Here is a 459319-nt window from a genome sequence, read left to right on the forward strand (position 1 = left end):
CTGTTGCGACCTGATCTCCTTCCTTCGATCCAGGAGCAATTTCAACACACGTTCTCCAGATCGGAATGGGGACTTTTTCTCGGGGCAAGCTTGCTGAGCTTTGTGATTGTTCAAACAGCAACACGGAAGAATAACGACAGGGTGCGTGCTCATCTTGTTGTGCTTGGGTTGCTTGTGCTCATGAGCGGTGGCGTTGGGTTCCAACTGCTTGTTGATTCGGGCGGGCAATCGGTAGCAAAGCTGATCTCGTTGGGAACCGTGCTCGCTTTGCTGGCAGCGTATCTGCTTCAACGGAAGATGCCGGCAATCATTGCAAGCTCGCTTGTGGTTGTCGTGATGGGACTGCTCGCGTGGGGTTTATCTTCCATCCTCGCGATTGTTCTTTTGGTATCTTTCCTGCTTGTCTTGATAGGTTGGTTCGATACGGATCGGGCTAAAGCGGCCTGGACGGCGATGCTGCTTTGTTGGATCCCGATCTTCTTCGGAATCGGAAGTAGCAACGATATCGATCTGATGGCGGGCCTTACTGCAGTCTTCTGGATTTCGACTGCGCTTTTTCTCGTTGTTGTTCTGTTTCCAACCGCTCAATTTTCTCTTACGACATGGATAAGTGTCGGATTTTCTTGCGCGACGGTTGTCGCACTTGTGGTAGCTTCATTTAAGCCTTACCGGCTGGTACACTCTCTTTGGGCACAGAATGAGTGCGTTGCCATTGGCGAATCAACTCTTCCTATCTGTCTGGATCGCGCATCTGTTGCCTATTTTCGCGGTACAAAGGGAGCGGCATACGCCGCCGGCTTTACCAAAGGGACACCGGTGATCGACCTGACGGGAACGTCTCCCTCGACGATCTTTTTTCTGGAGGGATTGCCGATCGGTTCAGCCTGGTTGCTGGGCGGGTATCCGAAAAGCGAAGAGTTCACAAGAAGAGCGCTTGAAACCGTACCGCGCGATCAGCTCGGCCGTGCTTGGGTTCTAACGGCGCCGAAGGGGCACCAGTCGATTCCAGACACAGTGATGAAATCTCTGGGTTTGAATTTTCCTCTCGATTACCAAGAAGTTGTTCGAAGCGGAACGGAATACGAAAACGAAACGCATGTTCTTTGGAAACCGAATCTCAAATAGATTGATTTCGGAAGCCAAGTCGTGAGAAAGACGGCGCGGAAAAATCTCACGCGGCGCTGCTTATCACATTGACGTTCCGGGCGGTCACGAAACCGCGATTTTGAATTGATAATGCTCGGTAGGGTTGGATGGCGTTTAAACGTAGCTTTCAGAACTGGCAATTGTTCCACGCTTTGAGTCGATCATGTCGGCCGTGGTCAGGGTAGCGCCATGCTGGCATCGTGCCATCGCTTGATGTTGCCGCAGACGCGCCTGCTCGTGCCGTTATGTTCCCGTCGTCGGAGCGCGGCGAAACCGGAAAGAGCTTCTGCTTCTGCGCCGCGGCCGGCGTGCGTATCGTCGTCTCTTGCGTCGTCTTGACGACCCCCTTCTGATTCTGGATCGGGATTCTGTTGGATCGCTCCGAGCGCCTCCCACAACGAGAGCAAGTTCAAGTTCCGTAGCCTGCTGCGGCTGGCGGCCGACGGTATCATTCGAGCCTACCTCCGCACGCCTATGGGACTGCAAATATCACATTGTGTGGGTGGCGAAGTATCGATTTTCAGTATTGCGTGGGGATGTCGGCCTTCGTGCCCGGGAGTTGTTGCGGGAAATTGCCTTGAGCCATGAGATGGTTATTCCCACCGGGGCGATAAACCGGGATCAGGTCCATCTGTTGTTGTCGATCCCACCGCATCTGTCGGTCTCCCGTGCGGTGCAATATCTCAAAGACAAGAGTTCTCACAAGCTCCTGATGGAGTATCAATCGCTCAGGAAGCGATAGTGGGGGCAGCTATGGGGCAGGGGATATTGGGTTTAGTAACCCGAAGCCACCGGCTTTAGCCGGTGGAGCGCTCACAGCCGGATCGATTCATCATCGATCCAACTCCATCAAATGCCGGGACTGAACACCCAGCACTCATTTCGGCAGTTTTTTAATTGATCGTCTCAACGGGATTTGCTTTGATTGGCGTCGGCGGCTACATCGCGCCTCCTCATGAGATCTTTAAGGATCGCTGCTGTTCAGCCTTCCTAAGCGCTTGCCAACCATGTGCTTGAGCCTGCCTATGCACCGTGCTTATCGGACGCAGCGGAGGAATTTATCGTTGAACGCCTCGTGCGACTGCTCGAGTGTATTCGGCCGGTTATTGCTCACTGAAGCGAGCGCGATCGCCTCTTCAGCCAAGCGGGTTATTCTCAGTGCGGCATTTAGGAAGAGCTCGTTCACATTTTACAGCAGGTGAACTGAAGATATGGTATCTCTACAGCCGATAGCACTGGTCACTGGCGCTGATGGCTTTGTTGGACGCTTTGTTTCTGCGGGGCTCGCAAGTGTTGGTTGGCGCGTTCGGCGTGCTATAAGATCAATCCCGTCAGGCCCCTTAGACGCAGATATTTTCGTGGGGCGTGAACTGGCATCTTCCACGAATTGGCAAGATGCATTGCGGGGCGTGCGAGCCGTGGTCCATACAGCAGCGCGCGCCCATTTACCGACCCACGTTCAAGAGCGCGAGCGTGATCTCTATATGTCTGTCAATGTTGACGGAACCTTGCACCTGGCCCGGTGCGCTGCCGACGCGGGGGTTCGCGATTTCGTCTTCTTAAGTAGCATAGCAGTTAATGGCAGCACAACCGATCACCGGAGTCCGTTTACAGAAGGCGACGTTGAGGCTCCAACTAACATCTACGGTCAATCCAAGGCTGCCGCTGAAGCTGGCTTGGCGAGACGATCAGTATCGACGACGATGCGCGTGACCGCGATTCGCCCGCCCATGATTTACGGCGCTGGGGCGCGCGGCAATTTCCGGCGGCTTGCGAGGGCCGTAGAGGCCGGACTTCCATTGCCGTTTGGCCTGGTTAGAAATCGCCGCGCGTTCTTGGGGATCGACAATTTAGTTTCGTTCGTCGTGCATCGACTAAATATGCTAGGCGGATCGAATTTCGAGACTTTTCTCCTGGCTGACGATCCCGCACTATCGACATCCGCCTTTATTCGGGAGTTGGGTCGAGCGCAGGGACGGCGAGCGCGCATCTTTCCTTTTCCCGTTGCCCTCCTGCGCGCCTCATTGTCGCCGCTCGGTTTGGGTGATGCGCTGATAAGTAGTTTGGAGCTGGATACTGCCAAGGCACGCGCCAGTGGGTGGCATGCCGAGGTAGGTTTAGCTGAAGGCCTCATCCGAGCGACCAAGGGGCTTGCTCCGATGGACGTCCTTCATGACAACATAGTGCCGCTAATATAAGCGACTTGCAGAGTGATGAAGCGAGCTTTCGATATTGCCTTGAGTGCGCTGGCCCTCATCGCTATTGGCTGGTTGATTGTGTTGCTGATTGTTGTGGTCCGGCTTTCATCTCCCGGGCCCGGTCTGTTCGTGCAGGAGCGCGTGGGACGGACACGCAAGAATTTCGTTTGTTATAAGCTTCGTACGATGTACGTGGAGACACCCTCAGCGGCCACGCACCATACCAGCTTATCTGCGGTCACGGGACCGGGCCGGTTGCTCCGCCGGTTTAAGGTTGACGAACTTCCCCAGCTTTGGAATGTTCTCAAGGGCGACATGAGTTTCGTCGGCCCGCGACCATGCCTGCCGATCCAGCGGGAGCTCATTGACGAACGGCAAAAGCGCGGCGTCTTCGATCTTCGCCCCGGCATCACTGGACTCGCTCAGGTCCAGGGCATTGACATGTCTCAGCCCGAGCGTCTCGCTGAGATGGACGCCACTTATAAGAGGGAACAGAGTTTTGTGTTTGATCTCCGCCTGATCGCACAAACCATGATGGGAAGAGGAATCGGAGATCGCATTCGCTGCTGAGCAAGCTTCTAATCCTGGGAGGATCAACACTACCAGGCCCGGCGCTGGATATTGTTTAAGCGTTTTTTCTTGAAGAAATCCGTTGATGAGGCTAAATACACCCAGATATGGCTGCTGAAAGCATGTTTTCATTTTGCTGATTTCTTTTTTGCAAACCATATGAAAGAGAAATCAGTCTGGCCGAAATGACCTTATCTGCGGCACTATTGTTTGATGGGCGTTCGCCGTTGGCATCGCGGTCGTTGCGAACTGTATACGCAGCTCTCGTCGGCCTATACCTTTTTGCAATGGCATGGGTATGGGGTGGGATCATCCATTCAACCGGAAGTAAATATATCGGGTTGGTCCCCATTCAAGCGGTAGGATTTGCCGTAACCGTTGGCGTTTTATTCGCTTTTGTTTTTCCGCGCTTTCGGCATGTCATCGAATTCCGCTTACCTATTTCGAGCAACGCAATAGCGATCTGGCTTGTTGTTCTGGTCACAGCGCTCATTGTATTGCACTGGGTAGCGCTCGGGCGCATACCGCTCCTGGCAGCCTTCGCGGTTGACGATGTGATGCAGGTTGCATTGATACGTGACAGCATCCACCGCACGGGAATCCCGCTGCTGGGCTATATTCCAACCCTCACGATCTGGAGCGGCATTCCGGTTCTTGGAATCTATTTCATTCATCGGCGCCAATACAAGCTGTCCTGGCTCATACTGTTCGTCGGCTTCTTATATGCACTGTCATTGATGCAAAAAAGCTATCCGCTCATCGTGCTGGCGCCGCCTGCGTTATACTGCCTTTTGACTCGTCGATTGGTTCGCATGGCATTGATCGTTTCGATGGCCGCGGCGGGCGTGCTTATCCTTTTTTTTATCGCGAATCCTCATCTTAGGCCAACGTCTCAAAGTTTCCCGTCTGGGCAATATTCCCTCGCGCATAAACAGGGCCAGTTAAGTAAAGTCGTTGGGACAACGACTACTTCCTTGCTTGATCGCGTTTTCCTGCTGCCCGGTGACGTCGTGGCGCAATGGTTTTCCACTTTCCCGGCGAAGATTGGCTATGAGAAGGGATGTGGCTATCGGTTTTTTGCTCCGTTACTTGGCTGCAAGTTTGTGAACAATCCCGAACGGCTCTATGCATTGTATTATCCCGAACAGTATCGCACTGGCGTGCAGGGAACTTATAACGCGGCCCACTTCGCCGAGGAATATGCCAATTTCGGTCCGATAGGGCTATTGTTGTCCGGAATTCTTGCCGCTGTTGCGCTGGCTATGGCGGCAATCGCAACCTGCCGGGCAGGATTGTCTGCCGCCATCGCTTTGAATCTGCCTGCCATTATGGCTTTGACGTCGGCCGCTCTGCACACGACGCTGCTGAGCGGAGGATGGTTGACGGTCATGATATTGGCCTATGCCTTGTACCCGCCCGGCGCGCCCGCCCTGCGAGAAAATTTGCGCAAACCGGAAAAGATCCGGAGCGACGCTGGGGACGATTTCAGCGACGCGGGACAGGCCACCGAAGCTTTCTGATTTTCAGGGTCTGCGCACCACATGAAAGCAGAGCAAGATGTAGACGCAATAGGCAAGCGTTTGCGCGCCTGCCAGACAAATGATCGACTGAAATAGGGAAAGGCTGCCGATCTGCGTCAGCAACAGCCAGCTCGTGAGGCCTAAAAACATCGTGCCGTCGAAGACGTATTTGAACTTCATTTTCTCGCGCACAATCAGGACTCGGCTGATCGGAGATGCAACGAACTGCGTACAAATGACAGGGATAAAATAAAGCGCCAATTGTCCGCTGAGCAGCCACTTACCGCCGTAGACGTGTTGCGTGAAAAGCCAGAAAGCGACTGCCGCCGCCGGCATCACGATCACTGAAAAGCCCGTCAAGAGGATGCTGAGCTGCGCCATCTGATTGAAGATCGCCTCATGATCGCGGCGGCGCGCGATCTGCCCCTGGAAGACGTCAGCGGCCACCGTGCCGATCAATGCGATTGGAATACCGAAAATCCGTTGCACCAGCCAATAGGCTCCCGCGACGTCCAGGCCGTAAAGCGGTACGATGACCACCGCGAGGCCTTCGGTCATCAGGAAGTCCACAAGGCTCGAAGGCAATGCAATCTTGGTATAGTGGCCGTAGCGCCTGAAGGGGAGCGGGCCCAGGAGGCTAAAGAAACGGCCCGGAGCGAGCAACCTGAGCCTTAGGTCAAGTTTGTTGAGGATGATCTGGACGCCGATCAGGCGAGAAACAAATTCCGCAATCAGCAAGGAAAAAGCCGATGGCCAAATCAGGCCAAGTCCGATCTGAAGCACCTGTCGCGATACCATCGCGGCGTTGCGGGACAGATAGACCTGTGGGTAGTTCCTGGCGCGAATTCCCCACGACTGCAGAAACAATCCGAAGCCAATTATCACCGCAACAGGCACGGCCAGCAGTGCCACATACCGATTGAGCTTGACGGCAGTATAAAGGTCTTGTGGTACGACGACAGCGGCTACCGCCGCGACAACCCCCCACGCGAGAATCAGGGTCAGCGAGAAGCGCAACAACAGATCTGCCACCTTTTCCGAATGCTCATTGATGACAGCCCATTCCAGTTTGAGACCGCCATAGGTTCCCACAAGGTTGGCGCAGAAGAAGGCGACCGCGAATAGACCGAAATCGGCGGGTGTATAGAAAATGATGGCCAGCGGCGTCAGCGCCAGCGACACTCCGTAACCAATAAGCTGGATGACAATGCTGCGCGAAAAAATCGCGGCATTTTTGGAGCGAACGAACTGGCGAAAGCGGTCGGCTATGGACAAAGCGTGGCCATCTGTTGCGAGGAACCCGCTCCAATACGCTATTATCGGTTCCTTTTTAACCCCCATCGACCGGCAGGCCGACTTGCGTTAAGAACCGATCGCAAAAATTCAGCGACGCCGGTAATGGTGCGGCGTCGGATGCGGTCTGCCCTCGCTACCATTGAAAGTCATAAGATCGCTTAAGATGAAGATCGCCCACCTGACCTCGGTCCATCCGCGCCACGATACCCGTATTTTTTTAAAACAGTGCCGTAGCCTTGCGGCCAACGGATATGATGTCACGCTGATCGTTGCCGACGGCAAGGGCGACGAGCTACGTGACAATGTGCGGATCATCGACGCTGGCGTATCGAGCGGTCGCCTGGACCGGGCGCTTCGAGCGTCGCGGCGGGTTCTGCAGCGCGCTATCGAGGCCGATGCGGCACTTTATCATTTACATGATCCCGAGTTGCTGCCAATAGGCATCGTTCTGAAGCGGCGCGGTAAGCGCGTGATTTTCGATTCTCACGAGGACATTCCTCGGGACATTCTGACCAAGCCGTATATTCCGACGGGATTGCGGCCCCTTGTTTCTCGCTCCGTCGCCACCGTGGAACGCATGATTTGTCGTCGCCTGGATGGCGTCATTGCCGCGACGCCCTTCATCCGCGATAATTATCGCGCGATGGGCATCCGCTGCATCGATATCAATAATTTCCCAATGCTGGGCGAACTGGAGACGGAAGCAGGCTGGAACAACAAGAAAAATGAGGTGTGCTATATCGGTGGAATGGCCCTCAACCGAGGCATTCTCGAAATTATTCGCGCTATGGAATTTTTGCAATCGCAAACGAAACTAAATCTCGCCGGCCAGTTGATCAATACTGCCGTAGGTTCTCTCTCCCTACGAGAGATTGGATGGTCCAAGGTTAATGCTCTCGGGTTTTTGAACCGAGATGGTGTGAGGCGAGTGCTCGAGCGCTCGGTGGCGGGGCTCGTTACGCTGCATCCGGTCGACACATTCTTAGATTCCCTGCCGATTAAAATGTTTGAATATATGTCGGCGGGAATTCCCGTCATCGCATCGAACTTTCCGCTCTGGCGTGAAATTGTTGAAGGTCATGAGTGTGGGATTCTCGTCAATCCGCTTGATCCATTGAGCATTGCGGCGGCGATCGATCGGTTGGTCGACAATCCAGACATGGCACGCAAGATGGGCGAGAACGGTCGCGGAGCCGTCAAGAAGAGTTACAACTGGCACATCGAAGAAGAGAAACTACTCGGATTTTACGCGACGATCACCACTTGAATCGAGTCTTCTGACCTGTGAAAGAATGACACGCGATACAGAGAGGGTGTGAAGTACGTCGGCCTCCGTGGATGTGCTCATGATCAAGTCTCGAAATTTCTGTCGCGGTAGTTGATTAGGTCTGCGACGGTCGCGTTTTTTCGATCCAATCGATATAGTTGCGAGCGATTGTATCGTAGCTGAACGTGTCCGCGACGTAGGTCTTGCCCTTGGCGCCCATTTCGACTCGTTGCTGTGGTGTCATGTCAATCATGGCGCGCAACGCATTTGCGATTGCGGCTGGCTCATCAGAGCCGGTGACGATTCCGCAGTTCGCGAGTGCGATCGGATCGTGCGGGGCATGAATGGGCAGGACAATCGGTATCCCGGCCTGCATGAAGTCGATCGTCTTGTTAAAACTGGTGCCATGTTTGTAAACATTGCGATTGTCGCGCTTACCCGAATATCCGATGTCGCTTTGGCTCGTTAACCAGCGTGACTCTGCGTTCGGCACTGAATTGAAGAATGCCACATTTGTGGCGCCTTGCGATTTTGCTTGTTCTTTCAAGGTCTCGGTCATTCCGCCATTCCCGACCAGAAGCGCGGCGAACCGATCGCGGTATCCGTCGGCATTTAGCGATGCTATCGCGTCCAGCAAGCGATCGAGGGCGTTGGGGACACCTTGTGCACCCGGATGGATGATGACGATCCGATTCTCCTCCTTCCAAATTTTGATTTTTTGTGCTGCCGCGCGTCCTGTTTCAGTGGTGGGCGAGGCGGGTAAAGACTGCTGCTCTGACGCAAGACCATTCGGTACATGGACAAATTTGTTCGGACCAAGTCCCCTGACGAGCATGTGCTCTTCCGCCCCACCCAGTAGCGATGCGACGAGGTCTGAATTACGATAGGCAAATCGCTCGATAAGTCCGGTGAACAGCACGAATGGATGCAGTCTCGACGAGCCATTGATTTCCACAAGGGACAACGGCCACAGATCGCGCACCTCGAACGTCAGTTGCGCACTGAAGCGTTTGGCCAGGCGCGAGGCTGGCAGGATACCATAGGGAGGCGCCGAGGAGAGAATTATGGCGTCGGGCCTCTGTAACGTAGAGGGTATGCGAGATGGCAAACGCAACATATTGTAGCAGAAGTCAGCCATATTCTGCACACGGCTAAAGCCGTTGTCAGTGTAGCGACGTGCGTTGAGAGCGACATATTTGACGCCATCGACCTCAACTTGATCGGGAAGTGGTTTCAGCTCGTCCAGGAGGTGATGGAATCGCGCGACGAATATCGTTGTCTGATGACCCAAGGCTGCCCATGCGCGGCTTAGATGATAAGCTCTGCCAAATTTCCCGATACCGGGTCCACCAGCGTAGTGATTGAAATACCAGATGTTCATTGTGTTCTAAATTTAGAGTTACCAGGTCGAATGTGCGTTGCTGGCCAAGATTTCCGCAATCCGGCCCGCGGCATTGCCGTCGCCATAGGGCTGGGCGGGTTGACCTCTGCGGCCGATGGCTTCGGTAATGGCGCCGGCAATGTCGCCGCTGCACGGCGGAGCCAATCGGTTCCACCCGAGTTCGATCAGTTCGACCCATTCGGTCTCTTCACGCAGGACGATACAGGGCACTTCGTAGAAAAAAGCTTCCTTCTGCACACCGCCTGAATCGGTTGCGATCACTGCGGCCTGGGACTCCAGCGCCAGCATGTCGAGATAGCCCAATGGCTCGACGGTCTTGACAGCATCGAAGGCTTTCCCGGCATGGGCCAAAGCATTGCGGGTGCGCGGATGCAATGGCAGTACCACGGGCATCTGCGACGCCACTGCTTCGAGACCGTCAACAAGCGCAGTCAGGTTTTCGTTGTTATCGGTGTTCTCGGCGCGGTGAATGGTTGCAAGTACAAATTCCCCGGTTCTGAGGCCGAGCTGGTCAAGCATCGTGCTTTGTGATTTCGCGCGCTCGGCAAAAAGCAGTGCAGCGTCCAACATGACATCGCCAACCTGGTGAATCTTATCCATGCTTACGCCCTCGCGCATCAGGTTCTGGGTACTGACATCGGTTGTGCTGAACAAGGTTATGGCGAGATGGTCGGCTATGATACGGTTGACTTCTTCCGGCATCGCACGATTGAACGAGCGCAATCCCGCCTCTACATGTGCGACAGGAACGTGTAGTTTCGCTGCGGCAAGTGCGCCGGCGAGGGTCGAGTTCGTGTCGCCATAAACAAGTACAACATCGGGCTTTAACTCTTGAAGCAGCGGCTCGAGCTTTTGCAGCATGCCACCGGTCATGGCCCCGTGACCGCCGCCGTTTACCTCAAGCAGATAGTCTGGCTTTGCGATATCAAGTTCGGCAAAGAAGACGTCCGACATGTTTGTATCGAAGTGCTGTCCAGTGTGTACCAGAATTTCCCGCACGCGTCCGGTTTTTCGCAGAGCACGGCTGACTGGCGCGACCTTGATGAACTGCGGGCGTGCGCCAACGACTGTGACAATGGTTTTCATGAATGTCTTTCGATTTATTGGCTGATTCGCCGGTCACGCCGCGACGCGGAAAGCATCCTCCCACAGCGCAAGGCTGTAAAGCCGCCACCGGCTCCGCTTATCGAGTCGGCGATATTGCGATTTGAGGCGACTTGCAACAGTCAGCTCACGTACGAGAGGGGAGGCAAGAACCGCCTTTTCCATTTCATCGTGATGGGCGCGCTGCCACAGTTCGTCGGGAGCTTCAAAGCCGAACTTGTTCTTCCGCCAGACGATGGCATCCGGCATGCGATTATCCATGACTTGGCGCAATATCCATTTGGTCCAGCCATCGTTCATTTTCATGCTTTGCCGCAGCGACAGGCTGATTTCGACCAGGCGATAATCCAAGAACGGCAAGCGCGTTTCGATTGAGTGCGCCATCGAGTTCTTGTCTTCGTAGCGAAGCAAGACGGGCAGATTGGTGGATTCCATTTCAAGGCGCTGCAACTGGAACGAATCCCATTGTGCTTTTGCGAAAAGGGCCAGATGCGGCGGCGCAGCTCCATGTCGCCGGAAATAGGAATGGCGTCTTTTGTAGAATTCGTAACGCGCGGGTGCGATGAGTCCCGCAATCAGATATTTTGCAGTATTTCGCGCGCCCATCTTGCTGTTGTTGCGGCCCATCGCGCCGAGCGCCGAGAGCGTAGCGCGCATGCCGCGCTCGCGCAGCGAGGAAACGATATAGGCGGTATAGTATTTTTCGTAACCCAGCAGCGTTTCGTCGCCGCCCTGGCCATCGAGCAATACCGTGATGCCATTGGCGCGTGCGGTTCGCATTACAAAATGCTGCATGATGATGGACGGCCCACCAAACGGCTCTTCCTGGGTCCGCACGACAGATGGCAGGCTGTCTGCAAAGTCCTCGTAGCTGGGTTTTACGGTCAGCCAGTTCAGGTTTTGTTTGTCGACGACCATTTTGGCGAACGCGGACTCGTCGCTTTTGGGGTCTTCGCTGACCGCCGTGATTGCCGCGAACGCTTCGCCGCTATCGGTATGATAAAGATCCGAGGCGATGGTAGCGACGCTCGAACTGTCGAGGCCGCCGCTCAGACAGGTGCCGACCCGCACATCCGAGCGCAGCCGCAATCGTACCGCATTTTCAAAAGTATCGTTGAACGTTGCGAGGGCATCCCGCGCCGTCAACGCCGAGACGTCCGGGCGCTGCGGGATCGTATAATAGCGGCTCGTCGTGAAGCTGTTCGTTGTCAGATCATAAATACCACGATAACTGCCCGGTAGGCGTCTGACGCCTGCAAAGAAGGTCTGGTCGTTGAGTTCGGCTGCATCAGCGATGAGGTACGTGCGCAGGACGTCCATGTTTGCGCTTCGCGACCGGAGGAATGGCAACAGTTGGCGGATTTCAGATCCGAACGCAAAGACGTCGTCGGTCTCAATATAATAGAGTGGTTTTACGCCAAAGCGATCACGCGAGAGGAAGATTAGTTTGCGCCTGCGATCAAAGATGGCAAATGCCCACATGCCGTTGAAGCGTTGGACGCACTCCATCCCCCAATGATCGTAAGCCGCGAGAATCACCTCCGAGTCGGTATTGCTGGTAAAGGTATAACCAAACTCAGCCAGTTCCCGACGCAATTCGATATAGTTGTAGATTTCGCCGTTGAAGGTGAGAGTCAGCCCGGAATTGCCGTAATCCATGGGCTGGCGACCATGCTCGCTGAGATCGAGAATAGCGAGCCGGCGATGGCCGAACGCGAGAGAATGTTCAACCAGATAGCCGTCGCCATCAGGACCGCGGTGGGAAATACTGTCGGTCATCGCCGTAATCGTCTGCATTTCGGCATGTCTGCCGTCTCGGTGTACCATTCCTGCGATACCGCACATCGTGTCTGTCGTCCTATCGTCCTATTTTTTTAGATTATAGCTCGCTGGGCTGTTTCCGCGAACTTCAAGTCAGGCATTACGGCTGGGAAATCGGTTATAGCTAGAAATAAGCAAAGAAACACGAATTTAGAGCCTGATCCCATCGTCTGGCTTAATGGAACAGCGAGGAACGCGGATGTAGGCAATGCCGGGTCCGCCGTGCAGGTACGATAGAGTTCTATTGTATGGGCGGGGTACCCTCGGTTCTGCCGCGTCGTGAAGCTAGCGCTACATTGATGGATTTTGGTGGTTGATCGAGGTCACTGGATTCCCGAATCAGATTTTCGATGATTCATGCAGGGCACCGCCGCAAACAGCTCGGCAGTGTTCGATAACTCGCACTGCAATGTCTCGACCGACAAAGCCGTGACGGCGCTCGAAAGTGTCGACGATCTCGTCGTCTCACCGGCAGGATACGATGAGCGGTCAGCTCCGTGCCAGATGTCGTCGCTCACACGTTCAGATCGATAAAACTAACCCGCCCGAGTCTACGTCACGCTGGATAAAATTTGGGCGCAACATCAAAGGATCTTCCTGGGATCGGCTCCGCTGCGCTTTCGGCCTTGTGGGGGTCTTTATCTGCGTGAGTGGCTGGTTCGCTGGCGCGTTTCTGCCAAAAGGCAAAAGGAACGTCCTGCGGCCACCGGGTCAGCTAGCGAACGAGTCCCGTTGCGCGCTGCTTGGCGCGGCGCCCTCCGACTACAATTGACCAGCCGCTTCTCCTAATATAAGCCCAAGGCGCCAGCGGCCGGAGGATAATCTAATCATCTGGTTTTTGCTAGTAAATAGGTTCTGCGAGTCCCGTAGCCTTTGCATGAAATCCGATCTCATTAACAAACTGAAGTCAACGAACGCTGTGATTGGCGTTGTAGGACTTGGTTATGTCGGCCTGCCGCTGACGCTTAGATATTGCGAGGTTGGTTACAGGGTGGTCGGCTTCGACATTGACCAGGGCAAGGTGGACACGCTGAAGCGAGGCGAGTCCTACATCGAGCATATCTCAGCCGCGGACATCAAAAGAGCGGTGGCAGGCCGCTTTGAACCAACGTCGGATTTCTCCCGTGCTCGCGAAGTCGATGCGCTGATTCTGTGCGTGCCGACGCCGCTCGACCGGTATCGCGAGCCGGACTTGAGCTTCGTTCTCGACACCACGGACGCGCTAGTTCCTCATCTGCACGAGAACATGGTGATTTCGCTTGAAAGCACCACTTACCCGGGCACGACGGATGAAGAATTGAAGCCGCGCATCGAGACACGCGGATTAAAGGTCGGCAAGAACGTCTACCTCGTGTTTTCTCCCGAGCGGGAAGATCCGGGAAACCAGAGTTTTTCCACCCGGACGATTCCAAAGGTCTGCGGCGGTCATACGCCGGATTGTCTCGAGGTCGGTCTCGCGCTTTACGGCAGCGTGATCGACCGCGTTGTTCCCGTCAGTTCGACGCGTGCCGCCGAACTTACTAAGCTGCTCGAGAATATCCATCGTTCCGTCAATATCGGTCTCGTCAACGAAATGAAGATGGTGGCGGATCGTATGGGAATCGATATCCACGAGGTGATCCGCGCGGCGGCGACCAAGCCGTTCGGCTTCGTGCCATATTATCCAGGTCCCGGGATCGGCGGACACTGCATTCCGATCGATCCGTTCTATCTGACCTGGAAGGCACGCGAATACGGCATGCACACGCGCTTCATCGAACTCGCGGGTGAGATTAATTCGTCGATGCCGGATTACGTCATCGCAAAGGTCGCCGACGGACTCAACGCCAAGAAGAAGTCGGTCAACGGCAGCAAGGTTCTCGTCCTCGGCATCGCCTACAAGAAGAACGTTGACGACATGCGGGAGTCCCCCTCGGTCTTCCTGATGGAGAAGCTGCGCGATCTTGGCGCCGAGGTTGCCTACAGCGATCCGCATATCCCGGTGTTTCCGAAAATGCGGCAGCACAGTTTTGCCTTATCGAGCGTCGCACTTTCGGCGGAATCCCTCAAGAAGTTCGATTGCGTTCTGCTGGCAACCGATCACGACAAATTTGATTACGATCTCATCAAGACGCACGCGCCGCTGCTGGTCGATTGTCGCGGCAAGTATTGCGAAGGCGCCGCTCACATCGTCAAGGCCTGATCATGCTCGAGTACCCAGCCGGCATCACTGATCGCAAGATCAAATTAGCGCTCGCAGGCTGCGGACGGATAGCGCAGAACCATTTCGCGGCTATCAAGCAGCATCATAACCGGGTGGAGCTTGTCAGCGTCTGTGACGTCAATGCCAAGATGCTCGATGCCGCCGCCAAAGTGACGGGGGCAGAGCCGTACAGCAGCCTCGGCAGCATGCTCGCTAAAACGGATGCCGACGTCGTGGTGCTGACGACTCCGAGCGGATTGCATGCCGAGCAGGCCATCAAGGTTGCAACGTCCGGCCGTCATGTCATGACTGAGAAGCCGATGGCCACCAAGTGGGCCGACGGACTGCGGATGGTGAGGGCTTGCGACGAGGCCGGGGTCCGCCTTTTCGTGGTGAAACAGAACCGCAAGAACGCGACGCTTCAGCTCCTAAAGCGGGCTGTGGAGAGCGGCCGTTTCGGTCGCATCTATATGGTCAACATCAACGTGTTCTGGACCCGCCCACAGGAATATTACGATAGCGCAGAATGGCGCGGCACGTGGGAGTTCGACGGCGGCGCCATGATGAATCAGGCGAGCCATTATGTCGATCTGCTGGAGTGGCTGATCGGGCCGATCGAGAGCATTCAGGCCTATACGGCGACGCTCGCCCGCCACATCGAGGTCGAGGATACGGCCGCTATTGGCGTACGCTGGCGTTCCGGGGCTCTTGGCTCAATGAATGTGACGATGCTGACCTATCCGAAGAATTTCGAAGGAAGCATCACGATTCTCGGCGAGAAGGGAACGGTGCGAGTGGGCGGTGTCGCAGTTAACGAAATCCAGCATTGGGAATTCGCCGAGCAGCACCCCGACGACGAGAAGATCAAGTCGGCGAGCTATGAGACCACATCGGTTTACGGTTTTGGTCACCCGTTGTATTACGACAACGTCATCGAAGTGCTGCGCGGCGACGCGGAGCCCGTGACCGACGGCCGCGATGGCTTGAAGTCGCTCGAGGTTCTGATCGCTTCCTATCTTTCGGCGCGTGACGGCAAGCGTGTCTGTCTGCCGTTGGACTACTGATATGGCGGTGACGATTCATCCCACCGCGATTATCGACGAGGGCGCTGAAATCGGCGACGGCTCCCGCATTTGGCACTGGGTTCACGTGTGCGGCAAAGCACGCATCGGACGTGGTTGCTCGCTCGGTCAGAACGTTTTTATCGGTAACGACGTGGTGATCGGCAATAACGTCAAGATCCAGAACAATGTTTCGGTCTACGACGCGGTCCGCCTTGAAGATGATGTCTTTTGCGGCCCAAGCGTGGTCTTCACCAACGTCTATAATCCACGCTCGGCGATCGCCCGCAAGGATGAATATCGTCAAACCTTTGTCCGCAAGGGTGCAACCCTCGGCGCCAACTGCACCATTGTCTGCGGTTGCACGATCGGCGAGAACGCCTTTGTTGCGGCGGGGGCGGTTATCAACCGGGATGTTGCGCCGTTTGGATTGATGGCGGGCGTGCCTGCACGTCGGCTTGGCTGGATGTGCCTGTGCGGTATCCAACTGCCTAAAAAGGTCGGCAATGTCAGCTGCGAGGCTTGTAGGCGCGCGTACGACGTTGGCAAAGAATCGTGCAGGCTCGCCCCGCCGGCGCAAAATGGCGAAATCAGTTCGCAAGCGCGGCGCGCACAGCCTCGATGATACGTTCCTGGGTCAATTTATCGAGGTAGGCGTGCATCGGCAGGCTGATGACCTCGTGCGACAGCCTTGAACAGCCTTTGCAGGCATGTGCTGCTGCATTCAGTCCTCTGGACGATCAGCCGGCGACGCGGCGCGGAGCCGGCCGCACCGGCGGCGCGACGGAAGACGGCGCTTCAAGGCACTTGATCGCGATCTCGAGGCTGGCGACGCCTTCGCCGCCGCAGCATTGCCCGAACGCACCTCGGTCGCGCAAGGGATCACCGATGCCGGCGAGGCGGTCCTCGGCTTCGGCTTTCGCATTATTGCGTACCTTCGCAAGTGAAGCCTGCACCTTCTCCTCTGCCTTCAGATCGAGTTCACGTTTGGCATCGTCAAGTTCGCGTGTTTTGCGCATCACCTCAGCCTGGGCCTTCTGGGCGTCTGCCAGCTTGAACTTACTGGCGTTCAGGTTACGCTGCAGTTCGGCCAAGCGTCGATCGTGCTCCGCAAGGTCACCCGCCAACGCGCGGCGAATCCTTTTCTCCTGGGATTTAGCAATCGAAGCCGGCCGGCGCGCAATTTCCTGGCGATCTCGATGTCGATGGCCTTGCGGGTTTTGGCAAGCGCACGGCTGCGCAAACTTGAGGTGATGGGCGTCGCATGGGGTAGTGTCCGCGAGATGCAGGCGAAGGCACTCGCAGAGTTGGTGAAAGCACCAGAGCGTGATAATGCGAAGGCCATCCGACGGCTGGGAGCATTAGACCGCTACGAAAGATATGCGCTCACCGTGCGGGTTCGCGCCCAACGAGTTTTGGAGAACTGCCAAAACGAAGCCAATTAATCTATAAGAATCAATGGTCTAATATATAACAACTGCGTCAGGGAAGGAGAGGGGCGCGAGGCCGATACGGTGATAATTCGGAGCGAGCTTCGTCCCGGTCGTCCAGTCCAGCCTGCCATTCCTCACCCATGCCCCATCATCAATATGTGCTGACGCTCTCTTGCCCCGACCGGCCCGGAATTGTATCCGCGGTCTCGACGTTCCTGGCGCATAACGGCCAGAACATCATCGACGCCCAGCAGTTCGACGACGCCGAGACCGGTCGTTTCTTCATGCGGGTGGTGTTCAATGCCGCCGACCTCGCGGTGACGCTTCCGGTATTACAGACCGGTTTTGCCGCGATCGCCGAACGTTTCGGCATGACCTGGCAGATGCGCGATCGCGCCGCGCGGCGAAAGGTGATGCTGCTGGTATCGAAGTCCGATCATTGCCTGGTCGACATTCTGTACCGTTGGCGCACAAGCGAGCTTGCGATGATCCCGACCGCCATCGTGTCCAATCATCCGCGCGAGACCTATGCGCATCTCGATTTCGGCGACGTTCCCTTTCACCACCTGCCGGTGACGAGGGAGACCAGACGCGAACAGGAGGCGGCGATCCTCGACCTGGTGACGGAGACCCGCACCGATCTGGTGGTGCTGGCGCGCTACATGCAGATCCTGTCGAACGAGACGAGCGCGAAGCTCTCGGGCCGATGCATCAACATCCACCATTCCTTCCTGCCGGGTTTCAAGGGCGCGCGGCCTTATCATCAGGCTCACGAGCATGGCGTCAAGCTGATCGGCGCGACAGCGCATTATGTCACCAGCGATCTCGACGAGGGACCGATCATCGATCAGGATGTCGAGCGCATCAGCCATCGCGATACGCCCGACGCATTGATCCGGAAGGGACGCGACATCGAGCGGCGCGTGCTTGCGCGCGCCATTCGTCACCATCTGGACGATCGAGTGATCCTCAACGGCCGCAAGACCGTGGTGTTCATGGATTGAGCGGGACGGTGAACGCCGCCGTCAGAGCATGATCCCGAAAAGCGGGAACCGGTTTTCGGATAAGGCCATGCTCCAATCAAAGAAAGATGAGGCTTAGAGTCTGATTCAATGCAATTGAATCAGACTTTAGAGCGTTTTCAGGCGAAGTGGCTCCCGGTTCGCGTCAAGAAAACGCGTCAAGTCAAAATCATAGAGCCTCGCTTCTGATTCCATCAGAAGCGGAAAGACTCTAGGTCACGAACCCATAAATGGGATTCCGTTTGGACGGGAGGCGTGATTCAATCTCCGAAGCACGGGAGGATTGAATGGCGCGTTTTGATCTGACGGATTTTGAATGGTCTGTGATCCAGCCGCTGTTGCCGAACAAATCGCGCGGCGTTGCACGGGTGGACGACCGACGGGTGCTGAACGGGATTTTCTGGCGGCTGCGCACCGGCGCGCCGTGGGCGGACATTCCGGCGCGCTACGGCCCGCATACGACCTGCGTGAACCGCTTCAACCGGTGGCGCAAGGCCGGCGTATGGGATCGAATTCTGTCGGCGGTTTCAAAGGCTTATGAGGGCGACATTCAAATGATCGATTCATCGTCGATCCGGGTGCACCAGCACGCCGCCAACGGTCAAAAAAACAGACGCGATCCCGTTGCATGGGTCGCTCGCGCGGCGGGCTGACCACCAAGATCCACGCGCTGGTGGATGCGTGCGGCTTGCCGATCGTCCTCAAGATCACCGAAGGCCAGGCGCATGACGGGCGCAGTGCGCAGGACATGATCGACACGATTGGGCGCGGCGACGTGCTGCTGGCGGACCGGGCCTACGACTCCAACGCCCTGCGCCAGACCCTGGCCGCGCGCGGCGCGACAGCCAATGTAAAGCCGATGCCAAATCGCGTCATGGCCCTGAGGTTCAACAGGCGGCTCTATCGCAAGCGCAACCTGGTCGAACGCTTCTTCAACAAAATCAAGCATTATCGCGCTGTCGCAACCCGCTACGACAAGCGCGACGACAACTTCCTCGCTGCCATCAAGCTCGCCTCAATCCGAATCTGGTTGCGATTTAATGAGTCGATGACCTAGTGGATCGCGCCCGTCGCGTTATTCGACGACTGAGCGGCGGTGTCGTTCGTCGTCTTCGGCGTCAGGCGCTCGCGTTCACGCTCTTTCATCATCTCATCATATTTCGCGGTGCCGGGCCGGGGAGGGGCGTCGGCCGGAAGGCCTCCGGCCCATTGCGGGATCGCATCGCCCATTCCGGCCGCCAGATGCGAATTGATGCTGCCGCAGCCTCCCAGGCTGCATACGATCGGCAGGGTGCAAAGCAGGATCGGAATTCGGCGCGCGGGGCAGGTCATGGCTGGATGAATAAAATCCCGGTGTGGAAATTGCGGGGCGGGCGGGCCCGTTTGGAAGCGCCCGTCCGCCATACCGGATCATGGAAGCGATTACCTTCCCAAAAGATTAGCGGAAGGGTCATTGTGGAGTAATTAAATACCGTGGTCGCTCTCTGTGCTTTGGTGGCCGGAGCGGCGGGGAGGTGCCCGCAGCCCGTTTTTCGATCTCGCGCCGCTGATCTTGCCGCCCCTGAGGGGTTGTCATCGTGCCGCACCCGCAACAGCCCAAAACGGTTGTTGCCGGCGGCAATTCGCTATATTCAGTTCACTACAGCCAACGTGAGAGGGTGGACATGCGCAAGGCGATGACGTGGGGTCTGGCGTGGGGTGCGGCGTTGGCCTCAGCCGCAGCCTGGCCTGCCGCCGATGCGCAGGAGGCCGCCGCGCCGGCCTGCGCCGTCCCCGTCGCGCCCACGGGCGAACTGGCGCCCTGGACCACGCCATCCCGGTTGCAGGCGGCCGAGAACGCGGCGGGCACGTCACGCGCGCGCCTGCCGGTCGGCCAGGCGGCGCGTCTGGCGTTGCTGCAAACGCCCGAGGTGCGCTATCCGCTGCGTCCCGAGAAGCCGGGCGGCTCGGTCAGCTATGGCGGTCTCGTGCAGATCGACGTGCACGAGGCCGGCACCTACCGCCTGGCGCTCGATTCGGCTGCCTGGATCGACGTCGTGCGCGACAAGCAGGCCGTAACCTCAAGTGCGCATGGGCATGGGCCGAACTGCACCGGGATCCGCAAGATGGTGGATTTTCCTCTCACCCCCGGCTCCTACGTTCTGCAGATCGCGGCCAACGGCCAGCCGCAGATGACGGTGCTGGTCGCGCGCCTGCCCTGATCCCGTGTCGGCTTGGCGCTTCTCGCTTCTGGTGCTGTCGGCCGGGCTCCTGCTGACAGCAGCGGTCCTGGCATGGCGCTGGACGCTGCCTGCCGGAGTTCCGCCGCCGCCGGTCCCGGCCGACAATCCCACGACCGCCGCCAAGGTCGAGCTTGGCCGGCGGCTGTTCTACGACGCCGACCTCTCGGCCGATGGCACCATGTCCTGCGCCACCTGCCATGAGCAGAAACACGCTTTTGCCGATGGCAACCGCACCCATCCCGGCGTGACCGACGAGCCGGGGCGGCGCAACGTTCCCGGGCTCGCCAATGTTGCCTGGTTCACGCCGCTGATGTTTGCGGACCCGGCGAACACGACGCTCGAGACGCAGGCGGCGTCACCGGTATTCGGCACCCGTCCCGTCGAGATGGGCATGGCGGGGCGCGAAGCCGAGATCGGGGCGCGCCTCGGACGCGATCACTGCTACCGGGCGATGTTTGCGCGCGCCTTCCCTGAAGACGGCGGGCGCATCGACTTCGCCAACGTGGCGCGCGCGCTGGCGAGCTTCGAGCGCACGCTCGTCTCCTACGGCACCGCATGGGACCGGCAGCAACTCGGCCCGGACGCAAAGGCCGGGTCAGGGCTGTTCGCCCGCGATTGCGCGGCCTGCCATTCGGGGCCGAATTTCACGGATCTGACCATGCACCGGCTCGCTCCGGCCGATGCCGCGCTGGCCGATCAGGGGCTGTTCGAGAAAACCGGAATCGACGCCGACCGGGGCAAGTTCCGGACACCCTCGCTGCGCAATGTCGCGCTGACGGGTCCCTGGTGGCATGACGGATCGGCCCGAACACTTGACGGGGCCATCGCACGGCATGGCCTGACCCACGATGCGGAGGAGATGGCGCAGTTGATCGCTTTCCTCGAGGCCCTGTCCGATCCCGAGTTCACCCGGCGCAAATCGCTCGCCATGCCCAGCGAGGCTTGCGGCAAGCGTCTCTAAGCCGCCGGAAAAGATCTACGCTCGGTCCCGGCCGACGCTGCTGTAGACAAAACCCAGGTCCGCCATCTCAGTGGGACGGTAGACGTTGCGCAGATCGACCATGACCGGCTGCTTCATGATGCGTTTCAGCCGCGGCAGGTCGAGCGCGCGGAACTGGACCCATTCGGTCACGATCACCAGCGCGTCGGCATCTTGCGCACAGGCATAGGCATCGTCGCAGTAGTCGATATCGGGCAACTCGCGCCGCGCCTCCGTCATGCTCGCGGGGTCGAAGGCGCGGACCTTCGCGCCCATGTCGCAAAGGCCGGTGATCAGCGGGATCGACGGCGCCTCGCGCATGTCGTCGGTGTCGGGCTTGAACGCCAGCCCCAGCACCGCGATGGTCGTGTTGCGCAGATTGCCGCCGAGCGCCTGCGCCACCTTGCGCGCCATCGCGCGCTTGCGGTTGTCGTTGACGGTGACGACCGCCTCCACGATGCGAAGCTGGGCGTCGTGATCTTCCGCGATCTTCACCAGCGCGCGGGTGTCCTTGGGAAAACAGGAGCCGCCGTAGCCGGGGCCCGCGTGCAGGAACTTGGTGCCGATTCGGTTGTCGAGGCCGATGCCGCGCGCGACCTCCTGGATGTCGGCGCCGACCTTTTCGGACAGGTCGGCGATTTCGTTGATGAAGGTGATCTTGGTCGCGAGAAAGGCGTTGGCCGCGTATTTGATCAGTTCGGCGGTGCGGCGCGCGGTGAACATCAGCGGCGCCTGATTGAGCGACAGCGGCCGGTAGATGTCGCCGAGCGCCTTGCGGCCGCGTTCGTCGGAGGTTCCGATCACGATGCGGTCGGGAAACTTGAAATCGCGGATCGCCGCGCCCTCGCGCAGGAATTCGGGGTTGGACGCCACCGCCACGTCGGCCGACGGATTGGCTTCGAAGATCAGCCGCTCCACCTCGTCGCCGGTGCCGACCGGCACGGTCGATTTGGTCACCACCACGGTGAATCCGCGCAACGCCGCCGCGACCTCGCGCGCGGCGGCGTAGACGTAGCTGAGATCGGCATGACCGTCGCCACGGCGCGAGGGGGTGCCGACAGCGATGAACACCGCATCCGCTTCCGCCACCGGGGCGGCAAGATCGGTGGTGAAATCGAGCCGCGACGCCGCCACGTTGGTCGCGACCAGCGCCTCGAGGCCCGGCTCGAAGATCGGGATTTTGCCGCGGCAAAGCGCGTCGATCTTCGCCGCATCCTTGTCGACGCAGGTGACGCGATGCCCGAAATCGGCAAAGCAGGCCCCGGACACGAGGCCTACGTAGCCTGTGCCAATCATGGCGATGCGCATCGAATAAACCTATCGGCCTGATGATGATCCGGAGGGATTCTTAAACAGCGTCTTAGCAGACGGCGGGCGCGGCTGACGAGGCATCCGCGGCCGTCATCATCCGCGGCCCTTATGGCGGATCGAAGGAAAACAGGGATGAGCGGCAATGCCGCCTGTACGTCGGGTTTCAATGGTGGGCAGAAGCTGATAGGAGGATAATGACGCATCTTTCTGCCCATCCACCTGGCCCCCTAACAAGCCGTCATGACGAACGACGAACTGCTGAGCCGGATTTCCGATTATTGCCGCCAGGCCGGGATGGCGGAGTCGACCTTCGGCCGGCGCGCCGTCAATGACGGCAAGCTCGTGCCGCGGCTGCGCGAGGGCAAGCGCATCACCATCGACACGCTGAACCGGATCGAGGCCTGTATCGCCTCGGGCTCGCCGGATGGCGCGGCCGCCATCCGCCGGCCGGAGCCGATCGAGCGCCGCGATCCCCGCGCCAATTTCCGTTTCTTCGAGAACCGGCAGAAGTATCTGCTGTTCGTCCATACCTGCAGCGAGAAGCGCGTCATCGCCGACCGTGTTGCGCTGGAGTTCGGCAGCATCCATCCGCGGCCGCCGGCGCTGCGGGTGTTCGACGCGGGCGTCGGCGACGGCACGGTGCTGGCGCGGGTGATGCGCTCCATGCACGTCCGCTTTCCCCACATGCCGTTCTATGTCGCGGGCAAGGAACTCAGCCTCGAGGACATCAAGCTGACGCTCGACAAGGCGCCGGACCGGCTGTTCGAGCACCCGGCGACCGTCATGGTGCTGACCAATATGAATTACGCGGAAGCGCCCTGGCTCGCGCCCCGCTCGCCACAGGCCGCAGCCGGCATGGTGTGGCGCGAGGTGCGGCTGCGAGGAGCGTCTTCCGGCGAGTTCGAGGCGCAAATTCGGGACCTGTGGCCGTATCTTGAGGAGAACTGGCGGGCGAATGTCAGTCCGGTCACGGGGATGCCGGTCTACGAGCGCCCGGTCGTGTTGGTGATCTACCGGGAAGACCATCAATTTATGCTCGACCCGGTGATCCCCCAGGCCGGGCGGGTCGAGGCCAGCTTCGATCTGGTGATCGCGTCGCAGCCCTACCGGGCCAGATCGTCCCTCAACTTCAGGGCCAGACGGATCATCGCTCCCCTGGCGAGGGCATTGCGGCGTGGCGGGCGGTTGATAGGAATACATTCTTATGGACATGACCCCGGACTGGAGATCGTCCAGGCGGCCTGGCCCGGAGAAAATCCTTTCGCCGTGAGCCGTCATGAGCTATTGCGCGCTGTGAAATACGAGCTCGGCTCGGTGGGGCGCGACCTTAATTTCAACGCTTATGCCGACCACCGTTCGATTTTTCGCTATGATATGGAAGCGCTGCCCAATGAGGTCACGGGATCGATCGGTACCTCGACGGCCTTCGCAGCGTGGAATGCGGCGGTTTACGTCGCCCAGGTCGAAGACGACCGGTTGACGGAGATGACCCAAAGCGGCCGCTATCTGGACGCCACCAGGGAGGTTTTGCGCAAGCACAACGGTCTCTGGTTCTACGACGAATCCTACGTCATCTCGCGTCGTCGGGACTGACATTTCAGGACAACACCACGAATGACTGCCAACGCTGGCGGATGAAGGGACGATTGATGCGCGGATCTTACTTGTTCACGAGTGAATCGGTTTCGGAAGGGCATCCCGACAAGGTGTGCGACCGCATCTCCGACGAGATCGTCGATCTGTTTTTCAGCGAGGGCCCGAAAGCCGGCATCGATCCTTGGGCGATCCGCGCGGCCTGCGAGACGCTCGCCACCACCAACAAGGTGGTGATCGCCGGGGAAACGCGCGGACCGGACTCAGTCACCAAGGACAAGATCGAGAGCGTGGTTCGCGACGCCATCAAGGACATCGGCTACGAGCAGGACGGCTTTCACTGGAAGACTTGCGACATCGACATCTTGCTGCATCCGCAGTCGGCCGACATCGCGCAGGGCGTCGACGCCTTGCAGCCCGGCACCAACAAGGAAGAGGGCGCCGGTGACCAGGGCATCATGTTCGGCTACGCCTGCAACGAGACGCCGGACCTGATGCCGGCGCCGATCTTCTACGCCCACAAGATCCTGCGGCTGATTTCCGAGGCCCGCCACTCCGGCAAGGAAAAGGTGCTGGGGCCGGACTCCAAGAGCCAGGTCACGGTGCAATACGAGAACGGCAAGCCGGTCGGCGTGCGCGAAATCGTGGTGTCGCACCAGCATCTCGTCGAGGACATGAGTTCCGACCAAGTGCGCGAGCGCGTCGAGCCCTATGTGCGCGAGGCGCTGCCGAAGGGATGGATCACCGACAAGACCATCTGGCATATCAATCCCACCGGCAAGTTTTTTATCGGCGGTCCCGACGGCGACGCCGGTTTGACCGGCCGCAAGATCATCGTCGACACCTACGGCGGCGCGGCGCCGCATGGCGGCGGCGCGTTCTCCGGCAAGGATCCGACCAAGGTCGACCGCTCGGCGGCCTATGCCGCGCGCTACCTCGCCAAGAACATCGTCGCCGCCGGTCTTGCCGACCGCTGCACCTTGCAGCTTGCCTACGCCATCGGCGTCGCGCGTCCGCTGTCGATCTACATCGATACGCACGGCACCGGAAAGGTGCCGGAAGACACGCTGGAGCGGATCGCCTCCGAGGCGATGGACCTGACGCCGCGCGGCATCCGCAAGCATCTCGACCTGAACCGGCCGATCTATGCGCGCACCTCGTCCTACGGCCATTTCGGCCGCACGCCGGACAACGAGGGCGGTTTCTCCTGGGAGAAGACCGACCTCGCCGAGGTGATCAAGCGCGCGGTGTGACAACAAGCAAGACGTCATGCGCGGCCTTGTGCCGGGCATCCATGTCTTTCTTTTTGTCAGCAAGACGTGGATGGCCGGGACGAGCCCGACCATGACGAAGGAAAGATGACGCCGCTTCTTCACTCGCTTGCAGACGGGGAGGGGGAGCCGCAACAAGGGATCCGACCGACATGACCACCGCTACCGCCGCCAAGACGCCCGCAGGCTTCACCGACTATATCGTCAAGGACATCGGCCTTGCCGATTTCGGCCGCAAGGAAATCTCGCTCGCCGAGACTGAGATGCCCGGACTGATGGCGACGCGCGAGGAATACGGCCCCAGGCAACCCCTGAAGGGCGCGCGCATTGCCGGCTCGCTGCACATGACGATTCAGACCGCGGTACTGATCGAAACGCTGAAGGCGCTGGGCGCGGACATCCGCTGGGTCTCCTGCAACATCTATTCGACCCAGGATCATGCCGCCGCCGCGATCGCCGCCGCCGGCATTCCGGTGTTCGCGGTGAAAGGCGAGACGCTGAAGGACTACTGGGACTACACCGCGCGCCTGTTCGACTGGCACGGCGGTGGACACCCGAACATGATCCTCGACGACGGCGGCGACGCGACGCTGCTGATCCATCTGGGCGTGCGCGCCGAGAAGGGCGACGTGGCATTTTTGGACAAGCCCGGCGCGGAAGAAGAGGAGGTGCTGTTCGCGCTCATCAAGCGTCTCTTGAAAGAGAAGCCGAAGGGCTGGTTCGGCGAGGTCGCCAAATCCATCAAGGGCGTTTCGGAGGAGACCACCACCGGCGTGCATCGTCTCTACGAGATGCAGAAGGCCGGCACGCTGTTGTGGCCCGCGATCAACGTCAACGACAGCGTCACCAAGTCGAAGTTCGACAATCTCTATGGCTGCCGCGAGTCGCTGGTCGACGGCATCCGCCGCGGCACCGACGTGATGATGAGCGGAAAGGTCGCCATGGTCGCGGGCTTCGGCGACGTCGGCAAGGGCTCGGCCGCGAGCCTACGCCAGGCCGGTTGCCGCGTCATGGTCTCGGAGATCGATCCGATCTGCGCGCTGCAGGCGGCGATGGAAGGCTACGAGGTCGTGACCATGGAGGACGCAGCACCCCGCGCCGACATCTTCGTCACCGCCACGGGCAACAAGGACATCATCACCCTTGAGCACATGCGCGCGATGAAGGATCGCGCCATCGTCTGCAACATCGGGCATTTCGATAACGAAATTCAGGTCGGCGCGCTGAAGAATTTGAAGTGGGACAACATCAAGCCGCAGGTGGACGAGATCACCTTCGCCGACGGCAAGCGTATGATCCTGCTGTCGGAAGGCCGCCTGGTGAACCTTGGCAACGCCATGGGACATCCGAGCTTCGTGATGTCGGCGTCGTTCACCAACCAGACGCTGGCGCAGATCGAGCTGTTCGCCAACAACAACGACGGCAAGTACAAGCGCGAGGTCTACGTGCTGCCCAAGACGCTGGACGAGAAGGTGGCGCGGCTGCATCTGAACAAGATCGGCGTCAGGCTCACCGAGTTGCGCAAGGACCAGGCCGACTACATCGGCGTCAAGGTCGAAGGCCCGTTCAAGAGCGATCACTACCGCTATTGAGCGGCATTATCCGTCATTCCGGACGGCTTGCAGGGCAAGCCGATCCGGAATCCAGCTTCACGCGATAACTGGATTCCGGGATAGTCGCGTTGCGATGCCCACAGATGCGCAATCGCGCATCGGGAATGACGGGAAGGAAACACGGACGCCCGAGAAACAAAGAAGCCCCGGAGCGATCCGGGGCTGTGTGTGCCTTGTCAATCATTGGCGCTCGGCGGCCGCTTAGAACCTTTCCGCTTCTGATGGAATCAGAAGCGGGACTCTATGTTTTTGTTTTGACGCGTTTTCTTGACGCGAACCGATAGCCACGTCGCTCGAAAACGCTCAAATCAGCCTCACGTGGTCCGGCCGGTGCTCTTCTGCGACGCCAGAAAATCCGACAGTTTGGCGGTTTGTTTGGGCGTTGCCTTCTTGCCGCGGGCGGGCGCTTTCACCGGCTTCGGTTGCGCCGCCTCTTCGGCTTCCTTGGCGAGCCGTAGCGCGCGCAGGCGTTCCATATTCTTGCGTATAGCGACGTCGCGGGCTTCGATGTCTGCGCGCGCCTTCGCGCCCTCGATGGCGGCAGTGCGCATGCGCTCGTTGCGGGCCAGTTGTGCGGGGCTCGGCGGAGGCTTGGTCATGGAACCGATATAGGCACGATCCGCCGGAATGCCAGAGCAGGGCCGGGGTTTGCCGGTCGGCCGTCGTCGTCCGGAACCCGGCTCGAAGGCCCGCGTTGTCTCCGTTCGATTCCGCAAGCGTCCCCACCCGCATCCCGCGAGGCCTCCATGGAACATCTGCGATATCCGAACGAGAGCGAGGGCTATCGCGTGGCGCGCAACCGGCTGCTGGAGGAGGAGACCAAGCTGCGCGCGCAGATCGAGGCGGTGGCGGCGAGACGCCGCGCGCTGCCGCTGGGTGGCGAGGTACCGTGGGACTACGTGTTCGAACGCATCGGCGACGACCTCATGCCGCGGAAGGTGAGGATGTCAAAGCTGTTCGGGCCGCACGACACGCTGATCCTCTACAGCTTCATGTACGGTCCCGAGCGCGAATCGCCGTGCCCCGGCTGCACGCATCTTCTGGACGGGATCGACGGCGCCGCGCGGCATCTCACCCAGCGCGCGGCGTTTCACGTCGTTGCCAAATCGCCGATCGCGCGGCTGATGGCGTTCGCGCGCCGGCGCGGCTGGCAGCACCTGTCGCTGCTCTCGACCGCCGGCAACTGCTACGACGGCGACTATTTCGGCGACACCACGAAATTCTCAAAAGCCATGCGCGCGCAGCACAGGGTGCCGGAAGGCCAGAACTGGGACGAGACCATCTTCAACGTGTTCAAGAAGCGCAACGGAAAAATCCATCACTTCTGGGGTTCGGAAATGGCCTTCGCTCGGTCCGCGCCGGGCCAGCACCACCGCGCCGGCGATCTCGCCGATCCCTTGTGGAATTTGCTCGACATGACGCCGGAGGGACGAGGGGAGACGTGGTTTCCGAAGGTGGAATATTAGGCAGCCGTCGTTGTGACATTGCGCAGGTGGCTGGGATAAACCCGACCATGACGGAGATACGCAGATGTCCGCGCGAGCTAAGAGCGAAGTTTGCATTCGGACAGCAGGCTCTGCGCATGAGTCGCCTGTATTCGCTCCCCGCATTCGCAGACGAGCTCTTTTCGATCAGAAATTACCACCGTACCACATGAGGGGCAAACATAGGCCCAGTTTTCGAGTAGTTGATTAATTTCGATTTTTGGAAACAGGGCGATCAAGAGTCTTAGATCGCTGACGCCGTAAAGATGAAGAGGTCGGCTACCTTGATTCTCAATTTCGTCAATCTTCTTAATTGCACCGGAGTTTTGCCATGGGCCGATTCTATTTCGGGCTGCTTGGACGGAGATACGCAGTACATCGCTGGCTAATTGGTTAACAGTGAACGTTGCCGTTGCCAGTTTCTTTAATTGAATGAAACTATTGCCGAATAGCTCCTCTGCTCGTTCTTGTGCGAATGTCTGAATACCTCGGAAAATTGTTTCTTTTGGGATGGTAGGAGAAATTGGGTCTGAGCGGGTGTGTTCATCGACAATTCGCCCGCATACTCTAATCATGTCTCGTGGCGAGCCAGCCCCTAACCATGCGACCAGACGATGTGTGTTTAAGTCTTGAGTGTCGGTAAGCGAATTAAAGCTACTGTGTACGCCGTGGCTATATTCGCGCAATCGCTCCGAGAGCATCTTTTCTAATTCGGCAGTCTTCCAGTTCAACTCAAATATTTTAATCCGATCTGGTCTAGCGCCATGGCTAACATATTCATCCTTCAATTTGTCCCAAAGGAAAAACTTGAACGCGATCCCTTTTGTCTCAAGAGTCGGAAGGTCGGAGATTAAAGAACGAACTAACGCGAATGACTGCCGAGCATCTGCACCCGTAAGGACTGTTTCATCGACGCGGTCGATTAGTATATAAATTGAACGGAGGCCGCATTTTTTCGCAATTTCAACCTGCCTTCGAATATGAAATTTAAGCTGCTCATCTCGTTTGCTGTCATCGAATTTTAGCTGTGTTGCATCTATTGCACCGAAGCCATATTTCGCTATGAAAGCGTTAATAAGAGCGGCTATTTTGCCACCATATTTATTCCAAAGATCGTTCGCTTTGTCTCCAAAGTTCTTAAGTGATTTTAGCGCGCGCTCGAATTCTTCGGCCGAGAACGTCCCGAGAAAACGTTCAATTTGGAATTTCAGGATTTGCTTATCTTGGTCGGATAGTTTTGCAATCTTTTGAGGTTGACGATCAAGTTCGAATAAAATTCCTAGGAGAATAAGTGTGGCTATGTTCTTCAAATGGTAGTCGAGCGTAGCATCGTTCAACGAGAATTTAGTGGAGATAGGAAAGTCATCATACGTCGCGCAAAGAAAGGCTTGAGATTCACTACTCTTCTCAATCATCACGCGTTGAGCCGTTTTACCTCCGCCGCGCGGTGCAAGTATCACTTGGCTTTTCGGGTTATCTGCATCGCCAAGTACGGACGAAAAATAGGGAGGTGGTACGAAGTATCGTTCGAGTTTTGGTTCTTCGCCGGCATTAGTTGACTGAAACGGATCCTCCACAAATTTCTGTGCGGCAAGAAATGCGTTGACTGCCACCGCTGCCCCCCATCTGTTCGCGTCCCTCCGGCCGTAACATCAGAACTGCTGCACCTCAATAGCTTCCGTAATGACCAACAGCCTCCGCATGCTCGGGGGCAGTATATTGACAAAGGTTGTGATTTGGATTATATTCCTATCAATCCCGCCCCATAGAGGGGCGGCTCGCGATCGTCACGAACGCGGGGCGGGATGCGGTGGACGCGGCAGCGTCAGGCCGGAATGAAGGTCGCAGGGCGCAAGCCCGGAGCGAGGATGCTTTCCTCTTACGGAGGGGCATTCGAACTTCGGACGCCGCGTGAGGGACCGGAAGTCCGGCTGACGACGACGTTGCGCGTCGCGGCCGGGGCGGAGATGCGCTCCACCGTGACGCCTTTGCGCGCCGGCCCAAGTCGTGTGGTCCTTGCCGAAATCCGGCCTGCTCTTTCGCGCGCCAGCCGGCTCGCAAAAGTACCGCGGAGACGACGGCGTCAGGTCTCGACCGTTGCCGGGGAGAGCACGAAGCAAGCCGAAAAAACCACCGCGTGCGGAACGCCGGATGTATCCGGTGCTTTCGTGGTGGCTAACTCGTGCGCTTGTTTTTATCGCGCATGAGGCTGCGGACGCACCATGCGTCCGGCGTTCCGCGCGCCCTCACTTTTGGGCGTAGCGCGAATGGGGCAAGCCCCAAGCGCGCGTGAGAGGGACGGGATAGTTGAGCGACGGCGTCCCCGCGCCGCAAACAACAGGGGTGATGTCGCACGTCTGGAGTTTACCGTGGATTGTCATGAGCGCGAATAGCGCAAGCGCCACGCGCATTTTCGCGACAGCGCGCGCTACGCAAGCGGCCCCGTCGCGGCGTCGAGCCAGACTTTTGTGGCCTCGTCGAGATGCGGGCGCACCTCGCGGCGGACGCGGGCATGGTAGTCGTTGAGCCAGCGCGTTTCGTCGGCGCTGAGGCTGCGGTCGATCAGGCGGCGGTCGATCGGCGCCAGCGTCAAGGTCTCGAAACCGTTCATGGGCTTCTCGGCACCCGGTATCTCAGCGGCCGTGACCAGTACCAGATTTTCGATCCGGATGCCGAAGGCGTCACGCTTGTAATAGCCCGGCTCGTTGGACAGGATCATGCCGCGCTTCAAGGGCGTGGTGCCGAGTTTCGAAATCCGCGCCGGACCTTCATGCACCGAGAGATAGCTGCCGACGCCGTGACCTGTGCCGTGCTCGAAGTCGACGCCGGCCTGCCAGAGGAATTGCCGCGCCAGCGTGTCGAGCTGTGCGCCGGTGGTGCCGTCGGGAAACACCGCACGCGCGATGGCGATGTGGCCGCGCAGCACGCGCGTGAAACGGTCGCGCATCTCGTCGGTCGGCTGGCCGATCGCGATGGTGCGGGTGACGTCGGTGGTGCCGTCCTCGTATTGCGCGCCGGAATCGATCAGCAGCAGGTCGCCGGCCGCGATGCGGCGGTTGCTCTTGCGGGTGACGCGATAATGCACGATGGCGCCGTTCGGCCCGGTGCCCGAGATAGTCGGAAAGGAGACGTCCTTCAGCGCGCCGGTGTCGCGACGGAAGGTTTCCAGCGCCTCGACGGCGTCGATTTCGGTCAGCGTGCCCTTCGGCGCCTCGCGGTCGATCCAGGCGAGAAACCGCGCCAGCGCCACGGCGTCGCGTTGATGCGCGCTGCGCGCGCCCGCGATTTCGGTCGGGTTCTTCACGGCCTTCAGCAGCGCAACGGGATCGTTGCCGCGCATCGGCGTGCCGCCTGCGGAGGTGATGAGGCGGCTCAACGCGTCGGCGGCGGTGGCGCTGTCGAGTCCGATGGATGCGCCGGATCTCGCCGTTGCGGCCAGCGCCTCGGTCAACGCATCCGGTTCGCGCACCTCGGCGTTGCGCTCCAGATGATCGCGGCTGACGTTGGAGAGTTTGCGGGAGTCGATGAACACGACGGGGCAGCCGTCCTTCGGCACCAGCGCATAGGACAAAGGCAGCGGGGTGTGCGAGACATCGGCGCCGCGGATGTTGAAGGTCCAGGCCACGGCGTGGGAATCCGACAGCACCAGTGCATCGACGCCGAGCTTCGTCATCTCGGCACGGATGCGCGCCAGCTTGTCGGCCTCGGTCTCGCCTGCGAACCTCGCGCCATGGATCGTGACCGGGCCGAGCGGCGGCGCGGGCCGATCGGTCCAGATGCTGTCGATGGGATTGGTCTCGACGGGAATCAGGTCGGCGCCGGCCTTCGCGCAAGCCTTTGCGAGACGCTCCGCCGCCGCGGACGTATGCAGCCATGGATCGTAGCCGAGCCGGTCGCCGGCACTGAGATGCTCCGCCAGCCAGTTTTCGGGAGGCGGATCGACCAGCGAGGCGATGGCCCAGGCGTGAGTATCCACCTGTTGCGCCGCCTGCAACGTGTAGCGGCCATCGACAAACACCGCGGCCTCTTTCGAGAGCACGACGGCGAGGCCGGCCGATCCGGTGAAGCCGGTGAGCCATGCCAGCCGCTCCTCGGAGGGCGCGACATATTCGTTCTGCTGCTGGTCGGCGCGCGGAATCACGAAGCCGGTCAACTGTCGCCGGTGCAACTCCTCGCGAAACGCGGCGAGGCGGGCGGTGAGCGCGACGCCGCCCTCGAGGTCCTCGAAGGTCTGAAAGTGGGCTTCGAACATTGCGCGGGTATTCTAGAATTCCGGGATGGCGTCCGCAACGGCGGAGCGGGATCAGCGCTACCCTCGATTCTGCATCAGCAGGCTGCACCATCCGTCGACCCGCATCTGCCGGATCAGCACCAGCCCCTGCGCCCGGTAGGCCGCGATTACGCCGCGGGTCTGATGCGGCAGCAGCCCCGACAGGATCACCACGGCCTCGGACGCAAGGTGGGTCGCCATGACCGGCGCCATCTGCCGCAGCGGGTTGGCGAGAATGTTCGCCAGCACCAGATCGAACGGCGCGCGGGCGCGAAACAGCGGCGCGGAAAAGCCGGTCGCGCAGATCGACTCCACAAGATCGCCGACGCCGTTCAGCGCGGCGTTCTCGTTCGCCACGATCGTCGAACGCGGGTCGATGTCGCTGGCCAGCACTTTCCGACGCAGCGCCTTGGCCGCGGCGATGGCGAGGACGCCGGTGCCGGCGCCGAGATCGAGAACCCGCCGCGGCATCTTGCTGCGCAGCACCTGATCGAGCAGCAGCAGGCAGCCGCGGGTCGTGCCATGGTGACCGGTGCCGAACGCCAGCGCGGCCTCGATCTCGATGCCGAGTTTGTTTGGCGGGACACGCGCGCGGTCATGCCGGCCATGGACGACGAAACGGCCGGCGGGGACCGGCGCCAGTCCTTCGAGGCTGGCCTCGACCCAATCCCTGGCGGCGATGGTGTCGAAGACGACGGTTCGCGCGACGGCATCGCCGGCGGCCAGCGTGACTTGCGCGCGAATTCGCTCTTCATCGGGCGGAGTGGCGAAGTGCATCGAAACGCCCCAGCGCCCGTCGCTGTGTTCGAATGCGGCGACGGCAAGTTCGCCGCCGTCGAGTGTCTCGGTCAGGAGGTCGACCACCCGCCGCGCGATCTGCTCCTCGCCGATGGCAAAGGTGGCGCGACTGGTCGCCGGCGTGACAGCGCTGGTCATCGGACATCCGACGTATGCGTGTTCAGGGCCAGATCGTGTTCCAGTTTCTGATGAGATAGCCGATGCCATAGGCCGGTCCGGCGACGAGAAGAATGGCAAGGACCATGACAAGCCAGCCCTTGAAGACACCGGCCCAGCCCCCCGTCTGCCAAAGCTCCCGCGGCCCCGGATGACCATAGGCCCACAGTGACCAGGAGGCGGCCAGGACCAGGTAGATGTCGAACGTGTTCAGGGACGTGCCGATGTAGCCTCCGTATAAAGGGATGATGATCGTGAGAAAGACCCGGCCAAGAATTTGCAGCACATAGACCCCCGGTAGTTGTCTGCTTTCGCACCTGCTTTAGTGCAAATTGGAAATTTAGACGATGGAAAACGCATGGGCTGAAAGACGCAGGCGGCCGGAATGACAACAAAGCGGCGGCCTGAGGTTGCCAAGAAGGCGGCCCATGTGGGTGTCGGAGCCGGTAAATCCAGCAAGAAAGCGTCGAGCATGAATGTTGAAATCTTCAATTAATAGAAATACATACCGTGGTTTATCAACAGCTTCAGATCTGAAGCGGCAAACTCTCTTTCAGAATATTATCAACAGCTTTTCCACATAGGTATCCACAGATTTATCCTCAGCTTGTCATCAAGCTTCGCAGACGCTTTCGACAGCCTTGTCCGGCGACAAAGGCGGTCCTGGTCGCGACCCGCGAGGGTTAATCTCCGGTAGCTCCTGTGTCCAAATCTCAGCGAAATCGCGGCGACGTTTCTTAGAGATTTGTCGTTATCGATGCTCTCCAAGCAGAACGCGGAGGCGTCATGGAAGGCATCGACGAGGTCGAGCCGGCCGGAAGGATATCCGGAATCGCGGTCGAGGACATCATGTGGGCAGTCGGTATCAGCATCGTTGTGCTCGGACTGACTCCGTTAGTGGCGGTCTATGTATTGCTGATCGCCTGAGCGTTAACGGCGGGCGAACAGCGCCCGGTGATCCTGCAGGATCGTGCGCGCCGCGTTATGGCCGGGTGCGCCGGTGACGCCGCCGCCAGGATGCGCGCCGGAGCCGCAATGATAGAGACCCTTCAGCGGCCCTCGATAATCCGCATGGCCGAGCATCGGCCGGGCCGAGAACAACTGGTTCAGCGTCAGCGCGCCGTGGAAGATGTCGCCGCCAAGCAACCCGAATTCACGCTCGAGGTCGAGCGGCGACAGGATCTGCCGGCCGATGATGCTGGCGGCAAAGCCCGGCGCGTAGCGGTCGACCGTCGCGGTCATGAGGTCGGCGACCTCATTGCGATGGTCGTCCCATGACGCGCCCTCGGGCAACTGCGGCGCCACATGCTGGCAGAACAGGCTGGCGACATGCCGGCCGGACGGGGCGAGCGAATCATCGATCACCGACGGGATCAGGACTTCGATCACCGGTTCGCGGCTCCAGCCGAACTGGCGCGCGTCCTGCCAGGCGCGGTCCATGTAGCCGAGACCGGGTGCGAGGATGATGCCGGCGCTGAGATGGTCGCCCGCGCCCGGCAAGGCGGAGAACGAGGGCAGGGAGGAGAGAGCCACGTTCATCCGAAACGTGCCGGAGCCGTTGCGCCAGTTGCTGATGCGGTTGAGGAAGGCGGGAGATAGGGAGCCTGCGGGCAACAGCCTCGTATAGAGCAGTTTCGGGTTGACGCTCGCAGCGACGTATTTTGCGCGGATCGTTCGCCCGTCGTCGAGGACGACACCCGTCGCGCGGCCGCGCTCGACGACGACTTCGCTTACGCCAGCCCCGGTTTCGATCTCGGCGCCATGCGCGCGGGCGGCCGCCGCCATCGCCTGGGTGATCGCGCCCATGCCGCCGATGGCGTGACCCCAGACGCCCTTCTTGCCGTTCACCTCCCCGAAAGCATGGTGCAGCATCACATAGGCCGAGCCGGCCGTGTAGGGGCTTGCGTAGTTGCCGACGATGGCGTCGAAGCCGAACAGCGCCTTGACCAGGTCGGCTTCGAAGCGGTCGTCGAGAATGTCTCCGGCCGATCGCGCAAAGAGGTCGAGCAGGCTGCGTTGCTGCTCCAGCGACAGATCGCGCAGGATTCCGGCGGAGCCGATGGCGTTTACGAATTCATGCGCGGCCTTGAGGCCAAATCTTTCGACGAGGTTCGGCGGCGCGCGCAGCACGAATTGCCGGACCACGTCGGCGATCTCGTCCAATTCGCGCATGAAGTCGCCGATCGCGCCGGCATCCCGTTCGCTCAGGCGAGCGACCGACGCTGCGGTGCGGCCTTCGCCGGTGAGAAGGTAACGGCCGTCGGGCGCAGGCAGGAAATTCTGGGCGCGGCGTTCGACAATCCGCAGGCCGTGGTCGTGCAGCCGCAAGTCGGCGATGACTTTCGGATTGAGCAGGCTGACGGTGTAGGCCGCGACCGAATTGCGGAAGCCCGGATGGAATTCCTCCGTCACCGCGGCGCCGCCCACCACTTTGCGCCGCTCTACGACCTTGACCCGCAGCCCGGCCCTCGCGAGATAGGCGGCGCAGGTAAGGCCGTTGTGGCCGGCGCCGATGATGACGACGTCAATGCCCGGCATGGTCCGCTTCGATGTGAACCAGCCGTTTCGTTCGGAGATCGTCAAGCGTCGCAGTCGCTTTTACCGGGAACGGCGAGGCTCGGATCAGTCGCCGAAATCCGTGAACAGGCCGCGCGGCTGATAAGGCCGCGGCGCATAAACCTGTGGCGGATAGGGTTGCGCATAACCGTAGTCTGCCTGATCGCCGTAATAATTCTGTCGTTGCCGGGGAACGTTCTGTGCGTCGTAAAGGCGGCGATAGTTGCGCGGCGCGGGGTAGCGCTGATCGCTGGAGCTGCCGTCCGCCGGATAGATATAGCCGTCGTCGCCGCGAACGGTGGCCTGCGGCTGCTGAACTGGCGCAATCTGCCCCGGCGTCAGGTCGACCGGATTTCCGGCGGCATCATAAGACTGGTAGTCCGGTCCAGGATCGCGACGGGCGACGTCGGTTTTGCGCTTGTTGCGAGGATTGCGCGCCAATGCGACGCGGGATGACCCGGTCAGCGTGACGGTTGTATTGAGAACGCCCTCTTTCTGGACCAGCGCATAAAGTGTCGCTGCATGGGCGCGTGAGATGCGCACGCAGCCGTGCGAAACGGGGACTCCGAGGCTGCCCTCGGAGAACGTGCCGTGGATGGCATGACCGACCTTGGTGAAGAAGATCGAGTGCGGCATCGGCGCGTCGTCGAACTCCTTGGAGAAATGGTTGGCTTCCATGCGGAACGCTTGAAAGCTGCCGTTGGGGGTTTCGTGAGATGGATTTCCACTCGAGACCGGCCAGCGATAACGCGCGACGCCGTCGACGGAGACGGTCATTTGCTGATTGTCCTTGTCGACAAGGATCGACACCTTCGCCTGGGCGGCGCTGCCAGCGGCAAGTAGAAACAGGCCGGCGACGGGAATAAGAAACTTACGCATTTTACCTCGGCCTCGAATGAAGTCTGCCGTCCCCGCTTTCCCATATATGCGCTCAAAATGATCCTGCTGCCAGTAGCGGATTTGAGCCGCGGTTAACTCGCCGAGCCGCATGGCATAACAAAGACCAACAAAGAGCCAAAAAGCGCATGGAAAAAGGAAGTTCGGTAACAAGCAACCGTAACAAGATATGGAACCTTTTGGGTGTGATCACGTTATAATTACCCTACCTACCTTCATCCAGTCACCGCGGCCCGTTTCGTGGCCGAGCCAGCCAGCAGAGGACGAGAATGCAGATGAAGTCCAGAACCAGAGGATTGCCGACTATCCCTTATTTCCGGCTGCAACTCGTGGCCGCGGCGACCGCGCTGGCCCTGTTTTCCATTCCACACCTGGCCCACGCGCAAGGCGTGATCGGAGGCATGGAGCGCGGTGCGAACCAGGGCGCCCGTGAGGGCAATCGCGCGGCCGGTCCGGTCGGCGGCGCGATCGGAGGTGCGATCGGCGCCGGCGTCGGTGGCGCGGTTGGCGGCGTCAAGGGCGTGCTCGGTATTCCGGATCGCGGCCCCCGCCGCGGACATCGATGCCGCGGCTATTGGAAGCATGGTCATTTCCACTGCTATCGCCGATAAGGGATTTCCTCCCGACTGCGGTCCGGATCGAACCGGACCGCAATTTTTTTGAGTATTTTGACCTCGGATGGTCACCGGTTCGCGTGAATAAAACGCGTCAAGCCAAATTCAAGAGGATTCGCTTCTGATTCCATCGGAAGCGAAAAGGCCCGGGCGATGATGGCAGGCCCTAGTTTTTCAGCCGGTAGCCGGTCCTGAAAATCCACCAAACGATCAACATGCAGATCGCGAGAAAACCCAGCGTCATGCCGATGCTCACGGACACGCCGACGTCGGCGATCTCGTAAAAGCTCCAGCGGAAGCCGCTGATGAGGTAGACCACCGGATTGAACAACGCGACGGTTTGCCAGCCGGGCGGCAGCATGCTGATCGAATAAAAGCTCCCCCCGAGGAACGTCAGCGGCGTGATAATCAGCAGAGGAATCATCTGCAGCTTCTCGAAGCCGTCGGCCCAGATGCCGATGATGAAGCCGAACAGGCTGAACGTCACGGAGGTCAGCACCAGAAACGTCAGCATCCATATCGGATGGTGGATGTGCAACGGCACGAACAGCCCCGCGGTGGCGAGAATGATCAGGCCGAGGATGATCGACTTGGTCGCGGCCGCTCCGACGTAGCCCAGCACGATCTCGAAATAGGAGATCGGCGCCGACAGGATCTCGTAGATGGTGCCGATAAACTTCGGGAAGTAGATGCCGAACGATGCGTTCGTGATGCTTTGCGTCAACACCGACAGCATCACCAATCCGGGCACGATGAAGGTGCCATAGCTGACGCCTTCGACCTGCGTGATGCGCGACCCTATTGCTGCGCCGAACACCACGAAGTAAAGCGACGTCGAGACCACCGGCGAGACGATGCTTTGCAGCAGCGTGCGCCAGGTTCGCGCCATTTCAAACCGGTAGATCGCCTTCACGGCTTCGATGTTCATGTCAGGCCCTCACCAGGCTGACGAAAATCTCTTCCAGCGAACTCTGGGTTGTATCCAGATCGGAGAACCTGATGCCGGCGGCTCGGAGATCGCTCAACAGGCTGGTGATGCCGGTATGCTCGCTCCGGGTATCATAGGTATAGATCAACTCGGTGCCGTCCCCGGCAAGCTCGAGATTGTAGGTCGCCAACGGCGGCGGCACGGCATCGACCTTGCCCTGCAAATGCAACTTGAGCCGCTTCTGGCCCAGCTTCTGCATCAGTGCAGCCTTTTCCTCGACAAGGATGATTTCACCTCTATTGATGACGCCGACGCGGTCGGCCATTTCTTCGGCCTCTTCGATGTAATGCGTCGTCAGAATGATCGTGACGCCGGAAGCCCGCAGCGTCCGCACCACCTCCCACATCGCTTTGCGCAGTTCGACATCGACGCCCGCGGTCGGCTCGTCGAGAAACAGGATCTGCGGCTCGTGCGACAATGCTTTCGCAATCATCACGCGCCGCTTCATGCCGCCGGACAGCGTGACGATCTTGCTGTCCTTCTTGTCCCATAGCGACAGGTCCTTCAAGACCCTCTCGATGTGAGCCGGATTCTTCGGCTTGCCGAACAGCCCGCGGCTGAAACTGACGGTGGCCCACACCGTCTCGAACGCGTCGGTGTGCAGTTCCTGCGGCACGAGGCCGATCAGCGAGCGGGTCGCGCGATAGTCGCGCCGGATGTCGTGGCCATCGACCAGCACCTGTCCGACCGAGGGGGTCGCGATGCCGCAGATGATGCTGATAAGCGTCGTCTTGCCTGCACCGTTAGGGCCAAGCAGCGCGAAAATCTCACCGCGGTTGATCTCGAGGTTGATGGTCTTCAGTGCCGTGAAACCGGAGGCGTAGGTCTTCGACAGGCCTGAGACAGAAATGATAGACGACATGCGAAGTTGACACGCTGTGATCGGGTTGAAAACGACGAAGGACGGTTATCGCTGCCGGGCGGCGAGGCCATGGAGAATGCGGGTCAACAGATAGGAATGCTTGTGATGTTCCGCAATCGGCTACACCCGCTCCACGAAGCTATCGACCACCTTTTTCTCGCCGGCTTTGTCGAAGGCGATGGTCAGCTTGTTGCCGTCGGTCCGCGTCACTTTGCCGTAGCCGAATTTCTGATGAAAAACCCGGTCGCCCGGTGAAAAGCCGGAGATCGTGCCGGTGGATTTGGCGATCAGTTCGCCTTCGATCGTGACTGGCGCGTGCTTCGACTTCGATCTGCCCGCATTATAAGGCGTGCCGGCTTCATTGAAACCGCCGCGGCCGCGATTGGCCTGCGCGCGCTGCCAGCCGGGCGTCGCATAGCTCGAGCCGAACGATTCAATATTGTCGAAGCGCGAGGGGCCGTAGCCGCCCGCTCCACCCCAGCCCGAGCCGCCCTTCGATTCGGTGATCTCGACATTTTGCGCCGGCAGTTCATCGAGAAAGCGGGACGGAATTGTGGTCGACCACGAGCCGTGAATGCGCCGGTTGGTGGCGAAGTAGAGTTTCGCGCGGCGGCGCGCCCGCGTCAGGCCGACATGGGCGAGCCGGCGTTCTTCCTCGAGGCCGGCTCGCCCCTGCTCATCCAGCGCGCGCTGATGCGGAAACAGACCTTCCTCCCAGCCGGGCAGGAAGACGTTGTCGAATTCGAGTCCCTTGGCGGAATGCAGCGTCATCACCGAGACGGCGTCTTCATCGGGACCGCCATCTCGGTCCATCACCAGCGAGATATGCTCGAGGAAACCCTGCAGGTTCTCGAACTCCTCCATCGAGCGCACCAACTCTTTCAGATTCTCGAGACGGCCCGCGGCATCGGCAGAGCGATCCTTCTGCCACATCTCGGTGTAGCCGCTCTCGTCGAGCACGATCTCGGCAAGTTCGGTGTGCGGCATGGTCTCGCGTTGAGCGCGCCAGCGGTCGAAGCTGTCGAGTAATGCGCGCAGCGATCCGCGTGCTTTCGGTTTCATCTCGTCGGTCTCGACCACGGCGCGGGCGGCCTCGCTGAGCGGGATCCGCCGCTTGCGGGCGATCTCGTGCAGCATCTGGACGGTGGCGTCGCCGAGGCCGCGTTTGGGCACGTTGACGATGCGCTCGAAGGCGAGGTCGTCGGCCGGCGAGTTGATCAGGCGCAGATAGGCGAGCGCGTCGCGGATTTCGGCGCGCTCGTAGAAGCGCGGGCCGCCGATGACACGATAGGGCAGGCCGAGGGTGACAAAGCGGTCTTCGAACTCGCGCATCTGGAACGAGGCGCGCACCAGGATCGCGATCTGGTTCAGCTTCCCGCCGGCGCGCTGGAGCTGTTCGATTTCCTCGCCGATGGCGCGGGCTTCCTCCTCAGAGTCCCAGGACCCTGTGACGGTAACCTTCTCGCCATCGACGTCCTCGGTGCGCAGCGTCTTGCCGAGCCGGCCTTCGTTATGCGCGATCAGGTGCGAGGCGGCGGCGAGGATATGGCCGGTGGAGCGGTAGTTGCGCTCCAGACGGATCACCTTGGCGCCGGGAAAATCGTGCTCGAAGCGCAGGATGTTGTCCACCTCGGCGCCGCGCCAGCCGTAAATCGACTGGTCGTCGTCGCCGACGCAGCAGATGTTTTTGGGCGGCGAGGAGAAATTCTTTGTCCGCGCGTCATCACCGGGCCGCCGCGAAGCGTCGAGACCTGGTGATCCGTCTTCTGGAGAAATGGTGGATTGCCGCGGCGATGACGATTGTGAGGAGGTCTGCGACAGCAGCCGCAGCCACAGATATTGCGCGACGTTCGTATCCTGATACTCGTCGACCAGGATGAACTTGAAGCGGTTCTGATATTGCCGCAGCACATCCGGATGTTCGCGGAACAGGCGGATGTTCTCCAGGAGCAGATCGCCGAAATCCGCGGCATTGAGGATCTTCAGCCGCGCCTGGTAGGCGGCATAGAGTTTGCCGCCGCGGCCATTGCCGAACACGGCCGCTTCTCCCGAGGGCACCTGCGTTGGCGTCAGGCCGCGATTCTTCCAGCCGTCGATCAGCCCCGCCAGCATCCGCGCCGGCCAGCGCTTGTCGTCCACGTTGTCGGCTTGCAGAAGCTGTTTGAGCAGGCGGATCTGGTCGTCCATATCGAGGATGGTGAAATTGGATTTGAGCTGCACAAGCTCCGCGTGTGTGCGCAGAATCCTGCCGCCGATGGCATGAAAGGTGCCGAGCCACGGCATGCCTTCCACGGCTTGTCCGAGCATCTGGCCAAGCCGCTGCTTCATCTCGCGCGCGGCCTTGTTGGTGAAGGTGACCGAGAGGATTTCGCCGGGGCGGGCGCGGCCCTGGCTGAGGATATGCGCGATCCGCGTCGTCAGCACACGGGTCTTGCCGGTGCCCGCGCCAGCCAGCACCAGAACCGGTCCGTCCAGCGTTTCCACCGCTTCGCGCTGCTCCGGATTGAGCCCGGACAGATATTGCGGCGTTGCCGCCGCGCGTGCGCGCGCCGCGATGCCACCGGCGGCGGGCTGGTGTTCGGACACGTCACGATGGATCAGTCTGTTTGGTTCGGTCATGCGAATCGTCTTGCCCCACGATGACATTGCAGGGCGGCAAAGGGGAGCCTTCTTAGCAGGATTGAGAGGATATATAGGGATAGCGACGCGTTTGACATCAGTTTTCCGCCGGGCCGAGCTTGCGCGGGCCATCGCCATTTTGTTCCGTAAAACCTCCTCCAAATGGAGCGGAACCATTATTTCATGGGCCGATTGTCCTCCCAGGCCGCGCGCGAGAGGGCGCGCCGGGAAATGGAGATGAGGTCATGTTGAGCTGGGTCGTGACATTTCTGGTTATCGCGCTGATTGCCGGCATATTGGGCTTTGGCGGCATCGCGGGCGCCTCGATAGAAATCGCGAAGATAATCTTTTTCATCGCGCTCGTTCTGTTTGTTGTTTCGGCGGTGGTCGGACTGATGCGAGGCCGCCGTACTGGCGTGTAATGAGGGTACCTAACGTGACGGCGAGGGCATTGCGATCTGCCGGCCGATGCCCTCGGGCCGTGTAAGGATGCTGTGGCCGTCAGCGATGGCCTGAATGCGTGCATGGATGTCGGCGGGGAATGGCGCGACTTTTCGAGCGGCCATATCGATATGAAGAGTCATGTTTTCGGAGGTGGCCGAGAGCCACCCCGCCGTAGCGTGCCGCAACTCCTCGAAAGTATGCAGGCGCTTTTCGTCCGCGGCGACCAACAGGACGGACACTCGCACCGGGTCGTCCAGATGAATTTCCCGCAAATAGCGTAGATGACACTCGGCCGTGAAGGTCGAGCCGTTGCATGTCTTCATGTAGTCGGGGCCTATTCCGAGCTGCAGCCAGAATTCGTCGAGAGCCCGATCGAACAGCACATTGTAATAGGCCATGTTGAGATGGCCGTTGTAGTCGATCCATTGTCGTTCAATACGCATGACAGAGGACCGAAACAATTGCGGCTTGCGGTCCGGGTCGGCGACGGGCGTGCCTTTCATTCTCTTTATCTCTGCATTTGTGGGTTCACTTCATCACGATACACGTTTGAGTCGGTCTTTTCATGGAGGAAAAATGATCCGTGGAGCCGGTCGACAATCGTCGTTGCCGACAACATGAGGCCGAAGTCCGCCCAGCGGCGGAAAGTGAAACCTGTCGCTGCGACTTCGCCACAGTTGGCCATATTATGTTGCATCGGCTGCCTTTGATGCGGCCTTGCAGGCTTGGGGTCGATACGGCAGTCTTGAGCCTCCGGTGCGGCGTCCTGAGCCATGCTGCGGAATTCGATCTTGCCGGAACGGTTCAAGGGGAGACACCGTGCAGACCACGCTGCTCGGCTTGGCGATCACATTCATTATCGCGCTCGTCGCCGCGCTGGTCGGGCCCTATTTCATCGACTGGAATCGCTTTCGATCCCAATTCGAAGCGGAAGCGACGCGCATGATCGGCGCGCCGGTGCGAGTCGACGGCGGACTTGACGTTCGCCTGCTGCCGTCGCCGTCCTTGCAGCTTCGTTCTGTGGTGGTCGGAGGGCCGAACGATCCCGGCAAGGTGCGCGCCGGCAGCCTCGCGGTCGAGTTCAGCCTGGGTTCGCTGATGCGAGGGGAATGGCGCGCGACCCAATTGACGATCAACGACCTGGGACTCGACCTCGGCCTCGACGCCGGCGGGCGGATCGATTGGCCTCTGTCGTCACGATCGCTCAATTCCGGCTCGTTTTCCATTGACCGGTTGAATCTCACGGGCCGTGTGGCGCTTCATGACGCGGCCGGCCGCACGCTTGAATTGAATGACATCGCTTTCAGCGGCGACGTGCGGTCGTCGGGAGCGTCGGTTCGCGGCGACGGCAATTTCGTGCTGTCGGGAACGCGCTATCCGTTTCGGATATCGTCCGGACATGCGGGCGATGGCAATGCCAGCCGTATTCATCTTGCGATCGATCCCGGAATGCGAGCGGCATCCATTGACCTCGATGGAACTTTGTCGCTCGATGATCGCGTGCCGCATTTCGATGGTTCGGTGACGCTGGCAGGCGCTGCCGAAGCGGTCGGTCAGAATTTTGCGGGCGACCTGTCTCAAAGACCATGGCGTCTGTCGGCCAGGATCGAGGCCGATCCGAAGGGGGCGCGACTGGAGCAACTCGAGGCAAGCTACGGCGCCGGCGATGCTCCGCTCACGCTTGCGGGCGTTGGCGACGTTCGTTTCGGCGCGTCGCCGCGGATTCATGCCGAATTGTTCGCACGTCAGCTCGACGCCGACCACCTGCTTGCCAAGGATCAGGACGCGCCCGCGAAGATATTTCCGGTATTGCAAAACGATCTGACGAAAATTTCGCAACCTTGGCTTGCCGCTGAAATCGGGATCAGCGTGGACCGGATCATGTTGGGCGGCCGCCCGATACAAAACTTTGGTGCTGACTTGCGCAGCGACGGCGCATCATGGGAGGTCAGCCGGCTGGAATTCCGTGCTCCCGGTGCAACGCAGGTGGTGCTTGACGGTCGGCTCGCGCAGCCCGGGCCATTGGCCCGGTTCAACGGTGCGCTCGACATTGAATCCTCCGAGCCGGATATTTTTGTCGCCTGGCTGCAAGGTCGCGGCGAAATCGTCCCTCAAGACCAAAAGCGGTTGCGGCTGCGGGGCAATTTGAACGTTGATCCGAGCCATGTGGCCCTCGACCAGCTCAAGGCCGACATCGAGGGCGGCAGCGTCGAGGGACGGCTGGCCTTTACCAATCCGACGGCAGGGAAGGGTGCGCGGATCGATGCTGAATTCAAAGCGGGGCGTCTCGATCTCGATGCGGCAACGAGTCTGGTCCGCGCGACAGCGGGAGCGCAAGGCGATTGGCCGGATGAGGGACAGCTCTCGTTGAAATTCGATAGCGCGATGTCGGCGGGACGGGAATTGCGCCCGTTTATCGCCAAATTGAGCTATGGGCCCACGGCAATCTCGCTCGAGCAATTAAAAATCGGCTCGTCCGGTGGTCTCGCGATGGAAGGCTCCGGTACGTTCGACCGCATCAATGCGAGCGGGCAGCTATCGTTGAATGCGACATCGGCGTCGGTTGCGCAGATGACGGGCCTGATTGCGCCCGTCGCTCCGACCGTCGCGGCGCGGCTCGATGCGATGCCGGCGGCCGCGGGAGCCGCGCAACTCCAACTCAAGGTCGCGGTCAATAAAAATCCTGCCGACGAGAACAAGGCGGAGGCCAGCGCCAAGCTCAACGTCGATCTGCCGCAACTGAAAGGCACGCTGTCACTGGCGGCGTCACCTTCGCTCGCGGCCGTGCGCACGGCCGATCTTGGTGCATTGGCACGGACCGAGGTGACGCTCCGGACGAAGCTGACGGCGGAGCGAGGCGGAGTCTTGCCGGTCTTGCTGGGTCTCGGCCGCGTGATCGCGGTTGGCGATGGCTCGGTGCTGAAGGCAACGGCGACGGGAGCATGGCATGCTCCGATCCGGTTGAGCGCGAAGATGTCGGGACCTGACCTGGACGCCGAAATAAAGGGTACGATGGAGCCCTGGTCATCGGACCGGAAGGCCGACCTCGATCTCGCGGCGCGTCGCGTCGATCTCGGACCGCTGCTGGATCTCAAGCCATCCGATCCGCGCGCCCGGAACGTCAGCCTGTCGTCGCACGTCACGCTGGCCGGCAGCAAGCTGGCTTTCCACGACCTCGATGGTTCGGCCGCGGGCGTCCGTATGCGCGGGCGCATAGCGGTGAATTTGGGCGAGGAAAGCGTCGTCGAGGGCGAGATCGGAATGGACACGCTCGATCTGGCATCGGCGTTTGGATTTCTTGTCGGCACCGCGAGGCATGGTGCGGCTGAGCCGCTGGATATCGGTCTGCCGCAAGGTTGGCGTGGTCAGCTCGCATTTGAGGCCCTGCGCGGCACGCTGCCGGGAGGCATCGAGTTGCGTCCCGTTAGCGGCACTGTCAAAGCAGACGATCATTCCCTGTCGTTCGACGCGATGAAAGGGAAAATCGGAGATGGCGATGCCACGGCGCGTCTCGACATACGGCAAGCCGCTGACGGTGTCGCCTTGGATGCGGACGTTCAGCTCAGGAACGTCGACGGCGCGGCATTGCGTTACGGCGCGCTGGCGATGCCTGGCGGCCGCATCTCGGCGCAGATCGCACTTGCGAGCCAGGGCCGCAGCGCGTCCGCGCTGGCCGGAGCGCTGTCCGGTAACGGTCTGGTCACGCTCGAGCACGCGCGCATTCCGGGACTCGACCCGCACGTATTCGACGCTGCGATCAATGTGGACAATGGCAGAGCATCGGACGCCAAGTTGCAGCAGATCGCGGAGCGGTCTCTGTCCGTGAATCCGCTGTCGGTCGCGTCAGTGCAAATTCCGTTCACCGTGCGCGACGGCCGCTTGCGTGTCAGCCCAACGGCTCTGGAGGGCGACGGAGCGCAAGCCATCGTCTCCGGCGGTTATGACGCCGTGGCGGATCAGGTCGATATCCGCGCCAGCCTTGCATCAACGTCGGTTGGGTCTGCAAACGATCATCCGGAAGTTCGGATATTCGCGGCTGGACCGCCCGACGCGATTAACCGGACCGTCGACGTCACGGCGCTGTCCTCATGGCTCGCGGTGAGGGCGATCGATCGCGAAACCCGCAGGCTGGACTCCATCGAGCAAAGCATGGCGCCGCCGCCCGCCACGCCTCCCGCCGCCCCGCCGGTGGCGGCATCGCTTCCGGCCGAATCGTCAGAGGTTTCCGCTGAGCCGTCGGCGCCGGATAACGTACCCGTCGCCCATGCACCGGTCCCCAAGCGTGATCCTCGGCGGTCCCGCGCCAGATCCCGGACAGCCTTCCCGCTGCGCCCGGCGGTCCCGCCGCAAGCGTCCAATATACCCCTGCCGAGAGCGTCGGCGCGTCCGCCGGCGCCGATCGGGATGCGGCCTGCGCCGATTCCAAAGCCGGTTCACCCGGGCTCGCCGCCGGGAAGCAGGCCGCCGGCATCAACCGCGCGGCCGGCTCTCTAGAGCCGTTCCGCTTCTGATGGAATCAGAAGCGGGGCTCGATGTTTTTTGATTTGACGCGTTTTCTTCACGCGAACTGGTAGCCACTTCGCTTGAAAACGCTCCAGGAACGGTTCCGATTACATGGAAATCCGCGCTTCGGCATCATGCGCGGCATAGCCGTTCGAAGAACGGCTCCGCTCGCCCATAGCCGTTCGAAGAACGGCGTCGCTTCCGCTCGCCCATAGCCGTTCGAAGAACGGCGTCGCTTTCGCTCGCCCATAGCCGTTTGAAGAACGGCGTCGCTTTCGCTCGCCTATGGTCCCGCGCATCCATCTTCTCTAGAAGCGTGATGGATTGCCGGGTCAAGCCCGGCAATGACGGATAATCGAGATGCTTCCGTCAAAGTGTCATAACTGCATTGGATCAGGCTCTGGCTCGCAAAGGCGTTTCGAGCGAAGCAACGTCACGTAGAAGGATGCGGCTGGAGGAAATCCCGGGGTTATGAATTTCTCTGCAAGGCTGCAGCTATTCCGGACCGGGCGGTACAAACCGCGTCGACGGCATCTGACGTTCGCCGATGAGCATCGTGCTCGCCGCCCGGGTGCGGAAATGCTCGAGCACGTAGAGACGGATCGCCGAGGACAGATTGCTGGTTTTGCGATTGGTATCGATCGAGGCGATTTGCGTGGAAAGAGTCATGCCCCGCCTTATGGCGATGTCTTTCAGGCTCGTCCAGAACGCGTCTTCAAGACTCACGCTGGTCTTGTGGCCGCCGACGACCACCGATCGTTTAACGACGGCGTATTCGCGTTCGTCGCCGCTTTGATCGTTTCGCATGATTGACTCCATCTGGTGTTCTGGAGAAAGCCGTTACCATCGGCACGCGATGATATCTCGCCTGACGCCTGTCCGGTACGAGACATGGTGCTGCGAACCATCGGAGACCGCGTTTGCAGGTGATCTTCGGTAGTCCAATTCGGATCGGCGCCGCGGATCGTCGGAGTGCAGGTGCATCGTAAGTGATAAGGCCGCGCAGCGGTATTCGGTAAACAACCTAAGTGAAGTCCACCATCGTGAAACTCACTATCGTGGCTCTGGCGTGAGCGGACATGTGGACGGGATTTGCGGGCCGAGATGCGCCGCCGGATCTCTCTCTCTTTATCCGGCGTTGGCGTTGGTTTCGGATCCCGGAGCTGTCGCGCGGCTTCGAAAGTAGTCAAGGACGAAAAGGCGGATGGCCGAGGAGAGATTGCCCTGTTGACGGTTGCTGTCGATTTCGCCCACCAACTCGGACAGCGTCATGTCCCGAAGGCTCGAAATTTCTTTCATTCCGTTCCAGAACGCTTCCTCGAGGCTCACGCTGGTTTTATGGCCGGCCACCACGATCGATCGTTTCACCACCGGCGACTTCATGATGCGTCCTCGGCGTCGATGCGATGCTGATCGAGCAGACGTTTTTCCTGTACCCGACGCTGTTCCATGAGATCGCGCTCGGCTTTCGAGCGGCCGAAGCGTGCCCGATTGGCTTCGGCAGTCGCAGCCATGCGTTCCCGCATGGCGCGTTTCCTGCGCTTGTTCAGATTGACCACATCCCCCATGACCCATTCCGCCATCTTAAAAACGCTGGGAGCGCGTACCTGCAAAGGTCAAAAATACATTCCGCTCAGCGCGAGCGGCTATTAGATTTTAGTGCTGTATCATGATGCATCGCAACAGGGATAGAAAATATTCTTCAAGCTTCCTGACGATGTGAAATATAATTATTCTTAATCCAATGTTTTTAGAACGTTCGTTTCGCGCGGTGGCGCCCGGCCCATGGTTCGGGTTATCCGGGCCGCGTCATTTTGAGGGGCTGCACCAGGCGGTCGAACTCCGCGGCCGTGACGAAGCCGAGCCGCTGAGCCTCCTCCTTCAGGGTCGTTCCGCGAGCGTGGGCGGCTTTGGCGACTTTTGCGGCGTTGTCGTAGCCGATCCTCGGCGCCAGAGCCGTAACCAGCATCAGCGAGCGTTGCATCAGTTCGCGAATCCGCTGCTCGTCGGCGCGAATGCCGTCGATGCAGTGCTCTGTGAACGACCTGACGACGTCGGCGAGCAACCGAATGGAATTGATCATGCAGTCCGCCAGAACCGGCCTGTAGACATTGAGTTCGAAATGCCCCTGGCTGCCGGCGACGGTCACGGTCGTGTGGTTCCCGAACACCCGGCAGCAAACCATGGTCATCGCTTCGCACTGGGTCGGGTTGACCTTCCCCGGCATGATCGACGATCCAGGCTCGTTTTCGGGAAGGATCAGTTCTCCGAGGCCGGAACGCGGCCCCGAGCCCAGCAGGCGGATGTCATTCGCGATCTTGAACAGGCCGGTTGCGACCGCGTTGATCGCCCCGTGAACGAAAACATAGGCGTCATTGGAAGCCAGCGCCTCGAATTTGTTGGGCGCGCTGGTGAATGGAAGTTTCGTCAGCGTCGCCGCGTGCTTGGCAAACAGTTTCGCAAATCTCGGCTTGGAGTTCAGTCCGGTGCCCACGGCGGTTCCGCCTTGCGCCAGTGGATAGAGGTCCGTGAGCGCGGTGCGCAGTCGCGCGAGGCCGCTCTCGACTTGCGCTGCATAGCCTGAGAACTCCTGGCCGAGCGTCAGCGGCGTCGCGTCCTGGGTGTGGGTCCGGCCGATCTTGACGATATCGGCGAATGCCTTTTCCTTTTTGCGTAAAGCCTTGAGCAGGACGGTGAGGGCGGGAACGAGATCCGATGCGATACCTTGCGCGGCCGCGATGTGCATGGCTGTCGGAAACGAGTCGTTCGACGACTGGCTCATGTTGACGTGGTCGTTGGGATGAACAGGCTTTTTGGCGCCGAGTTCGCCGCCGAGCAGTTCGTTGGCGCGGTTGGCGATCACCTCGTTGAGGTTCATGTTGGTCTGCGTGCCGGAGCCGGTTTGCCAGACCACAAGCGGAAAATGATCGTCCAGTTTGCCGTCGATCACTTCACGCGCGGCCCGAATGATTGCGCTGGCGCGCCGCCGGTCGAGCAGGCCGAGTTCGCGATTGGTCTGCGCCGCGGCGAGTTTGACGATGCCGAGCGCCCGAATGAGCGGCATCGGCATGCGATCGTGCCCGATTCGGAAGTTTCGGCGGCTGCGCTCGGTCTGAGCGCCCCAGTAGCGGTCGCCTTGAACTTCGATGGGGCCGAAGCTGTCGGTTTCCGTGCGCGTTCTTGTTCTGCGTGATGACGAAACCATGGATCAAGACCGTTATGCTCGCTACGGCGACAGCAGACGCGCAGCCGCGCCGTTCGCGGCTTGGGACACCTCGTCAAAATACGACGCGGACTACTTCTTGCGGAAGCGGTCCAGCCTGACAACCTCGGCGCCTTCGCCGGACTTGGGTCTGTCTTCGGTAGTAGCCGTGGCAGGTGGGGCGGACGGGGCGGGCAGCGTATCGGGAGGGGCTGGGAAGTCGTCCGGGAGGGAGGGCGCCGCTGCTGCCGGGGCTTCGGTTTCGTCGGCCTCGAATTGCAGGCCGAACGGCGCCGATGGATCGGCGAAGCTTTTGATGGCGCTGAACGGAACCACGAGGCGCTCGGGAATGCCGCCGAACGCCAGACCGACCTCGAAGCAATCCTCGCTCACCGCCAGGTCCCAGAACTGGTGTTGGAGAATGATGGTCATTTCTTCGGGGTATTGCGCCAGAAGGCGGGGCGACATCTTCACCCCGCCAGCTTTCGACAGGAAGGTGATGACGAAATGATGCTCGCCCGGCAGCCCATGTTCGGCGGCATCCGTCAGCACGCGGCGAAGAACGCCGCGCAGCGCCTCGCTCGCCAGCAGATCGTATCGGATATGATCGGTTGCCATCCGTTGGCCTCACCCCTCCTAGAATCGGACAATCCCCATGCGAGCGTTTGAAGCCGACTCGCGCCGTCCACCGATGGTACTCCGGCGATCGCGCTAGGTCAGCAGCGGTCAAGCCGGGCTGGTGAAATTTTGTCGCTGCTCCGTTGAGCAGGCGGCGAACGGATGAAAGTGGAGGCTTCTGTTGCCAGGTGCCTCCGAACCCCGCCTGACGGAGCTTAACCCATCAGGACTTCAAAGTGGTTTTTCAAACTGCGTTACGCAGCCTGAGCAACCGGAGCATAGTTGTCGTTTGCAACTATTGCATAGCCCGATAACGGCGGAACCATACCGGGAAAAAGCGAGCCCTTTACGCCCTCGTCGATCCTATTTCGCCCCCGCCGGAACCCGCATAGGCCACGCCGGGCTCTGGTGGAGGCGCCGGGTACCGCCCCCGGGTCCGAATGGTTTATTACGACGGCCATTTATTTCCATAGCCGGCGAACCGGCACGCACAATATAGTCTGCAAACGTTGACGAAAAAAGGTGCCTGACGGCACATTTGAGCGGAAATTTTGGCCTAATCCTGCAACGTTACGAGGCCAGTTGCAGCCCGGCGATGAGAGCTCATATTTGGGTATAATTGCGAAAGGCCGCTGTCGGAAAGACGGGCGGGGGCTAGATTCACCGGGCTCAACAGCACCAACGCCATGAACCAGTATCACGATCTGCTCGAACGCATACTTAGCGACGGTGCGGAAAAGCACGACCGTACCGGCACCGGAACGCTGTCCGTCTTCGGGCATCAGATGCGCTTCAATCTCGCATCGGGATTTCCGATGCTGACCACCAAGAAGCTTCCGCTCAAGTCCATCGTGCATGAGTTGCTCTGGTTCCTGAAGGGCGACACCAATATCAAATACCTTAGGGATCATGGGGTCTCGATATGGGATGAATGGGCGGACGAAAATGGCGATCTCGGCCCGGTCTACGGCTCGCAGTGGCGCTCCTGGCCCGCGCCCGACGGCCGAAGCATCGACCAGATCGCCAATGTCATCGACCTGATCAAGCGCAATCCGGATTCGCGTCGGCTGATCGTCAGCGCGTGGAATCCGGCGGATGTCGACAAGATGGCGCTGCCGCCTTGCCACTGCCTGTTTCAATTCTATGTGGCCAACGGAAAATTGTCGTGCCAGCTCTATCAGCGCTCGGCGGACGTGTTTCTTGGCGTACCCTTCAACATCGCGTCCTATGCGTTGCTGACGATGATGGTCGCGCAGGTCACGGGGCTCGAGCCGGGAGACTTCGTGCACAGCCTCGGCGACGCGCATCTCTATTTGAATCACCTCGAGCAGGCGCGGCTTCAACTCACGCGACCGACGCGGCCGCTACCGACGATGACGATCAATCCCGAGGTGAAGGACCTCTTCGCGTTCCGCTTCGAGGATTTCAAACTCGAGAACTACGATCCCCATCCGCACATCAAGGCCGAGGTCGCGGTGTGATCGTGACCGTCTCCCGGCATCTGGAAGTTGTCCTGGTCGTCGCGGTGGCCGAGAACGGCGTGATCGGCAACGGCAACGAGATCCCGTGGCGGCTGAAGGCCGACCAGCAGCGCTTCAAGGCCATCACCATGGGCAAGCCGGTCGTGATGGGTCGCAAGACCTTCCACTCGCTGCGCCGGCCGTTGCCGGGGCGAACTAATATCGTCGTCACCCGCAATCCGGACTTTGCTGCAACCGGCGCGGTGGCGACGCGATCGCTGTTCGACGCTCTTGCCATCGCAAGAGGAGACGCACTGCGGCGTTCGGCCACTGAGATCGCGGTGATCGGCGGTGCGGAGATTTATGCCGAGTCGATGCGGATGGCGGATCGTCTCGAAGTAACGGAGGTTCACGCCGAGGTCGATGGCGATGTCGGTTTTCCAGCGATCGATCCGTCGGTCTGGAGCGAAACCGACCGCAGCCGAAACCGGGCGACCGCCGGCGATACCTCCGACTATTCTTATGTGACATATCGCCGTCGAACGCCGCATTAACCGCATTCCGTGATGTTTGCATTGACTTTTATTTGGCCGAATATAGCTCCTTGCAGCCAACAAGCCGCGTTGTAAGGGCCGTGAGCGTCCCCTATAAGGTCGAACGGACAGAGCGAGGGTGGGTTCGCGAGGCCCGGATCCGCGCCGAGGAGAGTTTTTATGCCGTGGAAGAACCAAAGTGGAGGCCCTTGGGGCTCGGGTCCGAAAGGACCGTGGGGATCCGGCCCGCAGCCGGCAGGGGGGCCGAAGCCGCCCGATCTCGAGGATCTCCTGCGCCGCGCTCAGGAACGCATCCGCCAGCTCCTGCCGGGCGGACATCTGAGCGGCATGGGCATCGTGCTGATCCTGATCGTCGCGGTCGTGGTCTGGGGCATGTCGGGTTTCTTCCGGGTGCAGTCGGAAGAACTCGGCGTGGTGCTGCGCTTCGGCAAACACGTGCGAACCGTGCAGCCGGGCCTCAATTATCACCTGCCGTATCCGATCGAGACCGTGTTGCTGCCGAAGGCGTTGCGCGTTTCGACCCTCAACATCGGTTTGACGCTGGCGCAGGACCCGGCGCGCAACACCAGCACCATGCGCGACGTGCCGGAAGAAAGTCTGATGCTGACCGGCGACGAAAACATCGTGGACGTCGATTTCACCGTGTTGTGGCGGATCAAGCCGGGTGCAGTCGGCGACTTTTTGTTCAATATTCAGAATCCGGAAGGTACCGTCAAGGCGGTGGCCGAAAGCGCGATGCGCGAGTGGGTGGGGCGTTCGGATATTCAGCCGATCCTGACGTCCGAGCGAACCAAAATTGAAGCCTCCGTGCAGGATCTCATGCAGAAGACGCTGGATCAGTACGGCGCCGGCGTTCTGATTCAGCAGGTACAGATGCAGAAGGTCGACCCGCCAGCTCAGGTCATCGATTCATTCCGCGACGTGCAGGCGGCGCGTGCCGACCTCGAGCGACTGCAGAACGAAGCCCAGACCTACGCCAATCGCGTCATTCCCGATGCGCGCGGGCGGGCGGCGCAGATCGTGCAGACGGCAGAAGGCTACAAGGAACAGGCCATCGCCGAGGCCAAGGGTCAGAGTTCGCGGTTCCTGCAGGTTTATGATGCGTACAAGGCGGCGCCCGACGTGACGCGGGAGCGCATCTACCTGGAGACCATGGAGCATGTGCTCGGGGACGCCGACAAGCTCGTGTACGATCCAGGTTCGTCATCGCCGGGTATCGTGCCTTACCTGCCGCTGAACGAATTGACATCGCAGCGCGGCGCCGCGACCCCTACTACTAATAAGCCGGCCAAGACGAACGGGAGCGCCCGATGAAAATCGGAGTTTTAGGGATTGCCGCACTGCTGATCGTGGCGGCCTTGCTCGTGGTGGGGTACAGCTCCGTTTTCACGGTGAGCCAGACAGAGCAGGCGTTGGTGGTGCGACTCGGCGAACCGGTGCGCGTCGTCACCGACCCGGGATTGCATTTCAAGGCGCCGTTCGTCGATTCCGTGATCGACATAGACAAACGGATTCTGGATCTCGAGCAGGCGTCGCAGGAAGTCATCGCGTCGGATCAGAAGCGGCTCGTCGTCGATGCGTTCGCGCGCTATCGAATCAAGGACGCGCTGCGGTTCTACCAAAGCGTAGGCTCGGTCCAGGTCGCCAATGTTCAATTGACGACGCTGCTCAACGCATCGCTGCGGCGTGTTCTGGGTGAGGTGACGTTCATCCAGGTCGTGCGGGATGAACGCGAAATGCTGATGGCCCGGATCCGTGACCAGCTCGACAAGGAGGCCAGCGGATACGGCATTTCGGTGGTCGATGTCCGGATCCGGCGGGCCGACCTGCCGGAGCAGAACAGCCAGGCGATCTACCAGCGCATGCAGACCGAGCGGCAACGTGAAGCCGCCGAATTCCGGGCTCAGGGCGGCCAGAAAGCGCAGGAGATCAGGGCCAAGGCCGATCGAGAAGCGACCGTCATCATCGCCGAGGCCAATTCGGCGGCCGAGCAGATTCGCGGCCAGGGCGACGGCGAACGCAACCGACTGTTCGCCGAGGCCTACAGCAAGGCTCCCGAGTTCTTCGCGTTCTACCGGTCGATGACCGCCTATCAGAACGGATTGAAGGGCAGCGACACCCGCTTCCTGCTGAGGCCCGATTCCGACTTCTTCCGCTTCTTCGGAAGTCCCGGCGGAAGGCCGGCCGCATCCGCGCCCAAGCCGTGAACCCAAACGCCGGATGAGATGCCGGGGGGTGCCCGATGGATTCCATTGCCTTCGCCGATTTCCTGATCGGTCTTGGTATTGTCTTCGTGCTTGAAGGCATCCTGTTCGCGGCGGCGCCGGATTTGACGCGGCGGGCCATGAAAAGCGCATTGGCTGCTCCGGAAAACGTTTTGCGGATGGCCGGCATCGGCTCGGCGACCGTCGGGCTGATCCTGATCTGGTTGGTCAGGCACTAGAGTTATTCCGGCTTTGATGGAATCAAAGCCGGGCTCCGGCTTTTCATTTTGACGCGTTTTCTTCACGCCAACCGGTATCCGCTTCGCTTGAAAACGCTATAGAGTCCGACTCCACTTCGTTGGATCAGACTCTGGCCTTATCCTTTTTGATTGAGCATGATCGCATCCGAAACCGGTTCTCACTTTTCGGGATCATGCTCTCACAGCTTTGACGTTCGCCGCGCCCTGACCGCAAATTCTGTCGCGAATGGCAGCAGTATCGTGAATGCGACGCCAGCTTTTCGCCGTAATCGAAACCGCGGGGAACCCGCGGAGAGCGTTTTCCGCTGCTTGCGCAGGCACGGGTTTCGGGCGCACTGTACGCGCCAATAGACTTCTCCAGGAGAGATTCGAAACATGACCGGAGCCATCCCCGCGTTGGGCCTTTGCCGCCGCTCCCTGCTGGCCGCGCTTTGCCTTGGCGCTGTGAGTGCCCTGATATCCGCACCGGCGCTCGCCCGTGGCCCCGAAGGCATCGCCGACGTCGCGGAAAAGGTGATCGATGCGGTGGTCAATATATCGACGACACAGACGATCGAAGCCGAAGGCGGCGAGAGTCGTGTGATTCCGCAGCTTCCGCCGGGTTCGCCGTTCGAGGAGTTTTTCGACGACTTCTTTAAAAACCGCCGCAGCGGCAAGGACGGCGGTCTGCTGCCGCACAAGACAAACTCGCTCGGCTCCGGGTTTATCATCGATCCCGCCGGAATTGTCGTCACCAACAATCACGTCATCGCCGATTCCGACGAGATCAACGTCATTCTGAATGACGGCACCAAGGTGAAGGCGGAGATCGTCGGCGTCGACAAGAAGACCGATCTCGCGGTGCTGAAGTTCAAGCCGCCGCATCCGCTGACCGCGGTCAAGTTCGGCGATTCCGACAAGTTGCGGCTCGGCGAGTGGGTGATCGCCATCGGCAATCCGTTCAGCCTTGGGGGCACCGTTACCGCCGGCATCGTCTCGGCGCGCAACCGCGATATCAACAATGGTCCCTATGACAGCTACATCCAGACCGACGCCGCCATCAATCGCGGCAACTCCGGTGGTCCGCTGTTCAATCTCGACGGCGAGGTGGTGGGGGTGAACACGCTGATCATCTCGCCGTCAGGCGGCTCGATCGGCATCGGCTTTGCCGTGCCGTCTAAAACGGTCGCGGGCGTCGTCGATCAGTTGCGGCGGTTCGGTGAGCTGCGGCGCGGTTGGCTCGGCGTTCGCATCCAGCAGGTTACCGACGAAATTGCCGATAGCCTCAATGTCAAACCGGCGCGCGGGGCGCTGGTGGCCGGGGTCGACGACAAGGGCCCGGCCAAGCCCGCCGGCATCGAACCGGGCGACGTCGTCATCGCCTTCGACGGAAAGGACATCAAGGAGCCGAAGGATCTGTCGCGCATGGTGGCCGATACGGCCGTCGGCAAGACGGTCGACATTGTCATCATCCGCAAGGGGAAGGAGGAGACCAGGAAAGTGACGCTGGGGCGGCTCGACGACGGCGACAAGGCCACGCCCGTTTCGGTCAAGACCAGGCCCGACGACGAGAGGCCCGTAACGCAGAAGGCGCTCGGCCTCGATCTCGCCGTCCTGAGCAAGGACCTGCGGACGCGCTACAAGATCAAGGACAGCGTCAAGGGCGTCGTCATCACCGATGTGGAAGCGGATTCCGACGCGGCCGAGAAGCGGCTCAGCGCCGGCGACGTCATCGTCGAGGTGGCGCAGGAAGCCGTGAGCAGCGCCTCCGATATCCGCAAGCGCATCGATCGACTGAAGAAGGACGGCAAGAAGGCGGTGCTGCTGATGGTTTCGAACGGCGCCGGCGAACTGCGGTTCGTGGCGTTAAGCTTGAAGTAGGTGGCGACCTGCGTCGTCGGGTGTTTCGCCATCGCCGGGCATTGGGTTCGGAGAACAGCGTCGCTTCGCTCGCTTATGATCCCGTCATCGGCATCTTCGGTTGCCGCCATCACGAAAGGCGCGGATCACCGGGACAAGCGCGCGGTGATGACAATCGGTTTGCGATGTTTGGTTTTGAACTTATGCGCTCACGAACTCGTCGCGCCGGTACCCTTGCGCATACAGTAGCGCGGTGAGGTCGCCATGGTCGATTCGCGCGGCGGCGGCTGCGGCGACCGCCGGCTTGGCGTGATAGGCGACGCCGAGACCCGCCTGCTGGATCATGCCGAGGTCGTTGGCGCCGTCGCCCACCGCCAGCGTATCCAGATTGTCGAGATCGAAGGCCTCGCGCAGTTCGACCAGCGTCGCAAGTTTTGCCTCGCGGCCGACGATCGGTTCTGCGGCCTGGCCCGATAATTTACCGTCTTCGATAAGCAGCGTATTGCCGCGATTTTCCTGAAAGCCGATCATGGGCGCCACCGCCTCGGTGAACAGCGTGAAGCCGCCGGAGATCAGGCAGGTATAGGCGCCGTTGGCGCGCATGGTCATGACCAGCTCGCGTCCGCCCGGTGTTGGTGTGATGCGTTGTGCCAGCACGTCGTCGACAACGGTGACGGGAAGGCCTTTCAACAACGCCACGCGCTCGCGAAGCGCGTCTTCAAATTTCATTTCTCCGAGCATGGCGCGTTCGGTGATGGCGGCGACCTGCGCCTTGAGACCGGCGAAATCGGCGAGTTCGTCGATGCACTCCTGACCGATCATAGTGGAATCCATGTCGGCCAGGAAGAGCTTCTTGCGCCGGCCGAGTTGCGGCTGGACCACCACGTCGATCGGCAGATCGCCGCGTGCCTCAAGCAGGCGCCGCACGATCGCGGCAATGGTCTCCGCGCTTTCGAAGGGAATGTCTGCCGCGACTTCGTCCCATAGCCAGTGCGCCGGGCCCGCATTGCCAAGAATCGCGCGCGCCCCGTCCAGCACCGTGCTATCGAGCGCGGGGTTGGCAGGATTGCAGATCAGCGTGGCGACGAGCGACATGAGCGGGGGAAATCCTGGCGAGGCGGAAGGGGGTGGGGTGGATGCCGTGCTTATTGCAGGGCCGACGGCGAGCGGCAAGTCCGCGCTGGCGCTTTCGCTTGCCGAGCGGACCGGCGGCATCGTTATCAATACCGACTCCATGCAGGTGTATCGCGATCTCCGCATCATCACGGCACGCCCGACGCCGGACGAGGAAGCCCGCGTGCCGCACCGGCTTTACGGTCATGTCGATGCGAGCGTGAACTGCTCCGCCGGGATGTGGGTCGGCGATGCCGCGAAAGCCCTTGAAGAGGCGCGTGCGCAAAACCGGCTGCCCATCTTCGTCGGCGGCTCCGGTCTTTACTTCAAGGCGCTGACTCGCGGCCTGTCGGCGGTGCCGCTCATTCCGCCCCAGGTGCGCGAAGCCGTGCGGGCGCGACTCGATAGCGAAGGGCCCGAGGCGCTGCATGCCGCTCTCGCGCGGTGCGATCCGGCGGCGGCGGACCGTCTGAAGCCGCGCGACCGGGCTCGCATCGCCCGCGCTTTGGAGGTCGTCGAGGCGACCGGCCGCTCGCTGACCGACTGGCATCGCGACGGTCTTCCGCCGCTGTTGCCGCCCGAGAGGGTGAAGGCGATCTTCCTTGCTCCGGATCGCGAAGCGCTCTATGCGCGGATCGATGCCCGCTTCGGTGCGATGCTGGCGGCCGGGGCGCTGGACGAGGTCGCGGCGCTGGCCGCACGCCGCCTCGATCCGCTGTTGCCCGCGATGAAGGCGCATGGCGTGCCGGCCCTGATCCGGCATCTGCGCGGCGAGATTTCGTTGGAGCAGGCGGCCGGGATCGGCCGTGCCGATACCCGCCATTACGCCAAGCGGCAGTTCACCTGGTTCCGTCATCAGTTGCCGGAGTTCGAATGGGTGAGGCCGGAGGAAGCGGAAGCAGCGGTGGAGTTGCGTGTCTTTCCCCGTGCATAGCTATTTGGCAAAACGTCAGGCATCGGGATATGTCTCTCCCCAACGCCCTTCGGCCGGCATATTTACGTCGAAACACGGTTGACGTCGGTGAATCCGGCCTCTATAACCCGCGCAACCTTTGGGAAGTCTGGCGATAAAATGTGTAATTTTGTTACCCAAGCGGTGCCCGTTATCGTCGTACCCTGGAGCGCCGCCCGGGACGGCTGAGACCGTCCGAATCCAAGGCGGTGCACCGGGGCCCTTCAGAGGCCCTTTTTTATTTTGACGATCCGGAGCCGACCATGAGTGAAAGCAAAAGCGATCCCAGGCAGATGACCGGCGCGGAAATGATTGTCCGTGCCCTGGCAGATCATGGCGTCAAGCACATCTTCGGCTATCCGGGCGGCGCGGTGCTTCCGATTTACGATGAGCTCTTCCAGCAGGACAAGGTGGAGCACGTCCTGGTGCGGCACGAGCAGGGCGCGGGACACGCCGCCGAAGGTTACGCGCGTTCCACCGGCAAGCCGGGAGTGGTGGTGGTGACCTCGGGTCCCGGCGCGACCAACATGGTGACGCCGCTGACCGACGCGCTGATGGATTCGATCCCGCTGGTCTGCATCACCGGGCAGGTGCCGACGCATCTGATCGGCAATGACGCGTTTCAGGAATGCGACACGGTCGGCATTACGCGGCCATGCACCAAGCACAACTGGCTGGTGCGTGACGTCAAGGACCTGCCCAAGGTTTTGCACGAAGCATTCTATGTGGCGACCTCTGGACGTCCGGGACCGGTCGTCGTCGATGTGCCCAAGGACGTTCAGTTCGCGACCGGCACCTACACGCCGCCGCGCAAATCGGACGTCCACGTCTCGTACAAGCCGCAGATCAAGGGCGACGCCGGGCAGATCCGCAAGGCTGTGTCGCTGCTGGTCAACGCCAAGCGGCCGGTGATCTATACCGGCGGTGGCATCATCAATTCGGGCCGCGACGCGTCAAAGACGCTGCGCGCGCTGGTCGCGGCTACGGGTTTTCCGATCACGTCCACGCTGATGGGACTCGGTGCTTACCCGGCCTCCGGGAAGAACTGGCTCGGCATGCTCGGCATGCACGGCACCTATGAAGCCAATATGGCGATGCACGATTGCGACGTCATGCTGTGCATCGGCGCGCGCTTCGATGACCGCATTACCGGGCGCACCGACGCGTTCTCGCCGGGGTCAAAGAAGATTCACGTCGATATCGATCCCTCGTCGATCAACAAGAACATCCGCGTCGATGTGCCGATCATCGGCGATGCGGGCAGCGTCATGACCGACCTGTTGCAGGCGTTCAAGGCGGAAGGCAAGACGCCGAAGATCGACCCGTGGTGGTTCGAGATCGGACGCTGGCGCGCGCGCAACTCGCTGGCCTACAGGAAGAACAACGACGTGATCCTGCCGCAGTTCGCGATCCAGCGCCTGTTCGAGGCGACGCGCGGGCGAGACACCTACATCACCACCGAGGTCGGCCAGCATCAGATGTGGGCGGCGCAGTTCTTCGGCTTCGAGGAGCCGCATCACCTGATGACATCGGGCGGCCTCGGCACCATGGGCTATGGCCTGCCGGCTGCGCTCGGCGTGCAGGTGGCGCATCCCGACAGTCTTGTCATTGACATCGCAGGCGACGCCTCCGTGCAAATGACGATGCAGGAAATGTCGACCGCCGTTCAGCACGAGCTTCCGATCAAGATCTTCATCCTCAACAACCAGTACATGGGCATGGTGAGGCAATGGCAGCAGTTGCTGCATGGCAATCGCCTGTCGCATTCGTACTCGGAAGCGCTGCCGGATTTCGTCAAGCTTGCTGATGCCTTCGGTTGCGTCGGCATCCAGGCGACGAAACCGTCCGACCTTGACGGCGCGATCAAGGAGATGATCTCGGTGAAAAAGCCGGTGTTGTTCGACTGCCGCGTCGCGGCGCTGGAAAACTGCTTCCCGATGATTCCATCCGGCAAGGCGCATAACGAAATGCTGTTGCCGGCGGAAGCCAACGACGATGCGACCGCAGCCGCATTCGCCGGCGGCAAGGCGCTGGTGTGAGAATGTGTGGTTTGTTCGCTCGCTGGCCATCGTCGCCGCCAGCTTCTCTTCACCTCTCCCCGTCGGGGAGAGGTCGGCGCATCGCGCCGCGTGAGGGGGCTGTTCCTTCCATTGCTGGACGCCGGACCCCCTCACCCCAACCCTCTCCCCAGCGGGGAGAGGGGGCGTGCTGTCTTCGCTGATGGCTATCACCCAAACGTCAATGTGAGCACGAAGACGATGAACCAGCCCGCTTCCGCCTACTTTCTCGAAGAGCGCCACGATCCGAACGAAACGCACACGCTGTCGGTGCTGGTCGCCAACGAGCCGGGCGTGCTGGCGCGGGTGATCGGGCTGTTCTCCGGCCGCGGCTACAACATCGAGAGCCTTACGGTGTCGGAGACCGAAAGCCAGAAGCATGTCTCGCGGATTACCATCGTCACCACCGGCACGCCGATGGTGATCCAGCAGATCAAGCATCAGCTCGATCGGATGATCCCGGTCTACCAGGTCGTGGACATGACGCTGACCGGAAAATCCATCGAGCGCGAGCTGGCCATGGTCAAGGTCAAGGGTTCGGGTGACCAGCGCATCGAGGCGATGCGGCTTGCGGAGGTCTTTCGCGCCCGCGTGGTCGACGCGACCAATGCGAGCTTCGTGTTTGAGATCACGGGGAGCACGTCGAAGATCAATCAGTTTGTCGACCTGATGCGGCCGATCGGTCTTGTCGAGGTGTCACGCACCGGTGTCGCGGCGATCGGGCGCGGACCGGAGGGGATGTAAAGTCATGTTGGAGCGTAGCCGGCCAGCAAGGCCACTATGCAGCCTTGCTGTCTGGTGGAGCGTCGCGGGCTTGTCTCCCGGCAAGCATCGCCCTAAAAGCGGGCACACGTCTTTCGGCTGAGTGCTCGCGTTACCCCGCAAATGTTGATCCGGCCGATGTGGCCGCAAACGAGGAACGACCATGCGTGTTTATTACGATCGTGACGCCGACCTGAACCTGATCAAGGGCAAGAAGGTGGTCATCGTCGGTTATGGCAGCCAGGGCCATGCCCATGCGCTGAACCTGAAGGACTCCGGCGTCAAGGAAGTCGCGATCGCGCTGCGCAAGGGTTCCGCCTCCGCCAAGAAGGCCGAGGGCGCGGGCTTCAAGGTGATGGAAGTCGCCGAGGCCGCGAAGTGGGGCGATGTCGTGATGATGCTGACGCCCGACGAACTACAGGGCGACATCTACCGCGAGCATCTGCACGACAATATGAAGAAGGGCGCGGCGCTGATCTTCGCGCACGGGCTCAACGTGCATTTCAATCTGCTCGATCCGCGCGCCGATCTCGACGTGCTGATGATCGCACCGAAGGGCCCCGGCCATACCGTGCGTTCGGAGTATCAACGCGGCGGCGGCGTGCCCTGCCTGATTGCGGTCGCCAAGGATTCGTCGGGCAACGCCCATGACCTTGGCCTCAGCTACGCTTCCGCGATCGGCGGCGGCCGCGCCGGCATCATCGAGACCACCTTCAGGGAAGAGTGCGAGACCGATCTGTTTGGCGAGCAGGCGGTGCTCTGCGGTGGCCTCGTCGAGTTGATCAAGAACGGTTTCGAGACGCTGGTGGAAGCCGGCTACGCGCCCGAGATGGCCTATTTCGAATGCCTGCACGAGGTGAAGCTGATCGTCGACCTGATCTATGAAGGCGGCATCGCCAATATGAACTACTCGATCTCCAACACCGCCGAATACGGCGAGTACGTCACCGGTCCGCGTATCGTGACCGCGGAGACCAAGAAGGAGATGAAGCGCGTGCTCGACGACATTCAGTCCGGCAAGTTCGCCCGCGACTGGATGCTGGAGAACAAGGTCAACCAGACCTCGTTCAAGGCGACCCGCGCCAGGCTCGCAGCGCATCCGATCGAGCAGGTCGGCGCGAAGCTCCGCGACATGATGCCGTGGATCAAGAAGGCCGCGTTGGTGGACAAGACGAAGAACTGATCGACACGCCGTGATAATCGTCGGCATATTTGCGGGGCATGACGCCGGCGCGGCGCTGTTCGACGATTACAGAATGGTGGCCGCCGTCGCACTTGAGCGCATGACGCGTATCAAGGGCGACGGCGATCGTTTTCCGGACGAGGCTATCGACGAATGCCTTGCCGTCGCATCGCTCGATCGCTCCGATGTCGACGTTCTCGTCTTGCCGTATGGCAGCAGCCTTCCTGCCCATTGTTTCAGGGATTTTGCATGGTGGGACATTGGCCGCAAAACGCGAGCTACCGAACGCATCCCGCTGCGGCAAATGCAATTCCAGCGGCTGTCGTCGATCGATGGAGTTTTCAACGCCAGGAATTTCGCGGTTGCGAACAGCTTTCGACCCGACGTCACGATAGCGTTTTACACGCACCATTTCGCACACGCCCTCGGTTCGCTCTTCCACACGGATTGGGAAGACGCGGCGCTTTACACCGCCGATGGCGGCGGAGATAGGCTGTTCTACAGCGCGCGCGAACTGCGCGGACGCAATCTGAACGCGCTGTTCGGCGATTTCCCTGAATCGCTCAGGTTGAGACGGCCGCAGCACGCCAACGCTTCTGTGGCGCTTCTCTATGCCACTGTAACGTCGGCGCTCGGCTTCGTGTCGTTGCGGCACGAAGGCAAAGTGCTGGGCCTTGCCGCGTATGGCAAGCCGCGCTTCGCTGGCTGGTTCCAGTCATGTTTTGCTGTCGACGATCAGGGGCGGATCAGCGGCCGCCGACCAAGGAAAGTCATCCGGCGCAAGCTCGAAGAGCTTGCCGCGCGCGAGCCGCGCGAGGATGTCGCCGCTTCGGTGCAACATGCGGTCGAGGACGTAAGTCTCAAGGCCGTTCGCAACGTCCTTCGACGCACGATGTCCCGGCGTGTCGGCGTCGCCGGAGGGTTGTTCGCCAATGTGCGGCTCAATCAGCGCCTTGCTGAGGAATGCGAACTGGATGAGCTCTTTGTGTATCCCGCCATGTCGGATCAGGGCATGGCTGCCGGTGGAGTTCTGCAATATCTGCTGGAGCGCGATGGCCTTAGGACCTGGCTCGATCGCCGGTCGCGGCTGAAGGACGTCTACCTCGGTCGCGATTACAGCGCGCGCGCCAATGAGGCGTTTCGCGCGGCGGGCGCAGTTGGGCTGTCTGACGGCAATGCCGCGCGCGCTGCAGCGTACCTGATACAACGGGGCGCTGCCGTCGGTACGTATATCGGCCGGATGGAATATGGTCCGCGTGCGCTTGGCGCACGTTCGATTCTGGCGCGAGCGACCGAGCGGGCGATCAACGATAGTCTCAACAAGCGACTGTCGCGAACTGAATTTATGCCGTTCGCACCGGTGGTGCGGAAGGAACGCGTGCACGAGATCTTCGATCTTGCGCCGGCGCTCGCATACAGCGCCAACTTCATGACCACGACCTGCAACGTGAAGAAAGGGTGGCGTGATCTGATTCCGGCCGTCGTTCACGTCGACGGAACGGCCAGACCTCAATTGATCGGCCGCGATCAGAATAGCGTCTATTATGACATTCTTGTTGAATATGAGAAGCTTTCGGGCTTGCCGGTCCTGATCAATACGTCATTCAATGCTCATGAAGAGCCGATCATCAACACGCCGGATGAGTGTGCCGCGGCACTCGTTGCCGATCGGGTTGATGCCGTCGTCACCCCGACGGAAGTCTGGGCCATGCCGAAACGTGCAGAGATATACCGCCGCTGATCTGCTGCGGACCGGTTTCGGCTCGCTATTCCGGCGAATACGCGGACCTTTTTGATGATTCTGGATTGCTTCGTCGCTGGTGCTGATCGCGATGACGCCGACAGGTACCACGATTTAACGCGCCGCACGCCCTGCGCTGATCCTCTCCCACAGCCAGTTCGCAATCTCCGCCGCTGACTGGCCGTTTCCGCTGGCGCGCAGGTTGGCCTCGCGCATGAGGTCGATGTCGATGTTTCCAAGCAGAGGTCGAAGCGCATCGCGCAGCTTTGCGTCATGAGCCCGACGCGGCGCGAGCAGCACGATCGCGTCGTAGGGCGGAATGGCGTGGCGGGAATCGTCGAGCACGGTCAGGCCGTATCTGGCGATCAGGCCGTCGCTGGTGTAACCCGCGATCACGTCGACCTCGCCGGAGGCGACCGCGGCATACATGAAGTTCGACTGCATCTGCCGCTGCTCGCGGAACGACAATCCATAAACCTTCTTCAGGGTTGCCCACTCGGGACGAGCAAAGAATTCGTAGTCGCCGGCAATCGACATCGTGCCCGCGTGGGCGGCAAGATCGGCGATCGAATGGATGTTCAGTGCGTCGGCACGCGCTTTGGGCATCACCAGCGCGTAGGCGTTCTCGAAGCCGAGTTCGCCGAGCAGGGTGACGTTGTGCCGCGCCAGCATCGTCTTGATGTCGGCGAGCAATTTTTCGCGCGGTGCAAGACCCGTGTTGTGAAACTGGTTGGCCCACAGCGTGCCTGAATAATCGACATAGACATCGATGTCGCCGTTGACCAGCGCCTCGAAGATCACGTTGGAGCCGAGACCCTCGCGCGTGGTGGCCGGGAGACCGGCCGCCCGCAGACGTTGCGCGATCAGCGCCGCCAGCACGTATTGTTCGGTGAAGGTCTTGGCGCCAACGATATAGCTGGGTCTCGCGCGCGTGAACGAGGGTGCCAACGCGGCAGCCATCAGCGCCGAGATGATGACAAGCCCTACCGTGACCCGGATACGGCTTCGAACCCGCAGGCCGGATTCGATCAGCGCCAGCAACTGATCCACGACCACCGCCAGCACCGCCGCGACAATGCAGCCGAACAGCACGAACACCCAGTTCTGGGTTTGCAGCCCGGCGAAGATGTAATTGCCCAGGCTGGTCTGGCCGATCGGCGTGGACAGCGTCGCGGTGCCGATCACCCACACCGCGGCGGTGCGGATGCCGGCCATGATGACCGGCAGCGCCAGCGGCAGTTCGACCATCGTGAGCGATTGCCGCGGCGTCATGCCGACGCCACGCGCGGCTTCGGTCAATGCCGGGTCGATGCCTTGCAAGCTGGTGATGGTGTTGCGCATCACCGGCAGCATCGAGTACAGCGCGAGCGCCAGCACCGCGGGCAAAAATCCGAATGCGGAAAAACCGAAACCGAACCATCTCAGCGTCAAGGCTGCGAGCGCCAGCATCAGCGGATAGAACAGCGCCAGCAACGCCAGCCCTGGCACCGTCTGCACAATGCTGGCGAGACCCAGCAGGATGCCGCGCAGAGCGGGGCGGTTGCGTGCGATCAGCGCGAGAGGAAAGCTGGCTGCAAGTCCAAGCGCCAGCGCCGTCACGCTGACGCGGACATGATTGCCGAGATAATCGGGCAGGTGGTTGAGCGCTTCGCTCCATTGTGGATCGGAGAACAGGCTCATGAGGAGCCGTTTTGCGATAAAGCCGCATGAAGCCGCTCGGCCTGGCGGCGCGGCGTGCCGAGCAGCTCGCCGACATACGGATCGTCGCTCCGAGATAATTCCGCAGCCGTTCCGAACGCGACGAGGCGGCCTTCGCGCATGACGACAACGCGATCCGCAAGCAGCAGCGCCTCCGTCATGTCATGGGTGATCATCACGGTGGTGAGGCCGAGTCTTGCGTGAAGCGCGCGGTAGTCGTTTCCGAGCGCGTCGCGCGTCACCGGATCGAGCGCGCCGAAGGGCTCGTCCATCAGCACGATGCGCGGCTTCGCGGCGAGCGCCCGCGCCACGCCGATACGCTGGCGCTGGCCGCCGGAGAGTTCGTGCGGGAAGCGATCGCGGTGCCGCGCGTGGTCGAGCTGCACCAGATCGAGCAACTCGTCGACCCGCGCGGCGATCTCCGATTGCGGTGTGCCCAGCAGGCGCGGCGTGATGCCGATGTTGGCGGCGATGCTCATATGCGGGAACAGTCCTCCGCTCTGGAACACATAGCCGATCCGGCGCCGCAGCAGAATCGGATCGACACCGGCAATGTCCTCTCCCGCAATGGTGATGATGCCGGCGTCGGCATCGATCAGCCGGTTGGCGAGTCTCAACAGCGTGGTTTTGCCGGAGCCGGAGCCGCCGACGACTGCGAGAAACTCCCCCTCGGCGATATCGCATGAGAAGTCCTCGACCGCCTTGACGCGGCCGCCATCGAAGCTTTTGGCGACGTGGGAGAATGCGATCAGTGGCGGGGTATCGCTCATGCCTTGCCGGTTAACACATGCCCGCGTGCACACCAAGCTGTGGTCCGGCATTTCCGCGACAGTCGTGCTCTGTTCCTGACGATTACGTGCGCGGCCTTGCACCCGTTCCGACAGGGGGATTAGAACGGGAGCGTGACGATCTTTGCCGATGCATCATGTGGGAAAGCACGCGGAGCGATGACGATTGCAATCCATCGCGTCACCCGGCTTGAACTCACGGTTCGGCCCTGGCGTTGGGCGTTTGCCGAGAAACGGCGTGGCGAGATCGACGCGTATTTCGCCGCGCTGCGCGCCAGGACCCCGGCGCTGTGGAACGGGCGGGTTCTGCTCGGCCGCAATCCGGCGTTCGAACGCAACTGCTTTCGGGCCGAATATTTCGAGACCGACTTCGCGAACTTTCTCGCCTGGCGAGACTGGGGCTTTCCCGACGAGGAGGTATTCAATGGCTTCGGCATGGGTGCACTGCGTTGCAGTGACGGTCTGTTCGTGCTGGGCGAAATGGCCGCAAGCACCGCGAATGCCGGGCGCATCTATTTTCCGTCCGGCACGCCGGATCTTGCTGATGTTAGAGAGGGCGCGCTGGACATAGCGGGGAGCATCTTGCGCGAGGTCGAGGAAGAAACCGGTCTCGATCCTTCCACCTATCGTTCGGACCCGGGCTGGTATTGCGTCGTCGCCGGGCCGTCGATCGCGGTCATCCAGCTTCTAGACGTTTGCGTGCCGGGCGAGGCGCTGCGTGCGCGGATAACACACACGCTTGCGGGACAGGCCGCGCCGGAACTTAGCGCGATCCATCTGGTGCGTGGCCGCGCGGATTTCTCGCCGGCGATGCCGGCCTTTGTGACGGCGTTCATCGATCACATGGCGGCGATGGCGGTTTGACGTCGGCCGCCTGGCGGTATTGTCTCGAAGCCGCCGGAAACCGGAGTTCGTCCCGAGCAGGTCTGGCAGCCTTGCTGACCATTCTTTGGCGTTGCGATAGCACGCCATTTTCGTCTAAAACCTGTGACGGAAGGGCTCGGCAACGAACCGTCAACGGTTTTATCCGAGAATTGCCTGCTTGCGCGTATTGCGAAAAAGTGAACACCGGTCTTGCGATCGGAGAGACGCGCAAAATTATTGATTGAGGGCATTTTCTCACGGCTGATCGGCCGGAAAATGCTCAAAGGGTCCGGTAATGCTGGTTCGCGGCGAAAAGACTGGAGTTCACGGGAAGGCGGCGGCAGCTGCCGGTTCCGAAGCGATTCCGGCTGCGTTCTTGCCCACCCTGCTGATCGGCGGGCTTCTGCTTCTTATCGGCCCCTGAGCGCCGGCTGGGCAGTTGCTGCCTGGGCACTCAGGGGAGCGTAGAGCACCAGACCCTTCGAGCGCCCACAGCGCGCATTGACCAGAGGAATTTCCCATGAATACCGCGAACAAGTCCGATAAGGACCGCGTCGTTATTTTCGACACCACCTTGCGCGACGGCGAGCAATGCCCCGGCGCCACCATGACGTTCGAGGAGAAGCTCGAGGTCGCCGAGATGCTCGATGAGATGGGCGTCGATATCATCGAGGCCGGCTTTCCGATCGCTTCGGTCGGCGACTTCGAGGCGGTCGCGGAGATCGCGAAGAATGCCAGGAACGCGGTGATCGCGGGTCTGGCCCGCGCCATCCCCGGCGACATCGCCCGTGCCGGGGAGGCGGTGCGCCACGCGCGGCGCGGCCGCATCCATACCTTCGTTTCCACCTCACCGATCCATCTGGCGCACCAGATGCGCAAGAGCGAGGCCGATGTGCTGGAGATCATCACCGCAACGGTGACGCAGGCCCGCCACCTGGTCGAGGATGTCGAATGGTCGGCGATGGACGCGACCCGCACCCCGATCGACTATCTCTGCAAATGCGTCGAGACCGCGATCGCGGCCGGCGCCACCACCATCAACCTGCCGGACACCGTCGGCTATGCGGTGCCGGACGAGTACCGGCGGATGTTCAAGACCATTCGCGAGCGGGTGCCGAACGCCGACAAGGCGACTTTCTCGGTGCACTGCCATGACGATCTGGGTCTCGCCGTCGCCAACTCGCTGGCCGGCGTCGAGGGCGGGGCGCGGCAGGTGGAATCCACCATCAACGGCATCGGCGAGCGGGCGGGCAACGCCGCGCTGGAAGAAGTCGTGATGGCGATCAAGACGCGCGGCGACGTCATGCCGTACTGGTGCAACGTCGAGAGCACGATGCTGACCCGCGCCTCCAAGCTGGTGTCGGCGGCGACCTCGTTCCCGGTGCAGTACAACAAGGCGATCGTCGGCCGGAACGCGTTCGCGCACGAGAGCGGCATTCATCAGGACGGCATGCTGAAGAATGCGCAGACCTACGAGATCATGACGCCGGAGAGCGTCGGCGTGAAGCAGACCTCGCTGGTGATGGGCAAGCATTCCGGCCGCCATGCCTTCCAGCACAAGCTGGAGGAACTGGGCTACAAGCTGGCCGAGAACCAGTTGCAGGATGCGTTCGTGCGCTTCAAGGCGCTGGCCGACCGCAAGAAGGATATCTACGACGAGGACATCGTCGCGCTGGTCGACGAGGAAATGGCGGTGTCGCACGATCGCATCAAGCTTCGCTGACGGTGATCGCCGGCACCCATGGTCCGCAGCGCGCGACCATGAAACTCACGGTCGACGGCCAGACCCGGATCGAGGAAGCCGAGGGCAACGGCCCGGTGGACGCTGTATTCAACTGCATCAAGAGGCTGGTGCCGCATGAGGCCAAGCTGGAACTCTATCAGGTTCATGCGGTGACCCACGGCACCGACGCGCAGGCGGAAGTATCGGTGCGTCTCAGCCAGGACGGCCGCGCGATGACCTCGCGCGCCGCCGATCCGGATACGCTGGTGGCGTCCGCGAAAGCCTATCTCGGCGCGCTCAACAAGATCGTGATGAAGCATCGGCGCGATGTGCCCGCCGCTGCCGCGAGCTGATCTCCTCGCTGCAAACGACAGAACAAGCCGGACGGCGCCGCGAGGCGCCGTTTGTATTTACGCTGTTTCCGTGCGCGACATATGAACGCTTTCCATCAGATTACATCTTCGTAAGAGAGGCCACTGTTGCGAAGATGTAATTTGCCTGAGGTGCGATGCACATCCATCTTCATTGAGCCTTGCAAAGGAGGGTTTCAAATGAAGAAGGCCATTCTCGCCGGTGTCGCAGCGATTGCCATTGCCGGTTCAACCGCGGTGTATGCCCACCAGCATCGTTCGTGGTCGCACGGCTACTCGCGGCTTAGCTTGCAGGATAGGACGGCTCTCGCCGATTCGAGAATCGCCGCGATCCACGCCGGCCTCACGCTGACACCGGATCAGGAAAAGCTGTGGCCGCCGGTGGAAAAGGCTATTCGTGATTTCGCGAAGCTGCGGATCGATCGTGCCAACGCCCGGATGGAGGGCAAGGAGGGCAAGAGCGGGTCCGGAAGCGAAGCGAAGAACGAAGATGCGCAAAAGCAGGCGCCGGTCGATCAGGTTGCACGGCTGCGCGAGCGCGCCGATCGCATGGCCGAGACGGCGGCAGCTCTAAAGAAAATCGCCGATGCCGCGGATCCGCTGTACAAGACTCTCGACGACGGCCAAAAACGGCGCCTGATGATTCTCGCCCGCATGGACCATGGTTTCGGCATGGGCGGCGGCCGTTGGCATCACCACCGCTTCGATCGCGGCGGCGACCGGGACCATGACCGGGGCGGCTCCGAGCAACGGCCTGGACAACTCTGACAGCCGGACGCGAATGCGCTATAGCGTTTTCCAGCGAAGTGGCTACCGGTTCGCGTGAAGAAAACGCGTCAAATCAAAATCCCGGAGCCCGCTTCTGATTCCATCAGAAGCGAAAGGTTCTAGGACGCGAGGAAGCCGCCAGTTTCGGCGGCTTTTTCGTGTTTGGCGAATGTGCTGTCGTAGGGGGAAACCGCCGCCGCTCTGCTGGACATCGCGGGTCCGCTTTGCTAAACGACCCCAGCCCGCAAGGGAGTTTTGAACAGTTCCGGGCGATTAGCTCAGTTGGTAGAGCAGCTGACTCTTAATCAGCGGGTCGTAGGTTCGAGCCCTACATCGCCCACCAATGAAATCAAACACTTAGCGGCCATCAGCCAAAAATCGAAAGGCGCTTTAGCTACCATATAGCTACCGCCAGCCTATCAATCTTGCTGTCGTCCGGGTTCGTCGGATTTCTGTCGCTAACGCCATCGACGTTCCCGCTTTTCCCAAACAGCCACTCCAACTCTGCCAAGACGGCGCGATTGATTGCTAGATTTCCGTTTTCATTCTCGTAAACAAACTCCTTGCCAAACAAGCGTTCAATCTCATGCACGGCGGTTGTTTGATCGAGGGTGCGCCTTTTAAAAACTTCATCAGCCATCCCCGGGTCAAGCTCGAGGACATGCTTCGCTCGAAAACGCTACAAGGCAGCGAAGATTTTTTCGAGTGATTGCTATTTTACCGTGGGCGGCGGATTGATTCTGCGTTTCACCCATTGGCCAAGAACATAGAACGCCACAAACATGAGCGTGGCCATGAGAGCGATCATAAAATCCGAGAACTCGCCTTTGAGGGTCCTGGCGAGGAGATAGACGCCGACGAGTCCGACTCCAAAGACGCATAGCGAGGCAATTTCGGCAGTTTGTTTTTGGGTCAATTCAGTCTCCGCGTGTTGAAGCGAGATGAGATTTTGATGGAATCGTCATGACTGCTCTATGCCCGAGCGTCCACGTCTTGAAACACGAATCGGATCAAGGACGTGGGAGGCCGGGACGAACGGAAGCACTGTCGTTCTTCGAACGGCTGTGCGCGGCCATGACATGTTGAGGCGCTTCATCGTCAACTCACCCTGATCCAGGTCCGGGACTATAGCGTTTTCCGGCGAAGTGGGTACAGGTTCGCGTCAAGGAATGTCGGGACAAATAGCGCCGCCCGGCTCATTGCGGCCCCTCATGGCAGGTGGCAAACTCGCTCCAAGCAATGCCGGCTCTGTCAGATCGAGTGCATTCGATCCGATTGCGGAAGAGGTTGAAATCGAAATGGCTGGTCTGTATTTCGAGCAGTTTTCCGTAGGGCAAACGTTCGTTCATGAAGTCCGGCGAACCGTCACCGACATGGACAATATTCTGTTCTCGTCGCTGACCTGCAATCCTGCCGCCGTGCACATCGATCATGAATATGCCAGGTCGACCGAGTTCGGGAAGCCGTTGATGAACTCGATCTTCACGCTCGGTCTTATCATCGGCCTTTCGGTGCAGGATACGACCCTGGGGACCACCGTCGGCAATCTCGGTATGGAGGAAACCAGATTTCCGCGCCCCGTTTTCGCCGGCGATACCTTGCGTGCGGAATCGAAGGTGGTTGCGGTTCGCGCCAGCAAGTCGCGACCGGGGCAGGGTATCGTCACGTTTGAGCATCGCGGCTTCAACCAGCGCGACGACGAAATCCTGTTTTGTCGCCGCAACGCGCTGATGATGGGAAAGCCGGCATGAAGTTGCGCTCGCTTCTGTTCGTCCCGGCCGACAGCGATCGCAAGTTCGCCAAGGCCGACGCCTGTGGCGCGGACGCATTGATCATCGATCTCGAAGACTCCGTTGCCCCCGGCCGCAAGTCGTTCGCGCGGGATGCGGTGAAGGACCGCGTAAGCGGGGCGCATGACTGGACGTTTCTGGTGCGCATCAACCCGCTCGAAACCGGACTGGCGCTGGAGGACCTCGCCGCGGTCGTTCGCCCGGGGCTCGACGGCATCGTGATTCCGAAGGTGAACGGCTATCAGGATGTCGAGCGGATCTCGCGCCATATCGATGACCTTGAGGCCGCCACTGGCGTTGCCGCCGGGCATGTGAAATTGCTGGTTGTCGCAACCGAGACGCCGGCGGCGATGCTGGGCCTCGCCGGTTATGCCACATCACGCGCAACGCCGGCCTCAAGACTGGTGGCCATGACATGGGGCGCGGAAGACCTCAGCGCCGCGCTCGGCGCGTTGACCAATAAAGAGCCGAACGGCGAGTGGACCTTCCCCTATCAGCTTGCGCGCGCCCAGTGCCTTTTCGCCGCCGGCGCGGCGGGCGTGGTCGCGCTTGAAACGCTCTACGCTGATTACAGGGATCAGGACGGTCTTGCCGAGAACTGCCGGATCGCGCGCCGTGACGGATTTGTCGGGCGTCTCGCGATCCATCCGGATCAGGTCGCGATCATCAACGCCTGCTTCACGCCGCCCGAAGCTGACCTCGCTCATGCGCGACGGGTGGTTGCGGCTTTCGCCGGTCAGCCGGATGCCGGCACGGTTGGCATCGACGGCAAGATGTATGATCGCCCGCATCTGGTCGCGGCGAAGCGAACATTGGCCTCGGTCGGCGAATGAACGATGAATGAGCGCAGGTAGAGAAGGCGCTTGATCGATCCGCCACGTTTTTCGAAGAAGGAGCAGCGTCAGAGATTGCTGTCGGTGATGGCCGCATAGACCATGGTGCGAAGTTCGCGCCGGACGGGATAAGCGGTCGAAGGTATCACCTGTGTCATGAAGATCGTGATCAACTCTTCCGCCGGATCGATCCAGAACGACGTCGTCGCCGCGCCGCCCCAGGCGTATTCACCGGGGCTTCCGGCGATAAGCGTCTTCGCGGGGTTCATGGTGACGGAGAAGCCGAGGCCGAAGCCGACGCCGCTGTAGGTCGCTTCGGCAAACATCGATCGCGACATGTCCGTCAGGTCGCGGTTGCCGGGAAGGTGATTGGTTGTCATCAGCGCCAGCGTTTTCGGTCCGATCAGCCTCACGCCGTCGAGCGCGCCGCCGTTGAGCAGCGCGCGGCAAAAGGTGAGGTAGTCGGCGGCCGTCGAGCAGAGACCGCCGCCGCCGGAGATGAAACTGGGCGGCGAGAGATAGGGACTTGTCGCCGGATCGTCCTGCAACGTCAGGCCGCCTTTTGCGCTTGGCGAACGAACCGACATCATGCCTGTGGCGGCGGCGTTGTAGCAGGCGGCCAGCCGATGCGCCTTTTCGGTGGGAACGAAGAAGTCGGTATCGGCCATGCCCAGCGGATCGAAAATGCGTTCCTTGAGAAACCGCTCGAACGGAACGCCGCTGATCTTGCCGATGAGATATCCGATCACGTCAGTGGAGACCGAGTAATTCCAGGCGTCGCCGGGCGAGAACTCAAGCGGGATTTTTGCAAGATCCGCGATCATCGAATCGAGCGTGCCGGCGAGTTCGATCGTGCCGATCTGCCGGTCGCGGTAGGCTGCGTCGACATTGCTGCGCTGCTGGAAGCCATAGGTCAGCCCGGACGTATGACGAAGCAGGTCGACGATCTGCATGGGCCGCGCCGGCGGCCGGGTGACGAACGCGGGCGCGACGCCTGCCTGAAACACGCCGAGGCTTTTCCAATCGGGAATATACTTGTGAACCGGTTCGTCGAGCGCAACGAGACCTTGCTCCACCAGCATCATGAAAGCGACGGACGTGATCGGCTTGGTCATGGAATAGATGCGGAAGATGGTGTCGTCCTTCAGCGGCACCTCGCGTTCGAGATCGGCAAAGCCTTGCACGGAGCTGTGCACGATGTGTCCGCGCCGAGACACCACAAGCTGCGTGCCCGGAAAGCGGCCCGCGTCGATGTATCGCCGCTTCAGATGGTTATCGATCCGATCGAGCGCGGCCTTGGACATGCCGGCGGCTTCAGGCGAAGTGGGAGCGAAGGCGGGCATCTGGCGTCACTCCGGTGGTGGCGGATCGGGCGACTGCGGATTCCGCGTGGCGCTCCGGTGGCGGCTGGCGCGTTACTTAAATCGCAGATGCGATGGGGTGGCAATCGCCGTCAGGCCATGCAAGAAAATGCTGCGGGCAGGATGCTTCCGCGCTACAAAACATCATGTTTCCGGAGGTCATATGACAGGCGATCAGGCAGTCTCAAGCGGGCCGGTTTGACGAATGGCGGACCAACCGATTCTGATCGTGGGCGCGGGCCACGCCGGCTTTCAACTCGCCGCGTCGCTGCGCCAGGCGGGGTATGAGGGACCCGTCGGTCTGATCAATGACGAGGCGCATCTGCCCTATCAGCGGCCGCCGCTGTCAAAAGCCTATCTGAAAGGCGCCGGCGGCCCGGATTCGGTGATGTTCCGGCCCGAGAAATTCTATCACGACCAGCGCATCGAACTGATCGCGGATCGCGCCGCTGCCATTGACCGCAGCGCTCGTGAATTGGTCTGTGCGTCCGGTGCGTCCCGCCCCTACAAGCACCTTGTGCTGGCAACGGGTGCGCGCAATCGCCTGATCGATGTCCCGAACGCCGGTTTGGAAGATGTGCTTTATCTGCGCACGCTCGACGAAAGTGAGGCGCTGCGGCAACGCTTCGAAGCCGGGGGGAGGGTGGTCGTCGTCGGCGCCGGCTTCATCGGCCTTGAATTCGCCGCGACCGCGCGGGCGAAGGGCCTCGAGGTCGAGGTGGTGGAACTCGCGCCCCGCGTGATGGCGCGCGCGGTCACGCCGGAGATTTCGGACTATTTTCAGCGCCGCCACAGCGAAGCTGGAATCCGGCTTCATTTCGGCGTGCAGGCCACGAGCATCACCAGCGAGGAGGGCCGCGTGACCGGCGTGACCTTGAGCGACGGCAGGCCGATCGCGGCCGATCTCGTGGTGGTCGGCGTCGGGGTTCTGCCCAATGTCGAACTGGCGGCCGAGGCGGGCCTGCCGGTCGCTTCCGGCATCATCGTCGATGAGCACCTCCTCACCGCCGATCCGGATATTTCGGCGATCGGCGACTGCGCGCTGTTTGCGAGCGTGCGTTTCGGCGCGCCGCTGCGGCTTGAATCCGTGCAGAATGCGGCCGATCAGGCGCGCTGCGTGGCGGCGCGGCTGACCGGCAACGCAAACAGCTATGATGGCCTGCCATGGTTCTGGAGCGATCAGGGTCCGGACAAGCTGCAGATCGCGGGTCTCACCACCGGTTACGACCAGGTCGTGGTGCGCGGCGACGCCGGGCAGGGATCGTTCTCCGCGTTCTGTTACAAGGCCGGGCGCCTGATCGGAATCGAGTCCGTCAATCGCGCGTCGGATCACGTTTTCGGCCGCCGTCTTCTTGCGGTGAACGGTTCGATCGCGCCGGAACAGGCCGCCGATACGAGTTTCGACCTCAAGCAGGCGCTCGCCTGAATTCTCGCCGGCAAGGCGGACATGCCGTTCGGACACGCTGGCGCGATAGCCGACGCTTCCACTGAACAATCCGCGGCGCTTATGCCGTGATCGGGCGGGATGATCGGCCCTCGGCGAAACACGCCTTCGTGCGACGTGCCCTTGAATGGCGGATGTCATTGTTTGAGCCGCATAACTATATCGTACTGAGGTTGTTGAAGCGGGATCGTGAGAGGAGAATGCGATGACAGTTTACTCGGGTCCGGTCTTCGACATGGCGGTCCAGCAGTTCGGGGTTATCGCCAACCACCTGTCGATCCCGATGGACGAGCGCGAGCGCATCCTGATGCCGAAGCGAGCCGTCACAATTTCATGCCCGGTCCATCGCGACGACGGATCAATCACGGTTTTCGAGGGATACCGTGTGCAGCATCATCTCACGCTGGGCCCGACCAAGGGCGGGACGCGCTTCGCGCCGAGCGTGGACATCGGCGAGGTGGCCGCGCTCGCCATCTGGATGAGCTGGAAATGCGCGCTGGTCGGATTACCCTATGGCGGAGCCAAGGGCGGCGTCAGGGTCGATCCCGCATCGATTTCGAAGCGCGAGCTGGAAGGGCTGTCGCGCCGCTACATGCAGGAGATGATTCCGTTCGTCGGACCGCACACCGACGTCATGGCGCCGGACATGGGCACCAACGAGCAGGTGATGGCCTGGTTCATGGACACCTATTCCATGTATCAGGGCCGCACCGTCACCGAGATCGTCACCGGCAAGCCCGTGAGTTCGGGCGGCACGCTCGGCCGCCGCGAAGCCACCGGCCGCGGCGTCGCCCATCTCGCCCGCCGCGTGATGAGGGAACTCGACATCGCGCTCGACGGGGCAACCGCGGTCATTCAAGGCTTTGGAAACGTCGGCTCGCATGCGGCGCTCGAGCTTTACAATTCCGGCGTCAAGATCGTCGCGGTGAGCGATCATACCGGCGCGCTTTATGACAAAACGGGGCTGGATATTCCCGGATTGATGCGCCATGCGGCCGAGCATGGAAATATCGCCGGTTATTCCAACCAGCTTCACCACGATCCCGCGGCGATCCTGACGCTGCCGTGCGACGTGCTCGTTCCAGCCGCCATCGAGCGCGTGATCGATGCGCATGACGCCGAGAACCTGAAGTGCCGCGTGCTGGCCGAGGGCGCCAACGGGCCGACGACGCCCGAGGCCGATCTGATCCTGGAGAAGCGTCAGCGCGAGATTTTCGTGATCCCCGACATCCTCTGCAATTCCGGCGGCGTCGTGGTCAGTTACTTCGAATGGGTGCAGGATCTTCAGCAACTGTTCTGGGAGGAAGACGAAGTGAAGCGCCGCGAATACCAGATCCTGGATCGCGCCTTCGGCCAGATGGTCAGCCGTGCGAAAAGGGACAACATCCCGCATCGTACCGCGGCGATGGCGCTGGGCGTTGAGAAGGTGCGGGCGGCGAAGAATACGCGGGGACTCTTTCCGTGATCCGGTCCGCGAGCCGGTTCGCGCATCGCCGCGCTTGAACTTTAGTATGAGGTAATCGCTTATATTTAAGTCGAATGCGGATTGATGCGGTGCAGCATCATTCTTGACTTTGCCAAGGTGAGTGCCTACTCACATCATCCGATGAGCAACCTGCGGATGACCAGCGATTTGCGCCGGGAGTTGATCCTGAGCGCCGCGAAGCAATGCTTCGCGCGTTACGGCTTTGCGGGCACGACGACCAAAAGCGTCGCCGCTGCAGCTTCGATCTCCGAGGCATTATTATTCAAGCACTTTCCGACCAAGTCGGCCCTCTATGCTGAAATTCTGGCGGAGGCCTGCAAGGCCGATCCGGCGTTACACCGCTTGCTCGATCGCAAGCCTTCAACCGAGACGCTGGTCATTCTCATCCGCGGCATGGTGGAGCACTTCCTCAGTGCTTCGGCTTATCCGGATCAGGAGGAGGCGCAACGGCTGCGCCTCATGATCTCAAGCCAGCTCGGCGATGGTGAATTTGCCCGGCTGCTGTACGAAAAAATCCGGGATCTGATTGGTCGGGCCTTCACGGCCTCGCTCGAACGCGCGGTCGCCGCCGGAGATGCCGCGCCGGTCGGGCGCGAACCGCTCAATCTGTTCTGGTTTGCCCATCATACCGTTCTCATGATGGTTCTGACCAAGCTTCCATCCGTTCCGACTTTGTCCTATGGCGCCGCATCCGGTCTGGAGCGGCAGATTTGTGAATTCATCCTTCGCGGAATCGGTCTGAGCGCAGCGGCGATTGCCTTGCACCTGGACCGGGAACCTGTATTCAACCCCGCCCATACGTCGGCCGCAGAAAGTGCATGACATGACGGTAACAAGGGAAGGCAGTGCCGGCGACAAGTCTGGTGTCTCGACGCATGACATCGGCGAAAAATCTCACGCGCGTCCGGTGCACATGAAGCGCTGGTTCATTATCGTCGGCTTGCTGCTCGCGCTGCTCGTCGGCGCGCTGGTCGGGTTCAACACCTTCCGTGCGCACAAGATCAAGGAGTTCTTTGCCAACAACAAGCCGCCACCGGTGACGATCAGCGCGGTCGAGGCGAAGTCCGAAGTTCTGCCGAACCTGCAGCGGGCGGTCGGCAGTCTGGCCGCGGTGCATCAGGTCAACGTCACGTCCGACGTCAACGGCCGCATCACCGACATCCTGTTCACAGCGGGCAGTCATGTCGTCAAGGGCACGCCGCTGGTGCAACTATTCGACAAGCCGGACCAGGGCGATCTCGCCAGCTACAAGGCGCAGGCGACCGTCGCGAGACTCGCATTGGACCGGGCGAAGCAACTCGCGGCTCGTCAGGTCGGTCCGCAGGTCACCGTGGATCAGGCGCAGGCCGCGTTCGACCAGGCCAATGCCGGCATCGCCAAGACCGAGGCGATCATTTCGCAGAAGCTGGTGCGCGCCCCGTTCGACGGCGTGCTCGGCGTGCGTCAGGTCGAGGTGGGGCAATTCCTCACCGCCGGCACGCAGATCGTGTCGCTGACCGATCTTTCGACGCTGTTCGCCAATTTCACCGTCACCGAAAAGGACAGCGGCCGGCTTAAAGTCGGGCAGACGGTGCGGGTGTCGGTCGATGCCTATCCGGGCAAGGAGTTCGACGGCAGGATCACCACGATCGAGCCGCAGATCGCAACAGACACCCGCAATATCCGCGTGCAGGCGACCATCAACAACCCTGGCGATATCCTCAAACCCGGCATGTTCGCGAACGTGATCGTGGTGCTGCCGGACAAGCCGGCGGTCGTCACCGTGCCGGAAACCGCGGTCGAGTACACGCTGTATGGCGACTCCGTCTATCTCATCAAGGAGAAGAAGGAGGAGGACGGCAAGACCAGCCTGACCGCGGAGCGTACCTTCGTGCGCACCGGCGACCGGATCAACGGGCGCGCGGTGATCGAGAAAGGGCTCAAGCCCGGCGACAAGGTCGCCGCGGTCGGCCAGCTCAAGCTGCAGTCGGGGGCCGCGGTCGAGATCTCGAAGGATCCGCTGCCGCCGATCCCGGAGAAACCGCCGCTGAACTGATTCACGAGCCGGGACCGCCAGGGGGCGGCCCGCATCGATCGAACGTCTCGCGGTTACGCTCCGGTCAGCGGAGCGGCCCCGCGTCAACGGAGCGCCTGCGATGGCATTCACCGATATCTTCATCAAGCGGCCGGTATTGTCGGTCGTCGTCAGCCTCCTGATCCTGCTGATCGGCATGGCGTCGGCCTACAATCTGCCGATCCGGCAGTATCCGAAACTGTCCAACACCGTGATTACGGTCACCACGGCCTATCCTGGCGCGTCGCCGGAATTGATGCAGGGCTTTATCACGACGCCGATCGAGCAGGCGGTCGCGTCGGCCGAGGGTGTCGACTACATCACCTCGGCCTCGACCCAGAGCCAGAGCCAGATCAAGGTCTACGTCAAATTGAACTTTGATCCGAACGCGGCGCTGACCGAGGTGTCGTCGAAGGTCAATTCGGTGAAATACCTGATCCCGAAGGAAGCCAACGACCCGGTGATCCTGAAGTCCACCGGCGAGACCACGGCGGTGATGTATATCGGTTTCTCCAGCGACGAACTGTCCGGCTCGGCCATCTCCGACTACCTGACGCGCGTGGTGCAGCCGATCCTCTCGACCGTGGACGGCGTGGCCTCGGCCGACATCCTCGGCGGTCAGACTTTCGCGATGCGCGTCTGGCTCGATCCGGTGAAGATGGCCGGGCGCAATGTGACGACCACGGAGGTCGCGGCTGCGATCGCCGCCAACAACTTCCAGGCGGCGGCCGGCCAGACCAAGGGCTATTATACGATCTCCAACGTCTCGACCAATACCGACCTAGAGAACGTCGAGCAGTTCAAGCGTATGACGGTGAAAGCCAAGGACGGCGGCTTCGTGCGCATGGAGGACATCGCCCAAGTTCAGCTTACCGCGCAGAGCACCGATGCCAGCGTCGCCTTCAGCGGGCAGCGCGCGATCTTCATCGGCGTGCAGGCGACCCCGCAGGGCAACCCGCTGACTATCGTCAAGGGCGTACGGGCGCTGTTCCCCGACATCGAGCGGAATCTTCCGCCGTCGATGAAGATGAAGGTGGCTTACGACTCGACCAAGTTCATCACATCCTCGATCCATGAGGTGGAGAAGACCCTGATCGAAGCGGTCGCTATCGTCATCGTGGTGATCTTCCTGTTCCTCGCCTCGCTACGCTCGGTCATCATTCCGGTGGTGACGATCCCGCTGTCGCTGATCGGCGTCTGCGCGCTGATGATGGCGGCCGGGTTCAGCATTAATCTGCTGACGCTGTTGGCGATGGTGCTGGCCATCGGCCTCGTCGTCGATGACGCTATCGTGGTGGTGGAAAACATCCACCGCCATCTCGAGGAAGGCAAGACGCCGGTTCAGGCGTCCTTGCAGGGCGCGCGCGAAATCGTCGGCCCGGTCATTTCGATGACGATCACTCTCGCCGCGGTCTATGCGCCGATCGGCTTCCTCGGCGGCCTCACCGGCGCGTTGTTTCGCGAATTCGCCTTCACGCTGGCGGGGGCGGTCATCGTCTCCGGCGTGATCGCGTTGACCTTGTCGCCGATGATGTGTTCGATGCTGCTCAAGCACGGCGGGCAGGGCTGGTTCGTCACCAAGGTCGACAAAATCTTTACCTCCGTCACGCACTGGTACGGCCGCAGACTGGACCGCTCGCTCAATTACAGGCCGATAACGGCGCTGTTCGCCGTGACGATCCTCGGGCTCGTCGGCTTCCTTTACATGCACACGTCAAAGGAGCTGGCGCCGGAGGAGGATCAGGGCATCGTGTTCGCGGTCATCAAGGGGCCGAAATACGCCAACATCGACTACATGGATTTTTACGGCGATAAGCTCGACAAGGCGTTTGCGAGCTTTCCCGAGACCGACCTGCGCTTCATGATCAATGGCATCAACGGCATCAACAACGGCATCGCCGGCATGTTGCTGAAGCCCTGGGACGAGCGCAAGCGAACCGCGATGGATCTCAAGCCGCTGGTGCAGGCCAAGATCAGCAAGGTCGAGGGCGTGAGCGCCTTCGCCTTCAACCGTCCGCCGCTGCCGGGCGGTCCGGGCGGTCTGCCCGTGCAGATGGTGCTCTACACCACGGCGGGCTTCCAGGCCGTCTATGAGGAGATGAACAAGCTGAAGGACGCGGCGCGCAAGAGCGGCCTGTTCATCGTCACCGACAGCGATCTTGATTTCAACCAGCCGGTGGTGCGCGTCGCCATCGACCGGACCAAGGCGAACGACCTCGGCGTCACCATGCAGCAGATCGGCGCGACGCTGGCGACGCTGCTCGGCGGCAACTATGTGAACCGCTTCAACCTCCAGGGGCGCTCCTATCAGGTGATCCCACAGGTACCGCGCGGCCTGCGCCTGTCGCCGGAATCGCTCGACGGCTATTATGTGCCGAGCAATACCGGCCAGCAGATTCCGCTGTCCACGCTGGTGACGATCAAGACCGATTCCGATCCCAACGCGCTGACGCACTACAACCAGCTTAACGCGGCGACCTTCCAGGCCGTGCCGATGCCGGGCGTGACCGTGGGCCAGGCGGTGGATTTTCTCGAGCAACAGGCGAAAAATCTGCCGAAGGGCTTCAGCCACGATTATCTCGCCGACGCACGACAATACGTAACGGAAGGCAATCAGCTCGCGATCGCCTTCGGTTTCGCGCTCATTATTATCTTCCTGGTGCTGGCGGCGCAGTTCGAAAGCCTGCGCGATCCGCTCGTCATCATGATCAGCGTGCCGATGGCGATCTCGGGCGCGCTGATCCCGTTGTTCTTCGGGGTTGCGACTATCAACATCTATACCCAGGTAGGCTTGCTGACGCTGATCGGCCTCATCAGCAAGCATGGTATCCTGATGGTCGAATTCGCCAACGAGCTGCAGCTTAACGAACACCTCGACAAACGCTCGGCGATCGAGATGGCGGCGCGGGTCAGGCTGCGCCCGATCCTGATGACGACCGCAGCGATGGTCACCGGCCTGCTGCCGCTGCTGACGGCATCCGGCGCGGGAGCGGCGAGCCGGTTCTCGATCGGTCTTGTCGTCGTGTCGGGCATGATGATTGGAACGATGTTCACGTTGTTCGTGCTTCCGGCAGTCTACGTGGCGATCGCAACTGATCATCTTGCGGGCGCCGGGTCGGAACGCAACAAGCAGATTGCCGATTTTGACACGGAGTCGAAGGCGCTGCGGCCGACATAATCCGTGCGGAGGCGTTGAGCGACGGAGGTCGAGCCTGCGTCGCGGTGCCGCATCGGGATGGTTCGGCGCTCCGGTCGATCATCGCCGGCGCTGACCGGGTTTGCGCTGTCTCACCGCGATACTTAGATTGGAGTAGGCGCGTTCGGCGCGGCCGTACGAATTTGGTTCGGAGGACCGAGTGGCGCGGGTCAGATCCGATGTTCTGGTCCTGGGTGCGGGAATTGTCGGCGTTTCCGCCGCCTTGCATCTGCAGAAGCGAGGCCGGGATGTCATCCTCGTCGACAGGCACGAGGGAGCGGGCGAGGAGACGAGTTACGGAAATGCCGGCCTGATCGAATGCGCGTCGGTTTTTCCTTACGTGTTTCCCTACGATCTGCGCCAGATTCTGCGCTATGCGCTGAACCGGTCCGCGGAAGCGCATTATCGTTTCCGGGATCTGCCGGCATTTCTGCCGTGGCTGGTCCGGTATGCGCTGGCATCCTCACCGGAGCGCGCGTTCCAAAGCGCGATGGCCGCCTTGCCGCTGATCAGCCGCAGCCTCGTCGAGCATGAAGCGCTGATCGCAGAGGCCGGCGTGCCGCAGCTTCTGCGACGGACGGGTTGGATCAAGCTGTTCCGGTCGAATGCGACGCTCGCCAAGGGCATCGCCGACCTCGAACGCACCCGCCGGTACGGGGTCGAGGCGGATGTTCTCGACGGCGAAGCGATAGCCGCGCGCGAGCCCCATCTCTCGGGAGCGTTCGCGGGCGCCATTCACTGGCCTGCGCCGGGCTTCATCCCGGATCCGGGAGCGCTGGTGAAGGCCTATGCCGCGCTGTTCGTACGCCGCGGCGGCCGTTTCATCGCGGCCGACGCGCGGACCCTGACGCAGAGCGATGGCGGATGGCGCGTCGACGGTCCCAACGGCGCGCTGACCGGGCGCGAAGCCGTGATCGCCCTGGGGCCGTGGTCGGACGACATATTCCGCCGGTTCGGTTACGACATGCCGCTCGGCATCAAGCGCGGCTATCACCTGCATCTCGCGCCGCGCGGCAATGCGGTGCTCAATCATCCGGTTCTCGATTCGGATCGCGGCTATCTGTTGGCGCCGATGAATCGCGGCATTCGCCTGACAACCGGTGCGGAGTTCGCTCGCCGCGATGCGCCGCCGTCACCGGTGCAGATCGAACGAACGCTTCCGGTCGCGCGCGAGCTGTTTCCGCTGAACGGGGCGGTCGATACGGCGCCGTGGATGGGAAGGCGTCCGTGCATGCCGGATATGCTGCCGGTGATCGGAAAGGCGGTCCGTCATGCCGGGTTGTGGTTCGACTTCGGACACCAGCATCATGGCCTGACGCTGGGGCCGGTGACAGGCCGGCTGCTGGCCGAAATGATGACGGGCGAGGAACCGCTGGCCGATCCGGGACCGTTCTCCGCGGAGCGCTTCGGCTGAAGGGTGTTCGCGGCTCGCCTGGCGTCTTGCGCCATGGGCGTTCCCGCGGCGATACTGTTGTCGGGGCCGATTCAGGAGCGCGCCATGAAAGTGAATATCGAGATCGATTGCACGCCGATCGAGGCCCGCGAGTTCATGGGTCTTCCGGACGTGCAGCCCATGCAGACCGCAATGATGGAGAAACTCCAGCAGAAAATGGCGGAGAACATCGAGAAGTTCTCGCCGGAAGCGATTTTGCAGAACTGGTTCGATCCGAAAATGGCCGAACGGTTTCAGGACATGTTTGTCAATATGTCGGGTCTTGGAGCCGGAGGGACAAAAGGCAAGAAGTAGAGGCGTCCGGCGACCAAGGCCGCGTATCCCGCGAGCGCGGGCGTCGTCCGCCCGGAGCTTCGCGTTGTTGCCTGATGTCGTCGACCGACCTCATTATATCGACGTCGGACTGAGAAGGACCTTTCGTGTCGCCCGATTCCCACGTTGCCGTTTACGCCGGCTTTCTGATCGGCCTCGCTTTCGGCGTAGTCGGCCTGCTCAGCGGTTTCTGCCTGATGAGCAGCTTGCGCGGGTATTGGGGTCAGGGCGACGGGCGATTGGTCCGGACCTATGCGCTGGCGGTCGGCGTTGCGGTCGCCGCCTCGCAATTACTTGCCGGCGAGGGGTTCGTCGATCTTGCGAAATCGATTTATCTCCAGCCCTCATTCTCGGCGCCATTGATGTTGTGCGGCGGCGTGATTTTCGGTTACGGCATGGTGCTCTCAAACGGGTGCGGATCGCGTGCGCTGATTCTGCTGGGGCGCGGCAATCTTCGCTCGCTGGTGGTCGTGATCGTTCTCGGCATCGCGGCGCAGATGACCTTGAAGGGCCTGATCGCGCCGGCGCGCATCGCCGTGCTGCAAGCCAGCCGGTCATCCCCGAATCTCATCTCGCTGCCGGCGCTGGCGGGAACGCTTGGTCTTGGAGAGATCTTCGCGCGCGCGCTGGCGGCGACGGTCGTCAGCGGCGCGTTGGTCGTTTTCGCGTTTTCACATGCAGCATTTCGGCGCTCCGGGGGGCAGATCGCGGCCGGCTTCATTGTCGGTCTGCTCGTTGCCGCAGGATGGTATGCGACCGGCTATCTCGGCGCCGACGATTTCAATCCGGTGCCGGTCACCTCGATCACGTTCGTCGCGCCCGTCGCCGATACGGTGCAATACGTGATGCTGTCGACCGGGCTGACGATGAATTTCGGCGTCGCGCTGGTGCCGGGCGTCGTGCTCGGAAGTCTCGTCACCGCGCTGGTGACGCGCCGTTTCCATCTTGAGACCTACAACTCGCCGCGTCACATGCTGCGTTCGGTCGTCGGCGCGGCGTTCATGGGTTCAGGCGGGGCGATGGCCTATGGATGTTCGGTCGGGCAGGGCCTGACCGGCGTTTCGACGCTGGCGCTGGCCTCTTTTGTTGCGATCACCGGAATCATCGCAGGCGCCGCGATCGGTTTGCGCGGACCGCTCCGCGTCGATGGGCCCGCGCCTTCGCGGGATTCGGCTTCGCCGGTGCGCTAAAACTCTTCCGTTTCCGACGCGCGCGTCACGATGCGAACTTCGGATGTCAGCGTCCGGTGAACCGGACACTTGTCTGCGATCTCCATCAGCTTCTGGCGCTGCTCCGGATCGAGCGTTCCTTCCATCGCGATCTCGCGTTCGATCCGGTCGAGCATTCCGGTCTTTGTTTCGCACTCGGCGCAGTCCTCGGCATGAACCTTGCTGTGCCGCAGCGTCACGGCAACGCGATCGAGCGGCAGCGCCTTGCGGTCGGCATACAACCGCAGGGTCATCGACGTGCAGGCGCCGAGCGCTGCAAGAAGAAAATCGTAAGGCCCTGGTCCGGTATCGTCGCCGCCGACGGTGGCCGGTTCGTCGGCGATCAACCGATGGGGGCCGACGGTCACGGTCTGCTGGAATTTGCCTCGGCGGGTTTCCTGAACGACGACGCTGCGCAAGCCAGAGTCCTCCGTGGGGTTGGCCGTCGCCGGTTCGAGGTAACGTTGCGCCCAGGAGGCGATCACATCGGCGACGTAGTCGGTGTCGCGCTTCTGGCTCAACAGATGATCGGCTCCCGAAAGCGATATGAAGCTCTTCGGATGTTTCGCAGCCGTGAATATGCGGGTGGCGTTGTCGATCCCAACAATGTCGTCGGTCGGCGAATGCAGGATCAGCAGCGCCTTCCGTAGCGCCGCGACCTGTCCCATCAGGTTGTGTTCGGCGATATCGTCGAGAAATTCCCGCTTGATTTGGAATGGGCGGCCGGCGAGGGAGACCTCGACCGCGCCCTGCGCGCGGATGTCCGCGATGCGATCGGCGAACAGGCCGGTGACATGCGCTGGATCGGACGGCGCTGCGATCGTCGCCACCGCTTTCGCTTCGGGAATCCGGGCCGCGGCTGCGAGGATGGCCGCGCCGCCGAGGCTGTGGCCGACCAGAATAGCGGGCGCCTTGCCGGTCCGGCGCAGATGATCGGCCGCCAGAACGATATCCCCGACGTTGGAGGAAAACGTGCTGTCGGCGAATTCGCCTTCGCTGGCGCCGAGGCCTGTGAAGTCGAATCGCAGGACCGCCAAGCCGCGCGCCGTCAGCCCCGCGGCGATGCGTTTTGCCGCAAGAACGTCCTTGCCGCAGGTGAAACAATGCGCGAACAGCGCGTAAGCCAGCGGTTCGCTGTCGGGAAGATCCAGCGTGGCCGCAAGTTTGTGGCCGTCCGCCCCGGGAAACTGGAAACGTTCGTTCGGCACGTCTTGTTTCTCCGGCTCATACGGATTGCGATATGGCGAATCCAGCGCTTGGAGCATGATCCCGAAGAGTGGAAACCGGCTTTCCGGACAGGCTCATGCTCAATCAAGAGGACAAGGCCAGATTCTATTCCAGCGAAGTTGAATCGGACTTTAGCCTTTGCCGAGCAGCAGCGGGAGCTGGCGCGGGCCGCGCACGCTGCCCTCGGACCATTTTATCTCGCTGGTCGGGTCAAGCCGGAAATCCGGAATGCGCTTCAGCCATTCCTCGATAGCAACAAGCATCTCCATGCGTGCGAGGTGGGCGCCGACGCAGCGGTGGATGCCGACTCCGAAAGCGACGTGGCGGTTTTCCTTGCGGTCGATGATGACCTTGTCGGCGTCGGGGAAGACCGCCGGGTCGCGGTTGGCGGCCGGGAAGGAGAGCAGCACCGTGTTGCCTGGCTTCATCGGACAGCCGCAGACGGTCGTTTCCTTCATGACCTCGCGTCCCGACGTGGCCGGAGAAAAGGCGCGCAGAAATTCCTCGATCGCCGTCGGAAGAAGCTCCGGCTCCGCGATGAGACGCGCGCGGTCCGCCGGCGTCTGCGCGAGATGCCAGAGCGAGGAGCCGATCGCGCTCCATGTGGTATCGAGGCCAGCCACCAGCAGCAATCGCAGCGCCCCCTGCACATGCGTGTCCGTCAGCGGTTGTCCGTCCTCGCCCCGCGCATTCATCAAGGTCGAGATCAGGTCGTCGGTCGGATGCTTCTTTCGAGATTCGATCTGCTCGGCAAAATAGGCGACCATTTCACGAATCGCCTTCATCACCATGTTGTCGTCGTGAACCCCGAGTTCAAGCATCTCGTGAACCCACCTGATGAAGAGGTCACCGTCCTTTTCCGGGACGCCGAGCATGTGGGTAATCGCACGGATCGGAATACGTTTCGTGTAGCGGGCCGCGGCGTCGCAGCTCTTGTCGTTGATAAGGCCGTCGATCAGTTCGTTGCAGATCGCGCGCACTCGCGGTTCGAGCTTCTTCACCGCGTCGGGCAAAAACGGCGTCAGAAGGATCTGCTTGGCGTGCTTGTGGGCGGGCGGGTCCGATGTAATGGGCGGTGCAGGCGGCGGCGGCTCCGGGCGGACGTTGCGAACCACCACACGGCGCGACGAGAAATGCTCGGTGTCGTAGGAGATTTCCTTCACCGCCTCATAGGTCGTCGGCAGGTAGACGCCGAGAAAGCGGTTGGTGTGAGCGACGGGGTGTTCCGCGCGCAGTTCGTCCCAGATGACGTATGGATTTTCCGTCCAGCGCGGATCGGTATGGTCAAAATCGTTAACCCAGTCGGTGACAGGGGCAGGGCTGGACATCGCATTCCTCCGGAAAGTCGCCGCCGTCGGACGCCGTCCCGGCGAGGTCGAAAAGTGATGAAATTCAATTTCATTCTTCCGCGATCACGATCGCGATTTCCGGGCAATTGGCCTGCGCGAGCCGTGCTTTGTCCTCAAGCCCCGCCGGGACGATGCCGTCGCCGATCTCACGGCCATTGCCCATTTCGTCGAGTTCGAACAGTTCGGGCGCCAGGGATTTGCATCGTGCGTGCCCTTGGCATTTGTCCGGATCGACGTGAATCCTGAGGGTGCCAGACATGCAGGGTCGTCCTCTAAAATAACTCCGTTAAGGATAGCCGCTCCGTCGGCGCAGCGCCACTGCCGGCTGGGTTATGCATGCGTTTATACAAAGATCATCCGGTGGGGCCGTCGGAGATGTTTGGTTGTGCGATGCCGCCTCGGCTTTTGCTGAACCCGGAAAAGACCGATCGCTGCGGCTTTTCCAGATGAAATCGGCTATCGACCGAACGCGGCTGAGCCGCCGCCGCTGGTCGCGTCGAGTGGCTCCGTCGAATATCCGAATCGGTTGTCGTCGGGGTTATGCAGCAATGCGCGTCCGGACCTCTGCAGCCGATTTATTTATAAAGTCGCCATTCGGAGTTCCGGTCCTGCGGCCGACCGGGTGTGGATCCCGCGCGGCCGCGAAGAGTCGCGCCAGAGCGCCGGACAAAAGAGCCGATGTTTGACTTTGGCTTCGGATGCACACGAAGTATTTAGTATTGTTCACAACAAATACGAGAATATTACATTTGCTTGTATGAATACGTGTCTTATGGCGCCGCCGTCCGAGCAGCGTGAACGGTGGCCGGTCGCAGTTCAGATCCCGCGGAACGGTGCCGGAGATCGTTCGGCGTGGCCTGGAATGGCTGCTCATCTTTTGTGCATCGCTGGCCGCGGTTTCTTGCGTCGCAGCAGGAAAATTGCGACTGAAGAGCCGGAGTTTCAGGAGCAGCAGCGCGATGTCTCGTCCGATGATGCCGTTATCTCGTGCAGGTCAGCCGGAGGCCGATGCGGCTGCGCTCGATGCGCGACTGCGCGACGATATCCGGCTGCTCGGGCGCATCCTCGGCGACACCGTGCGCGATCAGGAAGGGCCGGAGGTATTCGATCTGGTCGAACGCATCCGGCAGACCTCGATCCGTTTTCACCGCGATGACGACAAGCCGGCGCGTCGCGAACTCGAAGCCATCCTCGACGGCATGTCGACGGACGAGACCGTGCTTGTCGTCCGCGCCTTCAGCTATTTCTCGCACCTCGCCAATATCGCCGAGGATCAGAACAACATCCGCCAGATGCGCAGCCAGACGCTCGCGGACGGGGTGCGGCATGAGGGCCGGCTGGCCCACACGCTGGCCTGCGCGCGCGAGGCGGGGTTCAGCGGCGCCGAATTGCGGGAGTTCTTCGACGGCGCGCTGGTCAGCCCGGTGCTGACGGCGCATCCGACCGAGGTTCGCCGCAAGAGCACCATCGACCGCGAGATGGAGGTCGCGGCGTTACTCGATCGGCGCGAGCGGATGCAGCTCACCCCCGAGGAATTCGAGGCCAGCGAGGAACAGTTGCGCCGCGCGGTGCTGACGCTGTGGCAGACCAATCTGTTGCGACGGACCAAGCTCACGGTGCTCGACGAAGTCGCCAACGGTCTGTCGTTCTACGATTATACCTTCCTGCGCGAGGTGCCGCGCTTGCACTGCGTGCTGGAAGACCGCTTGCAGGACGCCTCCGGCGACGACGCCTCGAACGAAATGGCGTCTTTCCTGCGGATCGGAAGCTGGATCGGCGGCGACCGCGACGGCAATCCGTTCGTGACGGCGGACGTCATGCGCGGAACGCTCCGGATGCAGGCGTCGCGGGTCTTGCGCTATTATCTTGATGAGTTGCACGAACTCGGCCGCGAACTGTCGCTGGCCGCCGATCTCACAGGTATCTCCCCGGAACTGCGTGCTCTCGCCGAACGATCGGCCGACACCTCGCCCCATCACCGGGGCGAGCCCTATCGTCTCGCGGTATCAGGTATTTATGCGCGGCTATCGGCCACGGCCGTGAAGCTGAAGGCGGACACGCTGCGCCCGCGGTACGGCAATTCCCCACCCTATGCGAGCGCCGCGGAATTCAGCGCCGATCTCGATGTTCTCCACCGCTCGCTGACCCAGAATAATTCGGAGGTGATCGCGCGCGGGCGGCTGCGCTATCTGCGCCGCGCTGCCGACTGTTTCGGTTTCCATCTCGCCTGTCTCGACTTGCGGCAGAATTCCACCGTTCACGAACGCACCGTCGCCGAACTGCTCGAGGCCGCAGCGCCGGGCACCGCGTATCTCGCTCTGGACGAGGAGGCGCGGATTGTCGTGCTGCTGCGGGAATTGCGCAGCACGCGGCCGCTGACGTCGCCCTTCATTACGTACGGCGACGAGACGCGAGACGAACTCGCGGTATTCCATGAAGCGGCGGAGGCGCACGAGATGTTCGGTCCCGCTGCGATCCCTCAATGCATCATCTCGATGAGCGAGGGTGTTTCCGACCTGCTCGAGGTCGCGTTGCTGCTGAAGGAAGCCGACCTTGTCGATCCCACGGGTCACAGCGCCATCAACATCGTGCCGTTGTTCGAGACCATCGAGGATTTGCAGGCCTGCGCCGGCATCATGGACCGGCTGCTGTCGCTTCCGGAATATCGGGCGCTGGTGGACAGTCGCGGCGGTCTGCAGGAGGTGATGCTCGGCTATTCCGACAGCAACAAGGACGGAGGCTTCGTCACGTCGGGCTGGGAGCTTTACAAGGCCGAGATCGGCCTGGTCGAGGTGTTCGAGCGCCACCAAGTGCGGCTGCGCCTGTTTCACGGCCGCGGCGGTTCGGTCGGACGCGGCGGCGGCCCGAGCTACGACGCCATCCTCGCCCAACCCGGCGGCGCCGTGAACGGCCAGATCAGGATCACCGAGCAGGGCGAAATCATCTCGAGCAAATACTCCAACGCCGAGGTCGGCCGCAACAATCTGGAAATTCTCGCCGCAGCGACCCTGGAGGCGAGCCTGCTGCAACCGCGGCAGAGCGCGCCAAGTCTTGAGTATCTCGACGCCATGGAGTCGCTGTCGTCACGCGCCTTCGCCGCCTATCGCGAACTCGTCTACGAGACGCCGGGCTTCGAGGATTATTTCTGGGCCTCCACCGTGATCAACGAGATTTCGACATTGAACATCGGGAGCCGCCCGGCGTCGCGCAAGAAAACGCACCGGATCGAGGACCTCCGGGCGATCCCGTGGGTGTTCAGTTGGGCGCAATGCCGCGTGATGTTGCCGGGGTGGTACGGGTTCGGCAGCGCCGTGGAATCCTGGATAGCGGACCATCCCGACAAGGGCATGGCGTTCCTGCAGGAACTCTATGGCGGGTGGCCGTTCTTCCGCATGCTGCTCTCCAACATGGATATGGTGCTCGCGAAGAGCTCGATCGCGATCGCGTCGCGCTATGCCGATCTGGTGCCCGACGTGACGCTTCGCGAGACCATCTTCGGACGCATCCGCCGGGAGTGGCATCTCACCATCGACACGCTGCTCGCCATCATGGGACAGGAGCGGCTGCTCGCCGGGAACCCGCTGCTTGAGCGCTCGATCCGCAACCGCTTTCCCTATCTCGATCCGCTCAACCATGTGCAGGTCGAATTGTTGAAGGACCATCGCGCACGAGGTGGCGACGAGCAGGTGCTGCGCGGCATCCAGCTCACCATCAACGGAATTTCAGCGGGCCTGCGCAACAGCGGTTAGGATACGATCGCTCCGTCTCGCGAGGGTTCGCCAATGTCCGATCACCCGACCCTGGCTTCGCTCGCCGCCGATCTCGCGGCGGGGCGCACCACGGCACGCAGGCTCGTCGACGACTGCCTTGCGAAAATCGCCGACAAAACGGGCGAGGGGGCGCGTGTGTTCATCCATGTCGATGCGGAGGGCGCGATCGCCGCCGCGGAGGCCATGGACAGACTGCGCACGGCCAATGCCGAGCCGTCGCCGTTCGCCGGCATTCCGGTTTCGATCAAGGACCTGTTCGATATCAAGGGACAGGTGTCGCGCGCCGGCTCCCGCACGCTCGACGACAGGCCACCCGCGGCGAACGATGCGCCGGTCGTGGCGCGCCTGCGCCGCGCCGGGTTCGTGGTGATCGGGCGCACCAACATGACCGAATTCGCCTATTCGGGACTCGGCATCAATCCGCATTACGGCACGCCGAAAAATCCCTGGCGGCGTGACGTCGGCCACGTGCCGGGCGGATCGTCGTCGGGCGCGGCGGTGTCGGTCACGGACGGCATGGCGCATGGTGCGCTCGGCACCGACACCGGCGGCTCGTGCCGGATTCCGGCGGCCTATTGCGGCATCGTGGGCTACAAGCCGACCGCGCGCCGCATACCGCTCGACGGCGGCATTCCGCTGTCGCTCACGCTGGACAGCTACGGGCCGATCGCGCGCTCCGTCGGCTGCTGCGCGGCGATGGACGCAGTGCTGGCGAACGAAGCGGTTGCGCCGGTTGCGCCGCGTCCGGCAAACGGCCTGCGTCTCGCGGTGCCGACCACGGTGATGCTGGACGACCTGGACAGCGCGGTCGCGCGCGCCTTCGAGCGCGCGCTGGACCGGCTGGCCGGCGCTGGCGCCGTGATCGAACGCATGGCCGTTCCCGAATTCGCCGACATCGCATCGCTGAACGTCGGCGGCGGGTTCTCGGCGGCGGAAAGCTGGGCCTGGCACCGCGCGCTGATCGCAAGAAAAGGGCAGCTCTACGATCCCCGCGTCCTCAGTCGCATCCGGCGCGGCGAAAGCCTCAGCGCCGCCGATTATGTCGATCTGCTCGCCTTCCGCCGCGCGATCGTCGCCGGCTTCGAGCGTCGCGTCGCGCCGTATGATGCGCTGATCGCGCCGACAGTGGCGATCACGCCGCCGGTGATCGCCGATCTCGCCGGCGATGCGGCCTACACAAGAGCCAACATGCTCTCGCTGCGCAATTGCGCGCTGATCAATACCGTCGATGGCTGCGCGATCTCGCTGCCCTGTCATCGCGAGGGCGAGGCGCCGGTAGGCCTGATGCTGGCCGCGGCCGGCGGCTCGGACGAGCGGATTTTCGAGATCGCGGCGGGTATCGAGCCGCTTATTCGCGCTTAGAGCATGATCCCGAAAAAGCCTGCCCCTTGATCCGGGTGAGAACGGGTTTCGATGAGATCATGCTCGATCAAAAAATGAGGCAAGAGTCTGATCAACAAGTGTGGATCCCTGAAAACGTTCTGTGCTCATGGTCTTCCTGTTCTGACAAAAGCGTGTGACGCGTTTTGGTGTCGCGCGATCCGGAACCATTGCAAGCGCCGGTGGTTGGAAGAGTTTCCGCATTGGCGCAATGGGGAGGTGCGATGAGGTGCGTGGTGGATCAGCACGGCATTCGACGCATTCTTTGCGTTTTTCCCCGCTACACGTCGTCGTTCGGCACGTTCGAGCACGCCTATCCCCTGACCGCCGGCGTGCAGGCCTTCATGCCGCCGCAGGGACTGCTGCTGATCGCGGCCTATCTGCCCGCTGGCTGGAAAGTCCGTTTCATCGACGAGAATGTTCGCCCGGCCACGGACGAGGATTTCGAATGGGCCGAAGCCGTGCTGGTCAGCGGCATGCACGTCCAGCGCCGGCAGATGAACGATATCTGCCGCCGCGCTCACGCTTTCGATCTGACGGTCGCGCTCGGCGGTCCATCGGTCAGCGCATGCCCCGACTACTATCCCTCGTTCGACTACCTTCACGTCGGTGAACTCGGCGACGCCACGGACGAATTGATCCGGCGCCTGGCGCGTGACCCCTCGCGGCCGGATGCCCAGGTCGTGCTCCAGACCGCCGACCGGCTGGCCATGGACAAGTTTCCGATCCCCGCTTACGAACTGGCCGACATTGAACATTATTTCCTGGGCAGCATCCAGTATTCCAGCGGCTGCCCGTATCAGTGCGAATTCTGCGACATTCCCGGTCTTTACGGACGCAACCCGCGGCTCAAGACGCCTCAGCAGATCACGCGCGAACTCGACAAGCTGCTGGAATGCGGCATCACCGGGTCGGTCTATTTCGTCGACGACAATTTCATCGGCAACCGCAAGGCCGCGCTGGACCTTTTGCCGCATCTGATCGAATGGCAGAAAAAGACCGGTTATGTGCTGCGTTTCTCCTGCGAGGCGACGCTGAATATCGCCAAGCGCCCGGAGATCCTGTCGCAAATGCGCGAAGCGTTCTTCGCGACCATCTTCTGCGGAATCGAGACGCCGGATCCGGTGGCGCTGAAAGCGATGCACAAGGATCACAACATGATGGTTCCCATCATGGAAGCGATCAGGACTCTCAACGATTACGGCATGGAGGTGGTGTCCGGGATCATCCTCGGGCTCGACACCGACAAACCCGAGACCGGACAGCACCTGCTCGATTTCATCGACCGGTCGCAGATTCCGCTGCTGACGATCAATCTTCTGCAGGCGCTGCCGAAGACGCCGCTGTGGGATCGTCTCGCGCGCGAGAATCGGCTGATCGAGGATGAGAGCCGCGATTCCAACGTCGATTTCCGCCTGCCCTACGACCACGTCGTGGGAACGTGGCGCGACTGCATGGGCCGCGCCTATCAACCCGAGAAAGTTCTGGAACGCTATGAGCACCAGATCCGAAAAACCTATCCGAAGCGGGTCCAACCGCGGACGCGCCAACAGAGGTCATGGCGCAATATCAAGCTCGGCCTGACCATGCTGCGCAACATCTTCTGGAAGGTCGGCGTGCGCGGCGACTACAAGCGTGTATTCTGGAAGTTCGCGCTGCGCCGGCTGGCGCGTGGCGAGATCGAGTATCTCATCGGCTCGGTTCTGGTCGCCCATCACCTCATCGTGTTTGCGCGGTCCGCCTCGCGCGGCAAAACCAACGCCTCCTATTATTCGCTGAAGTTGCAGGAAGCCTCTGTTCCCGCGGAATAGACGGGGATCACGGAGGGCCGGCCCGGATAGGCACGCCCGGCGGGAGGACCAATACGGCGGCTGCCGTTGCTTGTAGTCCACCCGGGAAACCGCTAAACCTTGCGCCGAAATTTATGCGTGCGGTCAATGGTTAAAGCGAGTAGCCCGCCGGATTTCGGGTCCGCTCCAAATGTCAAATTCACTAGACCATGATGTCACGATGGGGACAGCGCATGCTTGAGCGGAATCCGGATGCTGCCGGTCTGGTCGCCCCGACCGGCCGGTCGCGCAGCATCGCCTTCGGACTTGAGCGGATCGGCCTGATTGCGGTCCGCGCGCCGATCCTGTCCTGCATCATTCTGCTCGCCTTGGTCGTCGGCGCGGTGTTCGGAATACATCGCATCAAGATCGACGATTCGCTCAGCCAGTTGTTCCGCTCCGACACCAAGGAGTATCATCAGTACGAGGAAGTGACCAAGCGCTTCCCGTCGACCGAGTTCGACGTGCTGGTCGTGGTCGAGGGCAAGACGCTGCTCAAGCGCGACAACCTTGAAAAGCTGCGCGATATGGTCACCGACCTGCAACTGGTCGATGGCGTGCGCGGTCTGATCTCGTTGTTCTCGGCGCGTCAGGCGCCCGAACCCGGCAAGCTGCCGGCGGCGCTGTTTCCGCCCGAACTGCCCAAAGGCGCCGACTACGACAAATTCATCGAGACCGTAAAATCCAACGAGATCATTCGCGGCAAGCTGTTGTCCGACGACGGCACGCTCGCTCTGGTCGTGCTGTCGCTGCAGCCGTCGATCGTCGAAAGCAGCGGGTTGAGCACCACCGTTGGCCAGATCCGCAAGGTCATGAACGACGATCTTGCCGGCACCGGACTCACCAGGGAGCTTTCCGGCGTACCGGTGATGCAGCTCGAAATCCGCAACGCGGTGGAACGTGACGGGATCATCTACAACGTTGCCGGAATCTTGGCCGGCTGTCTGATCGCGATCGTGTTCTTCCGCAAGGTATCCTTCATGATCGTCGCGGCCTTTCCGCCGCTGCTTGCGATTCTGCTGGCGCTGGGGGTGCTGGGCTGGGCCAATTTCAGCCTCAACATGTTCCTCAACGTGATGACGCCGCTCATCATGGTCATCAGTTTCTCCGACTCGATGCAGTTGACGTTCGCGGCGCGGGACCGCCTGATCGCCGGCGAGGACAAATATTCCGCGTTCCGCAACGCGGTCCTCGTGGTCGGTCCGGCCTGCGTGCTGACCCATGCGACCGCGGGAATTTCCTTTATCGCCTTGCAGTTCTCGAACTCGGATCTGATCCGCAGTTTCGGCGAGGCCGGCTTGCTGGCGACGATCATCGCGCTGCTCGCGGTGCTGTTGCTGGTGCCGGTGTTCGGCGTTCTTCTGGTGCGCAACGAGCAGCGTTTCGCTGAAAAATTCAAGACGGCGGATGCGGGCGTGCAGGCGTTGCGGCGCTTCTGCGCCTGGGTCGCGGTGCGGATGGTGGGGCGTCCCGGCTTTTTCAGCCTGCTCGCGCTGGTCGTGGTCGGCGGTTTGTCCGTGGTCTACGCCAACCTCGAACCGCGTTACCGGCTTGCCGATCAGGTCCCCGACAAGCAGCAGGCCGTGGCGGCGAGCGGCCGCCTCGACGCGAAACTCACCGGTGCCAACCCGATCGACGTCCTGATCGAATTCCCCAAGGGAGAGACGCTGTATTCGCCGCAGACGCTTGCCACCATCGCCGAGGTTCACAAGCTGGTCGAGGAGCAGGCCGGCGTCGGCAACGTCTGGTCGCTCGAAACCCTGCGCCGCTGGCTCGCCGAAAAAGCGCACACCGACGACGTGGCGACGCTCAAGGAGTATGTCAACGTCCTTCCCAAGCATCTGGTGCGCCGCTTTATCTCCGAAGATCAGAGGGCGGTGGTGGTGTCGGGCCGCGTGCCCGACCGCGATTCGAGCCAGATTCTGCCGGTGGTGGAGAAGCTCGACCACGCCATGGACGCGGTCCGGAAGGCGCATCCCGGTTATGAAATCGCGGTCACCGGCCTGTCGGCCATCGCCGCGCGCAACAGCGCCAGCATGATCGAGAAGCTCAATCACGGTCTGACGATCGAGTTCGCGCTGGTCGCGGTGTTCATCGGGCTCGCGTTCCGATCGGTGGTCGTGATGTTCGCCTGCATCCTGCCGGGGATTTTCCCGGTCGTGCTGTCCGGCACGGTGCTGTGGGCGCTCGGGGAGGGGCTGCAGTTTGCAAGCGTGGTCGCGCTCACGGTCTCGTTCGGCCTCGGGCTCAGTGCGACCATCCACTTCCTCAACCGCCTGCGATCCGAGAGCAAGCCCGGCGTCAGTGCGGGGGAGGCGGTCGAGCGCGCGACCGTGCTGATGGGCCCGGCGCTGATTCTCACCACCGTGGTGTTGGCCTGCGGGCTGGTGGTGACGGTGTTCTCGGATCTGCCGTCGCTGCGGTTGTTCGGCTGGCTCAGCGCCTTCGCCATGGTCGCAGCCCTGGTCGCGGACTTCCTGATCCTGCGGCCGACGGCGATGTGGCTGATCACCTTTGCCGAGCGGTTACGCCGGGGCGGCGGCCACGCGAATCCGGCGAAATAAGCAGCCCCGCCGCGGTACGGCTGCCGCAGAAGCGGAATGCGGGCGGAAAACCGCTCTCGTGGCGTCAGCTACGCGCCATGGTGATGGAAACGTTCCTGATTTCGCCCTTCGAGGTGATCCAGACCGATTGCCGGTTGCCACGGGTGCGCAGCGTCAGGTTGGCGGCAAAGCCCGCAGCTTCGACGAACACTTCAATCTCGCCGCCGCCCGCGCGCCCATGCACGGAGCCGAAGAGATTGCGGCTGGCTTCGCTCCAGTTTCCGGTAATTTGGGTGCCTTCGCTGACGATATCGCTCGAGAGATCGAACTTGTAGCTGTCGCTGGCGCAACGCAGGCTCTGTTTCAGCGCCGAGCCTGTTACGTTCACCCTGTAGGATGCCCTGCAGCGAATATTTTCTTTCGATCCGTCAGATAGCGTCACCGTGCCTTTGCCCGACCAGTTTCCCGCGAATCCGGCAAACGGAGAGGTCTGGGCGAAACTCGCGGACGCAGACAGCGAGAGGCCGGCGACAACGCCGGCTGCGATTATCGAATTCCGAATCAACCCCGAGGCTAACGATTTCATATCCGGTTTCCATTTAAAGATGCTTAGGCAATGACTCTCGGGCTGCATCAAGCTCTTAGTGTTGCCGCGACGCGCCAGGTTCAAGGCCGATAGCATAGCTAATGTTCCGCCGGGTAGCTGCATTGAAGAGCTGACGCGCGATATTCGCAGATATGAATCCTGACCAGAACAGGCGAGGAGCGCACCTTGCGGGCAGGTCGCCGCGGCGAATTTGCCAGGCAAACAGGCGTCGATCTCTTGCTTGTACTTTAGTCGATATATTTCAGCATGTTAGATATATTTATCGGAAAAGCTGTGGGGCGGGGCTTCGGTAATGCGTCGCCATCGCAAATTTAGCCGCATTTCACAGTGCTTTTGACATTCGCGGATGGGCTGGAGGGCATGGCCACGTCGCGTGTGGTCAGCGCGTGCCAGCAGATGAGGATCGGTGTGCGCTCTTGCGATCTCTTCCGGTATGGGTATCGGTACGGCTTGCGATGTCATCGCTCTCCGCCGTTTTGAAAGATGCGCCCGCGCTTGTCCAAGGATCGAGTTTTCTGCCGTTGTAGTGAAGGAATATGATGTCTAAAATTTTTCTGTCGTTCGCGCTGCTTTTGACGTTCGGTTCGACCATAACGATCGCGCAGGCCCAGGGGCAATCGCACAGCGGGACTGAAGCGGAACAGCGCGCCTGCGCACGGGATGTCAGTCGTTTCTGCCGCAAGGTGATGGATCAGGGCGATTTCACGATCCTGGCCTGTCTCCAGCAGAACCGCCCGAAACTGACGAAGGCGTGCAACCAGGTTCTGCTGAACCACGGTCAGTAAAGCTCTGCCGGACAGGCAAATTCTTATCGGATCGCCGGCAGCTTGTCGCAGCGGCGGGTCGGTGTGGCTAAAATGTGAAAGATAGCATTGGTTTAGCTTGGAGTTTCCCCTATATGGGGTGCGCGAGCAATCCCGTCTGCCGGTATTTGAAAACTGGCGGGAGACCCAATTGCGATCCAGATCAGGGTAGCCGGTCCCGATGCCCACCGCGAATCAGTTGCGATCCGGAAAGACCCACCGCGACGAGAATTTTCCGGTCGCGTCGTGGATCATTCACCCGCGTCACCGGGCGTTGATTCTCGCGTTCTACAATTTCGTCCGGACCGCCGACGACATCGCCGATCACGCCGAACTCGGCGACAAGGACAAGCTCGCCTGGCTCGATCTGTTCGAGAGCGAACTCCTGGGGCAGGGGGATAGCCAGCCGGAAGCCGTCAATCTTCGGAATGCGCTGGCGCAGCGCTCGATGCCGCCGCGCCACGCCATCGACGTGCTGAAGGCGTTCCGGATGGACGTCACCAAGCTGCGCTATGAGACCTGGGACGACGTGATCGACTATTGCCGCTATTCGGCGATGCCGGTCGGACGGTTCATGCTCGACGTCCACGGCGAGAGCACATCGACCTGGGCCGCGTCCGATGCGCTGTGCGCCGGGCTGCAGATCAACAACCATCTTCAGGATTGCGCCAAGGACTACCGGAATCTCAACCGCGTCTATCTGCCGCGCGATGCGCTCGCCGCGTCCGGCGCGTCGGTCGAGATGCTCGGTGGCGACAAGGCGACGCCTGCGCTGCTGCAATGCCTGCACGCCCTGGCGGCGCGAACCGAAGCGCTGCTCAACGAGGGCCGGTCGCTCGCGGCGGAGATCAGGGACATCCGGCTCGGGCTTGAAGTCGGCGTGATCCAGATGTTCGCCGACCGAATCGTCGCGCTGTTGAAGGTGCGCGACCCCTTGCGCGACACGGTTCATCTGAAGCCGCTGCAACTGCTCGGCTACAGCGTCGCCGGCATCACCGCGGAGATGCTTCGGCGCTCGGTGCGCCGCCGGCCGATGTCGACCCCGGCGGCGGGTGCATGACGATCGAAACCACAGCCGACGCGAGTTCGGGAGCGACTGCGTCCGGCAGTTCGTTTTACGCGGCGATGCGCATCCTGCCGCGCGCGCAACGCGAGGCGATGTTCCAGATCTACACGTTCTGCCGCCATGTCGACGACATCGCCGATTCCGATAGCCCGCGGCCGGAACGGCAGGCCGCGCTCCAGCAATGGCGCGAGGATATCGACGCGCTCTACCAGGGGGGCGCGCCGGAACGGTTGCGCGATTACGCCGCCTCCGTTCGCGACTTCGGTCTGCGCCGCGAGGATTTTCTCGCCATCATCGACGGCATGGAAATGGACGTGGTGGCGGATATCCGCGCGCCCGACGAGGCCACGCTCGATCTGTATTGCGATCGTGTCGCCAGTGCTGTCGGGAGGCTGTCGGTCCGGGTGTTCGGATTGGCCGAGCAGGACGGCATCCTGCTCTCGCATCATCTCGGCCGCGCGCTGCAATTGACCAATATTCTGCGCGATGTCGACGAGGATGCGGCGCTCGGACGACTGTATCTGCCGCGCGAGGGCTTGCTCCGCGCCGGCATCGGCAGTTCCGATCCGGCCGCCGTGATTTCGGATCCGGCACTGCCGCAGGTCTGTGCGCCGCTGGCGGCGCGGGCGGAGGCGCATTTCGTCGAAGCGGACGAGATCATGAATCGCAACCCGCGCCGGGCGGTGCGCGCGCCCCGCATCATGTCGAGATATTATCACGCCATTCTGGTCCTGCTGGAGCATCGCGGTTTTCAGCGTCCGCGCTCTCCCGTTCACCTGAGCCAGGCGGCGAAGATCGCCATCGTTCTCCGGTACGCGTTGATCTGATGCAAAGGACCGTTCACATCGTTGGCGCCGGCATTTCCGGTCTTTCCGCAGCCGTGCGTCTTGCCGAGGCCGGTTGCGTGGTTCGCGTACACGAGGCGGCGCAGCAGGTCGGCGGGCGTTGCCGCTCCTATTTCGACGGCGCGACCAATCTCACGATCGACAACGGCAACCATCTGGTGCTGTCCGGCAATCAGGGCGTGCTGGCCTATGCGCGCAGGATCGGCACTGAAGCCGGCTTGCAGGGGCCGCCGAAGGCTGAATTCGAGTTTATCGATCTTGGCGTCAATAAGCGCTGGAAATTGCAGATCAACGACGGGCGCATTCCGTTCTGGGTGTTCGACGCCAACTGCCGGGTGCCCGACACCTCGCCCGCCGACTACTTCGCGCTTGCGCCACTGATCTGGGCCAATGCCCGCACGCGGGTCGGCGACGTCATCAAGTGCGACGGCGTGCTTTACAGGCGGCTGGTGTTGCCGCTCCTGCTTGCGGCGCTCAACATAGACCCTCCCGATGGCGCGGGGGGTCTCGCCGGCGCGATCATTCGCGAAACCTTGCTGGCGGGCGGGCAGGCGTGCCGTCCGCTGATCGCGCGCGACGGGCTGAGCCGGGTGCTGATCGAGCCGGCGGTGGATTACATCCGCGCCAAAGGCGGCAGCGTCGACGTCGGCCATGAAGTGCGGCGGTTCACCATGGCGAACGGTCAGGTCACCGCACTCGCGCTCGGCGATCAGACCATCTCGCTCGCCCCCAATGATGCGGTCGTGGTGGCGGTGCCGCCGCGGTCCGCGGCCGCGCTGCTGCCTGGCGTGAGCGTGCCGACGAAATTCCGCGCCATTGTCAACGCGCACTTCCGCTTCGTTCCGCCGCCGCACCTTCCGCCGATGACCGGGGTGGTGAATGGCCTGATCGAATGGCTGTTCGCGTTTCCGGACCGCCTCTCGATCACGATCAGCGGCGGCGACCGGCTGGTGGACATGCCGCGCGAGGATCTGGCGCGGGCGATCTGGAAGGACATCTGCGCGGTCGCCGGCATCGACGCCGAAATGCCGGCCTGGCAGATCGTGCGCGAGCGCCGCGCCACGTTCGAGGCCTCGCCCGAGCAGAATGCCCTGCGTCCGGGAACGCGGACGGAGTGGAAAAACCTGTTTCTTGCCGGTGATTGGACTGATACGGGGTTGCCCGCCACCATCGAGGGGTCGGTCCGTTCCGGAAACCGCGCCGCCGATCACGTTCTGAAAAACCATGGACTCTGAGACATCAGCCGCCATGAACTCCGTGAATGCCACAGCCGCACCGATCGACGATGCCGCACTCGGGAGCAGCATCGGCGCCGCCACGCGCGGTCTCCTCGATCTCAGGCAGGCGGACGGTCATTTCGTCTTCGAGCTTGAGGCCGACGCGACCATCCCGTCCGAATATGTCCTGCTGCGGCACTATCTCGGCGAGCCGGTCGATGCGGCGCTGGAGGCCAGGATCGCGGTCTACATCCGCCGCATCCAGGGCAAGCACGGCGGCTGGCCGCTGGTGCATGATGGTCCGTTCGACATGAGCGCCAGCGTGAAAGCCTACTTCGCGCTGAAGATGATCGGCGATTCCGTCGATGCGCCGCACATGGCGCGGGCGAGGGAAGCAATCCTGTCACGTGGCGGGGCGGCCAACGTGAACGTCTTCACGCGCTTCCTGTTGTCGTTGTTCGGCGTGCTGACATGGCGCAGCGTTCCCGTGCTGCCGGTCGAGATCATGCTGCTGCCGATGTGGTCGCCGTTCCACCTCAACAAGATTTCCTATTGGGCGCGCACCACCATGGTGCCGCTGATGGTGCTGGCGGCGCTGAAGCCGCGCGCGCGCAATCCGCGCGGCGTCGGTATCCGCGAACTGTTCCTTCAGGATCCGGCCACGGTCGGAACGCCGAAAAGGGCTCCGCATCAGAGCCCGGCCTGGTTTGCGTTGTTCAGCGGAATCGACCGGATCTTGCGCGCGATCGAGCCGCTGTTTCCCAAACGGTTGCGTTCGCGCGCGATGAAAAAGGCGATTGCGTTCGTCGAGGAGCGCCTCAACGGCGAGGACGGTCTCGGCGCGATCTTTCCGCCGATGGTCAATACGGTGATGATGTACGATGCGTTGGGGTTTCCGCCCGAGCATCCGCCGCGTGCGGTAACGCGGCGCGGCATCGACAAGCTTCTGGTGATCGGCGAGGAGGAAGCCTACTGCCAGCCCTGCGTATCGCCGATCTGGGATACAGCGCTTGCCGCTCACGCGCTGCTCGAATCCGGCGGGCCGGACTCGCTGGCCAGCGCCGGCAAGGGCCTCGACTGGCTGCTTCCGAAGCAGGAACTCAACCTCAAGGGCGACTGGGCCGTGAAGCGTCCGGACGTTCGGCCTGGCGGCTGGGCGTTCCAATACGCCAATGCCCATTATCCCGATCTCGACGACACGGCGGTCGTGGTCATGGCGATGGACCGGGCGCGCCGCAACGACCAGAGCGACAAATACGACGAGGCGATCGCGCGCGGCCGCGAGTGGATCGAGGGCATGCAGAGCCGGGACGGCGGCTTCGCGGCGTTCGATGCCGACAACCTCGAATACTATCTCAACAACATCCCGTTCTCCGACCATGCGGCGCTGCTCGATCCGCCCACCGAGGATGTCACCGCGCGATGCGTCTCGATGCTGGCGCAGCTTGGCGAGACCGTTCAGGGCAGCCCGGCCATGGCGGCCGGCGTCGACTATCTGCGCCGGACCCAGCTCAAGGAGGGATCCTGGTACGGCCGCTGGGGCCTGAACTACATCTACGGAACCTGGTCGGTGCTCTGTGCGCTCAATGCCGCCGGGGTCGCTCGTCAGGACCCCGCGATTCGCAAGGCGGTGGACTGGCTGGTATCGATCCAGAACGCCGATGGCGGCTGGGGCGAGGACGCCGTCAGCTATCGGCTCGACTACAAGGGATTCGAGGGCGCGCCGAGCACGGCTTCGCAAACGGCATGGGCCTTGCTTGCCCTGATGGCGGCGGGAGAGGTCGAAAATCTGGCTGTGGCGAGGGGAATCAAGTACCTGATAGACACACAGACTAAAAAAGGACTGTGGGACGAGCAGCGTTACACGGCTACGGGGTTCCCACGGGTGTTTTATCTGCGGTACCATGGATATTCCAAGTTCTTCCCGCTCTGGGCGCTGGCGCGGTATCGGAATTTAAGAAGCACCAACAGCAAGGTGGTAGGGGTCGGGATGTGAATTCGGGGGCGGCGATTGACGTGTCCGTGGGCGATGCCTTTGACCCGCGGCCGGTATTGATTGTGACCGGTCTGGTTCAGGAAGCCCGCATCGCCGCGGGCCCTGGCATGACTGTCATTTGCAGCAGCAGCAATCCCCGGCAGTTGCGCACGCTTCTGGCGGGCTTCGATTCGTCTACGGTTCGGGGCGTCATCAGTTTCGGTGTCGCCGGCGGGCTCGATCCATCCCTGGAGTCGGGAGACGTCGTGGTCGCCACCGACGTCGTGGATGGTGTATCGCGCTGGCAGGCGGGCCTCGCGCTCAGCGAGGAGCTGATCGATGGCTCCGGTCTCGGCGGTCAGAAAGTGGTCCGCGCCGGGCTTGCAGGCGTCGAGCAGGTCGTGGTGGGTCAGGCCGGCAAGGCGGCGCTCCATGCCGCGACCGGCGCCTCGGCCGTCGATATGGAAAGCCACATTGCGGCCGCCTATGCCACGAAAGCGGGTCTTCCCTTCGCCGCCTTGCGCGTGATCAGCGACCCCGCGACGCGCGCGCTGCCGGCGATTGCCCGCAGCGCCATCAAGCCGAACGGCAACATCGACCTGAAGAAGGTGCTCGGCGGCCTTGCGCGAAATCCGCTGACCCTGCGCGCGCTGGTGTCCACCGGAATCGACTTCAATCGCGCGCTGCGCTCGCTGCGCGGCTGCCGCGGCTTCCTGCTGGGCGGGGGTAGTCTCGTCCCGGCGGACATCTGAATCGTCCGGCTACAGCGTTTTCGAGCGAAGTGGGACCGGTTCGCGTGAAGAAAACGTGTCAAGTCAAAATCATAGAGCCCCGCTTCTGATTCAATCAGAAGCGGGGCTCTATGATTCCGCATTTTCGCTTCTGAAAACGACGAGGGCGCCGGAGAGATCTCCGGCGCCCCTGTTGTATCAGATACGTGTGGTGTCGGCCGCGCTCAGGCCGCGGTTGAAGCCTTCTGCTCCTTGGCGGCTTGCTTGGCGGCGGCTGCCGCGGTCTCGTCCTTGCGGATCTCCGACAGCTTCTTCTGCACCTGCTCGGCAAAGATGTACTGCGCCGGGCGCTGCTTGGAGAGGTCGATCTCGGGCGCCATCGGACCCGTGGTCCGGGCGCCGCGCAGAGCCACCCACATCGTCTTGAGCGGATTGTTCAGCGCTGCTGTGGCCGCGGTCGGCTCGTAGCCGCAATGCGCCATGCAGTTGGCGCACTTCTCATACTTGCCGGTGCCGTAGCTGTCCCAGTCGGTGGTCTCCATCAGTTCCTTGAAGGTCTTGGTGTAGCCCTCGCCGAGCAGATAGCAGGGTTTCTGCCAGCCGAAGATGTTGCGCGCGGGCATCCCCCACGGCGTGCAATGGTACTCCTGATTGCCGGCGAGAAAATCAAGGAACAGGCCGGAATGCATGAAGTTCCACCTCTTGCCCTTGCCGAGCGCGAATACGTCGCGGAACAGTTTCTTGGTCTTGGTCCGGTTCAGGAAGTGCTCCTGATCCGGCGCGCGCTCATAGGCGTAGCCTGGCGACATCGAGACGCCGACGCCAAGCTCGGCCGTGAAGTCGAGGAATTTTGCGATCTCTTCGGCTGGATAATTGTCGAAGATCGTGGCGTTGACGTTGACGGTGAAACCGCGCGCCTTCGCCGCCTTGATCGCGGAGACTGCGCGGTCGAACACGCCCTCCTGACACACCGACTTGTCGTGATGCTCGCGCAGGCCGTCGAGATGGACCGAGAAAAACAGATAGGGTGAGGGCTCGAACAGATCGAGCTTCTTCTCCAAGAGCAGCGCGTTGGTGCAGAGCGAGACGAACTTCTTGCGCGCGACAAGTCCGCGCACGATCTCGCCGATTTCCTTGTGGATCAGCGGCTCGCCGCCGGGAATGGCAACCATCGGCGCGCCGCATTCCTCAGCCGCGTCCCAGCATTCCTGGGCGGTCATGCGGCGGTTGAGGATCGCATCGGGATAGTCGATCTTGCCGCATCCGGCGCAGGCGAGATTGCAGCGGAACAATGGTTCGAGCATCAGCACAAGGGGATAGCGCTTGCGGCCCTTCAGCTTCTGCTTGACCAGATATCCGCCGATCTTGAGTTCCTTAAAAAACGGTATTGCCATCACAAGTGTTCTCTATGGGTTGCCAGCTTGAATTTGACGAGGGGTCAGGCTGAGGTCATGAGTTCGGACGGAAGCCGGAACTCGATGTTTTCTTCCCGCCCCGGCAGAACCGAGACGGCGACCGGCCCGATGCGCCTCAGGGCCTCGATGACATCGTCGACAAGAACTTCCGGAGCCGATGCGCCGGCCGTGATGCCCACGGTTCTCGCATCCTTCAGCCACTCCGCATTAAGCTCGCTGCCGTCGGAGATGAGATAACTTGCGACGCCGACTTCGGTGCCGATTTCGCGCAGCCGGTTCGAGTTCGAACTGTTGGTTGCTCCGACGACGAGAATGACATCCACCAGCTTGCTGAGATCTCTTACCGCAGATTGGCGGTTCTGTGTTGCATAGCAGATATCCCGTGTGTCGGGGCCCTGGATGTCGGTAAAACGCTGCTGGAGCGCGGCAATGATGTCCCTGGTGTCGTCGACGCTCAGTGTGGTCTGGGTGATATAGGCGACCGGCGTGTCGGCGGGCAGCGTCAGCGCCGCGACGTCGTCGACATCCTGAACCAGAATGACGGGCCCGGGAACCTGCCCCATGGTTCCCTCGACTTCGGGATGGCCGGCATGGCCGATCAGAATCAGGGTCCGTCCCTTGGACATGTAGCGTTTGCCCTGGTTGTGGACCTTGCTGACGAGCGGGCAGGTGGCGTTGAGCACGGGCAAACCGCGTGCGGCGGCCTCTTCCTCCACGCTCCGTGCAACTCCGTGAGCGCTGAATACGGTGACTGCCTTCGGGGGGACCTCCGACAGGTCTTCGACGAAAATCGCGCCCTTGTTCTTCAGGCTTTCGACGACGTATTTGTTGTGAACGATCTCGTGGCGGACGTAGACCGGCGGGCCGTACTTCTCGAGCGCGCGCTCGACGGTTTCGATCGCGCGGACCACCCCCGCGCAGAATCCGCGCGGCTGCGCCAGCAGAATTTCAATCGGACGAACGTCAGTCAATTTGCACCTTACGCATTATACTTCAACTCCATATAGGTCCGGACGTTTCTTCTTAAAATCACATGTTTTCAGGAAACGTCACAGGTACTTAATCTCAGGGTTGCGATCGCGGGGGAATTCAAGGCCATGACATACACGGCCTTTGCTTCGGACAAAACGCCCTAATCTGCAGACTCCTCGGCTATCGAAAAGTTTATATTGGAACCGACATTCCGGTATTATGATAGGGATCGGCCATATCACATGGCCTCGCCTGTTCGTCGCTTCGTCTTCTGCAACGCCAACTGTATGAAGTCGGTTCAAATGGGCTGTTGAACCAGGAAAACGACGCGTTTTATGCCACTTTTCCATGCCTCTGAAGACAACAGGATACAAAACCGCTAGCAACTCAGCATGTGTCCAGTGGAGTTTGAATTTGACATTCGCTCGCCGAATTTGCTGCTACGAGGGTAGCGAATGTCAAATTCACTCCAATAGATCAGGCGAAGGAATCGGACCGGGATTCCACGCCTTTTGCGTATTGCGGTAGCAGAAAGAAAGAATGTGCTGACAGGTATTGTTGTTTCAATCGTTAAAACTTGCACACGATTTGCCTGGGCTACTGCGTTGGTTGCGATCGTGCTGGCTGCCGGTGCGGTCTTGTATACAGCGAGAAATTTCGAAATCAACACTGATATCAATAAGTTGATCTCGCCCCATCTGGACTGGCGGCAGCGCGATATCGCGTTCGAGAAGGCATTCGACCAGGAGAGGCTGATCCTCGCCGTCGTGGACGCGCCGACCGCCGAGTTCGCCGCCGCCGCCGGCGCCGCGCTGACGGCGAAGCTGGCCACCGACCACAGACATTTCGAGGCCGTTCAGCAACTCGGCGGAGGGCCGTTTTTTGAACGGAACGGCCTGCTTTTCCTGCCGACCGACGAGGTCAGGCAGATCACCCGCCAGTTCAGCGAAGCCGCGCCGCTGGTCGAGATCATGGCCGGCGATCCGAGTTTGCGGGGGCTGACGGGCGCGCTCGAAACGGCGCTGGCGGGTTTGAAGCGGGGGCAATTCTCGCTGGACAGCACGGCGCGGCCGTTCTCGCTGATCGCCGAGAGCGTCGAGGACGTGCTGACCAAGGGGCGCGGCACCTTTTCCTGGCGTCAGCTCGCAAGCGACAAGCCGCTGACCGCTTCCGACCGCCGCTCGCTGATCCAGATCAAGCCGTACCTCGATTTCAACGCGCTCGAGCCCGGCAAGGACGCCACCGACGCGATCCGGAAGGCCGCCGTCGATCTGGATATCGCCGGCAAGTTCGACGCCCGGGTCCGGTTGACCGGGCCGGTTCCGATCGCCAACGAGGAATTCGCCACGGTGCAGGAGGGGGCTATCACCAACGGCATCGGCACGGTGCTGATCGTGCTGGTGATTCTCTGGCTCGCGCTGCGATCGCCGAAAATCATCTTCGCGGTTTTTGTAACACTGTTCATCGGACTGTCGATCACGACGGCGCTCGGCCTCGTGATGGTGACATCCTTCAATCTTCTGTCGATCGCGTTCGCCGTCCTGTTTGTCGGGCTGGGTGTCGACTTCGGCATCCAGTACAGCGTTCGCTACCGCTCCGAACGCTTCAAGACCAACAATCTGGAAGCGGCTCTCTTGATAGCGGCGAAGCGTTCGGCGGTACCCTTGTCGCTAGCGGCGATGGCGACGGCGGCGGGCTTCCTGTCGTTCCTTCCGACGGATTATCAGGGCGTTTCGGAACTCGGCAAGATCGCCGGCGTCGGCATGCTGGTTGCCTTTTTCGCCAGCATCACAGTGCTTCCGGCGTTGCTGCGTCTTCTGAACCCGCCCGGCGAGAAAGAGCCGGTCGGCTACGCGTTTCTGGCGCCGCTTGACCATTTTCTCGAAAAGCATCGGGTGGCGATCATCGTCGGGACGCTCGCGGTCGTGATTCTCGGATCGCCCGCGCTCTATTTCCTGCGGTTCGATTTCAATCCGATCCATTTGAGGAGCGCGAAAGTCGAATCGATCGCGACGTATCTGGATTTGCGGAAAGATCCGGAGACCGGCACGAACGCCATCAACGTGATGGTCAGGTCCGAGCAGGAAGCGAAGCAGGTCGAAGCCCGGCTCGCCAAGTTGCCTGAAGTCGCAAGCACCAGGGGGCTCGACAGCTTTGTTCCCGCGGACCAGCCGGAGAAACTCAAGCTGATCGCGCAAGGCGCCAAGGTTCTCGGTCCCGCGCTCAACCCGGATTCGGTCGACCCGCCGCCGTCCGACCAGGAGAATGTCGACGCGCTGAAGGAAACCGCCGACAGCCTGCGCAAGGCGTCCGGCGGCGGTCAGGGGCCGGGCGCTGCGGCTGCAAAGCGGCTGGCGGACGATCTCACCCGCTTGGCCGATGCGAACCAGGCCACCCGTGAGAAAGCCCAGGCCGTGTTCGTCGAGCCGCTCAAGATGGTGTTCGACCAGATCCGCAGCTCATTGAAGGCCGAGCCTGTCAGCATGAAATCCCTGCCGGCGGATTTCGTGAAGCTCTGGAAGAGCGACGGTGTCATGCGCGTCGAAGCGTTGCCGCGTGGCGATCCGGACGACAACGGGACGCTGCGCAAGTTTGCCAGCGCCGTGCTCGCCGCCGAGCCGACCGCAATCGGAGGGCCGGTATCGATTCTCAAATCCGGCGACACCATCGTGAAGGCTTTCATCGAGGCGGGGCTGTGGGCTCTCATCTCGATCAGCATTCTGCTCTGGCTGGCGCTGCGCCGAATCACCGACGTGCTGCTGACGCTGGTGCCGCTGCTGGTGGCCGGGGCGGTGACACTGGAAATATGTGTCGTGATCGGGCTTCCGCTCAACTTCGCCAATATTGTCGCGCTGCCGTTGTTGCTCGGCGTCGGCGTCGCGTTCAAGATATATTATGTCACCGCGTGGCGTTCCGGCAGGACGAACCTGCTGCAATCGAGCCTGACGCGGGCGATCTTCTTCAGCGCGCTGACCACCGCGACCGCGTTCGGCAGCCTGTGGCTGTCCAGCCATCCGGGCACGGCGAGCATGGGCAAGTTGCTGGCGTTGTCGCTCGTCACCACGCTTGCGGCGGTGCTGCTATTTCAGCCCGCGCTCATGGGCCGCCCCCGCGATGTCGGGAAGTAGGCAGATATCTCCGACCGGATCGTCCGGGTTGGCGGCGGCGGCGGGCGCGGCGGCCGTCTTCTGTCCGGTGGTCTTGTGCGGCGTCTTTGACGGCGAGGTTTTTGCCATGCCCGTTTTCGGCGCAACTTTGGCGCCGCCGCTTGCGGACGTATTGGCAGGATTGTTGGACGGACTGCTGGGAATCGGGCCGGATACGCGGGTCCAGGTCTCGCCGCCGCACAGGAAACCGAGCACGCAGCCCTCGATCTCCAGTTGATCGGGCGACTCAAGCTTGATCGACGAGTCGTAAAGTTTGCCGTTTTTGGCGTTATAGACCTGGCCTTCCCACTCGTCCTTCTCGTCCTTCTTTTTCATGTCAAGAAGGATCGGCATTCCCAGCGTCGGCCGGCTCCTTTTCGAGATGTCCGGATTGTTCTGGTCGACCCCGCCGGGCTTTTTCTCCCAGGCCACGACCCCCCACATCGCGCCGTTGCATTCAGCGACGCGAATGTTGGCGACGCCGTCGGCAACGCGCCAGTCGCCGGTCGGATCGCCCGCGCCGGCCGGTCCGAATCCGGCTGTCACCAAAGCGGCTGCGACAAGAGAGGGAACTGCGAGAATTCTGCAATAATTTAAAATACGCATGGTATGTCCTGGGCGCTGTAACATATATCTTCAAGCCTGTGCTTAAGTAGAACGGCTGGGGATCAGTGACAAAGTCAAATTTTCATCCATGCTTTTCTGTTGACGAAACCGCCATCAAGCGAACTATGTAGCGGATGCTATATCCAAATCTAGACGTTTCCGAGATGTTTGTGGAACGGCAGGCGCAGCGCAGCGCGATGCATGTCCGCCACCTCAATGAACAGCTCGTGCGGGTTCTGAAGACCATCGGCTATGACGTCGGCTTCCAGAGCGGTCACGGTCAATATCTGGTCGATCGCGAGGGGGCCCGTTACCTCGACTTACTCAGCGGATTTGGCGTTTTTGCGATTGGGCGGAACCATCCCGTATTGCGGGATGCCCTGAAAAGCGTCCTCGACAGCGATCTGCCCAATCTCGTGCAGATGGATGTCTCGACGCTGGCCGGCGTTCTGGCCGAGCGGCTGCTCGATCATGTTCCTTATCTTGATAAGGTCTTTTTTGCGAATTCCGGCGCCGAGAGCGTCGAGGCCGCAATCAAGTTCGCGCGCGTCGCCACGGGGCGGACCGGCATCGTTTACTGCGATCACGCCTATCACGGGCTGACTTACGGCGCGCTGTCCTTGACCGATGACAAGAATTTCCGCGGTGGATTCGAGCCTCTGCTTCCGGACTGTACAGTCGTTCCCTTCAACGATCTGGCCGCGCTTGAGCAGGCTCTGTCATCGCGGCGGGTTGCCGCCTTCATCGTCGAGCCGATCCAGGGCAAGGGCGTCAATATCCCGAGCGATGAATTCCTGCCGGGAGCGGCCGCGCTGTGTCGGAAATATGGCACGCTGTTCGTGGCGGATGAAGTTCAGACCGGCATCGGCCGGACCGGACGCTTTCTCGCTGTCGAGCACTGGAACGTCGAACCCGACATGGTGCTGCTGGCCAAGGCCCTGTCCGGCGGCCATGTGCCGGTCGGCGCGGTGCTGACCCGCAAGCACATCTTCGACAAGATCTTCAACCGCATGGATCGCGCCGTGGTGCACGGCTCGACCTTCGCCAAGAACGATCTCGCGATGGCGGCCGGCATCGCGACCCTTGAAGTGCTGAAGGCCGAGAAGCTGATCGAGAACGCGGCCAGGCGCGGCGAGGAACTGCGCCAGGCGTTGGCGCGCATGGTGCCGGGCTACGAGCTTCTCAAGGAGGTGCGCGGCAAGGGGTTGATGATCGGCATCGAGTTCGGCCCGCCGAAATCGCTGCGCCTGCGGGCGTCGTGGAACCTGCTGGAAACCGCCAACAAGGGCCTGTTCTGTCAGCTCATCACGGTGCCGCTGTTCAAGGATCACAAGATCCTCACCCAGGTCTCCGGTCATGGCAGCCATACCATCAAGCTGCTGCCGCCGCTCATCATCAACGACGAAGACTGCAAGTGGATCGAGACCTCGTTCGACAGCGTCATCGCCGCGAGCCATCAGGTCCCCGGCGCGATCTGGTCGCTCGGCAAGACGTTGATGGACAACGCCGTCCGCAAGTCGGCCTGATGCTTGGAGTCTGTTTCAACTGCGTTGAATCAGACTCGTCGCTTAAAACCGGTTTCCACTTTTCGGGATCATGCTCTAACCGTTCCCGTTCGCCTGCATCGCCTTTTCGAATTTGTCGCTGAATTCGGCAAGCTCGTCGGCATTGAGGTCGCTCACCGCCCAGAAGTTCAGACCGTGGTCGCGCCAGCGGCGGATGTTGAACCCCTGCACATCCTCGGTGCGTGCGGGGCTATGCGTGGCGTTTGGCGTCTGAGCGACGAAGAGATTGATGACGTGCGCGCGCCGCTTGTAGACGACCGCGCCGATGGCTCGCCCATCGATGTAATCGAGCCGTCCGCCGATCAGCGTAAAGCCGAGCGCCGTCAGGTCGATCACCGGCGGCGATACATCGAGCCGCCCGTTGAACCACGGTTTGACCGTATGCTGGTCGGTCGAGAGCACGTCGGTCAGATGCCCCTCCTGCAGCGATCGCAGATGCGCCGATACGATTTCGGAGACGATACGCTGTTCGTCGTCGGCGCGCAGCACGATCGCGACGATGCCGGTCGCCGCGATCGCGGAGACGGCGGAACCGAGGGCGAAACCTGCAAGCACCGAGCGGCGGCTGGTGCCGCGCGACTGCGGCATGGCCGCCTCGATCCGCTGGCGCAAGTGCGCAGGCGCGGTGAAGCGCATGTCCGCCGTCGCAATGGCCGCCTCCATATCACGGTAGGTCCTGAGTGCGGCCGCGCAGCGCGCGCAGGTGGCGATATGGCTTTCGACCTCGCGCGCGTGACCGGCATCGAGTTCGCCGTCGATCAGCGCGTGCAGAAGGATGTCTGCTTCATCGCAGGTCATGTGGGTGGCTCCTCTTCCGCGAGCCATGCCGACCGCAGCATCGCGCGCGCCCGCGCGAGCCGTGACATGACGGTGCCGACCGGCGCATCGACAATCTCGGCGATCTCGCGATAGGACAGATTCTGGATTTCGCGCAGGACGAACGTCTCGTGAAACGGTTCTGGCAGTGCTGCGATCATCCGCCGGATCGCATTCGCATCGCGTTTTTGCAATGCCTGCGCTTCCGGAGTGTCCTGTGCTTCACGCCACAGCGGTGCGGTGGCCTCGGCGCTTTCGGGCAAGTCATCGATGGTCGTTGCGGCCGACCTGGCGCGGCGGGCGAATTCCGCATGGCAGACATTGCGCAGGATCGCGAGCAGCCATGGCTTCATCGCCGGACCGCGGTAAGTGTCGAAATGCTTCAATGCGCGCAGATAGCATTCCTGCACGGCGTCCTCGGCGTCGGCGGGATCGCGCAGGAGATAGCGCGCGACAGTGTAGACGTCGTCGAGATAGGGCAGGGCCGCGTCGCGAAAGCGCTGCGCTTTTGTCTGATCGTCTCCGGGTGAGCCAAACAGCATCGTGGTGTTCGCAGCCGGGTGGGCTCGGGCAGCGGGACGCTGCCTGAGCCCCAAGGTGATGCCTTGCTTTTGGTCGTTACTCAACCTTGATCAGTCCCACCATATGCGGGTGCAGCGAGCAAAAATATTTGTAATCGCCGGTGCTGGTGAAGGTGAACGAGTATGTGTCGTCGGTATCCAACGCCCTGGAGCGGAAGTTGCCGGCGGAAACGACCGTATGCGGAATGTCGTCACGGTTGGTCCACGTCACGGTGGTGCCGGCCTTCACCGTCAGTTGCGCCGGTTCGAAGGTGAAGTTGTCGATCGTCACCGACACCTCCTCGCAATGGGCAGCGGATATTTGCATCGCAAGCGCGGCAGCTACTGCAAGCCGGACGGCGCTTGTGCGCAAGTTCAGGGACATCATGATTTGCGGTCCTTAGCCTTGCAGCGGCGTATCGATGATGGCGAGGCGCTCCTGGCCGGGTTTGAAGATGATGCTGGCGGTGCCGAGCAGGCTGCGCAGCCTGTCGTCGGCGACCTTCATCGGCCCGGGCGAAGGCGCGGTGCCCGGCGCGGGCTGCGGGAAGGCGGTCGAGCGCGCGGTATGGAAGGTGACGTTGCCTTCGACCTTCTGCATCACCTGGTGGATGTGGCCGTTCAGCACGGTCACCGAGCCAAAGCCTTTCAGGAGATCGAGCGCCCGCGCGCCGTCGTCGGTGCCCCAGCCCCAGGTCGGATAGACGCTCCACAACGGAATATGCGCGAACACCACGATCGGCTGCGAATTCGAGCGGCCTGTCAGGTCGTCCGCGAGCCACGCCAGTTGCTCAGCGCCGAGATTGCCGAGACCGCCGGCCTTGAGATCGACGACGTTGACGAGGCCGATGAAATGCACGCCATTGGCGTCGAAGGAATACCAGCCCGCGCCCTTGGTGCCGCGTCCATAGCGCTCTCGATAGAGCTTCACTTCCTCGTCGATGAAATCGTGCTCGCCGGGCACATAGTGCACGTCGAGCCGCGACTGCGAGATGATACGTTCGGCGTCGTCGAATTCGGAGGCTTTCGACAGGTGGGTGATGTCGCCGGTATGGATCATGAAGGACGGCTTCGCCGGCAGCGTCTTGATCTTGCCGATCGCCTCTTCGAGCGTCGCGAGCGCGTGCGGGTTGGCAGCCTTGTCGAAGCCGACATGGCTGTCGCTGATCTGCAGGAAGGTGAGGGCGGATGCGGATGCTTCGGCGGCTTGCGCCGATCCGACGATGCCGAGCGATCGCGGCACGCCGCCGGCAATGGTCCAGAGCACGCCCGTGCCGGCCCATGTCATGCATTCAAGCACCTTGCGGCGGCTGACACCGTCGCCGTCATGATTGTGGTTATGGCTCATGAGAGGTCTCCCACGCCCGTCATTGGGCATGCAGACCTGATCTGGGACCATGCAGATTTATTCCCGCGCCTGCATCGGGCGCGATGACGAAACGGTTACCGGCGACTGGAAAGCCCATGGCGGGCGGCGTCGATCGCTGCAAAATCAGCGTATTGGGCCGCTCATTGCATCATGGTAAGAGGGTAACAGAGAGAATTCACTCTCGACCGGAACCCCGCCATGCCCATCGTCAACCGCGTTGCCGATCTGCAGCCCGATATCGCTGTCTGGCGCCGGGACATCCACGAGCATCCGGAACTGCTGTACGACGTGCGCCGCACCGCGGCGTTCGTGGCGGATCGCTTGCGGGAATTCGGCTGCGACGAGGTTGCGACCGGACTCGGCCGGACCGGCGTCGTCGGCGTCATCAAGGGCAGGAGGCCTGCCACCGATGGCGCGGTCAGGGTGATCGGCCTGCGCGCCGACATGGATGCGCTGCCGATTCACGAGGAAACCAACCTGCCTTACGCCTCGAAGACGCCCGGCAAGATGCATGCCTGCGGCCATGACGGCCACACCGCGATGCTGCTCGGCGCCGCGCGCTATCTCGCGGAGACGCGGAATTTCGCCGGCGAGGCCGTCGTGATCTTCCAGCCGGCGGAGGAGGGCGGCGCCGGCGCGGCTGCGATGATCAAGGACGGTTTGATGGACCGTTTCAGGATCGATCAGGTCTACGGCATGCATAACCTTCCCGGCGTCCCGCTCGGTTCCTTCGCCATCCGGCCGGGTCCGATCATGGCGGCGACCGATGCCGTCGATTTCCGGATCGAGGGTCACGGCGGCCACGCCGCACGGCCGCATCTCTGCATCGATCCGGTGCTGGCGGGATCGCAGCTTGTCGTCGCCCTGCAATCGATCGTGTCGCGCAACGTCGATCCGCTGGAATCCGCCGTGATCTCGGTATGCGAGTTCCATGCCGGCAACACCCGCAACGTCATCCCGCAGACCGTCGAACTCGGCGGGACCGTCCGAACGCTTAAGGCCGACGTGCGCGACCAGATGGAGAAACGGATACGCGAGGTCGCCGCCGGCGTGGCGCTGACGAGTGGAACAAGGATCGATGTCAGGTTCGGGCGCGGCTATCCGGTCACGGTCAATCACGTCCGGCAGACCGAAACCGCGATGAAGATCGCCAGGGAAATCGCAGGCGAGGGCAATGTGCACGAGACGCCTCCGATGATGGGCGCGGAGGATTTCGCCTACATGCTGGAAGCCCGGCCCGGCGCCTTCATCTTCGTCGGCAATGGCGACAGCGCGGGCCTGCATCATCCAGCCTACAACTTCAACGACGACGCCATCGTCTACGGCACCTCGTACTGGATCAGACTGGTCGAGAATATGCTCGCCGCCTGAGCGGCCACGCTCTTGTAGCGTCCCAGGAACATAGCCCCTCACGTCGCGTTAGGAAGCGGGAATTCCCCCTCCCCAACCGCGCGAGGCTACAATGATGAAAGACAAGGACCTTCACGACCTGTTCCTTGATCAGCTCAAGGACATCTACTTCGCCGAAAAGCAGATCCTGAAAGCGCTGCCCAAGATGGCGAAGGCGGCGACATCCGACAAACTGCGGGCGGCTTTCGAAAAACACCATGACGAGACCGAAGGCCAGGTCGAGCGCCTGGAACGAATTTTCGAGCTGATGGAAAAGCCGGCCAAGGGCAAGACCTGCGATGCCATCCTCGGCCTTCTTGAGGAAGGCAAGGAAGTCATGGAGGAATACAAGGGCACCGAGGCGCTGGACGCGGGCCTGCTTGCGGCGGCGCAGGCGGTGGAACATTACGAGATGGCGCGCTACGGAACGATGAAGGCGTGGGCGGTCCGGCTTGGCATGAAGGATGCCGTCAAGCTGATCGATGAAACGCTTCAGCAGGAACGCAAGACCGACAAGGATCTGACGGCGCTGGCCGAAGCCGGTGTCAACTCCGAGGCCTTGGCTGCCTGATTTTTCGGGAAAGGCCGTCATCGGCGGCTATGGCTGCCGATGACGGATTGATCTGCTTCACGCCGCCTTGTCGCGGCGGAGTTGCGTTGCGGCGATTTTCAGGTCATCGACGAAACGTTGATATTCGCGCGCTCTCGCATCCTCCTCGGGCAGCCGCAGGAGATAGGATGGGTGGACCGTCACCAGCGCCTTGTGTCCGTCGTTCGTCTCGATCAGCCGGCCGCGGTTCTTGTTGATCGGCGTGATCCTGCCGAAAACGCTTTGCGCCGCGGTCGCGCCCATCGCCACCACGAGCGTGGGTTTGACGGTGGCGAGTTCGCGTTCGTACCACTGGCGACAGGCTCTGATCTCAGCCGTGTTGGGTTTCTGGTGCAGCCGGATCTTGCCGCGCGGCACGAACTTGAAATGCTTCACCGCGTTCGTCACGTAGACCTTTCCGCGATCGATGCCGGCTTCTTTCAGCGCGCGGTCGAGGATCTGCCCCGCCGGGCCGACGAACGGTTTCCCCGCGAGGTCTTCCTTGTCGCCGGGCTGCTCGCCTACCAGCATGACCTGTGCGTGCGCTGGTCCTTCGCCGAACACGGTCTGCGTCGCGTTCTTCCAGAGATGACAGGCGCGGCATCCGGCGGCTTCTTCGCGCAGGCGCGGGAGGGAGAGCTGCGAGGCGGTCATGGGCGGTCTCTGTTGTCGGGTTTGCCACGGAAACCCCTTGAGGCAATTCCGGACGCTGCCCGGCGTTCCTTTGATGTCCTTGGATTCGTGAGCTAAAATCGTGTGCGAAAAGCTGGTTGACTCCCGGCCGCCTGGTGAGCTTATTATAGAACATAACGTGAACAATTGACTCCGCCGCGAGTTCATTGTCACGGGCGGATTGTGATCATGACTGGAAACCGGAGCAGCGCAGCGACGCTTGCGCGTCTGCGCGACCGCATCGCGCGCATCGAGGCCGGTCACGGCGACGGAATGCCGGGCCGGGCCGCGCTCGGTCATGACGAGGCGGATGCCGAGCTGCAGGGCGGGCTTGCGCGCGGAGCCGTGCACGAGGTGTTCGCGGAAGGGCGGCACGGCGCGGCGGCGAGCGGCTTCATCGCGGGCCTTGCGCAGCGGATATGTCCAAACCGGCCGCTGCTCTGGGTGCGGCAGGATTTTGCCGCGCGCGAATCCGGTGCGCTGTCGATGCGCGGATGGCGCGAGTTCGGTCTCGATCCGTGCCTGTTGGTGACGGTCCATGCATCAGATGTGGAGAGCGCGTTGCGGACGGCGGCCGATGCGCTGGCCTGTGATGCGCTTGGTGCCGTGGTCATGGAGATCTGGGGCGAGACGCGTCTGTTCGATCTTGTCGCGAGCCGCAGGCTGACGCTGGCGGCGGGGGCTTCCGGGGTCACCGGGCTGCTGCTGCGGGTGGCGGCAACGCCGTTGCCTTCGACAGCGGAGACGCGGTGGATCGTGCGCCCGGCGCGCTCGCCGCCATGCGCGGCGTGGCAGGCGTGGGGCGCGCCTGTGTTCGAGACGCGGCTTGTCCGCAACCGTCATGGCCGGACCGGCCAATGGATCATGGAGTGGAAATGTGATGAGTGCCTCTTCCGTGACGTTTCGATCCGTGGCGCGCAGACGCATCCTCAGCCTGTGGCTGCCGCGCCTGCCGACCGACCGGATCGCGCGCGAGTTGTTGCGCTCCGGCGGGCGGGGTGAAGCCTATCGTGCTTCGCAATCAAGCCCGGCAATAAAGGAGATATCCCCCCGCATCGTCGTCGCCAAACAGAACAATGCGCTGGTCGTCGCCGCGCTGGATGACACGGCCGCACGGATTGGCCTCGCGGTCGGCCTGCCGCTCGCCAATGCCCGCGCGATCTGCCCCGACATCGACGTGTTCGATGCCGATGAGACGGCCGACGGCAAAACCCTGAACGGCATCGCCGACTGGTGCGACCGCTTCACGCCGCTGGTGGCGCTCGATCCGCCGCATGGTCTGCTTCTGGACATCACCGGCTGCGCGCATCTGTTCGGCGGCGAAGCGGCGCTGATGAATGAACTATGCGGCGCGCTGACGCGGCAGGGTTTTGTCGTCAGCGCGGCGATCGCCGGCACGCCGGCCTGCGCGCGGGCGCTGACCCGCCATGCCCATGGCCGGATCGTCGCGCCCGGCGAGGAGGCTGGAGCGGTTGCGGCGCTGCCGGTGTTCACGCTCGGCGCGGATGACGCGATCACGCGCGGGCTGCGCCGCGCCGGGCTGAAAACCATCGGCGATGTCGCCGCGCGCGGCCGCCACGAGATCGCGGCGCGGTTCGGGGCGGCGTTCACGGCGCTGCTGGAGCAGGCGCTGGGGCAGGGCGATGCGCCGATCAACCCGCGCAAGCCGCTGCCGGATTTTATCGTCGAGAGGCGCTTCGCCGAGCCGATCGCCACCGACGGCGCGATCGCGATGACGCTGGCGAGCCTTGCGCGCACGCTCATCGCCGCGATGGAAAAACAGGGCAAGGGAGCGCGGCGGCTGGAAGCAGGTTTTTTCCGCACCGACGGCGCGGTGCGCGTCATTGCCGTCGAGACCGGACGTCCGGTCACGCGCGGCGAGACCATCGATCGTCTGTTCGGCGAGCGGCTCGATGCGCTGGCCGATCCGCTCGATCCCGGCTTCGGCTTCGATCTGGTGCGGCTGTCCGCCGTGCGGACCGATCTCGTGATACAGGAGCAGCGCGACCTCGATGCGCATGTCCGGGATAACGACGAGGTGGCGGCACTGGTCGATCGTCTTGCCGCCCGCATCGGCAGCCATCGCGTCGTCGTGCATCTGCCGCAGGACACCCACATTCCAGAGCGCGCGTCGATCCCGGTGCCGGCGCAACAGAGTCTTGCGGCGGCCATGCGTGCCGAATGGTTGGAACGTATCGAGGGCGAGCCGCCGCTGCGGCCGCTGCGCATGTTTGCGCCGCCGGAGCCGATCGAGGTGGTGGCACTGTTTCCGGATGGTCCGCCGGCGCAGTTCAAATGGCGTCATCGTCAGTGTCTCATTGCCCGCGTCGAAGGACCCGAACGCATCGCCATGGAATGGTGGAATCGCTGCGAGCAGGCCTTGTCGCCCGAACCCGACGATGAATTCATGCGCCTGCATCCGCCGCAAGGCGAGGTGGCAGTCGCGCGCGCCGATGGCAGCGCGCTGACGCGTGATTATTTTCGTGCAGAAGACAAGGAGGGCGTGCGCTATTGGCTTTATCGCGAAGGAATTTACAGGCGTGAAGTCCAGACGTTCCGCTGGTTCCTGCACGGGCTGTTCGCATGAAGCATCCGCGCGATAGTCCGGCCTATGCCGAAATCGGCATCATGACCAATTTCTCGTTCCTGCACGGCGGGTCGCATCCGCAGGAGTATGTGCATCAGGCGAGCGAATTGCGCCTTCCGATGATTGGCATCGCCGATCGCAATACGCTGGCGGGCGTGGTGCGTGCTTATACCGAACTGGAAAATCCGAAAGTCCGTTACAAGCCGCGGCTGCTGATCGGCTCGCGTCTCGTTTTCATCGATGGGACGCCAGACATTCTTGTCTATCCCAGCGATCGCGATGCTTATGGCCGGCTATGCCAGTTGCTCAGCAAAGGCAAGCTGTTGGCGGAGAAGGGCGAATGTCATCTGACGTTGGATGATTTGCTGGAGTTTGCCGAAGGCCAGCTTTTCGTACTGGCCTTGCCGCATCGTTTCGAGACGACAGCCGCGCTGAAAGTGCTGGAGCGATTGCGACAGAGCAGCGCGGACGACGTCTGGCTCGCGGCAAGCCTGCTCTATCGCGGCGACGACCGTCGCCGCCTGCTGCGATTGCAGCGGATCGCAACCACCGCGCGCGTGTCGCTGCTCGCAACCAACGAGGTTCTGTACCATCATCCCGCGCGCCGTCCCTTGCAGGATGTGCTGACCTGCATCCGCGAAAAAAAAGCGATCGATGCCATCGGCCGCAAGCTGGACATCAACGCCGAGCGGCATCTGAAGCCGGCCCATGAGATGACGGTGCTGTTTCGCGATATTCCGGAGGCGATCGCCGAGACGGCAACGTTCGCATCGCGCATCGAATTTTCACTGGATCAACTCAAATATCAGTATCCCGACGAGCCGGTTCCGCCGGGCAAGACCGCGCAGCGTCATCTGGAGGACCTGACATGGGCGGGTGTCGAAACATATTTTCCGGGAGGTGCGGATGAAGATCTGAAAACGGTTCTCCGCAAGGAATTGGACCTGATCGCCGAACTCGACTACGCCCATTACTTCCTTACCGTGCATGACATCGTGCACTGGGCGCGCGCACAGAACATCCTGTGCCAGGGGCGGGGATCGGCGGCGAATTCGGCCGTGTGCTACGTGCTCGGCATCACCTCGGTCGATCCCACCAAGGTCGACCTTCTGTTCGAGCGTTTCATCTCCAGGGAGCGGCTGGAGCCGCCCGATATCGACGTCGATTTCGAGCATTCGCGCCGCGAGGAGGTGATGCAGTATGTCTATCGCCGCTATGGCCGTCACCGCGCCGCGATCATCGCCACCGTCATCCACTATCGGCCGCGCAGCGCCATCCGCGACGTGGGCAAGGCGCTGGGCCTGACCGAGGATGTCACGGCGGCGCTCGCTGATACGGTCTGGGGAAGCTGGGGCGACGATGTCAGCGACATGCAGGTCAGGCAGGCCGGCTTCGATCCGCAAAACCCGATGGTGCGCCGTGCCGTCGAACTCGCCACCGAATTGATCGGCTTTCCGCGTCACCTGTCGCAGCATGTCGGCGGTTACGTACTGACGCAGGACCGGCTCGACACTTACGTGCCGATCGGCAACGCGGCGATGGACGACCGCACCTTCATCGAGTGGGACAAGGACGACGTCGATGCATTACGGATGATGAAGGTCGACGTGCTGGCACTCGGCATGCTGACCTGCATCCGCAAGTGTTTTGACCTGATCGCGGATCACAAGGGCGAGCGATGGGAGTTGGCGACGATCCCGCAGGACGAGAAGCCGGTCTACGACATGCTGTGCCGTGGCGAATCTCTCGGCGTATTCCAGGTCGAGAGCCGGGCGCAGATGAACATGCTGCCGCGCCTGAAGCCGCGCACGTTCTATGATCTCGTCATCGAGGTCGCCATCGTGCGTCCGGGTCCGATCCAGGGCGACATGGTGCATCCCTACCTGAAGCGGCGCGCCATGGATCCCGACAAGATCGACTATCCCTATCCGAAAGGCGGGGACAAGGATGAATTGCGGAATGTTCTGAAACGCACGCTGGGCGTGCCGCTGTTTCAGGAGCAGGCGATGCGCATCGCCATCGCCGCGGCGAAATTCACCTCGGAAGAGGCGAATGGGTTACGTCGCGCCATGGCGACGTTCCGCAACGTGGGCACCATCGGCTCCTTCCAGGAGAAGATGGTCAACAGCATGATCGCGCGTGGCTACGATCCGGTGTTCGCGAAAAACTGTTTCGAGCAGATCAAGGGATTCGGCTCTTATGGCTTTCCCGAAAGCCACGCGGCGAGTTTTGCGCAACTGGTTTATGTCTCATCGTGGTTGAAGCATTTCCATCCCGACGCGTTCTGCTGCTCCTTGCTGAATTCGCAGCCGATGGGTTTTTACGCGCCGGCGCAGATCGTCGGCGATGCCCGCAAGAACGGCGTCGATGTGCGGCCGGTCGATGTTTCGTTCAGCCATTCGCAGAACACTCTGGAGGAGCGCGTGGGCGCGCATCACGCGGTGCGGCTCGGCTTCCGCCAGATCGATGGATTCAAGTGGGTCGATAAGGATGAGGAGAGAGGCGAGCAGCAGGCAGCCGATGAGGAATTGTTCCCTCCCCCCTTGTGGGGGAGGGAAAGGGAGGGGGGTGAGCTACAAGACCGGTGCTTGAGATACCCCCCTCTCCACCTCTCAAGGGGGGAGAGAGCAGGCAATGCATGGATTGGGACTTCAAATCCGTCGTCTCAAGAACAGTTATCGTCTCCTTCGCTGACATCCGACGACTGGGGCGAGCGGATCGTCGCCGCGCGGCAACGCCGGTCCTTCACCTCCATTGAGGATTTCGCCCGCGATACGAAACTGCCGAAGCGTGCGCTGATCCTGCTGGCCGATGCCGACGCCTTTCGCTCGCTCGGGTTCGACCGCCGTGCGGCGCTGTGGGCGGTGCGGCGTCTGCCGGACGATGTGCCGCTGCCATTGTTCGAAAGCGCCGCGGCGCGCGAATTGCCGGACGAACATGCCGCGCCGCTGCCCGAGATGCCGCTGCCGGAGCAAGTGGTCGCCGATTATCAGACCGTGCGGCTGTCGCTGAAGGGGCACCCGATGGAATTCTTGCGCGCGATGTTCATCCGCGAGCGCGTGGTCAGTTGTGCCGAGGTCTCGCATGCCAATGACAAGCGTCGCGTCAAGTGCGCGGGCGTGGTGCTGGTGCGGCAACGGCCGGGCAGCGCCAAGGGCGTCGTGTTCATGACGCTGGAGGACGAGACCGGTATCGCCAATATCGTGGTGTGGCCGAAGATCATGGAGCGTTATCGCAAGGAGGTGATGGGGGCGCGGCTGATCGAGGTGGAGGGCACTATCCAGAGCAGCCCGGAGAAGGTCGTGCATCTGGTCGCGGATCAACTGACCGATCGCTCTACGGAACTGATGCATCTGGCGAACGACGCGCTTGTCCCCAGGCATCCGCTGCCGGCGCCGGCTGCACCGGCCGAGCCGCTCAACGACGATCGTCGCGATACAACGCATCCGCCATCCGCGCAATGTGCGCATCCTGCCGCGCTCGCGGGATTTTCATTGAGGGCCTCTCCACGTCATTCCGGACGCCGCCTTGGCGGCGATCACAGATGCGCAATTACGCATCGGGAATCCGGTAATCCGGGAATCATTGACGACTGGATTCCGGGTTCGCGTTTTTGACCCGCCCTGGAATGACGACGAGAACGATCGACGATTTCGTAGATCGTCTTGCCTTCCTTCACTCCACCGACGCGCCGACCGGCGGTCCGCCGGGCGGGCGATGCAGGAAGGTGATGGTGGCGAACGCCCCGAGCCAGGAGCCGATCGCGGCGAAGACGACATAGACCCAGTTCTCGGTATAGCTGATCACCGCGAAGGACGAGAGCAGGTACCAGACGCTGCTCCAGGTCGCCGCCGGCACCCGCCGCCGCGCCACCACGGCCGAGGTGAACATCACATAGACGGCATCGGTCGCCGCGGTGGCCAGGACGACACCCGCAGCGGTCAAAGGATCAATGGCGGACATTCGAGCTCCTTGCGTTCGGCGCGTAAATCATGGACGACGCCGACGCCGTTTGTCACGCGCCGCGCCGGTCCCGGCGGGGCGATGGCCTCCCGGCGCCGGCTGTTGTGGCCCCAGCATCGCAAAATATTAATGCGTCGGTATGCTTTTTGCGCGAAAGCAGGGCTGCGGTCGGCGACTATGTCGCCGGCGGTTTCCACGAACCTGACCCGGAGCGCCATTTCCTCTGATCTCCGCCTCGCGCGGACAAGGCGAGGCCGCCGACGATACCTGTTTCGAATTTCCCGCAGGTAGCATAAACCCGCGTTCGACCATTCACGAGGGATGAAAATGAGCGATGCAGAGCACGGCAAATCCATCGGCGTGGCGGATCTGCGGGCGGCCGCGGACCGTCTCGCCGGCCGGGTGATCCGCACGCCCCTGGTTCATTCGCGCACGCTGTCCGATATCAGCGGCGCCGAGGTCTGGCTCAAGCTGGAAAACCAGCAGTTCGTCGCCTCCTTCAAGGAGCGTGGCGCGGCCAACAAGCTGCTCACGCTGTCGCCTGAGGAGGCGAAGCGCGGCGTTATCGCCATGTCCGCCGGCAACCACGCGCAGGGCGTCGCCTATCACGCCCACAACCTCGGCATCGCCGCCACCATCGTGATGCCGAAGTCGACGCCGTTCGTGAAGGTGTCGCGGACGAGGAAGCTCGGGGCGCGGGTTCGGCTCGAGGGCGAGATTCTGGCGGAATCCGCTGCCTTTGCCCGGCAACTGGCCGCGGATGAAAATCTCGTCTTTGTCCATCCCTATAACGATCCGGCCGTGATCGCGGGGCAGGGCACCGTGGCGATCGAGATGCTGGAGGATCAGCCGACGCTCGACTGCATCCTGACGCCGGTGGGTGGCGGAGGACTGGTCGCGGGTTGCGCGATCGCAGCGGCGAACCATGCGTCGGCCGTCGAGGTGATCGGCGTCGAGGTGGAATCCTACGCCGCCGTGGCGCAGCATCTCGCCGGACGCCCGGTCTCGGTCGGCGGCGCGACCATCGCCGAAGGCATCGCGGTGCGCGACGTCGGCGCGCTGCCGCTGGCGATCCTGCGCGAGTACGGCATCGAGGTGATGACGGTGGCGGAGCGCCTGATCGAAAAGGCCGTCATCCAGATGCTGGAGATCGAGAAGACCGTGACGGAAGGCGCCGGCGCGGCCGCGCTCGCGGCGCTGATGAGCAATCCCGCCCGGTTTGTGGGGCGGAAAGTCGGGTTGATCATTTCCGGCGGCAACATTGACACGCGCACGCTCGCCAATGTCCTGATGCGCGGACTGGTGCGCGACGGCCGGCTGATCGATCTCGTGGTGGAGATATCCGACAAGCCGGGCGCGCTCGCCGAACTCGCCTGCATCATCGCAGAACTCCGCGGCAACATCGTCGAGGTGCAGCATCAGCGCCTGTTCAGCGCGCTCTCCGCCAACATGACCGAGGTCGAACTGGTGATCGAGGCGCAGGACACCGCGCACGGCAGCGCGATCGTCGCCGGGCTGGAAGCAAAAGGCGTGAGGGCGCGCCGTCGCGACCGGCTGGTGCTGTCACGGGACTGAACGAATAACGATGATATCGTTGCGGCGAGGGCCGCAGCGTGCAAGGCGGGAAGGCGCGCCGATCGACATGCGGACCATTTGCTGATGCCCAAAATTTTCACCGACCCCGCCGCGATCGTCGATGACATCATCCGCGACATCGGCCCTCGTCTGGTGGTGGGATTGCCGCTCGGGCTCGGCAAGGCCAATCACATCATCAATGCGCTCTACCAGCGCGCCGCAGCCGATCGCAACCTCGACCTGACTTTCTTCTCGGCGCTGACGCTGGAGAAGCCGCGGCCGTCGAGCGAATTGGAAAAGCGATTCATCGCACCGGTGATCGATCGCCTGTTCGGTGGCTGGCCCGACCTCGACTACGCCGCCGCCTTGCACAAAGGCGAGCTGCCGCCGAACATCGAGGTCACCGAGTTCTTCTTCCTGGCGGGCAAGTGGCTGCGCAACGCCTATGCCCAGCAACACTACATCGCCGCCAACTACACCCATGCCGCATCCTACATCCTCGACCGCGGCCTCAACGTCATCACCCAGCTCGTGGCCAAACGCGTCGTGAACGGCGAGACGCGCTACAGTCTGAGCTGCAACACCGACACCACGCTCGACCTGCTGCGCGCCCGCGCCGCCGGCCGGGCGTCGTTCAAGCTGGTGGGACAGGTCAATTCGCAACTGCCGTTCATGCCCGGCGCTGGCGATCTGCCGGCCAGCGAATTCAGCGCCATCCTGGACAGCCCCGAGACCGATTTTCCGCTGTTCGCGCCGCCGTCCGAGCCCGTGTCGGATACCAAATACGCCATCGGCCTGCACGCGGCGGGGCTCATCAAGGACGGCGGCACGTTGCAGATCGGCATCGGTCAGGTTGGCGATGCGCTGGCGCAGAGCCTGATCCTGCGGCATCGCGACAACGCGCGGTTTCGCGACATCGCGGCGCGGCTCGCGCCGAATAGCGCGATGAAGGAAACCGCGCCGTTCGCGACCGGGTCTTTATGGCGTCAGCGAAATGGTGTTCGAGGCGTTCCTCGGGCTGATCGAGGCCGGCGTGCTCAGGCGCGAGGTCGACGGCGCCGTTCTGCACGGCGCGTTCTTCCTGGGCCCGCAATCGTTCTACCGCGCCTTGCGCGAGATGACGCCAGCGCAGCGCGCGCGCATCCAGATGACGGCCGTGTCCTTCACCAACGAACTCTACGGCGACGAGGCCGCCAGGCGCCGCGCCCGCATCGATGCGCGCTTCGTCAACAACGCCATGATGGCGACGCTGATGGGCGCCGCGATCTCCGACGGCCTCGACAACGGCCAGGTGGTGAGCGGCGTCGGCGGGCAGTACAATTTTGTCGCGCAGGCCTTCGCGCTCGACGGCGCGCGCTCGATTCTCACGCTGGAATCGACGCGGCGCGAGAAGCGCGGCCTGGTGTCGAACATCCGCTGGTCGTATGGTCATGGCACCATCCCGCGCCACCTGCGCGATATCGTGGTCACCGAATACGGCGTGGCGGACCTGCGCGGCAAGTCGGATGCCGAGGTGATCGCGGCGATGCTCAACGTCGCGGACTCGCGCTTCCAGGACCAGTTGATGCGGCAGGCGGTCGACGCCGGAAAGCTGCCGCGCGACCACCGGATTCCGGCAGCGCATTGCGACAATACGCCGGCGCGTATCGCCGCCGCGCTGAAGCCCGCGCAGGCGGCTGGCCTGCTGCCGCCGTTTCCGTTCGGCAGCGATTTCACCGAGGTCGAGCAGCGGCTGATCCCCGCGCTCGAATCCTTGCGCGATGCATCGCGCTCGCCATTGGCGCTGCTGTTGCTCGCAATCGAGGGTCTGCGTCCCGCCGCGGTTTCGGATCAGCCTGCGCTAGCGCGCATGGGACTCGATCATCCGAATACGTTTTCGGACAGGTTCTATCGCATGTTGTTGAACGCCGCGCTGAAGCGGAGCGGCGGGAAATAGCCCTTGTCAAGGCGAGGGTCCAAAGAATATCGCGAAGATAGATGGATACGCGGGTCAAGCCCGCATATGACGGCGTTTGCATGGAGGAGATACGCGGACACGCGGTTTTCGATTATCTGTTCTTGTTCGCCGGCTTGCGCTTCTCGACGAACGCCGCCATGCCTTCTGCGCGGTCTTCCAGCGCGAAGGTCGAACGGAACAGGTCGCGCTCGACGTTCATGCCTTCCGACAGCGTCGTCTCGAAAGCGCGGTTGACGGCGCTCTTGGCCATCGCCGCGGCGGGACGGGACATCGAGGCGATCTTCTCGGCTGCGGCCATGGCCTCGCCCATCAGTGTGTCGACGGGCACGATACGGCTCACAAGCCCCGATCGCTCGGCTTCCGCCGCGTCCATCATTCGCCCGGTAAGACAGAGGTCCATCGCCTTGGCCTTGCCGACGGCGCGGGCCAGGCGCTGCGTGCCGCCGATGCCGGGTATGGTGCCGAGCGTGATTTCGGGCTGGCCGAATTTCGCGGTATCGGAGGCGATGATGATGTCGCACATCATGGCGAGTTCGCAGCCGCCGCCGAGCGCATAGCCGCTCACCGCCGCGATGGTCGGCTTGCGGCAGGTGGCGACGCGGTCGCCGCCGATCGCCTGGAAGTCCTCGCTGACCATGTCGATGAAGGTTTTCGGCTGCATTTCCTTGATGTCGGCGCCGGCGGCGAAAGCCTTTTCGTTGCCGGTGATCAGGATGCAGCCGATGCGGTCGTCGGCCTCGAGATCGTCAACAGCGGCGGCGATCTCGCGAAACACCGCGAATGACAGCGCGTTCAGCATTTTCGGCCGGTTCAGCCTGATGATGCCGACCGCGCCCTTGTTCTCGACGATGATGGCTTCGAACGTGCTCATGTTTTTGTGCTGCCTGTCGCGACGGGTGTGGGCGGCGGACAATGTGCCCGCGGTCCAGCGACGCCGCAAGGCTGCGCTCGCGTTGCATCGACCCGCGGTGCCGATGGATTTGCCGATCCGGCGAAGGCGGCGTCGCGATGCAAATGTTAGAGATGCAAATGTTAGAATCGGACCACGAGGGATCAGGCCATGAACATCCGGACGGCGGAGCCGAGCGTGAGCAGACCGCCGAAGGCGATGAAGATCTTGCCGATGAGCGAGGCCTGATTCCAGGTCGAGGTGCTCGCCGAGGCTTGAACGGCGGGTGCGTCGGTGCTTGGGGGTGCCGGAGATTCAATGGACGCCAGTGCGAGGGTAGGGGCGGTCTGCTCGCTGTCGATCATGGCGCGATCGACATCATTGAGTTCATCGGATGGAACGACATCGGCGCTGGCCGCAGAGGGGGTAGAGGTGTCGCCCTGGGGCGCGGAAGTCTCCTGATTATTGGCAGGCAGCATGTCTCCTGCGCTGCTGGCGAGCGCGCCTGCTTCGGTCTGAAGCGAATCCTCGGCAGGTTCGGGAATCCTGGCGTTGGCGTTGGCGACTGTCGGTGGCAGCGGTATCCGGGACTTGTCGCTGTCCTGAGCCTCGGAGGCTGTCTTCTCGGGGGCTTTCGCGTCGGCTTTCGATTCCGGCCTGGCCGGTTTCCGGGTGCGCGCGGCGTGGTGGTGCTTGTGTGAGCGGTGTTTGGAGAACTTGCCGAGCTTGACCGGTGGGCCGGCATTTTCGGTGTGGGCGGCCAAACCGGCCGGTTCCGCGGCGCTGTCGGTCGCGCGCACGGGTCCCGCCAAACCCAACCATAATCCTGCTGCGATGATCAACGCCGAGTGCCCGCTGGCCTTGATACCCATGGCAATCTCCCCGTTTGCCGTTGTCACCCAACGGCCGACAAAAGAAACGCCGGGCGTGGCCACACCGGGGCAGAAAAAGGGAATTTCAACGACCGTGGCGAACCACGGCGTTTCATCGAATGAGGTGGCTGTCGAGCGTCAGCCAGCGCCCGGAGCGGCTGCCTGTTGCATTCGATGAAAGCGCAGGACCTGCTGCGCGGTGGACGGACGCAGACGTTCATAGGTCTGCTCCGCAACATCGATATCCGTTACCTCGATCTTCGCGAGATTCTTGCGCATGTTGATAATGGTTTTGACAGTCGACCACGACAGGCCGCCTACCTTGGCCAGAATGAGCACGCCCTCGGTTTGGGATTCGATCATCATCTTCTCGGCGGCTGCGACCGAGACATTGGCGAGGCAGGCGATGGCGGCGTTGGTTTCGTCGAACTTCCCGGCTTCGGCAAAGGAGGCTACCTCATTTTCGTCGAGCCGCCCGTCTTCGTACAACGACCTGACCAGTCCGTGGGCGATGGTCGTTTCCTGGCTGATAGCCGCCGGCGCCGACCGCGCCCGCCGCGCCACCTCGCTGACGACGGCCGACACCTCGTCCGTCCGATGCGGATTGGCCGCCGCGAGACGCTCCCGTACCGCCGCGGAAGCCTTCGCGATCAGCTTCAGATAGTGATGCCGTGGGATCGACGGCCGCATCCCGACGCAGGTTGCGATGTCGTCGTCGCCCTCGGCGCGTGCGATCAGTCGCGTGAAACCCTGCTCGGAGAATTGAGCGCCCGGATTGTTGACGGTGCTTTTGACGACCTCGTCGTTGCCTCTCTCCACCAGAATGTCGGTGACCGCTCCGCTCAGGGTCTTCCGCGTCGAGATCGCCAGCAGATGCGCCTGGCTCTTGCTGCGGGCGTTCTCGACCAGCGCGTCGTCTCCAAGCCGTTCGGACAGGGACAGCACAGGCGCGGCGACTTCGATCAGATCGTCGAAGGCCAGTGCGTGAATGATCTGCGGCGGAGCCTTGGCAACGGGAGCGAGACGTCTGGCAAGCAGCGCTTTCGCCGAAGTCTCGATGTGCCGGATCAGGCAATTGAACACGTCGTCAAAAATCGCGATTTGCTCATCGGAGTAGTCGACCGTGTTGTTCAGGAACAGGTCGGTGACCCGCCGCAGCGTTTCAACCCGCCGCGCGATGGTGCCATGGACGAGAACGGTCTGAAGTTCGTCGAGCAGACTTGCCGTGGGGGCGGCCGATATGGAAGCCATGGCTCTGTCCTAGAGTTTCCTCATCCTACGCAGCGACATTCTGCTCGCTCGGATCGAGATTGCATCTGCGGCAATGACTACAGAATCGCAATCGGAGCGGCGCCGGCATAACCGAAGCGGCCCGTCGGGGAATCTACGGGGAAAAGCCTTTAGGTTTGGTATCTTTTGGCCGCCACGCGTGGCCGGCGACATCGTTAATACGTTATTTCTTCACGGGAATTTCCGCTTGCCCAGACCGGGAGCGGGTTAGCGACCCGCGCCGGTACCATATCCAGTTACCTTTTCAGGCGTGCCCGGGATGCTTGCCCTTTCCGTCGATTCAGGCACAACCTTGCGAAGTAATTTGACGTTCGCTGACTTCGCCTGACGGCCGATGCCAGAATTTTGAGAAGATTTGCCTTGCCAGTCGAACCTTCAGTCCTGCAACCCCGACCAATTCTGCGAGACGGCCAGTGAGTGCGGCACAGGCGGCTTCGGATGAGATCCTGATCGCCCGGATCGCTCAAGGCGACCGCCTCGCCATGCAGGTGCTGTACGGGCGCCATCATGTCAGGGTCTTTCGTTTCGGATTGAGGCTCGTGCGGAACGAACAGATCGCGGAAGACCTAATCAGCGAGGTTTTTCTCGATGTATGGCGTCAGGCCGGCAAGTTCGAAGGCCGATCCGCCGTCTCCACCTGGCTGCTGGCAATCACGCGTTTCAAGGCCCTGTCGGCGCTCCGCCGCAGGAAGGATGCCGAACTGGACGATGAGACCGCCAACGCGATCGAGGATCAATCCGACGACCCGGAGGTGGCGGTCCAGAAGAAGGATACGGGTAACGCGTTGCGTGAGTGTCTGACGCAGCTTTCGGCGGAGCACCGTGAAATCGTCGATCTTGTCTACTACCACGAAAAATCGGTGGAAGAGGTCGCCGAGATTGTCGGGATTCCCGAGAACACGGTGAAGACGAGGCTGTTTTACGCGCGCAAGAAACTGGCCGGCCTGCTCAAGGCAGCCGGCATAGAACGAGGTTGGCCATGATAGCGGCGAACAAGAAGGTCGCGGGAGCCGCGGAAGCTTCGCCGGGAGATATCGAGGCGCTGCTGCCGTGGTACGCAGTCGGCACGCTGAGCGCGCGCGATACGCGTCAGGTCGAACAAGCCCTCGCACGCGATTCAGCGCTTGCCAGGCAGTATGCGGTCATTCGGGACGAATACGCCGAAACCATTTCGCTCAACGAAAGCCTCGGTGCGCCGTCCGCGCGCGCGATGCAAAAATTGTTCGCCGCGATCGACGCCGAACCGGCGCGACACGTCGCGACGTCGCGTGGCCTCTCGGCGCGGATTTCGCAATTCTTCGCCGCGCTGTCGCCGCGCACGCTGGCCGCGACTGGCGCGGTTGGCGCACTGGTCGTCGTGCTCCAGGCCGGCGTGATCGCCGCGATGCTGGCAAGGGACGACGGCAGCCATTCATTCCAGACCGCATCTCATAGCACGGAGAATCCGCCGACGACTCGCGGACTGACCACGGCATCGGGGCCGCAGGCACTGGTGCGGTTCGCGCCGGACGCGCGCATGTCCGATATCAGCACATTGCTCGACGCCTATCAGGCGACGGTTGTGTCGGTATCCCGAGGCGGTCTGTTTCAGTTGCGCTTCGATGGCCGGGCGACAAAGGATACCGGCGACCTGATCAGCAGGCTTCAGAGCGAGAAGATCGTCAATCTCGCGGTTCCGGCTCAGTAGCGACGCATGACGAGCATAACGAAATGGAGCGCCGCGCTCGCCGCCTTGACCGGTTTATGCTGGCTCGCGGGCTTTGACGCCCCATCGGCTCGCGCCCAAGGCTCTATGCAAGGATACGGGGGCTCCTCGGGTGTCGGATCACGCGGCGGCATGACCGGAATGGCCGGGCGGGGCGGGATGCATGGCGGCTACCGGCCGGGCTGGGGCCATCGCGGTATCGGGTCGGGTTATGGCGGGTTGGGTTACGGACTGCCGCTCGGGGTGATCGAAGGCCCTTCTATCGAAGCTCCTTATCGCGTCATCGAGCGCGAGGACGACCCGGTGGTCGGCCGGCGACTGCGCCCCCCGCGCCGCAAGACCGTCGACCGCGAACCCAAACCGCGGAAGCCGGTCACTGCGGTTACCGCCTCAGGCATCTCCTACATCCGCTACGCGCCCAACACCTATCCGGTCTGCACGCGCGGCGAGGGCGCAATGAGCGGCGAATGCAACGGCCGTCCGTTCGTCGCTAACCTCGGCGGCAGCGGGCCGCCGCCGCAGGATCAGAACAGCGGACCCGGCCGCAATTCGGGGCAAGCGGCCACGCGCAACTATCGCCCCGGCGAGATCGTCGCCGAAACCGCAGCGATGCCCGGCGCCGAACTTACGGCGCTGGCGCGACGGCACCGGCTCGAACGCATCGCCTCGCAGGATTTTCCGCTGACCGGCAGCACCGTCAGCCTGTTCCGCATTGTCGGCCGCCGCCCGGTCGGGCAGGTTCAGACTGAGCTGCGCGCCGATGCCGCCGTGCGTTCGGCGCAACCGAACTTCCGTTACGTTCTGCAGGACCGGAAGACAACGGCCGCGGTCGCCGAAGGTGATCCCGCGCAGTATGCGCTGGCAAAATTGCGGTTGCCGGAAGCGCATCGACTGGCGCGCGGCAAAGACATCGTCGTCGCGGTGATCGATTCCGCAATTGATGCCGATCATCCCGAACTGGCCGGCTCGATCGCCGGGCGTTTCGATGCGCTCGACAGCAAGGGTGGTCCGCATGTCCACGGCACCGGCATCGCCGGCGCGATCGTCGCGCACGCGCGGCTGATGGGCAGCGCGCCGTCCGCCAGGATTCTCGCGATCCGCGCTTTCGGCGTCACGCAGGGCGCGGCCGAGAGCACCTCGTTCACGATTCTCAAAAGTCTCGACTACGCGGCGGCGCATGGCGCGCAGGTCATCAACATGAGTTTTGCCGGCCCGAAGGATGCGCTGGTCTCGCGCGGCATCGCCGCCGTCGCCGCAAAAGGCATCGTCATGGTGGCCGCAAGCGGCAATGCCGGCCCGAAATCGCCGCCGCTCTATCCCGCCGCCGACGCCGATGTGATCGCGGTCAGCGCGACCGACGTCGACGACCGTTTGTTTGTGGCCTCCAATCGTGGCAGCTATATCGCGGTCGCGGCTCCCGGCGTCGATATCTTCCTTCCCGCGCCAAACGGAAAATATCAGATGACGTCGGGGACCTCGTTCGCGGCGGCCTATGTCAGCGGTCTCGCGGCGCTGATCCTGGAGCGCAACCCGGCTCTGAAGCCTGCCGACGTCCGCGCCATCCTGACGACAAGCGCGCGCGATCTCGGAGCGCCGGGCCGCGACGATCTGTTCGGCGCCGGCGAAGCCGACGCCTATGCCGCCGTCCAGGCTATCCCGGCGGGCGCGATGTCCGCCGGCGAAACCGTGCCCGTCACGGCCGTACCCGATCCGAACCCGGCCGCCGCCGCATCCGACGCCGCTACAGCAGCCAACGCGGCTGTGCCTGCGGGCGAACCGCAGCCCGCGCCGGCGGGCATGAATTCGCCTGCGCCTGATCCTTCCGTGAAATAATCGGTGTTTACGGATCGTTAAAAAATAGAAACCGCCTTTGAACGTTTTGGGGAGGCTCGACGACAGAATTCATGTGGGAGCCCAAAAACTCCCTGAGGCTATATCAGGCGCGAGCGCCCATCCACCCCTGCGCCCAATATGGCTTGGCCCGCCCGGTTGTCCCCCCGGGCGGGTCTTTTCATTTGGCCTAAACTATTGTTTTTACGTAAATTTTTCTGATGTCAATTTTGCGCATAGAGCGACAGTGCCGTAACGGCGTCACCGGCTCGGTAACCATCCGAAATCATTGCCCGCTGCTTCACGAGAGTGTGTGGAAGCCGTTACTTGTTTTGCGCCATTCTTTACGATGTTTTAACAATACCTCGTATCGGCGTTAAAGGAGAGGCGACGTGAAAACCACCCTCGCAACCATTCTGGCAGGCGCGCTGTTGGGCTTCGGCACGCCGGCGTTCGCTCAGGATGCGGCGGTAGCGCGATATCCCGTGTTTGCTCACCATGATACTTATTGCTTGCAGGGCGGACTTTGGGGCTACCCCGGCAGTTGTATGTTCTCGAGTTTTCAGCAATGCAGAGCGACAGCACCGGGACTTACCGGAACGTGCATCAGAAATCCGAGATTGTACTACCATCCTGAGTCCTGGTCGTAGTTGGGAGCCAAGCCTGGCTCGGTCAGGGTTTCCTATTTCGAAAAGCCGCCATGGGCGGCTTCTTTTTTAAAAAAGCCGGTTGTCCCTCCCGGGCGGTTTTTTGTTCTCCCGCCATCACTTTCCGGCTGTCGTATTGCCTCCGGACAGCCGCATCGGTGGCGCATCCTTGGAAAAAGCGTCACATTCGTGCCGCAAAGTGCTGGACTTCGCCGAAGTTTTCCACAGAATATCCAACAAGCGCTGAATGATTCGTTCGTTGCGTCTGCGTCCGTTCTCCTCCTTGCGGACTCTCCCATGACCCAACGATCCGACGCCGCGCGCACCCGAGAGCACATTCAAGATCAGGCCCAGCACATTCTCGATCGCTGGTGCGGCATCGCCGAACGGCGGCTTGATCATCTTGTCGAGCTTTATGAAAGCGGACGGTGGCGGCGCTTCCATTCCGAACAGGCCTTCATGGAAAACCTGCTCGAGGCGAAGGCTGCCGTCGAAACCTGGCGAGCGTTGGCGCGGCGCGAGGCAACGCAGGACAATCGACCGGTCGACAGGTCGCGCCTCGATGAACCTGCGGAGAACATCTCTCCCGTGACGCCGGACGAGACTGATCGATCGCCGGCCCGGTTGCTTGGAACCGCGGCGGTGCAGGTCGCGCTGTCATCGATCGTGCATTTGGCGGATACGTCGATCGGAGCGAACGACGACGCGCCGGCCGATGGGGAAACGGCATCGGGTGGCAACATGGCGGCCGGGATCGCGCCGGATCCGCTCCCGTTCCAGGAACGCTATCCGATGCTGAAGTGTAACGCGCTGTAGCGACAGAGACCTTTTCAAGTCCGCTGCGTTCGCCGTTGACCCATATAGGGTATCCCCCTATGCTATCTGCATGTCACATACGATCAAAGAGAAGTCGAAACTCATCAGCCGAGTCCGTCGCATTAAGGGACAGTTGGAGGCGGTCGAGCGGGCCCTCGAATCCGAGACCGGGTGCGCGGATGTCCTGATGCTGGTGGCCTCGGTTCGAGGTGCCGTCGGCGGCCTGACCTCGGAACTGATCGAGGACCATATCCGCCATCACGTCCTCGATCCCGCCCAGGAAAAAGATCCGGAAAAGGCAAAGGGCGCCGCAGATCTCATTGACGTTGTTCGCACGTACCTGAAGTGAACTGAATGACCGACCTGGCTCAACTGCTCCAACAAAGCAGCACGCACGCATGGCTGTTTGCACCCAGCGCAATCCTGCTCGGCGCACTCCACGGACTGGAGCCCGGACATTCCAAGACCATGATGGCGGCATTCATCATCGCTATACGGGGTACTGTCCCGCAGGCGGTGCTCCTGGGGCTGTCGGCCGCGATCTCGCACACGGCAATCGTCTGGGTCGCCGCTTTCGCGGGACTCCATTTCGGCCAGCGATGGTCTGATGGGCATAGCGAGGCTTATCTGCAAGTGGCATCTGCCGTCATCATCCTTGGCATCGCGGCATGGATGGTCTGGCGCACCTGGCGCGAGCGCAATCTGGAACATCATCACGGCCACGCGCAACAAATCGAGTTGGACGGAAATTTACTGTCGCTCGAAATCTTCGAGGACGGCGTACCGCCGCGCTGGAGAATTCGAAGCGAGAACGCGGCCATTCCTGACGTCGCCGAAGTCGCAGTGACGACGATCCGGCCGGATGGTTCAAGGCAATCCTTCCGGTTCGTCGGCGAGCGAGATTATCTGGAAAGCGTCGATGAAGTTCCCGAGCCCCATGCGTTCAAGGTTCGTGTGACAGTCGGCAGCAACACGACCGATCTGGTCTTCAAGGAACATGACCACTCGCACATGGATCTTGGAGAGGAGGACGATGCCCACGCGCGCGCTCATGCGGCCGATATCCGCAAGCGTTTCGCCGGGCGCACGATCACGACTGCGCAGATCGTTCTCTTCGGCCTGACCGGCGGATTGATCCCGTGCCCGGCGGCGATCACCGTGTTGCTGCTCTGTATTCAACTCAAGCAGTTCAGCCTCGGATTCGCGCTGGTGCTTTGCTTCGGTATCGGCCTCGCGGCCACCATGGTATCGGCCGGCGTGCTGGCCGCGCTTGGCATCCGTCACGTCGAGCGCCACTGGTCCGGTTTCACGCGGCTTGCCCATCGCGCGCCCTATGTGTCTGCGGCTCTGATCGTGTGCGTCGGTTTTTACACCGGCTGGATCGGTTGGCACGAAATCGTATCCTGATGACGGGCGGGCCGGTCTGTCGGGATGATCGGTTTCTCGACGGTCGTCACCTGAATCGCTTCAATGTCAACCCGTCATGCGCTCGTTTCAGCGCACCACGTTGGCGTTGATCGCGACCTGCGCGTATTTGGTAGCGCCATTGGCCGTAAGATCCGGCGTCATCGGCCTGGCATGATCGAGGCCGACCACCGCGCCGCGCGGCGTATCCGAAATCAGGTTGCTGTTGACCAGCGCCGTGCCGGCTCCGTCCGCCACCGAGACGCCGATGCCGATGAAGGTCTTGCGGATCACGTTGCCGGTGATCGCGACATCGCGCAGATATTTGCCCCAGCCGGCCATGATGCCGAACGACGGCGCGTTCTCGATGACGTTTCCGGTGACCGAGGTGTCCGCCTCGACATAGATGCCGATGCCGGCGTCGTCGTCGGGCGCGGTGCCGATCGGGCGCTTCGGCAGCAGGTTGCGGACGATGTTGCCCTGGACGACCGCGAGGCGGCCGCCCTCATTGAAGTTGCAGACGGAGACGCCGACCGCCGCCCCGTCCACGGCGTTGTTGGCGATCACCGCGCCCTCGAAGGCGAATTCGGAATACAGCGCCACCTCGCGCACGCCGGTCACGCTGTTGCCGGTGATCTGGATGTTCGAGGCGGAGTTGCCGCGCACGGCGGAATAATCGCAATCGCTGATGCGGTTGCCGCTGACGATGACGTTGCCGGCGCGGAAGGCGTTGATGGCGTTGCCGTGCTGGCCGGAGCCGCCGGGGCCGGCCTTGATATGTGCGATGCGGTTACCGGTGACGATCGAGCCGTCGTCGCCGATCGCGGTGCGCAGGATCTCGATGCCGTTGTCGTTTGTCTCAAGAATGGTGTTGCGCGCAACCGTCAGCCCGAGCGCATCGAACGAGACGATCGCGGTGGTCGCGGTTTTCTCGATAACGTTGCCGCTGATCTCGCCCGCGACGGTCTCCAACCAGATGCCGTTGCGGCCGCTGCCGGTGATTTCGCAATCCAGAATCCGCAGGTCGCGTCCGCCAAGGCAATGGACGAGTCCGCGCCGCTCGGGCAGGGGGATGCCGCCGCCGTCAAGCGTGAGATTGCTGAGGCCGATATGGTCGGCGCCTTCCGCCGACAGCAGCGACGCGCCGCCGGTGAACATCAGCGTGGTCGCGCCGCGCACGCCGGCGAGTTGCGAGCCGGTGGCGAGCCGCAGCGGCCCGGTGCGGTAGACGCCGGGCGGCAGCGCGAGCGGGGCGTTGGCGCGGGCCGCCTCGTCGATCGCCCGTTGCAGCGCGCGGGTCTGGTCGTCCGGTGAATTCGGCCGCACGCCGTAATGGGCGGCGTCGCGCCCGAGCGTCGATGTCAGCGGGGCCGCACGGGCGGCGTCCGGCGGCAGCGCCAGCGCGCCGGCGACGCCTGCGGCGGAGGCTCCGAGAATATGGCGGCGATCGATGTTCATGGCGAGGATGTAACGCGAAAAACCGGAACGGCGCCGGGGCGGCGGCGAGGGATGCAGGCGATTGTTGGCGACAGGGTTAATGCGGCGGCGTCTGAACCACCGGATTGTGCGGCACGAACAGCCGTCCGCGCTCCACCACGAGCACGACGGCGAGAGCGGCAAGCGTGCACAGGAAAGCGCCGGTCGCGAACGGCAGCATGGTGCCGTTGAAGTCCTGCCCGATCAGAGCGCCGACGCCGCTTCCGATCAGGGTGGTGATCGAGCCGAACAGCGATGAGGCGGTTCCGGCGATATGGCCTTGCGGCTCCATGGCGAGCGCGGCGAAGTTCGAGAACATCAGCCCGAATGCGAACATGGTGCCGATTGCCAGCACCATGTAGAGCGGAAACGACAGCCACCCCTGCCATGCCGCGAGCAGCGTCAGCATCGCGATCACCACCGATCCGATGAGCGCGCCGTGCGAAATCACCCGCATGCCGAACCGGCCGACGATGCGCGAGTTCAACAGACCCGCGGCGGCGATGCCGGCGGCGATCGCGGCGAAGGCCAGCGGAAAATAATCGCCGAGGCCGTAGATCCCGGTGAAGATCTGTTGCGAACAGAACACGTAGGCGAACAGCACGCTCTGGATTCCGCCGGCGGCGAGCGCGTAGCCGATGGTCTGGCGGTTGGTGACGGTCTGGCGGAACGCATCGAAGACGTTCGCGGCGGTCAGCGGCTTGCGTCCCGCCTGGGGAAGGGTTTCCGGCAGTCGGATCGCGCACCACAGCAAAGCGAGCAGGCCGTAGACCGTCAGTACCACGAAGATGCCGCGCCAGGCCGCGAACAGCAGGATCGCCTGGCCGATCGACGGCGCAAGGACGGGCACTGAAATGAAAATCATCATCGCCAGCGACAGCACGCTCGCCATCCGTCGTCCGGTGTAGCAGTCACGCACGATCGAGGTGGCGATGACGCGGGCGGCCGAGCTTCCGATGCCCTGCAGCACACGCGCCAGCAGCATCATTTCAAGCGAGGGCGCGATCACCGACAAAAGCCCCGCGGCGCTGTACACCAGCATCCCGCCGATCAGGATCGGGCGGCGGCCGAAGCGGTCCGACAGCGGTCCCATGATGAACTGGCCGGCGCCGAAGCCGGCGAGATACACCGAGATCACGGCCTGGACGTGATTGGGGTTGGCAATGGCGTAGGCGTCGCGCACGTCCGGCATCGCCGGCAGCATCATGTCGGTCGCGATCGGGTTCAGCGCCATGATGCCGGCGACGATGGCGACGAACTCAGGAAACCCCATCGGCCGATGGGTTTGCGACACCCGCCCGTCCACGCTCGCGTCGGTCATCGGCCTATCCCGGAAGATCGGTGCGCAGCCCGAAATAGATGCTGCTGTTGCGCTGCACAATGCCCGTTTCGGACATATCTGTCCACCGCGAGAGGCGGACCGTCACAATGAGTTTGAATCCGGCCCGGCGCGCCCTGCCTGCCTCGCCGCTTTCACCACTTCCAGCAGCATGGCCTCGCCGGCATCGATCAGATACTCCAGCGTGATGCCGCCGGGAACATGAGCCGAGCCGTCGCGCTTCAGCGGCGGAACATGGATGAAGGCTGCGAGGCGCGGCCCCGCTTGATAGCGCGTGGCCTCGATGGCACGCCAGCAGAGATAATTGCAGAGATAGCTGCCGGCGTCGCGCGAGGCGCGCGCGTCGATGCCGGTTGCCTGCGCCGCGCGCAGCAGCCTGACGACATGCGGCCCGAAGGCCCGCGCATCCGCCGTGCCCGCGATCGATCTCTTGCACATCCGCACGCCGTCGAGGTCCGGCCAGATCGCCGTCGCCGCATTGCGCGCGCGGGTCTCGATCCGCAGCCAGGGCGTGCGCGTCGCGAGGCCGAACATCAACAGCGCGTGCGGACGATGCATCGAAAGAAGTTGCGGCAGTTCGCGGTCCACGGTCTCGTAAGCGACGCGGAAAATGTGGGTTGCGATCGCGACGTCGTCCAGCGCGGGCCGGCGCAGCCGCGCGATCCGCCCGACCAGCGGCATGGTCGGATTGAACGGCGCGCCGGGGAAGGGGCCGAAGCCGGTGACGAGAATGCGAAGGTCTTGAGACAATGGAACCTCGGCCGTCATGCCCGGCCTTGTGCCGGGCATCCACGTCTTCTGCTGCCACGGATCACAGAAAACAAGACGTGGATGGCCGGGCGTAGGCGAGCGGAAGCAACGCCGTTCTTCGAACGGCTATGCCCGGCCATGACGACAGCAGGTTTAATCCAACTCACCGCAGCAACTCCGCGATCTGGTCCGCCGCCAGCGCCGGGGTGACGCGGCCTTCGGCGACCTCGGCCTCGATCGCCCTCACTTTGGCGCGGATCGCGGCATCGCCGCGAAGGCGCGCCTTCATGCGGTCCTCGAACATCGACCACATCCACTTCACCTGCTGCTGGCTGCGCCGCGCAGCGAACTCGCCCGATGCCTGCATCGCGGTGCGGTGTTCGACAATCGTTTGCCACAACTCCGGAATGCCTGTTCCCGTCAGCCCGGAATAGGTCACGACCGGCGGCTGCCAGTGCTCGGAGCGAGGGCTGAGAATATGCAGCGCGCTGCGATATTCCGCCGCCGCGCGATTGGCGCGCTTGATGTTGTCGCCATCCGCCTTGTTGACCGCGATCATGTCGGCGAGTTCGACGAGGCCCTTCTTGATGCCCTGCAATTCGTCGCCGGCGCCGGGCAGCATCAAGGCGAGAAAGAAATCCGTCATGTCGCAGACGGCGGTCTCGGACTGCCCGGTGCCGACCGTTTCAACCAGCACCACGTCGAAGCCCGCCGCCTCGCACAGCAGCATCGCCTCGCGCGTTCTGGCCGCGACGCCGCCGAGCGTGCCGGCGGCGGGCGAGGGGCGGATATAGGCGGCGTCCGAAGCCGACAGCCGCGCCATCCGCGTCTTGTCGCCAAGGATCGAGCCGCCGCTGCGCGCCGAGGACGGGTCCACCGCCAGCACCGCGACCTTGTGGCCGTGCTCGATCAGGAACATGCCGAGCGCGTCGATGGTTGTGGACTTGCCGACGCCGGGCGATCCGGTGATGCCGACGCGGATGGCGCTGCCGGTCGCCGGCAACAGCGCCTGCACCAGCTCGCGCGCGGTCGCCTCATGATCGGCGCGGCGGCTTTCGATCAGCGTGATGGCGCGCGCCAGCGCCGCGCGATTGCCGGCGCGGATCTCGCTCGCGAGGGTGTCGGTCGAAAGGGGACGGGTCATTTGTCCTGTTTGGCTGCTTTCGCGCGGTCGCCGGCGAAGATCGCAGCACCTTGCGGCGAAAGATATGGCTCGAAGGTCTGCCAAGGCACGAAGACGACGAACGATCCCTCGACATAGGGACCGACCGCATAAGGCGGATAATGGAATTCGAGGCCGGCGCTTTTGCCGGGTTCGGTCGATGCGGCAAGTGTCACCGCGCCGACCTTCAGCAGCGTCGGCTCGATGCCCTTGTACCAGTCGATCCCGCCTGCGTCGTCGATGCCGCGCGCTTTCTTGTCGGCCTTGACGGCGGCGATGGCCGCCGCGCGCAGCGCTCTCATGGTGGCGCCGTTGTCGGCGGTTTCCTTGAAGAACGGCCGGATGCTGATGCGTTTGGCGGCGCTGTCGTCCCACAGGATGGTGTCGATGTCGGTGTTGGGATGCGCGCCGCCGGTATAGGTATAGTCGGTGCGCACCACGCTGACATAGCGACCATCAACCTGCGAGACGCGGCTGTAGCTGCGTTCGAAGGTCCAGGCGCGATTCTCGCGAAACAGGTCGGGTGAGGCCTTGAACTCCTGCGCTGCGTCGGCGCGGTTGTGTTCCACCCAGCGCTTGCCTTCGGCAAGGCAATTCGCCGCCAGCGTTGCATTCGATTTGATGCCGTCGTCCAGCAAGACGCTGGCGTCGATGTATTTCGTCTTGACGGCGAAGTCGGGCTTGGGCTCGGCTGCGATGGCAGGAGCGATGCCTGCGAGCATCAGGACTGCCATGAGACATGAAAACTTCTGAAGCGGACTCGCGATAGAACTGAGGCTGGTGATCATGGCAACCTTCGTCATGGCCGGGCTCGTTCCGGCCGTCCTGGTCTCGGCGTTCGGATCATAGAGAGGTGGATGCCCGCGACAAGCGCACGCATCATTGTGTGGAGAGTTTAACAAAACCCCTGCGCTATTCCGCCGCCTCGCTATGACCGAGCCGCGCGTCGAGCTTGCGGATCAGTTCCTCGGCGGCATCAGAAATCACCGTTCCCGGCGGGAAGATCGCCTCCGCGCCGGCCTTATAGAGCGCGTCGTAGTCCTGCGGCGGCACCACGCCGCCGACGATGATCATGATGTCGTCGCGACCGTAGCGTTTCAGCGCCGCCTTCAGTTCCGGCACCGTGGTCAGATGCGCGGCGGCGAGCGACGACACGCCGAGGATATGCACGTCGTTCTCCACCGCCTGCCGCGCGGCCTCGTCGGCGGTGGCGAACAGCGGTCCGATATCGACGTCGAAGCCGACATCGGCGAACGCGGACGCGATCACCTTCTGGCCGCGGTCGTGGCCGTCCTGTCCGATCTTGGCGACGAGAATGCGCGGGCGGCGGCCCTCGGCTTCCTCGAAGGCGTCGATCAGCGCTTGCACCCTTGAGATCCTGTCGGACATGGCGGACGCCTCGCGCTTGTAGACACCGGTGATGGACCTGATTTCGGCGCGATGGCGGCCGAACACCTTCTCCATCGCGCTGGAAATCTCTCCGACGGTGGCCTTGGCGCGCGCCGCATCGATGGCGAGCGCCAGCAGGTTGCCGTTGCCGTCGCCGGCCGAGCGCGTCAACGCCGCGAGCGCGGCATCGACATCTTGCTGGTTGCGTTCGCTGCGCAACCGTTTCAGCTTGTCGATCTGCAGGCTGCGCACCGCGGAGTTATCGATTTTCAGCACGTCGATCGGCGCTTCATTCTCCGGTCGGTACTTGTTGACGCCGATCATCGCCTGCCTGCCGGCGTCGATCCGCGCCTGCGTCCTGGCGGCGGCCTCCTCGATGCGCAGCTTCGGCACGCCGGCTTCAATCGCCTTGGCCATGCCGCCGAGTTCCTCGACCTCCTGAATATGGCCCCACGCCTTCACCGCGAGATCGTGCGTCAGCCGCTCGACATAGTACGAGCCGCCCCATGGATCGATGATGCGGGTGGTGCCGCTTTCCTGCTGCAGGACAAGCTGGGTGTTGCGGGCGATGCGCGCGGAGAAGTCGGTCGGCAACGCCAAGGCCTCGTCGAGCGCGTTGGTGTGCAGCGATTGGGTGTGACCTTGCGTCGCCGCCATCGCCTCGATCATGGTGCGCGGAACGTTGTTGAAGACGTCCTGCGCGGTGAGAGACCAGCCGGATGTCTGGCAATGGGTGCGCAAGGAGAGCGAGCGGACATCCTTCGGATCGAAGGGTTTCATGAGCCTGGCCCACAACAGCCGCGCGGCGCGCAGCTTGGCGACTTCCATGAAGAAGTTCATGCCGATCGCCCAGAAGAACGACAGCCGCGGCGCGAAGCGGTCGACATCGAGCCCGGCCTTGAGGCCGGCGCGGACATATTCGACGCCGTCGGCAAGCGTATAGGCGAGTTCGAGGTCCTGCGTCGCGCCTGCTTCCTGCATGTGATAGCCGGAGACCGAGATCGAATTGTATTTCGGCATCTTGCGCGAGGTAAAGGCGAAGATGTCGGAGACAATCCGCATCGAGGGCGCGGGCGGATAGATGTAGGTGTTGCGCACCATGAACTCTTTGAGGATGTCGTTCTGGATGGTGCCTGAGAGTTTCTCCGGCGGCACGCCCTGTTCCTCAGCCGCCACGACGAACAGCGCCAGCACCGGAAGCACCGCGCCGTTCATGGTCATCGACACGCTCATCCTGTCGAGCGGAATGCCCGCGAACAGCGTGCGCATGTCGTAGATGGAATCGATCGCGACGCCGGCCATGCCGACGTCACCGGCGACGCGCGGATGATCGCTGTCGTAGCCGCGATGGGTGGCGAGATCGAAGGCGACCGACAGTCCCTTCTGGCCGGCGGCGAGGTTGCGGCGATAGAAGGCGTTGGAGTCCTCCGCCGTCGAGAATCCCGCATATTGCCTGACGGTCCAGGGCCGGTTGACGTACATGGTCGGGTAGGGGCCGCGCAGGTAGGGCGCGATGCCGGGCCATGTGTCGAGAAAGTCGATGCCGTTGAGGTCGGCTTCGCCGTAGCCCGGTTTGACCGGGATGCCCTCGGGCGTCAGCCAGAATTCCGCAGACGGTTCGGCGCTGCCGCTGGCGGCGGGAGCGACCGGCTCGAAGACGACATCGGCGAAATTCGGAATGCGGGTCATCGTCGTTCAATCATGGTCCGGGTGCTGGTGGCTGATGATGCTTGCCATCTTCTCCGTCCCGTAGTTTTCCATGGTGGTATGGCTCGGCAGGTTGACGATGGTCGCGACCCAGCCGAGTCGGGATTCAGTGCCATATTGCCGGGTCGGCACCAGCAGATCCGGCCGGTCGAACGCGCCGGTCATGATCTCGATGCACGGACCGCCGATGCGGCTGAAGCTCAACGGCGTGCCGCAGGCGGCGCAGAACCCGCGCTCCGCGATCGAGGACGAGCGGAACGTCGCCGGTGAGCCTCTGGTCCACTGGAAACTCTCGCGCGGGATATCGGCGAAAGACGCAAACGGCGCGCCGGTGGCCTTCTGGCACATGCGGCAGTGGCAGATACTGATCCGCATCGGCGCGGCCGTCAGCGCAAATCGGATCGCGCCGCACTGGCACCCGCCGGTCAGCGACGGTTTTTCCTGCTCGCTCATCGTTGCTCCAGTCGCTGCCACGCGTCGTTCAGCATCGCCAGCGCGTCGACGCCCGCGAAAATGAAATCCTGTACGCCGGCCGACCGCAGCGCGGCTTCCAGCTTGCCTGGCCGCCCTGCCAAATAGATATGGCGCGCGCCCGCGGCATGTAAGGTCCGCGCTGCGGCTGCCCCCTGATCGGCATAGACCTGATCCGAGGAGCACAGGCAGACCAGTTGCGCGCCGGATGCCTTGAAGGCGGCGGCGATGGCGGTTTGCGTCGCTGCGGCACTCTTCTCCCTCTCCCCGTTGGGGAGAGGGTCGGGGTGAGGGGGCGCGTTTGGCGGAAGCGCCGGCGCAAAATCAACCGCCTCGATGCCGCCGGTCTCAAAGAAACTCCGGGCGAAGGTCGCGCGCGCGGTGAAGTCGGCCGCCGTGCCGAGCGTGGCGAGAAAGATTGTCGGCCGCGCGCCGGTGGCTTTGAGCCAATCGTTGGAGCGATCGCGCAATTGTTCGAAAGCCGCGGCGAGCCGCATCGGCGCCAGTGCGTCGAAGGTGATCGTTGCGTCGCCGCAGGGCTCAGGCGCGTGCGGGATGGCGTCGAGCACGGCCGCCGGCTTTTCATGCAGGTTTGGAAACTCGCTGGCGCCGGTGAGCACGTCGCGGCGCTTTGCGACGTTGGCCTCGCGCGCGGCGCGCGTTGCCACAACATCGCGCTGGATCAGGTTCTGCGTCAGCGCCGCAAACGCGCCGCCGGCTTTCTCGATATCCTGAAACTGCCTCCAGGCCGCTTCGCAAAGCTGCCGCGTCAGCGCCTCGATGCCGCCCGAGCCCGCCGCCGGATCGGCGACTTTGGCGAGATTGGATTCCTCAATCAAAATGAGCTGCGTGTTGCGGGCGATGCGCCGCGCAAAGGCGTCCGGCAGGCCGAGCACCAGCGTATGCGGCAGCACGCAGACGCTGTCGGCGCCACCGAGTCCGGCCGAAAACGCGGAGATGGTGGCGCGCAGCATGTTCACGTAAGGATCATACCGGGTCAGCATCCGCCACGCGGTCTCGGCGGCGATGAACAACGGCTTCGGCGCGAGGCCGCAAGCCTGTTCGATTCGTGCCCACGACAGCCGCAACGCGCGGAACTTGGCCAGCGTCAGAAACTGGTCGGCATCGGCGGCAAGCCTTGCGTGGATCATGCCGCGCGCATCATCGAGATCGATGCCGGCGCTTTCGAGCGCGCGGAGGTATGCCACCAATGATGCGAGAACGAAGGCGAGTTCCTGCGCCTCCGATCCGCCGGCGTCGTGGATCACCCTGCCATCGGCGGCGAGAAAGGGACCGTGGAAGCCAACGGCGGCCAGTTTCTTCGCGGTCTCGGCGACCGCCGGAGCGATGTCGCTCCAGGGCGAGACGCTCGATCCCGATGCCGCGCAGGCGCCGAGCGGATCGAGGCCGAAGCGGATGTCGCAGGCCGCCGGGTCTGCTCCTTTGGTCCTGATGTCGTCGGCAATGCGCAGGGCGATCGCGCGCGATTGCGGCCCCATCTCCAGTTCGATCGAGATGCCTGCGTCGAGAAGAACGCCATCGAGAGCTTTTGCGACAGCCTCCGCCGTCGGCGGCAGTCCAAAGCCGCGAGCGCCGATCGCGTCGGCAAACACCAGCGTCAGGCCGGTGGCGCCGTTGTCGAGGTCGTGAAGCGCCTGCGCGTTGGCTTGCGCCGCGTCGGGATGATCGATCCGCTGCATCACCTGCCAAGGTGCTGCTGCTGCGCGGCTGGCGATCGCGTGCGCGCCTTTCGCGCGGGCATGGATCGGCTCGATCGCGAGGCCGTCATAGGTCTTTGCGATCAGCGTCTCGAACGGCGCGCCTTTCAGCACGCTATCGACCAGCTTGCGCCAGTCGTCCGCCGTAGCCGGGGCGAAATCGGCGGCCAGGGGCAGATCGGAAACCACGTCGTCGGGAGCAGCGGGCATTGTGCGCTCGGTTGCGAAAAAGCCGGTACGCAAAATGCCATGCGGCGGCGGACAAGCCAAACGGTCCTTTAGGGCGAGGTCAGTCGGGCAGGCGCTTGATGCCCGCTGTCGAGATAGTGGCCAGCCCCTCGGCCGGCGTTCGCCCCGCGATGATGCGATCCGGTGCGATCTCGGCAAGCGGAACCAGCACGAAGGCGCGCTCGAACAGGCGCGGATGCGGCAGCTTCAGTTCCGGCCTGTCGAGGACGGCATCGTCGTAGGCGATCAAATCGAGGTCCAGCGTGCGCGGGCCCCAGCGGGTTTCCGTGCTGCGATCGCGGCCGAACTTTGTCTCGATCTTGTGCAGCGTGTACAGCAGCGCGTGCGGGTCGAGGCGGGTCTCGATCTCGATGCAGGCGTTGACGAAGCGGTCCTGATTTTCGTCGCCCCAGGGTGGGGTGGTGTAGTCGGAGGAGCGTGCGACGAGCACGGCCTGCGCCATGCCGCAGATGTTGGCGATGGCCTTGCGGAAGGTCTGGCGGACGTCTCCGACGTTGCCCCCAAGCGCGATCAGGACGCTGGCCAAGGCTATTCCCTGCCGCGGATGAGGGTGATGCCGACGTCGTCGAAGATCGCCGCGACCGGCGCATGGGGCTTGTGCACGGTGACCTTGATCGTGTTCACGCGCGGGAAAGCCGTCAGCACCGCGTCGGCGACCGCGCCCGCCGCGCATTCGAGCAGCTTGTAATTGGCGTCCTTGAACGCGGCACTGGCGGTCGCGATCACACTGGAATAGGAGACGGTATCGGCGAGCCGGTCGGTCCGGGAGGATTCCGACAGATCGGCCGAAAGCTCTATGTCCATCACGAAGCGCTGGCCGACTTCGGTCTCGTGCTGCATGACGCCGTGCTGCGCATGGATCACGAGGCCGCGAATGAAGATCGTGCCGCTCATGGTTGATGATCCCTGATTCTGGCTTCGATGGCGTGGGCGACGCGCAACGCCTGCACCGTATCCGCCACGTCGTGCGTGCGGACGATCCGCGCGCCGCCTCGTGCTGCGATCAGATGCGCGGCGAGCGAACCGCCGAGCCGTTCCTTCGGTTCCGACGGCACCACCGCGTCGATGAAGCGCTTGCGCGACGCGCCGACCAGCACCGGCAGGCCGAACGTCCGCAGCTCGTCGAGCCGGGCCAGCGCGATCATGCTCTGTTCCTGGGTTTTGCCGAAGCCGATGCCCGGGTCGAGGACGAGGTGGCCTGCGGGAATCCCGGCTTTCGCCGCGATCTCCAGCGATCGTTCGAAGAACGCCGCGATGTCGCGCATGATGTCGAGGGTGGCGTCCGGCTTGCCGCGGTTGTGCATGACGATAACAGGTGCATCGTGCGCGGCGATCACGCTCGCCATGTCCGGATCGCGCTGCAAACCCCAGACGTCGTTGGCGATGGCGGCCCCGTTCTCCAACGCCCAGGCCACGACCTCGGACTTCATGCTGTCGATCGACACCGGCGTGCCGAGCGCGGCAACGGCGGCCAGCACCGGCTCCAGACGTCGCATCTCCTCGTCATGCGAGACCGGTTGCGAGCCGTAGGGGCGGGTGGATTCCGCGCCGATATCGATGACGTCGGCGCCTTCCGCGACCATGCGGCGCGCCTGCGTCAGCGCGCGGTCGGGCGCGATGAATTGACCGCCGTCGGAGAAGGAATCGGGAGTGACGTTCAGGACCCCCATGACCGCCGGATACGGCTGCGACAGCAGTTTGTGCAGCAGCGGATGACGTGTGTCATCCGTGACAGGTCCGGATATGGAAGGGGCCGCCGCCATGCGGTGGCTTTGCGCGGTCGCGGACATGGTGTCAAGGCGCGAAAGAGCCTGCTCGGAAACGCCCGGCCTCGCGGAAAGGTGGGCTCAATAGGTGATCTTGAGCGGGAGCTTGCGAGCCTGCGCGATCAGATCGCCGATCGATTTTTCCGACGGCAATACGCTGACGAGCTTGCGCCTGGTGTTGACGTCCTTCATGGCCTGAGCCAGGCGGGCGGGATTACGATGTGTCAGTTCGCGCACCGTGGTGACGCCGGCTGCGCGCAACAACTTGGTCTTGCCATTGCCCATTCCGGGGATGCGCATGTAGTCGGCGAGATTGGCCCACTCCAGCAGTTGCTGTTCGCTGAATCCGGTCCTGACTGCGAGCGCCTTGCGGCCTTTCGAGGTGCTGGCCGCCTCCAGGTAGGCATCCGTTGTCCGGATGCCGACGGACCTCAGCTTCTTGGCGTCGACGGCGCTCAGACCTTCGAGCTTGGAGATCGGATATGTCATGACGTCAGCAATACGAAGGCGCTTGACGCGGATCGGCGAAGGTTCGGCGTCGCGGAAATGATCGCGTCCGTTCGATGGCGTTGTCCGCGCCGGCTTTTGCGCCGATCAGTGATTGAATCTTTTCGGCAGGGCCCTTCTTGCGCTGAAGGCCCGGAATCGTACCGACGGTTGTTGGCGCGACAGCGGCATCGATGCCGGCTCTCGCGGCACGCCGCTCGACCAGTTCGTTCATGGTACCCCGCCTCCGCCGGTTGATCGCCGGCTCGTTGTTTATGGGTTCATCTTGATACTCCTGCGAGGCGAAATACAAGCGATGACCGCTGATTGACGTTCGATCGCATGACGAGTGTTGCCGAGATGCAAGACCGAACGCTTGATTCATGCCAAAACATCGCGACTCGTCGGTCATTTGCCGGTGGAACACAGCTACGACCACGATCGGCGATGGTTCAGCGCGATGATTTCGAGCGCCTCGCGGCTGTTCGCCGGTTTCAATCGATGCGGAACATGAAGTAGAGTGATGCTGCTCGACGACGGATCACGAAGAGGCGATCATGGCGGCAACCGCGACCGGGATCGGCGATACCGATCACAGCATTTTCATCGGCAAGGGGGAGCAGCCTGCTTGGCTGACGCTCGGTCTCGCCAATCGACACGGTCTCGTCACCGGCGCCACGGGAACCGGAAAAACCGTATCCCTCCAGGTGATGGCGGAAGGATTTTCTCGCGCAGGCGTGCCGGTATTCGCGGCCGATATCAAAGGCGACCTGTCCGGCATCTCCGAGCCCGGCGAGGCCAGGGATTTCATCCTCAAGCGCGCCAAGGACATGGGGCTGACTTTCCAGCCCGATCAGTTCTCGACGATTTTCTGGGACGTTTTCGGCGAGCAGGGCCATCCGGTGCGCGCCACCGTCTCGGAAATGGGGCCGCTGCTGCTGTCGCGCATGATGGATCTGAACGACGTGCAGGAGGGCGTACTCAACGTCGCCTTCCGGGTGGCGGATGAACAGGGCTTGCTGCTGCTCGACATGAAGGATCTGCGGGCCATCCTGTCCTTCATCGCCGAACATGCGGCCGAACTGACGACGCAGTACGGCAACGTTTCGAAACAGACGGTCGGAACCATCCAGCGCCAGCTTCTGGTGCTGGAAAACCAGGGCGGCGACAAGTTTTTCGGCGAGCCCGCATTGGATCTGAAGGATTTCATGCGCACCGACCGCGACGGTCGCGGTATGGTCAATATTCTCGTCGCCGACAAGTTGATGCAGAGCCCGAAACTCTATGCGACGTTCCTGCTGTGGATGTTGTCGGAGCTGTTCGAACAGTTGCCCGAGGTCGGCGACCCGCCGAAGCCGAAGCTGGTGTTCTTCTTCGACGAGGCCCATCTCCTGTTCAACGACGCGCCCAAGGCGCTGATGGACAAGATCGAGCAGGTGGTGCGCCTGATCCGCTCCAAGGGTGTCGGGGTCTATTTCGTCACCCAGAACCCGATCGATGTCCCGGACAAGGTGCTGGCCCAGCTCGGCAACCGGGTGCAGCATGCGCTGCGCGCCTTCACGCCGCGCGACCAGAAGGCGGTCGCGGCCGCCGCGCAGACGTTCCGGCCCAATCCGAAGCTGAACACGGCGCAGGTCATCACCGAGCTTGGAAAGGGGGAGGCGTTGGTGTCGTTCCTGGAAGGCAACGGCACGCCGGCCGTGGTCGAACGCGTGATGGTGCGACCGCCGTCGGCACGGATCGGCCCGATCACCGCGGAAGAACGCAAGACCATCATGAACAGCAGTCCGGTGAAGGGAAAGTACGACACCGCGATCGATTCCGAATCGGCTTACGAGGTGCTCCAGAAGCGGGTCGAGGGAAGCGCGGCGACCGCCGATGCACCGGCCGAAGGCGGAATTCTCGGCCAGATCGGATCGATCGTCGGCACCGTGTTCGGCACCAACACGCCGCGCGGCAGGTTGTCGACGGGACAGGTGGTGGCGCGCAGCGTCACCCGCACCGTCACCAACAAGGTGGTGGGAGGGATCGTCGCCGATCTCGGCAAGACCGTCGGCGGCTCGCTCGGCGGTTCGGTCGGGCGCGCGCTGGTGCGCGGCGCGCTCGGGGGATTGCTGCGGCGATAACGGGACATGCGCGTGTTGAGATGGCCGTCTTTCCGGCGCCCGCTGGATGTCCTGTTTCTTGCGGCCTGCGTGCTGCTGACCGCAGACGTTCTGGTCCCTGAGATCCTGGGACACGGCAAAACCAAGGACTATCCGCTGTGGTACTGGGCCGGTCAGCAAGTCCTGCAAGGTGGCGATCTGTATCCGAAAGGATCGAGCGAGGGCTTTCCCTTCCTGTACCCGCCGCTATCGGCGATTCTGCTCGCGATACCGAGCTACCTCGGAAAGATTCCGCTGTATCTAAGCCTCTGCCTTCTCAATGCCACCGCATGGTGGATCACGGCGCAACTCTCCAATGCCATGACCGGATCGGGGAGGAGGCCCGAACCCTGGCTCGAGGCTCTGCCGGGCATCGTGACGATCACCTTCGTGTTCGACATGTTCGATCTCGGGCAACCCAATCTGGTTCTTCTCGCCATGATGCTGTTCGGCTTCCTCTGGCTCCGGCAGGAGCGCGGATGGCTGTCGGGAAGCATGTTCGCGCTCGCGGCCGCCATCAAGGTCTTTCCCGTCGCGGTGCTGCCGTACCTGCTGTGGCGCCGCCGCTGGGCCAGCGCGACCAGCATGATCGCGTGCCTCGGCATCTTCCTGTTTCTGGTGCCGGCTCCGATCCGCGGCTTCGATCGCAATGTGTCGGAGCTGGCCACATGGTATCGCGGCATGGTCGGATCGAGCTCGGAGCGCGGGTTCGGCCAGCGCGACGCCCAGAACTGGTCCTGGGTCAATCAGTCGATCATCGCCGTCACGCATCGCCTGGTGCGTCCGGTCAACTACAATCAGATCGATCCCGCCAAACCGGCGCAATACATGAATGTCGCCGATCTCGATTACAAGACGGCGAACTGGATCGTGCTGGCGGTCTTTGCCGCGATCGGGCTGGGTTTCATCGGCATCATTCCGGCGCGAGCGAAGATGACGCCGAAATCGACCGCCGAGGAAGTCGGAATTCTGGTCTGCCTGATGACGGTCGCCTCGCCCCTGGCGCGGCAGTATTACTTCGTGTGGCTGTTCTTTCCGATGACGGTGCTGTTTCATCGTGCCGCGTTCGATCTCCGGCCGAAGGCGCGGGCGATGTCGCGCGCCGCGCTCGGGGTATCGTTTGCGCTGATGGCGCTGTCGCTGCCTGTGTTTCCGAAACTTCTTCAAGCCCTCGGAAACAACCTCGCGGCGACGTTTGTCATCATCGCCGCGCTGGCGTGGCACATCCGTCATCCGTCGGCGGCGGCTGATCCGCATTCGGTCGCGCCAAAGACAATTTGAACGGTCGTTCAATCCGCAACGCGAGGAAAGAAAAATGTCCGCCACACCGCAACTGCAAACGGTCCTCGACCACATCGACGCCGATTTCGACAACAGCCTGGAGCGATTGTTCGCGCTGCTGCGCATCAAATCGATCTCCGCCGATCCGGCGTTCGCCGGCGACTGCAAGGCGGCGGCCGATCATCTCGCCGCCGATATCGCGACGCTGAAATTCGACGCCGAGGTCCGTCCCACGGCAGGCCATCCCGCGATCGTCGCGAAGAGCAACGGCAATACGGGGTCGCGCCCGCACGTTCTGTTCTATGGCCACTACGACGTCCAGCCGGTCGATCCGCTGGATTTGTGGCATCGCCCGCCGTTCGAGCCGATGGTGACGAGCCATGCCGACGGCCGCAAGATCATCGTGGCGCGCGGCGCGGAAGACGACAAGGGCCAGTTGATGACGTTCGTGGAAGCCTGCCGCGCCTGGGTGTCGGTGGCGGGTTCGCTGCCGCTCGACGTGACGATCCTGATCGAGGGCGAGGAGGAGGTCGGTTCGAAAAACTTTGCCCCGTTCCTCGAACAGAACAAGAAAGACCTTGCCGCGGACTTCGCACTGGTGTGCGACACCGGCATGTGGGATCCGGACACCCCGGCGATCACCACGTCGCTGCGCGGACTGGTGTATGAGGAAGTGGTCATCAAGGCCGCGAACCGCGACCTGCATTCCGGCCTTTTCGGCGGCGGCGCGCAGAATCCGATCCGGGTGCTGACCCGCATTCTCGGCGGTCTCCATGACGACGACGGCCGCGTCACAATTCCGGGATTCTACGACGGCGTGAAGGACCTGCCGGCCGACATCCGCGCGCAGTGGACGAAACTCGATCTGACGCCGGACAGGTTCCTGAAGCCCATCGGACTCTCGATCCCCGCCGGCGAAAAAGACCGTCTGCTGATCGAGCAGCTCTTGTCGCGGCCGACCTGCGACATCAACGGCATCGTCGGCGGCTATACCGGCGAGGGCTCCAAGACGGTGATTCCGGCTCAGGCGTCGGCCAAGGTCTCGTTCCGCCTCGTCGAAGGTCAGGAGCCCGGAAAGATACGCGACGCCTTCCGTGCCTTCGTGAGGGCGCGCGTGCCGGCGGATTGCTCCGCCGAGTTCATCGATCACGCCGGCGCGCCTGCGATCGCGCTGGACTGGAGCATGAAGCCGCTGGCCGCCGCGAAACAGGCGTTGACCGATGAATGGAACAAGGAGGCGCTGCTGATCGGCTGCGGCGCGTCGATCCCGATCGTCGCCGATTTCAAGACCGCGCTTGGTCTCGATACCGTGCTGGTCGGCTTCGGCTTGGAGGACGACAACATCCATTCGCCGAACGAGAAATACGACCTGAAGAGTTTTCACAAAGGCATCCGGTCGTGGGCGCGGATTCTTGCGGCGCTCGCGGGGGCGCCGCGCTGAGCGATTCCTGGATCACGATGATTTTGGATCGAGTCGATCCCAAATCATGAACGTGATCGATTCCAGTATTTTCGCGCGGGATGCAGGCGGAAAACCGCGCCACACTCCTCATCCCGCTCAAAGCCGCTCACATGAAAACGCCGCCCGGGATTGGGCGGCGTTTGGATTCGGCGTGTAGAGGATGATGGCGCGAGCCTACACCCGTTCGTGGATCTTGTAACCGGGGTTGTCGTGTCGGCGCGGCGCGTCCACGGAGCCAGCGTGGCCGCGCGCAGGCGACCGATCTGTTCCGGCGGATGCCCCGGGATCGAACGATTCCCGGCGTTCGTCGTTGACCTTATTGCCGCCGTTATCCCCGTAACCATGCTGGCGGCGTGCGCGTTATGACGCTAGTTAGGTGCGGGAAGTTATGTGCTCGTGTCCCGTGGACCGGTTCGCGTAAAGAAAACGCATCGAAACAGAAAGCCAGAGCCGGGGTTTGATTCCATCAAAGCCGGTATGGCTCCAGGTCGGGCGCGCAGTTTGGGGGCGGGGAGCTTTTAGGGATGAGCGTGCTTTTGATCGTCGGGATCGGTGTATTGGTGGCCGGTCTGGTGACGACCGCTTTTGGAGTCCCGGTCAAGGAGTTCAGCTTCGGCAATACCCTGATCTTGTCCGGCGCGGTCGTGTCCTGCACCGGCCTGATCATGATCAGCCTCTCGCTCGTTGTTCGCGAATTGCGGGCCGTCGCGGACCGCATCGCGGACCGTCTGCGCTCCGAAACGATGGCCGTCGATCGTCGCGTGTCGGTCCCGCCGGACACCGGCATCGATGGCAACCGCCAGCCGCGGCGAACTGTCGATCAAGCCGCGCCATATCCGGGCATCGAGACAAATCCAGGCTTTGATCCGACGCTAACGCCCCCCGTTCCGTCGCCACCCCGCCAGGCGGAAGTGTCTGCCCGCGATCGCGCCGCCGCCGGTGCGGCTCCTGATGTCATGGCTGAACTCCCGGCATCCTCCGATACGTCATCTCAGCCGAAACCGCGTCGCAATCTCCTGTTCGCCTCATCCATGAGGAAAGACCGCGAGCGGTCGGAGGCGGAGCGGTCCGGCGCGGCCGGCTTGTCCCCGCCTGTGCCTGCGACATATGCTGCCGATCTTGGCATGCCCCGGCCGCCATCATTTGACGATGCCTGGCCGCGCCCGGAGCAGGGCCGCGCGTCCCCAGCGCCGCTGTCCGCAGGATCCCAGGCCGATCGGCTGTCCGGCCTTCACGGCCGGAATGCTTCCGCGGTGACAGTCCTGAAGTCCGGCGTTGTCGATGGGCTGGCCTATTCGCTCTTTTCCGACGGTACGATCGAGGCGCAACTGCCGGAGGGCATGATGCGGTTCGCGTCGATCGATCAACTGCGAGCGCATCTCGACCGGGGTCCTGACCGGTCGCCTTCGAAATAAATTCCAGGCGCCCGCGTGTCGTTCTTGTCATGCCGGTGGCAATCCGCCCATACTTGCCGCCTGAAGTCAGATTCTGATCATTAGCGCGTGTTTTGCAAAAGCGGGCACTGGTTTTACGATCAGAATACGCGCAAGTTATTGATTGAGAGCATTTTCTTGCGGCTAACCGGATTCCGCTTCGCCGGAAAATGATCCCGACCCGAAGGGCAGCGCCAGCGCAAAGTGGAAACCGGTTTTCGGATAGGATCGTGCTCAATCGTAAGGATAAGGCGGGTGTCCGATTCAGCGCAGTTGAATTAGACTCTCGCCCGGGCGTATCGATGCTGCTTCACGATCCGGAAGATTGAGATCATGAGCGATACAGCGGCCAAGAGTTTTCTCGACCTCACGGCGCAGATCGTGTCGGCCTATGTCAGCAATAACACCACGCCGGCGTCGGAAATTCCGGCGCTCATCAGCCAGGTGCATGCCGCCCTGACGCGGGTGTCGTCCGGCCGGGGCGAATTGCCGGCAGAACCGACCAAGCCCGCCGTGCCGGTCAAGAAATCGATGACGGCCGACTACCTGGTCTGTCTGGAGGACGGGAAGCGCTTCAAATCGCTCAAGCGCCATCTGCGGACGCAGTACAATATGAGCCCCGAGCAATACCGGGACAAATGGAAGCTTCCGGCGGACTACCCCATGGTGGCTCCGAATTATGCGGTCACGCGATCCCAACTGGCCAAAAACATGGGCCTCGGCCAGCAGCGGCGGCGGCGGAAATAAAGCAGGCTTCTGGGTACCTAATATTAGGAATAATATCCGAATCGGCTTCGAAGATTTGATCTGCTTCTCCGGGTTTCCTTTGAAAAATGTTATCCCCGGGGTTAGAAGGGTCTGTAGGATTTGAGAATATATTCCTACAACGAGGCCTCCCATGCTTCTGACCCATCTCGCCGAGCCGTCCGCATGCATCCGGCAGCCGCCCGTCTCGTCCACGCAAATCTGTCACGGCATCGCGGAATTGGTGGCGGACGGATTCGGGTTGGATGCCGCCGCGATGATGTCGCCCACCCGTGGCGCCCGGCGCGCCGCATATGCCCGGCAGGTCGCGATGTATCTGGCGCATGTCGGGTTCGCGCTGAGTTTCGAGGCGATCGGCCGCGCCTTCGACCGCGACCGCACCACGGTTTCCCACGCCTGCCGCGTCGTCGAGGACAGCCGCGACGACGAGAAACTGGACCGCCGGCTCACCTCGCTCGAAACGCTGTGCGCCGCTTTCGGCGAACGCCTCCATGGAACGCCCGATGCCGGCGTTTGATCGCGGCGCCGGCAAATCGGCGCGTCGGAAGAGGAATCGTCCGGCCGAAGCCGTCGATCGGTTTCGCGCGCAGCATCTTGCGCTTGCCGAACGCGAGATCGTGACCGACGCAAGCGTTGTGACGGTGACGGTCAACGACGGCGAGAGTCCTCTCGCCTGGCTGGCGCGTCGCAAGGGCCGCGACGGACGTGCGATGATCAGCCGCGACCAGTTTGCGGCCGGCGAACGGTTGCGCGCGGATTTTACGCGCGGACATCTGACGCCGCGGGTGACATCGAACTGGTCGGCTCCGACCGGAGGGCGGCCGCGCGGATCCGGAGCCGGCCCGTGCCAGATGACGGATCTGATCGTCGCGTCGCGGCAGCGGGTGCGGCTGGCGTTGCAGGCGTGCGGACCGGAATTTTCCGGCCTGCTGATGGATGTCTGCTGCTTTCTGCGCGGACTGGAAGATGTCGAGCGCGAGCGCGGCTGGCCCCCGCGTTCGGCGAAAGTCGTGCTGCAGCTCGCGCTGGATCGCCTTGCCAGACATTACGGTCTGACGAGCGAGGGACGAATTGAAGCGAGCGCCCATGTGCGGACATGGCTTGCGGGCGACGCAACCTTCACGAGCGGGTAGGCGTCAGAGCATGCTCAATCAAACGAGCATGATCCCGAAAAGTGGCGGCCGGTTTCCGGATCGGATCGTGCTGGATCAAACGGAGGCGACGCCGTTCGGTCAGGCGGCGTCGGCCAGCGCTTCCCGTGCGTCCCTGCGAATGCGTTCGACCATGGACCGCAGCCCGTTGGAGCGCTGCGGCGTGAGATGCTCGCGGAAACCGAGTTCGTCGAAAATCGCGATCGCGTCGGTATCGAGAATGGCCTGCGGCTTCCGGCCCGAATAAAGCGTCAGCAGGATCGCGACCAGGCCGCGCACGATGTGCGCGTCGCTGTCGCCGACATAGGTCAGGACCGGTTCGCTGTCAGCGTCGCGGGTGACCTTGAGAGAAAGCCAGACCTGGCTGGTGCAGCCCTGAACCTTGTTGGCGGCGGAATGTTCGGCTTCGCTCATCGGTTCGAGGGCGCGTCCGAGTTCGATGACGTACCGGTAGCGGTCGTCCCACTCCTCCAGAAGCGCAAAGTTGTCCCTGATCTCGTCGATCGTCATCCTGACCCGCATACCCGTACGTGTGGCGTCCCGGCTTCTATATAGGACGCCGGGCCGATAAAATCGATACGGACGTGCCGATGCTTTTTCGGAAATTGTTCCGTCTCGTGCGGCGGTTCAGAGGCCGTCCCGTTTTCCCGACGAGGGAAGATGCGAGTTGGCCGAGGCGGTCGCTGGAACCGCGAGATGCCATTCCGCCTGTAAATCTTCGGCCGTCAGCGTGTCATGCGACGCATCGTCGGAGGTCGCTCCTTCGGTCGACGCCATGGCGTCGATCGATCCCGTATGATCGGGGGCGCGCTTGTCGGTGATGATCCGGTACAACTGTCTCGCGCCATCCTGCGCGCGGTGTCCGATCGCGGCCGCAGCCTGGCCGCCGACCTCGCAGGCGGCGGGCTGGCGCGTGCAGAAGTGACTCATGTCCGACACCGCGGCGGTCGCGGCCGATACGGCTTCGGAGGCTCCGATCCGGGGACCCTTGTCCGCCGCGGGTGCATCGTCTCTCGGCAACAGCACGAGCACGAGCCCGAGCCAGAAGGCCATGCGAAGCAGGAAAAACATGTCGCGTCCCTATGCGTTTTGGTCTTGTTGCGTTGAATCCGCAATCTGTCCGTTCCGTATCAGGCGGTTCTTAAATCTCGGGTACGCCCGCCGTCCTTCAGCGCAGAAAATCGCGCAAGCGGCGCGGGAATTCGATTCGGTGTAAATTTTCGATTGACGCGGCGTTCGCGGCCGTCCCCGCGCCGGCGGTTCCGTTTTCTCGAAACCGTCGTCACGGGCGACGGAAACCTTGCGTTCACCATCCGCGTCGAATGACGCCGCCGGACGGCCGGAAACAAGCATCCGCGCGTGCTGTTTCGCTGCCGGACGCGCTGCCTTAGCGTTCGCTTAAGTTCACTCTGACACGTTGGGCCAACGAAACGGGGGCGTTCCGGTGCGTCTGGTACGACGCACGCTGAAGCGTAAGCGACGTGACCGCATTGACAATCATTCGGGACTGCCTCGACGCCTTGTTGCATCCATCGGCGCGATACGACGCGTTGATGCGGGCGCGTCATCGCGCGTTCATGGGTCCGCGTCTGCTGGGAAGCCTTGTCGCGCTGGCGGCGTTTCCGGTCTATCTCGCGATCCGCGGCGCGCCGACGGCGCTGGAGGTGGCGGCATTCGCCTGGCTCGTCGTGCCGATTCTGCTTTCCTATTTTCTGTCGCGGACCGGACGCTACGAAGGCGCGCACGTGCTGTCGTCGATCGCGCTCGCGGGTCTCGTCATGATGATCGCGATTCCGACCGGCGGGATCGAATCGTTCGCGGCTGTCTGGCTCATCGTGATTCCGCTGGAGGCGGCGCTGTCCGCGTCCCGCCGCGTCGTCGGGTTTGCATCGATGCTGGCGGTATCGTGCGTGCTCGCGCTGATCGCGATGGGCTCCTTTGATGTTCTGCCGCCGCTGGATGTCGGCGCGGCGACGCACGGCATCTTCATGGCTTCCGGCATCGCGTCCGCGACGCTTTATGCCGCCGCGGTGGCGTTCGGCTCCGAAGCGCTGGCACGCACCGGCGCCTCGCTGCTGAATGTCGAGGAAGACCGCTATCGCCTGCTCGCGCGCAACATGTGCGACGTGATTTCGCGCCACGGGCGCAACGGCGCCGTGCAGTTCATTTCGCCCGCCGCGGAAGCGCTGCTCGGTGCGCCGGCGTCGGAATTGCAGGACCATGGCCTGTTCGACCGGGTTCATGTGGCCGATCGTCCGGCCTATCTCACCGCGCTCGCGGCGGCTGCGCTCGGCAGCGACGCGCAAAGCGTCGAGTTCCGACTCAGGCGCGACGTCGCGCGTGGTCCGCGGCGGGAAGCGCGCCATCCGGCGGACTTCATCTGGGTGGAAATGCGCTGTCAGCCGCTTGTATCCGCCGCTGGGTCCGCCGAACCCGAGGTTGTCGCGGTGATGCGGGATATCACCGACCGGAAGCACCAGGAGCACGCGCTGGATCTGGCGCGCACCGCCGCCGAAAATGCCGATGCCGCCAAAACCCGGTTTCTCGCGACCGTGAGCCATGAGCTGCGAACGCCGCTCAATGCCATCATCGGCTTTTCCGAGATGATCGTTCAGGAGGATGCGTTGGCGATCGACGCAGCGCGGCGCAAGGAGTATGCCCAGCTCATCAACGATTCCGGCCAGCATCTGTTGTCGGTGGTCAACAGCATTCTCGACATGTCGAAAATGGAATCCGGAAACTTCGAGATATCGCCCGAGCCGTTCGCGCCGCGCGAGATGTTGCTCAACAGCAGCAATCTGCTCGCGCTCAAGGCGCGTGATAGCGGTATCGAACTCGTCACGCGCGTTCCGGAGGATTTGCCGCAGATCACCGGCGATCCGCGCGCGTTCAGGCAGATCGTTCTGAATCTGGTATCGAACGCCATCAAGTTCACCGAGCGCGGTGGCCGGGTTACGGTCTCGGCCCGCATCGAGGGGTCGCGCATGATGCTGAGCGTGATGGACAATGGCGTCGGCATCGCGCAGGAAGACCTCAAGCGGATCGGCGACCCGTTCTTTCAGGCCGGACAGACCTACCAGCGGCGCCACGAAGGGACGGGACTCGGGCTCTCGATCGTCAAGAGTCTCGTTGCGTTGCACCGGGGCGAGATCGATTTGCGGAGCAAGGTGGGAGAGGGGACCACGGTGACCGTCATGCTGCCGCTGACATTCGTGTCCGAAGCGGAGCCGTCATCGGACAATGTCGCGACGTTGACGCTCGCTCCGCGCTCCGGAAAGCAGGATCAAGCTTATCGGGTGAAGAAGAGTGCCTAGGAAAGCTGTTGGAGGAGATGTGATCCGGCCGCGCCGTCGCAGCGCGGCTGCCGGGAGAGGCGAGGCTGATGAGGAACGCGGTTTCGCCCTGCGCCTGCTGCTGCACAGTCCGAAAGACCTGCTCGCGGGCGCGCTCGCCTTTGCCGCCATCGCCGCGATCGTCGCCAACGCCATGTTCATGCAGGCCGGCCACCATCCGGCGCCGATGTTCGGATCGGGCACCGCGACGTTGCTGACCTCGCCACAGCTCAATCCGCTGCCGCGGCCCCGACCGGTCGAGGCGGACACGGCCTCCATTCGGCCCACCGAACCGCGCGCGAATGCCGGCGACGTTCACGCCAATCCCGTAAGGCCGGCCGCGTCGCATGGTGATCCCGTCGCCGACCTCATCAACGCGACGCGCCGTGTTGCCGCGGTCCAGCGGACATTGACGGATTACGGCTACGGACAATTGAAGCCGACAGGAACGGTCGGGACCGATACCCAGGCCGCGATCCGGAGATTCGAGCAGGCTCGCCGGATGCCGGTCACCGGGCAAATGTCGGATCGCCTCGTGCGCGAACTTACGGCGATGACCGGGCGGCCGATCGAGTAGAGCGGGATGAGTTTTGATTGAGTCGTCGTGCCGGGCTTATGCCGGGCATCCATGCCTTGAAGCGTGAAAGAGGATCGAAAACGTGGATGGCCGGGACAAGCCCGGCCATGACGCCTGAGGCGCCTCGCTCTGATCCCGCTTCAGAAATGGTGCAACTCCGGCGAAACGTCCGGTCGTCTTTAGAGAGCCTATCGCACCCCGTAACTTGCCACCCGGACGCCGCCGAAAATTCCGAGGCCAGGCGCAAGGAATCCGGTCGGGTTCTGGTAGCGGACGTCAAAGAGGTTATCGACCCGTGCGAAGACCTTGACCTGGTCGTTCACGGCGTAGTCGCCGCGCAAGTTCACGAGCGTATAGCCGGGCGCTGTAATTCCGGAAGCCGAGCCGTCGCGGGTGACGTCGATCCAGTTGCTGACATGGAGCACCGTCGCCGACAGCGTCAACTGATCGGCGGGACGCCATGTCGCCGTCGCGCTCCACTTTTCCTTCGGCCGGCGCAAGAGTTGCAGGCTGGTAGCAGCATCGACGGCGCGGGTGAAGGTGTAATCCCCGCGGATGCCGAAACGCTCCGTGATCTTCGCCGAGACGAACGTTTCGGTGCCTTCGGTTGTCGCGGCATTCACGTTCACCAATGACGTGAACGTATCATTGTAGCCGATCAGGTCGGTGATGTCGTTGTGGAAGCAGGTCGAGCCGAACCGCACGCGATCGTTGAACAGCGGCTGTTCGAAACCTGCATCGTAACCTCTGCTCTCTTCGGGTTTCAGGTTGGGGTTGGCGAAGAAGTTGAAAGCCGGGTAATCCTGGTACAACTGGCTCAACGAGGGCGCCTTGAATCCAGTGCCGTAGCTTGCCTTCAATTTTGTGTCCGTGACGGGGAGGACCACAGCGGGCGCGATCCGGTAGGTCGCGTGCTCGCCGAACCGGTCGTTGGAGTCTTCGCGGATATTCGCAACCAGGAAAAAGCGGTCGGCGAAAGCCGATTGCAGTTCGATAAACGCGGCCTTGTTGCCGTTCCGGGCCGCGAGACTGGTGGTGTCCATGCGATCGGTCTGATGTTCGGCGCCGAAGACAAGATTGTGACCGCGCGCGATCTCGGCCACGGTATGCCAGTCGAACTTGAGGCGTTCGCCCGTCGCGGTCGATGCGATCGGATCCCCGGGGCCTATGTCGTAGCTTCTGCTGTTGGTGTAATTGACGCCGAAGTAGTTTTTGATACGTCCGTCGAGCAACGACCATACGGCTTCTTCGCGGTTGAAGAGCTGCTGGACGGCGTGCGTGCTCTGCGTCGCGTTGGGGAAGCTCGGAAATCCGCTGTCGCCGGTGAACAGCAACGTCGCGTCGGTATAGCGAACCACCGAATTGACGGACAGATTGTCATTGAGATCGACGCCGAGCTTCGTGGAATAGGTCATATTGTCGTAGTTGTTTCCGGTCGCCTTCCTTCCCGGCGGGAGCAGGTCCGGCGGGGTGACGGGAATATCCCCGGCATGGAGATGGGCGACGTTGACCGCGTAGTTGAAATTCCGTTCGGAGCCGCTCAATCCCAGCGTCTGGTTGAAGGTGTTGAACGAACCGGCCTCGACCGACGCCGTGGCGCGCGGCGGACCCTCTCCCTTCTTGGTGATGATGGAGATGACGCCGCCGATCGCGTCGGAGCCGTAGAGCCCGCTTTGCGGGCCCCGCAGGATTTCCATCTGCTGAATATCTGCCGCAAGAAGATGCGCGTAGTCGAATGCGCCGTCCGGCCTGGCGGGGTCGCCGATGTCGATTCCGTCGACGATCACCTTGGTGTGGTTGGCGTTGGTGCCGCGCATGAAGACCGATGCCTGGGCGCCCGGCCCTCCGGCTTGCACGACGTTCAGGCCGGGGACCGTGTTCAGGATGTCCGGAACGGTGCGGTATTGCTGGGTCTGGATATCCTTCTCGGTAACGACGGTCACGGAGCTTGCCAACTGGCCCGCGGGCGTCACGACACCCGTTGGGCTGACCACCGCCGAAGCCGATGCGCCCGGAGCGGGAGCGTTGCCGGCGGGGGCTTGTGGTGAGGCGGAGCGGGCTGCGCGGCGCGATCTTGCACCGGGGCGGTGGGACGGTGGCGGCGAATTCGTGGTCCGCTCCGGCGGCGGCGCGATCTGGATCGGCGGCAGCAGGTCGGGAGAGGCGGATTGCTGGGCGAGGGAAGGCGCGTTCAGGCCGATCGCGCCGAAGGATGCGAGGACGGTGGAGGTAAGTAGCCTTCTTCGATAAAGGGCGGAAACGAAAGCGGTGCGCATGAGGAAACCTCGGCAGGACGTCGGTGGCACGTCACAGCGAACGAGGTTTCACAGGAGCACTGGGCCGCCTGTGAAGCGGATGTCTGCAGTCCCCGACCGACATCTTCGCGTGTGACCACGGCTGACGGCAGGTCTCCTGGCTCGCGGGTCGTGACCTTGCGTCGCCTTCCCGGGGCCGAGATTCCCAGTGGCCTGTGACGCAGATTCGCCGCTTACAGTTGCGGGGGCAGCCGTGGCGTTGGGGTGATCCCGCACCACGTTCCCTTTTGATCTCCCGAGGGAGAACCGTCGTCGGTCATTTAGAAGTGTGTCAAAGCCGTGTCAATTGATGGCGTGGTTCGGACCACGGCTTTCTCGCTGGCCATTGCGAACGGGCCGCACGAACGCTTCGGAGGTGCGAATTCCGGATCGTATACGGTCCGGGATGATGCGAAGGGTCTCGGCGCTCCCTCAGACCAGCTCGCCTCGCGCCGCGGCGGCCGCGTTGCGGATCGCGTCCATGTTCGCCTTGTAGGATTCCATCGTGCCGCCCTTGAACACCGCCGAGCCGGCCACGAAGGCGTTGGCGCCGGCGGCGCCGAGTTCGCCCGCGACGTCGGGTCCGACCCCGCCGTCCACCTCGATGTCGATCGGCCGCCCCGCGATCATCGAACGCAAATCCCGAATCTTGCCGACCGCCGAGGAGATGAACTTCTGGCCGCCGAAACCGGGATTGACCGACATCACCAGCACCAGATCGACCATATCGAGCACGTATTCGATGGTGGAGAGCGGCGTCGCGGGATTGAGCGTGACCCCGGCTTTCTTGCCGAGCGTGCGGATGGCCTGCAGCGAGCGATGCAGATGCGGTCCCGCCTCGACATGAACCGTGATGTGGTCGCAGCCGGCCTTGGCGAAGGCCTCGAGATAGGGATCGCAAGGCGAGATCATCAGATGGGCATCGAAGATCTTCTTGGTATGCGGACGCATCGCCTTGATGACATCGGGACCGTAGGAAATGTTCGGCACGAAATGGCCGTCCATCACGTCGAGGTGGATCCAGTCGGCGCCTGCCTGATCGACGGCGCGGACCTCTTCGCCAAGCTTCGAGAAGTCAGAGGCCAGGATCGACGGCGCGATGACGAGAGGACGCGGCACAAAAGTCTGAGACATGAACGTTTCCGAAAAATTCCTGCGGGGCTTGAGAGGCCTTCGCCTAACATGGGCCGCGGCCGGGGGCAATGCGCGGCATCGCTTCTCGGGCCGACGGAATAGCGCGGCAACTTCTGCCGCGGGCGGCATCTTCTGCCCGGTTTCGCCGGGATGCTGTGTTGAAACTCCATATTTTATCAGCGTTTCCGTGGTGGCACGGCATTTGCTCGAATGATTTCCGGACGGGATTGCGTCGCGCGCGGAACGTATCGGGAGTTTGGTCATGCTGTTCGCCCTGGGGGCCGTGTCATCGGCAATCGATGCATTTCAATCGCTGACGTCATCGGCCTCTTCGAAGGTCGAGACCGGGATCAGCCAGTCTGCAACGGCGTCATTCGATCCGGTCAGCGACGCCGCGAGCCCGACCGGGCCAACGGCTTCATCGGGCTCCGGGTCTGGAACCTGCCTCTCCCCGGCCACCATGAGCGCGCTGCTTGCGGCCCAGGGACAGTCGCCGTCCGCGCCGGCCGCCGATGCATCCAGTGCGTTGCAGGACCTGTTCTCGCAGATCGACGGCAACGGCGACGGCCAGATCGACAAGTCGGAATTCGAGAGTGCGCTCGGGGCCGGCGGGACCAATCTGGCGCAGGCCGACGACGTGTTCGGCAAGCTCGATGCGAATGGCGACGGTTCGGTGAGCCTCGACGAGATGGCATCGGCCCTGAAGGGCGCAGGCGGTCACGGACACGGTCATGGCCATCACCATGTCGCGAGTTCAGATGGCTCCAGCAGCGCGGGCGGATCGAGCGGTGCAAGCGGAGGGTCTAGTCCCGATTCGCTGCTCGCGGCGGTCGACTCATCGAGCTCGATCACCAACAGCGACGGATCGGTAACCACCACAACCACGCTTGCGGACGGAACCCAGGTGACGCTGACTTCACCACCGTCCTCGTCGACGTCGGGCGCGGCGTCGTCGTCCTATAGTCTCATGCAGCAGGCGATCCAGCGCGAAACCGAGGCGATCTCCGCGTCGGCTACTCAATCGCTCTCGGTCAGCGTCTAGCTGACGGCCCAGCCGTCAGTCCCGAAGTCGGATTCCCCGATATGCAGTTACGCATCTGAGGCTCGCAACTCAGGTCGGCAGTTGCCGCCCGCCGGCGCGCTCCCGAATGACATTTTCAGACAATATCCATGGCCGTTGCGATTGCCGGCGGTAGCCTTGGGTTCGCCGCATCCGTGTCAGTGCGCAGCCGCCGTCGATTTTCACGATCCGATAACCATACGCTCCAAGTATTCATCTCCTCTGCAAAGTATTGCGAGGAGCGTATGTATCTATCACAAGTATTCCTGCTCGCCGGCTGCCTCGGCCTCATCGGCTCCCACGCATCCGCTGAAGACGACTTCACCGCGTCATTCCGGTTGCGCGGCGGCTTCGATTCCAATCCGCGGTTTTCGACCGGGCAAGGCAACGGCAGTGCATTCATCGCCGCCGACACGGCATTGGCGGCGGGAACGAAAGCCGACGGCTACACGCTGGGCGTTGCGGCCGAAGCCAATACGACGCACTACGCCCAGCCGCTGTTGACGCCCTCCCGGGGCGGCAAGGTGATCCTGCGCGGCTCGATTGGCGACGACGATCTCAAACTGGATTCCACATCGACCATTGCCGATGCCAGTACCTACAACCTGCGCTCGACCGACCTGATCCAGTCGGTCAGGGCTGAAGCCCGATACGGATCGATCAAGCTGTTTGCGACCGCGGAGGGAGGCCGGTCGAGCCTGAACCAGACAAACGCGATCTTTCAGGATTTTCTTCCCGATCCGCAGCAGTATTTGCGGGGCACGCTGATTCCCGGCGTTAGCGTCGTCAGCGGCAAGTCCGAACTCGGGGCATCCGTGAACCTGTCGGTGCGGCGCTATTTGCAGGAGTTCGACGTGTTCGGCTATCGCCGCGACAACGAGAGGGTGCAGCCGTTTCTGTTCGCGAAATATCGAGGCGACGCCGTGACCGCGTTCGTCTCGGTTTCGCGGCTGTACGGGAGGTGGCACGATCCGGATTTCACCAACGTCGATCGCACCCTGTTCGATGCCAGTTTGACCTGGCGTGCAGCGCCTTTTCGACTAGATCTGACCGCATGGCGCCGCGCGGGCGAAACCACGTTTCCGATTTCGCCGATCACTATCGACACCGCATACTCCGCGAGGCTCTCCTGGAGCGCGGAGCCGAAAGTCACGCTTGCGGCTTCGGTCGGCTATGCGGCGTCCGACTATCTGGACTCGCCGTTCCGGGCGCGGACGCTGACCTGCGGTATCGGCGCAAGCCGCGACATCGGCGACGACCTGACGCTCGGCATCGACGTCGCCTATGCGAAGGGATCGCTGATCTCGAGCGATGACGTGAACGGACTTGTCGTCACGTCGTCGATCACCAAACGATTTTCCGCAAAGCCGCCGGAGCCGAAGAAACACGCCGGCGTGTGAGTTGCCGCGCGGACGGGGGTCAACCCGTCCGCTCTTCCAACTTAATGGCAGCCGCATCCGCCGCCGAGCAGTCCGCCCAGCACGTTGCTGCGGCCGAGCACCGCGCCGAGCACGCCGCTTTTGCCGGTGGTGACGGCGGTGTGGACAACGAGCGCGCCACGTCCGTCGAGTAGCCCGATCACGCCGCCGCGGCCGGTCAGCACGTTCGCTCCGATGCCGATGCCCTGGCCCTTGGCAAAAGCCGGCGCGCTCATGAGCGCGCTGGCGACCGCGGCGAGAACGAGGATCTTCTTCATGACGCTTCTCCACTGTTGACATGCGCGACAGCGCGCACCGGGAGAGCATCGGCCGGTCGGATGGCTGTCTCAAGCTATACCATGAACTAACCTTAAATAACGCGGATATTTAGGTATGTATACATACATATACTTTAATTATTACCGCGTTACATAAGCAGGAAACCGGAGAGCGGTTTCGAACGCGACGGCGGCATCCATGTTCGTTCGCGCGCGAAAATTTTTATCGTCCGAACCGATCCTTCCACGCCGGCAGTGCGTCGGGAAACGGCAGCGCGGTGGCTTCATAGACGCCGCGTGCGATCGCGCGGGCCACCGTATTTGCTGCGAGCATGCCGAGTTCGGTCAGTCCAACGAGCGGATCGATCGGCTTCGCTCCGGTGGCGGCGGCAAACACGACATCGCCGTCGAGCGGCGCGTGCACCGGGTAGATCGCGCGCGCGAAACCGGTTTGCGCGATGATCGCGAGTCGTCTGGCTTGCGGTTTGGTGAGCAGGGCATCGGTGACGACAACGGCGAGCGTGGTGTTTTCGCTTGCGGTTGCCGCCGGGCCGCCCTTCAACCGCATCGTCAGCATGTCCGGCGTGAATGACGGCGGCAGTCCGCGCCCGCCGTATTCGCCGCCGGACTCAAACGGCGCGGCCCAGAACCAGGGGCCGTCGCCGACCGTGACGCTGCCGACGGCGTTGACCACCGCAAGCGCCGCTACCCGCACGCCATCCGGCGTCGTGGTCGAAGCCGAGCCGAGACCGCCCTTCAGATTGACGGTGGTGGCGCCGAGCCCGGCACCGATGCTGCCGAGCGCGAAATCGTCTCCGGCCGCCGCCGCCGCGGCGTAGCCGAGATCGCGATAGGGTGCGAAACGGCCCCATCGCTTGTCGCCACCGTTCAAGAGATCGAAACAAACAGCGCCGGGCACGATGGGGACGACGGCGTCGCGGATCGCGAAGCCGCGCCCTTGTTCGGCGAGCCAGGCCTGAACACCGCCGCCGGCCTCAACTCCAAAGGCGGAGCCGCCTGACAGCACCAGCGCGTCGACCCGCTCCACCGTGTTGACGGGGTCGAGCAGGGCGCTATCTCGGGTACCCGGTCCGCCGCCGCGCACGTCCATTGCCGCCACGGCCGGCAAATCGAAAAGCACCGCCGTGACGCCGGAAGCGAGCGCCGTGTCGCCGGCGTTGCCGACGCGAACTCCGGAAATGTCGGTGAGCAGATTCTTCATGGTTCGGCCTCGTTCGGGCGCGCGGAGTGCTAGGGACCGGCTCGCCGCCAGATGACGGCATGAGCGCGCGAGGGTCAACCGATCACGTTTCGATCAAAAATGTCGCGGAGGGGAACAGAACCCTTGCGTCGTGACGTCATCGCGGGGCAAGTAGCCTCATGATTCACGACGTTTCCGTTCCCGCCGCGCTGGTCGCGGGCCTTGTCAGTTTCCTGTCACCCTGCGTCCTGCCGCTGGTGCCGCCCTATCTGATCTATCTCACCGGCGCGACCATCGAACACGTCTCTCACGACGAGACCGCCAGGACCTCGAAGCGCGCCGTGATGCTCGCCGCTTTGATGTTCGTGCTCGGTTTTTCCACGGTCTTTGTCGCCCTCGGCGCCAGCGCCAGCTTCATCGGCAGTCTTATCCGGGCCTGGTCGGCGCAACTGTCGATCGTCGCCGGCATCGTGATCATCGTCATGGGCCTGCACTTCCTGGGACTGACGCGGATCGGATTCTTGATGCGCGAAGGACGGCTCACCGCGCCGAAGCCGGTCGGCCTGTGGGGCGCCTATGTGATGGGGCTCGCCTTCGCGTTCGGCTGGACGCCGTGCATCGGACCGATCCTTGCGGCGATCCTGTCGGTCGCGGCGACGGAGGCTACGGTCGTGAAGGGAGCCGGGCTGCTTGCGGTGTACTCGGCCGGGCTCGGCATTCCGTTCCTGCTGGCGGCGTTCATGATCGAACGGTTCGCTTCGTTGTTCAATCGCATGAAACGCCATCTCAACACCATCGAGCGGGGGATCGGCGTGCTGATGGTGCTGACCGGCATCGCGTTTCTCACCGGCACGATATCCAACGTCAGCATCTGGCTGCTGGAGGCTTTTCCGGCGCTGCAGAATTTCGGGTGATCTTACCGCGGGTTTCGGCTGCACGGCATCAATTCTCACTCCCGCGCCGCGCGCGGGCCCGACCCGCGCATCCATCTTCTTCGAAAGACTTTGATTGCCGGGTCAAGCCCGGCAATGACGGACAATCGAGGTGTCACCGCCAAACATGAAACGTCATAGGGAGCTGAGGGGACTTTGCCTCAGGTGCCCTTGCCGGGATCGAGTTCGGCATAGTTGCCCTTGTCGTCCCATCTGTAGACGACGTAATCGATCGTCTTGATGTCGCCCTTGGCGTCGAATTCCAGCTTGCCGAGCACAGTGTCCCACGCGCCCGCCTTGAGGACCTTCATGACCTTCATCGGATCTGTCGTGCCGGCCTTGGCGGCGGCCTGCGCCCACACCTGCATCGCCGCATAGGTGTAGAGGGTGTAGCCCTCCGGATCGATGCCCTTGGCCTTGAACCGGTCGACGATCATCCTGGCCGCCGCCTTCTTGCGCGGATCGGGGCCGAAGGTGAACAACGTGCCCGCGGCGGCCGGGCCGGTGATCGAGGCAAATTCCTTGTCGGCCAGCGCGTCGCCCGCCATCAGGACGGTCTTCATGCCTTGATCGCGCATCTGGCGCACGATCAAGCCGGCTTCCTGATGATAGCCTCCGACGAAGACCAGGTCGATATCGTCGCGCTTCATGCGTGAGACGATCGCGCTGAAATCCTTGTCGCCCTTGTTATAGGATTCGAACATTTTCTCCTGGAAGCCGGCCTTGTTGAGGACCTTCTTGGTTTCGTCAGCGAGCCCTTTGCCGTAGGTCGTCTTGTCGTTGAGAATGGCGACGTTCTTGCCCTTGTAATTTTTGAGAATGTAATCGGCGGAGACCTGGCCCTGCTGATCGTCGCGACCGCAGACCCGGGCGACGTTCCACAGGTGGCGCTCGGTGAACAGGGGATTGGTCGTAGCGGGCGTAATCTCCAGCACGTTGCCGTCGGCATAAGCCTCCGAGGCAGGAATCGACGACGACGAACAGTAATGTCCCGCCACGAATGGAATGCCCTGGCTCGCGATCTTCTCCGCGACCGAGCGGGCCTGCTTCGGATCGCAGGCGTCGTCGCCGATGAACAGCGTGAGTTTCTTGCCGAGCACGCCGCCAGCCTCGTTCAGGTCGGCCACCGCCTGCTCGGCGCCGTTCTTGAGCTGGCGTCCGAATGCGGATTCTGCGCCCGTCATCGGGCCGGCCACTGCGATGGTGATGTTCTGCGCGAACGCGGCTGTCGACAGAGCGAGCGATGCCCCCAGGGCCAGGCCGATGAGCTTCAATGATATCATGCGTGGTCCTCGTGGTGATCTTTGACGGAAGGTCCGGCGCGGTGCCAAGCTGTGAAACTCATTGTCGGCTGAATCGTCGGCGAAGTCATTGGCAATTTGATGTTGCGCGACACTCGGCCGCCGCATTCGAACCGGGTTCTGCCGCAGTCTCCGGCGACGCATTCGCCCGTGCATGATTCCCATCCGACCCGACCTTAGAGCGTTTTCAAGCGAAGTGGCTACCGGTTCGCGTCAAGAAACGCATCAAAATAAAAACATAGAGCCCGCTTCTGATTCCATCAGAAGCGGAAAGTCTCTAGGTCTGCCTGCCGCCCTCCAGATAGGCCGCGCGGATTTCAGGTTGCGCCAGCAGCTCGGCGCCGGTTCCGCTGAGCGTGATCAGGCCGTTGACCATGACATAGCCGCGATGCGCCAGCCGCAGCGCATGGTTGGCGTTCTGCTCGACCACCAGGACGGTCAGGCCGTCCTCGCGATTGAGCCTGCGGATCGCATCGAAAATCTGGCGGGCGATCAGGGGCGCGAGGCCGAGGGATGGCTCATCCAGCAGCAGCAGTCGCGGACGGCTCATCAGCGCCCGGCCGATGGCCAGCATCTGCTGCTCGCCGCCGGACAGCGTGCCGCCGCGCTGGTTCATTCGCTCCTTCAGGCGCGGAAACAGCGTCAGCACGCGATCGAGGCTCGCGGCGCGATCGCCTCCCGCCGAGTCGGTTGCGTCGGCGCCCATCTGCAGATTCTCGGCGACGCTCATGCGTGGGAAAATCCGTCGGCCCTCGGGCGACTGCGCGATGCGCATGCGCGCGATCTCGTGGGTCGCCATGCCGGTGATGTCGCGACCGTCGAATGCGATGCTGCCGGCCTTGGCGCGGGGCCGGCCGAAAATCGTCATCATCAGCGTCGACTTGCCTGCGCCGTTGGCGCCGATCAGCGTCACGATCTCGCCCGGCCTGATGACGAGGTCCACGCCCTTCAGCGCTTCGATCTTGCCGTAGGCGGCGCGCAGCCCGCGAATGGCGAGGAGCGGCTGGCTCATCGCACGGTCTCCGCGCCGCGGATGGCGAAGCGTTGCTTCGCTGAGCCGGGGCCGCAGCGGCGCGCAAGGTTCGTGAAGGTCCCGGTTCCGCGGAGCAGCGCTGAAGCGCCGCGCCGCGCCCGGGACACGGTGCGGAAGGCCGTCATGCGTCGCCCTCCATGACGGCGGCGGCGGTGTCCTCGTCGGTGCCGAGATAAGCCGCGATCACCTTGGGGTCGTCGCGGATGGCCCGCGGCGCGCCGTCGGCGATCTTGACGCCATAGTCCAGCACCACGATGTGGTCCGAGATCTCCATCACCACCGACATGTCGTGCTCGATCAGCAGGATCGAGGCGCCATGGTCGTCGCGGATCGACAGCAAGAGTTCGTTCAGCGACGCGCTTTCCCTCCCGTTGAGGCCCGCGGCGGGCTCGTCCAGGCAGAGCAGTGCGGGTTCGGTGCACATCGCGCGGGCAATCTCGAGGCGGCGCTGGTCGCCATAGGGGAGGTTGCCGGCGGCGTCATCGGCGCGGTCGAGCAGCCCGATCTTTTCCAGCCACGATCGCGCACGCTCGATCGCGTCGCGCTCCGCCCGCCGCCAGGTCGGAAAACTGAGCAGCCCGAGCAACGTGAAGCCCGACGCGCGCATCAGCGCGTTGTGCTGGGCGACCATCAGGTTCTCAAGCGCCGTCATCCCCGGAAACAGGCGGATGTTCTGGAAGGTGCGGGCGACTTTCGCCGCCTTGGAAATCCGGTAGTCGTTCAGCCGCTCCAGGCGCATGATCCCACCGCCGGCGTGCATAAGCCGTATCGAACCACTGCTCGGCTTGTAGAATCCGGTGATGCAATTGAAGACCGTGGTCTTGCCGGCGCCGTTCGGTCCGATCAGCGCGGTGATCTTGTTGCGCCTGGCGGTGAATGAGAGATCGTTGACGGCGATGATGCCGCCGAAGCGCATCGACAGGTGCTCGACGGCGAGGATGTCGTCGGCGCCGATCATCCCTGGCCTTCCTTGACGATGTCGGACGAGATTGCCCGGTTGTGCTCGAGAAAAACGGTCGGCGAGCGGTGGCCGATCAGGCCGCGCGGCCGCCAAATCATCAGCAGCACCATGACGCCGCCGAACACCAGCATGCGGAACTGTTCGAGGCCGCGGAACAATTCGAACCCGCCGATCATTGCGATCGCGGCAAGCGCCACGCCGAGCTGCGAGCCCATGCCGCCGAGCACGACGATGGCGAGCACCAGCGCCGATTCCTGGAAGGTAAAGGATTCGGGGCTGATGAAGCCCTGGCGGGTCGCGAAGAACGCACCGGCGAATCCGCCGAACATCGCGCCGATGGCGAAGGCTGAAAGTTTTGTCGCGGTGATATTGATGCCGAGCGCCCGGCATGCGACCTCGTCCTCGCGCAGTGCTTCCCAGGCGCGGCCGATCGGCAGCCGCCGCAGGCGGATGGTGACCCAGTTGGTGAGCAGCGCAAGCGCGAGGATCAGGTAGAACAGGAACACGAGGCGATGCGTCGGCGAAAACGGCACGCCGATCAGCGCCGCGAAGCCGTTCTCGCCCGGCGTCAGCGGAATGCCGAAGAATGTCGGACGGGGAATACTGCCGATGCCGTTCGGGCCGCCGGTGAGATCCTGCCAGTTGATGATGACGAGACGGATGATCTCGCCGAACGCGAGCGTGACGATGGCCAGATAGTCGCCGCGCAGCCGCAGCACCGGAAAACCGAGCATCACGCCCCAGCACGCTGCTAGCAGTCCGGAGATCGGCAACAGCACCCAGAATGCCCACGCGCCAAGTTGCAGGAAATCGACTGCGACAAACGGATAGGTGCTGGTGAAATACGGCAAGGGGAGGCCGCTTTGCGCCAGTACCGCATAGGAGTACGCGCCGACCGCATAGAATGCGACGTATCCAAGGTCGAGCAGGCCGGCGAGGCCGACGACGATGTTGAGACCCCAACCGAGCATGACATAGGTCAGCACCAGAATGCTGAGATCGAGCAGGTAGCGTTGATTGTAGAAGATCACCGGCACCAACAGCGCGAAGATCAAAAGCGCGGGCCCGAGCATGCGGCGTGCAATGCCGAGCCCGGCCTGAACCGGCGGCGGAACGATCCGCGCGGCGTCCACGGGTCCCCACCAGCGCCGCAGCAATTCGAGGACAATGCTGCCGCCAAAGACGATGGCGACCGTCGAAGCCAGTTCGCCGAAGCGCGTCGTGTAGGTCAGTTGCCCGCTTTCGCTCGGCAGGGTCCGGATGCCGATCATCAGCGAGAAGAGGATCAACGCCACGAAAGCGCTGACGAGGGATTTCTTCAGGATGAAGACGATAGCCGGTTCACGCGCCACGGTCGGTTGTCTCGAAGCGGACGCTGCCACGTCGGGCCGTCAGACTTTTTCGACTTCGGGCCGGCCGAGCAGGCCGGTCGGCATGAAGATCAGCACGACGATGAGGATCGAGAAGGCGGCGACGTCCTTGTACTCGACCGAAAAATATGCCGACCAGAAAGTCTCGATCAATCCGATCGCGAGACCGCCGAGCATCGCGCCTGGCAGCGATCCGATGCCGCCGAGCACCGCCGCCGTGAAAGCCTTGATGCCCGCGACAAAACCCATGAAGAAATCGACGAGGCCATAATAGAGCAGGTACATCATGCCGGCGACGGCGGCGAGCGCCGCTCCGATCACGAAGGTCATCGAGATGGTGCGGTCGACGTCGACGCCGAGCAGCGCCGCCATGGTCTGGTCCTGCTCGCAGGCGCGCATGTCGCGGCCGAAGCGGGTGCGCGACACCACGTAGCTGAAGATCGCGAGCAGCACGATGGTGGTGACCACCACCACGATCTGGATGTTGGACAGTTGCACCGCGAAGTTGCCGGAATCGTGCAGGGTATGGCCGCCGGTGATGATCGGCGGGATCGGCTTGACCTGCGCGCCCTGCGTCACCTGTGAAAAGTTCGACAGCACGAACGACATGCCGATCGCCGACAGCAGCGGCGCAAGCCGGAACGAGTGCCGCAGCGGCCTGTAGGCGATGCGCTCGACGACCCAGCCGTAAACCGCGGTGACCGCCATCGAGACCAGCAGCACGACGAGCAGGATCAGGGGCACGGCGGAGAGACCCATCGATACCAGGATCAGGAAAGTGATGAGCGCGATGAAGCCGCCGATCATGAAGATGTCGCCGTGAGCGAAATTGATCATGCCGACGATGCCGTAGACCATCGTGTAGCCGATCGCGATCAGGCCGTAGATCGAGCCGAGCACGAGGCCGTTGATCAGTTGCTGGGCGAAATAATCCATGCGCTGCCGTAATCTGCGTCCCCGGACGCGGTCCTATCAGACGCGGTAGTGGGGTCCGGCAGCCGGACCGCCGCGTCTTGAATCAATGTCTAACAGTGGCAACGAGGGCCGGCAACCGCAGGCGGGCAGGATGGCCCCGTAAAACGGGGTCGGCCAGCCTCCTCCAAACCGGAGTTCCCGAGGTCTGGGGTTTCCGCAGCGGAGGCGAGGTTTCCCGTGCGCGGCCGTCATGTTGTCCACAGGGCCGCCGCGCTGATTAAGGTAAATAAAGGGTTTAAATTGCCCGTCGGAGTTTAGGAGCGTTACCTCGCCGTCAAGGCCGCGCCGGGCTCCCGACGATAGCGGCCATACCAACAGCGGATGGCGGCATGGCGACGAATTCCTGGCGGATCAGCACGGTCAATGGCGCATTGCTGGCGCTCTATTTCATTCCGGCATGGACCATCGTGGCGTACAAGATCATGGTTTCGCCGGTGCACGGCCTTTATGATCTTCCCAACGTTGCGGTGGCGCTTTTCGTGAGCGACCACCTTCATGTCGAGGCGTTGAACACAGTTCGCTTTGCCTGGTTGCTCGCGCTCGGCAGGGTGACGGTCGTCGCGTTCTTCGGGGTGTTCCTGGTGATGACGACGCGCGCCTCGGTCCGGAAGTCCGGTGGCTGCGACGAGGCGCTTGCGTTGGCGCTCGGCATCGGCAGCCTCATCACGTTCGCCAGCATGGTGATGGCGTCACGGGTGGGCGAGATGGCCGCGTTGCGCCTGCACGCGACTGAACTGCTGCTGCTGCTCGGCGGCGCGATTTTGATGGCGGTCGAGCCACCGTTCCAGCGCGATCCGCCGCCGGTGCGGCAATGGCCCCCGCAGCCGGACATCTATCCTTTCGGCAATCCCGGTTCCTGAGGGATCGCGTTGCGGTCCCGGTTCTGCGAAGCGGCGGGAGAACGCCGCATCGCCCGCCCGGGGACACGGTTACCGCTGCATGAGGAAGCCGGCCACGGCCTCCGTGAAGGCGTGCGATTGTTCGACATTGGAGATGTGCGCGGCGTCGAGGATGGTCATGCTGGCGCCGGGAATCTGGCTGCGGATATATTCCGCGCCAGCGACGGGCGTCGACTTGTCGTGCCGCCCGGCGATGACGAGCGTGGGGCTTTTGATGCGCGGCAGCAGCGCGCGCTGGTCCAGCGTGCTCAGTGCTTCGCAGCAGGCGATGTAGCCTTCCGGCGGCGAAGCGTTCAGCATGGCTTTCAGTTTCGCCGCGGCGTGCGGCTCGCGCTCGCGAAAATCCGCGGTCAGCCAGCCGCCGATCACGGCGTCGGCGATTGCTTTGAGGCCGCCGTCCCTGACTGCCTGGATGCGGGCGTGCCAGTTGGCCGGATCGGGATAATAGCAACCGGTATTGGCGAGTACGATGCGCTCGAAACGCTCCGGCGCGTTGGCTCCGAGCCATTGCCCGACCATGCTGCCCATCGACAATCCGCACCAGTGGGTCTTGGCGATGTTGAGACCGTCCAGAATCGCCAGCACGTCGCGGCCGAACCGCTCCATCGAATAGGGACCGGGCGGCACGCCGGACTTGCCGTGGCCGCGCCGGTCATAACGAACGACGCGGAACAGTTTCGATAACGGCGCGATCTGCGGCTCCCACATCTGCATCGTGCAGCCGAGCGCGTGCGACAGCATCAGGGTCGGGCCGCCGTCGCGTCCCTCGACGGAGACATTCAACAGGCAGCCGTCGGCATCGATCATGGGCATCGGGTATTCTCCGTCCAGACGTTCAGACGTCATACGCGGGCTCGACCCGCGTATCCATCGATCTTCACAAATACATTTCAGAAGATGACGGATTGCCGGGTCAAGCCCAAGGCAAAGCGCACCGCGCCTGCGGCCGCCGGGTCTTTCTTTTGCGCGCGCCGTCGCCTACCTGAAAGGATCACCGCCGTCGAGCGGAGGCGGACGATCGAGAGGCAACGCATGGCGATGACGATGAACGGCGAAGTCCAGCTTCCGGCGTCCCGCGAAGCGGTCTGGGCCAGGCTCAACGATCCCGAGGTTTTGAAGGCGTGCATCCCGGGTTGCGAGGAATTGACCAGGACCGATGCGAACGAATTCCAGGCCGTCGCCAGGATGAAGATCGGCCCGGTATCCGCCCGCTTCAAGGGCAAGGTGACGCTCAGCGATCTCGACCCGCCGAACGGATACAGGATCTCGGGCGAAGGGGAGGGCGGCGTCGCCGGTTTCGCTAGGGGCGATGCGACGGTGGTGTTGATCGATCAGGATGGCGGCACGCTGCTCAAGTACGATGTGGAAGCACAGACCGGCGGCAAGCTGGCGCAACTGGGCCAACGGCTGATCGGCGGTACGGCCAAGAAGCTTGCCGACGAATTTTTCGCGAACTTCGCCAAAGCTATTCAGGAGCAGCCCTGAAATTCGCGCTGTCATGGCCGTGCCGCGGCCGGTCCGCGAGGTTGCTCATTACCGGGATGGCCCATATCATGCGCGGCCTTGCGAACGACCGTTCGGATGTGCGGCACCGGATCCAAAGAGAGCGCCGATGGCCAAGATTTCGCTGATCGTGAACGGCAAACCGACGACCGCCAATATCGATCCCCGCACGTTGCTGGTACAGTTCCTGCGCGAAAACCTGCGCCTGACCGGCACCCATGTCGGATGCGACACCTCGCAATGCGGCGCCTGTATCGTGCATCTCGACGGCAAGGCCGTGAAGTCGTGCACCATGCTGGCGGTGATGGCGGACGGGCACGAGGTCACGACCATCGAGGGCCTCGCGGCCGACGGCGCGCCGCTGCATCCGATGCAGGAAGCCTTTCGCGAGCACCATGGTTTGCAATGCGGCTTCTGCACTCCGGGCATGATCATGACCGCGATCGATATGGTTCGCCGCAAGGGCCACGAACTCGACGATCAGACCATTCGCGATGAACTGGAGGGCAACCTCTGCCGCTGCACGGGCTATCAGAACATCGTCGATTCCATCGCGGCCGGAGCCAGGGCGATGGCGAAATCGGATCCTGCATGAGGCCGAGGTCACGACGTCGCGCGACGATTCCGGGAACCTGAGCCATGTACGAATTCAAATATCATCGACCGGCGACAGTGCGGCAGGCCGCCAACCTGCTGGTCAGGAACGAAGACGCCATGCTTATCGCCGGCGGCCATACGCTGCTGCCGGTCATGAAGCAGCGGCTGGCGAGCCCCGCGCATCTGATCGATCTCACGCACATCGAAGGTCTCGACGGCATCGAGATGAGCGGGCGCGCGCTGGTGATCGGCGCGACTGCGAAACATGCCGATGTCGCCAATTCGCCGGTCGTGGGCGAGGCGATCCCGGCGCTGGCCGAACTCGCCGCGCTGATCGGCGATCCGGCGGTGCGCCACAAGGGGACCATCGGCGGCTCGCTCGCCAATAACGATCCCACCGCCGATTATCCGGCGGCCTGCCTGGCGCTCGGGGCCACCATCGTCACCAACAAGCGCCGCCTGAAATCGTATGAGTTCTTCCAGGGCATGTTCGCCACCGCGCTGGAGAGCGACGAGATCATCACGCGGGTGATGTTTCCGCTGCCGAAGAAGGCGGCCTATCAGAAGTTCCGCAATCAGGCCTCGCGCTACGCGCTGGTCGGCGTGTTCGTCGCCAGGCGTCCGTCGGATGTGCGCGTCGCCGTCACCGGTGCCGGCGAGGAGGGCGTATTCCGCGTGACGGCATTCGAGGAGGCTCTGAAGAAAAGCTTCAAGTCGAAGTCGCTCGAGGGCTTGCTGGCGCCGGCCACGGGCCTCAACAGCGACCTGCACGGCAGCGCGGACTATCGCGCGCATCTGATCGGGGTGCTTGCGCGCCGTGCGGTGGATACCGCGAATGGCAGGACGTAGCATTGCGGATTTTCATTCAGGCTTCATCATGAATACGACACAGGCGCTACCCACTTCTGTCGATGCGACGCTCGACCTGCTGACGCAGCACGGCTATCTCGCCGAGCGTTCATTGGCGACGGTGGTGTTTCTATCGCTGCGCATGGGACGGCCGCTGTTTTTGGAAGGCGAAGCCGGCGTCGGCAAGACCGAGATCGCGAAAGTGCTGTCGGCCGCGTTGGGGCGCAGGCTGATCCGGCTGCAATGCTACGAGGGGCTCGATGTCGCCTCCGCCGTCTACGAGTGGAACAGCGCCGCGCAAATGATCGCGATCCGGCTCGCGGAAGCAGCCGGCGACACCGATCGCGAGCAGTTGTCCCGCGACATCTTCGCCGAGCGATATCTGATCAAACGGCCGTTGCTTCAGGCGCTGGAGTCGGATGTCGCCGGCGCGCCGGTGCTCCTGATCGACGAACTCGATCGTGCCGACGAGGCTTTCGAAGCCTATCTGCTGGAAATTCTCAGCGACTTTCAGGTAACGATCCCGGAACTCGGCACCGTCAAGGCGTCAGCACCGCCGATCGTCATCGTGACCTCCAACCGGACCCGCGAGATTCACGATGCGTTGAAGCGGCGATGCCTCTATCACTGGATCGATTATCCCTCCGCCGAGCGGGAGCTTGCGATCGTCAAATCGCGGGTGCCCGGCATTTCCGCGAAATTGTCGCAGCAGGTGGTCAGCTTTGTGCAGGCGCTGCGCGGTCGGGACTTCTACAAGAACCCGGGCGTCGCCGAGACCGTCGACTGGGCGACGGCGCTGACCGAACTCGACGCGCGTTCGCTGACGCCGCAGGTCGTCGGCGACACCATCGGCGCACTTCTGAAATACCAGGACGATATCGGCCGGATGCAGGGCGACGCCTTGCAGAAGGTGTTGAAGGAAGCGAGCAGCGAATAGGGTCATTCCGGATTCACGCTTCTCGCGCCCGGGAGTCGAAATGCGTGGCTGGATTCCGGGTTCGCGCTAAGTCGCGCGCCCCGGAATGACAACCAGGGTACAGGGTATGGCTGTCAATCATCTCGATCCGCCAACCGGACAGATCGCGGACAACGTCGTCGGCTTTGCGCGCACGTTGCGCGCCGCAGGCCTTCCGGTCGGGCCGGGCGCCGCGATCGACGCGCTGAATGCCTTACGCCTGATCGATATCGGCAACCGCGCCGACGTCTTCGCCACGCTTGAATCTATTTTCGTGACGCGCCACGATCATGCGCTGATCTTTGCGCGGGTCTTCGATCTGTTCTTTCGAGCCGCGGAGGAATGGAAAAGCATGCTGGATTCGGTCTCGCTTCCGGACCAGGCCAGGAAACCGCCGCCGGCCGCGCGGCGCGTTCACGAGGCGCTGGCGCAGCCGGCGGTCGCCGGCGAGGACGATGCGCTGCAACACGAGCAGAATATTCAGCTTTCCGTCTCTGACCGCGAGGTGCTGCAGAAAAAAGACTTTGCCCAGATGAGCGCGGCCGAGATCGCCGAAGTCGCGCAGGTCATCGCGAAGATGAGGTTGCCGCAGGCCGAGCTTCGCACCCGGCGCACCCGGCCCGATCACCGCGGGCTGCGGCTCGACCTGCGCCGGACGCTGCGCGGCAGCCTGCGCACCGGTGGCGATATCGTCGATATCTATCGCCTGGGCCTCGTCGACAAGCCGGCTCCGATCGTGGCGCTCCTGGATATATCGGGCTCCATGAGCGAATATACCCGGCTGTTCCTGCATTTTCTCCATGCCATCACCGATGCGCGCAAGCGCGTCTCGGTCTTTCTGTTCGGGACGCGGCTGACCAACGTGACCCGCGCGCTGCGGACGCGCGACCCGGACGAGGCGCTGGCCGCCTGCTCGTCCGCGGTCGAGGACTGGGCCGGCGGAACGCGGATCGCGACCTCGCTGCATAATTTCAACAAGCTGTGGGGCCGGCGCGTGCTGGCGCAGGGCGCGATCGTGCTGTTGATCACCGACGGGCTGGAGCGTGAGGCCGACTCAAGACTGGCGTTCGAGATGGACCGGCTGCACCGCTCCTGCCGCCGGCTGATCTGGCTCAACCCTCTATTGCGCTATGAGGGCTTTGAACCGAAGGCGCAAGGAATTAAATTGATGCTGCCGCACGTTGACGAATTTCGTCCGGTGCATAATTTGTCGTCTATCAAGGGGCTGATGGCCGCGCTGACCATGGCGCCGGTCTCGAATCGCCGCGATCTCCTCCGCCCCGCAGCCTGATTAGAGTCATCCGCCATGCTCGATCGCGACGAGGATATTCTGAAGGCGGCCGAGGACTGGCGGAAAGCCGGTCACGGCGTCGCGCTCGCGACGGTGGTCGAAACGTGGGGCTCGGCCCCGCGTCCCGCCGGTTCGAGCCTCGTCGTCAACGACGACGGCACGTTTCTCGGCTCGGTCTCCGGCGGCTGCGTCGAAGGCGCCGTGGTGACCGAGGCGCTGGACGTGATCTCCAGCGGCACGCCCCGGATGCTGGAGTTCGGCGTGGCTGACGACGCGGCCTGGAAGGTCGGACTGTCCTGCGGCGGCACCATTCGTGTGTTCGTCGAGAAAGTCGGCTGACCGTGACATGAAACTCGCCACGCTCGCAGAGATCAACAGGGAGCGGGCCGCGCGGCGGCCGGTGATCGTGGTGACCGATATAGCTGACGGCGAGCAGCGTATCGTCAAGGCGGCCGATCTCGCCGGCGATCCACTGCATGCGGAGCTGGACAGACACCTGCGCATGGGCAAGAGCGGCACGGTCGAAGTCGGCGGCCGAAAGCTGTTCCTGAATGTCTACGCGCCGACGGCGAAGCTCGTGATCGTCGGGGCGGTCCACATCAGCCAGGCGCTGGCGCCTCTCGCGCGGTCGCTCGGCTATGACGTCACGGTGGTCGATCCGCGCACGGCATTTGCAAGCCCGGAGCGGTTTCCGGACGTGCCGCTGGTTGCCGAGTGGCCCGACGTTGCGCTGCCGCCGCTCCATATCGACCACTATACCGCCTTCGTCGCGGTGACCCACGACCCCAAAATCGACGATCCGGCGTTGCTGCACGCGCTCGAACGCGATTGTTTCTACATCGGTGCGCTGGGGTCTTGGAAAACCCACGCCCGGCGCGCCGACCGCCTGAAGGCGCAGGGCGCTTCCGACGCCGACATCGCACGCATCCATGCGCCGATCGGGCTGGAGATCGGCGCCGTTTCGCCCTCCGAGATCGCCGTAGCCATCATGGCGGAAATCACAGCGCAGCTACGGCTGCCGAAAGCGAGTGCGGCATGAAATTTGGTCCCGCTTCCCCGGACGACGCAATCGGCGGCGTCACCGTGCATACGCTCCGGCAGGGTGCGTTCGTGCTCAAGAAGGGCACCACCATAGGACCTGTGGAGGTCGAAGCGCTGAACAGGGCGGGCGTGAAGGAGGTCGTCGTCGTTCGTCTCGAGGATGGTGATGTGTCCGAGGACGTGGCGGCGGCGGACGTCGCAAAGGCTGTCGCCGGCGCTGGCGTCACGGTCGAGCGTGCCTTCACCGGCCGCGCCAACCTGTTCGCGGCGCGGGCCGGCGTGCTGGTGGTCGATCGCGCGGCAGTCAACCGCATCAATAATATCGATGAAGCCATCACGTTCGCGACGCTCCCGGCCTACAAGCCGGTGGTCGAGGGCGAGATGATCGCCACCGTCAAGCTGATCCCGTTCGGCGTCGAAGCGGGGCTGCGCGATGCGGCGGTTGCGGCGGCGCGCCGCGAGGTTTTGCGCGTCGCGCCTTACCGGATCAAGCGCGTCGGCGTCGTTTCCACCATCCTTCCCGGCCTGGCGCCGAAGGTGATCGACAAGACCCTGCGCGTGACCGCCGATCGTCTTGCGCCCGCCGGCGCGACGATGATTGCCGAGCGGCGGGTGCCGCACGACCAGACTGTGCTGTCGGCTGCGATCAAGGAGATGCTCGATCTCGGCGCCGAACTGGTGATCGTGTTCGGCGCATCCGCGATCGCCGACCGCCGCGATGTCATCCCCGCGGCTCTTACCGCTGCCGGCGGCGTGGTCGAGCATTTCGGCATGCCGGTCGATCCCGGCAACCTGCTTTTGATCGGAAAGGCGCGCGGCGTGCCGGTGCTGGGCGCGCCGGGTTGCGCGCGCTCTCCCGTTGAGAACGGCTTCGATTGGGTGCTGATGCGCCTGCTCGCCGGATTGAAGGTCGCCCGCCGCGACCTGACGGGGATGGGAGTCGGCGGCCTGCTGATGGAAATCGTGACGCGGCCGCAACCGCGTATTTCGCCGGCGACCGACAGCAACAACGATATCGCGGCGGTGATCCTCGCGGCCGGGCGTTCGACCCGCATGGGCGGCTCCAACAAGCTTCTGGCGGAACTGAACGGCAAGCCGCTGGTTCGCGTCGTGGCTGAACAGGTGTTGGCGTCGAAAGTATCAACCGTGACCGTCGTCACCGGCTATCAGGCCGCTGAGGTCGAGCGCGCGCTGCGCGGGCTGAACGTCACGTTCGTGTACAATCCGGATTTCCCCACGGGGTTGGCCAGTTCGCTCAAGGCCGGCATCGGCGTGGTTCCGAAAGAGGCGGGGGGCGCCTTGATCTGCCTCGGCGACATGCCGCTGATCGATGCGCGTCTCCTTGATCGGCTGGTCGCGGCCTTTGCCCCGGATCGCGGCATGCTGATCGCGGTCCCCGTCAGCGATGGCAGCCGCGGCAATCCCGTGCTGTGGTCGCGGCGTTTCTTCGGAGAACTGATGTCGCTCGAAGGCGATGTCGGCGCGCGCAATCTGATCGCGCGTCATGGCGAGGTCGTCGCGGAGGTTGCGGTTGATGACCATGGAGCCTTCCTCGACATCGACACGCCTCAAGCGCTGGCCGCGATGCGGCGCGGTTGATCGCGCCTCCCCAGAAGCGGTCCGTGCCGTGCCAAGTCTACGATCTCCGCCGGACCGGACGAGATGTTCAGGCATGACGCTGCAAGGTCACGCCCGAAATTAACATGTTAATACAATAAGATAATTGTCATCACGACGGATTGACCGCCCGTATGGGATCTCGTCTTGAATATGACTGACTAGTCAGTCATATTCATTTCATGAGAGCTGTAAAATCGAAACCGCGAAAGATCGCAACTGCGAAATCCGGCAATACTCGACCGGCCGCAAACAAGGTTGGCGTGACGTCCACGCAGACCGGAAGAACCGCCCGGCCATCGAACCGCGCAGCCCGCGCGGCGCAACGCCGCGCGGCGATTATCGCGGCGGGCCTCGATGAATTCACCGCGCGTGGTTTTGCCGCCACCCGTTTGGACGACGTGGCGAGGCGGGCCGGAGTGGCCAAAGGCACGATCTACCTGCACTTCAAGGACAAGGAGGCGCTGTTCCAGGAACTGGTGAGAACGGCGCTCGTGCCGCTGATCGTAAACCTGACGGCCCTGCCGGCCGCCGGCGGATCGATACGCGAGATTCTCGAGCGTTTCGCCGAGGCTTTTGTGCGCGACGTTGCCGAAACCAGGCGCGGCGATATCGTCCGCTTGATCATGGCGGAAGGCGCGCGCTTTCCGTCGCTCGCCGATTTCTACTTTCGTGAAGTCGTTTCGCGCGGCCTCGAAGGCATGCGCAAGCTGATCGAGGGTGGTATCGCGCGCGGAGAAATCCGCGATGCGCGCCTTGCCGACTTCCCCCAGATCGTCGTCGCGCCCGCCTTGGTCGCCGTGATGTGGCAGGGCCTGTTCGGCCGGCATGCGCCTCTCGACGCCGTGGCGATGCTGAGGATCCATCTCGACCTGATTTTTGGCGAACGGAGGGTTTCATGATCCCGCTGCGCGTCATCGTGCGAGTCGGCGCCGCGTTGGCGCTGACGGTTCTCGTTGCCGGCTGCGGTCCGAAGTCGTCGCCGGGTTATCAGGGCTGGGTCGAGGCCGACATGATTTTTGTCAGTCCCGACGAGAGCGGCCGTGTCACCAAACTGAATGTGCGCGAGGGCGATGCTGTCGAGGTCGGCACGCAGCTCTATTCGGTCGACGATGACTTGCAGCAGGCCGATCTCAATCAGAACAAGGCGACGCTGGCGAATGCGCATCAGACTTATGACCGCGCGGCCTCGCTGAGGAAAACCGGGGCGGGGACGCAGGCGACATTGGATTCCGCCATTTCCGCGTTGCGTGTCGCCGAAGCGCGGGTCAACACCTCGGAAACGCGGCTGTCGCGCCGCAAGGGTTTCGCGCCGGTCGCGGGGACCATCCAGCAGATCTATTTTCGTGAAGGCGAGATGGTGCCGGCGCAACGGCCGGTGCTGTCGATCATGCCGCCGGGCAATATGAAAATCCGGTTCTTTGTGCCGGAGGCTGATTTGCCGAAACTCAGGGTCGGGCAGGAGGTGCGCATTACTTGTGACAACTGTGCGCCCGGCCTGACGGCAAAGATCTATTTCATCGCCACCCAGGCCGAGTATACGCCGCCGGTGATCTACAGCCTCGAGGAACGCAATAAATTGGTGTTCTTGATCCAGGCGAGGCCCAACAGGCCGGACAATCTCCGCGTCGGACAGCCAATCACAGTTCAACCCGACGCCGCGACGCAGTGAGGGCCGCGCCATGAGCCAGGCAGCCGTGAAAGCATCTGATGTTGCGATCGAGGTTTCCGGCCTGTCGAAGTCGTTCAACGGCCGCGAGGTCGTGCACGATCTGTCCATGCAGGTGAAGCGCGGAATGATCTACGGCTTTCTTGGTCCCAACGGCTCGGGCAAGACCACCACCATCCGCATGCTTTGCGGACTGCTGACGCCGGACAGCGGCGAGGGCACCTGCCTCGGCTATGACATCCGCCGCGACGCGGACAAGATCAAGCGCCGGGTCGGCTACATGACCCAGCGCTTCAGCCTCTATCAGGACCTCTCGGTGCGCGAGAACCTGGAGTTCGTTGCGCGGCTCTATGGCATGCGCGATGCGCGCGGCTCGGCGCTGGCCATGATCAAACGGCTCGGTCTTGATGGCCGCGAAGAGCAGCTCGCGGGCGAGTTGTCCGGCGGCTGGAAGCAGCGCCTCGCGCTCGGCGCCTGTACGCTGCCGAACCCGCAACTGCTTCTGCTCGACGAGCCGACCGCGGGCGTCGATCCCAAGGCGCGGCGCGAATTCTGGAACGAGATTCATGCGCTGGCCGCGGGTGGCCTGACGGTGCTTGTCTCGACGCACTACATGGACGAGGCCGAACGCTGTCATGAGATCGCCTATATCGCCTATGGTCATCTGCTTGTGCATGGGACCGTGGATGAGGTCATCGCGAAATCGGCGCTGACCACCTACACGGTCACGGGCGGCGATATCAACGAACTGTCGGCCGAGCTTGCCGGCAAGCCGGGCATCGACATGGTCGCGCCGTTCGGCACCAGCCTGCATGTTTCCGGCCGCGACAAGGCCGCGCTCGAAGCAACGATCGCGCCGTATCGTGGTCGTGGCGACATGCATTGGCAGCAGAGCGAGCCGTCACTTGAAGATGTGTTCATCGAACTGATGAGCCGTTCCAAGGACAACTTCCAATGAGCGCCGCGGACGACCATTCCGCCGAAAGGGAGAGGCCGTTCGGCTTCTGGCGGCGCAGCTACGCCATGCTGGTGAAAGAATTCATCCAGCTCCGGCGCGACCGGATATCGTTTGCGATGATCGTGATGATTCCGGTGATGCAGCTCCTGCTGTTCGGCTATGCCATCAACACCACGCCGCGCCATCTGCCTACCGCGGTTCTGATGCAGGAAGACAGCGACCTCGCGCGCTCGATTCTCAAGGCACTGGAGAACACGTCCTATTTCCGCTTCACGCAGGAGGTGCACGACGTCGATACCTTCGACAATCTCCTGAAGTCGGGCAAGGTATTGTTCGGCGTCGAGATTCCGCGCGGCTTCGAGCGCGGCGTGCGGCGCGGGGACCGTCCGGCGCTCCTGGTCGCCGCCGATGCCACCGATCCCGTCGCCGCCGGCTCGGCGTTGAGCGCGCTCGGTCCGATCGTGCAGACCGCGCTCGCGCACGATCTGTTCATCGGTAATCCACCCGATCCGCCATTCGAGATCCGGGCGCACGCCCGCTACAATCCCGCGGCCTCGTCGCGGCTGAACATCGTGCCCGGGCTGGTCGGCACCATCCTCACCATGACCATGCTGATCTTCACGGCCCTGTCGGTCACGCGCGAGATCGAGCGAGGTACGATGGAAAGCCTGCTGTCGATGCCGATCACGCCGGTGGAGGTCATGATCGGCAAGATACTGCCCTACGTGCTGGTGGGTTTCATCCAGGCGGCTCTGATCATTGGCATAGGGGTGCTGCTGTTCGGCGTTCCCATCGAGGGAAGCATGACGCTGCTGGCATTATTGTCGACGCTGTTCATCACAACCAATCTTGCCGTCGGATACACATTCTCCACCATCGTGCAGAACCAGCTCCAGGCCATGCAGATGTCGACCATGTTCTTCCTGCCGAGCATTCTGCTGTCCGGCTTCATGTTTCCGTTCGCCGGCATGCCGATCTGGGCGCAATATGTCGGGGAATGCCTGCCGCTGACGCACTACGTGCGGATTGTTCGCGCTATCATGCTGAAGGGAGCGACGTTGCAGAACCTGCAGTACGACACGCTCGCGTTGCTGGCGCTCATGATCGTGGCCATGATGATCGCAGTGACGCGATTTCGCCGCACGCTGGATTGAGGATGATCCTGAAAAGGAATCCGGTTTGGGATGAGATCGCGCTCATTTCCGGAATAGAATGCCGATGCGTCCGTAGATGCCGCTGCGGTTGAAACTGTCCTTGACGAAGCCGGCGCCGACCGACCATTCCGCTGGTCCGGTCTTGAAGCCGGTGAGGTGCGCGCCGATCCGGTACTGGGTGCTGTATACGTCGGCGGAGGCGGAGATCTCAGGCCCGATCCAGAATCGATTGAGGAGGCGCCAGCCGGCCGCCACGCGAGCGCTGTATCCCGATCCGATCGTCGTGGCCGATGCGGCCGCCGCCACCATCATCGCGGGCGTAGGCTCCCACCATATCTCGGTCGCGATGCGGGCGCCGAAGTGGCTGCCACGCAGCTTGTCGGTCGGGATGTCGGGCTTCAAGACATGGCTTTCGACGGCTGGTCCGGCGAACATCTTGATCTCGACATTGCCGTGCTTGACGCGCCATCCCGGCAGGATCGACGCGCGGAAAATGTTGGTGGTGAAGTGCTGCGTCGGTGTGTCGTAGCGTTCGAAATCGTCGGACATAAACAGCCGGATGCGGAGGCCGTCCTTGTTCAAATCACCCTGCGGCGCCAGCAGCATTCCGTCGTAGCCGGCTTGTCCGTTGTGCCAGAGATCGATGCCGCTGAAAATCAGGAAACGTTCCGGTTTGGAGCCGCCGCTGAGCGTGTCGGCCAGCGGCGGACCGGCAACAGCGGGCTGGGCCAACGGCCGACCTGGAGTCGCGCACGTCAGCACGGCAGCCAGAAATACTGCACGCGACGCCCCCAACGCACCGAGCTCCCAAAAGCCCAAACGCGATATATGTACAAGTACTGATAACAGGCGGATGAGGGGTCGCGTAGGAGAACAATGGGGGAATCCCCCAGGGATTGAGGACGGCAGCGCCGCTCGCAGCCGCGGCGCGGACCAGGAGTCTTTTCGCTTCTGGTTCCATCAGAAGCGAGCAGGCGTCAGGTTCTCGATCTCGACGCCGACGCGGTCTTTGATGAGTTCGGCGATCCAGCGGCGGTGGCAGTATCGATGATCTCGCTCATAGCAGAGAATGCAGACCGGCCCGGATCGCCTGACCAGCGCCGAAAGCTCGTCCAATTCCTCGCGCGCTTGCGGCGTCCTCAGATGTGCCGTGTAGATTTCGCGCAACACGTCGAACTTGCCGCTGCGTCGGGCCAGCCGGCCTTGCTTCGGCGTCCCGAGTCCGCGCAGGTGCAGGTAGGCAATGCCGCGGCCGTCGAGGCTCGCGGCGAGCTGGTTCTTTGAAAAGCCGGGACGGCGGGATGAGGTGACGGCGCGGACATCGACCAGCAGTTTGACGCCGGCGTGTTCCAGTTCATCGAGCACGGCTCTGGCTGGCGTTTGCTCATAACCGATGGTGAAGATCGGGCTTGTCGGCGTCATCCTGTTTTCCGTCACTTCACGCGCGCGATCAGTTCCATCGCGCCTGCGGGCGCGCGCACCTTGCCTTCGTGGATCAGGTAGGCGAAGACGTCACGCGGTATTCTCTCCGGCCGGGCCTTGTCGTCGACGCGCGGCAGGTCGTCCGGCTCGCCGCCCGCGGCCCAGGATTGAAATCGCTTCGCCCAGGCATCGAGCTGCTTCGCAGGATAGCAGGTCTTGATCTCGTCGCTGCCTCTTTGCAGGCGGGCATAGACGAAATCGGCGGCGATGTCGGCTATCGCCGGATACTTGCCGTGCTCGGCAAACACCACGGGAACCTCGAACTGTCTCAGGAGTGCGACGAACGCGGGCGTGCGAAAGCTGTCGTGACGGACTTCGACCACATGCCGCAGCGCCCGCCCCGCGAGCTTTCGCGGCAACAGCTCCAGGAATTTGCCGAAATCGGCGTCGTCGAATGGTTTGGTTGGCGCGAACTGCCACAGTACCGGTCCGAGACGGTCGCCCAACTCCAGCACGCCGGAATCGTAGAAGCGCTTCACCGAATCGCCGACCTCGGCCAGCACCCGGCGATTGGTGGCGAAGCGCGGCCCCTTCAGCGAGAACACGAAGCCATCTGGCACCTCGCGCGCCCATTTGCGAAAGCTTTCGGGCTTCTGCGATCCATAATAAGTGCCGTTGATCTCGATCGAGGTGAGTTTTGAGGCGGCGTATGCCAGCTCCTTCGCTTGCGCCAGCCCGTCCGGGTAGAAAACGCCGCGCCACGGCGCGAAGGTCCAGCCGCCGATCCCGATGTAGACCTTGCCCGCTTTGCCTGCATGTGATTCGCCTGCCATGTGAGCTGCCTCTTGCGAATAGTCCGTCCATACCTACTTTAATGCCAACGGCGATGTCGAAGCCCGCTCCGTCGCCGGGACGACCACGGGATAGCCTGGCTGCGCCGGATGTACGCGCCGCCGCGTTATTCGTGGTCGTTGGCCTTTTGGGCCTGATTTCCACACATTTCCGGCTTTTGGAAGAATTTGGCTCCTGCGCCCGATCTGGCTGCTTTAATGCCAGTTGCCTTGGCATCGGCGTTCGCCACGGATATATGCTGGCGCCATGAATGAAGCCATCAGACCGGAGCCGGTCGAACTGTCAACCCGAATGCCGCTCCAGCTTTCGGTCGTCGTGCCGACTTTCAACGAGCGCGACAACGTGGTTGCGCTGTATCGGAAGTTGTCCGCCGCGCTGGCCGGAATTGCGTGGGAAGTCATCTACGTCGACGACAATTCGCCCGACGGCACCACCAATGTGGTGCGGAACCTGGCCGCGAGCGATCCGCGCGTTCGCTGCATCAGGCGGGTCGGGCGGCGCGGCCTGTCGGGCGCGTGCATCGAGGGTGTTCTGGCATCGAGCGCGCCGTGCGCCGCGGTGATGGATGCCGATCTTCAGCACGACGAAACCCGGTTGCCGCAGATGCTTGCGCTTCTGGAAAGCGGCGCCGCCGACCTCGTCGTCGGCAGCCGCTACATCGAAGGCGGCAGCGCCGACAGCTTCGACAAGCAGCGCGCCGGTTTCAGCATGCTGGCAACCTCGGTCGCGAAGAAGCTGCTGCGCGTCGAGATCGCCGACCCCATGAGCGGATTTTTCATGATCCGCCGCGACCGCTTCGAACAGCTCGCGTCCGAGCTGTCGACCCAGGGCTTCAAGATCCTGCTCGACGTGATCGCAACTGCGCGCGGTAAATTGCGCATCACGGAAATTCCCTTCACGTTCGGTTCGCGGCTGCACGGCGAGAGCAAGCTGGATTCGATGGTCGCGCTGGACTTCCTGGGTCTGGTGCTGGCGAAGCTGACGCGCGACGCGGTGTCGTTGCGGTTCCTGCTGTTCGCGCTGGTCGGATCGGTCGGCGTCGTGGTGCATTTCGTGGGCCTGCTCGTCGCGCTTGACGCGCTGCAATGGCCGTTTCCGCACTCGCAAGCCTTCGGCGCGGTCCTGGCGATGACCAGCAATTTCCTGCTCAACAATTTCCTGACCTATCGCGACCAGCGTCTGAAAGGGTTCGGCATCCTGCGCGGCCTGCTCGTTTTCTACATGGTGTGCAGCGTCGGTCTGCTCGCCAATGTCGGCGTCGCGTTCTCCGTTTACGATCAGGAGCCGATCTGGTGGCTGGCAGGCGCCGCGGGCGCGCTGATGGGCGTGGTCTGGAATTACGCGGTGTCCAGCCTGTTCGTCTGGCGCAGGCGATAGCACCGCGATGCGCCTGACCGAGACGCGGTCTGTCCGCGCCGTTGTTCTCGTGGTCCTCGTGCTGGTGGCGCTGCGGCTCGTCTGCGCGGCGCTGACGCCGCTGACGTTCGACGAGGCCTATTACTGGACATGGTCGAAGCACCTGGCCGGCGGCTATTACGATCATCCGCCGATGGTGGCGATGGTGATCCGCCTCGGCACCATGATCGCCGGCGACACCGAATTCGGCGTCCGGCTGGTCTCGATCCTGCTGGCGCTGCCGATGAGTTTCGCCGTCTATCGCGCGACAATCCTGCTGTTCGACAGCGCGCGCGCGGCCGCGTCGGCAACCCTTTTTCTCAACCTCATGCTGATGGTCGCGGCCGGCACCGTGATCGTGACGCCGGACGCGCCGCTGATGGCGGCATCCAGTTTCGTGCTGCTGTGCCTTGCCGAACTGCTTGCGACCGGGCGCGGAGCCTGGTGGCTCGCGGTGGGCGTGGCTGTCGGCGCGGCGCTGGTGTCGAAATATAACGCGCTGTTCTTCGGCCCGGCGATCCTGATCTGGCTGTTGGCCGTGCCCGAGTTGCGGCGCTGGCTGCGGTCGCCGTGGCCTTATCTCGGCGGATTCGTTGCACTGGCGGCCTTCTCGCCGGTCTTGATGTGGAACGCCGATTACCATTGGGTGTCGTTCGCCAAGCAGTTCGGCCGCGCGCGCGTGGACGGATTCACCCTGCGCTACATTATCGAGTTGATTCCGACGCAGATCGCCTTCGCGACGCCGCCGGTGTTTTGTCTCGCCGCGATGGGGCTGTTTGCATTGTGGAAGCGCGAGGAGGGCACGCGGGCCGCGCGAACGCTGATCAGCGCGACGGTCTGGACGCCGACGATCTATTTCGTCTGGCATTCGCTGCACGCTCGCGTCGAGGCCAACTGGTTCGCGCCCGTCTATCCGGCGCTGGCGATCGCGGCCGCGGTGGCCTCCGATGTCACGCGCTGGACGCCGCGCGGCCAGCATTTCGCCGATGCCTGCCGCCGCTGGGCGTTGCCGGTGGGCGTTGCGATGCTGGTGGCGCTGGCGGTGCAGGTGAACACCGGCCTTCTGTCGGGATATCGGCGCGATGCCTCGGTGCGCAGCGTCGGCGTCGGCTGGCGCGCGCTCGCTGCCGACATCGAGGCCGTGCGCGTGAAAAGCGGCGCGCGCTGCGTGTTGGCGCAAAGCTATGGCGTCGCGAGCTGGCTGATGTTCTATCTGCCGAAGGGCACTTGCGTGGCGCAGCGTTTCGAGCGCATCCGCTGGGTCAATGCGCGGGAGCCAGATGCGGACCAGCTTGCGGGCAGACTGCTTTACGTCGATGACGGATCGGGCAAATGGCCGCAAGCCGCGCGCAATTTCAATCACGTCGAGAAGGTCGCAACGCTCGAACGCAAGCGCGGGCCGCTGACGGTCGACACCTTCGAGATCGACGTGTTGGCGGATCCCAAGGGCAACGTGCTGGAGCCGTTGCCGGCGGAACTCAATTAGCTGCCGCGGCAAATAAGCGGCAAATAACATGTTCCCGCATTGCGCCAGGAACCAGGCCTCGCGCGAACCGTTGTGACCGGATGACCCGCGGGACGAATGCTGTTCCGCGGCCAATGCGCTCGACACAAGGATTCATGCCATGAGAAAAATTCTGATCGCCCTTGCCGCCGCCACCGCATTGACGGGGGCCGCATATGCCCAATCCCTCGGCGAGAAGACCGGCGTCAACTCCGCGCTCGGCGTTGCGCCGTCGACGGCCGACTTCGTCAAGGAGGCTGCCACCAGCGACATGCTTGAAATCGAGGCGGCAAAGATCGCGCAGCAGAAAGGCAATGACGAGGAAAAGAAGTTCGCCCAACAGATGATCACAGATCACACCAAGACCTCGAACGACCTAAAGGACATGGTAAAGGACGGCGAGGTGAAGGCGGAGTTGCCGACGATGCTGGACAGTTCCGCGCAAAGCAAGCTCGACAAGCTGAGGGCCGCGACATCTCAGAATTTTGCCGGGATTTACGATCCGATGCAGGTTGATGCCCATGAGGAGGCGGTGTCGCTGTTCGATCGCTACGCCAAGAGCGGCGACAACGCCAAGCTGAAGAACTGGGCGGGCCAAACGCTGCCGACGCTCAAGCATCATCTCGCGATGGCGCAGCAGATGAACGAACGCCGCGGCTCTGCTACCGTGGGCAGCTCGACGAGACCTTCGAACGGCATGGCCAAGTAGCGGCATTGCTTTCCTCGGCTTTCCGCCGCCGGATCACGTCCGGCAATGAGAAAAGCCCGGCGTGAGCCGGGCTTTCGCATTTCGTATTCGCGGTAAGCGAGGATTTGTCCCGCCCGACCTCCCCGCAAAGGGGAAGGAAGAGCAAGTTAGAAATCCATGCCGCCCATGCCGCCGCCCGGCATCGCCGGAGCAGGAGCGTTCTTCTTCGGCAGCTCGGCGACCATCGCTTCGGTGGTAATGAGAAGCGAGGCGACGGAGGCGGCGTTCTGGATCGCGGTGCGCACGACCTTGGTCGGGTCGATGATGCCCTTGGAGATCAGGTTGCCGTATTCGCCGGTCTGCGAGTCGAAGCCGTAGGAATACTGCTCCTTCTCGAGGATCTTGCCGACGATGACGCTGCCGTCCTCGCCCGCGTTGATCGCGATCTGGCGGGCCGGCGCGGAGAGCGCCTTGCGCACGATCTCGACGCCGGTCTTCTGGTCGTCGTTCTGGGTCTTGATGCGCTTGAGCTGTTCGGAGGCACGGAGCAGCGCAACGCCGCCGCCCGGCACGATGCCTTCCTCGACCGCGGCGCGGGTCGCATGCATCGCGTCGTCCACGCGATCCTTGCGCTCCTTCACCTCGACCTCGGTCGCGCCGCCGACGCGGATCACCGCGACGCCGCCGGCGAGCTTGGCCAGACGCTCCTGCAGCTTCTCGCGGTCGTAGTCCGAGGTGGTCTCCTCGATCTGCGCCTTGATCTGCGCCACGCGCGCCTCGATGTCGGCCTTCTTTCCGGAGCCGTTGACGATGGTGGTGTTCTCCTTGTCGATCATCACCTTCTTGGCGCGGCCGAGCATCTGCAGCGTGACGTTCTCGAGCTTGATGCCGAGATCTTCGCTGATCGCCTGACCGCCGGTCAGGATGGCGATGTCCTGCAGCATGGCCTTGCGGCGATCGCCGAAGCCCGGCGCCTTGACGGCCGCAACCTTGAGGCCGCCGCGCAGACGGTTGACCACCAGAGTCGCGAGCGCTTCGCCTTCGACGTCTTCCGCCACGATCACCAGCGGCTTGCCGGTCTGCACCACGGCTTCCAGCAGCGGCAGCAGCTCGTTCAGCGAGGACAGCTTCTTCTCGTTGATCAGGATGTAGGCGTCGTCCATCTCGACGCGCATTTTTTCGGCGTTGGTGACGAAGTAGGGCGAGATATAACCGCGGTCGAACTGCATGCCCTCGACGACGTCGAGTTCGGTTTCGAGCGACTTGGCTTCTTCAACCGTGATGACGCCCTCGTTGCCGACCTTCTTCATGGCGTCGGCGAGGAACTTGCCGATTTCGGAATCGCCGTTGGCCGAGATGGTGCCGACCTGGGCGATTTCCTCGTTCGAGGTGACCTTCTTGGAGTTGCGGCTCAAGTCGGCGACCACGGCTTCGACGGCAAGGTCGATGCCGCGCTTCAGGTCCATCGGGTTCATGCCGGCGGCGACCGACTTGGCGCCTTCCTTCACGATCGCCTGGGCCAGAACGGTGGCGGTGGTGGTGCCGTCGCCGGCCGCATCCGCGGACTTGGAGGCGACTTCGCGCACCATCTGCGCGCCCATGTTCTCGAACTTGTCGTCAAGCTCGATCTCCTTGGCGACGGTGACGCCGTCCTTGGTGATGCGGGGCGCGCCGAACGACTTGTCGAGCACGACGTTGCGGCCCTTCGGACCGAGCGTCACCCTCACGGCGTTGGCGAGGATGTCCACGCCGCGCAGCATCTTGTCGCGGGCGTCGACGCCGAATTTGACATCTTTGGCTGACATGTTGGGATTTTCCTTTGGATGATCTTGCAGGGAATGGCGCTCAGGCGGCCTTCTTCTTGGCAGGCGCGGCGTCGGTGAGAACGCCCATGATGTCCGACTCCTTCATGATCAGGAGATCCTGCCCGTCGATCTTGACCTCGGTGCCGGACCACTTGCCGAACAGCACGCGGTCGCCGACCTTGAGATCGATCGGGATCAGCTTGCCGGCCTCGTCACGGCCGCCAGGACCGACGGCGACGACTTCGCCCTGCGAGGGCTTTTCCTTGGCCGTGTCGGGAATGATGATGCCGCCAGCGGTCTTCTCTTCGGCGTCGATGCGCTTGACCACGACGCGGTCGTGAAGCGGACGGAATTTCATGCAGTCCTCCTAAGTTTTTGAAGATAGATGATATTTCTGAATTTTGGCAGTCGCGGCTAATGAGTGCCAAGGCGACCGGTCAGGACATAAGCCGCCGTTCGAATGCGGGCAAGGGGCTGGGGCGGATTTTTTAGGGACTCCAAAAAGGCGACCGTCCTGACCGGGTGCTTAACATTCGCACCCGACCGTACGGCACTGTTAGCAGACGCGGTAACGCGCTGCCAGGACTTAATTTATTAGCATTTTCTTGAATTTTTAGGGTTGTGATCGGGGCGTCGCGTGTCACATTTGTATCGTGATCCGTTGCGGGTTGCCGGCGGTCAGGGCGCCGGTACCGAAAGCGGGTTCATCGAGGGGTTGGAGCGCTATTGCAAAAGCCGGTCGCCACTTTCTGCCGATAGCGCCGCCTCCCTCCAGGGAGATTTGGTATGGTTTCGAAAGGTGAAGTGCCATCCCGCGGAGTTTCCGACGACTTCCGCAAGCAGGTGGCGGGCTATGGATTGACCACGGCGGAAATCCTGTATCGCCGACCGGACCGGCAGTGGCTGCTGCAAAGCTACGTGTGGCAAAACTACGATCTGTTTCCGAAATTCCCGGTGCTGTGCGACTTCCTCGCCTTTTGGGAGAGACGGCTCGATGGCCCGCTGGTTTCGGTGACCGTCGCCCATTCGAGACTGATCAAGCCTGCGGAGCTGCGCGCGGTGGACGGCGTGTTCCGCCTGCATTGAAGATTGCGAGCTATCAGCGCGTGCCGGTTTTCCGAGGTGGGATGATGCACGCCGGCAGCTCCCGGCTTGCATCTTGTCGTGCAATCGGGATGCGTGTTCGCCGCCTTGACGCTGGAGCGGTCGCGCGTCATGTCATGATCGTTGCTGACGGCAAGGAGAGGTCATGGCTGACATCATCACCGCGGGCGTTCTGGTGATCGGCGACGAAATTCTGTCCGGGCGGACCAAGGACAAGAACATCGGCTTCATTGCCGAATATCTGACGAATATCGGAATCGACCTCAAGGAAGTTCGAGTCGTTGCCGACGATGAAGCCGATATCGTCGCGGCGCTGAACGCGCTTCGCAGCCGCTACACTTACGTTTTCACCACCGGCGGCATCGGCCCGACGCATGACGACATCACCGCCGACAGCGTTGCAAAAGCCTTTGGCGTCGGCATTGACTATCATCCCGAGGTGGTGGCGCGGTTCAAGGGACGCTACAAGAATCCCGGCGAATTGAACGAGGCGCGGTTGCGCATGGCGCGCATTCCCGATGGCGCGGAGCCGATTCAGAGCGCGACCATTCTGGCGCCCGGGTTCAAAATCGGCAACGTCATCGTCATGGCGGGTGTGCCCTCGATCATGCAGGCGATGATGGATATCGTCGCGCCGACGCTGCGGGCAGGCGAACGAATGCTGTCGGAATCGGTGCGCGGCAATTGTCGCGAAGGCGACATCGGCACGCCGCTGCGCGCGATCGCGCAGGCGCATCCGGACACCACCATCGGCAGCTATCCGTTCCTCGACGAGAACGGCCAGCCGAACACCAGCCTTGTGGTGCGCTCGCGCGATCAGGCCAAGCTGACGGCGGCATTGGATGCGGTGAACGCGATGCTGGCGGGGCTCAAGACGGCGCAGTAAACGAACCTTCACTTTCTCGACTGCTCGCGCGCGAGCCCGAAAGTCGGATACAGGATTGTCAGGCTCATGCGCTCCAGGGGAGAAGCGTGATCCGTGACCGAGGATGAACCAGGTGACTGCAAGCACAACTCCCGACAAAGCCTTTCCGGTGTCCTGGGATCAGTTCCACCGCGACTGCCGGGCGCTGACCTGGCGGTTGAACGAGGCCGGACCTTTCCATGCGGTGGTCGCGATCACCCGCGGCGGCCTCGTGCCCGCGGCGATCGTGGCGCGCGAACTCGGCGTCCGCGTCATCGACACCGTCTGCATCGCAAGCTATGACCACACCAACCAAAGCAAGTTGATGGTGCTGAAGGGCATCTCCGATGCGACCGCGCAGCTCGGCGGCGGCACCGGCAAGGGTCTGCTGATTGTGGACGACCTCGTCGATACCGGAGCGACCGCGCGCGTGGTACGCGCCATGATCCCGGATGCGCATTTCGCCACCGTCTACGCCAAGCCGCTCGGCAAGCCGCTGGTCGATACGTTCATCACCGAGGTCTCGCAGGATACCTGGATTTACTTTCCGTGGGATCTCGGCCTTGCCTTTGCTCCGCCGCTCCGCGACGGCGCGGCGTGATTTGTTTTTGCTCCCTCCTTCTTGTGAGGAAGGAGATGGGAGGCAGCCATCTATCGCATACTCAACGGTTGAAGACACCTCTCTCTCCAACTCTCCCCCACAAGGGGAGAGAGCAGTCCGAGGTCGACGATGCCTCTGCAAAACCGGGTCACGCCACTTGGCGAAATCGTCGCGGTGCCGCAGCGCGGCGCCTTCACCGGCAATCGTGGGATCATTCACGATCCGGCGACGCGGACGCTTTTGATGCGGCGCTGGACCACCAAAGCGTGGATCGTCTGCGTCTGTGAATTTCGTGGCCGTCGCCGCGATGTGATGGCGACGCGGAGCTGGACCGAGCTGTTTTTCCTCGATGAGGCGACGGCGTTCGGCGCCGGACACCGCCCGTGCTTCCATTGCCGGCGCGACGATGCCAATGCGTTCCGCGCGGCATGGCAGCGTGGCAACCGCAGCGGACGTCTGCGCGCGCCAGAAATCGACGCGGTGCTTCATGAGGAACGGATCGACGGCCGCGCCAAGCGGCTGCACCCACTGCCGATGCCGCTCGACGAATTGCCCGACGGCGCGATGGTGCGGGCAGGCGGTGAGAGTTATCTGATCGCCGGCGCGCGGCCGTTATTATGGGCTTTCGACGGCTATCGCGAGGTGAGCCTTCCGCTTTCCGCTGCGTGGCTGATCACGCCGCCGTCTACGGTGCGGGCATTACAGGCCGGTTATCGCACCTTGCTGCATGCCAGCGCAATGAGTCCGGTTCCATAGAACTCCACGAAATGTGAGCATTCGATGTCCTGATGCCGCGTCTTTGTTGCCATCCACGCTTATCTTGAGCGACAGTTGACAAGACACGGACGGCCGGGCCAAGCCGAGCAGACGAAAACAAAGGAAGCTCGCTCATGATCGAATTCTTTTTCGATTGCTCCAGTCCCTGGACCTATCTCGCCTTTCACAACATCCAGCCGCTGGCGAAAGAGTTCGGTGAGAAGATCTCGTGGCGGCCGGTTCTGGTTGGCGGGATATTCAATGCGGTCAATCCGAGCGTCTATGCCTCGCGGGAACATCCCGTGGAGCCGAAGGTTCGCTACATGAAGAAAGATCTCGCGGATTGGGCGCGGCTTGCGGGTCTCACGATCAAGATGCCGCCGGCGGTGTTTCCGGTAAACAGCGTCAAGGCGATGCGTGGCTGTCTATGGCTTGGCAACGATGCGATGGTTCCGTTCGCCAGGTCGGTGTTCGAAGCCTATTGGCGTGACGACAAGGACATCTCGCGCGAGCCGGTGCTGGCCGAGATCTGCAAATCGCTGGAGATCGATCCGGAAAAGCTCCTGACCGGCATTGGCGATGAAGGCATCAAGAACGAACTCAAGGCAAATACGGATGAGGCGATCGCGCGCGGCGCGTTCGGGTCGCCGACGATTTTCCTGAACAAGACCGACATGTATTTCGGCAACGACCGCCTGCCGCTGATCCGCGATGCGCTGCAACGAAAGAAGGCGGCATGATGTTCGCGCGTCCGCGCGCGGATGTTCTGCAAACGCGTATCCTTACCCCCTTCTTGGATTGAGAAACGCGCGGGCGCGCGCAACCAATCCGGCATGTTCGGAATTGTCAGTACGCATCTCCGCGACCAGCTCGATCACCTTCTCGGCTTCCTTCAACCTGGTTTCAGCGGCAATACGACGCCGGCCTTCGCGGCCGAGCTGTTCGCCGATTGACCGGTGGGATTGATCCAGCGCATCCCATTCCGCCGCGGCGTTTCTCAGCGCTTCGGCCTGCGATTCGAGGAGGTCGGCGGCGGCGGCGCAAGCCTTCGCGGCATCCTTCACGACGACGCCGTGCCAAAGCTCGGTGAGGTTGCGCTGGTAGCCATCCTTGAGCATTTCGGCGTCCTGCCGCAACCGCTCCACCAGGTTGGCCACGTCGTCGGTCGGGGTCATGGTTCGTCTCCTGCATCATCTCGATCACCGAGCGCATGCATTTGCAGAAGGCGCGAGTTGCTTTGCAATACCGCCATTGCATTTCGCCTTTAAGTGTCTGAAAAGAAAAGCACGCTGGTATGCGGAGTCGGTAGACGCAAGGGACTTGAAATCAACGCCCCCATGGCGAAACTGGTAGACGCAACAGACTTAAAATCTGTAGTCCCGTCAGGGACGTACCCGTTCGACTCGGGTTGGGGGCACCATTTCTTGGGCCGAGGTTAGCTTTTGCCCGCAGCCGTGCTGGTGACAGGGAAAATCTGGAGACAAGGACAGGTGACCGATTATCGAATCTACATCCTCAACGACAAAGGGCACATCCAGGGCGATACGCTCATAGTGAGCGATGATGATGCTCGGGCAATCGAGGCCGCAAAAAGGATCGTCGGCGTTCGTCACGTCGAAATATGGGAGGGGGAGCGTCTGGTCGGGCGCTTCAAAACAACGCCCGACAGTTAGTCGGCGGCTCTGATCCCGGCCGCATCATTGTGCCCCGCCGCCACTGCTCGTTCGAGCCCGGCTGCCCGCACCATTTGCTCAGGACAAGTTCGCATGACCCAGCACCAGCACGATATTGTGACACCGATCGATCCGGTGAGGCTGGACCGGCTCGCCGAAGTCGCGGTCAAGGTCGGCCTGCAGCTCGCGAGGGGACAGGACCTCCTGATCACCGCGCCCGCCGCCGCGCTGCCTCTGGTGCGCAGGATTGCCGAGCATGCCTACAAGGCGGGCGCGGGGCTGGTGACGCCGTTCTTCTCCGATGAAGAGATCACGCTGTCGCGCTACAGGTTCGGGCCGGACGAGAGTTTCGATCGGGCCGCCGGCTGGCTCTACGAGGGCATGGCGAAAGCGTTTAGCGCGAACACCGCGCGGCTCGCTGTCGTCGGCGACAATCCGATGCTGCTGTCGGGCGAGGATGCCGCGGAAGTTGCTCGCGCCAACAAGGCGAACTCGATGGCGTACCGGCCGGCGCTCGAGAAAATCGTCGGGTTTGATGTCAACTGGAACATCGTCGCTTATCCGGGCGCGGCGTGGGCGAAGTTGATGTTCCCGAACGACGGCGAGAACGAAGCGGTGGCCAAGCTTGCCAATGCGATCTTCTCGGCCTCGCGCGTCGACAACGATGATCCGATCGCGAACTGGACAACGCACAACGCCGCCTTGCGTCAACGCACCGACTGGCTCAACGGCCAGCGCTTTCATGCCCTGCATTATTCCGGGCCCGGCACCGACCTGACGGTCGGCCTGGCCGACGGCCACGAATGGGTCGGCGGCGCGTCCACTGCGAAAAACGGCATTGTCTGCAATCCGAACATTCCGACCGAGGAGGTGTTTACGACGCCGCATGCGTTGCGGGTGGAGGGCCACGTCCGCAGCACCAAGCCGCTGTCGTATCAGGGTACGCTGATCGACGAGATCGCCGTTCGCTTCGAGCAGGGCCGCATCGTCGAGGCCACGGCGTCGCGCGGCGCCGACGTGCTGAACAAGGTGCTGGATACGGACGAGGGCGCGCGCCGGCTCGGCGAGGTCGCATTGGTGCCGCATTCCTCGCCGATCTCGAAAAGCGGCCTGTTGTATTACAATACGCTGTTCGACGAGAATGCAGCCTGCCATATCGCTCTTGGCCAGTGCTATTCCAAATGCTTCGTCGACGGCGCAAAGCTGTCGCCGGAGCAGATCGCGGCGCAGGGCGGCAACAAAAGCTTCATTCATATCGACTGGATGATCGGCTCCGGCGAGACCGATATCGACGGCATCGGCAGCGACGGCAGCCGCGTTCCTGTCTTTCGCAAGGGGGAATGGGCTTAAGCCTCCGGTCACGGGGACGGCCTCAATACGGACACGAGCCGGTGCTTTACGCAGCCACAATCGGAGGCTGTAGTTTTCAATGAAGTCGGGCTGAACGGAGACCATGTCGGACCGTATCGTCAGCAACCAACGTCCGCGACTGCACGTCGCCGCGATTGCGCTGCTGATCGCAGGCGGTGGTCTGGGCGGTTGCGCCAACCTCGGCGACGGCGCCCTCTCGGGAGCGTTCGTCGATCCCGCGAAATACGATCTCTACGATTGCGCGCAGCTCGATACCGAGCGCAAGTCTTTGGCGGCGCGCACGGCCGAGTTGCAGAAGCTGATCGACAAGGCCCACACTGGCGTCGCTGGCCCGGTGGTGGCGGAGGTCGCGTATCGCAACGACTACATCACCGCTCGGGCATCCGCGAAGCTCGTCGAAGAGGAATGGCGGCGGAACAGGTGCGACACGGCATCCGCCGCGCATGAGGCGTCCGCGAGTGGCCTGCGCGCTGCGCCTCCGTCGAGGCGGTCCGGCAATGCCGTTTATTGATCCCATCGAACTCGAATTGACGAGTCGTTCAGCCTAATCGGACTTCAGGGCCGCCAATTGTAGATCCAGTCCTGACGCGCCAGCATGCGTTGCGGTCCGATTGCCTTGATGGCCAGATCGCGCGCCAGCGCGGCGGCACCCACGAGGTGGCTGATACGCCCGTTCCGTTCCGCAAGCGCCTGCACGCGTGCGACGCGCGCGCGGCGCAGGCTGGTGTAACGCGCAAGCGCAGCCGCGGCGCCAGCGGCATTCTCGTTCGCGGCCTCGCCGAGGCATTGAGCGAGTATCGCGGCATCCTCGATCGCCATGCCGGCGCCCTGCGCCGCAAACGGGAGCATCGCATGAGCGGCATCCCCGAGCAGAGCCATTGCATCACGGTGCCATGCGGTCATTGGCGGAATCGTAAACAACGCCCACTTGCGCCAGCCGTCTGCGGCTACGGCCTCGATTAACATGCGCGCCGGCTCAGACCAGCGCGCTTGCGCGAACCTGTGCTTGATGTCGACGGCGTCGCCGGGCGCGCTCCAGCCGGGCTGATTCCAGGTGTCCGGCACCACCGCGACGATATTGACCTGCCTTCCGCCCGGCATCGGATAGGATACGAGATGCGCGTGCGGTCCCATCCAGAGCCGCACGCGGCGCGTGGTCATGTCGTGCGGCAGTTGAGACGCCTCGACGGTGCCGCGCCATGCGATCAGGCCGGAAAACAGCGGGCTCGCATCCGGAAAGAGCTGGTTGCGCAGCGCGGACCACACGCCGTCGGCGCCGATCAGCGCCCATGCGGTTTCCCGCCGATTTGTAGCGCTGCCGCGCAAATCCACGGCGACGCCGTCATCGCGCGGGATTGCATGGTCAATTCTGGTGCCGAGGCGCAATTCAATGTCGGGATGATCGTGAACTTGCTCCAGCAGCGCCGCCTGCAGGCCGCCGCGATGCATCACCCAGTAGGGCGCGCCTGCGCGCAACGCGGCCGCCTCGCCAAGCGGCAGGCGGCAGATCTCGCCGCCTTGCCGCGCGCTCACGATGCTGATGGCCTCGGGCACGAGCGCGCGTGCGGATAGCCGGGCGTGCAGGCCGAGGCCGATCAGGATGCGTGTGGCGTTCGGGGAAAGTTGCAGGCCGGCGCCGACTTCTTCGAGCCGCTCGGCCGTCTCGACGATGAGGAGGCGAAAGCCCTTGGCGGCCAGCGCAAGCGCTGCCGTCAGACCTCCGATTCCGGCACCGGCGACAACGACCGTGCGCGGCGGGGTCACAGGCAGATCAGGCCACCTTGTCTCTCACCACGCATTCCGGAGGTCGGGCTTGTCCGGCGCCGAGGTCGGCTGAGAAGCGGTACAGCGTCGAGCAATACGGGCAGATGATTTCGCTGTCGTTGCCGAGGTCGAGAAAGACGTGTGGGTGATCGAACGGTGGATTGGCTCCGACGCACATGAATTCCCGCGAGCCGATCTGGATAACGGCGACGCCGGCATCGTTGTGAAAGTGGGGGACTACGTGATCAGACATGCTTTCCACCTTGGATCGCTGCGTGGCATTGACCCGCCGATACGCAACATCGCGCGGCACCATAATGGCCGGCGGCTTCGATTCCTAGCTCGCCGGAAACGGTTTCGGAAAAATTCGCGGGTCAATTATCCATACAAGTTCGACATAATCCTGTCGTCGAGAGAAGCCCTTCTTTCGTCGGGGAAGTTGTGATTGAAAACCGGCGCACCACCCTTTTACATATGACGAAGGCGGATTTTACGGGATTTCGATGATGCGATGGCGAATTGGCAGCGCGATGACGGGGGCGGCGATGTGCGCAACGGCGTTCGCCCTGCTATGGCCGCACGCCAGGGACGCCGGCGCGGTGCTGAGCGCGCAGGACGATCCCGTCCGTCTTTCCGATCTTCAACTCGATTCCGCGCTCCGCGGTAATCCGGCGCTGGTGATCGAAAACATCGAGGCCGCGCTTGCGGCGCACGATCCCGACCTCGCGAACAGCTTCGTTGGTCTCGCGGCAGCGAAGGGAATACCGATACCTGATGAAACGTTGCGACGCGTTGCCGGGGCTGTCGGAGAAGAAAATTCCACCGGACATATGGCCGGGAGATTCTTCGTCGGGTTGGTCACCGGCAATGCCGAGGACGGCGCGAGCCTTTCGGGCACGCTCGCCGGCGATCTGTCCGTATTCGGCGATGTTCGGGACATCATGCGCGAGGGCAAGCACCTGGCAATGGGCGAGGATACCGACCGGCTGTTGTTGGGGCTCGCCGCAACGGGTCTCGTTGTGACGGCGGCAACCTTTGTGTCGGTCGGCGGGGCGGCCCCGGTTCGCGCCGGCCTCACGCTGGTCAAGGATGCCCGGAAGGCGGGACGGCTTGGCGAAGGTCTGAGCCGGTGGGTGGGCCGTTCGGCGCGCGAGATCGTTGATATGCCCGCGCTGGAAAAAGCCGCCGCGACGGGGACGCTGTCGCGGCCACGTCAGACGGCCGGAGCGATCAAGGCGGCGATCCGCGCCGAGAAGGCGGGCGGACTGGTGCGTCTCGCCAAGGACGTCGGCCGCATCGGCGAAAAGACCGGGACACGGGGCGCGCTCGATACGCTGCGGATCGCGGAAGGTCCAAAAGATGTCGCGCGCGCTGCGCGGCTGGCCGAAGCCAAGGGTGGCCAGACCCGTGCGATCATCAGGCTTTTGGGACGGGGAGCGCTGCTGCTCACAGCCGGCGCGTTCAATCTTGCGACGTGGGTATTCAGCGCTCTGCTCGCGCTGTTCGGCTTCCTGTCGTCGATCAAGGCCACGACCGAGCGGTTGACGCTGTCGTGGCTGCAACGTTCAAAGACCAGGCGTTTGCGGCGGCAGTCGGCCGCGGCGTCACCGGCGTAAGCCTCTCAACGGTCGTTCGCCGACCTGTCGTTGTCACCTCGATTCACGGAATTGCCGATGCCGAGCTTTCATCACGGCGATGTCGAAATTGCCTATCTTGACGAAGGCGAGGGCGATCCCGTCGTTCTCGTCCATGGCTTTGCGTCGAGCAAGAACGTGAACTGGGTTTATCCGGCCTGGGTGTCGGAACTGCGCAAAAACGGATTCCGGACGATCGCGTTCGACAATCGCGGCCACGGCGATTCCAGCAAGCTCTATGATCCGGAGGACTATCACATCGGCACGATGGCGAGCGATATCACGGCGCTGATGGATCACCTTGCCATCGCGCGCGCCGACGTCATGGGCTATTCGCTCGGCGCCCGGATGATGGGGATTCTGGCGCAAACCCGGCCTGAACGGTTGCGCTCCGGAATCTTCGGCGGTCTGGGGATCGGCCTGATCGCGGGCGGCGGCCCCGGTGAAAGCGTCGCCCGGGCGCTGGAAGCGCCGTCGCTCGACGACGTGACCGATCCGTTCGGCCGCACATTCCGCGCATTCGCCGATCAGACCCGCTCCGATCGTCGCGCGCTGGCGGCATGTTTGCGCGGATCGCGGCGGCTGATGACGGAAGCGGAGGCCGCCGGCATCAAGGTGCCGACCTTGATCGCTGTCGGCACCAAAGACGAGATCGCAGGATCGGCGCAGGCGCTTGCGCACATCATTCCCGGAGCGGAAGTGCTGGACATTCCGAACCGCGACCATATGCGGGCGGTTGGCGACAAGGTCTACAAGGAAGGCGTGCTGAAATTTTTGTCACGCCGGCCGTGAGGCCGATCCATAGCGTTCGGCAAGAAATCGCGCCGCCGCGATCAATACCACGAATGTCGCGATCCAGACCATGCGCGCGCCGTAGCGGTTGTGGGGACCGGATATCACGCCACAGATGAACGCGTTGCCGAGCAACGCCACGCAAACCGTCGTGGCGAGCAGTTCGACGTCGTCGAGGCGCCGTCGCCACAGCGCCGCCAGAACGACACCGACGAGCAACAGCATCGAGGCGAGCGCGACCGGAATATGAATCCAGTTGATGGCGGCGAACTTGATGCTCCAGTGCTGCTGCTTCGCAGCGCGCATGGCCTTCACCTGTTCCGGGAGATAGCGCTCGATGATGCCATAGGTATGCGGAATCCACCCTGTGGTGCCTTCGCCGGTGCCGACTTCGATGAGTTGCTCGGCCGTCGCCTCGGCGGCCGCTTCCGTCTGCCAGAGCGGATAGGCGGCCAGTGCTCGTGTCGCGATGAATTCCATCTCGTCGTTCATGCCGTCGAAGCGGCCGAGCTTGTTGAACACGCTGTCCTTGCCCCAAAGAAAATCGTCCGCCGTCGCCGGCAGTTGGTTGCGGTAGGGGCAGAGCTTCAGCTTGATCTTGTCGCAATGGTCGTTGAGGTAGCGCGCGACGATGCCGTCCTGCATCATGCGCCCGAACGATACGCCGGCGCCGCCCGGCGTCCAGGCAAGCTGGCCCGACAGTGCGTAATTCGCCGCCAGCAGCATGGCGGCGCCGGCGGCGAGCGTCAGGCAGCCCTGAACCAGGCCGGCGACCGGAAGTCTCCGGCCGAGCCATGGCTTGACGATCCATCCCGCGCAGCACAGGCCGAACAGCACGCCGAATGTCGCCGTGTGGGTTGCAGCCGCGAACGACGTATACAGAAACAGCGAAATCTTCTCGATGGTCGAGAGCTTGCCGTTATGCACCACGAGGATAAAGAGCGCGAGCACCGCCAGCCCCGCGAAAATGTCGGTCAGCAGCATGCTGGCGAGCCACGGCAGCGCGGTAGTCAGGGTCAAGATCACGGCAATGGCGAGAAGCCGCAACGGCCGCGCCATGCCGAGCACCCTCAGCGTCAGATGCAGGATCCACAGCGTCAGCAGCGCCTGGAATGCCAGATTGAGCCAGAAGAATGAGTCCTTCCCCAGATGAAGGTAGATGCCGTACACGGTCGAGCGGCTCGGTTCGAGATAGCCCTCGTACCATCGCGCCAGATAGCCGCCGGTATCGTATTCCAGCAGCGGATAGCCGTTCCAGATCGCGGGGGCGAGCATGAGAACGGGAATGACGACAGCCGCGATCCAGCCCCAGGGAGCAGCCGCGGCGCGCCTGTATAGGACTTGGGTGGATATGGCCGGGTTCTCCGTTGGGGGGGCTGTTTTCGCATATTGAGTGTTCGGTGCAAATGCCTAACTTGTTTGACGTAAATTGGCCTGGAGGTAGCCGGAACTATGAAATTCCGGCCCTTCCGGGAGGGGCACGGAGCGTCGGCGGACCAGATAGTACGGCGGGAATTGCCTGGAACGCCGGCCGTCCCAAAGCGGCGGGATGGATGTCCGAGAGGCGGCGAGGACAACGACGGGGCGTTGTGCTATAGAGCGGATGGAATTGAGGTTTGCGAGACAGCCATGGCGATCCAGCACGTTAACCCGCAGAATTCGAAGCTTGCGGCGCTCGATCCGATCTGGGATCGCATCCGTAGCGAGGCCGAGGACATCGTTCGTCGCGAACCCGAACTGGCATCCTTCATCTATTCGGCCGTCCTGCATCACGGTCGCCTCGAGGCGGCGGTGGTGCATCGCGTCGCCGAGCGGCTCGACCATTCGGCGTTGTCGGGCGACCTGATCCGTCAGACTTTCGACGAAGCGCTGCGCGAGGATCCCGATATCGGCAATGCATTCCGCGCCGATATGGTGGCGGTATACGACCGCGACCCGGCGACGTCTCGGTTCATTGATCCGCTGCTCTACTTCAAGGGCTTCCATGCCATCCAGACACACCGCCTTGCGCATTGGCTCCATCGGAAAGGCCGCAAGGATTTCGCCTATTACCTGCAGAGCCGCTCCTCGTCCGTATTTCAAGTGGATATCAATCCAGCCGCCAAGATCGGCCGCGGCATCTTCCTCGATCACGCCACCGGCTTCGTTGTCGGCGAGACCGCCGTCATCGAAGATGACGTGTCGATCCTGCATGGCGTGACGCTCGGCGGCACCGGCAAGGAGAATGAGGATCGCCATCCGAAGATCCGCCATGGCGTGCTGATCGGCGCGGGCGCGAAGATTCTCGGCAACATCGAGGTCGGCCATTGCGCGCGCATCGCCGCCGGGTCGGTCGTGGTGAAGCCGGTGCCGCACAATGTCACCGTCGCGGGCGTTCCCGCCAAAATCGTCGGAACGGCCGGCTGCTCGGAGCCGTCGCGCACGATGAACCAGATGCTGAGTGCGACGGGGTTTTGACCGCAAAAAGTTTTTTCGGGGACCTGAAATCCGAACAAACCGGTAGCGGCGTAGGCCTCGTCGATCTAGAACTCTGCGAGCCCAGATTATTGCGGAGACTGCCGTGGACGTTCAGGAAGTCAGGAAGCTCGACGCCTACCTCAAGCGCGTGTTCGGCAACCCGAGGATTCGCGTGGTGCCGCGACCGAAGAAGGATGACTCGGCCGAGGTCTATATCGGCGAGGAATTCATTGGCGTGCTGTTCGTCGATGATGAGGACGACGACCGCTCGTTCCAGTTCCAGATGGCGATTCTCGAGGAGGATCTGGCCGACGTCGGTTAACCTGCGAGCTATAGCGTTTTCAAGCGAAGCATGTCCTCGGGCTTGACCCCAGGACGGGGACAGGTTCGAGCGAAGAAAACGCGTCAAAACAAAAAGCTGGAGCCCGGCTTTGATTCCGTCAAAGTCGGAAATGGCTCTAGTTCTGCGGTCCGTGCAGTTGCTCAACGAGCCGCTCCATCGCGCCGGCCACGTCGCGCCACTTTGTCAGCCATTGCCGCGGAAAGCGGAACGTGAGATCGGCGCCGCCGACACGGCGTTCGCTCAGGCACATGCCCGGCGTCGCCGCGTCGCGGGTGCAGCGCGCCGCCAGCGGGGGTGCCTCCGCGACGAACAGGTCCTCGCCGGCATAAGGCGTGCCGTCACGGAACGCCTGCATCAGGAGCCCCTCGTTGGCATGCGTCCGGGTCTCATCGAGATAGCGTGGATAGACGGTGTGGACGAGGATATCCGGCGCCAGCGAATCGTGATGTGCCGCGATCGACAGGAAGATGCGGTCGATCGGCTGCGGCGTCTCGTCGATGGTCTCGGCGGTGACGCGCTTGGGTGCGCCGGGCGCCGTCAACAATGGATAGACGAAATTCAGATCGATGCGTTCCTGCGGTCCCGAATGTCTCTGGACCCTCATCCGGAAGGCACGCGGGGGGACATTGAACAATGTCTCGCCGATGCTGACCGGCAGCGGCTCGTCGTTTTCAAACGCTTTAGGCGCCCAGGTCGGCCACAGCAACCAGGCGACCAGGCTTATTGCGAGCGCCGTGATCAGCGCGGACGCGAGAAGCGGGGCGAGATGACCGCGCTGCGGCCTAACTGATCCGCGCGACCGGCGCGGGACGGACGGCAGCAGGGTCATGCGACAGGCGGTATTTCCCGGGGACGAATCAGCCGCGACTATGACACGCATTGTGGAGTTTTCATGCGGCGGATCTGGCCGCACCGCGCCGCTCCGCACGGTCGGGCGCATGCGGCGTTAACCTTTCCTTAAGGATAAGGTGGTGGGCGGAGCGGTATTCTGCGAAGCAAGGGACGTCGTGGTCGTGTGACGGATGTCCTTCGATGTCGCCGGATACATTGAATTCCTTCTTCGCGCTGTGCATCGGGTTCGCCATCGCGGGCGCGCTTGCCAGCGGCTATCAGATGTTCGTCGAGCGTCCGGCCGGCTTCGGACTGCTGCAGCAGGGCGTCGTGGCAAAGGCTTTGGCCGCGGTCCCGTTCCTGGTGTTCGCCGCGCCCTTCATCATCATGCGCAACACGCTTCGTGGACGACGCATCGAGCGCCGTCGCTTTGAATTCGTCATGATGGCGACCGTGATCGCCGGGTTCTGGAGCCTGATGTCGGGCACCTGCGTGGTCATGACGCTGGAGGCGGTCGGGTTGCTCGCCTGAGTTGCGCCGTGGCATGATCGTCTTCCGCATCCGCAGGAGGCCGTCATGGCGATTTACGAACTCGACGGGCAGGCGCCCGATCTTCCGGAAAGCGGACGCTATTTCATCGCCGATACCGCTGCGGTGATCGGCAGGGTTCGCCTGCGCGAGAACGCGAGCATCTGGTTCGGAGCGGTGTTGCGCGGCGACAACGAATGGATCGACGTCGGCGAAGGATCCAACGTCCAGGACGGCTGCACCTGCCATACCGACGAGGGCTTTCCGTTGACGATCGGAGCCAATTGTACGATCGGCCATAATGTCGTTCTGCACGGCTGCGCCATTGAGGATGGCGCGCTGATCGGGATGGGCTCGGTCGTCATGAACGGCGCGCGGGTAGGCCGTGGCTGCATCGTCGGCGCCGGCGCGCTCGTTACCGAAGGCAAGCAATTTCCGGAATATTCCCTGATCGTCGGCGTCCCAGCCCGCGCGATCCGCGCCCTGGAGCCTGCCCAGATCGGGCTAACGGAAAACAACGCGAAATTCTACGCCGCGAACGGGTTGCGGTTCAAAACAGGTCTGAAGCAGATCGGCTGAGATGCCGGCGAAATCTCGTGCGGATCGCGGAGAATTGAGCCGAAATTCGACCGAATGAAGGGTGGTGGCGGAAACAATCCGGCATAGCCGGTGTATGTCATTCGTGGGACGGGTTGGACGGAGTTTGATGATGTTGCGCAAAACGATGATCGCATTGCTGGCGGCCGCCGCAGTGGGGCTGGTTTCTCCAACCGTTGCCTCGGCGCGCGGCGGCCACGGATTTGGTGGATTTCACGGCGGCTTCCACGGCGGCGGCTTCCACGGTGGTTTCCATGGCGGCGGTTTTCATCACCATGGTTTCTATGGCCGCGGCTTCGGCTGGGGCCTTGGGCTCGGTTTGGCGGCGCCCTATGCCTACGGCTGGGGGTACCCTTACGATTATTACGACGGTTATTACGGCTACGGCTATCCCTATGGCTATAGCAGCTACTACGACGAGGGCTGCTATCTGACCCGTCGTCGGGTCCATACCCGCTATGGCTGGCGCTGGCGCCGGGTCGAGATCTGCCGCTGATCGCGGACGTCTCGGCTCAGCGATTTGGAACGTCTCGGTATTTTGAGGGGCGGCGGACGCAGGTCGCGCCGTCCGGTGAAAGCTTCGCAAAAAGCCGTGGCAGTCGCGCGGCCCTTGGGCTAGATATCTGTGTAGATCACGGGCTGGCGTATGTGGCGATGCGGGCGTCCTGGCGTTTGCGATTGCGTTGGACGCCATTGTTCTGATCGACGCTCCGGCCACAGCAGCGGCCCAGACCGCGGAGAAAATCATGACAACAGCATCGGGTTTGCAGATTACGGACACCAAGGTTGGGGAGGGTCCATCCCCGAAGTCCGGGCAGGTCTGCATCATGCATTACACCGGCTGGATCTATAAGGACGGGCAGAAGGGCGACAAGTTCGACAGTTCGGTGGATCGCGACGAGCCGTTTGAATTTCCGATCGGAACGCGTCGTGTCATTGCTGGCTGGGACGAAGGCATCGCGACCATGAAGGTCGGCGGCAAGCGCACGCTCGTCATTCCGCCGGAACTGGGCTACGGTGCTCGCGGCGCCGGCGGCGTCATTCCGCCCAATGCAACGCTGATCTTTGATGTCGAACTGCTCGGCCTGAGAGGCTGAGCCGCCGCCGGCGGCAAGCCGCTCTGTAAAGAAAACACGTCATGATCAAATCACGAGCGCCGCTTCTGATTCCATCAGACGCGGAAAGGTTTTTGGAGTCCGGTTCAACCGCATTGTATCAAACGCTGCTCTTTTGATGACGGGCCTGCTGAATAGCGGAGTGGTTGGAGCATGATCCCGAAAAAACCTGCCCCCGGGGACTTGATCCGTGACGGGAACGGTTCGGATAAGGTCATGCTCAATCAAGAGGGTTAAGGCTGGAGGCTGTTTCAACGAAACTGGATCGGCCTCTGGGGGACTTGGATGATCGCAAATTTCAGTTCGAGGTTAGACTGTTTTGGATCTGCGATAGATCAGACCCGGCGCGATAAGGCATTCGTTCTGGTCTAGCTGCGACGGTTCGAGCCCGCCATCGCCCTCGAGCGCAATGCGATTAAAGTCAAACCGGACGCCGTTCGAATCGACGATGTATTCCGGAATTGACTCCCGGCGGTATTCGCCGATGGAAGGGCCTTTCTCGACGATCGTGTTGTCTTCCGTATCGTCCGTCTTGTCGTCATCGCTCATCTGATATCCATCCTGCGCGGGATCGGGCGTCCGGGTTGCTGACTACCATAATCTGTCACGTTTTATTCTAATTCTTTGCCACAGACCGCGGCCCTCACGCACGAATATTGCTGGCCTGCCTAAGGTGGGACCGGCAGTTGATCGCTATGCCCGACCATGACGGATCGGTGTGTTTCCATCAACCGCAAGTCGCTGCAGAAACAAGTCGCCGCAAAAAAGGGTGCGGCCAGCCTCTTGGGGGAAGGCTGGCCGCGCGCGAACCGGTCTGGGACGGGGAGGGGTATGACCGGTCGCGTGTCTCGTGCTTCCTTGTTTATCGGGAACTGGCCGTCGCGACCGCCGGATGGTTGTCGTCGAGCGCGACCCAGACATTGGGATCGCTTTGCGATTGCCGCTTCATGAAGTGGTAGCCGGTCTTGGTCCAGGCCAGGACGTCTTCGTTCTGGTTGTCGAGGATGAACTCGCCCTTGTTGGTTTTGACGGTCAGGACGGCATGGCCGTCGCCCTGCTTGTCGCGAACAACCGTGATCAGCAGCGCCTCGCGCGGCCAGCCCGCGTCGATCAGCATCTTGCGCTTCAACAGAACGTAGTCCTCGCAATCGCCGTAACCGTCGGTCGGCAGCGACCACTTTTCGACGACGCCCCAGTGATCCATGTCCGTCATCGGCTTGATGGTTTCGTTGACCCAGCGATTGACCTTCAAAAGATCGCGCCAGGCGTCAGGTGTCATCACGATGTCGCGCGGCTCGGTTGCGCCACCGCTGCATTCCTTCGGATTGCTGTTGCAGAAGTCGACCCAGCCGATCGGCGCCCGCGTGATGTCGCCGAGACTTGCATAAAGCGGTTGTGCTTCTCCGGCGCTCGCCGGCGTCATCAGCCCCCACAGGACGGCGGCAGCGATCGCCAGTCCCACTCCCTGTCCCCTGTTGACCATTGTGGCCCCCGTTTCTTGTTGGGACCACATTTGGCACAAAGGATTTGCATCGCCGCTAAGCAACGCAAGTGGGTTTGAGACGAATACAGGACGAATTCGCGGCTAATTGAATCTGTACTTGAATCGAATTCGATTAAAATTTGAAACGATCGGACTTGATTAAAATCTTACATATTAGCAATTGGAGCGCGGTGGAATCGGGATTGCCGCGCCGGAATGCGCTCCGCGTTAACCGGAAAAATCGACGCGTGACGGCGGGCTGCCGCGGCCAGGGATCTCCGACATCCGAGCCGGAACCGGGATTTCGGGAATGCGCCGTTTACCGGGCGGTGACGTTATCTTCGAGAGTCTCGGGATGCTGCTCGTGAACGAACTCGAGCGCGAAGCCTTCTTCGAGGTTCCGAACCACGCGTGCGAGCACTTTGCCGAGCGCGACCTGGGACTGCAGCGGCGGCCGTCTTTCGGCCGAGACGGCTGCGCCTGACATGGAAAGATCGATGATCCGGCATGTCATCCTGGTGCCGTCCTCAAGCGTGAGGATCGCGATCGGATTGCGTGGCGCGATGCGGTCGTGGCGACGATCTTCGGGAAGGTTGAGAATATGGCGATTGGCGAGCCAGGTGAGTTGCGCCGCCAGCTTGTCGCGCTTACGGGGCGTCGCGCTGACGTTCATGGCGAATCCGCTGTCGATAATCCGTGTGATCTTGCCTTCGACCCGGCCGACATGGTCGAGATAGGCGACGACCCGGTCGCCGACGTTGCCGATACCGGGCGCCAGCATGGCGAGCCCGCCGGGGGACATATTGATGATCTGGCAAGGAAATTCGCGCCGGTCCGGCAGCATGTAGCGGCCCAGCAGGTGAACCCCGACCCGCTGAAATCGCCGGCGTTCGACCGGAAGGTTTGAGATTTTCTGCGCCAAAGCCATAATCGTCCACCGGTCGACCGGCAATAATTCGGTATTGGTAAACCCTACGGTTGTCAGGGTTAACGCGGCGTTAGCGATCCGGCCGTTCTCCCGGGATCGACGCGCAGCTTGCGTCGGGGTAACACTTCAGATCGATTCCAATCGCCCCGGTGGCGTCGGCGGGACTTGTTGAAACCTCCCGGCCGTGGCCTCTGGTGGGAAATTAACCCGTCCTGAGGGCAAGAGCCGGCCATGCTTCGGAATTCAACCACTGCCTGGGGCGCTCTGTCCCGCGCCTTTCACGGAATCCTCGGCATCGCGATTATCGCCATGCTGGCCTATGGATTATGGTTCAACCACTTCCTGCCGAAAGAGGCCAAGCTTTTCCATCGCTCGATCCATGCCGACATCGGCTACGTCATCCTGCTGCTGATGGTCCTGCGACTGATCTGGCGCGGCCTTAATCCGGTGCCGGCTGCGCCGGATGGCTCGCGGTGGTGGGAGCGGGCGCTGGCGCACGTCAGTCATTGGACGCTCTATGCCATCACGATCGTCGTCGCGCTGCTCGGCTGGGCTCATTCCGGCGCCCACAAGCCGGATTATGCCGACTGGTTCGGGTTGTTTCGCGTGCCGCAGTTCACATCAGAGAACCGCGACAACGCCCGTTTCTTCGAGCACTGGCACATCTGGATGGCCTACGTGCTGATCGGACTGGTCGTGTTGCATTTCCTCGCCGCGCTGTACCATCGTTTCATCAAGCGCGACCGCGTGGTGGCGCGGATGATCGGCGGCGGTGCCGAGTGACATCACTGGAATGATGTCGTCCCTGCGTTCGCATGGACGACGCAAGGCGGTGAGACGCGAGTTAGACGAGACGCCTCGCTCAAGCGCTGCCGAACACGCGCCTGAAGATCGTGTCGACGTGCTTGAAGTGATATCCCAGGTCGAACTGCTCTGCGATCTCGGCATTCGACAGATATTTCGTCACGTCGGCGTCGTTCTTCAGAAGCGTCTGGAAATCGCCTTCGCCGCGCCACACCGGCATGGCGTTGCGCTGAACCAGCCTGTAGGCGTCCTCGCGGCTCGCGCCCTTTTGCGTCAGCGCGATAAGTACGCGCTGCGAATGCACCAGCCCGCCGAGACGGTCGAGATTCTTTTGCATATTAGCGGGATAGACCAGCAGCTTGTCGATCACGCCGGCGAGGCGGTTGAGCGCGAAGTCGAGCGTCACTGTGGCGTCGGGACCGATCATGCGCTCGGCTGAGGAGTGCGAAATGTCGCGCTCGTGCCAGAGCGCCACGTTCTCCAGTGCCGGCGTCACGTAAGCGCGCACCATGCGGGCGAGCCCGGTGATGTTCTCGGTCAGCACCGGGTTGCGCTTGTGCGGCATCGCGGATGAGCCTTTCTGGCCTTCGGAGAAAAACTCCTCGGCTTCCAGCACCTCGGTGCGCTGCAGGTGGCGGATCTCGATCGCGAGCCGCTCCATCGACGACGCGATGACGCCGAGCGTGGCGAAGAACATCGCGTGGCGGTCGCGCGGAATGACCTGCGTCGAGACCGGCTCCGGCATGAGACCCATCGCCCTGGCGACGTGTTCTTCCACGCGCGGATCGATCTGCGCGAAGGTGCCGACCGCGCCGGAGATCGCGCAGGTCGCGACCTCCTTGCGGGCGGCGAGCAGGCGTTCCTTGGCGCGGGAGAATTCAGCATAGGCGTAAGCGAGTTTGAGACCGAAGGTCACCGGCTCGGCATGGATGCCGTGCGAGCGGCCGATTGCCGGCGTCATCTTGTGCTCGAACGCGCGCGTCCTGAGCGCGGCGAGCAGCTTGTCGATGTCGGCCAGCAGGATGTCGGCGGCGCGGGTGAGCTGGACATTGAGGCAGGTGTCGAGCACGTCCGATGACGTCATGCCCTGATGCACGAAGCGCGCCTCGGGACCGACGATTTCGGCCAGGTGAGTGAGGAAGGCGATGACGTCGTGCCTGGTCTCGCGTTCGATCTCGTCGATGCGCTCCACATCGAAGGTCGCGTTCTTCGCCTTGGCCCAGATGGTTTCGGCCGCCTGCTTCGGAATCACCCCGAGTTCGGCCTGAGCGTCCGCCGCATGAGCCTCGATCTCGAACCAGATCTTGAAACGGGTTTGCGGCTCCCAGATCGAAGCCATTTCCGGACGGGTGTAGCGAGGGATCATCGACGATCCTTGATGTTTTTGAGGATTATGCCCCGCTTTAGCAGAGCCGCCGTGAGGAGACAAACGATGCGGAACTGGCGTCGCTTTCGCGAACGGCCTATCGTCAGCTCATGCGTTTGAAATCGAGCATATGGGTCTCCGCCTATCTTCGCCGCTGCCAGGCCGAAGGCATCTTCGGTGCGGTCCGCCGGCGCGGCGCGGAGGAGGCCGGCGCCGTGTTCGTCAAGATCGCGCTTCTGGACGGCAACGCGATGCTGTATGCCCCGGCGCCGCAGGCCGTATATGACGACAGCCGGCCCATCGAACGGGTTTTCGTCCCCTCGTCGAGCGAGCCTGTTGCCGAGCAGGCGGTGGACGAGCGTCTCGCGAAGGAAGTCGGGTTCGATCCGGACGCCTGGATCGTGGAAATCGAAGACAAGGCAGGGCGGCACTTTCTGGATTTGGCGCCTTTATGACAGACGCGGCAGAACTCCGCGACCGGGGACCGCAGCGCAGCCGGGCGACAAGCCTTCCTTTTTGCTCCGGGCTACCCATGTTACAATCGCTTCCCCCTGCCGGGGAATAAAGGAACAACTACATGAAATCGACCCAGCGGGCATTCGGCTTGATGAAGGCCTTCGCCATCGTCCTGTCGTTGGCGTTTCCGTTGATGCTCGCCGTTTCTTCGGCGGACGCTCGCATCGGGGGCGGCAGGAGCTACGGATCGCGTGGCGCGCGGACCTTCTCCGCGCCACCCGTCACCAATACCGCGCCGAACGCGGCGCGTCCGTTCGACCGGACCATGACGCAGCCCGGCCGTCCGGGCGCAGGCACTGCGGCAACCGGAGGCTTCAATCGGTCCGGCATGGGAATGTTCGGGGGCCTTGCCGCAGGTTTTCTTGGGGCGGGCTTGCTCGGCATGCTGTTCGGCGGCGGGCTGTTCGGCGGTCTCGGAGGCCTGTCGTCCATCATCGGGCTGCTGCTTCAGATCGGCTTGATCTATCTCCTTGTCCGCTTCGCGATGTCGTGGTGGCAGCGGCGCAATGCGCCTGCCTATGCGGGGCCGACGCCGGCCCCTGGCCCCGCGGCTCAGGCGAGTCCACGCAGCGGTTTGGGTTTCGGTTCGACGGCAAACGCCGCTCCGCTGGAGATCACTCCGTCGGATTATGAGGCCTTCGAACGTCTGCTCGGAGACATCCAGACCGCGTGGTCGAACGAAGACGTCAACAGGCTGCATACGATGGCGACCCCGGAAATGGTGTCGTACTTCATCGAGGATCTTCGGGCCAACGAAGCCCGCGGCGTCGTCAACAAGGTGTCCAACGTCAAGCTCCTGCAGGGCGATCTCGCGGAAGCCTGGCGCGAGGGCAATACCGATTACGCCACGGTGGCGCTGCGCTATTCGCTGGTCGACAAGACCATCGAGCGCGCCGGCGGCCGGGTGGTCGAAGGCAGCGACCAGCCGCAGGAGGCGACCGACGTCTGGACGTTCGCGCGCCATGGCGGCGGAAAATGGGAGCTGTCGGCGATCCAGCAGACCTGATCTGTCGCTGTGACTTTTCAACAAAAGGCGCCACGACAACATCGTGGCGCCTTTTTGCGTTGAACGGAGGGCCGGATTGCGCGTTATCGCGGGATGAAATCCGCGGCGCGCGCGCGTTGCGTGGAAACCGGACGCCATAAATCGATCGGAGACGCGATGATTGCAACAGACAGGATCCTTCCGCGAATTTGTCTTGCCCTGGCCACCGCAATGCTGACCGCGGTGGCGGCTCAGCCGGCCGGTGCGCAGACGGCCGACATGAGCTTCTTCGTGACCAGCGTCGGAATCGGCAACGGCGGAAATCTCGGCGGCCTCGCGGGTGCGGACAATCACTGTCAGACGCTGGCGCAGGCTGCGGGCGCGGGAGCGAAAACCTGGCGCGCCTATCTGTCGACCCAGGCGGCGGACGGCAAGCCGGCCATCAACGCGCGCGATCGCATCGGCAACGGACCATGACGGAACGCCAAGGGCGTCGTGATCGCGAAGGATGTTGCCGAGCTTCACGGCGCCAACAACCTCACCAAGCAGACCGCGTTGAGTGAGAAGGGCGACGTGATCAACGGCCGTGGCGACAAGCCGAATCGCCACGACATCCTGACGGGGTCGCAGCCGGACGGCACCGCGTTTGCGGGCGCGGACGATCGGACCTGCAAGAATTGGACGAGCAGCACGCAAGGCTCGGCGATGCTCGGGCATTCCGATCGCCAGGGCTTGAGCGATGATCCTGTAGCGAAATCATGGAATTCGTCGCATCTTTCGCGCGGGCCGGACGGCGGCTGCAGCCAGAACGATCTCAGAAGCACTGGCGGCGACGGGCTGCTTTATTGTTTTGCGGTCAAATGACGCTCGCTTCCTTTGAGACGCACGGCGTCTGTTTCCAACTGCGCTGAAACAGACTCGTCGCTTGTCTTTATCGTTTGAGCATGATCTTTTCCGAAAACCGGTTTCCACTTTTCGGGATCATGCTTTAGTAACTGCGTCCGTCGACCGGCGTCAGTGTGAGCTTGGACAACTCGACGCCGTCGATGCAACTCACATTGACCGCCACCACCTCCGTCCCATCCGGCTTCTTGCCGCGCGCGAACACATCGACGCCGCAGTCGACGCAGAGCTGATGCCGGATGACGCGCTTGTTGAACAGGTATTCCTTGAGATTGCCATCACCGGCCCGGAGCTGAAAACTTTCCGGGGGCAGAAACGTGAAGTGCAAGCCTTTCTTGGTGCAGATCGAGCAGTTGCACGCGGTGACCATGGCCAGATCCGTCGTGCACTCGAAGCGTACCTGACCGCAATGACAGCCGCCGGTGTATGTTTTCACGTCGGGCATTTGGCTCTCCGGTCCAGAATGAGCGAGCACACTACCAGATTCCGGGCAGCAGCCGGTAGCGAACCTCCGCGGCGTAGTTCCGATAGTCGGGCAAGCCGGCGATCAGGGTTTTTTCCTCGATCAGGGCGCGCATCGCGAACAGCCCGATGAAGACCGGGGCGATCGCGGCGCCCCACCATGATCCGAGCAGAAGCGAAACGCCGACGAAGAAAAGGATCGCCCCGCTGTACATCGGATGTCTGACCAGCGCGTAGGGACCCGTGCGGACCACCTGATGGCCGCGTTCTGTCTGTATCTTCACCACCGGTGCGGCGAATGTGTTCTCCCGCATCACCCGGAACGAAATGGCGAGCGACAGCATGAACAGTGCGAAGCCCAGAGCCTGAAACCAGAAGCTCATATGCAACCACTGATTACGCTCATCGAGGCCTATGACGATCAGCCAGATCATGGTGACCGGCCCGAACACCATGATGAAGAGCTTGTCCGCTTTCGGCTGGTCTTCCTGTATCATCGGCCGCATGCGCTCGGCCAGCAGTCCGGGGTTGACCTTCGCGAACCACAATCCGCCGAGGAAACCGAGACCGCCGAGCGTTGCCAGGAACACCCAGGCGGCCGGCCAGCGCAGGCTGCCTGCCGGTATGAACAGCAGCACGCCCAAGGCAGCGATCCAGATCGCGTTCTGGATTGTCAACCGGCGGATCAGGTCGCGCTTGTCATCCATGGAGTGCGCATTACCGTGTCTTCGCGGCGAACTTGCGACGGCGGCAGGTTTGCCGGCTGCAAGATCGAACGGGCGGCGAATTGCAGCCGGCCCGTCGTCACTCGTCGCTCCCGCGGGACACCGCGATGGCGGCGCTGGTCTTGGTGCGGGTGCAATGCATGTTCAGCCGCCGATATCGCATCCGCACGTCGTCGCCGCGCAACAGTCCCATGCGCTTGATGCAGCGGGTGATGCCTCTCAGCGTGTCGGCCCTGGGTACGGTGAAGATGATGGCGGAGGCCTGGGCCACCAGATCGTAAAATTCGGGCTTCGGCTTGCGGCTGTCCACCCCCGCGATCAGTTCGTTGGTGAACTTGCGGTTCGGACAACCGAGGAGCAGTTGCTTGGCTGCGGGATGCGACAGGAAGATCGCATTGGCGGCGGTCTTGCCGACATGAAGGCCGTCGATCTGGCCCTGGAGCTGGGCGGCGAGATCGTCGCACCGGTCGGCGCGTGCCGGAGAGGCGGCAACGGCGACAGCGGCGGCGAGACACAGGCTGGCGGCAAGGCAGGGGCGCAGGCTCGTCATTTCAACGATCTCCGGATGGAAACAATCAAGCAGATTGGCGTGCAGACAGCATCGTGTTCGGATCCCGCCAAATCATTTTCCGCCCCTTTGCGAGGCATGGTGAAGCATATCGGAATGATCGCGCGGAGACCGCGCGATTCACGGCTCCAGCGTCACCCGCGGGCCGTCGTCGCTTTTGACGTGCACATAACGCGGTGCGATCGGGCGGCCTCTTCCGCTGGCGACGGTCACGATGTCTTCCAGCGGAGCGGCGCGCACATCGGCTTCCGGCCGCGAGAGGATCAAATCGGCATGGAGCAGGCCTTCGGATTCAAGACCGGTCGGATCGACGTCGGCCGTCGCGAGGTTTGCCAGGCTGTTCTCGAATTCCTCGGCGTCGCGAAAGCGGCGCTGCACGAAGGTCACGCCGCTCAGCCGCTCCGTCACCAGGCCGCGCTGCGCGAACGTCCTTGCAAGCGCGTCGAAAGGGAACATTCGCAACACGAAGGAAATGATCCATGGCTTCGTCTCCGTCGCATCGAGAAGCTTGCCGAACGTCCTATCGGTCACGTAGCCGATGCAGCCCGTCGACATGATGACATCGACGGGACGGATAATGCGGGCGTTCTCCGCCGAAAGCGCTTCGTTTTCGAGATTGGCGACGATGCCTTTATCGATAAGCCCGACGCGCGTCGCGTAGCGCACCGCCGGCGCCGACACATCGAGGCCGACAAACCGGGCGAGGCCGAGGTCGGGCCAGCTTGCATAGAAATTACGATCGAGCCGCACCAGTTCCTCGGAACTGACCGCCTTTATCTCGCGCCGGGCGTAGCGGTGCCGCAGACTTGCGAATGTCAATGGAAATCGATGCACCGCGGCGTTGATGCCATATGAGCAGCCGACGTCGAGCACGACGGGTTCGGTGGCGGTGGCAGAAGCCTTGGCGGATAGAATCTGGCGGATGACGGGTTCGGCGACATCCGTGATCATGTAGTCGAGATCGCCGAGAATCGAGAAATACGATCTGGGATCGTCCTGGATGTAGATGTCATCGAAATCCGCTTTCGACTGATTAATCCGTGAGAATTCCACTTTTAACAATGCTTCGTCCTTGCGTGAGTTGCGCGGGAGTTGCCGTTTGCGCTTCAGCGCGCGCTTTTTATCGCAGAAACCAACGCGAAGATAAACCCGCCATCGTGCGATGGTGGATTGTGCTCCAGGACAGACGTGCAACGAGAGCTTGCCGCAGGCCACGCCAAAGAGTTCGATCCACGTGCTGCGGTGCGACAGATGGCCGGCCGATTCCTTGTAACTTGTTGGAAGGTCCTTTTGGAGGGGACGAAAGCCCTGACAATGCCTGCGGAATCATGCAAAACAGCATATCCGCAAATCCCGCCATCATCATCGAGCATCCAGTTCAGCCGACATGCCTGAGATATCTCCGAACAAGCCTTATCGTATCGGCCGCTCCCGCACCGGGCTCGGTCTCTTCGCCACCAAACCCATCAAGAAAGGCACGAAGATCATCCGGTATCGTGGGCCGCTGCTCGATTGCACCAAGGAGAAGGATGACGCGGTCGAGAACAAGTACCTTTTCCAGATCACCAGCCGCTGGACCATCGACGGTTCGGTGCGCACGAACATCGCGCGCTATATCAACCATTCCTGCAAGCCGAATGCGGAGTCCGACGTCCGCAAGATCAAGCGGCGCGTCGATATCCGCGCCATCAAGGACATCGCCCCCGGCGAAGAGATCAACTATGACTACGGCACCGACTACTTCAAGGAGTATTTGAAGCCGATCGGCTGCAAGTGCGACGCCTGCGAAAAGAAGCGCAGAAAGTTGCGGGCGGCGGCGCGGGAGGAAAAGAAGCGCGTCAAGGCGAGGGCCGAAAAGCGCGTCGGGATCGCGCGCGGCCGCAAGCTCAACGGCCATAAGGCAGCGCATGCTGTTTCAAGAAAAGCGAAGACCGGATCGGCCACCAAGGCCCTTGCCGCGAAGAAACGTTCCAGGGCATCGCGTTGATCCGGTGGTCAGAGGTCGCCCGTAAGGCGGATCGCAGCCGGTTCGTGGCGCAATGAAAATTCCGCGGTTCCCCTGATCTCCGTGTTATCGAGAGACTATATTGTGGGCGTGTAATTGGCGCCGTAACAGGCCGCATCGGAGCACGACCATGACCGCCAGCATTGTCGGATGGGCCCATACGCCGTTTGGCAAACTCGATAGCGAAACCGTCGAAAGCCTCGTGGTGCAGGTCGCAACCGACGCGCTGGCCGACGCCGGCGTATCCGCTGGCGACGTCGACGAGATCGTGCTTGGGCATTTCAATGCCGGCTTCTCGCCGCAGGATTTTACAGCTTCGCTTGTCTTGCAAGCCGATCCGGAACTTCGCTTCACGCCCGCGACACGGGTGGAGAACGCCTGCGCCACCGGATCGGCGGCTGTGCATCAAGGTATCCGCGCCATCGCCTCGGGCGCGGCCAGGATCGTGCTGGTTGTCGGCGTCGAGCAGATGACGCGCACGCCCGGTCCCGAGATCGGCCGCAATCTGTTGCGCGCCTCTTATCTGCCTGAGGACGGCGATACCCCCGGCGGCTTCGCCGGCGTGTTCGGCAAGATCGCGCAGGCCTACTTCCAGAAATACGGCGACCAGTCCGATGCGCTGGCGATGATCGCGGCGAAGAACCACAGGAATGGCGTCGCCAATCCTTTCGCGCAGATCCGCAAGGATTTCGGCTACGACTTCTGCCGTTCCGAGAGCGAGAAGAATCCGTTCGTTGCCGGGCCGCTGAAGCGCACGGATTGTTCGCCGGTATCGGACGGCGCGGCCGCGCTGGTGCTGATGGATGCGGAGACGGCGAAAACCGCGCGCAAGGCGGTCAACATCCGCGCGACCGGCCACGCGCAGGATTTCCTGCCGATGTCGAAACGCAACATCCTCGATTTCGAGGGCTGCACTGTAGCCTGGCAGCGGGCGCTCGCGACGGCCGGCGTGACGCTGTCCGATCTCTCTTTCGTCGAGACCCATGATTGCTTCACCATCGCCGAACTGATCGAATACGAAGCCATGGGCCTGGCGCCGAAGGGGCAGGGCGCGCGCGCCATCAAGGACGGCTGGACGGTTAAGGACGGCAAGCTGCCGATCAATCCGTCCGGCGGCCTCAAGGCCAAGGGCCACCCGATCGGCGCCACCGGAGTTTCGATGCACGTGATGAGCGCGATGCAGCTCGTAGGCCAAGCACCGGAGGGCATGCAGGTCAGCGACGCGAAACTCGCCGGCATTTTCAACATGGGCGGCACGGCTGTCGCCAACTATGTCTCGATTCTTGAGCCGGCCAGGTAACTGGCCAAATGATAAAGAGCCTTTCGTCGGAGGCGTAGCAGAAGAGGAGGCCGTCAGTTCCAGCGTGCGCCTTTTTGCAAAAGGGCTGCGCGGGGAAACTCTTTCAAGACCTGAAAATACAGGTCAGGATACACGGACGGACCCTTGCGGACCCGCCGGGAGGAAACATGCGCACCATCGGACACTTTATCGGCGGCAAGACTGTCAGCGGCAAGTCCGGGCGGTTCGCCGACGTTTACCAACCGATGACCGGCGACGTGCAGGCCACCGTTGCGCTGGCGTCGAAAGCGGAAGTACGCGAGGCGGTGGAGAATGCCAGGGCGGCGCAGCCGGCCTGGGCTGCAACCAATCCGCAACGCCGTGTCCGTGTGTTGATGAAGTTTCTCGAACTGGTGGCGCGCGACAACGACGCGATGGCCGAGTTGCTCGCGCGCGAACACGGCAAGACCATTCCCGATGCCAAGGGCGACATCTTCCGCGGCGTCGAGGTTGTCGAATACGCCATCGGCATTCCCGAACTGATGAAAGGCGGCTTCACCGAGAATGCCGGTCCCGGCATCGACAGCTATTCGATGCGTCAGCCGCTCGGCGTCGTCGCCGGCATCACGCCGTTCAATTTCCCGGCGATGATCCCGATGTGGAAGTTCGCGCCGGCGATCGCCTGCGGCAACGCTTTCATCCTCAAGCCTTCGGAGCGCGACCCGGGCGTGCCGATGCGGCTTGCTGAACTGATGCTGGAAGCCGGTCTGCCGCAGGGCATTCTCAATGTCGTCAACGGCGACAAGGAGGCAGTCGACGCCATTCTCGACGACCCTGATATTTCGGCGGTCGGCTTTGTCGGCTCCTCGTCGATCGCGCACTACATCTATTCACGGGCGGCGGCGGCTGGCAAACGCAGCCAGTGTTTCGGCGGCGCAAAGAACCACATGATCATCATGCCGGACGCCGACATGGATCAGTCGGTGGATGCGCTGGTTGGCGCGGGCTACGGCGCGGCCGGGGAGCGGTGCATGGCGGTGTCGGTCGCGGTGCCTGTCGGCAAGGCTACCGCCGACCGCTTGATGGAAAAGCTTATTCCGCGTGTCGAGAACCTGAAGATCGGTCCGTCCACCGATGCGTCCGCCGACTTCGGGCCGCTCGTCACCCGGGCAGCGCTCGAGCGCGTCAAGGATTACGTCGAGATCGGCATCAAGGAAGGCGCGACGCTCGCAGTCGACGGCCGTGGCTTCAGGATGCAAGGCTACGAGAACGGCTTCTACATGGGCGGCTGTCTGTTCGACAATGTCACCAGGGAGATGCGGATCTACAAGGAAGAGATTTTCGGCCCGGTGCTGTCGGTGGTGCGGGCGAAGGATTTCGACGAGGCGGTGGCATTACCCTCCGAGCATGAATACGGCAACGGCGTCGCGATCTTCACCCGCGACGGCGACGCCGCGCGCGAATTCGCCTCCCGCGTCCAGGTCGGCATGGTCGGCATCAACGTGCCGATTCCGGTGCCGGTCGCCTACTACAGTTTCGGCGGCTGGAAACGTTCAGGCTTTGGCGACCTCAATCAGTACGGCTCCGACTCGGTGCGGTTCTACACCAAGACCAAGACCGTGACCTCGCGCTGGCCCTCCGGCGTCAAGGAAGGGACGCAGTTCGCGTTCCACAGCAAGTGATCGGCAGCCACGCATGCAGTTCGCGCTCACCGAGGATCAGGTCGCCGTTCGCGACATGGCGCGTGCTTTTGCGGCCGACAAGATCGCGCCGTTCGCGCTGAAGTGGGACGAGGAGAAGCACTTTCCGATCGATGTGATGCGCGAAGCGGCGACGCTGGGCATCGGCGGCATCACCATCCGCGACGATGTCGGCGGCTCGGCGCTGAGCCGTTTCGATGCGGCGCTGATCTTCGAGGCGTTGGCGCAGGGCTGCCCAACGGTCTCGTCGTTCATTTCGATCCACAACATGGCCGCGTGGATGATCGATGCCTATGGCTCGGATGAGCAGCGGCGCAAATGGCTGCCGAAACTCTGTACCATGGACCTGGTGGCGAGCTACTGCCTCACCGAGCCCGGTGCCGGCTCGGACGCGGCGGCGTTGCGAACGCGCGCCGTGCGTAACGGCGATCACTACGTGCTCAACGGGCAGAAGCAGTTCATCTCCGGCGCGGGCGAAAGCGGCATCTATGTCACCATGGTTCGTACCGACGACGACGGGCCAGGCGGCATTTCGACGCTCGTGGTCGAGCGTGATACGCCGGGCCTTTCGTTCGGCGCCAATGAGCGCAAGATGGGATGGAACGCGCAGCCGACCCGCGCCGTGATCTTCGACAACGCGCGGGTGCCCGTTGCCAATCGGCTCGGCGACGAGGGCATCGGTTTCAGGATTGCGATGGCTGGCCTCGACGGCGGTCGGCTCAACATCGCCGCCTGTTCGCTCGGCGGCGCGCAATCGGCGCTCGACAAGGCGCTTGCCTACATGAAAGAGCGCAAGGCGTTCGGCAAGCGGCTCGACGAATTTCAGGCGTTGCGATTCAAGATCGCCGACATGGCCACCGAGCTGGAAGCGGCGCGGACGTTTCTGTGGCGCGCGGCCGCCGCGTTGGACCGCAAGGACCCGGACGCGTCTGCGCTGTGCGCGATGGCAAAGCGCTTCGCCACCGATGTCGGCTTCGATGTGGCCAACCAGGCGCTGCAACTGCACGGCGGCTACGGCTATCTCAGCGAATACGGAATCGAGAAGATCGTGCGCGATCTGCGCGTGCATCAGATACTTGAAGGAACCAATGAAATCATGCGGCTGATTATTTCGCGCAAGCTGATCGAGGGTACGCGATGACTGCTCCGGCCGGTATGGAGCCGGATCTGATTGCACGGCGTGAGGGAGGCGCGGGTATCATTCGCCTCAACCGGCCGAAGGCGATCAATGCCGTCACGCTCGATATGATCCGCGGGATCGACAGGGCGCTGGACGAATTCGTGGTGGATCCCGCCGTTGGTTTGATTCTGCTCGAAGGAGCGGGCGAACGCGGCCTGTGCGCGGGCGGCGATATCCGCGCCCTCTGGGACAGTGCAAACCAGGGAAGCAACCTCGGCAAGATTTTGTGGCGCGAGGAATATCTCCTCAACGCGCGGATCGCGAAACTCGCCAAGCCCTATGTCGCTTTCATGGACGGCATCGTGATGGGCGGCGGCGTCGGATTGTCGGCGCATGGCGCGCACCGTGTCGTCACCGAGAGAACGCGGCTTTCCATGCCGGAGGTCGGTCTCGGCTTCTTTCCGGATGTCGGCGGCACCTGGCTGTTGTCACACGCGCCGGGCGAAACCGGAACGTATTTCGGGTTGACCGGCCAGCCCATGAACGGGGCGGACGCCATCTACGCCGGTTTTGCCGATGCCGTCGTGCCGTCGCGAAAACTTGCTGCGCTGCGCGAGGCGCTGGTCGATCTCGGCGCCGGCGCGGAGTCGGCCCGCGTGAGAGCCGCGATCGCGGGCTTTGCGACGGGCGAAGCGACAAGCGCCGTTGCGGCGATCCGGCCGCGGATCGATGCGTGGCTCGCCCATGGTCGAATGGATGATATCATCGCGGCCCTGCATCGTGACGCTTCCGAACTCGCACGTTCGACGCTCAAGACGCTGAACGAGAAATCGCCGCGCGGGCTCGTGGTGACGCTCAAGCTGTTGCGGCTGGCGCGCGCGTCGGCCACGCTGGAGGAATGTCTCGCGCGTGAATATCGTGCGGCGCTTGCGGTGTTCGCGAGCGACGACTTTCGCGAAGGCATTCGAGCCGCCGTCATCGACAAGGATCGCGAGCCGAAATGGTCGCCTCCGCGCATTGAGGAAATTACGCCGGAGATGATCGCGCCGTATTTTGCCAACATCGGCGCGGATGAACTCGTATTCGACTAGGGAAGAAGCCTCGATCGGAGGGTGAGCATGGCGGCCATTGCGTTCATCGGTCTTGGCAACATGGGCGGGCCCATGGCCGCAAATCTGGCCAAGGCCGGCCACGATGTGATCGGCTTCGATTTGGTCCCGGCGCTGGCGGATGCGGCGAAGGCCAATGACGTAGGGGTCGCCGACAGCGCGACGGCGGCGGTGAAGGATGCGGACGTTGTCATCACCATGCTGCCGGCTGGCAAGCATGTGGTGTCGGTGTGGACCGATGTTATTCCGTCGGCTGCAAAGGACACGCTGATGATCGACTGTTCGACCATCGACGTCGAAAGCGCGCGGCAGGCCCACGCGTTGGCGGGGAAGGCGTCGCTGCTGTCGATCGACGCGCCGGTCTCGGGCGGCGTCGGCGGCGCCACGGGCGCGACGCTGACCTTCATGGCCGGCGGCGAGGACAAGGCATTCGCGGCGGCAAAGCCGTTTCTCGAAGCCATGGGCAAGAAGATCGTTCATTGCGGCGATGCCGGCGCAGGGCAGGCGGCCAAGATCTGCAACAACATGATCCTGGGCATCTCGATGATCGCGGTCGGCGAAGCCTTTGCGCTGGCGGAAAAGCTCGGCCTGTCACACCAGGCATTGTTCGATGTCGCTTCGACCTCGTCGGGCCAGTGCTGGTCGCTGACGAGCTATTGTCCGGTGCCGGGTCCGGTTCCGTCGTCGCCGGCCAATAGCGATTACAAGCCCGGCTTCGCGTCGGCGCTGATGCTCAAGGACCTGACGCTTGCGCAGGAAGCCGCGAAATCCACTGGCGCGGTGACGCCGCTCGGACAGCACGCGCAGGAAATCTACAAGACCTTCGAAGCAGCCGGAAACGGCGGCGTCGACTTCTCCGGCATCATCCGCCACATTCGCGCCCTTGCGGACAACAGGGGCGGCTGATGACCACGTTTGCCGAGGCGCGCGAATTCCTGCTGCGGCATCGCACCGACTACGATGCCGCCATCAACGGCTTCAAATGGCCGGACCCGGTGCCGTTCAACTGGGCGGTGGACTGGTTCGACGCTGGTCTCGCGACCGATCCGGCGAGCAAGACGCGGGCGGCGCTGTGGATCGTCGATGCCGCCGACGGGGCCGAGACCAAAGTGACGTTCGAGGCAATGTCGCGGCGCTCCAACCAGGTTGCGAATTTCCTGCGAGCGCAGGGCCTGAAGCGCGGCGATCACCTGCTGTTGCTGCTCGGCAATGTCGTTCCGCTGTGGGAGACCATGCTGGCCTGCATCAAGCTCGGCGTCGTGATTATCCCGGCGACGACATTGCTCACGCCCGATGAATTGCGCGACCGCCTCGATCGCGGCCGCGTCAAAGCTGTCGTCGCGACGCAGGATCAGGTAACGAAATTCGCAAGCCTCGGTGGCGAGGGCCTGATACGCATCGTCGTCGCCTCATCGGCGTCGCACACAGGCTGGCTACCTTATGAGACGACGAGCGATTTTTCGGAAAGCTACAAGCCGGATCGCCCGACGAACGCCGACGACCCGATGCTGCTGTATTTCACATCGGGCACCACGGCGAAGCCGAAGCTGGTGCGGCACAGTCAGCGCACCTATCCCGTCGGGCATCTGTCCACCATGTACTGGATCGGCTTGAAGCCCGGCGACGTTCATTTGAACATTTCCTCGCCGGGATGGGCTAAGCACGCATGGAGTTGCTTCTTTGCGCCGTGGAATGCAGGCGCAACCATCTTCATCTGCAACCAGCCGCGCTTCGACGCCAAAAGCCTGCTGGCGACCATCGGGCGCTGCGGCGTGACGACGTTGTGCGCGCCGCCGACGGTGTGGCGATTGTTCATTCAGGAAAAGCTTTCGGACTTCAAGGCCGCGCTGCGCGAAGTCTGCGGCGCGGGCGAACCGCTCAATCCGGAAGTGATCGATCAGGTGAAGTCAGCGTGGGGCTTGACGATACGCGACGGCTACGGCCAGACCGAGACCGCCGCGCTCGCCGGCAACTCGCCGGGACAGAAGGTCAAGGTCGGCTCAATGGGGCGGCCGCTGCCAGGCTATAAAGTGAAGGTGATCGACGCGGACGGCAATCCGGCCACCGAAGGCGAGGTGACGCTGGCGCTGGGCGGAGATCGGCCCGCCGGGCTGATGCAGGGCTATCAGGGCGAGGGGGGACACCTGAGCGGCGCCGATGGCGATCTTTACCGCACCGGTGACGTGGTGTTCGTCGATGACGATGGCTATCTCACCTTCGTCGGCCGGTCGGATGATGTGTTCAAGTCGTCCGACTATCGCATCAGTCCGTTCGAACTGGAGAGCGTCCTGCTCGAACACGATGCCGTGGCGGAAGCCGCCGTGGTGCCGAGTCCCGATCCGATCAGGCTGGCGATCCCGAAAGCATACATTCTATTGGTTGGCGGCGCGGAGCGATCGCGCGAAACCGCGCTGTCGATCTTCAGGCACATGGTCGAGCGGATGGCGCCGTTCAGGCGCATCCGCAAGCTTGAGTTCGTTACCGAATTGCCGAAGACGATTTCGGGAAAGATTCGCCGCGTCCAGCTTCGCCGCCTTGAGCATGACGACGATCGCGGCGACGCGTTGCGCGGCGTGGAATTTTGTGAAGAGGACTTTCCAGAGCTTCAGGCGCTGAAATCGAAAGCTGCGGAGATCTGAATTGTGAATGACGTCTGGAAAACCACGCCGGTTTCGCTCGATGCCTATCGGCAAATGGTCGGGCAGGAGATCGGCGTTTCCTCGTGGCACCTGATCGACCAGAAGCGGATCGATGCCTATGCCGACGTGGTCGACGACCATCAGTTCATCCATGTCGATCCCGAGCGGGCGGGACGCGAAACGGAGTTCGGCGGCACCATCGCGCATGGATTCCTGACCTTGTCGCTGCTCAGCGTCATGTCATACGAGGTGATGCCCCGGGTCGAGGGCGTCACCATGGGGGTCAATTACGGCTTCGACCGCCTCCGTTTTATTTCGCCGGTCAAGTCCGGCTCCCGTGTCCGCGGCCGCTTCACGCTGACCGAGGCGACGCTTCGCAAACCTGGCGAGCTGCTGTCGCGCACCGCGGTCAGCGTCGAGATCGAGGGCGGGAAGCGGTCGGCACTGGTCGCCGACTGGCTCGCCGTTCTGCACTTTTCTGACGGCTCACGCTCGTGACGTGATGGGTTATGGCGGTGCGCGGTTGAGTCAGGCATACCCATCGCATGCCTGAGGTTCTCCATGTCCAAGCCGCGATTATCGGTGCCGGTCCCGCCGGACTGATGGCTGCGGAGGTTCTCGCGAAAGGCGGCGTGCGCGTGACCGTGTTTGACGCGACGCCGTCCGCGGGCCGCAAATTCCTGATGGCGGGACGCGGCGGGCTCAATCTGACGCACAGCGAGCCGCTGCCGCAATTTCTCGCGCGCTATGGCGCGGCGGAGTCGCATTTGCAATCCGCCATTGATGCGTTCACGCCGGAGGCCTTGCGAAAGTGGGCTGACGATTTCGGACAGCCGACATTCGTGGGATCGAGCGGGCGGGTGTTTCCGAAAGCGCTGAAGGCATCGCCGCTCCTGCGCGCGTGGCTCAAGCGGCTCGATTTGCTCGGCGTGGCGTTGGCGCTGCGGCATCGCTGGAGCGGTTGGGATAGCGATGGCCGCCTTGAATTTCAGACGCCTGAAGGCAAGCGCGCGGTTGCGGCTGACGCGACGATCATGGCGCTCGGCGGCGCGAGCTGGCCGCGGCTCGGCTCGGACGGCGCGTGGATCGAATATCTCGCAGGCAAGAGCGTTGCTGTCTCGCCGCTGCAACCGGCCAATTGCGCGTTCAGCGTGGCTTGGAGCGAGGTGTTTCGCGATCGTTTCGAAGGTCAGCCGCTGAAGAACGTCGCGCTGTCGTTCGGCTCGCACACCATGCGCGGCGAGGTCCTCATCACCCGTCGCGGTATCGAGGGCGGCGCGATCTACGCCCTTTCGGCGATGCTGCGTGAGCACATCAACGCGTCGGGAAGCGCCGTGCTGAATATCGATCTTCGGCCTGATATTACGACGGCTGAACTCGCGGTCCGCTTGAGCGCATCGCGCGGAAAGCAATCCGCCTCGAACTGGCTACGCAAGGCCGCCGGTCTTTCGCCCGTTGCGATCGGCTTGTTGCAGGAAGCAGCGAGAGCCGCCGGCGTTAGCGCAGCATCGATGCCGCCGCCGGCGCTCGCGGCGTTGATCCGTGCCGTTCCCGTAGTGCTGACCGGAGTAGCGCCGATTGCGCGCGCGATCTCTACCGCCGGCGGCGTTGCGTTCAGCGAACTCGATGAGGATTACATGATCCGCCGGCTGCCGGGCGTGTTCGCCGCCGGCGAAATGCTGGACTGGGAAGCGCCGACCGGCGGGTATCTGTTGCAGGCCTCTTTTGCGACAGGTGCAGCGGCCGGGCGCGGCGCGCTGAAATGGCTGCGGCGCTGATCAAACGCCCTCTATTTCCTCCCGCAGCATTTCCAGCTCCAGCCAGCGATCCTCGGCCTGCTGCAACTCCTCCTGCGCTTTGGTCAGCGCGAGCGAGATCGTGTCGAAGGCCGCGCGATCTGTCGCGTAGAGGTTCGGGTCTTCCAGGCGCTGCTGTTGCTTTGCAATCTCGGCCTGAAGTTTCGCGATGGATTTCGGCAGCGTCTCCAGCGCGTGTTTTTCGTTGAAGGTGAGCCGTCGCTTGCCGGGCGTGGCCGTAGGCGCCGCCTTCGCAGGGCGCTCTGCCTCGGGCACCGGCGCGGATTTCGACGCCTCGCGTTTCAGGTCGGCGCCGCGCTGCGCCAGCATGTCGGTGTAGCCGCCGGCATATTCGATCCATCGGCCATCGCCTTCGGGAACGATCACCGAGGTCACGACGCGATCGAGGAAGTCGCGGTCGTGGCTGATCAGGATCACGGTGCCCTCGTAGTCGCCGAGCATGTCTTCCAGCACGTCGAGCGTTTCCAGGTCGAGGTCGTTGGTCGGCTCGTCCAGCACCAGCAGGTTGGATGGCTTTGCGAGCGCCCGCGCCAGCATCAGCCGGCCGCGCTCGCCGCCGGACAGCACTTCGAGCGGCGTGCGCATCTGCTCCTGCGCAAACAGAAAATCCTTCATGTAGCTGACGACGTGCTTCGGCGTGCCGCCCACCATGACGTGGTCGCCGCGTCCGCCGGTGAGCGCTTCCGCCAGCGTCGATTTCGGGTCGAGGCTTTCGCGGTGCTGGTCGAGCGTCGCCATCTCGATGTTGGCGCCGAGCCGGATCATGCCGCTGTCGGGCGCATCGGCTCCAGTGAGCATGTTGATCAGCGTGGTCTTGCCTACGCCGTTGGGGCCGACGATGCCGATGCGGTCGCCGCGCTGGATGCGGATCGAGAAGTTGTCGACGATCTTCCGGTCACCGTAGCGCTTGCCGATATTTCTTGCCTCGATGACGAGCTTGCCGGACTTGTCGGCCTCCGCCGCGGCGAGGTTGGCGCTGCCGGCGGTGCCGCGATAGTCGCGTCGCTGCCGGCGCAGTTCGTGCAGGCCCGCCAGCCGCTTGACGTTGCGCTTGCGCCGTCCGGAGACGCCGTAACGCAGCCAGTGTTCCTCGGCGACGATCTTGCGGTCGAGCTTGTGCTGGTCGCGCTCTTCCTCGGCCAGCACCTCGTCGCGCCATTCCTCGAATTTCGCGAAGCCGCGGTCGATCTGCCGGATATGGCCGCGATCCAGCCACGCTGTGCTGCGCGAGAGGTTGGACAGGAAGCGCCGGTCGTGGCTGATGAGCACCAGCGCGCAGCGGCGGGACGCCAGTTCTCCCTCCAGCCATTCGATGGTCGTGAGATCGAGATGGTTGGTCGGCTCGTCCAGCAGCAGGATGTCGGGCGAGGGCGCCAGCACCCGCGCCAGCGCCGCGCGCCGGCTTTCGCCGCCCGAGAGATAAGCGGGGTCTTCCTCGCCGGTGAGGCCAAGCTGCTCGACCAGATAACGTGCCTGATAGGGGTCGTCGCCGGGGCCGAGCCCGGCCTCGACATAGGCGAGCGTGGTTTGGAATCCGTCGAAATCCGGTTCCTGCGGCAGATAGCGCACGGTGGCGCCCGGCTGCACGAAGCGGCTGCCGCTGTCGGGCTCGGAAAGGCCGGCGGCGATCCGCAGCAGCGTCGATTTGCCGGAGCCGTTCCGGCCGATCAGGCAGAGCCGCTCGGATTCGAACACCGTGAGTTCCACGCCGCCCAGCAGCGGCGTGCCGCCGAACGTCAGGGCGATATCCTTCAACTGGATCAGCGGCGGCGCCATCGTCTCAGCCCTGCTGCGTATGCGCGCGCTGGATGCGCCGGATGGCCTGGTCCAGCGCCGACAGGAACGCCGAGCGGTCGCGCGGCTGGAACGAGCGCGGGCCGCCGGTGACCTCGCCGCTGGCGCGCAGGTCCGTCATCAGGTTGCGCACCGCCAGCGTCATGCCGATCGACTGTTCCGTGAACGGTTTGCCGTTCGGCGCGATCACGCTGGCGCCCGCCTTGACGCAGCGGCTTGCCAGCGGGATGTCCGCGGTGACGACGATATCGCTCGTGCCGGCGCGTGCCGCGATCCAGTCGTCGGCGGCATCCATGCCGGGTCCGGCCGCGATGCGCTCGATCAGGGGATCGTCGGGTACGCGGATATATCCGCCCGCGACGACGCTGACCGGCAGGCCATGACGCGCGGCGACGCGATAGATCTCGTCCTTCACGGGGCAGGCGTCGGCGTCAACGTAGATGCGAATCGAGGTCAATGGCGGAACATCGCGGGCTGCAAGGCATGGTGGCAGCGCGTGTTACCCCATGTTACGGACGATTGCGATACCGGTTTTTGCAGTGCAATAGCGTTGTGGCTGGGTTGGGGCGCGGACTTTGCATAAGAAAATCCATCAGAACGGCTTGTTGCCGACCGGTTCTCCCAAAATTATCCTCTCGTACCGGAACGCCGGGCCCGAACGACGTCGCGCGGTATGCAGGTGTGCCCGACGCGGCGGTTGCGCTGGTGGTCTGCGCTGCTAAACTTTCCGGGAAAAGACATTGCTCGCCGGCCCAGTGTCCCGAACCGAGGTCCGTCTTGTTGCGCTGCGTCCTCCGTAGCGGACTTCGGTTTCGAAAGGACTGGCGAATTTATGATTCTAGTGTGGTTCAGATTCGGAAGTTCGCTTCAACGACTTGCAGAGACAACGAAGCGAACTCCTGAACCCCCACGCTAGTGGGTCGCGGAAAGACGATTCATGACTGACGATACGCTGCGTCGCGCTGACCCCGAGCTATGCGGCAGCCCGCAGGAACTGGCGGCTGCGATGACCGTGGCCGGGGCTGCCGGCGAGTCCCCGGCTGACGGCTCCGGCGTTTATGCCGCGCTCGATCTCGGCACCAACAACTGCCGTTTATTGATCGCGTGTCCCTCGGGCGCAGGCTTCCGGGTCATCGACTCGTTTTCGCGGATCGTCCGGCTGGGCGAAGGCATATCGTCGACCGGGCGTATCAGCGAGGCAGCGATCGAACGCGCCATCGCCGCGCTCGTCGTCTGCCGAGACAAAATCCGCGCGAGGAAGGCAGGTCGGTTGCGGCTGATCGCGACGGAGGCCTGCAGGGCGGCGTCGAACGCCGAAAGCTTTCGCAGTCGCGTCGCTGCCGCGACCGGCATCGAGCTGGAGGTGATCGACCGGGAAACGGAAGCCGCGCTCGCTGTGGTCGGCTGCTCGCCCTTGATCCATCCGAAAGCGCGCGGCGCGATCCTGTTCGATATCGGCGGCGGCTCGACGGAACTGGTCCGGATCGAACGCGATCGCCAGGGCGGCGACCCGCATAGCAGGGCATGGACGTCGATTCCGATCGGCGTGGTGACGCTGGCCGAGCGCTTCGGCGGGCATGACGTCACGCCGCAGTCCTACGCGGCGATGATAGGGGAAGTTACGGCCAGTCTTGGCGCGTTCGCTGCCGAGCATGGGTTTAATCTCTACGGGATGCACCTTCTCGGAACCTCGGGCACGGTGACCACGCTCGGGGGGCTTCATCTCGGTCTTGCGCGCTACGACCGCCGCAAGGTCGACGGGATCTGGATGAACGACATCGAAGTCAGCCAGGCCATCGCGCGGCTGTGCGGCATGGACTATCAAAAGCGGGTGGCCAACGGCTGTATCGGGGCCGAGCGCGCCGATCTGGTTCTGGCAGGGTGCGCGATCCTGGATGCCATCCGGCGGGCTTTTCCGCTGCCGCGGCTGCGGGTCGCGGATCGCGGGCTGCGCGAGGGCATGCTGGTCGAGATGATGCGCGAGGATGGCGTCATTCAACTGAATTGACTTTTTTTTGTTGTGGCCGGGACATAGCTGTTCAAGGAACGGCGCTGCTTCTCTCGCCTATGCCGGCCATCCACGCCTTTCTTGTAGAGCGAATGTTGGCTAAGACGTGGACCCGCGCGACATCTGTGCGGAGACGCGCATTGCGCTTTAGGGCCATTCCGGTTTTGATAGAATCGGGGCTCTGTTCCCGTCATTGCGAGGAGCGAAGCGACGAAGCAATCCAGATGCTTTAAGTAAGGACTGGATTGCTTCGCTTCGCTCGCAACGACGACGAGTCACGCTTCCATTTGAAGATGAACTGCTCTAGCGCGGGCACGGCGGTTAGACATGGCGAAGGATACCACCGGCCGGCTGCGCGTGACCGTCAAGACCGGCGGCAAGCGGAAGCTGTCGTCCAAACTCTGGCTGGAGCGGCAGCTCAACGATCCCTATGTCGCGCAGGCCAAGCGTGATGGATGGCGCTCGCGCGCCGCCTACAAGCTGATCGAGATGGACGACAAGTATCATGTCCTGAAACCCGGTCTGGCGGTGGTCGATCTCGGCGCGGCGCCCGGCGGCTGGAGCCAGGTCGCGGCCAGGCGCGTCGGCGCAGCCGATGGCAAGGGCAAGGTGATCGCCATCGATCTTCTTGAGATGCCGGAGATCGTCGGCGTGACGTTCGCCCGGCTCGATTTTCTCGATGCCGCGGCGCCCGAAGAGCTGAACACGATGACGGAAGGCGGTGCGGATGTCGTGCTGTCCGACATGGCGGCCAACACCACGGGTCATCGCAAGACCGACCAGCTCCGGATCGTCGGTCTGGTGGAGAGCGCGGCCGCGTTCGCGGCTGACGTGCTGCGGCCCGGAGGGACGTTCATCGCGAAGGTGTTTCAAAGCGGAGCTGACGCCGATCTGTTGGCGCAGCTCAAGCGCGATTACCGGACGGTGCGCCATGTGAAGCCGGCCGCGAGCCGGCAGGACTCCTCGGAACGCTACGTGATGGCGACGGGATTTCGCGGAGGGCGGTAAGGTGTTTGCCGCATAGATGCCGTCATGCCCGCGCTAAAGCGCGAAGCGCGTCTTCGCGCAGATGTCGCGGGGCATCCACGGCTTAACGGCAGTTCAGCAGAAAGACGTGAATGGCCGGGATAAGCCCGGCCATGACGAAGAATGTATAGATTGCCAATGTGATCGAAAAATCCTTCAGCTCAACTTCTGGTCTCGCGCGGTGACGGTCTCGCGGGCGGCTTCTTCCTCGGCCTCGGATTCGCGGGTGGGATCGGAGATCACCACCATGCGTCGTCCTGACACCTGATGGCCGGCATCGGCGGGCATCCTGAAAAAATAATAGAAGGACATCGCGGCGATCACCGAGACCACGAGAAATCCGGGGCCGAAGTCCGCGGCGGTCGGTTCGGTGCTGTGATGGAACAGCATCGCGGCCTCCACCGAAAAGGCGCCGAGCGCGACGCCCGCCGAAATCGCCAGTTGCTGATTGACGCTGGCCAGCGTGGTGGCGCGGCTCATTCGTTCCGGCTCGACGTCGGCATAGGTCAGGGCGTTGATCGCGGTGAATTGCAGCGAGCGGAAGAAGCCGCCGACCACGAGAATGATCATGATCAGCAGCAGTGGCGTGGTGACGGTGAACAGCGCGCAGGCCGCGAGGAAGGCCGAGCTGACGACCGCGTTGACGGTCATGATGTTGCGGAAGCCGAAGGTGCGGATGATCCGGGCGGCGAGCGCCTTCATGCCCATGGCGCCGATGGCCGAGGAGAATGTCACGAGTCCGGAGCCGAACGGCGACAGGCCGAAGCCGATCTGCATCAAAAGCGGCAGCAGGAATGGCAACGCGCCGACGCCGAGACGGAACAGGAATCCGCCGTAGATGCTGGCGCGCAGCGTCGGCAGCCGCAGCAGCGTCAAATCGAGCACAGGCGATTCGGTGCGCCGGGCGTGCATCACATAAAGCGTCATCGAGATCGATCCGACGCCGATCAGTGCGATCACCACCGTCCATGGCAGCAGGTTGAGGCCGGCGACGGACAGGCCGAAGGCGATGCCGCCGAGCCCGACGCCGGCCAGCAACATGCCGTAGAGGTCGAAGCGTTCCGGATTCTCGCTGCGGATCGGATCGATGAAGCGCTGCGCCATGACGATGCCAATGAGGCCGACCGGAATGTTGATCAGGAAGATCCAGTGCCAGGAGAAATAGGTGGTGATGAAGCCGCCGAGCGGCGGGCCGACCACCGGCCCGACCAGTGCGGGCACCGTCACCCACGCCATCGCATTGACGAGCGCGCTCTTGTCTATCGAGCGCAAGAGTACGAGGCGGCCGACCGGCGTCATCATCGCGCCGCCCAACCCTTGCAGGGTTCGTGCGATCACGAAATGCATCACCGATGACGACAGCGCGCAGCCGATCGAGCCGATCATGAACACGGCGATCGCCAGGCTGAAGACGTTGCGCGCGCCGAAGCGGTCCGCGGTCCAGCCGCTCGCTGGAATGAATATCGCGAGCGACAACAGATAGGACGTGATCGCGAGCTTCAGCGTCAACGGGCTGGTGCCGATGTCGGCGGCGATCGCGGGGAGCGAGGTCGCAATCACCGTCGAATCCATGTTTTCCATGAACAGCGCGGTGGCGACGATCAGCAGGATCAGGCGTTCCTTGGTCATGCGGGGTACATGTGAGCAAGCGGAGGGAGGCGGCTGTAGCATCGATCGGGACCAGCGCCTATTGCGCAGCGGGCAGGTATTCCTAAATCCTTGGTGAGTTTTGGGAGGCCGAACCATGATCTACGTGCTTGCCGCCTTGCTGCCGCCGATCGGGCTGTTGTTCAACGGTCAGCCGTTCTCGGCCATCCTGAACGTGGTCCTGATCGTGTTTTGCGCGATTTTTGGGCTGGTTTTCCATATCCTGCTCCTGGTGCCGTCCGCCCACGCGCTGATTGCGGTCCACATGAAGCGGGAGGATCGCCGGCACCGCGAGGTGGTCGATGCGATCCGGGAACATGGGCCGCCGCCCGGCTTTCCGCGCTGAACGTCAAGGGAAAACCCTCTGCATGGCTGTCAAATGCTTTGATTCCAAGGGCTGCCGTGCTATCGACCACCGCCAACCCAGTTGATGGAACCCGATTCAACGGCGACGCCAAGGTGTCGCTGGCCGGTCAATTCCATCCTGATAGGTTTCGCGGCGACCATGCCGCTCAATGGAGTTGGCGATGGCGCGTGCAAACGGATTTCGGGAACTCAAGGAAGCCTATACCTTCGATGACGTGCTGCTGAAGCCCGGCGCGTCCGATATCCTGCCTTCCGAGGCCGATATCCGCTCCCGCGTGACCCGCGACATTCCGCTCAACATCCCGATCATGGCCTCGGCCATGGATACCGTCACCGAGGCGCGCATGGCGATCGCCATGGCGAAGGCCGGCGGCCTTGGCGTCATCCACCGCAACTTCGATGCGGAGGGCCAGGCCGCGCAGGTGCGGCAGGTGAAGAAGTTCGAGTCCGGCATGGTGGTCAATCCGCTGACCATCGGTCCCGATGCGATGCTGTCCGACGCGCTGGCGCTGATGAACGATCATGGTTTCTCCGGCATTCCGGTGGTGAGCGGCGGCAGCGCGACCGCGCCGGGCAAGCTCGTCGGCATCCTGACCAATCGCGACGTCCGCTTCGCCACCGACCCGCGGCAGAAAATTTCCGAACTGATGACGCATGAAAATCTCGTGACGGTGCGCGAGGGGGTCAGCCAGGAAGAAGCCAAGCGGGTGCTGCACAAACACCGCATCGAGAAACTGCTGGTCGTCGACGACCATTATCGCTGCGTCGGCCTCATCACCGTCAAGGACATGGAAAAGGCGGTGGCGCATCCGCTGGCCTGCAAGGATGCGCAGGGGCGGCTGCGCGTCGCGGCGGCGACCACGGTCGGCGAAGGCGGTTTTGAACGGACCGAGCGCCTGATCGACGCCGGCGTCGACCTGATCGTGGTGGATACCGCCCACGGCCATTCCAGCCGCGTGCTCGAAGCGGTCAACCGCATCAAGCGGCTGTCGAACGCGGTGCAGGTGATCGCCGGCAACATCGCCACCACGGAAGGCGCGCAGGCGCTGATCGATTCCGGCGCCGACGCCATCAAGGTCGGCATCGGCCCGGGCTCGATCTGCACCACGCGTATCGTGGCCGGCGTCGGGGTGCCGCAGCTCACCGCCATCATGGATGCGGTCGATGCGGCGAGGAAGGCCGACGTGCCTGTCATCGCCGACGGCGGCATCAAGTATTCCGGCGATCTCGCCAAGGCGCTCGCCGCCGGCGCGGATATCGTCATGGTCGGCTCGCTGCTTGCGGGCACCGACGAAACGCCGGGCGAGGTGTATCTGTGGCAGGGCCGCTCCTATAAGGCTTATCGCGGCATGGGGTCGGTCGGTGCGATGTCGCGCGGCTCCGCCGATCGCTATTTCCAGCAAGACATCAAGGATACGCTGAAACTCGTTCCCGAGGGGATCGAGGGGCAGGTGCCTTACAAGGGGCCGGTCGGCAACGTCATGCACCAGCTCGCCGGCGGCTTGCGCGCGGCCATGGGCTATGTCGGCGCGCGCAACATCACCGAATTTCACGACAAGGCGCGTTTCGTCCGCATCACCGGCGCGGGCTTGCGCGAAAGCCATGTCCACGACGTCACCATCACGCGGGAAAGCCCGAACTATCCCGGCGGCGCCTGACGCCGATCGCCCAAATTGAGCCGCACAGCGGCGCGAAAACACCTTACTGTGCGTACCGTGCAACCCTGTCTGGGTGGCTGCGTCGTTTTCCTGGAATGACATCACGGTTCCATTCAGCAGAGAATCTGGAAACATGATCGATTGGACGGATGACAGGATAGCAGCGCTGTCGGATTCCGACCTGAAAAACCTGCTTGCCAATGCGGAGCGGAAATCGGTCGATGACCTCGTCTCACGATGCCAGGCGGAACTCGATAAGCGAGGTACGGTGAGGCCGCGCAAGGCCGCGAAGCCCCGCACCGAATTGAAGGATTTCGAGCATGAAATGTCGGCGCAGCTTGTCGGCGTCGGCCGGCGGATGGCGGAGAAATACGATCTGTCGGAGGAGACGGCGAAGGCGAAATCGGCGGGCGTGAAGGGTTTTCGTGCGCACAAACTGGTGGGCAAGGATGGTCAGGCCAAGCTCGGCGGCCATCAACGGGACGGATCGGTTGCTGTTGACCGTTATATTTCCTATCGGCGAGGCAATGATATCGTGACGCTCGGCGTATGGTTGCCGAAAGATGCGCCGCTCGAGGATCGCGAATTCCATGTGAGTGCGCCTGTCGCTGCCATCGAAGGCGGCCTCTCGTTTGCTGAGGTGCGGCCCGGTGTCGAAAACGAGTTGCAGTCCGGCAGGGCTATCGCGACCTTCAAGGACCTCGAGAGCGCAGCGGAGGCCTTCGACAAGGCGTTGGCGAAAATTGCGGCCTGAAGATCTCGTCCAAGCGCAGCGAGCTTGATCGGTATTGACTGGAGCGCCATGTCGGAATCTGACGCGCTCGCGCGGGTTGGGCTGGCCGACGCATAGGCAGATCACCGCTCAGGTTGGCGGGAACGGGAGAAACGATGTCTGTTCAAGTGGTGCTGCTGCCGGTGTTCGTGCTTATCGGGCTGGCGTTCGCATTGTTGCTGGGGATGGCGTTCGCGCGCACGAAGTCCTTGAGGTCCGGCGAGACCCGGTTCAAGGACATCGCCCTTCGCGAACCGAACTGGCCGGTTCGCGCCACCCAGATCGCGAACTGCTTCAGCAACCAGTTCGAAGCGCCGGTGCTGTTTTATGTCCTGATCGCGCTGGCATTGCCGCTGCGTCACGCCGACCTTGTCATTGTCGTGCTGTCGTGGGTATTTGTCCTCACGCGGTTCGTCCATGCCGGCATCTTTGTGACATCGAACAACGTCCCGCGGCGGGGAATGGCGTGGTTTGCGGGAGTGGTGGTGCTGATGGCGATGTGGATTTATTTCGCGCTGCGCATCCTGCTCGTGTAAGCGCCGCGTCTCCAATCGAAAGTCAGCCATGACGCCAGCCGCGCGGCTCTCCGCCGCCATTGAAGTGATCGAGGCTATCGACAGCCAGCGGGTGCCGGCTGCGAAGGCGCTGAAGGAATGGGGCACCGCCCACCGCTTCGCCGGCTCCGGTGACCGCGCCGCGATCTCGGGGCTGGTCTATGACGTGCTGCGTCGTCAATCCTCCAGCGCCTGGATCATGGATGACGACACGCCGCGCGCGCGCCTGCTCGGAATGCTGAGGCTGGAGCGGGGGCGGGACATCGATGTGATCGCGGCGCTGTGCGATGGCAGCCGCTTCGCGCCCGAACCGCTCTCCGGCGCCGAGCGAGCCGCGCTGGCCTCGCGCAGCGTCGCGGATGCGCCCGCTCACATCGCCGGCGACTATCCCGAATGGCTGGACGGCTACCTGGCGGAGGCGTTCGGCGATGACCGTGCGGCGGAGGCCGCGGCGATGGCGAGCCGAGCGCCGCTCGACCTGCGCGTCAATACGCTGAAGGCCAAACGCGAGAAGGTGCTGGGCCGGCTGCGTCATCTCGGTGCATCGGCGACGCCATGGTCGCCGCTGGGCTTGAGAATCGCGCTCGGCGCCGATGCCCGCAATCCGGGCATCCACGCCGAGGAGGATTTCATCAAGGGCGCCGTCGAGGTCCAGGACGAGGGCTCGCAGCTCGCGGCGCTGCTGTCTGGCGCAAAACCCGGCGAGCAGGTGATCGACCTTTGCGCCGGGGCCGGCGGCAAGACCCTGGCGCTGGCGGCCATGATGCAGGGCAGGGGCCGTCTCATTGCGAGCGACCGCGACAAGCGGCAGCTCGCGCCGATCCACGAACGGTTGTCCCGTGCCGGGGTTCATAACGCGGAGGTCCGCTCTCCAAAGGGGGAGGAGGATCCGCTGTCCGATATCAACGCGTCCGCCGATCTCGTGCTGATCGATGCGCCCTGCACCGGGACCGGCACCTGGCGGCGCAACCCGGACGCGAAATGGCGGATGCGGCCGGGCGCGCTCGAGGTGCGTTTGAAAGACCAGGCGGAAGTGCTTGACCGTGCTGCCGCTTTGGTCAAACCGGGCGGCCGCCTCGCCTATATCACCTGTTCGGTGTTGCCGCAGGAAAATGGCGAGCAAATCCGGAAGTTTATCGGCCGACATCCAGATTTCACGGTAACGCCGCCGTCGCAGACCGCTGGCGTGCTGTGGGACAGGACCGACGACTTTCTCGCCGCGGTTTACCTCTCGGACGAGGGGCTTTTGATGACGCCGCGCCGGACGGGAACGGATGGGTTTTTTGTGTCGATTCTGGCAAAGCGTTGACTGAAAGCTTTCGTCATGCCCGGCCGTGTGCCGGGCATCCACGTCTTGCCTTCGGCCTCGCATCAAAAGCGTGGATGGCCGGACAAGCCTGGCCATGACGCGTTTTGGCGGTTGCGACGCCGATGCCGGTCGCGTAATTCCTCGCCATGACAGCCTCCAGCAAAGCCTCCGCGTCAGCATCCAGCCCCTCCGCCGACGCGACCTCGGCGCACGACAAAATTCTCATCGTCGATTTCGGCAGCCAGGTCACGCAACTGATCGCCCGGCGCGTGCGCGAGGAAGGAGTCTATTCGGAAATCGTCCCGTTCCAGAAGGCGGAAGCGGCTTTTCTTGAGATGAGGCCGAAGGCGGTGATCCTGTCCGGCGGACCTGCCTCGGTGCTCGACAAGGATGCGCCGGCGGCGCCGATGTCGATCCTCAAGGCGGGCGTGCCCGTGCTCGGCATCTGCTACGGCGAGCAGACCATGGCCCAGCAACTCGGCGGCACTGTCGAAGCTGGCCATCACCGCGAATTCGGCCGCGCCGCCATCGAGGTCACCGATGCTTGTGCGCTGTTCGACGGCGTCTGGGAGAAGGGCGGCAGATACGACGTCTGGATGAGCCATGGCGACCGCGTCACCAAGCTGCCGGATGGCTTCCGCGCGGTGGCGAGGGCACCCGGCTCGCCAATCGCGGTCATCGCTGACGACGCGCGCAGGTTCTATGCCATGCAATTCCACCCCGAGGTGGTGCACACGCCCGATGGCGCGAAACTGATCCGCAATTTCGTCCGCAAGGTCGCAGGGTTGACAGGCGACTGGACGATGCGCGCGTTTCGCGAGGAGGCGATCGAGAAGATCCGCGCTCAGGTTGGCAAGGGCCGGGTGATCTGCGGTCTGTCCGGCGGTGTCGATTCATCGGTGGCGGCGATCCTGATCCACGAGGCGATTGGCGACCAGCTCACTTGCGTGTTTGTCGATCACGGCATGCTGCGCAAGGACGAGGGCAGGACGGTGGTGGATCTGTTCCGCCATCACTACAACATTCCGCTGGTTCACGTTGATGCGTCGAAGCAATTTTTGAGCGAACTCGCCGGCGCCACCGACCCCGAAGCGAAGCGCAAGACCATCGGACGTCTGTTCATCGATGTGTTCGAGGCCGAGGCCAAAAAGATCGCAGCCTTGGGAAAAGGATCGGCGGAATTCCTGGCGCAGGGCACGCTCTATCCCGATGTGATCGAGAGCGTGTCGTTCACCGGCGGTCCGTCGGTGACGATCAAGTCGCACCACAATGTCGGTGGACTTCCGGCCCGCATGAACATGAAGCTGGTCGAGCCGCTGCGCGAACTCTTCAAGGACGAGGTGCGTGTATTGGGGCGCGAACTCGGGTTGCCGGAGATTTTCGTCGGCCGCCATCCGTTCCCCGGTCCGGGGCTCGCGATCCGTTGCCCCGGCGAGATCACCCGCGAAAAACTCGACATCCTGCGCGAGGCCGACGCCGTCTACATCGACCAGATTCGCAAGGCTGGGCTCTACGATGAGATTTGGCAGGCGTTCGCCGTGCTGCTGCCGGTCAAGACGGTCGGCGTGATGGGCGACGGCCGCACCTACGACTATGTGATCGGCCTGCGCGCGGTGACCTCGACCGATGGCATGACCGCCGACTTCTATCCGTTCGACATGCGCTTCCTCGGCGAAACCGCAACACGCATCATCAACGAGGTGAATGGCGTCAACCGTGTCGTCTACGACGTGACGTCGAAGCCGCCGGGTACGATCGAGTGGGAGTAGGGGGGCGTAGTTTTGAGTGCTTCATCGTAGTTTTTGCGAAAGAGCCGAAGCTTGCAGGATCATTCCATTCACTATTGACCACCTATCACTGTTAGCGATGATTGATCGGCCGACAGATCCCGCAAGGCGGAAAGGCGCCGAAATAGATCCCTCCCTGGGAAATGGCTGATGAGCCACGCAGAAATATTGCGTCGTAAGAACACGCGCGATCCTGCCGATCGCTGGCGAATTCTTTAAACTTATTGTTTTAGCAACTCTGCCTTCACGCTGCCTGCGATTACCTGCCGAACCAGCGTCCACGGCCGTACCAACCGCCGCCGCCAAGGAGCAGAAGGAGGACTACAATGATGAGAATGGTGGTGATATCCATGATATTAGACCCTCGTGGCAGTGCGTTACGCATTTGCTGCGTCAGATGATGCACTCCAACACTAACGTTCAGTATCGTTGTTTCGTTCCGTCGATATGAAGCGTAAGGCGCTCTGCACCTCGCTCAGTCGCGAGGTTCCCAGGAAATACGGCGATGCAGGCGGCCGGACAGACGCCATCTCGCGGAATGAAACAAGCTTTTGCTGGTCCTCATCCCAAAGAACCTTGCGCACACAGCGAAGGCTCTGGAATAGGGTCAGTCGTCCGACGGCAGCAAGCTGCGGATGATCCCGCAACACCTGTGGCAGCCGATAATAAGGAATCCGGCTGCACAGATGATGGACGTGGTGGACGCCTATATTAGCGGTAAACCAGCGCAAGACGATTGGCAGGTCATAGTGCGAGCTGCCGTGCAGTCCGGCTTCGTGAAAATTCCACCTTTCGTCATGAGCCCAAAACGTGTCCTCGAACTGGTGCTGGACATAGAACAGCCAGACGCCGATCGAGGCGGCGAGAAGGGTGATCGGCAACTGTACAAGGAGGAATGGACCGACGCCGACCAGCCAGATCAGGGTCGCGGCCAGAACCGCGATTGCGACATTTGTCGCCATCGCGCTTATCCAGGGTTGCCAGCCGCTGCGCATCAGTCCCATCGGCAGCCGGTGCTGCAAGATGAATAGATACGCGGGGCCTATGCCGAACATCACGATCGGATGCCGGTACAAGCGGTACAACAGCCGGCGTCCCTTGGGCAGCGCCAGGAATTCGCGCGCGGTCAGTGTATCGATGTCGCCGATTCCACGGCGATCGAGATTGCCCGAGCCTGCATGATGCAAGGTGTGGGCGCGCCGCCAGACGTCGTACGGCGTCAATGTCAGCACGCCGATGATACGCCCAACCCAATCGTTCGTGAGGCGGTGGCGGAAGAACGATCCGTGGCCGCAATCGTGCTGGATCATAAAGAGACGCACGAGGAGGCCTGCAGCCGGCACGGCAAGCAGCAGGCCAATCCAATAGCCGGCATCGAGGGCCGCCCATATCAGAACCCACAGGAGGGCAAACGGCGCTGCCGTGATCACGACCTCGAAGACGCTTCGCGCGGAATCCGGTTCGCGATAGCGGGCGAGAGCCTGTGCCAGCGCCCTGGAATCGGACGTGGTGTGAATATTGATCGCGTGTTGATCCATGCGCAGATACCTAACCAAGGTTGACCTATTGGGCCAGACCTTGTCTGTCAGTCACTCCGGGGCCCTCTCAGATCAGAGCCGTCCCGTGACAAGGAGAACGACGATGCCGATCACTATGATGCTGATGATCCCGACGCCTCCATGACCAAAGCCACAGCACCGCAGGCGCCTGATCGGCATTGCTGAACTGTCGGCATGGATGCTGAGAATGCCGATCGCCGTTTCGATCAAAGCGCAGCATTCGCCGATGTCGGTTTTAATCGTACCAAAAGGGACGGAGACGATCTGGTCAAAATTGCTCATTATGTCCGCACGCGCGAGGAGCGCTCATATTGAGGACGTCACATGGCAGGTCGGGCGTCGATCATACGCGGACCTTCGGTTCGGCGCCGTCCGTTAAGGGGGCATGTCGACAAATCGTGGTATTGATTGAAGTCTGGATGATCCCGCGCGTCGCTGATCCGACACCGTGGCCGCGGAAAGTCAATGATACCCCACGGACATCACATAGTCGCGCAGCAGAACTTCTTCGTATTCGACCTCTTCGAGGAGAACCTCAAGCGCATCGCGTGCATTGAGAACTCCGATCGGTTGTGAGGTTTCGTTCACGGCCGGGATATTCTTCAGGCCGCGCTGCTTCATGACCGACCAGGCATCGTGCAACAGGTCGCCGGGGCGGCTGAGAATGACGGCCCGCGTCATGACGTTCGCTGCCGCCATCGTGCATCCGGGGCCTCCGCACCGTCCGATCTGACGGACCACGTCCGTCTTGGTGATGACGCCGGTCAGCTTGCCGTGGGGATCGCACATGACGACGATATCGGTTTGGTTCTCACCGAGGATCTTTGCCGCGCGATGAGCGACGAACTGCCGGCGGGCCTGAAAGCCTACAAGCGTACACCCGTGTTCGATCAGGACACTCTGCCGAAAGGGCTGCGTCGCGAGCACCGTACAAAGGCTGGCGTCTGGGCGCTGATCCATGTGCTCGAAGGCCGCCTGCGTTACCGGACTCTCGATCCGCCGAGCGAAACCGTCCTCACGCCAGAGAAACCCGGCATCATACAGCCCGAACAGCCTCACGAGGTCGAACCGCTTGGGTCGATGCGGATGTTCGTTGAGTTCTACGCCGTTGAAGACCCGCCGGCCGCATAACCGGATGGAGAAGTCCGCGTTGGGGCATGTACGCCGCGTAACCTTCAGCAGTGAGGGCTATCGATAGCCAGCGGCCTGCAACTCGAAGAGCTCGGCATAGCGACCCGCCTGCGAGACAAGTTCCTCATGCGTCCCAGAGGCTTCGACCGTGCCGTCGGCAAGCACAAGGATGCGGTCCGCCATGCGCACGCTGGAAAAGCGGTGCGAGATCAGGATCGCGGTCTTGCCTTGGCTCAGCTCCTTGAAGCGCCGGAATACTTCGTATTCGGAGCGGGCGTCGAGCGCGGCTGTGGGCTCGTCGAGGATTAGCACCTCCGCCTTGCGCATATAGGCGCGTGCGATCGCGATCTTCTGCCATTCGCCGCCCGAAAGCTCGACGCCGTTGCGGAATCGCTTGCCGATCATCTGGTCGTAGTTCGCGGGGAGCTTCGCCATGACCTCGTCGGCCTGGCTGCGCTCCGCCGCCCGCGCGACGCGTGCGCGGTCGTCCCGCGCGTCTATCCGTCCCACCGCGATATTGTCGGCGGCGCTGAGATTATAGCGGACGAAATCCTGGAAGATCACACCCATGTTCCCGCGCAGTGCGTCGAGGTCGTATTCGCGCAGGTCGCGGCCGTCGAGCAGGATGCGGCCTTCGTCCGGATCGTAGAGGCGGGTGAGGAGCTTCACGAGCGTGGTCTTGCCCGCACCGTTCTCGCCGACGAGCGCGAGGACTTCGCCGGCATGGAGCGTGAAACTGAGATGCCGCACGGCCCAGCGCTCCGCACCCGGATAGCGGAAGCCCACGTCTTCGAATACGAAGCCCTCGCGGATCGGCAGCGGAAACGGCTGCGGATTGTCCGGCGACAGGATTTCCGGCTTGACCTCGAAGAAGCTGAACAGGTCGTCGAGATAGAGCGCCTGGCCCGCGGTGCTCGAGAAACTCGCGAGCAGCCCCTCGATCAGGTTGCGCAGGCGCCGGAACGAGCCGGCGAGGAAGGTGAGGTCGCCGATCGAGAACGCGCCCGCGAGCGTGCGCCAGGCGATATAGGCATAGGCGACGTAATAGCCGATCGTGCCGACCGCGGTGAACAGCCCGCCCCAGCCGGCGCGCCGCAGCGCGAGCCTGCGATTGGCCGCGTAGAAGGCCGTGGCAAGCCGCACATAGCGGTCGATCAGGAAGCCGTTGAGGCCGAAGATCTTGACCTCCTTGGCGGTCTCGACGCTCGCCGCGGTTTGCCGCACATAGTCGAGTTCGCGCCGTTCCGGCGTGCGGGCATAGTCGAGCGAATAGCTCTGTGCGTTGAAATGCGCCTCGCCGAGGAAGGCCGGCACCAGCGCCACAACCAGGAGCAAGATCAGCCAAGGCGCGTAGATGATCAGGCCAGCGGCGAAGCTCACCACGGTCACGATGTCCTGCACCTGCGCGAGCAATTGTCCGAGCAACGTCATCCGGCCGCTGGTCTGGCGGCGCGCGCGCTCGAGCTGATCCTGGAATTCTGCGTCCTCGAAATCCTCCAGGTCGAGCGTCGCGGCGTGCTCCATCAGGCGTACGCTCAGGGCATTGGACAGGCGTTCCGAGAGCAGGCTGTCGATGAACGAGACGATGCGCCCGAGAATGTCGGCGAGGATGGCGAGCGCGAACTCTGCAATAAGGAGAATGCCGAGCCAGTTCGCGAGGCCGCTGTCGAGCCATTCCTGTAGCGTCCCCGGCTTGTCCGGTACCTGCACCAGAGCCACGACTTCGTCGATGATCAGCTTGCCTATAAAGAGTGTGACGATCGGCAGCAGCGCCCGCTTCAGCCGCAACACCAGCGTCGCCGCGGTCAGGCCCGGGCTTGTGCGCCACACCATCGCAAGGAAAGGCCGAAGATTCCTGAGTGCGCCGAACCGCTCCCGGAAGGACCGGGCATTCGGCAAAGTCGGCCCTCCCGGCATGGGGGCTGCCGCTCCCGGCGCAATCCGGCCGCCGTTGCTGTAGCTCCTCGGCATCAAACCGATCCTTATACTTCGCGAAGGTCTAGTAGCGCTCCCTACTACCAGCCAAAAAAGCGTTTCACTGGGAACTGAGTGTGACGCTGGCGGTCGACATCGGCGTGCTGACCAGCGCGTTCTCGCAATAACGCATAGTCCGAGTTCCAATCTAAGAGCGTCAATCACGCGGAAGGTGGTCTGTCTTATACAGACTCATGCTGTTGATGGGCGCACGATCCCCTGGATTTAACACCCAATAGCCGGCCGGGCACTCGACCCATAACTTGCCAGAATTGTGACGATGCCGCGATGTCCAAAGGTCACACAGATGATGCGCAGGGCAATTGGTTGCTCGGCGCAATGGAAAGCACCAGCCGCAAGCGGATCGATCCCCACCTTGAGCCTATCAAGTTCAAGCTTGGTGTCGTCGTCTGCGAGGCTGGTGGGCTCCTCAAACATGCCTACTTCCCACAGGGCGCCGTCCTCTCTCTGTTGACCGTTCTGGAGAACGGCTCGGCAATAGAGACGGCAAACATAGGGCGCGAAGGCGCATTCGGCCTCTTCGCGGCCATGTATAGTCGCGTTTCTTTCAATCGGTGTCTTGTTCAACTGGAAGGGGGCACGCTTCGTTGCCCGATCGAAGTACTGCAGTCGGAATTCAAGCGCAGCGAACACATGCGCGATCTCTTCGTCAGCTACTCGGAGACGCTGCTGTCACAAGTTCAGCAGACTGTCGCGTGCAACGCATTGCATACGACGGAAGAGCGAATGTGCCGATGGCTCCTGATGATGCATGATCGGGCGGAAGGCGAAGCCCTGCCATATACGCACGAATTCCTGTCTCACATGCTGGGCGCCAATCGCAAATCGGTGACGCTTGCAGCGCAGTCGCTGCAGACGGCCGGACTCATTAGTTATCGCCGCGGGAGGATTAGCGTTCATGATCGTCCGGGCCTCGAAAAGGCGTCGTGCGAGTGCTACGCCATCGTCAAGGAGCGGTTCGACGCCTTCCTGACGCCACCCTCAACGGCGGTTCAAGGCAATACAAAGGGGCGACGTAAGACGTAAAACCGTGGGTGCTCGCCATACGTCAGCCGCGCATGTCGAAACCAAGCGTCTACAAGTTCTGTGTTTGGAAAGAAACGGAATCGCGGACCCGCAAAGCTTGAACAGCAGCGCCTTGTCCCGGAACAGCGCGGCCCGTTGCAAAGTGCACGCCGTGGTCAGGTAAGCCCGTCTATCTTAACGCTGATCTCGGTCTCAGGAGTCGGTTCACGCTCCGTCAGACCGGTCCAAACTTTCGCCATTCGACGGAACCGCAACTGCAAAGCAGGATTATCAACGTCGCTTGCCAATTGCCGACAGTCCGCCGCCAGGCGGAGACATTCCAAATCATGCTTTCGCTGGTTGTCCGATTCCGACATGGCGGCCGCCTTTGAGACTGAGCCGATCGTTGCACGCGACCGCAGGCCGTGTCGGTGGTCCACACCACAAAGAAAGGCAAATATTTGGCAGTGAAGCTGACGATGCCAGTTACTCGATGCCTGTGGAGCCGTGCATCGTCGCCGCCCCTATGGACGAAAACAGCTTCTGAAAGGAGCCTCGTATGCCGAACATGAAAGCAGTCATTTTCGTGGAGAAAGGCCGCATCGTCCTCGACGAGAAGGCCATTCCCGATATCGGCCCGCTCGATGCGCTGATCCGCGTCACCACGACCACGATCTGCGGAACAGACGTCCATATCCTCAAGGGTAAGTATCCGGTCGAGTGCGGCCTGACGATCGGTCACGAACCGGTCGGCTTGATCGAAAAGCTCGGCTCCGCCGTCGACGGTTATACCGAAGGCCAGCGCGTGATCGCGGGCGCGATCACGCCGAGCGGGCACAGCTACGCCTGTCTGTGCGGTTGCGGTTCGCAGGGCGGTCCAGGAACAAAGCACGGCTTCAAGGCAATGGGCGGCTGGAAGTTCGGCAACACCATCGACGGCTGCCAGGCTGAATATGTGCTGGTCAAGGATGCGATGGCCAATCTCAGTCCGATCCCGGACGGTCTGACGGACGAGCAGGTGCTGATGTGCCCGGACATCTTGTCCACGGGATTTTCCGGCGCCGAAAGCGGCGGTGTCCGGATCGGTGACACCGTGGTGGTGTTCGCCCTCGGACCAATCGGCCTTTGCGCGGTCGCAAGCGCCAGGCTCATGGGCGCCACCACCATCATCGGCGTCGACACGGTCCCAGAACGGCTTGCGGTCGCGTGCACGCTCGGCGCCGACCATGTCGTCGACTTCAGGGCCGGCGATCCGGTTGAGCAGATCATGGCGCTGACAGATGGACGAGGCGTTGATGTCGCGATTGAGGCGCTTGGAACCCAAGGCACCTTCGAGTCTTCGCCGCGCGTGCTGCGGCCGGGAGGAACGCTGTCCAGCCTCGGGGTCTACTCGAGCGATCTGCGGATTCCGCTCGATGCCTTTGCGGCCGGGCTCGGCGATCTGAAGATCGTCACCACGCTCTGCCCCGGCGGCAAGGAGCGCATGCGCCGGCTGATGGATGTCGTGAGTGCGGGGCGGGCCGATCTCAAGCCGCTTGTGACGCATCGCTTCAAGCTCGATGAGATCGAGACCGCCTACGATCTCTTCGCCAACCAGCGTGATGGCGTCCTGAAGGTCGCTATCACGCCATAGCAGAGCATCACTATGCGCCGCGGGCTGGTCAAGTTTCCTCACCGTCGCGTCTGATCTGCGGATGATCGTGCAGAACGACGCTCAACAATGAACTGTGAACCCTCAAAGTGCCGTTGTATTCGATGAAGCCCAGTTTCCGGAATTTGTTCATGAAATGGCTCACGCGCGATCGCGTGGTCCCGATCATGTCGGCCAACGTCTCCTGGCTGACTTTGGCGATGATCGGCTCAGGTTTACCCTCCTTGCCGAAATTGGCCAACAGAAGGAGGGCGCGCGCCAGACGCTTCTCACTCGAATTGAACAGTTGATCGACCAGGTCCTCCTCAATGCGGATCGTTCGAGCTAGCAGATGCGCGACGAACATCTCGGAAAACGTCGGTTCGTCATGGAGGATGCGGACCATCGTGCTCTTATCCACCTGCATGATCTCGCAGTCGGTCATTGCCGTCGCGGTCGCCATGCGGCGACGCTGGCCCGCGAGACAACCTTCGCCGCAAAACTCATCGGGTCCCAGGATGGCGACTACCGCTTCCTTACCTTGTGCGGAGTTCACGGTCATCTTCACCTTTCCGTGTTGGATATAAAGGACCGAATCGGCCGGATCGCCCTGCGCGAAGAGGACTTGATTCATTTGGTGCTTGGAGATGGCCCGTCCTTCGGCCGCCTTGGCGAGAAAGGCCTTGGGATCGAATCCCGGTTTCGCTTTCCGTTTCATGATGGGATCCTCGTTTTTTGGTCCTTCCGTGCACCGGAGACGCGTGGCGGATCCAAATGTTGACCGCATCTTAGAGAATTCTGAAGCATAGGGCGGGAAGTTTTCATCACGACACTCTCCGCCTGGGGCTCGTGAGCAATCTTATACAGTCCTCCGCCGGCATCGACGCTATGCTTCAAACGCTGGACGTTCTGTGGGTTCGCCGGCCCTTGCGTTGATCCAGTGACTCCCGGCGCGGTCGCGCCGCCAGGAGATTCGAAGCGCGTACCAGTACTGCGACAATTATGCACTCCACGGCTTTCAAAGAGCAGTTCACCGACGTCGTGGATGCCTGCGCGCTCGCTCAGGGCATCGTGGACACAGTCCGCGAACCGGTTCTCGTGCTGGACAAGGAACTGCGCGTGGTGGCCGCAAGCCGCTCTTTCTATTCAGTCTTCAAAGTCAGCCCCGAAAATACCCAAGGCCGGCATTTGTATGCATTGGGTGACGGGCAATGGGACATTCCGAAACTTCGAGAATTGCTCGAAAAAATCATACCTCAGCACGGGGTGATGGAGAGCTACGAGGTCGAACATGAATTCCCCGATCTCGGACACCGAAGAATCTGTCTGAACGCACGTCAGGTCTTTTACGAGCATGGCGCCGGCGCGACCATTCTGCTCGGCATGGAAGACGTCACTGCGCAACACGCTCTGGAGCGCGAAAAGGACGAGTTGCTGAAGCAAAAGGATGTGCTCCTCGATGAGCTTCAGCACCGGATCTCCAACAGCCTACAAATCATCGCCAGCATCATCTTGATGAAGGCGAAGACTGTGGAATCGGAGGAGACGCGCGTCCACCTACAAGACGCCCACAAGCGCGTCATGTCGGTTGCGGCCGTGCAACAACAACTCCACGGATCCGGAGCTAGCGGACCGATCGAAATGGTGCCTTATCTCTCAAGGCTGTGCGAGACACTCGCGACGTCGATGATCGGTGACACACGACCAATCTCGCTGAAAGTAGTTGGCGCGGGAGGCCGTGCCACTCCCCGGCAGGCTGAAAGCCTCGGCTTGATCGTCACCGAGCTTGTTATGAATGCCTTAAAGCACGCATTCCCCGACGATAAAGTCGATGGCCGAATCTCCGTCGCATACGAAGTCCATGGCACGAATTGGAAGCTGTCGGTCGCAGACAATGGCATCGGCAAGCCGGACGACGTCTTTGCCCAGCCGAAAACAGGGCTCGGCACGGGCATCGTCAAGGCGCTCACCCAGCAACTTGGCGCCACTGTCGAGACTTCGGCCAGCCTCGCGGGGACAACCGTGGCCATCACCCATGCGACGTTCACCACGGACGCTGTCCATACCGCGTAAAGCGTCAACGCAGGGCATCAAATGTGATGTGATTTGATCGGCCCTTGTATTTTCTCTAAGCCACCATACCTAAACTAGCAGTTTGCTGAAAAAGCCAAAATTGACCGCTTCGATGATCCTCGGAACGCCTCATCGCGATGATGTGTATTCGGCGGCGCGTTGCACTCGTTGTCGTCCTGGCGACGACGCGGTTATGCCGTGACCAGTTTGGGAACGCGGATCAGGTTATAGGCGATCAAGTTGAGCATGAAGTCGGCGGCAACGCGGCAAATGCCACGATGTTTGGTCCTGCGCATCGTGCCGTGCTGCTTGCCCCAGCCGAAGATGCATTCGATCATCGCCCGGCGCGTCTGCGACATGCCATAGCCCTGATGGCGCGTGGTCCGTGCGTCGATAGCGCTCCGGCGGCGCCTGCCGGTCTTGCCCATGCCATTGTTCTGCGTCACATGCGGTGTGACGTCGATGGCGCGAAGATTGGCCACATGATCGGCCGTGTCATAAGCCTTGTCCGCACCGGCGGTAATGCGGCGACCCGCTTTCCTGCCTTCGGCCTCGAGCATTATCTCCGCGGCGCGGCGCTCGGCGGTGCCGCTCGCGTGCGTGACGATGCCGGCCACGGCCAGCCCATGCCGGTTCTCCATGGTGACGTGGCCCATGTAGCAGAGCCTGGCCTCGCGTCCGGCCGCCTTGCGGTAGAGCCGGCTGTCGGGATCGCTCGTGCTGACATGGGTGTCGTTCTTGCGCGTCTGACCGTGGAAGTTCGTGCCGTCGTCGCCATCGCTGCCATCCTTGGGACGAAAGCTCTTCTGTGACGCCCAGGCCTCGATCAACGTGCCGTCCACCGAGAAGTGCTCGTCCGAGAGCAGCGGCTCGACCTGAGGGTGTTTCAAAAGCCTGGTCATGAACTTCGTGAACACATCGCCGTTCTGCAGCCGCTCGCGGTTCTTCGTGAAGCTGGTCGGGTTCCAGACCGGATCGTCCGGCGACAGCCCCACAAACCAGCGATACAATAAATTGTAGTCCAACTGCTCCATCAATTGGCGCTCCGAGCGAATGCCGTAGAGCACCTGCAGAAGTAGCGCGCTGAGCAATTGCTCGGGCGCGATCGAGGGGCGCCCTTCACTTGAATAGAGCCTGGCAAAGCTACGGTTCAACTCGCCCAGCACATCACGGACCAGCGCCCGGATCTTCCTCAGCGGATGGTTCGGCGGCACCCGCGCCTCCGGCGAGATGTACGAAAACAACCCGCCCTGATCCACAAAGGCTCCGCGCATCCCAACCTCCACCGATTCACGATGAAAATCGAATCAGCAAATTCTCGCACGCGCGAGCGGTTTTTCAGCAGACTGCTAGGTTCGAACTATCGCTCTGGCTTGTTGACCGCGCCGAAACCGGCTCTATTCCCAAGACATCGTTGAACTCGATCAAGCCCGCACGGAGGTCGTGCGAGCGAACGCGCTTTCGCGCATCTTGGAGACTATAAATGGCAACTGGAACAGTGAAGTGGTTCAACGCGACAAAGGGCTTCGGCTTTATTCAGCCCCTGACGGCGGCCGACAGGATATCTTCGTTCATATCAGCGCGGTCGAACGGGCTGGCTTGAGCTCCCTCAACGACGGTCAGAAAGTTTCGTTCGAGGCCAAGACCGACAGCATGCGCGGCAAGACCAGCGCGGAAAACTTTCGCGTCGATTAAATTGCCGATTTGAGATACCCACGGATGTACTGGGACCTCTAGATCGGGTGCGCGTCTCTCAGTGGGAGGTGTGCTCAGGTATCGGAGTGAGATGAAGATCGCCAGCCGTAAAGCCGGCGGTCTTTTGCTTATCGTGCGGCGTTCGCTCCGAAGATAGCCATGGCTATTTTGGTCCGAATGAGCGCACAATAAAGGCGCTCAGTCGCAGTGATCGTGCTGAACGTCCGCAGCACCTAGGTCTTGCTGAAGCTGGTGTTGCGACATGTCCGCCGAATGCGGGCAAGACGATCTCGCTGCCGCGATATGAGCCAGCGATGCTGGAATCGCGAATGCAGGATCGGCATCCTTTTTTCCGGACGATCGTGCCGGTAAGAGCCAAAATCACACCATCCGCGTTCCACCGGGAGTGCACACATAATGACGCGATCCCAACAAATCAGGAAGCCATGAAAACCTTTAAGCATAAGCCGAACGAAACTCAGTTGGAGGAGCTTCGGCCTCGGAACGCTCAGCGCGCGGATATCATCCCGACTGAGGGTTTTGCAATGGTCGTGGACGGAAAGCTCAAGGGTAACTTTGCCGATGAGCAAGCCGCCAAAGCGGCGGGTGAAGAACTTCTAGAAAAATTTCCGATGCTCCGCGTGGAAGTGTTTAATGCGAAAACGAGGGTCCGTACTAAAGTCGATGCCGCAAGTTAATGGTGTGTTTCATCGAGTTCATCCCGCTTCGCCGTATCGGTCTTCAGGGCAGAGAGGACCCGCTTCATGCCAGCCACATCTTCGACTTGGGCGTTGCTTGGGAATGCTTCTGATCAGCCAATTTTGAATCTTGCCGAAGAAACCGCGCGTCGCTCGCTGCGAGTGCGAAGCTCGTTCGTGAAGTTCTGGGTTTGACTCTATTTCGTTCTCAAGAACGAATCCGGTCTACGGAAAAGCAGCTACGGCCATTGTTAATAAATCGCTCTGGAAAGGGCGACAGTCTACCCTCGCATACGGCGCTATCCGCGCCGGCCGGAAAGGCGCGAATGCTTCAGACTTTCCTCCACAGCGGTCCATGGTCCCGCCCTCGACCAGCACCGTGGAACGCCACTGCGCCTGTGCGCGAGGAACTATTCGGTATCGAACGACTGGAACAGCATGCGGAAAGCTTGGCCGCAGCGCAGGAGGTCACGACGCGACCGCCGCTAGTCAGATCTCTGCAAGCCCGGTTAAGTGACAATGCCGCCGCCTTGCTGGCGGCCTATCGCATCTGCGCTTCTGATCTCGAAAGCGGCCGAGGCGTGGTCCCCGCGGCGGAATGGCTACTCGACAACTATCACCTGGTCGAAGAGCAGATCCGCGAAATCCGAGCTGATCTGCCGCCGGGCTACTACCGGCAGCTGCCTAAACTGGCGGGCGGTCCGTTCGTCGGATATCCGCGCGTATTCGGCTTGGCCTGGGCTTTTGTCGCCCACACAGACAGTCACTTCGATCTGGAGATACTGCGCCGGTTTATTGCAGGCTATCAGCAGGTTCAGCCGCTTACGATCGGCGAATTATGGGCCGTTGCGATCACCCTTCGCATCGTCCTCATCGAGAACCTGCGACGATTGGCAGACCAGATGGTTGCTGGACGCGGAGAACGCGCGGATGCGGACGGGCTCGCCGACAGGCTTCTGGAATCAGGAGGTGGGCACTCCGCGCTCGACGCTGATATCGGCGCGCGTTTGAATGCGCCCCTGTCGGAGGTGTTCGCAGCGCAACTCGCCAAGCGCCTGAGGGATCAGGATCCGAGAACAACTCCCGCGCTCGGCTTGCTCGCTGAGCGACTCTGTCTGCAGGAGTCCTCGATCGAGGGTGTCGTGCAGAATGCCCAGCACAGGCTGGGCGCGTCCAACGTTTCCGTCCGCAACGTTATCACCAGCATGCGACTGATCTCCGACATCGACTGGGCGGATCTGTTCGAGAGCCTCAGTCTCGTCGATAAGCGGCTTCGCGTTGGAAGTGCGTTTGCCGCGATGGATTTCCCGACCCGCAATCTTTACCGAAGCGCGATCGAGGAACTCGCACGCGGCTCGCTATTGACCGAGATCAAGATCGCCGAGCAGGTGTTGTCGGTATCGTCCAGAGCGGCCATGGAAGCGCATGATCCCGAGGAACGCGAGAGAGTTGGGGATCCCGGCTATCATCTGATCGCCGAGGGGCGCCGTGCGTTCGAACGGACGATCGGCTTCAGGCCGGGTGCCCGACTGCGGATCAGCCGTCTCAGCCTGCGCCCCGGCGTCGTCGGCTACGTCGGGGTCATCCTGTTCGTCACCGCGGCCCTACTGGCCCTCGGCCTATGGACACTTTCGGCTTCGGGCCTCGACGCCCGCTGGGTTGTCTTATTTGCCGTGGCGGGATTCGTGCCGATGACCGAGGTGGCAACCGCGCTGGTCAACCGTGCGATCACGTGGAGCTTCGGTGCGACCATTTTGCCCGGTCTCGAACTCGCTGAGGGTGTCCCGAAATCGTTTCGGACGCTCGTTGCCGTTCCGACGCTGTTGACCAATGAGGCCGATCTCCTGGAACAGGTCGAGCGGCTCGAAGTCCATCATCTCGCCGGCTCCGGCGGGGACCTGACCTTCGCTCTTCTTTCGGACGGCGTCGACGCGGACCGGGAGATCGTCGAGGGTGACGCACATCCGCTCGGGGTCGCGGCCGAGGCTATCGCACGTCTGAACCGCCTTTATGGCCCCGGACCGGATGGCGACCGTTTTCTCCTTCTGCATCGCCGCCGCGTATTCAATGCCAGCGAGAATGTGTGGATGGGATGGGAGCGCAAGCGCGGCAAGCTGCACGAACTCAACCGGCTTCTGCGTGGGGCTCTCGACACAACCTTCGTGGCGGTGGCGGGGCAGGCGCCTCGTGTTCCGGACAATGTCCGCTTCGTCATCACCCTCGATGCCGACACCAGACTGCCGCGCGATGCCGCGCGCCGCATGGTCGGCAAGATGGCTCACCCGGTGAACCGGCCGCAGTTCAGCCAACGCGAGCAGAGGGTCATAGCCGGCTATGCGATCATGCAGCCGCGCGTCACACCCGCGCTACCGCTCGGACGCGAGGGGTCCGCCTATCAAAGGGTGTCTTCGGGTCCCGCGGGCATAGACCCGTATGCGGCGGCGATCTCCGACGTCTACCAGGACCTGTTCGGCGAGGGCACCTACACCGGTAAGGGTATCTATGACGTCGATGCTTTCGAGGCAGCGCTCGCCGGGCGCGTGCCTGACAACACCCTCCTCAGCCACGATCTCTTCGAAGGTGTTTTTGCCCGCGCGGGCCTCGCGTCCGACATCGAGGTCGTCGAGGAGTTTCCGAATCGATACAACGTTGCTGCCAAGCGCCAGCATCGTTGGGTCCGTGGCGACTGGCAGCTCTTGCCCTGGATCGTTGGCCGCGGCGGGGCGATGCCGCTCCTCGGTCGCTGGAGGATGCTGGACAATCTGAGACGGTCGCTGCTTGCGCCGATCACGCTGATGGCCGTCGTCTTGTGCTGGTTGCTGCCGATGCCGGCCGCCATCATCGGGCTCCTGCTCGTCCTCGCCACCATTGCCATCCCGGCATTCCTCCCGAGCATCTTCTCAGTCCTGCCACGTCGTGCTGGGCTTCGCGTGCGCAACCATCTCGGCGTGCTTGCCGGAAGTCTCCGCCTCGCGGCCGCCCAGACGTCGCTCACGGTCTCCTTTCTGCCCGACCAAGCGCAACGGGCGGCAGACGCCATCGCCAGAACCCTGCTGCGACTGTTCGTGACTCGCCGTCATCTCCTCGAATGGACCACGGCAGCGAAATCGACGGCGGCGGCTCGGCTGCGCATGGTCGGCTTCTATCGTGAGATGGCGGGGAGCGTGGCGCTCGGCTTGGCCCTGGCGGCGCTCACGCTCGCGGCCGCCCCGGCATCCTGGCCGCTCGTCCTGCCTTTCGGACTGCTGTGGGCATGCGCGCCGGCACTCGCCTTCCGGATCAGCCGGGCGCCGCCGATCGCGCGCCGGCTTTCGATTTCGTCGGCAGATGCGACCGACTTGCGCCTCATAGCGCGCCGCACCTGGCGCTATTTCGAGACGTTCGTGACGCCGGACGACAACATGCTGCCGCCCGACAACTTCCAGGAGGATCCGAAGCCCGCGCTCGCGCGCCGCACCTCGCCCACCAACATCGGACTTTATCTCCTGTCCGCCGTCGCCGCCCGCGACTTCGGCTGGGCGGGAACGACCGAGACCGTCGAGCGTCTGGAGGCGGCGCTCGGCTCGATGCGGAAGCTCGCCCGGTTCAAGGGTCACTTCTTCAACTGGTACGATACGCAGGATCTGCGCGCGCTCGACCCCGCCTATGTCTCGTCGGTCGACAGCGGCAATCTTGCCGGCCATCTGATCGCGCTCGCCAACGCCTGCGAAGAATGGATGGATCCGGCGCGCATGCCGGATGTGAGGGCCGGGATGAAGGATGCCCTCCGACTGGCGCGCGAGGCTACCGACGCTCTGCCGACGAACGCGGGGGGCAGAGGGCAGCCGCTCATCGCCGCTCTCGACGAGATCGAGGCCCGGTTGAACGGCGCTGAGGCGATCGAGTCGATAGCCGCCTCCCTGAACCGGCTTGCCGAAAAGGCAGCTGAGGCCGCCCGCAGCATCATGCCCATGCCCATCCCCATGTCCGAGGGCCGCGACACACCCGACCTCCTGTTCTGGATCGGGGCGTTGAAGAGGATCGGGTTCGAACTTTTGCGCGATCGTCCCGGTATTGCCGACCCCGCCCGCCCCCTGAACGGGCGGTTGAAGGGGATCGCCGATACGGCGCGCGAAATGGCGCTGGCGATGGATTTCGCATTTCTCCTCGATCCCGACCGGAAGCTGCTTTCGATCGGCTATTCGCTCGCCGACAATGGCCTCGATCCAAGCTGCTACGACCTTCTCGCGTCTGAAGCGCGGCTCGCGAGCTTGTTTGCGATCGCCAAGGGCGACGTCCCGACACAGCACTGGTTCCGCCTCGGCCGGGCGGTAACGCCGCTCGGAGGCGGCGCGGCGCTGGTTTCCTGGTCGGGGTCGATGTTCGAATACCTGATGCCGTCGCTGGTGATGCGCGCGCCCGACGACAGTCTGCTCGGGCAGACCGGCCGTCTGGTGGTGAAACGGCAGCAGGCCTATGGCCGATCCCTGGGGGTTCCCTGGGGCGTTTCAGAATCGGCCTACAGCGCGCGCGACATCGAATTCACCTATCAATATTCCAACTTCGGCGTGCCCGGCCTCGGCCTCAAGCGCGGGCTCTCGGCGGACGCCGTGATCGCTCCCTATGCCACGGCGCTGGCGGCCATGGTCGATCCGGCGGGCGCGCAAGCGAACTACGTCCGGCTTGCGGCGATGGGTGCCCGGGGCCGCTATGGCTTTTACGAGGCTCTCGATTTCACCCGCTCGCGTCTGCCGACGGGTGAGAACGTCGCGATCGTGCGCGCGTTCATGGCGCATCACCAGGGCATGACCATCGTCGCCATCGCCAACACCCTGGAGGATGGCTTGATGCGCGCGAGGTTCCATCGCGAGCCTATGATAAAGGCCAGCGAGCTTCTGTTGCAGGAGCGCATACCCATGGAGGTTGCGATCGTGCATCCCCGTGCTGAGGAGGTGAAGTCACCCCCTCCGGGGACGGTCACCGAGGCCGTGACGGTACGCCGCCTTTCGCCATCGGCGGGCGGCCCGCCGGCCACGCATCTGCTTTCGAACGGGCGCTATGCGGTGATGCTGACCGCGACCGGCGCGGGCTATAGCCGCTGGCAAGACATCGCCGTGACGCGCTGGCGGGAAGACGCGACTCGCGACGACTGGGGATCGTTCCTTTTTCTCAAGGACAGCCGCAGCGGGAAGATCTGGTCGGCCGGTGCACAGCCCGCCGGCGGCAGTGCGGATCATGAGGAAGTCTTCTTCGGCGAGGACCATGCCCAGTTCGTCCATCGCGACGGCAGCCTGACGACCACCACGGACATCCTGGTCTCAGGCGAGGACGATGGCGAGGTCCGCCGCGTCAGCCTGACCAACAATGGACGCCGGCCCCGCGAGATCGAAATCACGTCCTATGCGGAGGTGGTGCTGGCGGCGCCGGCCGCCGACAACGCCCATCCGGCCTTTTCCAAGCTGTTCGTGCAGACCGAGCATCTTCCCGAGTTCGGCGCGCTCCTCGCGACTCGCCGTCCGAGGTCGAACAACGAGCCACGGCTCTGGGCTGCCCATTTCGCTGTCGTGGAAGGCGAGGTCGCCGCCGATCCGCAATATGAGACCGATCGGGCCCGCTTCCTTGGCCGCGGCCGCTCGGTTGCCGACGCTACCGCTATCCTGGACGGCCAGCCGCTTTCGAAAACGGTGGGAACGGTTCTCGATCCGATCTTCTCGCTCAGGCAGCGCGTGATGGTACCCGCCGGCAAGGTTGCGCGGGTCGCCTTCTGGACCGTTGTCGCATCGTCACGAGACGAACTTCTGGGGCTGGTCGACAAGCACCATGACCGCAGCGCATTCGACCGGGCGAAGACCCTGGCGTGGACGCAAGGACAGGTCCAGCTTCGGCATCTCGGCATCGCGACGACAGAGGCGGCGGATTTCCAGCGCCTCGCGGCGCCTATCCTCTACGCCGACTCGCGCTTCCGGGCGCCTTCGGAGGCGATCATGCGCGGAGCGGGCGCCCAGTCCAGCCTGTGGCCCTACGCCATCTCCGGCGACCTGCCGATCGTCGTGCTGCGCATTAACGATGTCGAGGACATGGCTCAGGTCGCCCAGTTGCTCCGCGCGCACGAATACTGGCGCATGAAGCGCCTCGCCGTCGATCTCGTCATCGTCAACGAGCACGCCGCCTCCTACATGCAAGACCTGCAGATCGCGATCGAAACCGCGGTGCGCAGCAGCCAGTCGCGACCGCGCGTCGGCCACGTTTCCGCGCAAGGCGCGGTCTATACCCTCCGTGCCGACCTCATGAACGCCGAGGCCCGATCGCTGCTGCATGCGGCCGCCCGTGTCGTCCTGCACGCACATCGCGGCACCATCGCCGATCAGCTCGCGCGCATACGACCGCCGTCGGGTGGATCGTTGCCGCTCCGACATCCGAGGGCGGCAATTCCCTTCCGGCAACCAGCGGCGGCGGCGACAGCCAACCTTGAATTTTTCAACGGTCTCGGCGGCTTCGACAAGGACGGGCGGGAATACGTGACCGTCCTCGACGGGGCCCGCATGCCGCCCGCGCCCTGGATCAACGTGATCGCCAATTCCGGTTTCGGCTTCCAGGTCTCGACGGAGGGAGCCGGCTACACCTGGGCCGTGAACAGCCGCGAGAACCAGTTGACGCAATGGTCGAACGATCCGGTGACCGACCCCGTCGCCGAGGCGATCTATGTCCGCGACGAGGTGACTGGCGACCTCTGGAGCCCGACAGCGCAACCCATCTGCGACGGCGGGCTCTATGTTGCGCGCCATGGCTTCGGCTACAGCCGCTTCGAGCACGAGGCAAACGGCATCGCGCTCGACCTGGTGCAGTTCGTACCGCTGTCCGATCCGGTCAAGGTCTCCCGTCTCACGCTGCGCAACAATTCCGGGCGTGCGCGCCGACTGTCGGTCACCGCCTATGCAGAATGGGTGCTTGGCACGTCGCGCGGCGCCTCCGCGCCGTTCATCGTAACCGAGATCGATGCGGCCACGGGTGCCATTTTCGCCCGCAATCCCTGGAGCTCCGCCTTTCCCGGTCGGATCGCCTTCGCTGATCTCGGCGGGCGGCAGACGGCCTGGACCGCCGACCGCGCCGAATTCATCGGTCATAATGGGGCGCTCGAAGCACCGGCCGCGCTGGCCCGTGGCCGGGAGCTGTCCGGTACGGTAGGTGCCGGCCTCGATCCCTGTGCTGCGCTCGCAACGAGTATCGAACTCGGGGCAGGCGAGACAGCCGAGATCGTGTGGCTGCTCGGACAATGCGGTTCGGTCGAGGACGCGCGCGCGCTGATCGTCCGCACTCGCGAAGCTGACCTGGACGCAGGGCTGGCGTCGGTGGCGGATCATTGGGAAACTCTGCTCGGCGCGGTCCGCGTAAAGACGCCAGACCGGACGATGGACCTCATGCTGAACGGGTGGTTGCTCTATCAGACGCTCGCGTGCCGCGTGCTCGCCCGCTCGGCTTTCTACCAAGCGAGTGGCGCCTACGGCTTCCGCGACCAGCTCCAGGACACTATGGCGTTGTCCTTCGCCGCGCCGGACGAGACGCGCCGCCATCTCCTGCGCGCGGCTGCCCGGCAGTTCGTCGAAGGCGACGTCCAACATTGGTGGCTGCCGCATTCGGGTCAGGGCGTGCGCACGCGTATTTCTGACGACCGGGTCTGGCTCGCCTTCGCTGCCGCGACCTATATCACCGCGTCCGGTGACGCTGCCGTTCTGGACGAGGTTCTGCCGTTTCTGGAGGGATCGGTCCTTGGCGCCGGAGAGCACGATACCTTCTTCCAGCCGATGATCGCAGACGAGCAGGCGTCGCTGTTCGAGCATTGCGCCCGTGGTCTCGACCAGTGCCTCGACCTTACCGGCGAGCACGGTCTGCCGCTCATCGGTACGGGCGATTGGAACGACGGCATGAACCGGGTCGGTGAGGGCGGAAAGGGCGAGAGCGTATGGCTCGGCTGGCTGCTGGTGCGCACCATCGCGCTCTTTGCTCCATTCGCCGATAGTCGCGATCCAGACCGCGCCGACCGCTGGCGGACGCATGCCGCCTCCGTCCAAGCCGCGATCGAGCGCGAGGCCTGGGACGGCGAATGGTATCGCCGGGCGACGTTCGACGATGGGACGTGGCTCGGCTCGAAGGAGAGCGAAGAATGCCGGATCGACTCCATCGCCCAGTCCTGGGCGGTCCTGTCGGAAACCGCCGATCCCGAGCGCGCCGCCCGGGCCATGGCGGCACTCGACCGGCATCTCATCCGCCGTGACGACGGCCTCGCTCTCCTGTTCACGCCCCCCTTCGACACGACGCCGCGCGATCCGGGCTACATCAAGGGCTACCCGCCGGGGCTGCGCGAAAATGGCGGGCAATACAGTCACGCTGCCATGTGGGCGATCATGGCGTTCGCGAAGCTAGGGGAGAGCGCATGCGCAGCCGATCTGCTTTCGCTGGTTAACCCGATCAACCACGCGAGGACTCTCGAAGAGGTCGAGCGCTACAAGGTCGAGCCTTATGCGGTCGCTGCCGACGTCTACTCCGTGCCCCCCCATACGGGGCGCGGGGGGTGGACCTGGTACACGGGCTCGGCGGCGTGGATGTACCGCGCGGGTGTCGGGAGTATTCTTGGCATTCGCCGCGAGGGTGCGTTTCTCGTCGTTGACCCCCGTATTCCGTCCGCCTGGCCGGGTTTCGAAGCCGCGGTGAAAACAGCCGCCACCCATTACGATATTCGCGTCGAGAATACGTCCGGCTCTGGCCGCAACGTAGTGCAGGCTGTCCTCGACGGCGCGCCTGTCGAGTGCACCGGGGGGGGTATTTACATTCCCTTAGACGGAAAAAAACATGTCCTCGCGATCCATCTTGGGCGGACAGCCTGATTTGAAGGACGATTATCTATGGTCGCATGAAGCGGCTGGTGTCGAGAGCGGGGCAAGGACCGCCCGACTTGCTTGGTTGCTGTCAGCGATAGCACAGGCCTCGCTACGTCGTGCTGTTGCCGATCACACGTCTCCCACCTTCGGGCATGACCCTCGGCATCGAGATCCCGGCGAGGGTGAAACAGGCGATCGGCCGCGACAACGAGCCGATTCCTATGTGTTCAGCTACGGCTTCATACTGCCGGGACTGTTTGTGGAAAATCAAGGACGCTTCCTAAGGCGATATTGTCCGCTCGCCGCCAAATTCGCCCGTGGTCACTGGCTCGAGAAGATCGAGCGGGAAGCGGCTGCCCAGAAGCGCTTCGAGTAGTTCGAGTACCTCCCCCGTAATTGCTGAGAGCCTTGTTCTGCGCGACGTCTTAATTCCTCAGCCGCTGCATCGCGAGGATTTGCTCCTCCTTCTCCGATAGCTTCAGTCGCAAACTGTCTTCGGCTTCCTTCTTGGCTTGTTCCCGGACGCTGCCGAGTGCCTCAACCTCCTCAAGGGCAGCGACACACCTGATGAGATCGGAGGATCGTACTCAAGGCGCAAATCCTGTTCTGGCTCATCAGCGCCATGGACGGACACGCCAAGAATTTCAGTATCTTTCTTGGACCGGGCGGCAGCTGCTGACGACTCTCTATGACGTCCTTTCAGCTGAGCCAGTCTCGACGCCCCTCATATCGAGCGCAAGCAGATGAAGCTTGCGATGGCCGTGGGCACCACCAATCAATACAGAATTGAGGGAATTCAACGTCGGCATTTTATCAAGACTGGCCGTGCGGCGGGGCTTTCGAATCCGACGGTTCAAACCGTGATCGAGGAAGTCGCAGCGGCAGCAGACGGTTTCATGGAACGATTGGCTGACGAGTAGCCGCCTCGATTTCCCAAATCGATCCATGCTTCTGCAAGGCCGTACTCGCGCGTCTCCCGGACTCTTCGGCGGGAGTGTGAAGCTGAGCAACACCTTACTGTCGGCCCCTTCGCAGATAATGCGGGTTAACCTATTGCGGCCGGTGAACGTCAATACGCCGACCAGTTATAAGCGCCGCTGATCAGTCTCAAATTGTCTGACGACGGACAATTCAAACGTGTGGCACCGTCTTCACAGAGAGGGAATGTGGGACTTCGCTCGACTGACCTCTGTGCAGCAACTACAACTGCTGTCGTGTCGGACACGCTGTATCTCGAATCTGATCAGTGCCCGTCAACCGCACCTGATGATTATTCGACATCGTCATTGCTCCCGTAGCGGGCCATCGTTTGCCAACGTTCTCCGCATTGTGAGCACAGCCACTTATTGACGACTAATAGGGCTGTATGAAAAGACGCTGAAGGCGCCGTGACAACGTAGCCGCAGCGGCAGTTGTCTGTCCCCTTCGGACGCGAGTAACGAAAGGCGTTCTCAGGGAGACGAGCACTCCATCGGGGTTTAAAACTTCGGCGAATGTGAATCGGAGAGATAATCGGTGCCATTTCGCTCCTCGGCGGCCAAGGGCGGGTGCGCGATGGTCTCTCGGTCACCGGTAAAAGCCAATGGACCCGCGGTGATGCCAAAGTATACGCTCGAAGATCGGAAACACCTAGCGAACAAACCAGCGCCTTGCCACAGCCGATGTGAGATCCTGATGACTTAAGGATAAGTTTCAGGTCAGCAAGACTAAGCCCATTAACTCACCATTCAGGGATATCCAATTCAAATCTCATGTTGGGCCAGCAGGTGGGGTTTATCGCGCTCGGTCTTCCGACAGACAGCCGCGCCCAGCCGCGGCCGAACGCGGCTTCGGAGCATTTGTCTACTTCTTACGAGTCTTTGTAGGCTCGGATTGCATTAGGCTCTTCATACTTGGAGCCGCCGCAATCACTTTCGGCTTTTCCTTCTTCGGTTTCTTTACTTCGCGGTTTCCGCGTTGCTCACCTTTAGCCATGGTTCAGTCCTCCAGTCCGGGAGCGGACCCAAGATCACACTATCACGGAGGGGCAATCCAATGCAGTGTTCCTAGTCGTCCATCAACGTGGGCATCCCGGAACTCTGCGCCTCGCGGTGGTCTTTCCGATACTGGATTCCACTGTCAAAAAATTTTTCGGATCCAGGCCTTATAATCACGGGCCACGAGCAGTTTCGTATCCGAACTATAATTCTTATTGTCGCGGGTTCCCATTGTAATCACCAGTTCAGGTCCCACCTCTGTAGAGCGCCTAGAAAATAAGGTTTAGGTTCGTTTCCGGAAAGGAAACACCAGTGTCCGACACACCGATCGCTTCGAACGAAGCCCCGAAGACCAAGGAAGACCCGAAGACCGCCTCTCCGAGCGACGCCAAACCTGCCGTTCAAGACAACGCGAGCGACAGCAAGCCTCCGCCGGATGGTCCAAAGCAGAAATAGCTTGTCCTTAGATGACGAGGTGGAGCCCGGCACATGCCGGGTTTTCTTTTCAGGAAGTTGTCCTGTCAATTCAAATACCATCCCGCGTTAGAGACTGGCTTGTTCCGCCAATCGTTGTTCCTCTGTTCCTTGGGCTAATAATTCTGGGCTCCGTCATGTGCGTTGGTGACTGGGATCGAATCTCGTGATCGAGAGTTGCGGAGGTAGCCTTCTTCGGAGCTTCCACTTCAACGTGATTGGAGAGCGTTATGACCGTCAGATCCCGTCGAGACTCCGTCGTTTTCAAACATAGCTTCTGCATCGACGGCATCGATCGACCGTTTCCGCCTGGTACCTATGAGGTTGTAACCGACGAGGAGGAAATCGAAGGTTTGTCGTTCCTCGCATTCCGCCGGATAGCAACATCCTTCAGAGCCACCCATTCGCTCAGAGGGCGTTTAACGATCGAATCGTTCGATATTGACCCCGATGATCTGAAAGAAGCGTTGCGAATAGACGCGGTAGCCTAGCTATGCGAGGGCTTGTCCGCTGCGGGGCCGGCTGAGAATGGATATCGGAGTTGTTTGGTCATGAATCGCGATAACGAAGTGAGCCCAGGCGGTTTGCCCCCCGTCAGGAACGCCCCAGATACCGAGAAGCTGCTAACCGTCCATGATTTAGTGGCAGAGCTCAGCCAGTGGAATGGTGATGACCAGGTGGTGTTCCGATCGACTTCAGATGGTGGCGCGCTGCGCTTTTATTGTTTTCGATCACCCGAGGCTGGAATCCTCGAGATAAATCTCAATGATTAGCATTAGATAGACGACAGCGTCGCGCTTCACGCTTGCTCGCCTGGTAACGAATGGAGGGCGCTTTGGGCGATAAGGTTCGTACATTCGTTGACTTTTGGGTTCAGTCTCACATCCGCGCTGAGGGTTACCAGCCGAAGGGGGATACCAGGCTTGCTAAGGCGCTTGTTCGCAAGTGCGTTGAGATGGCTCAAACGGAGGGCATATCAGCTAGCGATATCGAAGCTGAGTTCGGCGATATCATCGAGTACGTTCACTGGCAGATCAAACGGGTAAACGACGATTTGGCCATAGGCGTGAGAGATATGGATCGGGCCAATATCCGACGCATCGATCAACAGCTGGAAGAAGGATTGATTGATACCTTTCCGGCATCCGATCCCGTAAGCGTGACGCAGCCTAGCAAGTCCAGGTTCGAATCGCGCTAACCGCAAAACTATTGAACCAGAAAAGGCGCGGCCAGCCGACCCGTTGTATGCCAGTAGTGCCCCATGTCGGCGGGTCGCTCCGGGTTGGGAACCGAGGTCTCGCAATATCAAGTTGGTGCGCAGTGCATTTATCGACTGAAGGAGTGTCCGATGACTTCTATGCGCAAAGTTCTCTTGACCCTAGCTGCTGGAACCGGCGCTCTGGCTTTTAGTTTCTTGGCGGCCTCGGCGGCGATTGTATGTACCGGAAACGTGTGCTGGCATACGCAGGAGCAATACAGCTACCCGCCAGACGCGAGGGTCTTCATTCACGACGATAGTTGGCTCGCCGCGCCGCATGTCATCTTCCGTGAACATGCCGGGCGAGGTTATTGGAAGGGTGATACCTGGACCACGTGGTAATACGTCTTTCACCAGCGCGTCCGCGCCGAACGTGACACGTATGGCATGGGATATCCGGTGCGCTCGCTACAGGGAAGGAAACAATGTCATGACGCTGACGCGCGGAACCTTTGGTAGGTTTGAATACGATCGGATGGTCGTTCTGTTCTCGATGATGAGCGACAAGGTGGAAATCGCCTGCGCCATCAGCACCGACGCGCTCGACAGCCTCGAAAAATCCGGGCGCGTCGCGCCTGCCCAGCGCGCGGCGCAGTTCGAGCGATTACGCGACCGGATCGAGGATTGCGCGATCCGCAAGTTTCAGATGTCGGAATTCGAGGGCACGCCACCCGGTCTCATCCTGCGCACCACCGACTTTCGCTGACGCTCCGCGACGGCGGATCCGGTTTAAAGACCCTTATTTGAATTCGTTAATTTAGGCGAATAGGTGAGCCGTCGCGTGGCAGTAGACGCACTCTTACACTCTACAGCTTCACCAGGTGCAACGCCGGCGTCTGCGGCGGTGAACGGAAGCGCCAAATAATAGGTGACGTCGGCCATGCGTCACTTGAAATGGCCGGCCATGATGCAGGCTAATACGATCGCTAGCGCGGCAACCCATCCCGCCCGTTGAATGATCTTTCGATCACGCCACGGCAGGCATTGAAGTCGCGTTCGTTCGTCAGTTCGTAATTCTCTTGCGAGCGCCAGCCCATCACGCCGCCCTCAGAACGCTAGCGACAGGTTGTTTGGATTTGTCAGTGTACGATTAGTCAAGGGCACTGTCGTATTTGAGCCCCAGTATCCTAATTTGAAGGCCGATTTCTTTTTGGATTTCAGTTGCGCGGCTCTGGTTATGGTCGGCTGGAGTACCCATATACAAATGATCGTCAGACACTATAATTATAAATAATTATAACAGGCACTGGCGACAGGGAGACGCTCCTTTGCTCCCGCCCCACAAAGGGAGCCAGCCATGTATGCGATGGTCTATCCGAATCATCTTCAGAGAAAATCCGAGCGGCAGATGGGCAAGCCGCGTCCCTCGTGAATTGCCTATCCGAAGATCGCGCCCTGAGGGAACTGATACGTGCGCTTGCGGATATATTGTGACAGCACCTGTGAACTCGCAATATTCGCTCCACGTCATCACCAACAAATGGCGCTGCTCTAAGTGCAATGCTTGGTGGACAACGGAAGCCGTTCGGGGCGACTAACGAAGCCTCCCTGATTCGGCTTCCCCGCCGCAAAAGTCGCATAATGAACCGCACATGCGGCTTTCTGAGCGCTCCACGTCACCTCTGACCCAGGGGCATTCACCTGACAAAGAGTATTGCGCTTCAGCCTTCGGCTAACAAGGGAACCACGCCATGCAGACACAACCTCGCTTTCCGCAGAACCCCAGAACGCTTTATCAACGCCTGAACGAAGACGCGCAGCGCCTGCGTAAAGAGGCAATGGGGACCCAGCCAGGCGTTCGACGCGACCGGCTTATCCGCAGAGCGCGGCGGGCAGAGACCGCCTCTCGCACGACTGAGGGGCTATCATCGCCGGGCTTGGAGACTCCGAAATGACCGCGAAAATGAATCGCTACATTGCGTGCCGGGCGGAGGCTGCGGTATGTCACGAGAAAGCCGAGACTAATACTAACCGGCGTGGCTACTGGCTCGCGGAAGCACAAAAATGGGAAAAGCGCGCCGAAGACTCGGATAATATTTCGGTCTCCTATCAGATTAAAGACGTCCGCTTGGGGCTAAGGCCAGACTAAACATCGGCAAATGACAGCGCCTCAATCATTTCGCTGTTTTAAAATGCCTTCTGGCATTATGCATCACGGCTTGAGCTGCACCCGGTTCGGTTGACACCCGCTTAAGCTAAACCAGCCTTCCGCTCGAACTCCATAGGGCTCATGTATCCGATCGTCGAGTGCCGCCGTTTTGGATTGTAGAAACGCTCGATGTAATCGAACACATCGGCCTTGGCCTCGTTGCGTGATCGGTACATCTTGCGCGCTGTTCGCTCGGTCTTCAACGACGAGAAGAAGCTCTCCATCGCTGCGTTGTCCCAGACGTTGCCCGATCGGCTCATTGAACAGACAACGCCGTGATCGACCAACAATCTCTGGAACTGTTCACTGGTATATTGGCTGCCACGATCGGAATGATGCAGCAGAGCGTCCGGTTTGCCGCGCCGCCAGATCGCCATCATCAGTGCATCGGCCACGAGCTGAGTGGTCATTGCCGTGTTCATCGACCAGCCAACTACCCGGCGGGAGAACAGGTCGATCACAGCGGCCACATAGAGCCATCCCTCTGCCGTCCAGACATAAGTAAAGTCTGCAATCCATTTGCGGTTCGGGGCTGCTGCATCGAAGCTGCGATCGAGAACGTTGGCAGCGACAGTGGTCGCCTGCCGCTCACCTGGATCAGCCGGCAGGCGCCGCCGTCGCGGGCGCGCCCGGAGGGCCTGTAGCCGCATCAATCGTTCGATCCGGTGCAGCCCGCAGGCCACCCCTTCGGCGAGCAGATCGTGCCACACACGCCTGGCGCCATAGGTCCGATCGCTCGCAAGGAAGCTGGCACAAATCTTCGCGCCGAGCTCTTCGTCGTTCCGGCTTCGCCGACTACGCGGCCGTGTTAGCCACGCATAAAATCCACCCCGCGAGACACCGAGCGCCCCGCACAACCATTCCGTCGGCCAGATCCCCCGGTGCTTCGCAATAAAACCGAACTTCACGTCGATTCCTTCGCGAAGTAGGCCGCGGCTTTTTTTAGGATGTCCCGTTCGGCCTTCAGCTTGGCGACCTCGCGCTTGAGCTGCGCGATCTCCAACTGCTCCGGCTTCATCTGGCCGTGGCCGGGGAATGCATGCTGCGGATCATCCGCAAATTTCTTCACCCAATCGCGCAACTGCGTCGGATGAAGGTCTTCTGCGGCCTGCGCATACGAGACGCCGCGCTGCTTGATCAGCCGCTCAGCTCAAGCTATCGCCGGATAACCCGCGCTTCGAATAATGCGTAATTGTTTATCTATCCTGACCGGCCGATAGGCTTGTCGGGCTGACGAGCGACCCGAGGTTACTTCGTCGCATCGGATGATTGCTCTAAGAATGAGCGGATGCCCTCGGTCTCCAGCGTCCGATAAAATTCGGCGTATGCATCCCTGTCGGTAGCAAACCGATCGTCCCAAACGGTCGATCCGCCTTCATGGTCTATGACTTCAAGCGTCCAGCTTTCGTCTCCCTCAACGAGCCGATAGATCTCGATGCGCACGGTTACGCCGTCGCGCGTGACTTCACCGCACAGCGGCGACTCTTCAATTTCCGGGTCGTCGTCGATCATGGGAATTACCTGGTCTGTGTGCGAGTCAGGGTTGTCTTTCAGCCTAACACCCGGACCGCCGTCGATCGGCTGACCTTTTTTCAAAACCTTTACGGCTAGGAACCGTATAATGCGCCAAGGTTGATCGATTAGCCTGTTCCAAGCGAAGCAGCAGTGATCGACGATATCTTCGTAGGACTTGAACACGCGGTTCGACAGCCAGTTGTCCCGCATGAACTGCCAGACGTTTTCCTGCGGATTAAGCTCCGGGCATTTCGCGGGCAGCGGCAGGATCGTGATGTTGGATGGAACGATCAACCGACTCGACAGATGCCAGCCGGCCTGGTCGAGCATCAAAATGGCATGCTTGCCTGGCGCGACCTCGGTCGCGATTTCGGCCAGATGCAGGTTCATCGCCTCGGTGTTGCAAGCGGGCAAGACGAGAGCGGCGCCCTTGCAGTCGGCAAGCGGCTTATGTGTTGGCTCATATAAATTACATTTATGGCAGCCAGCACATCAGAACAAAATTATTAGTCAATTCCGATATTGATAAAATATCGGAATTCCACCATAATTGTTGTATGGCAAACTTAGCGCGCGACCCAAAGCAAGTCGGCAACCTCATCCGCCGCGCACGCAAGCAGCGGGGATGGAGCCAGACGCAACTCGGCGAGAGGGCGGGTCTCCGTCAGGAGACAGTCTCCTTAATCGAAAGCGGCAATCCCGCCACCAGACTGGACACGATCCTTGCGGTGCTTGCCGCGCTCGACCTTGAATTCCAGATCGGACCACGATCCAAGGGCAGGGCGGCCGCTATCGAGGATATCTTCTGATGGCGCGCCGCCGGCAGCATGTGCCGCTGCACGTCTATCTCAACAACCGCCTGGTCGGTCATTTTTTTAAGGAGCCGGGCGGCGCGATCAGCTATCAATATGACGAAAGCTGGCTTGGGTGGGAGAGCGCCATCCCGGTCTCGCTTTCTCTGCCGTTGCGGGAAGACGCCTGGCGCGGTGCTCCCGTCATTGCGGTCTTCGAAAACTTGCTCCCTGACTCCGAACTGCTGCGCCGACGCGTCGCGGAAAGGGTCGGCGCCGAGGGAGCCGACGCCTACAGCTTGCTCGCGGCCATCGGGCGGGATTGCGTCGGCGCCCTCCAGTTCGTTGCCGATGGTGTCGATGAGCGGGGTAGCGGGATCGAAGGAGAGCCCATCGATGACGCTGCGATCGAAAAGCTGCTGCGGAATCTTGAGCAGGCGCCCCTTGGTCTCAGCAAAGACGACGGCTTCCGGATTTCCGTTGCCGGCGCGCAGGAAAAGACGGCGCTGCTCTGGGACGGCAAGCGCTGGCGCAGACCTCTCGGGACAACCCCGACGACCCATATTCTGAAGCCTCAGATCGGCGAACTGCCGAACGGCATCGATCTGTCGAACAGTGTCGAAAATGAGTTCTATTGCCTGAAGCTGCTCGCAGCCTTTGGGCTTCCGGTTAACAACGCCACCATCGAGACATTCGGGAGAACGAGAGCGTTGGTCGTCGAGCGCTTCGACCGGCGCTGGACCCGGGATGGACGCCTGTTGCGCCTGCCGCAGGAAGATTGCTGCCAGGCGCTGTCGGTGCCCCCGAGCAGGAAGTATCAGAGTGACGGCGGGCCCGGCCTCGTGCAGGTCCTCGACCTGCTCAAGGGCAGCGACACGCCCGATGAGGATCGCAAAACTGTCCTTAAGGCTCAGATCCTCTTTTGGCTCATTGGGGCGACCGACGGACACGCCAAGAATTTCAGCATCTTCCTTGGGCCGGGCGGCACTTTCCGCCTGACGCCGCTCTACGACGTTCTGTCAGCCCAGCCGAGTCTCGACGCCCGCCAGATCGAGCGCAAGCAGATGAAGCTTGCCATGGCCGTGGGTGCCAAGAACCACTACAGAATTGATGGAATTCAAGGTCAACACTTCTTCGAGACAGGACGAGCGGCGGGATTTTCGAGGATGACCATTCAAACTGTGATTGACGAAATCACTGCCGCCGCAGGCGATACGCTGGAATGGCTGGCAGATGAATTGCCGCCCCGGTTTCCCAAAACGATCCATGCTTCTGTCAGTAAGGCCTTCGTCGCACGTCTCCGGATTCTTTCAGCTTGAATATGAGATGCGATGGAGGTGCCGGCGGTCTCTGCGTACAAACGACAGAAGAGGACGTCGAACGTCAATGGTAGAAGTGCAGCATCGTCGCCGCTCGACAATTTAAGCATCAAATCAATCAAACGCCAATGATAGATGCTGACATGTCGATTTTGACGAACGCGCGAATTAGTCCAACGATTTCAAGAGGACGGTTTCTTGACGGTCAATCTGACGGTATTGCAGAATCGTGAATGAGAAAATGAGGCTTTATCAATCTGATAAGCGCTCAATTGATGATCGAGTGGGAATGAAAATACATCATAAACGAGCTATCGCTCGCTATCGCAAGTCATATCTAATATATTGAAAATAAAATAGATTTTTCTCATTTGCTATCGCTCGCTATTGCCCCTAAGCGATACGTTCTGACGGTTATTCTGACGGTATGAAATTTCTCGTGCAGGCGATTTTGTCACGATACCGTCAGATCGACGCCTTCCATGAACTGCGCTCCCATGCGGCCCACCGCCTGGGGCGCTCTCTCAGAGGCCGGGCGCCTGGCCGTGATTTCCGCAAAATGCCGGCGCAGCTCCGGCGCTTCCATATTCTGTCGCTGCGCGCGCTCGACGCGCATCAGCGCGGGGAAAGCTACCGCACCATCGCCGAAGTTCTGCTCAGCTTTCGTGGATCGAAAGAGGACTGGGAAAAGTGACCCGCGCAAAGATCAGGTTCGCCGTCTCGTCAGTAATGGGCTGAAAATGATGCGGGGCGGTTATCGACTGCTGCTCCATTATCCGATCAAACTACGTGCACGATGATGCGACGCGCGCTATATAAATTGCGCCGCACAAACATGAACCGCTCACTGTCTTTTTCTCTTGTGTCATCGACGGCCTGCCGCGCAGCAGTAGCGTTTCATCACATCATAACGATTCAGAGTAAGCGGATCAGAATTTATCGTTCCAGACCTTTACGCAATTCCGACCGGCATCTTTGGCGGCATAAAGAGCCTTGTCCGCTGAGCGCAAAAGCGAGTCGCGAACGTCGGCTGAATAGAGTCCTCGCGGGACCGTCTTCACTCCAACGACACCGATGCTGACAGTGATCCGCTCAAATGGGCTGCCTTTGTGTTGAATGGAGAGACTGCGAACGGCGTGGAGGATCGTTTCGGCCACATGCTCGGCCCCGGCGAGATCGGTGTCGGGCAGGATAACAACTAGTTCTTCTCCGCCGTACCGTGTAGCGTAGTCGCGGGATCGGATAGAGGATCGGATCGCCGAGGCGATCGCCTTCAGGCCTTCGTCGCCCGCGACATGGCCATAGTGGTCATTATAAGACTTGAAATAATCCACATCGATAATCGCCACTGAGATTGGACGCTGCTCCTGGGTGCAACGGCGGAGTTCTCGTTCGAAAAATTGGCGTAGTCCGTGACGGTTCGCCAATCCAGTGAGCGCGTCTGTTTCGGCATGCTCCTGCATCTGCTTGTAGGCGACAGCAAGGTTCTCGTTGACGGCAGCGAATTCCAACTTCAGTTTCGAAATATCCGTGAGCGTAACAGCGATAGCGGAAACGGTTTTGTCGCGTCCGTGAGAGAGCGGGCTTACTGAAACGAGGAACGTGGTGTTCCTGTAAATGATTTCGTGAGCGGGGATGATGCCGCCTGTATCGAGCACTTGGAAATCTCGGCGGGCGTTTGCGACTAGCTCGGGTGGGCAGAAATCCTGCATGGATTTGCCGGCAAGCACGTCAAGACTGGTGTTGCAGATATCGGCGTATCTGTGGTTCGCGCCGAGATAATGTGTCTCTCGATCTAGCAAACAGACCGGCACGGGCAACGAGAGGAATATCTGTCTCAGATCCTCAATAGGTAGTCGATAGATCATTTGCAATTGTCCCCCAGACCTCCTCATCTATCCGACCCTTCTATTGAATTGAAGCCAGATTACCGCCCACATCCTGCAGTACGCATCAGCGACCATCTCGAACAGCTTGCTCCAATATCCGACGATAACCGCCCTTCGACAGCCATTCCGCGCGAACAAGATGGCTTTCCCAGCAATGACGGGTGCGCAGTTCTTCAGCGATCGGATCGCGGCGCAAGACGATACGCGAGACCTCGGCCCAATCCGCGCCATCGCGGCTGGCATCCAGCAGGCGCAGATAGGTTACGTAGTGTTGCTCGTCATAGGGCGTGATGTCGGGGCCGGTGGGGGCCTCGTCCTCCACGTCCGGGTCGAGTCGTGCCCGCGCATACATGGTGCGCTATCCTTTCCGATAGGGCGGTGACGATAATAATGACGCCAGTCCAGCAAGCAGGATGAATAGCATGACTCTATACGAATAGGAACGATCATTCCTAGAATGATCGTTCCTATGCTGATCCCTTCCTGCCATGGATCTTAAAGAGGTCATGGCGAGGAATCTGCGGCGGGTACGTCATGATAAGAAGCTGACGCAAGAGGAGCTCGCCGACCGCGCGAACCTAAGCTTGCGCTATGTCGGCGCCATCGAGCGCGGCGACGTATCCGCCAGTGTAACCGTGCTTGGCCAGATTGCCGATGCTCTTGAGATCGAGCCGGGCGAACTGCTGAAGAAGTCCAACAGACCAAGGTAGTTTCTGATCTCAGCGGCAATGCCGCCGGCCGCTGCCACGCGGATACAAACAACGATTCTAGCCAGAAGAGGAAAGGGGTGCCGCGAGCGTGTGAGCGCAAATGCGGCACGCTACACAGCGCCGATCCCTCGCCATGGTTCGCCGTAGCTCGCTGTCATCACCGACAGCCGCACGCCATTGCGAACCGGAGGTGATCCCATGCGCGACCCATTGGCGGGTCTGCCGCCACGACTCTTGCGCACGCCCGAAGCTGCCCGTTTCCTCGGCATCTCGTTGCGTACGCTGGAAAAGCACCGCACTTACGGCACCGGGCCGATCTACCGCAAAATCGGTGGTCGCGTCGTCTATGCGGTCGATGACCTGCTCGCCTGGTCGGCGGGAGGCGCCCGCAAATCCACCCACGACAAAAATGCCGGCACGGTCTTTCCCGCGCGCCCGCTGACCCCGCAAGAACGGGAGCGGTCCTGAATGTTGCGCGAGGACGATCACAGCACCTCCGCGCGTCCAGACGAATCCAGCGAGCGCCGCCGCCTCGATCCCTTCGTGGTCGCGACCGGCGATGCCCCGCCGCGCGACCAGCGCGACCTGATGGAGCGGCCGTTCTTCTCGCTGGCGAAGACGCCGCGCACGAAACCCATTCTCTACAAGACCGCCGATGTCGAGGTGCAGGTGCTCGGAATGCCAGAGCACGGCATGGCGACCATCTGGGACGCCGATGTGTTGATATGGGCGGCCTCGCAGATAGTGGCGGCCGAGAACAGCAGCCTTCGCACCTCGCGATTCTTCCGCTTCACGCCGTACCATCTGCTACGCGCCATCGGGCGGCCGACTGGCAATCATCAATACGTCTTGCTGAAGGCCGCGCTCGCGCGCCTGCAATCCACCGTCATCGCCACCACGATCCGCAACGGCCCGCATTGGCGTCGCCGGCAGTTCTCATGGATCAACGAGTGGGAGGAAATGACGACGCGTGCCGGCCGCGTCGAGGGCATGGAATTCGTCCTGCCCGAATGGTTCTACAACAGCGTCGTCGACCGCTCGCTCGTCCTCACCATCGACCCGGCCTATTTCCGGCTGAGCGGCGGCATCGAACGCTGGCTTTATCGTGTCGCCCGTAAGCACGCCGGCCATCAGCGCCATGGTTGGCTGTTCGAGGTCGCGCATCTCCATGTGAAGTCCGGCAGTCTCGCCCGCGTCTCAGACTTCGCGCTCGACCTGCGCCGCATCGTGGCCCGCCAGCCATTGCCCGGCTACGAGCTCCAGATCGAGCGGAACGATGGCCGCGAGTTGCTGCACATTTCGGCCAGCAAACTCGTCCACAGTGCCTGTTGATAAAGGTGTGAAAACTATCGGCACATTAGGCGCACGGGGTATCGGCACATCGGGCGCAGAACTACTGGCACATCAGGCGCACGAACCGCAGTTAAATCTCTGGCCTCAAAACGAAAACCGCGCGCCTAACTTCTCTAACAGTGAATCTAACTTAGATTCTGATGCGCGTAGACAAGGCGAACATGGTGCCGCGAAACGATCGGGGCGCATGCTATGATCGTCGCGCCGCTCAACCAGAAAGGAGGCGTCGGCAAGACGACGCTCGCGCTCCACCTCGCCGGTGCATGGGCGCAGCGAGGCCATCGCGTCATGCTGATCGACGCCGACCCGCAAGGCTCCGCGCTCGACTGGTCGCAACAGCGGGCACGCGAGAACATGCCGCGGCTGTTCACCGTCGTCGGTCTGGCGCGCGATACGCTGCACCGTGAAGCGCCCGAGCTGGCGCGCGATGCCGATCATGTCGTCATCGACGGTCCCCCGCGCGTCGCCGGCCTCATGCGCTCCGCGCTGCTTGCCGCCGACCTGGTGCTGATTCCGGTGCAGCCGTCGCCGTTCGACGGCTGGGCCTCCGCCGAGATACTGGCTCTCTTGAGCGAAGCGCGCATCTACCGGCCGGAGCTGGCCGCCCGTTTCGTGCTCAACCGTTGCGCCGCGCGCACCGTCATCGCCCGCGAGACGGCCGAGACGCTGGCCGATCACGATCCGCCCGTGCTCGCCACGACCATCGGTCAGCGCGTCGTCTTCGCCGACGCCGCGCAATCCGGCCAGCTCGCCAGCGAGATCGATGGCGACAGCCCGGCCGCGTGCGAGATCGCCACACTTGCGACCGAGATCGACCGGCTTCGCGTCGGGAGGGCTGCGCCATGAGCCCGCGCGGAGAACGCCGCTTCGCATCGCGGCCAGGCGATGCCGAGAGCTGGATCAAAACCACTGAGCGACAGCAGGACGGCAAGGCTGACGGCGGCGCGTTCACCGCGCGTCTCACCATCGACATCACGCCCGAGCTGCGCGGCCGCATCAAGGTCGCGGCGTTCCGGCGCGGCGTGACCGTCACCGACATGCTGCGCGATCTGTTCGCCCGCGAATTTCCCACTACCGAAGGAAACCAGACATGACCGGCAAGGCGGGACGCCGCGCGCACGGCCGTCCGCTGCCGGACGGGCCTGCGCCCTTCACCACATTGGTCGAACTGACGTTCCAGAAGCAGAAGGTCGAGCACTGGATCAGGTTCGGCCGCAAGAGCTACGAGCAGATTCTCGACCGTCGCCGCAGCGTCGTCGGCTTAGTGCCGAACAGCGTCTTCGCCTTCGTCCGCTGGGCGGCCGGCGAGCACGGCACCATCATCTCTCGCATCGACATCGTGCGCGCGATCGGTCGCGGCGAACCGTTCCAGACGCTGCCCTTCGTGCGGCCCGGTGGCGACATCCTGTTACGCCTCGACACTTGGCCGAAGGTCGAGAAGGCGTTGCGGGCGATCGACGCCGTAGAAGCGCTCGGCCTCGATCCGGCCGACGCATCGCCCGATCATTGGCGGCACGTCCACAACCGCCTGACCGCCAATCTGGAGCCGCAAACCTATACGCCGGAACGTCATGCGGCGTGGCTCTGTCGCCGGAGGATCGCGCCATGACGCGCGTCGGCCTCGTCATCACGGCGGCGCTCGCGACGTTCGGCGTCGGCTATCCTGGCCTCACGCTGATGCCGGTCAAGCTGATCTGGAACGCATCGCCCAGCGCGCCGATCGGCTTCTACGCGATCGACTTCGGCGGCCCGTTCGAGGTGACTGATCTCGTCGCCATCGACGCACCCGAACCGCTCGCGACCTTCCTTGACGAGCGCGGCTATCTGCCGAAGGGCGTGCCGCTGCTGAAGCGCGTGCTTGCCGTCTCCGGACAGACCGTTTGCAGGATCGGCCACGTCATCACCGTCGATGGCGTGATTGCCGGCGCAGCACTCGAGCGCGACCGGATCGGCCGTGACCTTCCCGACTGGCAGGGCTGCCAGCGCATCCATACCGGCAAAATCTTTCTGATGAACTGGCAGGTCCGCGACAGCCTAGACGGCCGGTATTTCGGGCTGATCTCCACCGACCAGATCATCGGCCGCGCTGTCCCGCTGTGGACCGACGAGGGCGGCGACGGCCGCTTCGTCTGGCGCGCGCCGACGCACTGACCATTCCCACCAACAGCAACAGAAGGAGATTATCTATGCCGCAGATTGGTCAATTCATTGCCGAGAATGAGAACCTTGTCGGGCGCGTTCACACGCTCACGCTCGACCGCGATCTCACCATCGTTCCCGCAAAAGACTCCGATGCCGAGAACGCGCCGCACTACCGCATTCATCACGGCGATGGTGACGGTCACGAAGTCGGCGCGGCGTGGAAACGCACCGGCGAAAAGGCCGGCGAGTATCTCTCCGTGCTGCTCGACGATCCGGCCTTGCCGCAGCCGATCCGCGCCAACCTGTTCCGCAACGACGATGCGGGATCGTCATGGTCGCTACACTGGAGCCGCCCGAAACCGCGCGACGAGCGGGACTGAGCCATGCGGTCCCGCGTCATCATCGCGCTCAAAGTCCTCATCCCTTTGTTCGCGGAAAAGCCGTCTCATCCCTTCATCCCGCTCGACCGCAGAACGGCCGGCGCGCGCAGCGAAGGTCAAGGGCGGCCAACGGCCGGCGCTTCGCGCGCACCCTTGACCACAGCGAGCACGCTGGCAGGCTGGCGTCGTGGCTGAGAAAGGCAGGCACAGCGCTATGCCGTTTTCCTCGCCAGTGCGCTCGCGCTCTGTGCGGGACCGGCCATGACGTTCGCGCAACCCGCGCCCGCTACACGCACGGTCGCCGCCGATCCCCATGGCGGTCACATCGCCGAGGCGTCGCAGCGCTTCGGCATTCCCGCGCGCTGGATTCGCGCGGTGCTGCGCGCCGAGAGTGCGGGCGACGTGCGCGCGGTCTCGTCGGCTGGTGCGATCGGGCTGATGCAGGTCATGCCCGGCACCTGGGCGGCTCTGCGGGTCCGCTACCGTCTAGGCCGCTATCCGTATCAGCCGCGCGGCAACATTCTCGCGGGCACGGCGTACTTGCGCGAGATGTGGGACCGCTACGGCAACGTCGCCGCGATGCTCGCCGCCTACAATGCCGGTCCCGCGCGCTATGACGAACACCGCGCGACAGGTCGCAGGCTTCCGGCCGAAACCCGCGCCTATGTCGCCGCCATCCTGCCGATGATCGGCGGATCGGTTGCGTCCGATACCGGCGCAATCTGCTCGCCACGTTGCGCGGGCGAGAGATCGCCCGCGTCGGGGCGAACATGGCGACGGCCAAGGCATTGCCGTTCCGTGCCGCCACGGACGGCGAGACCGTTTCCGGCAAGTTCACCGGGACCGTCCAGCTATCCAGCGGCAAGTTCGCCATCGTGGAAAAGAGCCACGAGTTCACCCTTGTTCCGTGGCGGCCAGTCATCGACCGTCAGCTTGGCCGCGAGGTCATGGGCGTCGTGCAGGGCGGATCGGTGTCGTGGCAACTCGGGCGGCAGCGGGGCTTGGGGCTGTAGCCGGCCGGTAACTGTTCTGAAATCGGCGGGGCGTAGAAGGAAAGCAACCATGCAGACTGCTTTCCCTTTTTTGTATTACCATGTTGTCGCTGACATTCGCCGGCTGCGACATGCTTGGGTTTCATAGCTGGAATTGGCACCAAAAGCTGGAGTTGCACGTCAGCACGCCACGAGGTGACGTCTCGGGCGGCTCGGTGGTCTCCGTCGCAGTAGGGACAACGCCACGCCGGTATGGCGTCGGTGATTCCAGAGAGGAGCTGGAAGCAGCAGCGTGAGCGGCGAGGCGGCCTTCGTTGAGATCGCGCCGTTCGCCCTGTTAAAAGGGAAAGCCTTTGGCCAGGAAACCGCGTTGCGCACATTCGCGGCCGACCAGATGAGCGGAATCACTGAAGAAAAGTTGCATCGTATTTACGATAGCTTTGAGACTCTGCGCGAGCGTCGCGAGCTTCCTCGTAATCTTTATCCGATGCTGGTGACGTTCACCGACATCAACGATCCCAGGACTATGAGAGAAGTTAATCCAGACGATCTCGCAGCCGTATTTGGCTCTGCATAAATCTGAAGTCCATCACAATCGGACTTGTCGATGAGCCAGTGACAGAAGGAAAATTCCTTAGCTTGCTAAACTGGGCAACAAAGAAAACGATAGATCTCGCGCGATGACGGGCGAAAAGAGGCATTGCGCTATCCAGACAATAATCCGCGCAGACATCCTTCCTGCCCTTGGCTCAAGAGAAAGGATGTTTGGCAAGTCCGTATCCTACGACGGCATAGTCTTGACGAGACTCCTGAAGGTTTGGGCGAAAGGGCAATGAGCTGTCTTGACATCTAGTCGATCAATGGTCTGATTGGCACATCCACTTTGTTCGATAGGTTTCAGACCATTTGTTCAAGCAGCCCCAACTCGAGTCGGTGAAGGCCTGGCTTGCCCATCCCGCTCATGCAGCAATGCCGCTTCACGCGCGGATTCAGCGGGCGATCCGCCGACTGATCCTCGACGGCGCGCTCGGTCCGGGGAAGCCGCTGCCAGCGTCGCGCGCGCTCGCCAAATCCCTTGGCGTGTCGCGCGACACGATCGAGGCGGGCTATGCCCAGCTTCACGCCGAAGGCTTCATCGATCGGCGCGTCGGCAGCGGCAGCTTCGTGGCGCAGATGGCGGAGTTCACGCCGGGGCGCGGGCTGTCTCAGCGGAACGCGCGCAACCAAGCTCCCAACCTCAGCAAGCGCGGCAACGCCATGTTCCGCAGCGGCGGCGTGCGCGAGCTGCTTGCACCTCGGCCATTCGCGCATGGGATGCCGGAGACACGCAGCTTTCCGCTTCCGCTCTGGGAACGCCTGCAACGACAGGTATTGAAGGAAACCGGCACGCAGGCTCTGCTTCACGGCGATCCGCAGGGGGCCGAACCGCTGCGACGCGCCATCGCCGATTATGTGAACCTTGAGCGCGGTGGGCGCGCCACAGCCGACCGGGTGCTGATCCTCACCAGTTCGCAACAAGCGCTGACTCTGTGTGCGAACCTGCTGCTCGATCCCGGCGATCGGATCTTCATCGAAGACCCGGCTTACTATGGCGCGCGCAAGGCGTTCGACGCGGCGGATCTGGAATGCGTGCCCGTTCGCGTGGATCGTCAGGGCATCGTCGTTGAGCGGGTCACGGCTGAATCACGGAAGGTCAAGGCCGTGTACCTGACGCCCTCTCACCAATTCCCGACCGGCGCGACGCTGGCGCTCGATCGGCGTTTGGCCTTGATCGAATGGGCGGCCCGGCACCAAACCTGGATCATCGAGGACGATTACGACAGCGAATTCCACTATGCAGGCAAGCCGACAGCCTGCGTGCAGGGCCTCGATCCGCACGATCGGACCATCTACATCGGCACCTTCACCAAATCCCTCTTTCCCGGTCTGAGGATCGGCTATGTCGTGCTGCCGCTCCAACTCGTGAAGCCGATGTCGGTGGCGCGCACGCTATTTGACGGGCATTCCGCTCCGATGGCGCAATTGACGCTCGCCCGGTTTATGGAAGGCGGGCATTTTGGCACGCATGTCCGCGCCATGCGCGGTATCTACGCCGAGCGGCTCGACGTGCTGGCAACCCTCGTCAGAAAACGTCTGTCGAATTTTGTCGAAGCGCGGGTGCCCGTCGGTGGCTTGCAGATGCCGTGCGTGCTGACCTGCGACATGTCGGAGCGCACCGCCATCGACGCGGCCCGACGTGTCGGGATCGAGCTTCTGGGCTTGTCGGCGCTTCATGTCGCAGGGAACGGCAAGGCTGGGTTCCTGATGGGCTTTGCCGCCTATACGCCTACTGAGATCGAGGTCGCGATCGTGAAGCTGGCGAATGCGCTTCGGTCCGTGACGAAGCCGTAGGCTGGTCAGACGCCGAGCATCCGACGATTGGTCCGGTTCAATGCTGGGAAATGGATGGGTGCAGCGAGCCATTCCTTTGGTAGTTTGGATAAAGACACATTCCGCGTTCGCGAATTACAGTTGTGTCGGGGCATTGAGTAAAACAAACGAGCAGTTGTGCCGGAAACCCAGGGGGCTGTGTTTCGTGGTTGGGGCCGACTACAGGCTTAACTGTGATTATGACTGCGCGGCACCGCGCATCGGTACGGTTTTGCCGGGCGGCGTGCTGCAAGTTTATCCACAATTTCAAATAATTTGTCGCATTCCCGATGCGAAGGTGGGGGCCTCGCCTCCGCTCTTCGTGCCACTGTCGCATGCAACCCGATCGCATGTTTTACGGGGTAGCTTTCTGCCTGAAACAGAAGCAGATAAAAAGGCAAGGTCGAGATGTTGAATGAAAAATCCGACTCTGAGCTTCATTCCTCTTCGGTCGAATCCGATGCCTCTATACCTCAGTCAGCCCCAACTGAGCCGTCCGACCGCAAATCTGTGGAAGGCGGATCTCTGGCTGGCTTGCTAGCGAAGCGTATCGGAGAGGTTGTCAGTATTCTTCTGCCTGTTCCCCGCTACCGCCATCTGGCCATTCAGGATATCGAATGGATCGTGATTGCGCCGCTGCTTCAGAATCATCTTGCGGTGGTCTCCGCGAGCCGCAAGGGGCATGAGGGCACGCAACTTGTGGGCGCGCTGATGTGGGCGAAAGTCTCGCCGGACGTCGACCGCAACATTAGAGAGCAGATCCGATCCGGCGTTTTCCCCGTTCGGCTTAAGCCTGACGAGTGGTCGAGCGGCGATATCGTTTGGTTGTTGGACGTGATCGCGCCGACGAAATCGCTTGCGACCCGCCTTGTTGCAGAGATTGGTCGCGATCGCTTCCGCGACACCCCTGTTAACGCACATCCGCTCCTCAAAAAGTTGATCGACAGTAAGGCCTTGCGTGATCTCGTCGTCAAACCGACGCTGGGCAAGAATGGCGAGCACGAAGCGCGCAGTCACTAGAATCTGGCAGAGATAGAAATGAACGTGAAGCGTAGAGCCTTGCTGATACTAATATCATCCCGTAACGGGAGTTATGCCCTGCTGCCAAGCAGAGGTTCATGCAGACATTGAAGATGAAAAATGCTGCCCGTGCTTGGATAAAGGCAAGAAAGCATGAGGGAGACATGATCTCCTCCGGGAGACGACGATCGACTCTAGCGGTCGTTTTTTTAGCTGCGTTCCTAGCCGTATTGACGACGGAGGTCGATGCGGGTGCACGAGAGGTTTCTAATCAGATTGAAGTTGCTTTTGGAGCAACAAAGGTTGCAATCGACAAATCCCTCGTCGAGACTTTGGTGGGCGATCAAAATGAAGACATAAAGAGTTCAAGGGATATCAATCTTCCGAAGGGAGCCATATTGACGCTTCGTCCGCCGATGTCAGTACGTGAGGGGTATTCGCCTCCTTGTAAGCCCATTGCTGCGATACATCTAATACGTGAGCATCGCATGCCACTGTCTGAGAATCATTTGCTGAAAAATTCCACGCTTAAGCCAACAGCATTCGAAGGAATTGAGAAGGTTATATTTGAAGCCGGGCAATCCCTCGATCTTTATCAATTTCAATCGGCGGAATTGACGGATTTTTACGGTGAGAGAATCTCATTCTATCGAGGTGCTGATCGCATAACGATCGAATTGCAGGTCTCAGCGGAATTCCACGTTACGTTAATAGCACCACTCGATGACTGCTTCTTCGAGCAAGGTGAAGGTATGGCCAAAAGGCTAAGAAAATTCGCTTTCACTAGTGTCATCAAATGAGATGGGGGGCGTGTCCGTCGTCAGATAATTTGAGACTGATTAGGTGGCTCGCGAAGAGAGGCTCTGGCTGATCTGGGGTTAGAGTTTAAGCGGCCTGCAGTTGATGCTGCAAGCGGCGGTTCGCGATAATGGCAAGCTTGATGCGTTGACGTTCTGCGAGGATCGTCTCCGCTCGGCCAAAGTAGACGTCGGCCGGCGTGAGGTTTTTGATGCTCTCATGATAGCGGGCGTGATTGTAGTGCTCGACGAAGGCGGCGATCTGGCGTTCGAGATCGCCGGGCAGATAATAGTTGTCGAGCAGAATGCGGTTCAGGGTCTGGTGCCAGCGCTCGATCTTGCACTGGGTTTGCGGGTGATACGGTGCTCCTCGCACGTGCCGCATGCCCTTGTCTCCGAGCCAGTCTGCCAGATCGCCTGCAACATAAGACGCGCCATTGTCGCTGAGCAGCCGCGGCCGCTGCTTTATATGGACGTGGTCCAGGCCTGATGCGGCCAACGCCTGGTCGAGCGTCGCAGTGACGTCGGAAGCGCACATGGTGGGGCCGAGCCTCCAGGCCACGATGTAGCGCGAGAAGTCGTCAAGCACCGTCGAGAGATAGTACCAGCCCCAGCCAGTGATCTTGAGGTAGGTGAAGTCGGTCTGCCAGAGCTGGTTGATGGCGGTGGTCTTGTCCTTGAACTCGTTCGCCGCCTTGATCACCACAGACGCCGAGCATCCGACGATTGGTCCGGTTCAATGCTGGGAAATGGATGGGTGCAGCGAGCCATTCCTTTGGTAGTTTGGATAAAGACACATTCCGCGTTCGCGAATTACAGTTGTGTCGGGGCATTGAGTAAAAACAAACGAGCAGTTGTGCCGGAAACTCAGGGGGCTGTGTTTCGTGGTTGGGGCCGACTACAGGCTTAACTATCATTATGACTGCGCGGTACCGTGCATCGGTGCGGTTTTGCCGGGCGGCGAGCTGCAAGTATATCCACAATTTCAAATAATTTGTTGCATTCCCGATGCGAAGGTGGGGGCCTTCGCACTCAACCCAACAACGGATAACCGAGCGTCGAGCCATTTCAAGCTCTCGGTGCCTCCGCTCTTCGTGCCACTGTCGCGTGCAACCGATCCTCTCTGCGATTTCATTCCGGCGTTTGATAGCTGGAATGCGTCATGAAGGTTGGGGCGCGACTTCTTCTCGTGGCCGTCGGCGTTTTGCTAACAGCACTGGTCGCTGTTGCGACCTCTCTGCCCATTCGTCAGGCGCTTGTCGGCAACTGGGATTTCACGAAGTCGGTAGAGCGAGATACCGGCACCTATTATCGTCTAAAGGTGAAGCTCACCTACAAGGGAGAGCCGCAAGATTTTGATATAATCGTCGGCTGCAATACACGGCAAACGAACTACAGGGATGGCGGCCGTACTGTTGAGGTCGGCCTCATCCCCTCGGTTTTCGGTCGGCGGATGAGTGACGGCAAAGGGTTGGTCGTCCGGCCGCCCGATGCCTGCTCGGGTCAGACCACGGAGAACGGAGGCATAGCTCCTGACCTGCTTCCTGTCGTCGTCGTTTTTGAGAGCGCAGACACTTTCGCCTTCGGCACGGCCTACCTTTCCGATGACGCTTACGAGGGGCCGCTGTCCGATCTCAAGTTCGGCGGCGCCACGGTTGAGAAAGCCGATGCCGCTGCTTTTGAACAATTCCGGCGCGAGCAGCCAAATGCGATTACGCGATCGCAGTATCATACGCCGCGCGGCGTGGCCGCTCTGAAAAAGCATGGTTTGCCTGCCGCCCGAATTCCGATGGCAGGAGGGTGCAGCGGATACGCGCGATATCGATTTGTCGCAGCGGATCGAGAGCGAGTGCATGCTCTGTGGTCGGCAGATCGCCCACGCTATTGGGTGCCACAAACGGATACAGAGCGAGATGCGGCGGACGCTCTTGTTTACAATCGACCGATGCTCTCAGACCATCCGGATGCGGTGCCCCGCCCGCGTTATGGGTACATGTGGGGGCTAAATGTTGAGATCGCCAACCACGGTCTGGCGCGACGCCACCCCGTGCCCTGGAAGGGACACGCTGAGCGGCCGCCGGTCCCCTCGTATTACCCGGATATCGGCGGCTGGGTCGCCCGTCCTTGGCCGACGGATCCCGTAGCGCGTGCCGAGGAGCTTCTCCGCAAGGGACCACGGGTCGGCGCCAGCATCGATTTTCGCGGCGGGATAACGCGCGGCTTTGCTTATTGCTATCCGTATCCAGAAAAATTCCCGACGGGGGTCACATATCCCGATCCATGGACCGCCCCGGGGGTCGCTTACTTCAAAATACCCCAAATGAACTACGTCGATCAATCATTGGTCGTCCATTCGCCACGGCTGGGGCTAGATCCAGGTCCTCGGCTTATTGTAGAGCGCGATGAGTTCGTCTTCATCAAGTTTGGAATATCGCTGCAGTCAACGAGAGGAGACGTCTAATGGCCCTCACTGAACTTCAAACGGCTGCAGCACTCGCAGAGAAACTGTATTCCAATGTGCCCGCGCCCATTACACTCAAAGTCCTGAGGCAATCTGTCTTTAGAAGCAGATTTGAAATCGAGAGATAGCCGTCGGGATGTATGCAGAAGCAAGACGTTTTCTCCGCATGATAATCCTGTTGCTAACCGGCTTGGTTACGACGGGCTGCTCACCGAGCGCGTCTGAACCCGAGTTTACTCGGTTCATCAAGATGACGGTCGACCTGTCCTATATAGGAACTCCTCTTACGATAAGTATCGTCATCAGTTGCGGTGTGCAGACGCGGCAAATTCTCGGAGAAGGTAGAAGTGCCCGTTATATCTGGGCGCCTTACATCTTCGGCGAGCGGACAGAAACCGGAGAAGGTATTCTGGTTCAGACGCCAAACATCTGTGGGCGAGATCTGGCGGAGCATCCAATGCCGGATGATTTTCTTCCGGTTGTATTCTGGGCGCCTGATGCAGGTAATCTTGAATTCATGGTCGCTTATCTTAACGAGCAGGCTTATGACCAACCGATCGCAAAGCTCAAATTTAACCGAGCAACTTTTGCGCCGGCGACTAAAGTTGATTACGACAGTTGGAAGTTGACGGAGTGGAAGAAGAACATCGTGCCGCTCGCGACGCGGCACGATGAATATTCCAAGGGACACAATTTCTTCCAAGGCGGAGAGTTTTTTCCTAGAAGTGACCGTCGCAGTCTTCACCGTTTGGTATTTTCACCATTGGCCTGTCGTGCGTATCTCCGCGTTCCCATTCCGGAGTCGGCGCGAAGCAGGATTCAGGCCGCCTGGCCTGTTGGCAAACCTCACTTCTGGCTCGGCGCTCGTTCAATTCAAGAAGAGCTTGAGAAGCAATATCCGCAAATCTTTACGGGGTATCGGAGGTTAGATCCCAATTGGGATCGCGAAATGCCGGGGGCACTTCCAAGCTTCTACGAGGGAGTCGGTGTGAACCGAGCATCAGGCCTCGGCCATATTGTCACAAATAAGCTCGCGGTGGCATCGGGGCGTGGATTGAGAATTCCATATCGAGTGAGTACGGGATATCCGTGGGCCTCCGACCGCCTGCTAACCGATCATATGATCGACGTGCATGTCGACACCAAAGACGGCGCGGATCACGGCTTTGCATACTGCTTTCGCGATATGTACGCGACCTACTTTCACCCAGACCTAAATCAGCCACCAACCTCCGTCGGCCAACGGTTCTATATCGACAATCAACTCATTGGCGTTTGGCCGAAGGGGCAGGGTTCGGCACCAACGCCCGTCATTATGGAAGACGACAAATACATTTGGCTTGCCGATCGGTCTGCGTTTCCGCTGACACACGAACTCGCGAGGATGCAATGAAAACTGAAACAAAGTACGCTTTACTCAGCGATTTCGTTTATTCGCGCAATGGTGACGGGACCGCACAAAACGTCGCGTTCAATATCCCAGATCTAATTTCTGGCGCGACCTTAGTTCGAAATAGTGGCTCGTTGAGCAGCGGCTTATATGCCGAAGCGTGGAGTATCGATGGCAAAATTGTTATTGTCTTTCGGGGAACCGACTTCAACGCGCCGGATAACAAAGATATTACGACGGATGTTGCTCTTGCGCTAGGCAGCCCACAGAACGCGCAATTGCAGGATGCGATTGCCTTTGTCGAAGCTGTAAAGGTTGATCAAGGAAATAACTCCTCCAACTTCGTTTTCGCCGGGCATTCGCTTGGTGGTGGTCTTGCGGCTCTCATGGCAGCAAAATATGGGAAGGAAGCGTATGTCTATGCTCCTGCACCATTCAAAGCTACAAGCGATTCGGGGGGCTTTATCCCCGACGGACTGGATGCCGACTCGCGAGCCATCCTGCTCGCTGGGAAACCAACGCCCCCACTGGTCGGAGGTCTTCCAGATGAATCGGATCCTGATTATCAATCGGCCTTGGCTTCATATTACGCAGCGAAGTCCGTGCGCGATGCAATTGTAAACGGCAACTATGCGGGAATCCACTCTTACGGACTTGACGACGAGTTGCTGCAAAAATATCACGCAGACTCCACATTGGTTTGGATCGCAGGTCAATTTGGCATTTCACATTTCGATTCTTCTCCGGATGTTTCTTTTTTCGATCGGAGGTGATAGCGACGCTCGATCTTTGAGCGCGAGTTGCTTCCGGTCTGGCGCAACCGTCTGCTCACGGAAATTACCCCTGGCGATCTTAGGGCACACTGCGGCAAGATTGTCGAACGAGGTGCGCCGGCTACTGCGATCCACGTTCGCGATGTCCTAAAGCAGGTCTATGGATTTGCGATTCTCCACGGTGAGAAGGTTGCCAACCTCGCCGACGATGTAGGGCCAGCCTCGATCGCGGATTTCGTACCGAGGGATCGATCACTCTCGCCATCTGAAATTCGCGTGATGTTGAAGCAGATTGAGCATGTCGCCACGCTGCCCACCATCCGCTTGGGTCTGCGCCTATTTCTGCTCACGATGGTTCGCAAAAGCGAACTTCAGGACGCGACGTGGGATGAGGTGGGTTTCGAGAACGCCGTCTGGACGATTCCGAAAGAGCGGATGAAACGCTCGAAGGCGCATAACGTCTAGACGCCGCCGCGCCCGGCTGCCCGGGCACGCTTCATGATCCTATCTGGAACTGATGCGACGACTGTTTTCATACGTCAGAAAATAATACATATTTTTCTGACGCCCAAGCGGCCCAACGCAGGTTCAATTCAGCGTTCCGTTCTTCGCGGGAGACTGGCCGCCTATTCCTGGCTGTGGCAAGGATGACGTGTGACAAAACCTCTGATAAGATCGCGTTTGATTAGAGGATTTGTAACATGCCCTCGGCGCAAGATTCGCAAAAGGCGAAGCTCAGAAGCCTGCTCGAAGCGCGCAGCATGATGCACGCGCATGAACTGCGTGAGGCCGGCATCAGCGCGCAAACGATCGCGCGCGCTGTCGAGAGCGGTGAAGTCGCGCGTATCTCGCGCGGGGTTTATCAGAAGCGTGGCGCGGAAGTCGACGAGAACCAGATCCTCGCCGAAGCTGCCATGCGCGTCCCCAAAGGCGTGGTCGCTCTGGTATCGGCTCTCGCCTTCCATGGACTGACCGACCAGATGCCACGGCGCGTTTGGATGGCAATAGGGACGAGCGATTGGGCGCCCGTCCAATCCTATCCGCCGCTGCGCATGGTCCGTTTCACCGAGTCCTATCTGCGCCAGGGCATCGAGCATCATGCGATCGCTGGCATCGACGTCCCGGTCTATTCAATTCCGAAGACCCTTGCCGATCTATTCCGAAACCCCAAACTGGTCGACCGATCGGTCGCTGTAGAAGGTCTGCGCGCCGCCCTCCAGCAACGCAAGGTAACTCCGAGCGCAATCGCCCAGGCCGCGAAGTCCGGCGGCGCCTGGAAGGTGATGCAACCCTATCTAGAGGCGCTCACCTCTAATGGCTAAAGCACCAACGAACATGGCAAAGTCGGTCAAGGACCGGCTGCTCAATATCGCCCGCAAGGAAGGTCGCGTATTCGATATCCTGCTGGTGCGGTTCGCGCTCGAACGGCTGCTCTACCGCCTGTCGATCTCAGCGCATCGGGACCGCTTCGTCTTGAAGGGCGGTATGCTGGTCACGGTCTGGGTGGCCGACGACAATCGGGTGACGCGGGATGCGGACTTTCTCGGACATGGGGACGCCGATCCTGACCGTCTGATCGCCGACTTCGGGGAGATCATGGCGATCGAGAGCGACGATGATGGCCTCGCCTTCGATATCGACGCGCTCGCTGCGACGGTTATTCGAGAAGAGATGGAATACGGCGGCGTTCGCCTCAAGACCGCAGCCTACCTCGAAAGAACGCGCATCCCCGTCACAATCGACATTGGCTTCGGAGACGCCATGACCGATGCGACACGGCGGCTCGACTATCCGGCCCTGCTGGATTTTCCTGCCCCGCAGGTTCGTTCCTATCCGCCCGCCACGGTGATCGCCGAGAAATTCCAGGCGATGGTGGCGCTTGGCGTCCTCAACGGACGCATGAAGGACTATTACGACCTGTGGGCGATCCCGCGCGCGATCGACATTTCCACTGACGATCTGGATGCGGCCATCAGCACGACGTTCGAGCGCCGGCGGACGCCGATCCCGAAAGAACGCCCACCAAGTCTCTCGGTCGAGATGTATGGCGACGAAGGGAAACAACGGCAATGGCGTGCTTACGCCGCGTCGCTCGAACTCGACGCTGTTTCGCTGGAATCGATCATCGAAGGGGTTTGGGAGTTGGTCGGCCCGTCATGCGCGCGGATCGTAGCAAGAAATGAGAATGAGGCATGACCGAGGGCGTCGCCATCATTGACGTCTGGGACGTCGAAACCTTCGACAGCGAGTTGCGCGGCGACCTCGACGCCCACACCGATGTCATCCGCGCTTATATGCTCACCTTGCGCCGCCAATGGCTGGAGCGTGAGGCCTCCGATCGCACCATGCCCTATCCCGAGAATCCTTATGCGGGCGAGTTCATGCGGGTGCGGCCAGCATCGCGGCCAAAGGCATCCTGCAAAACCTCGTGGTGGAGCCGGAGCGTGACGAGGGCGGCCAGCTGACCGGCTGCTATTTCGTCACCATCGGGGAAGGCCGCAGGTTGGCGCAGTTGCTGCGCGCGAAGCGCAAGGAGATCAAGAAGACGGAAGCCATTCGCTGCGTCATCGACACGGCGAACGACCCGTTTGAGATCAGCCTTGACGAGAACGTCACGCGCACGGCCATGCACCCCGCCGACCAGTTCGAGGCGTTCCGCGAGCTTGCGGAAACGCGCGGATGGGGAGCGGAAGAAATCGCGGCGCGCTTCGGTGTCACCGCGCATGTGGTGAAGCAGCGGCTTCGGCTTGGCGCGGTCAGCCCCAAGCTGATGCAGGTCTATCGTGACGGCGGGTTGACGCTCGACCAGTTGATGGCCTTCGCCATCACCGAGGACCATGTGCGGCAGGAACAGGTTTACGACAACCTGTCCTATAATCGCGATCCGTCCTTCATTCGTCGCGACCTCATGCGAACGCATATTCCGGCAACGGATCGCCGCGCGATCTTCATCGGCGCGGAGGATTATGTTGAGAACGGCGGCACGATCATCCGTGACCTGTTCATGGAGGATCGTGGTGGCTTCTACGAGAACGCCGCATTGCTGGACCGGCTTGTCATCGGCAAGCTGGAATGGATCGCCGCGAACATTCAGGAGGCGGAAGGCTGGAAGTGGGTTTCGGTTCATATCGATTGTCCCCACGCGCATGGCCTGCGCCGCACTATCCGCGTCCGGTGGAGCTTTCGGAAGAAGACGGAAACGCCTGCGCCGCCGCGCAGGAGGAATATGATCGCTTGTCATCGGAGTATGAGGATGCTGAGGAACTTCCCGACGATGTGGACCAGCATTTCGGGGAGCTTGAATCCGAGATCGAGCGCATCGACGCCTTGCGCCACGCTTACGATCCCGACGACATCGCGCGCAGTGGCGTGTTTATCGTTCTGTCCCCGGACGGAGAAGCCCGCATCGAGCGCGGTTTCATTCGGCCCGAGGACGAGAAGTCCGAAGCAGAGGAGGCCAGCGATGGCGAAACCGTCATCGACGGCGTGTGCGTCAACGGTGATGGCGAGATCATCGAGGATGGCGAAGGCGGGGATGGTGCATCCGCGCCCGGCAGCGAGGACGAGGATACGGAGGAAGACGGCACGCCGCTGTGGGATCTTCTCGTCCGCGACCTGACCGCGCAGCGCACCCTTGGCCTGCGCCTTGCGCTTGGCGAGCAGCCGGACATGGCGTTGATCGCCGTCACCCATGCGCTTGCCGCGCAGACCTTACTATCGCGGCGTTGATGCCCATTGCCTCGACATCCGCCCCATCGGTTCGCCCCTTGGCGGACATGCGGACGGCATCAAGGATACGGCGGCGGCAAAGGCGCTGGCGGATCGTCATGCCGGATGGGCGGGCGACATGCCGCGCGATGTTGGCGGACCTGTGGGGCTTCATCGTCGGGCTGGATCAGGTGAGCGTCATGGCGCTGTTCGCGCATTGCGCCGGGCAGACCGTCAACGCGGTGAAGCGGCCTTGGGAGCGCAAGCCTCGCGCGCTTGAAGCGGCGGACAAGCTGTCGAGCGCGGTCGCGCTCGACATGACCGCACATTGGACGCCAAGGTGCGGACCTATCTCGGCCGCGTGACGAAGGCGCTCATCCTCGACGCCGTCCGGGAAGCCGTCAGCGACGAGGCGGCGGATCGCATCGCCAGCATGAAGAAGCAGCCGATGGCAGAAGCCGCCGAGTAGCTTCTGGCCGGAACCGGATGGCTCCCGTCGCTGATGCGCACCGCACGGCGCGCAGGGCTGGAGCGTGACGTAGGTCATCGCGAACGAAGCCTTCGCCATCTTCATCCGCGCTTGGCTGACGTCGATCGCGTCCTTGCCGGAAATGGCCCAGGCCGCTGCTCGTGCCAAAGGCGGGGAGCGATATGACAAGTTTCTCGAAGCGTTGGGCCATCGACTGGCTAAGGGACCGAAGCTGCTGCAGGATATTGGGGACGATATCGACGGATCAATGCCCGGCCCACTCGCCCGCGCGATCCGCCGGAGCAGCCAGGACACGGCGTCCGATGTCGGCCGCCAGCTCATCCGCCGCCAGCTCAACATCCAGCCGACGCTCACCATCAGGCCGGGCTTCCCCGTCCGCGTGATCGTCAATCGGGACCTGGTGATGAAACCCTATGGCGCCAAGGAATCGTCATGACCAAGCTGAGACTCTCGGCGCTCCCCGATGACAAGCCGGTCAAGATCACCGTCGAGCTGCTGGCGGCCGTCCACCGCGATCTCATGGCTTATGCCGAAATCCTGGCTCGAACCGCCGGCGAGGGCGCGTCGCCCGATCCGGTCAAGCTGGTCGCGCCCATGCTCCAGCGCTTCATGGCAGCAGATAAAGTGTTCCGGAAGGCGAAGCGCGAGATGGTCTAGCAGGTTATTGGAGACAAAGGGGCACAACTCCTTGCCTCATTGAACGATTCAAGGCTGTTGCTTAGAACCGGTCAATTGCTGGTGCTAAAGAAGGCTTGCGACATGAGAGTGTGGACCGCGAATTGACGACCTGTCAGATCATCAATGATCGCGGTACAGGCAGTGATTGTGCTGAGAAATATTGCATGAGCCATTTGCGCTCCCGTCGCAAAGATCGGGTTTACTTGGCAACGCATGATATACCCGTTCTTGGACGTGAGTGAGGTTTTTGATGACCTCTTCGCAACTCACCTTTTCAAGGTGTCCGATGTTTTCTGCGGTGACTTCAAGTGAGAGAAATATGAGTTTAGGCTGTTTGTACTCGGTAACCTCTCGACAATCCTCGATCTATTCGCGCTCGGAAAGCCATTTATCACCGGAACGCTTGGAAATACGGGCTACTTCTAATGGAAGACGGTCCCTCTCGGTTTCGGAAATGCGACCTTCTTCCAAGTGGATTGCCAGCCCTTGGTAGGAAAATATCGATAGATAACGAAGAGCTGGGCCTAGAATTTCATTGAGCTTATCGACGAGCCTCGTCAGAACCGCCAAAGTGCTACGTATGACAAATATCCTTTGGTGAAGACGCAGACCAAGATCAGCGGCGCCATCATAATGCGAAACAGATAGAAAAAGCTCCTTTGCGCCCATTCCAGCGATCATGCACTGCGTCGCAGCCAGCCAGAGAGCCATGGATTGTCTCGAGATTGGCGTATGACTGACGTTCCGACAGCCACGCTCGTATTTCTTCGTTCGACCTTTTCTTAAGCTACCGAGTTAGTTCCGTGAGCTTCAGTCTCTCCCCAGCCAACTCTTCTCTGTAAAGAGAAAAGGCCCCGTAAAAGATCGAATTCATAAGAATCTTCAAATCCGACGAGAAGCGGAGGGTCGGGATATTGTCGTTTGGTTGTAGAACGTAGCCATCTCGCGATGACCATCCGCCAATGCTTGGCTGACGAATACATCGATCTTGCGGAGAAGATCGGAGGCTGAATGCGTTCTTCTTTGGTCTGGATTGGCTCGAAGAGAGGCCCGCCGCTTATGTCGTTCACGTCGAAGCGCCACCGCTACTGTGCGATTGTGTGCCCCGCCTCTCGCGGCATTCTGCGCGCCGACCGTATGCTGCCTATCATCGGCCATCCCGAACCGATCGCGCTTGTCCTTCACGGCGGTAGCTATTCAATTACGGCAGCGCGTTTGATCTTGTTCCCTTGCGCGCGAGCTTCTCGAGCTGCTTGAAATCGCGTTTCGTGCTCGCAGAGGCCGATTGCTCGATTGACCGGTAGAGGTCGACGATCTTTGCACCATGCGCCGTGAGCTTTGCGCCGCCTCGCGCGTTGCCGCCAGCACTGGTTGCAACGGCCGGCTGGGTAAGAGCATGATTGACTTCATCGACCAGAAGCCAGGCGCGGCGATAAGACATCCCGATTTTCCGGGCGCCGGCGGATATCGATCCGGTTTCGCGGATCGCTTCAAGGAGTGCGATTTTGCCGGGGCCGATCCGCTTGCCGTTCGGAAGGTCAACTCTGATGCTGAGACTGGTTTTCGACATCGCCGGTGATTGGGAAGGAGAGTTGGCGCAACACGCCGCGAAACGCGGCTTTCGTCAAGTGATATCTCGCTTTGACGGTTGCAAATCCTTTCGTTCGCGCAGCGCGCGAAGTAGTGGCGAGGCGGTGGGCTCAGGACGCTGGTTCGAATACCGACGTCAGGGTCTCGATCTTGCGCCCGTCATGCTCGAAGACGATCCGTTTCATGGCGGTGCCGTAGAGCCTGGTGAGATTCGGCTCGGTCAGCGTCGTCTCGGCGGCCCCCATTTCGTGCTCGCTATGGCTCATCATCAGCAAGGCGTCGTCTGCGACCCAGAGCGCATGGTGGGGATGATGGGTCGTGAAAATCACGGTCAAGCCTTCTGTTTCCGCGAGCCGGCACATCCAGCGCAGGACCACGGTCTGGTTCTGAAGATCGAACGCGGAGGTGGGTTCGTCGAGGATGACAATATCGGCTTCAGCCACCAGCGCGCGAGCAAAAATGACAAGCGGGCGCTGTCCGCCGGAGAGAGAATCAAAGGGATGATTTGCCAGACTGGCGATGCCGAACCGATCCATCATGGCCAATGCGAGATCCAGATCGTTTCGCGACGGCTGGGAGAACAGGCCGAGCCGCTTGGCGCGCCCCATCATGACCATCTCGACGGCGGTGTAGTTAAAGGCCGTATCGAACATCTGGGGGACGAACGCTATTTCGCCCTGGCTGGTGATGTCTCCTTCTAACGGCTTCATGACCCCGATCAACAGCTTTAGCAACGTCGTCTTGCCTCTGCCGTTCGGGCCCAGCACGGCCGCGATCCGGCGCCTTGCGAAGGACGCGGTACAACCACGAACGATCCGTTCTCCTAGCTGATAGGCACAGCCGACGTTGTTGATGGAAATCGCGTTTCCGGTCGTTGAAGCATCAAGCATTAGGTGTGTGCCGTCGTGTCTCGAGAAACATGGATTATTCTATACAGAGGGGCGCCGAAGCGCCACCGTGCCAAAATAACCGCGAGGCATTACGACCGGTGCTGCGCAGACGTCGCTCACCAAAATCGCGCGGCACCGAAGCTCAAGGCCGCAGGACAGGTCGGCCAGAATGGATTCCGGCACGCGGGGACTGAGGCGCGCAATGCCGGTACCGATCGCCTTGGCCACCGCTTCCTTGTACGTCCACATGGTATAAAAAGCGGCGGTGCGACGGACGCTTTGCAAAGATTCAAGGACCTGCCGCTCCGCATCGTTGAAGTACATGCGCGCGATTTCGCGTTCGTCAATATTGTCGTGATGAACCTCGATATCGACGCCAACGTCTCCGACTCGCGAAAGGCCAATCATCGCAAAATCACCGGCATGTGAGACATTGAACCGAAGTTCCGTGTGGTTCGGTAAGAAGGGCTTGTGATTCTGATCATACGCAATGGCCAGACTCTCGGGAGCGTCGGGAAGTGTCTGCCCCAATTTTGTACGTAGCGTACCGCGCGTAATGACAAACCTCCGGCGATCGGCGTCTTTGTGAAACCTGACTGCCCGCTCTCGCTCCTCAAGCGAGAGAAGCGACCAGTTTGACTGGAATATTTGTTCATCGTCGGTGACCGGAATGAGCCATATGTCGATGCCTTGCACGGCGCAGGCAAGACCGCGAAGTACTTGGCACGTCGTGCTGATCAAATGCGGCGCTCCAACGAGCTCTCGCGCTCCGATAGCGGGTTTTCAAGCGTGGACTTCAGACGGCTTGTTAGCATCGTGAGAAATTCCGCTTCGTGTTCACGCAGAAAGAAGTGGCCGCCCTCGAACAGATCACACGCGGTGTCCGCTGTCGTCTCGACACGCCATGCTTCCAGGGCTTGCTCTTTGATTTCGTCGCGACGTCCACCAAAAATGAAGACCGGGATGGAAAGCGGAGCCATGGGTCTATATTGAAAGCTGGCGCAGACCGCAAAGTCGGCCGCGGTCGCGTCAAGTATCAGTCGGAGCAATTCCGGGCTTGCGTAGATCTCTTCAGGCGTTCCGCATTGCCGTCTGAGCTCGTTGATGAAGTCTTGATCTGTGGAAAGCGAGGTCAGTCGGCTGTCGTCGCGGCGTGATGGGGCCGCACTTCCGGCGACCGCTAGTGCTTTCGGCGGATGCAGTCCGCGACGGCGGATTTCCTGAGCGCAGCCGAACGCGAGAAGCGCTCCAAGGCTGTGGCCGAACAGAGCATAATTTTGCGGAAGATCGCGACTGATCTCCCGTGTGAGCAGACGGATAATCTCTTCGAAGGTTCGGACATGCGGTTCCCCTAGACGGATGCCTCGTCCGGGGCGTTCTACCGGGACGATCCGAAGCCATGGAGGAGCCTGCCGGCGCCATCGCTGGAACGGCGCCGCGCTTGCACCGGCGCAAGCGAAACAGAACAATGCCAAAGAATCTGTCATCCTTTTGACTGTTGCTCCGCGGCAGCTGCCATGCTGTCGCGCAAACTCTTCGGCCGCATGTCGGTCCAGACCTTCTCGATGTATTCGAGGCACTCCTTTTTGAAGCCGGTAAAGCCGGCTTTTCGCCATCCGAGCGGCATTTCCTTGTAGTCTGGCCAAATCGAATATTGCTCCTCGTCATTCATGACGACGTTAAAGGTAAGGTCTTCACGGTCGAACGTCATGGTCGTCTCCACTACTGGTCGATGAGCGATCGGGCATTATTGCGGAAGCGCGGTTTCATGGATTCGCAATTGCGTGAGGTTCGGATCGGAGATGACGTCGGCTTCAGCAAACGGCAGGCGGACCCAGGCTTTTTGCGAGAAGAGGCGGGTCTGGTCCGAGGCGTTGGGGGATTGTTCATTCGATGACTGGGAGAATGGAAGAATGGCGTCCGCGACAACGGCTCCATCGACCCAGGTCACAATCTGTGAATAGCTCGTTCCCTGGATGTCCGATCGCGGGTAGCCGTCCTTCGTCAGCTTCCCGAATTCCATGAGATTGAGAACGCCCGCCGACCCGTCGCCGCCGTGGAGAGAAATCGATTGATCAGCAATCCGAATCCCCTGGACTGCCGAAAGCGTCACGTCGATGGGAAAGCCATTCGCCAGCATTGTTTGTATTGCATCTCCGAGAGCGGTGAGGATAAGTCGAATAGCCGCCGGATCATGGATCGCGAGCCCGCGCGGTGTTGTGAGCGGCTCCTTGCTGTTGAAGGCTATTCGCCAAATCTTTTGGTCGCTTTGCACGCGGCGCCAGAATTCCCGGAAGAGGACTGCACCGGCGGCATCGCTGTCGTCGCATCCTGACCAGGTTTGCAGTACCGCGAAGGCGTGGGCCAGTTCGACGGCATGTCCGTCAGACAGGATTACTTCGGAGTGGTCCAGGCTTAACTTGCAAAGGTCGTCCCGGACCTGGAGCGCGGCATAGTTCCGGTTGCTAAACAGCATCTCTTTGCAGTCGCGGCTGGCGATGCGGCGACCGCCGGTGGTCAATGCGGAGAGTTCATGGTGCGCCATCCGCGTTCGAAACCCCTGAGGCGCGTGCTCAAGCCCGACAAAGCGTGGATATCGGCGAAGCCGGGCTGTCCGATGAATTAACCAATGCGAGTCATTGCAGTTCAACACGTAATCGGACCGAATCGCACGGGGCATGTTTGCCGCGGGTCGTACCCCTTGGCTGGTTTCACGAGGCGTGTGGACACGCCGCGCGCCATTCAAAATAATGACATTCTGCTGACGCGCGACACGGCGTGCAGCTCTTGAGGGCGCGCAGATGATCTGTTGCCAAGCCGAGACGTTTGGCACCGCGGTGAGATCTCCGAAATAAACGTCACCTTTCCGGTCCGCCGCGAGCGTGTTCAGCCAGAGAGCCCCGCGATGACGGGAAAGGGCTCCATCGACCTCCTTCACAGAGGACGCTTTATTCAGCGCAAGCCATTGCTCGACCATGCCGATGGACTGCGCTGAATCGCAGAACGCATAGGCGCGGCGGTCGGACCACAGGCACCCGGCTTCCGGAAGAGCAATAATCGGGCCGTGGCGCGTGCTGTAAAAAATGCGGTGCATCTCTTCGGTGCGGCCGTCCTGCGACCGGACGGGCACAGATATAGCTCGTTCGATCATTGGTTCAGTCTGCGAGCCTATCCGGTAGGTCAAGGGAGACGCTCGACCCAAGCGAAGCTCATAAATCGCGTAACGACGGCTTGGTGACACGGTATGCGTCCAGGCGATATTCCGGTTGAATCCAATATTGATGACAGGAAAGGGCGGCACGCTGGCGCCCATAACGTCGAGTTCACCCGGAATCGTCAGGTGCATTTGATAGAAACGGTGCGGCCCGAACCAGGGAAAGTGAGGATTTGCAACAAGCAGACCCGTGCCGGTTTCGGAAAGGTCTCGTCCGATGGCAAAGGCGTTGCTTCCCAGACGCTCTGTTCGCTCGGAACGCGTGTCAGGGTTGATCGTTTTGACCTCGCCTTTCGAGCTTGGAGGGCGGGCAGCCAAAATCGCGCTTGCAAAGGCGCAGCCGCTGGTTTGTGCGGCCTTTTGCGCGAGCAAAAGGTACAGGTCCTGGCGGGTTATGGGCGCATCTTTCAATGCATCAAGGCAAGGGTGGACGATACCATGGGCATGTGCCTCCGCGATCGATCGGCGAACACCGGCGGCATAGGCCTCCAGCATCGCGGCTGTGCGAGGCTGCTCACTCGTATAGGCCGCGTCAAGCTTGACCGGATCGAAGTAGATTTTGTGGAAGAAGTCGCTGTCGAGATTCGACATCGATTGATGCGAGACGAGGGTCTCAACTCCAAAACAGAGCGAGCGCACCCCGCGCACCGTCAGCACGGCGTCTGCCAACAATTCTGCGTTGTCACGGGCGTAGGCGTAGCCGACGCCAAACGCGAGAGAGTCGTAGTCTCCGGCCTTGATGTGCGGAATCCCATACGACGTCCACCGGATCGCGGCGTCATAGCTGTCCCGCCGAAAGGTGTCAGAGACTCGCGGCTTGGCATCCAGCAGAGCAGTTGAAGCGACATGCCGGTCCAGCATCGAGTTTACCTTGGGTGCCGAAGGGGGCGGGCCGTTACTTGCGGATCGCGACCGGCCTGTAAAGCGGCCAAGCAGGGCATTTGGGCCGGGCGAAAAGGAGCCATCGCGATGGACTCGGGCCGCGGCGGCCGCGATCGTCGAAACGGCCCGTCTGAACCTTCAGTAGCCAACAGCAGTCGATCGAACGCCTTCATAGATTACGGCCATGCGTTGATGCCATCGCCATCTCGTTATATCCCGGTACACAGCGCATCGGTGAGGGGGACGAGTGGAGCGGTCGCCTGACCCACGAGAAAAGCCGGTCTTGGGCGTGGTCGCGGGATCGGAACATTATTCACGGCATTATAGGTGATGATCAGCATTCGGCGAGCGGACGGTGAGATGTTCGATGGCGAGCCGTGAACGATATTACAATCGAAAAAGACAACAGCGCCCGCGGATCCTTTTGGCGCGACAAGGCCGTAGCGCTGCCCAAACGATGCGAGTTGCTCCTCCGAAATCTGGTATTTGAGATCGGCGCTTACGTCGTTCTGCCACCCGGCGTCGGGTCCAGGTGGCTTGGGGGAGGCGATACAACCTTCACGGTGTGATCCAGGCATGAAATAGAGTGGCCCATTAAACTCCGTGACATCGTCTAGGAAGACCATCGCGTTCACGGCATGCGCCGCCGGCATTCCGTCCTCATTCCGCCAAAAAATATAGTCCTGATGCCATGGCCAGACGTCACCGCGGAACGCGGCTTTCGTATTTACCTTGAATTGATACGTATAAACTTCGGATTCAAGGATCTGTCGCGCAGGCTCCAAGAATGCAGGGAGACGAACGAGCCGATCGAACAATGCGTCGTGTAGATGACATCCATGCAGGGCGCGCACGGTTCGTCCATCGCGTTCGAGTACCCGGCTTTCTGATTCAATTTTAGCAAGCTCATCGATATGTGAGCGAATAACAGCCAATTCCTGAGACGACAGCACTTCGGGGAGGAGTGCATAACCTTCTTGGCGAAATGACTTAAGGCAGTTGTCCGTCAAACGCATGGGGTTCCTCCAAGCGACCAGGCATCAACCGGCGACGACCGATTACAGCATATCCTGCGAGAAAGCCCCTTATTGCGGCGCACATAATTAGCTGACCCCGCGGACGCCCGACTGGTGCTCATTTTTGATGACACAGTCATCGCACATCTGTATCCTTTAGTATATAGCGGAGAACAACTCAGGTCGATCACCGGCCTGAGTTGCGGTGGCGCATTACAGCGCTGGGCAAAAGGAACAGCCTCATGCCAGGCGGGAGCGCAATGCCTGAAAACGCGATGTCACGTTCCGAAGCGAGCGCGGGTCTTCCCGTTGTGGTGCGCGCAAACGACCTCGGTCAATCGGTGCACTCCGTTCTTGACGGCCGACGTGGGCAGATCGAGGCGGCGTTGACATCATGTGGCGGGGTGCTGTTCCGAGGATTCGCGCTTGACGCCCCCAACGCGTTCCATGATTTTGCGACGGCCTTCGGTGATGCCCTGCTCACCTACGATTTCGCATCGACCCCAAGATCGCACGTCGGCGACCGCATCTACACGTCGACTGAATATCCGGCGTCTCAACATATCCCGCTTCATAACGAGCAATCGTATACCCGCGATTGGCCGATGCGTATCTGGTTTCATTGTGTGATTCCGGCAGACGCCGGTGGCGCAACGCCTATCGCGGATAGCCGGAGAATCTACAATGATATCCCCGAGCCCATCCGGGATGCGTTCCAGAATAGACAAGTGATGTATGTCCGCAATTACGGCAATGGCCTCGATTTGCCTTGGGAGACCGTTTTCAACACATCACATAAGGATGACGTGGAACGGTATTGCCGAGAGCGGGACATCGTCTGCGAATGGAAGGAAGACGGTACCCTGCGCACGCGTCAAATCGCGCAGGCGGTTTCGCGACATCCGGTGACAGGCGAGGCTGTCTGGTTCAACCAGGCGCATCTGTTCCACGTTTCCAGCCTCGTTGCTCCAGTGCGAGAAGCGCTGCTTGATGCTGTCGCGGAGGAAGATCTTCCGCGCAATGCGTATTACGGAGATGGGTCTTGCATCGAAGAGGACGTTCTCGATCGTATCCGCGCTGTGATCGCGCGCGCGACTGTGACGTTTGATTGGCAGACGAACGACGTCCTGATGCTCGACAATATGCTGACCGCGCACGGTCGAGCGCCATTCAAAGGCCAACGCAAGGTCCTTGTCGCCATGGCGAAACCCCATGGGGAACTAGCACTGCCTCAGTAGCCCCGCAAAATTGGCAGTACGTAATGCACGCTCCGCACGAGGCACTCGCGACCTTCATTGACGTTCTGCAGGATCACGTTGGGCGTCAACCAAGCCGAATTGCGATTCGCAGCCTCGCCGATGCCTGGGACGAGCCGGTTTGCCTCACATACGCGGAGTTGGACGAATGCGCCCGGTCGGCGGCAAGCTATCTTGGTCGGTTGGCCGCGCCAGGAGACCGCGTTCTCATCCTCCTTCCGAGTGGCGTCGACTATGTCGTCACGTTTCTTGGCTGCCTTTATGCCGGGCTGATCGCGGTTCCCGCCTATCCGCCCGGAGCCAAGAGGTCCGGCTCGGCGGCTAGGCTCGCTGGGATCATAGGAGACTGTCGCCCCAGTATTGCAATTGCTGCGACGGTAAACATCGAAGCGGTACAGGAACTCCTGGCAATATTTGAGCCCAGACCCCGCGTTGTCGTTCCCGCAGGATGGCGGTCGCCAGCGCCAGATTGGGCACCGCCAGCCGCCCATCGGGACACAATCGCCTTTCTGCAATATACGTCGGGCTCTACCTCGACGCCGAAGGGAGTGATGATCACGCATGGCAATCTCGTTTCGAACGAGGCATCGATCAAAGCCGCATTCGAATTCGACAGAGATGATACGGTTGTCAGCTGGTTGCCGCTTTTCCATGACATGGGATTGGTTGGAGGGCTGCTGCAGCCGCTGTTTAGCGGTGCATCGGTCGTCCTGTTGTCGCCACAACAGTTTCTCGAGCGACCGATCCGATGGCTTGAAGCGATATCGCGATTTGGCGGGACAATTAGCGGCGGGCCAGATTTTGCATTTCGTCTGTGTACGGAACGCGTGTCGGATACAAGCCTGCAGGGGCTGGACCTGTCGAGTTGGACGTTGGCGTTTTGCGGATCCGAACCGATCCGGGCAAGTACGTTTCACGCATTCACCGATCGGTTTAGCGCGGTCGGGTTCGATGGCCGGGCCGCATATGCCTGTTATGGCTTGGCGGAAGCAACGCTTATTGTCACTGGGGCAGGTCGGGGTGAGGGCCTGCAAGCCAGCCCGTTCGCACAGGGAGACGTGGTGTGTTGTGGCCGTGTGCAAACTGGGCATGACATCCGTATCATCGGTGCGCAGGGCGACGACAATATAGGAGAAATCTGGTTTTCCGGCCCAAGCGTTTCTCCAGGCTACTGGAACAATACAGAGGCCACCGCCGCAACATTTCCGGAAGTTGATGGAGCACGCTTCCTGCGGACCGGCGACCTTGGATTTATGCACGAAGGCCATCTCTATGTAACGGGGCGGCAGAAGGACCTTATTATTGTCCGTGGCCAGAATATCTACCCTCAGGACGTTGAGGAACTGATCGAAACTGAGGTTGAGGCTGTGCGCCGCGGCCGTGTCGCAGCATTTCCGATCGTATCGGACGGTCAGGAGGCGATTGGTGTTGCGGCGGAAATCAGCCGTGCGATGCAACGGATCATTTCGCCGGATGCATTGGCGGACACAATCAGCGAGACGATCGCAAACGTCTATCAGGAGCCCGCGAAACTCGTCTTGCTGCTGCAACCCGGCGCGCTTCCCAAAACCTCAAGCGGAAAATTGCAGCGCGGCCGCTGCTATGAGCTGTGGCAATCCGGCGAACTGGGTCTGTTTGCGTCACGCGGCCCCGAGGCGCTGACAGAAAACAAGGGGCCGGCGCCTCAGAGCGATGGCGACGGCGCGCCAGGTCTGGATGAGGTGATTGAAATATGGAAATCGGTGTTGCAAACCGACATGGTTGGCCGCGGCGATAATTTTTTCCTCATCGGCGGCAATTCGATCACCGGCGTACAAGTCATCGCCCGCCTTCGCGAGCGTCTGGGGATCGCACTCGAATTGCACCACCTTTTCGAGGCCCCGACACCGGTTGGATTAGCCGGAAAGCTGCAGCAGTCCTTGGCTCAGCGACCAGCGCCCGCTCCGGCGATTCCGGCACGCGCCGGGCTCGCGGAAGCGCGGGCGTCGCACGCACAAGAGCGGCTCTGGTTCCTGTGGCAGTTGGAGCCATCGAGCCCTGCCTACAACATCTCCGGCGCGGTTCGTTTGTTGGGCCCGCTAAACGACAAGACGCTGGAAGGGGCGATCACGCGGATCGTACAGCGCCACGAGACGCTTCGGACAAGCTTTTCTGGCGGTCCGGACGGAACACTCCAGCGGGTTCATCAATCATACGCCCCGGCAATTGCGCGCGACGACCTGAGCGCTCTCGATGAGGAGGCTCGCGAAACCCAAGTCGAACGGCTGCTCGATGAAGAAGCTGCAACGCCTTTCGACCTGAAAAGCGGACCGCCGCTGAGGATACGGCTCGTGCGATGCGCGGCTCAGGATCATCGGCTCATCGTGACCGTGCATCATATTGCCTGCGATGCGTGGTCGATGCAGCTGTTGATCGATGAGTTCGTCGCGCTTTACGACTCGTTTGTTGGAGGATTCGCGTCCGCGCTTTTTGATCTTCCGATTCAGTACATCGACTTCGCGGAGTGGCAGCGCAACTGGCTGCGTGGCGGTGAGACGGAGCGGCAACTCGCCTACTGGCGACAGAAGCTCGGTTCAGACCACCCCGCTCTTGAATTGCCCGCGGATCGTCCGCATCGGCCCGACCGGAGCCATCGCGGGGACACACACCGACTGGTGATCAGTCCAGGTCTAACGACGCAATTACGGTCGCTAAGCCAGACCGGGCAGGCGACGATGTTCATGGTGCTTTTGGCATCATTTAAGACACTGCTCTATCGCTATACGGGCCAGCAGGAGATCCGGGTCGGCGTCCCTACAGCCAACAGGACACAGACGGCGCTGGAAGGGCTGATCGGTGTCTTCGTGAACACTCAGGTTTTGAGTACGGTCGTCGCCGGGCATCTGCGTTTCGACGAAGTGCTCGCGCGTGTGAAGACGACAGTCCTCGAAGCCCAGACTCATCAGGAGCTGCCATTCGATCAGTTGGTCGATGCACTGCGCCCGGAGCGTCGCCTGACCCACAATCCGCTATTCGAGGTGATGGTCAATCATTTGGAGACGGGTCGCAGTCGCCGCATCCGCCACGCGGGCGGCCTCGACATCGAAATTCTCCGAACGCGCAATCGCGACACGCAGTTCGATCTCAGCCTCGATATTGAGGAGCGTGCGGATGAGGTCGAGCTTATCTTTACGTATGCAGTCGATCTCTTCGAGGCGGAGACAATTGCCCGCCTTGGGAGACATCTTGAAGGGCTGCTCAAAGCGATAGCCGGTAATCCGGGCGTCAGACTTGCGGACATTCCGCTTCTTGATTCCGACGAGGGTTTACTCGTTCTCGACAGGTGGGGGCGCGGCGAAAGTCGACCGGCTCCAGGGTGTCTGCATGAGATCATCGCGGCACGGGCGAACGAGTGCCAGGATGCGGTCGCGGTGGTCTGCGCAGATGCCACACTGACCTACAGCGAACTCAATGCTCGCGCGGCCAGGCTCGCAGGCTATCTTCGTGAGCAAGGTGTCGGACCGGACGTTCTGGTCGGCATTGCGGTCGAACGTTCGATCGAAATGATCGTCGGGCTGCTCGGTATCCTCAAGGCCGGTGGCGCCTACGTGCCGCTCGATCCGAGTTATCCTGCTGACCGGCTTGCGTTCATGATTGCCGATTCCCGTGTATCGCTCGTGCTGACCCAAGAACGCCTGTTGGACACGCTTCCGCCGCTTGGCAGGACGCCGATGAAGGACATCGCGCCTGGGTCTAAGGATACGGGTTTCGAGCCGGCATCGGGGCGATATTTCTGCCTCGACCGGGATTGGCCGGCAATCGAGGCTTACGGCAATGCCGATATTGAGGTTGATGTCATTCCCTTGAACCTCGCCTATTGTATTTATACCTCGGGCTCGACCGGACGGCCGAAGGCTGCGGCGAACACGCATCAAGCAATCGTCAACCGATTGGACTGGATGCAGAATGCCTACAAAGTAGATTCCGCCGACCGCGTTCTGCATAAGACACCATTCAGTTTCGATGTCTCGGTTTGGGAGCTATTCCTGCCACTGATGTTTGGAGCGCAGCTGATCGTCGCCCCGCCAGATGTCCATCGATATCCCCGACGGATTAGTGCGCTGATCGACGCGCATCAGATCACGATATTGCACTTTGTTCCGTCGATGGTGGGGGCATTTATCGAGGCGGATAGCGTTACATCGCATGATAGCCTGCGCCGGGTGATTTGCAGCGGGGAAGCGCTGCGCCCGGATTTGCAAAACGCATTCCTGGCTCGCTATGGCGTCCACCTCGACAATCTGTACGGGCCCACCGAAGCGGCGATCGACGTCAGCTTCTGGCGGTGCCGGCAGGAGCAAGGCGCGTATAGCATTCCGATTGGCTGTCCGATCTGGAACACGCAGCTTTGCATTCTCGATGCTGATCTGAACGCCGTTCCGCAGGGCGCCACAGGCGAACTCTATATTGGCGGCGTTGGTCTTGCTCGCGGGTACCAGAACAGGCCTGCCTTGACAGCCGAGCGATTCATTCCAAATCCATTCCCGCAACGGGCGGGGGAGCGTCTTTATCGCACAGGGGACCTGGCGCGATGGCGACCGGACGGCGTGATCGAGTATGTCGGGCGGATCGACCACCAGGTGAAAATACGAGGCTTTCGCATCGAACTCGGGGAGATCGAGGCGCAGCTTCTGGCGCACGCGGAGGTGCACGAAGCGGTGGTCGTCGCCCGGGACGGCGGATCCGGCAAGCAGCTGGTCGGCTATGTCGTGGCACGGGGCGAGCCTGCTGATGGGCTATGCGACCGTCTGAGAGAGCATCTGGGATCGGTGCTGCCGGACTACATGGTCCCGGCCCATGTGCTGGTATTGGAGGCGCTGCCGTTAATGCCGAACGGCAAGCTCGACCGCAAGACGCTGCCTGAGCCCGACGTGGTGACGGCGGAGTATATGGCGCCGCGCAACGCGGTCGAGGAGAAGCTTGTCGCGATCTGGCGGGAGGTGCTGGGGCTCGATCGGGTCGGGGTCACCGACAACTTCTTTGGGCTGGGCGGCGACTCTATCCTCAGCCTGCAGGTCATCGCACGGGCGCGACGTGCTGGCCTCAAGATCACGCCCAGGCAGCTGTTCGAGCGGCAGACCATCGAGCAGCTGGGCGTGATGGCGCAGATCATCGAATCTGTGGTCGAGAGTGCCGTCGTCGAGGTCGACGTCAGCGCCCGGACGAAGCTTGTGCCTTCCGACATCCCGTTGGCGGGTCTGACGCAGGCGCGGATCGATGGACTGCCGGTGCCTGCACGGGAGATTGAGGATGTCTACCCGCTGTCTCCGATGCAGCAGGGAATACTGTTCCACGCGCTGCACGATCCATCGTCAGGGCACTACGTCAACCAGCTCAGCGTTGCGGTCGAGGGGCTGGATCTCGAGCGCTTCAAGGCGGCCTGGGCCTCGGTGACGGCGCGGCACGCGGTCTTGCGCACCAGCTTCGTCTGGGAAGGCGATGTCCCGCACCCGCTGCAGATCGTGCACAAGAGCGTGCCGCCTGCGATCGAGGTGATGGACTGGCTCGACCGCGCGGTCAATGACGAGGAGATTGCGGCCTATGCGGCGGCCGACCGGGCGAAGGGCTTCGACCTGACGCGGGCTCCTCTGCAGCGGATGACGGTGCTGCGGCTTGCCGATGGCCGGCACCAGCTGATCTGGACCCATCATCATTTGCTGATGGATGGGTGGAGCACGGCGCGGCAGATCGAGGAGACCTTCGCGCATTACCTGGGCGAGGCTCTGGGTCCGGTGAGCGGCCGCTACCGGGACTACATCGCCTGGCTGAGCCGGCAGGACAAGGCGGCGAGCGAGGCCTTCTGGAAGGAGAGGCTGCTCGCACTCGACGAGCCGACATCGATTGTCGATGCGCTTGCCGGGGCACGCGGCCGGAACGCTGGCAGACACGCCACGATCACATGCCGGCTCGATGCCGAGGCGACGGCGCGGCTGCAGCGCTTTGCGCAGCAGGAGCGGGTTACGCTCAACACGCTGGTGCAGGGAGCATGGGCGCTATTACTGCAGCGCTATTGCGGGCAGCGGACCGTTGCCTTCGGTGCGACTGTCGCCGGGCGCCCGGCCGACCTTCCCGGCGCCGAGGCCATGCTCGGGCTGTTCATCAACACGCTGCCGGTGATCCAGGGCCCGCGTCCCGAACAACATATTGGCGATTGGCTGCGCCAGCTCCAGGCCGACAATGTCGCGATGCGTGAGCACGAGCAGGTGCCGCTCTACGACATCCAGCGCTGGGCCGGCCAGCCTGGCCAGGCGCTGTTCGATACCATCCTCGTGTTTGAGAACTACCCCGTCGATGAGGCGCTGCGGCAACGCGCCGGCAAGGTGCTCACGTTCGGGGGGATGGAAAACGTCGAAACCACCAACTACGCGATGACCGTGGTGGTGGTGGAGCGTGCTGACGGACTGGCGATCGATGTCTCGTACATGGAAGCGCGCCTGGACCGAGCACAGGTTGAGGCCGTGGTGGCGCACTTGGCCCATCTGCTGGAAGGCGTTGCTACCGACGCTGGCGCGCTGCCGGGTGATCTACGGCTTCTTCTTCCGGCTGAGCATGCGCAGGTTGTCGAGCAGTGGTCGCGAGGCGAGGCGCGTACCCTGGACGGCCGCTGCCTGCACGAGCTGATCGAGGTGCGGGTGCGCGAGCATCCGGACGCAGTCGCTGTGGTGTACGAGGACACGCAGCTGACCTATGGCGAGCTCAACGCGCGGGCGAACCGGCTGGCGCGGCATCTGCAATCACAAGGCGTGGGTCCGGACGTTCTGGTGGGCCTTGCGGTCGAGCGTTCACTGGAGATGGTGGTGGGTCTGCTCGGCATCATCAAGGCCGGTGGCGCCTACGTCCCGCTCGACCCGAGCTATCCCGCCGAGCGGCTCGCCTTCATGATCGAAGATGCACGGGTGCCGCTGATCCTGACCCAGGAACGGGTACTCGAGCAGTTGCCGTTGAGGATCGCTTCTCACCACGCTGGCGGCGATGCCACAGAGACCGGGTCTGCTGCGGCCATCCCGACCGTGTGGTGCCTGGATCGGGACTGGCATGCGATCGAAGAGCTCGACGCCGGTAACCTACCCACCATCACAACCCCACAGAACCTCGCCTACTGCATCTACACATCAGGCTCAACAGGACGACCAAAGGGGACCCTGATCACCCATGGTAACGTGCTGCGGCTCTTCGAGGTAACGGAGGAGCAATTTGGCTTCGACTCCGACGATGTCTGGTCTCTGTTCCACTCCCATGCCTTCGACTTTTCGGTCTGGGAGCTTTTTGGCGCACTTCTCTATGGCGGCCGGCTGGTCGTCGTCCCCTATTATGTGACGCGAACGCCGGAGCTGTTCCTCGGGCTCTTGCAGAGCGAAAGAGTGACGGTCCTCAATCAAACGCCTTCAGCATTCCGATCTCTTATCCAAGCGCTTTCGTCTGGAAGAGCATCGTTGATCCGCTATGTTGTGTTCGGAGGAGAGGCTCTTGATATCAAAGCGCTCGACCTGTGGTTTGCCCGGTTTGGTGATCAAGTTCCCCAATTGGTGAACATGTACGGCATCACGGAGACAACCGTGCATGTCACTTATCGGCCGCTCTCAGTAATCGACACCGCTCTGGTCGCTTCGCCGGTTGGCTCTGCAATCTCTGATCTCTCGTCATTCATTCTGGACCGTGACCTGGACGCGGTTCCTGTAGGGATTGTTGGCGAGCTTTACATTGGCGGCGCGGGGCTTGCGCGGGGTTATCACGGTCGACCCGGGCTGACGGCGGAACGGTTCGTTCCGAACCACTATGCACAGGAGCCTGGCGAGCGGCTGTATCGGACGGGCGATCTTGCACGCTGGCGACCGGACGGAACGATCGAATACGTCGGCCGGATCGACCATCAGGTGAAGGTACGTGGCTTCCGCATCGAGCTCGGCGAGATCGAGGCCCAGCTGCTCAGTCATGGCGATGTGCGCGAGGCGGTCGTGGTGGCGCGCGACGGAGGCTCGGGCAAGCAGCTGGTGGGCTATGTAGTGCCGCGCGGTGAGACGGGGTTCGATTTGATCGACCGGCTGCGGTCGCATCTTGCCGCGGCGCTTCCCGATTACATGATGCCGGCGCATTTGGTGATGCTGGATGTGCTGCCGCTGACGCCGAACGGCAAGCTGGATCGCAAGGCGCTGCCTGAGCCTGATGTCGTGACGGCGGACTACGTCGCGCCGCGCAACGAGGCGGAGGCGACGCTCGCTGCGATCTGGCAAGCGGTTCTGGGGGTCGAGCGGGTTGGGGTGAGCGACAATTTCTTTGTGCTGGGCGGCGACTCCATTCTCAGTCTGCAGATCATCGCGCGGGCGCGACGTACCGGTCTCAAGCTCACGCCCAAGCAGCTGTTCGAGCGGCAGACGGTCGAAGGACTTGCGGCCGTGGTTGAGGTTGAGGCGACGACCAGCGCCGTGGAGAGAGACGCCGTCTCCGGGCCGATGCCCTTGCTGCCGATCCAACAGGCGTTCTTCGCAGAGGCCGTCCCGCATCGCAATCACTGGAACCAGTCGGTGCTGCTGAAGGTGCAGCAGAGGATTGATGCTGCTGCGATGGAAACCGCGCTGCGCTCCGTCGTCGCGCATCACGACGCCTTCCGGTTGCGCTTCCGGCGGTGCGTTGAAGCTGGGGGTTGGTCGGCGGAGCATGTAGAGACTGGTGCGCCGGATGATGCTCGGCTGTTGTGGCTTCACGAGGTGAGTTCGGCTTCTGACGCTACACCTTTATACGAAGAAGCGCAGCGCAGTCTGTCGATTGAACACGGGCCGCTGCTACGCGCGCTGTATGTGCGATTGACAGACGGGACCGGGCGCCTGTTGTTGGTGGTTCACCACCTAGTGGTGGACGGGGTGTCGTGGCGCGTTCTGCTCGACGACTTACAGAGCGCCTATCATCAATTGCTTGTCGGCGAGACGATCACCCTGCCGGCGAAGACGAGCTCCTTCCAGGCTTGGGCCGAACGACTGCGAAGCTATGCCACCAGCGAGGCACTTGCGGAAGAGTTGCCGTTCTGGTGCGAGCAACTGAGCCCCATTGGATTGAGCGAGCTACCGCGCGATCGCGCCGTCGATGGCGGGTTGATGTGTGACGCCGCCTCCATCGAGATACGGCTCGACCAGCCGACGACGGCGCAACTGCTGAAGCAAGCGCCTGAAGCGTATCGTACCCAGGTCAATGATTTGCTGCTGACGGCGCTGGCACGGGTGCTATGCCGTTGGTGCAGCAGCGTCTCGGTATTGGTGGCGCTCGAAGGCCACGGCCGCGAGGACCTGTTCGGTGACATCGACCTTAGCCACACGGTCGGCTGGTTCACCAGCTTGTTCCCTGTGCGCCTGACGATACCTTTGGAGCTTGTTCTCGATGGCGAAGCTGCTCCATCGCTTGGCACGTCCATCAAGGCGATCAAGGAGCAGCTGCGCGGGGTGCCGAGCAGGGGTCTCGGCTATGGTATCCTCAAGCATCTAAGCGCTGCGACACTGCGGTCGCAGCTTGATGGTCTGGCCGAGCCGCGTGTCACCTTCAACTACCTGGGCCAGTTTGACGGCAGCTTCGATGACGATGGCGCCTTTGTGCCCGCGCAGGAGAGCGGAGGGCACAACCGCGATCCAGATGCGGCGTTTGGCAGCTGGCTGAGCATCGATGGACAGGTCTACAACGGCGAACTGCGGCTATCGTTCGCCTATAGCCGGCACATGTACGATGCTGCGACGATCGAAGGCCTCGCTCAGGAGTATCAGACCGAGCTTGAAGCGGTCATCGCGCATTGCCTCAGCGAGCAAGCACAGGGGCTGACGTCGTCCGACATCCCGTTGGCGGGTCTGACGCAGGCGCGGATCGATGGGCTGCCTGTGGCGGCGCGCGAGATCGAGGATGTCTACCCGCTGTCTCCGATGCAGCAGGGAATGCTGTTCCACGCGCTGCACGATCCATCGTCAGGGCACTACGTCAACCAGCTCAGCGTTGCGGTCGAGGGGCTGGATCTCGAACGCTTCGAGGCGGCCTGGGCCTCGGTGACGGCGCGGCACGCGGTCTTGCGCACCAGCTTCGTCTGGGAAGGCGATGTCCCGCACCCGCTGCAGATCGTGCATAAGAGCGTGCCGACGGCGATCGACGTCATCGACTGGCGGGGCAGGGCGGCGGCCGAGATCAACGGCTTCGCTGTTACCGATCGGGCACGGGGCTTCGACTTCGGCGTGGCGCCGCTGCAGCGCGTGAGTGTGCTGCGGTTGGGCGGCGGCCGGCACCAGTTGATCTGGACCCATCATCATTTGCTGATGGATGGGTGGAGCACGGCGCGGCAGATCGAGGAGGTGTTCGCGCATTACCTCGGCGAGGCGTTGGGCCCAGTGAGCGGTCGCTACCGGGACTACATCGCCTGGTTGAGCCAGCAGGACAAGGCCGCGAGCGAGGCCTTCTGGAAGGAGAGGCTGGTCGCCCTCGACGAGCCGACATTGCTTGTCGACGCGCTCGCCGGGGCACGTGGTCGGCACGAAGGGGCCGACGGACACGACACGATCACATGCCGGCTCGATGCGGCGGCGACCGCGCGGCTGCAGCGCTTCGCCCAGCAAGAGCGGGTGACGCTCAACACGCTGGTGCAGGCGGCCTGGATCCTGCTGCTGCAGCGCTATTGCGGGCAGCGGACCGTGACATTCGGCGCAACCGTCGCCGGGCGCCCGGCCGACCTTCCCGGCGCGGAGGGGATTCTGGGCCTGTTCATCAACACGCTGCCGGTGATCCAGGGTCCGGGTCCCGAACAACACATTGGCGACTGGCTGCGCCAGCTTCAGGCGGAGAACGTGATGCTGCGCGAGCACGAGCAGGTGCCGCTCTACGACATCCAGCGCTGGGCCGGTCAGCCCGGCCAAGCCCTGTTCGATACCATCCTCGTGTTCGAGAACTATCCCGTCGACGAGGCGCTGCGGCAACGCTCATCTGCTGCACTCAATATATCGGATATAACGATAAACAATCCCAATCATTATGCATTAACGCTCAATATCGATGTCACGGACGATCTAAACTGCCACTTCGCTTATGCACATGATAAGCTTACTCACACCATAGTTCGCCAACTGGCCTCTAACTGGTGCCATCTGCTGACGAGCTTATCAAGCCTTCCGGAAACACCAGCCGGAACGCTTGCCGAGGTAGCTCTGCTTTCGGGTGACGACATTACTCGCTTTCGAAACTGGGGGCATGGTACGCGGTCTGCCATCAAGAGCAATTGCGTCCACCAGCTTATCGAATTTCAGGCAGCTCGTTACCCCCACAATCTCGCACTCGTATGCGAGTCATCGATGCTTACCTATGGGGAGATCGATCAAAGAGCGAACAAGCTCGCTAACCATCTACGTGAGCTCGGAGTGGGTCCCGAAGTTCTTGTTGGCGTAGTGGCTGAACGCTCGAACGAAACCATGATTGGAATGCTTGCTATCCTCAAAGCGGGTGGGGTCTATGTGCCGATCGACCCTGATGCTCCACTGGATCGCATAAGGGCGCTCGTAGCGGACAACGAGATCAATGTGCTTATTGTCCCAAGTGATCCTGATTATTATCAGTCTCTTATTACCACTGTTATCCGACCGGACGATTACGTGGACACAGATATCTCCGCGCCGCGGAATGTCAACTGCACGAGCGACAATATTGCTTATGTCATATTTACATCCGGTTCGACTGGACTGCCGAAAGGTGTCGCGGTTACGCACCGCTCGCTAGTAAATTATATCTCGACAATGATGCAGACACTCTCTGCTGGTCCCTCTACCAACATGGCCATGATCTCTACGCTCGCTGCCGACCTCGGCCATACCATACTGTTCGGTGCTTTATGTTCAGGGGCTACGCTCCATTTGCTCTCGTCTGAATATGCTCTCGATGGACGTCGCTTCGCTAGCTACACACAGCGCTATGCGATCGACGTCTTGAAACTCACGCCGACACACCTGAGAGGTTTAGGTGTCGGCGTTCCATTAAATGAGATATTGCCCGCCCAATCGCTCATTCTTGGAGGTGAGTCGTTGGCACCGTCGTTGATTAGCGACATCAGCGAAGCGGATGGTACTTGTCGTGTTATCAATCACTATGGCCCAACCGAAACGACCGTCGGGGTTCTTACGTTCGAGATAGCGAAAAGACACCTTAACGACCGCGTGCCACTTGGATCTCCCCTCTCTAACGTTAACGCATATATTCTCTCGCAAGATTTAGAAATGGTTCCATGCGGAATCGTCGGCGAACTTTTTATTGGCGGTGCCTCACTGGCTCGCGGCTATCATCGACGCCCACACTTGACGGCGGAGCGGTTTGTTCCAAATCCTTTCGCATCCGTAGGGGGCGAGCGCATGTATCGCACCGGAGACCTCGCACGTTGGCAAGAGGACGGCCAGATCGAGTACGTTGGCCGCCTCGACCAACAAGTGAAGGTTCGAGGATTTCGTGTCGAGATAGGTGAGATTGAAGCCCATTTACGCACATTTAAAGGCATCCTTGATGGTGCTGTTACCCTGCGCGACGCCGACGCTGGTCAAATGCTCTGGGCTTATGTTGTGCCGAATCACCCAGAGCATGCGGTCGAGATCGAAGACGACATTAAGCGGTATCTCCGAACATTGTTGCCGGAGTACATGGTCCCCACACGTGTGATCGTGCTACCGATCCTTCCAATGACTTCTAACGGGAAGACTGACCGTCGCGCGCTGAGCGAGTTAAATATCTCTGCTGTCTCATATGTTTCTCCGCAGACCGATACCGAGCGCACTTTGGTTGCGATCTGGCAGGACGTTCTAGGCGTAGAGCGAGTTGGGGTTACAGATAACTTCTTTGATCTTGGTGGAGATTCTATTCGGGGCCTTCTTGTTATCTCGCGAGCATGTCGCGAAGGTATTGGCCTCACACCGAAATTGTTATTCACGACACCAACAATCGCGGAGATTGCAAAGAACCATACTGCTCGGTCTGATGTATCTCTCGAAGAAATGGCGTCAACCGCAAGCGTCATTCTTGCCGATCTCTCGCCGGACGATTGATCATGACCGTTCAGTCATCTGACATCATGCGCACACTTGTCTCGCTGCCAGTAGAGAAGCGCAGGGTTGCGATCGACCGACTTAGCGAAAGGGGTGTCGACCTTCGCCGTTTTCCTATTCCCCCTCTGCGCACAGGAGAGGATTGCCGCCTTTCACATTCTCAGGAACGGTTATGGTTCTTGTGGAATCTCGATCCGCTCAGTGCGGCATACAATATTAGTGGTGGTCTCCGACTACGCGGTCCATTAGAGCTAGCGCTCTTGGAGCAGGCACTCCGACTGTTAGGTCGCAGACATGAAGCTTTACGCACCACATTCCAGACCGGCCGCGATGGCCGGGGACTCCAGCGAATTCACAGCTCGTATGACCCTTCGATATCTCACGTTGATCTCACGGCTCTTGCCACGACAGACCAAGATGTACGCGTGCAGCGGCAGATGCGCGAGGAAGCAGGCAAGGCCTTTAACTTATTGCAGGAACCAGCGCATAGAATTTGCGTTCTAAAGCGATCGTCATTCGATCACATCGTTCTGATCACAATGCATCATATCATCGCCGATGGTTGGTCGATGCAGGTCCTCATTCGTGAATTCATTTCCGTATATGGCAGTTTGGTAAAGGGCACGGATCCATCATTACCTCCGCTGACTATTCAATACGCGGATTATGCGATATGGCAGCGGGCTTGGTTGGAGGCTGGCGAAAGTGCGCGCCAATTGGGTTACTGGCGCAAAACACTTGGCGAAGAAACCCCAGTTATTGACCTGCCGGCTAATCGCTCCCGGAGTAGGGTGTGCTTAGGTCAAGCGGGCACACATTCGTTCACCCTGGGGTCAGAAATAAACCTCGCGCTTCGCCGTTTCGCGCACGCGCGAACAATGACAATGCCAATGGTGTTGCTGGCCGCATTTCAAGTGCTCCTCTATCGTTATACTGGTCAGACGGATATCAGGATCGGAGTGCCGATAGCGGACCGCGAGCGTGCAGAAACGCATGACTTGATCGGGTTCTTCGTAAATACACAAGTGATGCGTGTGCTTCTGGATGGCGAGTGTACGTTTGAGGAATGTCTGAGCCGTGTCCGACATGTCATGATCGAGGCGCAAGCACATCAGGATTTGCCGTTTGAGCAGCTTGTCGACGCTTTGCGACCTGACCGTGGGTTGGATCAGAGCCCGCTATTTCAGATTATGTTCAATCATCAACGTCGGAATGCTAGCCTCGAATTTGGAGCGCTAGATGATCTCACAATCGAGATGGTTGAAGTCGATAGTGCTGCCATAAAATTTGCTCTCAGCTTGGATGTCGTGGAGCGCGAGGACGACATTCGCTTCACTTTTACATATGACAGTCGGCTTTTCGATGATGGCATGATCGGCCGCTTAGCAGAGCATTGGCTCGTTCTTATAACCGGTGCCATTGCCAATCCGCGCCGTACCGTTGCGGCGCTGCCGCTTCTGAGCACTAATGAATATAACTCGGTGCTGAAACGTGGGAGAGGCGATTGCCGCTCATTTCCTGCGCTCTGCCTGCACGAAATGGTGGAGCAACAGACTGCGGCAACGCCAACCTCACCCGCCGTCCTCTATGAGGATACTTCCCTGACATTTGCAGAACTTAACAGAAAGGCTAATCAGTTAGCTCGCTATCTTCAATCTCGTAATGTTGGGCCTGACGTTCTAGTCGGCATCGCGGTTGACCGGTCACTAGAGATGATGGTCGCGCTGCTCGGCATTCTGAAGGCTGGAGGCGCGTACTTGCCGCTCGATCCGAGTTATCCCGCCGACCGACTTGCGTTCATGGTTCAGAACGCTGATGTCCATCTTATCGTGTCACAATGTCATTTAGCAGACCGCTTTAATGGTATTCTCGTAAAAACGCAGGCGAGCGCTGATAGGAGCTCCGCAGAAAGCATTATGTGGTGCATCGATCGCAACTGGTGCGACGCGGAGTGCTACGGAACAGACAATCTCGATAGTTCAGTGCGACCACACAATATCGCCTATTGCATTTATACGTCGGGATCGACAGGCCGTCCCAAAGGAGTGGTCAATACCCACGAAGGCGTCGTCAACCGCTTAAATTGGATGCGGTGCATTGCGAATGCATCGGACCGTTTGATTCAGAAAACCCCACTAAACTTTGACGTTTCCGTCCCGGAGCTTTTCTGGCCGTTGATATCCGGCGCGAGCCTTGTGATAGCGCCGCCCGGGGCGCACCAAGACCCGTCAGTGCTTGGACGTATCGTACGTACTCATCGGGTCACCGTGATGCATTTCGTTCCGTCGATGTTGCACGCATTTGTTGCGTCAGGAGAGCTGCGAGATTGTCCATCATTACGGCAGGTGGTCTGTAGCGGAGAGGCGCTACTCCGGGAGCACCAGATGTCTCTGGCAGCCCAACACCACGCTAGGCTTGTCAATCTCTATGGACCCACGGAGGCCGCGATTGAAGTTAGTGTATGGCCCTGCGAAGATACTGAGCAGATGAGCAGCATTCCGATCGGCCGTCCGATCTGGAATACGCAGCTTTGCATCCTCGATGCTGATCTGAATGTTGTTCCGCCCGGCGTTACGGGTGAGCTCTATATCGGCGGCGTTGCCCTTGCTCGCGGGTATCAGAACAGACCTGCTTTGACGGCCGAGCGGTTCATTCCAAATCCATTCCCGCAACAGGCGGGTGAGCGTCTTTATCGCACAGGGGACCTGACGCGATGGCGGCCGGACGGCGCGATCGAGTATGTCGGACGCATCGACCACCAGGTGAAGGTGCGGGGCTTTCGCATCGAACTCGGCGAGGTCGAGACACAGCTGCTCGGCCATGACGATGTGCGCGAGGCCGTGGTGGTGGCACGGGACAGTGCGGCGGGCAAGCAGCTCGTGGGTTATATCGTGCCACGTGGTGAGGTTCGCGCCGAACTTGTTGATCGGTTGAGGGAGCATCTGATCTCGGTGCTTCCAGACTACATGGTGCCGGCCCATCTGGTCACGCTGGACGCGATGCCGCTGACGCCCAGCGGCAAGCTGGACCGAAGGGCGCTGCCAGAGCCGAACGTGATGGCGACCGCAGATTATGTGGCGCCACGTAACCAAGTAGAGACGACCCTCGTTGCGATCTGGCGGGAGGTGCTGGGGCTCGATCGGGTCGGGGTCACCGACAACTTCTTTGGGCTGGGCGGCGACTCTATCCTCAGCCTGCAGGTCATCGCACGGGCGCGACGTGCTGGCCTCAAGATCACGCCCAGGCAGCTGTTCGAGCGGCAGACCATCGAGCAGCTGGGCGTGGTGGTGCAGGTCATCGAATCTGTGTTCGAGAGCACTGTGCCAGAGATCGACGTCAGCGCTCGAACGACGCTGACGTCGTCCGACATCCCGTTGGCGGGTCTGACGCAGGCGCGGATCGATGGGCTGCCTGTGGCGGCGCGCGAGATCGAGGACATCTACCCGCTGTCGCCGATGCAGCAGGGAATGCTGTTCCACGCGCTGCACGATCCATCGTCAGGGCACTACGTCAACCAGCTCAGCGTTGCGGTCGAGGGGCTGGATCTCGAGCGCTTCAAGGCGGCCTGGGCCTCGGTGACGGCGCGGCACGCGGTCTTGCGCACCAGCTTCGTCTGGGAAGGCGATGTCCCGCACCCGCTGCAGATCGTGCATAAGAGCGTGCCGACGGCGATCGACGTCATCGACTGGCGGGGCAGGGCGGCGGCCGAGATCAACGGCTTCGCTGTTACCGATCGGGCACGGGGCTTCGACTTCGGCGTGGCGCCGCTGCAGCGCGTGAGTGTGCTGCGGTTGGGCGGCGGCCGGCACCAGTTGATCTGGACCCATCATCATTTGCTGATGGATGGGTGGAGCACGGCGCGGCAGATCGAGGAGGTGTTCGCGCATTACCTCGGCGAGGCGTTGGGCCCAGTGAGCGGTCGCTACCGGGACTACATCGCCTGGTTGAGCCAGCAGGACAAGGCCGCGAGCGAGGCCTTCTGGAAGGAGAGGCTGGTCGCCCTCGACGAGCCGACATTGCTTGTCGACGCGCTCGCCGGGGCACGTGGTCGGCACGAAGGGGCCGACGGACACGACACGATCACATGCCGGCTCGATGCGGCGGCGACCGCGCGGCTGCAGCGCTTCGCCCAGCAGGAACGGGTGACGCTCAACACGCTGGTGCAGGCGGCCTGGATCCTGCTGCTGCAGCGCTATTGCGGGCAGCGGACCGTGACATTCGGCGCAACCGTCGCCGGGCGCCCGGCCGATCTTCCCGGCGCGGAGGCCATGCTCGGGCTGTTCATCAACACGCTGCCGGTGATCCAGGGTCCGGGTTCCGAACAACACATTGGCGACTGGCTGCGCCAGCTTCAGGCGGAGAACGTGATGCTGCGCGAGCACGAGCAGGTGCCGCTCTACGACATCCAGCGCTGGGCCGGTCAGCCCGGCCAAGCCCTGTTCGACACCATCCTCGTGTTCGAGAACTATCCCGTCGACGAGGCGCTGCGTGCTCGATCTGGCAAGGTGCTCTTCTTTGGACCAGCAAACAATGTCGAGATGACAAGCTATCCATTGACTGTGTCGTTCGTCGAACGCAGTGACATGCTGGAGATCGCACTTACGTATATACGCACTTACTTCGAACCTACGCACATCGAGGCCCTGAGGGCACATCTAATTCAGTTACTTGACGATATCGCAACAATTCCCAGTCGGCCGCTCGGCACGCTTTCCATGCTATGTCCGGTAGAGCTTTCGGCGCTTGTAGATGTCTGGGCGCGTGGCGAGGTACATGCGGTTGATAGCTGTTACCTCCACCAGATGATCGAGTCACGAGTCGCGGAACATCCCGACCTGATCGCTGTGGTATACGAGGACACCTCGCTCACTTATGGCGAGCTCAACGCGCGGGCGAACCGGCTGGCGCGGCATCTGCGCGCGCGTGGCGTCGGTCCCGATGTGCTTGTAGGCGTCGCGGCCGAGCGCTCGCTGGAGATGGTGATCGGACTGCTCGGCGTCCTCAAGGCCGGAGGCGCCTACGTTCCGCTCGACCCGAACTATCCCGCCGAGCGGCTCGCCTTCATGATCGAAGATGCTGGCGTCAGCGTAGTGGTTGTCCAAGAGCACTTGAAATTATTCTTCCAGGAATGCTTCAGGAAGATAGCTGGTACTGTCTCCGTTCAACCCGAGTATTGTGTTCTTGAGGATCATCTTAGCGGAATCGACGAAAGTGATTTTCTCAATGTTAAAACGTTCATAAGCCCTAAAGCAGCGGCGTATTGCATTTATACATCTGGCTCGACGGGAATTCCGAAAGGAGTTGTCGTTTCACACGATGCGATCGTAAATCACGAGTCTTGGGTTAGGAAAGAACTGTTCTGGCGCGCCGACGAACGGGTCATTCATCAAGCGTCTTTTGCATTCGATGCTTCGATTTTGGAAATTTTCAGCCCTCTTATAGCTGGTGGTCAGTGCGTGATCGCTGGATCAGGCGCAGCGGTCGATATTTCCAAGCTTCTGAACGAGATATCGGATCGTGCTATCACGTCACTCCAATGCGTGCCGTCGCTATTGTCTGCAATGTTGCTCGCGGAAGATCAGCAGCAGCTCGACGTACTGAGATGCGTGTGTCTGGGAGGGGAACAGTTACCCCCAGGATTGCAGCGCCAATTTCTCGCGCGTCATTCGACTGTTCTTTATAACACATACGGTCCGACTGAAGCCGCTGTCGAGGTCAGCGCTTGGATTTGCACAGATCAAACCGGCGATAATGTGCCGATTGGTCGGCCGATCTGGAACACGCAGCTTTGCATTCTTGATCGTGAGCTTGGTCCGGTTCCGGTAGGTGTCGTCGGCGAGCTTTATATTGGAGGGGCGGGGCTTGCGCGGGGGTATCACGGCCGGCCGGGCCCGAGCGCGGAGCGGTTCGTTCCGAACCCGTTTGCGCGGGAGCCGGGCGAGCGTTTGTATCGGACCGGGGATCTGGCCCGGTGGCGGCCGGACGGGGCCATTGAATATGTCGGCCGCATCGACCATCAGGTGAAGGTCCGCGGCTTCCGTATCGAGCTTGGCGAGATCGAGGCGCAGCTGCTCGCCCAGGATGAGGTGCGCGAAGCTGTTGTGGTGGCGCGCGATGGTCCTTCGGGCAAGCAGCTGGTGGCCTATGTGGTGTCGCGCGGCGAGGCGGTTGCCGATCTGACGGAGCATCTGCGCGAGCGCCTTCGTTCGGCGCTTCCTGACTACATGGTGCCAGCGCATCTGGTGGTGCTGGATGCGCTGCCGTTGACGCCGAACGGCAAGCTGGATCGCAAGGCGCTGCCTGAGCCCGACGTCGTAACGGCGGACTATGTGGCGCCGCTCAACGAGGTAGAGGAGGCGCTCGCTGCGATCTGGCAGGAGGTCCTGGATGTGGAGTGTGTCGGGGTTACCGACAACTTCTTCGCCCTGGGCGGCGACTCTATTCTCAGTCTGCAGATCATCGCGCGGGCGCGACGTGCCGGTCTCAAGCTCACGCCGAAGCAGCTGTTCGAGCGACAGACGATCGGAGAACTCGCGGCGGTCGCCGAAGTCGACCGCTCCAGAGCTGTGGCGACGGACGCCGTCGTCTCCGGCCGGATGGCGTTGCTGCCGATCCAGCAGGCGTTCTTCGCAGAGGCAATCCCGCATCGCAATCACTGGAACCAGTCGGTGCTGCTGACGGTGCGGCAACCGCTGGATCCTGCCACGATGGAAGCCGCATTGAGAGCCATCGTCACGCACCATGATGCCTTCCGCCTGCGCTTTCGGCAGGACGAGATTGGTGTGTGGACGGCGTTTCATGCTTCTGCAAGTTCGACCGTCGATGGATCGCTGCTGTGGGTCCGGGAGGCAAGGTCTGCTGATGCTCAATCCCTGTATGAGGAGGCGCAGCGCAGCCTGTCGATCGAGCATGGTCCCTTGTTGCGAGCTCTCTATGTGCGGCTCGGCGATGGCAGGGGTCGCTTGTTGCTGGTGATCCATCACTTGGTGGTGGACGGGGTGTCGTGGCGCGTGCTGCTGGAGGATCTGCAAACCGCTTATGGTCAGCAGCTTTCCGGCGAGACGATCGCGCTGCCGGCGAAGACTTCTTCCTTCCAGACCTGGGCCGAACGGCTGCAAGATTATGCGGGCAGTGAGGCGCTGGCGAACGAAGCCCCGTATTGGAGGGAGCAACTGAGCACGGTTGGGCTAGTCGAGTTGCCACGTGATCGAACCGTCGAACCAGGACTTAATCGTGATGCGGTGAGCATTGAGGTGCAGTTCGATCGAACGACGACGGCGCGGTTGCTGAAGCGAGCACCGGAGGCATACCGCACGCAAGTCAATGATCTGCTGTTGACGGCCCTAGCGCGCGTGCTGTGCCGCTGGAGCAGCAGCGTCTCGGTATTGGTGGCGCTCGAAGGCCACGGCCGCGAGGACCTGTTCGGTGACATCGACCTTAGCCACACGGTCGGCTGGTTCACCAGCTTGTTCCCTGTGCGCCTGACGATACCTTTGGAGCTTGTTCTCGATGGCGAAGCTGCTCCATCGCTTGGCACGTCCATCAAGGCGATCAAGGAGCAGCTGCGCGGGGTGCCGAGCAGGGGTCTCGGCTATGGTATCCTCAAGCATCTAAGCGCTGCGACACTGCGGTCGCAGCTTGATGGTCTGGCCGAGCCGCGTGTCACCTTCAACTACCTGGGCCAGTTTGACGGCAGCTTCGATGACGATGGCGCCTTTGTGCCCGCGCAGGAGAGCGGAGGGCACAACCGCGATCCAGATGCGGCGTTTGGCAGCTGGCTGAGCATCGATGGACAGGTCTACAACGGCGAACTGCGGCTATCGTTCGCCTATAGCCGGCACATGTACGATGCTGCGACGATCGAAGGCCTCGCTCAGGAGTATCAGACCGAGCTTGAAGCGGTCATCGCGCATTGCCTCAGCGAGCAAGCACAGGGGCTGACGTCGTCCGACATCCCGTTGGCGGGTCTGACGCAGGCGCGGATCGATGGGCTGCCTGTGGCGGCGCGCGAGATCGAGGATGTCTACCCGCTGTCTCCGATGCAGCAGGGAATGCTGTTCCACGCGCTGCACGATCCATCGTCAGGGCACTACGTCAACCAGCTCAGCGTTGCGGTCGAGGGGCTGGATCTCGAACGCTTCGAGGCGGCCTGGGCCTCGGTGACGGCGCGGCACGCGGTCTTGCGCACCAGCTTCGTCTGGGAAGGCGATGTCCCGCACCCGCTGCAGATCGTGCATAAGAGCGTGCCGACGGCGATCGACGTCATCGACTGGCGGGGCAGGGCGGCGGCCGAGATCAACGGCTTCGCTGTTACCGATCGGGCACGGGGCTTCGACTTCGGCGTGGCGCCGCTGCAGCGCGTGAGTGTGCTGCGGTTGGGCGGCGGCCGGCACCAGTTGATCTGGACCCATCATCATTTGCTGATGGATGGGTGGAGCACGGCGCGGCAGATCGAGGAGGTGTTCGCGCATTACCTCGGCGAGGCGTTGGGCCCAGTGAGCGGTCGCTACCGGGACTACATCGCCTGGTTGAGCCAGCAGGACAAGGCCGCGAGCGAGGCCTTCTGGAAGGAGAGGCTGGTCGCCCTCGACGAGCCGACATTGCTTGTCGACGCGCTCGCCGGGGCACGTGGTCGGCACGAAGGGGCCGACGGACACGACACGATCACATGCCGGCTCGATGCGGCGGCGACCGCGCGGCTGCAGCGCTTCGCCCAGCAAGAGCGGGTGACGCTCAACACGCTGGTGCAGGCGGCCTGGATCCTGCTGCTGCAGCGCTATTGCGGGCAGCGGACCGTGACATTCGGCGCAACCGTCGCCGGGCGCCCGGCCGACCTTCCCGGCGCGGAGGGGATTCTGGGCCTGTTCATCAACACGCTGCCGGTGATCCAGGGTCCGGGTCCCGAACAACACATTGGCGACTGGCTGCGCCAGCTTCAGGCGGAGAACGTGATGCTGCGCGAGCACGAGCAGGTGCCGCTCTACGACATCCAGCGCTGGGCCGGTCAGCCCGGCCAGGCGCTGTTCGACACCATCCTCGTGTTTGAGAACTACCCCGTCGATGAGGCGCTGCGGCAACGCTCGAACGAAGCGCTGAGCTTCACAGGGATGCACAACCTCGAGACCACCAACTACCCGATGACCGTGGTGGTGGTGGAGCGGGCCGACGGGCTGGTGATCGATGTCTCGTACATGGAAGCGCGCCTGGACCGAGCACAGGTTGAGGCCGTGGCGGCGCACCTAACGCAGCTGTTGGAGGTCGTGTCGACTAACGCGGAGACGCCGGTCGGGGAAGTGCCGCTTCTCCTCCCGGGAGAGTATACGCAGGTTGTTGAGCAGTGGTCGCAAGGCGAGGCGCATGCGCTGGACGGCCGCTGCCTGCACGAGCTGATCGAGGCGCGGGTGCGTGAGCACCCGGACGCAGTCGCTGTGGTGTACGAGGACACGCCGCTGACCTATGGCGAACTCAACGCGCGGGCGAACCGGCTGGCGCGGCATCTGCGGTCACGCGGCGTGGGTCCGGACGTTCTGGTGGGGCTTGCGGTCGAGCGCTCGCTGGAGATGGTGGTGGGTCTGCTCGGCATCATCAAGGCCGGTGGCGCCTACGTCCCGCTCGACCCGAACTATCCCGCCGAGCGGCTTACCTTCATGATCGAGGATGCCGGTGTCCCTCTGATCCTGAGCCAGGAACGGCTGATCGATCAGTTGCCGCTTGGCGCGACACCAGTGTGGTGCCTCGACCGAAACTGGCCGGAGGTCGAGAGCCTCGATGCTGGCGACCTGCCCAGCATCACAACCCCGCAGAACCTCGCCTACTGCATCTACACATCAGGCTCAACAGGTAGGCCAAAGGCCGTGGCAATGCCTCACAGCGCGTTGTCACATTTGCTCTTGTGGCACCTTGACGTAATGCCGGGCGCATTCCGAACTGTTCAGTTCTCATCCTTCAGCTTTGATGCAAGCTTCCAGGAGATTGTCAGCACGTGGCTTTCTGGTAGCCAGCTCATTATCCCGTCTCAACAACTAAGCAAGGATATCGAGCAGTTCGCTCTTTTTGTGAGGGATCATGAGGTCGAAAGATTGTTCATCCCTTATCGTGCTCTTGAGATGTTAGCGCTTTACGCGACATCGCAGTCGATTGATTTGCTCTATCTGAAGCAAATTCTTACCGCGGGCGAGCAGCCCCAAATAACAGACAACCTGATCGCTCTCCTCGACAAAGAGAAACAATGCGATCTTGTCAATCTTTACGGGCCGTCCGAAACGCATGTGGTGAGCGCGTTCGCCATCGCGAACCGCACCCCGAACGAATTACCACCGATCGGCTATCCGATCTGGAACACGCAGCTTTATGTCCTTGATCCGGCATTGAATCCTCTTCCACCTGGCGTCCCAGGCGAGCTTTATATCGGAGGTGTCAGCCTTGCACGGGGTTACCACAATCGGCCAAGCCTAACAGCGCAGCGCTTTGTGCCGAACCCGTTCTCGCGACAACCCGGTAAGCAGTTATACCGCACTGGCGACATGGTGCGTTGGCGCAGCGACGGGGCCATTCAATACATCGGCCGCACGGATTATCAGGTGAAGGTGAGAGGTTTTCGAGTTGAGCTCGGTGAAATCGAGACACGGCTTCTCTCTTACGAAAACATTCGAGAAGCTGTCGTTGTTGCGCGTGATAGCGCTTCCGGCAAGCAGCTGATCGCTTATGTCGTTCCTTGTACCAAACTAGATGACGCCGCGCCCGATCAACTCAAGGCGGCTCTCCGATCCACGCTGCCGGAATATATGATCCCCGCGCACATAGTCGCACTCGATGCAATCCCGCTTACAATTAGTCGTAAGCTCGATCGTCGAGCCCTACCGGAGCCGGCCTCACCGGTTTATAATTACGTTCCTCCCGCCGACGATCTCGAACGACGCGCCATTGCCATCTGGGAGGAAATACTGCGTATCTCTCCAATTGGAGTACAGGACGATTTCTTCGAGATAGGAGGCGACTCTATTCTCGCCATGCAGGTTGTGATAACGCTGCAGTCGCGGGGATTTCCATATGTGTCACTCGGAGACCTGCTGGAGCGGCGTTCTGTACGCCGATTATTGTCGACCAGCAGTAACAACGAACCATCGGTAGAAGAGCGAGCGATAATACACCTTCGTCGTGCCACGACTCCGGTCACCATATATTGTCTCCCCCCATTTTCCGGATACATAAATTGCTACATGGACCTCGCCAACCGCCTCAGTTGCGAGGTAAATCTCATTGGATTTGAGGCATTGTGCGTGAATAATTCCTCGTTGTTTGAGTTGTCCATGGATCACGCTGTCGACCATTGTGCAAGATATATTGAGGGTGAGCGTCAGGTCGGCCCGATCGCTCTCCTCGGGTGGTCTTGGGGCGGATTGCTCGCACATGCGCTCGCTAAGAGAGTTGAGGCACATCGAGACATTGCGCTCGTTGCTATGATTGATGTGTACAGTTTTGTTGAGCAATTCGACGAGACCGCCTCCCTACTTCCTACCGGAGATGAGCAACGTTTTGAAAATGAATTTCTAGCAAGGATCGAGCGATCGTCAATGAGACGCATGTGGCATGATCTCATCGTCCTTTTAACCGAAGCAGACTATAGAACGCTCGTGAGATTCTACGGTGTGACGCGGCGTGATTGGGATAGTCTTAGATCGGGCGGACAGTCCTATGAGTATTTTACATTCACCGTGTTCAATCGTGCCCGAATAAATCGGTGTTATTGCCTCACCCCGATTTCGACTTCTATTATGACGTGGACTGCGGACATAGACGAGGGTCAAACGCGCCGACCAATCGATTGGACAGGTTATTCGCGCTCGCCTCCTTCCTTGAGCAGGATTAGTGGGACTAATCACGATTCGATTCTCAAGTCGGCACAGCTTCGCGAAGAGCTCGCCACGGTGTTCGCTGAATTATCGCGAGTGTGACTTCGCCAGGCGGATGTCCTTCAAAACCACACCTGTTTTGGTAAAATTTCGATCTGCTGATCACGTTAATCGACAAGCGCATGGCTGTTTTTCAGGCACGCCTTACGCCACTCCGGACTGAATTCTGGGGGCGTCCATGTGTTGTGGTTGACATCCGTGAAGCCCGAATGACCCGCTCGCACCGTGATGTCGGCCTGGGTCATTCCCGAAAGGCATCCGTCGTGGAACAGACTGGTTGTTGGTGCCAAATAGCCGTGACCAGGTTCCAGAAGAACGGAGATAATCGGATAGTTTCGATGCTCTTCTACGAACCGATCGCCCACGAGACGCTGCCAGTGATCTGAATAGAAGACATTATCTACTACATCACTGAGGGGACGAGATGTCAGAAAGTCTGGATACATCCGGCTAAGGGTGGCCATGCGGAGATTTTGAAAGACAAAACGGCGTGGTTCAGAGCTGAAATTGATCACGCACCTCAACCCGTTGTAGGTTTGTTGGATTTGTTTAGACAGAGTTGGTCCCCACAGATCGACATGGAGACCACCCCAGCCGGTAGAGGACAAGTAACCGGATTTGCGTGCGACGACGCCCATTCCGTTGTTGTGCCATGCTTCAACGGAGATAATGTTTTCGCGAAGCCACCGATTGATATCATCAATAAGGCTTTGCGTCTTCGACTTCGGGATGGCCATAAATCCAAGTGAATCTGCCCTCGACAAGCCGTTATCCAGATAGGGACTAAAAGAACGTAGCCCGCGTTCGAGCAACGATACGGGTATCTGAAATATCTGAATTGTCGTCGCAAAGTTCTCGTCGTCTGTTGCTCCGATGAGAGCATTCACCTCACAGCCTGTAAGGCAACGCCAATCGTCCTTTGGGATATAAACGCCGGTATCAGTATGACAACTGAACTCTTTGGTTCGAATTAGTTCCCATTTTGTTGCACGCTGGATCGTCACGCCCGAATTAATGGCTAGGGCCTTCTCGGGATTCCAGTTTCGGACGCCGGAGAGCAGTTTACAATCAGGGTAAAGCGCGCTGATAACGTCGAGCATTTCTATCGTGCCTCAAACCTTGAATAGTGGGCTGACGACATGTTCTCACGGAGCCAGAGCGCCCGGTCGATCTCTTCGCTGGTCGGTTCATAGTGAAAAACCTCGCGGTATGTCTCGCTGAAGAGATCCCGCGTTCGGTTATCGCGAGCCGCAGACTGAGGTCCTAGCAACTCCTCGAGCCACGTCATGACAATCGGAATATCGATCGGCCAGTTGTAAAACGAGTGAATTGGCATGATGTACACTCGCTTTTCGTTTACCGCCCGCACACCTTTCCAAAGCATCGAAGCGTACAACTGGCTTGGGCGCCCCGTATTTCCCACCGGCCCCAGTAGTATGACATCTGGGTCTTTTTTCATCACCTCTTCGACGTTGATCTGCCTCAGCGATCGCTTCCCTAACACGTTCGTAATTCCGACCCGCTCCAGTATCGAATTCAAATAATAGCCTTTGTCCCCGCCAAACCACGTTTGGCCAAACGACCACAATACTAGAACACGTTTGGACGCGATGAGAGGCTTGGCCGCGAGTGCCTGTAACAACGCCCGATATCGCCCGACAATATCTTCCTTTCTTTCTTGCTTTGCCGTGATTATGGCCAGCATCGACCAAGCAGCGAGTATGTCAGCTTCGAGGTGCTGTGAACGGACTGTGACTTCGACGACACCGGGTATTCCAATCGCTTGCAGAATGTCGGACGCAGGGCTGGTGGGGGCAAGTACAAGATCAGGCCGCCAGAATAAAAGCTGCTCTGGCTCGGTGATTGACCCGCCTTGCGGTAGCACAGCCAACTGTGGGTAGATGCTTTCAAGCAGGCTGCCTCGGGTGTACATCCGCGATAGTTTTGAGAGACCGACGATTGAATTCGCTTGCTCGTCGAGCGTCACATAGATTGGCAAGTCCTGGGTGAGGATCACTACACGGCGAGCGGGTACCGCAGAGAGCTCGACTGTTCGCCCGGCGCCGTCCGTTACGACGGCCGCGCTGTGTTCCACGGAGGGGCGAGCGAGAACGATCGGGGGGGTGATTGCAAAAGTGATAGTGCCGGAGAGACAGCCGGCGAAGACAACCAATGTTGCGTGACGCAAAATGATAGCTGCCAGCAGCCCCCGCATTTTAGAACGTGGCCTGTGCCGACGCCGTGTATCTCCGCGCGTCCCCTAGCGTTGAAGGGCCAAGCCAATATCGTTCATCGGTCAAATTGCTCACGTTGAAGCGGAACGTTAGCGGATGCCCTTCGACGGCCGTTGCGTAACGGAACCCCGCATCAAATGTCACCCGCCCTGAAAGCTTGTCGGTGTTGAGCTGATCGGCGTAGAAATCGCTGGTGTAATATGCGCCGCCTGTGAGCGTCAGCCTGCTGATGAACGGAAGATCATACTCTGCGGTCACCTTCACGAGTTGATTGGCGACACCCTGCACCTGCTTTCCCACATATTCGGGAGTTGAGTCGTTCTTGGTGACTTTGGCGTCAAGCAGCGTAAAACCGCCCAGTACACGAACGCCAGGTACGACCTCGCCGGTGACTGTCGTCTCGATGCCACGATTTCGCTGCCGACCATCCTGTCGAAAAGTTGATGTGCCATCTACGTTGTTTACGGAATACTGGAGCGCGCTATCAATCTCAAACGCCGCCAGTGTGACAAGCGTGTTTCCCAGCGTGGCCTTGATGCCAACTTCATATTGGTTGCGGAGATAAGGTGGCAGAACAGTGCCGTTGTTAGTAAATTCCGGACCGCTGACGACCGTTCCCTCCTGTAGCGCCTGAACATACGAGGCGTACGTCGTGAGCCAACTGGTCGGCTTAAAGATCAGCGAAATTGTCGGGGTTGGTGCACCCGCATTGTAGTGAGATACGGGTGCGCCGGTGATGTCATACGTGTTGTCGTCGATCGACGAATAGGTCACGCCTGCTATAGCTGACCAATGTTGGTTAAAATCAATCTGGTCTCCAATAGTCCAGTTTTTCGAGAATGTTTGTATTGGGGTATATGTGGAGAGTGTCCCGGCAACCAGATTGGGATTCGGTACTTGTTGTGGCGCTGCAAGCGAAAAGAAATACGGAAGCGTAACGCGCTTTAGGTAGTCTCGCGCATTATTTTCTTGATATTCCGTTCCGGAGAATCCGAATGTCAACTTGTGGGCGATCGAGAATGTATCGAATGTCGCATCGAAAAATTGATACCCGGAGAGTTGGCTTCGATCATAATTCCGAACGGTATTGACACGCTGAGTGTAAGTCCCGTCCGCTTGTACAAAATTATTGATGTAGGTGCTGTCATATTTTGTATCGACAAACCGCAGTGACGAGCGTGATGTAAAGTTGTCAGATAGATTAAGAGTGACTTTTGTTCCTGCCATTGCCGTTCGCACATCAGCAAATGTCCAGGGCTGTCCCCAGTCTCTGTTTGAATCTGGAGGCGCGGGAAAGCGGACGGTGGCTGGTTGTGTCGCCCACGTTGGCGGGAGCTCGTTTTGGTAGAAATCGGAATATGACGCGTCAAACTGTACCAGTGCTCTATCCGATAGATGAAGGTCGATTGCGGAGCTTATGAGCGCTTTTCTCAGGCGTTGGTCATCGACTCCGGTATCTCCTCCTTGCCCGACAACATTGAATCGATAGGCAAGTGCTCCATCTTTGGTGGCCCCCGAGATGTCCGCGTGTGCATAGGCATTTGGTCCGTTTGGTGTTCCAACGGTTAGTTGCGTAAACGGCTGCGGAGTTGGTCGCTTTAGCACGTAATTGAACATGCCTGCGCTCGATCCTATGCCGTACATGAAGCCTGATAACCCTGACATAACCTCGATGCGGTCATAGGGCTCGAGAAACAGCACGCTTGATGTCGTTGAGACAGGCAATCCGTCAACGAGCTGCTGATTTGTTCCGAACGAAATTCCGCGAAATGAGGACACACCAGTTACTGTCCTCTGGTCGCTATAGTTGAACTGGACGGACGGCAATTTCTCAGCAAAGGCTCCCGGCGTCGCAAAGGACTGAGTGTTCTCCAGGAATTCATTTGAGAGCACGGTGATCGAGTAAGGCGTATCCTGTAGTTTCATTCCGGAGAATGGCCCCAGTGTAGTGATGTTGCCGACACGATAACCTGCTGCGACACTGCCATCTGCTGGCTGTGCTGCCGGCGCGTTGACAGAGACGTCGGGAATCGGCGTCGCGTCTTGGGCTTGAACAAGCTGACAACTCAGCATCAGGGCTACCAGCGAGACCGATGAACGAAACCAGAATTTCAGATCCCGTTGCTGTTTCGAATGCATCGTCGCCTTACCTCTCCATTTGTAACTGAATGGACGATCGGCAATGACTGCCGACGTTCCCGAACAAATGAGTCCGCGGTCACGAGGAAAACGTCTCGCCGGAGAGCGTTGGTGACGCGCGACCCTTCCCAATGGCCAGTGTGGAATGATCAATTGGGTACCTACCGCGCGTATTGCACATTCGGAACGGCCATTGCTGCCGCCACGATTGGACTACCCCCATCAACCCGTTGACCCCAACCCAGGAAAGGTCGGCCAAGCATCTGGCCAACATCCCAGCAATATGCTTAACTGTATATAACGGCGTCCCATGATGTCAATACGATATACTTAATCGTATATGACGGTATCTGAATAGTCTTCGGGTGATTTCGGCGCGACCAGAATCTGTTGCGTCATATGAATGGTGATATATAACGTTTGCCGAATCGCCAATGACACCCGACAGGATCAGTGCCAGCGTGCTCGAGCGCCCGGCAAGCTCACAGCTAGCTGTGAGCTTTCAGGAGGTTGTCCATCCGGTCTGGACCGTGGAAGCTGAAGTTGTCGAAGCTTTAGCCAATCCGCGGAGGACCGAATGGACACCCATAAGAATGCGCCTCTCACGCCGAAAGGTCGCGAGGCGATGGTGCGGAGCGTGATCGAGGGCAAGCTGACGAAGGCCGCGGCCGCGCTCCAGTTCAATGTGACAGCGAAGACGGTCGCCAAATGGGTCAATCGCTTCCGCGCAGGAGGTGTGGAAGGGTTGCGTGATCGCTCCTCAGCGCGCCGGGCTCGCCTTGGTTTTGCGTGTTGTCCGGAAGCCGATTGCGGAGTGACCGACGCTGACCGGTGAGGAGGAGGGTCGACGTAGACCGGAGGTAACGACGGCTGCGACTGCTGCTCTTGACCAAAAGCGTGTTTGGAAATCACCACGTTTATCACTGCGACGCAGGCGATCTCAATACGTCGCGCGCTAATCCTGTATGACTTTGTCACTGAATCCCCCCAAGCCCATTCTCGCGTTGACGCGGATTGGCACGTGGGAGGAGGCGCGTGTATCCATCGATGCGGCGGTCAAGGTTATAATTGTAGCTGGTGTGGAGATCCTCCGCGAACCGCGACGATGATTTCATTGTAGCATTGGCTTTTGGAGTTCAGACATGCGAGGCACCGGAGGTCATCATGAGGCGATGCTTTTGGGAGATTGATGTCAATCTGGATGTTTCTCCGCATCGAGTGGGGACCGGTAAGTGAAATAATTGGCCCGCATCGGGCCAATATGCTCGAAGCCATCGGTCGCCTTGGCTCGATATCGGCGGCAGCGCCGGCCGTCGATCTCAGTACTCGCCAGCTTTTGGCAATCGGTGCATATTCTCAATTCGCTGTTTGACGAGCCGCTGGTGGAACTCAGGCGCGGCGTTCCTGACTCCCATCGGAAAGGAAGTGCTAGCGAGATTTCGTGAGATGGAGCAGGTCGCAAATAGCGTCCTGAAGCCCTACTTCCGCGCCTTTGAGAAACGGTTCGGGATTGATTCCACAACACTGCCAGCGATACCGCGCTACGCCCAAATAATCAGTCTGCACAAAGTCGCGCCTTCGGCAAAAAAGCAGATGCTGCAACGTAAACCTCGTCAGAAGACGAAGATGTCAAGGGCGATGAGCCGGATAGGATAGCATTCGCTGACATGCGAACCATTGTCCCCCAACCGAAGAGACTGCCAGGCGATTGCCAAGTACAGGTATCTGGCAAACTTCCAACGGTGTACTTAATCCTATACAACGATATCCAATGATGGCAATGTCCGAGGGTATCGGGTGATCTCAGGGATGCGGCCCCGGTCACTCCATTCCTTGTGCAGATGCAGGCTTCTTGTGAACTCCGATCTGATGTCTCTCTCGTTTTTTGGACAATTGCCGGCCTCCTTCTTGCAAGCAGGCGCAGTTGGCAAAGGGGTGATGCTTGTTCTAGCCTCGGCGTCGGTCTGGAGCTGGGTGCTGATCGGGGAAGGGGTGTATGGCCTTCTTCGCCTCAAACGATCTGTCGGGGCGTTCGGCGATAGAGTTCCGCCGCCTTTGCTCGCAAACGTTGTCGAGGCCGGCCATGCGGCCACGCGGGTGGCGCTCCCTGGAGAGAGTTCGTCAGAACTGCGCGCGCGGCTGAGCGAGGCGATGGGACGCAAAGCTCACGAACTGTTCGCCCATGCGGAGCGGGGCTTGCCGACGCTTGCGGTGATCGCGTCGGTTGCGCCGTTCGTGGGCCTGTTCGGAACGGTGTATGGCATCATGACGAGCTTTGCCGGCATTGCCGAGGCGAAGGATACAAGTCTTGCGGTCGTCGCCCCGGGGATTGCCGAGGCGCTCGCGGCGACGGCCTGGGGCCTGGCGGCGGCGATTCCGGCGGCTGTCGGATACAACCGGATCGGTTCGGCACTGGCGCGGCTGTCGCAGAATCTGTCCCACGCCGTTGACGAACGCGCGGTTGAGCTTGCCTCAGAGAGTGCGCCCGCATCGAAAAAGGATGCCGCGTAATGGCGCTCGGCAGCTTCGGCAAACCCGGAAGCGCAATTTACCGGCCGTTGGCGGACATCAACGTCACGCCACTCGTCGACGTGATGCTGGTTCTGCTGATCATTTTCATGGTGACCGCTCCGCTGTTGTCTGCAGGACTGAAGGTCAACCTCCCGCAAGCCAAAACGATTGTTCCGCTGGATCCGAAGGAACCGATCGTCCTGATGATCCAGAAGGACGGAAAGCTCGCGCTCGGATCGGATGACGTCCGTGCGGACAATCTTATCTCAGCGATTGAGGCCAAGGCAGGTGGCGACCGCAACCGGGTGATCCACCTGCGCAGCGACAAGGATGTCCCCTTCGGCGACGTGGTCTCGATTATGGATCGCCTCGCCACGAACGGCCTGACTCATCTCGCGATCGTCGCGCGGCCAGAAAATGCGAACGAGCAGCACGGCCTGGAGGCCGCCCAGCCGGGGGAAACCGGGGCCTCCAATGGTCCGCAGGCTGTCCCCGTGCCGGCGCCGGACACGCCAGCCCCGAACTAGCCGGGTCAATGCGAGACGTGTCATTACGGACGCACAGCAGCGAACCAAATCTTCAGCTGGCGCCCCCATGGTTGAGGCTCACCGTGATCGTCGTCGTGCTTGGGATCCACGTCGTCGCATTTGCCGGTATTTCCTGGAGCACGCCGGAAAAGATCACCCCGTTGCCCGACATCGCGGTTGAAGTGATTCCGCAAGGCGAGACGGTCACCGAAACGAGTGTTGTGCCGACTCCGGAGGCCGCTCCTGAGGTCACGTCCCAGCAGGCCATGATCGCATCACCGGAGAGCGAGACACATGAAGCGCCCGAAGTCGAGACACCGAAGCAGGAAGAGGCGCCCGCTACGCCCGCTCTGACGGCGCCTCGCCCGAAAATTGAGTCCGAAGATGCGCCGCCGATCGCCGTCGAGCAGGCCGCAACACCAGACATCAAGAAGTCGACTCCGGTCACAGAGAAGCCGCACCGTCCCGACAAGGAGAAGCGTCCGGAGGCCAAGCGCCGTGCCGCGCCGCATGCGCTGACGCGCGGCAAGCGAGAGGTTCACGCTCGCCAGTTTGGTCGTCAGGCACAATTAGGTGCGCCCGCGATCCGCGCCGGGGTGAAGAACGGCTCCTCGGCTGCCAACAGGATGTCACGGTCAGCGTACGGTGCGCTGGTGTCGGCCGAGATCAATCGTCATAAGACCTACCCGGCCAGCGCGCGCAGCGCGGGGATCGCAGGCAGCGTCGGCGTCGTGTTTTCGGTGGGAGCCTCGGGCGCGATCGTTTCTCATTCCATTACGCGCTCCTCCGGCAATGGCGCGCTCGATGCCGCCGTGCACGGCATGATGGCGGCCGCGCATCCGCCGCCGCCGCCCGGCGGACATTTCCGGGGCAGCGTGACGATTCATTTCAATTTGGGGCGATGATGAAGACAGCGGACCTATCGCAGGCGGATTCTTATCTCCACTCATCGATCCGGAGTGATCTGCTTCTGACCGTGCTGTTTCTGGCTCTCGTGGCGCTGATATTGATGTCGCTGACAATCGGGCGATATCCGGTGCCGATCGGCGAGGTGGCGCGAATCGCGTTCACGACACTGCCGTTTGATGCGGTCGGAAGTTATGACGACAAGAGCTTGGTTGTCGTCGAGATCATCCGGATGCCGCGCATTCCGTTGGTCACGATCTGCGGCATGGGACTTGCGCTGTCCGGAGCTGCAATGCAGGGCGTATTCCGCAACCCGCTCGTCGGTCCGGAAATCGCTGGCGTCACGACTGGACCTGATGTGCGAGAGCTCCACGACATACGTAACGCGCTCGAACACAAATTCCTACAGGTCTACGCGGGCTGGGCACGACCGTTTATGCGAGCTGCACCAAGCAGCGAAGGCTTGGGATTCTCGATCGACAGTGATTTTCTCGAGACTAAGGCTCTGCGTGTGATGAAGATAGCTCGTTCCGCGCTCATCCAAACGGCCTTGGCAGTCGGCGTCGAAGAACGAGCGCGGAAGCGACCTGAAACTTTTGTTGCATCGATGTCTCTTTTTGGCCTCGACGATCGTCGCAAACGACGTGACCCGATGTAGCTGCGATCGGCTGCTGAGTCTAAGCATCTTCGCTTACGGACGACGGCGATGGTTGCTTCCACGGCGGAAACTGGGGGCGAATTCGCTCCGTCGATGGCCCGGGCATCGGATCGCTGTAGAAATGGTGCCGGCGGAGAGGATCGAACTCCCGACCTTCGGTTTACAAAACCGCTGCACTACCGCTGTGCTACGCCGGCCCCGGCGGACACCGATCCGGTGCCTGTTGGGTAATAAACCAGAATCCATGCGGACAACAACGGCGGACGCGGACCTGTCGGGCCGTTGTGCCGGGCGACTGCTTATTGCGGTTCCCGGGCCTTCGTCAACATCGGCCGGACCGGGAGACCGCCAATTGTCGCGACTGGAATCGGCGGTTGTTCGCAGGGCGCCGCCGTCCGTGCATTTTCGCCCCAGCTTATGTGGTCCACGTGAACCGCGGATTTAAAACCACGCCCGCCGAAATCGTAAACGACTTCTGAATCACAGCCATGCCGGAAAAATATTAACCGGAACTCGAGCTGTGGAATCGCCTGAAGTCCTGGTCATGGAACAACGCCGATACCGGTGGCCGGCATGTGCAACTTGGATCACGTTCTGCGGCCGGCCCCGTGAAACCTGGCCCTGCTCAGCGTCTGGCTGTGGCAGGAGCCTCGTCCGCGCGCGCCCCGCGTTAATATTCCGATAGCGGGATCGGTCGCAATTGATGGTCCGCGCAGGCTTGCGCATTAGGCTTACCGGCAGTTTGGACGGCGGCTTTAACCCTTGCCGGCGCCGGTTCGATTAGGCTCTGCCGCAAACCGGAACTCTGTAATGCGTATCGGCCTCGCGCTGGCTCTTTTGATCGGAACATCGTTGACGGCTCTCGCCGACAGCGGTCCGGTGATCGTGATTCCCGGCCGTCCCGGTGTTCCCATCATCATCAACGGCGTCGATGCCTCTTACGCTGTTGTCGAAGGCGACTGGGGGCTTGCCCGAAGGACGCACGTGCAGCCGACGGTGTATGGCGGGCGCTACGTCGATCCCGAGCCGCACGTCGGTCATTATTATCCGAGCCTCGGTCATGCGCCGGGTTACGGGCGCCTCGAAATCGAACCACCGGCGAACCGCAAGCTGCCGCCGCGCGCCGAAAGCTTTCATCAGTCATGGTCGGCCCATTCCGATCCGGTGCCCGCGCAATCGGATATCCCGCAGACGCCCCCTGCGGTCATCCTCGCGCCGGAGATCGGCTCCTCGGGTCTGCCGAACCACTTTCAGCGACGGGCTCCGCAGTTTCAGAGACCCAAACCGTAGAATCGAACTTTAAGAAAAACAGGCAAAGCAGGAGAGAGAGAATGCGTCAGGTGATTTCGGGATTGGTCGCGGCTGTTGCCATGGCGGCGGCGAGCGCCGCGCCAGCCATGGCGTGCGGCGGGTTGTTCACCAGCGGAGGGTGTTCGCCGTGCCAAGCATACAGTCCATGCGCGCAAGGTTATTATCATGGCTATGGTCCGGGCTACGGCGTCGCCGCCTACGAGCGCCTGCCATCGCCAACGCAGTATTATTATGTCAACCAGGGGCCGACCTTCGGCGGACCGGGTAACTTCGCGCCGGTGCCGACCTATCAGGAAAGCGCCGTCTCCGGATGGAATGCCTACAGCCGTCCTTATTACTACCCCTACGACGGCGGTCGTTACGCTCATGCCATGCATCATTACTATGACGGCGCGCGCGTAAGCGGCCCGGTCGTGTACAGCTATCGCTGGCATCACCCGCGTTCGCATTACGTCGCGTATCGCAGCGTTCGCTACGGCTATGCGGCGCGCCACCATGGCCATCGTTTCGCAGCTCCGCGCGTGGTCTACGGATCGCGGCATCATCACCACGGCCATCATCATCCAGCGGCGCACCGCCATCACTGATTGGATCGCGCTTGGCAAACGCCCGTTCGCAACGCCGATGCGAGCGGGCGTTTTCGTGTCGTCAGCGCATCAGGCCGAGGCGACTTGCGCCGATATAGAGCGCCAGCACCGCCGCGTTCGAGACGTTGAGGCTCTTGATCTCGCCGGGCATGTCGAGACGCGCGACCGCGCTGCATGTTTCTCGCGTCAATTGGCGCAGGCCCCTGCCTTCGGCGCCAAGCACCAGCGCCAGCGGTTGCCGCAACCGGATGGCGGTGAGGTCCTCGCTTCCGGCGCTGTCGAGGCCGACGGTCATGAAATCGCGGTCGTTCAGTTCAGCCAGCGCCCGCGCCAGATTCTGCACCAGCACGAGCGGCACGAGTTCCAGCGCGCCGGATGCGGACTTTGCCAGCACGCCGGTAGCCTCGGGGCTGTGGCGCGCCGTCGTCACGATCGCCTTCACCGCGAAGGCCGCGGCCGAGCGCATGATTGCGCCGACATTGTGCGGATCGGTGATCTGGTCGAGCACCAGGACGATGCCCTCCTGCGGCAGCGTGTCGATGCCCGGTGAGGGCAGGGGCTCGGCTTCGGCGAGCAACCCCTGATGCACTGCGTCTGGGCCGAGGCGCTGGTCGATCGCGTCCGGCCGCACAATCTCGGGCGCGACACGCATTTCGATGTTTTCATCCGCGAGCCGCCGTGCGGCGTTTTCGGTGAGCAGCAATTTTCGAATCGTCCGCCGGGGATTGACCAGTGCCGCCGTCACGGTGTGCCAGCCATAGAGGATGGTCAGGCCGTCGGCTCCGGTCTCCCGACCGTTCCGCGACGAACCCCGCCCTTGGGGCCGCTTCCTGTCTCCGGCCTTCCGGGCGCCCCACGGCCGGGAAACACGCCGGAATCGCGGTTCTCGATCACGATCGCTCATGCGCGCTTGTCTCACGGGCTTGAAACAATGGCAATTTCACCGGCCCATGTGCGGAAACGCGCGATCCCGGCCGCTCTCGGTTGACTTTGCCGGCGTGCTTCGCCCATAAACGCGCGCAACCGCACGCCCGGTATCCGGGCAGGTGCCTTCAACGTCATCCACGGTCGGTCCGGCCACTTTATCAGTGGGGCGACATCCGATGGCGTTGCGGGGGGAGTGTCCCGAGTGGCAAAGGGAGCTGACTGTAAATCAGCCGCCGTATGGCTTCGAAGGTTCGAGTCCTTCCTCCCCCACCATTATGAAATCTCCTGTTTGATTTTATTGTGTTTTTCTCTCTAAATCTCGCATCTCATCCGTAGGTGCGGGCGTTTCTGTTCGTGATCCGGCCCGCTTGGCGGCCTCTACCGCCGGCTTATCGCGGTTCATGGTCCGCGTATGATGCGATGCCATGCGGTCCGCGCCAACCACACTTGGCCTCCGCATCGCAGGCTTCGCGAAACCAGTTACCGAACGATTCTTTCGTCATTGGCCGGCGGTTTGCGCCGGCAATGTAGGTCATTTCCCACCATGGCCGAGCCGCGAGACTTGCGGCCAATTCTGGCTCGATCAAAGACGGGACGCGCTCGCCGGTCTTTTCGGCTGAGACGGGCAACGCCGTCTTAACGAGCGGACGGCCAAAACGGCGGCATCCCCGCGCCGCGCCGTGGACCGATGCGGACGTTCTGTCGGCCTATCGGGCGACCGGAGAGGGATGGCAGGGCCGGATCAACGCCGACCCTGCGGAAGGCGCCGAAGCTGGCGTAACGGAGTCAAAAGGCCGCCAAGAGGGGCGGCCTTTTCTGCTTGCAAATCGATCGGGCGATTAGGTGCCACCGCTGAACTGGGTTTTTTCCTGGCCCTGCAGTTTGTTGTCCGGATTATCCGGACTATCTGCCTCCACGGCCTTCCTGATCTGGGCCTTGCGGATGGCTTCATCCTGCTGCTGCACTCGCGGCCTCTCGCCCCGGTTCTGCTGTTGATCGGGGTTCTGTTGGTTCACGGACTGCTGGTCTGGATATCCGGGGTCCGGGTTTGGCGCGTCCGCAGGCGCAGGTGATCGCCCTTGGCGCATGTTATCTGGGGCCGGGGCGGGATGAGCGCCTCGGGGGTCCTGAGGCACATCTTTGCCCACGCTGGGGCGCGTTTCAGGATCGTAACTCATCGAGAGCGCTCCTTTGCATTGTTTTCTGGATGCAGAGGCAACCGGCGCGCTCCGTACCCGTTCCGAAGGAACAGCAGTTCCTTTGTTACGGTTAGTTCACATCTGGTTTCGCCGTTCCGGTTCGTCTCGGGCCGGATAATGCGCGGGGTGGCGGGAGATGCGGTTCTCGCTTTCCACAGTTTCAGCGAGTCTAGCGATACCTGTTCCGAAGTCTCTTCCAGTAGCCAGAATTCATTCAATGAAGGTCATTCGGCGAGGCTCATCGTTTAAGCTGCCGGACAAATTCGTTCGCTATGGCTTTAAACGGCGCAACATAGAGCTTGATATCATCGACGACAAAATCGGTGATGTATGCCCAATTCCCACGATTATCGTTGTTATCCGGCGTTTGTTGCTGCTGTTGCCGTTGTTGGGCTTCCTGCTTCTGAAGCATTTGGAAGCCAGTATAATGATCCGACATGGCTTGTCGTCCTTCGAGTTTCTCTTCCTTTTTCATCTCGCCGAATCTTCATTGCAGTTACGAGATCTCGGATGACCTGGGAGCCGACAGCGGCGCCGAAAATATCAGCGGGGCTATCCAGGCGGCGGCCGCAGCGAACGCCACTGCCAAAAAGCCGATGCCGAGGAGATACTGGTCTTGCGCCAGATAGGCGTTGCACAGCCGCGTCGGCGCATGCGTGTAGAGAAAGGCCATCACGGCGAGCATCGACAGCGTCTGCGCCTTGATCATAGCGTGGGTGAGCGGATGCGCGCGCCTCCAGCCGGCCGCCAGCGGGAGCCCCACCAAAAGCGGCAGGGAGACGAATTTTGCCGCCTCCCAGCGCATATCGGCCACGGCCGCGTCGATGTTTCGCGGCAGCATCCAGAAGGCGACGCCGAAACCTGCCGCCAGCAGGCAGGCCCAGCCGCCCCGATTCCACTCGCCGCGCCCGAAACGCAGATACGGGGCCATGAGCGCGCCGGCCAGCGCAAGGGCCGGAAGCTGCACAAGTACGTGGGTCACGGGGCTTGCCTCCAGTGGACCGCGCAACAACGCGGCGGTAGCGAACAGCCCAGCCGCCGCGGCGAGATGGCCTTTCATCGAAGCGCCTTCTCGATCGCATTCTCTGCCCCGTCGACATCATCCATGTCGAGGATCGCCAGCAATCGCCCATCGGGCGAGACGACGTGCAGCGCGGCATTGTGCGTGAAGCCACCTGCGCGGTCAGGTATCACGGTTATTCCGTAGGCATTCAGCAGCGCGCCAAGATCGCCTTTCGCGGGACGCGCCACCGTCCACAGCCTGCCGTCGGCGCCATGCCCATGACCGTATTCGGCCATCCGTTCGGGCGTGTCGCGCGCGGGATCGAAAGAAAGCGAAACGAGCCAGACCCGCGCGGCCAAAGGTCCCTTCGCCAATCGGTCGCGCAATCGCATCAGTTCAGCGCCAGCCGACTGGCAGATACTCGGACAATTGGTGTAGATGAACTCGACCACCGTCGCCCGTCCGTCGCCCGGTGGCAGCGAGAGGCGTTCGCCCGCCATCGTCTCGACCGTGAAGGTTGGCACGGCCGACATGTCGCGCATAACCTCCACACGTCGCGCGCGTTCGGTCGTCAGCGCCGCGAACCCGTCCGTCGCCTGCCATAGCAAGGCCCCGCCGGTGGCTATGACGGCCACGCTGGCGAGCAACGGGTGCATCTCAACTCCAGCGGATCCGCGTCAGGTAGCGCAGCACGAAGAGCGCGGCCGCCAGTACGATCAACACTGCGAAGGCGGACGCGATCTGTGCCTGGAGATGCCACTGCGGAAGGTGCACCGCCCACCGGCGCGGGATCGACATGGCTCCCGAGATCAGGAACATCAGCACGAAGCCAGATCCGCCCACCACGTAGACCCAGAACGCCGTCCCCGGCAGGCCCGAGAGCCTCTCGTCCCCGCTACGGACCAGCCAGGCCATGAAACCGAACGCCATCGCCACTTCGCCGAGGATGAGATAGGTGTGGAAATGGCCCGGCACCCATAGGGTATTGTGCATGACCTTGTTGACCACGATCATCCCGTCGAGGACGGCCGGCACCGAACCCGCCGTCCAGCCCGCCACGCCCAGCACCAGCAGGGCGGATGTGAGATCCCAGCGCATCGATGTGGCGCTGCGCAGATAGATCAGGAGCGAGAACGCGGTAACCGCGATCAACGGGATGGCTGAGAAGTAGGAGACGATCTGACCCATCGCGACCGCCCATCCCGGCATCGCCCAGTCCTGCATAAGGTGATGCGGGTAGACTGCCAGAACGAACAAGAGCACCACCGTCCAGGCAATGGCGAAGACCCGGGTCGTCTTCCACGGCTTGCCGGTGTATTCGGGCACGATTTCATAGACGGCGATCACCGCCATATAAATCGAGGCGTTGATGAATACATGGCCGAAGAAGAAGATCATGTTCTTGGCCAGAAGGGCGTCGACGGTGAATTCGGGAAAGGCGAGGTTGACGATGCTGACGACCAGCACGGCCGCGCCCACCACGATGCCGAGCGAGTTGAAGATCGTTGATGCCATGGCAGCGACCACTGTCGCCGGCGGTGCATCCTCCGGGCGACCGCTGCCGAAGGCCAACGGCCAGGCGAGCGCTCCGCCGATGCCGCCATATTTGGCGATCAGCTTGCGCCCCACTTCGAGGTGGAGCAGCAGGAAGCCTACCCCGATCGAGGTATAGCCGAGCAGGAATACGATCGCGGCACCGGGTTGCCATAGCCCGCCCGACAAAGCCGGCAACGGAAACAGGAAGGTCCAGGCCCCGGCATAGCCGCCGATGAAGATCGCTCCGAGAATGAGGACAACGCCGAGCAGGAAGAAGCCCAGAAAAGCCCAGAACACGCCGGCCGCGAGAGATACGTACCGCTCGGTGAAGAACCAGAGGATGGTTGCCCCGGTGAGCCCCGCCGTTCCCACCATTCCCGCCCCGTGTGCGGTCATGATCTTGTAGAACAGCGCAGGGTCGATGGTGATCAGCCCGCCTTGGGCGGCCCGCATGGTCAGGCCAAAAAGCATCATGAGCAGGATCACGACGCCGGCCAGCAGCATAGAGAGCTTGACCGAGCCGAGTTGCGGAGCGATGACGACGGGGCCACTTTCTTCGGCGATGACAGACATGACGGGCTCCTATTCGGCCACGACAGTGAACTCGGCCGTCATTGTGTGGTGCGCGACGCCGCAATATTCCAGGCACACCACATGGTAGGTGCCAGGAGTATCGAAGACATACTCCACCTGGTTGACGTAGCCGGGCATGGCCTGGACCTGGAACAGCAACTTCCCGGAAGCATCCATCACACCGAAGCCATGGTTGACGTCGGCGGTACGAACTTTGAACGCCACCGGCTTGCCCAGTGGCACCTTGTCGGTGTCGAGTTCCCAACGCCATTGCGCGGCGGAGACGTTGACGACAGTTGCCGTCTTGGCCACCGCGAGCGGCCAAGGCCTCAGCGAAATCACTGTCACGACAACGCCGATGACCGTAAGGCTCACGATGAGCCAGTTGCGCCGTGATTCGATGTTCGTGGGAACCTTTCCGCTCCCTGCGGCGCGTGCCGCTGCAATGAAGGCCCAAACAATAATGGCCATCAGCACCAGACTCAGTGCCAGAACCGTCAGTTGCATTGATCTTTCCCCCGTGTCTGTTCACTAGGAAGCTGGAATGCCTGACTGACTCTTTTTGTCCTTACTTCTCTTCTTGTCCTTACTTAATCGTCCGTCTTATTAGGTATCGTAAATGCCTATTAAGGCATCACAGGCTTGTATTGTCAACGCCAATAGGTGAAATCGCGATCATGCAGTTGTCCGTCTTTTCCGATTACGCGCTCCGCGTCCTGATGTATCTCGCTGTCGCCGGCGACCGGCAGGTGACCGTACGCGAGGTCGCGGAGCGTTATCGTCTGTCGCGCGATCATATCGCCAAGGTCGCTCAATTCCTGGCTCGTGAGGGCTTCGTGACGACCGCTCGGGGTCGTTCCGGCGGAATGCGGCTGGCGCGTACGCCTGTCGAAATATCCATCGGCGATGTGCTGCGTCGCTCGGAAGCGGGGTCTGGGCCGGTCGAGTGTCTGTGCGATGGGCGCGTGACCTGCACTCTCGTATCGGTCTGCGGACTGGCGCCCCTGATGGCCGAGGCACGCGATGCCTTCTTCGCCAGCCTGGATGCCCGCAGCCTCGCCGATGCGCTGCCGCGCGCAGGCGCAGTGCGCGAGTTGCTCGGCCTGGCCGCGTGACCACGCACTCCTGCTTGCATAATCCGCAAGATCAGCGCTGATGCCTACACACCGCCAGCCGATTGCCATCAGGGTTGAACGGATGCCGGCATGGGGTCGAACACGAGGCGATACGAAATCGCCGACCGGATCAAATTAGCGGCACGCCGCTATCGATCGGGCCGCCATCCAACGGCAAGCAATAAGCGAGTGCTTCTTTAGCAACTGTCTTAGCGGTCGCCGTTTCTCTGGTCGACGGCGGCCTTCTTTTTCGCGGTTGTCGGTCTGGCATCGGCTTCCTGGGTCGCCAGGGCCGCAGCCACTCACGCAACAATTTTGCATTTACCGTCGCAAAAATGCAACGCTGATGGAATTCATCACGATTCCAGCGCGCTATATACCGGGAAGGCAGCAACTCTTACGTTGGATTTATGATTCGTATCCTCATCTTAGAGGCCATCTAAAGCGCATGAGATTGCAAGGGAAAAACCTCCCTCATAAGGAATGGTCACGCGGCTGCAAGCAGGAAGGCGCTCGAGCGTATCCTTGCGGCCGAAGGGCCGACCCGTGGCATTCGATGTTCAAAACTTGTTTCGGCAGCACAGTGAGGAGCTGAAGCGTTTCTTGCGCCGGCGAGGCGCGACTGCGGACACGGCCGCCGATCTCATGCAGGAAACCTTCCTGAAGCTCCTGACCGCGATGCCGACCAAGCCAGTCGACAATGTGCAAGCCTATATTTTCCGCACCGCGAACAATCTGTCTATCGATCTGGCGCGCCGGCAGCTTCTCATGCCGCTCGTCGATAACAGCGACGGCGCCCTTAACCGTCTTGTCGATGAATCCCCGTCCCCGGAGCGGGTGCTGTTGTCGCGCCAGGAACTGGCGCTCCTCCAGGCGGCTCTCAATCAAATCCCGGAGCGGCCGCGGGAGGTGTTTTTGGCGCGACTCGACGGCAGGACTTTCGCCGAGATCGGCCTGACCATGGGGATTTCGGCGCAAACGGCGTTCAGCCAGACGCTCAGGGTCCTGATGCACCTCAAGGCGGCGCTTGATCGGACGCACAAATAATTTTTGCGCGCCGTCGGATATCCCGCTCTCTTCATCGTCTCCCATAGTAAGAGCGCCTATGGTGAAGCCGGTCCCGGGTCGTTTTCCGGACCGTCTGCAAGAGGAGCGCGTCTGATGGGACCGGATCCCAATTGGACCGATGACAACGATTTCGGCGCGGATCTCGATCCGATATCCCGGGAGGCTGTGACCTGGTTCGCGGCCATGCATGCTGACGATGTGCCGAAGGCGGATCAGATCGCTTTTCGCGCGTGGTTGAGGCGGGATGATCGCCACCGGGCAGTTTATAAGCAGGTCGAACGCCTGTGGTCGGGAGCCTCTGAACTTCCGATCGTCAAGACGCGCCGCAACACGGCACGGCTCGCGGTCACGCGCCGGGCGCTTGGCAAGGGTGTGCTTGCCGCCATGATTGGCGGTGGCGCGTGGGTCACGTATCAACAGCATCCGTTCGCGGACTACCGCACCGGCACCGGCGAACGTCGGACGGTGACGCTCGCCGATCATTCGACCGTTGAAATGGCCGGGTCGACAGTCTTGTCCGTCGATTTCGGTCCGCGATTGCGGCTGGTCACATTGCATCGCGGCGAGGCTTATTTCTCGGTCGCGCCCGAGCAATCGCGGCCTTTCGTGGTCAAGGCGGCGGCGGGACGCACGATGGCTCTCGGAACCTCATTCAATGTGGATTATATCTCCGACGACGACGTGCGCATTACTGTCGCCCGGCACGCCGTGGACGTCCGCGTCGGCGCGGCAGACGCGCGGTTGGATGCAGGTTCGCAGCTCACATATGGCCGCGAGAGCATCGGCGATCCTCAACATATCGATCCGGTCTCGGCGTTTGGCTGGCGCGACGGCCGCCTGGTCTTCCTTTCGCAACCGTTCGGCCGGGTCATTGCGTCGCTCAATCGCTGGCGGCCGGGCAGGCTGATGGTGATGGGGTCGGCGTTGGCCGCCCGTCCGGTCACTCTGATCGTCGACCTCGAGAAATCGGGCAACATTCTCGCCACGCTCGAAAACACCCTCCCGATCCGCGCCGTCAATGTAACTCCCTACCTGACGCTGGTGTTCGAAGCCTGACGGCGGTGCTCAAAAAAAGTTCGCGCCTCCTCAGATAACGCCGGCTCTGCTTCGTCTGAACCAGTGAGGGCTCGACATCATGCCGAGCCAATTCGTTGACGGGAGCAGGGGCGATGGCGGGTGTTTCGGGGGGCAGGGCGTCTGTGCTGGCGACGTTGCTCGGGTCAACATCGCTCGCCGTCTTGCTGCTGTCGCTTCCTCCTGTATCGGCGCAGACCGCGCCTTCACCCGCGCCCGTGGCCGGCACGTTCCAACGATCGATCACGTTCGCCATACCGCCGCAGTCCTTGTCGACCGGCATCGTGGCGTTCTCGCGCGCGGCCGGTGTCGACCTCGTGTTCGACGGCGCGGTGCCAAGCGGAGCGCGCACGTCAGGCGTCTCGGGAACGTTCACGGTGCGCGACGGCGTCAATCGGTTGCTCGCCGGCACCGGACTGTCGGCGCGGCTCGCGGGCGCGCGCACGGTCCAGATCGTGAGTCCCTCAGCGGCCGGTGCAATGCCGGCCGGCGCAGTTACGCTCGACACGATCGACGTGCAGGGCGAGAACGCATCAGGTCCCGTAAACGGTTATGTCGCCAACCAGAGCTTGACCGGCACCAAGACGGCGACGCCGATCGTCGAAATTCCGCAATCGCTGTCGGTGATCGGCGCGGAACAGATTCGCGACCAGAAGCTGGTTTCAAAATTCGACGATACCTTGCGTTATACGCCCGGAGTCGTGGCCGCGACGTTCGGGACGGATTTTCGCGATGACTGGTTCACGATCCGCGGATTTGACGCGCAGAACGAGTCGCTGTTTCTCGATGGCCTGCAGCTTTTCTATTTTGGCTATGCCGGCTGGAAACTGCAGCCGTTTAATCTCGAGCGCGTCGAGGTGCTGCGCGGGCCGTCGGCAATTCTGTACGGCGGATCATCGCCGGGCGGGATTGTCAACGCCGTGAGCAAACTGCCTCCCGCGGAGCCCCTTCGCTATATCGAGGCCGGCGTCAACAATTTCGGCAACGCCTACACCCAGTTCGACTTCGGAGGCCCTGTCGCGACGCAGCCGGGCGACGGCAAGATTCTCTACAGGGTCGTCGGCCAGATCCAGGGCGGCGGCACGCAGACCAACTTCGTCAACGACGACAATTATTTCATCGCGCCGTCCGTGACCTGGCTGCCGGATGCCGACACGCGACTGACCGTCTTCGCCATGTCGTCCTACAACAAGACCAGGGCGCTGAACTGGCTGCCCTATGTCGGCACCGTGACCGACGCTCCATTCGGCCGGATCCCCACGAACCTGTTCACCGGCGATCCCGCCGTCGACCGTTACGCGCGCGCGCAACACATGGTCAGTTATCAGTTCGAGAAAAGTCTCTCCGACAATGCGACGTTCCGCCAGAATGGCCGCGCGGCGCACGTCGATGTGAACTATACGGGATTGTACGGAATGGATTACGTCACTACCCCGGCCGCCGCCGACCTCGCGCGTGGCAACTATCTTGCCGCCTCGAAAGCGACACAGCTAAACCTGGACAATCAGTTTGAGTATCGCTTCGCCACGGGCCCGTTCCGGCATACGGCGCTGGTGGGCCTCGACCTGAAGCATTACGCGCTCGACGACAAGGAGGGCGCCGGGCTGGCGACCGATCTAAACCTTCTCAATCCGGTCTATGGCACCAACTCCGTCTTTGACGGCCCGCTTTTTCAGGACATCTATCTGACGCAGGGGCAGATCGGCCTCTACCTGCAGGACCAGATCAAGTGGAATCGTTTCACGCTGGTCCTGTCGGGCCGCAACGACTGGGTCAAGCTGGTCAACAACGACCGGATTTATACGCCGGTGAGTCGGCAGGACAGCAAATTTTCCGGCCGCGCCGGCCTGATCTACAATTTCGAAAACGGTCTCGCGCCCTATGCGTCCTACGCCACAAGCTACAATCCGGTCGTCGGCGTCAATGCCGCCGGCGAGGTGCTGCTGCCCGAAACCGGGGAGCAGACAGAAATCGGCGTGAAGTATCAACCTCCGGGCCTCGACGCACGGTTCGGCATCGCGCTGTTCGATCTCAAGCGCAAGAATGCGCTGACGACCGATCCCAATAACCCGTTGTTCCAGACCCAGAACGGCGAGGTGACGTCGCGCGGCATCGAGTTGGAAGCGCTTGCGAACATCACCCGCGATTTCAAGGTGGTCGCGAGCTATACAAACTACGAGCTGTTCGTCAGCAAGGATCTCGATCCCACCTTGATCGGCACGGTGCCGGCCGCCAAGCCGCGGCAGGTCGCTTCGCTGTGGATGGATTACACGTTCCGGGACGGCTGGCTGGACGGCTTCGGCTACGGCGGCGGCGTGCGTTACATCGGTTCGTCTTTTGCCGACGCGGCCAACCTCATGACCGTGCCGTCCGTGGTGCTCGGCGACCTTGCCGTTCACTACGAATGGGCGAAAAACTGGCGCGCCGCGATCAACGTCGTCAACGTCGCCGACACCACATATGTCGCAAGCTGTGGCTTTCCCACGTCGTGCTTCTACGGCGACCGACGCCGTATCACCGGAAGCATTTCCTACCGCTGGTGAATACGGCGCCGATAGCGCGGTCCGCTGCGAGGGCGGGTTCGCAAATGGCGCTCCGTTCCCGGCGTCAGGCTCGACGTGATCCGTTACGACGAGAAGTGGATACCGGTTCGCGTGAAGAAAACGCGTCAAAACAAAAGCTAGAGCCCGGCTTTGATTCCATCAAAGCTGGAATAGCTCTAGAGACGAAGTTCGGCGCGGATTTCGACCGTCGCCTTCAATCGGCCGGAGGACGAGTTCTATATCCTGTTCGATGCCGGTCCCGGGCAGTCGTTCGACGTCGGCCACAAAGATATCAGGTGAGGGGCTGGCCAACATGAACGCCTCCGTTTTGCTCGGGGCCGCGGCCATGGGAGCGCCGTTCGGCTTCATGCCGGCGTTCCGCGCCGCGGCTCAAGCGCGTCGAAGCGCTCGCGAGGGATTGGCGATGTTGACAAAAGCCATCGAGCAATCTGTAAGAGTTTTCCGTCCGCGAGACGCTCCGCAAGCCGTTCGACTCGAAATCTCCAGAGCCAGCCAGCGGTAACGCGCGCAACAGGAAGCAAAAACACATGATGCGGACTATCCGGAGCAGCACGGCAAGCCGATCTCGCGCAAGCATCGCATGCGGCCTGTTTGCCGCGATGCTTGTTGTCCTCATGACTTTTGCCGGCCGTGCACGTGCGCAGGACCAGCAGGCGCAATCGGCCATCACCGCGCCGCAGCCGGTGGCCACGTCCACATCACCCGCGCCATCCGTACCAGCCGAGGCTCTTCCATCTCAGTCCGTGCAGGGTGCGGAGCCGGGGATTCCTGCTGTCCCGAACGCCGTGCCTCAAGAAGGCGAAGGCGCGACCCCGCCGTCCCCGGCGTCATCTGCACCGACTGCCTCGGCGTCTTCGCTTCCACGGGACCTTTCGCCGTGGGGGATGTTCATGCAGGCGGACGTGGTTGTGAAGGCGGTGATGATCGGGCTTGCGTTCGCCTCGCTGGTGACGTGGACGATCTGGCTGGCGCGGGGGCTGGAGCTTGCGGCGACGCGGCGGCGGGCGCAGAGCTGCCTGCGCAAGCTGATGCGCGCGGACAGTCTTGGAGCGGCGCGCGCCGCGATCGCGGAAGGCTGGACCGGCAAGGGCCCGGTGGCGGAACTGATGGCGGCGGCGGAGCGCGAATGCAGCCGTTCGAACGATCTGTCGGCGGAAGGCATCAAGGAGCGCCTCGCCATCGCGCTGTCGCGGATCGAGGCGAAAGCGGGCCGCGACATCGCCCGCGGCACCGGGCTTCTGGCGACGATCGGCGCGACCGCGCCCTTCGTCGGCCTGTTCGGCACGGTGTGGGGGATCATGAACGCCTTCATCGGCATCTCCCATTCCCGGACCACCAATCTTGCGGTGGTGGCGCCGGGCATCGCCGAGGCGCTGCTCGCCACCGCGCTCGGTCTTGTGGCCGCGATCCCGGCGGTGATCATCTACAACGTGTTCGCGCGCGCGCTGGCGAGCTACCGGGCGCTGCTGTCGGACGCCTCCGGCGAGATCGTCCAGCACATCTCGCGCGACCTGGAGCGGCAGGCGCGGGGACTGGTCTCCTCCGTGGTGCCGCTGTCGCGCGCCCGCCCCGCCGCGGAGTGATGCGCCATGGCGGTATCGCTCAAGAACCCGCAGGACGGCGGCATCGACGAGCTGAGCGAGATCAACGTCACGCCCTTCATCGACGTGATGCTGGTGCTCTTGATCATCTTCATGGTGGCGGCGCCTTTGTCGACCGTGGACGTCGCGGTCGACCTGCCGGTGTCGAACGCGCAGCCGCAGCCGCGCCCGGACAAGCCGGTGTTCCTGACCGTGAAGCAGGACCTGACGCTGGCGCTCGGCAATGACGAGGTGCCGCGCAACGCATTGCAGGCGACGCTCGATCAGCAGACCGGCAACGACCGCGAGCAGCGGGTGTTCCTGCGCGCCGACGGGACGGTGGCCTACAGCGAGTTGATGGCCGTGATGAACCTGCTGCGCGGCGCCGGCTATCTCAAGATCGCGCTGGTGGGACTGGAGGACACCGGGCAGGCGGCAGCCACGCCGGTGGCGGCGACGCCGCCATGAGGATCGACTGGCGCGATCCGGACGGACGGGCGGACGATACGCTCACCACGGCCTCGGTGCTGCGCTGGAGCGCGGCCGGGCTCGCCGTGGTGGCGCTGCATGCGAGCGGCGTGTGGCTGGCGCTGAACTGGCCGGCCGCGGCCGAAGCGCCCGGCGATCCGCCGGCGGCGATCATGATGGAGCTGGCGCCGCTTGCGGTCGCGCCCGAGGCGCCGCAGCAGGACATCGCGCCGGGGCCGCAGATGGTGGAGGCCGAGGAACAGGTCGAGCCGGAGAAACCGGTTGAGGATCAGGTCGAGCCCGAGCCCGACATCAAGCCGGTGGAGACTGAGATCAAGCCGCCGGATCAACCGAAGCTGGAGAAGGCGGAGGTGGTGCTGCCGGCCAAGGTCGAGCCGCCCAAGCCGAAACCGAAGCCGAAGACGAAAAAGCAGAAGAAGGCGCCGCGCACCACCGCGCCGCCGAGCTCGCAGGCTCAGCGCGCCGACCGCGCCGCGGCTCCGGCTGAGGGCATGGCCTCGGCGATGTCGCCGGCCTCGTGGAAGGGCGCCTTGATGGCGCACCTCAGCCGCTACAAGCGTTTCCCTCCGGGCGCGGCCGGCACCGGCGTCGCCACGGTCGCGTTCACCATCGACCGCTCGGGCCGGGTATTGTCCGCGCGGCTGGTGCGCTCGGCCGGCGATGCCGCGCTCGATACCGAGGCGGCGTCGCTGCCGCGCCGCGCCAGTCCCGTTCCCGCCCCGCCGCCCAACATCGGCGGCGGATCCATAACCCTCGCCGTTCCCATCAGGTTCTCACGATGACCCGCTTCAAACACCCACGATCACTATTGTTCACATCCGTCACTGCGTTCGCAGCTATCGCGGCAACTGCGGTTCTCGCACAGCAGCAGCTCCCGTCTGCGCCGCGCGCGACACGCGCCGCCCAGGCGCCGTCCGTGCAACAGCCTGCGGGACCTGCTGCGACGCTGCCGAACGGAGCCTCTTCAATCAACGAGACCTACGGCGACTGGACAGTCGATTGCCGGATCGCCGACCGGCGCAAGCAGTGCCTGCTGTCGCAAGCTCAAGGCAACAAGGAGACCGGCCAGCGCGTGTTCGCCATCGAATTGCACCCGCCGAAGGACGGCAAGACCGAAGGCACCATCCTGATGCCGTTCGGGCTCAATCTCGATGCCGGCGCCGTGCTCAAGCTCGACGGCAAGGATCTCGGCAAGGGTCTGCGCTTCTCCACCTGCGTGCCGCAGGGCTGCCTGTTGCCGGTGAGCTTCCCGACCGTTGCGACCGAGGCCATGCGCAAGGGGACAAAGCTCGTCGTCGCCTCGCTCAATCTCTCCAGCAATGAGGCCGTCACCTTCAACGTCTCGCTCAACGGCTTCGGTGCCGCGCTGGCGCGCACGACAGACCTGGCGAGATAGCGAGGTATCTCAATCAACGGGATTACAGGACCACTCCGGCTCCCAAGCGAGGAGATCGCCCAACTCCGCCGCAGCCAAAGCACAAATCGAAACCGCATCCCGGCGAGGCGATTACAACCGCAGCCGCTTTCTTGCATGGCTGCTCGCGGTGCTGCGCGCTCGGGCCCGATCATCGCCGGATCGCCGCTCTCCTCGATATCGAAGAGCATGGCGTGAGGCTTTTGCGCCGTATGCTCGGCGCCTGCTTGTTGCGCCGGTCCGCTCGTTGCCTATTCGAAAATCGCAAGCCCAACGATGAAAGCGATCACCAGCAACAGCAACAACGCGCCGAAAATGTAACCGTTTCGACGGCCTGTCTTTTTCGTTCCTTCGAATTCCCGCACGGAACTGCGCCACTCCCAGAAATCGTTCATGTTCATGCCTCCGTCCAAAGGTCATAAATTTTCGCACCATCCTCTTTGAGGAGGGATACCGGTTCGCGTCAAGAAAGCCCGCCGATTCCATCTGAAGCCCTCGGCAGCGACGGGAGCAACTGTCAGGTGCACGGAAGCACAGCGGGTCCCGGATGCTCCATTTCGAGCCCAGCGACATTTTCCCGCACGGCAGCTCAGGCCGCTCGTCTCGCAGTTTTTGCGAGACCTCCCAGATGCGCGAGAGACGGTTGGTCTTGATTTGATTGGGCTTTCCGGCCTCGGCGCGCAGCGCAAGCCTGCCGTTTAACCTAAACCTTAAATGTTAACTCAAACGGCCAGTCGGGTCTAGCTGGACAGGCCGTGACAGCCGGCCCTAGGTAACCGGCGTCATGACCAGCGGTTCCGTGCCGGACATTTCAGAGCAGGGCCTTAGTTGCCGCGTTCCCTCACTCCAGCATTCCGGGAGATACGATGATCCGACTGCTTGTTGCATCAGCGATGTTTTGCATTGTTGTCACACCTTCATCCGCCAGATCTTCTCACAAGAAAACGCAGGTTGCCGCCGACTGCGATGTAATGCGTCCCTGCTTTGGTAACGGCATGCCGCTGTATGGTTCGGCCGAGCACGCCGCCGGACATTCCCGTCGTTCAGCCGTCACACACCGGGCAGACCACAAATCTTACCGGCGAATCCCCAAGGGCCTTGCACGGGTCATGGCCGAAGGCGCGGGGAGAGTTGCCGGCATAGTCCGCTCGTCGTCCGGCGCTACGGCGCATGTTGCCAACCATGCCGCCGGTGCTTTCCAGTGTCTTGTTTCGGCGCTTGACCGGCAGGGCTATCCGATCCGCTTCATGGGGGGATGGCGGGCGCATGGCAGCGTGCGAGCCTCGCTGCATCCGGCCGGGCTGGCGCTCGATATCAACCAGTACGCACGTAATGTCACGCGCCCGCGGATGCCGCCCAATGAGATCGCACTGGCGAATTCCTGCGGGTTGATTTCCGGCGCGCAATGGGCAAACGCCGACAGCGGGCATTTCCAACTCGGCGGCTGGAGCGGAGGCGGGCGGCACGTCGCGAGGCGTCGCCATCATCGTCATGACCACTACGCCAACGCCCGATGACGTTCGTTCGCGACTGATCGGTCGTCAAAGACCCGCCGGTCCGCTGTGAACACGCGCGATCAAGCCGACGAATTCGGCGCGGATTGCGGCCGCGCGGTCACGCGTTCCGCTGCATCTGCCTGCCGGCCGCCGCAACGAAAAGGCGCGGCGAGTTTTGCCCGCCGCGCCCAATCTTGTCTCGCTGGCTCCGGGCGCTGAGCCGCCCGTCGCCAGGCCTTAAAAAGCCTGGCGGGCGGTCCCAGCGAGGTGACAGCGCTCGGTATAAGACACTGGATCACCTCCTTTCGTTGTTGACGGAAACCGGACCATAAACGCGAAATCGCGAGGAGTTAAGGGCTGTTCTCCGGCCCATTCGCGAACCGGACCCCACTTCGCTCGAAAACGCTATAAAATCGCGCTTCGGCCTGCTGTCAAATTGGCCCCCGCCAGCGCATATTGGAGTAGGAGCCTGCACCGTTTCTCGATCTGGCCATGAAGGAGACGCAACATGAAAATCAAAATCGTCCTGGTGGCGATTCTGGCGATCGGAACATTGATCGGTGTCAGCGCGCTGGTTTCCGCCGTTCACAAGGCGGACCACGGAACCGCCCATACCAGCGGCAATGTATGACATGAACACCAGGGATCGGCGCTCCCCGCTGCTTAAGCCGTGGCCGTTTGTCGCTATAGTTATTGAGAAGGACTCATTGGCCGGTGGGTCGCATCCGGCGGGGCTGCGACCGGCCTGGCTCCGAAATTGTTGATCGGCGCCATTCCGCCTCGCCATCGAAGAATTCGTGCCTTGCGGAACGCGTAAGTAAATGGCAAAAAAATCCGGGCGCTAGTGCGCTGCGCGGGTGTAGCTCAATGGTAGAGCAGCAGCCTTCCAAGCTGAATACGAGGGTTCGATTCCCTTCACCCGCTCCAACGCTTGGCCGATCTTGACGCCTGAGTTTTACAACGAGTTTTTACAGCTTTCGTTCGCTCTTTTATCCCGCGTATCCCGCGCGCTGAAGGTGTCCTCGCGACGCATTCATCCCGACCGAAAGTACGCGGCATTGATGTTGGACGAAAGCTTTTTGGGTCTGCTGGATGCGCAAGGCACGACGGCGACCGTCGCCAACATTATTGCTGCTCTTGTGGCGTTCAGTCGGCGTCTAAAGTGATTGGTGCGCCGCTTGCATCTGGTCGCGAGTCTCGCGCCAGCGAGGACGACACATCAATAATCGGGAGTGCCGCGCGGATTTGCTTTAGCCCAAGCCGTAACCGTTTCATCTGGAACGATAAGCGATGACTGGCCGCCGGACGCGTAATAGCTCTTTCCAGTCTTCGCAGAATAAGCGACTCCGCCCCATACGGCCTCATCATTCAAATGTATGATTCCAGCTTCTGGATTGGTGTTGCTTACCGTCGTGATCTTGATTTCAAGACGTCCATGTTGGCTGTTTCTAATCGCTGCTAGATCGCCAATTTTGACGTTGCGATAGTAGCGCTCGATTTCTTCGGCCGTTTGACCGTGGCTTGGGTCACTGTAGGTTCGTGAAGGAGAAGGCATATTTTAAGCAGCCTTTTATTTAGTGCGACTAAAGATCAAAGAGGCGATCTTCTCAATTGCATTCGCCATGGATTTTACTGACACGTTATGCACATACACCGCACCGGCCGAACCATCAACGTGCCCGGCCGAGCAGTCGCGGGTCGCTTCATCAACACCGCCGTGTGACAGTTGCGTTTGAATGCGTGCCGTGGCGAGTGCCGCACCTTGCGATCGCCGATGCCGATCTTGGGTCGATAATCCTGGTTGAACTTCCGCGGCATGAACCGCGGAAACGACTGAGCGGCGGCCGTTTCGCTTCCACAGCCGGCAGGCTCAACGATTGTCAAAATTCAAGTCTACTAAAACCGCGTCACGATATCCGACAGGTCGGGGCGAGGGCGATCCTTGCTCGGCTTTGTCGGCGTGCCGATATGGATGAAGCCTGCGAATCTTTCATCCGGCCTCAATCCGAGGCCTTCAAGTATGTCGCGATCGTAGGCAAACCATCCGGTCAGCCAGTTCGCGCCGTAGCCTAGCGCTGTGACTGCATTGACGATGTTCATGGCGCTGGCGCCTGCCGACAGCACCTGCTCCCATGACGGCACCTTGGGGTGTGGCTTGATCGAGCTTACCACGCCGATCACCAGCGGCGCTTCCATCAACTGGTGCTTTTCGATTTCGATCTCTTCCTGCGGCGCCGAAGGATTTTTGCGCGCGTAAACCCGGGCGATGACGTCGCCTGCGCGGGCACGTCCATCGCCCTCGAACACGATGAACCGCCACGGGACCACTTTGCCGTGATCGGGCACGCGCGAACCGATGGTCAGGATGGTCTCGATCTCGGCGGGCGAGGGGCCGGGACCGCTCATGTCGCGTGGCTTGACCGAGCGGCGGGTGCGCAGAAAATCAATGGTGTCGGGCATGTTGCTCTCTAAAAAAACCGATGCCGCTTGGCGTGTGAACGAGAAGGCCCGCGACTGATGCCTCCTTCGGAATACACCGCTACTGCGGGATGTTTTTTCTCCTGAGGTCCGGCGGCGTCGCTTCCGCGACCAGCGCCGCGATCGCCTCGTTCGTCGGCATCACCTTCTGGCCGTCGCTTCCGAGGCGGCGGATCGATACCGACCGGCTTTCGGCTTCCTTTTTGCCGACCACGAGCAAAGCGGGGACTTTCGCCAGCGAATGTTCGCGCACCTTGTAATTGATCTTCTCGTTGCGCAGGTCGATCTCGACGCGAAGGCCGGCGTGGCGGACGGCCGCGACGACTTCCCTGGCATAGTCGTCGGCGTCCGACGTGATCGTCGCAACAACGGCCTGCACCGGCGCCAGCCAGAGCGGAAAATGCCCGGCGAAATGTTCGATCAGGATGCCGGCGAAACGCTCCAGCGAGCCGCAGATCGCACGGTGGATCATCACCGGAGCGACCTTGTTGGAATGTTCGTCGATGTAGAACGCGCCGAAACGTTCCGGCAGGTTGAAGTCGACCTGCGTGGTGCCGCACTGCCACTCGCGGCCGATGGCGTCACGCAGCACGTATTCGAACTTCGGCCCATAGAACGCGCCCTCGCCGGGATTGATCGAGGTGGTGATGCGATTGCCCGACTTCGCCTTGATCTGCTCCAGCACGGCCGTCATCACGCTTTCTGCATGGTCCCACGCCGCGTCCGAGCCGACGCGCTTGTCGGGACGCGTCGAGAGCTTGACCGTCAGCTCGCCTTCGAAGCCGAAGTCTTCGTAGGTCGAGAGGATCAGGTCGTTGATCTTGAGGCACTCCTCGGCGAGTTGCTGCTCGGTGCAGAAGATGTGCGCGTCGTCCTGCGTGAAGCCGCGCACGCGCATCAACCCGTGCATCGCTCCTGATGGCTCGTAGCGGTGCACCACGCCGAACTCGGCAAGGCGGATCGGCAGTTCGCGGTAGCTCTTGAGCCCGTGCTTGAAAATCAGCACGTGGCCGGGGCAATTCATCGGCTTGATCGCGAACCAGCGCTTGTCCTCGGCTTCGTCGCCCGCCGACTGCGCCGCGAACATGTTCTCGCGATACCATTCCCAGTGCCCGGAGGTTTCCCACAGCGACTTGTCGAGCATCTGCGGCGCGTTGACCTCGTCGTAATCTGCCGCAAGACGACGGCGCATATAGGCGATGATTTCCTGGAACAGCGTCCAGCCCTTGGCGTGCCAGAACACGACGCCAGGACCTTCCTCCTGGAAATGGAACAGATCCATCTCACGACCCAGGCGGCGGTGATCCCGCTTCTCCGCCTCCTCGAGCTGCTTGAGGTAGGCGTCGAGGTCCTGCTGGCTCGCGAACGCGGTGCCGTAGATGCGCGTCAGCATCGGGTTGTTGCTGTCGCCGCGCCAGTACGCGCCGGCCACCTTCATCAGCCTGAAGGCGTTGCCGATCTTGCCGGTGGAGGTCATGTGCGGGCCGCGGCAGAGATCGAACCAGTCGCCCTGATAGTAAATCTTGATCGGCTCGTTGCCGGCAATGGCGTCCACCAGTTCGACCTTGAAAGCCTCGCCCTTGTCGCGGAACACCTGCTTGGTCTTTTCGCGGTCCCAGACGTCCTTGGTGAAGGGTTTGTCGCGCGCGATGATCTCGCGCATCTTCTTCTCGATCGCCGGGAAGTCCTCCAGCGAGAACGGCTCGTTGCGGAAGAAATCGTAATAGAAGCCGTTCTCGATCACCGGGCCGATGGTCACCTGCGTTCCCGGCCATAGCGACTGCACGGCTTCGGCCAGGACGTGAGCGGCGTCGTGCCGGATCAGCTCCAGCGCGCGCGGGTCGTCGCGGCCGATGAATTCGATCTTTGCGTCGCGTTCGATCGGGTCGGCGAGATCGCTGACGACGCCGTCCAGCGCCATCGCCACCGTGCGCTTGGCCAGCGACGGTGAAATGCCTTTTGCGATATCGAGGCCGGTGGTGCTTTTCGGAAATTCGCGCTGCGCGCCGTCGGGGAAGGTGAGGGTGACGTTATCGGCGGGCGAGACGGGCTTCAGGTTGGCGAGGCCATACTGGAATCCCGATGCGGGTTCGTTCTTGTCGGACATCGATCTCTCCTGTGGCTCACTCCTGCGAACGAGCGCAGGTAAGCGGGATGCAGCGGTATAGCAGGCGTTTCGGCCGTTGCAACGGCTGAAACGGTCCGCCGCCGTCCGAATCCGGGGAGCGGGCTTTGCCCTCGATCAATGCTGGGTGTCATGGATGGGGGGATGGTTGCCCGCCTCATCCATCCGCAGCAGCCCTTCGAAGCGGGCAAACATCGCAAGGCGGTCGGCCGGAATTGACTGCTCGGCTTTCGCGAGCGCCTGCGCGAGTTCGTTTGCGACGTCGGGCGCAATACCCGCATGCCGCAATGCTTCGGCGCTTCTGATACCGTCTCCGGCGCAGAGAATTATGGTCCAGCGTCCGTGCTTGTTCCGCAGCAGCGCGCGGCCGCCCATCTCGCCCTGGGTCCAGCCGGCGATCGCATAGCCCGCCGTGGCGACCACCGGTTCGACGACCAGCTTTGCGTCCGGCTTGTCGAAGGTCGAATGGAGCAGGTCGCGCACGGCGTCCTCGTCCGGTCCGGCGATCGCCGAGCCGGTGAGGCTCCAGAGTACGATGAGCGCGACAAACAGTTTCGTCAGCACCGAAATCTCCTTATACATCCGCCTCACTACGTTGCTTCACAGGCGGCTGCGGCCGCGTCGCTGTAAAAATCCACGTCGCAGGTTTCAGGCCGCGATTTTCGGAGAGCCCCGCCTTGGCCAATACAATCTACGGCATCAAGAACTGCGATACCATGAAGAAAGCGCGCGCGTGGCTGGACGACCACGGCATCGCCTATGACTTCCATGACTACAAGGCCGCCGGCATCGATCGCACCCGGCTCAAGGGATGGGCCGCAAAGCTCGGCTGGGAGCCATTGCTCAATCGCGCCGGCACGACGTTTCGCAAATTGCCGGACGCGGACAAAGCGGGATTGACCGAGGCCCGCGCGCTGGCCCTGATGCTTGATCAGCCCTCGATGATCAAGCGTCCGGTGCTTGAGGCCGGCGACAAGCTGCTCGTCGGCTTCAAGCCGGAGGTTTACGAGAAAGAGTTTCGGACGTCGAAGAAACGCTAGCGCTGCCCCTGCGGTCACGGCGCTATCTCCGTTGATGGCCATGGATCGCGAGCCTCGTACGCCGAATGTACTTTGCTCCTTGCCTAACCCCATCCATTGACTCATATTCTTGAAGGCGTCCCGTGTCCGGGTGGTATCCAGCGCACTGAACGGGTCCGGCAGTCTTAAAGACTCAGCCGCGAGGGGAACCGAGCGATAGCTGAGGGGGAATTCTGAGTGGCGAATGAGTTCATTCTTGAGACTCATGGATTGACCAAGGAGTTTGCCGGTTTTATCGCCGTGAGCGACGTCGGTCTGCGCGTTCGCCGTGGCAGTATTCATGCATTGATCGGCCCCAACGGGGCGGGAAAAACCACCTGCTTCAACCTGCTGACCAAGTTCCTCAAGCCGTCGGCCGGTCGGATTTCCTACAACGGGCGGGACATCACCGCGCTTGCTCCGGCCGACGTGGCGCGGCTCGGGCTGGTGCGGTCGTTCCAGATTTCGGCGGTCTTTCCGCATCTCACCGCGCTTGAAAATGTCAGGGTCGCGTTGCAGCGCCAGCACGGCCATTCCTTCGATTTCTGGCGTTCCAAATCGGTGCTCGATCGCTTCAACGGTCGCGCGCTTGAACTGCTGGACCAGGTTGGCTTGAGCGAGTTCGCGAAAACCCTTGCGGTGGAGATGCCGTACGGACGCAAGCGCGCGCTGGAGATCGCGACGACGCTGGCGCTCGATCCGGAAATGATGCTGCTCGACGAACCGATGGCCGGCATGGGGCACGAGGACATCGACAGGATTGCCGCGCTCATCAAGCGCATTTCGGCGAAATACACGATCCTGATGGTCGAGCATAATCTGAGCGTGGTCGCGAACCTCTCCGATATCATTACCGTGCTGACGCGCGGCAAGGTTCTCGCCGAAGGCAATTATGCCGACCTGACCAAGGACGAGCGCGTCAGGGAAGCGTATCTGGGAGCCGGTCATGGCTGACGGAACGATGACCGCGCCGGGCGTTGCCGGTTCCGCAAAGCCGGCCGGCGAGGCCATACTGGCGGTTCAAAATCTTCAGGCGTGGTACGGCGAATCCCACATCCTTCACGGCATCAGCTTCGACGTCGCGGCGGGAGAGGTCGTCACGCTGCTCGGCCGCAACGGCGCCGGCAAGACCACGACGCTGAAGGCGATCATGGGCATCATCGCCAAGCGCACCGGCTCGATCCGTTTCGACGATCACGACATCTCGCGCGCCTCGTCGGACAAGATCGCGCGTCTGGGTGTTGCGTTCTGTCCGGAGGAGCGGGGTATCTTCGCCAGCCTCGATGTGCGCGAGAACCTGATGCTGCCGCCGCAGGTGCGCAGCGGCGGCCTGTCGCTGGACCAGATCTTCGCGCTGTTTCCCAATCTGAAGGAACGGCTGCGCAGCCAGGGCACCAAGCTGTCCGGCGGAGAGCAGCAAATGCTGGCGATCGCGCGCATCCTGCGCACGGGCGCGCGCTTCCTGATGCTTGACGAGCCGACCGAGGGCCTTGCGCCGGTCATCATCGAGCAGATCGGCCGCACTATTGCGCGGCTGAAGTCCGAAGGATTCACGATCCTTCTGGTGGAGCAGAATTTCCGCTTCGCCGCGACGCTCGCCGACCGCTTTTACGTCGTCGAACACGGCAGGATCATCGACGGCTTCGCAAGTTCCGAATTGCAGGCCAACATGGACAAACTTCATGTCTATCTCGGTGTTTAGAGCGGTTTCGAGCGAAGTGGAATCCGGTTCGCGTGAAGAAAACGCGTCAATCAAGAACATGGAGTCTTTCATCGTTTCCATGAAACGGTGAAAGACTCCATGCGGCGTCCCCGGACGAGACCAAAACGGAGTGGCAGAAAATGAGGACCAGACTAGCAGTTCTGCTCGTCGGCACGGCGCTGACCTTTGGCATCACCTCCGCCGTGATGGCCCAGGACAAGGTGACGGACAAGAACGTCAAGATCGGCGTGCTGACCGATCTTTCCGGCCTGTATGCCGACCTCGGCGGAGAAGGCTCGGTCGTCGCGGCGCAGATGGCGGCCGACGATTCCGGGTTGAAGGCCAAGGGCTGGACCATCGACGTCATCTCCGCGGATCACCAGAACAAGCCTGATGTCGGCGCCGGAATCGCGCGCCGATGGATCGACGCCGACAAGGTCGACGTTATCGCCGACGTGCCGAACTCCGGAGTCGCGCTTGCGGTCAACAATATCGTGAAGGAGAAAAATCGCATCCTGCTCGATTCCGGCGCGGGCTCCTCGGAACTGACCAACACCCAGTGTACGCCGAATACGGTCCATTTCACTTACGACACCTACATGCTGGCTCACAGCACCGGCGGCGCGATGGTGAAGGCCGGCGGCGATAGCTGGTTCTTCATCACGGCGGATTATGCCTTCGGTCATGCGCTCGAGAACGATACGGCCGCGGTCGTCAAGGCCGCCGGCGGCAAGGTGCTGGGGAGCGTCAGGGCGCCGTTGAACACGGCGGACTTCTCGTCCTATCTGCTGCAGGCCCAGGCATCGAAAGCCAAGGTGATCGGGCTCGCCAACGCCGGCGGTGACACCACCAACTCGATCAAGCAGGCCGCGGAATTCGGCATCGTCAAGGGCGGCCAGAAGCTTGCCGCACTGCTGATGTTTCTGTCGGACGTCCACTCGCTCGGCCTGAACGTGGCGCAGGGGCTCAGCCTGAGCGAGACGTTCTACTGGGACGCGAACGACCAGACCCGGGCCTTCTCCAAGCGCTTCAGCGAGCGTCTGAAGACGCATGCGATGCCGACGATGGTTCATGCCGGCGTCTATGCGGGCCTGCTGCACTATTTCAAGGCACTGGAGGCGCTCGGCGGCAATCCGCATGACGGCGCCAGGGTGGTGGCCAGGATGAAGGAGATGCCGACCGACGATCCGCTGTTCGGCAAGGGCATGATCCGGATCGACGGCCGCGCGATTCATCCGGCCTTCCTGTTCGAGGTCAAGAAGCCCTCGGAGTCGAAGGGGCCGTGGGACCTCTACAAGCTGATCGGCACCACGCCCGGAGACGAGGCGTTCCGGCCGTTGTCGGAAAGCAAGTGCCCGCTGGTCAAGCACTGACGCTGTGGTTGCCCGGCGGCGCTAAGCCGCCCCGCCGGGGCAACCTTATCCGCTGGTTACAGATAGGTTGAATCCGGGAGCAACATGTCGATCAACCTGCAGGCCCTCTTCGCGCAGCTTCTGATCGGGTTGATCAACGGCTCGTTCTACGCGCTGCTGAGCCTCGGCCTCGCCGTGATCTTCGGCATGCTCAACATCATCAATTTCGCGCACGGCGCGGTCTACATGATGGGCGCGTTCTGCGCCTATTTCCTGCTCAACGTCTTCGGGATCGGCTACTGGCCGGCGCTGATTATCGCGCCGGTTCTCGTGGGCATCTTCGGCATGGTCATGGAGCGGACCATGCTGAAATGGCTGGCCGGGCTGGATCACCTGTACGGACTGCTGCTGACCTTCGGTCTGGCGCTGATCATTCAGGGCGTATTTCAGAACTATTTCGGCTCTTCCGGCCTGCCCTATGCCATTCCCGACGAATTGCAGGGTGGCATCAATCTCGGCTTCATGTTCCTGCCGATCTACCGCGGCTGGGTGATCGTATGTTCGCTGGTGGTCTGTCTCGCCACCTGGTACCTGATTGAGCGGACCCGGCTCGGCGCCTACTTGCGCGCGGCGACGGAAAACCCCACGCTGGTGCGCGCGTTCGGCATCAATGTGCCGCGCATGATCACGCTGACATACGGGTTGGGGGTAGGCCTCGCCGCGCTGGCCGGCGTGCTGTCGGCGCCGATCAATCAGGTGCGGCCGTTGATGGGGGCCGACCTCATCATCGTGGTGTTCGCGGTGGTGGTGATCGGCGGCATGGGGTCGATCATGGGATCGATCGTCACCGGATTTGCGCTCGGCATCATCGAGGGGCTGACGAAGTATTTTTATCCCGAAGCCTCCAACACCGTGGTCTTCGTGCTCATGGTGCTGGTGCTGCTGGTGAAGCCGACGGGATTGACCGGGCGGACGGTCTGACATGGCGGCATCGACCGACCATCCTGTTCGAGCCACAAGCCATCGCGTCATCGGCGACGAGATGATCGTTTTCATTCTCATGGCCGTAGTGCTGGCCATCGTCCCGATGACCGGGATCTATCCGTATTTCGTAATGCAGGGACTTTGCTTCGCGCTGCTCGCCTGCGCGTTCAATCTGCTGCTCGGCTACGGCGGCCTGTTGTCGTTCGGCCATGCGATGTTTCTCGGGACCGCCGGCTACGTCTGCGCGCATGCGTTGAAGGTGTGGGGTGTTCCGCCCGAACTCGGGATCGTCGCGGGCGTTGTCGCGGCGGCGCTTCTGAGTATCGTCACCGGGGTCGTCGCCATCCGCCGACAGGGCATCTATTTCGCGATGATCACGCTGGCGCTGGCGCAGCTTCTTTATTTCGTCTATCTGCAAATGCCGTTCACTCATGGCGAAGACGGTATCCAGGGGGTTCCGCAGGGAAAGATGTTCGGGGTCCTCGACCTCTCGCATCCGGACGCGCTCTATTACGTCATATTGGGCGGCTTCCTGTTCGGCTTCCTTGTGATCTACCGCGCCGTCAACTCGCCGTTCGGCGAGGTGCTGAAGGCGATCCGGGAGAACGAACAGCGTGCGATTTCCCTGGGCTACAAGACCGACCAGTACAAGCTTCTGGCCTATATCCTGTCGGGCACGCTGGCCGGGCTCGCCGGATCGCTCAAGGTGCTGGTGGCGCAGAACGCCTCGCTGACCGACGTGCACTGGACGATGTCGGGCGAAATCGTGCTGATGACGCTGGTGGGCGGCCTCGGCACGGTCTTCGGGCCCGTGGTCGGCGCCTTTGCGATCATCGCCATGCAGCAGTATCTGGCCGGTTTCGGGCAATGGGTCACGGTGATCCAGGGCGCGATCTTCGTCGTCTGCGTGCTGACTTTCCGCCGTGGCCTTGTCGGTGAAATTGCCCATTATCTCAAGCGATCGCTGTAAAATCCATCACGGACGGAGCCGTCCGAGGCCGCACAAACCGGTGGATGATGCCGCCGGTTGCGATGCCGATTGCCCACCGTTCCCGGAAATGGTTTATGACGTCCGTGCGATCCGGACTGGCGGCCCGGTTCTTTGTCTGCAAATTGGATACTGCGATGCTGCGTTGGTTCCGGTCCTTTCTTCCGAAAGAGGAGCGTTTCTTCGACCTTTTCGCCCGCCACTCGCAGACGGTCGTGCAGGGCGCGCAGGCGCTTCAGGGAATGCTGAAGGGCGGTGAAGAAACCCCGGTGTTCTGCCAGCGGGTCAGCCAGCTCGAGAACGATGCCGACGGAATCACGCGCGAGGTGCTGACCGCCGTCCGCCGCACCTTCATCACCCCTTTCGACCGCGTCGACATCAAGAATCTGATCACCTCGATGGACGACGCCATCGACCAGATGCAGCAGACCGCGAAGGCCGTGGTGCTGTTCGAGGTGCGAACCTTCGAGCCGCCGATGCGCGAGATCGGCGCGCTGATTGTGGAATGCGCCAATCTGGTCGTCCGCGCGCTGCCGCTGCTCGAGTCGATCAGCAACAACGTCGCGATGCTGACGGCGATCACCGAGGAACTCGGCAAGCTGGAAGGCCGCGTCGATGATCTGCACGATATCGGCCTGAAGGAGCTTTTCCTGAAGCACCGCAACGCCAACGCGATGGACTTCATTGTCGGCGTCGAGATCTACGATCACTTGGAGAAGGTCGCCGACCGCTTCGACGACGTCGCCAACGAGATCAGCAGCATCGTCATCGAGCAGGTATAGGGCAGGGCCGCGCCGTGGACGCCATGCTTGGTCTTCCGGTTCTGGTCGGCCTGATCGCCGTCGCCTTGCTGTTCGATTTCCTGAACGGGCTGCATGACGCGGCGAATTCGATCGCGACCATCGTCTCGACCCGGGTGCTGCGGCCGCAATATGCGGTGCTGTGGGCGGCGTTCTTCAACTTCATCGCGTTTCTGGTGTTCGGCCTGCACGTCGCCAATACCATCGGCACCGGAATCATTGAGCCCAGCGTCATCGACCCCCAGGTGATCTTCGCCGCGCTGGTCGGCGCCATGGTGTGGAATCTGATCACCTGGGGGCTCGGAATCCCGTCGAGCAGTTCGCACGCCTTGATCGGCGGGCTGGTCGGCGGCGGTATCGCGAAGGCGGGGATTTCGGCGGCGGTCTGGAGCGGCCTGTCGAAGACGTTGCTGGCGATCGTATTGTCGCCGCTGGTCGGCTTCGTGCTCGCCCTGGTGCTGGTCGGAATCGTTTCGTGGCTGTCGGTGCGTTCGACGCCGTTTGCGGTCGATCGCGCGTTCCGCATCCTGCAGTTCTTTTCCGCGTCGCTTTATTCGCTGGGCCACGGCGGCAACGACGCCCAGAAGACCATGGGCATCATCGCGGTGCTGTTGTATTCGCAGGGTCATCTCGGCGACCATTTCGAGGTTCCGTTCTGGGTGGTGCTGGCATGTCAGGCCGCGATGGCGTTGGGGACGCTGATGGGCGGCTGGCGGATCGTGCGAACGATGGGTCTGCGCATCACCAAGCTGACGCCGATGCAGGGTTTTTGCGCGGAGACCGGCGGCGCGGCGACGCTGTTCATGGCGACGTTCCTCGGCGTGCCGGTGTCGACCACCCACACCATCACCGGCGCCATCGTCGGCGTCGGCGCGGCCCGGCGGCTGTCGGCCGTGCGCTGGAACGTTGCGAGTTCCATCGTCTATGCTTGGGTTTTCACCATTCCCGCATCGGCGATGGTCGCCGCGCTGGCTTACTGGGCGGTGGCGTTCGTCAAGTAACGAGCTTCAGCCCGGCGATGCCGGCGACGATGAGCCCGATGCAGGCGAGCCGCGCGACAGTCGCCGGATCGCCGAACAGCACGATGCCGAGAATCGCGGTTCCGACCGCGCCGATGCCGGTCCACACCGCATAGGCGGTGCCGATCGGCAGCGTCCTGAGCACCAGCCCGAGCAGCGCAAGGCTCGCGGCCATGGCCGCCAGCGTCAGCACCGACGGCAGCAGTCGCGTGAACCCGTCGGTGTATTTGAGGCCGACCGCCCAGCCGACTTCCATCAAACCGGCGAGGAAAAGAATGAACCAGGCCATGACGAACCCTCCTTGAAAAACGGGCAGGGTCGTCCCCGCGGATGTTGGAGCATGATCTGCGAAAAGCGGGACCCGATTTTCGGACAAGATCACGCTCGATCAAAACAGGCTGATGGAAGGTCGTCCTTCCGCCTGATATATGAGGCCGCGAACGCTGGTCCGCAACCGTTGTAAATCCCCTTGATCCGGCGGGTTTTCCCTGCCACACGCTCGCTGATGTCCGACTTGGCCCTCCAGACCGAAACTCCCTTGCGCTCGCCATTGGCCGACGAAGTCGCGCGCCGGCGCACTTTCGCGATCATCTCGCATCCCGACGCCGGCAAGACCACGCTGACGGAAAAGCTCTTGCTGTTCGGCGGCGCCATCAATCTCGCCGGACAGGTCAAGGCGAAGGGCGAGCGGCGCAACACGCGCTCCGACTGGATGAAGATCGAGCGCGACCGCGGCATCTCGGTGGTCACCTCGGTGATGACGTTCGAGTTCGAAAATCTCGTCTTCAACCTGCTTGACACGCCGGGTCACGAGGATTTCTCCGAGGACACCTACCGCACGCTGACCGCGGTGGATTCCGCGGTCATGGTGATCGACGCGGCCAAGGGGATCGAGGCGCGCACCCGCAAGCTGTTCGAGGTCTGTCGCCTGCGCGACATTCCGATCATCACCTTCATCAACAAGATGGACCGGGAGAGCCGCGACACCTTCGAACTGCTCGACGAGATCGAAAAGACGCTGGCGCTCGATACCACCCCGATGACCTGGCCGGTCGGTCGCGGCCGCGATTTTCTCGGCACCTACGATATCGCGACCGGCGGCATTCGCCTGCTCGACGGCGGCGGCGCCAAGACCGGCGCGGCCGAACGGATCGACATCGCCGATCTCGCGGCGCGCAACGCCAATCTGAATGTCGATGAGGTCAGGGATGAGCTGGCGCTTGCGACCGAGGCCTGCAAACCGTTCGACCTTGAGGCGTTTCGCGAGGGGCACCTGACTCCGGTCTATTTCGGCTCGGCGTTGCGCAATTTCGGCGTTGGCGATCTGCTGGAGGGGCTCGGCAAATTCGCCCCGCCGCCGCGCGCGCAGGAGTCAAACCTGCGCAAGGTCGAGGCGGACGAAGCGCGCATGACCGCTTTCGTCTTCAAGATCCAGGCCAACATGGACCCCAATCATCGCGACCGCATCGCTTTCGCCCGTCTTTGTTCCGGCAAGCTGACGCGCGGCATGAAGGCGAAGCTCGTTCGCACCGGCAAGCCGATGCCGCTGTCGTCGCCGCAATTCTTCTTCGCGCAGGATCGCGCGATCGCGGACGAGGCGTTCGCCGGCGACGTGGTCGGCATTCCCAATCACGGCACGTTGCGGATCGGCGATACGTTGACCGAAGGGGAAGATGTCACCTTCCTCGGCGTGCCGTCATTCGCGCCGGAAATCGTGCGGCGCGTGCGGTTGACCGATGCGATGAAGGCGAAGAAGTTGAAGGAGGCGTTGCAGCAGATGTCGGAGGAGGGCGTCGTGCAGGTGTTCCGGCCGCGCGACGGCGCGCCTGCGCTGGTCGGCGTCGTTGGAATGCTGCAACTCGACGTGCTGAAAGCGCGGCTCGAGGCCGAATACTCGCTGCCGGTGGAATTCGAGGTCTGCGAATTCCAGCTCGCGCGCTGGATTTCATCGGACGACCGCAAGAAGCTCGATGCCTTTATCGCCGCCAATGGCTCCGGCGTCGCCGACGACGTCGACGGCGACCCGGTGTTTCTGGCCAGGAACGAATTCTACCTCGGCTACACGAGGGAACGGGCCGAAGGCATCACGTTCTCCAGCGTCAAGGATGTGAAGAAGGCGTCATAGGAGAAGGAGCATTCATGGCGATATGTTCCTGTTCTCATTCCGGATCGCCGCTGCTGCGGCGTCCGGAATGACGATCTGTTTTCGACGGCTCGTTGGAGATTGCTCCTTGCCTTTCGGCGCAAATCCGATCCGTTCGGACGTCGATGAAAAACGGCCGGCGCGTGACCGGCCGCTTCCCGGAATGCGTTTCTAGCGTATCGAGCCACCCGTGCGGGCGTTGCCGTTGACGTTCGCCGGTGGCGTATTTTCCGATCCGGAGGTGCCGGCATTGACGCCGCCGCGCCCCGGTGCCGCGCCGACGGTGCCGCTCGCCGATCCCTTCGGACGGATCTTTTGGGTATGCGCCGATCCGGACGTTCCGGCGCTGCCGCGGACGCTGTCGTGCTGTTGCGCTTGACCATGGCCCACGGGCTGAGCCTGGGCACCGGCAATTCCGAAAGCGGCGATCGCGGCGGCGGCTACGAGAAGTCTGACGTTCATTGGGTAGGCTCCATCTGGTTGGTGGAGCGGCGACAACGATGATTGCGGGACAGCGTTCCTCGCCGTTCAGGGTGATTGCTGGGTGTTGTTGCGACCAAAACTTGTTTGTCTCCGTTCTTGCGCCGTGTTGCCTGAAACTCCTCAAAAATGTTAATCGGAGATCAGTGCCCCGAAGGAGGAGACGATGGGTTTATTAGTGATGATTGCTGGCCTTGTTCTGTTCCTCGGCGTGCACCTCGCCGCGACCAAGCGCGACTTTCGCGCGCGGTTGATCTCGTCCTATGGCGAAGGACCCTACAAGATAGGCTTCTCGCTGATCTCGGCGGCCGGCGTCGCTCTGATCGTCTGGGGGTTTTTTCACTATCGCGCCACCGGCTGGATCGACGTCTGGCATCCGCCGCACGTGATGAAGCACATCGCCGAAGCGCTGATCCTGCCCGCGATCATTCTGGTGGTGGCGTCGTATATCCGCGGCCGCATCTATGCCAGGCTGAAGCATCCGATGCTGGCGGGCATCAAGCTGTGGGCCGCGGCGCATCTGCTCGCCAACGGGGACCTCGGCTCGATCATCCTGTTCGGCTCGATCCTGGCATGGGCGGTGATCGACCGCATCTCGCTCAAGCACCGCGCCGATCCCAGCGGCCTGCCGATCCCGGTCGGCGGGGTTCGCAACGACGTGATCGCGGTCGTCGTCGGCGTCGTCGTCTATCTTGCGCTCGGCGCTCTCTTCCATCCTTACGTCGTCGGCGTTCCGGTCTTTGGAGCCTAGCATGTCGGTCCAGTCGGTCTTGAAGCGCAGGACGGCACCCGACATTCGCGCGCGCAAGAACGGCGACCCGATCGTGATGCTGACCTCGTATCACGCTCACACCGCGGCGCTGGTCGATCGCCATTGCGACGTCATTCTGGTCGGCGACAGCCTCGGCAACGTGATGCACGGTTTCGAGACCACGGTGCCGGTCACGCTGGACATGATGATCCTGCAGGGCCGCGCGGTGATGCGCGGCTCGCAACAGGCGCTGGTCGTGGTGGACATGCCGTTCGGCTCCTACGAGGCCTCGAAGGAGCAGGCGTTTCATTCCGCCGCGCGCATTCTCAAGGAGACGCTCTGTGGCGCGGTGAAGCTCGAAGGCGGCGTGAAAATGGCGGAAACCATCGCCTTTCTCGCCGCGCGCGGCATTCCGGTGATGGGGCACGTCGGCCTGACGCCGCAATCGATCAACACGCTGGGTTCGTTTCGCGCGCAGGGACGCGAGGAGGGAACGTGGCAGCCGATCGAGGACGACGCGCGTGCCGTCGCGGAGGCCGGCGCGTTCGCGATGGTGATCGAGGCGGTCGCGGAGCCTTTGGCGCGCAAGATCACGGAGACCGTGGCGATCCCGACTATCGGCATCGGCGCCAGCGCAGCCTGCGATGGCCAGGTGCTGGTGCTGGAGGACATGCTCGGCCTGTCGCCGCGCGCGCCGAAATTCGTCCGCCGCTATGGCGAACTCGGCCCCATGATCGAGGCCGCGATCGAGGGCTATGCGCGCGATGTGCGCAGCCGCGCCTTTCCCGGCCCGGAGCATGTTTATGCGATGAAGCCGAAAGGCTAATGGGCATTTGAATCGACCGGGTATCGGCTGCCTGTGGCCGACGCCCTGATCGGTCCGCTTTGCCTTGTCGGCGCCATATCGCTAGGGTATCGCCGCCGCCAACGCAGGGGAATGTCGCGCGAGCCCGCACCGCGGGCTTTTGCGTAAAATCGGGGACGGAAGTTTAAGTGACTGAATTATTTAGTGAAGTCGATGACGAACTGCGCCGCGAGCAGCTCAGGAAAATTTGGAGCCGCTACTCGGGGCTGATCATTGCCGCCGCCGTCCTCATCATGATCGGTGTCGGCGGTTGGCGCGGATATCAGTACCTTCAGGCTCAAAAGGCCGCCAAGGCCGGCGCGGCTTTCGAGGCGGCGGTGGCGCTGGCCGATCAAAACAAGCACGCCGAAGCCGAAGCGGCTTTCACGAAACTGGCGGAAACCGCGCCGCCCGGATATCGCAATCTGTCGCGGCTTCGCGCCGCCGCTGAAGCCGCCAGGCATGACCCGAAGGAAGCGGTCAAGCTCTATGACGCGATTGTTGCCGACAAAGGGTTCGGCACCGCGGAGCGCGATCTCGCGCGTGTCCGTGCCGCCGGCTTGCTGCTGGACACCGAGACTTACGACAACATGCTGCAGCGGCTGAAGTCGGCGACCGCGCCCGAGGCACCCTTCCGCCACACCGCACGCGAACTGCTGGCACTGTCCGCCTGGCGCGCCAACGATACGACGGCCGCGCGGAAGTGGCTGGATATGATCAATGAGGACGGTCAGACGCCGTCGAGCCTGCGCAGCCGCGCCGAAGCGTTGCAAGCCCTGCTGCCGCCGGTCGCGAAAAGCTGATATCCGTGAGTCGAACTCAAGTTTGAACGAGAACCGTGAATGCGCCGCTCGCAACGCCTGATCGCCTCCGCTGTCCTGATCTCGCTCTGCGGTGCGCTGGCCGGTTGCGGCGGCGGCGGTCTGAGCAACTGGGATCCGTCCGATATGCTCGACTTCCTCGATACGAAGAAGAAGCTGCCGGGCAAGCGCGAGCTGGTTTTCCCCGAAGGCGTTCCCGGCATCGAACAGGGCGTGCCGAAGGATCTCTACAAAAGCAACGTTGAGCAGCAACAGCAGCAGGATCAGGCCGCTGTTGCGGCCGCGGCGGCGCCACCGGATGAATCCGCGCACGCGCGGCGATCGGGAGCAACGGCAGGGACCGCTGCTGGCGCGGAGGCTGGTGCTGCGAAAGCAGCCGCCGCCCCGAAGCCCCGCAAGCCAAAGCGGCTGGTCCATCGGCGAGCCACGTCGCTGCCCAAGGACGAATCCCCGGCGCAGGACCAGACGCCACAACAGCAGCCGGTCCAGCAGTCCCAGCCGGCGGCCTCGCCATTCCCCGCGCCGATGCCGAGCGGCAGCTTTTCGCGTTGACGGCGGTGGCGCGAACGTAAAGCGTTCGTCGCCCGGCGCGCCCGGAAATGACACCTGTCGATACTTTTTCAACATCCTGCTAGAGCAGGCTTGCTTTAGAATGGATCAGCAACAACCTGCCCGGCTTTATGCCGGGCATCTGCGTCTTGGAATTTCAGCGAAGAAAGACGTGGATGGCCCGGACGGAGCCGGCCATGACGGAACAGGGTGTTTCCATCAAAACCTAAACCGCTCTAAGGGGCAGGGAACGCCGATGTCCTTCACTGTTGCCATCATAGGCCGGCCCAATGTCGGCAAGTCGACCCTGTTCAACCGCCTGGTCGGACAGAAGCTCGCGCTGGTCGATGACGAGCCCGGCGTGACCCGCGATCGTCGCGAAGGACAGGCGCGTCTCGGCGACCTCGATTTCACGGTCATCGACACCGCCGGCCTCGACGAAGGACCGCGCGGCTCGCTGACGGCGCGTATGCAGGAGCAGACCGAGGCGGCCATCGCAGCCGCCGATGCGCTGATGTTCGTCTTCGATGCGCGCGCGGGCCTGACGCCGACCGACCGTTCCTTCGCCGATGTCGCGCGGCGCGCCGACAAGCCGGTCGTTCTCGTCGCCAACAAGAGCGAGGGACGTCATGGCGATGCCGGCGCGCTGGAGTCCTATGCGCTGGGGCTCGGCGATCCGGTCGGCGTGTCCGCTGAGCACGGCGAGGGCTTGAGCGATCTCTACGATGCGTTGCGCGCCGTGATGCCGGAGCCAGCCGAAGAAGCCGAGGAATTCGACGATGACGATATCATCGAGTCCGAGGATATCTCGCAGCGGCCGATCCGCGTTGCGATCGTCGGGCGTCCCAATGCCGGCAAGTCGACGTTGATCAATCATCTGCTCAGCGAGGAACGGCTGCTGACGAGCCCGGAAGCCGGCACCACGCGGGATTCCATTTCGGTCGAGCTGGATTGGAAGGGCCGCGATTTTCGCATCTTCGATACCGCCGGGTTGCGCCGCCGCTCACGTATCGAGGAGAAGCTCGAAAAGCTGTCGGTGGCGGACACCTTGCGCGCCATCAGGTTCGCCGAAGTCGTCGTGCTGATGATGGATGCGCAGAACAGGTTCGAGGAGCAGGACCTGCGCATCGCCGACCTGATCGAGCGCGAGGGTCGCGCGCTGGTGATCGCCGTCAACAAATGGGATCTGATGCCGCGCGGGTCGGGCGGGATCGCATCGCTGCGCCCCGATGCCGATCACTGGCTGCCGCAGGTCAAGGGCGCGCCGGTCATCGCGGTCTCCGGCCTGACGGGCGAGGGGATCGACGCCCTGATGACGGCGATCCAGAACGCCTACGCCATCTGGAATCGCCGCGTGCCGACGGCTGCGCTCAATCGCTGGTTCCAGCAGGCGGTCGCCGCCAGCCCGCCGCCCGCGGTCTCGGGTCGGCGGCTGAAGCTTAACTACGCGACCCAGACCAAGGCGCGGCCGCCGAGTTTCGTGGTGTTCTGTTCGCGCTCGGATGCGGTCCCGGAATCCTATCTGCGCTATCTCGTCAACAGTTTGCGCGAGGCGTTCGATCTGCCGGGCACGCCGATCCGTATCACGCTTCGCGAAAAGGCGAATCCGTTCGCGCATAAAAGCAGGCGCAAGCAAACGCGTATTCCGAAAAAGTGAATGCCGGTTTTTGCGAGAATGCGCAGGCCGGGTCAGCGGCTGCGGGGCGGCTGCGCGCGTTGCAGAAGCTGCGCCCGGTAATTCTCCAGCAATTCGGCGGCCAGCTCGGCCGGGGTCGGGCGAGCGCGTTCGCTCTTGTCGTCGGACGGCGAGAATTTGAGGGCAAAGGCACGCATTACGCGCTCGACAACGGCTTGCATCGATACCTCCTGACCCGCGACCGAGATCGTCCATCGCGCATCAAGTTCCGGTCAATTGTGAGGCAGGGTCATCCCGAACCGTTCAATAGGCCGGGCCGGCGGGAGGCGCCGCCGTTCTTCGAACGGCTATGCCCAGGATGTGTTTCCATAAAGACGCAAACTGCCGCCTCTCAGGGCGACGGCGGATGGAAGCTCGTCACCCTGCGGCTCTTGTAATCGTAAAGTTTGCCGGTCTCGTTCCAGGACGGCAGGCACATCGGCACGATGAATTCGGCAACCTGTTCAGGCGTGTCCAGCGTCATGGGATCCTCGCCGGGAAACACGGTGGCGCGCATCCGGGTGCGGACCGGCCCCGGATCGAATAAATTGACGCGGATCGAGGTTGTGGCCGTCTCATTCGCCCAGCATCGCACCAGCGTATCCAGCGCGGCTTTCGAGGCCGCATAGGGACCGCGATAGGCGTTGGCCTTGCTGGCAGCGCCAGACGTGACGAACACCGCGCGTCCGGCATCGGATTTCTGAAGCAATGGCTCCACGCAGCGGATCAATTGGAAATTCGCGGTGACGTTGATTGCCATGACGTTCTGCCACGGCTTCAGCTCGATATGGCCGAGCGGCGAGGACGGGCCGGCGATGCCGGCGTTGCCGACGAGAATATCGAGCTTGCCGTGGCGCTCGTTCAATGCGGCGCCGAGCCGGGCGATGCCTTCGAAGTCCGTGAGATCGAGCGGCACCAGCGTCGCGCTGCCGCCGTCCTTGCCGATGTCGTCGTCGAGTTCTTCGAGCCCTCCTTGCGTGCGGGCCACCGCGATCACATGCGCGCCGGCCTTTGCGAGCGCGCGGGCGGCGGCGTAGCCGATGCCGCGCGAGGCTCCGGTCACGAGCGCGATGCGGGAGGCGAGGGGACGGGTCATCGGCGATTCCGGATCATATCGTCTGCCGTCATGCGCGGGCTAAAGTAGTTTGCGTCTTGACGGAAAAACCGATCTGTCATGGCCGGGCTTGTCCCGGCCATCCACGTGTTTTTTCGTTGAAACTCCAAAGACGTGGATGCCCGGCATGAAGCCGGGCATGACGGGTTTCTGATTCTGTCCAAAAGAAACATGCTCCAAAGCGCGAAGCGCGTCTCGCGCGGATGACCCGCGCATCCATCAGGCTCCGCATATTTTGAAGATGGATCACCGGTCAAGCCCGGTGATGACGAATGTCAGCTCGCTTCCGCGAGCAACGACAACTGATGCGGCGGCGGTTCGACGTCGGTATGGTCGGTGAGGGTGGTCGGATAGGCGCCGGTGAAGCAGTGGTCGGAATATTTCGGGTTCGCGGCGTCGCGTCCCGGCTCGCCCATGGCGCGGTACATGCCGTCGATGGAGAGGAAGGCCAGCGAATCCGCGCCGATGATGTCGCGCATCTGCTCGAGGCTGTGGGTCGCGGCCAGCAGACTGCTGCGGTCCGGCAGGTCGATGCCATAGTAATCCGGATGGATGATCGGCGGCGAGGCGAGGCGGAAGTGCACCTCCGTGGCGCCGGCGTCGCGCATCATGCGCACGATCTTCTTCGAGGTGGTGCCGCGCACCAGCGAGTCGTCGATCAGGACGATGCGTTTGCCCGCGATCGCGGCGCGGTTGGCCGAATGCTTCATGCGCACGCCGAGTTCGCGGACGCTTTGAGCCGGCTGGATGAAGGTGCGGCCCACATAATGGTTTCTGATGATTCCGAGTTCGTACGGCACGCCGGAGAACTGGCTGTAGCCGAGGGCGGCAGGCACGCCGGAATCGGGCACCGGCACCACGACGTCGACCTCGGCATGACTCTCGCGGGCCAGTTGCGCGCCGAACGCCTTGCGCACTTCGTAGACCGAGCGGCCGCCGACGATCGAATCCGGTCGGGAGAAGTAGATGTATTCGAAGATACAGGGCCGTGGCGGCATCGGTGGAAAGGGTTTGTGGATTTCGGTCTGGATGGTCCCGCCCTTGCGGTCGAACACGATGACTTCGCCGGGTTCGATGTCGCGGACGTACTTCGCGCCGATGATGTCGAGCGCGCAGGTTTCCGAGGCGAGGATCGGGCAGCCGTCGAGGTCGCCGAGAACCAGCGGGCGAATGCCGCGCGGGTCGCGCGCGCCGACCAGCTTCTTGTTGGTCAGCGAAACCAATGCGTAGGCGCCCTCGAGAGCTCGTAGCGCCTCGATGTAGCGCTCGATGAAACGGCCGCGCCGGGACTGCGCGACCAGATGCAGGATCGCCTCGGTGTCGGTGGTCGATTGCATCAGGGCGCCGTGGCCCACCAATGCGCGGCGCAGCGTCAGTCCGTTGGTGAGGTTGCCGTTATGGGCGACCGCGAATCCGCCGGCATTCAGTTCGGCGAACAGCGGCTGCACGTTGCGCAAGATGGTGCCGCCCGTGGTGGAGTAGCGGGTGTGACCGATGGCCGCGCTGCCGGGAAGACGTTCGATCACCGCGCGGCGGGAGAAGGTGTCGCCGACGAGACCGAGACGGCGTTCGGAGTGGAAGCGGTGGCCGTCGAAGGTGACGATGCCGGCGGCCTCCTGGCCGCGATGCTGGAGGGCGTGAAGCCCGAGCGCGGTGATGGCGGCGGCGTCGGGGTGACCGAAGATGCCGAACACGCCGCATTCCTCGCGGAGGGTGTCGCCGTCGAGGTCGAAATCCGGGGCGGGATCCGGTTCGGGCGCGTCGCTGGAAGGGCTCTGCTGACAGTCCATTGCGCCTCGCTTCGTCACGGGACACCCATTAGCGTTCAGCCGGTTTGCCGTCGATCAGCTTTTTCAGGCCGTCTCGGGCAGGCTTGGAATAGCCGTCGGAGCCAGGAGAAACAGGTTCCGCGTCCGTTTGATCCGCGTCGGGCTTATTCTTCTTGAGCTTGTTTAAGATGGTGTTCTCAGGATCGTCAGGCAAGAGCGACTGCAGCCAGGCGCCGGTGGAATTGAGCACCGTGAGCGACTTCGCGCCCGTGACCCAGTCCGGCCGCTGCTTGTCCGGAACCAGCCAGGTAAAGAACAGAAAGGCAACCACAACGATCAGCAGGCCCCGCGCCAGCCCGAACAGGAAACCCAAGGTACGGTCGAGCGCGCCGATCCGGGAATCGAGGACCATGTCGGAGATGCGCGTCGTGATGATCGAAGTCACGATCAGGGTGACGATGAAAACGCCGCCGATCACGGCCGCAGCCGCGAGGGTCTCGTTGCTGATATAGGTTTTGGCGAAGGGCAGAAGCTTCTGGAACGAGTAGAGCGTGGCCAGCGCGGCTATGCCCCATGAGGCGATCGACAGGATTTCGCGCATGAAACCGCGGATCATCGCCAGCAGACCCGAAATCAGCATCACGGCGAGCAGAACGAGGTCGAGGATGGTTATCGGCATCGGCTGGTCAGGTCCGCTCGTAAATTCCAGAAACCGAATCGGCGTCTCACGGCCGGTCCAGCCTGACGGTCATGTCTCACGTCCCGCAAGGACCTTTCGCGCAACATATCGTCGGCCTTGCGACCGCGCCGAAGGTATAGCGGCGGCTGCCCGCGAGGTCACGCCGCTTTAGCCGTCCTGACGACGGAATCGGGCCGGTGTGGCATTTTTCTCCGGATCGGGAGCCTTGCCGGGGCGGCCTTGTCCGCGCGCTGCAATCTCCGCCACCAGCGTCGTCAATCCGGCGACTGTATTGAGCGTCAGGCCGGTATCGCCGCCGATGTCGCCGCGGGCCGATTCGGGAAGCACGGCGCGGCCGAATCCGAGCTTCGCTGCTTCCTTTAGCCGCGCCGAGGTCTGCGCCACCGGCCTGACCGCGCCGGACAGCGAAATTTCCCCGAAATAGACGGCGTCGGTGGGCAGTTGCGCATTTGTCAGCGAGGATACCAGCGCAGCCGCTGCGGCGAGATCGGCGGCCGGCTCATTGATGCGCAGGCCGCCCGCGACATTGAAATAAACGTCGTAACCCGACAGCCTGACCCCGCAATGGGCTTCGAGCACCGCCAGCACCATGGACAGCCGGTTCGAATCCCAGCCGACCACGGCCCGCCGCGGCGTGCCGAGCGATGTCGGCGCCACCAAGGCCTGCAATTCCACCAGCACCGGCCGCGTGCCCTCGATGCCCGCAAATACCGCGGTGCCGGGGCTACCGAGATCGCGTTCCGACAGGAACAGTTCGGACGGATTGGACACCTCGCGCAAGCCGAGCCCGGTCATCTCGAAGACGCCGATCTCGTCGGTGGGACCGAAGCGATTCTTCACGGCGCGCAGGATGCGGAACTGCTGCGAGCCTTCGCCTTCGAACGACAGCACGGCGTCGACCATGTGCTCGACCACCCGGGGGCCGGCGATCTGGCCGTCCTTGGTGACGTGCCCGACCAGGATCAGCGCCGCCCCGGATGTCTTGGCGAAGCGGATCAGCGCCTGCGCCGAGGCGCGCACCTGCGTCACGGTTCCCGGAGCGGACTCCACCGTGTCGGTCCACATGGTCTGGATCGAGTCGATCACCACCAGCCGCGGCACCGCGCCTTCGGACAGGGTGGCGACGATATCCTCGACCGAGGTTTCCGCTGCAAGCTGCACCGGCGCGTCGGCAAGCCCGAGCCGTTCGGCGCGCAACCGCACCTGCGCAACCGCTTCCTCACCTGAGATATAGACCGCGCGATGGCCGGCGCGGGCCAGCAGGCTGGTCGCCTGCGTGAGCAGCGTCGATTTGCCGATGCCGGGATCGCCCCCGACCAGCAGCACCGAGCCGCGCACGAATCCGCCGCCGGTGACACGGTCGAGTTCGGCCATGCCGGAAGAAAGGCGCGGCGCGTCCTGCGTCTTGCCCGCCAGCGTTTCCAGCGTGAACAACCGGCTCTTGCGCCTGGAGCGGATGCCGGCCGGCATCGTCGTCGCGCCCGTGGTGTCCTCTTCGGCGAGCGTATTCCATTCGCCGCAAGCGTCGCACTTGCCCTGCCAGCGGTTATACGCCGCGCCGCAATTCTGGCAGACGAAGGAGAGGGCGGACTTTGCCATTTTCAGCGATCGCATTCGACGCAAGTATTCACGACCCGGCTGGTCCGCCCTTGTAGATTCGATTGTAGCGGTCGCCGAGACTCGTCAGCACTTCGTAACCGATGGTGCCGAAATGGTGCGCAAGCTCGTCCACGGTGATGCTTTCGCCGATCAGCGTCGCGAGATCGCCGCGACGGACCACCGCGCGGGACGGCAGGTCGGTGATGTCGACCGCCATCAGGTCCATGGAAATGCGGCCCGCCACCGGACAGCGCTTGCCGGCGATCACGACGTCGGCGCCGCGGGTGCCGTCGTTGCTGCCGCCGGCGCGGAAATAGCCGTCGGCATATCCTGCCGCAACAATGGCGAGTCGGGTCTCCCGCCGCGCGGTCCAGGTCGCGCCGTAGCCGACGCTTTCACCCTTGCCGATCGTCCGGGTCTGCACGATCCGCGCTTTCAACTCGACCACCGGCTGCATCGGATTCTCGGATTCCGGCGTGGGGTTGACGCCGTAGAGCGCAGCCCCCGGCCGCACCAGGTCGAAGGGATATTGCGGCCCGAGGAAGATGCCGGACGAGTTCGCGAGCGAGGCCGGAACGCCGGAGAAGCGACTGGCGATCTCGCGGAACGCCGCGACCTGTCTGGCATTGAGCGGATGATGGAGGGCTTCGGCGCAGGCGAGGTGGCTCATCACCAGCGTGATGCCGTGATCGCCGGCATCGATTCTCGGGATGAGCGCTTGCGCTTCGTCGAGGGTGAGGCCGAGGCGGTTCATGCCGGTGTCGATGTGGATGGCCGCGCCGCCCGCCCAGCCGGTGCGGCGGCAGAACGCGTCCCATTCCGCGAGTTCGTTGAGGTCGCCGATCACAGGCCGGCAATTGATCGCGGCGAAGGCTTCGCTGCAATTCTGGAAGAGGCCGTCCAGCACATAGAGGTCGGCGGAGGGAGCGGCAGAGCGGACGACGCGCGCCTCGCCGAGCGTGGCGACAAAAAGCGTTTTACATCCGGCCGCGCCGAGCGCGCGCACTACGGGTCCGGCTCCGCAGCCATAGGCATCGGCCTTGACGACGGCGGCGCATTCGGCGGGCACGGCGGTCTTTTCGAGCTTGCGCCAGTTGGCGACGATGGCGTCGAGGTCGACGGTGAGGGTGCCGATCGCTGCGGCGGCCGTAACAGCCGTGTCGGCGTCGGTCGGCGCGCCGGCGGACGTCGTTTTAGAATCAGGCATGAGATTCATGCCGCATGCTACGCTCGGCTGCACGGTGGTTCAACCGCGCGGGCGACGTCCTTGGACCGGCCGTAAGTCAGCTTGCTAAATACGCTCGGGCAGGTGGCTGATTCCGTCGGAAGCGGAAAGGCCGATAGATACGCCCTCGTGCGCGAGGTCGCTGAAGCGGGTGAACTGCCCCTCGAATTGCAACTCGACGGTGCCGGTCGGACCGTGGCGCTGCTTGCCGATGATGACTTCGGCCTTGCCGTGCACAAGCGACATATCGAGCTGCCACTTCTCGTATTCGGGCGTGCCCGGCCGAGGCTCCTTGTTCTGGAGGTAATATTCCTCGCGGAACACGAACATCACGACGTCGGCGTCCTGTTCGATCGAGCCGGATTCGCGCAGGTCGGCGAGCTGCGGGCGCTTGTCGTCGCGGTTTTCGACCTGGCGCGACAGTTGCGACAGCGCGATGATCGGAACGTTCAGCTCCTTCGCCAGCGCCTTCAGGCTGGTGGTGATCTCGGTGACTTCCTGCACCCGGTTGTCGCTGCGCCTGCCGCTGCCCAGCAGGAGCTGGATGTAGTCGACGATCAGCACGTCGAGTCCCTTCTGGCGCTTCAGGCGGCGGGCGCGCGCCGTCAGTTGCGAAATCGACAGGCCGCCGGTCTCGTCGACGTAGAGCGGCAGGTGCTCCAGTTCGATGGTATGGTCGCGGATCTTCTCGAAATCGCTTTCGGTGATGCCGCCGCGGCGGATATTGCTGGAGGCGATGCTGGTCTGCTCGGCGAGAATGCGCGTCGCCAGTTGCTCCGCCGACATTTCGCAGGAGAAGAAACCGACGATGCCGCCGTTGACGGTCTTCATCGTGCCGTCGGGCTGAAGCTCCGACTCATGAGCCTTGGCGATGTTGTAGGCGATGTTGGTCGCGAGCGCGGTCTTGCCCATGCCGGGCCGGCCGGCGACGATGATCAGGTCGGACTGCTGCAATCCGCCCATTTTCGAGTCGAGATCGCGCAGCCCCGTGGCGATGCCGGAGAGTTTCCCGTCGCGTCGGTAGGCGTTGGCCGCCATATCGAGCGCGACCTTCATCGCCTGCGAGAATTTCTGGAAGCCGCCGTCGTAGCGGCCTGATTCGGCCAGTTCGTAGAGGCGGCGCTCGGCGTCCTCGATCTGCGCCCGCGGCGCGAGATCGACCGGCGCGTCGTAGGCGACGTTGACCATGTCCTCGCCGATGTGAATCAGGTCGCGGCGCAGCGCCATCTCATAGATGGTGCGTCCGTAATGGAGCGCGTTGATGATCGTGGTGGCCTCCGCCGCAAGACGGGCGAGGTACTGGCTCACGGTCATTCCGCCGATGTCGGTCTCGGCGGGAACGAAGGTTTTGACGGTGACGGGGGTTGCGACCTTGCCGGCGCGAATCAGGCTGCCCGCGGTCTCATAGATGGTCTGGTGGATAGGCTCGAAGAAGTGCTTCGGCTCGAGGAAATCCGACACCCTGTAGAATGCGTCGTTGTTGACCAGAATGGCGCCGAGAAGACCGCGCTCCGCCTCGATGTTATGCGGTGCGGTGCGGTAGGCCGGCGTTGCCGCATCGGGCGCAAGCTTCAGGATGTTCGAATCAGCCATGGCTTTCGGAGTGTGACGGATTTTTCGAGTATGGGGCACGCATAAAGCGCCATTCGGGACGGCGGAAGCATGCCGGGCCCCTTATGCCCGATTCTCACATCATCTCGAATGAAACTTGAGTCGAAAGCGACTCGAACTTGACGGTAACGGGCGACCGAACGGCCGCACGAATCGACTCACTCGCCCGCGATCTGAAGCCGCGGACGCTGTTTTCGTTCGAGACCGCGGAGCCTGACTTCGCCGCGCGGGATATAGTCGCGCGTCATCGGCACGATGCCCTGACGCTTCGTGATCTGGATCTGGAAATTCATCAGGTTCTGCTTTCGGAACGACATTTCCGAAGACGCCAGATAGAACTCCCACATCCGCGCGAACCGCTCGTCGTAAAGCCGCACGACCTCCTCGCGTCGCGCCATGAAGCGCTCGCGCCACGCTTTCAGCGTTTCCGCGTAATGCAGGCGCAGGATTTCGATGTCGCAGACCAGGAGCCCCGCGCGCTCGATCGCCGGCAGGACCTCCGACAGCGCGGGGATATATCCGCCCGGGAAGATGTACTTCGCGATCCAGGGATTGGTGATGCCCGGACCTTCGGAACGGCCGATCGAATGCAGCAGCATCACGCCGTCGGCGTCCAGCAGTTCGGCGCAGTGCCTGAAGAAGGTATCGTAATGGTCGACGCCGACGTGCTCGAACATGCCGACCGACACGATGCGGTCGAACGGTCCGGGAACGTCGCGGTAGTCCTGGAGCAGGAATTTCGCCGACCGCGTCAGGTTTATTTCGCCGGCGCGGGCTTTCGACACCTGAAGCTGTTCGGTCGACAGCGTGACGCCGGTGACGTGGGCGCCGGTCATTTCCGCAAGATAAAGGCTGAGGCCGCCCCAGCCCGAGCCGATATCGAGGACATCGTGACCGCGCTCGACCAGAAGCTTGGCGGCGATATGCCGCTTCTTTGCAAGCTGCGCGTCGTCCAGCGTCATGTCCGGAGTTTCGAAATATGCGCAACTGTATTGTTTGTCGGCGTCGAGAAACAGCGAGTAAAGCCGGCCGTCGAGGTCGTAATGGCGCGCGACGTTGTTTTTGGAGCGCCCGCGAGGGTTGAATTGCTGGATATTGCGGACGAGATAGCGGAGCCACCATTGCAGCCTTGCCCAGCGCGGCATGATGTCGGGCTGGTCGAGGACGATCGCCAGGACGTCGGCGATCGATCCGCACTCGACCCGCAATGTGCCGTCCGTAAAGGCTTCGCCGAGGGACATTTCGGGATCGAGCAGAAGCTGGCGCGCGGCTTCCTTCGTGATCAGATGAACCCGGACCGGTTCGCCCGTGCCGTCGCCGCAGGTGAAGGTCGTGCCGCTTGCGGTTACGAATGTAATCGACCCGCGCTGAACGAACTGGCCCAGAAAAAACCGCAACAAACGGTCCATCGAAACCACCATCATCACGAGGACATGTCAGCTACCGTAACGTAACTATGGGCTGTCACCCGAGTTCCATTCAGATAATAATATTGCGGAAACCGCTCCACCAATGCGCGGACCGCAGGGCGGCTATCCGGAATCGTGATCACGCGGTTGCGTTAATCTGCGCGCTTCCATTCGCAATACAATGAGCTAAAAGGTGGACCCGCCGCAGCCGCGGCGGTTTCCGCACCATTGGAGGATGGAATGTTGAGCCGAGCGCTCAGTCTGGCGACGGCGATGCTCGTGATCGTCGGTTTCGCGACGGATCGCGTACGCGCGCAAAATCTCGATGCGGGAAAGTCGGCTGCGCAGATTTTTTCAGGGAGCTGCGCCGCTTGCCACAAAGGGGCCCGCGGGTTGCTCAGGACCGTTGCGCCGGGATCGCTGCCGGGTTTCCTGCGCCAGCACTATACGACCGGTCCCGACATGGCCAGGATGCTCAGCGCCTATTTGATTTCCAACGGGGCGTCTGACGAGCGCTACAGAGCCGAGACGCCCAGGCGGCATCCGGGTGATCTTAAATCGGAACAGGCCGAGCGACGGGGCGGGAAGCCGCTGTCCCGGGAGGCGACGCCGCAGGAAGCCGGCGCCTCCGCGCAGGAAGAGCCGCATGGCCGCAGGGGCCGACATGGCAGACGCGCCGCAAGACCGGGGACCGAGAATTCGGAGGCCACACGGCCGGCTTCGGAGGAGGCTGCTGCACACGAGCACGGCAGGCGCAAACACGGAGACAGGAAGAAGCTGAGCAGAGAGAACAAGGGAGAGACAGAGAAGGCGACGCCCAAGGCCGAAGTCCCCACGACGGCGGTCCCCAAGAAGGAAACCTCCAAGGCAGGAACCTCCAAGGAGGAAATTTCCAAGGAACAAGCAGCCGAGGACAAAGCCGGCAAGGAGCAAGCGGTCAAGACCGATGCGGTCAAGCCGGATGCGTCGAGTCCTGCTGCGACCAAATCCGAAAGCGACAAGACCGAGGTCGGCAAAGCCGGAGCGAATAAGCCCGAGGCAGACAAATCCGAAGCAGCCAGGCCCAAGATGGACAAATCTGAAACAGACGCGTCCGAAAACAGCAAACCGGCTGCCGAGGCTCCTGGCGAACCGAAGACCCCTGGCGAACCGAAAACGGTCCCGCTGCGTGCCGATCCCGTTCCGGCGGTGACGCCGGCTCCGAAGGTTGGCGAGGGCGACTCGAAGCCGTCGACCGAAACCTCCACGCCGTCGCCGGTTCCTCCCGCCAGTTCTGCGGCCGCGCCGCCGGCAGAGCCGGTCTCACCGCCGGCGGGTTCCGCCGCCTCATCCGCGGCTCCAGCCGCTGACGGACCGCGGGTGCCGAAATAAGCCGATCGATCGCGGTGAGAAGTCCCTCCACGAGATTTCACGGGGAGAGGCGGGAATCGTCGGCGCGATCGTCTGAACCGGTAGCCGGGTCAGATCATCGACACCAGCCCGCCGCCATGGCGCTCCAGCCGCCCGGCCAGTTCCAGTTCGAGCAGAACGGTGCGCACGATCGCCGGCGAGGCATCCGCCATCCGGATCAGATCGTCGAGCCCGATCGGCGTGGGGCCAAGCAAACTGACGATGCGCGCGCGGTCGCTCGCGGCGGGCTCTTCCGTCTCCGGGACGCCTTGATCCGGTTCCCCCGCGGGCATTTCGATCGGCCGTCTCATGATCGGCCGAACCGCATTGATGACGTCGGATGCCTCGGTGATCAGCGTCGCGCCCTGCTTGATGAGATCGTTGGTGCCGGCCGCGCGAGGATCCAGCGGCGAACCCGGCACGGCGAACACCTCGCGGCCTTGCTCGGCGGCGATGCGGGCCGTGATCAGCGAGCCCGAGCGATGCGCCGCCTCGACCACGACAACGCCGAGCGCGACGCCGGAGATCAGACGGTTGCGCCGCGGGAAATCGCGGGCGCGCGGCACATGTCCCATCGGCATTTCCGAAATCGCGCCGCCGTCTTCCAGGACCACGGCAAGCAGATCCTCGTGCTCGGACGGATAGATGCGATCATGGCCGCCGGCGAGCACGGCGACAGTGCCGCTCGCCAGGCTCGCGCGATGCGCCGCCTGATCGATGCCGCGGGCCAATCCCGACACGATCACGAAACCGGCCTCGCCGAGATCGCGCGCCAGCGTTTGCGCGAACTTGTGGCCGGCGCCGGATGCATTGCGTGAGCCGACGATCGCAATCATCGCACGCTCCATGACATCGAGGTTGCCGCGCACGCCAAGCAGCGGCGGTGCGTCGTCGATGGTTGCCAGATGTGGCGGATAGCCGGCTTCGCCTGGAGCCAGCAAACTGACGCCGATCCGCCCGGCGGCGGCCAGCTCGTCTCGTGCCTCGGCTTCGCCGCAAAGCCGGCCCGGACGTGACGCGCCGCCGCGACGCGCCAGATCGGGCAGGCGGTTCAGCGCCTCGCGGGCGCTGCCGAAATGATTCACAAGCGAGCGAAAGGTCCGCGGCCCGACGTTTTCGGAGCGGATCAGCCGCAGCCAGTCGATCCGCTGCGCTTCGGTCAGCCGTTTAGCTGAATTCTGGATATCCATGCCTGCCCCTCCCCGAAGGCGAGGAACTTTGCCCAAGTCGGCGCAGGGGACAACCTCGGATTCGGCTGGTCATGACGCTCGCGCACAGCGCGTGCTTGCGGCTCGCTTCCGCCTGCGCGGACGGCGTCAGTCAGGCAATGTAACCTCTGTCACGGTCGCGGCCCGGCGCTCGGGGTATTCCTGTCGTGATGGTGGCGGAAACGGTCCGCCTGACGATGGAGACCATCATGGACAACGACGTTCGCGAACTCAGCCTCGAGGAAATCGGCACCGTCAGCGGCGGCATGAAATACGACCACAACTATGTGAGCAAGAACGTGATCGACGCCCGCGGCGGCTACCTTACGGTGTGGGGTGTCACGATGACCTTCGACATCAATGGCAATTGCAGTAGTATCGGTCCCGCCGGCCCCACGTGATCCTCAACTCCGAGCATCAAGCAGCTACGCTACGCTACGCTTTTGCGCCGATTTTGCCTTCGCTGCCAATGAGAAGACGCCGGATATTCTCGCGGTGCGTGAGCCACAACAGCAGCGTCAGCACTGCAAACAGCAGCGCGAGCTGCGGGTGTCCGAGCCACCATAACAGCAGCGGCGTGGCGAGACTGGCGGTCAGCGCCGACAGCGACGAGTAGCGCGTCGTAAACGCGACGAGCAGCCAGATCGCGCAGAACGCGAGCGCCGCCGGCCAGAACAGGCCGAGCAGCACGCCGATATAGGTGGCGACTCCCTTGCCGCCGCGGAATTTGAGCCACGCCGGAAAAAGATGACCAAGAAAAGCTCCCATCGCCGCGGCCATCGCGGCTCCCGGTCCGGATACAAGTGATGCGATGACGACCGCCACCGTACCCTTTATCATGTCGCCCAGAAGCGTTGCCGCCGCGAGGCCCTTGCGTCCGGTCCGCAGCACATTGGTCGCGCCGATATTGCCCGAGCCGATCGAACGCAGGTCCTGCGTGCCCGCGATCTTAGTCAGGATCATTCCGAATGGAATCGAGCCGAGCAGATAGCCGAAAGCAAAGGCAATCAGGCCATTGGGAAACATCGCAAGAAGCTCCGGGCGTCAATGCCGCAGATGTAAACCATAGATCGGCCCGGTCGCGCCACGGCAGATATTCAGATCGTCCAGATTGTCGACATGCGAATGTATCCGGTTGTGCTGGCAGTGATTTTCGTGGTTGCCGCTCCGAAAGCCTGTCGTTTCCGGTGAAGTCGGAAGTTGGAATTCCATGGTTTTGATTTTAGAGCGTTTTCGAGCGAAGTGGCTACCGGTTCGCGTCAAGAAAACGCGTCGAAACAAAAACATAGAGCCCCGCGCCTGATTCCATCAGAAGCGGAAAGGCTCGATATTCCAGACCGCTCGCGAGGCCACGACGTCAGACGTGTTCGAAAACGGTGCGTCCGCCGACGATGGTGCGGACGACCCGGCCGGTGAACCGGGATTCGTCGAACGGCGTGTTCTTGCATTGCGATTTGAGATCGGCGGGATCGAGGATCCACGGGACATCCGGATCGATCACGATGACATCGGCGGGCGAGCCCGGGCGCAACGATCCGCCCGGCAGGCCGAGCAACTCGGCCGGCCGCGTCGACATCGCGCGGATCAGCGTCTTGAAATCCAGTTCCGCGTTGTGCACGAGCCGCAACGCCGCCGTCAGCATGGTTTCCAGCCCGATCGCACCGGCCGCGGCTTCCGCGAACGGCAGCCGCTTGGTCTCGACGTCCTGCGGATTGTGATCGGACATCACGACGTCGATCAGGCCCGACGCCAGCGCCGCGACCAGCGTGCGGCGGTCGTCCTCGCTACGCAGCGGCGGCGACAGCTTCAGAAACGTGCGGTACGGACCGATATCGTTTTCATTCAGCGTCAGATGATTGATCGACGCGGATGCGGTGACCGGGAGCCCGGCGTCGCGCGCACGCGTGAGGATATCGAGCGATTCCGCGCAGGTCAGCGACGCCGCGTGGTAGCGTCCGCCGGTCAGCGCCACGAGCCGCATGTCGCGCTCCAGTACGATCGCCTCCGCGGCTGCCGGAATGCCCATCAACCCGAGGCGGGCGGAGAACTCGCCTTCGTTCATGACCCCTTCGCCGACCAGATGGGCATCCTCGGTGTGGTGGACGATCAGGGCGTCGAAGTCGCGGGCATAGGTCAGGGCGCGGCGCATGACCTGGGCGTTCATCACGCTGCGCGCGCCATCGGTAAAGGCGACCGCGCCTGCCGCCTTCAGCAGGCCGATCTCGGTCATTTCCTTGCCCGCAAGCCCCTTGGTCAGCGCCGCCATCGGATGAATGTTGACGATCGCGGTATCGCGTGCGCGACGAAGCACGAAATCGACGGTCGCGGAATTGTCGATCACCGGCGAGGTATCGGGCTGGCAGACGATGGTGGTGATGCCGCCGGCGGCGGCGGCGCGGCTCGCGGACGCAAAGGTTTCGCGATGGCCGGCGCCTGGTTCGCCGACGAAAGCGCGCATGTCGATCAGACCCGGCGCGACGATCTTGCCGGCGCAGTTGATGATGTCGGTGCCTTCGGGCACTCCGGCGGCGCCGATGCCGCGCCGCGCATCGCGAACGACGCCATCGGAAATCAGCACGTCGCCGGGGACGTCGAGGTCGCGCGCGGGATCGACGATGCGGGCGTTGGCGAGCAGGACGGGGCGGCGGCCGTTCAGCATGGTGTCACAGGTCCGTCGTCATTCCGGGGCGCGAGTGCAACGAAGCGAACCCGGAAGCCGGATGGGAGGGTTACCGCTGCGGCCGGATTCCGGGTTACGGCCTTTGGCCGTCCCCGGAATGACGGAAAAGTTGCAGCCTCACGCATTCGGCAGGTTCCTCGCCAGCGCTTCGAGCACCGCCATCCGCACCGCCACTCCCATTTCCACCTGTTCGCGGATCAGCGACTGGGCTCCGTCGGCCACGATGGAGTCGATCTCGACGCCGCGATTCATCGGCCCCGGATGCATGACCAGCGCGTCCGGCTTTGCATAAGCGAGCTTTTTCTGGTCCAACCCGAAGTAGTGGAAATACTCGGAACTCGACGGCACGAACGAGCCGCTCATCCGTTCGCGTTGCAGGCGGAGCATCATTACGATATCGGCGCCGTCCAGTCCCTCGCGCATGTCGCGGGCGACCTCGACGCCCATGCGCTCGATGCCCGGCGGCAGCAGCGTGGAGGGCGCAACGACGCGCACCCGCGCGCCCATGGCGTTGAGCAGGATGATGTTGGAGCGCGCGACGCGCGAATGCAGCACGTCGCCGCAGATCGCGACCAGAAGTCCCTCGAGCCGCCCCTTGTTGCGGCGGATGGTCAGCGCATCGAGCAGCGCCTGGGTCGGATGTTCGTGGGCGCCGTCGCCGGCGTTGATGACGGAGCCGTCGACCTTGCGCGCCAGCAGTTCCACCGCGCCGGAGGCGGAATGGCGCATCACCAGGATGTCCGGATGCATGGCGTTGAGCGTCATCGCGGTGTCGACCAGCGTCTCTCCCTTGCGGGTCGACATCGACGACACCGACATGTTCATGACGTCGGCCCCGAGTCGCTTGCCCGCGATTTCGAAAGAGGACTGGGTTCGGGTCGAGGCTTCGAAGAACAGGTTGATCTGGGTGCGGCCGCGCAGCGAGGTGCGTTTCTTGTCGATCTGGCGGTTCAGTTCGACGTATTCTTCGGAAAGGTCGAGCAAGCCGGTGATGTCGGCGACGGAAAGGCCCTCGATGCCCAGCAAATGCCGGTGTCCGAGGACAAAGCTCGATTTCGGAGACGATGTCATTAAAGCCAGAGCTATAGGCAGAGTTTCCGGGCGGAGCAAGGTCGAATAGCGCTCCGGCGAGTTTTCCCCCGGTGATGCTCGCTCGAGGTAAACATAAAGGGCCGTGATAACGCGCCTGTTCCGGCGTAAGGTTGGATGGCCCCGGCGCTCGCGGAGGTTGATGCATGACACAGGCCTCTTTCAGAACGCACGAGGTGCTCAACCAGTCGCCGCCGTTCGAGGATATCGACCTGTTCACGCTGGATCGTCCGCTCACCGAGGCGGTGGCTGCGAACGGCGGAAAGGCTGTGGCGGTCGAACTGTCCGGATTCGGCAGGCACTGGGGATCGGCGGCGATGGCGGCGCGCGGTCGTCTCGCCAACGAGAATCCGCCGAAACTGCGGATGTTCGATGCGCGCGGCAACCGGCGCGACGAGGTCGAATTCCATCCGGCCTATCACGACCTGATGGCCCACAGCGCCCGTGCGGGACTCCATAATTCCACATGGACCGTCGATGGCAAGCCGGCGGGCAGCGCCGCGGAAGTGGCTCGCGCCGCAAAATTCTACATGGCCGCGCAAGTCGAGACCGGGCATCTCTGCCCGATCACCATGACCCGCGCCTCGGTGGCGGCGCTCGCTGCGCAGCCGGACGTGCTGGCGAAGGCAATGCCCGTGATCGCGACCCGGGCCTACGATCCGTCGTTTGCTCCATGGTGGAGCAAGCGCGGCATGACGCTTGGCATGGGCATGACCGAGAAGCAGGGCGGCACCGACGTGCGCACCAACCAGACCCGCGCCGTGCGCGACGGTGACGCGTATCGCATCACCGGCCACAAATGGTTCATGTCGGCGCCGATGTGCGATGCGTTCCTCGTGCTGGCGCAGGCCGACGGCGGGCTGACGTGCTTTTTCATGCCGCGCTTCCGGCCCGACGGCTCGGTCAACGCGATCCATTTGCAACGGCTGAAGGACAAACTCGGCAACCGCTCCAATGCCTCGGCCGAGGTGGAGTTCACCGAAGCCTATGCCGAACGCGTCGGCGAGGAGGGCAAGGGCATCCGCACCATCATCCAGATGGTGCAGCTCACGCGGCAGGATTGCGCCATCGCCTCGGTGGGCCTGATGCGCTCGGGACTGGCGCATGCGTTGCACCACGCCCGCCATCGCAGCGTGTTCCAGAAACATCTCGTCGATCAGCCGCTGATGCAAGCGGTGCTGTCAGACATGGCGCTGCATGTGGAAGCCTCGGTGGCATTGGTGATGCGGCTGTGTCGCGCTTTCGACGAAGCCCCGGCGGACGCCAAGGCGGTCGCGTGGATGCGGCTTCTGACGCCGGCGGTGAAGTACTGGATCTGCAAAAGCGCGCCGGGTTTCCTGTATGAAGCGATGGAGTGCCTCGGCGGTAACGGCTATGTCGAGGAGGGCATTCTGGCGCGGCACTACCGCGAAGCGCCGGTCAACGCGATCTGGGAAGGCTCCGGCAATGTGATGTGCCTCGACGTGCTGCGCGCACTCGGGCGCGAGTCGGAGGCGGCAACGGCCGTGCTCGAAGAGTTCGTGGCGGACACCAAGGGTCTGCCCGGAGCCGCGGAAGCGGTGGCATTCCTGGCCAAGACTTTTCGCCGGCCCGATGGCGAGCGGGCGGCGCGGCAGGCGGTGGAGACGCTCGCGCAACTCGCCGCGGCCGCCGCGCTCAACAGGACCGCGCCGGCGCAGGCGGCGCTGTTCGCGGCGACGCGCCTTGGCGGCGGTCACGGGCGGATGTTCGGGACGGCCGAATTGTCTGCCGCACAGAGCCGCGATCTGCTTGAGCGGGCGCTGCCGTGAGCGCCGGCAACGATTCAGAAAGGGTATGGGGCGTCATGTGGCATAAGGCCGGGCACGACGAAAGGAAAGGTCGATGAGTTCTGCCGAAGCGCCCTTGTATCCCGCTGTGGTGCCGCCGCCGCTGCCTCGGCAACCGCGTCCGCCGCAAGCCTGGAAATTCATCGGCACCAGCCTGTGGGGCCTCGTGGTATTTGCCGCGATGTTTGCCGGACAGCTTTCGGTCCTCGCTTATTTCGTGCTGATCGATCCCGCGCCGTTCGGTTTCGACAAGATCACGGAGCACGCCGGAAACGGCCTGACGGTCGCCCTGTCGGTCGTGATGGGATTGCCCGCCGCCTTGTTGGCGCTCTGGATCGCGATCCGGAAGTCGCGGGTGCCGTTTGGCGAATATCTGGCGCTGCGCTGGATGTCTTGGCGATATCTGCTCCTTGGTATCGTCGCCCTGGTCGTGCTCGTGATGGGATGGGAGGGGATATCCAACGCGGTTGGGCATGAAAGTTCGGCCGCCTTCATGGCAGAAGTGATGAAGTCGGCGCAGGCCGAGGGCGCGCTGTGGCTCCTGGTCGTCTCGTTTTGCGTGGTGGCGCCGATCACCGAGGAGTTGCTGACGCGCGGATTCCTTTATCGCGGATGGTCGGAGACCGCTCTGAGGCCCGCCGGCGCCATCGTTCTGTCGTCGCTGGTGTGGACAGCGATGCACCTGCAATACGACTGGTTTTTCTTCGGCGAGGTATTCTCGATCGGCCTGCTGTTTGGCTACCTGCGCTATCGCAGCGGCTCGATCTGGCTGACCGTGATCCTGCATGGCCTCAACAACCTCGCGGCCACGCTGCAGACGCTGTGGCTCGCCGGCCACTCATGACGCCGGCGCGATCCGCGCTGCCGCGCCTTCAGTCCGATCCGGAGGACCGCCGCTGCGCCGCGAGCCGGTCGAGCGCTCCCTGCAAGATGAAGATCGCGGCATGTTCGTCGATGACCCGGGCACGCTTCGCGCGGCTCATGTCCATTCCGATCAGTTCGCGCTCCACCGCGACCGTGGAGAGCCGTTCGTCCCACAACCCGATGGCGGGACCGATGAGTTTCGCCAGGTTGCGCGCGAACGCGCGGGTCGACTGCGCGCGCGGCCCTTCGCTGCCGTCCATGTTGATCGGCAGGCCGAGCACGAAACCGGCGGCGCTCCGCTCGCCCGCAATCGCGAGCAGCCGCGAAGCATCCGCCGTAAACGTGGTGCGCTGTATGGTCTCGACGCCGGTGGCGAGGCGGCGATCCGGATCGGACACCGCGACGCCGATGGTTTTGGTGCCGAGGTCGAGGCCGACCAGCGCGCCGCGTTGCGGCCAGTGCGAGGCGGCTTCGATCAATGGCAGGACGGGGGCGGGCATCGCCTCGCATAACATGCGCGCGACGCATGGCAAAACGGCGCGCCGGCGGAGGACGCGTCGAGGCGTTTGAGCCCATCGCAGGTTGCAGGAGAGACAGCGCGCGGTTGCGGCGCGAAAGCCGGTTCTGCTATACGGCGGAAGCCTTGTCGGGCGGTTCGAGCGCGGCGAGGCTCTGTACTCTATATTATATAATGTTGGGGCTCCGTGTATCATGTCTGTCGATGCCGCCACCGTTCGCCGTATCGGGCATCTCGCGCGGATCGCGATCGGCGAGACGGAAGTTACCGCGCTTCAGGACGAACTGAATGCGATCCTCGCGTTCGTCGAGCAATTGCAGGAGGTGAACGTCGACGGCGTCGAGCCGATGACGTCGGTGATCCCGATAGAAATGAAAAAGCGAGCCGACGTGGTGAATGACGGCGAGATCGCCGACAAGATCGTCGCCAACGCGCCGGTGACGGATGACCATTTCTTTCTGGTGCCCAAGGTCGTCGAATAACAGGTTGTGAGCCCATGTGTCTGCTGTGCGGCGATGAAAAGGCCTATCGGGCCTATATGGACTATCTCGACGCCATGGAGCGCCGGGGCGAGACCGCCGATCCCGACAAGGCGATCGACGCCATTCTCGACCGGATTCAGGCGGACGATAAAATCCGGGCCGCCGATCCCCGGAACGACAGGACACTGTCTGTCTTCACGTGCAGCCGGGTCGATCGATGACGGATCTGACCTCGCTGACGCTCGCCGAGGCCCGTGACGGTCTCGCCGGCAAATCGTTTACGGCGATTGAGTTGACCGACGCGCATCTGGCGGCGATGGAGCGGGGGCGCGCGCTCAATGCCTATGTGCTGGAGACGCCGGAGCGGGCGAGGGCGATGGCGCGCGAGGCCGACGCGCGGATTGGCAAAGGCGAGGGCGGCCCGCTCAACGGCATTCCGCTCGGCGTCAAGGACCTGTTCGCGACCGAAGGCACGCGGACCACGGCGTGTTCGCAAATCCTCGACGATTTCAAGCCGCCTTACGAATCCACCGTAACGTCGCAGCTCTGGCGCGACGGCGCGGTGATGCTCGGAAAACTCAATAACGACGAATTCGCGATGGGCTCGTCGAACGAGACCTCGCGCTTCGGCCCCGTGGTCAATCCGTGGCGGCGGCAGGGGTCCGATGCGAAGTTGGTCCCCGGCGGTTCGTCGGGCGGGTCGGCCTCGGCGGTGGCGGCCGGACTGTGTCTGGGCGCGACCGCGACCGACACCGGCGGTTCGATCCGCCAGCCCGCCGCCTTCACCGGCACCGTGGGCATCAAGCCGACCTACGGACGCTGCTCGCGCTGGGGCATCGTCGCGTTTGCATCGTCGCTCGATCAGGCCGGGCCGATCGCGCGCACCGTGCGCGACGCCGCCATTTTGATGCGCTCGATGGCCGGCCACGACCCGAAGGACACGACGTCGGTCGATCGCGAAGTTCCCGACTATGAAGCCGCGGTCGGCAGATCCGTGAAAGGAATGAAGATCGGCCTTCCCAGGGAATATCGGCTCGACGGCATGCCCGCGGAGATCGAGAGGCTGTGGACGCAGGGCGCCGAGTGGCTGAAAGCCGCGGGCGCCGAACTGGTCGAGGTCTCGCTGCCGCATACGAAATACGCGCTGCCCGCTTATTACATCGTGGCGCCCGCCGAGGCGTCGTCGAACCTCGCGCGTTACGATGGCGTTCGTTACGGCGCCCGCGTCGACGGCCGCAATCTTGTCGAAATGTATGAGAATACGCGCGCGAAGGGCTTTGGCGCGGAGGTCCGCCGTCGTATCATGATCGGCACCTATGTCTTGTCCGCAGGTTACTACGACGCCTATTACCTTCGTGCGCAAAAGGTCCGCACCTTGATCAAGAAGGATTTCGAGGACTGCTATGCGGCCGGCGTCGACGCGATCCTGACACCCGCGACGCCATCCGCGGCCTTCGGCATCGGCGAGAAGGCCGGCGCCGATCCGATCGAGATGTATCTGAACGACATCTTCACCGTGACGGCGAACATGGCCGGCCTGCCGGGCATTGCCGTGCCTGCGGGCAAGGATGCGCAAGGGCTTCCGCTTGGGCTACAGGTGATCGGCCGTCCGTTCGATGAAGAGACGCTCTTTTCGCTCGGCGAGGTCGTCGAGCAGGCGGCGGGGCGCTTTACGCCGGAGGTGTGGTGGTGACGCCGGATGCTTTCAAGGCCAGCCTGACCAACGCGGAGCCGCCGCAGGGCGTTTCGGCGTCGCTCGCCGCGTTGTGGTGGGCCGCGAACGGCGACTGGAACAAGGCGCACGTCCTTGTGCAGTCGCAGGTCGGCGCGGAGGCGGCCTGGGTGCACGCCTATCTGCATCGGCTCGGCGGGCGCGAGATCGGCAACGCCGCCTACTGGTATCGCCGCGCCGACAAGCCGTTTGCGAAAGGCTCGTCCGAGGAGGAGTGGAACCAGATCGTCGCGGAATTGCTGGGCGGTGCGGGCGGCTAGAGCGTTTTCGGGCGAAGTGGCTACCGGTTCGCGTCAAGAAAACGCGTCAAATCAAAAATATAGAGCCCGCTTCTGATTCCATCAGAAGCGGAAAGGCTCTAACTTCGCGCAGAGTCCGGTCTGGCAGCACTTTTAGCGATGCTCATCTTTGGCGGCATCGGCGGGGCAATTGCATAACCATGCGTTCGGCATTCGCTATCATCGGACTGTGCGCGTTGCTGCTGGGTTGCGCGTCGATCCAGAATGCGCCGGTCAACCAGCCGGGCAGCAGCGCCAGTCTCGCGGGTCAGCTTCACGAAAACTTCGAGGAGCGCGCCGCGACCGACGACGATCTGGTCGGGCTGTCGTTTTCGGGCGGCGGCACGCGCGCGGCGGCGTTTTCCTTCGGGGTTCTGGAAGAACTGGCGCAGATTCCGGCACGCGGCGGCGGCGCATCGATGCTGGACCGCATCGACTTCATTTCCGGCGTTTCGGGCGGATCGGTTACCGCGGCGTATTTCGGGTTGCGCAAGCGCGCGGCGCTGGCCGACTTCCGCGAAAAGTTTCTGCTGCGCAATGCGGAGGAGGGGCTTCAGACCGACCTCAATCTTGCTACCCTCGGAAAGGCGTTCGCCGGCGGCATCAATGACTCAAGCGGCTTGCCGCGCTGGCTCGACGCCAACCTGTTTCATGGCGCGACCTTCGCCGACCTTCGCAAGACGGTGCGCCCGCGGGTGTGGATCAACGCCTCCGACATCTACAATCGCACGCCCTTTGTTTTCGGCGTGACCGCGTTCAGCGCGATGTGCAGCGATCTCGCGTCCTATCCGCTGGCGAATGCGGTAGCCGCCTCGGCCGCGGTGCCCGTCGCCTTCGCGCCGGTGGTGATCCAGACCTTTCCGGGGCGTTGCAAGGATCCGCTGCCGGCCTGGATCGTGAAAGCGCGCGATAACCGCAACGCGCCGCCGATGCTGAGCGCGTTTGCAAAAGCGGTCAGCCGCTATCACGATGGTGAAATTCCCTACATCAAGTTGCTCGACGGCGGCCTGGTCGACAACTATGGCTTGTCCGGCTTCACCATCGCGCGGCTGTCGGCGAGCACGCCCTATGGACCGCTATCGCCCGATCAGGCCGTCAAGATACGGCGCGCACTGTTTCTGGTGATTGACGCGAAGACCGGCGTTTCCGGCAACTGGATCAATACCGTGGAAGGCCCGAGCGGCGTCGACCTGGTCAAGGCGGCCGCGGACACCGCGATCGATGCCAGCGTCGGCGCAGGCTACACCGCCTTCGAGCGAACCATGGGCGACTGGCAGACAGCGCTGATCCACTGGCGTTGCGGCCTGTCGGCGGCCGACCGCGCTCGTTACGGCGCGCGTCCGGGCTGGAATTGCCGCGATCTGAAATTGTTCGTCGGGAGGATCGGCTTCGATCAACTCGATCCTGCGCGCGCCGCCCGCCTGGAGGCCGTTCCGACCCGCTTTCATCTGCCGCCGCAACAGGTCGACGACGTGATCGCCGCCGGGCGCGACGCCTTGCGGGCGAGCCCGGCATTCCGCGCGTTTGCCGGCAGCATGTAAGCGGGCGCGTGTAGCATGCACAAAGACGGGGGTTTTCCCGTCGCAATCCCCGAGGTAAAAACCGCGCATGAACGCACCCGTCAAACCGTCGAACCTGATCAAGGGCGCCACCGGCGAATGGGAGATCGTGATCGGGCTCGAAGTCCATGCCCAGGTCACTTCCAACGCAAAGTTGTTCTCCGGTGCCTCGACCGCCTTCGGCGGCGACCCCAACAGCCATGTCTCGCTGGTCGATGCGGCCATGCCTGGCATGCTGCCGGTCATCAACGAGGAGTGCGTCCGGCAGGCGGTGCGGACCGGACTGGGGTTGAATGCGCGGATCAATTTGCGCTCGGTGTTCGACCGCAAGAACTATTTCTATCCCGACCTGCCGCAGGGCTATCAGATCAGCCAATACAAGTCGCCGATCGTCGGCGAAGGCGAGGTCGTGGTCGATCTGGCGGACGGCGGAAGCATCGCGGTCGGGATCGAGCGGCTGCACCTCGAACAGGACGCCGGCAAGTCGCTGCACGACCAGCATGCCGGCATGAGCGCGATCGATCTGAACCGTTCGGGCGTTGCGCTGATGGAAATCGTCTCCAAGCCCGATATGCGTTCGTCGGAACAGGCCAGGGCCTATGTGACGAAACTGCGGACGATCCTGCGCTATCTCGGCACCTGTGACGGCGACATGGAGAAGGGCAGCCTGCGCGCCGACGTCAACGTCTCGGTGCGCCGGCCCGGCGAACCCTTCGGCACCCGCTGCGAGATCAAGAACGTCAATTCCATCCGCTTCATCGGTCAGGCGATCGAACATGAGGCGCGGCGCCAGATCGGCATCCTCGAGGACGGCGGCAGCATCGACCAGGAAACCCGGCTGTTCGATCCCGACAAGGGCGAGACCCGCGCGATGCGCTCCAAGGAAGAGGCGCACGACTACCGCTATTTCCCGGACCCCGACCTGCTGCCGCTGGAATTCTCGCAAGGCTTCGTCGAGGCGCTGAAGGCCGACCTGCCGGAATTGCCCGATCAGAAGAAGACGCGCTTCATCGGCGACTTCGGCCTGACGCCATATGACGCCGCCGTGCTGGTCGGCGAGCATGAGAGCGCCGACTTCTACGAGGCGGTGCTGGCCGGGCTTGGGAATGCGCGCCGCGACGGAAAGCTGGCTGCCAACTGGGTGATCAACGAACTGTTCGGGCGACTCAACAAGGAGAGCCGGGGCATCGCTGCGTCGCCGGTCTCGGCATCGCAGCTCGCCGCTGTCGTGGACCTGATCGGCGAGGGGACCATTTCCGGCAAGATCGCCAAGGATCTGTTCGAGATCCTCTGGACCGAGGGCGGCGATCCGCGGACGCTGGTCGAAGCGCGCGGGATGAAGCAGGTTACCGACGTGGGCGCGATCGAGAAGGCAGTCGATGACATCGTCTTCGCCAATCCGGACAAGGCCGCTCAGGTTCGCGACAAGCCGCAGATGATCGGCTGGTTCGTCGGTCAGGTGATGAAGGCGTCCGGCGGCAAGGCCAATCCGCAAACCGTGAACGATCTGCTCAAGGCGAAGCTCGGTCTGTAACGGTCTTAGGCGGCGGCCAACCAGCGCTTCAACTCCGTTTGCGCCTGCATTCTACGAGGTCTGTCGGCATCGGCGCGGTGGGTGCTTGCGCGGGCGGTCCGGCGTTACCGGGTTGTCCGGACGGGCACCTTGCGGAACGCGAAAAAGATATCAGCCAGCGCCACGCTTCGTCGTTGCGTTGAAACGACAGTCGCGCATGCGTGTGCTGGAAGCTCCGTCGCCGCTCGGCAGTGGGGACGCGATAGCCGGACCGTTTTCTGCGAATCGGATTTTCGCGATTCGCAGAAAGCGGATATTCACCGGCGCCGAACCGTGACTTCCAAATCCATCATGAAAATATTTTTATTGCCAAAAGCTGCGACTCGGAGTCCGCAGCAGTAGCTCGGTTCACCGGCACAGCGACTCGACGTATGCGCGTGACGCACCTGCCGCTCATTCCAGACATGCAGAATGTCGCTGCGGCGCAGCCACTTTATGAAATCTTGACAGTCTCCGGCGCAGGTTTTTCACTGCTTGCTTGCCTCGCCAACCGGCGAATCCGCGCTTCGTCGCGAAACGTGCCGCGGTCTCACCCGCATGTTGCATCAACACTTCCTTAAGCGGGACACTGTTTTTTTCAATGTGTTGGTGTATTCGAAGGATGTGCATTTCGATTCCCGAGTGCACGAAAGCGACTAAGCCATCTCACTAACCCTGGAGGGCAACATGGCCAAGAAGGCGAAGAAGGCAAAGGCGAAGAAGGCAAAGAAGGCGAAGAGCGCGGTGAAGAAGACTGCGAAGAAGACCCGCAAGGTCGCCAAGAAGAAGAAGTAAGCTCGCGTTATGGAATCGCCGGCAGCTTGATGCCGGCGACGTCGCAAGAGCCGAAGAGAGTTTGTTTTCCAAGAGCAGATTTTCAATCCAGGCTCCGGTCGACGAGAGAGGGTGTCGGCGAGACATCAGGTCAAACGGTCGGATCGTCGGTTGCGAAATTCCCGTGACAACCGGTCCGAAGGAAGATCCCGGTTCCATAGGGGGTCTTCGTTCGATGCGGACGTCAATGTCCGCAATCATCAGCGGCCTCGGCTGCGGTGAGAGTTGGTCCTGACGTGTTCACCGACGCCCTCGTCCTGCCGCCGGCGTGGCTCAGCCCCGGTGTTGCTGTTTCCCCATCTTTTGAATCGCTGCCGTCGTTGCCGTGACCGCGGTTTTCACGACGTTGCCAGAGCATTTTCGCTCCTGATGGAATCAGAAGCGGGCTCTATGATTTTGATTTGACGCGTTTTCTTGACGCGAACCGGCATCCGCTTCGCTCGAAAACGCTCTAGGATCATCTGGGCATGGTCAACGCCCGTGACGGGCCCAGCCGCCTCAAGCCGTCACGTAGACGAGGAGCACGACAAAGCCGCTGATCGCGAGCGTGGCGTGAATGCCGATCAGCGTGCCCGAGAGCCGCCGCTTGCGAAGGCGCGCTGAAAAGAGGACAGAGCCGACGACGGCTGCCAGCGCGATCAGCACGGCTGCAATCATGCCGAACGAGCCGGCCCCCTGATCGAGCCCGCGAGGCGGCCCACGCAAGGCGAGACCGAGACAGCCGAGACCGCCGATGGCCACCAGTCCGTGCAATGCCGCCAGCCGCCAGGACGGCGCTGCAGCGCCTTCAGGCATATACATAACCGCAAGCACAGAGCCCAGCAGCACGGCAATTCCGAGGATGGTGAAAGCGGTGATCAGCACTGGCTCAACCCCTTTTATAGTCTCGCCTCGATATATGATTCCTGAACGGCGCTTATCGCATGCCAGAAAAGCTATCAGAACCATCAAACTCGCAGATCAGGACATCTTCAGAAAGTGACCGCGGAATACCGCTTACGAAGGCGAAGCTCCAGATTATTGTTTTGATGCGCTTTCTTCACGCGGTATTCATCCTCGGGCCAAGCCCGGGGACATGCTTCGCTCAAAAACGCCATAGTTCTGCGCCTCTGCCGGATCGGGCACGATACCGGCTCCGGCGATGGTTAGCGGTTTGCCAAACACGACGGTAAACCGAATTCCGTGAAATCAGGAAAGCCCCCGTCGAACAAAGGCTTTTTCGATTCCGTGTGTTGCTCCCGCACGGAGCGTTCACCTTCGATTCATTGCGATGCTTAAACTGCTCTTCAAATTTTACCGCCATGGTCTGCGCGTCTGGACGGCACGCCGGCGAACGGCGGTCGGGACCAGCGGGGCGACGACAAGTGGATGGGGCCGCGCTCGGAGCAGGGCGGTTATAAAAAGGAACAGAGGGATGTTTCAGGGGCATATCGATCTCGACACGGCGGCGCCGGTGGATGCCGGCACCATTCAGGATATTCTGTTCGAGCGCGGCCTGTACTGGGCCAGCGGCCGGGCCGGTCTGGTCGACCTGGTGGCCGCGCATAAATGGTTCAACCTCGCGGCGGTCAAGGGCCACGCCGAAGCGATTGCGATGCGCCGGGAAGTCGCGGCGCTCATGTCCGAGGCCGAGATCGTCGCGGCGCAACGCGATGCGCGAGCCTGGATGACCGTGCATTGATCAGCCGCCGGAGCAACGTCAGCTCTCGCGAGCGAGCCGAATGCTTTCACGCCGCCGCGAAGAAGCTGACCCGGTACGCGCGGCCGAACCAATTCGTCTGGGGGACGAGCGGCGGATTGACCTTGCTCTGAACGAGCCGAGCTTGTTGCCACAGGGTTTCGTCTGCCGCGCGTTCGTCATCTGGCCGCGACGTCTTCAAGCAGCGCCTCGGCCGCGAGCTTGCCGAGCGCATTGCCGGCCAGCGGGCTGTCCCCGGTGATCAGCCTGCGGTCCTTATGCACGGCGCCGGAAATGTCGTCGTTCAATATCCTGAAGCCGAGCGTCTTCAGCTTTTCGCCGAACTTCCACGTCAGGTGGCCGGGCATGTAGCCGATATCGGGCGTCTTCTCGTCGAGCGCATCGGGGAAGGCGCAGATCTCGTAACCGCGATAGATGTCGCTGTCGCCGACCGCGAGGAAGGCCGCGGGTCCGTGGCAGAGCGAGATTACGAATCTGTCGTTCGCCGCCGCCCATTTCAGAACGGCGCCGACGTCCCTGCTTTCGGGCAGGCCGATCAGCGCGCCATGCCCGCCCGGAATGAAGATCGCGGCATAGCCGTCGAGCCCCCGCGAGATGACTTCGGACAGCGTCAGGGGCTGCTTGAACTGAGGACGATATTTGGCGAAGAAGCCCTTCACCTCCGCATCCTCTGACGGCATCGCCCAGTATTCGAACTTTACCGGATTGCCCGACACTGTCGCCACGTCGAAGCCGAAGCCGGCCTTGTCGAGATGGTACATCGGCAGCAGCGTCTCCACCGGGTGGTTGCCGGTTGAGAAGAAACTGCCATTGTCGGTGAGCAGGTAGCGCTCGTCGGCGCCGATCATCAGCACCTTCTTGCCGCCCTGATAGCGTGTCGGATAATCAGCGTCGTTCAGGTCCGATTTCGGCGAGGTGAACTGGCTCAGCGAATAGCTTGAGGGAAAGAACGCATTGTCCTCCGCCGGGTCGGGTTGCGGTTTCTTGTCGGAAACATTCTGATCGGACATGGGCTGCCTCGCTGATTTCAATCTCGCGGCGACAAAACTAACGCACCAGACAGCTCAATTGAATGGGGTTTTCCTTCAACGCGTGACCGGCGACCGAATTTCAAGCAACCGTGAAATCGGCGGATCAGCATTCAGCTTTGCCAAGATGGCGAGTCGCGACGATCATTGCGTTTGCGTCAGGCCCTATGATGGCATCGCTTACGGAACGGCTTGAAAGCGGCGTAGAGTGCCGTTGGTCTTCTTACGGGTATAAGCGGATTGCGCCCAAGCGCTGATATCATGACGGGGAGTTGTTCCAAGATGGCCGTCACCAGGATCGTTGCTAATCTCGCCGCGCCGGACCCGATGGCACTGGCGAAGTTTTATCAGGAGGTTTTCGAACTCGACCTACCTTTTGATATGGGTTGGATCGCCTTTTTGAGCCGAGACACAACTCAGAAAATCGAATTGCACACCGCCTCTGAAGGAGGCTCCGGCACAGAGCTACCTGTCATTTCCATCGGCGTGGACGATCTTGAGGCCACCGAGACTGCCGTTCGCGCCGCCGGGGCGGAAGTGGTTTACGGCCCGGTCAAGGAGAGCTGGGGACTTCGCCGTTTCTTTTTCCGCGACCCGGCCGGAAATCTCGTGAATGTTGTCGACAGCTAAGTCCGTTACCCAAACAGCGTCTTGCGCCCGGCGGTTCTCAGTGCCGTTTGGTGCGAATGCGTTGATCGGCGAAAGCATCGCGCCATAGAGGGTAACCGGCGGCAAGTGGCGGGCGGAAAGCGATGAAACGGGGAACTACGTTTACGCTATAGCCCTCATAAGGAAGCGCGGCCGACTGGCTCTCTCACGCCACACCAATGAGGTGAATGAGCCCGAGGCTGATCAATCCTAGGACAATCAGCGACAGGGTGACCGCACCCGTCACCCTTAGCCCCGCCTTCGCCACGGCCCGGATATCGACGCCAAGCCCGAGAGCTGCCATCGAAACCGTGGTGAGCAGATTGGCGACGAGGGCAGTCGGCTTCAAAACGGCGCTCGGGATCAATCCGGCGGTGCGAATGCCAGCGACGACAAGAAAGCCGACGATGAACCAGGGTACAAGCTGGTGGAGAGCCGGCCTTCCTGCCTTTGGCCGATCGCCTGCCGTCACCTGCGGCGCCGGTTCGTCCGATTCCTCACGCAGTTTGGAAGCCAGAAGGGACATCAGAAGAACGACAGGGCCGAGCATCAGGACTCGCACGAGCTTGACGACCGTTCCCACCTGATTGCTGAGAGCCCCGATCGGCAATGTCGCGGCGAGAACTTGCGGCACGGCATAGACCGTAAGCCCTGCCAAGACGCCATACTGCGTCAGTGACATCTGCAAGAGCGGCACCAGCAACGGCAGGAGAAGCACGACGATCACGCCGAGCACGGCTGTGAAGGCGATCGACGAAGCAACGTCCTCTCCGTCTGCGCCAATGACGGGAGCCACGGCCGCGATTGCGGAGTTGCCGCAGATCGAGTTGCCGCAGGCGACGAGGATCGCCATTCGGCGCGGCAGCCCAAGCGCCCGGCTTATCCCGTAGCTCGTCGCGATCGCGACGACGACGACGATCGCGATGCCGGCGATCAGCTCCGGTCCGATCGCCAGAACCGCACGCACGCTCACCGACGCGCCCAGAAGCACGACTGCGATCTCAAGCAAAGTCTTGGCGCTGAAGTCGATCCCGTAGTGCCATGCGCGCGACGGCGTCCAGACGCTTCGTATCGCGACCCCAAGGAGGATGGCAAAGACCAGCGCCTCCAGCCAGGGACGACCGGCAATCCCGATTTCGACGGCCTCAAGCAGATATGCCAAAGCCGTGACGAGAATGCAGAGTGCGATTCCGGGAAGCAGGCGAAGCAGCGCCGGGATGATTGAACGCGTCTCGGCGGGGTTTTGATCGAGCATGGTCCTTCTCCCTTGAGAGCGACCTTGCTTGAGAACGACTATTTAATCTATTTTAACGTGATGCACATTTCATTCGATTATGATGGATAATCATGACCCTCGATCAACTGCGGATCTTCATTGCGGTCGCTAAGCGCGAGCACCTCACGCGCGCCGCAGAAGCCCTGAACCTCACCCCGTCGGCGGTGAGCGCGGCCATCCATGCTCTGGAAGCCCGCTACGGGGTCCACCTCTTCCATCGAATTGGACGCCGCATCGAACTGAGCCAGACGGGACGGTCGTTTCTCCTTGAGGCCAAGGCGACGCAACAAAGCGCGGCGCTTGCGGAGCGGGCCTTGATCGAACTCGGCGGGCTTCAGCGTGGCACGCTGACAATTCAAGCGAGCCAGACCATTGCTAGCTATTGGCTTCCGCCGTTCCTTGTGGGCTTCAAGGCCGCGCATCCGGCGATCGGAGTGACACTTCACGAAGGCAATTCCGCCGACGTCGCGGCGGCCGTTCTTGATGGCACGGCTGACCTCGGCTTCGCCGAGGGGGCCATCGACGACCCCGCGCTGACGCTTGTCACGATGACGCGCGATCGTCTTGTCGTCGTCGCATCGCCCGAGCATCCTTTAGCGAAACGAAAAGCCTCGCCACGGGACTTGGTCAGCGCGACCTGGATATTGCGCGAGCCCGGCTCCGGAACGCGATCCGCCTTCGAGGCCGCGCTTCGCGCGCGCGATATCGATTCCGCGCTACTGACGACGACCCTTGTATTGCCGACCAACGAAGCCGTCTGCGTGGCGGTGCGATCCAGCCCCCATCTGACAGTGGTTTCCGACCTAGTGGCTCGTCCCCACATCGATGCCGGTCGTCTCGCATTGATTGGCATCGATCTGGGCACACGCGCGTTCAGTCTGGTTCGGCACAAAGAGCGCTATCGCACCCGAGCATCCGAAGCTTTCGAGGCGCTGCTGCCAAAGCGGCGGATGGCGACAAGTTCCGGACCCCGTTAAGGCCACCAATCGATTAAACGATGCGGAAGACGACTGCGGATCAGTAAGGAGGCAGATAGCTCGCGCCGTGGCGTTTTTAAGTCGCAACAGGAGGGCCGCAGCGTAGAAACGGCGGCAATGGCGGAGCCGGAGGGATTCGAACCCTCGATAGGGCTTTACAACCCTATAACGGTTTAGCAAACCGCCGCCTTCAGCCACTCGGCCACAGCTCCGATATGCCCGATATGCCCGACACGCTCGCCAGCCGCAAGCGTCGGATCATGAGATCTGGCCGTCGCGTGCCGGAATCGGAATACGAGACAGGCGTCGAAAGTCCTTCGAATCAGATTTGCAATTCGCTCGATGATTCGCCCCGATTGAACGTCGGTCCAGGCAGCGGCTGCTCAGGCAGCCGAGCGACCATCGGCTGGGCTTCGAATGCCGGTTTTGAAAAATATGTAACAAAACAATGATTTGTTTGGTCTTTCTGATGCGACCGGGCGTGGTGTTTGTGCAACACAACGCCAAAAACGGTTAGACGCGTTCTATTCTGAGACGTTCCTTCATTGCGTGTGAACAGCGGTTCGGTAATTGTGGTTGCACGACGGAGGGGGGCATCCCGAGGTCGTTCCGTTTTAGATGGTTCGCTGGTTTTGCGTGGTTCGCTTGAGTCCCTTGCGTTGAGCGGGAGTGTCCGACAAGCGCGAACGGCTAGGCGGTTAGTCAGGGACTTAAGGGAACGTTTCTTCGAGTGCTAGCGCACAGCGGATCCGGAACCTGCCCTACAGAGCAACTTGGAGGTTTGAAATGAAATTAATGAAGAGCCTTTTCCTCAGCTCGGCGGCGGGTCTTGTCGCCATGAGCGGGGCACAGGCTGCTGATCTTCCGTTGAAGGCCAAAGCGGTCGAATACGTGAAGGTCTGCTCCCTGTACGGCGCGGGCTTCTATTACATCCCCGGCACCGACACCTGCATCAAGCTGGGCGGCTTTGCTCGTGTCGACCTCGGGGTCAATACGAACACGGTCTTCCTGGGTAATACCAATGTTGCCGCCGGTAGCTCGCAGAACCGTCTCACCAACGGGTTCACCTGGCGGTCGCGCGCGGATCTGAACATCGATACCCGCACCGCTACCGAATACGGCGTGGTCCGCACCTATTTCGATGCGTTCTTCACCTGGACTTCGGGCAGCTATGGCGGCCTCGGCAACGGCACAACCTCCTATAGCGCCACTGGTGACACCCCCGCCAACGGCACGCTCGGCGCAAACTACGCCTTCATCCAGTTCGCCGGCTTCACGATGGGTAAGGCCGTCTCGCAGTTCAGCACGCCATGGGTCGCGTCTCCGGGCGACATCTTTGACGGGCTCGTGGGCGGCGGCGGCACGAGTACGGGTGTGAACCAGTTCACCTACACCGCGGAGTTCGGCAACGGGGTGTCGGGTTCGATCGGCGTACAGGATCCGACCCAGTACTACCAGGCTGGTGTTAACAACCTCGTGGTTCCCGGTCCGTACGGCTACGGCACGTCCGACTATGCTGGAACCACCGTTCCTGACATCGTCGGCCAGCTCCGCGTCGATCAGGCCTGGGGCCTGTTCCAGGCGTCGGTCGCAGCGCATGACAATAACGCCGCTTACTATGGCGCTACTCAAACCAGCGGCGGTCCCGGTGACAAATGGGGGTGGGCCGGTCAGATTGGTCTGCAGATCAAGAATATCCCGACCGGACCGGGCGACACGATCAGCGTTCAGGGCGTCTACACCGATGGCGCGACCCGTTACAACATCCAGGATCGAAACACTGCGGCGGGTTCCAACGTGATCTACGGCGGCGTGACGAGCATCGGTCTCGGCTTCGCTCCTGATTCGGTTTTCTTGGGCGGGTCGCAGCAGTTGGTCTCGACGTGGGGCATGCGCGGCGGATTCGTTCACAACTGGAACCCGTACTGGAGCAGCGCGGTTTTCGGTGGCTACGCATCGGTCAGATTTACCGGCGAGGCCAAAACTCTGATGTGCGGCGCGGGCGGCTCGATTAGTGGTCTGGCGTTTGCAAGGGGTATGACCAGCTGCAACCCGGATTACAACATCGGGCAGGTCGGTGCGAACCTCCGCTGGACCCCGGTCAGGAACCTGACCTTCACGACGGAAGGACTCTATACCATGCTGGATCAGAAGTATGCCGGCACGGTGAATGGAGCCAACGTCGCGGGTGCCAAGCCGACGGGCGCTTATGATTTGAAAGACCAGAACACCTGGACCGTCATGTTCCGGGCTCAGCGCACCTGGTAATACAGGTCGTCTGACGATAACTCAGGATAAACCTCCGGCGGGAAACCGCCGGGGGTTTTGTTATGCTCGCGAGGCAGGGATTGTGACGCAGTTCCAGTAACTCGCGACTGCGTCCCGGCGATCGCGGATTTGACAGAAACGCATTCGTTCAAGTGGCATTGCGAGCGGAGCGAAGCAATTGGATTGCTTCGCGCGAGGCACCTTGCAATCGCGGCAATCTGCTTCCGTTTGAGTACGACCTGAGCGTTTTCAAGCGAAGCGTGTCCTCGGGCTTGACCCGAGGATGGCTAACGGTTCGCGTAAAAGAAAACGCGTCAAATCGAAAACATAGAGCCCTCTTCTGATTCCATCAGAAGCGGAAAGGCTCTCGCGCTGGATGCCGTAATGGACCGTGCACCATGGCGATCATGGCGCAGTGGGGACGGCTGTCCCGCAGTTCGCGCAGCCCGGAAGATGATCTCCCGGATCACTTTTCAAACGCGACCTCGAGCACCGCTCAGGAGTTGAGCCGCCCGGCGAACGTGTCCGATGAACGTCTTATCGGGCCGCAAGATATACTCTGTTAACGATCTTCTGGGATTTTCTTGGAGTATCCGCGTACAGCCGATCCGCAACCTGCGCTCCAGAGCAACTCGGAAGTTCAAGATGAAATGGGTGAAGGGCTTCTTCATTGGCTCGGCGGCAGTTCTCGTCGTCTCAAGCGGAGCACAGGCTGCCGACCTTCCGTTGAAAGCCAAGGCGGTCGAATATGTGAAGGTCTGCTCCCTATATGGCGCGGGATTCTATTACATCCCCGGCACCGACACTTGTATCAAGCTGGGCGGTTATTTACGTGCCGACATGGGCATTAACACCAACTTGATGTTTGCCGGCAACACCGTGGGGGCCGGCGGTGCGCAGAACCGGTTCGGCAATGCCTTCACCTGGCGGTCGCGGGCTGACCTGAACGTCGATACCCGCACCGCCACTGAATACGGCGTGGTTCGCACCTACATGGAAACGGTCTTTTCCTGGACCTCGGGCGGTTGGGGCGGCAGCGGCAACGGCACGACAACCTATGCAGGTGGTGACATCGCCGCCGGCGGCCAGCTTGGGGTATATTACGCATTTATCCAGTTCGCCGGCTTCACGATGGGTAAAGCCGTCTCGCAGTTCAGCACTCCGTGGGGAAACTATCTGGGCTACAACATCTTCGACGGTCTGGTCGGCGGAGGCGGCGGGCTCACGGGCGTGAACCAGTTCACCTACACGGCAGAACTCGGCAACGGGATGTCAGGCTCGATCGGCGTGCAGGATCCGACCCAATACTACCAGGCTGGCATTCTGAACCTGGGGGTCGCGCCGACCGCGGCCTTCGGCACTGCCAGCCTTGGCTACGGCGCGAATGATTATGGTGGGACCACCGTTCCAGACATCGTTGGCCGGTTCCGCGTCGAGCAAGCCTGGGGTTCGTTCCAGGTATCTGTGGCGGCCCACGACAACAATCCCGCCTACTATACCGATCAAGCGAGCGGCGGTCCGCGAGACAAGTGGGGTTGGGCCGGTCAGCTCGCTCTATCGATCAATAACATCCCGACCGGGCCGGGCGACACGATCGATATGCAGAGCGTCTTCACCAATGGTGCGACCCGTTACAATATCCAGGACCTGGCCGCTGCGGCGGGTGTCAACACGATCTACACCGGCGTGACCGGCATTGGATATGGCTTTGCGCCGGATGCGGTGTTTGGGCCCGGCGGCCAGCTTCAACTGGTTTCGACCTGGGGCATGCGGGGTGCATTCAACCACAACTGGAACGAGTACTGGGCCAGTTCGATTTTCGGCGCTTACGCTTCGGTGAGCTATAGCGGCGCGGCCAAAACGTTCATGTGCGGCGTGACCATTCCTGCCGCCATCGGTCTGGGTGTCACCACCTGCAACCCGGACTACAACATTGGGCAGATTGGCGCGAACGTCCGATGGACGCCGGTCAGGAACCTGACATTCACGACCGAGGCGCTCTACACCATGCTGGATCAGAAGTATCAAGGTGCCGCAACCCTTGTCGCCAATCCCGCCATCGGCAAGCCGGCGGGTTCTTACAATCTGACGGACCAGAGCACCTGGACCGTGATGTTTCGCGCGCAACGCTCCTGGTAATACAGGTAGCCGACGATTTTTCTTGCCGCCGGCGGGAAGTTATCGGAGGACGTTATCGGAGTCCGTGTTTTTCCCCGCAATTTGCTGTGATACCTGAGGCGATGGTGGCCGATCCCACGTTTTCACAATATATAAAAGTCCGGAGACGGAGCAGATCTTGATGGGTAGCAGCGAAATGCACTTGGTCGAACGCAAGGTGACGACTTGCAGGTCTTTGCTGGCGGCCACATGTGCCGGCGTTGTGGCCTCGTTCCTCGTTCTGGCTCCGTCGGCGGCGGAAGCCCGGGATTATCCGTACTGCATCAAAGGCGACTATTACGTGAGTGCTCTTGGGGATTGCAGTTTCGAAACCTATGAACAATGCCACGCGGCCGCATCCGGCCGCCTCGCATACTGCGACGTCAATCCTTTCTATCGCTTCCAGGAAGACGGCCGCACCGCATACCCGGATGCACGAAGGACTTTTCGGCGATAGTCGTTGCGCGAAGACGCGTCTCGCGTACGTCAGCTCGGGTCCGTGAAACCCGAGTCTATCCTGCGCTATTCGATGGAGCCGCGGTGCAGATCAGCCTCGATCTGCAACTTCGAGCCGCCCCCGAAGCGAGCACGATAAACCTGCAGGTTTTCTATGATGCGTTGCACGTAATTGCGCGTCTCCGAAAACGGGATCAGCTCCACCCAGTCCACCGCATCGACGCTGGGGTCGCGCGGATCGCCGTAACGCGCGATCCATTTTCTGACGCTGCCGCGTCCGGCGTTGTAGGCCGCGAAGGTCAGGATATAGGAGCCGCGATAATCGTCGAGCAGTCCCCCGAGTTCCGCGGCGCCGAGCGCCGCGTTATAGGCCGGCTCGCTTTTCATGCGATGAAGGTCGAAACTGACGCCGTATTTCTTACAGACGTATCGTCCGGCATCCGGTGTCACCTGCATCAGCCCATAGGCGTGGGCCGGCGACACCACCGATGGATTGAAGGCGCTTTCCTGCCTTGCGATTGCATAGATGACGCTGCGCTCGATATCCGGTCCGATCGGCTTGAACGGTGGAATCCCGTTAACGGGATAGGCGTAGAAATCGAACGGCAGCCCGCGATTGAGCGCGGCCTTGCCGACTAGCAGCATTCCCCGCGCATCGCCGTGACGCCCGGCGAGTTCGCCGAGTCCCAGCACCACATCCGGGTCGCCATTTTTACCCATATCGGCAAAGATGGGGATCGCGAGTTCGCCTTTGCCGATCGCATAAAGAAGCTGGACGGCGCGCACGACCTCCAGTCGTTCGGCCCCGCGCGACCGGCTGCCCGGAACGCCGCGCAATTCGATCTGCGGCAGTCCGAGCTTCGCGCGCGCGAGCTGGCCGTAGTAGCTGGTGGAATGCTCCGCCGCAGCCGCATAGGCGTGACGGGCCTCCTGAATGCGGCCTGCCGCCTCTGCGGCGCGGCCTTGCCAGTAGCCGGCCCGCGCCAGCGCGGTCGGGTTGACGCTACCGACGCCGATACGGGCGAAATGCCGAGCGGCGGTGTTGGGGTCCTTCAGGAAACGAAGAGCGATCCAGCCGGCCGTGAACTCCTGCTCGGTCTTGTAGATATCCCGGGCGGGGAGCGCCGCGTCACGCGCGATGAGATATGCGGTGCGGTATTCGCCGACGTCGATCATCTTGCGCGCAAGCAGCCGTCGCTCGATCCACCATTCATCGACATTGTAGAGCCGGTTAGGATCCCGCGGAGCGTTCAGCATCAGCCGCGCGGCGTCCGCGAATTTCTCCTCACGGCGCAAAAGCTGAATGCGGGCGAAGATGTAGCCCGGGTCGTTGTGCAGCTCGCGCGGCACTTTTTCGAGTAAGGCGCGCAGGCTGGACGATTTTCGGTCTGCCGCGATCCGCGCCCTGGCGAGGGCGACCTGGGCGCTTCCGAGCCGCTCTGCCGCACGCAGCGCCGCATCGCTTTCGCGGCCGTAAAGCAGATAATCCATCCGCGCCTTCTGATCGCCCGGCGTCAGCAGCGCCCCGAACTCCTCCAGCGCCTTATTCTCAAGCGCTTCCGACATTGAATCGGTTCGCCAGGCCTCGCGGACTAGCTGCGCTGCATTGGCGCGGTCGCCGCGCGCGAGCAGCGCGCGCGCTAGCGCGAACCGTCCCTTGGCCGATAGCGGCCGTTCGTTTTCAAACCAGGCCAGCACGGTGGCCTCGTCGCGATTGTCGTCCCACAGCGCAGCTTCCGCGCGCCGGCGCAGAAATGTCTGTGACGGCCAGCTCGGATTGGCGGCGATGAAGGCGCGGTAGCGCTCGGTCGACGCGCCGTTGTCGTCGCTGCGCAGGATAATCCACTCGGCGAGCTTGCGCGCCACGGGGTCTGCAATGCTGGCCTCGACCTGCGTGGCCTCGGAGGTCTTATGCTGGTGGGTCAGGTTGATGACGTTGTCGAGTGCATCGAGATCGGCGCGCGACGTCGTGGACGTCGCGGCCATCGCGGCCCTCGGGACGGGCGCGCGTTTCAACGGCGGCGGGAGCATGGCGTGCTGGCGCGTGGCCGGTTGAATGACGGGAGCTATGGTAGCTTTGTCTTTGTGCGAGGCCGAGATCTTGCCGTGCGTCTGGGCTGAGGTCTTGCCATGCGCGTGGGTCGAGGTCTTGCCATGATGTGCCTGACCGGCGACCGTCTTCGGAGCGACATGCTTCGGAGAGACATGGCGCGAAATCGGTCGCGGCTTCGGCGCCGGCGTCCTGGCTGCCTTCTCGGCATCTGCCCTCTCTGTCAGAAGCCCCGCCGCAAGCACCAGGCTCGCGCTGAAAACTGTCATTCGCAACCTTGATGCACGGGCAAACAATGTCACGGCAGTCCCTCTTGGCGAATCTTGCAGGTTTCTAAAATCCCTTAACTATTTCATTGAATATGTGGACAAAACACTAAAATCCGGGCGCCGGACTTATGTGCGCCCAAACCGCGGCGAAATCGCGACTGCCTCTTCGGAGGCGGACCTTTCGTCGCGGCGCCAGACCCGATATGACTGGCGAAACGTCGAATTTGGCACGGCGACGCCGCGCAGCGTTGGAGCGGATCATGGCAAGCAAGGCGAAGTTCCAGGGGGCGTACACCGCCCTGGTGACGCCATTCAAGAGCGGCTCTGTCGATGAGGGGGCTTTTCGTGGTCTGGTGAGTTGGCAGGTCAGCGAGGGCGTTCATGGACTCGTGCCGGTCGGCACGACCGGCGAGAGCCCGACGCTGAGCCATGACGAGCACCGCAATGTGGTGGAATGGTGCGTCGACGAGGCGAAGGGCCGGGTGCCGGTGATTGCGGGCGCCGGCTCGAATTCAACCCGCGAGGCGGTGGATCTGGCCGTTCATGCCGAGAAGGCCGGCGCCGATGCGGTGCTGGTGGTGACGCCGTACTACAACAAGCCGACGCAGGAAGGGATGTACCAGCACTTCAAGATGGTGAACGATGCGATCGGCATTCCGATCATTATCTATAACATTCCATCACGCTCGGTCGTCGACCTTTCCGTTGAGACGATGGCGAGGCTGTTCGAGTTGAAGAACATCGCCGGCGTCAAGGATGCCACAGCCAATGTGGCGCGGGTTTCCCTGCAGCGCCATGCGATGGGACCCGAGTTCATCCAGTTGTCGGGTGAGGACATGACGGCGCTCGCATTCATGGCGGCGGGCGGACACGGCTGCATCTCGGTAACCGCGAATGTAGCGCCAAAACTGTGCGCGAGCCTGATGTCCGCGTCGCTGAACGGCGATTATGCCGCAGGGCTCAAGATTCAAGACCGGCTGGTGCCGCTGCACGACGCCATTTTCAAGGAACCGGGAGTCGCAGGAGCCAAGCACGGCCTCAAACTGCTCGGCCGGCTCGACGAAGGCGTGCGCCTGCCGCTGATGCCGGTGACGCCGCCGACGGGAAAGGCCATTCGCGACGCGATGGTTCATGCGGGCCTGCTTAACTGAAGTTCGTTCCCGTAATTTGGATTTGAATGCGATCGCGGCGTGCAGCCGCGATATATCGGTGGAGGATTTGCGATGCTGAAGGAATTTCGCGAGTTCGCGATGAAGGGCAACGTCGTGGATCTTGCCGTCGCCGTCATTATCGGCGCCGCATTCGGGGCCATCGTCAATTCGATGGTCGCCGACATCATCATGCCGATCGTCGGCGCCCTCACGGGCGGACTTGACTTCTCGAACTATTTCACGGCGCTGTCCTCGAAGGTCACCGCCGCCAACCTCGCCGATGCCAAGAAGCAGGGCGCGGTGCTGGCGTGGGGCAATTTCCTGACCCTGACGCTCAATTTCCTGATCGTCGCCTGGGTGTTGTTCATCGTGGTTCGCCTCATGGGCAAACTGAAGCGCAAGGATGCGGCAGCGCCCGCGGAACCGCCGAAGCCGACCCGCGAGGAAGAACTGCTGACCGAGATCCGCGATCTCTTGAAAGCGAAAAGATAAGGCGCAGCAGAGCCGGATCGGACGTCGCTGCCGTCCATGATGGTGGCGTCCGGAGGTTTAGACATGGCCGAGAAGAACGAGCGCGCGATCAAGGTCGTCGCCGAGAACCGCAAGGCGCGGTTCAATTATGCGATCGAGGATACCGTCGAGGCGGGCATCGCGCTGACCGGGACCGAGGTCAAGTCGATCCGCCGCGGCAAGACCACGATTGCCGAATCCTACGCCGATTCGAAAGATGGCGAGATCTGGCTGATCAACGCCAACATTCCCGAATACCTGCAAGCCAACCGCTTCAATCACGAGCCGAAGCGGCCGCGCAAACTGCTGCTGCACAAAAAGCAGATCAACAAGCTGATGGGCGCCGTCGATCGCGAGGGCATGACGCTTATTCCGCTCAAGCTCTATTTCAACGAACGCGGGCGAGCCAAGCTGCTGCTGGCGGTCGCCAAGGGCAAGAAGCTGCATGACAAGCGCGAGAGCGAGAAAAAGCGCGACTGGGGCCGCGAGAAAGGCCGGTTGTTGCGGGCGAGGGGATGACCCCCTCTGGAATGCGGAGGGACGTCGTGGCGAACCGGAACAATCTACCGTGCCCGGTAAGTTCTGTTCCAGCCGTTAAATTTTGATCGACCGATTCAAGGTTATTTCAGGTTTACCGTGATTTGATCCCGCCATGCGGATCAAACAGAAACGCGCCGTCCGGCGCATGCGCCGTCGGCATCAACGGGCCTGGCTCGTGCTCGACTCGGTCGAAGGCAGACCGGAGTGCGAGGTCATGGACATCTCCAGCGATGGCGCACGCCTTGTGATCGCCTCAGCGGGCCTCGCGTTGCCAAAGCGTTTCGGTGTCGCACTGGTCCCGAATTCGCCGCCGAGGCAATGCGAACGCATCTGGCGAAACGGCGAGATGATGGGAGTCCGTTTTACAGAGCCGCAATAGGTTCAGCGCGGGTCAGGTCGGCGCGCACCTGCGCGAACACGCTCTCGAACATTTCGGGGGTCAGGACGCGGGTGTTCGTGTTGTAACGGGAGCAGTGATAGCTGTCGTAGAGCCTGACTGCACCGGCGTCATGCACGGCGCCATGTGCAAAGGGCGCGGCATTGGCGCGCAGTCCGAGCCCCTTCACCACGGAATCGTGAGCGATGCGGCCGAGCGCGACGATCGCCCGCAGCCGGGGCATCGCCGCCAGTGCGGCCTTCAGGAAGGCGCGGCAGGTGTTGATCTCGGCCGGCAGCGGCTTGTTTTGCGGCGGCACGCAGCGCACCGCATTGCTGATGCGGCAATCGAGCAAGGTGAGGCCGTCGTCGGGGCGAGCCTGATAGTGTCCTGCGGCGAATCCGTACTTGAGCAGCGTGCCATAGAGCAGGTCGCCGGCGTAATCGCCGGTAAAAGGCCGGCCGGTACGGTTGGCGCCTTGCACGCCCGGCGCCAGGCCGACGATCAGCAGGGCCGCATCGGGGCTGCCGAAAGAGGGCACGGGGGCGTTGAACCAGCCCGGTTCGCGCGCGCGCACCGACAGGCGATAATCAACCAGCCGCGGACAAAGCGGGCAATCGCGGCCGGGCTCTTCGTCGGCCGGGTTTGCGCCGGACCAATCAGACTCGGCGCGTGACCGCGTGTCAGTCCTCGAAGTCGTCGTCATCGCCCCGTTGCGCCATGGCGGTGGTCCGCTGCAGGAATTGCGGCGCGTGGTGACGCGGCTCGCGCGAGGTTTGACGCTCCGACGGATCGCGACCGAGCTTCGGCTGCAGGTCGACGAGATCGACGAAGATGTCCGCCTGGCGACGCAGTTCATCGGCGATCATCGGCGGCTGGCTTGCGATCGTGGAAACCACCGTCACGCGCACGCCGCGGCGCTGCACCGCCTCGACGAGCGAGCGGAAATCGCCGTCGCCCGAGAACAGCACTATCTGGTCGACGTGTTCGGCAAGCTCCATCGCATTGACCGCAAGCTCGATGTCCATGTTGCCCTTGACCTTGCGGCGGCCGCTCGGATCGATGAATTCCTTGGTGGCTTTCGTGACGACCGTGTAGCCGTTGTAGTCGAGCCAGTCGATCAGCGGCCGTATCGAGGAATATTCCTGGTCCTCGATGATCGCGGTGTAATAGAAGGCGCGGACCAGCGTGCCCCTCGACTGGAATTCCTTCAGGAGGCGCTTGTAGTCGATGTCGAAACCGAGTGTCTTGGCGGTTGCGTAAAGATTGGCGCCATCGATAAAGAGCGCGATCTTGTTGGAGGCGGGTGACATCAAACGTTCTCGTGATCGTTGTTGGCGTTATTGGTGAGGGCGAGGCCTGCCACGCTTTCCAATGGTGCAAATCGCACCGTGCGGATCAGACTGAAGCAAATAATAACGCAATGATGTGAGGCAAGACAGCGTAGGATACGATGAGGAAGCAATGAAGCGATTTCTTGTCCGACTGGGACTTATTCCGCTTCTCCGGACGCCTGCCTTCTGGCTCCCGCTCTGGCTACCAGAGACCGGACTTCGCGCCAAATGTTAAATTCCCTGTTGCGAAACCCGCAAACCCGCTATACCTAGCAGTTATATCTCATAGTTTCGGTCCCCTTAACGGAGCGACAGGCGATGGCGCGCGTCACCGTGGAAGATTGTATTGACAAGGTCGATAACCGGTTCGATCTGGTTCTTTTGGCCGCGCATCGTGCGCGGATGATTTCGTCGGGGTCACAACTTACAATTGATCGCGATAACGACAAAAATCCCGTGGTTTCGCTTCGCGAGATCGCTGAGCAGACCATATCGCCCGAGGATATGCGCGAAGAGCTGGTTCATTCCTTGCAGAAGTTTGTCGAGGTTGACGAGCCGGAGCCCGACACCGTGCCCTTGATCGGCTCGGCGGGGGCGAGCGTCGATGCCGACGACACCGAGATTGCCGTAGAGCGCATGACCGAGGAAGAATTGTTGAAGGGTCTGGAGGGGCTCGCGCCTCCGGAGGAGCAGCCCGAAGAGGACGAATGAGCGCTCGGTGCGCCTGTTAAGTTCGAAAGCCCGGACCTGATCCGGGCTTTTGCATTTTAAGGGACGGCATGAGCGGCGTCGTTGCCCGACCGGCCGAGCCTCTCGCTTCGATAACCAAAATCTCATGCGCCGGAAGATCGAATTCGACTTTCGGCAGGGACGATCTAGGATAGATACTGGAGGGTGAGCGGACCCTTCCCGTGTGATGAAGGCGTTGAGTTCGATGGCGAGTTGGCCTCGCAGGAAGGGGCAGATGCAGAGCGCGACCGATTCGGTCGGGGTGGCGCCGACGCCGGTCGTCCCGGCCAGGCCGCCGCGCCCGCGGATGATGCGCCAGTATGATCTGGTCGAGCGCGTTCGCTCCTACAATCCGGACACCGACGAGGATTTGCTGAATCGGGCCTATGTCTATGCCATGAAGGCCCACGGCGAACAGACGCGGGCGTCGGGCGACCCCTATTTTTCCCATCCGCTCGAGGTTGCGGCCATCCTGACCGGTCTCAAGCTCGACGACGCCACCATCGTCGCGGCCCTGCTGCATGACACGATCGAGGACACCGAGGCTACCCGGGCCGAGATCGACAACATGTTCGGTCACGAGATCGGCGCGCTGGTCGAGGGCCTGACCAAGCTGAAACGGCTGGAACTGGTCTCGCGCGAGGCCAAGCAGGCTGAAAACCTGCGCAAGCTGCTGCTGGCGATTGCCGAAGACGTCCGCGTGCTGCTGATCAAGCTCGCCGACCGGCTCCACAACATGCGCACCCTGGAATTCGTTCCGCCCGCGTCGCGTCAGCGCATCGCCGAGGAGACCCTCGATATCTACGCGCCGCTGGCCGGCCGCATGGGTATGCAGGAGATGCGCGAGGAGCTGGAGGATCTGGCGTTCCGTACCCTTGATCCTGAAGCCCACGCCGTGGTTGCCCAGCGTCTCGACGCGCTGGCCGAGCGGAACCGCAACCTGATCGGCGAGATCGAGAGCCAGCTTACGACCAGTCTTGCGAACAAGGGCATCGCCGCGCGGGTGAGCGGCCGTCGCAAGCAGCCGTTTTCGATCTGGACCAAGATGGAGCGAAAGTCGGTCGGCTTCGAGCAGCTTTCGGATATTTTCGGGTTTCGCGTCGTGATGCCCGACGTCGAAGCCTGCTATCGCGCGCTCGGCGTGGTCCACACGACCTGGCCGGTCGTGCCCGGGCGCTTCAAGGACTACATTTCGACGCCGAAGCAGAACGATTATCGCTCGATCCACACCACCGTGATCGGTCCGGGTAATCAGCGCGTCGAACTGCAACTGCGCACCGAGGAGATGGACCGTATCGCCGAATTCGGCATCGCGGCGCACGCCTTTTATAAGGAACGGGCGGATTCTCCGACCGAACTGCTCAACCGCGAGTCCAATGCCTTTGCGTGGCTGCGCCACACCATCGAAATGTTGTCGGAGAGCATCAATCCGGAAGAGTTTCTCGAGCACACCAAGCTGGAGCTGTTCCACGACCAGGTGTTCTGCTTCACTCCGAAGGGAAAGCTGATTGCGCTCCCGCGGCATGCCAATGTCATCGACTTCGCCTATGCCGTGCATACGGATGTCGGCAACAGCACCGTCGGTTGCAAGATCAACGGCAAGTTCGCGCCGCTGTCGTCGCGATTGCAGAACGGCGATGAAGTCGAGGTCCTGACCTCGGCCGCGCAATCCGCGCCGCCTTCGGCCTGGGAATCGCTTGCGGCCACGGGCAAGGCGAGGGCCGCGATCCGGCGTGCTACCCGCGCCGCCGTGCGCAGTCAGTACGTCAGTCTGGGCCGGCGGATCGTGGAGCGCCTGTTCATGCGCGCCAAGATCGAATACGCCGACGACAAGCTCACCGGCGCGTTGCCGCGACTGGCGCGCACCACCATTGAGGATGTCATGGCATCGGTGGGGCGCGGGGAATTGCGCGCCTCCCATGTCGCGCGCGCGATGTATCCGGACTATAAGGAGGAGCGGGTAGGCGGCGCCGGCGCAAAGAAGAGCCTGGCGATGAAGCTCAAATTGAAATCGCCGCCGGATCCCGCCCGCAGCCCGCTGGCGATCCCGATCGGCGGCATCAATTCCGATTTGCCGATCAAGTTTGCGCCGAACGGCGGCGCGGTGCCGGGCGATCGCATCGTTGGAATCGTCACGCCGGGCGAGGGCATCACGATCTATCCGATCCAGTCCCCGGCATTGAAGGATTTCGAGGAAGAGCCCGAGCGCTGGCTCGACGTTCGCTGGGATGTCGACGACACCACTCCGCAGCGGTTTCCGGCGCGCATCGTGGTGGATAGCGTCAACGAGCCCGGCAGCCTTGCGCAGGTCGCGACCGTGATCGCCGAGCACGACGGCAACATCGACAATATCAGCATGACCCGGCGTTCGACCGACTTCACCGAGATGACCATCGATCTCGAGGTCTATGACCTCAAGCATCTCAGCGCCATTCTCGCCCAGTTGCGCGCCAAGGACGTCGTGGCGCGCGTCGAGCGGGTCAATGGCTAAGCAAATGGGCCTGAATCGCGACGGACCTGCGCGTGCGATCTTACCTCTCCTCCTTGGGAAGAGGTCGGCTGCGCAGCAGCCGGGTGAGGGGACGCCGTCTGTCGACCATCCGGAATGACCCTTCGCTCAACTCTCTTCCGATAGGAGAGGGAGTGCGTTTTCACTATCGATAAGCTGAACTATATAAGAGATCCTGATGTCCAACCCTCCCGCGATCCGTCTCGGACTCAATGTCGATCACGTCGCCACCCTGCGCAATGCCAGGGGAAGCGCGCGGCCAGATCCGGTCCGCATCGCGCTTGCGGCGATCGAAGCGGGCGTCGACGGCATCACGGCGCATCTGCGCGAGGATCGGCGCCACATTCGCGATGCCGACATGGCGCGGCTGAAGGCTGAAATTCCAAAACCGCTGAATTTCGAAATGGCCGCGACGGCCGAGATGCAGCGAATTGCGCTGGCCACCAAGCCGCACGCGGTCTGTCTCGTGCCGGAGCGCCGCGAGGAATTGACCACCGAAGGCGGGCTCGACCTGGTCGGACAACGTGACGCGCTGGCGCCGTTCATCGCGAAATTCAACGACGCCGGCATCCAGGTGTCGCTGTTCATTTCCGCCGACCCGCAGCAGATCGAGACAGCGGCTCAACTTCGCGCGCCGGCCATCGAGATTCATACCGGCGGCTGGTGCGATGCCGTCGTCGACGGTCATAAGGAGAAGGCGGATGCCGAATGGCGCCGCATTGTCGAAGGCGCCGCATTGGCCAGGGCGGCCGGCCTTGAGGTTCACGCCGGGCATGGCCTGGATTACGCGACGGCGGAGACAATCGCGGCGCTGCCCGAAATCGTCGAACTCAACATCGGTTACTTCATGATGGGCGAGGCGCTGCTTGTCGGGATCGCCGAGACCGTTCGCGCCATGCGTGCTGCCATGGATCGCGGACGCGCAACGTTGAAGACGCGCACGGCATGATCATCGGCATCGGCTCCGACCTGGTCGACATCCGCCGGGTGGCAAAAGTTATCGAGCGGCACGGTGACCGGTTTCTCAACCGCATCTTCACCGACGCCGAGCGGGCGAAGGCCTGGCGACGCGCCAACAATGAAAAGATGGTGGTGGCGACCTACGCAAAACGATTCGCTGCGAAGGAAGCTTGCGCAAAAGCGCTCGGAACCGGAATCCGCCGAGGCGTATGGTGGCGGGACATGGGCGTCGTCAACCTGCCGGCGGGGCAGCCCACCATGATGCTCACGGGCGGAGCGCTGAAGCGGCTGCAATCGCTGACGCCGCAGGGGCTTGAGGCGCGGATCGACGTGAGCCTTGCCGACGACTGGCCGTTAGCTCAGGCCTTTGTCATAATTTCGGCTGTCGCACCGGGCAAGATTTAGGCCCCTCGTTGTGACTCTGAAACTAAATATCTTATCTATCAGGTAGTTAGGCGGTTTTTGCGACGCGGTTGATTGCGCGGGCGTGAACAACCGTCTAAAACGCCGCAGGATTGTTCCGGAGTAGCAAAAGGGGGGCAGAAGCTTGCTTCATTACTTCGGCGAGTCGGTCAAGCGAGCTTCTCAATCACAAACCGCTCATAAAGTTGCTAGTATTCCCTGATTCCGAAGTTTGCGTCGGGGATTGCTGCAGGACGGCGAACTGCGGAATCGGCTACCAGGAGAATTCAGCACGGATCATGAGGGATTGCGTGCGAATTCGTCCAGACACCAGAATTGATTGCGTTTTACGCGGAACGGACACGTTTTGCCATGAAACGCTTTGTTGTCGCCCCTGAGCGGCGGCGGCGGGTAAAGGGAAGCGATGGGCGTGACATCCGGAACCAAGACTGAAAGCGGCGTCGGCGAAACGGTTCGCGTCGTCATTCACGCACTTATCATCGCCCTGGTGATCCGGACTTTCCTATTCCAGCCGTTCAACATTCCTTCCGGATCGATGAAGTCCACGCTGCTGGTCGGCGACTATCTGTTCGTTTCGAAATACTCGTACGGCTACAGTCATTTTTCCATTCCATTCTCACCGCCGCTGTTTTCCGGACGTATCTTCGGCTCCGAACCGAACCGCGGCGATGTCGTGGTGTTTCGTCTGCCGAAGGACAACACCACCGATTACATCAAGCGGGTGATCGGGTTACCGGGTGACCGCATCCAGATGAAGGAAGGGCTGCTCTATATCAACGACAAGCCGGTGCAGCGGCAGCGGCTGCCGGATTTTGTCGGGGAGGACCCTTGCGGTTCCGACGCGACGGCGCGTGTCAAGCAGTGGCAGGAAACCTTGCCGAACGGCGTCACCTACAAGACGCTCGATTGCGTCGACAACGGCTTCTACGACAATACAAATGTCTACACCGTGCCGCCCGGCCATTACTTCATGATGGGCGACAACCGCGACAACTCGACTGACAGCCGGGTGCTCTCCGCGGTCGGCTATGTGCCCTTCGAGAACCTCATCGGGCGGGCGCAGATGATCTTCTTCTCGATCGGGGAGGGCGAGCAGGCCTGGCAGATCTGGCGCTGGCCCACCGCTGTGCGGTGGCATCGCATATTTTCCATCGTGCGATGATCGACGAAGCGGCTGACATAAAGCCAGTCTCGACCTCCGACGATATGGCCGCGCCATCCGGCGCGGGGCCGAAGGCGCCTGCGCCGAAGAAGAAGCGGGCCAGGACCAGCGCCAAGGCAGTCATGGCCGCGATCGAACAGCGGCTGGGTCATAAGTTCGCCGATATGTCGCTCCTCACCACGGCCTTCACCCACGTCTCGGCGCTGAAGCCATCGCGCGCACGCGGCGACAGTTACCAGCGTCTCGAATTCCTCGGCGATCACGTGCTCGGTCTGGTGGTCTCCGACATGCTCTACCGCGCCTTTCCCAAGGCGGACGAAGGCGAGTTGTCGAAGCGGCTCGCCGAACTCGTGCGCAGGGAGACCTGCATCGATGTCGCCAAATCGCTCGATCTGGTCGAGGGCATCAAGCTGGGCGCGGTGGGCGCCGGCGCCGGGGCGCGGCTGCGCCGATCCGTGCTCGGCGACATCTGCGAGGCGGTGATCGGCGCGGTCTATCTCGACGGCGGCTATGCGGCCGCGGCGGCCTTCGTCGAGCGCAACTGGCTAGAGCGGATGCGCAAGCCGGTGCGGCCGCTGCGGGATCCGAAGACCGTGCTGCAGGAGTGGGCGCAGGGCCAGGGGTTGCCGACGCCGGTTTATCGCGAAGTGGAGCGCACCGGGCCGCATCACGACCCGCGCTTCCGCGTCGCGGTGGAGTTGCCGGGGCTGGAAGCGTCCGAGGGCGTCGGCGGCAGCAAGCGCGCGGCGGAAAAGGCGGCGGCGTCGGCGATGATCGCCCGTGAAGGTGTCAAGTGAGCGAGAGTGCTGCGGCGACGCGATGCGGTTTCGTCGCGTTGATCGGAGCGCCCAACGTCGGCAAGTCCACCCTGGTCAATGCGCTGGTCGGCTCGAAAGTCACCATCGTCTCGCGCAAGGTGCAGACCACCCGCGCGCTGATCCGCGGCATCGTCGTGGAGAACAACGCCCAGATCGTTCTGGTCGATACGCCCGGCATCTTCACGCCGAAGCGCCGGCTCGACCGCGCCATGGTCTCGACCGCCTGGAGCGGCGCCCACGACGCCGATCTCGTCTGCGTGCTGCTCGATGCGCGCGCCGGGATCGATGACGAGGCAGACGCCATCCTGACGAAGCTCGCGAGCGTGGCGCATCCGAAAATTCTGGTGCTGAACAAGATCGATCTCGTGCCCCGCGACAGGCTGCTGGCGCTGGCAAGCGCGGCCAACGCGCGCCTTGCCTTCGAGGATACCTTCATGATCTCCGCGCTGTCCGGCGACGGCGTCGACGATCTTCGCCGCGCGCTCGCGGCGCGCGTGCCGGAAGGACCGTTTCACTATCCGGAAGACCAGATGTCGGACGCGCCGTTGCGCCATCTCGCCGCCGAAATTACCCGCGAGAAAATCTATCGTCATCTGCATCAGGAATTGCCGTATCAATCGACGGTCGAAACCGACACCTGGACCGAGCGCAACGACAAATCGGTTCGCATCGAACAGACCATCTTTGTCGAACGCGACAGTCAGCGTAAGATCGTGCTCGGCAAGGGCGGCGCGACCATCAAGGCGATCGGCGCAGACTCCCGCAAGGAGATCGCCGAGATTTTAGGTCAGCCTGTGCACCTGTTCCTGTTTGTGAAGGTGCGTGAGAACTGGGGTGACGATCCGAACCGTTATCGCGAAATGGGACTGGAATTTCCAAAGTCGTAGGGTGCCATGATCATCCCGAGAAACGTACTGCGGTTTGAAGTCCTGCTGTATCTGTCGCTCCTGATCGATACGTTGTCGGCTGCGTTCGTGGAACGCGCGCCGCCTTACGGCGGCGATGCCGCGGCGGCAGGCGGCGATATGTTCGTCGTTCTCGTGTTCATGTTTTTCCTGCTTCTGGTCTGGCTTGCCGCGCGGTACCGGAAGAACTGGGCGCGATGGACATTGGTTGCGGCGCTCGCGCTTTCGGTGCTTTCGCTGTTCGATTCACTGAACCGCGGGCTGACGCTGTCCTCCGGCATCGATCTGTTTTCGACCGTCTTGGCCGGGGCCGGGATGTATTTTTCATTCACGGATGACGCGAAAGACTGGTTCAACTCCGTCTGATCGGTGGCTGCGAAACGCCGCGCGATATTATAGGCTGGGGCCATCATGGAATGGACCGACGATGGCATCGTGCTCGGGGTGCGGCGGCATGGCGAATCCTCGGCCATCGTCGAGCTTCTGACGCGCGGCCATGGCCGCCATCTCGGCCTTGTGCGCGGCGGCGCCGGATCGCGGATGCGTCCGCTGTTGCAGCCCGGAAACTCGGTCAGCGCGCTGTGGCGCGCGCGACTTGACGAGCATCTCGGTACTTACGCGCTGGAGAGCACGCGAATGCGCGCGGCGACCCTGCTTGCGGCGTCTCATGCGGCCTATGGCGTGACCCATCTGGCGGCGCTGGCGCGGCTGCTGCCGGAGCGCGATCCGCATGAGGATATTTTCGAGATGCTGGAGCGGACGCTGGACGACTTTGACACGGCGGATGAGGCGGCGATTCATCTGATCCGGTTCGAACTGGCGATGCTGTCCGAACTCGGTTTCGGTCTCGATCTGTCCGTCTGCGTGGCGACCGGCGCGACCGCCGACCTCGTTTATGTGTCGCCGAAATCGGGAGGCGCGGTCTCGCGGCAGGCCGGCGAACCCTGGCGCGACCGGCTTTTGCGGCTGCCATCGTTTTTGCGAGGGGATGACAGCGTCGGGCAGGACTGGTCCGAACAGGACGTGCGTGACGGGTTCGAACTGACCGGTCGCTTCCTGTTGCGCCACGTTTTGGAGCCGCGCGGGCAGGGCCATTCCGACGCGCGCGCCGGGTTCATCAATGCGGTGATGAAGCATCGGGCGCGGGCTGGCGCAAGAGCAATTCCCGGATAGGAATGGGTTCAAGCGCCATGCGCGCGGAGCGGGCATCCAGTCAAAGTGTCGCCTTCGCGATGATTGATCCAGGGTTGAAGCGTACCGGATCATCTTCGCGGATGATGACCACCAGCCTGGCTTGGCATGCGATTCCGGCCTGATTCGCGCCTTGTCGCCGCACTCGGCAGGCGTTAACCCGTCTCCATGGGAAAACGATTGATTCCGGCCGAGCCTGCCGAAATTCACGAGGTGCAACTGCGGGATGCGCTGGAAGAGCGCTACCTCGCCTATGCGTTGTCCACCATCATGCACCGCGCGCTGCCGGACGCGCGCGACGGCCTCAAGCCGGTGCATCGCCGCATCCTTTACGGGATGCGGCTGCTGCGGCTCGATCCCGGCTCTGCCTTCAAGAAATCCGCGAAGATCGTCGGCGACGTGATGGGTTCGTTCCATCCGCATGGCGATCAGGCGATCTACGACGCCATGGTGCGGCTCGCGCAGGACTTCGCCTCGCGCTATCCGCTGGTCGACGGTCAGGGCAACTTCGGTAATATCGACGGCGATAATCCCGCCGCCTATCGCTACACCGAAGCGCGCATGACCGACGTGGCGCGGCTGCTGCTCGACGGGATCGACGAGGACGCCGTCGAGTTCCGCCCCAACTACGACGGCCAGAGCCGTGAGCCGGTGGTGTTGCCGGGCGGTTTTCCGAATCTGCTCGCCAATGGCGCGCAGGGCATTGCGGTCGGCATGGCGACGGCGATTCCGCCGCACAACGCTGCCGAACTCTGCGACGCCGCGCTGCATCTGATCGACAAGCCGGACGCGAAGTCGAAGTCGCTGCTGCGCTGGGTCAAGGGCCCGGACTTTCCGACCGGCGGCATCATCATCGATTCCAAGGAGAGCATCGCGGAAGCCTACGCCACCGGACGTGGCGGCTTCCGCACCCGCGCCAAGTGGCACCGCGAGGAGGGAGCGCGCGGCACCTGGGTCATCGTGGTCACCGAAATCCCGTGGCTGGTGCAGAAGTCGCGGCTGATCGAAAAAATCGCCGAACTGCTCAACGAGAAGAAGCTGCCGCTGGTCGGCGACATCAGGGACGAGTCGGCCGAAGACATCCGCGTCGTCATCGAGCCAAAGTCACGCAACGTCGATCCCGAACTGGTGATGGAATCGCTGTTCAGGCTGACGGAACTTGAAAGCCGGATTTCGCTCAACCTCAACGTTCTCATCAAGGGCAAGATTCCGAAGGTTGTCGGCCTTGCGGAATGTCTTCGCGAATGGCTCGACCATCTGCGGGATGTGCTGCTGCGGCGCTCGGCCTATCGCAAGGCGCAGATCGAGCACCGGCTGGAGGTGCTCGGCGGCTATCTGATCGCGTACCTGAACATCGACAAGGTCATCAAGATCATCCGCACCGAGGACGAGCCGAAGCCGGCCTTGATGAAGGCGTTCAAGCTGACGGAGATACAGGCCGACGCCATTCTCAACATGCGCCTGCGCTCCTTGCGCAAGCTCGAGGAAATGGAAATCCGCACCGAGGACAAGAACCTTCGTAACGAACTGAAAGGCATCAACAAGATCCTCGGCTCGGAAACCGAGCAATGGGCCAAGGTCGGCGAACAGGTTCGCAATGTGCGTGACATGTTCGGACCCAAGACGCCGCTCGGCAAGCGCCGTACTGTTTTCGCCGACGCGCCGGAACATGATCTCGCCGCGCTCGAGGAGTCGCTCGTCGAGCGCGAGCCGGTTACGATCGTCGTCTCCGACAAGGGTTGGGTGCGGACGCTGAAGGGCCACGTCGAGGACCTGTCGAGCTTGTCGTTCAAGACCGACGACAAGCTCGGTTTTGCGTTCTTCGCCGAGACCACGTCCAAGCTGTTGCTGTTCGCCACCAACGGCAGATTCTATTCGCTCGATGTCGCGAAACTGCCGGGCGGGCGCGGCCATGGCGAGCCGATCCGGCTGTTCATCGATCTGGAACAGGATGCGGCGATCGTGTCGCTGTTCGTCAACACCGGGGGCCGCAAGTTCCTGATCGCGAGTCACGAGGGGCAGGGGTTCGTCGTCAACGAGGACGATTGCGTCGGCACCACGCGCAAGGGCAAGCAGGTGCTCAACGTCGAGATGCCGAACGAGGCGAAGGCGATCGCGACGGTCTCGGGCGATCAGGTCGCCGTTATCGGCACCAACCACAAGATGGTCGTCTTTCCGCTGGACCAGGTGCCGGAGATGGCGCGCGGTCGCGGCGTGCGGCTGCAGAAGTATAAGGGCGCGGGCCTGTCGGACGTCACTGTTTTCGATTCAAAAGCCGGACTGACGTGGAAGGATTCCGCGGGCCGCGAGCAGGGCCTGAGCTGGAAGGACTTGTCCGACTGGCGCGGCAACCGCGCCGACGCCGGCCGCCTCGCGCATGGCCTGCCGAAGTCGAACAAGTTCGGCCGCGCCATATGACATCGCGGATATAGCGTTTTCGAGCGAAGTGGATACCGGTTCGCGTGAAGGAAACGCGTCAAATCAAAATCCTAGAGCCCGTTTCGCTTCTGATTCCATCAGAAGCGAAACGGGCTCTAGACATCTGAGCGGATGCCGACCATGACCGTGACGATCTATCACAATCCATCGTGCAGCACGTCCCGCAACACGCTGGCGATGATCCGGCAGAGCGGCGAGGAGCCGGTGGTCGTCGAATATCTCAAGAATCCGCCGGATCGCGCACGACTTCGCGCCCTGGCTGACGCCATGGGTTTACCCATCCGTGGGCTGCTGCGGGAGAAGGGCACGCCCTACGCCGAACTCGATCTCGGCAATCCCAAATGGAGCGACGACCAGATTCTCGATTTCATGCTGGCGCACCCGATCCTGATTCAGCGCCCGATCGTGGAAACGCCGAAGGGCGCGCGGATATGCCGTCCGCCCGAGACGGTGCTCGAATTGCTCGATCGGAAGTAGCTCCAGCCCGAATAGATTTGGCTGGGTCGTCTGGCCCTCAAGGCCTGTCCGGCTGCAATGCCTTGCTAGATGCATTTGCAAATTAGTTGCATTAAGATCTAATATAGTCCATTATTCAGTCGATGGATGTGAAAACGCCTGCCTTGCCGTCTGAACCGGCGCCGGAGCCGTCGCAGGGACCCGATTCGGCTGTGGCCGGCTGGCGTTCGGAAGCGCCTGCCCGTCCAAGCCTTGAGGAGGTCCATGCGACGGTGCGGGTGCCATCGACCGGGCATTGGCTGCGCCGCCTGCTGGCTTTCACGGGTCCCGGCTACATGGTCTCGGTGGGATACATGGACCCCGGCAACTGGGCCACCGATATCGCGGGCGGCTCGCGGTTCGGTTACACGCTGCTGTCGGTCATCCTGCTGTCGAACCTCATGGCGATCCTGTTGCAGGCGCTGGCCGCGCGGCTTGGGATCGCCTCTGGCCGTGATCTCGCACAGGCCTGCCGGGAGAGCTATTCGCGGCCGGTCAATTTCATGCTCTGGCTGGTCTGCGAGGCCGCGATCATCGCCTGCGATCTGGCCGAGGTGATCGGCACGGCGATCGCGTTGCAGTTGCTGTTCGGCATTCCGCTGATCGGCGGTGCGCTGATCGCTGCGCTGGACGCCTTTCTGCTGTTGCTGTTGATGAATCGGGGCTTCCGATTTCTTGAGGCCTTCGTGGTCGCGCTGCTGATCGTGATCGCGGTCTGTTTTGCGATCCAGGTCGCCGCCGCCGCGCCACCGGTCGCCGGGATTCTGCGCGGCTTCGCGCCGTCGCGCGAGATCGTCACCAATCCGGAAATGCTCTATATCGCCATCGGCATCATCGGCGCGACGGTCATGCCGCATAACCTCTACCTGCATTCGTCGATCGTGCAGACGCGGGCCTATCCGCGCACGGAGGAGGGACGGCGGATCGCGATCCGGTGGGCGACCGCCGATAGCACGCTGGCGCTGATGCTGGCCCTGTTCGTCAACGCTTCCATCCTGATCGTGGCCGCCGCGGTGTTTCACCGCAGCGGCCATACCGAGGTGGCCGAAATCGGCGATGCGTTCAGGTTGCTTTCGCCGCTCCTGGGTCTCGGCATCGCCTCGACGCTGTTCGCCGTCGCGCTGCTCGCATCGGGCATCAACTCCACGGTGACGGCCACGCTCGCCGGCCAGATCGTGATGGAAGGCTTCCTGCGTCTGCGGATGCCGATGTGGGCACGACGGCTCGTCACCCGCGGCATCGCCATTGTTCCGGTGATTGCCGTCACCGCGGTTTATGGCGAGCGCGGGACCGCGCAGCTTCTCGTTCTCAGTCAGGTCGTCCTGTCGATGCAGTTGCCGTTCGCGGTGATCCCGCTGGTCCGCTTCGTCTCGGACCGGCGCAGGATGGGCGAGTTCGCGATTTCTCCGGTGTGGGCTGCCACGGCGTGGCTGGTGGCCGGTGTCATCGTAATCCTCAACGTCAAGCTGCTATTTGACACGATCGCCGGTTAGGGCCGGTTGCGGATCTGGTCCGGCGGCTCGTGCTGGGATTCGCCGTTGGCGTCGACGCGCAACCAACCCGTGGGCGCGAGTCGTTGCTGCGGCAGGAAGCGGCCCTTGTAGCCCATCTTCCGCGACCCTTCGATCCAGTAGCCGAGGTACACATAGGGAAGGCCGAGCTGCCGCGCGCGAGAGACATGATCAAGGATCATGAAAGTGCCAAGCGAACGGTTCCGTTCGGACGGTTCGAAGAACGAATAGACCATCGAAAGCCCGTCGCTGAGCACATCGGTGAGCGCTACCCCCACCAGATCGCCGCGTTCGTCCAGCGGGCTGCGCCTGCGATACTCGATGATTCGGGTCTCGACATGGCTGTCTTCCACCATCATGGCGTAATCGAGGACGGTCATGTCGGCCATGCCGCCGTGGCGGTGGCGCCGGTCGAGATAGGCGCGGAATATCGAATATTGCTCCGACGTCGGCACCGCGGCCCGCATGGTGCCGGCGACGTCGGCATTGCGCGCCAGCACCCTGCGGAAACCGCGCGAGGGTCGAAATTCGTCGGCGATCACCCGCACCGAAACGCAGGCGCGACACTGGTCGCAGGCCGGACGGTAGGCGATCGACTGGCTGCGTCGAAAGCCGCCATGGGTCAGCAGGTCGTTGAGGTCGCCGGCCTTCTCGCCGACGAGATGCGTGAATACCTTGCGTTCGCTACGGTCGGGCAGATACGGACACGGCGAAGGTGCCGTCAGGTAGAATTGCGGAGTGTCGCGCGAATGTTGGGTCACGGCGGTCTTGCAGGTCTCCGAAGCAGGTCATGCTGAGCATCGCGCTCCCGAGGCCGACCGTCAATCCGGTTGCGGCGATATCAATAACTTCGATAAGACTGCGCAACCGACGCGAGAACCGAATTGTTGATAATCACGGTTCCCAACAGCATGTCATGCAGCAACCGGCGACGTCCGTTGAAGAGGCCGGTCAGGAGAATGAGCGGCGTAAAGATCGATAGCGTGACCCAGAACAGGACCGCGTGCATGGCGCCGAGCACAAAATAGCCCGGCTCGCCGGACCAGGTTCGCATTTCCAGATCCATGACGCGCATTCCGACGGTCGCCGAATGCGGGCCGCCCAACGACGCGCCGTAATAGACGATGGCCCAGATCACGGAGGCGGGCGACACCAGCCAGAACAGCGCCCAGCCAAGTCCGAGCGTGACGACGCCGAACACCGCGATGAAGATCACGCCGAGAATCACCGGTGTCGAAAGCACCACGAGATCGATCAGGAATGCAAAAAAACGCCGCGTCAGGACGCCGCGAAACAGTTCAGGCTGCATCCAGGGGTCGAATGCATCGGACCGGAACCCGGCCGAGTTGCCGCTCCGCGTGGTGTTCGCGTTGTTGAAGTCTTCATCGGCCATGACCAATCCTCCACGGTCATCACGGCACTGCCTTGCCGCCCCCTCGACATGGCGACGTGCAGGCTGGGTTGCAAGGTCTCGCTGGTGGAGTGACATTCCCTACCCGGTTTGCAGCAAACGCGAAAAGCGAATGTCAAATCCAAAACTCCACTACAGCGTTTTCGGGCGAAGCGGAATCCGGTTCGCGTGAAGAAAACGGGCCAGATCAAGAACCTAGAGTTTTTCACCGTTTCCGTAAAACGATGAAAGACTCTAGAAACCCAAGAACGCCTGCCGCAACGGGACGCACATGTTAGAAGCGGACCATCAGGTCAAGGAGGCGGCAATGATGGCTCGCGACCGCGGGCGGGAACGTCAGCCTTTCCGGTTGAGTTTCTCCGCCGCCGCGGGTGCGAAATAAGTGAGTATGCCGTCGGCGCCGGCGCGTTTGAAGGCAACGAGGCTTTCCATCATGGCGCGGTCGCCGTCGATCCAGCCGTTGCCGGCCGCAGCGGCGATCATCGCATATTCGCCCGATACCTGGTAGGCGAAGGTCGGCATTCCAAACGTGTCCTTCACGCGCCGCACGATGTCGAGATAGGGCATGCCGGGCTTTACCAACACCATGTCGGCGCCCTCGGCGATGTCGAGTTCGACCTCGCGCAGGGCTTCGTCGGAGTTGGCGCTGTCCATCTGATATGTGCGCTTGTCGCCGGTGAGCGCCTTGGCCGAGCCGATGGCATCGCGGAACGGGCCGTAAAACGCCGACGCGTATTTGGCGGCGTAAGCCATGATCTGCACATCGACGAAACCGGCCTCGTCGAGGGCCTTTCGAATCGCGCCTACGCGCCCGTCCATCATGTCCGACGGAGCAATGATGTCGCAGCCGGCTTCGGCCTGTACCAGCGCCTGCTGGACCAGCACCGCGACGGTTTCGTCATTGAGGATTTTGCCGTCCTCGACCAGACCGTCATGGCCATGGCTGGTGAACGGGTCGAGCGCCACGTCGCAGAGCACGCCGAGGTCCGGAAACTCTCGCTTGATGGCGCGGACCGACTTGCACACCAGGTTCTTGGCATTGAGGGCTTCGCTGCCGCTGTCATCCCGCAGGGCGGGGTCGGTATGGGGGAACAGCGCGATGCAGGGAATGTTCAGTTTCAGCGCCCGTTCGGCGTCGCGCACGCATTCCTCGACGCTGAGGCGGTCCACACCGGGCATCGAGGCCACCGGCGTCCGCCTGTCGGCGCCGTCGGCCACGAACAGGGGCCAGATCAGATCGTCGGTGGTCAGAATACTTTCACGGACCAGACGGCGGACCCATTCAGCTTTGCGGTTGCGGCGCAGCCGGGCGACGAGGTCGAGCGGAGGAGCAGCGATGGCGGCCTCGCGGCGGGGTCCATCCCGCATTTCAATGGGACGCCCGTATTTTATCGCCATGTTGCCGACACTCCCGAAGACACAAAACCGATTTGATTTTGTTTCAATTCTAACACCAGGAACCGGCTTCGTCACCGCGCTCACGCCGGGCGCGACGCAGTTGATTATAATATGGTAGCTAAAGCCATGAGGCCCCTTTGCATGACTATCGCTCCCGGTCACGAGCGCTCCTGATGTCTGAAACGTCATCTCGTGAGCGGACGCAGCCGGACAATGCCATGTCGGTGGCGGGAATTTCGTCCGCGCGGACTGAAGCGGATGAAAATCTATGGACCCGGCGACTGGTAATGTTCCTGCGTATCATGGCGGTGCTGTCGCTCGCCACCGGGCTCTATCATTGGGCCCGGGTCACCGGATTCATCGGCGGCGAAGACGATGCGTTTGAGAATCAGACCGTGGCCCGGCAGGCTGCGACGATCTACTTCGCGGTGATCGAACTGGTGGCCGCTGTCGGCCTGTGGCTCGCCACGCCGTGGGGCGCCGTCGTGTGGCTCACCACCGTCGTCTCGATGGCTGTGGTCGAACTGATGTTTCCGCAGATCTATGGCGGCAATCTGGCCGTCGTCGGAATCGGAACGGCAATGCTCATGGCGTATCTGGCGCTGGCCTGGATGGCGGCGCGCGAGCGGCCGCCATGAAATCCCTTGCCAAATCCTCGCCGGCGTTGAGCCGGCGATTTGCATCAATTTTTCCGAGGATTTTTTCCGGTAAGGATTCGATCACCCTAACGGCGCGGTCATCGATGTTGACAGGATCTTTCGAATTCGCGCGGGCCTGTTCCCGAATGCGACAACAGCCGCAGACGAAGCGTGAACAACACGGCGGAAACGTCAAGTAAAGGTTTCGGAAAGCCCTGATGTGAAGGGCTTAATCGGGGATTCACTGTCTTAAATTCATGATGTCTTTATTGTCTTATTTAAGCTGATCTTCAAACGACTCCCCTAAGTTCCAGTTATCAGGCGGAACAAAAGTTTTCGTCGAATAAGTCGAAAAAACGACAACAGGGGAAGTCATCATGAAAGCCGTTGCGAAGGCTCACGAGCCCGCGGAACAGGTCGCCGGCGAAGCGCCGGTGCAGTCGCTCTATCTCGAAGCACTGACCTTGGTCGAGCGGCTGCATCGTCGCCTGCTCGATGTCATCAAGGATGAATTCGATCGTCGCGGTCGCGCCGACATCAATTCGGTGCAAGCGCTTCTCCTCTACAACATCGGCGACAAAGAGCTGACGGCCGGCGAACTGCGGACGCGCGGCTACTATCTCGGCTCCAACGTCTCCTACAACCTGAAGAAGCTTGTCGAGCTGGGATTCCTCGATCATCAGCGCTCGCGCGTCGATCGCCGCTCGGTGCGCATCCGCCTGACCGCGCAGGGCCAGGAAATCCGCCACATCGTCGACGCGCTCTACCAGAAGCACGTCAAGACCGTCGAGCAGGTCGGCGGCATCTCGAACGAGGAGTTTGCGACGTTGAACAAGTCGCTGCATCGTCTCGAGCGCTTCTGGACGGATCAGATTCTGTATCGGCTCTGAGTTTCTCCGGGAACAGGGCGAAGCCGGCGGCAAGATCGGCAGCTCGTTCTCCGGATCTCCTGAAAGACATTCCCCGCATCTGAACGCATCGGCCCCGATTCACGGGCGCCGGTGCGTTTTTGCTGTGCCATTGTCGGCCGCTGCCGCTTGCGTTATACAGGGATGCACAAAGGGTCTCCTCGGATGATTACCGAAATCGCGCAAATCGACATCAAGCCGGGCAGCGAAGCGGATTTCGAGGCCGCGATCGGCCAGGCGCAGACGATTTTCAAGCGTTGCAAAGGCTGGAAAAGTTTCGAGCTGCACCGCTCTATCGAGAAGCCGTCGCGTTACCGACTGTTGATCAAGTGGGAAACGCTTGAGAACCATACCGTGGACTTTCGGGAATCGACAAATTTCACCGAATGGCGCGCGCTGGTCGGGCCGCATTTCGCTTCGCCCCCCGAGGTGGAGCACACCAATACGGTTACGACCTTTTAGAGCGTTCACGGTGACACGGAATCAATCCGCGCTCGATTGGTGGATTGCCGGGTCAAGCCCGGCAATGGGATCATCGAGATGCTTCCGTCAGGGTATGAAGCACTCTAGCTTGCCGCTTTGGCGAAGTGCTTTTCGCCATCGGCGCGCAGGAAGTCGATGACGACCTTGCCGATCGCGAGCAGGGGCAGGGCAAGCGCCAACCCCCAGACGCCGAAGACGATGCCGAGCAGAATCTGGAACGCGAATAGCGTCGCCGGCGGAATGTCGAGCGCCTGGCGCTGGATGATCGGCGTGAGCACGTAACTTTCCAGCGCATGGACGCCGAGAAACAGCACGAACGCGCTTGCGGCCGCCACCCATCCAGACGCCAAACTCGCCAGCACCACGATCAACCCGCCGAGCAGCGCGCCGATGGTGGGAATGAAGGCAAGCAAACCGGCCTGAATGCCGAGGATGAAGGAACTCTGGATGCCGATGATCTCGAGGCCGATCCAGGTCACCAGAAACACCGCGGCCATGGTGACCATCTGGGCGATCAGCCATCGTTCCAGGGTATCACCGATCCTGTCGACCAGAATCGTCACGGTCGCACGGTGTTTCGCCGGCGTCATGCTGAGCAAGCCCTTGCGATAGACGGCTGGCTGAGCGGCGAAGCAAAGGCCGAGGAACAGCACGATGAAGAAATTTCCGACGGCGCTGACGGTGCCGAGGACGAGTTTCAGCGTCTGACTGACGATCGCGGTTCCGCTTGAGGCAAGCGTGCCGGCGCTCGGCAGGTTGTGCTGAACATTTGCCGCCGGCGTCTCCCCGGTTTTCGCGGTTCCGGGAATTCTCGGCGGCTCGGAAGTTTTCGAGGATTCGGACGAATTGAGACCGCTCAAATTGAAGTAACTGGTGTCGACGCCATTTTTCTCGAGGAATGATTTGACGGTCACGAGCTGAGATTTGATCGTATTGCTCAGTACGGCGGTTTGCTGCGCGATCGTCGTTCCCCCGAGCACCATGACGCCCGCCAGGACGGCGGCGAGCGCGAGGCAGACGATCGTCAGCCGCAACGCATGAGGCAGGGGAATGACGCGGCCGAGCAGACTTGTGATGGCGTTGAGAGCGACGCCAAGCAACACACCGGCAAAGATCAGGAAGAGCGTTGCCGCGAATTCCCAGGCGAGCAGCAGCAGCGCCCCGAACAGGACGACGGCCATCCCTCCGGTCGCGATCGCCCATGCCAGATCGGTGCGGGTTTGCCCTTTGCCTGTGGTGTGGTCGGTCACGGTCGCCTCCGGTTCTGAGCCCGCAGTGTTCCGTTAAACGCCGTGCGGAATCAAGCGCCACTCCGCCCTGTGACGCCGGGCAACAGGTTGACTGCCTTCTGAAATGGGCGAGGCCATCCTGCCGCTTGTGTCCGGGTAGCAACGCCGGAGGATTTGAGGCAAGGGGGTGCAGCCAAACCAAGGAGGCGCTCCGTCGGGAGCGCCTCCTGTGTTTCGAGAACGGACCGATCAGTACGAATAGTACATATCGAACTCGACCGGGTGTGGCGTCATTTCGAAACGCATCACGTCGGTCATTTTCAATTCGAGATAGGCGTCGATGAAGTCGTCGTCGAACACGCCGCCGTTCTTCAGGAAGGCGCGGTCCTTGTCGAGGTTTTCCAGCGCCTCGCGCAATGAACCGCAGACCGTCGGAATCTGCTTCAGCTCTTCCTTCGGCAGGTCGTAGAGGTCCTTGTCCATCGCCGGTCCCGGGTCGATCTTGTTCTTGATGCCGTCGAGGCCCGCCATCAGCATCGCCGCGAAGGCGAGGTACGGATTGGCCATCGGGTCGGGGAAGCGAACCTCCACGCGCTTGGCTTTCGGCGAGGTCGTGTAGGGAATGCGGCACGATGCCGAACGGTTGCGCGCGGAGTAGGCGAGCAGCACCGGCGCCTCGTAGCCCGGGACCAGACGCTTGTAGGAGTTGGTCGACGGGTTGGTGAAGGCGTTGATCGCCTTGGCGTGCCTGATGATGCCGCCGATGTAGTACAGGCAGGTCTCCGACAGGTCGGCGTATTTGTTGCCGGCGAAGGTCGGCTTGCCGTCCTTCCAGATCGACTGGTGGACGTGCATGCCCGAGCCGTTGTCGCCGAAGATCGGCTTCGGCATGAAGGTGGCGGTCTTGCCGTAGATATGCGCGACCTGGTGGATGCAGTATTTGTAGATCTGCATCTGGTCGGCCATGTGGGTCAGCGTGTCGAACTTCATGCCGAGTTCGTGCTGGGCCGATGCGACCTCGTGATGGTGCTTTTCGACCCTGACCCCCATCTTGGCCATGGCGGCCAGCATTTCGGAGCGCATGTCCTGCACCGAGTCCTGCGGCGGGACCGGGAAGTACCCGCCTTTGGTGCGGATGCGATGGCCGAGGTTGCCGCCTTCGTATTCGGTTGCCGAGTTGGTCGGCAGTTCGGATGAATCCAGCTTGAAGCCGGTGTTGTACGGATCGGCCGAGAAGCGGACGTCGTCGAACACGAAGAATTCGGCCTCGGGGCCGACATACACGGTATCGCCCACGCCCATCGACTTCACCATCGCCTCGGCCTTTTTGGCGATGCCGCGCGGGTCGCGATTATAGGGCTCGCCGGTGGAGGGCTCCAGAATGTCGCAGGTGATGACCATCGTCGTTTCGGCGAAGAACGGATCGATCGAGGCCGTCGTCGGGTCGAGCATCAGCATCATGTCGGACTCGTTGATTGCCTTCCAGCCGGCGATCGACGAGCCGTCGAACATCGTGCCCTCGGCGAAAATGTCCTCGTCGATCATGCTGACGTCGAAGGTGACGTGTTGCCACTTGCCGCGCGGATCGGTGAAACGCAGATCGACGTATTTTACGTCGTTGTCCTTGATCGATTTCAGGACGTCGTTGGCGGTCTTCATAAATACCCCTTGTCTCTGCTGGTTTTCGTGATCGGCAGCGCGAAGCGGCCGTTGGTATGGCTTGATGTGTGGATGCTGCTTGCCAGGGCTCTAGATGGCGTCGAGGCCGGATTCTCCCGTTCGGATTCGGATGGCTTCCTCGATATTGGATACGAAAATCTTGCCGTCGCCGATGCGGCCCGTCTGTGCGGCGCGCCTGATGGCGTCGATGGCCTTTTCGACCAGATCATCTCCGATCACGATTTCGATTTTGACCTTGGGCAGGAAGTCCACGACGTATTCCGCGCCGCGATAGAGTTCGGCGTGTCCCTTCTGCCGGCCAAAGCCTTTTGCCTCGATCACGGTGATGCCCTGCAATCCGATCTCCTGAAGCGCTTCCTTTACCTCGTCGAGCTTGAACGGTTTGATGATGGCTTCGATCTTTTTCACTGAACGTCTCCTGGCGCTTCCAATTTCCAGCCGGTGCCCGATGCGCGCTGCTGCCTGCAGCACCGGTCATGCACTGGTTTTCGGACGGACAAAAGTCGCGAGACACGCTTCATTACCTGCCAGGGCAACACAGATCGAACTGACCCTCTCAAAGCAGGGTTTGTGCCAACTCGCGGTGACGTGCAATTTTCCAACGATATCAGGTGATTTTAGAGCGAACCTTGGATGTCATAGCAGCGTGCCGGGACGACTGTCAGATTACAAATTAGGCAACAGGTTTATTTTTTGTGCAGCCATGCGCCTTTCGAGCCGCCTGTCCCAATTTTCGTATTCCTGTCTGCCATTTGCGTTCAATCCTGCCGCGGCAGGCCCATCCGGTACACGCCGCGGAAGTCCAGGGGATCGGCCGGCTTGCCTTTGCGATAGATCACGAGACGGCCGGACTGCGCCAGGACCACGGCCGCGCGCCGGATCGGCTTCAACAGACCGTGCCAGTCGGATTCGGCGGCAATCGCTTGCGCGATCTCCGGCGCGCTCAGCGTCCGCGTGACATCGCGCGTCAGGACCTTGAGAATGCTGTCTTCGAGGGACGGTGGCGGCTGCGAATCTTGCGTGGTCATGGGATGATGCCATGACGCAGTGATAGTTGCTCTGCAAGTGGAAGAGCCCAATACGGGACTCAATCGAAATAGCTGCATACGGAGGTAAGACCGGTCGCTATGATGGCGGCGGGGATAGCGCGGATGAAGTCGCGGGTGTTCACACGTTCGGGCGCTGCGTCGCTTGCCGGTCATATGGCGCTGGCGGCCGGCCTGTTCTTTGCCGGGGCACATCCGTTCGACTACGTCTCGCCTGAACCGATTGCGGTCGATATCGTATCCTCAAAGGAGATGCCTTCCCCTGAGAAGCAGGCTCGTCCGGAACGGTCGCGAGCCTCATCGACGGACGCGATTGACAGTCGGGACGACCATCCGCAGGCAGATACAGCTATGATCCCGGCGCAATCCACGCCGTCACAGGCTTCGCAGGCGCCGGTCCGGCCATCGCCGGAGCCGCATCCGTCGCCATCATATAACGCGCCACAGCCCGATATCAGCGTCAAGTATGGAGTTCTGCTCGGTCTGCCGGCGAGCGGCATTGGTGAAGGCAGCGGCGCCGCTGAGGCCACCAGGGCAGACATTCCTGCAATGGACACTGCACAGTTCCGGCGTCATCTGAAGAACTGCTCGAAAATGCCGGCATCGGTCTCGCCCGGCGACAACATTCGCATCGTGCTGCGCGTGCCGTTCACAACCGATGGAAAAATCGCCGCACCGCCTGCCTTGATCGAAGCCAGCGCGTCGACGAAGGGGCCCGCCTTGATGAAAGGAGCGATCGAGGCGCTGGTAGCGTGTCAGCCTTATGCGATGCTGCCGCCGGACAAATATGACGAGTGGAAGGTCCTCGATCTCAGTTTCACGCCGCGCGATTTCGTGGGCGGATAATTCAGGACAGCCGGTGCTTTCGGCATCGGTTTTATGGCGTGAGCGAAGGCACGGGAGTGAATCGGAATGACGCTGACGCTCGTGATAGGAAACAAGAATTATTCCTCGTGGTCGATGCGGCCCTGGCTGGCGCTCAAGGCCGGCGGCATCGCATTCGAGGAGATGTTCGTTCCGCTCTACACCGGCAGGGCCGATAAACAGCGCATCCTCGATATAACTCCTGCCGGCAAGGTCCCGGCGCTGATCGACGGTGACGTGACGGTCTGGGATTCGTTGGCGATTATCGAATATCTCGCCGAACGGTTTCCGGAAGCGGGTCTGTGGCCGGCGGATCCCGCGAGCCGCGCACGCGCGCGATCCGTCTCGGCGGAAATGCATGCGGGCTTTGCCGCGCTGCGAAACGAGTGCGGGATGAATCTGCACCGGCCGATCGGTGCGAAGGCGTTGTCAGACAATGCGCGCGCCGACGTTGCCCGTATCCAGGAACTTTGGACGGATTGCCGTCAGCGGTTCGCGGAGGCCGGGCCGTTCCTGTTCGGAGCCTTCAGCGCGGCGGACGCCATGTATGGGCCGGTGGTCCACCGCTTCCGGACCTATGCGATCGCCGTGACGCCGCCGGTGCGGGCTTACATGGATGCGATGATGTCGTGTCCGGCATTTCGGCAATGGACGGATGAAGGGCTTGCGGAAACCCTCGTGATCGAGAGGTTGGAGGCCGGTTGAAGGCCGGAACAGGCATGATACCGCGCGGACTGGTTGGGGTGCCGGGGACGTATTCACAACCCTCACTCGTGAGTCCCGTTTCCGGCAACCCTATGAACGCTTACATCGTTGGAAAACCAGCAAAATCGGCGATTCCGTCATGTCGTTTATGGCTAGCCAAAGGTCTCGGCCGCATGCTATACACTGCAAAACTTTGATCGACGACCTCGCTGAACCGTGGGCGGATCGGTTGCGTTGTGTGATGGAGAAGGCGTTGAAGCATAAATTCCTCGTTGGAGAAACGGTCTATTTCACCGCGAGCAACGTGGCGCGGCCGGCTGCGAGCGGCACCTACGAGGTGATCCGTTTGCTTCCCACCGACGGCGACGACTGTCAGTACCGGATCAAGAATTCGGCCGAGGCTTTCGAGCGCGTCGCAAAGGAAAGTCAACTCGCCGCAGGCTAGAGTTCCCGGCGCGATTGAGCCGATGTTTCCCGGACCGAGACTTTCCTGACGAAGGCCCGTCCTGACGAAGGCCCGCCCTGAAAACCCTCCGAGATGGCCTTGATCGGACTGATTTTGCCGCATTCCCGGGGCAGTGAATAACCGGGGAATCTCATTGGCTTTCATCGATTGCGTTTTATGCTGTTCCCGCTCGGCATGAGGGACATTCGCGCATGAACTGGGATTGGACGTCGCCCGATCAATTCTGGCATTCGTCGACGTTCCCGTTTTGGCTGACGCTGGTCGTGGCCGGATTCTTCGCGATCCTGGTGTTGGTGACGCTGGTTCGCGCGGACAAGTCGGTTGCGAACGTCGTCCTGACCGTCATCACCTTGCTCGCGATCGGAGTGGCGGCTGCCGTCACCACTCGCGGCTTCAGCCCCGAGGGCCGTCAGGCGCTCGAGTCGAAAAACCTTTACGCGCCGGACAAGGTTGCCGCGATGCCGGCGTTGTCTTGCATCGATGACCTCGCAGGCGACGTCGTCGAAGCCGCCTGCGAGAAGGCGCTGTTCGGTACGCCCGATGCGGTGGCCGCCGCCGTCTCCTATACCGCTTCGGAAATCAGCCGAGTGAGGTCGTTCAACGGTGCGGCTGACGCCGGCAGCGTTGTCTCGGTGGAGTTGGCGGCGCTGCGGCGCGCGCTCGAGCGCGACCGCTACGGTCTGGTCGCCCACGTGCTGACGGTCCGCGATCACTGCCGGCCATCGGACTGTGCCGCCTTTCAATCGCTGACCGATCACAGCCATGTTGCGGCGAACATGGAGGAGGGGACTTACGAGAAGCTTGTAACGCGTTACGCGCCATCGTGGAGCGCACCTGCGGCGAGGGCGGACGCGGCGGAGCCCGAAACCCCGCCGCTGCCGGCGCTCGCATCGGAGCCGACGGGCAAGCCGACGACCGCCGATTTTCCGACGGCCGCTTCCATTCCGCCGGTCAGCATCATGACGCCCGAGCCGCCGACCGGCGCGGCGCCGCCGCCATCCCCGCCCACTCCGCCCTCAGCGACCGCGCAAGCAGTTCCAAAGCCCGGCCCGACTCGGGCCAGGAAGCATACGACGGCGCCCAGGGCGGCACCGAAGGCTGCGCCCAGGGCGCATGCGGAGGCGCCTGTCCGCCTGACGCCTGAACCGTCCGCGGCGAGCACGCAGGATTAGCTGACGTGTCTGAAAGCTCTCGCTGAAATGCACCTCAATCTCGTCAAGCTTGCTGTCGGTTGCGATTCCGTTAAGGAACTCAGGAGCTGGATCGCCGAGCGCATGAAGCTGGCAAAGCGAAAAGGGTTGCCGCGTCACCACATCCACATCACCCGGATGACGCCGAAGCGCAACGAGGAATTGCTCGAGGGAGGCTCGCTTTATTGGGTGATCAGGGGTGAAATTGCCGCCCGCGAGAAGCTGATCGGAATCGAGCCGTTCCGCGACCGCGACGGTATCGGCCGATGTCGCCTGATCATGCAGCCGAAGGTGGTTGCCGTCAGGCCGCGTCCGATGCGCCCGTTTCAGGGGTGGCGCTATCTGTCTGCCGCGGATGCGCCGCCCGATCTCGGCAGCAATGCGGCGAGCGTTGCCGCGATGCCGGAGCCGCTGCGGCGCGAGTTGCGTGATCTGGGGTTGCTGTAAGGGTAACGGGCGGAATCGTATTCTTGCAGGCCGTTGAAGAAGTCGGTAGCGGAGCGGAAAACGGCATCAACGAGCAGACTCAGCATCCGGATTCGATCAAGGAGGCCATCGCGGCGCTGAAAAAGCAGCATGCCGAAGTCGACGCCGATTATCGCAAGGATCTGATGGCCGATCTGTCGAAGGCTGGTCCGGAAGGGAGTCGTCGAACAAACCGAACTCCGCGCCATCCACGAACAGATGTTGTCGACAAAGGGGTATCCGCCGCAGATCGCGAGCATGCTTGAGCCTATCTGGAAGCCCTTTAAGCGCGAGCTCTCAATCAATGATTAAACGTGGCCTGTCGATCTTCGATCCGCCTAATGACCTGGTCGACGCCTCTGGAGTCACGCCCAAGCTGGGTGAAGGCGAACGTGTTCTCTGGATCGGCACGCCAGGATGGTTCAGCAGCTTTTTCTGTACAAATTCATGGGGTATGCCAGCGGTTCTCGTTGCGGCGTTCATCTTGTACCGCGGTCTCTATGTGCGAACTGCCGCGCAGTACGCCATTGATGGGCTTATAGCGTGGCGATGGGGGGTGGTCGGTTTCACAGTCTTTTTTGCTTTCATTATTAACTTTGTCGCGCTGTACATGGGCGGCGCCTTTGTCTACATCCTTACGACGAAGCGGATGATGGTAAAAGTAGATCGGACGAGATTGCTCGTCAGATTATTTCAATACTTCAAGAAAGTTTCCGATGCGGATGGCTTCGCCGCCTACGATTTGAGATATCTCAACGGCGCTCGTGTCTATGCCGGCCCCTTGGGCTATGGGAATGTGAGCGTCTCTTACAAAGTCGGCACCTTTGGAAGCCTCAGAGGCGACTTGGACACCTATAAATCCGAACCCGTTTTCCGCCGTGCGCGGCGGTACGTGAAAGTATACTTCCGTAGCGTGGTTTTCTTTCATCCGGCTGAGACCTTTTGCAATGTGTACTTCGGTATCAAGGATGTAGATCGGCTTGGCGATCTTCTGAATGATCAATGCGCGGCTCATCTGAGTAAACGATAACAAGGCGAACAGCGGGAGGCAGGACAATGGGAGAATATTCAGGACTTATCGCTGGGGGCGGAGGAGGCGAACGAATTGGAATCGGATCGGGAACGTTGTTCTCTTTTTCAATATCCTGCTAAACGCCGATATTGTCGATCAGCCGGGTCGTTCCGATTCTTGCTGCGACCAGGAGCCGGACCGGTCCGTCCTTGATCGAACGCACGGGAGCCAGCGTTTCGGCATGGCGCGCCTCGAAATAGTCCAGCACGAAGCCTGCGTCACCGATCGTTCTCGCACCATCGGCGATGACGGTTTCGAGACTTTCGCCGTTCCGTAAGCGTCTGGCGGCATCCTTCATGACGCGGTGGAGCGTCGGCGCGACGGCGCGCTGCCCGCTCGACAGATAGACGTTGCGCGACGACATCGCGAGCCCGTCGCGCTCGCGCACGATCGGCACTCCGACGACTTTGACGCCGAGATCGAGATCGGCGGCCATTCGTGTCACGACCTTGAGCTGCTGATAGTCCTTCTGACCGAACAGGGCGATATCCGGCCGGCACTGCGCGAACAGCTTGCCGACGACAGTCGCAACGCCGCCGAAGAAATGCGGCCGGAAACGATCTTCAAGACCTGCCGCCGCCGGTCCTTCGGTCAATATCCGGGTCGCGAAACCCGGCGGGTACATCGTGCCGACGCCCGGATTCCAGACCAGATCGACGCGCGCCTCCGCGAGTCTGGCCACGTCGGCCTTCCAGGTTCGTGGGTATGATCCGAAATCTTCATGCGGTGCGAATTGGGTTGGATTGACGAAAATGGAGACGATAACCTTCGACGCGCGCCGTTTTGCCTGATGCACCAGCGCCAGATGTCCGTCGTGAAGCGCCCCCATGGTCGGCACCAAGGCGACGGTAGCCCCGCGCGCCCGCAAACTCTCCAGGGCACGGCGCAGCGAGGGAAGGGTGCGGGCGACAGCGGGAGCGCGTGGCATTTCTGCTCGGTACGACTTTTTACCTTATATGTCATGCCCGTATGGCATATGTCTCCACAAGGACGAGAAGATTTCCCGCAAACTGGAACTGTCAACCCGGGTGAGAATTTTGCTGGAACTGACGCGTCGGCTTGGGGAACAAGGGACAACCGTTCTCTGGCTAAGGGCGTATTGAATCGTCGGTTGTTTGCGCCACATTGTGTCTTCAATCCTTGCGAGTTTCGATGTCCCGCGATCCGGTGCCGCCAAAATATCCCGCTGATCCGTCCGTCTTTCGGAGTGCGCCGTCCGACGGAAGCGCTCCGCTGCCCGACATCAAGCCGTCGAGCCAGTCCGATATTGCCGCGTTCGTCGCCAAGGCGCGCGCGATGTCGCCCCATGCCGCCGGCAGTCGTGGCCGGCTGGTGTTTGCGCTCGATGCGACGATGAGCCGGCAGCCGACGTGGGACATGGCCTGCGCTCTCCAGGCCGACATGTTTCGCGAAGCCGCCGGCATCGGCAGCCTCGATATTCGCCTTATCTACTACCGTGGGATCAACGAGTGCCGCTCCAGCGGCTGGATATCCGATAGCGCGAAGCTGGCAAGATTGATGGGCGCCATCGATTGCCGCAGCGGTGAAACTCAAATCGGCAAGGTTCTTTCGCACGCGCGCAGCGAAGCGGTCGCGTCGGGCATCAAGGTGGTCGTGTTCGTCGGTGATGCGATGGAGGAATCGGGCGACGAACTCTGCGCGACGGCCGGCCAATTGGGATTGCTGAAGGTTCCTGTATTTATGTTCCAGGAAGGACATGATGCGGCCGCGGAGAAGGCGTTTCGCGATATCGCGCGACTGACCGGCGGCGCGTGGTGCCGGTTCGATCCCGGCGCCGCCGCCCAGTTGCGTGAATTGCTCCGCGCGGCCGCAGCCTATGCCGCCGGCGGCAGGGAAGCCTTGCGGCGGATGTCGACGACAGCAGCCAGTGCGACCCAGCTTTTGGGGCAAATGAAATTGGCGCCATAATGCGATCGTTCTGGCTGGTGTCTGCGGCGTTCCGTTTGCGGTAACCGCTGCCAACAATCGCTTTCGTCGGCTGTGCCGACATACTATCTATCCGCCATGCCAACTCTGATCCTGGGCCTCCTTGCCTTTCTTTTCCTATATTTGCTGCTTCAATTGCTTCGGGCGGCAAACCCGGCCGTGCTTGCGCGAGCCATCAGGCTCGCGGGCGGCATCATCGCGCTCGCGGTGGCTGCTTTTGTCGGCATCAAGGGAGAGGTGGTGATCGCGCTGCCGCTCGGGATCTTCGGCGCCACGCTGCTGGGCTGGTCGCCGTCGCTCGCGTCGTTTTTCGGCAAGCTTTTCAGTGCGGGGACGCAGACCGCGGGGGGGCAGACGTCCCAGGTGCGCTCGCAGTTTCTCGACATGATCCTGGATCACGACAGCGGCCGGCTGGCGGGATGGATCGTTGCCGGACCCGATGCGGGCCGCTCGCTCGACGATTTCGACCTGCCGCGACTTGTCACGATGATGACGGGCTTCGATGCCGAGAGTTGCGCGCTACTTGAAAGTTATCTGGACCGCCGGTTTCCCGCCTGGCGTCGGAACGCGCAGGACGATCCGGCAGGGGGGCGGCGCCGCGCGCCTTCGAGCGGCAAAATGACGGACGAGGAGGCCTATCAGATCCTTGGCTTGCAGCCTGGGGCGGGCGGCGACGAGATCCGGCGTGCGCACCGAGGACTCATGAAGAAACTGCATCCCGACCAGGGGGGGTCGACGTACCTGGCGGCTCGTGTAAACGAGGCCAAGGATACTTTGCTTCGCACTCATCGCAGCTAACTCCAACGCCACCAAACGCTACACTGCGAGTTGCTTCTGCCCGTCTCCGCTCGACGCTCCGTTTCACCCGCCGTTGTCCGGCGTTATTGATGGTTGTTCTCGACTGTATCCGCCAATTCTTGACGAGTGGTTTGCGTGGCCTTGGTTTATCGGCTGCGCAGGTTACGCATGCTCAGGATTCGGACGCCGTCAAAATCAAATGGCCGGGGCAAGGCCCGGCCATTGAGCAGTTTTCGATCAGATCGGGCCACAGTGCTGATGCTGCGGGTTCTTTCCGCTTCTGATGGAATCAGAAGCGGGGTTCTATGATTTTTATTTGATGCGTTTTCTTGACGCGAACCGGTAGCCACTTCGCTTGAAAACGCTCTATGGCGACGCGGACGGCGCAGTCAGTTTTTGATCGTGATGCAGGGTAGGTCCGAACGCTTCAGGGTGCGGCACACGGCTTCGGCCTCATCGCGGTCGAGCCCTGCGAAGCGGGCACGGTACAGCTTCTTGTTGCCCTTGCCGACGGGCTCGGTGAAGGGATCGGCCTTGCCCAGCATGCCGCGGGCGCGGCCCCGGGCGGCGTCGAGACGCTCGCGTGCCTCGCTCTCGGTATCGAGCGCGCCGACCTGGATGATCCAGCCTGTATGCGTCGCCAGCGGTTTCACAGCGCCGTTGTGCTGAATGGCCCGCGGCTGAGCGCCAAGCGCGGAATCCGCGCGTGCCATCGCCTGAGCCGTCGAAGCGGGGAGGCTCGAGGCCGGCAGTACTCCCAGGATGCCCTGACCGGTGCCGAAGTTGGCCGGCTGCGGCGGCATGCTGGCCCGCGCCATGACAGAGCCGGATGTTTCCGGCGCTCCGTCGCGAACGGCCGCAGTGCCGCTTTCCGCCGGCACCGATGGCGCTGCTCCGGCCGAGGCCAGCCTGACCGATCCGGCCCTGACCTGTACCGTCTTCACCCGCACCGGCTTCATCGGTGCGGTAGAGCCGGGAATCGCGTCGATTGCCGGTGTTGCGATGACGCCGCTCGTCAGGGGGGCGGGCTCTTGCCTGGCCCGTTTCGGCGGCAGCGCGGCGGTCGAGGCCGCTATCAGCGAGCGGGTCAGACGAGCAGGGCGTTCGGGCGGCAGCGCGACCGGTTCGCGCGCAGTCGACGCGGCCTGAACGGCGCCGTCGACCTGCACCATGTCCCTGGGCCGCGAGCGCGCCTGATCTTCGGCCACCTTCGCGTTGGCGTCAGCCATATTGTTTTCTGTGATGGCGGCGACCGTTCGCCGTGTCGCAGCCTTGTCGAGGTTTTCGGCCAGCAGGGTGCGCATGGTCGCGTCGCGCGCACCGCTGCTGCGACCGCCCATGACCACGCCGACCAGATGGCGATTGCCGCGCCTCAGATTGGTGACAAGGTTGAAGCCGGAGGATCGGATGTACCCGGTCTTGATGCCGTCGACGCCGTCGACGCTGCCGAGCAGATGGTTGTGACCGCGAACGATGTGGCCGCGGAACATGAACGAGGTCGTCGCGAAGTAGCGATAATAGCGGGGGAAGCGGTCCTGCAGCGCTCGGCCGAGCGTTGCCTGGTCGCGCGCGGTGGTGACCTGATCGTCGTCGGGAAGACCGGAGGCGTTGCGATACACCGTTCGGGTCATGCCGAGCGCGCGCGCCTTCCGCGTCATCATCCTGGCGAAATCATCTTCGTCGCCGCCGATCGCCTCGGCGATCACGACCGCCGCATCGTTCGCGGATTTCGTCACCAGTCCCTTGATGGCGTCTTCGACGCGGATGGTCTGACCCGGCCGCAAACCGAGCTTCGTCGGATCCTGTGCCGCCGCGTGCGCTGAGACCGGCATTTCGGTATCGAGACTTATCTTGCCGGCATCCAGTCGCTCGAACAGCAGATAGAGCGTCATCATCTTGGTGAGCGATGCCGGGTGGCGAAGACTGTCGGGATTGGTGGCGGAAAGCGTCGCGCCGGAATTGGCGTCCACCACGATCGAGGCGAACGGCGGATTGTAGCTGTAACGCGCTTCATGGTGATGGTGATGACGATGGTGGTGACGGGCACGGCGCGCATCGGCGGGGTTGGTCGTCAAAACAACGGCGGCGATAGCTGCCAGTCCAAACACGCCTGCTCGCAGCATGCGCGAGGAAGCCAAGGTTGTGCGAAGCATGAACGTCCCCGTCCGATTTCGACTTTAGTCACCGGTTCGTGAGGCAAAATTGTGCCCGACCGTCTGATCCGAACGTTCTGCGCGAAACGATCTCTTGGCGAGGTGGCAGCTCAGGTTGCCGTTCTGGCTAAGAGCTTGGTCTCACGGTGCTTTTTCGACACTTTCACCGGAGCGCTCAGGATATGGGAATCAGCCTAGGGGGGCCGGGTTTCCAAAAGGTTAAGCAACTCTTGATGACGCCTGCTGGATTTATGTCGAATCGTCGTTTGTGCGCCGCACAAAATATTTGCATTCGATTGTGCAGTGCACTATATTTTTTTTGAAGAAGCCGGATGCTCCGGCTCGTCATGCCATCGGGAGAGAATTCCATCATGTTGAAGATTGAAGACGTCCAGCAGCACGGAAAAGAGCAGCTCAACGCCGCGGTCGCGGCGGCCGGCAGCTTTCAGAAGGGAGTTCAGGCGATCGCCCTGGCGTTCGGCGACTACACGCGGAAGTCGTTTGAAGACGGCAACGCATTCACCGAGAAGCTTGCAGGAGTGAAATCGCTCGAGAAGGCCATCGAGGTCCAGACCGAATACGCCAAGAGGACCTACGAGACGTTCGTCACGGAGTCGCTGAAGATCGGCGAACTCTACGCCGATCTCGCCAGGCAGACCTATAAGCCGTTCGAGGATTTCGCCGCGAAGTTCGTTCCGGCCGCCCGCTGATATCGCAACGATATTCTTAAATAAAAAGCCCGGCGCGAGCCGGGCTTTTTTTGGATCGTGGCGTAGGCGTTACTTCGCGATGCGGAGCTGCGAGATTTGCGTAAGAATGTTCTGGAACGCGTCCGCTGTCTGGGTAGCCGACGTGATCATTTGGAAGTTTCCGTCGCTGGCGCAGTCCTGCAACACCTGAGACGTCGGATCTTTGCTGTTGATGTTGACTTGAATCGTGAAGATTTTGACACCGCTGTTCTTGACGTTCTGGCACAGCAATTCCTGCCGCGCGTCAATATCCGTATCGGTATTTGATCCATCTCCGCCAAAGCGGTTCTGTGTGTTCAAGCCGTCGGACAGCAGCACGACGTAATCTTGATAGATGTGGTTCGTATCTTTCGCCGGCGCAGCGATAGGTCCATTGGTGGTGCTGAGGGATTGCCATCCCCAGGCAAGACCAATCGCCTGATTTGTACTGCCGTTCGGACTCATGGAGCCGATCTGGGATTTGATGCTGCTCCAATCGTTACTCATGGAGATGACAGTACCCGGCGGACAATTCGACGACTGCTCAGCGTAAAACAAGCTGGAGGGAGTCGATGTATCGCCTGCTATCGGTGCCATGTTCGAGATGTCATTTGGCTGATCGCGGTCTTCGATGCAGCCGTTCCACCCACCATTCGCGACGGAATCGGTATATTTGGGAGCAGCGGCGGCGGTAGCCGAAGTGCCGTCGCCACGCCAAAGATGCGAATAGGTCGTCGGCGTGCTGCAAACCCTGTTGCTGCCGTGCCCCGAGCACGAGCAGTTGCTGGTCGACCCACAGCTTGCACCCGAGCCGGTGGCGATGGTTTGTCCCGGCGTCGTAACTGTCGTGTAGCAGCCATTGTAGTAATGGCCGTTTTTGTAAGATATTTTATTACCGCTATCTACGCTGGGGCAAATGTAACCCGCATAGGTTCCGGTCTGGGGGATCGTAGTGGTGAACTTCGCCCCGCTTACCGTCGCAGGGCGGTCCATGCAATGGAAGCCATAAGCGGCGTCGTTGTTTTTGCTTGGAAACGGACAGGTTGATCCGGCGACGGTTGTGTTCCAATTGCTGGGATAACCGTTCTGCGTGAGGACGGTCGGCTCCGCAAGCCAGTCGGACCAGTTTATCCAGTTTGCGTCGGAATTGCTCGCGTCGAGGTTCACGTCCTTGGAGAACGGAACGAGGGAAATGTAAACGTCACCAGTGGTTTTGGCGAACGCGGACAGTGAGTCCACCATATCTTGCGCTGCCGTGATTAGTGCGGACATCTTGCCGTTCTGGGCCATCGATCCGGTGTTGTCGAGGACCAGTGCGACGCGCATGCGAGAATTGCCCCACGTGGATGTGGAGCTTGTGCCGAAATTAAGCTGCGGAAAACCGACCACCTTCATGAAGTCGGTGTTGATGGTGCCTTGGCCTGTAGCGACGATGGTCGGGGCTGTCGATGACGTGCTCGGCGTATAGGTGGCGTTTACCGTGACGCCGAGTGCGTCGGCGTCATGATAAAGCGCCGAAAAATATCGCTGCACGGCGTCCGTGATCTGCTCCGACGTCATGGCCGGGTTGGCCGCGGCGTCCTTTGAAACCATCAGCACTGCCGAATCCATCGCTGCCTGCATCGAGGAGCGCGCCGCATTGGCCCGGGTGTAATCGACTGCCGCGCCGACGAAGCCAAGCATCGGCAGCAGGGCGACTGCAAAAATTGGTGCGATATTACCTCGTAGATCTCCACTGAAACAGCGGATCGAATTGCAGATCCTTGTGCGAATTGAGGTACCAGACATGGCCGTCACCGATTCGTTGGTTTCAGCCGGCATTTCGAGCCGCGGGGCTAAACGGGTGGTAAAGCTGTCCTGAGAAAGCAGGTAAATAGCCGCATAAATTGCGAATAGGGGCCCAAAGTTCGCCGACATCGTCAACGGAGCTTAACAGGCCATAAGGGTTATTCTGCCAGTCCGGAAGGACCAGGTTAACCATTGGCTCCGGACCGTCCTCGGCGAACCGTTCTTGGGCGGCGATCTACGATCTTGCGATCGGTCGAATCCGGACCCATACTTAGGTCTTCCGGACCAACCGACGGCCTGCCGTAAGAGGAGTGGTCGCGATCTTGTCCGGATGGATAGGATTGCCTGGTGAACGGCCCGGTCGTTGCCGTTCATGCGGCGGAGATGAAATATCGAACGCCTGAGCCATGTTGAAGCTGCCTGCCACTCAGACATCCGGAACGTCCGTTCTGCCTGCGGCGGATATCGTGTTTCTCGCATCGCGAATGAGTGACGACGAAGGGCGCACCGATAGTCGGGGCGATCCGGCCGGTTCGGTCATCACCAAGGTCAAACCGAAGACCAAACGTCCCAATCTCTACCGCGTGCTGATATTGAACGACGATTACACGCCGATGGAGTTCGTCGTTCACGTCCTCGAGAAATTTTTTCAGAAGGATGTGGAGGCCGCCACTCAGATCATGCTGCACGTCCACCATCACGGCATAGGCGAATGCGGCGTGTTCACCTATGAGATCGCCGAGACCAAGGTGACGCAGGTGATGGATTTTGCGCGCAAGCACCAGCATCCGCTGCAATGCGTGATGGAAAAAAAATAGCCGCTGGTTCGACAAGATCGAAGCGGTCTCGCGGAGTTACCCGCCCGCGCGAATCCGTCCATGGTTCATGGCAGGTCTCCGGGATTCGGAACACGCGTGATGTGATTCTGCGTTGAACCGGCTCTTCCCCCCGGATGGTGTATTACTATATTATTGACGAAGGTTGTTGTTGCCTGACGGGGCGATGGCGATCATGATGGCCAAGAGACCCCAGAGGACGCGGAATGCCAACTTTTTCTCAAAGCCTGGAACAATCCCTGCATCGGGCGCTCGCGATCGCCAATGAGCGGCATCATCAATATGCGACGCTCGAGCACCTTTTGTTATCGCTGGTCGACGATTCGGATGCCGCCGCGGTGATGCGCGCCTGCAGCGTCGATCTCGACAAGCTGCGAACCAGCCTGGTGAACTATCTCGAAACCGAATTTGAAAATTTGGTGGCGGCGGACGCCACTGACGACGCCAAGCCGACGGCCGGTTTCCAGCGCGTGATCCAGCGTGCCGTGATCCATGTCCAGTCGTCCGGCCGCGAGGAGGTGACAGGCGCCAATGTCCTGATCGCGATCTTTGCGGAGCGCGAGAGCCATGCGGCCTATTTCCTGCAGGAGCAGGACATGACGCGCTACGACGCGGTGAATTACATCAGCCATGGCATTGCCAAACGCCCCGGCGTCTCGGAAGCGCGTCCGGTGCGCGGCGTCGACGAGGAAACCGAGTCGAAGGGCGGCGACGAGGCCAAGAAGAAGGGCGACGCGCTCGAAACCTATTGCGTCAACCTGAACAAGAAGGCGCGTGACGGCAAGATCGATCCGGTGATCGGGCGGAACGCCGAGATCAACAGAGCGATCCAGGTGCTGTGCCGCCGGCAGAAGAACAATCCGCTTTTTGTCGGCGATGCCGGCGTCGGCAAGACCGCGATCGCCGAAGGGCTCGCGAAGCGCATCGTCGACAGCGAAGTCCCCGAAGTGCTGGCGGCCTCAACCGTGTTCTCGCTCGACATGGGAACGCTGCTGGCCGGTACGCGCTATCGGGGCGATTTCGAGGAGCGGTTGAAGCAGGTGCTCAAGGAACTCGAAGCGCACCCGAATGCGATCCTGTTCATCGATGAGATCCACACGGTGATCGGCGCCGGCGCGACGTCCGGCGGTGCGATGGACGCGTCCAACCTGCTCAAGCCGGCGCTGGCGTCGGGAACCATCCGCTGCATGGGCTCCACCACATACAAAGAGTATCGGCAGCATTTCGAGAAGGATCGCGCGCTGGTGCGCCGGTTCCAGAAGATCGACGTCAACGAGCCGTCTATCGAGGATGCCATCGCTATCCTGAAGGGGCTGAAGCCGTACTTCGAGGACTATCACAAGCTGAAGTACACCAACGACGCGATCGAGGCGGCTGTGCAATTGTCGTCGCGCTATATTCACGATCGCAAGTTGCCCGACAAGGCGATCGACGTGATCGACGAGTCCGGCGCGGCGCAGATGCTGGTGACCGAGAACAAGCGCAAGAAGACCATCGGCATCAAGGAAATCGAGACCACGATCGCGGCCATGGCCCGGATTCCGCCCAAGAGCATGTCCAAGGACGATGCCGAGGTTCTCAAGCATCTCGAGCAGACGCTCAAGCGTGTCGTGTTCGGGCAGGATCGCGCGATCGAGGCCTTGACGGCATCGATCAAGCTGGCGCGCGCCGGCCTGCGCGAACCGGAGAAGCCGATCGGCTCCTACCTGTTCTCCGGCCCGACCGGCGTCGGCAAGACCGAGGTCGCAAAACAGCTTGCGGAGGCGCTTGGCGTCGAGCTGCTGCGCTTCGATATGTCCGAATACATGGAACGGCACACCGTTTCGCGTTTGATCGGCGCGCCTCCCGGCTATGTCGGTTTCGATCAGGGCGGCCTGCTGACCGATGGCGTCGATCAGCATCCGCATTCCGTGGTGCTGCTCGACGAAATCGAGAAGGCGCACCCGGATGTCTACAACGTGCTGTTGCAGATCATGGATCACGGCCGGCTTACCGATCATCACGGCAAGCAGGTCAACTTCCGCAACGTGATCCTGATCATGACCACCAATGCCGGCGCTTCGGACATGGCCAAGGCGGCGTTCGGCTTCACGCGCAACAAGCGGGAAGGGGACGATCGGGAGGCCATCAACCGCCAGTTCTCGCCTGAGTTCCGTAACCGGCTCGATGCCACCGTCTCGTTCGGCCATCTCAGCACCGAGGTGATCGGCATGGTGGTCGAGAAGTTCGTGCTTCAGCTCGAAGCCCAGCTTGCGGATCGCTTCGTGACGATCGAGCTCTCTGAGCCGGCCAAGACCTGGCTGGTTCAGAACGGCTATGACGAGCAGATGGGCGCCCGGCCGATGGCGCGTGTGATCCAGGAACACATCAAGAAGCCCCTGGCGGACGAGGTGCTGTTCGGCAAGCTCAAGGGCGGCGGACATGTCCGCGTCGTTGTGGTCAAGGACGAAGCCGTCGCGGGTCTCGATCTCGAGAAGATCGGTTTCGAGTTCCTCGATGGACCGGTTACACCCAAGCCCGAGAAGCTTCCGGGTGCGCGCAAGCGGCCTCCGCCGCGCAAGCCGAAGTCCGGCGGCATCTCGAAGGAGCCGCTCAAGGTCTGAGGGGAACCGCAAAAAGATCGAACGGCCGGCACTTGCAGCGCCGGCCGTTCTGTTTTGTGGACGCCGTCTGTTGAAAAGTGGAGAGGGGCGGAAGTTCGCCAGCCTCGCTCGCGACGCCGGATCTCACTTTTCCTCGGCGGGCTCCTCGCCCTCGCCCTCGGCTTCGACCCCCTCGTCGTGCTGTGCTTCCGGATCGAAGAATTCGCCGGCAGCGGCGATCGCTTCGGCTGCGGCGTCGCGATCCTCCTGTCGGGTGCTGATATCCTCGCCGCGCTTGATGCGCTCTGCTTCGTCGGTGCTGCGGGCGACAGTCACAGCGATGTGGGCTTCCACCTCGGGATGGACCGCGATCGTCAATTTCTGTTGGCCGATTGTCTTGATCGGGGCATCAAGCCAGACCTGCGGGCGGCTGACGGTGATGCCGTCCGCGGCCAGCGAGGCCACGATGTCGCGCACCGTGACCGAGCCGAATAGCTGGCCGGTCTCGGAGGCCTGACGGATGATGACGATGTCGCGGCCGTCGATCTTCTCGGCGACCTTGGCGGCTTCACCCTTGGCCTTGATATTGTTGGCTTCGAGTTCGGCCTTCATACCGTCGTATTTGGTTCGGTTGTCGGCGGTCGCGCGCAGGGCCTTGCCGCGCTTGAGAAGGAAATTGCGGGCGAATCCATCCTTGACCTTCACGACATCGC

Annotated in this window: 408 protein-coding genes, 6 tRNA genes, 1 other RNA gene, 15 pseudogenes and 1 riboswitch (2 of these 431 cut by a window edge); of the genes and pseudogenes, 266 read left to right on the plus strand and 164 right to left on the minus strand. The window is 61.9% G+C overall.

Going from position 1 to position 459319, the window contains the following annotated elements; all coding sequences use genetic code 11:
* The 5 genes and pseudogenes from ACMDCM_RS02885 to ACMDCM_RS02905 form a co-directional block, all read left to right on the plus strand.
* Positions 1-1125, plus strand: partial view of a hypothetical protein gene (locus ACMDCM_RS02885; RefSeq protein WP_412772162.1) — the 3' portion only. It extends 810 nt beyond the left edge of the window; only the last 1125 of its 1935 coding nucleotides appear in the window; its start codon lies beyond the left edge, outside the window; the stop codon is at positions 1123-1125.
* A 484-nt stretch (positions 1126-1609) separates the two neighbouring features.
* Positions 1610-1885: pseudogene (tnpA, locus tag ACMDCM_RS02890) on the plus strand (IS200/IS605 family transposase); the annotation flags it as partial.
* A 472-nt stretch (positions 1886-2357) separates the two neighbouring features.
* Complete coding sequence (locus ACMDCM_RS02895) at positions 2358-3344, plus strand: NAD-dependent epimerase/dehydratase family protein (RefSeq protein WP_412772164.1); 987 nt, start codon at positions 2358-2360, stop codon at positions 3342-3344.
* Between the two features lie 15 nt (positions 3345-3359).
* The gene (locus ACMDCM_RS02900; protein WP_412772165.1) at positions 3360-3914 is read left to right on the plus strand and encodes a sugar transferase; all 555 of its coding nucleotides are present in this window, start codon (positions 3360-3362) and stop codon (positions 3912-3914) included.
* A 185-nt stretch (positions 3915-4099) separates the two neighbouring features.
* Entirely contained in the window at positions 4100-5434 is a 1335-nt protein-coding gene (locus ACMDCM_RS02905) for a hypothetical protein (protein ID WP_412772166.1), read from the plus strand.
* A gap of 3 nt (positions 5435-5437) precedes the next feature.
* Here the strand turns inward: ACMDCM_RS02905 and ACMDCM_RS02910 are convergent, their stop codons facing one another.
* A complete protein-coding gene (locus tag ACMDCM_RS02910) occupies positions 5438-6709 on the minus strand; it encodes a lipopolysaccharide biosynthesis protein (RefSeq protein WP_412772167.1) in 1272 nt (423 codons plus the stop codon).
* Between the two features lie 184 nt (positions 6710-6893).
* On the opposite strand from ACMDCM_RS02910, the gene ACMDCM_RS02915 reads away from it, so the two are divergent.
* Positions 6894-7997, plus strand: coding sequence for a glycosyltransferase family 4 protein (locus ACMDCM_RS02915; protein WP_412772168.1), 1104 nt, complete (start codon positions 6894-6896; stop codon positions 7995-7997).
* Positions 7998-8112: 115 nt separating this feature from the next.
* Here ACMDCM_RS02915 and ACMDCM_RS02920 read toward each other — a convergent pair whose 3' ends face one another.
* From ACMDCM_RS02920 to asnB, 3 genes are read right to left on the minus strand one after another with little or no spacing between them, the layout of a single operon-like run.
* Positions 8113-9378, minus strand: a complete 1266-nt coding sequence (locus ACMDCM_RS02920; RefSeq protein WP_412772169.1) for a glycosyltransferase family 4 protein — start codon at positions 9376-9378, stop codon at positions 8113-8115.
* An 18-nt stretch (positions 9379-9396) separates the two neighbouring features.
* On the minus strand, positions 9397-10485 hold the full coding sequence (gene wecB, locus ACMDCM_RS02925) for a non-hydrolyzing UDP-N-acetylglucosamine 2-epimerase (RefSeq protein WP_412772170.1): 1089 nt from the start codon (positions 10483-10485) through the stop codon (positions 9397-9399).
* Positions 10486-10518: 33 nt separating this feature from the next.
* Complete coding sequence (gene asnB, locus ACMDCM_RS02930) at positions 10519-12348, minus strand: asparagine synthase (glutamine-hydrolyzing) (RefSeq protein WP_412772171.1); 1830 nt, start codon at positions 12346-12348, stop codon at positions 10519-10521.
* Positions 12349-13201: 853 nt separating this feature from the next.
* Here asnB and ACMDCM_RS02935 point away from each other — a divergent pair.
* From ACMDCM_RS02935 to ACMDCM_RS02945, 3 genes are read left to right on the plus strand one after another with little or no spacing between them, the layout of a single operon-like run.
* The gene (locus ACMDCM_RS02935; RefSeq protein WP_412772172.1) at positions 13202-14506 is read left to right on the plus strand and encodes a nucleotide sugar dehydrogenase; all 1305 of its coding nucleotides are present in this window, start codon (positions 13202-13204) and stop codon (positions 14504-14506) included.
* A gap of 2 nt (positions 14507-14508) precedes the next feature.
* Complete coding sequence (locus tag ACMDCM_RS02940; RefSeq protein WP_412772173.1) at positions 14509-15570, plus strand: Gfo/Idh/MocA family protein; 1062 nt, start codon at positions 14509-14511, stop codon at positions 15568-15570.
* 1 nt (position 15571) lies between these two features.
* On the plus strand, positions 15572-16192 hold the full coding sequence (locus ACMDCM_RS02945) for an acyltransferase (protein WP_412772174.1): 621 nt from the start codon (positions 15572-15574) through the stop codon (positions 16190-16192).
* Between the two features lie 115 nt (positions 16193-16307).
* On the opposite strand, the pseudogene ACMDCM_RS02950 reads toward ACMDCM_RS02945, so the two are convergent.
* Positions 16308-16412 (minus strand): annotated as a pseudogene (locus tag ACMDCM_RS02950) (gfo/Idh/MocA family oxidoreductase); the annotation flags it as partial.
* 258 nt (positions 16413-16670) lie between these two features.
* Between ACMDCM_RS02950 and ACMDCM_RS02955 the strand changes: the two are divergent.
* From ACMDCM_RS02955 to ACMDCM_RS02965, 3 genes and pseudogenes are all read left to right on the plus strand, one after another.
* Positions 16671-17012 (plus strand): hypothetical protein, encoded by a 342-nt coding sequence (locus ACMDCM_RS02955; RefSeq protein WP_412772175.1) that lies wholly within the window; start codon positions 16671-16673, stop codon positions 17010-17012.
* Between the two features lie 128 nt (positions 17013-17140).
* Entirely contained in the window at positions 17141-18004 is an 864-nt protein-coding gene (gene purU / locus ACMDCM_RS02960; protein ID WP_412772176.1) for a formyltetrahydrofolate deformylase, read from the plus strand.
* A 305-nt stretch (positions 18005-18309) separates the two neighbouring features.
* Positions 18310-19079, plus strand: a pseudogene (locus tag ACMDCM_RS02965) (IS5 family transposase).
* Here the strand turns inward: ACMDCM_RS02965 and ACMDCM_RS02970 are convergent.
* Entirely contained in the window at positions 19076-19426 is a 351-nt protein-coding gene (locus ACMDCM_RS02970; RefSeq protein WP_412772177.1) for a hypothetical protein, read from the minus strand. The pseudogene ACMDCM_RS02965 and the gene ACMDCM_RS02970 sit on opposite strands and share 4 nt — an antisense overlap.
* Positions 19427-19599: 173 nt before the next feature.
* Here ACMDCM_RS02970 and ACMDCM_RS02975 point away from each other — a divergent pair, with 173 nt between their 5' ends.
* Together ACMDCM_RS02975 and ACMDCM_RS02980 are read left to right on the plus strand one after the other, a co-directional pair.
* Positions 19600-20223, plus strand: coding sequence for a hypothetical protein (locus ACMDCM_RS02975; RefSeq protein ID WP_412772178.1), 624 nt, complete (start codon positions 19600-19602; stop codon positions 20221-20223).
* Positions 20224-20227: 4 nt separating this feature from the next.
* Positions 20228-21205: a cytochrome-c peroxidase gene (locus ACMDCM_RS02980; protein WP_412772179.1), complete on the plus strand. Its 978-nt coding sequence runs from the start codon at positions 20228-20230 to the stop codon at positions 21203-21205.
* Positions 21206-21220: 15 nt separating this feature from the next.
* Here the strand turns inward: ACMDCM_RS02980 and ACMDCM_RS02985 are convergent, their stop codons facing one another.
* On the minus strand, positions 21221-22531 hold the full coding sequence (locus ACMDCM_RS02985; RefSeq protein ID WP_412772180.1) for a UDP-glucose dehydrogenase family protein: 1311 nt from the start codon (positions 22529-22531) through the stop codon (positions 21221-21223).
* 243 nt (positions 22532-22774) lie between these two features.
* On the opposite strand from ACMDCM_RS02985, the gene ACMDCM_RS02990 reads away from it, so the two are divergent.
* The 3 genes from ACMDCM_RS02990 to ahcY all read left to right on the plus strand — a co-directional run bounded on the left by ACMDCM_RS02990 (position 22775) and on the right by ahcY (position 26990).
* Positions 22775-24127, plus strand: coding sequence for a hypothetical protein (locus tag ACMDCM_RS02990; protein ID WP_412772181.1), 1353 nt, complete (start codon positions 22775-22777; stop codon positions 24125-24127).
* Positions 24128-24183: 56 nt separating this feature from the next.
* Complete coding sequence (gene metK / locus ACMDCM_RS02995; RefSeq protein ID WP_412772182.1) at positions 24184-25380, plus strand: methionine adenosyltransferase; 1197 nt, start codon at positions 24184-24186, stop codon at positions 25378-25380.
* A 170-nt stretch (positions 25381-25550) separates the two neighbouring features.
* Complete coding sequence (ahcY, locus tag ACMDCM_RS03000; RefSeq protein WP_412772183.1) at positions 25551-26990, plus strand: adenosylhomocysteinase; 1440 nt, start codon at positions 25551-25553, stop codon at positions 26988-26990.
* A 335-nt stretch (positions 26991-27325) separates the two neighbouring features.
* Here the strand turns inward: ahcY and ACMDCM_RS03005 are convergent, their stop codons facing one another.
* Positions 27326-27610 (minus strand): hypothetical protein, encoded by a 285-nt coding sequence (locus tag ACMDCM_RS03005; protein ID WP_412772184.1) that lies wholly within the window; start codon positions 27608-27610, stop codon positions 27326-27328.
* A gap of 147 nt (positions 27611-27757) precedes the next feature.
* On the opposite strand from ACMDCM_RS03005, the gene ACMDCM_RS03010 reads away from it, so the two are divergent.
* The gene (locus tag ACMDCM_RS03010; RefSeq protein ID WP_412772185.1) at positions 27758-28477 is read left to right on the plus strand and encodes a DUF899 family protein; all 720 of its coding nucleotides are present in this window, start codon (positions 27758-27760) and stop codon (positions 28475-28477) included.
* A gap of 77 nt (positions 28478-28554) precedes the next feature.
* On the opposite strand, the gene ACMDCM_RS03015 is transcribed toward ACMDCM_RS03010, so the two are convergent.
* The 4 genes from ACMDCM_RS03015 to ACMDCM_RS03030 all read right to left on the minus strand — a co-directional run bounded on the left by ACMDCM_RS03015 (position 28555) and on the right by ACMDCM_RS03030 (position 34005).
* Positions 28555-30108 (minus strand): P-loop ATPase, Sll1717 family, encoded by a 1554-nt coding sequence (locus tag ACMDCM_RS03015; RefSeq protein WP_412772186.1) that lies wholly within the window; start codon positions 30106-30108, stop codon positions 28555-28557.
* Between the two features lie 815 nt (positions 30109-30923).
* Positions 30924-32747 carry an aminopeptidase P family protein gene (locus ACMDCM_RS03020; protein ID WP_412772187.1) on the minus strand — a complete coding sequence of 608 codons (1824 nt, stop codon included), beginning with the start codon at positions 32745-32747 and terminating at the stop codon, positions 30924-30926.
* Positions 32748-32804: 57 nt separating this feature from the next.
* Positions 32805-33701: a 50S ribosomal protein L11 methyltransferase gene (locus ACMDCM_RS03025; protein ID WP_412772188.1), complete on the minus strand. Its 897-nt coding sequence runs from the start codon at positions 33699-33701 to the stop codon at positions 32805-32807.
* A gap of 22 nt (positions 33702-33723) precedes the next feature.
* Positions 33724-34005: a hypothetical protein gene (locus tag ACMDCM_RS03030; protein ID WP_412772189.1), complete on the minus strand. Its 282-nt coding sequence runs from the start codon at positions 34003-34005 to the stop codon at positions 33724-33726.
* Positions 34006-34505: 500 nt separating this feature from the next.
* Here ACMDCM_RS03030 and ACMDCM_RS03035 point away from each other — a divergent pair, with 500 nt between their 5' ends.
* Entirely contained in the window at positions 34506-34646 is a 141-nt protein-coding gene (locus ACMDCM_RS03035; RefSeq protein ID WP_412772190.1) for a hypothetical protein, read from the plus strand.
* Positions 34647-34649: 3 nt separating this feature from the next.
* Here ACMDCM_RS03035 and ACMDCM_RS03040 read toward each other — a convergent pair whose 3' ends face one another.
* On the minus strand, positions 34650-36257 hold the full coding sequence (locus ACMDCM_RS03040) for a phytoene desaturase family protein (RefSeq protein ID WP_412772191.1): 1608 nt from the start codon (positions 36255-36257) through the stop codon (positions 34650-34652).
* Between the two features lie 84 nt (positions 36258-36341).
* Positions 36342-37154 carry a L,D-transpeptidase gene (locus tag ACMDCM_RS03045; RefSeq protein ID WP_412772192.1) on the minus strand — a complete coding sequence of 271 codons (813 nt, stop codon included), beginning with the start codon at positions 37152-37154 and terminating at the stop codon, positions 36342-36344.
* Positions 37155-37447: 293 nt separating this feature from the next.
* Between ACMDCM_RS03045 and ACMDCM_RS03050 the strand changes: the two genes are divergently transcribed.
* Positions 37448-37783 carry a hypothetical protein gene (locus ACMDCM_RS03050; protein ID WP_412772193.1) on the plus strand — a complete coding sequence of 112 codons (336 nt, stop codon included), beginning with the start codon at positions 37448-37450 and terminating at the stop codon, positions 37781-37783.
* Between the two features lie 169 nt (positions 37784-37952).
* Here ACMDCM_RS03050 and ACMDCM_RS03055 read toward each other — a convergent pair whose 3' ends face one another.
* The 3 genes from ACMDCM_RS03055 to ACMDCM_RS03065 form a co-directional block, all read right to left on the minus strand.
* A complete protein-coding gene (locus ACMDCM_RS03055; RefSeq protein ID WP_412772194.1) occupies positions 37953-38714 on the minus strand; it encodes an ABC transporter permease in 762 nt (253 codons plus the stop codon).
* A gap of 1 nt (position 38715) precedes the next feature.
* Complete coding sequence (locus ACMDCM_RS03060) at positions 38716-39636, minus strand: ABC transporter ATP-binding protein (protein ID WP_412772195.1); 921 nt, start codon at positions 39634-39636, stop codon at positions 38716-38718.
* Between the two features lie 120 nt (positions 39637-39756).
* Positions 39757-42255, minus strand: a complete 2499-nt coding sequence (locus tag ACMDCM_RS03065) for an ATP-dependent helicase (RefSeq protein ID WP_412772196.1) — start codon at positions 42253-42255, stop codon at positions 39757-39759.
* A gap of 245 nt (positions 42256-42500) precedes the next feature.
* Here ACMDCM_RS03065 and ACMDCM_RS03070 point away from each other — a divergent pair, with 245 nt between their 5' ends.
* Entirely contained in the window at positions 42501-42677 is a 177-nt protein-coding gene (locus ACMDCM_RS03070) for a DUF1328 domain-containing protein (RefSeq protein ID WP_412772197.1), read from the plus strand.
* Positions 42678-42686: 9 nt separating this feature from the next.
* Here the strand turns inward: ACMDCM_RS03070 and ACMDCM_RS03075 are convergent, their stop codons facing one another.
* Both ACMDCM_RS03075 and ACMDCM_RS03080 read right to left on the minus strand, forming a co-directional pair.
* Entirely contained in the window at positions 42687-43202 is a 516-nt protein-coding gene (locus ACMDCM_RS03075) for a thioesterase family protein (protein WP_412772198.1), read from the minus strand.
* A 5-nt stretch (positions 43203-43207) separates the two neighbouring features.
* Positions 43208-43507, minus strand: a complete 300-nt coding sequence (locus tag ACMDCM_RS03080; RefSeq protein WP_412772199.1) for a hypothetical protein — start codon at positions 43505-43507, stop codon at positions 43208-43210.
* 11 nt (positions 43508-43518) lie between these two features.
* Here ACMDCM_RS03080 and ACMDCM_RS03085 point away from each other — a divergent pair, with 11 nt between their 5' ends.
* Positions 43519-47193, plus strand: coding sequence for an AsmA family protein (locus ACMDCM_RS03085; protein WP_412772200.1), 3675 nt, complete (start codon positions 43519-43521; stop codon positions 47191-47193).
* A gap of 504 nt (positions 47194-47697) precedes the next feature.
* On the opposite strand, the gene ACMDCM_RS03090 is transcribed toward ACMDCM_RS03085, so the two are convergent.
* The 6 genes from ACMDCM_RS03090 to ssrA all read right to left on the minus strand — a co-directional run bounded on the left by ACMDCM_RS03090 (position 47698) and on the right by ssrA (position 51547).
* Positions 47698-48009, minus strand: coding sequence for a ribbon-helix-helix domain-containing protein (locus ACMDCM_RS03090; protein ID WP_412772201.1), 312 nt, complete (start codon positions 48007-48009; stop codon positions 47698-47700).
* A 321-nt stretch (positions 48010-48330) separates the two neighbouring features.
* The gene (locus tag ACMDCM_RS03095) at positions 48331-48585 is read right to left on the minus strand and encodes a ribbon-helix-helix domain-containing protein (protein ID WP_412772202.1); all 255 of its coding nucleotides are present in this window, start codon (positions 48583-48585) and stop codon (positions 48331-48333) included.
* Positions 48582-48770 (minus strand): DUF4169 family protein, encoded by a 189-nt coding sequence (locus ACMDCM_RS03100; protein ID WP_412772203.1) that lies wholly within the window; start codon positions 48768-48770, stop codon positions 48582-48584. Before ACMDCM_RS03100 ends, ACMDCM_RS03095 begins: the two co-directional genes overlap by 4 nt.
* A gap of 227 nt (positions 48771-48997) precedes the next feature.
* A complete protein-coding gene (gene fumC / locus ACMDCM_RS03105) occupies positions 48998-50407 on the minus strand; it encodes a class II fumarate hydratase (RefSeq protein WP_412772204.1) in 1410 nt (469 codons plus the stop codon).
* 90 nt (positions 50408-50497) lie between these two features.
* Entirely contained in the window at positions 50498-51022 is a 525-nt protein-coding gene (locus tag ACMDCM_RS03110; RefSeq protein ID WP_412772205.1) for an SspB family protein, read from the minus strand.
* Between the two features lie 167 nt (positions 51023-51189).
* Positions 51190-51547: a transfer-messenger RNA gene (ssrA, locus tag ACMDCM_RS03115) on the minus strand.
* Positions 51548-51708: 161 nt separating this feature from the next.
* Between ssrA and ACMDCM_RS03120 the strand changes: the two genes are divergently transcribed.
* From ACMDCM_RS03120 to ACMDCM_RS03145, 6 genes are all read left to right on the plus strand, one after another.
* A complete protein-coding gene (locus ACMDCM_RS03120) occupies positions 51709-52503 on the plus strand; it encodes a thymidylate synthase (protein WP_412772206.1) in 795 nt (264 codons plus the stop codon).
* Positions 52500-53036 (plus strand): dihydrofolate reductase, encoded by a 537-nt coding sequence (locus ACMDCM_RS03125; protein ID WP_412772207.1) that lies wholly within the window; start codon positions 52500-52502, stop codon positions 53034-53036. The genes ACMDCM_RS03120 and ACMDCM_RS03125 overlap by 4 nt, the downstream gene beginning before the upstream one ends.
* Positions 53037-53195: 159 nt before the next feature.
* Complete coding sequence (gene hflK, locus ACMDCM_RS03130) at positions 53196-54350, plus strand: FtsH protease activity modulator HflK (protein ID WP_412772208.1); 1155 nt, start codon at positions 53196-53198, stop codon at positions 54348-54350.
* Positions 54347-55243 (plus strand): protease modulator HflC, encoded by an 897-nt coding sequence (gene hflC / locus ACMDCM_RS03135; protein ID WP_412772209.1) that lies wholly within the window; start codon positions 54347-54349, stop codon positions 55241-55243. The genes hflK and hflC overlap by 4 nt, the downstream gene beginning before the upstream one ends.
* 35 nt (positions 55244-55278) lie before the next feature.
* Positions 55279-55479, plus strand: coding sequence for a DUF2065 domain-containing protein (locus tag ACMDCM_RS03140; RefSeq protein ID WP_412772210.1), 201 nt, complete (start codon positions 55279-55281; stop codon positions 55477-55479).
* Between the two features lie 396 nt (positions 55480-55875).
* Positions 55876-57360, plus strand: a complete 1485-nt coding sequence (locus ACMDCM_RS03145; RefSeq protein ID WP_412772211.1) for a Do family serine endopeptidase — start codon at positions 55876-55878, stop codon at positions 57358-57360.
* Positions 57361-57540: 180 nt separating this feature from the next.
* On the opposite strand, the gene serB is transcribed toward ACMDCM_RS03145, so the two are convergent.
* The gene (gene serB, locus ACMDCM_RS03150; protein ID WP_412772212.1) at positions 57541-58434 is read right to left on the minus strand and encodes a phosphoserine phosphatase SerB; all 894 of its coding nucleotides are present in this window, start codon (positions 58432-58434) and stop codon (positions 57541-57543) included.
* Between serB and miaA the strand changes: the two genes are divergently transcribed.
* The 5 genes from miaA to ACMDCM_RS03175 all read left to right on the plus strand — a co-directional run bounded on the left by miaA (position 58433) and on the right by ACMDCM_RS03175 (position 65147).
* Entirely contained in the window at positions 58433-59386 is a 954-nt protein-coding gene (miaA, locus tag ACMDCM_RS03155) for a tRNA (adenosine(37)-N6)-dimethylallyltransferase MiaA (RefSeq protein WP_412772213.1), read from the plus strand. The genes serB and miaA overlap by 2 nt on opposite strands.
* A 281-nt stretch (positions 59387-59667) precedes the next feature.
* Positions 59668-61443, plus strand: coding sequence for an acetolactate synthase 3 large subunit (locus ACMDCM_RS03160; protein ID WP_412772214.1), 1776 nt, complete (start codon positions 59668-59670; stop codon positions 61441-61443).
* 219 nt (positions 61444-61662) lie between these two features.
* Positions 61663-62205, plus strand: coding sequence for an acetolactate synthase small subunit (gene ilvN / locus ACMDCM_RS03165; protein ID WP_412772215.1), 543 nt, complete (start codon positions 61663-61665; stop codon positions 62203-62205).
* A gap of 181 nt (positions 62206-62386) precedes the next feature.
* Positions 62387-63406, plus strand: a complete 1020-nt coding sequence (gene ilvC, locus ACMDCM_RS03170; protein ID WP_412772216.1) for a ketol-acid reductoisomerase — start codon at positions 62387-62389, stop codon at positions 63404-63406.
* A gap of 10 nt (positions 63407-63416) precedes the next feature.
* Entirely contained in the window at positions 63417-65147 is a 1731-nt protein-coding gene (locus ACMDCM_RS03175; protein ID WP_412772217.1) for a carbamoyltransferase C-terminal domain-containing protein, read from the plus strand.
* A gap of 114 nt (positions 65148-65261) precedes the next feature.
* Here the strand turns inward: ACMDCM_RS03175 and ACMDCM_RS03180 are convergent, their stop codons facing one another.
* Both ACMDCM_RS03180 and ACMDCM_RS03185 read right to left on the minus strand, forming a co-directional pair.
* A complete protein-coding gene (locus ACMDCM_RS03180; protein ID WP_412772218.1) occupies positions 65262-66827 on the minus strand; it encodes an ABC transporter permease/substrate-binding protein in 1566 nt (521 codons plus the stop codon).
* Positions 66824-67615 (minus strand): ATP-binding cassette domain-containing protein, encoded by a 792-nt coding sequence (locus tag ACMDCM_RS03185; RefSeq protein WP_412772219.1) that lies wholly within the window; start codon positions 67613-67615, stop codon positions 66824-66826. Before ACMDCM_RS03185 ends, ACMDCM_RS03180 begins: the two co-directional genes overlap by 4 nt.
* 177 nt (positions 67616-67792) lie before the next feature.
* On the opposite strand from ACMDCM_RS03185, the gene ACMDCM_RS03190 reads away from it, so the two are divergent.
* The 4 genes and pseudogenes from ACMDCM_RS03190 (at position 67793) to ACMDCM_RS03205 (ending at position 71702) form a co-directional block, all read left to right on the plus strand.
* Positions 67793-68497, plus strand: a complete 705-nt coding sequence (locus tag ACMDCM_RS03190) for an NUDIX hydrolase (protein ID WP_412772220.1) — start codon at positions 67793-67795, stop codon at positions 68495-68497.
* 520 nt (positions 68498-69017) lie between these two features.
* A pseudogene (locus ACMDCM_RS03195) lies at positions 69018-70573 on the plus strand (2-isopropylmalate synthase).
* A gap of 198 nt (positions 70574-70771) precedes the next feature.
* A complete protein-coding gene (locus ACMDCM_RS03200; protein ID WP_412772221.1) occupies positions 70772-71359 on the plus strand; it encodes a Spy/CpxP family protein refolding chaperone in 588 nt (195 codons plus the stop codon).
* A gap of 267 nt (positions 71360-71626) precedes the next feature.
* Positions 71627-71702: transfer RNA gene (locus ACMDCM_RS03205), tRNA-Lys, on the plus strand.
* A gap of 51 nt (positions 71703-71753) precedes the next feature.
* On the opposite strand, the gene ACMDCM_RS03210 is transcribed toward ACMDCM_RS03205, so the two are convergent.
* Both ACMDCM_RS03210 and ACMDCM_RS03215 read right to left on the minus strand, forming a co-directional pair.
* On the minus strand, positions 71754-71999 hold the full coding sequence (locus ACMDCM_RS03210; protein WP_412772222.1) for a DUF6953 family protein: 246 nt from the start codon (positions 71997-71999) through the stop codon (positions 71754-71756).
* A gap of 72 nt (positions 72000-72071) precedes the next feature.
* Positions 72072-72275, minus strand: coding sequence for a hypothetical protein (locus tag ACMDCM_RS03215; RefSeq protein ID WP_412772223.1), 204 nt, complete (start codon positions 72273-72275; stop codon positions 72072-72074).
* 295 nt (positions 72276-72570) lie between these two features.
* On the opposite strand from ACMDCM_RS03215, the gene ACMDCM_RS03220 reads away from it, so the two are divergent.
* Together ACMDCM_RS03220 and ACMDCM_RS03225 are read left to right on the plus strand one after the other, a co-directional pair.
* Positions 72571-73110, plus strand: coding sequence for a MaoC family dehydratase (locus tag ACMDCM_RS03220; RefSeq protein WP_412772224.1), 540 nt, complete (start codon positions 72571-72573; stop codon positions 73108-73110).
* Positions 73107-73982, plus strand: coding sequence for an HpcH/HpaI aldolase/citrate lyase family protein (locus ACMDCM_RS03225; protein ID WP_412772225.1), 876 nt, complete (start codon positions 73107-73109; stop codon positions 73980-73982). Before ACMDCM_RS03220 ends, ACMDCM_RS03225 begins: the two co-directional genes overlap by 4 nt.
* A 68-nt stretch (positions 73983-74050) precedes the next feature.
* Here the strand turns inward: ACMDCM_RS03225 and ACMDCM_RS03230 are convergent, their stop codons facing one another.
* The gene (locus ACMDCM_RS03230) at positions 74051-75325 is read right to left on the minus strand and encodes a serine hydrolase domain-containing protein (RefSeq protein ID WP_412772226.1); all 1275 of its coding nucleotides are present in this window, start codon (positions 75323-75325) and stop codon (positions 74051-74053) included.
* Between the two features lie 223 nt (positions 75326-75548).
* Here ACMDCM_RS03230 and ACMDCM_RS03235 point away from each other — a divergent pair, with 223 nt between their 5' ends.
* The 8 genes from ACMDCM_RS03235 to ACMDCM_RS03270 all read left to right on the plus strand — a co-directional run bounded on the left by ACMDCM_RS03235 (position 75549) and on the right by ACMDCM_RS03270 (position 86477).
* On the plus strand, positions 75549-76769 hold the full coding sequence (locus tag ACMDCM_RS03235) for an NAD(P)/FAD-dependent oxidoreductase (RefSeq protein WP_412772227.1): 1221 nt from the start codon (positions 75549-75551) through the stop codon (positions 76767-76769).
* A 223-nt stretch (positions 76770-76992) separates the two neighbouring features.
* Positions 76993-78252: a Glu/Leu/Phe/Val family dehydrogenase gene (locus ACMDCM_RS03240; protein ID WP_412772228.1), complete on the plus strand. Its 1260-nt coding sequence runs from the start codon at positions 76993-76995 to the stop codon at positions 78250-78252.
* 141 nt (positions 78253-78393) lie between these two features.
* A complete protein-coding gene (locus tag ACMDCM_RS03245) occupies positions 78394-79095 on the plus strand; it encodes a TetR/AcrR family transcriptional regulator (RefSeq protein ID WP_412774646.1) in 702 nt (233 codons plus the stop codon).
* 1 nt (position 79096) lies between these two features.
* Positions 79097-80308 carry an efflux RND transporter periplasmic adaptor subunit gene (locus ACMDCM_RS03250; protein WP_412772229.1) on the plus strand — a complete coding sequence of 404 codons (1212 nt, stop codon included), beginning with the start codon at positions 79097-79099 and terminating at the stop codon, positions 80306-80308.
* 100 nt (positions 80309-80408) lie between these two features.
* On the plus strand, positions 80409-83504 hold the full coding sequence (locus ACMDCM_RS03255) for a multidrug efflux RND transporter permease subunit (RefSeq protein WP_412772230.1): 3096 nt from the start codon (positions 80409-80411) through the stop codon (positions 83502-83504).
* Between the two features lie 178 nt (positions 83505-83682).
* Positions 83683-84936, plus strand: a complete 1254-nt coding sequence (locus ACMDCM_RS03260; protein ID WP_412772231.1) for an NAD(P)/FAD-dependent oxidoreductase — start codon at positions 83683-83685, stop codon at positions 84934-84936.
* Positions 84937-85020: 84 nt separating this feature from the next.
* Entirely contained in the window at positions 85021-85269 is a 249-nt protein-coding gene (locus ACMDCM_RS03265; protein ID WP_412772232.1) for a DUF6489 family protein, read from the plus strand.
* Between the two features lie 125 nt (positions 85270-85394).
* Entirely contained in the window at positions 85395-86477 is a 1083-nt protein-coding gene (locus ACMDCM_RS03270) for a YeeE/YedE family protein (RefSeq protein ID WP_412772233.1), read from the plus strand.
* Here ACMDCM_RS03270 and ACMDCM_RS03275 read toward each other — a convergent pair.
* The 3 genes from ACMDCM_RS03275 to ACMDCM_RS03285 all read right to left on the minus strand — a co-directional run bounded on the left by ACMDCM_RS03275 (position 86474) and on the right by ACMDCM_RS03285 (position 89330).
* Positions 86474-87703 (minus strand): bifunctional alpha/beta hydrolase/OsmC family protein, encoded by a 1230-nt coding sequence (locus ACMDCM_RS03275; protein ID WP_412772234.1) that lies wholly within the window; start codon positions 87701-87703, stop codon positions 86474-86476. The two genes, ACMDCM_RS03270 and ACMDCM_RS03275, sit on opposite strands and share 4 nt — an antisense overlap.
* A 150-nt stretch (positions 87704-87853) precedes the next feature.
* Complete coding sequence (locus tag ACMDCM_RS03280) at positions 87854-89050, minus strand: cytochrome P450 (protein WP_412772235.1); 1197 nt, start codon at positions 89048-89050, stop codon at positions 87854-87856.
* A gap of 70 nt (positions 89051-89120) precedes the next feature.
* Positions 89121-89330 carry a ferredoxin gene (locus tag ACMDCM_RS03285; protein ID WP_412772236.1) on the minus strand — a complete coding sequence of 70 codons (210 nt, stop codon included), beginning with the start codon at positions 89328-89330 and terminating at the stop codon, positions 89121-89123.
* 700 nt (positions 89331-90030) lie between these two features.
* Here ACMDCM_RS03285 and ppc point away from each other — a divergent pair.
* The 4 genes from ppc (at position 90031) to ACMDCM_RS03305 (ending at position 98614) form a co-directional block, all read left to right on the plus strand.
* A complete protein-coding gene (gene ppc / locus ACMDCM_RS03290; RefSeq protein WP_412772237.1) occupies positions 90031-92820 on the plus strand; it encodes a phosphoenolpyruvate carboxylase in 2790 nt (929 codons plus the stop codon).
* Between the two features lie 33 nt (positions 92821-92853).
* Positions 92854-94203 carry an amidase gene (locus ACMDCM_RS03295; protein WP_412772238.1) on the plus strand — a complete coding sequence of 450 codons (1350 nt, stop codon included), beginning with the start codon at positions 92854-92856 and terminating at the stop codon, positions 94201-94203.
* Between the two features lie 242 nt (positions 94204-94445).
* Positions 94446-96032 (plus strand): B12-binding domain-containing radical SAM protein, encoded by a 1587-nt coding sequence (locus tag ACMDCM_RS03300; protein WP_412772239.1) that lies wholly within the window; start codon positions 94446-94448, stop codon positions 96030-96032.
* Positions 96033-96244: 212 nt separating this feature from the next.
* Positions 96245-98614, plus strand: a complete 2370-nt coding sequence (locus ACMDCM_RS03305) for an efflux RND transporter permease subunit (RefSeq protein ID WP_412772240.1) — start codon at positions 96245-96247, stop codon at positions 98612-98614.
* Between the two features lie 64 nt (positions 98615-98678).
* Here the strand turns inward: ACMDCM_RS03305 and ACMDCM_RS03310 are convergent, their stop codons facing one another.
* Complete coding sequence (locus tag ACMDCM_RS03310; protein WP_412774647.1) at positions 98679-99179, minus strand: hypothetical protein; 501 nt, start codon at positions 99177-99179, stop codon at positions 98679-98681.
* 560 nt (positions 99180-99739) lie between these two features.
* Here ACMDCM_RS03310 and ACMDCM_RS03315 point away from each other — a divergent pair.
* From ACMDCM_RS03315 to ACMDCM_RS03340, 6 genes are all read left to right on the plus strand, one after another.
* A complete protein-coding gene (locus tag ACMDCM_RS03315) occupies positions 99740-99985 on the plus strand; it encodes a hypothetical protein (RefSeq protein ID WP_412772241.1) in 246 nt (81 codons plus the stop codon).
* Between the two features lie 199 nt (positions 99986-100184).
* Positions 100185-101063 (plus strand): squalene synthase HpnC, encoded by an 879-nt coding sequence (gene hpnC, locus ACMDCM_RS03320; RefSeq protein WP_412772242.1) that lies wholly within the window; start codon positions 100185-100187, stop codon positions 101061-101063.
* Positions 101060-101896: a presqualene diphosphate synthase HpnD gene (gene hpnD, locus ACMDCM_RS03325; protein WP_412772243.1), complete on the plus strand. Its 837-nt coding sequence runs from the start codon at positions 101060-101062 to the stop codon at positions 101894-101896. The genes hpnC and hpnD overlap by 4 nt, the downstream gene beginning before the upstream one ends.
* Entirely contained in the window at positions 101896-103149 is a 1254-nt protein-coding gene (gene hpnE / locus ACMDCM_RS03330) for a hydroxysqualene dehydroxylase HpnE (RefSeq protein WP_412772244.1), read from the plus strand. Before hpnD ends, hpnE begins: the two co-directional genes overlap by 1 nt.
* A gap of 13 nt (positions 103150-103162) precedes the next feature.
* Positions 103163-105127 carry a squalene--hopene cyclase gene (gene shc / locus ACMDCM_RS03335; RefSeq protein ID WP_412772245.1) on the plus strand — a complete coding sequence of 655 codons (1965 nt, stop codon included), beginning with the start codon at positions 103163-103165 and terminating at the stop codon, positions 105125-105127.
* A 20-nt stretch (positions 105128-105147) separates the two neighbouring features.
* Entirely contained in the window at positions 105148-105858 is a 711-nt protein-coding gene (locus ACMDCM_RS03340; protein WP_412772246.1) for a phosphorylase, read from the plus strand.
* A 203-nt stretch (positions 105859-106061) separates the two neighbouring features.
* Here ACMDCM_RS03340 and hpnH read toward each other — a convergent pair whose 3' ends face one another.
* Entirely contained in the window at positions 106062-107231 is a 1170-nt protein-coding gene (gene hpnH, locus ACMDCM_RS03345) for an adenosyl-hopene transferase HpnH (RefSeq protein WP_412772247.1), read from the minus strand.
* A 44-nt stretch (positions 107232-107275) separates the two neighbouring features.
* Positions 107276-108205 (minus strand): 4-hydroxy-3-methylbut-2-enyl diphosphate reductase, encoded by a 930-nt coding sequence (gene ispH, locus ACMDCM_RS03350; protein WP_412774648.1) that lies wholly within the window; start codon positions 108203-108205, stop codon positions 107276-107278.
* Positions 108206-108766: 561 nt separating this feature from the next.
* Here ispH and hpnN point away from each other — a divergent pair.
* Complete coding sequence (gene hpnN / locus ACMDCM_RS03355) at positions 108767-111352, plus strand: hopanoid transporter HpnN (protein WP_412772248.1); 2586 nt, start codon at positions 108767-108769, stop codon at positions 111350-111352.
* Here the strand turns inward: hpnN and ACMDCM_RS03360 are convergent.
* Positions 111305-111976, minus strand: coding sequence for a DUF2147 domain-containing protein (locus tag ACMDCM_RS03360; protein ID WP_412772249.1), 672 nt, complete (start codon positions 111974-111976; stop codon positions 111305-111307). The two genes, hpnN and ACMDCM_RS03360, sit on opposite strands and share 48 nt — an antisense overlap.
* Positions 111977-112110: 134 nt before the next feature.
* On the opposite strand from ACMDCM_RS03360, the gene hpnO reads away from it, so the two are divergent.
* Entirely contained in the window at positions 112111-113502 is a 1392-nt protein-coding gene (gene hpnO / locus ACMDCM_RS03365; RefSeq protein ID WP_412772250.1) for an aminobacteriohopanetriol synthase HpnO, read from the plus strand.
* Between the two features lie 75 nt (positions 113503-113577).
* Here hpnO and ACMDCM_RS03370 read toward each other — a convergent pair whose 3' ends face one another.
* The 4 genes from ACMDCM_RS03370 to ACMDCM_RS03385 all read right to left on the minus strand — a co-directional run bounded on the left by ACMDCM_RS03370 (position 113578) and on the right by ACMDCM_RS03385 (position 116265).
* A complete protein-coding gene (locus ACMDCM_RS03370; protein ID WP_412772251.1) occupies positions 113578-114339 on the minus strand; it encodes an anti-sigma factor family protein in 762 nt (253 codons plus the stop codon).
* Positions 114336-114899 carry a sigma-70 family RNA polymerase sigma factor gene (locus tag ACMDCM_RS03375; protein ID WP_412774649.1) on the minus strand — a complete coding sequence of 188 codons (564 nt, stop codon included), beginning with the start codon at positions 114897-114899 and terminating at the stop codon, positions 114336-114338. Before ACMDCM_RS03375 ends, ACMDCM_RS03370 begins: the two co-directional genes overlap by 4 nt.
* Positions 114900-114975: 76 nt before the next feature.
* Positions 114976-115305, minus strand: a complete 330-nt coding sequence (locus ACMDCM_RS03380; protein WP_412772252.1) for a cupredoxin domain-containing protein — start codon at positions 115303-115305, stop codon at positions 114976-114978.
* A gap of 12 nt (positions 115306-115317) precedes the next feature.
* Positions 115318-116265, minus strand: coding sequence for a metallophosphoesterase family protein (locus tag ACMDCM_RS03385; protein WP_412772253.1), 948 nt, complete (start codon positions 116263-116265; stop codon positions 115318-115320).
* Between the two features lie 219 nt (positions 116266-116484).
* Here ACMDCM_RS03385 and ACMDCM_RS03390 point away from each other — a divergent pair, with 219 nt between their 5' ends.
* Together ACMDCM_RS03390 and ACMDCM_RS03395 are read left to right on the plus strand one after the other, a co-directional pair.
* On the plus strand, positions 116485-117657 hold the full coding sequence (locus ACMDCM_RS03390) for a M20 aminoacylase family protein (protein WP_412772254.1): 1173 nt from the start codon (positions 116485-116487) through the stop codon (positions 117655-117657).
* Positions 117658-117748: 91 nt separating this feature from the next.
* Positions 117749-118246 carry a YciE/YciF ferroxidase family protein gene (locus tag ACMDCM_RS03395; RefSeq protein WP_412772255.1) on the plus strand — a complete coding sequence of 166 codons (498 nt, stop codon included), beginning with the start codon at positions 117749-117751 and terminating at the stop codon, positions 118244-118246.
* A 57-nt stretch (positions 118247-118303) separates the two neighbouring features.
* Here ACMDCM_RS03395 and ACMDCM_RS03400 read toward each other — a convergent pair.
* Positions 118304-118915 (minus strand): annotated as a pseudogene (locus ACMDCM_RS03400) (UdgX family uracil-DNA binding protein); the annotation flags it as partial.
* A 210-nt stretch (positions 118916-119125) separates the two neighbouring features.
* Between ACMDCM_RS03400 and ACMDCM_RS03405 the strand changes: the two are divergent.
* Genes ACMDCM_RS03405 through ACMDCM_RS03415 form a run of 3 tightly spaced genes read left to right on the plus strand, consistent with a single transcriptional unit; the run spans position 119126 to position 125140 of the window.
* Positions 119126-119938, plus strand: coding sequence for an ImuA family protein (locus ACMDCM_RS03405; RefSeq protein ID WP_412772256.1), 813 nt, complete (start codon positions 119126-119128; stop codon positions 119936-119938).
* Positions 119847-121523, plus strand: coding sequence for a Y-family DNA polymerase (locus tag ACMDCM_RS03410; RefSeq protein WP_412774650.1), 1677 nt, complete (start codon positions 119847-119849; stop codon positions 121521-121523). Before ACMDCM_RS03405 ends, ACMDCM_RS03410 begins: the two co-directional genes overlap by 92 nt.
* Complete coding sequence (locus ACMDCM_RS03415) at positions 121520-125140, plus strand: error-prone DNA polymerase (RefSeq protein WP_412772257.1); 3621 nt, start codon at positions 121520-121522, stop codon at positions 125138-125140. The genes ACMDCM_RS03410 and ACMDCM_RS03415 overlap by 4 nt, the downstream gene beginning before the upstream one ends.
* Positions 125141-125198: 58 nt before the next feature.
* Here ACMDCM_RS03415 and ACMDCM_RS03420 read toward each other — a convergent pair whose 3' ends face one another.
* Together ACMDCM_RS03420 and ACMDCM_RS03425 are read right to left on the minus strand one after the other, a co-directional pair.
* Complete coding sequence (locus tag ACMDCM_RS03420) at positions 125199-125486, minus strand: hypothetical protein (protein WP_412772258.1); 288 nt, start codon at positions 125484-125486, stop codon at positions 125199-125201.
* Positions 125465-125704, minus strand: a complete 240-nt coding sequence (locus ACMDCM_RS03425) for a hypothetical protein (protein WP_412772259.1) — start codon at positions 125702-125704, stop codon at positions 125465-125467. The genes ACMDCM_RS03420 and ACMDCM_RS03425 overlap by 22 nt, the downstream gene beginning before the upstream one ends.
* 109 nt (positions 125705-125813) lie before the next feature.
* Here ACMDCM_RS03425 and ACMDCM_RS03430 point away from each other — a divergent pair, with 109 nt between their 5' ends.
* Positions 125814-127061: a threonine ammonia-lyase gene (locus ACMDCM_RS03430; RefSeq protein WP_412772260.1), complete on the plus strand. Its 1248-nt coding sequence runs from the start codon at positions 125814-125816 to the stop codon at positions 127059-127061.
* A gap of 84 nt (positions 127062-127145) precedes the next feature.
* Positions 127146-128997: pseudogene (locus tag ACMDCM_RS03435) on the plus strand (acetyl-CoA hydrolase/transferase C-terminal domain-containing protein).
* A 112-nt stretch (positions 128998-129109) separates the two neighbouring features.
* On the opposite strand, the gene ACMDCM_RS03440 reads toward ACMDCM_RS03435, so the two are convergent.
* The 3 genes from ACMDCM_RS03440 to ACMDCM_RS03450 all read right to left on the minus strand — a co-directional run bounded on the left by ACMDCM_RS03440 (position 129110) and on the right by ACMDCM_RS03450 (position 132030).
* Positions 129110-129889, minus strand: a complete 780-nt coding sequence (locus ACMDCM_RS03440; RefSeq protein ID WP_412772261.1) for an enoyl-CoA hydratase — start codon at positions 129887-129889, stop codon at positions 129110-129112.
* Positions 129890-130071: 182 nt separating this feature from the next.
* The gene (locus ACMDCM_RS03445) at positions 130072-130779 is read right to left on the minus strand and encodes a hypothetical protein (protein ID WP_412772262.1); all 708 of its coding nucleotides are present in this window, start codon (positions 130777-130779) and stop codon (positions 130072-130074) included.
* 138 nt (positions 130780-130917) lie between these two features.
* A complete protein-coding gene (locus tag ACMDCM_RS03450) occupies positions 130918-132030 on the minus strand; it encodes a DUF2336 domain-containing protein (RefSeq protein ID WP_412772263.1) in 1113 nt (370 codons plus the stop codon).
* Positions 132031-132482: 452 nt separating this feature from the next.
* On the opposite strand from ACMDCM_RS03450, the gene ACMDCM_RS03455 reads away from it, so the two are divergent.
* The 7 genes from ACMDCM_RS03455 to ACMDCM_RS03485 all read left to right on the plus strand — a co-directional run bounded on the left by ACMDCM_RS03455 (position 132483) and on the right by ACMDCM_RS03485 (position 138474).
* Entirely contained in the window at positions 132483-133052 is a 570-nt protein-coding gene (locus ACMDCM_RS03455; RefSeq protein WP_412772264.1) for a sigma-70 family RNA polymerase sigma factor, read from the plus strand.
* Positions 133049-133756 (plus strand): hypothetical protein, encoded by a 708-nt coding sequence (locus ACMDCM_RS03460; RefSeq protein ID WP_412772265.1) that lies wholly within the window; start codon positions 133049-133051, stop codon positions 133754-133756. The genes ACMDCM_RS03455 and ACMDCM_RS03460 overlap by 4 nt, the downstream gene beginning before the upstream one ends.
* 6 nt (positions 133757-133762) lie before the next feature.
* Positions 133763-135607: a S8 family serine peptidase gene (locus tag ACMDCM_RS03465; RefSeq protein WP_412772266.1), complete on the plus strand. Its 1845-nt coding sequence runs from the start codon at positions 133763-133765 to the stop codon at positions 135605-135607.
* A 389-nt stretch (positions 135608-135996) separates the two neighbouring features.
* Positions 135997-136254, plus strand: coding sequence for a DUF3551 domain-containing protein (locus ACMDCM_RS03470; RefSeq protein WP_412772267.1), 258 nt, complete (start codon positions 135997-135999; stop codon positions 136252-136254).
* 294 nt (positions 136255-136548) lie between these two features.
* Positions 136549-137067, plus strand: coding sequence for a TIGR03809 family protein (locus ACMDCM_RS03475; protein ID WP_412772268.1), 519 nt, complete (start codon positions 136549-136551; stop codon positions 137065-137067).
* A gap of 70 nt (positions 137068-137137) precedes the next feature.
* Positions 137138-137416 (plus strand): metal/formaldehyde-sensitive transcriptional repressor, encoded by a 279-nt coding sequence (locus ACMDCM_RS03480; RefSeq protein WP_412772269.1) that lies wholly within the window; start codon positions 137138-137140, stop codon positions 137414-137416.
* Positions 137417-137421: 5 nt separating this feature from the next.
* The gene (locus tag ACMDCM_RS03485; protein WP_412772270.1) at positions 137422-138474 is read left to right on the plus strand and encodes a HoxN/HupN/NixA family nickel/cobalt transporter; all 1053 of its coding nucleotides are present in this window, start codon (positions 137422-137424) and stop codon (positions 138472-138474) included.
* Between the two features lie 87 nt (positions 138475-138561).
* On the opposite strand, the gene ACMDCM_RS03490 is transcribed toward ACMDCM_RS03485, so the two are convergent.
* The 13 genes from ACMDCM_RS03490 to ACMDCM_RS03550 form a co-directional block, all read right to left on the minus strand.
* Entirely contained in the window at positions 138562-139929 is a 1368-nt protein-coding gene (locus ACMDCM_RS03490) for a TIGR03808 family TAT-translocated repetitive protein (protein ID WP_412772271.1), read from the minus strand.
* A gap of 76 nt (positions 139930-140005) precedes the next feature.
* Positions 140006-141268, minus strand: coding sequence for a multidrug effflux MFS transporter (locus ACMDCM_RS03495; RefSeq protein WP_412772272.1), 1263 nt, complete (start codon positions 141266-141268; stop codon positions 140006-140008).
* A 102-nt stretch (positions 141269-141370) separates the two neighbouring features.
* Entirely contained in the window at positions 141371-142036 is a 666-nt protein-coding gene (locus ACMDCM_RS03500) for a pyroglutamyl-peptidase I (RefSeq protein WP_412774651.1), read from the minus strand.
* A gap of 163 nt (positions 142037-142199) precedes the next feature.
* Positions 142200-143180, minus strand: a complete 981-nt coding sequence (meaB, locus tag ACMDCM_RS03505) for a methylmalonyl Co-A mutase-associated GTPase MeaB (RefSeq protein ID WP_412772273.1) — start codon at positions 143178-143180, stop codon at positions 142200-142202.
* The gene (locus ACMDCM_RS03510; protein ID WP_412774652.1) at positions 143177-143986 is read right to left on the minus strand and encodes a DUF3298 and DUF4163 domain-containing protein; all 810 of its coding nucleotides are present in this window, start codon (positions 143984-143986) and stop codon (positions 143177-143179) included. The genes meaB and ACMDCM_RS03510 overlap by 4 nt, the downstream gene beginning before the upstream one ends.
* Positions 143987-144110: 124 nt before the next feature.
* Positions 144111-146276 (minus strand): methylmalonyl-CoA mutase, encoded by a 2166-nt coding sequence (scpA, locus tag ACMDCM_RS03515; protein WP_412772274.1) that lies wholly within the window; start codon positions 146274-146276, stop codon positions 144111-144113.
* A gap of 6 nt (positions 146277-146282) precedes the next feature.
* Positions 146283-146747, minus strand: a complete 465-nt coding sequence (locus ACMDCM_RS03520; protein WP_412772275.1) for a GFA family protein — start codon at positions 146745-146747, stop codon at positions 146283-146285.
* Complete coding sequence (locus ACMDCM_RS03525) at positions 146744-148693, minus strand: methylmalonyl-CoA mutase family protein (RefSeq protein ID WP_412772276.1); 1950 nt, start codon at positions 148691-148693, stop codon at positions 146744-146746. Before ACMDCM_RS03525 ends, ACMDCM_RS03520 begins: the two co-directional genes overlap by 4 nt.
* A 79-nt stretch (positions 148694-148772) precedes the next feature.
* Positions 148773-149258, minus strand: a complete 486-nt coding sequence (gene folK / locus ACMDCM_RS03530; RefSeq protein ID WP_412772277.1) for a 2-amino-4-hydroxy-6-hydroxymethyldihydropteridine diphosphokinase — start codon at positions 149256-149258, stop codon at positions 148773-148775.
* A gap of 2 nt (positions 149259-149260) precedes the next feature.
* The gene (folB, locus tag ACMDCM_RS03535; RefSeq protein ID WP_412772278.1) at positions 149261-149626 is read right to left on the minus strand and encodes a dihydroneopterin aldolase; all 366 of its coding nucleotides are present in this window, start codon (positions 149624-149626) and stop codon (positions 149261-149263) included.
* On the minus strand, positions 149623-150495 hold the full coding sequence (folP, locus tag ACMDCM_RS03540; RefSeq protein WP_412774653.1) for a dihydropteroate synthase: 873 nt from the start codon (positions 150493-150495) through the stop codon (positions 149623-149625). Before folP ends, folB begins: the two co-directional genes overlap by 4 nt.
* An 84-nt stretch (positions 150496-150579) precedes the next feature.
* Positions 150580-150987, minus strand: a complete 408-nt coding sequence (locus ACMDCM_RS03545) for a DUF4332 domain-containing protein (protein WP_412772279.1) — start codon at positions 150985-150987, stop codon at positions 150580-150582.
* A gap of 4 nt (positions 150988-150991) precedes the next feature.
* Entirely contained in the window at positions 150992-151396 is a 405-nt protein-coding gene (locus ACMDCM_RS03550; protein ID WP_412772280.1) for a hypothetical protein, read from the minus strand.
* Between the two features lie 145 nt (positions 151397-151541).
* Here ACMDCM_RS03550 and ACMDCM_RS03555 point away from each other — a divergent pair, with 145 nt between their 5' ends.
* The 7 genes from ACMDCM_RS03555 (at position 151542) to ACMDCM_RS03585 (ending at position 159202) form a co-directional block, all read left to right on the plus strand.
* Complete coding sequence (locus tag ACMDCM_RS03555) at positions 151542-153110, plus strand: helicase HerA-like C-terminal domain-containing protein (RefSeq protein WP_412772281.1); 1569 nt, start codon at positions 151542-151544, stop codon at positions 153108-153110.
* A gap of 6 nt (positions 153111-153116) precedes the next feature.
* Positions 153117-154409 (plus strand): glycosyltransferase family 87 protein, encoded by a 1293-nt coding sequence (locus ACMDCM_RS03560; protein WP_412772282.1) that lies wholly within the window; start codon positions 153117-153119, stop codon positions 154407-154409.
* A gap of 34 nt (positions 154410-154443) precedes the next feature.
* Positions 154444-155850 carry a M20/M25/M40 family metallo-hydrolase gene (locus tag ACMDCM_RS03565; protein WP_412772283.1) on the plus strand — a complete coding sequence of 469 codons (1407 nt, stop codon included), beginning with the start codon at positions 154444-154446 and terminating at the stop codon, positions 155848-155850.
* Positions 155851-156395: 545 nt separating this feature from the next.
* A complete protein-coding gene (locus tag ACMDCM_RS03570) occupies positions 156396-157286 on the plus strand; it encodes a hypothetical protein (protein WP_412772284.1) in 891 nt (296 codons plus the stop codon).
* Positions 157287-157637: 351 nt separating this feature from the next.
* Positions 157638-158051 (plus strand): Ros/MucR family transcriptional regulator, encoded by a 414-nt coding sequence (locus ACMDCM_RS03575; protein WP_412772285.1) that lies wholly within the window; start codon positions 157638-157640, stop codon positions 158049-158051.
* Between the two features lie 151 nt (positions 158052-158202).
* A complete protein-coding gene (locus ACMDCM_RS03580; protein ID WP_412772286.1) occupies positions 158203-158586 on the plus strand; it encodes a helix-turn-helix domain-containing protein in 384 nt (127 codons plus the stop codon).
* Positions 158573-159202: a DUF6456 domain-containing protein gene (locus tag ACMDCM_RS03585; protein WP_412772287.1), complete on the plus strand. Its 630-nt coding sequence runs from the start codon at positions 158573-158575 to the stop codon at positions 159200-159202. Before ACMDCM_RS03580 ends, ACMDCM_RS03585 begins: the two co-directional genes overlap by 14 nt.
* A 99-nt stretch (positions 159203-159301) precedes the next feature.
* On the opposite strand, the gene ACMDCM_RS03590 is transcribed toward ACMDCM_RS03585, so the two are convergent.
* Both ACMDCM_RS03590 and ACMDCM_RS03595 read right to left on the minus strand, forming a co-directional pair.
* Positions 159302-159730 (minus strand): SufE family protein, encoded by a 429-nt coding sequence (locus ACMDCM_RS03590; RefSeq protein WP_412772288.1) that lies wholly within the window; start codon positions 159728-159730, stop codon positions 159302-159304.
* Between the two features lie 117 nt (positions 159731-159847).
* A complete protein-coding gene (locus tag ACMDCM_RS03595) occupies positions 159848-160291 on the minus strand; it encodes a DUF5330 domain-containing protein (protein WP_412772289.1) in 444 nt (147 codons plus the stop codon).
* 419 nt (positions 160292-160710) lie between these two features.
* Here ACMDCM_RS03595 and ACMDCM_RS03600 point away from each other — a divergent pair, with 419 nt between their 5' ends.
* Positions 160711-162534 carry a sensor histidine kinase gene (locus ACMDCM_RS03600; RefSeq protein ID WP_412774654.1) on the plus strand — a complete coding sequence of 608 codons (1824 nt, stop codon included), beginning with the start codon at positions 160711-160713 and terminating at the stop codon, positions 162532-162534.
* A 22-nt stretch (positions 162535-162556) separates the two neighbouring features.
* A complete protein-coding gene (locus tag ACMDCM_RS03605; RefSeq protein ID WP_412774655.1) occupies positions 162557-163129 on the plus strand; it encodes a peptidoglycan-binding domain-containing protein in 573 nt (190 codons plus the stop codon).
* A gap of 188 nt (positions 163130-163317) precedes the next feature.
* Here ACMDCM_RS03605 and ACMDCM_RS03610 read toward each other — a convergent pair whose 3' ends face one another.
* Positions 163318-165405, minus strand: a complete 2088-nt coding sequence (locus tag ACMDCM_RS03610) for a TonB-dependent receptor plug domain-containing protein (RefSeq protein WP_412772290.1) — start codon at positions 165403-165405, stop codon at positions 163318-163320.
* A 109-nt stretch (positions 165406-165514) separates the two neighbouring features.
* Positions 165515-165710, minus strand: a riboswitch (cobalamin riboswitch).
* 145 nt (positions 165711-165855) lie between these two features.
* A complete protein-coding gene (gene rpe / locus ACMDCM_RS03615; RefSeq protein WP_412772291.1) occupies positions 165856-166557 on the minus strand; it encodes a ribulose-phosphate 3-epimerase in 702 nt (233 codons plus the stop codon).
* 262 nt (positions 166558-166819) lie between these two features.
* Between rpe and ACMDCM_RS03620 the strand changes: the two genes are divergently transcribed.
* Positions 166820-167599, plus strand: a complete 780-nt coding sequence (locus ACMDCM_RS03620; RefSeq protein WP_412772292.1) for an EF-hand domain-containing protein — start codon at positions 166820-166822, stop codon at positions 167597-167599.
* A gap of 263 nt (positions 167600-167862) precedes the next feature.
* Positions 167863-169017, plus strand: coding sequence for an outer membrane beta-barrel protein (locus tag ACMDCM_RS03625; RefSeq protein ID WP_412772293.1), 1155 nt, complete (start codon positions 167863-167865; stop codon positions 169015-169017).
* Between the two features lie 41 nt (positions 169018-169058).
* Here the strand turns inward: ACMDCM_RS03625 and ACMDCM_RS03630 are convergent, their stop codons facing one another.
* Entirely contained in the window at positions 169059-169313 is a 255-nt protein-coding gene (locus ACMDCM_RS03630; RefSeq protein WP_412772294.1) for a hypothetical protein, read from the minus strand.
* Between the two features lie 223 nt (positions 169314-169536).
* Positions 169537-170535 carry a P1 family peptidase gene (locus ACMDCM_RS03635; RefSeq protein ID WP_412772295.1) on the minus strand — a complete coding sequence of 333 codons (999 nt, stop codon included), beginning with the start codon at positions 170533-170535 and terminating at the stop codon, positions 169537-169539.
* A 158-nt stretch (positions 170536-170693) separates the two neighbouring features.
* Between ACMDCM_RS03635 and ACMDCM_RS03640 the strand changes: the two genes are divergently transcribed.
* On the plus strand, positions 170694-171428 hold the full coding sequence (locus ACMDCM_RS03640; RefSeq protein WP_412772296.1) for a cytochrome c biogenesis CcdA family protein: 735 nt from the start codon (positions 170694-170696) through the stop codon (positions 171426-171428).
* Between the two features lie 179 nt (positions 171429-171607).
* Here the strand turns inward: ACMDCM_RS03640 and ACMDCM_RS03645 are convergent, their stop codons facing one another.
* The 5 genes from ACMDCM_RS03645 to ACMDCM_RS03665 all read right to left on the minus strand — a co-directional run bounded on the left by ACMDCM_RS03645 (position 171608) and on the right by ACMDCM_RS03665 (position 177047).
* The gene (locus ACMDCM_RS03645; protein WP_412772297.1) at positions 171608-172729 is read right to left on the minus strand and encodes a branched-chain amino acid ABC transporter substrate-binding protein; all 1122 of its coding nucleotides are present in this window, start codon (positions 172727-172729) and stop codon (positions 171608-171610) included.
* 295 nt (positions 172730-173024) lie between these two features.
* On the minus strand, positions 173025-173759 hold the full coding sequence (locus tag ACMDCM_RS03650) for an ABC transporter ATP-binding protein (RefSeq protein WP_412772298.1): 735 nt from the start codon (positions 173757-173759) through the stop codon (positions 173025-173027).
* Between the two features lie 142 nt (positions 173760-173901).
* On the minus strand, positions 173902-174738 hold the full coding sequence (locus ACMDCM_RS03655) for an ABC transporter ATP-binding protein (protein ID WP_412772299.1): 837 nt from the start codon (positions 174736-174738) through the stop codon (positions 173902-173904).
* Complete coding sequence (livM, locus tag ACMDCM_RS03660) at positions 174735-176093, minus strand: high-affinity branched-chain amino acid ABC transporter permease LivM (RefSeq protein ID WP_412772300.1); 1359 nt, start codon at positions 176091-176093, stop codon at positions 174735-174737. Before livM ends, ACMDCM_RS03655 begins: the two co-directional genes overlap by 4 nt.
* A gap of 39 nt (positions 176094-176132) precedes the next feature.
* The gene (locus ACMDCM_RS03665; protein WP_412772301.1) at positions 176133-177047 is read right to left on the minus strand and encodes an ABC transporter permease subunit; all 915 of its coding nucleotides are present in this window, start codon (positions 177045-177047) and stop codon (positions 176133-176135) included.
* Between the two features lie 368 nt (positions 177048-177415).
* Between ACMDCM_RS03665 and ACMDCM_RS03670 the strand changes: the two genes are divergently transcribed.
* Positions 177416-177946, plus strand: a complete 531-nt coding sequence (locus ACMDCM_RS03670) for a hypothetical protein (RefSeq protein WP_412772302.1) — start codon at positions 177416-177418, stop codon at positions 177944-177946.
* A 69-nt stretch (positions 177947-178015) separates the two neighbouring features.
* On the opposite strand, the gene pcaD is transcribed toward ACMDCM_RS03670, so the two are convergent.
* Entirely contained in the window at positions 178016-178798 is a 783-nt protein-coding gene (gene pcaD / locus ACMDCM_RS03675; RefSeq protein WP_412772303.1) for a 3-oxoadipate enol-lactonase, read from the minus strand.
* 219 nt (positions 178799-179017) lie between these two features.
* Between pcaD and ACMDCM_RS03680 the strand changes: the two genes are divergently transcribed.
* From ACMDCM_RS03680 to ACMDCM_RS03735, 12 genes are all read left to right on the plus strand, one after another.
* Positions 179018-179470: an SRPBCC family protein gene (locus tag ACMDCM_RS03680; protein WP_412772304.1), complete on the plus strand. Its 453-nt coding sequence runs from the start codon at positions 179018-179020 to the stop codon at positions 179468-179470.
* Positions 179471-179597: 127 nt separating this feature from the next.
* The gene (locus ACMDCM_RS03685; RefSeq protein ID WP_412772305.1) at positions 179598-180083 is read left to right on the plus strand and encodes a (2Fe-2S)-binding protein; all 486 of its coding nucleotides are present in this window, start codon (positions 179598-179600) and stop codon (positions 180081-180083) included.
* Between the two features lie 44 nt (positions 180084-180127).
* The gene (locus ACMDCM_RS03690; protein ID WP_412772306.1) at positions 180128-180934 is read left to right on the plus strand and encodes an FAD binding domain-containing protein; all 807 of its coding nucleotides are present in this window, start codon (positions 180128-180130) and stop codon (positions 180932-180934) included.
* A gap of 28 nt (positions 180935-180962) precedes the next feature.
* Positions 180963-181871, plus strand: a complete 909-nt coding sequence (locus tag ACMDCM_RS03695) for an AAA family ATPase (RefSeq protein WP_412774656.1) — start codon at positions 180963-180965, stop codon at positions 181869-181871.
* A gap of 106 nt (positions 181872-181977) precedes the next feature.
* On the plus strand, positions 181978-183180 hold the full coding sequence (locus tag ACMDCM_RS03700; protein WP_412772307.1) for a vWA domain-containing protein: 1203 nt from the start codon (positions 181978-181980) through the stop codon (positions 183178-183180).
* A gap of 15 nt (positions 183181-183195) precedes the next feature.
* Positions 183196-183519: an XdhC family protein gene (locus ACMDCM_RS03705; RefSeq protein ID WP_412772308.1), complete on the plus strand. Its 324-nt coding sequence runs from the start codon at positions 183196-183198 to the stop codon at positions 183517-183519.
* A gap of 7 nt (positions 183520-183526) precedes the next feature.
* The gene (locus ACMDCM_RS03710; protein ID WP_412772309.1) at positions 183527-184219 is read left to right on the plus strand and encodes an XdhC family protein; all 693 of its coding nucleotides are present in this window, start codon (positions 183527-183529) and stop codon (positions 184217-184219) included.
* Positions 184216-185820 (plus strand): NTP transferase domain-containing protein, encoded by a 1605-nt coding sequence (locus ACMDCM_RS03715; RefSeq protein ID WP_412772310.1) that lies wholly within the window; start codon positions 184216-184218, stop codon positions 185818-185820. Before ACMDCM_RS03710 ends, ACMDCM_RS03715 begins: the two co-directional genes overlap by 4 nt.
* A 200-nt stretch (positions 185821-186020) precedes the next feature.
* Positions 186021-186740 (plus strand): TetR/AcrR family transcriptional regulator, encoded by a 720-nt coding sequence (locus ACMDCM_RS03720; protein WP_412772311.1) that lies wholly within the window; start codon positions 186021-186023, stop codon positions 186738-186740.
* Positions 186737-187510: an HlyD family secretion protein gene (locus tag ACMDCM_RS03725; RefSeq protein ID WP_412772312.1), complete on the plus strand. Its 774-nt coding sequence runs from the start codon at positions 186737-186739 to the stop codon at positions 187508-187510. The genes ACMDCM_RS03720 and ACMDCM_RS03725 overlap by 4 nt, the downstream gene beginning before the upstream one ends.
* 10 nt (positions 187511-187520) lie before the next feature.
* Entirely contained in the window at positions 187521-188465 is a 945-nt protein-coding gene (locus tag ACMDCM_RS03730) for an ABC transporter ATP-binding protein (protein ID WP_412772313.1), read from the plus strand.
* Complete coding sequence (locus ACMDCM_RS03735) at positions 188462-189619, plus strand: ABC transporter permease (protein ID WP_412772314.1); 1158 nt, start codon at positions 188462-188464, stop codon at positions 189617-189619. The genes ACMDCM_RS03730 and ACMDCM_RS03735 overlap by 4 nt, the downstream gene beginning before the upstream one ends.
* Positions 189620-189661: 42 nt before the next feature.
* Here ACMDCM_RS03735 and bcsS read toward each other — a convergent pair whose 3' ends face one another.
* The 3 genes from bcsS to ACMDCM_RS03750 all read right to left on the minus strand — a co-directional run bounded on the left by bcsS (position 189662) and on the right by ACMDCM_RS03750 (position 191874).
* Positions 189662-190351, minus strand: coding sequence for a cellulose biosynthesis protein BcsS (gene bcsS, locus ACMDCM_RS03740; protein WP_412772315.1), 690 nt, complete (start codon positions 190349-190351; stop codon positions 189662-189664).
* Between the two features lie 228 nt (positions 190352-190579).
* A complete protein-coding gene (locus ACMDCM_RS03745; protein WP_412772316.1) occupies positions 190580-191041 on the minus strand; it encodes a DUF488 domain-containing protein in 462 nt (153 codons plus the stop codon).
* An 11-nt stretch (positions 191042-191052) separates the two neighbouring features.
* Positions 191053-191874, minus strand: coding sequence for a DUF72 domain-containing protein (locus ACMDCM_RS03750; protein WP_412772317.1), 822 nt, complete (start codon positions 191872-191874; stop codon positions 191053-191055).
* A gap of 265 nt (positions 191875-192139) precedes the next feature.
* Between ACMDCM_RS03750 and ACMDCM_RS03755 the strand changes: the two genes are divergently transcribed.
* From ACMDCM_RS03755 to ACMDCM_RS03765, 3 genes are all read left to right on the plus strand, one after another.
* Positions 192140-193270 carry a glycosyltransferase family 2 protein gene (locus ACMDCM_RS03755; RefSeq protein ID WP_412772318.1) on the plus strand — a complete coding sequence of 377 codons (1131 nt, stop codon included), beginning with the start codon at positions 192140-192142 and terminating at the stop codon, positions 193268-193270.
* Between the two features lie 7 nt (positions 193271-193277).
* Positions 193278-194774, plus strand: coding sequence for a glycosyltransferase family 39 protein (locus tag ACMDCM_RS03760; RefSeq protein ID WP_412772319.1), 1497 nt, complete (start codon positions 193278-193280; stop codon positions 194772-194774).
* Between the two features lie 139 nt (positions 194775-194913).
* Positions 194914-195501 carry a DUF4142 domain-containing protein gene (locus ACMDCM_RS03765; RefSeq protein ID WP_412772320.1) on the plus strand — a complete coding sequence of 196 codons (588 nt, stop codon included), beginning with the start codon at positions 194914-194916 and terminating at the stop codon, positions 195499-195501.
* A gap of 146 nt (positions 195502-195647) precedes the next feature.
* On the opposite strand, the gene groL is transcribed toward ACMDCM_RS03765, so the two are convergent.
* Positions 195648-197285 (minus strand): chaperonin GroEL, encoded by a 1638-nt coding sequence (gene groL / locus ACMDCM_RS03770; RefSeq protein WP_412772321.1) that lies wholly within the window; start codon positions 197283-197285, stop codon positions 195648-195650.
* Positions 197286-197325: 40 nt separating this feature from the next.
* Complete coding sequence (gene groES / locus ACMDCM_RS03775) at positions 197326-197643, minus strand: co-chaperone GroES (RefSeq protein ID WP_412772322.1); 318 nt, start codon at positions 197641-197643, stop codon at positions 197326-197328.
* Between the two features lie 428 nt (positions 197644-198071).
* Here groES and ACMDCM_RS03780 point away from each other — a divergent pair, with 428 nt between their 5' ends.
* From ACMDCM_RS03780 to ACMDCM_RS03800, 5 genes are all read left to right on the plus strand, one after another.
* Positions 198072-198371 carry an usg protein gene (locus ACMDCM_RS03780; protein WP_412772323.1) on the plus strand — a complete coding sequence of 100 codons (300 nt, stop codon included), beginning with the start codon at positions 198072-198074 and terminating at the stop codon, positions 198369-198371.
* 163 nt (positions 198372-198534) lie between these two features.
* Positions 198535-199275 carry a competence/damage-inducible protein A gene (locus tag ACMDCM_RS03785; RefSeq protein ID WP_412772324.1) on the plus strand — a complete coding sequence of 247 codons (741 nt, stop codon included), beginning with the start codon at positions 198535-198537 and terminating at the stop codon, positions 199273-199275.
* A gap of 103 nt (positions 199276-199378) precedes the next feature.
* Complete coding sequence (gpt, locus tag ACMDCM_RS03790; protein ID WP_412772325.1) at positions 199379-199894, plus strand: xanthine phosphoribosyltransferase; 516 nt, start codon at positions 199379-199381, stop codon at positions 199892-199894.
* A 129-nt stretch (positions 199895-200023) separates the two neighbouring features.
* Entirely contained in the window at positions 200024-200650 is a 627-nt protein-coding gene (locus ACMDCM_RS03795; RefSeq protein ID WP_412772326.1) for a hypothetical protein, read from the plus strand.
* A 134-nt stretch (positions 200651-200784) separates the two neighbouring features.
* On the plus strand, positions 200785-201390 hold the full coding sequence (locus ACMDCM_RS03800) for a 2-hydroxychromene-2-carboxylate isomerase (RefSeq protein WP_412772327.1): 606 nt from the start codon (positions 200785-200787) through the stop codon (positions 201388-201390).
* A gap of 42 nt (positions 201391-201432) precedes the next feature.
* Here ACMDCM_RS03800 and ACMDCM_RS03805 read toward each other — a convergent pair whose 3' ends face one another.
* Positions 201433-201825 carry a hypothetical protein gene (locus ACMDCM_RS03805; RefSeq protein WP_412772328.1) on the minus strand — a complete coding sequence of 131 codons (393 nt, stop codon included), beginning with the start codon at positions 201823-201825 and terminating at the stop codon, positions 201433-201435.
* Between the two features lie 156 nt (positions 201826-201981).
* On the opposite strand from ACMDCM_RS03805, the gene ACMDCM_RS03810 reads away from it, so the two are divergent.
* The 4 genes from ACMDCM_RS03810 to ACMDCM_RS03825 all read left to right on the plus strand — a co-directional run bounded on the left by ACMDCM_RS03810 (position 201982) and on the right by ACMDCM_RS03825 (position 204205).
* Positions 201982-202070: transfer RNA gene (locus ACMDCM_RS03810), tRNA-Leu, on the plus strand.
* A 70-nt stretch (positions 202071-202140) separates the two neighbouring features.
* A complete protein-coding gene (locus ACMDCM_RS03815; protein ID WP_412772329.1) occupies positions 202141-202323 on the plus strand; it encodes a hypothetical protein in 183 nt (60 codons plus the stop codon).
* A 93-nt stretch (positions 202324-202416) separates the two neighbouring features.
* A complete protein-coding gene (locus ACMDCM_RS03820) occupies positions 202417-203673 on the plus strand; it encodes an aminopeptidase (protein ID WP_412772330.1) in 1257 nt (418 codons plus the stop codon).
* Positions 203674-203776: 103 nt separating this feature from the next.
* Positions 203777-204205 (plus strand): twin-arginine translocation pathway signal, encoded by a 429-nt coding sequence (locus ACMDCM_RS03825; protein ID WP_412772331.1) that lies wholly within the window; start codon positions 203777-203779, stop codon positions 204203-204205.
* Positions 204206-204249: 44 nt separating this feature from the next.
* Here the strand turns inward: ACMDCM_RS03825 and ACMDCM_RS03830 are convergent, their stop codons facing one another.
* Together ACMDCM_RS03830 and ACMDCM_RS03835 are read right to left on the minus strand one after the other, a co-directional pair.
* The gene (locus tag ACMDCM_RS03830; RefSeq protein ID WP_412772332.1) at positions 204250-205458 is read right to left on the minus strand and encodes an FAD-dependent monooxygenase; all 1209 of its coding nucleotides are present in this window, start codon (positions 205456-205458) and stop codon (positions 204250-204252) included.
* 7 nt (positions 205459-205465) lie between these two features.
* Positions 205466-205711 carry a zinc-finger domain-containing protein gene (locus ACMDCM_RS03835; protein WP_292617350.1) on the minus strand — a complete coding sequence of 82 codons (246 nt, stop codon included), beginning with the start codon at positions 205709-205711 and terminating at the stop codon, positions 205466-205468.
* Positions 205712-205964: 253 nt separating this feature from the next.
* On the opposite strand from ACMDCM_RS03835, the gene ACMDCM_RS03840 reads away from it, so the two are divergent.
* Both ACMDCM_RS03840 and ACMDCM_RS03845 read left to right on the plus strand, forming a co-directional pair.
* Positions 205965-207074, plus strand: a complete 1110-nt coding sequence (locus ACMDCM_RS03840; protein WP_412772333.1) for a hypothetical protein — start codon at positions 205965-205967, stop codon at positions 207072-207074.
* A gap of 57 nt (positions 207075-207131) precedes the next feature.
* Positions 207132-207884, plus strand: a complete 753-nt coding sequence (locus tag ACMDCM_RS03845; protein ID WP_412772334.1) for an alpha/beta fold hydrolase — start codon at positions 207132-207134, stop codon at positions 207882-207884.
* Here the strand turns inward: ACMDCM_RS03845 and ACMDCM_RS03850 are convergent.
* The gene (locus ACMDCM_RS03850; RefSeq protein ID WP_412772335.1) at positions 207870-209159 is read right to left on the minus strand and encodes a hypothetical protein; all 1290 of its coding nucleotides are present in this window, start codon (positions 209157-209159) and stop codon (positions 207870-207872) included. The two genes, ACMDCM_RS03845 and ACMDCM_RS03850, sit on opposite strands and share 15 nt — an antisense overlap.
* Positions 209160-209513: 354 nt before the next feature.
* On the opposite strand from ACMDCM_RS03850, the gene cysE reads away from it, so the two are divergent.
* On the plus strand, positions 209514-210341 hold the full coding sequence (cysE, locus tag ACMDCM_RS03855) for a serine O-acetyltransferase (protein WP_412772336.1): 828 nt from the start codon (positions 209514-209516) through the stop codon (positions 210339-210341).
* 103 nt (positions 210342-210444) lie between these two features.
* Complete coding sequence (locus ACMDCM_RS03860; RefSeq protein WP_011511027.1) at positions 210445-210663, plus strand: DUF3126 family protein; 219 nt, start codon at positions 210445-210447, stop codon at positions 210661-210663.
* Between the two features lie 136 nt (positions 210664-210799).
* On the opposite strand, the gene ACMDCM_RS03865 is transcribed toward ACMDCM_RS03860, so the two are convergent.
* A complete protein-coding gene (locus tag ACMDCM_RS03865; protein ID WP_412772337.1) occupies positions 210800-211513 on the minus strand; it encodes a hypothetical protein in 714 nt (237 codons plus the stop codon).
* Between the two features lie 203 nt (positions 211514-211716).
* Between ACMDCM_RS03865 and ACMDCM_RS03870 the strand changes: the two genes are divergently transcribed.
* The 4 genes from ACMDCM_RS03870 (at position 211717) to ACMDCM_RS03885 (ending at position 213737) form a co-directional block, all read left to right on the plus strand.
* Entirely contained in the window at positions 211717-212046 is a 330-nt protein-coding gene (locus ACMDCM_RS03870) for a DUF6949 family protein (RefSeq protein ID WP_412772338.1), read from the plus strand.
* Between the two features lie 45 nt (positions 212047-212091).
* On the plus strand, positions 212092-212622 hold the full coding sequence (locus ACMDCM_RS03875) for a gamma carbonic anhydrase family protein (protein ID WP_412772339.1): 531 nt from the start codon (positions 212092-212094) through the stop codon (positions 212620-212622).
* Positions 212623-212752: 130 nt separating this feature from the next.
* On the plus strand, positions 212753-213136 hold the full coding sequence (locus tag ACMDCM_RS03880; protein ID WP_412772340.1) for a hypothetical protein: 384 nt from the start codon (positions 212753-212755) through the stop codon (positions 213134-213136).
* Between the two features lie 169 nt (positions 213137-213305).
* On the plus strand, positions 213306-213737 hold the full coding sequence (locus ACMDCM_RS03885) for an FKBP-type peptidyl-prolyl cis-trans isomerase (protein ID WP_412774657.1): 432 nt from the start codon (positions 213306-213308) through the stop codon (positions 213735-213737).
* A 327-nt stretch (positions 213738-214064) separates the two neighbouring features.
* Here ACMDCM_RS03885 and ACMDCM_RS03890 read toward each other — a convergent pair whose 3' ends face one another.
* The 3 genes from ACMDCM_RS03890 to ACMDCM_RS03900 all read right to left on the minus strand — a co-directional run bounded on the left by ACMDCM_RS03890 (position 214065) and on the right by ACMDCM_RS03900 (position 216166).
* Positions 214065-214304, minus strand: coding sequence for a hypothetical protein (locus ACMDCM_RS03890; protein ID WP_412772341.1), 240 nt, complete (start codon positions 214302-214304; stop codon positions 214065-214067).
* Positions 214305-214617: 313 nt separating this feature from the next.
* Positions 214618-215238 (minus strand): transglutaminase-like cysteine peptidase, encoded by a 621-nt coding sequence (locus tag ACMDCM_RS03895; protein WP_412772342.1) that lies wholly within the window; start codon positions 215236-215238, stop codon positions 214618-214620.
* 319 nt (positions 215239-215557) lie between these two features.
* Positions 215558-216166: a PilZ domain-containing protein gene (locus tag ACMDCM_RS03900; RefSeq protein WP_412772343.1), complete on the minus strand. Its 609-nt coding sequence runs from the start codon at positions 216164-216166 to the stop codon at positions 215558-215560.
* Positions 216167-216397: 231 nt separating this feature from the next.
* On the opposite strand from ACMDCM_RS03900, the gene ACMDCM_RS03905 reads away from it, so the two are divergent.
* A complete protein-coding gene (locus ACMDCM_RS03905) occupies positions 216398-216949 on the plus strand; it encodes a cytochrome b (RefSeq protein ID WP_412772344.1) in 552 nt (183 codons plus the stop codon).
* 79 nt (positions 216950-217028) lie between these two features.
* Here the strand turns inward: ACMDCM_RS03905 and purB are convergent, their stop codons facing one another.
* Positions 217029-218336: an adenylosuccinate lyase gene (purB, locus tag ACMDCM_RS03910; protein ID WP_412772345.1), complete on the minus strand. Its 1308-nt coding sequence runs from the start codon at positions 218334-218336 to the stop codon at positions 217029-217031.
* 110 nt (positions 218337-218446) lie between these two features.
* On the opposite strand from purB, the gene ACMDCM_RS03915 reads away from it, so the two are divergent.
* The 3 genes and pseudogenes from ACMDCM_RS03915 (at position 218447) to ACMDCM_RS03925 (ending at position 220701) form a co-directional block, all read left to right on the plus strand.
* Complete coding sequence (locus ACMDCM_RS03915) at positions 218447-218791, plus strand: DUF1491 family protein (RefSeq protein WP_412772346.1); 345 nt, start codon at positions 218447-218449, stop codon at positions 218789-218791.
* Between the two features lie 122 nt (positions 218792-218913).
* Positions 218914-219858: a Tim44 domain-containing protein gene (locus ACMDCM_RS03920; protein WP_412772347.1), complete on the plus strand. Its 945-nt coding sequence runs from the start codon at positions 218914-218916 to the stop codon at positions 219856-219858.
* A gap of 210 nt (positions 219859-220068) precedes the next feature.
* A pseudogene (locus tag ACMDCM_RS03925) lies at positions 220069-220701 on the plus strand (lectin).
* A 124-nt stretch (positions 220702-220825) separates the two neighbouring features.
* Here ACMDCM_RS03925 and ACMDCM_RS03930 read toward each other — a convergent pair.
* From ACMDCM_RS03930 to ACMDCM_RS03945, 4 genes are all read right to left on the minus strand, one after another.
* Entirely contained in the window at positions 220826-221185 is a 360-nt protein-coding gene (locus ACMDCM_RS03930; protein WP_412772348.1) for a GFA family protein, read from the minus strand.
* Positions 221186-221216: 31 nt separating this feature from the next.
* Positions 221217-221909, minus strand: coding sequence for a methyltransferase family protein (locus ACMDCM_RS03935; protein WP_412772349.1), 693 nt, complete (start codon positions 221907-221909; stop codon positions 221217-221219).
* 97 nt (positions 221910-222006) lie between these two features.
* The gene (locus tag ACMDCM_RS03940; RefSeq protein WP_412772350.1) at positions 222007-222477 is read right to left on the minus strand and encodes a hypothetical protein; all 471 of its coding nucleotides are present in this window, start codon (positions 222475-222477) and stop codon (positions 222007-222009) included.
* A gap of 138 nt (positions 222478-222615) precedes the next feature.
* On the minus strand, positions 222616-223548 hold the full coding sequence (locus ACMDCM_RS03945) for a class I SAM-dependent methyltransferase (RefSeq protein WP_412772351.1): 933 nt from the start codon (positions 223546-223548) through the stop codon (positions 222616-222618).
* 334 nt (positions 223549-223882) lie between these two features.
* Here ACMDCM_RS03945 and ACMDCM_RS03950 point away from each other — a divergent pair, with 334 nt between their 5' ends.
* The 9 genes from ACMDCM_RS03950 to ACMDCM_RS03990 all read left to right on the plus strand — a co-directional run bounded on the left by ACMDCM_RS03950 (position 223883) and on the right by ACMDCM_RS03990 (position 234125).
* On the plus strand, positions 223883-224482 hold the full coding sequence (locus ACMDCM_RS03950) for an SET domain-containing protein (RefSeq protein WP_412772352.1): 600 nt from the start codon (positions 223883-223885) through the stop codon (positions 224480-224482).
* 148 nt (positions 224483-224630) lie between these two features.
* Positions 224631-225800 (plus strand): acetyl-CoA acetyltransferase, encoded by a 1170-nt coding sequence (locus ACMDCM_RS03955; protein WP_412772353.1) that lies wholly within the window; start codon positions 224631-224633, stop codon positions 225798-225800.
* 167 nt (positions 225801-225967) lie between these two features.
* A complete protein-coding gene (locus ACMDCM_RS03960; RefSeq protein WP_412772354.1) occupies positions 225968-227461 on the plus strand; it encodes a CoA-acylating methylmalonate-semialdehyde dehydrogenase in 1494 nt (497 codons plus the stop codon).
* Positions 227462-227474: 13 nt separating this feature from the next.
* On the plus strand, positions 227475-228620 hold the full coding sequence (locus tag ACMDCM_RS03965) for an isobutyryl-CoA dehydrogenase (protein WP_412772355.1): 1146 nt from the start codon (positions 227475-227477) through the stop codon (positions 228618-228620).
* On the plus strand, positions 228617-229690 hold the full coding sequence (locus tag ACMDCM_RS03970) for an enoyl-CoA hydratase/isomerase family protein (RefSeq protein ID WP_412772356.1): 1074 nt from the start codon (positions 228617-228619) through the stop codon (positions 229688-229690). Before ACMDCM_RS03965 ends, ACMDCM_RS03970 begins: the two co-directional genes overlap by 4 nt.
* Before the next feature lie 27 nt (positions 229691-229717).
* Positions 229718-230614: a 3-hydroxyisobutyrate dehydrogenase gene (gene mmsB / locus ACMDCM_RS03975; RefSeq protein ID WP_412772357.1), complete on the plus strand. Its 897-nt coding sequence runs from the start codon at positions 229718-229720 to the stop codon at positions 230612-230614.
* Complete coding sequence (locus tag ACMDCM_RS03980; RefSeq protein ID WP_412772358.1) at positions 230614-232347, plus strand: AMP-binding protein; 1734 nt, start codon at positions 230614-230616, stop codon at positions 232345-232347. The genes mmsB and ACMDCM_RS03980 overlap by 1 nt, the downstream gene beginning before the upstream one ends.
* Positions 232348-232350: 3 nt before the next feature.
* Positions 232351-232845 (plus strand): MaoC family dehydratase, encoded by a 495-nt coding sequence (locus ACMDCM_RS03985; protein WP_412772359.1) that lies wholly within the window; start codon positions 232351-232353, stop codon positions 232843-232845.
* A 47-nt stretch (positions 232846-232892) separates the two neighbouring features.
* A complete protein-coding gene (locus ACMDCM_RS03990; protein WP_412772360.1) occupies positions 232893-234125 on the plus strand; it encodes a BaiN/RdsA family NAD(P)/FAD-dependent oxidoreductase in 1233 nt (410 codons plus the stop codon).
* Here ACMDCM_RS03990 and ACMDCM_RS03995 read toward each other — a convergent pair whose 3' ends face one another.
* Both ACMDCM_RS03995 and ACMDCM_RS04000 read right to left on the minus strand, forming a co-directional pair.
* Positions 234126-235940 carry an ABC-F family ATP-binding cassette domain-containing protein gene (locus ACMDCM_RS03995; RefSeq protein ID WP_412772361.1) on the minus strand — a complete coding sequence of 605 codons (1815 nt, stop codon included), beginning with the start codon at positions 235938-235940 and terminating at the stop codon, positions 234126-234128.
* Between the two features lie 4 nt (positions 235941-235944).
* Positions 235945-236415 (minus strand): YaiI/YqxD family protein, encoded by a 471-nt coding sequence (locus tag ACMDCM_RS04000; protein ID WP_412772362.1) that lies wholly within the window; start codon positions 236413-236415, stop codon positions 235945-235947.
* Between the two features lie 549 nt (positions 236416-236964).
* On the opposite strand from ACMDCM_RS04000, the gene ACMDCM_RS04005 reads away from it, so the two are divergent.
* Positions 236965-237966: a Ppx/GppA phosphatase family protein gene (locus ACMDCM_RS04005; protein ID WP_412774658.1), complete on the plus strand. Its 1002-nt coding sequence runs from the start codon at positions 236965-236967 to the stop codon at positions 237964-237966.
* A gap of 327 nt (positions 237967-238293) precedes the next feature.
* The gene (locus tag ACMDCM_RS04010; protein WP_412772363.1) at positions 238294-238974 is read left to right on the plus strand and encodes an RlmE family RNA methyltransferase; all 681 of its coding nucleotides are present in this window, start codon (positions 238294-238296) and stop codon (positions 238972-238974) included.
* Positions 238975-239148: 174 nt separating this feature from the next.
* Here ACMDCM_RS04010 and ACMDCM_RS04015 read toward each other — a convergent pair whose 3' ends face one another.
* Entirely contained in the window at positions 239149-240621 is a 1473-nt protein-coding gene (locus ACMDCM_RS04015; protein ID WP_412772364.1) for a DHA2 family efflux MFS transporter permease subunit, read from the minus strand.
* A 115-nt stretch (positions 240622-240736) separates the two neighbouring features.
* On the opposite strand from ACMDCM_RS04015, the gene ACMDCM_RS04020 reads away from it, so the two are divergent.
* The 6 genes from ACMDCM_RS04020 (at position 240737) to guaA (ending at position 247067) form a co-directional block, all read left to right on the plus strand.
* Entirely contained in the window at positions 240737-240985 is a 249-nt protein-coding gene (locus ACMDCM_RS04020) for a hypothetical protein (RefSeq protein ID WP_412772365.1), read from the plus strand.
* A 181-nt stretch (positions 240986-241166) separates the two neighbouring features.
* The gene (guaB, locus tag ACMDCM_RS04025; protein ID WP_412772366.1) at positions 241167-242663 is read left to right on the plus strand and encodes an IMP dehydrogenase; all 1497 of its coding nucleotides are present in this window, start codon (positions 241167-241169) and stop codon (positions 242661-242663) included.
* A gap of 133 nt (positions 242664-242796) precedes the next feature.
* Positions 242797-243417 (plus strand): hypothetical protein, encoded by a 621-nt coding sequence (locus tag ACMDCM_RS04030; protein WP_412772367.1) that lies wholly within the window; start codon positions 242797-242799, stop codon positions 243415-243417.
* A 134-nt stretch (positions 243418-243551) separates the two neighbouring features.
* Complete coding sequence (locus ACMDCM_RS04035; protein WP_412772368.1) at positions 243552-243971, plus strand: MAPEG family protein; 420 nt, start codon at positions 243552-243554, stop codon at positions 243969-243971.
* Between the two features lie 28 nt (positions 243972-243999).
* Positions 244000-245298 (plus strand): RsmB/NOP family class I SAM-dependent RNA methyltransferase, encoded by a 1299-nt coding sequence (locus ACMDCM_RS04040; protein WP_412772369.1) that lies wholly within the window; start codon positions 244000-244002, stop codon positions 245296-245298.
* A gap of 146 nt (positions 245299-245444) precedes the next feature.
* The gene (guaA, locus tag ACMDCM_RS04045) at positions 245445-247067 is read left to right on the plus strand and encodes a glutamine-hydrolyzing GMP synthase (RefSeq protein ID WP_412772370.1); all 1623 of its coding nucleotides are present in this window, start codon (positions 245445-245447) and stop codon (positions 247065-247067) included.
* A gap of 431 nt (positions 247068-247498) precedes the next feature.
* Here the strand turns inward: guaA and ACMDCM_RS04050 are convergent, their stop codons facing one another.
* The 3 genes from ACMDCM_RS04050 to ACMDCM_RS04060 form a co-directional block, all read right to left on the minus strand.
* On the minus strand, positions 247499-248623 hold the full coding sequence (locus tag ACMDCM_RS04050) for a fatty acid desaturase (RefSeq protein WP_412772371.1): 1125 nt from the start codon (positions 248621-248623) through the stop codon (positions 247499-247501).
* A 72-nt stretch (positions 248624-248695) separates the two neighbouring features.
* Entirely contained in the window at positions 248696-248926 is a 231-nt protein-coding gene (locus ACMDCM_RS04055; protein ID WP_412772372.1) for a hypothetical protein, read from the minus strand.
* A 180-nt stretch (positions 248927-249106) separates the two neighbouring features.
* A complete protein-coding gene (locus ACMDCM_RS04060) occupies positions 249107-249571 on the minus strand; it encodes a CBS domain-containing protein (RefSeq protein ID WP_412772373.1) in 465 nt (154 codons plus the stop codon).
* Here ACMDCM_RS04060 and ACMDCM_RS04065 point away from each other — a divergent pair.
* Positions 249479-249775 (plus strand): DUF1971 domain-containing protein, encoded by a 297-nt coding sequence (locus ACMDCM_RS04065; RefSeq protein ID WP_412772374.1) that lies wholly within the window; start codon positions 249479-249481, stop codon positions 249773-249775. The two genes, ACMDCM_RS04060 and ACMDCM_RS04065, sit on opposite strands and share 93 nt — an antisense overlap.
* A 57-nt stretch (positions 249776-249832) precedes the next feature.
* On the opposite strand, the gene ACMDCM_RS04070 is transcribed toward ACMDCM_RS04065, so the two are convergent.
* Positions 249833-251692, minus strand: coding sequence for an ABC transporter ATP-binding protein (locus ACMDCM_RS04070; RefSeq protein ID WP_412774659.1), 1860 nt, complete (start codon positions 251690-251692; stop codon positions 249833-249835).
* 345 nt (positions 251693-252037) lie between these two features.
* Between ACMDCM_RS04070 and ACMDCM_RS04075 the strand changes: the two genes are divergently transcribed.
* Both ACMDCM_RS04075 and ACMDCM_RS04080 read left to right on the plus strand, forming a co-directional pair.
* The gene (locus ACMDCM_RS04075; RefSeq protein WP_412772375.1) at positions 252038-252796 is read left to right on the plus strand and encodes a Crp/Fnr family transcriptional regulator; all 759 of its coding nucleotides are present in this window, start codon (positions 252038-252040) and stop codon (positions 252794-252796) included.
* A 538-nt stretch (positions 252797-253334) separates the two neighbouring features.
* Entirely contained in the window at positions 253335-254408 is a 1074-nt protein-coding gene (locus tag ACMDCM_RS04080; protein ID WP_412772376.1) for an NAD(P)-dependent alcohol dehydrogenase, read from the plus strand.
* A 28-nt stretch (positions 254409-254436) separates the two neighbouring features.
* Here the strand turns inward: ACMDCM_RS04080 and ACMDCM_RS04085 are convergent, their stop codons facing one another.
* Entirely contained in the window at positions 254437-255123 is a 687-nt protein-coding gene (locus ACMDCM_RS04085) for a Crp/Fnr family transcriptional regulator (protein WP_412772377.1), read from the minus strand.
* A 284-nt stretch (positions 255124-255407) separates the two neighbouring features.
* On the opposite strand from ACMDCM_RS04085, the gene ACMDCM_RS04090 reads away from it, so the two are divergent.
* Complete coding sequence (locus ACMDCM_RS04090; protein WP_011510983.1) at positions 255408-256478, plus strand: sensor histidine kinase; 1071 nt, start codon at positions 255408-255410, stop codon at positions 256476-256478.
* Positions 256479-256669: 191 nt separating this feature from the next.
* Here the strand turns inward: ACMDCM_RS04090 and ACMDCM_RS04095 are convergent, their stop codons facing one another.
* Positions 256670-257752, minus strand: coding sequence for an IS5 family transposase (locus tag ACMDCM_RS04095; protein WP_412772378.1), 1083 nt, complete (start codon positions 257750-257752; stop codon positions 256670-256672).
* Positions 257753-257961: 209 nt separating this feature from the next.
* On the opposite strand from ACMDCM_RS04095, the pseudogene ACMDCM_RS04100 reads away from it, so the two are divergent.
* The 10 genes and pseudogenes from ACMDCM_RS04100 (at position 257962) to ACMDCM_RS04145 (ending at position 272140) form a co-directional block, all read left to right on the plus strand.
* Positions 257962-258173 (plus strand): annotated as a pseudogene (locus ACMDCM_RS04100) (cold-shock protein).
* Positions 258174-258502: 329 nt separating this feature from the next.
* Entirely contained in the window at positions 258503-258871 is a 369-nt protein-coding gene (locus ACMDCM_RS04105) for a hypothetical protein (protein WP_412772379.1), read from the plus strand.
* Between the two features lie 326 nt (positions 258872-259197).
* Complete coding sequence (locus tag ACMDCM_RS04110) at positions 259198-267732, plus strand: GH36-type glycosyl hydrolase domain-containing protein (protein ID WP_412772380.1); 8535 nt, start codon at positions 259198-259200, stop codon at positions 267730-267732.
* Positions 267698-268102 (plus strand): hypothetical protein, encoded by a 405-nt coding sequence (locus ACMDCM_RS04115; RefSeq protein WP_412772381.1) that lies wholly within the window; start codon positions 267698-267700, stop codon positions 268100-268102. The genes ACMDCM_RS04110 and ACMDCM_RS04115 overlap by 35 nt, the downstream gene beginning before the upstream one ends.
* A gap of 367 nt (positions 268103-268469) precedes the next feature.
* The gene (locus ACMDCM_RS04120) at positions 268470-268646 is read left to right on the plus strand and encodes a hypothetical protein (RefSeq protein ID WP_412772382.1); all 177 of its coding nucleotides are present in this window, start codon (positions 268470-268472) and stop codon (positions 268644-268646) included.
* Between the two features lie 1368 nt (positions 268647-270014).
* Positions 270015-270158 (plus strand): hypothetical protein, encoded by a 144-nt coding sequence (locus tag ACMDCM_RS04125; RefSeq protein ID WP_412772383.1) that lies wholly within the window; start codon positions 270015-270017, stop codon positions 270156-270158.
* A 248-nt stretch (positions 270159-270406) separates the two neighbouring features.
* Positions 270407-270667, plus strand: a complete 261-nt coding sequence (locus ACMDCM_RS04130) for a hypothetical protein (protein WP_412772384.1) — start codon at positions 270407-270409, stop codon at positions 270665-270667.
* 60 nt (positions 270668-270727) lie between these two features.
* Entirely contained in the window at positions 270728-270949 is a 222-nt protein-coding gene (locus ACMDCM_RS04135; protein WP_412772385.1) for a hypothetical protein, read from the plus strand.
* 62 nt (positions 270950-271011) lie between these two features.
* Positions 271012-271374 carry a DUF768 domain-containing protein gene (locus ACMDCM_RS04140; protein WP_412772386.1) on the plus strand — a complete coding sequence of 121 codons (363 nt, stop codon included), beginning with the start codon at positions 271012-271014 and terminating at the stop codon, positions 271372-271374.
* 490 nt (positions 271375-271864) lie between these two features.
* The gene (locus tag ACMDCM_RS04145; protein WP_412772387.1) at positions 271865-272140 is read left to right on the plus strand and encodes a DUF1488 family protein; all 276 of its coding nucleotides are present in this window, start codon (positions 271865-271867) and stop codon (positions 272138-272140) included.
* A gap of 1484 nt (positions 272141-273624) precedes the next feature.
* Here the strand turns inward: ACMDCM_RS04145 and ACMDCM_RS04150 are convergent.
* From ACMDCM_RS04150 to ACMDCM_RS04160, 3 genes and pseudogenes are all read right to left on the minus strand, one after another.
* A protein-coding gene (locus ACMDCM_RS04150) for an IS3 family transposase (protein WP_412774660.1) occupies positions 273625-274724 on the minus strand; the annotation gives its coding sequence in 2 pieces (ribosomal slippage) (positions 273625-274520 and positions 274520-274724; 1101 coding nt in all).
* A gap of 107 nt (positions 274725-274831) precedes the next feature.
* A complete protein-coding gene (locus ACMDCM_RS04155) occupies positions 274832-275095 on the minus strand; it encodes a hypothetical protein (protein ID WP_412774661.1) in 264 nt (87 codons plus the stop codon).
* A gap of 105 nt (positions 275096-275200) precedes the next feature.
* A pseudogene (locus ACMDCM_RS04160) lies at positions 275201-275530 on the minus strand (transposase); the annotation flags it as partial.
* A 20-nt stretch (positions 275531-275550) separates the two neighbouring features.
* On the opposite strand from ACMDCM_RS04160, the gene ACMDCM_RS04165 reads away from it, so the two are divergent.
* The 4 genes from ACMDCM_RS04165 (at position 275551) to ACMDCM_RS04180 (ending at position 278008) form a co-directional block, all read left to right on the plus strand.
* Complete coding sequence (locus ACMDCM_RS04165) at positions 275551-275907, plus strand: helix-turn-helix domain-containing protein (protein WP_412772388.1); 357 nt, start codon at positions 275551-275553, stop codon at positions 275905-275907.
* Positions 275907-277208 (plus strand): type II toxin-antitoxin system HipA family toxin, encoded by a 1302-nt coding sequence (locus ACMDCM_RS04170; protein WP_412772389.1) that lies wholly within the window; start codon positions 275907-275909, stop codon positions 277206-277208. Before ACMDCM_RS04165 ends, ACMDCM_RS04170 begins: the two co-directional genes overlap by 1 nt.
* A gap of 439 nt (positions 277209-277647) precedes the next feature.
* A complete protein-coding gene (locus ACMDCM_RS04175) occupies positions 277648-277902 on the plus strand; it encodes a DUF2285 domain-containing protein (RefSeq protein WP_412772390.1) in 255 nt (84 codons plus the stop codon).
* On the plus strand, positions 277874-278008 hold the full coding sequence (locus tag ACMDCM_RS04180; protein WP_412772391.1) for a DNA -binding domain-containing protein: 135 nt from the start codon (positions 277874-277876) through the stop codon (positions 278006-278008). The genes ACMDCM_RS04175 and ACMDCM_RS04180 overlap by 29 nt, the downstream gene beginning before the upstream one ends.
* A 129-nt stretch (positions 278009-278137) precedes the next feature.
* Here the strand turns inward: ACMDCM_RS04180 and ACMDCM_RS04185 are convergent, their stop codons facing one another.
* Together ACMDCM_RS04185 and ACMDCM_RS04190 are read right to left on the minus strand one after the other, a co-directional pair.
* Entirely contained in the window at positions 278138-279076 is a 939-nt protein-coding gene (locus ACMDCM_RS04185) for a sensor domain-containing diguanylate cyclase (RefSeq protein WP_412772392.1), read from the minus strand.
* Between the two features lie 85 nt (positions 279077-279161).
* On the minus strand, positions 279162-279449 hold the full coding sequence (locus tag ACMDCM_RS04190) for a DNA -binding domain-containing protein (protein ID WP_412772393.1): 288 nt from the start codon (positions 279447-279449) through the stop codon (positions 279162-279164).
* Positions 279450-279585: 136 nt separating this feature from the next.
* Between ACMDCM_RS04190 and ACMDCM_RS04195 the strand changes: the two genes are divergently transcribed.
* From ACMDCM_RS04195 to ACMDCM_RS04260, 14 genes and pseudogenes are all read left to right on the plus strand, one after another.
* Positions 279586-279807, plus strand: a complete 222-nt coding sequence (locus ACMDCM_RS04195) for a helix-turn-helix domain-containing protein (RefSeq protein WP_412772394.1) — start codon at positions 279586-279588, stop codon at positions 279805-279807.
* 198 nt (positions 279808-280005) lie between these two features.
* On the plus strand, positions 280006-280275 hold the full coding sequence (locus ACMDCM_RS04200) for a helix-turn-helix transcriptional regulator (RefSeq protein WP_412772395.1): 270 nt from the start codon (positions 280006-280008) through the stop codon (positions 280273-280275).
* Positions 280276-281356 (plus strand): annotated as a pseudogene (locus tag ACMDCM_RS04205) (replication initiator protein A).
* The gene (parA, locus tag ACMDCM_RS04210) at positions 281353-282006 is read left to right on the plus strand and encodes a ParA family partition ATPase (protein WP_412772396.1); all 654 of its coding nucleotides are present in this window, start codon (positions 281353-281355) and stop codon (positions 282004-282006) included. The pseudogene ACMDCM_RS04205 and the gene parA overlap by 4 nt, the downstream one beginning before the upstream one ends.
* Positions 282003-282254 carry a hypothetical protein gene (locus ACMDCM_RS04215; RefSeq protein ID WP_412772397.1) on the plus strand — a complete coding sequence of 84 codons (252 nt, stop codon included), beginning with the start codon at positions 282003-282005 and terminating at the stop codon, positions 282252-282254. The genes parA and ACMDCM_RS04215 overlap by 4 nt, the downstream gene beginning before the upstream one ends.
* Positions 282251-282769, plus strand: coding sequence for a DUF2840 domain-containing protein (locus ACMDCM_RS04220; protein WP_412772398.1), 519 nt, complete (start codon positions 282251-282253; stop codon positions 282767-282769). Before ACMDCM_RS04215 ends, ACMDCM_RS04220 begins: the two co-directional genes overlap by 4 nt.
* Positions 282766-283311 carry a S26 family signal peptidase gene (locus ACMDCM_RS04225; RefSeq protein WP_412772399.1) on the plus strand — a complete coding sequence of 182 codons (546 nt, stop codon included), beginning with the start codon at positions 282766-282768 and terminating at the stop codon, positions 283309-283311. Before ACMDCM_RS04220 ends, ACMDCM_RS04225 begins: the two co-directional genes overlap by 4 nt.
* 35 nt (positions 283312-283346) lie before the next feature.
* The gene (locus ACMDCM_RS04230) at positions 283347-283682 is read left to right on the plus strand and encodes a DUF736 domain-containing protein (protein WP_412772400.1); all 336 of its coding nucleotides are present in this window, start codon (positions 283347-283349) and stop codon (positions 283680-283682) included.
* A 261-nt stretch (positions 283683-283943) separates the two neighbouring features.
* Positions 283944-284414: pseudogene (locus ACMDCM_RS04235) on the plus strand (lytic transglycosylase domain-containing protein); the annotation flags it as partial.
* A pseudogene (locus ACMDCM_RS04240) lies at positions 284381-284695 on the plus strand (DUF3363 domain-containing protein); the annotation flags it as partial. The pseudogenes ACMDCM_RS04235 and ACMDCM_RS04240, both read left to right, overlap by 34 nt.
* Positions 284696-284966: 271 nt before the next feature.
* Complete coding sequence (locus tag ACMDCM_RS04245) at positions 284967-285251, plus strand: hypothetical protein (protein ID WP_412772401.1); 285 nt, start codon at positions 284967-284969, stop codon at positions 285249-285251.
* 329 nt (positions 285252-285580) lie between these two features.
* A complete protein-coding gene (pdxR, locus tag ACMDCM_RS04250) occupies positions 285581-287065 on the plus strand; it encodes a MocR-like pyridoxine biosynthesis transcription factor PdxR (protein WP_412772402.1) in 1485 nt (494 codons plus the stop codon).
* 426 nt (positions 287066-287491) lie between these two features.
* Complete coding sequence (locus ACMDCM_RS04255; RefSeq protein WP_412772403.1) at positions 287492-288103, plus strand: toxin-activating lysine-acyltransferase; 612 nt, start codon at positions 287492-287494, stop codon at positions 288101-288103.
* Between the two features lie 98 nt (positions 288104-288201).
* On the plus strand, positions 288202-288903 hold the full coding sequence (locus ACMDCM_RS04260) for a hypothetical protein (protein WP_412772404.1): 702 nt from the start codon (positions 288202-288204) through the stop codon (positions 288901-288903).
* Positions 288904-288988: 85 nt separating this feature from the next.
* On the opposite strand, the pseudogene ACMDCM_RS04265 reads toward ACMDCM_RS04260, so the two are convergent.
* A pseudogene (locus ACMDCM_RS04265) lies at positions 288989-289612 on the minus strand (transposase); the annotation flags it as partial.
* Positions 289613-290062: 450 nt separating this feature from the next.
* Between ACMDCM_RS04265 and ACMDCM_RS04270 the strand changes: the two are divergent.
* The 10 genes and pseudogenes from ACMDCM_RS04270 (at position 290063) to ACMDCM_RS04315 (ending at position 298379) form a co-directional block, all read left to right on the plus strand.
* Positions 290063-291361 (plus strand): hypothetical protein, encoded by a 1299-nt coding sequence (locus tag ACMDCM_RS04270; protein WP_412772405.1) that lies wholly within the window; start codon positions 290063-290065, stop codon positions 291359-291361.
* A 250-nt stretch (positions 291362-291611) separates the two neighbouring features.
* Positions 291612-292754, plus strand: coding sequence for a hypothetical protein (locus ACMDCM_RS04275; protein WP_412772406.1), 1143 nt, complete (start codon positions 291612-291614; stop codon positions 292752-292754).
* Positions 292751-293524 carry a lipase family protein gene (locus ACMDCM_RS04280; protein ID WP_412772407.1) on the plus strand — a complete coding sequence of 258 codons (774 nt, stop codon included), beginning with the start codon at positions 292751-292753 and terminating at the stop codon, positions 293522-293524. The genes ACMDCM_RS04275 and ACMDCM_RS04280 overlap by 4 nt, the downstream gene beginning before the upstream one ends.
* Positions 293525-293527: 3 nt before the next feature.
* Positions 293528-293986, plus strand: a pseudogene (locus ACMDCM_RS04285) (tyrosine-type recombinase/integrase); the annotation flags it as partial.
* Positions 293987-294225: 239 nt separating this feature from the next.
* Entirely contained in the window at positions 294226-294846 is a 621-nt protein-coding gene (locus tag ACMDCM_RS04290) for a type IV toxin-antitoxin system AbiEi family antitoxin domain-containing protein (RefSeq protein ID WP_412772408.1), read from the plus strand.
* A 13-nt stretch (positions 294847-294859) separates the two neighbouring features.
* Positions 294860-295720, plus strand: a complete 861-nt coding sequence (locus ACMDCM_RS04295) for a nucleotidyl transferase AbiEii/AbiGii toxin family protein (RefSeq protein WP_412772409.1) — start codon at positions 294860-294862, stop codon at positions 295718-295720.
* Positions 295717-295989, plus strand: coding sequence for a hypothetical protein (locus ACMDCM_RS04300; protein WP_412772410.1), 273 nt, complete (start codon positions 295717-295719; stop codon positions 295987-295989). Before ACMDCM_RS04295 ends, ACMDCM_RS04300 begins: the two co-directional genes overlap by 4 nt.
* Positions 295938-297887 (plus strand): annotated as a pseudogene (locus ACMDCM_RS04305) (ParB/RepB/Spo0J family partition protein). Before ACMDCM_RS04300 ends, ACMDCM_RS04305 begins: the two are co-directional and overlap by 52 nt.
* The gene (locus ACMDCM_RS04310) at positions 297844-298158 is read left to right on the plus strand and encodes a TrbI/VirB10 family protein (RefSeq protein ID WP_412772411.1); all 315 of its coding nucleotides are present in this window, start codon (positions 297844-297846) and stop codon (positions 298156-298158) included. Before ACMDCM_RS04305 ends, ACMDCM_RS04310 begins: the two are co-directional and overlap by 44 nt.
* A complete protein-coding gene (locus ACMDCM_RS04315; protein WP_412772412.1) occupies positions 298155-298379 on the plus strand; it encodes a DUF2274 domain-containing protein in 225 nt (74 codons plus the stop codon). The genes ACMDCM_RS04310 and ACMDCM_RS04315 overlap by 4 nt, the downstream gene beginning before the upstream one ends.
* Before the next feature lie 387 nt (positions 298380-298766).
* On the opposite strand, the gene ACMDCM_RS04320 is transcribed toward ACMDCM_RS04315, so the two are convergent.
* From ACMDCM_RS04320 to ACMDCM_RS04355, 8 genes are all read right to left on the minus strand, one after another.
* On the minus strand, positions 298767-299111 hold the full coding sequence (locus ACMDCM_RS04320) for a hypothetical protein (RefSeq protein ID WP_412772413.1): 345 nt from the start codon (positions 299109-299111) through the stop codon (positions 298767-298769).
* Between the two features lie 490 nt (positions 299112-299601).
* Positions 299602-299841, minus strand: a complete 240-nt coding sequence (locus ACMDCM_RS04325; protein ID WP_412772414.1) for a winged helix-turn-helix domain-containing protein — start codon at positions 299839-299841, stop codon at positions 299602-299604.
* Positions 299842-300100: 259 nt separating this feature from the next.
* Positions 300101-300880, minus strand: a complete 780-nt coding sequence (locus tag ACMDCM_RS04330; protein WP_412772415.1) for an ABC transporter ATP-binding protein — start codon at positions 300878-300880, stop codon at positions 300101-300103.
* A gap of 39 nt (positions 300881-300919) precedes the next feature.
* Complete coding sequence (locus tag ACMDCM_RS04335) at positions 300920-301621, minus strand: 4'-phosphopantetheinyl transferase family protein (protein WP_412772416.1); 702 nt, start codon at positions 301619-301621, stop codon at positions 300920-300922.
* Entirely contained in the window at positions 301618-302367 is a 750-nt protein-coding gene (locus ACMDCM_RS04340; protein WP_412772417.1) for a thioesterase II family protein, read from the minus strand. The genes ACMDCM_RS04335 and ACMDCM_RS04340 overlap by 4 nt, the downstream gene beginning before the upstream one ends.
* The gene (locus tag ACMDCM_RS04345) at positions 302364-302591 is read right to left on the minus strand and encodes an MbtH family protein (protein ID WP_412772418.1); all 228 of its coding nucleotides are present in this window, start codon (positions 302589-302591) and stop codon (positions 302364-302366) included. The genes ACMDCM_RS04340 and ACMDCM_RS04345 overlap by 4 nt, the downstream gene beginning before the upstream one ends.
* A 36-nt stretch (positions 302592-302627) precedes the next feature.
* A complete protein-coding gene (locus tag ACMDCM_RS04350) occupies positions 302628-304955 on the minus strand; it encodes a penicillin acylase family protein (RefSeq protein ID WP_412772419.1) in 2328 nt (775 codons plus the stop codon).
* Between the two features lie 230 nt (positions 304956-305185).
* Entirely contained in the window at positions 305186-305992 is an 807-nt protein-coding gene (locus ACMDCM_RS04355) for a phytanoyl-CoA dioxygenase family protein (protein WP_412772420.1), read from the minus strand.
* A 260-nt stretch (positions 305993-306252) separates the two neighbouring features.
* On the opposite strand from ACMDCM_RS04355, the gene ACMDCM_RS04360 reads away from it, so the two are divergent.
* From ACMDCM_RS04360 to ACMDCM_RS04370, 3 genes are read left to right on the plus strand one after another with little or no spacing between them, the layout of a single operon-like run.
* Positions 306253-307230 (plus strand): TauD/TfdA family dioxygenase, encoded by a 978-nt coding sequence (locus tag ACMDCM_RS04360; protein ID WP_412772421.1) that lies wholly within the window; start codon positions 306253-306255, stop codon positions 307228-307230.
* Positions 307231-307253: 23 nt separating this feature from the next.
* Positions 307254-320327 (plus strand): non-ribosomal peptide synthase/polyketide synthase, encoded by a 13074-nt coding sequence (locus ACMDCM_RS04365; protein ID WP_412772422.1) that lies wholly within the window; start codon positions 307254-307256, stop codon positions 320325-320327.
* A 26-nt stretch (positions 320328-320353) separates the two neighbouring features.
* A complete protein-coding gene (locus tag ACMDCM_RS04370; RefSeq protein WP_412774662.1) occupies positions 320354-332281 on the plus strand; it encodes an amino acid adenylation domain-containing protein in 11928 nt (3975 codons plus the stop codon).
* 65 nt (positions 332282-332346) lie between these two features.
* Here ACMDCM_RS04370 and ACMDCM_RS04375 read toward each other — a convergent pair whose 3' ends face one another.
* Genes ACMDCM_RS04375 through ACMDCM_RS04385 form a run of 3 tightly spaced genes read right to left on the minus strand, consistent with a single transcriptional unit; the run spans position 332347 to position 336612 of the window.
* Positions 332347-333339, minus strand: a complete 993-nt coding sequence (locus tag ACMDCM_RS04375; protein WP_412772423.1) for a hypothetical protein — start codon at positions 333337-333339, stop codon at positions 332347-332349.
* 2 nt (positions 333340-333341) lie between these two features.
* A complete protein-coding gene (locus ACMDCM_RS04380) occupies positions 333342-334454 on the minus strand; it encodes an ABC transporter substrate-binding protein (RefSeq protein ID WP_412772424.1) in 1113 nt (370 codons plus the stop codon).
* A 1-nt stretch (position 334455) separates the two neighbouring features.
* Positions 334456-336612 (minus strand): TonB-dependent receptor, encoded by a 2157-nt coding sequence (locus tag ACMDCM_RS04385; protein WP_412772425.1) that lies wholly within the window; start codon positions 336610-336612, stop codon positions 334456-334458.
* Between the two features lie 577 nt (positions 336613-337189).
* Between ACMDCM_RS04385 and ACMDCM_RS04390 the strand changes: the two genes are divergently transcribed.
* From ACMDCM_RS04390 to ACMDCM_RS04410, 5 genes are all read left to right on the plus strand, one after another.
* A complete protein-coding gene (locus ACMDCM_RS04390; protein WP_412772426.1) occupies positions 337190-337447 on the plus strand; it encodes a leucine zipper domain-containing protein in 258 nt (85 codons plus the stop codon).
* Positions 337448-338550: 1103 nt separating this feature from the next.
* A complete protein-coding gene (locus ACMDCM_RS04395) occupies positions 338551-339123 on the plus strand; it encodes a MotA/TolQ/ExbB proton channel family protein (RefSeq protein ID WP_412772427.1) in 573 nt (190 codons plus the stop codon).
* Positions 339123-339650: an ExbD/TolR family protein gene (locus ACMDCM_RS04400; RefSeq protein ID WP_412772428.1), complete on the plus strand. Its 528-nt coding sequence runs from the start codon at positions 339123-339125 to the stop codon at positions 339648-339650. The genes ACMDCM_RS04395 and ACMDCM_RS04400 overlap by 1 nt, the downstream gene beginning before the upstream one ends.
* Positions 339651-339733: 83 nt before the next feature.
* Entirely contained in the window at positions 339734-340555 is an 822-nt protein-coding gene (locus ACMDCM_RS04405) for a TonB family protein (RefSeq protein ID WP_412772429.1), read from the plus strand.
* Positions 340555-341214, plus strand: a complete 660-nt coding sequence (locus tag ACMDCM_RS04410; protein WP_412772430.1) for an iron chelate uptake ABC transporter family permease subunit — start codon at positions 340555-340557, stop codon at positions 341212-341214. Before ACMDCM_RS04405 ends, ACMDCM_RS04410 begins: the two co-directional genes overlap by 1 nt.
* 122 nt (positions 341215-341336) lie before the next feature.
* Here ACMDCM_RS04410 and ACMDCM_RS04415 read toward each other — a convergent pair.
* Positions 341337-341411: transfer RNA gene (locus ACMDCM_RS04415), tRNA-Thr, on the minus strand.
* 613 nt (positions 341412-342024) lie between these two features.
* Between ACMDCM_RS04415 and ACMDCM_RS04420 the strand changes: the two genes are divergently transcribed.
* The gene (locus ACMDCM_RS04420) at positions 342025-342504 is read left to right on the plus strand and encodes a hypothetical protein (protein WP_412772431.1); all 480 of its coding nucleotides are present in this window, start codon (positions 342025-342027) and stop codon (positions 342502-342504) included.
* 41 nt (positions 342505-342545) lie between these two features.
* Positions 342546-343112 (plus strand): hypothetical protein, encoded by a 567-nt coding sequence (locus tag ACMDCM_RS04425; RefSeq protein WP_412772432.1) that lies wholly within the window; start codon positions 342546-342548, stop codon positions 343110-343112.
* Between the two features lie 61 nt (positions 343113-343173).
* On the opposite strand, the gene ACMDCM_RS04430 is transcribed toward ACMDCM_RS04425, so the two are convergent.
* Complete coding sequence (locus ACMDCM_RS04430; RefSeq protein WP_412772433.1) at positions 343174-344016, minus strand: TrmH family RNA methyltransferase; 843 nt, start codon at positions 344014-344016, stop codon at positions 343174-343176.
* 210 nt (positions 344017-344226) lie between these two features.
* Between ACMDCM_RS04430 and ACMDCM_RS04435 the strand changes: the two genes are divergently transcribed.
* A tRNA-Tyr gene (locus tag ACMDCM_RS04435) sits at positions 344227-344312 on the plus strand.
* A 309-nt stretch (positions 344313-344621) separates the two neighbouring features.
* Positions 344622-344882 carry a BrnA antitoxin family protein gene (locus ACMDCM_RS04440; RefSeq protein ID WP_412774663.1) on the plus strand — a complete coding sequence of 87 codons (261 nt, stop codon included), beginning with the start codon at positions 344622-344624 and terminating at the stop codon, positions 344880-344882.
* Here the strand turns inward: ACMDCM_RS04440 and ACMDCM_RS04445 are convergent.
* The 6 genes from ACMDCM_RS04445 to ACMDCM_RS04470 all read right to left on the minus strand — a co-directional run bounded on the left by ACMDCM_RS04445 (position 344879) and on the right by ACMDCM_RS04470 (position 348857).
* The gene (locus tag ACMDCM_RS04445) at positions 344879-345055 is read right to left on the minus strand and encodes a hypothetical protein (protein ID WP_412772434.1); all 177 of its coding nucleotides are present in this window, start codon (positions 345053-345055) and stop codon (positions 344879-344881) included. The genes ACMDCM_RS04440 and ACMDCM_RS04445 overlap by 4 nt on opposite strands.
* A 421-nt stretch (positions 345056-345476) precedes the next feature.
* Entirely contained in the window at positions 345477-345713 is a 237-nt protein-coding gene (locus ACMDCM_RS04450; protein WP_412772435.1) for a hypothetical protein, read from the minus strand.
* Positions 345714-345734: 21 nt separating this feature from the next.
* Positions 345735-346298, minus strand: a complete 564-nt coding sequence (locus ACMDCM_RS04455; protein WP_412772436.1) for a hypothetical protein — start codon at positions 346296-346298, stop codon at positions 345735-345737.
* Complete coding sequence (locus tag ACMDCM_RS04460; RefSeq protein ID WP_412772437.1) at positions 346295-346897, minus strand: SCO family protein; 603 nt, start codon at positions 346895-346897, stop codon at positions 346295-346297. Before ACMDCM_RS04460 ends, ACMDCM_RS04455 begins: the two co-directional genes overlap by 4 nt.
* Before the next feature lies 1 nt (position 346898).
* On the minus strand, positions 346899-348350 hold the full coding sequence (locus ACMDCM_RS04465; RefSeq protein WP_412772438.1) for a cbb3-type cytochrome c oxidase subunit I: 1452 nt from the start codon (positions 348348-348350) through the stop codon (positions 346899-346901).
* Between the two features lie 9 nt (positions 348351-348359).
* A complete protein-coding gene (locus ACMDCM_RS04470) occupies positions 348360-348857 on the minus strand; it encodes a cupredoxin domain-containing protein (protein ID WP_412772439.1) in 498 nt (165 codons plus the stop codon).
* A 170-nt stretch (positions 348858-349027) separates the two neighbouring features.
* Here ACMDCM_RS04470 and ACMDCM_RS04475 point away from each other — a divergent pair, with 170 nt between their 5' ends.
* The 4 genes from ACMDCM_RS04475 to ACMDCM_RS04490 all read left to right on the plus strand — a co-directional run bounded on the left by ACMDCM_RS04475 (position 349028) and on the right by ACMDCM_RS04490 (position 354150).
* Complete coding sequence (locus tag ACMDCM_RS04475) at positions 349028-349465, plus strand: RrF2 family transcriptional regulator (protein WP_412772440.1); 438 nt, start codon at positions 349028-349030, stop codon at positions 349463-349465.
* 483 nt (positions 349466-349948) lie between these two features.
* Entirely contained in the window at positions 349949-350512 is a 564-nt protein-coding gene (locus ACMDCM_RS04480) for an RNA polymerase sigma factor (RefSeq protein ID WP_412772441.1), read from the plus strand.
* Between the two features lie 114 nt (positions 350513-350626).
* The gene (locus tag ACMDCM_RS04485; protein ID WP_412772442.1) at positions 350627-351589 is read left to right on the plus strand and encodes a FecR family protein; all 963 of its coding nucleotides are present in this window, start codon (positions 350627-350629) and stop codon (positions 351587-351589) included.
* A gap of 113 nt (positions 351590-351702) precedes the next feature.
* Positions 351703-354150 (plus strand): TonB-dependent siderophore receptor, encoded by a 2448-nt coding sequence (locus tag ACMDCM_RS04490; protein ID WP_412772443.1) that lies wholly within the window; start codon positions 351703-351705, stop codon positions 354148-354150.
* A 159-nt stretch (positions 354151-354309) separates the two neighbouring features.
* Here the strand turns inward: ACMDCM_RS04490 and ACMDCM_RS04495 are convergent, their stop codons facing one another.
* A complete protein-coding gene (locus tag ACMDCM_RS04495) occupies positions 354310-354519 on the minus strand; it encodes a hypothetical protein (RefSeq protein WP_412772444.1) in 210 nt (69 codons plus the stop codon).
* Positions 354520-354701: 182 nt separating this feature from the next.
* Here ACMDCM_RS04495 and exbB point away from each other — a divergent pair, with 182 nt between their 5' ends.
* Genes exbB through ACMDCM_RS04515 form a run of 4 tightly spaced genes read left to right on the plus strand, consistent with a single transcriptional unit; the run spans position 354702 to position 357636 of the window.
* On the plus strand, positions 354702-355754 hold the full coding sequence (gene exbB, locus ACMDCM_RS04500) for a tonB-system energizer ExbB (protein WP_412774664.1): 1053 nt from the start codon (positions 354702-354704) through the stop codon (positions 355752-355754).
* A gap of 6 nt (positions 355755-355760) precedes the next feature.
* Entirely contained in the window at positions 355761-356219 is a 459-nt protein-coding gene (exbD, locus tag ACMDCM_RS04505; protein ID WP_412772445.1) for a TonB system transport protein ExbD, read from the plus strand.
* On the plus strand, positions 356216-357022 hold the full coding sequence (locus ACMDCM_RS04510; protein ID WP_412772446.1) for an energy transducer TonB family protein: 807 nt from the start codon (positions 356216-356218) through the stop codon (positions 357020-357022). Before exbD ends, ACMDCM_RS04510 begins: the two co-directional genes overlap by 4 nt.
* Complete coding sequence (locus tag ACMDCM_RS04515) at positions 357019-357636, plus strand: invasion associated locus B family protein (protein ID WP_412772447.1); 618 nt, start codon at positions 357019-357021, stop codon at positions 357634-357636. The genes ACMDCM_RS04510 and ACMDCM_RS04515 overlap by 4 nt, the downstream gene beginning before the upstream one ends.
* A gap of 269 nt (positions 357637-357905) precedes the next feature.
* On the opposite strand, the gene ACMDCM_RS04520 is transcribed toward ACMDCM_RS04515, so the two are convergent.
* Positions 357906-358049, minus strand: a complete 144-nt coding sequence (locus ACMDCM_RS04520; RefSeq protein WP_412772448.1) for a hypothetical protein — start codon at positions 358047-358049, stop codon at positions 357906-357908.
* A 471-nt stretch (positions 358050-358520) separates the two neighbouring features.
* Here ACMDCM_RS04520 and ACMDCM_RS04525 point away from each other — a divergent pair, with 471 nt between their 5' ends.
* From ACMDCM_RS04525 to ACMDCM_RS04540, 4 genes are all read left to right on the plus strand, one after another.
* On the plus strand, positions 358521-359171 hold the full coding sequence (locus tag ACMDCM_RS04525; protein WP_412772449.1) for a hypothetical protein: 651 nt from the start codon (positions 358521-358523) through the stop codon (positions 359169-359171).
* 487 nt (positions 359172-359658) lie between these two features.
* Positions 359659-359781 carry a hypothetical protein gene (locus ACMDCM_RS04530; RefSeq protein ID WP_412772450.1) on the plus strand — a complete coding sequence of 41 codons (123 nt, stop codon included), beginning with the start codon at positions 359659-359661 and terminating at the stop codon, positions 359779-359781.
* A 222-nt stretch (positions 359782-360003) separates the two neighbouring features.
* A tRNA-Gly gene (locus ACMDCM_RS04535) sits at positions 360004-360077 on the plus strand.
* Between the two features lie 14 nt (positions 360078-360091).
* Positions 360092-360316 (plus strand): hypothetical protein, encoded by a 225-nt coding sequence (locus ACMDCM_RS04540; protein ID WP_412772451.1) that lies wholly within the window; start codon positions 360092-360094, stop codon positions 360314-360316.
* A 53-nt stretch (positions 360317-360369) separates the two neighbouring features.
* On the opposite strand, the gene ACMDCM_RS04545 is transcribed toward ACMDCM_RS04540, so the two are convergent.
* The 4 genes from ACMDCM_RS04545 to ACMDCM_RS04560 all read right to left on the minus strand — a co-directional run bounded on the left by ACMDCM_RS04545 (position 360370) and on the right by ACMDCM_RS04560 (position 364317).
* Positions 360370-360705, minus strand: a complete 336-nt coding sequence (locus ACMDCM_RS04545; protein WP_412772452.1) for a hypothetical protein — start codon at positions 360703-360705, stop codon at positions 360370-360372.
* Between the two features lie 341 nt (positions 360706-361046).
* Positions 361047-361610, minus strand: coding sequence for a nitroreductase family protein (locus ACMDCM_RS04550; protein WP_412772453.1), 564 nt, complete (start codon positions 361608-361610; stop codon positions 361047-361049).
* 79 nt (positions 361611-361689) lie between these two features.
* Complete coding sequence (gene thrS / locus ACMDCM_RS04555) at positions 361690-363735, minus strand: threonine--tRNA ligase (RefSeq protein WP_412772454.1); 2046 nt, start codon at positions 363733-363735, stop codon at positions 361690-361692.
* Between the two features lie 135 nt (positions 363736-363870).
* The gene (locus ACMDCM_RS04560; protein WP_412772455.1) at positions 363871-364317 is read right to left on the minus strand and encodes a copper uptake system-associated protein; all 447 of its coding nucleotides are present in this window, start codon (positions 364315-364317) and stop codon (positions 363871-363873) included.
* A 113-nt stretch (positions 364318-364430) separates the two neighbouring features.
* Between ACMDCM_RS04560 and ACMDCM_RS04565 the strand changes: the two genes are divergently transcribed.
* The 8 genes from ACMDCM_RS04565 to ACMDCM_RS04600 all read left to right on the plus strand — a co-directional run bounded on the left by ACMDCM_RS04565 (position 364431) and on the right by ACMDCM_RS04600 (position 371638).
* On the plus strand, positions 364431-364793 hold the full coding sequence (locus ACMDCM_RS04565; RefSeq protein ID WP_412772456.1) for an ArsC family reductase: 363 nt from the start codon (positions 364431-364433) through the stop codon (positions 364791-364793).
* A gap of 216 nt (positions 364794-365009) precedes the next feature.
* Positions 365010-365765 carry an ABC transporter ATP-binding protein gene (locus tag ACMDCM_RS04570; protein ID WP_412772457.1) on the plus strand — a complete coding sequence of 252 codons (756 nt, stop codon included), beginning with the start codon at positions 365010-365012 and terminating at the stop codon, positions 365763-365765.
* Complete coding sequence (locus ACMDCM_RS04575; RefSeq protein WP_412772458.1) at positions 365758-366513, plus strand: ABC transporter ATP-binding protein; 756 nt, start codon at positions 365758-365760, stop codon at positions 366511-366513. Before ACMDCM_RS04570 ends, ACMDCM_RS04575 begins: the two co-directional genes overlap by 8 nt.
* Positions 366514-366653: 140 nt before the next feature.
* On the plus strand, positions 366654-367886 hold the full coding sequence (locus ACMDCM_RS04580; protein WP_412772459.1) for an ABC transporter substrate-binding protein: 1233 nt from the start codon (positions 366654-366656) through the stop codon (positions 367884-367886).
* A 96-nt stretch (positions 367887-367982) separates the two neighbouring features.
* The gene (locus ACMDCM_RS04585; protein WP_412774665.1) at positions 367983-368846 is read left to right on the plus strand and encodes a branched-chain amino acid ABC transporter permease; all 864 of its coding nucleotides are present in this window, start codon (positions 367983-367985) and stop codon (positions 368844-368846) included.
* Between the two features lies 1 nt (position 368847).
* Positions 368848-369819 (plus strand): branched-chain amino acid ABC transporter permease, encoded by a 972-nt coding sequence (locus tag ACMDCM_RS04590; protein WP_412772460.1) that lies wholly within the window; start codon positions 368848-368850, stop codon positions 369817-369819.
* Positions 369820-369974: 155 nt separating this feature from the next.
* The gene (locus tag ACMDCM_RS04595) at positions 369975-370619 is read left to right on the plus strand and encodes a DUF47 domain-containing protein (RefSeq protein WP_412772461.1); all 645 of its coding nucleotides are present in this window, start codon (positions 369975-369977) and stop codon (positions 370617-370619) included.
* Between the two features lie 14 nt (positions 370620-370633).
* On the plus strand, positions 370634-371638 hold the full coding sequence (locus tag ACMDCM_RS04600; RefSeq protein ID WP_412772462.1) for an inorganic phosphate transporter: 1005 nt from the start codon (positions 370634-370636) through the stop codon (positions 371636-371638).
* On the opposite strand, the gene sugE is transcribed toward ACMDCM_RS04600, so the two are convergent.
* The gene (gene sugE / locus ACMDCM_RS04605) at positions 371631-371945 is read right to left on the minus strand and encodes a quaternary ammonium compound efflux SMR transporter SugE (RefSeq protein ID WP_412772463.1); all 315 of its coding nucleotides are present in this window, start codon (positions 371943-371945) and stop codon (positions 371631-371633) included. The two genes, ACMDCM_RS04600 and sugE, sit on opposite strands and share 8 nt — an antisense overlap.
* A gap of 216 nt (positions 371946-372161) precedes the next feature.
* Here sugE and ACMDCM_RS04610 point away from each other — a divergent pair, with 216 nt between their 5' ends.
* The gene (locus ACMDCM_RS04610; RefSeq protein ID WP_412772464.1) at positions 372162-373781 is read left to right on the plus strand and encodes a peptide chain release factor 3; all 1620 of its coding nucleotides are present in this window, start codon (positions 372162-372164) and stop codon (positions 373779-373781) included.
* Between the two features lie 189 nt (positions 373782-373970).
* On the opposite strand, the gene ACMDCM_RS04615 is transcribed toward ACMDCM_RS04610, so the two are convergent.
* Positions 373971-374261 (minus strand): hypothetical protein, encoded by a 291-nt coding sequence (locus ACMDCM_RS04615; RefSeq protein ID WP_412772465.1) that lies wholly within the window; start codon positions 374259-374261, stop codon positions 373971-373973.
* Positions 374262-374445: 184 nt separating this feature from the next.
* On the opposite strand from ACMDCM_RS04615, the gene ACMDCM_RS04620 reads away from it, so the two are divergent.
* The 5 genes from ACMDCM_RS04620 (at position 374446) to der (ending at position 378901) form a co-directional block, all read left to right on the plus strand.
* Positions 374446-375030, plus strand: coding sequence for an NnrU family protein (locus tag ACMDCM_RS04620; protein WP_412772466.1), 585 nt, complete (start codon positions 374446-374448; stop codon positions 375028-375030).
* 1 nt (position 375031) lies between these two features.
* Positions 375032-375856: a 3-methyl-2-oxobutanoate hydroxymethyltransferase gene (panB, locus tag ACMDCM_RS04625; RefSeq protein WP_412772467.1), complete on the plus strand. Its 825-nt coding sequence runs from the start codon at positions 375032-375034 to the stop codon at positions 375854-375856.
* Between the two features lie 167 nt (positions 375857-376023).
* Positions 376024-376677, plus strand: coding sequence for a tetratricopeptide repeat protein (locus tag ACMDCM_RS04630; RefSeq protein WP_412772468.1), 654 nt, complete (start codon positions 376024-376026; stop codon positions 376675-376677).
* 39 nt (positions 376678-376716) lie between these two features.
* Positions 376717-377247 carry a hypothetical protein gene (locus ACMDCM_RS04635; RefSeq protein WP_412772469.1) on the plus strand — a complete coding sequence of 177 codons (531 nt, stop codon included), beginning with the start codon at positions 376717-376719 and terminating at the stop codon, positions 377245-377247.
* A gap of 253 nt (positions 377248-377500) precedes the next feature.
* The gene (gene der / locus ACMDCM_RS04640; protein WP_412772471.1) at positions 377501-378901 is read left to right on the plus strand and encodes a ribosome biogenesis GTPase Der; all 1401 of its coding nucleotides are present in this window, start codon (positions 377501-377503) and stop codon (positions 378899-378901) included.
* A gap of 32 nt (positions 378902-378933) precedes the next feature.
* On the opposite strand, the gene ACMDCM_RS04645 is transcribed toward der, so the two are convergent.
* From ACMDCM_RS04645 to ACMDCM_RS04680, 8 genes are all read right to left on the minus strand, one after another.
* Positions 378934-379101: a hypothetical protein gene (locus tag ACMDCM_RS04645; protein ID WP_412772473.1), complete on the minus strand. Its 168-nt coding sequence runs from the start codon at positions 379099-379101 to the stop codon at positions 378934-378936.
* A 170-nt stretch (positions 379102-379271) separates the two neighbouring features.
* Positions 379272-380015 (minus strand): SDR family NAD(P)-dependent oxidoreductase, encoded by a 744-nt coding sequence (locus tag ACMDCM_RS04650; RefSeq protein ID WP_412772474.1) that lies wholly within the window; start codon positions 380013-380015, stop codon positions 379272-379274.
* 293 nt (positions 380016-380308) lie between these two features.
* The gene (gene purF, locus ACMDCM_RS04655) at positions 380309-381823 is read right to left on the minus strand and encodes an amidophosphoribosyltransferase (protein ID WP_412772475.1); all 1515 of its coding nucleotides are present in this window, start codon (positions 381821-381823) and stop codon (positions 380309-380311) included.
* 28 nt (positions 381824-381851) lie between these two features.
* Positions 381852-382481 carry a CvpA family protein gene (locus tag ACMDCM_RS04660; RefSeq protein WP_412772476.1) on the minus strand — a complete coding sequence of 210 codons (630 nt, stop codon included), beginning with the start codon at positions 382479-382481 and terminating at the stop codon, positions 381852-381854.
* 168 nt (positions 382482-382649) lie between these two features.
* Positions 382650-384101: a DNA repair protein RadA gene (gene radA / locus ACMDCM_RS04665; protein WP_412772477.1), complete on the minus strand. Its 1452-nt coding sequence runs from the start codon at positions 384099-384101 to the stop codon at positions 382650-382652.
* Between the two features lie 28 nt (positions 384102-384129).
* Positions 384130-385317, minus strand: a complete 1188-nt coding sequence (gene alr / locus ACMDCM_RS04670; RefSeq protein ID WP_412772478.1) for an alanine racemase — start codon at positions 385315-385317, stop codon at positions 384130-384132.
* Positions 385318-385392: 75 nt separating this feature from the next.
* Positions 385393-386919, minus strand: coding sequence for a replicative DNA helicase (locus tag ACMDCM_RS04675; protein WP_412772479.1), 1527 nt, complete (start codon positions 386917-386919; stop codon positions 385393-385395).
* Positions 386920-387095: 176 nt separating this feature from the next.
* Entirely contained in the window at positions 387096-388346 is a 1251-nt protein-coding gene (locus ACMDCM_RS04680; protein WP_412772480.1) for a class I SAM-dependent methyltransferase, read from the minus strand.
* A 240-nt stretch (positions 388347-388586) separates the two neighbouring features.
* Between ACMDCM_RS04680 and ACMDCM_RS04685 the strand changes: the two genes are divergently transcribed.
* On the plus strand, positions 388587-389717 hold the full coding sequence (locus tag ACMDCM_RS04685) for a hypothetical protein (protein ID WP_412772481.1): 1131 nt from the start codon (positions 388587-388589) through the stop codon (positions 389715-389717).
* Between the two features lie 89 nt (positions 389718-389806).
* Here the strand turns inward: ACMDCM_RS04685 and dprA are convergent, their stop codons facing one another.
* Complete coding sequence (gene dprA / locus ACMDCM_RS04690; RefSeq protein WP_412772482.1) at positions 389807-390925, minus strand: DNA-processing protein DprA; 1119 nt, start codon at positions 390923-390925, stop codon at positions 389807-389809.
* 227 nt (positions 390926-391152) lie between these two features.
* On the opposite strand from dprA, the gene ACMDCM_RS04695 reads away from it, so the two are divergent.
* A complete protein-coding gene (locus ACMDCM_RS04695; protein WP_412772483.1) occupies positions 391153-391344 on the plus strand; it encodes a hypothetical protein in 192 nt (63 codons plus the stop codon).
* Positions 391345-391378: 34 nt separating this feature from the next.
* Here ACMDCM_RS04695 and plsY read toward each other — a convergent pair whose 3' ends face one another.
* From plsY to ACMDCM_RS04710, 3 genes are all read right to left on the minus strand, one after another.
* Positions 391379-391969: a glycerol-3-phosphate 1-O-acyltransferase PlsY gene (gene plsY / locus ACMDCM_RS04700; protein ID WP_412772484.1), complete on the minus strand. Its 591-nt coding sequence runs from the start codon at positions 391967-391969 to the stop codon at positions 391379-391381.
* A 331-nt stretch (positions 391970-392300) separates the two neighbouring features.
* Positions 392301-393602 carry a dihydroorotase gene (locus ACMDCM_RS04705; protein WP_412772485.1) on the minus strand — a complete coding sequence of 434 codons (1302 nt, stop codon included), beginning with the start codon at positions 393600-393602 and terminating at the stop codon, positions 392301-392303.
* A 138-nt stretch (positions 393603-393740) separates the two neighbouring features.
* Positions 393741-394694, minus strand: a complete 954-nt coding sequence (locus tag ACMDCM_RS04710; RefSeq protein ID WP_412772486.1) for an aspartate carbamoyltransferase catalytic subunit — start codon at positions 394692-394694, stop codon at positions 393741-393743.
* Between the two features lie 164 nt (positions 394695-394858).
* On the opposite strand from ACMDCM_RS04710, the gene ACMDCM_RS04715 reads away from it, so the two are divergent.
* Entirely contained in the window at positions 394859-396502 is a 1644-nt protein-coding gene (locus tag ACMDCM_RS04715; RefSeq protein ID WP_412772487.1) for an acyl-CoA dehydrogenase family protein, read from the plus strand.
* A gap of 73 nt (positions 396503-396575) precedes the next feature.
* Complete coding sequence (locus ACMDCM_RS04720) at positions 396576-397364, plus strand: CPBP family intramembrane glutamic endopeptidase (RefSeq protein WP_412772488.1); 789 nt, start codon at positions 396576-396578, stop codon at positions 397362-397364.
* A gap of 28 nt (positions 397365-397392) precedes the next feature.
* Here the strand turns inward: ACMDCM_RS04720 and ruvX are convergent, their stop codons facing one another.
* Entirely contained in the window at positions 397393-397884 is a 492-nt protein-coding gene (gene ruvX, locus ACMDCM_RS04725; protein ID WP_412772489.1) for a Holliday junction resolvase RuvX, read from the minus strand.
* Positions 397885-398095: 211 nt separating this feature from the next.
* On the opposite strand from ruvX, the gene gatC reads away from it, so the two are divergent.
* From gatC to gatB, 6 genes are all read left to right on the plus strand, one after another.
* The gene (gene gatC / locus ACMDCM_RS04730) at positions 398096-398383 is read left to right on the plus strand and encodes an Asp-tRNA(Asn)/Glu-tRNA(Gln) amidotransferase subunit GatC (RefSeq protein ID WP_412772490.1); all 288 of its coding nucleotides are present in this window, start codon (positions 398096-398098) and stop codon (positions 398381-398383) included.
* Between the two features lie 14 nt (positions 398384-398397).
* Complete coding sequence (locus tag ACMDCM_RS04735) at positions 398398-398604, plus strand: hypothetical protein (RefSeq protein WP_412772491.1); 207 nt, start codon at positions 398398-398400, stop codon at positions 398602-398604.
* Positions 398601-400076 (plus strand): Asp-tRNA(Asn)/Glu-tRNA(Gln) amidotransferase subunit GatA, encoded by a 1476-nt coding sequence (gene gatA, locus ACMDCM_RS04740; protein ID WP_412772492.1) that lies wholly within the window; start codon positions 398601-398603, stop codon positions 400074-400076. The genes ACMDCM_RS04735 and gatA overlap by 4 nt, the downstream gene beginning before the upstream one ends.
* The gene (locus tag ACMDCM_RS04745) at positions 400067-400375 is read left to right on the plus strand and encodes a hypothetical protein (protein ID WP_412772493.1); all 309 of its coding nucleotides are present in this window, start codon (positions 400067-400069) and stop codon (positions 400373-400375) included. The genes gatA and ACMDCM_RS04745 overlap by 10 nt, the downstream gene beginning before the upstream one ends.
* A 179-nt stretch (positions 400376-400554) precedes the next feature.
* Positions 400555-401934, plus strand: coding sequence for a patatin-like phospholipase family protein (locus ACMDCM_RS04750; protein ID WP_412772494.1), 1380 nt, complete (start codon positions 400555-400557; stop codon positions 401932-401934).
* Positions 401935-402001: 67 nt separating this feature from the next.
* Positions 402002-403486: an Asp-tRNA(Asn)/Glu-tRNA(Gln) amidotransferase subunit GatB gene (gene gatB / locus ACMDCM_RS04755; protein WP_412772495.1), complete on the plus strand. Its 1485-nt coding sequence runs from the start codon at positions 402002-402004 to the stop codon at positions 403484-403486.
* A gap of 1350 nt (positions 403487-404836) precedes the next feature.
* Here the strand turns inward: gatB and ACMDCM_RS04760 are convergent.
* The gene (locus tag ACMDCM_RS04760) at positions 404837-405202 is read right to left on the minus strand and encodes a hypothetical protein (RefSeq protein ID WP_412772496.1); all 366 of its coding nucleotides are present in this window, start codon (positions 405200-405202) and stop codon (positions 404837-404839) included.
* Positions 405203-405752: 550 nt separating this feature from the next.
* On the opposite strand from ACMDCM_RS04760, the gene ACMDCM_RS04765 reads away from it, so the two are divergent.
* Complete coding sequence (locus ACMDCM_RS04765) at positions 405753-406019, plus strand: hypothetical protein (protein WP_412772497.1); 267 nt, start codon at positions 405753-405755, stop codon at positions 406017-406019.
* Between the two features lie 176 nt (positions 406020-406195).
* Here ACMDCM_RS04765 and hchA read toward each other — a convergent pair whose 3' ends face one another.
* Positions 406196-407047, minus strand: coding sequence for a glyoxalase III HchA (gene hchA / locus ACMDCM_RS04770; RefSeq protein ID WP_412772498.1), 852 nt, complete (start codon positions 407045-407047; stop codon positions 406196-406198).
* Positions 407048-407347: 300 nt separating this feature from the next.
* On the opposite strand from hchA, the gene ACMDCM_RS04775 reads away from it, so the two are divergent.
* Positions 407348-407695 (plus strand): VOC family protein, encoded by a 348-nt coding sequence (locus ACMDCM_RS04775; RefSeq protein WP_412772499.1) that lies wholly within the window; start codon positions 407348-407350, stop codon positions 407693-407695.
* Positions 407696-407879: 184 nt separating this feature from the next.
* On the opposite strand, the gene ACMDCM_RS04780 is transcribed toward ACMDCM_RS04775, so the two are convergent.
* Positions 407880-408968, minus strand: coding sequence for a YeiH family protein (locus ACMDCM_RS04780; RefSeq protein WP_412772500.1), 1089 nt, complete (start codon positions 408966-408968; stop codon positions 407880-407882).
* Positions 408969-409060: 92 nt separating this feature from the next.
* On the opposite strand from ACMDCM_RS04780, the gene ACMDCM_RS04785 reads away from it, so the two are divergent.
* The gene (locus tag ACMDCM_RS04785) at positions 409061-409966 is read left to right on the plus strand and encodes a LysR substrate-binding domain-containing protein (protein WP_412772501.1); all 906 of its coding nucleotides are present in this window, start codon (positions 409061-409063) and stop codon (positions 409964-409966) included.
* Between the two features lie 118 nt (positions 409967-410084).
* Here the strand turns inward: ACMDCM_RS04785 and ACMDCM_RS04790 are convergent.
* A tRNA-Ser gene (locus tag ACMDCM_RS04790) sits at positions 410085-410178 on the minus strand.
* Positions 410179-410190: 12 nt separating this feature from the next.
* Between ACMDCM_RS04790 and ACMDCM_RS04795 the strand changes: the two genes are divergently transcribed.
* The 4 genes from ACMDCM_RS04795 to ACMDCM_RS04810 all read left to right on the plus strand — a co-directional run bounded on the left by ACMDCM_RS04795 (position 410191) and on the right by ACMDCM_RS04810 (position 414848).
* The gene (locus tag ACMDCM_RS04795; protein ID WP_412772502.1) at positions 410191-410418 is read left to right on the plus strand and encodes a hypothetical protein; all 228 of its coding nucleotides are present in this window, start codon (positions 410191-410193) and stop codon (positions 410416-410418) included.
* A gap of 334 nt (positions 410419-410752) precedes the next feature.
* Entirely contained in the window at positions 410753-412234 is a 1482-nt protein-coding gene (locus tag ACMDCM_RS04800) for a porin (protein WP_412772503.1), read from the plus strand.
* 645 nt (positions 412235-412879) lie between these two features.
* Entirely contained in the window at positions 412880-414373 is a 1494-nt protein-coding gene (locus ACMDCM_RS04805) for a porin (RefSeq protein WP_412774666.1), read from the plus strand.
* 160 nt (positions 414374-414533) lie between these two features.
* Complete coding sequence (locus tag ACMDCM_RS04810) at positions 414534-414848, plus strand: DUF3551 domain-containing protein (protein ID WP_412772504.1); 315 nt, start codon at positions 414534-414536, stop codon at positions 414846-414848.
* Positions 414849-414913: 65 nt separating this feature from the next.
* On the opposite strand, the gene ACMDCM_RS04815 is transcribed toward ACMDCM_RS04810, so the two are convergent.
* Positions 414914-417166 carry a lytic transglycosylase domain-containing protein gene (locus ACMDCM_RS04815; protein WP_412772505.1) on the minus strand — a complete coding sequence of 751 codons (2253 nt, stop codon included), beginning with the start codon at positions 417164-417166 and terminating at the stop codon, positions 414914-414916.
* 260 nt (positions 417167-417426) lie between these two features.
* Between ACMDCM_RS04815 and dapA the strand changes: the two genes are divergently transcribed.
* The 3 genes from dapA (at position 417427) to smpB (ending at position 419346) form a co-directional block, all read left to right on the plus strand.
* Entirely contained in the window at positions 417427-418317 is an 891-nt protein-coding gene (gene dapA, locus ACMDCM_RS04820) for a 4-hydroxy-tetrahydrodipicolinate synthase (RefSeq protein ID WP_412772506.1), read from the plus strand.
* Between the two features lie 72 nt (positions 418318-418389).
* Positions 418390-418809, plus strand: a complete 420-nt coding sequence (mscL, locus tag ACMDCM_RS04825) for a large conductance mechanosensitive channel protein MscL (RefSeq protein WP_412772507.1) — start codon at positions 418390-418392, stop codon at positions 418807-418809.
* Positions 418810-418872: 63 nt separating this feature from the next.
* Entirely contained in the window at positions 418873-419346 is a 474-nt protein-coding gene (smpB, locus tag ACMDCM_RS04830; protein WP_412772508.1) for an SsrA-binding protein SmpB, read from the plus strand.
* A 383-nt stretch (positions 419347-419729) separates the two neighbouring features.
* Here smpB and ACMDCM_RS04835 read toward each other — a convergent pair whose 3' ends face one another.
* Positions 419730-420449, minus strand: coding sequence for a uracil-DNA glycosylase (locus ACMDCM_RS04835; RefSeq protein ID WP_412772509.1), 720 nt, complete (start codon positions 420447-420449; stop codon positions 419730-419732).
* Positions 420427-421056 carry a LabA-like NYN domain-containing protein gene (locus tag ACMDCM_RS04840; protein ID WP_412772510.1) on the minus strand — a complete coding sequence of 210 codons (630 nt, stop codon included), beginning with the start codon at positions 421054-421056 and terminating at the stop codon, positions 420427-420429. Before ACMDCM_RS04840 ends, ACMDCM_RS04835 begins: the two co-directional genes overlap by 23 nt.
* Positions 421057-421395: 339 nt before the next feature.
* Between ACMDCM_RS04840 and rpoZ the strand changes: the two genes are divergently transcribed.
* The 12 genes from rpoZ to ACMDCM_RS04900 all read left to right on the plus strand — a co-directional run bounded on the left by rpoZ (position 421396) and on the right by ACMDCM_RS04900 (position 434201).
* Entirely contained in the window at positions 421396-421788 is a 393-nt protein-coding gene (gene rpoZ, locus ACMDCM_RS04845) for a DNA-directed RNA polymerase subunit omega (protein ID WP_412772511.1), read from the plus strand.
* 253 nt (positions 421789-422041) lie between these two features.
* Positions 422042-424297 carry a RelA/SpoT family protein gene (locus ACMDCM_RS04850; RefSeq protein ID WP_412772512.1) on the plus strand — a complete coding sequence of 752 codons (2256 nt, stop codon included), beginning with the start codon at positions 422042-422044 and terminating at the stop codon, positions 424295-424297.
* A gap of 196 nt (positions 424298-424493) precedes the next feature.
* Complete coding sequence (locus ACMDCM_RS04855) at positions 424494-425264, plus strand: pyridoxine 5'-phosphate synthase (protein ID WP_412772513.1); 771 nt, start codon at positions 424494-424496, stop codon at positions 425262-425264.
* Positions 425261-425680: a holo-ACP synthase gene (gene acpS, locus ACMDCM_RS04860; protein ID WP_412772514.1), complete on the plus strand. Its 420-nt coding sequence runs from the start codon at positions 425261-425263 to the stop codon at positions 425678-425680. The genes ACMDCM_RS04855 and acpS overlap by 4 nt, the downstream gene beginning before the upstream one ends.
* 421 nt (positions 425681-426101) lie before the next feature.
* Positions 426102-426860 carry a signal peptidase I gene (lepB, locus tag ACMDCM_RS04865; RefSeq protein WP_412772515.1) on the plus strand — a complete coding sequence of 253 codons (759 nt, stop codon included), beginning with the start codon at positions 426102-426104 and terminating at the stop codon, positions 426858-426860.
* 44 nt (positions 426861-426904) lie between these two features.
* Positions 426905-427657, plus strand: a complete 753-nt coding sequence (gene rnc, locus ACMDCM_RS04870; protein ID WP_412774667.1) for a ribonuclease III — start codon at positions 426905-426907, stop codon at positions 427655-427657.
* Positions 427654-428565, plus strand: a complete 912-nt coding sequence (era, locus tag ACMDCM_RS04875; protein ID WP_412772516.1) for a GTPase Era — start codon at positions 427654-427656, stop codon at positions 428563-428565. The genes rnc and era overlap by 4 nt, the downstream gene beginning before the upstream one ends.
* A gap of 6 nt (positions 428566-428571) precedes the next feature.
* On the plus strand, positions 428572-428949 hold the full coding sequence (locus ACMDCM_RS04880; RefSeq protein ID WP_412772517.1) for a hypothetical protein: 378 nt from the start codon (positions 428572-428574) through the stop codon (positions 428947-428949).
* A gap of 45 nt (positions 428950-428994) precedes the next feature.
* Positions 428995-429756 carry a DNA repair protein RecO gene (gene recO / locus ACMDCM_RS04885; RefSeq protein WP_412772518.1) on the plus strand — a complete coding sequence of 254 codons (762 nt, stop codon included), beginning with the start codon at positions 428995-428997 and terminating at the stop codon, positions 429754-429756.
* A gap of 186 nt (positions 429757-429942) precedes the next feature.
* Positions 429943-432192, plus strand: coding sequence for a DNA topoisomerase IV subunit A (gene parC, locus ACMDCM_RS04890; protein WP_412772519.1), 2250 nt, complete (start codon positions 429943-429945; stop codon positions 432190-432192).
* 141 nt (positions 432193-432333) lie between these two features.
* Entirely contained in the window at positions 432334-432690 is a 357-nt protein-coding gene (gene arsC, locus ACMDCM_RS04895) for an arsenate reductase (glutaredoxin) (protein WP_412772520.1), read from the plus strand.
* Between the two features lie 122 nt (positions 432691-432812).
* The gene (locus tag ACMDCM_RS04900; protein WP_412772521.1) at positions 432813-434201 is read left to right on the plus strand and encodes an Nramp family divalent metal transporter; all 1389 of its coding nucleotides are present in this window, start codon (positions 432813-432815) and stop codon (positions 434199-434201) included.
* Here ACMDCM_RS04900 and ACMDCM_RS04905 read toward each other — a convergent pair.
* The 3 genes from ACMDCM_RS04905 to hemB all read right to left on the minus strand — a co-directional run bounded on the left by ACMDCM_RS04905 (position 434198) and on the right by hemB (position 437028).
* Complete coding sequence (locus ACMDCM_RS04905; RefSeq protein ID WP_412772522.1) at positions 434198-434980, minus strand: arginyltransferase; 783 nt, start codon at positions 434978-434980, stop codon at positions 434198-434200. The two genes, ACMDCM_RS04900 and ACMDCM_RS04905, sit on opposite strands and share 4 nt — an antisense overlap.
* Before the next feature lie 80 nt (positions 434981-435060).
* Positions 435061-435612, minus strand: a complete 552-nt coding sequence (locus tag ACMDCM_RS04910; protein ID WP_412772523.1) for an RDD family protein — start codon at positions 435610-435612, stop codon at positions 435061-435063.
* Positions 435613-435966: 354 nt separating this feature from the next.
* Positions 435967-437028 carry a porphobilinogen synthase gene (gene hemB / locus ACMDCM_RS04915; protein ID WP_412774668.1) on the minus strand — a complete coding sequence of 354 codons (1062 nt, stop codon included), beginning with the start codon at positions 437026-437028 and terminating at the stop codon, positions 435967-435969.
* Between the two features lie 173 nt (positions 437029-437201).
* On the opposite strand from hemB, the gene ACMDCM_RS04920 reads away from it, so the two are divergent.
* From ACMDCM_RS04920 to ACMDCM_RS04930, 3 genes are all read left to right on the plus strand, one after another.
* Entirely contained in the window at positions 437202-437666 is a 465-nt protein-coding gene (locus ACMDCM_RS04920; protein WP_412772524.1) for a DUF6163 family protein, read from the plus strand.
* A gap of 374 nt (positions 437667-438040) precedes the next feature.
* The gene (ldtR, locus tag ACMDCM_RS04925; protein WP_412774669.1) at positions 438041-438556 is read left to right on the plus strand and encodes a transcriptional regulator LdtR; all 516 of its coding nucleotides are present in this window, start codon (positions 438041-438043) and stop codon (positions 438554-438556) included.
* Between the two features lie 183 nt (positions 438557-438739).
* A complete protein-coding gene (locus ACMDCM_RS04930) occupies positions 438740-439036 on the plus strand; it encodes an antibiotic biosynthesis monooxygenase family protein (RefSeq protein WP_412772525.1) in 297 nt (98 codons plus the stop codon).
* A gap of 104 nt (positions 439037-439140) precedes the next feature.
* Here ACMDCM_RS04930 and ACMDCM_RS04935 read toward each other — a convergent pair whose 3' ends face one another.
* From ACMDCM_RS04935 to ACMDCM_RS04950, 4 genes are all read right to left on the minus strand, one after another.
* Positions 439141-440238: an AI-2E family transporter gene (locus ACMDCM_RS04935; RefSeq protein ID WP_412774670.1), complete on the minus strand. Its 1098-nt coding sequence runs from the start codon at positions 440236-440238 to the stop codon at positions 439141-439143.
* A 297-nt stretch (positions 440239-440535) separates the two neighbouring features.
* On the minus strand, positions 440536-441945 hold the full coding sequence (gene glnA, locus ACMDCM_RS04940; protein WP_412772526.1) for a type I glutamate--ammonia ligase: 1410 nt from the start codon (positions 441943-441945) through the stop codon (positions 440536-440538).
* Positions 441946-442035: 90 nt separating this feature from the next.
* Positions 442036-442374 (minus strand): P-II family nitrogen regulator, encoded by a 339-nt coding sequence (locus ACMDCM_RS04945; protein ID WP_011510702.1) that lies wholly within the window; start codon positions 442372-442374, stop codon positions 442036-442038.
* 350 nt (positions 442375-442724) lie between these two features.
* Complete coding sequence (locus ACMDCM_RS04950; RefSeq protein ID WP_412772527.1) at positions 442725-442994, minus strand: DUF3253 domain-containing protein; 270 nt, start codon at positions 442992-442994, stop codon at positions 442725-442727.
* Positions 442995-443117: 123 nt separating this feature from the next.
* On the opposite strand from ACMDCM_RS04950, the gene ACMDCM_RS04955 reads away from it, so the two are divergent.
* The 7 genes from ACMDCM_RS04955 to ACMDCM_RS04985 all read left to right on the plus strand — a co-directional run bounded on the left by ACMDCM_RS04955 (position 443118) and on the right by ACMDCM_RS04985 (position 447732).
* Positions 443118-443858, plus strand: a complete 741-nt coding sequence (locus tag ACMDCM_RS04955) for a hypothetical protein (protein ID WP_412772528.1) — start codon at positions 443118-443120, stop codon at positions 443856-443858.
* Positions 443859-443924: 66 nt separating this feature from the next.
* Positions 443925-444581, plus strand: a complete 657-nt coding sequence (locus ACMDCM_RS04960) for a glutathione S-transferase family protein (RefSeq protein WP_412772529.1) — start codon at positions 443925-443927, stop codon at positions 444579-444581.
* Positions 444582-444822: 241 nt separating this feature from the next.
* Entirely contained in the window at positions 444823-445026 is a 204-nt protein-coding gene (locus ACMDCM_RS04965) for a hypothetical protein (protein WP_292611554.1), read from the plus strand.
* 212 nt (positions 445027-445238) lie between these two features.
* Positions 445239-446219, plus strand: a complete 981-nt coding sequence (locus tag ACMDCM_RS04970; RefSeq protein ID WP_412772530.1) for a hypothetical protein — start codon at positions 445239-445241, stop codon at positions 446217-446219.
* Positions 446220-446246: 27 nt separating this feature from the next.
* Complete coding sequence (locus tag ACMDCM_RS04975; RefSeq protein WP_412772531.1) at positions 446247-446684, plus strand: DUF1489 family protein; 438 nt, start codon at positions 446247-446249, stop codon at positions 446682-446684.
* Positions 446685-446707: 23 nt separating this feature from the next.
* Positions 446708-446968, plus strand: coding sequence for a hypothetical protein (locus ACMDCM_RS04980; protein WP_412772532.1), 261 nt, complete (start codon positions 446708-446710; stop codon positions 446966-446968).
* Between the two features lie 38 nt (positions 446969-447006).
* The gene (locus ACMDCM_RS04985) at positions 447007-447732 is read left to right on the plus strand and encodes a hypothetical protein (protein ID WP_412772533.1); all 726 of its coding nucleotides are present in this window, start codon (positions 447007-447009) and stop codon (positions 447730-447732) included.
* Positions 447733-447850: 118 nt separating this feature from the next.
* Here the strand turns inward: ACMDCM_RS04985 and panC are convergent, their stop codons facing one another.
* A complete protein-coding gene (gene panC / locus ACMDCM_RS04990; RefSeq protein WP_412772534.1) occupies positions 447851-448702 on the minus strand; it encodes a pantoate--beta-alanine ligase in 852 nt (283 codons plus the stop codon).
* A gap of 224 nt (positions 448703-448926) precedes the next feature.
* Here panC and ACMDCM_RS04995 point away from each other — a divergent pair, with 224 nt between their 5' ends.
* Both ACMDCM_RS04995 and ACMDCM_RS05000 read left to right on the plus strand, forming a co-directional pair.
* On the plus strand, positions 448927-449703 hold the full coding sequence (locus ACMDCM_RS04995) for a vWA domain-containing protein (RefSeq protein ID WP_412772535.1): 777 nt from the start codon (positions 448927-448929) through the stop codon (positions 449701-449703).
* Positions 449704-449799: 96 nt separating this feature from the next.
* Positions 449800-450519, plus strand: a complete 720-nt coding sequence (locus ACMDCM_RS05000; RefSeq protein ID WP_412772536.1) for a DnaJ domain-containing protein — start codon at positions 449800-449802, stop codon at positions 450517-450519.
* A gap of 389 nt (positions 450520-450908) precedes the next feature.
* Here the strand turns inward: ACMDCM_RS05000 and ACMDCM_RS05005 are convergent, their stop codons facing one another.
* Positions 450909-452672, minus strand: coding sequence for a serine hydrolase (locus tag ACMDCM_RS05005; protein WP_412772537.1), 1764 nt, complete (start codon positions 452670-452672; stop codon positions 450909-450911).
* 371 nt (positions 452673-453043) lie between these two features.
* On the opposite strand from ACMDCM_RS05005, the gene ACMDCM_RS05010 reads away from it, so the two are divergent.
* Positions 453044-453382: a phasin family protein gene (locus ACMDCM_RS05010; RefSeq protein WP_412772538.1), complete on the plus strand. Its 339-nt coding sequence runs from the start codon at positions 453044-453046 to the stop codon at positions 453380-453382.
* Positions 453383-453451: 69 nt separating this feature from the next.
* On the opposite strand, the gene ACMDCM_RS05015 is transcribed toward ACMDCM_RS05010, so the two are convergent.
* Positions 453452-455317: a TadE/TadG family type IV pilus assembly protein gene (locus ACMDCM_RS05015; protein WP_412772539.1), complete on the minus strand. Its 1866-nt coding sequence runs from the start codon at positions 455315-455317 to the stop codon at positions 453452-453454.
* A 356-nt stretch (positions 455318-455673) separates the two neighbouring features.
* On the opposite strand from ACMDCM_RS05015, the gene clpS reads away from it, so the two are divergent.
* Together clpS and clpA are read left to right on the plus strand one after the other, a co-directional pair.
* Complete coding sequence (gene clpS, locus ACMDCM_RS05020) at positions 455674-456006, plus strand: ATP-dependent Clp protease adapter ClpS (RefSeq protein ID WP_412774671.1); 333 nt, start codon at positions 455674-455676, stop codon at positions 456004-456006.
* 224 nt (positions 456007-456230) lie between these two features.
* Positions 456231-458627, plus strand: coding sequence for an ATP-dependent Clp protease ATP-binding subunit ClpA (gene clpA, locus ACMDCM_RS05025; RefSeq protein ID WP_412772540.1), 2397 nt, complete (start codon positions 456231-456233; stop codon positions 458625-458627).
* A 123-nt stretch (positions 458628-458750) separates the two neighbouring features.
* On the opposite strand, the gene rplI is transcribed toward clpA, so the two are convergent.
* Positions 458751-459319 carry the 3' portion of a 50S ribosomal protein L9 gene (gene rplI / locus ACMDCM_RS05030; RefSeq protein ID WP_412772541.1) on the minus strand. Its footprint extends 46 nt past the window's final position, so 569 of the gene's 615 nt are visible here — the last part of the coding sequence; its start codon lies off the right edge, out of view — the gene reads right to left on this strand; the stop codon is at positions 458751-458753.

This window comes from Nitrobacter sp. (assembly GCF_047149785.1).
Classification (GTDB): domain Bacteria; phylum Pseudomonadota; class Alphaproteobacteria; order Rhizobiales; family Xanthobacteraceae; genus Nitrobacter.

Bases quoted from the DNA above. Each gene is read 5' to 3' on its own strand.
- ACMDCM_RS03695 (WP_412774656.1), top strand. From the start codon at position 180,963: ATGAATACGACACAGGCGCTACCCACTTCTGTCGATGCGACGCTCGAC.
- parA (WP_412772396.1), top strand. From the start codon at position 281,353: ATGATCGTCGCGCCGCTCAACCAGAAAGGAGGCGTCGGCAAGACGACG.
- ACMDCM_RS03425 (WP_412772259.1), bottom strand. From the start codon at position 125,704: ATGGCGCTCCGGGTCAGGTTCGTGGAAACCGCCGGCGACATAGTCGCC.
- ACMDCM_RS03010 (WP_412772185.1), top strand. From the start codon at position 27,758: ATGGAACATCTGCGATATCCGAACGAGAGCGAGGGCTATCGCGTGGCG.
- ACMDCM_RS04465 (WP_412772438.1), bottom strand. From the start codon at position 348,350: ATGTCTGTCATCGCCGAAGAAAGTGGCCCCGTCGTCATCGCTCCGCAA.
- ACMDCM_RS04475 (WP_412772440.1), top strand. From the start codon at position 349,028: ATGCAGTTGTCCGTCTTTTCCGATTACGCGCTCCGCGTCCTGATGTAT.
- ACMDCM_RS04985 (WP_412772533.1), top strand. From the start codon at position 447,007: ATGATTAAACGTGGCCTGTCGATCTTCGATCCGCCTAATGACCTGGTC.
- ACMDCM_RS04935 (WP_412774670.1), bottom strand. From the start codon at position 440,238: ATGGCCGTCGTCCTGTTCGGGGCGCTGCTGCTGCTCGCCTGGGAATTC.
- asnB (WP_412772171.1), bottom strand. From the start codon at position 12,348: ATGTGCGGTATCGCAGGAATGGTACACCGAGACGGCAGACATGCCGAA.
- ACMDCM_RS04040 (WP_412772369.1), top strand. From the start codon at position 244,000: ATGACGCCAGCCGCGCGGCTCTCCGCCGCCATTGAAGTGATCGAGGCT.
- ACMDCM_RS04695 (WP_412772483.1), top strand. From the start codon at position 391,153: ATGGACAACGACGTTCGCGAACTCAGCCTCGAGGAAATCGGCACCGTC.
- ACMDCM_RS03710 (WP_412772309.1), top strand. From the start codon at position 183,527: ATGAAACTCGCCACGCTCGCAGAGATCAACAGGGAGCGGGCCGCGCGG.
- exbB (WP_412774664.1), top strand. From the start codon at position 354,702: ATGCGGACTATCCGGAGCAGCACGGCAAGCCGATCTCGCGCAAGCATC.
- ACMDCM_RS04070 (WP_412774659.1), bottom strand. From the start codon at position 251,692: ATGCCGGGAGGGCCGACTTTGCCGAATGCCCGGTCCTTCCGGGAGCGG.
- ACMDCM_RS04155 (WP_412774661.1), bottom strand. From the start codon at position 275,095: ATGATCGACGACGACCCGGAAATTGAAGAGTCGCCGCTGTGCGGTGAA.
- ACMDCM_RS02915 (WP_412772168.1), top strand. From the start codon at position 6,894: ATGAAGATCGCCCACCTGACCTCGGTCCATCCGCGCCACGATACCCGT.
- folP (WP_412774653.1), bottom strand. From the start codon at position 150,495: ATGGCGGCGGCCCCTTCCATATCCGGACCTGTCACGGATGACACACGT.
- ACMDCM_RS04675 (WP_412772479.1), bottom strand. From the start codon at position 386,919: ATGGCTGATTCGAACATCCTGAAGCTTGCGCCCGATGCGGCAACGCCG.
- ACMDCM_RS04185 (WP_412772392.1), bottom strand. From the start codon at position 279,076: ATGATCTATCGACTACCTATTGAGGATCTGAGACAGATATTCCTCTCG.
- hchA (WP_412772498.1), bottom strand. From the start codon at position 407,047: ATGTCCGATCAGAATGTTTCCGACAAGAAACCGCAACCCGACCCGGCG.
- metK (WP_412772182.1), top strand. From the start codon at position 24,184: ATGCGCGGATCTTACTTGTTCACGAGTGAATCGGTTTCGGAAGGGCAT.
- ACMDCM_RS04355 (WP_412772420.1), bottom strand. From the start codon at position 305,992: ATGCGTTTGACGGACAACTGCCTTAAGTCATTTCGCCAAGAAGGTTAT.
- ACMDCM_RS03375 (WP_412774649.1), bottom strand. From the start codon at position 114,899: ATGCTGTTTGGCTCACCCGGAGACGATCAGACAAAAGCGCAGCGCTTT.
- ACMDCM_RS03145 (WP_412772211.1), top strand. From the start codon at position 55,876: ATGACCGGAGCCATCCCCGCGTTGGGCCTTTGCCGCCGCTCCCTGCTG.
- ACMDCM_RS03590 (WP_412772288.1), bottom strand. From the start codon at position 159,730: ATGACGATCGACGAGATCAGGGACAACTTTGCGCTTCTGGAGGAGTGG.
- ACMDCM_RS04550 (WP_412772453.1), bottom strand. From the start codon at position 361,610: ATGCCCGACACCATTGATTTTCTGCGCACCCGCCGCTCGGTCAAGCCA.
- ACMDCM_RS04965 (WP_292611554.1), top strand. From the start codon at position 444,823: ATGGAGAAGGCGTTGAAGCATAAATTCCTCGTTGGAGAAACGGTCTAT.
- ACMDCM_RS03955 (WP_412772353.1), top strand. From the start codon at position 224,631: ATGACCGCCAGCATTGTCGGATGGGCCCATACGCCGTTTGGCAAACTC.
- ACMDCM_RS04275 (WP_412772406.1), top strand. From the start codon at position 291,612: ATGACGGTCGACCTGTCCTATATAGGAACTCCTCTTACGATAAGTATC.
- ACMDCM_RS03020 (WP_412772187.1), bottom strand. From the start codon at position 32,747: ATGTTCGAAGCCCACTTTCAGACCTTCGAGGACCTCGAGGGCGGCGTC.
- plsY (WP_412772484.1), bottom strand. From the start codon at position 391,969: ATGTTTCCCAATGGCCTGATTGCCTTTGCTTTCGGCTATCTGCTCGGC.
- ACMDCM_RS04480 (WP_412772441.1), top strand. From the start codon at position 349,949: ATGGTCACGCGGCTGCAAGCAGGAAGGCGCTCGAGCGTATCCTTGCGG.
- hpnC (WP_412772242.1), top strand. From the start codon at position 100,185: ATGCCCACCGCGAATCAGTTGCGATCCGGAAAGACCCACCGCGACGAG.
- ilvC (WP_412772216.1), top strand. From the start codon at position 62,387: ATGCGTGTTTATTACGATCGTGACGCCGACCTGAACCTGATCAAGGGC.
- hflK (WP_412772208.1), top strand. From the start codon at position 53,196: ATGCCGTGGAAGAACCAAAGTGGAGGCCCTTGGGGCTCGGGTCCGAAA.
- ACMDCM_RS03730 (WP_412772313.1), top strand. From the start codon at position 187,521: ATGAGCCAGGCAGCCGTGAAAGCATCTGATGTTGCGATCGAGGTTTCC.
- ppc (WP_412772237.1), top strand. From the start codon at position 90,031: ATGTCTCGTCCGATGATGCCGTTATCTCGTGCAGGTCAGCCGGAGGCC.
- purU (WP_412772176.1), top strand. From the start codon at position 17,141: ATGCCCCATCATCAATATGTGCTGACGCTCTCTTGCCCCGACCGGCCC.
- ACMDCM_RS04300 (WP_412772410.1), top strand. From the start codon at position 295,717: ATGACCGAGGGCGTCGCCATCATTGACGTCTGGGACGTCGAAACCTTC.
- ACMDCM_RS03570 (WP_412772284.1), top strand. From the start codon at position 156,396: ATGAGCGTGCTTTTGATCGTCGGGATCGGTGTATTGGTGGCCGGTCTG.
- ACMDCM_RS04380 (WP_412772424.1), bottom strand. From the start codon at position 334,454: ATGCGGGGGCTGCTGGCAGCTATCATTTTGCGTCACGCAACATTGGTT.
- ACMDCM_RS03310 (WP_412774647.1), bottom strand. From the start codon at position 99,179: ATGAAATCGTTAGCCTCGGGGTTGATTCGGAATTCGATAATCGCAGCC.
- ACMDCM_RS03825 (WP_412772331.1), top strand. From the start codon at position 203,777: ATGTCGGACCGTATCGTCAGCAACCAACGTCCGCGACTGCACGTCGCC.
- ACMDCM_RS03065 (WP_412772196.1), bottom strand. From the start codon at position 42,255: ATGACCGAACCAAACAGACTGATCCATCGTGACGTGTCCGAACACCAG.
- ACMDCM_RS04400 (WP_412772428.1), top strand. From the start codon at position 339,123: ATGGCGCTCGGCAGCTTCGGCAAACCCGGAAGCGCAATTTACCGGCCG.
- ACMDCM_RS03870 (WP_412772338.1), top strand. From the start codon at position 211,717: ATGTCGCCGGATACATTGAATTCCTTCTTCGCGCTGTGCATCGGGTTC.
- ACMDCM_RS03160 (WP_412772214.1), top strand. From the start codon at position 59,668: ATGAGTGAAAGCAAAAGCGATCCCAGGCAGATGACCGGCGCGGAAATG.
- ACMDCM_RS03005 (WP_412772184.1), bottom strand. From the start codon at position 27,610: ATGACCAAGCCTCCGCCGAGCCCCGCACAACTGGCCCGCAACGAGCGC.
- clpA (WP_412772540.1), top strand. From the start codon at position 456,231: ATGCCAACTTTTTCTCAAAGCCTGGAACAATCCCTGCATCGGGCGCTC.
- ACMDCM_RS04330 (WP_412772415.1), bottom strand. From the start codon at position 300,880: ATGCTTGATGCTTCAACGACCGGAAACGCGATTTCCATCAACAACGTC.
- ACMDCM_RS03295 (WP_412772238.1), top strand. From the start codon at position 92,854: ATGTCCGATCACCCGACCCTGGCTTCGCTCGCCGCCGATCTCGCGGCG.
- ACMDCM_RS04095 (WP_412772378.1), bottom strand. From the start codon at position 257,752: ATGCGCGGAGCCTTTGTGGATCAGGGCGGGTTGTTTTCGTACATCTCG.
- ACMDCM_RS04170 (WP_412772389.1), top strand. From the start codon at position 275,907: ATGGCGCGCCGCCGGCAGCATGTGCCGCTGCACGTCTATCTCAACAAC.
- ACMDCM_RS04470 (WP_412772439.1), bottom strand. From the start codon at position 348,857: ATGCAACTGACGGTTCTGGCACTGAGTCTGGTGCTGATGGCCATTATT.
- ACMDCM_RS03100 (WP_412772203.1), bottom strand. From the start codon at position 48,770: ATGGGGGATGTGGTCAATCTGAACAAGCGCAGGAAACGCGCCATGCGG.
- panC (WP_412772534.1), bottom strand. From the start codon at position 448,702: ATGCCACGCGCTCCCGCTGTCGCCCGCACCCTTCCCTCGCTGCGCCGT.
- ACMDCM_RS03550 (WP_412772280.1), bottom strand. From the start codon at position 151,396: ATGACCGACGAGTCGCGATGTTTTGGCATGAATCAAGCGTTCGGTCTT.
- ACMDCM_RS04290 (WP_412772408.1), top strand. From the start codon at position 294,226: ATGCCCTCGGCGCAAGATTCGCAAAAGGCGAAGCTCAGAAGCCTGCTC.
- ACMDCM_RS04545 (WP_412772452.1), bottom strand. From the start codon at position 360,705: ATGCCTTCTCCTTCACGAACCTACAGTGACCCAAGCCACGGTCAAACG.
- purF (WP_412772475.1), bottom strand. From the start codon at position 381,823: ATGGACTGTCAGCAGAGCCCTTCCAGCGACGCGCCCGAACCGGATCCC.
- ACMDCM_RS03300 (WP_412772239.1), top strand. From the start codon at position 94,446: ATGAGGTGCGTGGTGGATCAGCACGGCATTCGACGCATTCTTTGCGTT.
- ACMDCM_RS03240 (WP_412772228.1), top strand. From the start codon at position 76,993: ATGACAGTTTACTCGGGTCCGGTCTTCGACATGGCGGTCCAGCAGTTC.
- ACMDCM_RS04775 (WP_412772499.1), top strand. From the start codon at position 407,348: ATGGCCGTCACCAGGATCGTTGCTAATCTCGCCGCGCCGGACCCGATG.
- ACMDCM_RS04220 (WP_412772398.1), top strand. From the start codon at position 282,251: ATGACCGGCAAGGCGGGACGCCGCGCGCACGGCCGTCCGCTGCCGGAC.
- ACMDCM_RS03245 (WP_412774646.1), top strand. From the start codon at position 78,394: ATGAGCAACCTGCGGATGACCAGCGATTTGCGCCGGGAGTTGATCCTG.
- rpoZ (WP_412772511.1), top strand. From the start codon at position 421,396: ATGGCGCGCGTCACCGTGGAAGATTGTATTGACAAGGTCGATAACCGG.
- shc (WP_412772245.1), top strand. From the start codon at position 103,163: ATGAACTCCGTGAATGCCACAGCCGCACCGATCGACGATGCCGCACTC.
- ACMDCM_RS03395 (WP_412772255.1), top strand. From the start codon at position 117,749: ATGATGAAAGACAAGGACCTTCACGACCTGTTCCTTGATCAGCTCAAG.
- ACMDCM_RS04390 (WP_412772426.1), top strand. From the start codon at position 337,190: ATGGACACCCATAAGAATGCGCCTCTCACGCCGAAAGGTCGCGAGGCG.
- ACMDCM_RS04520 (WP_412772448.1), bottom strand. From the start codon at position 358,049: ATGAACGATTTCTGGGAGTGGCGCAGTTCCGTGCGGGAATTCGAAGGA.
- ACMDCM_RS04295 (WP_412772409.1), top strand. From the start codon at position 294,860: ATGGCAAAGTCGGTCAAGGACCGGCTGCTCAATATCGCCCGCAAGGAA.
- ACMDCM_RS03575 (WP_412772285.1), top strand. From the start codon at position 157,638: ATGAGCGATACAGCGGCCAAGAGTTTTCTCGACCTCACGGCGCAGATC.
- ACMDCM_RS04620 (WP_412772466.1), top strand. From the start codon at position 374,446: ATGGGTTTATTAGTGATGATTGCTGGCCTTGTTCTGTTCCTCGGCGTG.
- ACMDCM_RS04065 (WP_412772374.1), top strand. From the start codon at position 249,479: ATGAGCGACGAACTGCCGGCGGGCCTGAAAGCCTACAAGCGTACACCC.
- ACMDCM_RS03285 (WP_412772236.1), bottom strand. From the start codon at position 89,330: ATGTCTGGCACCCTCAGGATTCACGTCGATCCGGACAAATGCCAAGGG.
- clpS (WP_412774671.1), top strand. From the start codon at position 455,674: ATGAGTGACGACGAAGGGCGCACCGATAGTCGGGGCGATCCGGCCGGT.
- ACMDCM_RS03280 (WP_412772235.1), bottom strand. From the start codon at position 89,050: ATGTCCAGCCCTGCCCCTGTCACCGACTGGGTTAACGATTTTGACCAT.
- acpS (WP_412772514.1), top strand. From the start codon at position 425,261: ATGATCATCGGCATCGGCTCCGACCTGGTCGACATCCGCCGGGTGGCA.
- ACMDCM_RS03035 (WP_412772190.1), top strand. From the start codon at position 34,506: ATGGAAGGCATCGACGAGGTCGAGCCGGCCGGAAGGATATCCGGAATC.
- ACMDCM_RS02985 (WP_412772180.1), bottom strand. From the start codon at position 22,531: ATGCGCATCGCCATGATTGGCACAGGCTACGTAGGCCTCGTGTCCGGG.
- ACMDCM_RS03935 (WP_412772349.1), bottom strand. From the start codon at position 221,909: ATGGATGACAAGCGCGACCTGATCCGCCGGTTGACAATCCAGAACGCG.
- ACMDCM_RS04385 (WP_412772425.1), bottom strand. From the start codon at position 336,612: ATGCATTCGAAACAGCAACGGGATCTGAAATTCTGGTTTCGTTCATCG.
- ACMDCM_RS03755 (WP_412772318.1), top strand. From the start codon at position 192,140: ATGAATGAAGCCATCAGACCGGAGCCGGTCGAACTGTCAACCCGAATG.
- ACMDCM_RS04215 (WP_412772397.1), top strand. From the start codon at position 282,003: ATGAGCCCGCGCGGAGAACGCCGCTTCGCATCGCGGCCAGGCGATGCC.
- ACMDCM_RS04840 (WP_412772510.1), bottom strand. From the start codon at position 421,056: ATGTCACCCGCCTCCAACAAGATCGCGCTCTTTATCGATGGCGCCAAT.
- ACMDCM_RS02900 (WP_412772165.1), top strand. From the start codon at position 3,360: ATGAAGCGAGCTTTCGATATTGCCTTGAGTGCGCTGGCCCTCATCGCT.
- ACMDCM_RS03090 (WP_412772201.1), bottom strand. From the start codon at position 48,009: ATGCGAAACGATCAAAGCGGCGACGAACGCGAATACGCCGTCGTTAAA.
- ACMDCM_RS04035 (WP_412772368.1), top strand. From the start codon at position 243,552: ATGTCTGTTCAAGTGGTGCTGCTGCCGGTGTTCGTGCTTATCGGGCTG.
- ACMDCM_RS03485 (WP_412772270.1), top strand. From the start codon at position 137,422: ATGACCGACCTGGCTCAACTGCTCCAACAAAGCAGCACGCACGCATGG.
- ruvX (WP_412772489.1), bottom strand. From the start codon at position 397,884: ATGCCCGCCCCCGTCCTGCCATTGATCGAAGCCGCCTCGCACTGGCCG.
- ACMDCM_RS02970 (WP_412772177.1), bottom strand. From the start codon at position 19,426: ATGGCGGACGGGCGCTTCCAAACGGGCCCGCCCGCCCCGCAATTTCCA.
- ACMDCM_RS03230 (WP_412772226.1), bottom strand. From the start codon at position 75,325: ATGCCCGCCTTCGCTCCCACTTCGCCTGAAGCCGCCGGCATGTCCAAG.
- ACMDCM_RS03430 (WP_412772260.1), top strand. From the start codon at position 125,814: ATGAGCGATGCAGAGCACGGCAAATCCATCGGCGTGGCGGATCTGCGG.
- wecB (WP_412772170.1), bottom strand. From the start codon at position 10,485: ATGAAAACCATTGTCACAGTCGTTGGCGCACGCCCGCAGTTCATCAAG.
- ACMDCM_RS03640 (WP_412772296.1), top strand. From the start codon at position 170,694: ATGATTCACGACGTTTCCGTTCCCGCCGCGCTGGTCGCGGGCCTTGTC.
- ACMDCM_RS03520 (WP_412772275.1), bottom strand. From the start codon at position 146,747: ATGAGCGAGCAGGAAAAACCGTCGCTGACCGGCGGGTGCCAGTGCGGC.
- der (WP_412772471.1), top strand. From the start codon at position 377,501: ATGTCCTTCACTGTTGCCATCATAGGCCGGCCCAATGTCGGCAAGTCG.
- ACMDCM_RS03385 (WP_412772253.1), bottom strand. From the start codon at position 116,265: ATGAGCCATAACCACAATCATGACGGCGACGGTGTCAGCCGCCGCAAG.
- ACMDCM_RS04780 (WP_412772500.1), bottom strand. From the start codon at position 408,968: ATGCTCGATCAAAACCCCGCCGAGACGCGTTCAATCATCCCGGCGCTG.
- ACMDCM_RS04050 (WP_412772371.1), bottom strand. From the start codon at position 248,623: ATGGATCAACACGCGATCAATATTCACACCACGTCCGATTCCAGGGCG.
- hpnH (WP_412772247.1), bottom strand. From the start codon at position 107,231: ATGGCAATACCGTTTTTTAAGGAACTCAAGATCGGCGGATATCTGGTC.
- ACMDCM_RS04530 (WP_412772450.1), top strand. From the start codon at position 359,659: ATGAAAATCAAAATCGTCCTGGTGGCGATTCTGGCGATCGGAACATTG.
- lepB (WP_412772515.1), top strand. From the start codon at position 426,102: ATGGGCGTGACATCCGGAACCAAGACTGAAAGCGGCGTCGGCGAAACG.
- ACMDCM_RS04495 (WP_412772444.1), bottom strand. From the start codon at position 354,519: ATGAAGCCGAACGGCGCTCCCATGGCCGCGGCCCCGAGCAAAACGGAG.
- ACMDCM_RS04595 (WP_412772461.1), top strand. From the start codon at position 369,975: ATGCTGCGTTGGTTCCGGTCCTTTCTTCCGAAAGAGGAGCGTTTCTTC.
- ACMDCM_RS03760 (WP_412772319.1), top strand. From the start codon at position 193,278: ATGCGCCTGACCGAGACGCGGTCTGTCCGCGCCGTTGTTCTCGTGGTC.
- ACMDCM_RS03055 (WP_412772194.1), bottom strand. From the start codon at position 38,714: ATGAACATCGAAGCCGTGAAGGCGATCTACCGGTTTGAAATGGCGCGA.
- ACMDCM_RS03315 (WP_412772241.1), top strand. From the start codon at position 99,740: ATGTCTAAAATTTTTCTGTCGTTCGCGCTGCTTTTGACGTTCGGTTCG.
- ACMDCM_RS03220 (WP_412772224.1), top strand. From the start codon at position 72,571: ATGGCAGGTGGCAAACTCGCTCCAAGCAATGCCGGCTCTGTCAGATCG.
- ACMDCM_RS04430 (WP_412772433.1), bottom strand. From the start codon at position 344,016: ATGAGCGATCGTGATCGAGAACCGCGATTCCGGCGTGTTTCCCGGCCG.
- ACMDCM_RS04105 (WP_412772379.1), top strand. From the start codon at position 258,503: ATGCAGGATCGGCATCCTTTTTTCCGGACGATCGTGCCGGTAAGAGCC.
- dapA (WP_412772506.1), top strand. From the start codon at position 417,427: ATGGCAAGCAAGGCGAAGTTCCAGGGGGCGTACACCGCCCTGGTGACG.
- ACMDCM_RS04815 (WP_412772505.1), bottom strand. From the start codon at position 417,166: ATGACAGTTTTCAGCGCGAGCCTGGTGCTTGCGGCGGGGCTTCTGACA.
- serB (WP_412772212.1), bottom strand. From the start codon at position 58,434: ATGTCGCTCGTCGCCACGCTGATCTGCAATCCTGCCAACCCCGCGCTC.
- ACMDCM_RS04795 (WP_412772502.1), top strand. From the start codon at position 410,191: ATGCCCGACACGCTCGCCAGCCGCAAGCGTCGGATCATGAGATCTGGC.
- ACMDCM_RS04315 (WP_412772412.1), top strand. From the start codon at position 298,155: ATGACCAAGCTGAGACTCTCGGCGCTCCCCGATGACAAGCCGGTCAAG.
- ACMDCM_RS04395 (WP_412772427.1), top strand. From the start codon at position 338,551: ATGCTTGTTCTAGCCTCGGCGTCGGTCTGGAGCTGGGTGCTGATCGGG.
- ACMDCM_RS04610 (WP_412772464.1), top strand. From the start codon at position 372,162: ATGTCCGACTTGGCCCTCCAGACCGAAACTCCCTTGCGCTCGCCATTG.
- ACMDCM_RS03545 (WP_412772279.1), bottom strand. From the start codon at position 150,987: ATGACATATCCGATCTCCAAGCTCGAAGGTCTGAGCGCCGTCGACGCC.
- miaA (WP_412772213.1), top strand. From the start codon at position 58,433: ATGAGCGGGGGAAATCCTGGCGAGGCGGAAGGGGGTGGGGTGGATGCC.
- ACMDCM_RS04375 (WP_412772423.1), bottom strand. From the start codon at position 333,339: ATGCTCGACGTTATCAGCGCGCTTTACCCTGATTGTAAACTGCTCTCC.
- ACMDCM_RS03745 (WP_412772316.1), bottom strand. From the start codon at position 191,041: ATGACGCCGACAAGCCCGATCTTCACCATCGGTTATGAGCAAACGCCA.
- ACMDCM_RS03805 (WP_412772328.1), bottom strand. From the start codon at position 201,825: ATGACCCCGACCGACGACGTGGCCAACCTGGTGGAGCGGTTGCGGCAG.
- ACMDCM_RS03585 (WP_412772287.1), top strand. From the start codon at position 158,573: ATGCCGGCGTTTGATCGCGGCGCCGGCAAATCGGCGCGTCGGAAGAGG.
- ACMDCM_RS03450 (WP_412772263.1), bottom strand. From the start codon at position 132,030: ATGGCTTCCATATCGGCCGCCCCCACGGCAAGTCTGCTCGACGAACTT.
- pcaD (WP_412772303.1), bottom strand. From the start codon at position 178,798: ATGCCCATGATCGATGCCGACGGCTGCCTGTTGAATGTCTCCGTCGAG.
- ACMDCM_RS04370 (WP_412774662.1), top strand. From the start codon at position 320,354: ATGCGCACACTTGTCTCGCTGCCAGTAGAGAAGCGCAGGGTTGCGATC.
- ACMDCM_RS04410 (WP_412772430.1), top strand. From the start codon at position 340,555: ATGAAGACAGCGGACCTATCGCAGGCGGATTCTTATCTCCACTCATCG.
- ACMDCM_RS04085 (WP_412772377.1), bottom strand. From the start codon at position 255,123: ATGAAACGGAAAGCGAAACCGGGATTCGATCCCAAGGCCTTTCTCGCC.
- ACMDCM_RS04950 (WP_412772527.1), bottom strand. From the start codon at position 442,994: ATGACCACGCAAGATTCGCAGCCGCCACCGTCCCTCGAAGACAGCATT.
- ACMDCM_RS03040 (WP_412772191.1), bottom strand. From the start codon at position 36,257: ATGCCGGGCATTGACGTCGTCATCATCGGCGCCGGCCACAACGGCCTT.
- purB (WP_412772345.1), bottom strand. From the start codon at position 218,336: ATGATCCCTCGCTACACCCGTCCGGAAATGGCTTCGATCTGGGAGCCG.
- ACMDCM_RS04650 (WP_412772474.1), bottom strand. From the start codon at position 380,015: ATGACCCGTCCCCTCGCCTCCCGCATCGCGCTCGTGACCGGAGCCTCG.
- ACMDCM_RS03440 (WP_412772261.1), bottom strand. From the start codon at position 129,889: ATGAGCACGTTCGAAGCCATCATCGTCGAGAACAAGGGCGCGGTCGGC.
- ACMDCM_RS03635 (WP_412772295.1), bottom strand. From the start codon at position 170,535: ATGAAGAATCTGCTCACCGACATTTCCGGAGTTCGCGTCGGCAACGCC.
- ACMDCM_RS02990 (WP_412772181.1), top strand. From the start codon at position 22,775: ATGACGAACGACGAACTGCTGAGCCGGATTTCCGATTATTGCCGCCAG.
- meaB (WP_412772273.1), bottom strand. From the start codon at position 143,180: ATGACCCGTCCCCTTTCGACCGACACCCTCGCGAGCGAGATCCGCGCC.
- ACMDCM_RS03915 (WP_412772346.1), top strand. From the start codon at position 218,447: ATGCGTTTGAAATCGAGCATATGGGTCTCCGCCTATCTTCGCCGCTGC.
- ACMDCM_RS03665 (WP_412772301.1), bottom strand. From the start codon at position 177,047: ATGGATTATTTCGCCCAGCAACTGATCAACGGCCTCGTGCTCGGCTCG.
- ACMDCM_RS03190 (WP_412772220.1), top strand. From the start codon at position 67,793: ATGACGATTGCAATCCATCGCGTCACCCGGCTTGAACTCACGGTTCGG.
- sugE (WP_412772463.1), bottom strand. From the start codon at position 371,945: ATGGCCTGGTTCATTCTTTTCCTCGCCGGTTTGATGGAAGTCGGCTGG.
- dprA (WP_412772482.1), bottom strand. From the start codon at position 390,925: ATGGATATCCAGAATTCAGCTAAACGGCTGACCGAAGCGCAGCGGATC.
- ACMDCM_RS03460 (WP_412772265.1), top strand. From the start codon at position 133,049: ATGATAGCGGCGAACAAGAAGGTCGCGGGAGCCGCGGAAGCTTCGCCG.
- ACMDCM_RS03950 (WP_412772352.1), top strand. From the start codon at position 223,883: ATGCCTGAGATATCTCCGAACAAGCCTTATCGTATCGGCCGCTCCCGC.
- mmsB (WP_412772357.1), top strand. From the start codon at position 229,718: ATGGCGGCCATTGCGTTCATCGGTCTTGGCAACATGGGCGGGCCCATG.
- ACMDCM_RS04120 (WP_412772382.1), top strand. From the start codon at position 268,470: ATGAAGCTTGCGATGGCCGTGGGCACCACCAATCAATACAGAATTGAG.
- ACMDCM_RS03725 (WP_412772312.1), top strand. From the start codon at position 186,737: ATGATCCCGCTGCGCGTCATCGTGCGAGTCGGCGCCGCGTTGGCGCTG.
- ACMDCM_RS03405 (WP_412772256.1), top strand. From the start codon at position 119,126: ATGACTGGAAACCGGAGCAGCGCAGCGACGCTTGCGCGTCTGCGCGAC.
- ACMDCM_RS03525 (WP_412772276.1), bottom strand. From the start codon at position 148,693: ATGCCCGCTGCTCCCGACGACGTGGTTTCCGATCTGCCCCTGGCCGCC.
- ACMDCM_RS03625 (WP_412772293.1), top strand. From the start codon at position 167,863: ATGTATCTATCACAAGTATTCCTGCTCGCCGGCTGCCTCGGCCTCATC.
- ACMDCM_RS03800 (WP_412772327.1), top strand. From the start codon at position 200,785: ATGATCGAATTCTTTTTCGATTGCTCCAGTCCCTGGACCTATCTCGCC.
- ACMDCM_RS04960 (WP_412772529.1), top strand. From the start codon at position 443,925: ATGACGCTGACGCTCGTGATAGGAAACAAGAATTATTCCTCGTGGTCG.
- ACMDCM_RS03880 (WP_412772340.1), top strand. From the start codon at position 212,753: ATGTTGCGCAAAACGATGATCGCATTGCTGGCGGCCGCCGCAGTGGGG.
- ACMDCM_RS03680 (WP_412772304.1), top strand. From the start codon at position 179,018: ATGGCGATGACGATGAACGGCGAAGTCCAGCTTCCGGCGTCCCGCGAA.
- ACMDCM_RS03865 (WP_412772337.1), bottom strand. From the start codon at position 211,513: ATGACCCTGCTGCCGTCCGTCCCGCGCCGGTCGCGCGGATCAGTTAGG.
- ACMDCM_RS04515 (WP_412772447.1), top strand. From the start codon at position 357,019: ATGACCCGCTTCAAACACCCACGATCACTATTGTTCACATCCGTCACT.
- ACMDCM_RS03735 (WP_412772314.1), top strand. From the start codon at position 188,462: ATGAGCGCCGCGGACGACCATTCCGCCGAAAGGGAGAGGCCGTTCGGC.
- ACMDCM_RS03990 (WP_412772360.1), top strand. From the start codon at position 232,893: ATGCCTGAGGTTCTCCATGTCCAAGCCGCGATTATCGGTGCCGGTCCC.
- ACMDCM_RS04055 (WP_412772372.1), bottom strand. From the start codon at position 248,926: ATGAGCAATTTTGACCAGATCGTCTCCGTCCCTTTTGGTACGATTAAA.
- ACMDCM_RS03480 (WP_412772269.1), top strand. From the start codon at position 137,138: ATGTCACATACGATCAAAGAGAAGTCGAAACTCATCAGCCGAGTCCGT.
- ACMDCM_RS03850 (WP_412772335.1), bottom strand. From the start codon at position 209,159: ATGCTCGCCCCCGCGATCTGGAACGGCTATCCGCTGCTGGAATACGAT.
- ACMDCM_RS04190 (WP_412772393.1), bottom strand. From the start codon at position 279,449: ATGTATGCGCGGGCACGACTCGACCCGGACGTGGAGGACGAGGCCCCC.
- ACMDCM_RS03465 (WP_412772266.1), top strand. From the start codon at position 133,763: ATGACGAGCATAACGAAATGGAGCGCCGCGCTCGCCGCCTTGACCGGT.
- ACMDCM_RS03820 (WP_412772330.1), top strand. From the start codon at position 202,417: ATGACCCAGCACCAGCACGATATTGTGACACCGATCGATCCGGTGAGG.
- ACMDCM_RS04350 (WP_412772419.1), bottom strand. From the start codon at position 304,955: ATGCTGGACCGGCATGTCGCTTCAACTGCTCTGCTGGATGCCAAGCCG.
- ACMDCM_RS03795 (WP_412772326.1), top strand. From the start codon at position 200,024: ATGCCTCTGCAAAACCGGGTCACGCCACTTGGCGAAATCGTCGCGGTG.
- ACMDCM_RS04255 (WP_412772403.1), top strand. From the start codon at position 287,492: ATGTTGAATGAAAAATCCGACTCTGAGCTTCATTCCTCTTCGGTCGAA.
- ACMDCM_RS02945 (WP_412772174.1), top strand. From the start codon at position 15,572: ATGGCGGTGACGATTCATCCCACCGCGATTATCGACGAGGGCGCTGAA.
- ACMDCM_RS03050 (WP_412772193.1), top strand. From the start codon at position 37,448: ATGAAGTCCAGAACCAGAGGATTGCCGACTATCCCTTATTTCCGGCTG.
- ACMDCM_RS04030 (WP_412772367.1), top strand. From the start codon at position 242,797: ATGATCGATTGGACGGATGACAGGATAGCAGCGCTGTCGGATTCCGAC.
- ACMDCM_RS04680 (WP_412772480.1), bottom strand. From the start codon at position 388,346: ATGGACCGTTTGTTGCGGTTTTTTCTGGGCCAGTTCGTTCAGCGCGGG.
- ACMDCM_RS03185 (WP_412772219.1), bottom strand. From the start codon at position 67,615: ATGAGCGATACCCCGCCACTGATCGCATTCTCCCACGTCGCCAAAAGC.
- ACMDCM_RS03875 (WP_412772339.1), top strand. From the start codon at position 212,092: ATGGCGATTTACGAACTCGACGGGCAGGCGCCCGATCTTCCGGAAAGC.
- ACMDCM_RS04130 (WP_412772384.1), top strand. From the start codon at position 270,407: ATGACCGTCAGATCCCGTCGAGACTCCGTCGTTTTCAAACATAGCTTC.
- recO (WP_412772518.1), top strand. From the start codon at position 428,995: ATGGAATGGACCGACGATGGCATCGTGCTCGGGGTGCGGCGGCATGGC.
- ACMDCM_RS04115 (WP_412772381.1), top strand. From the start codon at position 267,698: ATGTCCTCGCGATCCATCTTGGGCGGACAGCCTGATTTGAAGGACGAT.
- ACMDCM_RS03690 (WP_412772306.1), top strand. From the start codon at position 180,128: ATGTACGAATTCAAATATCATCGACCGGCGACAGTGCGGCAGGCCGCC.
- ACMDCM_RS03305 (WP_412772240.1), top strand. From the start codon at position 96,245: ATGCTTGAGCGGAATCCGGATGCTGCCGGTCTGGTCGCCCCGACCGGC.
- rnc (WP_412774667.1), top strand. From the start codon at position 426,905: ATGGCCGCGCCATCCGGCGCGGGGCCGAAGGCGCCTGCGCCGAAGAAG.
- hpnD (WP_412772243.1), top strand. From the start codon at position 101,060: ATGACGATCGAAACCACAGCCGACGCGAGTTCGGGAGCGACTGCGTCC.
- ACMDCM_RS04450 (WP_412772435.1), bottom strand. From the start codon at position 345,713: ATGAAAAAGGAAGAGAAACTCGAAGGACGACAAGCCATGTCGGATCAT.
- ACMDCM_RS03895 (WP_412772342.1), bottom strand. From the start codon at position 215,238: ATGGTCAACAGGGGACAGGGAGTGGGACTGGCGATCGCTGCCGCCGTC.
- hflC (WP_412772209.1), top strand. From the start codon at position 54,347: ATGAAAATCGGAGTTTTAGGGATTGCCGCACTGCTGATCGTGGCGGCC.
- ACMDCM_RS04805 (WP_412774666.1), top strand. From the start codon at position 412,880: ATGAAATGGGTGAAGGGCTTCTTCATTGGCTCGGCGGCAGTTCTCGTC.
- ACMDCM_RS04075 (WP_412772375.1), top strand. From the start codon at position 252,038: ATGTCCAAAGGTCACACAGATGATGCGCAGGGCAATTGGTTGCTCGGC.
- ACMDCM_RS04460 (WP_412772437.1), bottom strand. From the start codon at position 346,897: ATGCACCCGTTGCTCGCCAGCGTGGCCGTCATAGCCACCGGCGGGGCC.
- ACMDCM_RS03225 (WP_412772225.1), top strand. From the start codon at position 73,107: ATGAAGTTGCGCTCGCTTCTGTTCGTCCCGGCCGACAGCGATCGCAAG.
- folB (WP_412772278.1), bottom strand. From the start codon at position 149,626: ATGAGCGGCACGATCTTCATTCGCGGCCTCGTGATCCATGCGCAGCAC.
- ACMDCM_RS04705 (WP_412772485.1), bottom strand. From the start codon at position 393,602: ATGCTGAACGGCCGCCGCCCCGTCCTGCTCGCCAACGCCCGCATCGTC.
- gatA (WP_412772492.1), top strand. From the start codon at position 398,601: ATGACGGATCTGACCTCGCTGACGCTCGCCGAGGCCCGTGACGGTCTC.
- ACMDCM_RS05005 (WP_412772537.1), bottom strand. From the start codon at position 452,672: ATGCTTCGCACAACCTTGGCTTCCTCGCGCATGCTGCGAGCAGGCGTG.
- ACMDCM_RS04995 (WP_412772535.1), top strand. From the start codon at position 448,927: ATGTCCCGCGATCCGGTGCCGCCAAAATATCCCGCTGATCCGTCCGTC.
- ACMDCM_RS03140 (WP_412772210.1), top strand. From the start codon at position 55,279: ATGGATTCCATTGCCTTCGCCGATTTCCTGATCGGTCTTGGTATTGTC.
- ACMDCM_RS03715 (WP_412772310.1), top strand. From the start codon at position 184,216: ATGAAATTTGGTCCCGCTTCCCCGGACGACGCAATCGGCGGCGTCACC.
- groES (WP_412772322.1), bottom strand. From the start codon at position 197,643: ATGAAATTCCGTCCGCTTCACGACCGCGTCGTGGTCAAGCGCATCGAC.
- ahcY (WP_412772183.1), top strand. From the start codon at position 25,551: ATGACCACCGCTACCGCCGCCAAGACGCCCGCAGGCTTCACCGACTAT.
- ACMDCM_RS03580 (WP_412772286.1), top strand. From the start codon at position 158,203: ATGCTTCTGACCCATCTCGCCGAGCCGTCCGCATGCATCCGGCAGCCG.
- gatB (WP_412772495.1), top strand. From the start codon at position 402,002: ATGAACGCACCCGTCAAACCGTCGAACCTGATCAAGGGCGCCACCGGC.
- ACMDCM_RS03610 (WP_412772290.1), bottom strand. From the start codon at position 165,405: ATGCGCACCGCTTTCGTTTCCGCCCTTTATCGAAGAAGGCTACTTACC.
- ACMDCM_RS03890 (WP_412772341.1), bottom strand. From the start codon at position 214,304: ATGAGCGATGACGACAAGACGGACGATACGGAAGACAACACGATCGTC.
- ACMDCM_RS04765 (WP_412772497.1), top strand. From the start codon at position 405,753: ATGTTTCAGGGGCATATCGATCTCGACACGGCGGCGCCGGTGGATGCC.
- ACMDCM_RS03360 (WP_412772249.1), bottom strand. From the start codon at position 111,976: ATGCGTATTTTAAATTATTGCAGAATTCTCGCAGTTCCCTCTCTTGTC.
- cysE (WP_412772336.1), top strand. From the start codon at position 209,514: ATGGCGATCCAGCACGTTAACCCGCAGAATTCGAAGCTTGCGGCGCTC.
- ACMDCM_RS03390 (WP_412772254.1), top strand. From the start codon at position 116,485: ATGCCCATCGTCAACCGCGTTGCCGATCTGCAGCCCGATATCGCTGTC.
- ACMDCM_RS03110 (WP_412772205.1), bottom strand. From the start codon at position 51,022: ATGGCAACCGATCATATCCGATACGATCTGCTGGCGAGCGAGGCGCTG.
- ACMDCM_RS03565 (WP_412772283.1), top strand. From the start codon at position 154,444: ATGTCCGCCACACCGCAACTGCAAACGGTCCTCGACCACATCGACGCC.
- ACMDCM_RS03560 (WP_412772282.1), top strand. From the start codon at position 153,117: ATGCGCGTGTTGAGATGGCCGTCTTTCCGGCGCCCGCTGGATGTCCTG.
- ACMDCM_RS03210 (WP_412772222.1), bottom strand. From the start codon at position 71,999: ATGGCTGATGAAGTTTTTAAAAGGCGCACCCTCGATCAAACAACCGCC.
- ACMDCM_RS03070 (WP_412772197.1), top strand. From the start codon at position 42,501: ATGTTGAGCTGGGTCGTGACATTTCTGGTTATCGCGCTGATTGCCGGC.
- ACMDCM_RS03445 (WP_412772262.1), bottom strand. From the start codon at position 130,779: ATGGGTATCAAGGCCAGCGGGCACTCGGCGTTGATCATCGCAGCAGGA.
- hpnO (WP_412772250.1), top strand. From the start codon at position 112,111: ATGCTATATCCAAATCTAGACGTTTCCGAGATGTTTGTGGAACGGCAG.
- ACMDCM_RS03490 (WP_412772271.1), bottom strand. From the start codon at position 139,929: ATGAACATCGATCGCCGCCATATTCTCGGAGCCTCCGCCGCAGGCGTC.
- ACMDCM_RS03785 (WP_412772324.1), top strand. From the start codon at position 198,535: ATGGCTGACATCATCACCGCGGGCGTTCTGGTGATCGGCGACGAAATT.
- ACMDCM_RS03905 (WP_412772344.1), top strand. From the start codon at position 216,398: ATGCTTCGGAATTCAACCACTGCCTGGGGCGCTCTGTCCCGCGCCTTT.
- ACMDCM_RS02905 (WP_412772166.1), top strand. From the start codon at position 4,100: ATGACCTTATCTGCGGCACTATTGTTTGATGGGCGTTCGCCGTTGGCA.
- ACMDCM_RS04910 (WP_412772523.1), bottom strand. From the start codon at position 435,612: ATGGCCGATGAAGACTTCAACAACGCGAACACCACGCGGAGCGGCAAC.
- ACMDCM_RS03920 (WP_412772347.1), top strand. From the start codon at position 218,914: ATGAAATCGACCCAGCGGGCATTCGGCTTGATGAAGGCCTTCGCCATC.
- ACMDCM_RS04590 (WP_412772460.1), top strand. From the start codon at position 368,848: ATGGCGGCATCGACCGACCATCCTGTTCGAGCCACAAGCCATCGCGTC.
- ACMDCM_RS04855 (WP_412772513.1), top strand. From the start codon at position 424,494: ATGTCCAACCCTCCCGCGATCCGTCTCGGACTCAATGTCGATCACGTC.
- ACMDCM_RS04970 (WP_412772530.1), top strand. From the start codon at position 445,239: ATGAACTGGGATTGGACGTCGCCCGATCAATTCTGGCATTCGTCGACG.
- ACMDCM_RS03180 (WP_412772218.1), bottom strand. From the start codon at position 66,827: ATGAGCCTGTTCTCCGATCCACAATGGAGCGAAGCGCTCAACCACCTG.
- exbD (WP_412772445.1), top strand. From the start codon at position 355,761: ATGGCGGTATCGCTCAAGAACCCGCAGGACGGCGGCATCGACGAGCTG.
- ACMDCM_RS03630 (WP_412772294.1), bottom strand. From the start codon at position 169,313: ATGAAGAAGATCCTCGTTCTCGCCGCGGTCGCCAGCGCGCTCATGAGC.
- ACMDCM_RS04810 (WP_412772504.1), top strand. From the start codon at position 414,534: ATGGGTAGCAGCGAAATGCACTTGGTCGAACGCAAGGTGACGACTTGC.
- glnA (WP_412772526.1), bottom strand. From the start codon at position 441,945: ATGAAGACCGCCAACGACGTCCTGAAATCGATCAAGGACAACGACGTA.
- ACMDCM_RS05015 (WP_412772539.1), bottom strand. From the start codon at position 455,317: ATGTCGGCGAACTTTGGGCCCCTATTCGCAATTTATGCGGCTATTTAC.
- ACMDCM_RS03845 (WP_412772334.1), top strand. From the start codon at position 207,132: ATGCCGAGCTTTCATCACGGCGATGTCGAAATTGCCTATCTTGACGAA.
- ACMDCM_RS03655 (WP_412772299.1), bottom strand. From the start codon at position 174,738: ATGATCGGCGCCGACGACATCCTCGCCGTCGAGCACCTGTCGATGCGC.
- ACMDCM_RS04135 (WP_412772385.1), top strand. From the start codon at position 270,728: ATGAATCGCGATAACGAAGTGAGCCCAGGCGGTTTGCCCCCCGTCAGG.
- ACMDCM_RS02940 (WP_412772173.1), top strand. From the start codon at position 14,509: ATGCTCGAGTACCCAGCCGGCATCACTGATCGCAAGATCAAATTAGCG.
- ACMDCM_RS04835 (WP_412772509.1), bottom strand. From the start codon at position 420,449: ATGACGACGACTTCGAGGACTGACACGCGGTCACGCGCCGAGTCTGAT.
- groL (WP_412772321.1), bottom strand. From the start codon at position 197,285: ATGTCAGCCAAAGATGTCAAATTCGGCGTCGACGCCCGCGACAAGATG.
- ACMDCM_RS03250 (WP_412772229.1), top strand. From the start codon at position 79,097: ATGACGGTAACAAGGGAAGGCAGTGCCGGCGACAAGTCTGGTGTCTCG.
- ACMDCM_RS04110 (WP_412772380.1), top strand. From the start codon at position 259,198: ATGCTTCAGACTTTCCTCCACAGCGGTCCATGGTCCCGCCCTCGACCA.
- ACMDCM_RS03700 (WP_412772307.1), top strand. From the start codon at position 181,978: ATGGCTGTCAATCATCTCGATCCGCCAACCGGACAGATCGCGGACAAC.
- ACMDCM_RS03750 (WP_412772317.1), bottom strand. From the start codon at position 191,874: ATGGCAGGCGAATCACATGCAGGCAAAGCGGGCAAGGTCTACATCGGG.
- ACMDCM_RS04005 (WP_412774658.1), top strand. From the start codon at position 236,965: ATGACCGTGGCCGGGGCTGCCGGCGAGTCCCCGGCTGACGGCTCCGGC.
- ACMDCM_RS03555 (WP_412772281.1), top strand. From the start codon at position 151,542: ATGGCGGCAACCGCGACCGGGATCGGCGATACCGATCACAGCATTTTC.
- ACMDCM_RS03960 (WP_412772354.1), top strand. From the start codon at position 225,968: ATGCGCACCATCGGACACTTTATCGGCGGCAAGACTGTCAGCGGCAAG.
- ACMDCM_RS04195 (WP_412772394.1), top strand. From the start codon at position 279,586: ATGGATCTTAAAGAGGTCATGGCGAGGAATCTGCGGCGGGTACGTCAT.
- ACMDCM_RS04340 (WP_412772417.1), bottom strand. From the start codon at position 302,367: ATGACAGATTCTTTGGCATTGTTCTGTTTCGCTTGCGCCGGTGCAAGC.
- guaA (WP_412772370.1), top strand. From the start codon at position 245,445: ATGACAGCCTCCAGCAAAGCCTCCGCGTCAGCATCCAGCCCCTCCGCC.
- fumC (WP_412772204.1), bottom strand. From the start codon at position 50,407: ATGGTTTCGTCATCACGCAGAACAAGAACGCGCACGGAAACCGACAGC.
- ACMDCM_RS04080 (WP_412772376.1), top strand. From the start codon at position 253,335: ATGCCGAACATGAAAGCAGTCATTTTCGTGGAGAAAGGCCGCATCGTC.
- ACMDCM_RS04455 (WP_412772436.1), bottom strand. From the start codon at position 346,298: ATGAAAGGCCATCTCGCCGCGGCGGCTGGGCTGTTCGCTACCGCCGCG.
- ACMDCM_RS04490 (WP_412772443.1), top strand. From the start codon at position 351,703: ATGGCGGGTGTTTCGGGGGGCAGGGCGTCTGTGCTGGCGACGTTGCTC.
- ACMDCM_RS03475 (WP_412772268.1), top strand. From the start codon at position 136,549: ATGACCCAACGATCCGACGCCGCGCGCACCCGAGAGCACATTCAAGAT.
- scpA (WP_412772274.1), bottom strand. From the start codon at position 146,276: ATGACCCGCATTCCGAATTTCGCCGATGTCGTCTTCGAGCCGGTCGCT.
- ACMDCM_RS03060 (WP_412772195.1), bottom strand. From the start codon at position 39,636: ATGTCGTCTATCATTTCTGTCTCAGGCCTGTCGAAGACCTACGCCTCC.
- ACMDCM_RS03235 (WP_412772227.1), top strand. From the start codon at position 75,549: ATGGCGGACCAACCGATTCTGATCGTGGGCGCGGGCCACGCCGGCTTT.
- ACMDCM_RS04930 (WP_412772525.1), top strand. From the start codon at position 438,740: ATGATTACCGAAATCGCGCAAATCGACATCAAGCCGGGCAGCGAAGCG.
- ACMDCM_RS04525 (WP_412772449.1), top strand. From the start codon at position 358,521: ATGATCCGACTGCTTGTTGCATCAGCGATGTTTTGCATTGTTGTCACA.
- panB (WP_412772467.1), top strand. From the start codon at position 375,032: ATGTCGGTCCAGTCGGTCTTGAAGCGCAGGACGGCACCCGACATTCGC.
- ACMDCM_RS03370 (WP_412772251.1), bottom strand. From the start codon at position 114,339: ATGACCTGCGATGAAGCAGACATCCTTCTGCACGCGCTGATCGACGGC.
- radA (WP_412772477.1), bottom strand. From the start codon at position 384,101: ATGGCAAAGTCCGCCCTCTCCTTCGTCTGCCAGAATTGCGGCGCGGCG.
- ACMDCM_RS03900 (WP_412772343.1), bottom strand. From the start codon at position 216,166: ATGGCTTTGGCGCAGAAAATCTCAAACCTTCCGGTCGAACGCCGGCGA.
- ACMDCM_RS03685 (WP_412772305.1), top strand. From the start codon at position 179,598: ATGGCCAAGATTTCGCTGATCGTGAACGGCAAACCGACGACCGCCAAT.
- ACMDCM_RS04575 (WP_412772458.1), top strand. From the start codon at position 365,758: ATGGCTGACGGAACGATGACCGCGCCGGGCGTTGCCGGTTCCGCAAAG.
- ACMDCM_RS04200 (WP_412772395.1), top strand. From the start codon at position 280,006: ATGCGCGACCCATTGGCGGGTCTGCCGCCACGACTCTTGCGCACGCCC.
- arsC (WP_412772520.1), top strand. From the start codon at position 432,334: ATGACCGTGACGATCTATCACAATCCATCGTGCAGCACGTCCCGCAAC.
- ACMDCM_RS04310 (WP_412772411.1), top strand. From the start codon at position 297,844: ATGGCCCAGGCCGCTGCTCGTGCCAAAGGCGGGGAGCGATATGACAAG.
- ACMDCM_RS03510 (WP_412774652.1), bottom strand. From the start codon at position 143,986: ATGATCACCAGCCTCAGTTCTATCGCGAGTCCGCTTCAGAAGTTTTCA.
- smpB (WP_412772508.1), top strand. From the start codon at position 418,873: ATGGCCGAGAAGAACGAGCGCGCGATCAAGGTCGTCGCCGAGAACCGC.
- ACMDCM_RS03720 (WP_412772311.1), top strand. From the start codon at position 186,021: ATGAGAGCTGTAAAATCGAAACCGCGAAAGATCGCAACTGCGAAATCC.
- ACMDCM_RS04345 (WP_412772418.1), bottom strand. From the start codon at position 302,591: ATGACGTTCGACCGTGAAGACCTTACCTTTAACGTCGTCATGAATGAC.
- mscL (WP_412772507.1), top strand. From the start codon at position 418,390: ATGCTGAAGGAATTTCGCGAGTTCGCGATGAAGGGCAACGTCGTGGAT.
- ACMDCM_RS03930 (WP_412772348.1), bottom strand. From the start codon at position 221,185: ATGCCCGACGTGAAAACATACACCGGCGGCTGTCATTGCGGTCAGGTA.
- guaB (WP_412772366.1), top strand. From the start codon at position 241,167: ATGGCGCGTGCAAACGGATTTCGGGAACTCAAGGAAGCCTATACCTTC.
- ACMDCM_RS04425 (WP_412772432.1), top strand. From the start codon at position 342,546: ATGCGTCAGGTGATTTCGGGATTGGTCGCGGCTGTTGCCATGGCGGCG.
- rpe (WP_412772291.1), bottom strand. From the start codon at position 166,557: ATGTCTCAGACTTTTGTGCCGCGTCCTCTCGTCATCGCGCCGTCGATC.
- ACMDCM_RS04920 (WP_412772524.1), top strand. From the start codon at position 437,202: ATGTCTGAAACGTCATCTCGTGAGCGGACGCAGCCGGACAATGCCATG.
- ACMDCM_RS04645 (WP_412772473.1), bottom strand. From the start codon at position 379,101: ATGCAAGCCGTTGTCGAGCGCGTAATGCGTGCCTTTGCCCTCAAATTC.
- ACMDCM_RS03045 (WP_412772192.1), bottom strand. From the start codon at position 37,154: ATGCGTAAGTTTCTTATTCCCGTCGCCGGCCTGTTTCTACTTGCCGCT.
- ACMDCM_RS04850 (WP_412772512.1), top strand. From the start codon at position 422,042: ATGCAGAGCGCGACCGATTCGGTCGGGGTGGCGCCGACGCCGGTCGTC.
- ACMDCM_RS03645 (WP_412772297.1), bottom strand. From the start codon at position 172,729: ATGATATCATTGAAGCTCATCGGCCTGGCCCTGGGGGCATCGCTCGCT.
- ACMDCM_RS03705 (WP_412772308.1), top strand. From the start codon at position 183,196: ATGCTCGATCGCGACGAGGATATTCTGAAGGCGGCCGAGGACTGGCGG.
- ACMDCM_RS04365 (WP_412772422.1), top strand. From the start codon at position 307,254: ATGCACGCTCCGCACGAGGCACTCGCGACCTTCATTGACGTTCTGCAG.
- ACMDCM_RS03780 (WP_412772323.1), top strand. From the start codon at position 198,072: ATGGTTTCGAAAGGTGAAGTGCCATCCCGCGGAGTTTCCGACGACTTC.
- ACMDCM_RS03840 (WP_412772333.1), top strand. From the start codon at position 205,965: ATGCGATGGCGAATTGGCAGCGCGATGACGGGGGCGGCGATGTGCGCA.
- ACMDCM_RS04715 (WP_412772487.1), top strand. From the start codon at position 394,859: ATGACACAGGCCTCTTTCAGAACGCACGAGGTGCTCAACCAGTCGCCG.
- gatC (WP_412772490.1), top strand. From the start codon at position 398,096: ATGTCTGTCGATGCCGCCACCGTTCGCCGTATCGGGCATCTCGCGCGG.
- ACMDCM_RS04635 (WP_412772469.1), top strand. From the start codon at position 376,717: ATGCGCCGCTCGCAACGCCTGATCGCCTCCGCTGTCCTGATCTCGCTC.
- ACMDCM_RS04710 (WP_412772486.1), bottom strand. From the start codon at position 394,694: ATGACATCGTCTCCGAAATCGAGCTTTGTCCTCGGACACCGGCATTTG.
- ACMDCM_RS03255 (WP_412772230.1), top strand. From the start codon at position 80,409: ATGGCATTCACCGATATCTTCATCAAGCGGCCGGTATTGTCGGTCGTC.
- thrS (WP_412772454.1), bottom strand. From the start codon at position 363,735: ATGTCCGACAAGAACGAACCCGCATCGGGATTCCAGTATGGCCTCGCC.
- ACMDCM_RS04230 (WP_412772400.1), top strand. From the start codon at position 283,347: ATGCCGCAGATTGGTCAATTCATTGCCGAGAATGAGAACCTTGTCGGG.
- ACMDCM_RS03075 (WP_412772198.1), bottom strand. From the start codon at position 43,202: ATGAAAGGCACGCCCGTCGCCGACCCGGACCGCAAGCCGCAATTGTTT.
- ACMDCM_RS04020 (WP_412772365.1), top strand. From the start codon at position 240,737: ATGATCTACGTGCTTGCCGCCTTGCTGCCGCCGATCGGGCTGTTGTTC.
- ACMDCM_RS04260 (WP_412772404.1), top strand. From the start codon at position 288,202: ATGCAGACATTGAAGATGAAAAATGCTGCCCGTGCTTGGATAAAGGCA.
- ACMDCM_RS03980 (WP_412772358.1), top strand. From the start codon at position 230,614: ATGACCACGTTTGCCGAGGCGCGCGAATTCCTGCTGCGGCATCGCACC.
- ACMDCM_RS04685 (WP_412772481.1), top strand. From the start codon at position 388,587: ATGTTGAGCCGAGCGCTCAGTCTGGCGACGGCGATGCTCGTGATCGTC.
- ACMDCM_RS04800 (WP_412772503.1), top strand. From the start codon at position 410,753: ATGAAATTAATGAAGAGCCTTTTCCTCAGCTCGGCGGCGGGTCTTGTC.
- hemB (WP_412774668.1), bottom strand. From the start codon at position 437,028: ATGGCGATAAAATACGGGCGTCCCATTGAAATGCGGGATGGACCCCGC.
- ACMDCM_RS03620 (WP_412772292.1), top strand. From the start codon at position 166,820: ATGCTGTTCGCCCTGGGGGCCGTGTCATCGGCAATCGATGCATTTCAA.
- ACMDCM_RS03095 (WP_412772202.1), bottom strand. From the start codon at position 48,585: ATGAAGTCGCCGGTGGTGAAACGATCGATCGTGGTGGCCGGCCATAAA.
- ACMDCM_RS04660 (WP_412772476.1), bottom strand. From the start codon at position 382,481: ATGCCGATAACCATCCTCGACCTCGTTCTGCTCGCCGTGATGCTGATT.
- ACMDCM_RS04420 (WP_412772431.1), top strand. From the start codon at position 342,025: ATGCGTATCGGCCTCGCGCTGGCTCTTTTGATCGGAACATCGTTGACG.
- ACMDCM_RS02935 (WP_412772172.1), top strand. From the start codon at position 13,202: ATGAAATCCGATCTCATTAACAAACTGAAGTCAACGAACGCTGTGATT.
- ilvN (WP_412772215.1), top strand. From the start codon at position 61,663: ATGAACCAGCCCGCTTCCGCCTACTTTCTCGAAGAGCGCCACGATCCG.
- ACMDCM_RS04615 (WP_412772465.1), bottom strand. From the start codon at position 374,261: ATGAACGTCAGACTTCTCGTAGCCGCCGCCGCGATCGCCGCTTTCGGA.
- ACMDCM_RS03965 (WP_412772355.1), top strand. From the start codon at position 227,475: ATGCAGTTCGCGCTCACCGAGGATCAGGTCGCCGTTCGCGACATGGCG.
- hpnE (WP_412772244.1), top strand. From the start codon at position 101,896: ATGCAAAGGACCGTTCACATCGTTGGCGCCGGCATTTCCGGTCTTTCC.
- ACMDCM_RS03835 (WP_292617350.1), bottom strand. From the start codon at position 205,711: ATGTCTGATCACGTAGTCCCCCACTTTCACAACGATGCCGGCGTCGCC.
- ACMDCM_RS04225 (WP_412772399.1), top strand. From the start codon at position 282,766: ATGACGCGCGTCGGCCTCGTCATCACGGCGGCGCTCGCGACGTTCGGC.
- ACMDCM_RS04720 (WP_412772488.1), top strand. From the start codon at position 396,576: ATGAGTTCTGCCGAAGCGCCCTTGTATCCCGCTGTGGTGCCGCCGCCG.
- ACMDCM_RS04975 (WP_412772531.1), top strand. From the start codon at position 446,247: ATGCACCTCAATCTCGTCAAGCTTGCTGTCGGTTGCGATTCCGTTAAG.
- ACMDCM_RS04485 (WP_412772442.1), top strand. From the start codon at position 350,627: ATGGGACCGGATCCCAATTGGACCGATGACAACGATTTCGGCGCGGAT.
- ACMDCM_RS04580 (WP_412772459.1), top strand. From the start codon at position 366,654: ATGAGGACCAGACTAGCAGTTCTGCTCGTCGGCACGGCGCTGACCTTT.
- ACMDCM_RS04090 (WP_011510983.1), top strand. From the start codon at position 255,408: ATGCACTCCACGGCTTTCAAAGAGCAGTTCACCGACGTCGTGGATGCC.
- ACMDCM_RS04510 (WP_412772446.1), top strand. From the start codon at position 356,216: ATGAGGATCGACTGGCGCGATCCGGACGGACGGGCGGACGATACGCTC.
- ACMDCM_RS03650 (WP_412772298.1), bottom strand. From the start codon at position 173,759: ATGAGCCAGCCGCTCCTCGCCATTCGCGGGCTGCGCGCCGCCTACGGC.
- ACMDCM_RS03415 (WP_412772257.1), top strand. From the start codon at position 121,520: ATGAAGCATCCGCGCGATAGTCCGGCCTATGCCGAAATCGGCATCATG.
- ACMDCM_RS03670 (WP_412772302.1), top strand. From the start codon at position 177,416: ATGGCGACGAATTCCTGGCGGATCAGCACGGTCAATGGCGCATTGCTG.
- ACMDCM_RS04360 (WP_412772421.1), top strand. From the start codon at position 306,253: ATGCCTGAAAACGCGATGTCACGTTCCGAAGCGAGCGCGGGTCTTCCC.
- ACMDCM_RS03765 (WP_412772320.1), top strand. From the start codon at position 194,914: ATGAGAAAAATTCTGATCGCCCTTGCCGCCGCCACCGCATTGACGGGG.
- parC (WP_412772519.1), top strand. From the start codon at position 429,943: ATGGGAAAACGATTGATTCCGGCCGAGCCTGCCGAAATTCACGAGGTG.
- gpt (WP_412772325.1), top strand. From the start codon at position 199,379: ATGAACCAGGTGACTGCAAGCACAACTCCCGACAAAGCCTTTCCGGTG.
- ACMDCM_RS04280 (WP_412772407.1), top strand. From the start codon at position 292,751: ATGAAAACTGAAACAAAGTACGCTTTACTCAGCGATTTCGTTTATTCG.
- ACMDCM_RS05010 (WP_412772538.1), top strand. From the start codon at position 453,044: ATGTTGAAGATTGAAGACGTCCAGCAGCACGGAAAAGAGCAGCTCAAC.
- ACMDCM_RS03595 (WP_412772289.1), bottom strand. From the start codon at position 160,291: ATGTTTTTCCTGCTTCGCATGGCCTTCTGGCTCGGGCTCGTGCTCGTG.
- ACMDCM_RS04015 (WP_412772364.1), bottom strand. From the start codon at position 240,621: ATGACCAAGGAACGCCTGATCCTGCTGATCGTCGCCACCGCGCTGTTC.
- ACMDCM_RS03995 (WP_412772361.1), bottom strand. From the start codon at position 235,940: ATGGCGCCGCCGCTGATCCAGTTGAAGGATATCGCCCTGACGTTCGGC.
- ACMDCM_RS04010 (WP_412772363.1), top strand. From the start codon at position 238,294: ATGGCGAAGGATACCACCGGCCGGCTGCGCGTGACCGTCAAGACCGGC.
- ACMDCM_RS03380 (WP_412772252.1), bottom strand. From the start codon at position 115,305: ATGATGTCCCTGAACTTGCGCACAAGCGCCGTCCGGCTTGCAGTAGCT.
- ACMDCM_RS04735 (WP_412772491.1), top strand. From the start codon at position 398,398: ATGTGTCTGCTGTGCGGCGATGAAAAGGCCTATCGGGCCTATATGGAC.
- ACMDCM_RS03420 (WP_412772258.1), bottom strand. From the start codon at position 125,486: ATGTCCGCCATTGATCCTTTGACCGCTGCGGGTGTCGTCCTGGCCACC.
- ACMDCM_RS04145 (WP_412772387.1), top strand. From the start codon at position 271,865: ATGACGCTGACGCGCGGAACCTTTGGTAGGTTTGAATACGATCGGATG.
- ACMDCM_RS03970 (WP_412772356.1), top strand. From the start codon at position 228,617: ATGACTGCTCCGGCCGGTATGGAGCCGGATCTGATTGCACGGCGTGAG.
- ACMDCM_RS02895 (WP_412772164.1), top strand. From the start codon at position 2,358: ATGGTATCTCTACAGCCGATAGCACTGGTCACTGGCGCTGATGGCTTT.
- ACMDCM_RS04750 (WP_412772494.1), top strand. From the start codon at position 400,555: ATGCGTTCGGCATTCGCTATCATCGGACTGTGCGCGTTGCTGCTGGGT.
- ACMDCM_RS04270 (WP_412772405.1), top strand. From the start codon at position 290,063: ATGAAGGTTGGGGCGCGACTTCTTCTCGTGGCCGTCGGCGTTTTGCTA.
- ACMDCM_RS03120 (WP_412772206.1), top strand. From the start codon at position 51,709: ATGAACCAGTATCACGATCTGCTCGAACGCATACTTAGCGACGGTGCG.
- ACMDCM_RS03200 (WP_412772221.1), top strand. From the start codon at position 70,772: ATGAAGAAGGCCATTCTCGCCGGTGTCGCAGCGATTGCCATTGCCGGT.
- ACMDCM_RS03495 (WP_412772272.1), bottom strand. From the start codon at position 141,268: ATGACCGACGCGAGCGTGGACGGGCGGGTGTCGCAAACCCATCGGCCG.
- alr (WP_412772478.1), bottom strand. From the start codon at position 385,317: ATGAATCTCATGCCTGATTCTAAAACGACGTCCGCCGGCGCGCCGACC.
- ACMDCM_RS04325 (WP_412772414.1), bottom strand. From the start codon at position 299,841: ATGTCTTATCGCCGCGCCTGGCTTCTGGTCGATGAAGTCAATCATGCT.
- ACMDCM_RS03265 (WP_412772232.1), top strand. From the start codon at position 85,021: ATGAAAGTGAATATCGAGATCGATTGCACGCCGATCGAGGCCCGCGAG.
- ACMDCM_RS04900 (WP_412772521.1), top strand. From the start codon at position 432,813: ATGGATGTGAAAACGCCTGCCTTGCCGTCTGAACCGGCGCCGGAGCCG.
- ACMDCM_RS03940 (WP_412772350.1), bottom strand. From the start codon at position 222,477: ATGACGAGCCTGCGCCCCTGCCTTGCCGCCAGCCTGTGTCTCGCCGCC.
- ACMDCM_RS04955 (WP_412772528.1), top strand. From the start codon at position 443,118: ATGAAGTCGCGGGTGTTCACACGTTCGGGCGCTGCGTCGCTTGCCGGT.
- ACMDCM_RS02920 (WP_412772169.1), bottom strand. From the start codon at position 9,378: ATGAACATCTGGTATTTCAATCACTACGCTGGTGGACCCGGTATCGGG.
- ACMDCM_RS05000 (WP_412772536.1), top strand. From the start codon at position 449,800: ATGCCAACTCTGATCCTGGGCCTCCTTGCCTTTCTTTTCCTATATTTG.
- ACMDCM_RS04785 (WP_412772501.1), top strand. From the start codon at position 409,061: ATGACCCTCGATCAACTGCGGATCTTCATTGCGGTCGCTAAGCGCGAG.
- ACMDCM_RS04880 (WP_412772517.1), top strand. From the start codon at position 428,572: ATGATCATCCCGAGAAACGTACTGCGGTTTGAAGTCCTGCTGTATCTG.
- ACMDCM_RS03025 (WP_412772188.1), bottom strand. From the start codon at position 33,701: ATGACCAGCGCTGTCACGCCGGCGACCAGTCGCGCCACCTTTGCCATC.
- ACMDCM_RS04320 (WP_412772413.1), bottom strand. From the start codon at position 299,111: ATGGCTCTCTGGCTGGCTGCGACGCAGTGCATGATCGCTGGAATGGGC.